This is a genomic window from Aromatoleum petrolei (assembly GCF_017894385.1).
Classification (GTDB): Bacteria; Pseudomonadota; Gammaproteobacteria; order Burkholderiales; family Rhodocyclaceae; genus Aromatoleum; species Aromatoleum petrolei.
The window spans coordinates 1,030,193-1,484,025 of sequence record NZ_CP059560.1 but is presented as its reverse complement, the minus strand read 5'-3'; the positions used below and the strand labels follow the sequence as shown (position 1 = coordinate 1,484,025).

Genomic DNA, 453,833 nt, shown 5'->3' with positions numbered 1-453,833 from the left:
CAGAAGCTGGGCAAGAAGAACGTCATCAACAACTTCTGCATCTCGATCCCGTCGAACTATCCGTTCTGCACCAGCTGCCACGTCGGCTACGGCTGGAAGGACGCCAATTTCGACTTCACCGCCGAGCAGAACGTAGACTGTCTGGTGTGCCACGACACCACCGGGAGCTACCGCAAGCTGCCGGGCCTCGCCGGCCATCCGCCCTATCAGGACACGGAGATCCCGCCGGGATCGGGCAAGTTCGCGAAGGCGGTGGACCTGACCAAGGTCGCGCAGAAGGTCGGTCGCAGCAGCCGCGACACCTGCGGTGCGTGCCACTTCTTCGGCGGCGGCGGCGACGGCGTCAAGCATGGCGACATGGACTCCTCGCTCGCGGCGCCGGACAAGGAGCTCGACGTTCATATGGACGCCACCGGCCTCGACTTCACCTGCGGTACCTGCCACCGCACCTCGAGCCATGACGTGCCGGGCAGCCGCTACACCCCGGTCGCGCGCGACACCCAGGGCGCGCACATCCCCGGTCGCGCGGACGACTCGCTGCCGGCGACCTGTCCCGCGTGTCACGGCCAGGCGCCGCACAAGGGCGGCGGGCATGCGGCCAAGCTCAACGATCATACCGACGTCCTCGCCTGCCAGACCTGCCACATCCCCCGGATCGCGCGCGGAGGTGTCGCGACCAAGACGAGCTGGGACTGGTCGACCGCCGGGCAGATGGGGCCGGACGGCAAGCCGATGCTCAAGAAGGACGAGGCGGGGCGGGTGATCTACGACTCGAAGAAGGGCGATTTCGTGCTCGGCGAGAACCTCGTGCCCGAATACCGCTGGTTCAACGGCGAGGTCACCTACACGCTGCTGGGCGACAAGCTGGACAAGGACGCAGGCGTGACGCGCATCAACCGCCTCGGCGGCAGTGCGGACGACGGCAAGTCCCTGATCTGGCCGATGAAGGTGTTCGTCGGCGTGCAACCCTACGACCCGGTGAACCACACGCTCGTCACCCCGCACACCGCGGGCAACGACGACACGGCGTACTGGAAGAACTTCGGCTGGGAAAAGGCCATCAAGACCGGCATGCAGGTCTCCGGTGCGCCGTTCTCGGGCGAGGTGGACTTCATCCGTACCGAAATGTCGTGGCCGATCACGCACATGGTCGCGCCGAAGGAGAACGCAGTGGGCTGCGCCGAATGCCACATGAAGGGCGGACGCCTCGAGAAGGTCGGAGGCGTGTACATCCCGGGTCGCGACGCCAATCCCCTCGTCGACCTCGCCGGCTGGCTGATGGCGGGCGGCGCGCTGCTGGGCGCGCTCGCGCATGGCGGGCTGCGCATCCTGCGCCGCAAGAGCTGAACGAAGCCAAGGAGATATCACCATGGAACGCATCTACATCTTCAAGCGCTTCGAACGCTTCTGGCACTGGTCGCAGGCGCTGCTCATCATCCTGATGATGGTCACCGGCTTCGAGATCCATGGCACCTACACCCTGCTGGGCTACGGCGACGCCAGCGAGCTGCATACCAGCGCGGCCTGGGCGCTGATCGCGCTGTGGGTGTTCGCGATCTTCTGGCACTTCACGACCGGCGAATGGCGGCAGTACATCCCGACCACCGAGAACCTCGTCGCGATGCTGCGCTACTACCTGAGCGGCATCTTCACGCATGCGCCGCATCCTTTCCGCCTGACCCAACTGCGGAAGCACAACCCGCTGCAGCGCCTCGCCTACCTCAATGTGAAGCTGATGATCAATCCGCTGATCTGGCTGAGTGGGCTCGCTTATCTCTATTACAACGAGATCAATGCCGCCGGTCTCGGGCTCGACCTGGGCGTGGTCGCCGTGCTGCACACGATAGGCGCCTTCCTCATGCTCGGCTTCTTCATCGTGCATGTGTATGTGATCACCACGGGGCATACGTGGAGCAGCCATCTCAAGGCGATGATCACCGGCTGGGAGGAGATCGAGGATCCGCAGGCAGGCGCCAAGTCCTGAGACGAGTTACACGTCGCTGTCCCCTGTGCCCTGCTTGCGGCCGCGCCGCCGCAGGGCGCCGAGCGAGCGGCCGACGCGCTCCGGGAAGTGGCTCGAGATCCACGCGAAGATGCCGTACTTCAGCAGCTTGCCGGCGAGCATTGCCATGAACACGCCAGCGTAATCCGGACGCATTGCACCGAAGAACATCAGCGCGGGCGTCTGCGGCAGGGGCGACGCGGCGATCAGGAACAGCGCGGCGGTACCGTAGCGCTTTCCCCAGTCGACCGCCTGCACCCAGGACGGGTCGGTCGCGAGCTCCGGAAAGCGCTCGTAGAGCTGCGTCCAGCCCAGATGGTGAAAAACCACCATCAGCACGGTCGCGCCGATCGCGCTGCCGAGTGCGGCCACCCCGCTGATCGCGCGCCAGCGCCCCGCGGCCATCAATGTCGCCGGCACGACCACGGCGGTCACCGGCCAGGCCGCCGTCAGCGTGCCGACGAAGGACAGCGCGCTGCAAGCGAGCAGCAGTCGATGCCCGGCCGCGGCGAAGCGCAGGATGCGATAGATCAGGGCTTCGATGCGGGCGACGAGCATGCGGGGAAAACGACGGGGAGCAGGGAAGGCGAACGGCGTGGTGCGCGATTTCGGTCGGGCTCGCGGCAACCGATCGCGTGCCGCAGGACTCGCCGGGCAGGGGGCAGGGGGGGCGACGCCTGCCCGGCCGTCCATGCGGTGCCCCTCAGGCTGACAGACTGTCGTCCCCCGGGGCACTGACGCAGGGCGACAGTCGGCAATCGTGGCGGCTTCAGCCCAGTTCGATCGGCACGAAGATGCGCGCATCGTCGCGCTGGATCAGCAGCGCAACGTGCTTGCCGGCGTCGGTGAGCTGCTGGCGCAGATCGTCCACGCGGTTCACGTGCTTGCCGTTCACCGCGAGGATCACGTCGCCCTCCTCGATGCCGGCGCGGGCCGCGGGACCGTATGAGTCTAGTACCAGAAGCCCGCCGCGCGTTTCCGCCTCCTTCTGTTCGTCGGCCGTCAGCGGACGCACCGATACGCCGAGGCGCCCGCCGTCATCGGGCGGAGTTTCCGCGGCCGCCACCTTCTCGGGCTGCTGCTCGCCGACGGTGACAGTGATCTCCAGCGCCTTGCGTTTGCGCCAAATCTGCAGCTGCACCGGCTTGCCCGGCGTGATCACCGCGACGCGCGGCGGAAGCTCCGCGGACGATGCGATTGCCTCGCCGTTGAACTTCAGCACGACGTCGCCCGGTTCGATCCCGGCCGCGGCCGCGGGGCTGCCCGGTTCGACATGACTCACGAGTGCGCCGCGCGCGACCGACAGCCCGAACGAATCGGCCAGGCCCTGGTTGAGGTCCTGGATCGCGATGCCCAAGCGTCCGCGCGTGACCTTGCCCTGTGCGAGCAGTTGGTCCTTGACGTGCGCCGCGACGCTGATCGGGATCGCGAAGGACAAGCCCTGATAGCCGCCCGACTGGCTGTAGATCTGCGAATTGATGCCGACGACCTCGCCCTTCAGGTTGAGCAGCGGTCCGCCCGAGTTGCCGGGGTTGATCGCGACGTCGGTCTGGATGAAGGGCACGTAACCCTCGTCGGGCAGCGAGCGCGACTTCGCCGAGACGATGCCCGCGGTGACGCTGTTCTCGAAGCCGAAGGGCGAACCGATCGCGAGCACCCAGTCGCCGACGCGGATGTCGGAGGGGTCGCCGAGCGGCACGGTCGGTAGGTCCTGCGCGTCGATGCGCAGCACCGCGATGTCGGTCGGCTTGTCGATGCCGATGACCTTGGCGGTGAACTCGCGCTTGTCGGTGAGCTTCACCGTGACATGGTCGGCGTTGGCGACCACGTGCGCGTTGGTGAGCACGATGCCGTCGGTGCTGACGATGAAGCCCGAGCCCTGGCCGTGCGTGATCTGCTCGCCCGGCTTGCCCTGGCCGCGCGGGGCGAAGCGGCGGAAGAATTCCGAGAACGGGTCGTCCGGGTCGAACTGGCCGAAGGGCGTGCGACCGCGCGCGGCGGTCTTCACGGTGCCCTCGACGCTGATGTTCACGACCGCGGGGCCGTAGGAATCGACGATGCTGCCGAAGTCCGGCAGCGATGCGGCCGCGTACGGCTGACCACCCTTGCGCGCGACCGCGGGGGTGGTCGCGCTGGGGGGCTGGTCGACGGAGCGGCCTATTTCATAGCCGCCCCATAGCGTCGCGGCAATCGCCGCGACAATGACGGGTAACTTGAGCGCCTGCAATGACATGATCCGTATCCTCCCATCCCGCATGAACGGAGCGGGACGATGTTGGCACTCTACGAGGCTCTGACTTAAATCAAACTTAAGGGAATGCTGAATTTGCCGTGCCTCAGGTCGGCGGGAATCCCACCGCGATGCGCAGGCCGCCCAACGGCGAGGCATTCAGGACCACGCGCGCATCGTGGCGCCGGGCGATGCTGTCGACGATCGCCAGGCCGAGACCGCTGCCCGACGCCTGCTGGCCGGCGGGGCGGTAGAAACGATCCAGCACGCGGTCGCGCTCCTCGGGCGGGATGCCCGGTCCGCTGTCGTCGACGCGCAGCCAACATCGGCCTTCGCCTTTTCCGACCGACACGTCCACCCGGCCGCCGCGAGGCGTGTAGCGGATTGCATTGTCGATCAGGTTGCCGGCCAGGGTGCGCAGCGCGGCGGGGTCGCCCTGCGTCACGAGGGCGTCGTCGAGCAGTTCGGCGCCGAGGTCGATGCCGAGTTCGTGCGCCAGGGTTGTGTGATCGGCGAGCGACTTGCGCGCGATGTCGGCGAGCACGACGCGTTCGTGCGGTATCGCTGCTCCCTCTCCGGGCTCCTGCCGGGCGAGTGTCAGGAGTTGCTGCACCAGGTGCGCAGCGCGGGTCAGGCCCGTGCGCAGCTCGCCGAGTGCTGCGGCACGCGTGACGTCGTCGCGCGCCCGTTCGCACAATTGCAGCTGGATCTGCAGCGCGGCCAGCGGCGTGCGCAGCTCGTGCGCTGCATCGGCGACGAAGGCGCGTTGCACGCTGAGCGCCTGCCGCAGTTGCTGCAGCAGATCATTGAGCGCCCGCACCAGCGGCTGTGCCTCGTCGGGAATGCCTTTCAGGGGCAGCGCGTCGAGCGAATCGGCGCGGCGCGTGGACACCTCCTGTGCGAGGCGCTCGAGCGGGCGCAGGCCGTGGCCGACCAGATACCAGATCAGGGCGCCCAAAAGCGGCATCAGCGCCACCAGCGGGATCAGCGTGCGCAGCGCCGCGTGGGCAGCGAGGCGGCTGCGCACGGCCATCGGCTGTGCGATCTGGATCACGTGGTCGAGCAGAGGAATGGAGTACACGCGCCAGTCGCCCTCGGACGTCGTGACCGTCGTGTAGCCGAGCTGCGCGCGGGCGGGCAGGGCGGTGTGCGGGTGCGAGAGGTACAGGCGGACGCCGGTGTCGTCCCAGATCTGGATCACGAGATCCAGCGACTCCTCAGGCGGCGCAAGGGGGGCGACGTTAGGCTCCGCCAGGCGCCGGTCGCGCAGCGAAAGCGCGAACTGGCGCAGGTTGTAGTCCATCAGTGCGTCGATCTCGTTGTGCGCCATGCGATAGGTCGCGATGCCGCCGATCGCGAACACCAGCACCAGGGCCCCGAGCAGCGAGAACAGCAGTGTGCGCCGCAGCGAATTCATGGCCGTTCCGGCACGTAATAGCCGACGCCGCGCAGGTTACGGATCCAGTCCGCGCCGAGCTTGCGGCGCAGCGAATGGATGTGCACCTCGACGGCGTTGCTGTCGACTTCCTCATCCCAGCCGTAGATGCGCTCCTCGATCTGGCTGCGCGACAGCGGCCGGCCGGGGTGTTCCAGCAGCGCCGACAGCAGGGCGAATTCGCGCGCCGAGAGCCGCACCGGTTCGCCTGCGAGCGTGACCGCATGGCTCGCGGCATCGACCTGCAAGGCTCCGAGCGTCAGGACGGGACTCGCCTGGCCGCGCTGGCGGCGCAGCAGCGCCCGCACGCGGGCCGAGAGCTCATCGAGGTCGAAGGGTTTGACGAGGTAGTCGTCGGCGCCGGCGTCCAGCCCGCGGATGCGGTCGGCGACCGCGTCGCGGGCCGTGAGCACGAGCACCGGCACCGCGTGCCCTGCCGCACGCAGGCGCTGCAGCAGTTCGATGCCGTCGCGGCGCGGCAGGCCGATGTCGAGCATCAGGAGATCGTAGGGGGTGTCGCGCGCCGCAAGTTCGCCCGCCACGCCGTCGCGCACCCAGTCGACGGCATAGCCGTCCTGGCGCAGTGCCTGCTGCACGCCGGCACCGATCATCGGGTCGTCTTCGATCAGCAGCAGTCTCATTTTTGCGGGATGGGGGCGGCAGACGCTTTTCGAATATTCTAAGCGATCGCCGCACTGCCCATCGTCCGATCGAGTATCCCTCATGCGCCTTCTGCTGCGTCGCTGCTTGCCGTTGTTCCTCAGCCTGTCCTGGGCTCCTTGCGCGCCGGCGCTCGACGACGCAGCAGCGGTCGCGGACAAGGATGTGCGTGTCGAGCGCAGCGCGAACGGCTTCACCGTTGACATGCTTGCGCACGCGCCGGTGACTCCCGCGTTGGCGTGGGAGGTTCTGACCGATTTCGATCACATGGCCGGTTTCGTGCCGAACGTGCGCACGAGCCGGGTGACCGAGCGCGGCGACGGCTACGTCCGCGTGCAGCAGAGCGGGGTCGCGGGCTATGGCGTGTTCTGGACGAATTTCGAGTCCGTGCGCGAGATCCGCTTCTTCCCGCCGAGCGAGATCCGCGCGCAGGGCGTCGGGGGGAATGTGAAGCGCATGGAAAGCCTGATGCGGCTGGACGCCGAACCGGGGGGCACGCTGCTGCGCTACCACGCCGAGGTGCAGCCCGATTTCTGGCTGCCGCCGCTGCTGGGTCCGGCGTTCGTGCGTCATGAAACGGCAGAGCAGTTTTCCGCGATCATCCGCGAGATGGTCCGGCGGCGCTGAAGACAGCGCCTTAATATGATTTTTTCTTAATCCTGCGCGAGCGGGGGCTTAATGCGCGCGGGCACAGACTCTCCTCACGACGCAATCGTCGTCACCAACCGTACAGGAGAGTCACCATGAACCCGAAATACATCAAGGCCCTGATCGCCGCGACCGCCGCCGCCTTCGCATTGTCCGCTTCAGCCGCCGCTCCGGCCGACGCTACCGCCCCTGCCGACCAGGGTATGGCCGCCACCTCGGCGAAGAAAGTCGTCAAGCACAAGAAGGTGAGCCACAAGAAGGTTGCTGCGAAGAAGTCCGCCGCCAAGGCGACGGCGCCGACCGCCAACTGATCGAAGTGCTGACCGGAACGGATCCGTGGGGTGTCCGTCCGGTCGCGCCCGGCCGCCTGCCCATGGCTCGGTCCTTCCTCGCGACGCGACCGTGGCGTCTCGCGGCCACCTGGTCGAGGCTTGCCCTGCTGGGGGCGTTCGCACTTCACGCGAATGCCCCCGCGGCCGGATGGGAGTCGGCCGCGGGCGAGCCCGCCGCCAATTCATCGCAATTGGTGGCAGGCGGTGCAGGCCCGCAGCGCGCGGTGCGTGTGTTCCGCGTGTATGGCTGGCACGCGCTCGAGCCGCATGCTGCAATCATCTGGCTGGGGGTCGACGAACCCTATGTGATCCGCCTGGCGGGCCAATGCAGCGTCGCCGCCGACGAGGTCCCGTCGGTGCTTGTGTTGCGCGACAATCATCTCGTGCCCGGTCGCGACCGGCTCGTCTTGCCCGCGGGCGAATGCACGATCGATAGCCTGTTGCGCGCCGACCGGAATAAACTGCGCGCGAGTGCGATCACCCCGGACGGTGGCGTGGTCGTCCGCCTGATTCACGACGCCGGACCGCGCAGAAGAAAATGAAGATACTCCTCGTCGAAGACGATCCGCAGCAGGCCGCCTATATCCGCAAGGGCTTGCAGGAAGCTGGGCACGTCGTGGACGTCGCTGCCGACGGCCGCGACGGCCTGTTCCTCGCGACCACCGAAAGCTACGATGCGCTCGTGCTCGACCGCATGCTGCCGCGCGTCGACGGCCTGACGGTGCTGCGCACCTTGCGCGCGTCGAACGTCGTGACCCCGGTCGTGGTGCTCAGCGCCCTGGGCGAAGTGGATGACCGCGTCGCCGGATTGCGCGCGGGCGGAGACGACTACCTCGTCAAGCCCTTCTCGCTGATCGAGCTCGTCGCGCGCCTCGAGGCTCTCGCGCGGCGCGGCGGCGCGGCGACGGACGGTACGGCGCGCACGCGGCTCGCCGTCGCTGATCTGGAGATGGATCTGCTGCGTCGCAGCGTCACGCGCGGCGGACGAAAGATCGAGCTCAAGCCGAAGGAATTCCAGTTGCTCGAGTTCCTGCTGCGCCATTCGGATCAGGTCGTCACGCGCGCGATGCTGCTTGAGGCCGTGTGGAACTACCATTTTGATCCCCAGACCAACGTCATCGACGTGCATATCTCCAACCTGCGCGCGAAGATCGACCTGGCGGACCTGCCGCCGCTGATCCACACGGTGCGCGGCGCCGGCTACCGCCTTAGCGCCGATGTCGCGTGAGGGCGGTGCGGGCCGGCTGCGTGCCTGGTTCGGCAGCCCGTTCCACCGTTTCGCCATCGCCCTGCCGGCCGCGATCGCCCTGATCGTCGCGCTGCTGTTCTATCCGTTGTTCCGTGAGGCGGAGGGGCATATCCGTAACGAGGTGCGTGCCGCGATCACGCTCGAGATCAACGGTTTGGACGAGCACTTTCACGAGCGCGGACTCGCCGGCCTGCGCGACGCCCTGCAGCGCCGCGTGGACGCCGCTGCGGATCGCGATGCCGTGTACCTGCTGACCGACCGTGACGGGCGCGTCGTGGTCGGAAATCTTGCCGCCTGGCCCGACGGCGTGCCGGCGGCCGACGAAGCGTGGTTCCACGTCGGCGAGCCCGACGGGAGCACGCTGGAAGGGCAGGTGTTCGTGCTGTTCGGCGGCGACCGCCTGCTCGTGGGGCGCCATTCGCCGCTGGAGTCCTACCAACAGCACATGACCACCCGGCTGTGGGGTTCCGCGGCGCTGATCATCGTCGTTGCGGCTGCGATCGGCGGGTTCTTCATGCAGCATCTCCATCGTCGGCTCGAGACGCTGGCGCGCGAGGCGGCCCGCATCCAGGAAGGCCACCTCGCGCAGCGCCTGAGCCTCAGCACGCGCCATGACGAACTGGATGCGTTGGCGCGACGCTTCAACCGCGCCTTTGACGAAATCGAGAGGCTCGTGGACGCGTCGCGCCACGTTTCCAGCGCGATCGCGCACGACATGCGTCGGCCGCTGATCGCCTTGCGGCGTGCGATCGACGAGGCGCGCGAGGCCGCGGCACGGGATCGGATCCTGCTCGAACGGCTCGAGGGGCTGGGGGCGCAGACGGACGCGCTGCTGCGTACCTTTGCGGCGCTCCTCAGCCTGGCGCGCATCGAGGCCGGTGCACTCGGGCCGAAATGGCAGGCGGTCGATCTCGCCGCGCTCGCCGCCGATGCCATCGAACTCTACGAGCCGCTTGCCGCGGCCGAGGGCAGGACGCTTGTCGGCACGCTCGCGCCGACAAGCGTGCGTGGCGACCCCGATCTGCTGTTCCAGGTGCTGCAGAACCTGATCGAAAATGCCCTCAAGCACGGCGCGGGAACGATCGCGCTGGATCTTGCGACGGGCGGGGAGGGGGTGGTGCTGTGCGTGCGTGACCACGGTTCGGGGGTTCCCGAAACTGCATTGCCCAGGTTGTTCGAGCGATTCTTCCGTATCGACGAGAGTCGCAGTGCCGCGGACGGGGCCGGCGTCGGCCTGGCGCTGGTGCGGGGCATCGTCGAAGCCCACGGCGGATGGGTTTCTGCGCGCAATGCCTGTCCGGGACTCGCCGTCGAGGTCACACTGCCCGTCGGAGGGCTCGAGCCGGGCCACCTTGACTAATGACTACCGACGTTCTATTTTTCCCCTGTCCCAAGGGGGAGTAGCTCTCCGCCGCGGCGTCGTCAATCCGGCAGTCCCCGCGCAGGGGTTGCCCGGCGCCCGGGCAGTCGTTTCCTGACGGCTGCGAGCAAGACCTTTGCCGCGATGGCGGAGGTCCCCTTGTCGTATCCACGGCCCTTCGTCCTCGCAGGACAAAGGGCCGTTCTGTTTTTTGCGCGTGCGGCGCGGGCAGGACGGACTGGCGGATCCGGCAAGGAGAGAACTCATGGAAACAGTCGGTACATGGTGGATGTGGGCAGGCTTCTTCGGCATCGTCCTGGCGATGCTCGCGGTGGACCTGTTCGTGGTTGGCGGGGGACGCCAGCATCGCGTGAGCTTTCGCGAGGCGGCGAGCTGGTCTGGCGTATGGGTGGCGGTGTCGCTGGTCTTTGCGGCGGGTTTGTGGGGTTACCTCGACGGTTCGCTCGGACGCGAGGTCGCTAATCAGAAGACGCTGGAATTCCTGACCGGCTACCTGATCGAGAAGTCGCTCGCGGTCGACAACGTGTTCGTGTGGCTGATGCTGTTCGGCTTCTTCGCAGTACCACTCGAACTGCAGAAGCGTGTGCTGGCTTACGGCGTGATCGGCGCGATCGTGTTGCGCACGGTGATGATCTTTGCCGGCGTGTGGCTCATCGCGAAGTTCCACTGGATCCTGTACGTGTTCGGGGCGTTCCTGCTCTTCACCGGGGTGAAGATGTGGTGGTTCGCCGAGGCGCAGCCCGATCTCGCGAACAATCCGTTGATCCGCTGGCTGCGCGGGCACATGCGCATCACCGACCACCTCGAAGGCGAGCGTTTCTTCGTGATGCGCAGCGAGGGCGGACGTCTGGTGCGTTACGTGACCCCGCTGTTCCTCGCCCTGGTGCTGGTGGAGATCTCGGACGTGATCTTCGCGGTGGACTCGATCCCGGCGATCTTCGCGATCACGACCGACCCCTTCATCGTGCTGACCTCCAACGTGTTTGCGATCCTGGGCCTGCGCGCGATGTACTTCTTGCTGGCGGGCATGGCGGACCGCTTCTCGCTGCTGAAGTACGGCCTGGCGCTGGTGCTGGTGTTCATCGGCACGAAGATGTTGCTGATCGACGTGATCAAGATCCCTGCGGCCGTGTCGCTTGGGGTGGTGGCGGCGATCATCGGCGGCGCGATCGTGCTGTCGCTACGCCGGAGCCGTAATGCGGACGAGAATGCGCGAGAGGCGGTGAGCGAGGGGCGCGGGGCCTGAGGGCGGCGCGGTCGTTAATGGAAACGGGGCAGACGCCCCGCCGGATTCGGCGGGAGCGCTTGCCCCGGTGCAGCCACGGATGCGTAGCGGTCAGATGACGGTGACGTCGTCCGCCGTCAGTGTTCCGGCGCTCAGCGTTGCGATTTGCACCGCAGCGTCTGCGCCGTTGCCGTCGGCGTCGTAGTACAGCGCGCCGTTGGACGTGTCGAAGACTAGCAGGTCGTCGGCTTCCAGAGCCACCGCGCCTGCGCCGCTGACGAAGTTGCCGGCCGCGAGGGCACCATCGGTGGTGAAGGCGGTGAACACGCTGTTGTCGATCCAGATTTCGTCGGTGCCGCTGACGAAGTCGGTGATCGTGTCGGTGCCGGTGAGGTCATCGAACACGAACACGTCGGCGCCTGCGCCGCCGGCGAGGACGTTCGAACCCGCGTTGCCGTCGAGGATGTTGGCGCCGGCGTTGCCGGTTGCGCTGAATGCGCCAGTGCCGGTGAGCTCAATGTTCTCGACGTTGGCGAGCTTCGCCAGACTGAAGTCGGACGAGGCGATCACCGTGTCGTTGCCTTGGCCGGCTTGCTCGACGATCTTGTCCTTGGCGTTGTCGACGACGTAGGTGTCGTTGCCGTCACCGCCAGCCATCTTGTCCGCATCGGCGCCGCCGTCGATGAAGTCGTCGCCGGCTCCGGCCTTGATGTTGTCCTTGCCGGCGCCGCCGTTGATGGTGTCGTTGCCGCCGCCGGACATGATGGTGTCGTTGCCTGCGCCGCCGTCGATGATGTCGTCGTCGTCGCCGGCGGTAATCTTGTCGTTGCCGCTGCCTGCATCGACGACATTGAAACCACTCCCGGCGCTGATATTGTCGTTGCCGCTGCCGCCGTGGATCTCGTCGTCGCCGTCGCCGCCGGTCAGCTTGTCGTTGCCGTCGTCACCGTCGAGGAAGTCGTTCCCGGCGCCGCCATCGAGTTGGTCGTTGCCGCGGTCGCCGAGCAGGTCGTCGTCACCGTCGCCGCCGGAGAGGTGATCGTTACCCTTGCCGCCGAGGAGTTGGTCGTCGCCCGCGAGGCCGAACAGCTTGTCGTTACCGTCGTTGCCATCGAGCACGTTGTCGAGATCGCTGCCGGTGATGTTGTCGCTGCCGCGCGAGCCGACGATGTTCTCGATGCCGATGAGGGTGTCGGTGCCCTGGCCGCGGGACGAGCCGCTCGTGAGGTTAACGGTGACTTTCTTCGACGAATCATCATAGTGCACGGTGTCGTCGCTGCCGGTCCCGTTGTAGGTGTCGTCGTCCTTGTGGCCGCCATGGTCATCGAAGTCGGTGCCGGGGAACTGCGCGTGCACGATGTCTTCCACGAAGTCCTCGAAGAGCTCTTCATTGAGCAGGAGGGCGCTGAACTGCGTGGTCGTGAGGGACAGATCGCTGACAAGCATCAGCGAAGCGCCGCCCCCATCGCGGAAATCGAGGGAGGAGATCGTGCCCGCGCTCAGATCGCTGGCGGGGAAATTGCCGTTGATCACGAGAGTGCTCGCGTGCGGCAGGTCGTCGCCCTCATAGGTCAGGCTGAGCGTGATCTGCGAGGTCGTGGCCGACACAACGGTGGTGGAGCTGATGTCTCCGGCCAGGTCGTCGGCATGGTCGGTCGATACGGACGGGGCGAGGGTGATCGTTGCCATGTGCAATCTCCTAACAGACTTCTAAGGGGTAGGTCGGGGCATTGTTCCGTTGTTGCGGGAGATACTCACCGGTGGTGCCGTCAGCCGGTTCCGGAAGGCGGGAAATTTCACCCCGCCTTGATCGGTGAACACATCAACGTGGTAAAAATTCCCGCGTATTTGCGAGTGCTAGTGTAATCCGCATCGGGTAAGGCGTCAGGGGATAATGTAAGTAGTTGTTTCCTGACTTCCGCCGGGGCAACTTTAGCCTCCCCATGTCGTCGCCATCGGCTCAAGAAGCGTGCCGAGCCTGTTCAGCGGCGTTTGCGATGCGGCGCAACGGAACCCGGTTACAACTTCGTCGCTGACGTCTGGCGTCCGGCGCATGTCGCAATGAAGGGGCGCGGCCGGGTGCTCGGTTCCGTGGGCGCGAAGGGGCTCGTTGTCCGATGGGGCGCCTGCGCGTGTAAGCTGATTGCATGGGCTGTGGCATGGAGCGCGGAAGTATGGCAGGTCTGCTTTCCACGACTGTGAGAGTTTGCTCGGGGACCGGGCGGGAGGTGGCGGAATGAGCGGCACGGCGGCGGCCAAGGCCCGCGAGCTGGCGAAGATGAAGCGCGTCGCGCTCGCGCTGCTCTCGACGGTGACGCTCCTGTTCGTGCTGGCCCGCCTGCAGCACGGCGTGGGCATCTGGGGCTGGGTCGCGGCCTTCGCCGAGGCGGCGATGATCGGCGCGCTGGCCGACTGGTTTGCCGTCGTTGCCCTGTTCAGGCATCCGCTCGGCCTGCCCATCCCGCACACGGCGATCATCCCGGCGAACAAGGAGCGCATCGCGGGCAACCTGGCGGCCTTCATCCGCGACAAGTTCCTCGCCACCGATACCATCGTGCGCAAGCTGCGCGCCTTCGATCCGGCCGGCCGCCTGGCGGTGTGGCTGCAGCAGCCGGACAACGCGGCGCTGATGGCGGGCAAGCTGGCGTCGGCGCTCGCCGGCTGGCTGGACTTCATCGACGACGCGCGCGTGCGCCGCTTCCTCGCCGCTGCGATTCGCGGGCGCTTGAAGGACCTCGACCTGTCGGCGATGTCGGGACAGATCCTCGACGGGCTGACGGCCGACGATCGCCATCAGGAGGTGCTGGACGCAGCCCTCGCGCGCCTGGCGCGCTGGCTGGACGCCCCCGAGGTGCAGGCGGCGTTCGCGGCGATGATCGTCGAGGTGGCCGGCAAGGAGTATCCGAAGGTGTTGCGGGCGGTGGGCCTCGTGACCGACACCGAGGAGTTCTCGCGCCGCATCGCGGGGAGCATCGTGCGCGGCATCAACGGCTGGCTGCACGACATCGGTGACGATCCGCAGCATCCGCGCCGGCTGGCGTTCGACGAATCGGTGGCGGAGTTCATCGAGCGCCTGAAGACGGACGCGGATCTGGCGGCGCGGATCGAGGCGGCCAAGCGCGACATGCTCGCGCACCCGGCGATGGCCGAGTACCTGAACGGGCTGTGGGACGATATGAAGACGTGGCTGCGCAGCGACCTGCAGCGTGCCGACTCGCATCTCGCGACGCGCCTGCGCAGCGCCGCGATGGCCTTCGGTGTGACGATCGCCGCCAATCCGGCGCTGCACGATTCGCTCGACGATCACCTGCAGTCGGCGGTCGTCGCGCTGGCGGACGATTTCCGCGACGGCCTGGCCGACCACATCGCCTCGACGATACGCGGCTGGAAGGACGAGGACTTGGTGCGCGAACTGGAGCTGAGCGTCGGGCGCGACCTGCAGTTCATCCGCCTGAACGGGACGCTGGTGGGGGGCGCGATCGGACTGCTGCTGCATGCGCTGACCTTGCTGGCGGCGAGGGCAGGATAGGGGGCGAGCGGGGCGGCGCGCCGGTTTCACAATGTCTTGACATGCGTTCGACGGGCGTTTGACGGCGCGGTCGTCATTCTGACGCGCTGATAAAACCGTCCGATCGACGCAACGGGAACCGCCCATGCCCTTTCCCCTCACCCAGCTCGTGCTGAGGCGCTACTACGCGCTGCTCTACGTCGCCGTTTTCGCGATGATCGCGCTCTTTTGGCCGCATGCCGAAGTGGGGGCGGCCGGAGCGCGCGTATTCCTCGTTGCGGCAACGGCGGGCTATGCAGGCTTGTACGTCGCGCCGCTGTGGATCCTGAGCTCGGCGCTGGGCCGGCTGCTGCGCAGTTTTCCGGGATGGCGCGTGCGGGTGCCCTACGCGGTGGCCTTCGTCGGCGGCAGCGCCGTGCTGCTGGCGATCTTTGCCGACTACCGCCTGTATGAACTGTACCAGTTCCACTTCAACGCCTTCGTGTGGAACCTGCTCACGACACCGGGGGGCATCGAGGCGCTGGGTGCGACGGAGGCGACGACACGCTCGCTGGCGATGCAGGTGTCGGTCTTCCCGATCCTGTGTGGCGCCGCGCTGGTGCTGCTGTACCGCCACGTCACGCACGGTTGGGCGCCTTCGCCGCGCACGCTGGTCATGGCCGTTGTGGTGCTGTTCTCGGTGCTCTCGGTGGAGGAGGTCGTGTACGCCTACAGCGAGCATGTGGGGAAGGAGGACTACCTGCAGGCGGCCGAGGCGATACCCTTCCACCTGCACACCGGCGCGCGCAAGGTGTTCAAGCGCATGGGTATCGAACAGGCGGCCGTGAAGGAGCTGCGCCTGGCGGGCGGTACCGTCGAATATCCCGGTCATGACCTTCCGGCGAAGGAGGTCGCGAAGCGCCCCAATCTCATCATGCTGGTCGGAGAATCCTTCCGCTGGGACCTGTTGAGCCCGGAGATCACGCCCAACCTGTGGAAGCTGTCGCAGGAGGGCACGCGCTACGAGCAGCATTACAGCGGCGGCAACCGCACGCGCATGGGGCTGTTTTCGATGTTCTACGGGCTGTATGCGCCTTACTGGTACAGCTTCGAGCGGCAGCGCGTCGCACCGGCGCTGATGAACTTCCTGCGCGACCACGACTACCAGCTCGCGATCCACACCAGCCAGAGCTTCGACTATCCCGAGCTGCGCCACACGGTGTTCTCAGGCGTGCCGGAGGCCAACCTGCAGGAGTTGCAGAAGGGCGAACCGTGGCGACGCGACGCGCAGAACATCGACGACCTGATCGGCAAGTTCGACCGCCGCAGTCAGGACAAGCCCTTCTACGGCTTCATGTTCTTCGAGTCGACCCATGCGCCCTACACCTTCCCCGAGGAAACCGCCCTGCGCGCGGACTACCTGCGTCAGCTCGACTACATGAAGCTCGACCTGCGCGACAACATCGATGCGATCCATGCGCGCTATATCAACGCCGCGCATCACGTCGACGCGCAGATCGGACGCCTGCTGGACCACCTGCGGGCGCAGGGCGAACTCGACAATACGGTGATCCTGTTCTCCGGCGATCACGGCGAGGAGTTCATGGAGAAGGGGCACTGGGGCCACGGCCACGGCAACACCTTCCCCGAGGAGCAGATCCGCGTGCCGCTGGTGATCCGCCTGCCCGGCCAGCAGCCGCAGGTCGTAACGCACCGCACCTCGCATCTGCAGATCTCGCCGACGCTGCTGGAGTACCTCGGCGTGAGCGCTCCGTCGCGCAGCTACAGTTCCGCGGATACGCTGGATCACACCGCGGACAATCTCGTGCTGGGCGAGTACGACTACATGGGGATCTTCGACGGCGAGCACAAGATCTCCTTCCCCTACACGCGCAGCTCCTTCTTCCGCTACAGCGTGTTCGACGCGCAGGACCATCCCGTCGCGCGCGAGGAGGGCAAGCAGGTGCTGGCGGAGAAGCAGGCGCTGCTCGACGCGGTGGTGCGCGAAAGCCGGCGCTTCGTGCGTTAGTACCGGGCAGCCTGAAGCGACATCGGCGGAGGGAGTCGGCCGACCATGCATAATGTGGGCGTGGAGCTCACGATGGTCCGGCCAGATGCTCAATATCCCCAACACCATCACCCTGCTGCGTGTCGCGCTGATATTTCCGCTTGCCGTGCTGCTGCGGCAAGGCGAGTTCGGCATCGCGTTGGCGCTGTTTGTCGTGTCGGCGCTGTCGGATCTTGCCGACGGCCTGATCGCGCGCCACTGGAACCTGCGCACGCGTTTCGGCGCGATCGCCGATCCGGTCGCCGACAAGCTGACCATGCTGACAGTGACGCTGCTGCTCGCGTTCGACGGACGGCTGCCGTGGTGGCTCGCGGCCGCGGTCGTGATGCGGGATGTCGTGATCGTGAGCGGGGCGCTTGCCTATCACTACCTGATCGGGATGGTGGAGATGGCCCCGAGCACGATGTCGAAGCTCAATACGGCGCTCGAGTTCCTGCTGCTCGCGAGCGTCCTCGCACTTGGCGCGGGCCTGGTCGATCGCGGAGCGTGGCTCACTGCGCTGACGCTCGCGACCTTCGTGACCATCCTGTGGTCGGGCACGCACTACGTGCTCGTGTGGGGCCGACGGGCATCGCGGGCACGGCGCAGTGGGACTGCGCAATCCTGACTAGCTGGCCCGCGGTAGGCGTCACCCCTCGGCCTCCTCCGCGTCCGGTTCGTTCCCTTCGATGTTGGCGAGCGCCGTCGCGGCGCGCTGCAGGGAGGGCAGGAACTGCAAGGCCTTCTCGCGCGTGAGCCGCATGATCGGCGCCTGGATCGCGAGGCCCATGTTGGACTGCTTGCGCTGGGTCGGAACGAGCACGCCGATGCACAGCAGGCCGGGCAGGAATTCCTCGTTGTCGAGCGCGTAACCGTTGCGCCTGACCTCCTCGATCTCGCGTTCGAGCGCCTCGAGATCGGTAATCGTGTTCGGCGTGAACTTTTCCAGCGGCGCGTAGGCGAGCAGGCGCCGGCGCTGGGCCGGCGTCATCTGCGCGAGGAAGAGCTTGCCGGTGGCGGAGCAGTGGGCCGGCACGCGCGAACCCGGATGGAGGTAGAAGCGCAGCGGTGCGGTCGATTCGAGGCGGTCGAGGTACATCACCTCGCTGCCCGAGAAGGCCGTGATGTTGCAGCTTTCGCCGACCTCCTCGACCAGCTGGCGCAGCACGACATGTCGCGCGCCGTGGGTGGTGCTGTTGAGCAGCAGACTCTCCGCGAGACGGCGCAGGCGCACGCCGGTGCTGTAGTGGCGGCCATCGCCTTCGCGATGCAGCAGACCTTCGGACTCGAGCTGCTGCAGCATGCGGTGGAGGGTGGGTTTCGGTAGTCCCGTTTCCTCGACGAGGCCTTGCAGCGAGACCGTCTGGTCCTTGGCCGCGATGACTTCCAGCAGGCTGAAAAGCCGCATGGTCGGGGTGTCGCCGTCGATGCGGGCGGGTTCCGAGGCGGAGGCGCGGGTGATCTTCATGGCGATCTCGCTGAGGTAAGTTTCGATAAATAATACACCACGTACCGGTTTATAAGAATACTAGTTGACCATCCCTGAGTTTGCATCTAGAGTTCGATCAAGTTTCGAATAACGGAACGAAACGTATCGAAAGTTGTGAATGTACAACGTTGCTGAAGCGTATTGCCGCCCCCAGCGCCTGACCGGCACATGGGCGGTGAGGTCGGCGGGCGCGTGACCTGCGTCGCTGCGCCGGCGGTGCTCCATCCCCGGTATTTCCCTCCACGGCCCCGCTTCCCCGGACGGGGCTGTTACCTGGCCGGAACCGAGTCGTCTCCCAACCCCTTCGGTTCCGGCATTTTTTTGGTGAATGGAATGAAAGCGATCAACCGCATCATCGAGACCGCACGCGCGGAGCCCCGACGCATCGTGCTCAGCGAGGGCGACGACCCGCGCGTGCTGCAGGCCGCGGTGCGCGCGGCGCGCGAAGGCACGGCGAAGATCGTCCTCGTCGGCAGCTGCGCCGCGATCGAGGCCTGCGCCTACCGTGAAGGGCTGGAGTTGGCGGGCATCGAGCTGGTCGACCCGGCGCGCTCGCATCTCACCGAGGGTTTCGTGCGCGTGCTGCTGCGCCTGCGCGCGCACAAGGGCATGACGCTGGAACAGGCCCAACGCGACGTGCTCGATCCGCTGTGCTTCGCGAACCTGATGGTGCGCCTCGGCCACGCGGACGGTTCGGTGTCGGGGGCGGTGCGCACGACCGCCGACGTGGTGCGCACCGCGATCCAGATCATCGGTCCGAACAAGGCGTTCAAGCTCGTGTCGAGCTTCTTCCTGATGATGCTGTGCGAGCCCTTTCACAGCCTGAAGGGCGGGCTGATCTTCTCGGACTGCGGGCTCGTCGTCGACCCGGATGCCGAAGAGCTGTCGGAGATCGCGCTGGCGGCGGCCGACAGCGCACGCAGCCTGCTGATGGAAGAGCCGCGCGTCGCGATGCTGTCCTTCTCGACCAGCGGCAGCGCGAAGCATGCGGCGGTGGACAAGGTGGTGGCGGCCGCGCAGCGCGTGCGCGAGATGCGCCCGGGGCTCGCGATCGACGGCGACGTGCAGCTCGACGCGGCCATCGTGGCCGAGATCGCCAACCGCAAGCTGCCGGATTCGCAGGTGAAGGGGCGGGCGAACGTGCTGGTGTTCCCCAACCTCGAGGCGGGCAACATCGGCTACAAGCTGGCCGAGCGGGTCGGCGGCGCGGTCGCGATCGGGCCGCTGCTGCAGGGGCTGGACAAGCCGGCCAACGACCTGTCGCGCGGTTGCAGTGCCGATGACGTGTTCTACGTGATCGCCGTGACGGTGGTGCAGGCCCAGGCGTCGGAAGCCGCGCGGCGGCGCGAGACGGCGGCAGCGGTGTGAGATGGACGGCGGGACGCTGCTTGCGCTGCTGCTGATCGTCGCGGTGGCGACCTATTTCCAGACGATCACGGGCTTCGGCCTCGGCATGATCGTGATGGGGGCCACCAGCGGCATGCAGCTCGCCTCGGTCGCGACGGTCGCGGCGGTCGTGAGCCTGGTGTCGCTGGCGAACAGCGTCGTCGCGCTGCCCGGGCGCATGCACGGCATCGACTGGCGCGCGGCACGGGCGGCCACCCTGGGCATCCTGCCCGCGATCGTCGCCGGCGTGGTGTTGCTCGATTTCCTGAGCACCACGGCGGCCGGCATCCTGCAGCTTCTCCTCGGCATCGTCATCGTGCAGGGCAGCATCGGCTTCGCCTTGCGCCCGGTGCAGCTCGACGAGCGCTCGTCGGATTTCAGCTTCGCCGCCAGCGGCTTCTTCTCGGGGCTGAGCGGCGGGCTCTTCGGCGTCGCGGGGCCGCCGCTGATCTTCCAGTTCTATCGCCAGCCGATGGATGCGGTGGCGGTGCGCAACATTCTCCTGCTGCTCTTTTCGGTCACGTCCGCGACGCGCTCCGTCTATCTCGGTATGCAGGGCCGGCTCGATGCGGAGATCTGGGTGGTGTTCGCGCTCGCCTTGCCGGTGGTGGCCCTCATGACGATCGTCGGGCGCCGATACCCGCCGCCGCTCGCGGCGCGCACGATGCGCCGCCTCGTGTTCATGCTGCTGATGGCGATCGGTGCCTATCTGGTGATGTCGGCGCTGCCCGCGATCGTGGCCGCCTCCTAGCGAATCGCGCCCGGCTCCGTAATTGCGTCCGGCTTGCAACAGGGTTTCGTGCCGGCATGGCCGGTGCTAAACCGAGAGCGAGGGTGTGAAGCGGGCCGCGGAGCTCGCGAGTCATTGGGAGACGTGCGTGCGAGGGACTGGACTATCCCGGCCGGAGAACAATCCGCAGGTGAAGACCGCCTGGCACAACTTGCTGGTCGGAACGCATCATGGCGCGAACGGGGTGCTGCGGGACGTCATCGGCGAGTCGTGGCGGCGTTGCCTGCTGGGGCGGGTCGATCCGGCGTGCGGCGAGGCGCCGGCGCGCGTCGAGCACGATGATCTCGACACGCTGCGCTCCGCCAACGAGCGGCTGATCGCGGCAAGCGCCCCCTTCCTGATGCAGTCGCGCGATCAGCTCGCGCAGACGGGCACGGTGATGGTCCTCACCGACTCCATGGGTGTCGTCCTCGACGTGGAGGGCGACCCGCGCCTGCGCACGGCGATCGGCGAATTCGGCATGACGCCGGGGAAGAGCTGGAGCGAATCGGGCATCGGCACGAACGCGATCGGCACGGCGCTCGCGCTTGCGCAACCGATTCAGGTTCATGGCGCCGAGCACTTCTGCGAGCCGATCCAGCGCTGGACCTGTTCGGCGTCCGTGATCCGCGATCCGGTCGACGGCTCGGTCGTCGGTGCGCTCGACATCTCGGGGATGAGTCGGGACTATTCGTCGCACTCGCTGCCGCTCGTCGTCACGACGGCCAACAGCATCGAGAACCGGCTCGCGCAGATGGCGCTGGAGGAGCGTTTCCAGCTGCTCGAGGCGAGTGTCGCGGCGCTCGGGGCGGCAAGCGGCGTGGTGCTCTTCGATGCGCGCGGCCGGCTCGTGAAGGCCAATGCGCGCGCGGCGCCGGTGCTCGCCGCGGAGGGCGTCGTGTTGAGCGCCGAGACCCGCATCCCCGTCGCCGGGCGTGCGGTGCCGGAGCCCGAGGCCGAGTGCTTCCTGCCGGCACGGCTGCTCGCGGAGCGGCTCGAGCCGGTGTTCCGCGGGCGGCGCCTGCTGGGGTACGTCGTCTCCCTGCCCGAGCCGGCGATGCGTGCGCCGGTCGGCGGTGAAGTCGATGCCGCCGTCCGGGCGTCCTCGCCGTCGGCAAGGACAGTCGCGCGAGGAGCTCCGGCAATCCGTCCGGAGTCCGGGAGCAGCGGACGGATGGGCGACGCCGTCGAGGACCTGCAGCGCCGGCTCGCCTTCCTGGCGACGCACGACGGCCTCACGGGCCTGGCGAACCGCAGGCTGCTCGCGCAGCGGCTCGCCGACGCGCTCGCGCAGGACCTCGATTCGGAGGAGGGCGTGGCGGTGCTGCTGATCGACCTCGACAACTTCAAGGACATCAACGACACCCTCGGCCACGACTTCGGCGACTTGCTGCTCGAGCAGGTGGCCGACCGCCTGCGACGCTGCCTGGCCGATGCGCACACGCTTGCCCGGCTCGGCGGCGACGAGTTTGCTGCGGTCGTGAAAGGGCAGGGCGGGGAGGCCTTGGGCGGACTGGTCGCGCGCACGCTGGACTATCTGGGCGCGTCGTTCTGCATCGAGGGGCAGGACGTGTTCGCGGCGGCCTCGATCGGCATCGCCGTGTTCCCGGCCGACGGCGATACCGCGTCGGTGCTGATGAAGAATGCAGACGCCGCCCTGCACGAGGCGAAGGCGCTCGGTCGCAATCGTTGCCGCTTCTTCGCCGCCGGCATGCAGGAGCAGGCGCGCGCCCGCATGAGCCTTGGCGCCGGATTGCGGGCCGCGATCGAAGGTGACCGCTTCCGCGTCGTCTTTCAGCCGCAATACCGCCTCGAGGCCGGTCGTCTCGTCGGCGCCGAGGCGCTGGTGCGCTGGCACGATCCCGAACTGGGGGACGTGTCGCCGTCGCGTTTCATTCCGGCGGCGGAGGAGGCCGGCCTGATCGTGTCGATCAACGACATCGTGATGGCCAAGGTGCTGGCGCAGATCGCGCTGTGGCGGATGCGCGGGCTGGAGCCGCCGCGCATTTCGATCAACGTCGCCGCGCAGCAGTTGCGCGAGCCGGGTTTCGTCGACCAGCTGTGCCGCCGGCTCGAACAGCAGGGCGTGCCGGCCGGTGCGATCTGCCTCGAGCTGACGGAAGGAACGCTGCTCGAGGATATCGACGGCACGGCGCGGATGTTCGAGCGGCTCGCCCGGCAGGGCATTGCGGTGAGCATCGACGATTTCGGGACCGGCTACTCGTCCTTGTCCTACCTCAGCCGCCTGCCGGTGCATGAACTCAAGGTCGACCAGAGCTTCGTGCAGGGCATCGCGGGTGAGGCGGGCAAGCGCTCGATCATCGTGGCGATTGTCGAGATGGCCCACGCGCTCGGGATCGAAGTGCTCGCCGAAGGCATCGAGACCGAGTCGCAGCTCGCCTTCCTGAAGGAGCGGCACTGCGAGATGGGTCAGGGCTACCTGTTCCATCGCCCGCTGGTGGTCGAGGAATTCGAGAAGCTGATCCCGCCGGCTCGGGCGTGGTCTCGTCCTGAGATTGTTTTATAGCTATTGGCAATAAGATTAAGGGGTTCTAATAACGCGAGTGCGCGGTATCCTCCACTTCGATCTTTCGTTGTGCAGAACTGGAGGCCCACGATGTCCGAACTCCTTGGTGTTACCGCTGCCGTGCTGACCTTCGTGTCCGCCGCCTGCTTCCTCGGGCGCACGCGCAAGCAGGAAGGGCTCGCATGGCTGGAGAGCCGGCCGCAGGACGTAGCTCGGCTTTATCTGCGGCACGCGTCGGACGTCGATGCCTATTGGCTGCACGTGGAGTTCCGCAACGGGCGCAAGCGCATGGTCGCAGCGCCGTGGGAGATCGACGATGCATTGCGCCGCCTGGCGCCGCTGGGGTTGCGGCTGTCGGCGCAGGACCGCGACGCGCTCGCGCGCCAGCGTCATCAATGAGCGCCGCGCGCGGCAGGCGACGAGACTATTCCGCCGGGGACTCCGGTTCGGCCACGCCGGCCGCGGCCCGGCCACGCTGCTTGGCTGCGACGAAATCGCCGCGGGGAATGTAGAGCAGGTCGCCGAGCTTGCGCATGAGGTGGTTCTCGTGATGGCTCAAGGTGCCATCCGCGTAGGCCACCTGCCACAGATACTCGACCATGCGCAGCTTCTGCTCGGTGCTGAAGCTCTTGTTGAGCCGCGACGTGAAACTGTACAGGTCGGGCGCATCGCGCGACGTGGCGTCGGCAAGCTCCATCAGCCGCGCGATCTCGTCGTCACCCAGCTTGAACTTGTCGCGCAGGGCCTGCACGACGGTCGTGCGCTCGACCGGAGAGTAGTCCGCATCCGACCTCATCACCTCGACGAGGAGTACCGCTGTCGCAAGCTGTAGCGCGTGATCGGGGCCACCGGCCTTCGCCGCGGCGGCGGGCGCATCGGTGAGTGCGTTGAACAGGTCCTTCAGGCTGGCAAACATCGTGGTGGGGCGTCCGGCTTCGAAATCGACATGGGGTGAGTGTAGCCGGGCGAGCGGAGAGTTCCTTCTTCGTTCCAATTGCGGCCTGAGGGAAGCCTGTGGTGGGTTACGGCCACAACCGGCCAACTGCTTACACTCCCGCGCCGACATTCGAGTGAATCCTTCGATCAGGAAGCAGACTGACAAGCCCAAACCTCAGACTGCGGCCATCAAGGTCCGCGAAACTTCCCGGTCTTGCCCGCGTGATCGCGGCGGCGGCCTCGCTTCTCATTGCTGACCCGGCAGGAGCGTTCAGCGCGCATTCAGTTCGCTCCGTTCAGGATTGCGCCACGGTCATCGAATGGTGACCACAGCCAAAATGAACTGGAGAAATCACCATGCGCACGAATAAGTCTATCGTCACCCTCACCCTAAGCGCGAGTCTGCTCGCCGGAGGAGTCATCGCATCGGCGTTCGCCGCCGGCAATTCAGCCGGCACCGGCGGCGCCCAATGGCTGACGCCACACGAAGTCCAACTCAAGGTCGAAGCCCTGGGTTACCGCGATCTCACGAAACTGGAACGCGAAAACGACAAGTACGAGATCAAGGCCAAGAACGCGGACGGCCGTCTCGTGAAGATTGATGTCGATCCCGTCACGGGGGCCGTCCTCAAGACTGAAGTGAAGCGTGACAAGGACATCCGCTCGGGGGCGACCACGGGATTAACCTTGCATCAGGCGCAGGTCAAGGTCGAAGCGATGGGGTATCGCGACATCCAGGAGATCGAGCGTGACGGAGACAAGTTCGAAGTAACGGCCACTGACCGGGAAGGCCGACTGGTCGAGCTCGATGTGGCGCCCCTCACCGGTGAAGTCCTCGACACCGAGGTCAAGCGCAACAACTGAGCCGCCGCCCGAGGGGGCGCCGCCCACGCCGGCGCCCCTGCCGTCATTCCGTCAAAAGAGGGTTTCCGATGGTCTTCATCCTGTCCTCATTCATCGCCCTTCTCACCCTTGCCTGGGGCCTCGCCGCGAGTGTCGACGGCGGCGGTGGCGCGTCGCTACCGTGGCTGATTCGCGAACAGGCGCTCTATCTCAGTGGCGTGCTGGGCATAGGCCTGATGTCGCTGGCGATGGTGCTGGCCACGCGGCCGGCGGCGCTCGAGCGTCCGCTCGGCGGGATGGACCGCATTTTTCGCCTGCACAAGTGGGCGGGCATTCTCGCCGCAGTCTTCGCCGCCCTGCACTGGCTCATCGAGATGTCCGACGATCTGCTCGAATCCGCCTTCGGCAAGACCGGACAGGTCCCCGAGGCGCACTTTGGTGCACTCCTGGAAAACCTGCGCGACGCTGGCGAGGAGTTGGGCGAATTCGCGATCTACCTTGTACTGGGAATGATCATCCTGAGTCTGTGGAAGCGCTTCCCATACAAGTTCTGGCGCTATCTCCATCGCGCAATGCCGGTGCTGTATCTGCTCCTCGCCTTCCACGCCGCGGTGCTCGCGCCACCGGACTACTGGGCTCGGCCGATCGGGTGGTTGATGGGGGGGCTGCTCGCGGCCGGCGCCGCAGCATCGGTGTTGGCGTTGACGGGGCGCATCGGCCGGGATCGGCGCGTGTCCGGCGTCGTTTCATCGGTCGCCTCGCCGGCTCCCGACATCACCGAAGTAACCTGTCGTCTCGACGCCGGATGGAAGGGGCATCGTGCGGGCCAGTTCGCCTTTATCGGCTTCGATCGCATCGAGGGCGCGCATCCCTTCACCATTGCGAGCGCCGATCGCGGCGACCAGACGGTGACCTTCGAGATCAAGGCGCTGGGCGACTACACGCGTCGCCTGGCGACACGCGTTGCGGTCGGCCAGCCCGTCACTGTCGAAGGGCCGTACGGACGTTTTGTGCTCGAGCGCCAGGATCGGAACGCGCGCCAGATCTGGATCGCCGGCGGCATCGGCATCACGCCCTTCCTCTCCTGGCTGGATGCGCTACGCGCCGCCCCCGACTCGGCTGCGCAAGCGGAGCTTCACTACAGCACGCGTAACGCCTCGCATGATCCCTTCGTCGAACGCTTGCAGCGACTGTGCGGAAGACTTCCCTCGGTTGAGCTTCATATCCACGATACATCGGCGGGGGCGACCCTGACACCGGAGCAGTTGGCCGCGTCGCTGCCGCAAGCGGGGCGCACCGAAGTGTGGTTCTGCGGACCGAGGCCATTTGGCGATCAGTTGGAGGCCGGGCTGGCCGCAATCTGGGGCCGACGCCTGAGATTTCGTCGGGAGGCCTTCGAGATGCGCTAAGGCTTGAGGATGGGCGATCCAGTCGTCTTATTCTTATTCTTCGAGGGAGCATTATGAGCAGCGAAAAAACCGGGACTGAAGTGCAGAAGCTCAAGACCCTGCTTCCGTATCAGGACAGCGCAATCGTGAGCCGAATGCTCGTGAAGAATTCCGCGGGCAATGTGACGCTGTTTGCCTTTGACGGGAATGAGGGTCTAAGTGAACATACGGCGCCGTTCGATGCACTGGTTATCGGCATTGAAGGCCACGCGGAAATTCCCGTGGGCGGCGTCGTTCATTCGGTAGGCGAAGGCGACGCACTGCTCATGCCCGCTGGCGTGCCTCACGCCGTGCGTCCGATCGACGGGTTCAAGATGTTGTTGATCATGATTCGCGGGGAATCGGAATAGGATCTGTGAATTGCTCGGGACTCGCGGCAAGGAGCAGCCGCTTGTCACGGGACGCTGTCCTTGAAGCATTGATGGCACGGATGACAACGACGGGCCGTCATCCGCTTGTCACCGCTCGTGATGCCCTGCCGCGAGCTGTCCGGCATCACTCCCGCGCGGGCATCAGTCGCCACGCATCCGATTCGATCGGCAGCCAGGCCTCGATGGCGGCGGTGGCGACGACGTGGAGCATGTCCTGCTCGGGGGGGCGCACGTCGAGGCCGCCGAAGACGACCTTGACCTCGGGACGGCCGCGCGGGAGTTCGGCGCGGACGACTTCGGCGTCGACGAGCTCCGGGCGCTGTACGCCGATCGTGACCTGCACGCGCATGTCCTGGGTGTCGTAGCCCAGGGTGCGGAACAGCGGCATCACGGAGTGGTGCAGGGCGTCCTGCACGGCGCGGCAGGCGGCCTTGGTGTAGTCGCCGCCGAGGAGGTCGTTGCCGGTGCCCATTTCGAGGATCAGGCGCTTTTCAGGCATGGGCGGGCTCCAGGTCGAAGGAGACGATGACGGCCGCGTTCGCGATCACGGTGACGCCGGTGCCGTCGTGCTTGGGGATGTCGAGCCCGCCGGGCACGACCCTGATCGTGGGCTTGCCGTAGGGGAAGACTTCGAGCAACGGCGCGAGCTCGACCGCTTCGGGTTTCTGCACGCCGATCTCGACGTCGATCAGCATCTCTTCCTTGGGGAAGCCGAAGGCCGAGGCGACGTTGAGGGAGTTGTGCCACAGCGCGTCGCGGATCGCGCGTGCGGCGGCCTGGGTGTAGTCCTGGCTGCGGATCGAGGTCCCCATGCCGAACTGCACCACCATGCGGGTCTTTGCCATGCTTTGCCGGTCTCCTGGTCGGTGGATGGGCGCGCTCAGCGGTGGGCGTGGCCGCCGATGAGCTGCACGATTTCGGGGAAGAGCGTGTTGTCGAGCCCCTGCGTCATGTCGGCCGCGAGGCTGCGGCGATAGAAGGGGCTCAGATCCAGGCCCACGCCGAGGCCGAGGATCTCGACCGCCCCTTCGCGGCTGCGCCGTGCGACGACGTCCTTGAGGTGATTGTCGAGGTAGAAGGGGTCGTTGGCCAGCCCCGTGGCGCTATCCGAGGGGCAGCCGTCGGAGATCACGATGAGGATGCGGCGGCCTTCCGGGCGCGCGAGCAGGCGGTTGCACGCCCAGTCGACCGCTTCGCCGTCGATGCCTTCGCGGAAGAGGTCGGCCTTGAAGAGCGCGGCGATGTCGGTGCGCGCGCGGCGCCAGTTGCGGTCGGCGTCCTTGAACACCATGTGGCAGACCTCGTTGAGCCGCCCCGGGTGCGACGGGCGGCCGCGGCTCATCCAGTCGCGATACGCGCGCCCGCCGTTCCACGCGCCGGTGGTGAAGCCCAGCAGCTCGGTTGCGACGCCGATCATGTCGAGGGCGCGCAGCAGCGCGTCGATCATTACCGCGACCGGCTCGATGTGCGCCTTCATCGAGCCGGAGCAGTCGAGCAGCAGGCCGACGATGCAGTCGGACTGCGGCAGGTGGCGTTCCTGGCGGAAGACGCGGCGCTCGGCGGGCGAGCTGATGACTTGAGCGAGGCGGCGGCCGTCGATGTGGCCTTCCTCTTCGCCGAAGCGCCAGCCGTCGCGCGTGGGGCGGGTGAGGACGGCGGCGAGCTGGCGTGCGAGCCGCGGGAGGTTGAGGCCTTGTTCGGCGACGCAGCGATCCAGCCGTTCGCGGTACTCGCGCAGCAGCGCGCGGCGCACGAGCGTGCCGGCGGCGACTTCGCTGTCGAAACGGGTGGTGTACACGCGGTAGGCGAGGGCGGCATCGGCGAGCACCTTGCTCGTGCCGGTAGTCGCGGCGGCGATGCCGTTGTCGCCGTCGCCGGCGTCGTCGAAGTCGAGCAGCAGGGCGAAGTCGCGCGTGGCGGTTTCGTCCTGGTCGGCCTCCTCCCCGTCTTCGGCCGCGGTCTGCTCGGCCCGCACGCGCTCGCCGACGATGCGCGCGATCTCCAGTGCGTGCGGCGCGAAGGCGGTCTGGTCGTGGCGCTGGCGGCGGATGCCCGCGAGGGACGTGCCCATCGCCGAGACGAGGCCCATGCGGGTGCTTTCGATGTAATCCTCGGTGTCTTCGAGGACGGGGCGGGTGGTGAGGCGCGACCAGCACATCTGCGCCACGGTGTACAGCAGGATGCCGACGCTGCCTTCGGTGAGGCCGGAACGGTAGAAGGCGCGCGACCAGCTCACGAAGCGCTCGTGCAGGTTGTGCACCATGCCGGGCATGGCGGCGGGCGCGAGGGTTTCGACGCGCAGTTGTTCGAGCAGCTCGAAGACGAGACGCTCGACCGGGTCGGCGGGGGCGAGGCGGGTGTGCAGGGCGGGGTCCGAATGCAGCAGGCGCAGCGCGATGCCGTCGGCGGCGGCGCGGCAGTCGGCGAAGGCGTCGGTGCGGGCATCGATGCGCAGGTGCGGGGTATGGACGGGCACGCTGCGTTCGCCCGCATACAGGCGCCGTCCGCGGTAGTGCAGGGCGGGGCGGCCGGTGAGCGCGCGCAGCGTCGCCGCGCACAGCTCCTCGACGCGCTGCTGGCGCCGCGCCTGTTGCTGCGCGTTGGGCGCCGGGGCCTTGCTCACGCCGCGGCCTCGCGCATCCAGGATTCGTCGAGTTCCGTGCCGAAGCAGCGCTGGTAGTACTCGGCGACGATGGGGCGCTCGGCCTCGTCGCACTTGTTGAGGAAGGACAGCCGGAAAGCGAGCGCCGGGTTGCGGAAGATCTCGCAGTTCTCCGCCCAGGTGATCACGGTGCGCGGCGACATCAGCGTCGACAGGTCGCCCGCGGCGAAGCCCTTGCGGGTGAGCTCGGCGACCGCGACCATCGAGCGCACGAGCTCGCGGCCCTTCTCGTAGTTCTTCGCCGGCACGCGCGCGAGCACGATCGCCACTTCCTCGTCCGCGGGCAGGTAGTTGAGCGTCGCGACGATGTTCCAGCGGTCGATCTGGGCGTGGTTGAGCACCTGGGTGCCGTGGTACATGCCCGAGAGGTTGCCCAGGCCCACGGTGTTCGAGGTCGCGAACAGGCGGAAGAAGGGATGCGGGCGGATCACGCGGTTCTGGTCGAGCAGCGTGAACTTGCCGTCGCGCTCGAGGATGCGCTGGATCACGAACATCACGTCGGGGCGGCCGGCGTCGTATTCGTCGAAGATCAGTGCGACGGGGCGCTGCAGCGCCCAGGGCACGATGCCTTCCTGGAATTCGGTGACCTGGCGGCCGTTGCGCACGACGATCGCGTCCTTGCCGACGAGGTCGAGGCGGCTGACGTGGCCGTCGAGGTTCACGCGCACGCAGGGCCAGTTCAGGCGCGCGGCGACCTGCTCGATGTGCGTCGATTTTCCGGTGCCGTGCAGGCCCTGGACCATCACGCGGCGGTCGCGCGTGAAGCCCGCGAGGATCGCGAGCGTGACGTCGGGGTTGAAGCGGTAGGCCTCGTCGATCTCGGGCACGTGGTCCTCGCGGGTGCCGAAGGCGGGCACCTTCAGGTCGGAATCGATTCCGAACAGCGAGCGGACCGAAACCAGCTGGTCCGGTGTGTCGAGCGCGGTTTCCGTCACGGCAGTCTCCTGGGGGCTTGTGCGATTCATGATAGTCATGTTCCGGTAAAAGATACAAGGCGTTCCAAAAAAAGAAATATAACTTGACGTCGTTGGAGCTTGATCCTACATTCAGATCAAAACGGCGAATCGGTGCATAAGGCTGGGCGGGCTGGGCCGCAACGGGACGCACAATAAAACGGCAGGGACCTGTCGTGGCCGCGATGGCCGCGCCAACGGAGGAGACGGACGTGAAACCGGAAGCTGGAAATTCGCGTGGGCTGCAGCACGGCCTCAAGCAACGGCACATGACGATGATCGCGCTGGGCGGCGTGATCGGCGCGGGCCTCTTCGTCGGTAGCGGCGTGGTGATCAAGTCGGCCGGCCCGGCCGCCGTGTTGTCCTTCCTGATCACCGGCGGGCTGGTGGTGCTGGTGATGCGCATGCTCGGCGAGATGGCCGTGGCGATGCCGGGGGTGGGCGCCTTCTATGAATTCGCCCGCACCGCGTGGTCGGACCGGCCCGCGGTCGGCAATCTTGCCGGCTTCCTGACCGGCTGGATGTACTGGTACTTCTGGGTCATCGTCGTCGCGCTCGAAGCGGTCGCCGGGGCGGATCTCGTCCGCTACTGGCTGCCGGACGTGCCGGCCTGGATCATCAGCCTGGTCCTGCTGGTGACGCTGACGATGACCAACCTGATCTCGGTGAAATCCTTCGGCGAGTTCGAGTTCTGGTTCGCGTCGATCAAGGTCGCGGCGATCATCGTGTTCCTGTTTCTCGGCGGCCTGTACGTGCTGGGGATGTGGCCGGACGCCACGGCCGGCGTCGCCAACCTGACCGAGCACGGCGGCTTCATGCCGAACGGCATCGTGCCGGTGCTGACGGGGGCGGTCGCCGCCACCGGCTTCTACTTCGGTGCCGAGATCGTCACGGTCGCCGCGGCCGAAACGGCGGAGCCGGAGCGCGCCGTCGCGAAGGCGACGAGTTCGGTGATCACCCGCGTGCTGGTGTTCTACGTAGGCTCGGTACTGCTTGTCGTGTGCCTTGTGCCGTGGAACTCCAGCGCGATCGCGACGCCCTACGTCAGCGCGCTCGACGCGATCGGCATTCCGGCTGCGGCGCAGATCATGAACGCGATCGTGCTGACCGCGGTGCTGTCGGCGCTGAACTCCGGCCTCTACGCTTCGTCGCGCATGCTGTTCGCGCTGACCCGGCGCGGCGATGCGCCGCAGGTGCTCGCGAAGGTGAGCCGCAACGGCGTACCGGTGCCGGCGATCCTGATCGGCACGTTGTTCGGTTACGGGGCGGTGGTGATGTCGTATGTGTCGCCCGACACGGTGTTCGCCTTCCTCGTGAATTCCTACGGCACCGTCGCGATCTTCGTCTATGTGTCGATTGCCGTATCGCAGCTGCGCCTGCGTGCCCGGCTCGAAAAGGAAGATCCGGCGCGCCTGCGCGTGAAGATGTGGTGCTACCCCTACCTCACCTGGGTCGCGATCGTCGGCATGCTCGCGATCGTCGTCGCGATGGCCTTCATCCCCGAGCAGCGCACGCCGTTGCTGCTGGGAGTGGCGAGCCTGGGCATCCTGCTTGCGCTGTACGGCATGAAAAGCCTGTGGGCGATGAAGCCGGACGTCGCGCCCGTCGTGATCGACGCGCAGGCTTTCGAGCGATCCTGATCCCTCCGCGCGCGGGGTAGGGGCTGTTACCGGCCCCGCGCCGCCGCGCTTCGGCAGAAAACGGCATCCGTCGCCGATTGGCGCGGATGCCGTTTTCACGTCCACGCCCTGCCGATCCCGCTGTGCTTCGATGCGATTTCAAAATAAGAGACAAATGGTTCAGAAAAACGAAATTTGTCTTGACGTCTCCAAAAGGTCGACGTACATTGAACTCAAGTATCGAATATCGGAACGCTAGGTACCGAAAACGATATCTTGCCCTCGCGAATACTCGACAAGGAGACAGCAGCAATGAGCGAACAAGACCGCCGCACCGTCGTCAGCGGCCCGCACAAGATGACCCCGTCGGAAGCCTTCGTGGAAACGATGGTGGCCAACGGCGTGACCGACATGTTCGGGATCATGGGCTCGGCCTTCATGGACGCGATGGACATCTTCGCGCCCGCAGGCATCCGCCTGATCCCGGTGGTGCATGAGCAGGGCGCAGGACACATGGCCGACGGCTTCTCGCGCGTGTCGGGTCGTCACGGCGTGGTGATCGGCCAGAACGGCCCCGGCATCTCCAACTGCGTGACCTCCATCGCGGCGGCCTACTGGGCGCATAGCCCGGTGGTGATCGTGACCCCCGAGACCGGCACCATGGGCATGGGCCTGGGCGGCTTCCAGGAATGCAACCAGCTGCCGATGTTCCAGGAATTCACCAAGTATCAGGGGCATGTGACCAACCCGGCGCGCATGGCCGAATACACCGGGCGCTGTTTTGACCGCGCGATGAGCGAGATGGGCCCGACCCAGCTCAACATCCCGCGCGACTATTTCTACGGCGAGATCACCTGCGAGATCCCCAAGCCCAGCCGCCTCGACCGCGGTGCGGGCGGTGAGCAGAGCCTCGACGAGGCGGCCGAGCTGCTGGCGAAGGCGAAGTTCCCGGTGATCATCTCGGGCGGCGGCGTGGTGATGGCCGACGCGGTCGAGGAGTGCAAGGCGCTCGCCGAGCGCCTGGGCGCTCCGGTCGTGAATAGCTACCTGCACAACGACTCCTTCCCCGCGAGCCACCCGCTGTGGTGCGGCCCGCTCGGCTACCAGGGCTCGAAGGCGGCGATGAAGCTGATCAGCCAGGCCGACGTGGTGGTGGCGCTGGGTTCGCGCCTCGGACCCTTCGGTACGCTGCCGCAGCACGGCATGGACTACTGGCCGAAGAACGCCAAGATCATTCAGATCGACGCCGACAACAAGATGCTGGGCCTGGTGAAGAAGATCTCGGTGGGCATTTGCGGCGACGCCAAGGCCGCTGCCAAGGCACTGACGTGGCGCCTGACCGGTCGCACGCTCGAATGCGACGCCACGCGCGAGCAACGTTACGCGAAGGTGCAGGAAGAGAAGACCGCGTGGGAGCGTGAACTCGACGAGTGGACGCACGAGCGCGACCCGTTCAGCCTCGACATGATCGAGGAAAACGCCAAGGAAAAAACCTTCAACGGCGGCGAGTACCTGCATCCACGCCAAGTGCTGCGCGAGCTCGAGAAGGCGATGCCGGAAGACGTGATGGTGTCCACCGACATCGGCAACATCAACTCGGTCGCCAACAGCTACCTGCGTTTCGAAAAGCCGCGCAGCTTCTTCGCGGCGATGAGCTTCGGCAACTGCGGCTACGCCTTCCCGACCATCATCGGCGCCAAGGTTGCAGCCCCGCATCGCCCGGCGGTGTCCTACGCCGGTGACGGCGCGTGGGGCATGAGCCTGATGGAGACGATGACCTGCGTGCGTCACAACATCCCGGTGACCGCGGTGGTGTTCCACAACCGCCAGTGGGGCGCGGAGAAGAAGAACCAGGTGGACTTCTACAACCGCCGCTTCGTCGCGGGCGAACTCGACAACCAGAGCTTTGCGGAAATCGCGCGGGCGATGGGCGCCGAGGGCATCACCGTGGATCGGCTGGAGGACGTCGGTCCGGCACTGAAGAAGGCCATCGACCTGCAGATGAACCACGGCAAGACCTGCATCATCGAGATCATGTGCACGCGCGAACTGGGCGACCCGTTCCGCCGTGACGCGCTCTCGAAGCCGGTGCGCTTCCTCGACAAGTACAAGGACTACGTCTGATCCAGCGTAGCTGCTAAGGATGCCGGGGCGTGTCGCGCCCCGGCATCCGGCCCGACATCCCCACCGGACCCCGATCCAATGACCACTCAAACGACAATTGCGCCGCCCGCGATGTTCAGCGGAGTGCGCGTTCTGATGCCGGGCTTCATGCTGTGCGCCGTGATTGCCGTTGCGGCGACCTTCGTGTCCGAGCATTACGGCGGACCGCAATTCCTCTACGCGCTGCTGCTGGGCATCGCGTTCCATTTCCTGTCCGACAGCGACAAGTGCATTCCGGGCATCGAGCTGTCGGCGAAGAAGCTCGTGCGCTTCGGCGTTGCCCTGCTCGGCGCGCGCATCGTCGCCAGCGACGTGAGCGACCTGGGGCTGATCGGCGTCGGCGCGCTCGTCGGCGCGGTGGTGCTCACGATCAGCTTCGGCCTGCTGCTCGCCCGCATCCTCGGCCTGCCGCCGCTGCTGGGTTTGTTGTCGGGGGGCGGCACCGGCATCTGCGGCATCTCCGCGACGCTCGCGATCTCCTCGACGCTGCCGGCGACGCGCGAGAACGAGCGCTACACGCTGCTCACCGCCATCGGCGTCGCGATCTTCTCGACCGTCGCGATGGTGCTGTATCCGCTGGTCGTGAAGTCGACCGGCCTGTCGGTGAGCGAGGCCGGGCTCTTCCTCGGCGGCTCGATCCACGACGTGGCGCAGGTGGTCGGCGCCGGCCTGATCATCTCGCCCGAAGTGGGCGATGCGGCGACGCTGGCGAAGATGTTCCGCGTCGCAATGCTGATGCCGGTGGTCGTCGTGCTCGCGCTGGTGTTCCATGCCGAGCGCAAGAAGGAGAACGGCGGCAACGCCAAGAAGACGCCGATCCTGCCGCTCTTCCTCGTCGCCTTCGCGGCGCTGGCGACACTCAACAGCCTGGGCCTGCTGTCGCACGAGCTGGTCGAGGCGAGCTCGACGCTGTCGCGCTGGTGCCTGGTGATCTCGATTTCCGCGTTGGGCGTGAAGACCTCGCTCGAGAAGCTCGCCGAGCTGGGCTGGAGGCCGATCGTGCTGATGTCGGGCGAGGCGCTGTTCGTCGCCGCCTACATGCTGGCGGTGGTCTTCGCCGCCCGCCTGATCGGCGCGCATTGACGGAGGAGCGCCCGTGGCCAGCGTAACGATAGAACTGAACGGCGCCGCGCACGTGCTACCGGCCAGGCATACGCTGCACGACCTCATCGCAAGCCTGGACCTGCTCGGCAAGCGTGTGGCGGTGGCGATCAACCGCGAGGTGGTGCCGTCGCCGCACTGGCCGCGTCGCGTGTTGAAGCCGGACGATCGCGTCGAGGTCGTCGTCGCGATCGGCGGCGGCTAGTAAACAAATAGTGGAGGAGCGAACGGAATGAAGCTGAACGACACCCCGGACGAGATTCGGCCCGCCGCGACCGAGGGCGGGCAAACGAGGGGGCTCACGATCGCCGGCAAGACCTACGCGTCGCGCCTGCTGGTGGGCACCGGCAAGTACCGCGATTTCGACGAGACGCGCGCGGCGGTCGACGCGAGCGGCACCGACATCGTCACGGTGACGATCCGCCGCGTGAACATCGGCCAGCACGCCCACGAGCCGAGCCTGCTCGACGCTGTGCCGCCCGAGCGCTTCACGATCCTGCCGAACACGGGCGGCTGCTACAACGCCAAGGACGCGGTCTACACCTTGCAGCTCGCGCGCGAACTGCTCGGCGGTCACAAGCTGTGCAAGCTGGAGGTGCTCGGCGACGAGAAGACGCTGTTCCCGAACATGCCCGAGACGCTGAAGGCGGCCGAGGCGCTGGTGAAGGAGGGCTTCGAGGTCATGGTGTATTGCAGCGACGACCCGATCCAGGCGCGCATCCTCGAAGACATCGGCTGCGTCGCGGTGATGCCGCTGGCGAGCCTGATCGGCTCGGGCATGGGCATCCTCAACCCGTGGAACCTGTCGCTGATCATCGAGCAGGCGCGGGTGCCGGTGATCGTCGATGCCGGCGTGGGCACCGCCTCCGATGCGGCGATCGCGATGGAGCTGGGCTGCGACGGGGTGCTGATGAACACCGCGATCGCCCATGCGCGCGAGCCGGTGCGCATGGCGCGCGCAATGGGCCTGGCGGTGCAGGCCGGGCGCGAGGCCTTCCTCGCCGGCCGCATGCCGCGCCGTTTTGCGGCTTCGCCGTCGTCGCCGATGGCAGGCCGGATCGCGTGAGCATCACGCGATGCGTTAAAATTTCAAAAAATTGGAAAATTTGTACCGATAATCGAAATTCATCTTGACAGCGTCGCGGCGCAGTCCTAATGTAAATCAAGTTTCAAAAAACGGTACAAGACGTTTCATATTAGGCAAAATAGTTTTCCGGAGATTTACTTTCATGAGCAGCCTGACCGCCACCCCGATTCGTAACGAAGTCACCGCCGAGACGCTGAAGGCCTTTGCCGACGCCTGGAACCGGCACGACATCGAGGCTCTCATGAGCTTCATGGCCGACGACTGCGTGTTCCACGCGGTGGCCGGGCCGGAGCTCTTCGGCAAGAGCTTCGTCGGCCGCGATGCGGTACGCGCCGGTTTCGAACTCGCGTGGCAGACCTTCCCCGATGCCGCGTGGCTCGACGGCGAGCACTTCGTATGCGGCGACCGCGGCGTGTCGGAGTCCACCTTCAGCGGCACCAAGGCCGACGGCACCCGCATCGAGGCGCGCATGGTCGACGTATTCACCTTCCGCGACGGCAAGATCGCGGTCAAGAACGCCTACCGCAAGGACCGCCCGCCGGTCGCCAAGGCGGGCAACTGAGCATCCCCGGACACATCAGGAGTCGGGACATGGAAGCCATTGCACAAAAGCGCACCGTAAGCAGCGAGCGCGCGACCGCGCCGGTGCAGCCCTACGACCCAGCCTACGATCCGCTGGTATCGGCGACGCCGGGGCAGGGCCGCGATTACGCGCCGACGTACTGGATCGGCACCGCCGGTGAACCGCCCGCGGACGACGGACCGGTGACGCACGACATGGATGTCGATGTCGCCATCATCGGCGCCGGCTTCACCGGCCTCACGGCAGCCATCGCGCTCGCGCAGCAACACGGCATCAAGGCGATCGTGCTGGAGGCCAACCGCACGGCCTGGGGCTGCAGCACGCGCAATGGCGGCCAGGCGCAGTGCGCCTCGGGGCGGCTCAAGCGCTCGCAGTGGATCGAGCGTTACGGCCTCGACACCGCGCTGCGCATGCACGAGGAAGTGTGCGACGGCATGGAGTACTTCAAGCAGATGATCCGCGACATCGACTGCGACCCGCAGCCGGGCGGCCATCTCTACATTGCGCACAAGCCGCGCGTGATGCCGGTGCTGGAAAAGGAAGCGAAGGTCCTGCGCGAGGTCTTCAAGTACGACGCGCGCATCCTCGATGCCGACACCGTGAAGCGCGAATACGTCGATGACAAGGAAGCCGCGGGCGCGATGCACGAGCCCGAGGGCATCGGCATCCACGCCGGCAAGCTCGCCTTCGGCTACCTGAGGAAGGCGCGCGCAATGGGTGTGAAGGTGCACCCCGCGAGCCCGGTGATGGGCTGGGAGACGAAAAACGGTGTGCATTACCTGAAGACGCCTGGCGGCATCGTGCGCGCCCGCGCGGTGGGTATCGCGACCGGGGGCTACACCTCGAACGGCTTGCACCGCGAGCTGAAGAATCGTCTGCTGCCTATCCTGTCGAACTCCATCGTCACGCGCCCGCTGACCAAGGCCGAGATCGACGCGTGCAACTTCCGCACGACCCAGGTCATCACCGACACGCGTATCCTGCGCCACTACTACCGCCTGCTGCCCGACGGCCGCGTGCAGATCGGCAGCCGCAGCGCGATCACCGGCCAGGATGCGCCGCAGGACAAGTACAAGCAGTTCCTGATCCGCGACCTGCACCGCAAGTTCCCGGCGCTCGAAGGCGTCCAGATCGACTACTCGTGGTGGGGCTGGGTGGACGTGGCGCACGACATGATGCCGCGCATCTACCAGCCGGACCCGAAGCAGACCCTCTACTACGCGCTCGGTTACGGCGGCAACGGCGTCATGTACTCCGCGCAGGCCGGTCGTCGCCTGGCGGAGAACATCGCCGGCATCCGCACGCCCGAGCTGCCGATCTTCCGCTCCAGGCTGCCCTTCCCGAACGTGCGCGAGATGGTGGAAGCGGAAATGTTCGCGCCCTTCCGCCGCTTTGGCCAGTGGTGGCTGTACCGCTGGTATCACTTCAAGGACGAAGTCCTGTAACAAGCCGTTGTAAGCAGCACCTTGATACCCCTCGGCAGCATGATCTGCCAAACCATAATGAGATCGAGGAGACAGAAATGAAATTCAGCAAGAACGTACTGATGCCGCTCGTCGCCGCCGCCAGCCTGCTGGTGGCAGCGCCTGCCGCTCTGGCCGAGACTTTCAAGATGGCCGTGGGCGACGCCGCGGGCGGCACCCAGTGGGAGCTCGGCACGACTTTCGCCAAGCTGTTCCAGCAGAAGACCGGCGGCAAGCACAAGGTGGACCTGTTCCCCAATGGACAGCTCGGCAGCGAGGAAGACACGATCAACAACGCCGCGATGGGGACGTTGGATTTCTCGATCCTCGCGGTGAACAACATCACCCCGTTCTCGCCGACGGTCGGTCTGCTGACGATGCCCTACCTGATCCAGAGCGCCGATGAAGCGAAGAAGCTCACCCAGGGTGAAGTCGGCAAGGAACTGACTGACAACACGGTACGCGACGCCGGCGTACGCATCGTCGGCTGGGCCTATTCAGGCTTCCGCGTGCTCACCAATTCGAAGCGGCCGGTCAAGACGCTGGAAGACCTCAAGGGGCTGGTGATCCGCGTGCCGAAGAACGAAATCATGATCTCCTCGTATCAGGCGTGGGGCATCAACCCGACCCCGATGTCGTGGTCCGAAACCTTCACCGGCCTGCAGCAGCGCGTCGTCGACGGGCAGGACAACCCCTACATCACCGTGTCGGCGATGAAGTTCTACGAGGTGCAGAAGTACATCACCAACATCCGCTACATCTTCTCGCTCGAGCCGCTGGTGGTGAGCGAGTCGGTCTTCAAGTCGCAGAAGCCCGAGGTGCAGAAGGCGATCCTCGAGGCCGGGCAGGAAGCCACCGAGCACAGCTTCAAGTACCTGCTCGAAACCGAAGACAAGATCAAGAAGGATCTGGCGGCGCGCGGCATGCAGATCACCGACCCGGCCAACGGTGAAGCGGAATGGATCGCCAAGGCGACCACCGCCGTGTGGCCGAAGTTCTACAAGAGCATCGGCGGCAAGGAAAAGCTCGACCGCGCGCAGAAGGTGCTCGGCCGCTGAACTGCGGACGGAGGCGGCGTCCGGCGGCACGGCAGGCGGTGCGCGAGCCACGGCTCGCGCCGCCTGCCGACCCCGGCGCCGCCACGATCGCCGATCTCGCGCACAAAACACGCCGCCACGATTCCGGACGACTCCAGCCGGTGGCTGGGGCCGTCCCCGTGTGATCGGGCGCACCGGATTCTCTGGAGCTTGTCATGGCCGCAGGGCGCTTCTTCCTCAAATTCATCAGCAACATCGAAGAGTATCTGTGCGAGGCGCTGCTCGCGTTCTTCGTCGTGCTGCTTTTCGTCCAGATCCTGCTGCGTCAGTTCTTCCAGTACTCGCTGCCCTGGGGTGAAGAACTCGCAACCTATCTCTTCGTCTGGTTTGCCTACCTCGGCGCCTGCGTAGCGGCCAAGATGTCGGCGCACAACCGCGTCGCCTTCCACTTCAAGTTCTTCCCGCCCATTGTCAAGAAGGTCAGCGAGGCGTTCGCCGACCTGTTGTGGGTCGGCTTCAACCTCTATTTTGCCTTCCTGAGCTACGACTTCGTCTTCAACCGCATGAACCTGTTCTGGAAGTCCCAGACCATCGGGCTGCCGATGAAGTACTTCTACATGATCCTGCCGATCGCCTTCGTGCTGATGTCGATCCGCATCCTGTGGAACAACTACCTGTCGCTGTTCAAGGGCGTCGAGATTCTCGATCCGGAAGCCGAGGAACTCGAGAACCTGAAACGTGCCGCCGCCGCGGCGAATGCCTGAGCCGGATCCTCCGCGGAGACAAGACAATGGAAGCATATATTGTAGAAATCCTGTTCGGCGGCTTCTTCGCCCTGCTGCTGCTGGGCGCGCCGATCACGGTGTCGCTGGCCGGTGCGGCGATGGTCGCCTTCCTGGTGCTGGGGAAGAATCCCATCGCCTTCGTGCAGATCGCCTTCACCTCGGTGGGCAGCTTCCCGCTGATGGCGCTGCCGGCCTTCGTGCTTGCCGGCGCGCTGATGGAGGCCGCCGGCATCTCGAAGCGGCTCGTGGACATCGCCGAAACGCTGGCCGGACCGATCACCGGCGGCCTCGGCGCGGCGACGGTGCTCGCCTGCCTGTTCTTCGGCGCGATCTCGGGCTCGGGGCCGGCCACGACGGCCGCTGTCGGCATGCTGATGATCCCGGCGATGGTCAATCGCAAGTACGAGCGCAGCTACGCCTCGGCGGTTACGGCCGCCTCGGGCGGTCTGGGCATCATCATCCCCCCGTCGATCCCGATGGTGATCTTCGGCATCTCGGCGCTTGGCATGGCGCCGCCGTCCGATGCCGTCGAGAAGTACGGCCAGTTCGCGTCGCTGTCGATCCCCAAGCTGTTCGTCGCTGGCGTCATCCCGGGCTTCATCATGGCCGGCGCGCTGCTGCTCACGAACTACATGATCTCCAACAAGCGCGGCTACCGCGGGTTGACGGAGAAATGGTCGTACGGCGAGATCGGCCAGGCGCTGCGCCGCGGCACATGGTCCGTGCTGGCGCCGGTGATCATCCTCGGCGGCATCTACACCGGCCTGTTCACGCCGACCGAATCGGCCATCGTCGCGATCTTCTACACGCTGTTCGTCGGTCTTGTATTGCATCGCGAGCTCAAGTTCGCCGCGGTCCTGAACTCGCTCAAGACCACGACGTGGATCACCGGCCGGGTGTTGTTGATCCTGTTCGCGGCGGTGGTGTTCGGGCGCTTGCTCGTTGAACAACGCATCCCGGCGACGATCGCGGAATCCCTGCTGAGCCTCACCGACAACGTGTACATGATCTGGACGCTGATCATCGTGTTCCTGCTGTTCGTCGGCATGTTCATGGAAACGCTCGCCGCGATCATGATCCTGGTGCCGGTGTTGCTGCCGGTGATGTACATGATGGGCGCAGACCCCACCCACGTCGGCATCGTCGTGATCTGCACGCTGTCGGTCGGCTTCCAGACGCCGCCGCTGGGCGAGAACCTGTTCGTCGCATCCGGCATCGGTGGTTCCACGGTCGAGCAGATCGTCTCGCGCATCCACCCCTTCGTGCTCGCCTCGACGGCTTCGATCTTCCTGATCGCCTTCGTTCCGCAACTCACGCTGTGGCTGCCCCAGATGCTCGGCTACTGAGTCGGCAACGGAGGCTCGGCAACCGAGCGAGCCGCTCCCGCCCCGCAACGCAGGACTGCATCGCGCACGCCGGCGTTGCTGGGCGAACACAACCACCGAAACAGCATTCTCAAGAGGTTCGACGATGTCTGCTCCAGTCCGCGTACTCGTTCTCACGCTGGGCCTCGCCTTGGGCACGGGCCTTGTGCCGTCAGCCGCAGGCGCGGCCGACGCCGAATCGATCCGCCTGTTCGACAGCGAACTCGGCAAGCGTGCCACCGCGCTGCTGGAACGCGCGGTCAGGCATATCGAACAGACGGGCGAAAAAGGTGCGGCCGACTTCAGCCGCCAGGCGGCTTTCGTCGATCGCGACCTGTACGCCTACGCCGTGCGCATGGATGGGCGCTTCCTCGCCAGCGGTGGATCGTCGGCCGCGCTGATCGGCGACAACGTGCTCGACTACACGGACGTCGAAGGCAAGGCGTTCTTCCGCGAGATGATCGAACTGGCGAAAGCGAAGGGGGGCGGACAGGTCGAGTATCGCTGGTTCAACCCCGCCGACAGCCGCGGCGAGCCGAAGGTGACGATGTTCCGCAAGGTCGGCGAGATCGTCGTCGCCGTCGGTTTCTACCCGCCCCGTGCCACGCCAGTCCAGGCCCGGGCCCTGCTCAAGGATGCGATCAAGGCGATGAAGGCGGATGCGAAGGGCGCGCTGGCCCAGTTCCAGCGTCTCGACGGACCATTCGTCCATGACGACCTCTACGTCTTCGTCATCGACACGGCCGATGGCCGCTTCCTTGCGCACGGCGCCACCCCCGCGCTGGTGGGCAGCAAGGGTTTCGAGGTGCGCGATCCCAACGGCAAACCCATCGTCACCGAGATGATCAGGCTCGCGGCGACGAAGGGCGATGGTGAACTCGACTACAGCTGGCGAAACCCGACGACCGGCAAGATCGAAAAGAAGCACTCCTACTTTCGCACCGTGGATGGAAAACTGGTCGGCGTCGGCTACTTCCAGCGCTGAGGATGACCTGATGCAGATCGTGCCGGACGGGTTACGCCGCTGACGGCCGCCCCTCGTCGGCTGACGGCAAGCGTCCCGTGATCTCGCGCGCGTCCTGGCGCAAGGCGTCCCGGGCAACCACCCGCACCGCGGACGTCAGCGCATGCAGCGCCTGCGAGCCCAGCCGCCAGCGGTGCCAGTGGAGCGGCACGTCGAGATGATGGCCAGGTGCGATCTCGACGAGGTCGCCCGCCGCGATGGCCGGCAGCGCGAAATGCTCGGGCACCATGCCCCAGCCCAGTCCGCGTTGCGCCAGCGCGACGAAGCCATGCACCGACGGCACCATGTGGGTCGGCGGCTGCAGGGCGTCGGTCGTGAAGCGTGCGATGAACTGCTGCTGCAGCGCGTCCTTCAGGTTGAAGCGCAGCATCGGCGCGCTGGCGAGGGTGGCGGCATCCACGCCAGCCGGGAAATGACGGGCGACGTAGGCCGGCGAGCTCACCGCGAGGTAGCGCATGACGCCGAGCGGCTCGACCGTGCAGCCCTGGATCGGCGTCGGACTCGCGCTCACGGCCGCCATCACCGTGCCCTCGCGCAGCAGCGCGGCGGAGTGATCCTGGTCTTCGACGCGCAGGTCGAAGCTGATCGCCGGCTCGGTCGGCATCGCGTCGAAGACCGCGAAAAACCAGCTTTCGAGCGAGTCGGCATTGACGGCGATGGGCATCCGCAGGGGCGCCTGCAGCGTGGTGTCCGCGCCGCCCAGCGTGCCGAGCATCTCCGATTCGAGCAGCGCCAGTTCTTCCGTGTAGCGCACCAGCGTCTTGCCGGCATCGGTCGCCTGGCAGGGGGTGGCGCGGCGGATCAGCACCTGCCCGAGGCGCTCTTCCAGCAGCTTGATGCGCTGGCTCACGGCCGACGGGGTAACGTGCAACTTGCGCGCGGCCGCCTCGAACGAGCCTTCGCGGACCACCATCGCGAAGGCCGCGAGCTGGGCGTTGTCGATCTTCATGATTCAGAAAAATTAACGATAACTTAAAAAGTTTAGTTTTTCTGATCGAAAGTAGCTCGCTAAAGTGGCCTCGACAACCTTCACCGAGCCTGTTCATGGACACTCGATTCCTGGCCGGATTCCTCGCCAGCATGGCGCTCATCGTCGCGATCGGCGCACAGAACTCCTTCGTGCTGCGGCAGGGGATACGGCGCGAGCACCTGCTGCCGGTCGCGCTGATCTGCGCGCTGTCCGATGCGCTGCTGATTGCTGCCGGGATCGCCGGTCTGGGCGCCATGATCCAGTCCAGTCCCGACCTGCTGGCGATTGCGCGCTACGGCGGTGCGGCCTTCCTGCTCATGTACGGCGCGTTTGCCGCCCGGCGCGCCTGGCAGGGCGAGCGCATGCATGTCGAGGTGGGCACGCCGGTGCCGCTCGCAACGGCCGTGGCCACCTGCCTGGGCTTCACCTTCCTGAACCCCCACGTGTATCTCGACACGGTGGTTCTGCTCGGCGGCCTTGCCAACCAGCACGGCGAGCAGGGGCGCTGGGTGTTCGGCGCCGGCTCGGCCGCGGCCAGCCTGCTATGGTTCTTCACGCTGGCCTACGGTGCCCGCGTGCTGGCGCCGCTGTTCGACCGCGCGATGGCTTGGCGCGTGCTTGATGCCGCGATGGCGCTGCTGATGTTCGCGCTGGCGTCCAGCCTGCTGTAGCGAGAGGGCGTCGCCGCCACGGGCGCCTGGACGGCGGGGGCCGTTTCGCCCCCGCGGCGCTCACTTCTCCGCGAAGCAGTAGAGCAGCCCGTCGCCGCCGGTGCTTTGCAGCGCCTTTTGGCTGCAGCCGCCGCGCGTCGGGTGCGCGGAGTTCCACGATGTCGCCCACGCGTCTCCGGTCGGGCCGGCGCGGTCGTGGTGGCCGGTCATCGCCATGCCCTCGTCACCGCCTTTCGTCCAGTTGCCGCAGGTCATGTCGAGGAAGGGGGGGCTGGGGGGGAAGGCCGTCCCGTCCGGGCGCGAGCCGGTGAGGATGTCGTGGCGGTTGGGCTTTTCGGTGCGGCCATTCACCATCTGCCCCTTCTCGTCCACCAGGGTGGCCTTGGTCAGGTTGGAATGGGGCGAGTGCAATTCATCCACATTGCGCGCGATCAGCACGCCTTTGGCATTGAACCAGGGGCCGGTGCCGATGCGGTCGCGCGCGTGCACGACCTTGGTGTCATTGAGCGCAGCTGCCTGCGTGCTGAGATAGGCGCGCCACGTGCGTTTGCCGGCGCCGGCCGCCGCGGCGAGGGTCTGGCAATGCTTGTCCGCGCCTTCGAGACCACCGAGGTTCGCGCCGTTGCCGGGGCCTGCGCTGGTGACGAAGAATGTCATGTCGACCGCCGCGACCGGCAGGGATGCACCCCACATGACCAGTGCTCCCGCCAGAATCCTCGTCATCTTCTTCGTGTTTTTCATGAACTTCTCCATCCCGGGGTTGGTGGAAACATTTAGATGGAATCCGGCGCTTTCGGTTCGCTGCCCGACGCATGTCGCGTGGGTGGGGCCGGCTCCATAGCCGGCCCGGGCGCAGGACCTGCGCGCATACGGACCCATGGTGCCGTCGCGGAAGTGCGCTACCCTTGCATCTCCGCGTCCCGATTCGAAGACCCCGACCCATGACAGCCCCCGCCAGGTGGAGCAGGCTCGCGGCGTTGTTCCGCGAAGAACTGCGCCAGTTCATGACGATCAAGCCGAGCGACCGGCCCTGGCAGATGCCGTTCGCCGCGGCACTGGCCACCGGCCTGCCGCTGATGGTGGGGGCCTGGTTCGACCGCATGGACTACGGCCTGATCTCGTCGCTGGGCGGGCTGGTGTTCCTGTATCTGCCCGAGACGCCCCTGCATCACCGCATGGTCGCGCTCATGGCGAGTGCCTTTGCGATGACGGCCAGCTACGCGCTGGGGGTGATGAGCCACCTCGTGCCGCCGGTCATGATGGCCGTGCTGACCTTCACCGCGATCCTCGTCACCATGGTGTGCCGCTTCTATCGCGTCGGGCCGCCGGGGAGCCTGTTCTTCATCATGGCGGCGTCGATCGGCGCGTATTCGCCCGGCGACATCCTGGAGGTGCCGCTCAAGGTCGGATTGTTCGCGATGGGCTGCCTGTTGGCGAGCCTGATCGCGTTCTTCTACAGCGTGTACATCCTGCGCCGGCGCGATCCCAAGCCGGTCGAGCCGCTGTCGGCGCCGACTTTCGATTTCGTCGTGTTCGACTCGGTCGTGATCGGCCTGTGCGTGGGCATTTCGCTCGCACTCGCGCAGCTGCTGCAACTCGAGCGCGCCTACTGGGTGCCGGTGAGCTGCCTCGCGGTGATGCAGGGCATGAACCTGCGCGCGGTGTGGGACAAGCAGGTGCACCGTCTCCTCGGGACCACCATCGGCATGCTCGTGTCGTGGGCGCTGCTCAGCCTGCCGCTCGACAAGTGGTCCATCTCGGTCGTGATGATAGGGCTGGCCTTCGTGGTCGAGACCGCCGTGGTGCGCCACTACGGCTTCGCCGCGATCTTCATCACGCCGCTGACCATCCTCCTGGCCGAGGCCGCCACCCTGGGGCACGGTTCGGCCACCGAGCTGATCCAGGCGCGCTTCCTGGACACCCTGCTCGGTTGCCTGGTCGGCTTCGCGGGCGGCATCTGCCTGCACAGTCCGCGATTCCGGAGCGTGGTCGGCGGGCAGATGCGACGGGTGATTCCGGCACGCTTGTTCGGCTAGGTTGCGCGAATACGGGGCATCAGCCGGTGTGCGGCGGCGCGGACCGCGGTGTGGCCACTCCCGTGTAGCAGATGAGGTTATGGCAGACGGCCGGCGCGTCGCCGAGGTTGCGGTAGCCGTGCGGCCGGTCGGCGGCGAAGCGCACGGCGTCGCCTTCCTTCAGGGGGTGCCAGCAGCCGTCGATGAGCACCTCCAGCGTGCCGTGGATGACGATCACGTGCTCCACGACGCCGGCAAGGTGGGGCTCGGAATGCCGCTCGTAGCCGGGCGCCAGCGTCAGTTCGAGCAGCTCGAAGCCCAGGTGCGCGTCGTAGGGGAAGAGCGGGGCGACCCACATCGGGTCGCTCGCCGGCCGGTCGCGCAACGCGGCGGCGCAGCGGAAGGCGGCCTCTTCGTGGCGCACCGGCGGCTCGATGAAGGCCGACAGCGGGGTGTGGAAGCCGGAGGCGATGCGCCACAAGGTGGCCACGGTCGGGCTCGATTCGGCGCGTTCGATCTGGCCGAGCATGGCCTTGCTGACGCCGGTCTCGCCCGCGGCACGGTCGAGGCTCCAGCCGCGCTCGGCACGCAAGCGCCGCATGGTTGCGGCCAGATGCTCCGCCAGCGCGGGCGTGGCGCTGGGCGCCGGGGCGGAAGAGGGGAGGCCGTTCTTGGACATGTCGTTCGCGCTGGGCGTCTCAGGCTTGTGCGTTATAACGCACGCTGCTAGGCTTGAGGGTGTGCGTTATAGCGCACGATCTTCCGATTAGAGCAGAAAGAGCCAAGCATGGGCAAGCCACACACGGCGCCGGGCATCACCCGTCATTTTCCGCACCTCGCGGCCGGTTTCATCGCCGTCCTGGTCGGCTACACCAGCTCGGCGGCGATCGTCTTTCAGGCCGCCCATGCCGCCGGGGCAACGCCCTCGCAGCTGGCTTCGTGGCTGTGGGCGCTCGGGTTGGGAATGAGCCTCACGACCATCGCATTGTCCCTGCGTTATCGCGCGCCCATCCTCACGGCGTGGTCGACGCCGGGTGCGGCGCTCCTTGCCACGGGGCTCGTCGGGGTGCCGATGAGCGAAGCCATCGGCGCCTTCCTGTTCGCGTCTGCCTTGATGGCGGTGCTCGGCTTCAGCGGCGCGTTCGAGCGCATCATGCGCCACGTGCCACCGTCGATTGCCGCGGCAATGCTGGCCGGCGTGCTGCTGCGCTTCGGCCTCGGCGCCTTCGCGCAGCTCAGCCAGGATCTCGCGTTGGTGGGGACGATGATCCTCGTGTTCTTCGCCGCCCGTCGCTGGTCCCCGCGTTACGCCGTGCCGCTCGCCTTCCTTGCCGGTCTGGTCGTCGCCGCGGCCAGTGGCAGCATTGCCACCGCCGAAATCCGTTGGCAACTGTCCGCCCCGGAATTCGTGATACCGAGCTTCTCGCTTGCGACGCTAATCGGCATCGGCCTGCCGCTGTTCATCGTCACGCTCGCCTCGCAGAACGTGCCCGGCCTGGCCGTGCTGCGCGCCAACGGCTACGCGACGCCCGGTTCGCCGCTGCTCGGCTGGACCGGCCTCACCGGCGTCGTACTCGCGCCCTTCGGTGGATTCTCCTTCAACCTCGCCGCGATCACGGCTGCGATCTGCATGAGCCCGGACGCCGATCCGAATCCGGCCCGGCGCTACCTCGCGTCGATCTGGGCGGGCGGCTTCTATCTCCTCACCGGCATCGGCGGGGCCACGGTGGCGAGCCTGCTGTCCGCCTTCCCGCAGGCCTTGGTCGCCGCCATCGCCGGCCTTGCGCTGATGGGCACGATCGCCGCCAGCCTGAGCGCCGCGCTCGCCGACGAGGGCGGACGCGATGCGGCCGTGGTCACCTTCCTCGTCACCGCGTCGGGCCTTACGCTGTTCGGCATCGGCAGCGCGTTCTGGGGGCTGGTCTTCGGCTATGCCGTCAGCCACGCCCTGCGGCGGCCGCAAAGGCGGGCGGCCTGAGCCGTGCGGGGGCGTCAGTCGGGAATTTCAGGCTCGACGAGTCGCGCCAGATGCTCGAGCGACTCCTGCCAGCCGAGGTAGCAGAATTCCACCGGAATCGCCTCGGGAATGCCCTCCTGCACGATGTCCACGTCCGTTCCGCAGACCACCGCACGCAGCGACACCGTCGTCACCATCTCGCCGGGCAGCTTGGTGTCGTCGAACTTGTCGGTGTAGCGAATGCGCTCGTGGGGCACGAGTTCCAGATAGGTGCCGCCGAAGGAATGGCTGTTGCCCGTGCTGAAATTCCTGAACGCCATCCTGAAGGTGCCGCCCACCGTGGCATCCAGTTGGGCGACGGTGCAGGTGAAGCCGTTGGGCGGCAGCCAGCGGGCGAGGGCTTCCGCATCGAGGAAGGCGCGGTAGATCTTCTCGGGTTTTGCGCGCAGCACGCGGTGCAGTCGGACGGTACCGGTAGGCATGGTCTCTCCTTTCGTCGGGGTTGGGTCTGCGGTTGTTCTCGCCGCTCCTCATACCATAGTCGACGGTCGGGACTGCAGAGCGAAAGTTGCGGGAAATTCCCGGCATTCCGCTTGGCTCCCTGCCGGCCGGGCAGACGGCGTGGTTCAAGGGCCCGTTTGGCCAAGACTGCAGGGATGCTCCTCGCGCGGATGGGTGCAGGCGCCGGGGGCGGTTTCATGCTGTTTGCGTCCCGTGTCTTGATTTAATGAGACGGTCGGTCTAATCTCCGGGCATGGACGTTGCCCACCAGCCCCCCCGTCGCCGCGGCCGACCGCCCAGACAGCGCGAAGATCTCACCGAGACGCGCGAACTCTTGCTGCGGGCCGGGCTGGAAGTGCTCACCGAAAAGGGGTTCTCCTCGACCGGCATCGACGAGATCCTCGGCCGCGTGAGCGTGCCGAAGGGATCCTTCTATCACTATTTCGACAGCAAGGAAGCGTTCGGCCTCGACCTGATCCAACGCTACGGGGAGTTCTTTGCCCGGAAGCTGGATCGTCACCTTCGCAATGCGGCGCTCTCGCCCCTGAGTCGCCTGCGGGCCTTCGTTGCCGACGCGACGGACGGCATGGCCCGCCACGATTTCCGTCGCGGTTGCCTCATCGGAAACCTCGGCCAGGAAACGGGCACCCTTCCCGAGAGTTTTCGAGCCCGACTCAAGGAGACCTTCGAGGATTGGCAGGCCCGCTTTGGGGCTTGTCTGGTCGAGGCGCAGAAAGCCGGGGAGTTGGCGCCGGACGCCGACACGGCGCGGCTCGCGGCGTTCTTCTGGATCGGCTGGGAGGGCGCCGTCCTGCGGGCCAAGCTCGAACGGAGCGCGAGGCCGCTCGAAGTGTTCGCTCAATTCTTTTTCGCCGGCCTACCGAAGGGCTGATTTTTTTGCTGTTTATTAGACGACCGGTCTAAATGTGGGAGAGACGTATGTTCAAGGGAATCCTGATCGAGAAGGACGAGTCCGGTTACCGCGCGAGCGTGCAGGAACTCGATGAAGCGCAATTGCCCGAGGGCAACGTGACGGTTCGCGTCAGTCACTCGACGCTCAATTACAAGGACGGCCTGGCCATTACCGGCAAGGGGCCGGTGGTGCGGAAGTTTCCGATGGTCCCAGGCATCGACCTGGTGGGCGTGGTCGAGGAGAGCACCCATCCGGCGTACCAGGCCGGCGATTCGGTGGTGCTCAACGGATGGGGCGTGGGCGAAGTGCACTGGGGCGGGCTGGCACAGAAGGCGCGCCTCAACGGCGACTGGCTGGTGCCCTTGCCCCCGGCGTTCACGCCGCAGCAGGCAATGGCCATCGGCACCGCGGGCTACACTGCCATGCTGTGCGTACTCGCGCTGGAGCGGCATGGAGTCCGACCCGAGCACGGCGAGATCCTCGTCACCGGCGCCGCGGGTGGCGTCGGCAGCGTCGCCATCGCGGTCCTGGCGAAGCTCGGTTACACGGTCGTCGCGGCGACCGGCCGCCCGCAGGACGCCGACTACCTGAAGTCCCTCGGCGCAACCGAAGTCGTCGAGCGCGCCCTGTTCTCCTCCCCCGGCAAGCCGCTGGGCAAGGAGCGCTGGGCCGGCGCCGTCGATGTCGTCGGCAGCCACGTGCTGGCCAACGTCTGCGCCACGACCAAGTACCGCGGCGTGGTCGCCGCCTGCGGCCTGGCGGCAGGCATGGATTTCCCCGCGACCGTCGCGCCCTTCATCCTGCGCGGCGTCACGCTGGCAGGCGTCGACAGCGTGATGTGCCCGCGTGCCGAGCGCCTCGTGGCCTGGCAACGTCTGGGAACCGATCTGGACGTGGCCAAGCTCGGCCAGATCAGCCGCGAAGTTGGCCTGGCCGAAGCCATTCCGCTCGCCGATAGCCTCCTGAAGGGCGAAGTGCGCGGCCGCATCGTCGTGGACGTCAATCGCTAGACCAACTTCAGCAGCAGAACCCGCTTCATCATCCGAAGGAGAACAGCATGACCCAAGCGCAGCAGGCCGCAGTGAGCCGGTTTCCCGTTCCCGAACTGAAGGACATGCCCGAAGACATCCGCGCGCGCATCCTCGCCGTGCAGGAGAAGTCCGGTTTCATCCCCAACGTGTTCCTGACGCTCGCCCACCGCCCCGACGAGTTCCGCGCCTTCTTTGCCTATCACGACGCACTGATGGAAAAACCCGGCAACCTGACCAAGGCCGAGCGCGAGATGATCGTCGTCGCGACGAGCGCCGTTAACCAGTGCCAGTATTGCGTGATCGCCCATGGCGCCATCCTGCGCATCCGCGCCAAGAACCCGCTCATTGCCGACCAGGTCGCCACCAACTACCGCAAGGCCGACATCACCGAGCGCCAGAAGGCGATGCTCGATTTCGCGATGAAGGTTTCGCAGAGCGCCCACCTCGTCGGAGAGGCCGACTTCGAAGCGCTGAAGGCACACGGCTTCAACGATGACGACATCTGGGACATCGCGGGCATCTCGGCCTTCTTTGGCATGTCCAACCGCATCGCCAACGTCACCAGCATGCGGCCCAACGCGGAGTTCTACACGCTCGGCCGCCAGACCGTCGAGCGCGCTTGAGCTCGCCTCCCAGTCCGCGACGCGAGCTGCCGCGCAGAGCCATGAAGCGCTGCGCGGCAGCGGCGGGCTGTCCCCGCTGGTCGCTGCACGGCGATGCCGTGCGACAGCCTCCGTCTTGGGCTGCCGGGCTCATTGGCCCGTACCCGTCCGACCGACGCGCTACCGTCCGGCGAACCGTGTCGCTGGCGCCTCGCTCAGCACGCTGTCGTCCTCGGTGCGCGGCGTGCCGGTCTCGGTGCGTAGCGGGATGACCCCGGCCCATGCCGGCCAGCTCAGGTCCTCTTCGTCGTCCTCCACTCCCCAGTCGCGCACTTTGGCCGATGCTTCCGCGAGCGGGATCCGCAACAGGCTGGTGGTGTTGAGTTCCTTGTCGTTGATCGGGCGCAGCGTTGCCCAACGGTCGGGATAGAGGCCGTCGATGAACGCGCGCAGGCTGCGCCGTTTGTCCTCCGGGTTGGCGACGAGCTCGAACCGGCCGTAGATCACCACCGAACGGTAGTTCATCGAGTGGTGCATGGCCGAGCGCGCCAGCACCAATCCGTCGGCGAGCGCGATGGTGACGCAGGCCTCGCCCTGCACGAGCGCCTTGAGCATGCGGGACGCCTTGGCGCCGTGGATGTACAAGTGTTCGCCTTCGCGCCAATGCAGCGTGGGGATCGCGTGCACCGCGCCATCGATCTGGAAGGCGACGGTGCAGATCATCGCCGCGTCGACGATGGCTGTCACGGCGTCGGCCTCGTAGTGCGCGCGCTCCGGCATGCGGCGGACGCGGGTGCGCGGGGAAGGGGCGGAAGGCTTGGACATGACGGCGGTGCTCCGGGGGAAAGGGTTGGCACAAGCCTACGGGGGTGGTGGTACCTTTCGTAGTGCCACGCGATGAATGAACCATGGAGCCACAATGGAACTCGACTGGCTGCTCGCCCCGCCGCTCCCCGAGACCTTGCCGCGTCAGCGCGTGCTCTACCTGCGCCTGCGCGACGCCATCCTGTCCGGCCGTCTTGCGCCCGGCACGCGCCTGCCTGCGAGCCGCGGGCTGGCCGCATCGCTGAAGATCGCCCGCAACACCGTGCTGTTCGCCTACGAGCAACTGGTGGCCGAAGGCTGTCTGGAGGCGGATCGCCAAGGCACGCGTGTGGCAGCCCTCCCCGCGCGGCCGGCGGGGCGTTCGGCCACCGCCGATGCGCTCGCCGCGCCGCTCCGACTCTCCGCCCGCGCTGCGGCCGCACTCCAACCCGCACCCGGACGCGAGGCCGAGGCGCTGCCATTTGCTCCCGGCGTGCCGGACTTCGGCGCCTTCCCCTTCCGTAGCTGGCGTGCCTGCCTGGAGCGTGCCTGGCGCGATGCCGGTTGGCGCCAGCTCGGCTATGCGGAGAGCGGCGGCGATCCCGCGCTACGCCAGGCGCTCGCCGACCACCTCACGACCGGGCGCGGCTTGCCCGTGAGTCCGACCCAAATCGTCATCACCAGCGGAACGCAGGTGGCGCTGGACCTGTGTGCCCGTCTGCTGTGCGACCATGGCGACATCGTCTGGGCCGAAAACCCGGGCTACCTCGCCGCCCGCGTCGCCTTCGGCCTGGCCGGGCTGCGGGTGTATGACGTGCCGGTCGACGCCGAAGGGCTTGCTCCCGCGGAGGAGGACTGGCGCGATTACCCGCCGCGGCTCGTCATGGTCACCCCTTCGCACCAGTACCCGACCGGCCGCGTCATGACCTTGCCGCGGCGTCTCGCCCTCATCGAGCGCGCGCGCCGAACGGGCGCCTGGATCATCGAGGACGACTACGACAGCGAGTTCCGCCGTGCGGGCGCCGCGCCGCCCGCACTGTTCGGCCTGCGGCCGGATGCCCCGGTCGTCTATGTCGGCACGTTCAGCAAGACGCTCTATCCCGGCTTGCGCCTTGGCTATCTCGTGCTGCCCGAACCCATCGCCGCCGACTTCGCCCGTGCCGTCGCGCAGGCGACGCGCGCCGGACAGGGCATCGAACAGCGCGCGCTCGCCGACTTCATGCAGCGCGGCCATTACACCGCCCATCTGCGGCGCATGCGCGTCCGCTATGCCGCGCGGCAGGCGGCACTGCGTGCGGCGCTACGCGCCGCGTTCACGCCGGGCGTGGAATTGTCGGGCGGCGAAGCCGGCCTGCATCTGGTCATGTGGCTGCCGCCCGAAGTGCGCGACTTCGAGGTGGTAGAACGTGCGGCCAAGTTGGGGCTCGGGGTGCGGGCGCTGGGCTGCTACGCCAGGGCCCCGATGAGGTGCAACGGCTTGGTGCTCGGGTACGGGAATCTGGACGAAGGGATGATCGCAGAGGGCGTAAGGCGTTTGAAGATGGCCGTAAGTCCATGAGGTGCGCCAGCGGAGCCGTTAGCCGATAAACCCGGTCACCACATCGATCTTGTGTGCCTCGACGACTGAACTGTCCTTGGCGGGCGCAGAAAAATGGCGCGACCCTGGCCGCGCCATATGCAGCGAGTTCGATACGGGAGCCTATCTTCGGCGCCGACCGGTTTCATTCTGCTTTGCGTGGATCAACCTCACCACGACGTCTCGTGCTCCGCGGTCGCTGAAATCTTGTGGATGGAGAGGTCGGCGCCGGCGAATTCTTCTTCGGGATCGAGGCGCAGGCCGAGGGTCGCGCGGATGAGGCCGTACACAATGGTGCCGCCGGCGAGCGCGATGGCGATGCCGCCGAGGGTGCCGACGAGCTGCCCAGCGAAGCTGACGCCGCCGATGCCGCCGAGGGCCTTGCTGCCGAAGATGCCGGCGGCGATCCCGCCCCAGGCGCCGCACAGGCCGTGGAGCGGCCACACGCCGAGGACGTCGTCGATCTTCCAGCGGTTCTGCGCGATGGTGAAGAGCTGCACGAAGAGCACGCCCGCAATGGAGCCGACGGCGAGCGCACCAAGCGGGTGCATCAGGTCGGAGCCGGCGCACACGGCGACGAGGCCGGCGAGGGGGCCGTTGTGCACGAAGCCGGGGTCGTTGCGTCCCGCCGCGAGGGCGGCGAGGGTGCCGCCGATCATGGCCATCAGCGAGTTGAGCGCGACGAGGCCGTTGATGGCGTCGAGACGCTGGGCACTCATGACGTTGAAGCCGAACCAGCCCACCGCAAGGATCCATGCGCCCAGCGCGAGGAAGGGGATGCTCGACGGCGGGTGGGCCGAGATCTGACCGTTCTTGTGGTAGCGACCGCGGCGGGCGCCGAGCAGCAGGACGGCGGGGAGCGCGATCCAGCCGCCCACGGCATGCACCACGACACTGCCGGCGAAGTCATGGAATTTCGCCCCGAAGGCGCCCTCGATCCAATCCTGCAGACCGAAGTTGCCGTTCCACACGATGCCTTCGAAGAAGGGGTAGATGAAGCCGACGATGAGGAAGGTCGCGATCAGCTGCGGCACGAAGCGTGCGCGTTCGGCGATGCCGCCGGAGATGATGGCGGGAATCGCCGCCGCGAAGGTCAGCAGGAAGAAGAACTTGACCAGCTCGTAGCCGGAGTTGGCGGCAAGCTGCTCGGCGCTGACGAAGAAGCCATTGCCGTAGGCGAGGGTGTAGCCGATGACGAAGTAGGCCAGCGTCGACATCGAGAAGTCGCTGAGGATCTTCACGAGTGCGTTCACCTGGTTCTTCTTGCGCACAGTGCCGACTTCAAGGAAGGCGAACCCCGCATGCATCGCAAGCACCATGATGGCGCCCAGAAGGACGAAGAGGACGTCCGCGGATGTCTTGAACTGCTCCATTGATGTGCTCCGGGTGGCGAGGTCGGTGCGATTTAGCAAATCATGTGCCGGAAACTTTGTCTTTATTATTCAATGAGTTGCGTTTACCGTGCGGACGATTGGTGCGGAGCCGTCCCGCCGATGGTGCATCGCGGCTCATCGGCGCACGATAATGGTGCGCGAGGACGGCGCGGGGGGGGCGTCGTGGTGCGCCGCCGTGCGACAAGTTGGGGCGTGGTGCTTCTATTTGGTTCACAATATGGCCGCAAATTGCGTACAAGAATGTAGAATTGCGCTTTGTGCGGCGCGCGGCGCCTGGAATCGTCAATGAATCGAGATCGGAAACTGCTGGCGGCGGCGGGGGTGCTGCTCGTCCTGTCCATCATCTGGGGCTACAACTACGTGGTGATGAAGAAGGTGATGCGCTATGTCGATCCCTTCGACTTCTCCGCGATGCGCACCTTCTTCGGCGCGCTCGCGCTGTTCGCGGTGCTGGCGCTGCGCCGCCGCCCGCTGCGGCCGGTGGCGCTGGGGGGCACCTTGTGGCTGGGGCTGCTGCAGACCGCGGCCTTCACGGCATTGATCCAGTGGGCGCTGGTGAGTGGCGGGGCGGGCAAGACGGCGGTGCTGGTCTATACGATGCCGTTCTGGCTGCTGCTGATGGCGCGCGTCTTCCTCGGGGAGCGGGTGCGCGGGTCGCAGTGGATGGCCGTCGGCCTGGCGTTGGCGGGGCTGGTGCTGATCCTCGAGCCGTGGATGCTGCGCGGCGACTCGCAGGGCCCGCTGCTGGCGGTGCTCGCCGGTCTGGTGTGGGCCGCGAGCGCGGTGTGGGCGAAGCGGCTGCGCGCCAATGTGCAGTTCGACCTGTTATCGCTGACGGCGTGGCAGATGCTGCTGGGGTCGCTGGTGTTATGCGTGATCGCGTGGCTGCTACCGTCCGCGCCGCCGCAGGTGACGCCTTATTTCATCGGGGCACTGGTCTACAACGCGCTGTTGGCGACGGGGCTGGCGTGGCTGATGTGGCTCTTTATCCTCGACCGCCTGCCCGCGGGGATGGCCGGGCTGTCGTCGCTGGCCGTGCCGGCGGTAGGGGTGTTGAGCGGCTGGGTGGAGTTGGGCGAGCGGCCGAGCCCGACTGAGTCCTTGGGCATGGTGTGCATTGTCCTGGCGCTGTTGACGATCAGTGCGATCGCGATGCGCGGGCGCAGTGCCGTCGCGGCGCGCGCCGCTGCGGACGAAGCCTAGACGACCGCTGCGCTCAGTCGCCCCGGGCGCGCTCGGCGGCGTTGAGGAAGTCCTGCAGGATGGGGCTGCCGTCGAGCAGGTCGCCTCCGCCGCCGTGGAATTCCGGGTGCCACTGGCAGCCGAACAGGTAGCCGTTGCCCAGCCAGCGGATTGCTTCGACGACGTTGTCGCCGCGCGAGTAGGCTTCGATGCGCAGGTCGGAGCCGAGGTCGCGCACGGCCTGGTGGTGGATGCTGTTGACGCGCCCGGCGGGCGTGCCGCTGTACAGCGCGCCGAGATGGCTGCCGGCGACGAAGTCGATGTCGTGGTGGTGCTTGTCGTAGAGGTCGGCGTCGCGGTGCGCGCCGGCTCCCGGGACGTACTCGGAGATGTCCTGCCACAGCGTGCCGCCGCATGCCACGTTGATCAGCTGCGCACCGCGGCACACGCCCAGCACCGGCTTGCCCTGGATGACGAACTCCCACAGCAGTTCGATCTCGTAGAGATCACGGATGCGGTCGCCGGTCCATTCGGGGCGCAGCGGATCCTGGCGATAGGTGGTGGGGCTGACGTCGGCGCCGCCTTGCAGCACGAGCCCGTCGAGCGCCTTGACGTAATCGTGCACCGAAATCTGCGCGCGACGCAGGCCGAGGTGCTGGCCGATGGTGGGCACCATCAGAACGAGCGCGCCGTGAGACATGATCCAGTGGGCCATCGACTGTTCCAGGTACTGCAGCGACTTGCCCGGAAAGCCGAGTTCCGCCGGCGGCGTGTGCAGCAGGCGGGCCGAGAGGCCAATGCGCAGCGGCGCCTTGCTCACATCGGCTCACCTCCCATCCAGCGCACGCACTGACCCATCACCAGCTCGGGCAGCGATTCGCCATTGGTGTGGCGTTCGCGCAGCCAGGTCGCGTCGTTGCGGCCTTCGCGCACCTCGCGCAGCAGTTCGCCGAGCGGGGCGTCGCAACCGAGCTCGATGGCGTGCTGTTCGATGCGCGCGAAGCTCGCCTCGATCTCCTCGGCGACTGTGCGATGTTCGTGCGTTTCCGGATGCACGTAGGTGCCGGCGAAGCCGAAGCGGCAAGCCTGGAAGCGATTGAAGGTGTAGACGAGGTAGTCGTCCTCGGCCAGCCGGATGGGGCGCTCGATCATCAGATAGCGGGCGATGGCCTGGATGTAGGCGGCGATCGCGGCAGCGCGGCCGATGGTGAGCGGCGTGTCCATGACGCGGACTTCGATCGTGCCGTACTCGGGCTTGGGGCGGATGTCCCAGTAGAAGTCCTTCATGCTCTGGACCACGCCGGTGTCCGTCATCTTGGCGAAATAGGTCTCGAAGTCTTGCCAGGTCTCGACGAAGGGCGCGCGCCCTGACAGCGGGAAGGCGAACACGGAATTGAGCCGCGCGGACTGGAAGCCCGTGTCCTTGCCCTGCACGTAGGGCGAGGATGCCGACAGCGCGATCAGGTGCGGGATGTAGCGCGACATGCCGTGTAGCAGGTAGAGCGCGGCGTCCGGGCCAGGGCAGCCGATGTGCACGTGCTGGCCGAACACGGTGAATTGCTTGGCGAGATAGCCGTACAGGTCCGAGAGGTAGTGGAAGCGCGGCTTGTCGAAGATACGGCGCTCGCCCCAGTCCTGGAAGGCATGGGTGCCGCCGCCACAGATGCCGATGTTGAGCTTGCGCGCGGCCTCAGTGAGGGCTGAGCGCAACGCCTCCAACTCTTCGGCGACGCAGGCGTAATCGTTGCAGATGCCGGTCGATACCTCGATCATCGAGCAGGTCATTTCGGGCTTGACGTCGCCCGGCACGTCCTTGCGCGCCATCATGCGCAGCAGATCCTCGGCCGAGGCGACGAGGTCGTAGTCGTGCGTGCTGACGAGCTGCAGTTCCAGTTCCACGCCCATCGACAGGGCGCGTGAGGAGGCAAAGGTTTCGAGGCTCATGGCAGGTCTCCGCGGCGGGTTTCGCGGACGCGGATCAGCGCCCGCCGGGTGGCGATGGGCCCGAGCAGGCCCAGCACGACGGTCATCGCCATCACGATGGGCAGCAGGCGGGCGCCGAAATCCGGGTACAGCAGGCGCACGTCCTCGGCCAGCAGCAGCGCGAGCACCGACAGCGGCAACAGCCCCACGCCGAGGGCGAGGCTCTTGCGCAGATCGAGGCCGCTGGGCGGGCCGAAGGCGATCGCGCCGCCGAACTTGCCCGCGGCGCGCGCGACGATTGCGAGGATTCCGAGGCCGGCACCGGCAAAAAGTTCGCCCGCGCTCACTGCCGCCCCTGCGAGCATGAAGATGACGATGACGAGTACGCCGCCGATGCTGCCGAACTGCTGGGGCCACAGGTGGGGGCGCGGGTCGCGCCACTTGATGAGGGCGCCGGCGACCAGCGGCGCGAGCGCGGTGGGCAGGCGCAGCGCGGTGAGGAGCGCGATGGCCGCGAGCAGCAGCGCGATCATCGCGGCGAGCCCTTGCTCGGAGGCGGGATCGACGAGCTTGCGCAGGCCGAGGTAGGCCGCGGCGATCACTGCGCCCGCAAGCACGGAGCCGAGCAGCAGGTACAGGGGATGGAGCAGCGCGAGCTGCCAGCCGGAATGGACGCCGTGCAGGGCGCCGACGAGGAGCTTGAGCAGGATCACCGACACCGCGACGTTGAGCGCGCACAGGGCGAGCAGGCGGTCGGTGGTCTGGCCGGAGGCGCGCAGCTCGTTGGTGACGTGCATGAGGATCACCGGCGAGGTGCCGACGGCAATGGCGGCGACGGCCAGCGCAATGCCGGTGCCCGTGCCCACGGCCCACAGCGCGCCGAAGGTGAGGGCAAAGGTGAGCGCCATCTCGCCCACGCTGGTCGCCACGATCCAGCGGTTGGCGGTGAGCCAGCGCAGGTCGAAGCGGATGCCGAGCTCGAAAAGCACGAGTGCGATCGTGAAGTCGATGATGAGGCGGTGTCCGGCCAGATCGTTGGCGTCGAACCACCCCAGCAGGAGCGGGCCGAGCACGAGACCGGCGAGCGCATAGCCGCTGACGCGCGGTATGCCGAAACGTCCGCCGGCTTCGCCGACAAGGGCAGTCGCCACGAGGGCGATTGCAACGGGAAAGAGGGCGCCAAGCGCCAGTGGCCATTCCGGCCAGATCAGCAGGTCCATCGAGGGGAGTCCTCCGAAGCCGGTATCGTTTTCTACTTCCCTCCGACAGTGGCGGGGGAGCTATTTATCCGGAAGGTGGGAGAGGCATCGAGATTTTCAATGGTATTTGAGAAGTATAAATTTGCGCAAATCTAATGGCCCTTGCGCCGGCGGCCGGATCCGGTGTTCGGCCGCCGAGGCGAGCGTCAGCGCAGGTTGGACGAGGTGAACAGCACCACCTGGTCCGAGACGAAGTTCACTTGCACGTAGCGCGCATCGTTGCCCCAGGTGCAGCTTTTGACCGCGAGCAGGTCGCTGCACTTGTCGGGAGCTCCGAGCAATTGTTTCACTTCGCCATAGCTCATTCCCATCTTGAGCTTGTCGTAGTTCTCCACGGTGAGCTTGCTGCAGGCGCCCAGTGCGAGGGCGAGGGTGGCGAGGCCGAGGAATGCGGAGCGTTTCATCTGGGTCGTTTCTCCGGTAGCAAGGTGGCCATGTAACCGAAGCTTAATCCATCGTTCCGGTTTTTTTCGTTTCAGGCCGTTAGCGCCCGGTCTCATGGGAGGGTGGATGTGTTGACCGAGGCATGTTGTCTGCGGCCCGGCCTGCGCATCGCGCGGCTCAGTCCGGCGTGGGCGTCGGGCGCACCCCGTGCCTTCAACGAAGGCGTCGGACGACCTCGTTCAGTCGTTGTCCTTCAGCCACTCCGGCAGCGGCCGGTTGCCGGCATTTTCCTGCACGTACTGGCGGATCAGGCGGCGCACCACCTGCGAGGGCGTCAGGTCCTTGCTGGCGCAGATTTCCTCGAAGAGCTTTTTTTTCTCCGGGTCGATCAGCAGGGTCAGGCGAGCGGTTCGATTTTCTTTCATTACGCGTGGGCGATTGCACTCATTAACATCAAATTAACATTGAAAGCGACATTGATATTAATGTAGTGTGTAGTAAATGCGAAAGCAATGAGACACTCCTCGGGGGAAGGCGCGTGCTGGTTCTCGACTGGATCCTGATCGTCGTCGCGGGCTGGCTCGCGTTGGGGGTCGCCGGGATAGGCGCCTTGCGCAACACGGCGTTCGTCGCCCGCGTGCTGTTTCCGGCCGGGGGTGTGCTGGCACTGGCGCTGGCGGGGCTCGCGCTCGCCGGGCTGCTCGGCACGCCGCAGACCGCGGTGCTCGCGCTGGGCCTGCCCGATCTGCCTTTCCACCTGCGCCTGGACGGGCTGTCGGCCTTCTTCCTGCTCGTGATCGGAGGGACCTCCTTCGGCGTCTCCGTCTTCGCGGCGGGTTACTTCCGCCACGGCGAGGGAACACCGCCCGGGCTGATGTGCCTCGAATACCATCTCTTCGTCGCGAGCATGGCGTTGGTCGTGCTTGCGGACGATGCCTACGCCTTCATGGTGATGTGGGAGACGATGGCGCTGTCCTCGTTCTTCCTTGTCACCGCGAACCACCGCGTGCCGGCGATCCGTGAGGCGGGTTTCCTGTACCTGCTCATCGCCCACATCGGCGCGATCGCAATCCTGCTGTGCTTCGGTGTGCTGCAAGCCAACACCGGCGACTACACTTTCGCCAACATGCGTGCGCAGTCGCTGTCGCCGCTGTGGGCCTCGGTCGCCTTCCTCCTCGCGACGCTGGGTTTCGGCGCGAAGGCGGGCATCCTGCCGCTGCACGTGTGGCTCCCGGAGGCCCATCCGGCGGCGCCGTCGCCGGTGTCCGCGCTGATGAGCGCCGTGATGCTGAAGACGGCGATCTACGGCCTGCTGCGGGTGAGTTTCGACCTGCTCGGCGCGCAGCAGTGGTGGTGGGGCGTGCTGCTCATGGCAGTGGGTCTCGCCACTGCGCTGTACGGCGTGGTGTTCAGTGCGGTGCAGACCGACATGAAGCGCCTGCTCGCGTATTCGTCGATCGAGAACATCGGTCTGCTCTTCGTCGGCATCGGCCTCGGCGTGCTGTTCAACGCCTACGGGATGAAGGCGCTGTCGGCGCTGGCGCTGACCGCGGCGCTGTACCACGTCCTCGGCCATGCCTTCTTCAAGAGCCTGCTGTTCCTCGCCACCGGCTCGGTGCTGCACTCGACCGGCGAGCGCAGCCTGGGCAAGCTTGGCGGGCTGATGCGGCGCATGCCGTGGGTCGCGTGGCTGTCGCTCGTCGGCGTGTTGGCGAGTTCGGGGCTGCCGCCGTTCTCCGGCTTCGTGTCGGAATGGCTGCTGCTGCAGAGTTTCCTGTTCACGACCGGGCTGCCCGATTCCTTCATCAACATGCTGGTGCCGGTGCTCGCCGCGGGCATTGCGCTGGTCGCCGCCCTGGCGGGCTACACGATGGTGAAGTTCTATGGCGTGATCTTTCTCGGCCAGCCGCGCGAACCGAAGCTCGCCCACGCGCATCCGGCGTCGCCACTCGAACGCGCGGGCCTGGCGTGGCTCGGGGTCGGCTGCGTGCTGTTGGGCCTCTTCCCGGTGCAAGTCATCGGCGCGATCGACCGCGTCACGCGCCTGCTGGTCGGCGGCGGCATTGCCGACACGGTGCGCGCGAACGGCTGGCTGCTGCTGTCGCCGAGTTCGATCGAGCGCGCGAGTTACGGTCCGCTGGTGTTCCTGCTGGTCGTGAGCCTCGCGGTGTTGCTGACGGTGGTGCTGGTACGCAAGTTTTATCACGGGCGCCTGCGCCGTGCGCCGGCTTGGGACTGCGGCTATCCGGCGCAGACCGCACGCATGCAGGATACGGCCGAGGGCTTCGGCCAGCCGATCCGCCAGATCTTCGAGCCCTTCTTCCGCATGCAGCGCGAGCTGCCGTCGCCGTTCGACGCGAAACCGCATTACCGCGTCACGATCGAGGACCATTTCTGGCACTGGCTGTATCTGCCGGTCGCGCGGCTCACATCCGGCATTGCGCGGGGCGTCGGCCGGCTGCAGCAGGGGCGCATCGCGATCTACCTGCTGTACAGCTTCGTGACCCTGATGGTCCTGTTGCTGGTGGTGAAATCATGAGCATCGTCGGCCTGTTCGCGCAGCTGCTCGCCATCGTCCTCGCGCTGGCGTTCGCCCCCTTGCTGACGGGGTGGGTGAACCAGTGGCGTGCGTGGCTGCAGGGGCGGCGCGCACCCGGGCTGCTGCAGCCCTATCGCGTGCTGCACAAGCTGTTCAACAAGGAGTCGGTCGTCGCCGAGCACGCGACGCCGATCTTCCGCGTTGCGCCCTACATCATGTTCGGCTGCATGGCGCTCGCCTGCGGCATCGCACCGACGCTGTCCACCGACCTGCCGCTCGCGCCCGCGGCCGACGCGGTTGCGCTTGTCGGCCTGTTCGCGCTCGCACGCGTGTTCATCTCGCTCGCTGCGATGGATATTGGTACCTCCTTCGGCACGCTCGGCGCACGGCGCGAGATGCTGATCGGTTTTCTCGCCGAGCCGGCGCTGCTGATGGTGCTGTTCTCCGCCTCGCTGATCACGCAATCGACGTCGCTCGCGGTGATCGTCGAGACGCTCGCGCACCAGCCCTTCGCGATCTATCCGAGTCTCGCGGTCGCGGGCGTCGCGTTCACGATGGTGTCGCTGGCGGAGAACGCACGCGTGCCGGTCGACAATCCGGCCACCCACCTCGAGCTGACGATGATCCACGAGGCGCTGATCCTCGAATACTCGGGTCGCCACCTGGCGCTCGTCGAATGGGCGGCGTCGCTGAAGCTGTTCGCATATTCGTGCATCGGTCTCGCATTGTTCGTGCCCTGGGGCGTGGCGGAGGCGGGCACGCCGATCGCGATCCTGTTCGCGATCCCGATGCTGGTCGTGAAGCTCGCGGCGGGTGGCGTGCTGCTCGCGCTGATCGAGACGATCAACGCGAAGATGCGTCTCTTCCGCGTGCCGGAGTTCCTCGCGACGGCCTTCCTGCTCGCGGTGATCGCGCTGCTGGTGCACGTCCTCCTCGGAGCCTAGGCACTCATGAACACGCTCCTTTCCCAGTCGATCAATCTCTTCGCGGTCGTGCTGCTGGTGCTCGCGTTCGCGATGATCGCGCAGCGCCGCATCCTGACGCTGATCCACCTGTTCACCCTTCAGGGCGCGGCGCTGGCGGCGGCGACGCTGATCGTCGGCTATCTCACCCGCCAGCATCACCTGTACTTCTCCGCGGGGCTGACCTTCGTGCTGAAGGTGGTGCTGATCCCCATCCTGCTGCACCGGGTGATCCTGCGGCTCAACGTGCGTTGGGACGTCGAGACCCTGTTCAACATCCCGACGACGATGCTGATCGGCATCGTGCTGGTGATCTTCGCGTTCAACCTCGCGGCGCCGATCGCGGGGCTGTCGACCTCCATCGCGCGCGGCACGCTGGGCATCGCGCTCGCGTGCGTGCTGCTGTCCTTCCTGATGATGATCGTGCGCGCGAAGGCGGTGCCGCAGGTGATCGGTTTCCTGTCGATGGAGAACGGCCTGTTCTTCGCGGCCACCGCGGCGACCAGCGGCATGCCAATGATCGTCGAGCTCGGCATCGCGTTCGACGTGCTGGTCGGCATCCTGATCCTCGGCGTGTTCATGTTCCAGATTCGCGAGCAATTCGACAGCCTGGACATCCGCCATCTTGAAAAGCTGAAGGAAGACTGATGGATGCCTTGGCCCTCGTCCTCGCCATCCCGCTCTTCGGCGGCGCGCTGCTCGCCTTGTGGGGCGACCGCGAGCGCGCGGGGGAGCTGAACGCGGCGGTGAGCCTGCTCACGCTGGCTGCGTCCGTCTGGCTCACGGTGCTGGTCGTACGCGACGGGCCGCTCACGGTGTGGGGCGAGTGGTTCTTCGTCGATCCGCTCAACGTCTTTCTAGTCACGCTGACGGCCTTCGTCGGCTTCACGACCTCGCTCTTCTCGCGCCCCTACATGCGCATCGAGCGCGACCACGGCAAGATGACGCCGGGGCGGATGCGGCTCTTCCACAGCATGTACCAGCTCTTCAACGGCATGATGCTGGTTGCGCTGACGACCAACAACCTCGGCATCCTGTGGGTGGCGATGGAGGCGGCGACGCTGACGACGGTGCTGCTGGTGTCGGTGTACCGCACTCCGGCGAGCCTGGAGGCGGCGTGGAAGTACTTCATCCTGTGCGGCGTGGGCATCGCGCAGGCGCTGTTCGGCACCATCCTGCTCTACCTCGCGGCCGAGCGCGCGATCGGCGGCGGCGAGGGGGCGCTGCTGTGGACGCACCTGGCGCAGTCCAAGCATCTGCTCGATCCGGGCATCCTGTCGCTCGCCTTCGTCTTCCTGCTCCTCGGCTACGGCACCAAAGTGGGCCTGGTGCCGGTGCATAACTGGCTGCCCGACGCGCATGCGGAAGGCCCGACGCCGATCTCGGCGGTGCTGTCGGGCCTGCTCCTGAACGTCGCACTGTATGCGGTGCTGCGTTGCAAGGTGCTGGCGGACGGGGCGATCGCGAACGGCCTGCCGGGGCGGATGATGATCGGCTTCGGCCTGTTGACGGTCGTCGTCGCGGCCTTCTTCCTGTCGCGTCAGCGCGACGTCAAGCGCATGTTCGCGTACTCGTCGATCGAACACATGGGTCTGATGACCTTCGCCTTCGGCCTGGGCGGCCCGATCGCGAACTTCGCCGGGCTGCTGCACATGACCGTGCATGCGCTGGTGAAGTCGGCGATCTTCTTCGCCGTCGGCCACGCCGCGCAGAAGGCGGGTTCGCAGGCGATGGAGGACATCCGCGGCCTCCTGAAGGTGAATCCGACCGTTGGCTGGGGCCTGATGCTCGGGTCGCTGGCAATCCTCGGCATGCCGCCCTTCGGCGTGTTCGCGAGCGAGTTCCTGATCCTGACGACGGCGATGCGCGAGGCGCCGTGGGCCACGCCCTTCCTGCTCGTCGCGCTGGGTGTGGCGTTTGCGGCGATCTTCGGGCGCGTGCAGCCGATGGTGTTCGGCGACACGTCACTGCGCCCGCTCGCCCACCCGCCGGCACTGCTGCCGGTGTTCGTCCATCTGGGGCTCGCGCTGATGCTGGGGCTCTACATTCCGCCCTACCTCGACGGCTGGTACCGTCAGGCGGCGCAGATGATCGGAGGCTGACCGTGGAGTTCTTCGGACTCGATTGCCGCTTCGAACGGCTCGATGCGCCTGTGCCGATCTTCGGCGCACGCGTGCATGCCGCGCAGTGGAGCGCGCTTGCCCTGGCCGTGGCGGAGGCGAAGGGACGGCTCGTGAGCCTGTGGGGCAGCGACGAACGTGCCGCCGGCGACGGCTTCGCGGTGTCGGCGGCGTACGCGACGGCGGACGGACTGCTGTGGGCGAAGCTCGGGCTGGACGCGGCGGAACCCGCTTATCCGGACATTTCGCGCTTTTTCCCCGCCGCGATCCGCATGCAGCGCGCTGCGCGCGACCTGGTCGGCATCGAGGCCGAGGATGAGGGCGAAGGCGGGGGCGACACGCGCCCGTGGCTGCGGCACGGCGCGTGGCCGGCGGACTATTTCCCGCTGCGCATCGGGAACACCGGCCAGGAGCGCTTCGAGGCACAGGCCGACGCCTACCCCTTCGTCCCCGTCGAAGGCGACGGCGTGCATGAGATCGCGGTCGGACCGGTGCATGCCGGCACGATCGAGCCGGGGCACTTCCGCTTCTCGGTGGTCGGCGAGAAGGTGCTGCGGCTCGAGGAGCGGCTGGGCTACAAGCACAAAGGCATCGAGCGCCGTTTCATGGGCATGGATGTCGACGAGGGCGCGCGGCTGGCCGGCCGGGTGTCGGGCGACAGCACCGTCGCGTACGCGTGGGCCTACGCCATGGCGGCGGAATCGCTCGCCGGGGCGAAGGTACCCGAACGCGCGGCGTGGCTGAGGGCGCTGCTGCTCGAGCGCGAGCGTGTCGCGAACCATCTCGGCGACCTCGGCGCGCTTGGCAACGATGCCGCCTTCGGCTTCGCCCTCGCGCAGTTCTCGCGCCTGCGCGAGGACTGGCTGCGCCTGAACCACGAGTGCTTCGGCCACCGCCTGATGATGGACTGCGTGCGTCCCGGCGGGATGGCACGCGATATCGATGCGGAAGCCTGCGCGAAGCTGCGCAGCCAGGTGACGGCGATTGCGGACGAGGTCGCCGAGCTGAAGGACATCTACGACGAGCACGCCGGACTGCAGGACCGGCTGGTGACGACCGGCCGCGTCACGCCCGAACTCGCCGTACGCCTCGGGCTGACCGGGCTTGCGGGGCGGGCGAGCGGGCAGACGGCCGACCTGCGGGCCGACTTCCCGTGGCCGCCCTACGACGGTCTCGCGGTGACGGCGTGCTCGCATCGCAACGGCGATGTCGCGGCGCGTGTCGCGGTACGCTTCGGCGAGTGCTTCGCCTCGCTGCGGATGATCGACGCGCTGCTCGCCGGGCTGCCGGGTGGGGCGGTCCATGAGCCGATGCTCGTGACGCGGGACGGCGTCGGCGCGGGCTGGATCGAAGGCTGGCGCGGCGAGGTGTTCGTCGCGCTGGAAACCGACGCGCGGGGGCGCATCGTGCGCTGTCACTGCCACGATCCTTCATGGCAGAACTGGCCGGTGCTGGAGCACGCGATCATCGGCAATATCGTTCCGGACTTCCCGCTGATCAACAAGTCCTTCAACCTCAGCTATTCGGGGCAGGATCTGTAATGTGGCACATCCTGAAATACGTCGCGCGCCGCGGCCGTGTCACCGAGCCGGCGCCCGAGCCGCTGGAGGGCGCCCGCCGCCCCGCGCACCTGATCCATCACGAGATCCTCGCGATCCTCGGTCGCGCGCTGGCGATCCGCCACGTCGACGCCGGGTCGTGCAACGGCTGCGAGCTCGAGATCAATGCGCTGAACAATCCTTACTACAATATCGAGGGCCTCGGCATCCGCTTCGTCGCCAGTCCGCGCCACGCCGACCTGCTGCTGGTGACCGGGCCGGTGTCGCGGCACATGGAGGTAGCGCTGCGGCGCACCTACGACGCGACGCCGGCGCCCAAGCTCGTCGTCGCGGTGGGCGACTGCGGTTGCAATGGCGGGATCTTCGGCGAGAGCTACGCGAGCTGCGGCGGCGTAGCGAACGTGATCCCGGTCGATGTGACCGTGCCGGGCTGTCCGCCGCCCCCGGCCGAGCTCCTCGCCGGGATTCTCGCCGCCGTGCAGGCGCGCCCGCCGAGCGGCGAGGGCATGGCCGCGCAGGAGGATTTCGCGCCCGGCTTCAACTGAAGTCGCGTCCGGTCAGCCGACGTTCATCTTCAGCGCGAGCCGCGCGACGGCGGCGCCGACGGCTTCGACCGAAGTCCGCACGCGCGCATCCTGCAGCTGCCCTTCCGCGTCGAAGGCGCTATCTGCCTTGGGCACGCCGACCTGGTCGGGCACGACGAGGAAGCCGAGGTTGGAAAGGTATTGCCGCGTGTGCTGCAGCGAGCGGATGCCGCCGAGCGCGCCGGGCGAGGCGGCGACGATGCCCGCGGGCTTGCCGCGCACATGCACCGTGCCGGGCTTGCCGGAGCCGTCGGGCAGGGGGCGCGAGAGCCAGTCGAAGGTGTTCTTCACCAGCGGCGGGAAGAAGCCGTTGTATTCGGGGGTTGCGAGCAGCAGGCCGTGGTGCTGGGCGAACAGCGCCTGCAGCCGTGCGGCCGCGGGCGGGATGCCCTCGGCGGCTTCGAGGTCGCCGTCGTAGAGCGGCATCACGTGCTCGCGCGGCTCGTAGAACGTGACCTCGGCGCCGGCCTGCTCGGCGCCGCGCACGAGCACGGCGAGCAGGCGGCGGTTCCACGAATCCCGGCGCGCGCTGCCGGGCATGGCGAGGAGTCGGACGGTAGGCATCGGGGCGTCTCCTGAGGGGCGGGCTCCAATACATCCGTTCGCCTGAGCCTGTCGATGGGCATTGGCAGGGCGTCGACAAGCTCAGCCCGAACGGTGATCGAAGCTGATCAATTGCCGGGTCAATAGGTCGGTCGAATACCCACCTACGATCCGGAAACGCCCCCGCAGTTCATTTCCTGCGCGCTTGCCACCATGAGTCGAGGCTCCAGGCGCCTGCGCCCTGTGCAACCAGCATGAGCATGCCACCCGCGATGGTGAGATTCTTCATGAACATGATGGATTGCATCTGGTCGGCGAAGTTGGTGTGGAAGAGGATGGCGGCGGCCACGCAAAAAAGCGCGAGCCCGGCCGCAGCGAGCCGGGTGAGCGCACCGAGGAGCACGCCCAGGCCACCGCCGAGTTCGGCCAGGATCACGAGCGGCAGCAGGGTGCCGCTGACGCCCATCGCCGCCATGTACTGCTGGGTGCCCGCATAGCCGGCACCGAGTTTGCCCCAGCCTGCGGCGATGAACATGAATGCGAGAAGAATGCGTGCGACGAGCATGATTACGTCTTTCATCAACTTCTCCTTGTAGGGTCGGGCGTGCTGCCCTCCTACCGATTTAGTCGAAATGCGACGCATTTGCAGGCCGTTCCGATCCGGAACGGCCTGCGGGGCGCTGTCGGCAGACAGTCAGGTCGGAATCTTCACGACGTGCAACAGGTTGGTGCTGCCGCTGCGGCCGAAGGGGAGCCCGGCGATGATCACGACGTCGTCGCCAGGCTGGGCGAAGCCGTGCGTGACGACTGCGGCGCTGGCGTGCTCGACCATCTCGGCGACGTCATGCACGTCCTCGAAAGGCACCGGATGCACGCCCCACACCAGCGCGAGGCGGCGGGCGGTGGCGAGCTGCGGCGTGAGGCCCAGGATCGGCGTGCTCGGGCGTTCGCGGCTTGCGCGCAGGCAGCTGAAGCCGCTGCTGGAATAGGCGACGGTGGCCGCCGGATTGAGCAGCGCAGTGACGCGGCGCAGCGCGCAGCAGATGGCCTCGGGCGTGTTCGCCTGCGCGGGCATGTGGCTCGCGTCGAGTCCCGCGCGCCAATCGGGGTCCTGTTCGACCTCGGTGATGATGCGATCCATGATCGTCACCGCTTCGACCGGGTACTGGCCCGAGGCGGATTCCGCCGACAGCATCACCGCGTCGGCGCCGTCGTAGATCGCGGTCGCGACGTCGGAGGCCTCGGCACGGGTGGGCACCGGCGCGCTGATCATCGATTCGAGCATCTGCGTGGCGACCACCACCGGCTTGCCGGCGGCGCGGGCGGCGCGGACGATGCGCTTCTGCAGGATGGGCACCTGCTGCGGCGGCAGTTCGACACCGAGGTCGCCGCGCGCGACCATGATGCCGTCCGCGAGGGCGACGATCTCGTCGAGGCGCTCGATCGCGGCCGGTTTCTCCAGCTTGGCCATGATCCACGCGCGGTCGCCGACGATCTCGCGCGCCTCGCGGATGTCCTCGGGGCGCTGCACGAAGGACAGCGCCACCCAGTCGACGCCCAGCGACAGGCCGTAGTCGAGGTCGGCGAGGTCCTTGGGCGTGAGCGGCGAGATTGGCAGCACGACGCCGGGCACGTTCACGCCCTTGCGGTCGGACAGCGGGCCGCCGACCAGCACCGTGGTGTCGGCAAAATCCGGGCCGAAGGCATCCACGCGCAGGCGCAGCTTGCCGTCGTCGAGCAGCAGCTCGGTGCCCGCTTCGAGGGCGGCGAAGATCTCGGGGTGGGGCAGGTTGGCGCGCGTCGCATCGCCCTCGCTCGCGTCGAGGTCGAGGCGGAAGCGGCTGCCCGCGGCGAGCATGACCTTGCCGTCGGCAAGCTTGCCGATGCGCAGCTTCGGGCCCTGCAGGTCCATCAGGATGCCGATCGGGCGGCCGACCTCGCGCTCGATCTCGCGGATCTGGCGCAGCCGCTGGGCGTGGTCGGCATGGCTGCCATGGCTGAAATTCAGGCGGAACACGTCGGCGCCGGCCTCGACGAGCGCGCGGATGCGCTCGGGGCTGGAGCTCGACGGCCCGAGCGTCGCGAGGATGCGCGACTGGCGCTGGCGTCTCATGTTTGTCTCCTCCTTATTCTTGTGCCTGTGCCTTACAGGCCCAGTGCCGCGATGCCGGCGCGCGCGATCTGCGCGTCGTCGGAGGCCTTGACGCCCGAGACGCCGACCGCGCCGATCACCGTGCCATCAACGACAATGGGCTCGCCGCCTTCGAGCGGCACGACCGGCATCGCCAGTGCCGCGTAGCGGCCGCCGTTGATCATGTCTTCGAGTGCCTTGCTGGGCTTGCCCGCCATCACGCTGGTGCGCGCCTTCTCGGGGGCGATCAGCGAACTCGACAGCGGGGCGCCGTCCAGGCGCTGCAGCCACAGCGCGTGGCCGCCGGCGTCGCACACCGCGATCGTCACGGCCCAGCCGTTGCGCAGTGCCTCGGCTTCGGCCGCGGCGGCGATACGCTTGACGTCGTCGAGGGTGAGGGCCTTGATGGTTTTCATTGCAGGTTTCTCCTGATGGGTGAGGGTGCGGCGTCGGCGTTACAGGACGACGATCGCGCGGAAGTCATTGACGTTGGTGAGCGTCGGCCCGGTTACGAGCGAGTCGCCCAGCGCCTCGAAGAAGCCGTGGCCGTCGTTGTTGGCGAGCGCGTCGCGCGGGCGGATGCCCTGCGCCCAGGCGCGCGCGAGGGTATCGGGGGCGACGAAGGCGCCGGCGATCTCTTCGAGTCCGTCCACGCCGTCGGTGTCGCCCGCGACCGCGTGCACGCCCGGTTCGCCATCCAGGGCGACGGCGAGCGAAAGCAGGAACTCGACGTTGCGTCCGCCGCGCCCGTTGCCACGCACGGTGACGGTCGTCTCGCCGCCGGACAGCAGCACGCAGGGAGCGGCGACGGGCTGGCGGTGACGGCGCGCCTGCAGCGCGATGCCGGCCATGACCTTGCCGACGTCGCGCGCCTCGCCCTCGATGCTGTCGCCCAGCAGCACCGGCGTGTAACCGGCGCAGGCGGCGACCTTCGCCGCGGCTTCGAGCGCCATCTGCGGCGTGGCGATCAGCGTCGTCGTCACGCGTGCGAGGCGCGTATCGCCCGGCTTGATCGATTCCCCCGCGCCGCTTTCGAGCAGTGCGCGCGCGGCCGCAGGGAGGTCGATGCCGTAGCGGGCGACGATCTCCAGCGCGTCGGCGCAGCTTGTCGGGTCGCCGACCGTGGGGCCGGAGGCGATGTCGATGGGGTTGTCGCCGGGCACATCCGAGATCAGCAGATTGACGACGCGCGCAGGATGGCAGGCTGCGGCGAGCCGTCCGCCCTTGATCGCGGAAAGGTGGCGGCGCACGCAGTTCATCTCCGAGATCGTCGCGCCGGATTTCAGCAGCGCGCGGTTGATCGCCTGCTTGTCCTCGAGTGTGACGCCTGCGGCCGGCAGCGGCATCAGCGCCGAGCCGCCGCCCGAGATCAGGCAGATCACGAGGTCGTCCTCGGTGAGGCCCTGCACGGTTTCCAGCATGCCGCGCGCGGCGGCGAGGCCGTTGGCGTCGGGCACGGGGTGGGCGGCCTCGACGATGGTGATGCGCTCACACGGCACGGCGTAACCGTAGCGGGTGACGACGAGGCCGGACAGTTCGCCCGGCCAGCTGCGTTCCAGCGCCTGCGCCATCGCCGCCGAGGCCTTGCCGGCGCCGATGACGACGGTGCGGCCCTTGGGCGGCGCGGGCAGGTGGCGCGGGATGCAGCGCTCGGGCTGGGCAGCCTGCACGGCCGCGGTGAACATCTGCGCCAGGACTTCGCGGGGTGTGGTGTTCATCTCGGGTTCCTGTTGGTGGTCAAGCGTGCTTGTCAGCGCTCGCCGAGATCTTCGAAACGGATCGGCTGTGCGCCCTGCCACAGTACGCGCCGGCCCATCTCCATCAGCTGTTCATGTCCCTCGACCAGGGTCAGGAAGTGATTGCCGGCGAGCTGGCCCATCTTGCTCGCGAAGGAGCAGCTGCCGTAGGCGAACAGCAGCTCGGTTTCGGAGATCCCGCCCGGATACAGCAGGACGTCGCCGCGCGAGGGATGGCTCGTGTGGTTCTCGTAGTCTAGTCCGGTATCGAAGTCGCCGAGCGGCACCCACACTGCCTCACCGCTCCAGCACACGTGGATGACCTGGTTCGCGAAGGGCAGCAGCTCGAGAAAAGCCGCGCAGGTGCGCGGTGCCGCCTGTTCTTCGAGGCGGGCGACAAAGCGCTGCGGGCCGACGTGGATGGCTAGGTGACGCATCGGGTGGTCCTGTGTCCGGGAAGGGGAAGTGGCCGCGCGGGCGGACGGCGCAGTGCCGCCGCCCGCATCGGCCTTGGGAGAGTGCGCCGGCTTCGCGCTTACTGGCCGATCTCGAAGTTCGCCATCTTCTCCAGCGCCTGCACCATCGCCGAATGATCGCGGCCGGCACCGCCATGGGCAGCGCAGGCGTTGAAGAGTTCCTGCGCGGTCGCGGTGTTGGGCAGCGACATGCCGATCTGGCGGGCGACCGTCAGTGCGAGGTTGAGGTCCTTCTGGTGCAGCTCGATGCGGAAGCCCGGGTCGAAGGTGCGCTTGATCATGCGCTCACCATGCACTTCGAGGATGCGCGAGGAGGCGAAGCCGCCCATCAGCGCCTCGCGCACGCGGGCGGGGTCGGCGCCGTTCTTCGCCGCGAACAGCAGCGCCTCGGCGACCGCCTCGATGTTGAGCGCGACGATGATCTGGTTGGCGACCTTGCAGGTCTGGCCGTCGCCGTTCTTGCCCACCAGCGTGATGTTCTTGCCCATCAGCTGGAACAGCGGCAGCGCCTTCTCGAAGGTCGAGTGCTTGCCGCCGACCATGATCGACAGCGTCGCGGCCTTCGCGCCGACCTGGCCGCCCGAGACCGGCGCGTCGAGGTACTCGCAGCCGAGGTCGTTGATGCGCTGGGCGAAGACTTTGGTCGCGACCGGGCTGATCGAGCTCATGTCGATCACGATCTTGCCCGGCGTCAGGCCTTCCGCGACGCCGTTGGCGGCGAACAGCACCGCCTCCACGTCGGGGGTGTCGGGCACCATGACGATGACGAAGTCCGACTGCTGCGCAACTTCGCGCGCGGTCTCGCACACGGTCGCGCCGGCATCGACGATCGGGCGCGGCACCTTGCCGTGGGTGTTCACGAACAGCGTGTGGCCGCCGTCGATGAGGTGCTGCGCCATCGGGGCGCCCATGATGCCGAGTCCGATGAATCCGATGTTTGCCATGATGAATTCTCCTTTCCTTTATATGTGATGTGGTCTCTGTGGGGCGGGGGCGCTCAGCGCGTCAGCGCCTCGATCCAGCCCAGGCCTTCGCGCGTCGTCGCGGCGGGCTTGTATTCGCAGCCGATCCAGCCCTCGTAGCCGCTGCGGTCGATGAAATCGAACAGGTAGCGCCAGTTGATCTCGCCCGTGCCCGGCTCGTTGCGCCCGGGGTTGTCGGCGAGCTGGATGTGGGCGATCTGCGGCAGGAAACGCTTGATCGTGTTCGCGAGTTCGCCTTCCATCCGTTGCGCGTGGTAGACGTCGTACTGGATGAAGAGGTTGTCCGAGCCCACCGCTTCGAGGATCTCGGCGGCCTGCGCGGTGCGGTTGAGGTAGAAGCCGGGGATGTCGTAGGTGTTGATCGGCTCGACCAGCAGGCGGATGCCCGCTTCCTGCAGCTTGCCCGCGGCGAAGCGCAGGTTCTCGATGAAGGTCTCGCGCACGCGGCCCGTATCGACCCCGGCCGGCGTCTTGCCGGCGAGGCAGTTCACCTGCTTGCAGCCGAGCGCCTGGGCGTACTCGATCGCACGGCCGACGCCGTCCTGGAATTCGCCTACGCGCGTCGGATCGCAGGCGATGCCACGCTCGCCGGCTTCCCAGTTGCCGGCCGGCAGGTTGTGCAGCACCTGCGTCAGGCCGTAGCGCTCGAGCTTCTCGGCGAGTTCGTCCTTGCGGAAGGCGTAGGGGAAGAGGTACTCGACGCCCTTGAAGCCGGCGTCGGCGGCCGCCTCGAAGCGGTCGAGGAAGGCGACCTCGTTGAAGAGCATCGTCAGGTTGGCAGCGAATCTGGGCATGTTCATGTCCTCTCTTGTTGTCAGTCGAGCAGAGCGATTGCCGTCGGCGCATCCGCGCGCCCTTCGGCCAGCGCCTCGAATTCGTTGATCGCGTTGATCTCGGTGCCCATCGCGATGTTCGTGACGCGTTCGAGGATGATCTCGACCACCACCGGCACGCGGAACTCCTCCATCCACGCCTTGGCCTGGGCGAAGGCGGGGCCGATGTCCTCGGGTTTCCTCACGCGGATCGCCTTGCAGCCCAGCCCTTCGACCACGCCGACGTGATCCACGCCGTAGCCTTCGGTCTCGGGTGCGTTGATGTTCTCGAACGCGAGCTGCACGCAGTAATCCATGTCGAAGCCGCGCTGCGACTGGCGGATCAGGCCGAGGTAAGCGTTATTCACGACCACGTGGATATAGGGCAGCTTGAACTGCGCACCCACCGCCAGTTCCTCGATCATGAACTGGAAGTCGTAGTCGCCCGAGATCGCGACGACCTTGCGCTTCGGGTCCGCCGCGCACACGCCGAGGGCCGCCGGCACGGTCCAGCCGAGCGGGCCGGCCTGGCCGCAGTTGATCCAGTGGCGCTCCTTGTAAACGTGCAGGAACTGCGCCGCGGCGATCTGCGACAGGCCGATCGTCGTCACGTAGCAGGTGTCGCGGCCGAAGGACTTGTTCATCTCCTCGTACACGCGCTGCGGCTTCATCGGCACCTCGTCGAAGTGCGTCTTGCGCAGCATCGTGCGCTTGCGGCCCTGGCATTCCTCGACCCACTGGCGACGGTTGGGCAGGTCGCCGGCCGCCTTCATCTCGCGGGCGACCTCGATCAGGCGGTCGAGTGCGGCGCCCGCGTCCGAGACGATGCCGTAGTCCGGCCCGAACACGCGGCCGATCTGGGTCGGCTCGATGTCGATGTGCACGAATTTGCGGCCTTCCGTATAGACCTCGACCGAACCCGTGTGGCGGTTCGCCCAGCGGTTGCCGATGCCCATCACGAAGTCGGACGCGAGCATCGTCGCATTGCCGTAGCGGTGCGAGGTCTGCAGGCCCACCATGCCGGCCATTAGTGCATGGTCGTCGGGGATGGAACCCCAGCCCATCAGCGTCGGAATCACCGGCACGCCCATGATCTCGGCGAACTCCTGCAGCTTCGCCGCGGCGTTGGCGTTGATCACGCCGCCACCGGAGACGATCAGCGGACGCTCGGCGGCGTTCATCATCGCGATCGCCTTCTCGGCCTGCGCGCGGGTCGCGGCGGGCCTGTACGCCGGCAGCGGCTCGTAGGTGTCGATGTCGAACTCGATCTCGGCCATCTGCACGTCGAAGGGCAGGTCGATCAGCACCGGGCCGGGGCGGCCCGAACGCATGATGTGGAAGGCCTGCTGGAACACGCGCGGCACCTGCGCCGGCTCGCGCACCGTCACGGCCCACTTCGTCACCGGCTTGGCGATGGACTCGATATCGACCGCCTGGAAGTCCTCCTTGTACAGGCGGGCGCGCGGCGCCTGGCCGGTGATGCAGAGGATGGGTATCGAATCGGCCGACGCGGAATACAGGCCCGTGATCATGTCGGTGCCCGCCGGGCCCGAGGTGCCGATGCACACGCCGATGTTGCCGGCCTTGGTGCGGGTGTAGCCCTCGGCCATGTGGGAAGCGCCCTCGACGTGGCGGGCGAGGTAGTGCTTGAAGCTGCCGTCCTTGCGCAGCGCCGAGTACATCGGGTTGATCGCTGCTCCGGGGATGCCGAACAGCGTCGTGATGCCTTCCTTGCGCAGCACTGCCGCGGCGGCGTCGACTGCTCTCATGCGGGCCATGGTGTCTCCTCCTGTTTCCGTTTCGGCTCGAGGCCGTTGATTGACGTTGGATGCAGGATAGGGAGGAACGCAGCCGGAATGAATTGGCGCGGGAATCGTTTCTGTCGATACTTGAAGTATCGACAGCCGCCCTGCGCGAGTTGCAGAAACGAAAAGCCCCCGGTGATGTGCCGGGGGCCTGGAGGGGAGAGGGAGCGGTCGAAGGGTCAGGGCGAGATCTCGTGACCGATGATGCCGCCGACGGCTGCACCGCCGACTGCGCCGGCCGTCGAGCCGGTCACCGCGTGGCCGACGCCCGCGCCGACCGCGGCGCCGAGGATGGTGCCGCCGGTGGTCGAGCAGGCCGACAGGCTGAAGGCGGTGGCGACGATGACGAGTATCGATTTCAGGCTATGGCTGTTCATGATGTCCTCCTTGCGGAAGGCCGGCCCGTGGCCGCAGCGGGCAGGGCCGGGTGTGCCGCGCTTACTTCGCCGGTTCGCTGCCGGTCGCGGGAGCGGCCGGCGGTGCCGATGTCGCGTCGCTTGCGGGCGGCGACGACGTCGCCGGCGGTGTCGACTCGCTCGGCGGTGCCGGCGGTGTCGTCATCGGCGGCGCGCTGGTCGCCGGCGCCGAAGGCTGTGCCGGCATCGAAGACCCGCTTTCCTCCTTGCCGCAGGCCGCCAGCAGCAGCGGCGCCATCAGGGCCGCGATCAGCAGCGGGCGGGCAAGCTTGCGGGAAGTTTTCGTGGTGCTCATGGCGTTCTCCAGTGTGTCAGGGTTCATTTCAGGCGGATGTCGTTCTTCACCGAGGTGACGCCCTTCACGCCGCGGGCGATCTCAACCGCGCGGTCGATCTCTTGCGGGTTGTTCGCGAAGCCCGAGAGCTGCACGGCGCCCTTGAAGGTCACGACCTTGATGTCGAGCGCATTGACTGCCTTGTCCTCGACGAAGGCCGACTTGACCTTGGTCGTGATCACGCTGTCGTCGATGTATTCGCCGGTGCTCTCGCGCGTCGGCGTGCCGCTGCAGGCGGTCAGCGCGGTCAGCATTGCGACGAGCAGGGTCGTTTTGGTGATGGTCCGGTTCATGATGCGTCCTCCTCTTCATCGTTGGTCAGGCATTGCCGCCCTTGCCGGGCTGGGGCGCCGCGCCGCGGTTCTTCTCCTGCAGCGTGCGGATCAGCCCGTCGGGCCCGCCCTTGGAGAGCTCGGTCGCGAAAGTGCCGCGGTAGTTCGTCACCAGGCTCACGTTGTCGATGCTCACGTCGAACACCTTCCACTGGCCGGCGTTCTTCGCCAGGCGGTAATCCACCGCGATCGGCTGGCCGCCCGGCTGGTTGATCTGCGTGCGCACCAGCGCCGCACCGTCCTCACGGCCCGAGGTCGCCGGCTTGTAGCTCACCGTCTGGTTCTTGTACGAGGTCAGCGCGTTGGCGTAGGTGCGTACCAGCAGCGTGCGGAACTCGCGGGTCAGCGCCTCGCGCTGCCCGGGCGCCGCCTGGCGCCACCCCTGGCCGACCGCCAGGCTGGTCATGCGCGGGAAGTCGAAGTGGGGGCCGATCTTCTCCTCGATCAGCGTCATCGCCTTGCGCTGGTCGCCGGCCTGCAGCGCCTTGTCCTCGCGCAGCACGGTCAGCACGTCCTCGGTCACGCCTTTCACGAGCGCGTCGGGGCTGGATTCCTGCGCGTGCAGCGCCACGGGGGCCAGCATCAGCGGCAGGCAGACGAGACAGGTTCTCAGTTGTCGAATCATGGAAGGTCTCCTTGCAGCAACCAGTTCCGTTCGGGCTGAGCCAGTCGAAGGGCTCGGGGCGAACGCTTGTCCTTGATTGCCGCTTCAGTTCTTCTTCGAGTTCTGTTTGGTCTTGTCGGCTGCGCCCCATTCGATGAGGGAGATCTTTCCGTTGCGGTCGGTGTCCATCGAATCGAAGCTCGCCTTGGTTTCAGCCGAGCGCTTGGCTTCGTCCTTCGAGATTTGCCCGTCCTTGTCCTGATCGAGTTCCTTGAACATCGGCGGCAGCTCGGTGCGGCCAGCTTCGGGCGACACGCCTTGCGGCGCGCTCTTCGCGGCGCCTGCCGGCGTGGCTGGTTGTGCCGGGGTGGCAGGCTGGGCCGGGGTTTGCGTTGCGGGCTGGGCCGGCGTCGCGCGTTGGGCAGGCGTTGCCGGTTGAGCCGGGTCGGCCGCGGTCGCGGCGACGGACATTGCCCCGGTGACAGCCAGTGCGAGCACGGTAAGAATGTTTTTCATCGCTCTTCTCCTGCGTTTGTCGGTCTATCGTTCGTCGGCAACCCCGCTCCTCGGTGCTGCTGCGTGCCATGTGCGGGGTCGCTGCGAGCAAGACCCATGTTAGGGATCGGGCATCCAGGGGTCTGTCGGACGAAGCGGAAACGCGTGTAGGACGATTCCTGCAAGGCGCAGGGCAGACGCGGCCCGCGATGGAGATTCGCCATGAAACTGATCACACCGCTTCGCGAGTACGCGCGCGCCGAGCGCATCGCCGCCTTCGGCCGCCACGGCCTGCTCGCGCTCGGCTGCGCGCTGGTGCTGTCGCTGTTCGGCTCCAGCTTCTGGCAGGCCGGCACCAGCCTGGAGGCGCTCGGGAAGCTGCAGCTGCACGCCGAGCGCACCGGGCGAGTCGACAGCCTGATGATCCAGCTCGTCGAAGCCGAGAACGGCGTGCGCGGCTACCTGCTCACGCGCAATCGCGCCTACCTCGAGCCGTATCTCAACAGTCTCGCGACCGTCACCTACACGCTGGACGACATCCACCTCGACCTCGGCAAGGGGCCGGAGAACGAGCAGATCCTGTCGCAGCTCACCGGGCTCATCACGCTGCGCATGCGCATCCTCTCGGACGAAGTCGAGCGCGGCCAGCTCGTCGATCGTTCGGCCTCCGCGGACGGCCGGCGCTACATGGACGAGATCCGCAAGACGCTGGGCGAGATCAAGCGTCGCGCGCGCGCGCGGGGCCAGCAGTCCTTCGACGAATCGATCGCCCACGTCGACCGCACGCGCTGGGTCGTCGCCACGCTCGCCGGAGGCGCGCTCGCGCTGCTGCTGATCCTGTTCCTCGTGCTGCGCGCGCAGGTGCGCCTGCGCGAACAGATCGCCCGCCTGCTCGCGCAGGAAAACGCCCGCCTGGAAGGGCAGGTGCGCGCCCGCACGGCCGAGCTGTCCGACCTCGCCAGCTACCTCACCAACACGCGCGAGACCGAGAAGGCGCACCTTGCGCGCGAGCTGCACGACGAGCTGGGCGCGCTGCTCACCGCCGTGCGCATGGACGTTGCGTGGATCGCCCGCAAGCTCGACCCCGCCGCGCTCGCGCCGCACCGCGAACGCTTCGACCGCCTGCTGCGCACCCTCGACAGCGGCATCGCGCTCAAGCGCCGCATCATCGACGACCTGCGCCCGCCACTGCTCCAGGAACTGGGGCTGGTCGCCGCGCTGCGCACGCTGGGCGAGGAATTCGCCAAGAACGCCGGCGTCGAGGTCGCGCTCGATCTGCCCGACGCCGACCTGCCCCTGCCGCCGCAAACCTCGCTCGCGCTCTTCCGCATCGCGCAGGAAGCGCTCACCAACGTGCGCCGCCATGCGCATGCGCAGCGCGTCGAGCTGTCACTGCAGATCACGCCCGAATGCGTGCAGCTCGCCATCGGCGACGACGGCGCGGGCTTCGACGCGGCCGCCGCGCGCGGGCGGCACGGCCTGGCGGGAATGCGCCACCGCGTGCAGATGTTCGCCGGCGAGCTCGCCATCGACAGCCGCCCCGGCGAAGGCACGCGCATCCGCGCGCGCCTGCCCTGTGAGCGCGTCACGCGGGCCGAACCGGCCGCCGATACGGCTCAGTGAGTCTCGGTGGCCGCCCGGCGCAGGAATTCGACGTAGTCGAGCAAGGCATCCATCTCCAGCGCCTTGTCGAAGAAGCGATCCACCCCCAGCGCACGGCAGCGCTCGCGCAGGTGCGCATGGGCGTGGTTGGTGAACACCGCCGTCGCCGGCTGGCCGTAGCATTCCGGCTTCGCCCGCAGCGCACGCAGCACCCCGAGCCCGCTGCCTTCACGCAGGTTGAGGTCGACGATCGCCAGGTCGGGCCGGCGCTCCTGCAGCGCCTGCAGCGCCTCCGCCTCGTCGCCCGCGACCGCCACCACCGCGACGCCCTCCAGCTCCTCCAGCATCGCGCCGAGCAGGCTGCCGAGGAGCGGCGAATCCTCGATCAGCAGCACCTTCAGCGGCGGGCAGGTCGTGTGCGCCATCGTGCGTCGCCCTCACTCGACCAGCAGCCCCTGCCGGATCGCATAGGCCGCCAGTTCCGCATTGCTCGCCACCTCCAGCTTCTCCAGCACGCGCGAGCGGTAAGTGCTCACGGTCTTCACGCTCAGCGCCAGCGAATCCGCGATCTCCGTCACCGACTCGCCCCGCGCCAGGCGCAGGAACACCTGCAGCTCGCGGTCCGACAGCGACTCGTGCGGCGGCGCCGTGCCGCCCCCCGCCAGCTCCTCCGCGAGCAGCTCCGCGGTGCGCGCCGACACGTAGCGCCGCCCGTCCGCCACCGTGCGGATCGCGCGGATCAGCTCCTCGCGCTCGCAGTCCTTGCACAGGTAGCCGTCGGCGCCGCTGCGCAGCAAGGCCATCGCATAGCGGTCCTCGGGAAAGCCCGATAGCACCAGCACGCGCACCCCCTCGAAGCGCTGGCGGATCGCACGCAGCACATCGACCCCGCTCTGGCCGGGCAGGGCCAGGTCCAGCAGCACGACGTCGGCGCCCGTCTCGCGCAGCGCGTCCAGCGCGTCCTCGCCCGAGGCGGCCTCGAAGGCGATTTCCAGGTCCAACTCGTCCGCAAGCATCTCGCGGAAGCCCGCGCGCACGATCTGGTGGTCATCGACGATGGCGATTCGCAGCATTCAGCCTCCCGAAATGGTCCCTGCCGGATTAGTCCGCCGAACCCCGCATCCGTTCGCAGGCCCCGATCCTCGTCCTGCGCCCGCCCTATACACCGCCCTACGCACCGCCCACCGGCAGTGCCTGCCGGTCGACGACCCGCCGCAGCACGAAGCTCGAATGCACCCCCGTCACGCCCGGAATGCGCGTGATGCGGTTGAGCAGCAGTTCCTGGTAGGCGTCCATGTCGCGCACCACCACCTTCAGCTGGTAGTCCGCCGCCTGGCCGGTGATCAGCAGGCATTCCAGCACTTCCGGAATGTCCAGCACCGCCGCCTCGAAGTCCGTGAAACGCTCCTGCGTATGCCGGTCCATCGAAATCTGGATCAGCGCCATCAGCGTCAGGCCCAGCGCCTTCGCATTCACCTGCGCGCGATAGCCGGAGATGAGGCCGGACTCCTCCAGCGCCCGCACGCGCCGCAGGCAGGGCGAGGGCGACAGGCCGATGCGGTCGGCCAGGTCCTGGTTGCTGATGCGTCCGTCCTGCTGCAGCACGCGCAGGATTTCGCGGTCGTAGCGGTCGAGTTCCATCGGATTGCCGGTTTTGTGTTTGAGTTCGGTGTGCATGTCATCAAATCTAGCATGTGCGCAATAATCTGCCAAAAATTGCCGTAGTGCACTGCAAAAACGCAAGCCTCTGCCAAGCGCAATTGCGTACCATGCTCCTCATCGACAACGACAACAGCGCCCCGGACCCCATCATGTTGACCGACCCGTCCCGCAAGTACCGTCCCTTCCCGCCGGTAAACCTCCCGGACCGCCAGTGGCCCGGCCGCGTCATCGACAAGCATCCGATCTGGATGAGCACGGACCTGCGCGACGGCAACCAGTCGATCTTCGAACCGATGGACGCGGCGAAGAAGTTGCAGCTCTTCCACACGCTGTGCGACATCGGCTTCAAGGAAATCGAAGTCGCCTTCCCGTCCGCCTCGCAGATCGAGTTCGACTTCGTGCGCGAACTGATCGACGGCGGCCACATCCCCGACGACGTCACCATCGAAGTCCTCACCCAGGCGCGCGAGGAACTCATCCGCCGCACCATGGAATCGATCCGCGGCGCCAAGCGCGTGATCGTGCACGTCTACAACGCCACCTCCGAAACCTTCCGCGAGACGGTCTTCGGCATGAGCAAGCCGCAGATCATCGAGCTCGCCGTATCGACCGTGAAGCTCATCAAGGAACTCGCGGCCCAGCAGCCCGAGACCGACATCCGGCTCCAGTACAGCCCCGAGACCTTCACCGCCACCGAACTCGAATTCGCGCTCGAAGTCTGCAACGCCGTCACCGAAGCCTGGGGCGCGACCCCCGACAACAAGGTCATCCTCAACCTCCCCGCGACGGTCGAAGTCGCCACGCCCAACATCCACGCCGACCAGATCGAGTGGATGCACCGCAACGTCGCGCGCCGCGACAGCGTCCTCATCAGCGTGCATCCGCACAACGACCGCGGCACCGCCGTCGCCGCCGCCGAGCTCGGCCTCATGGCCGGCGCCGACCGCGTCGAAGGCTGCCTCTTCGGCAACGGCGAGCGCACCGGCAACGTCGACATCGTCACCCTCGCGCTCAACCTCTACACCCAAGGCGTCAATCCGGGGCTCGACTTCTCGGACATCAACGCCGTCGCCAGAACAGTCGAGCACTGTACCCAGCTCCCCATCTCCCCGCGCCACCCTTACGTCGGGGACCTCGTCTTCACTGCCTTCTCCGGCTCCCACCAGGACGCCATCAAGAAGGGCTTCGCCGCCCACAAGGCCGATCAGCAGTGGAACGTGCCCTACCTCCCCATCGACCCGGCCGACGTCGGCCGCAGCTACGACTCCGTGATCCGGGTCAACAGCCAGTCCGGCAAAGGCGGCATCGCCTACCTGCTCGAAACCGAATACGGCATGGTCCTGCCGCGGCGCCTGCAGGTCGAATTCGCCGCGGTCGTGCAGAAGCACGCCGACACCCACAAAGGCGAAGTCGTGGCCGCCGACATCTGGCGCCTGTTCTCCGAGACCTACCTCGCAGACGACCGGTCCGTGCGCTACGTCGAGCACCACCTCTTCGAGCACGACACCGCGCAAGGCATCCGCCTCACGCTCGAAGTGAACGGCCAGCCGCAGACCCTCGTCGCCGAAGGCAACGGCCCCATCGACGCCGCCGTGCGCGCCTTGCACGGCATCGGCATCGACCTGCAGGTACGCAGCTACGAGGAACGCTCCTTCGGCAGCAGCGCCCAATGCGGCGACGCCCGCGCCTATGCGTTGATCGAAGTCGCGAGGCCGGGGGCGGCCGGCGACTGCTTCGGCGTTGGCATCGACGAGAACATCGTCACCGCATCGATAAAGGCGATGGTCAGCGCGCTGAACCGCGCCGGCGGCGCCGCGCTCGCGACCGATAGGCCACACGCCGCCTGACAGCGCGGCAGGGCGCAGACGCGTGTGCGTCTGCGCCTCTCCGATCATGGGGGGGCACGGTAGGGTGTCGCCCCATCCGCTTTGGCGCGCGCCGATCCCATGGCATGCACGCCGCTTCTGCCCGACGTCGAGTTCCTCGACGACTCCTCCGCGCCTCCTGCGCCGTCCCATCCGCGACTACCGTCGAAACCTTCGCGCACGCCCCGCGCTGCGCAGCACTGATCGAGCATCGGCGCTCGCCCTGTCGCGCCCAGCGACAGACGCACTGCATCGCCTGCCCGGAGTTCGTGTCGCAGACGGTCTTCCATGAGAAATCAATGGCTTGTGCAAGACTCCATGCGGCACGTCGCGCATTTGACAGGGGTATACCGCTCGGCTAAGTTGAGTGAATCCGAAATGCCCGAAGGCGGCCCGCAGGGCGCTGATAGAGCTTTTCACGCCACAATAGGCCGATTCCGTCTAGCTCAATATCGATGGATTCCATCTACTACAACTGTTGGGCAGCGAACGCGGAGGACGCGTGTGACGAATAGATGTTGGAAGACTGTCGCGGAATATCATCACAATAGAATTCAAGGCGTTATTAGTCAGTCGGACTGGCGAAACCAAGAGTTTATTATAACTTCGGGCGCCGACCGGCAGGCCGCCATGTTGATGCTTGCCTTAGATATTCGACGCCTTGCCGAGGTGATCGCAGTGTGGGATTCGTGGGAAGAGACCTATTCTTCAAACATGAGCTTATTTCGGGACGTCGCGATGAACGATCTATTGGACGTTCTCGGTCGAATGAAGGCGCTAATTGGAGAATGGCCGCTCCACGAGTCGTTCAGGGCGAGCTCTGACAACCAACTAACTCTTGACCTGTTACAAGCAATTCCGCCAAAGCGTTTTAAGAAGAAACACGGAGGGGTTGGCGAAGTCACCAACGAGCAGATAAGGCGGACCGCTCCGCCTGACTTGCAGCTTATCTTCTTTACCACAAGCAAAGTGCTACATGCCGATGAATATGGCGTGTACGCCCATTGCACGAATGATTCGCTAGCATGGACCGCCCTTGTTATGGCGGGAGATTTAGCGTGCTCCATATATCGTTCGCGATGCCAGAACATTTGAAGAACACATGCAAGCCCAACCACTGCTTACAGCGGACTGTCAAAATGCTGCGCATTTTCTCGTCCGCTGAAGGCCCACGTTAGGCATCGAGTCAAACCGGTCGCGACATTTCAAGGAGGAGTGATGGACTTCGACGCGATGGCATATCCCGACACCTTCGAGATTGGAGGCGTCTCTTACAAGGGGCAGCGAGATCGGAAGAAATCCGAAGTCCTAGTGCCGTACACGACGCCGCCGACTGTGGACATTGGCGACACGATCGTGCAACGCACCGGCCCAAGTTCAATTCACCTCAAGGTCATTGATGTGAACTATTTGGAGGGAGGTTCACTCGGAGTTGGAACCAAGCATCCTCACATGCTGACGCTGCATGTTGAGAATCTCACAGCGGCTCGCCACCAGTCGCCCGCAGCGCCAACGATTCAAATCGGGACTGTCTCGGGCCAGCAAGTCCAAGTGGGAAATCAAAACTCAATGGCCTTCCACATTTCTTTGGCCGAAGTCGTTCGCCAGGTTGCAGAAAGTGGCGACCCGAAAGCTAAAACTCTTCTCCGTGAAGTCCTGGAAAACAATACCGTCGCGGCTGTCGTGGGCGCCGGTGTGTCTGCGCTCATCGGGGCACTCGGTGCCTAACAGGTCGTTCGATGCGGACACGCACCGGCAAGGCGCCGCAAGCCGTGCGCGGGAGCATACGTCTCGCGGCGCCTTGCCGGTGCGTGCCGGTCAACTCCGACGTTGGGCGTCACACGAAAACCGATGAGGAGACTCAGATGCAGCTAAAACATTCGGCAGTCAAACGCGGTGGCGTAACGTCTTCGTACTGGTACGGTACTACCCAGAACGTTGACGGCTATACCGGCCCCGAGGGCCTTCGCTTCAGCTTCACGCTTCCATCAAAAGGCGGTGGCGATACGCAAATCCAGGTGAGCGTAGGTCTCGAAGACTTGAGCGCTCTACTCAAAGAGCTCGCCGCAAAGCACCCCGACTTTGCTGAGACCCTTGCTGAATGTACGCAGGTTGCAGTTTCGGCGCTGCTTGAGTCAAAGAAGTCCGGGTAGGCTCAGTCTGGTCACGCAAGTGAGGCATCAAGCGCAATGACGCCCAACAATCCAGTCAACCGGACCGCTGGCAACCGTCGTCGCTTGGGCTACCCGCCCCGCGCGGCGTCCGGTTACTTTCACCGTTGGGCGCGCTAACTGGAACGACCAATGGCAACTATTTGTTGGATATGCGGCGCGAGTGCGGATAGCGCGGAGCATCGTCTCAAGAAGAGTGACCTCGTCCGCGCTCACGGCCGAGGCCCCTACGTTGGTTCGTCAGCTCTAATACACTTTCGATCGGGAAAGCAAACCAAAATACAGGGTCCCGGCTCAAAATTTGTAAAGTACGCGCCGAGTTTGTGCCAACACTGCAACTCCACGTACACCCAGCCTTTTGATCGCGCCTACGATCAATTTATCGAGTGGGCGATGGGTAACGAGGGCTTGGTGCTCCGTCGCGGGTTTATAGATTTCGAAGAGGTATATGGGGACGGCTGGGAGGACTCTCAGCGCAACCTGTACAAGTACTTCGTCAAGTCATTTGGGTGTCGATTAATTGATGCCGAAACCGCCGTACCCGAGGATATGGTCGAACTCCTTAGTCAGGCTAAATTTCGGACTCGCCTTCGTTTGAGCTTTGCTGTCAATGAAGACATTCTTATCCTGCCCGAAAAATATCGTTGTGGCTTTATCGGTAAGGGTGACTTGCTTACATGGGCTTCGCGTAGCGCGCCCTCGCCTGATGAGTCGTTTACCTGGAACGAGCATGTCTCGTGGCTAACGATATATTACTGGTACAACCGCGCCCCTGATGGAGCTTATGGGTCCGAATGGATAGCAAATGCCAAATTCATCTACCTTGGCAGCCTCGCGCCCTTGGATGAGGCCACGAGACTTGACCTCATTGGGAAGATGAGGAATTGCTGTGAGTCTGAAGAACGCCAATAAGCCCAACCCTACAGTCAAGCGGACCGTCAAAAGGCTGGCGCCTTTTGCCGTCCGCTTACTTTCACGTTAGAAATCATGAACTCCGCGCCAGTTGCAGTTGATCGAGGGGCATTTGCGCTACTTGAGGACAGCGTTGTACTCGCAATGCGAGCCGAGGCAGAGACTGATTTTGATGTTGCGGCAAGCCTTGGTCGATCTTCCGTTCTTGCAACCACCCTATTTGTCGAGGCTTGTGCAAATACATGTCTCGATATGCTGGCACTAGAGACCGCATTTGCAGGTGACGTCGATCGACTTCCTACGCTTTCAAAATTTGATCTATTCCTTCGCCTGTATCGGCCCCAACGAAAAATAGACAGATCGCGCCACGAGGTTCAGGGGGTCATTGAGCTCAAGCGCATCAGAGATTCGTTCGTCCATCCCAAAGGTCAGCGTGTGATCTGGGATTCTTGGTCGCCGGAACAATCTACGTCTAGGTCACCGCGTACCAAAGCAACAGACCTACCGAAAATTCTATCGTTCTGTGGCCAGGAGGATCCGCCGCGCGCCATGATCGCTGCCCACTCTTTCTTGGGCTACTTCTTCGTTGAACTGAGTCGTTTTCGACCGTCGCACGTCAGTTCGTTGTTGTTTTCCGAACAACAGGTGCCAAGTCTGCATGAGAAACTTGTCCCGTATTGGAAGTCAGATCGGCATCACTGGCTAAAGATGAAGATGATTAATTTTAGTTACGTGCGAATTGGGAAGCTATGATCTCTAACCCTGCGTTCGAGCGGACCTGCGCGAAAAGCCGCGCAGGACGCTCAACTCCACGTTATGCCTCTGAGGAACGCCACACAACTTTGGGGTCAGGTCTCGCATATTGAGGCAAGAGGCAAGAGGCAAGACCTGACCCCCGTGTGACTGTGAACATCAAGTATCGGGCATGGAAGTCCAAAAGGCTGGGGTGACATCATGCGAGCCATCATCATCGTTTTGATCGCGATGCAATCATTCGTGATTGGATCAGTCAATGCAGACCAAGGAGTCGCAGGGGGGCTCGCGGCCCTATCGACTTGCGTCAACGAGTGCGTTGCACCGGGGAGCTATGAATTCAAGCCGACTGAACGCGAATGCCTGCAAGTCTGCGAGTGCTGGTTGACTATCGAAAGCAGTCGGTGGCGGGAGGAGATGACCGACGCGAGTCGAAAGCTACGGGGACAAGTTTGCGCTGCCAAGGTCTGGCCACAGCACTTTGCGGCGTTAGCTTCGATAAAAAACCATGACCACGTTCGACCAAGGAAAGATGTTATTAAGTATGGAAGATTTCTTGGTGACGAGAGTCAGGTGGAGCGGTCCCAACGAGATGTTGTGAGGACTCAAATTCAGACGCTTATGGCATCCAATCAAAAAATATTAGGATGTCACTATAGTGAGCCGGAATTTAGCAAAACTTATTATTTGTGGTATGAGAAGGTTCCTATTCGCCAGTCCGACTTATTCGTCGCGTCGGAAAGACATCCGCTCCGCTTTTTCGGAGACGTTGCTTTTGTTGAATGCCCTAAGAATCTTGGGGAAATGGAGAGGTATGCCAAGGAGTCGATTGCGGCGTGGAGGCGATTGGCCGGTAAATGATGTTTCGCTCCATCCCGCAGCAGCGGGGCGTGTTTACGCCGCCTACGGCGGCGTTTATGTCTTCGTCGCCATCATGTGGCTGTGGCTCGTCGATGGCATCAGACCCACCGCGTGGGATATCGCCGGTTCTCTCGTTGCGGTGGCTGGCATGGCGATCATCATGTTTGCTCCACGGCATGCGTAGCCTCCACAGTCCTCGCGTCTGTGGCCCAACCCGGCAGTCGATCGGCCTGCGCGAGAGGTCGCGCGGGCCGCTCCCTTGCATGCCAGGCGACCGGAACACAAAGGAGATCATGCGATGCGAAAACTGATCATGTGGAATCTCATCACCCTCGATGGTTGCTTCGAGGGGGCGAAGAGCTGGGACTTGCCCTGGCACGAACGGGTCTGGGGCGAAGAACTCGAACGATTCTCCCTTGAGCAGTTGGCGTCGGCCGATGCGCTTCTGTTCGGACGCGTAACCTACGAGGGCATGGCAGCATATTGGCAGACGGCACAGGGAGACATCGCGGACTACATGAACAGTCTTCCGAAGGTGGTCTGTTCGCGTACGCTGCAGACTGCGGCCTGGAACAACACGACACTGGTGAAGGACAAGGTCGCCGAGGAAGTGGTCAGGCTGAAGCAACAGGGAAGCGGAAACATATTCGTCTTCGGGAGCGCCGATCTCTCGAAGACGCTTATGAACGAAGGGCTTTTCGACGAATATCGGATTGGTATTGCTCCGTTCATTCATGGCAACGGCAGACCCCTATTTGCCGACGGATTAAAGCCGCAAGAGCTTCAGTTGCTCGAATCACGCCCGCTTTCGGTCGGCTGCGTGATCCTTCGCTATCAAGGAGTGGCGTGAGAAGCGCATCCCGAGACGGTTCGTCTGACAAGGCCATCCACACAGGCAGTCAATGGCGTTGCTTCGCGCTGCGCTTGCGCGCCGGTTATGGCGGACGTTCGGCAGGCGCGACTAAATTCTGGAGCGGAACACAGCAATGAAGACTCAATACTTCGCAGCCACAAGTCTTGATGGCTTCATCGCCACCGAGGATGACTCTCTGGATTGGCTCTTTCCACTTGGCGACCTGAACGACACGGGTTATCCCGAGTTCATTGCCGGGGTCGGCGCGCTGGCAATGGGATCGGCCACCTACGAATGGATGCTACACAATTCGGAAAGGGTTGCTGCCGAAACGGGTTCGCCGTGGCCCTATGTACAGCCTGCCTGGGTATTCACCAGTCGCACGCTCCCGATCATCGAAGGTGCAAACATCCGGTTCGTGAAAGGGGATGTGCGCCCCATTCACGAGGACATGCGCGTTGCGGCCGGTACCCGGAACATCTGGATTGTCGGCGGCGGTGACCTCGCAGGGCAGTTCCATGATGCGGGTCTCTTGGACGAGCTGATTCTCCAGATTGGTTCGGTCACCCTTGGCAGGGGCAAGCAACTGTTTCCTCGCAGGGTGTTGAGCCCGACCCTGCGCCTGGTGTCGGTTCGCCAGATCGGCTCAGGGATGGCGGAACTCCGTTACGAAGTATGCAAGAGCGGTGGTGCCGACGTCGCCTGACGATTCACTACAGCGGACTGCCCTGACGGGCCGGCGGGCGTCGCGGGTGAACCATGCGTAACGAATTTGCGCTATGGTGAAGTATTGCCGATGGCATTCTGCGGTCGGCGGATCATGCTAAAGGAGTCGTCATGGGACTTTTCAGCAGCATCCTCGCGAAGTTGGGGTTCGGCGATGACGCAGTAGCCCCCGCAGGGTCGGCCGCCCCGGCTTCCACAACCGCTGGAGCGCAGTCCGCGCCCGCAACGTCGGCTGCCGCCCCCGTGGCGATCTCTCAGGTCGATGTCGTGGCGAAGCTTGAGGCACTTTCCGCCGCGAGTGCGCAGAAGCTCAATTGGAAGGTGTCGATTGTCGACCTCATGAAGCTGCTGGGCCTGGACAGCAGTCTTGCGGCGCGCAAGGAGCTGGCAGCCGAGCTTGGCTGTCCCGCTGACAAGATGGGGGATTCCGCGCAGATGAACATCTGGCTCCACAAGACGGTCCTGCAGCGCCTGGCGGACAACGGCGGGAATATTCCCAGCGAGCTCCTGTAGCCTGGAGTTCCGGTTCCGGACGTTTGATCTTTTTCGCATGATCACCGTGCAATCCTGCGCATTCTCTGTTCAACAACAGGAGCATCCAAATGGCGGGTTGGTTCGAGCTGAGCAAGAGTAGCGATGGACAGTTTCGCTTCGTTCTCAAGGCAGGTAACGGCGAAACGATTCTCACGAGCGAGTTGTACAAGGCCAAGGGGTCTGCGGAGAACGGGGTCGCATCGGTGCAGGCGAATTGCGGGAGCGATGAACGCTATGAGTGCAAGACCTCGTCTGCCGGAAAGGAATTCTTCAATCTGAAGGCTGCAAATAGTCAGGTGATCGGGACGAGCCAGATGTATCCGTCCGCAGCCGCCCGCGACGCCGGCATCGCAAGCGTGAAGGAGAACGGGGGGACGAAGACGATCAAGGACAACACCTGATTCGTCTGCCGTGCGGGGCGTACAGGGGCTCGCTTTCCTGGTCGCCTCGGCAAGACGGGAAGTCAGTCGTTCAACGGCAGGACGGCGCATAATCTCCCGGACTGGATCAATGAACGGGTAGCCGGGCTGCCCGAACTTCCGACGCTAGGATGACCCTTCACGCCAACGTCACATGCCCCGCTTGCAGGAGCCAGGACTGCCGCAAGTCCGGTTGGCGATCGGACGTCGAAAGGCAGACGAATCCTGGGCTCCGGCCGTATCGTTGCCGCACCTGTCACCACCGGTTTTGGGCGCCTCCCCGCGCGTCGTCGGGCCGGCGCTTCGCATTTTCCGCCGGGGCGCTGCCGCTGGTGCTCATCGCTATCGCGGTGTTTTGGGTGTTCGACGAGCGGCGGGTGGACGACGATGCCGTGCAGGAGCCCATCCCGGCGGCAACTGCGGTCGATCCGCATACGCTGAGAGAGGCGCAGGAGGGCGATGCCGAGGCCCAGGTCCGTATTGCGAAAGTGCTGCTGTTCGGCGGCGTGCAGTCCGGCGAGCAAGCCGGCGAAGCGGTGCGGTGGTTGCAGTCGGCCGCGGAGAAGGGCCATCCTGGGGCGATGGTGATGCTCGGTAAACTCTACCGGAGCGGCTTCGGTGTGCTGCAGGACTATGGCGAGGCCCTGAAGTGGATCCGCACGGCAGCCGAACGCGGACATCCCGACGGCATGCTCGAACTCGGCCGGCTGTACCGTGACGGCGTGGGAATGTCGCGGGATCCGGTGCTCGCCTACGTGTGGTTCAATCGCGCGGCCGCGGCGCTGCAGGTCGACGCGGTGCGACATCGCGCGGACGTTGCGCGCGGCCTGACTGCGGACCAGTTGAAGGAGGCGCAGGCCCAGTCGTTGGCACTTGAAGCCGGTGAAGCCGGAGCGAAGCTGGCGCAGGACAACGCAAAATGACCGTGCTGAATGGGGCCGATCCCGTGACGGCAACGATCCGTTCCGAGACGCCGTCCGACGAAGACGCCATCGAGCAGGTGACGCGACGCGCGTTCCTGTCTCACCCCTACAGTCACCAGACCGAGCAGTTCATCATCCGTGCGCTGCGGGCGGATGATGCGCTCGCGGTGTCGCTCGTTGCCGAGGAGGCGGGCCGGGTCGTGGGGCATGTCGCGCTCTCGCCGGTGACGGTGAGTGACGGTTCCGACGGCTGGTACGGGCTGGGACCCATTTCCGTCGCTCCCGAATGGCAGGGGCGCGGCATAGGGCGGGCGCTAATGGAGCGGGGGATCGCCGAACTGCGGCGGATGGGGGCGAACGGGTGTGTGCTGGTCGGCGAGCCGGCGTTCTATCGGCGCTTCGGATTCGCGCACGATCCGGCGCTGGTGCTGGAGGGCGTCCCGCCGGAGTACTTTCTAGCGCTGTCGCTCGGGCCTTCGTCGGCGCACGGCGAGGTCCGCTTCCATCGGGCATTCGAAGCCACGTCCTGAGGTGGCCCGCCGGTCGCTGAAGGCCGGCCTCAGCCCGCGGCGAAGGCGCCGAGGCGCCGGATTGCGTCTTCGAGGCGCGGCGACCAAGGGTAGCCGCAGTTCAGGCGCAGGCAGTTGCGGAAGTGCCCGGTGGCGGAGAAGAGTTCGCCGGGCACGATCGCGATGCCGGCCTGGGCCGCGTCCTCGAACAGTGCCATGCCGTCGCCGCCGGCCGGCAGCTCGACCCACAGCACGAAGCCGCCCTGCGGCTGCGAGATGCGCGTGCCGGCGGGGAAGTGGCGCAGCACGGCTTCGGACATCTGCATGACCTGCTTCTGGAAGGCGCGGCGCAGGAAGCGCAGCTGGCGGTCGGAGGCCGTCGATTCGAGGTAGCGCGCGGCGACGGCTTGTGTCACGGGGTTCGTCGCTCCCGAGGTCAGCGTCTTTTGCAGCGTCACCGCGGCGTGATAACGCCCGGCCGCGACATAGCCCAGGCGCAGCGAGGGGATCAGCGTCTTCGACAGCGAGGAGCACAGCATGACGTTGCCGCTGGTGTCGAAGGATTTCAGCGGCCAGGGGCGCTGCGTGCCGAAATAGAGTTCGCCGAAGATGTCGTCCTCGATCACCGGGATGCCGCGCTCGGCGGTCAGCGCGGCCAGCCGCCGCTTTTCCTCGTCGGGCATCAGGCTGCACAACGGGTTGTTGAAGTTGGTGACGAGCAGGCAGGCGGCGATGCGTCGTTCGCGGCTGGCGATCTCCAGCGCGTCGACCGACAGGCCGAGCCGCGGGTGGGTCGGGATTTCCAGCGCCTTCAGGCCGAGTTGCTCCAGCAGCTGCAGCATCAGGTAGTAGGACGGCGACTCGACCGCGACCGTGTCGCCGGGCTTGGTGACCGAGCGCAGGCACAGCAGCAGGGCTTCGGTGCAGGAGTTGGTGACGACGATCTCGTCGGCGGCGAGCGGCTGGCCCCAGGTGAGCGAATGCCGCACGAGCTGGCGCACGAGCTCGGGGTGGTTGAGCATGGAGTGGCTCGCGGCGTCGAGGAGGTGCCCGGCGTGGCGGCCGATCTGCCCGTACAGCCGCTGCAGCGGCGCGATGGGCAGCAGTTCGGGGGCGGGCAGGGCGGCGCCGAGGGGCACCATGTCGGGGCGGCTGTTGAGCGTAACGACGCGCATCAGGCGGCTGCTGATATCCACCGCCACCGGGCGGGTGCGGCGCGGACGCGCCTGCGGTTCGAGCTGGGTGGTGTGGCAGGCGGCGGGCGGCCGCACGAAGAAGCCGGATTGCGGCCGCGCCTCGATCTGGCCGCGTTCTTCGAGCTGGCGCAATGCCTGCACCACGGTGGAGATCGACAGCTTCTTCTCGCGCGCCATCGTGCGTACCGAGGGCAGGCGGTCGCCCGGGCGCAGGATGCGCTCGGCGATCATGCCGCTCAGCTCGTCGGCGAGCTGTTCATAGCGCAGCGCGCGCTGCTCCATGGCCGTTCCTTTTCCGAAATGCGTGCGCGGTCATTGTCCGGCCGGCCGCCCGCGCCCGAAAGGTACAGTTGGGGTCGAAATCGACCGGTACACTTTGAAAAATCGCCAACTGTATCGATGTCAATTTCGGTTCCGTGTGTCTGTACTGGCGCGGTCGCGATTCCTAGACTGGCATTGCACCTTCAATGGATATTTCGGGAGAGCGATCATGCGCCTGTTGTCGAGCAGTGGAACGATCCAACTGGACGAATGGAGCCCGCTCGCGCTGCGCGACGCCCGTGGGCTGCGCGTGGAGTGCGCCCGCGGACGGATCTGGGTGACGGCGGAAGGGCAGGCGGGCGACTTCTTCCTCGACGCCGGCGACGGCATGCGCATCGTCACCAAGGGATTGGTGCTGATCGAAGGGGTGCCGCGCGGCAGCGTGCGCCTGGTCGCCGACGCGCCGTGGCCGATCCGCTGGGCGAGCCGCCTGCTGAGCCGCGTGTATCGTCCGCGTGCGCAGCGTGCCGTTGGCGCTGCAGGAGCGGCGGTCTGATCGTTGTTGGTGCGGGAGGGGGGCGACCGCGCGGCCGCCCGCATGCGGTACAGTGCAGGGCATCACCAACCTGGCATGGTGCGGGAAACCGCCCCGTGCCCCGTCCCGATGCCCGACTACCACTGGACCGAACGGCAGTTCGACGAGATGTCCTGGCACGACTGCCATGTCCATGCGCTGCGCCTCGTCGAGGGTGAATACGGGGCGGGGGAGCTGGTTCTCGACCTGGACTACATCGTCGAGTGGCTGTGCGATGCGGAAGGCTGCCGCTTTCGCATCGTGCCGGCGACACTGCGCTTTCGGGAAGTGACCAATCTGCGGCTGTCGCTGGACTACGCGGGCCCGAGCGCGGCGATGGGGCCGTTCTCGATCCATGCCATCGAGCGCCGCGACGAGCCGCGGGAGCGATACGTGGCGCAGGTGTGGACGATTGCGATCAACTGGCCCAGGGGCGAGATCGCATTCGAGGCGAAGGGCTTCGAGCAAGGTGCGACCGGAGCGCCGGTCGTGAGTGCGCCCCAGTGCCTGCGGGCGGACGAGCGGGGAAGGCATGTCCAGGGCGGATGAGGAGCGCTGCGCCGAATACCGGCAGTTCGCGAGGATCGACGCGGCCTTCCGCAGCGGCGATCTCGCCGCGCTGCGGGCCTCGGTCGATGACCCCGCGCAGGTGCCGAACGGGCCGATGCCGATCACCGTAGGGTCCTGCCTCGAATATGCGATCTACCACAGCCCGCTGGCGTTCATCGGCACGCTGCTGGAGATCGGCGCCGACCCGAATGCGCCGGACGATGGCGGCTTCTCGTCGCTGATCGCGGCGCTGTCGTGCACGAATCCGCATCCCGGCGCGCGCGGCCGCAAGGACGTCGTGGAGATCCTCGATCTGTTGCTCGCCTTCGGGGCGGACCCCGACCAGCGCGGCATCAACGACTACACCGCCCTGCACATGGCGGAGGGCGAGCGCAATCTGGCGGCGCTGGCGTGCCTGCTGGCGGCGGGGGCGGACCCGACGCTGCGCACGCGCATCGATGACTACGAGACGCCGCGCGAGATGGCCGAGCGTGCCGGGCTCGTACAATTTGCCGAACTCCTCGCCGAGCACGAACGGCGGCGCCGGACCCTGAACCGTTCGCACGACTGACCGGACCCCGCATGGACCGCTACACCGAAATCCGCAGCTTCGTCCTCGTCGCCGAAAAAGGCAGCTTCGCCGCCGCCGCGCTGGTCGAGGGCGTGACGCCCGTCGTCATGGGGCGCCGCCTCGACGGCCTGGAGAAGCGCCTGGGCGTGCGCCTGATGCACCGCTCGACGCGCGGCCTCACGCTCACCGACCTCGGCGAGCAGTTCCTCGAGCAGTGCCGCCACCTGATCCACGAATTCGACGAGGCCGAGACCAGCGTCAGCGCCGGCCGCGATACGGTGCGCGGCCACCTCGTCGTCTCCGCCCCCGCGGCCTTCGGCCGCCGCCACGTCGCCGCGCACGCGCCGGCCTTCAAGGCGCGCTACCCGGAGCTGAAGCTGTCGTTCAACCTCACCGACAGCGTTGTCGACCTGGTGCGCGAGGGCTACGACATGGGCATCCGCATCGGCGAGGTCACCGATCCGAACTATGTCGCCGTCCGCCTGTTTCCCAACCGCCGCGTCGTCTGCGGTACGCCGGGCTACTTTGTGCGCCACGGCGAGCCGCGCGTGCTGGAGGATCTCACCCGCCACAACTGCCTCGCCTTCAACCTGCAGGGCGGGCAGCAGCGCGGCTGGAGCTTCGTGCGCGACGGCAAGCTCGTCGCGGTACGCGTCGATGGCGACCTCGACTGCAACGACGGCGAGCTGCTCTACAGCTGGGTGAAGCAGGGCCTCGGAATCGGCTGGCGCTCGACCTGGGAGATCCAGGCGGAGCTCAAGCGCGGCGAGCTGGTGACGGTGCTCGACGAGTTCGCCGCGCCGACCTACGACATCCAGGCCGTGTATCCGCAGCAGCGTTACCTGCCGGCCAAGGTGCGGCACTTCATCGAATACCTGAAGGGTATCTACAACACGCCCGGCTATTGGGAGCGCGGTTAAGCCGCCGCCCTCCGCGCCTACTGCTGCGCGCGGAAGCGGTAGCCCTGGAAGTCGAGCACGACGCCGTCCTTGCCGGCGCTGGTGAGCGTCAGGCCGGGCGCGACTTCCTCGCCTTCCTGCACCAGCCGGTCGTTGATCACCACCATGCGCTTGTCCGAATCCGGCGCCGCCGCGAAGCCGGAGATGTCGAGGCGCGGCAGGCTGCCGCGCACTGCGGGCGGCAGTTCGTGGATGTTCAGGATGTGGCCGTCCGATGCCTTGCGGTTCGGTGCCGGTGCCGCAGGCGTCGCCGTGGCGATGCGGGTGGCGGACGGAGCAGGGGGCGGTGCGGGGGGCGTGATCCTGGCGACCGGCGCAGGGCGTTCTGATGCCGGCGGTTCGCGGCGTGTCGTCGGGACAGGGAGCGCGGTTTTCGCCGCTTGGGGTGCGGCGGCAGGCGGAGGCTCGGGCGCGAGCGCTGCGAGTGCCGGCGGTGCGGCGGGAGCGCTGGCCGCCGGCGGAGCAGGGGGCGGAGCGGGCTGGGGTGCCACCGCTTGCGGCGCCGCCGGTGCAGCCAGGGCGACGCTTCGGGCGGCGTCCGCTTGCATGTTCTGCGTCGCCTGCGGCGGCGTTGCGGCCGCGTGCGGTTCCGCCGCCTGCCAAGGGCGCCACCAGCCCAGAATCGCCGCCGCAAGCGCGAGCGCGAAACCTGCCGCAAGGTAGGGCGGGCGGGGCGCGGTCCGGTGAACGGTCGCGCTCGGCGTCGTTTCGGGTAGCGTGTTCAGGTCCGGCACCTTGCCGCGATGGCGCGCGTGCTCGGATTTCTGCAGGGCTTCGAGGATGTAGGACATGCTTATCGGGCCTGCTTCGTCAGGACGGGCGTGTCGGGTTCGGACAGGACCGCGAGGCGTACGACGGTGAGCGGGCCGACCACGCCGTCCTCGGGCAGGCCGTTGCTGCGCTGGAAGGCGCGCATGCGCTCCTCGACCTGCGCGGTGTAGGTGCGTGGGGATGCCTCGGGTTCCGTGAGCCCCTCCCAGCGCGCGAGCTGGCGCACCACCCACACGACATCGCTGCCGCGCATGCCGGTGCCGACCGTGCGGTGCCATCCGGGCGGTGTCCGCCATAGCAGCGTGTAGTTGCCGTGCCATTGCCGCTGTAGGGTGTCGAGCGATACGTCGTGTGTGTCGCCGGCGAAGGCGATGCGGGCGCGCTCGCCGTCGATCCCGAGCAGCGTGGCGAGGAAGTTCGGTCCGTCCGCCTGGCGCAGTTCGACGATGGCCGGCGCGTTCATCGCCCGAAGCTCGTCGAGACCGCCTTCGCGCCGCAGGCAGCCGAGATCGCGGCGCGCGGCGAGGCGGCAGGCGTCGTCGATGCCCAGCAGCCGCGCGTCCAGCCCCCACAAGGCGAACAGGCTGCGTACGGCCATCACCTCGTGCAGCCAATGCTCCTCCGGCTTCGGCCAGGCGATCGGCTTCTCCGGTGTTGTCGCGGCCGGTTCGGCTGCGATGGTGACAGGTTGAGCACCGGCGTCCGTGCTGCCCGCGACCGACGCCTTGGCGACCGGCGCAGGCTCGGGCGCGGCAGGGGCCGCTGCGACGGGTGTCGTCGTTCCCGACGCGGGAACCGCAAGGCCGTAATGCCAGGCCGCGGCTGCGCCGCCCGCGAGCGCGATGCCGAGCGCGGAAGCGAGCGCGATGCGCCGTGCCGCGGATGCCCGTGGCACCGAGCCCAGCACTTCGCCCGCCGCCTTGTCGAGTGTGCTGCGGACAACGCTCGTCTTGCCTTCGACGTAGGCGCCGAGCAGCGCCCGGTCGCAGATCACGTTGATGAGGCGTGGCGTGCCGCCGCTCAGGCGGTAGAGGCGGTCGATCACCGCGTCGGGAAACAGCCGCTGCTGCCCGCCGGCGACTGCGAGGCGGTGATTCACGTAGGCGCCCACCTCCTGCCGCGATAGGGGCTCAAGGTGATAGCGCGCGACGATGCGCTGCGCGAGCTGGCGCAGCTCGGGCTGTGCAAGCCGCTCGCGCAACTCCGGCTGGCCCAGCAGGATGATCTGCAGCAGCTTGCGCTCGTTCGTCTCGAGGTTGGTCAGCAGGCGCAGCTGCTCCAGCACTTCGTTCGACAGGTTCTGCGCCTCGTCGACGATCAGAACCGTCTTGCGCCCGCGCGCATTGGCGTCCAGCAGGTGGCGGTTGATGCGGTCCACCAGCACCTTCACCGAGTGCTCGGCGCCTGCGACCGGCACATGCAGCTCGTCGCACAGCGTCGCCAGCAGTTCCAGCGTGTCGAGCTTGGGATTGAGGATGAAGGCGATGTCGCAGCCGTCCGGCACCTGTTCCAGCAGGCAGCGGCAGATCGTCGTCTTGCCGGTGCCGACTTCGCCCGTGAGCAGCACGAAGCCGCCGTCGACGCGCAGCCCGTACAGCAGGTGCGCGAGCGCCTCGCGATGACGTTCACTCATGAAGAGGTAGCGCGGATCGGGCGCGATCGAGAAGGGCGCCGCGGAAAACCCGAAATACTCGTTGTACATGCGTGCGTCTCGTCTCCGCCGGAGCGGCCGGGCGTCGTTGCGGGAAGTCGGCAGTGCACCCGCAGGCGCGGGTTCTGCGCTAGTTTCACACTTCCCCGGCAAGGAGCGCAAACGCCCCGGCGCGTGTCCGTGCGCGTTGCCGTGCGATGTTTAACGCGGCCGAGTCGCTTATCATGCCCGTCCGACGACATGCCGCGACCGACAGGAGTCAGCCATGCCATTCACCCCGCTGCACATGGGGCCCGGAATCCTCGTGAAGGCCTTTCTCCAGGGCAGTTTCTCCCTGATGGTGTTCGGCTGGGCGCAGATCGTCATGGACATCCAGCCGCTGGTCGTGATGATCACCGGTGAGGGGCATCTGCACGGCTTCTCGCATACCTATGTGGGCGCCACGCTGCTGGCGGTGGTCTCGACGCTCACCGGCAAGTACCTGTCGGAACTCGGGCTGAAGCTGCTGGGACATCCCGAATTCCTGCCCATCGGCTGGCCGGTGGCAGTCGTGTCGGCCACCATCGGGACCTTCAGCCACGTGCTGCTCGACAGCGTGATGCACGGCGACGTGGAGCCGTTCTGGCCGGTTTCGCTCGCGAATCGCCTGCACGGGATCATCTCGATCGAGGCGCTGCACTGGCTGTGCGTCGGCTCGGCGGTAATGGGCGCCGTGCTGTATTTCGCGCTTGCCGCTCGTCTGGCCCGACGCGCTGCTGCACCGCGGGCGTCGAGGCCATGAGGCGGTGCCCTTCGGCGGTGGAGCCGGCCGCCGCCGGCGTCGGCTGACGAATGGCCTCCCCGGCGGTCAAACGAACGTGATTCCCTTGTCTGCAAGGAGACGACAATGGGCAAGAATCGGTTCACGCCGGGGGTGGCGCTGCTCGCTGTCCTCGCCGGGTGCGCCGGCACGGGAGCCGGGCGGGAGATGCAGGGTGCGGCGGCCGGGGAAATCCTGCACGTGCCGCTGACCGCGACGCGGCACAACACGGGACGAATCGGCAGCGCGATGCTCGTTTCGCACGGAGGAGATACGACGGTGACGTTGCAACTGAGCAACGTGCCGAGCCATGCCACGCGCCCGATCCATCTCTACACTTACATCCACGGGGGGCGCTGCGAGGCGATGAGCGAACGTCCGGCTTACGAGCTGACCGACCACGTGCTGGCGAGCCCTCTCGGGTGGCCCGGCGCGATCGCGGCCTATCGCGGACCGGTCACCCTCACCAACGTCGCGCCGGTATCCCTCGGCAAACTGCGCGAGACGCCGCACGCCATCAATGTCCTCACGGCACCGGCGGACGGGGGGCTGAGCATATTTTGCGGGAACATCGCGGGCTGAGCGCCGTCGCATGCCGGAAGGACGTGCGGCGTGAAGGCGGTTCCGGAAGCGGGATCCCCTGTTCCGCTCCGGTATTGGCGACAAGAGGAGGATGAGCATGAACGAAGGACCCGCAGGCACTACCGGATCCACGGACGACCACGCATTCGTGCATTCGCGCCTGATCGATGCGCCGCGCGAACGCGTCTTCAGGGCCTTTAGCGACCCCGCGCACCTCGCGCGCTGGTGGGGGCCGAAGGGCTTCAGCAACACCTTCCACGAGTTCGATTTCCGATCCGGCGGCGGGTGGCGCTTCGTCATGCACGGGCCGGATGGCAAGGACTACAAGAACGAAAGCGTGTTCGTGGAGGTCGTCGCGCCGGAGCGCATCGTCGTGGAGCACGTGCTCAGCCATCATTTCCTGCTGACGATCACGCTGGCGGCGCAGGGCGAGCGGACGCTGGTCGGCTGGCGGCAGGTGTTCGACACCGCCGCGGAGCGGCAGCGCATCGCCGACATCGTCACCGAGGCGAACGAGCAGAACCTCGACCGTCTCGCGGCCGAAGTGAAGAACGTCGCCTGAGCCTGCACGCGGACGTCCCCGCAGACCCCTGCCGACCAATGGAGTGCGACATGGCCGAAGTCATCGGAATCGACCACATCTATCTTGCCGTCTCCGACCTGCCCGCGTCCGAGCATTTCTACGACCGCGTGTTGATCGAGGCGCTGGGCTTCCGCAAGAACCGCTTCACGCTGGCGGGCGATCCTCACATCCAGTACTACAACCGGCAGTTCGGTTTCGTGCTGCGGCCCGCGCGCGTGGCGACGAAGCACGAACCCTATGCGCCGGGGCTGCATCACTTCTGCCTGCGCGTGGATTCGGAGGCCGAGGTGCGCGACGTGGCGGAGATGCTGCGCGGGTTCGGTATCGACGCATCGGAGCCGAAGCGATATCCGGACTATGCGCCGGACTACGTGGCGACCTTCTTCGAGGATCCCGACGGCGTGCGCCTGGAGGTGACGAACTATCGCCAGGAGCGCCGCGACCGGCACGATCATTGGGACAACCTGCCGCGATAGCCCGCCGCGAAGGCATGCCGAAATCGACGGGCAGGTGTGGCGGCCACGCATCGCGCATGCCGGAGGCGGCCGGCTTGATGCAGAATTGCTGCTCGCCGCGGCGAACGCCTTGCCGGCGTCACGCCCGCCGCGCTTCTCCGATGTTCAATTCTCAGCGAGTCTCATGGCCATTACCCGCATACACCTTGCCGCCGCGACCGCGGCGACCTTTGCCGCGATCATGCTCGTAGGGGCCGTGATCCGTTTCACCCTCTCGGGTGATGCCCTCGTGCTGAGCTTCCGGTTCGCGCAACCCCTGACGTGGCTCATGGGGCTGACCGGAGTCATCGTCGCGTGGGGGCTGCTGAAGCATTATCGCTGGGCGTGGTGGCTCGGCATGGGGGCGGCGGCCTTTCAGCTGTACCGCGTGGGGAGCGTGCTCGTCGAGCACGTCAGCTTCACGCGCCCGCCCGCCTTCTGGCCGCTGCTCATCGCGGTGCTGATGCTGACCTTCCTCGTGCTGGCCTTCCCGTCCCACGTGCGCGCATCCTGCAGCCGCTGACCTGCGTTCGTGCGTCGTAGCGGCAACCCGATCGGCATTGCGGCAGGAAAATGTACTGAGCCGGCAAAGCCGATGGTATGAGCTATATTCTGGAGATTAGTACAAACGTATTCCGGGGGAGGGCGCGGGCATGCTGCATCTCCGTTTCTTCCTGTCCTCACCGGGGGATGTCGCCGACGAGCGCACCTTCGCGCAGCAGGTGATCGAGCAGGAGCTGCCGAAGGATCCTCTGCTGCGCGGCCAGATCACCTGCGAGGCGATGCGTTGGGACGACCCGGCGGCGCCCGTGTCGATGCCCGCGACGCTCAGCCCCCAGGAAGCCGTCAATCGTGGCCTCGCCAAGCCGTCGGAATGCGACGCCGTCATCGTCATCCTGTGGTCGCGACTCGGCACGCGGCTGCCGGATACCTGCACCCGGCCCGACGGCAGCCCGTATCTGTCCGGCACCGAATGGGAGTACGAGGATGCGCTGGCGGCCAGGCCGCCGCCCTGCATCCTCGTTTATCACCGCAAGGGCAAGCCCGATTTCGGTGATCCGGACGATCCGGATTTCGACGAGCGGGTGCAGCAGTTCCGCCGGGTGAAGGCGTTCTTCGAGCGATTTCGCAACCCGGATGGTTCGCTGAAGGGCAGCTACGCCGAATACGAGACGCCACAGGAATTCCGCGACCGCCTGCGGCTCGACCTGCGGGCCTTCGTGGAACAACAACTCGCCGCACGGAAGGCGGATGTGCGCGCAACCCGGATCAAGGCGCCGCCCCCGTACGGGCGCATCGTCAAGGCGCTGAATTCGGGCATGGTCGTGCCGATCATCGGCAACGGCATCAGCCATTCCGGGCGTCCGGCCGATGCGCGCTGGAATCCGCAGGAGCCCAAGTTCCTGCCCAGCGGCGCGGAGCTGTCGCTCTTCCTTGCGGACGACACGGAGTTCCCGTCGGAGAAGGAGCGCGATCAGCTCGCCGAGGTCGCGTCGTACTACGAGGCCTTCCACACGCGCGACGCGCTGCACGAGCGCCTGCGCCAGATCCTCGCGCCGCAGGCGCTCGGCGGGGTCACCATTCCTTCGCTGTACCGCTTCCTCGCGGAGGTTTCCCGGCCGCTGCTGATCATCACCAGCAACTACGACACGCTGATCGAGCAGGCCTTCCGCGCCGCACAGCGGCCGTATGACCTGGTCGTGTATTCCGAGCTGAAGGATCTCGGCAACGCCGTCCTGTGGTGGCCGCACGGGGCGACGCAGCCCCAGACGCCGGCGCCCAACGAGCTCTACATCGATCTCGATACGACCACCGTGATCTTCAAGATGCACGGGTCAATCCTGCCCGAGACATCCGAGTGGGACAGTTTCGTGATCACCGAGTCGGACTACGTCGAGCTGCTGTCGCGCATCGCCAGCAAGTCGGCGATCCCGGCGCTGTTCGCCACGCATTGCCGCGACCGCAACCTGCTGTTCCTCGGCTACAGCCTGCGCGACTGGAGCTTCCGCACGATCCTGCAGAGCCTCAACCGCTTCTTCGCCAAGCGGGCCGCCGCGTCGGGTGACGACGAGATCCAGTCCTGGGCCATCGACGACCAGTTCTCGGAACTCGAGCTCAAGTTCTGGCAGAAGCGCGGCGTGTACCCCTACGAGGTGACGATAGACGAGTTCGTCGGCACCCTGCGTTCGAGGATGGCGCCGTGAGCGCAGGCAGCGACGAACGGGTGCGCTGCCCCTACGTCGGCCTGCAGCCCTTCGAGGAGCGCGACCACGAGTTCTTCTTCGGCCGCGAGCGCGACCAGCACATCATCATCTCCAACCTGCTCTCCTCGCCGCTGACGATCCTCTACGGCGCCAGCGGCGTCGGCAAGAGTTCGGTGCTGATGGCCGGGGTGATCCCGCAGTTGCGCCGCGAGCGGCCGAAGACGCCCGTCGTGGTGTTCCGCAACTGGGTGGACCGCGACTTCCAGCTCGCGCTCAAGCGTGCCTGCATCGACGCGGTGTGGGCACTGCATGCCGAACAGCCGAAACCGGCGGAGTCGCTGCCCCTGGACGAAGTCCTGCGCGCCTGCGGCGAGGCGGCGCACGGCCCCGTGCTGGTGCTGTTCGACCAGTTCGAGGAGTACTTCCTCTACCACCCCAAGTCCACCGACCCGAACTCCTTCGAGGCGCAGTTCGCGCGCGCGGTGAATCGCGATGACGTCGACGTCGGCTTCCTCATCGCCTTGCGCGACGACAGCCTGTCGAAGCTCGACCGCTTCCAGGAGCGCATCCACAACCTGATGAGCAACCGCCTGCGGCTGAATCACCTCGACACCGCCGGGGCCGCTGTGGCCATCCGCAAGCCGCTCGAGGTGTGGAACGCCAGGCTGGCGCCGGGGCAGCCGCACGTCGACATCGAGGAGGGGTTGATCGACGAGCTGCTGCGCGAGGTGCGCATCGGCGAAGTGTCGGCGGGCCGTCACGGCGGCAGCGGCGGCAGGCAGACGGAGGATGGCTACATCGAGGCACCCTTTCTGCAGCTCGTGATGGTGCGGCTGTGGGAGGAGGAACGCGAGGCGCAGTCCTGCCTGCTGCGTCGGGCGACGCTGGACCGTCTGAAGGGCGCGAACGAGATCGTCCGCACGCACCTCGACAACGCGATGGCCCGACTGGACGAAACCAGCCAGGCGGTGTGCGCCAGTTTCTTCGATCGCCTCGTCACCCCGACCGGCAGCAAGGTGGCCTGCAGCGCGGCCGACCTCACCAGTTGGGCGGGTGAGCTGGCTCCCCGGGTGCCCGCCGTGCTCGGCGCGCTCGCCGATGCGCGCAACCGCATCCTGCGCACCGTCGCCGTGCCCGACCGCCCGGACGCGACGCGCTACGAGGTGTTCCACGACGTGCTCGCCCCGGCGATTCTCGACTGGCGCCGCCGCTACGTGGCCGACCAGGGGCGCGCCGCCGAGGTCAGGAAGGCACGCGAGCAGGCCGCGAAGCGCGCGCTGCGCCAGTGGCTGTTCGCGCTGGGTGTGATGGCCGGCGCCGCGATCACCGGCTGGATCTATGCATCGTGGGAAGAGAGGCGGTCCGCGGCGAACCAGAAGGCGGCGGAATCGATCTCCATCGCGCCCTTCGATGCCGGGCGGGCGCTCGATCTCGCGCTGGAGGCGGTCGAGGCGACGGCCCCCTTCGGCCTGTCGCCGACCTTCGCCGCGCGGATCGGCCTGGCGCCGACAGCTGCAGCGGAGGACTCCCTGCGCCAGGCGATGCAGGCCTCACGCCTGGTGTGGACCCTGCCGGTAAGCAGGCGATGGGTGTCCGACCTCGCGTTCAGCCCTGACGGCAGGCAGCTCGCCACGGCGGACCAGGACAAGATGGCCAAGCTGTGGAACATCACCGGCGGGCGCCCGCAAGCACCCTTGGCGTCCTTTTCCCACGACAAGTGGGTGCGCAATGTCGCCTTCCTGCCGGGGGGCGACCGGATCGTGACCTCGGCCGAAGAAAAGGCCTATCTGTGGGCGCTCGATGCGCCGCAGACGCCGCTCCGTAGCTTCGATCACGGCAGCCCGATCTACAGCGCCTTCGCCGTCAGCCAGGACGGCCGGCGCCTGGCGACGGGCGGCGATGGCGAGCGCAAGGCGCGTGCGATCAAGGTGTGGGATCTCGATGGCGCGGCAGGCGAAACCGTGCCGCTCACCACGCTGGATACGGGCGGCGCCTGGGTCATGGGATTGGCCTTCAGCCCGGACGGCTGCTGCCTCGCGACCGCCTGCGTGGAGCGGGGCGACGGGGCCCGGACCGCCGCCGGGATGTGGAGCCTGAAGACGGGCGCCGAGATCCTGCGGCTGCCGCTGACCGAGGCGAGCGATGCGGTGGCGTTCACGCAGGGCGGCAAGGCCCTGGTCACCGCGAGCCGTGACGCCTGGGTGCGCGTGTGGCAGCCCGCCGGCGAGACGCTCGACGAACTGCTCGGCCGGGTGGGCGGCTCGAACCCGCCGCCGGGCGCCGAGCTGTCACAGCATCCGGACTGGAGCGTGCGCATCCTCGCCGGCCACGGCGACCGGGTGCGCGATGTCGCCGTGAGCCCGGACGGGCGGTACATCGCGAGTTCGGCCGGGGATTCCACGGCGAGGATCTGGGACAGCGAAACCGGCGAGAACCTGCTGACGCTGGGCGGCCACACGTCCTTCGTCGAGGCGGTCAAGTTCAGTCCGGACGGTCGCAATGTCGCCACCGCGAGTCGCGACGGGACGGTGAAGTTCTGGAACATCGAGGGGCACTTCAAGACCGTGACCAGCCTCGCATTCAACGCCGACGGACGCCTGCTCGTGACCGGCAGCAGCGATCGCACGGCCAGGATATGGGACCTGTCCGGCGGTGCGCCGACCCTGGTCCATGCGCTGCGCGGCCACACCGGCCAGGTGTTCCGTGTCGCCTTCGCGCCCGGGGGGACGCAGGTCGCCACGGCGGGGCTGGACAACACGGTCAGGCTCTGGGACGTCGCGACCGGCGCCCAGACGGCGATCCTGCAGAAGCACAAGGACCAGTTGCGGGGGTTGGCGTTCAGCCCCGACGGCAAGCGGCTCGCGAGCTCGGGGGCCGACGGTTACGCGTGGCTGTATGAGCTGGATGGCGCCGGTTTCCCCGCCGTGGGCGTGTCGCACGCCGGCAAGAGCGTCGTCCAGGCGTCGTCGGTCGCCTTCCACCCGAAGGAAGAACGGTGGGCGACCAGCGGCTACGACGGCAAGCTCAGACTGTGGGATTTTTCAGCGCAGAACGTGGGTACGATCGAACTGTCGGAAACGGCACGTGCATCCGGCACGCGGATTGCCGAGCTCGCCTTCAGCCCCGATGGCACCCATGTCGCCGCGGTCGTGCAGCGCCGGGTGTACCTGTGGCCGGTCAGCGCCTTCGGCATGCCGCGCGCGGAACCAGCCGCCACCTTCATCATCGACGGCGTGCGTTATTGCTCCGCGATCGCATACAGCCATGATGGCCGGCAGCTTGCTGTCGCGTGCAACGATGCCGGCGTGAGGATCTTCGACATGGACCGGCTCGAACTCGCGAAGACCATCACCGTGCACAAGAACGATGTGCGCGACCTCGCCTTCAGCCCGGACGGGACCCGTCTGGCGACGGCCAGCAGCGACAAGACCTTCCACGTGTCCCTGCTGCGCTTCGATGAGCTCTACGCTGCGGCGACGCGACTCCGGCGAGAGACCGAAAATGGCGAGGAGTAGCGACCCGAGTTCGGTTTCCCGATCGCGCCGTGGAGCGCTGCCCGATGCGCGGCGCACGGGGGGACGAATTCCCATGATCCGAGCATGGTAGAACCCGTCATGAAGGCCGTGTATGCTTTTTGGATCGCTCGGCGGTTCGAATCCCGTATCCGTGAGGTCCCGGTGCAGACGCAGGAATCCGGCCGCGCTCGAGTTGGCGGATGACCATTGTTTCGCAGAGGGGCAAGATGTTCCTACTCGACAAGCTGTTCGGCAGATTCAAGGGGTCTGCGCCGGCCGCGGCGGCAACCAGGGAATCATCCGGGGGTGCGGCGGTCCAACCGCCGGCAAGTTCGCCGACGGGGGCTGCGGCGCCGGGCACCCAGATCCGGCACGATCCGGGCTTGATCCCCGCGCTGATGCGGGATCACGTGGCCCTGCTGGAGATTCATTCGGCCATCGCTGCCGCCCTCGACGGTGGGCGGCTCGATGTCGTGCGGAGCCGGCTGGACGAGTTCCGAGCCGCGCTGATGGATCACCTGCTCAAGGAAAACGTCCGGCTCTATGTCTATCTGGAGCATTTCCTGCGGGGGGACGCAGTCAGTCACCGCATGATGCGCGAGTTCCGACACGAGATGGACGTCATCGGCCGCACCGTGGTCGATTTCTTGGGGAAGTACCAGGACCTGGGGCACCACCCGGAACTCGCGGGGCCCTTCCGGCAGGATCTCGCCGCGATCGGCAAAGCCTTGGTAAGCCGCATCCGGCGGGAGGAGGAGATCCTCTATCCGATGTACCTTCCTGCGGCGTGAGGCGCCTCTCGCCAGCCTGGATCGATTCGTACTCGAGGAGTCGCTATGAAGCTGATCGGCATGCTCGATTCACCCTACGTCCGCCGCGTCGCGGTTTCCCTGCAACTGCTGGGGCTGCGCTTCGAACATCAGTCCTTGTCGGTGTTCCGCACTTTCGACCAGTTCCGCCAGATCAATCCTGTCGTCAAGGCGCCCACTTTCATCTGCGATGATGGCGAGGTGCTGATGGATTCGACATTGATCCTGCAGTATGCGGAGGCGCTCGCGCGGCCGCGCAGCCTGATGCCCGCAGCGGTGCCGGCGCTGCAGCACGCGCTGCGCGTGATCGGACTCGCGCTGGCGGCGTGCGAGAAGAGCGTGCAGATCATCTACGAGCGGGGCCAGCGTCCGCCCGAGAAGCAGCACGGGCCGTGGGTCGAGCGCGTGTCGGGACAGTTACTTGCTGCCTTCGCTGCATTGGAGCAGGAGTTGAAGCAGCGGCCGCTCGAGGCCACGAGCGAAACGATCGACCAGGCAGGCGTGACGACGGCGATCGCGTGGCACTTCGCGCAGCAGATGGTGCCCGACGTCGTGGCGGCTTCGGATTTCCCGACGCTCGCGGCGTACTCGGCCCAGGCGGAAGCCTTGCCCGAGTTCCGCGCCGCGCCTCACGGGGCGGGAACCTACCTGGCGCGCGATGCGGCGTGAGTCGGATCGCATCGTATCAATCTCGACCACGGGAGATCAGGCGATGATCTACAAGGGGAGCTGCCACTGCGGCCGGATTGCCTTCGAGGTGGAGGGCGAACTCACGCAGGTCATGGACTGCAATTGCTCGATCTGCACCCGCAAGGGGGCGCTGTTGTGGTTCGTGCCGCGCGACAAGCTGCGCCTGCTGACGCCGGAGGAGAACATGAGCACCTACACGTTCAACACGCACACGATCAAGCATCGCTTCTGCCCGACCTGCGGCATCCACCCCTTCGGCGAAGGCACGGATCCGCAGGGGCATGCGATGGCGGCGATCAACGTGCGCTGCCTCGAAGGCGTGAAGCTCGCCTCGCTGCCGGTGAAGCATTTCGACGGGCGTTCGCGATAATCGGGTCGCCCGTCGGCGTCCTTCAGCCGATCGTGCCGTTGAGCAGCAGGTAGCCGGGCAGCCAGCCGGTGACGATGCCCTGGACGATGGCGGTCCACGCGGTCACGCGGGTGAGGGGCTTCTGCAGCGCGAGGAGCAGGAAGAACAGCAGCCACAGCACGCTCCAGGCGGCCCATGAGGCGCCGAGCCACAGGTCCCAGCCGGTGTGCGCGCCGGCGAGCGTGTCGATGGCGACGGGGACGGCGGTGATCGCGACGAAGAGGCTGAACCAGCCCAGGCCGCGGCCGTCGGCGCCGTTGTGGCGATTGAGCGCGACCCACAGGTAGGTGAAGGAGAACAGCAGTGAGAAGGCGGCCGCCTTGATCGAGGCAGCGTCGGCGCCTTCGCCGAAGGCGAGCTTGAGCGATACGAGCAGGGTGACGCCGCCGGCGAAGAAGTTGATCACGGGGATTTCGCGGTCGCCGATACGTCCGAGCATCCACAGGCCGTTGAGGATGAGGACGGCGCCGACGTAGAAGAGAGAAAGGCCGAGAAGCATGGTGGAGAGTGAGATTGGGGTGGTGGCGCCGGGGGTGTGATTGGTGCTGCTAATCGCCGGGGACGTGCGGCGTGTCCGCTCTGCGGCTGCGGAACTCGCAGTGCAGCGCGCTTCCGCGCTGCCTGCTCAGACAGTCCTCGCCGCGCCGCGAACACGCCGCACGTCCCCGGCTGCGTCGGAGAGGGCTCGACGGCACTGATTGCGGGCCTTAGCGATCGAGGTCGATCAGTACGGTTTCGGCGAGTGTCACTTCGTCGCAGTTGTGGCCGTTGCCTGCGCGGTCGATGACAACGAAGTCCGAGACGCCATCCAGCGCGAGGAGCGGATGATGCCACACGCCGCGCGCATAGTTGACGCCCTGGTCGCCACGCGCGATGAAGACGCGCAGGTCCCGCGCCGTGGGCGGGGCGCCGGCGGGGGCGACGACGACGAGGTAGGGCCGGCCCGACATCGGCACGAAGGCCTGGCTGCCGAGCGGGTGGCGTTCCATCATCTCGACCGGGAAGGGCAGGGCACGCGGTTCGCCGCGGAAGATCGACACGATGGCGTGCCCGTCCGGGCCGGGGTCGATCTTCGCGAGATCGTGGTAGCGCATCGTGTTGCCGCCATTGATCGGGAACTGCCGCACCGCGTCGCCGGCCTCGATGACGTCGCCGAAGGGCGCGAAGGCCTCGGGCGTCAGCGGCTCGGCGACGATGTGCCGCGACGCCAGCACCTCCGCCCGCAAGGGCAGTGCGTTCATCGCGCCACCTTGCCCCACAGCCGCAGGCGCGAGACGCCGCCGTCCGGGATGATGTTGAGGCGCACGTGGGTGACGGGGCCGAGCCTGGCGATCTGCTCGCTGAAGGCGTGGATCGCGTCCATCGACAGCTTCTGCTCGGGCAGCAGCACGGGCCAGAACATGCTCTGGGTGATCAGGGACTGATCGGTGCCGCCCTCGACGAAGGCGGCCTGGATGGAGCAGCGGTCGGGGTAGTTGCCCTTGAAGTGGGCGGTGTCGACCTCGATCTTCTCGATGGTGCCGGCCGCGCCGAGTTCGAGGATGCACCAGTCGTTGCCGGGCTCGCGACGGCGGCGGGTTTCCCAGCCGTCGCCCATGTTGATGCCGCGCCCGGGCAGGATCAGGTTGGCGGCGGTGCCGAAGTGGGCGTCGTCCACGCCACCGGGCGGCCGCCGTTCTCGAGCGCGACCAGATCGACGAGCGCATCGCCCGTGCCTTCGAACACGCCGACCGGCTGGCCATACACGCGCAGTCGCGCGATGCCGCCGTCGGGGTAGATGTTCACGCGCAGGTGGGTGAAGGCGGCGTCGGAGTTCGCGCGCAAGAGATGATGGCTGTTGCCGGAGAGCGAGGTGGAGGCGAGGATCTCGACCCACTTCGCGTCCTTCAACGCGGCGACGTCGTCCGACTCGCTCACGGTGGCCTCGATCGACACCGCCGGGGCGTAGTTGCCGGTGAAGTGGCTGGTGTCGACGTCGAAGCCGCGGATGGTGCCCTTGCGGCCGAGCTTCACGAAGCACCAGTCGTGGCCGGTGCTGCGCTTCCTGCGGGTTTCCCAGCCGTCCATCCATTTGCCGTTGTCGTCGTACTTGCCGGGGATGAACTGCGCCGGTTCGGGGTTGAGCATGCGCGCGACTTCGGCGAAGAAGTCGTCGGAGGCGTACAGCGCCTTGGCGCCGATGCGCGGGTTGGCGAGGTCGACCGAGCGGGCGGCCCAGTCGGGCAGGACGGCGGGTTCGGCGATGCGGATGCTGCCGGTGTTGTGACTCATGATGTGTTCCTTGCCGGGGTTGGTGGTTTCAATACCCGCGGCTCTGGCGGCCGCGGGCGGGTTTGTTCGGGTGCCGCGTCAGGCGCTGCGGGCGGCGGCCAGGTGTTCGGTGGGCAGGGCCTCGGCTGCGAGCGGGCCCGGAACGGTTGCGTGGGGCGCGGGCGTGCCGGCCAGGGCGTTGATGTCGATCGTGATCTTGCCGTCGAGGACCTGATGGGCGCGCTGGCGGTCGATGTCCTTCTCCCACACGCCGACAACGACGGTGGCGACGCAGTTGCCGATCATGTTGGTCAGCGCGCGCGCCATGCCCATGAACCAGTCGACCGAGAGCACCAGCACGAGCCCGATTGCGGGAATCGCGGGGATCGCCGAGAGCGTCGCGGCGAGGATCACGATTGCCGAGCCGGGTACGCCGTGGGCGCCTTTCGAGGTGACCAGCGAGATCGCGAGGATCGTGAGCAGGTCGACGAGCGACAGCGGAGTGTTGGTGGCCTGGGCGATGAAGACGGCGGCGAGCGTCAGGTAGATCGAGAAGCCGTCGAGATTGAAGGAGTAGCCGGTGGGGATCACGAGACCGACGGTCGAATCCTTGATGCCCATGAGCTCGAGCTTGCGCATCACCTGCGGCAGCACGGAGTCGGACGAGGCGGTGCCGAGCACGACCAGCAGTTCCTCGCGCAGGTAGCGCAGCAGCTTGAAGATGTTGAAGCCGGCCAGGCGCAGGATGAAGCCGAGCACGCCGACGACGAAGATCGCGCAGGTGACGTAGAACAGCGCGACCAGCATGCCGAGCTGCTTGAGCGAGCCGACGCCGTACTTGCCCACCGTAAAGGCGATGGCGCCGAGAACGCCGAGCGGCGCGAGCTTGACGATGAAGCCGATCAGCTTGAAGAACACGTGCGCGAGGCTGTCGACCGCGGCAGTCACCGGTTTGCCGCGTTCGCCGAGGGCGGCGACGGCGCAGCCGAAGAGGATCGCGATCAGCAGCACCTGCAGGATGTCGCCCTTGGCGAAGGCGTCGAAGAAGGTCGCGGGGATGATCTTCATCAGGAAGTCGACGGTGCTGGTCGCCTGATGCACGCGCTCGGTGAGTCCGCTCATCGCCGAGGCGTCGAGCGATTTGGGGTCGACGTTCATGCCGACGCCGGGCTGCAGCACGAAGGCGAGCAGGATGCCGAGCGCGAGCGCGAAGGTCGTGACGATCTCGAAATACACGACCGCCTTGACGCCGACGCGGCCGACCTTCTTCAGGTCGCCGGTGCTGCAGATGCCGTGCACGACGACACAGAAGACGAGGGGGGCGATGATCATCTTGATGAGCTTGATGAAGCCGTCACCCAGTGGCTTGAGCTGGACCGAGAACTCCGGCCATACGAAACCGACGACGACGCCAAGGATCAGGGCGATGACCACCTGGCCGAACAGGGTCTTGTGAAAACGTTTATGCATGGTTCACCTCTCGAACCGGGATGTGGGTGGCCGCGTTGCCGCAGCCGCTCTTGCGCCGTGTCGTCTCGGGTCTTTGGTGTGGATGCCCCGGGGCTTCGGCCATCCGTCGAGCGGTCACGGGATCGATGTGCCCACCGCGGATGCGTTCTCAAATGTGTACTGACATGTTAGATAGCGTGTCACTTATCCGTCAATAAAAATTTCTTTATGGAGCGCTCTCGCATGCCAGCCGACATTTCCGCTGTCGCGGCACATGTGTACCATTCGGGGAATCATCGAGAGGGCAGACGTATGAACATGCCGGACGGGGAAGGTTTGCTGCTTGCCGAAAAAGCCTTCAATGCGCTGAAGGCAATGCTTACCGGCGGCCAGCTGCGCGCCGGTCAGTTCGTGTCGATGCCCGACCTTGCGCGCATGGTCGACCTGCCGCTCGCTCCGGTGCGCGAGGCGGTCAAGCGCGCCGAGTCGGCTGGGCTGCTCAACGTGCTGCCCAAGCGCGGTGTCGCAGTCATGGAAGCGACGCCCGATCTGATCCGCGAATACTTCGACCTGCGCCTGATCTTCGACCAGGAGGGGGCGCGGCGCCTCGTGCGCCAGGGCGAGGGCAAGCGGCTGGAAGCCCTGCGCGAGGTGCATGTGCGCCTGCTCGACGCCGCGCGCAACGGTATCACGCCCTCGCTGCAGCGCGAGGCGATGGCCGTCGACTGGGCGTTGCACGGCACGCTTTCGGAGTCGCTCGGAAATGCGACGGTACGCGGGATCTACGCGCAGAACCGTGATCGGATCTCGGTGATGCAGCATTCGCGTCCGCTGCTGCCGGATCGCATCGTGCCGGCGATGGAGGAGCATCTGCGGATTATCGACGCGGTCCTCCGTGGCGAAGAGCAGGCGGCGGCGGAGGCGGTGCGTCAGCATTTCAACCAGACCTTGCGCTGGTGGGGCATCTTCGTCTGAAGTCCCGAAGTTGAACGCCGGTCGGGGCTCGTGGCCCGGACCGGCGCGCGGGGTCGGCGGCGAGAAGGTGCTCGCCGCAGTTTCAGGGAGTCATGCAGCGGTCGTCGTGTGCATGGGGAACGTCGCGCGTGCGAACAGCGCGTCGAGGCGCAGGCGGCCGATCTTCGCGATCTCGTCGAGGCAGGTGCGGAACTCGGTGTCCGCATCGCTCTTCAGTCGTGCCTCGATGATGTCCATGATTTCGTAGCGGCTGCGCCCCTTCACGGCGATCACGAAGGGGAAGCCGAAGCGTTCGCGGTAGGCGGCGTTGAGGCTGCGCAGGCGCGCGAGCTCCTCGGCGCTGCAGCGGTCGAGCCCGGCGCCGCGCTGTTCTCCGGTCGACGCCGCGGTGAGCGTGCCGGCGGCGGCCTCGCGGCCGGCGAGCTCGGGATGGGCGCGGATCAGCGCGAGCTGCTCGGTCGCCGTGGCGTTGTCGACCGCCGCTGCCATGGCCGCGTGCAGCGCATCGACGTCGCGGAAGGGGCGCTGTACCCAGGCGCGTTCGGCGACCCACGGCGAATGCTCGAAGATGTCGCCGAGGCGGGCGACGAAATCGTCGCGCCCGAGCGCGGAGATGTCGGCGACGGTGAGAGGATGTAGGTTGCTGGCGTCCATAAAGCGTTCTCGTTGATCCGGTTGATGCGGCGTGGCCGCGTTTTCAGAAGTGCCATTCCATCTGCAGGGTTGGCGAATCCGTGTCGATGCCGGCCTTCCTGCGGCCGGCCTTGTTCTCGTGGTTGCCGAACTTGTTGCGCCAGTACTCGTAGCCGACGCCGACGAAGAAGGTGTTCTTGCGGCCCGTGACCATGCGGCCGACGTCGAGCATCAGCGCGGCGCGCATCAGCGTTTCGGGTTCGGTGTCGGTGCCGGAGTAGTCCTTGCCCTTTTCCGACACGTAGTTGGCGAAGCCCTGGAACTTCAGCGGCAGCGGCCCGAGCTCGAAGGGAATGCCCCACGCGGCGCTGAGGATCCACTGCGGGTCAAAGACGATGTCGGAGCGCGGGCAGGCGGGCGCGCCCAACCCGCAGTGGTTCCACTCGCGCGCGGCGAGCAGGCTCACGTCGAGGAAGCCCGGCACGTCGAACTTCAGTGTCGGCCCGACGACGAGCAGGCGTTTCCTCGACGCGAAGGTGGTGTTCTTGGTGTTGAGGTCGAAACCCGCGGTGAGAGCGACCTCCTTGACCGGGCCGAAGGCGAGGCTGCGGTCGAGGAGCTTGCCGAGGTGGAACTGGTGACGATAGACCAGGTAGAACTCGGTCGCACCGTTGTCGCTGCCGTGTGCCGGGTCCTTGTCGTCGGACTGCAGCACGTCGAGGGTCAGGAAGTTCTGTCCCGTCGCGTAGCCGCTCACATGGGTGAATTCGAGCACGTGCTTCTGCACGTCTTCGTGGTTGGCCGGCTCGGTGAATTTCTCCCCGTAGCGGTAGCCGACGAAGGTGTCGCTCCAGGTCGCCGCGTGCGCGCTGGCGCCCGTCGCGAGCGCGGCGGCGGCAAGGACGATGGTGGCGAGGGCCTTCTGTTTCATGCTGCTGTCTCCTTGTGGTGTGGCTTGTGGTGATGGCGCGTGGCCTTTTCTTGTTCAGTGCGCGGCCGCCGCCCCGAATTCGTCCGGCGTGCCCGGTTGCGTGCGGCAGGTGCCGTTGAGGAACACGTTCAGCACCACCGCAGCGATCGCGGCGAGCAGGATGCCGCTGTGCAGCAGCGGGTCGAGGGCCTTGGGCAGGTGGTGGAAGAAGGTCGGGGCGACGAGCGGGATCATGCCGAGGCCGACGCTGACGGCGACGACATAGAGGTTGTTGCGGTTGTTGCGCAGGTCCGCACCCATCAGGATCTTGATGCCGGTGGCGGCGACCATGCCGAACATCACGATGCCTGCGCCGCCGAGCACGAACTGCGGCACGGAGGCGATGACGTTGGCCATCTTGGGGAAGAGGCCGAAGGCGATCAGGATCGCGCCGCCGACGACGCAGACCCAGCGGCTCTTGACGCCGGTGACGCCGACGAGGCCGACGTTCTGCGAGAACGAGGTATGCGGGAAGGTGTTGAGGATACCGCCGAGCAGCGTGCCGAGGCCGTCGGTGCGCAGGCCGCGAGTGAGGTCGTCCTGGTTGAGCTTGCGTCCGGTGAGCTCGCCCAGTGCGAGGAACATGCCCAGCGATTCGACCATCACGACCAGCATCACCACGCACATCGTCGCGATCGAAACGGGGTCGAAGGTCGGCATGCCGAACTGCAGCGGATATACCGGCGCGAGCCAGGGCGCCTCCGCGATGCCGGCGAAGTTCACCTTGCCGAGCGCCATCGAGATCAGGAAGCCCACGACCATGCCCAGCAGCACCGACACGTTGGCGAGGAAGCCGCGGCCGTACTTGGTGATCAGCAGCACCGTGACGAGCACGATGGCGGCGATCGCCAGATGCTCGGGTGCGCCGTAGGCGGGGTTGGCGACCATCTGCCCGGTGGCCGCGTCGCGGATCGTGGGCTGCCCGCCGGCCGCCCAGTTCACCGCCACGCGCATCAGCGAGATGCCGATCACGGCGATGATCGTGCCGGTGACCACGGGCGGGAACAGCGGCAGGCAACGTGACACGAGCGGCGCGAAGACGATGCCGAAGAGGCCCGCCGCGATCCCCGAACCGAGGATCGCGTTGATGCCCAGTTCCGGATTGCCGGCCATCGCGACCATGGGGCCAACGGCGGCGAAGGTGACGCCCATCATCACCGGCAGACGGATGCCGAACTTGCCGATGCCCAATGCCTGGATGATCGTGACGATTCCGCAGCACAGCAGGTCGGCGTTGATCAGCAGTGCGATCTGGTCCTTGGGGAGCTTGAGCGCGCCGCCCACGATGAGAGGTACGGCGATTGCACCGGCATACATCACGAGCACGTGTTGCAGGCCGAGGGCGAGCAGTCGGCCGGAGGCCGGGCGCTCGTCGACCGCATCGGGCTGTTGGGCGGGGTGGGGCGCGGAATGCGCCCGGGAATGCTGCACCATCTTTGTGTCTCCTTGGTTTTCGATGCGCCTCTTGCGGGCGCTATAGGGGCTTGAATGGTGTTGCGGGGGTGTTGCAGGCTAGGTGCCCGGCCGGTTGCGGCCGGGCGGTAAATCAGTTCGCGGCGACGTCGGTGCGGGCGCCCTGGGCGTACCAGGTGCGTATCAGCGTGCGTTCCTCGGCGGTGATGCCAGTGAGGTTGCCGAGCGGCATGTAGCCGCTGGCGACCGTCTCGGCGACCTTGGCCGCGTGCTGGGCGAGCTGCTCGGGGGACTGCAGCACGACGCCCTTCGGCGGCTGGGCGAAGCCATCGTAGGTGGGCTGGTCCGCGTGGCAGGTGACGCACCGCTGTTCGACGACGTGGCGCACTTCGGCGAAGGCGACCTTGTCGCCGCTTGCATCGACCGCCTGCGGGGCGAGCAGCGCGACCAGGCTCGCAAGCAGCGCGGTGCCGGCGGCCGGCAGCCAGCCCTTCACTTCGCCGCGGTGGCGCAGCACGAAGAACTGGCGGATCAGCACGCCGGCCAGCATGATCACGACCAGAACGAGCCAGCCGTTGGCGTGGCTGTAGGTCATCGGGTAGTGGTTGCTGATCATCGCGAACAGAACCGGCAGCGTGAAGTAGGTGTTGTGCACCGAGCGCTGCTTGCCGATCTGCCCCGGGCGCGGATCGACCGGCTGGCCGGCGCGGATCTGCGCTTCCATGCGCTTCTGGCCGGGGATGATGTGGAAGAACACGTTGGCGGTCATGATCGTCGCGAGCATCGCGCCGACGTGCAGGTAGGCCGCGCGGGCCGCAAACACCTGATGCAGCGCCCAGTCGCAGGCGACGACAAAGACGAAGATCAGGCCGGCGAGCAGGCGGTCGCGCCCGACCAGGCTGCGGCACAGCAGGTCATACACGACCCAGCCGGCGGCGAGAAAGCCGATCGAGATCGCGATCGCCGCGCCCTGCGTGAGATCCATGACGTTGCGGTCGATCAGGTAGGACTTCGCACCGATCCAATACACGATGGTCATCATGCCCAGGCCGGTGAGCCAGGTCGAATACGACTCCCACTTCGACCAGTGCAGGTCGTTCGACAGGGCCTCGCCCTTGGGGCCGGTGAGGTACTTCTGGCTGTGATAGAAGCCGCCGCCATGCACGGCCCACAGTTCGCCGAAGACGCCGCGCTTCGCGTCGGCCAGGTTCTTCGGCGGCTTCAGCGAGTTGTCGAGCATCACGAAATAAAAAGAGGCGCCGATCCAGGCAATGCCCGCGATCAGGTGCGCCCAGCGGACCAGTAGATTGGCCCAATCGAGGAGATATGCATCCATTGTCGTTTTCCGCAGAACAGTCGAGGGGGTTGGGGGCCGGGGGAGGGCCGTCTCAACTGCCGCGGTAGGTCGAGTAGCTCCACGGCGACACCAACAGCGGCACGTGGTAGTGCTGCGCCGGATTGGCGACGCCAAAGCGCAGCACGACATCGCCGACGAAGGGCGGGTCGGGGAGTTCGGCGCCGCTGCGTGCGAAGTAGGCGCCAACTTCGAAGACGATTTCGTAGGTTCCGCGCACGAAGGCTGTGCCTTCGAGCAGCGGGCGGTCGCAGCGGCCGTCGTCGTTGGTGACGGCGTGCGCGACGGCCTCGCGGCGGCCTTCCGCATTCACCGCGAACACCGTGACGGCAATGCCGGCGCCAGGCTTGCCGTGGGCGGTGTCGAGGACATGGGTGGTGAGGCGGCTCATCGTTGTCTCCTTTTCATTGGTATGCGTTGCAGTCTAGAGTGTCAGCATGTGATGGAATTCGTTATGTGCTGATAGCTGATATAAAGACATGCATATAGTGCTGAAGTGGTGCTGCTGCCGGCGGATTGCGGCGGCCGGAGGGCAGCCGCGATGAGCGCGCGCGATCCGGACAGGACGCTCGATCCCTACCTGCTGCGCGTGTTCTGCCAGCTGGTGGCCGAACGCAACGTGTCGCGCGTCGCGGTGCGCATGAACCAGTCGCAGCCGGCGATCAGCGCGGCGCTGAAGACGCTGCGCGAGATCTTTGGCGACCGCCTGCTGGTGCGCGAGAAGGACGGCATGGTGCCGACCGAGCGTGCGCTGCAGCTCGCCGAGCATGCGCGGCGGGCGCTGGAGGAGATCGACCAGCTCACCGGCGGTGCGGCCTCGTTCAGCCCGGTCGAGAGCCGCCACACCTTCCGCGTTGGTGCGCCGGAATACCTCGCGCCCGTGTTCATGGCGAGCTTCGCCGAGCGCTTCCGCCGCGAGGCGCCGAACGCAAGCCTGGTCGTGGAGTCCCTGGGGCCGAACGTCGACTTCGAGAAGGCGCTCGCCGAGGGCCGCCTCGACATCGTGATCGGCAACTGGCCCGAACCGCCCGAGCGGATGCGCATGTCGATGCTCCTCGAGGACGAGATCGTGTGCCTGGTGAGTTCGCGCCACCCTGCGGCGCGACGCGGCCTGACCGAGAAGCAGTACCTCAGCGCGACCCACATCGTCCCGCTGCCGTACTCGCTGTCGCAGCGCGGCCTCATCGACATGCACCTCGCGGGCATGCGCGTGTCGCGCGATTCGCGCGTGATCGTGCAGTCCTTCTACCTTGCGCCCTACCTGCTGCCGGGCACAGACCTGGTGTTCACGACCAGCCGGCACTTCGCGCGCTTCTACGCGAACCTGCTGCCGCTCGCGATCGTCGCGTCGCCGATCGCGTTTCCGCCGATGCGCTTCTACCAGCTATGGCACGACCGCACGCAGGATTCCGAGAGCCACCGCTGGCTGCGGCGCCTGCTGCTCGAGTGCGGGCGCAACGTGCAGTAAGCAAAAAAAACGGCCCCGCAAGGGGGCCGGGCGCATAAGGGCTGGAGAGGCCCCTGCGAGCGAGGGAGGAGGGGGCGGACGGGAGCGCATCCCGCCCGCCGATCGGGGGCGTGCGTCGGCCGCGCCGCTCAGAGGTATACGAACTTGGCGACGAAGAGCACGAACAGCGTGTAGAGGGCGGGGGAGATGTCCGCGCGCTTGCCGGTGAAGAACTTCAGCACGACGTAGGTGACGAAGCCGAGCGCGATGCCGTTCGCGATGGAGAAGGTCAGCGGCATCATCACCGCGGTCACGATCGCCGGGATGGTGTTGGTGTAGTCCTCCCAGTCGATGTGGGCGAGGCCGGTGCTCATCAGCATTGCGACGTAGATCAGCGCGCCCGCGGTCGCGTAGCCGGGGATCATGCCCGCGAGCGGGGCGAAGAACATCGCGGCGAGGAAGAGCACGCCGACCGTGACGGCGGTGAGCCCGGTGCGCCCGCCCGCTTCGACCCCGGCGCTGCTCTCGACGTAGCTCGTGACCGGCGGGCAGCCGACCATTGCGCCGATCACGCTCGCCGTGCTGTCGGCCTTGAGCGCCTGGTTCATGTTCTCGATCGTGCCGTCAGGGCCTTCCAGTTTCGCGCGGTGCGCGAGGCCCATGAGCGTGCCCGCGGTATCGAACATGTTCACGAACAGGAAGGCGAGGATCACGCTGATCATCCCGACGTCGAACGCGCCGGCGACGTCCATCGCCATCAGCGTCGGAGCGATGCTGGGCGGCATGGATACGAGGCCCTTGTATTCGACGATGCCGGCGGCCATGCCGATGAGGGTCACCGTCAGGATGCTGATGAGGATCGCGCCAAAGACGCGGAAGTGGCTCAGCACACCGATCATCAGGAAGCACAGCCCGGCGAGGGCGGCGGGCAGTTTCAGCATCGAGCCCATCGTCACCAGCGTCGCATTGCTCGGCACGACGATGCCGGCAATCTTCAGGCCGATCAGTCCGAGAAAGAGACCGACGCCGGCGCCCATCGCGAAGCGCAGGCTCTTCGGGATGCTGTCGAGCAACCACTGACGCAGGCGCGTGAAGCTCAGTACCATGAACACCACGCCGGAGATGAAGACCGCGCCAAGGGCGATCTGCCAGCTGTAGCCCATCTCGCCCACGACCGTATACGTGAAGAAGGCGTTCAGGCCCATGCCCGGCGCAAGTCCGACCGGCCAGTTCGCGTACAGCCCCATCAGCAGGCAGCCGAGTGCCGCGCCGATACAGGTCGCGACGAAGGCCGCGCCCTGATCCACGCCGGCGATGGCCATGATCGCCGGGTTCACGAAGATGATGTAGGCCATCGTGATGAAGGTCGTGAGACCGGCAAAGAGTTCGGTGCGCACGTTCGTCCGGTGGGCGGAGAGGCGGAAGCGCCGCTCCAGCCACGAGTCGCTGATGGAAGCGGGGGCAATGGCGTCGTCCGCGGTCGTCGCGGAAGTCTGGGTCTGCATCACGTGTCTCCTTTGGCGCGGTTGCCGCATGGCACCGACCTTCTATTGGTAAGCGCTCCCTCTTCGCGCGCCGTGGGAACGGGTGCAAAGGGGGAGTGCGGCGCATGTGCGCCGCAATGTTGTTAACAATTTTGGCAACGACAACGCTCTCAGTCTAGACACGAACTCCGTTCCGACCCTATACGGAAAAACGGATAATGCGTATTTGGAAACGGCCAAAAACCGAGGGGCGGGCCGGATGGCCCCACGCTTCAGGCGCCGGAGTCGGTTTCCAGGCCAAGCAGGCGGGCGATGTCCGATTTGGCGCGCGCGCTGCTGCGATCCAGGGCGAGCCGCCCCTGCAGGTGGACGATATGTTCGGCCATGAGTTCGCGTGCGCGAGTCGCGTCGCGAGCCGCGATCGCATCGAGGATCTGCTCGTGCTCGTTGAGCGTGCAGGTCGGACCCGCATCCTTGCGGTGCGCGAGCACCACCAGGGGCGTGCGGCTCACCAGCTCGTCGAGAAAGGAGGCCAGGACCGTGTTCCCGGCCGCCTCGGCAAGCTTGAGGTGGAAGTCGATCGACAGGCGCAGTGCCTTGCGCGTGTCGCCTGCCTCGTAGGCTTCGCGCTCGCGCCGCACCAGCGCGCGCAGGCGCGCGATATCGGAATTCTTGAGGGTCGTGACGGCGAGATCGACGATCGCCGCCTCGATGTAGCGGCGCGCAATGAAGAGCTCGCGCCCTTCGGCCGCCGAGGGGTGGGCGACGAAGACGCCGCGGTTCGGCTCGTGGGTGACGAGCCGGTAGATCTCCAGCCGAGCGAAGGCCTGGCGCACGACCGAGCGATTGACGCCGAAGGCGTCGGCGAGCGCCTGTTCCTTTAGCTGCAGGCCGGGAGCGAGGCGCTGGTCGAGGACCGCGTTGCGCAGCGCATCGAACACGCGTTCGATCTCGTCGCCGGACGGCGCGCGACTGCCCTTTCGGGTGCTGTCCATCCCTTCGACTTCGCTCACGTGTTCTCTCCTGATCTGCAGCGCCGCGCCCGCGGCGGTTGAGCCGGCGGGCGGCGCGATTATATCGGAACCGTAATACATCGTATTTGCACAAGGGCGCTCGCGCGGCCGGCCGCGGTCCGCCGTGCATGCTGCAAAGCCCGTGGGTAAAGGGTTTTTTGGCCCCCGGACAGCGTCCAGGCAGGCGGGAAGTTCGACCTTGCAGATGCGTAACGTGCAACAAAATTGTTGACAATAAAGTTATCAAAAAGCAGGATTTGCTCACCCGGTCGGACATGGGACACGCCGGTCCGGCCTACGCATAAAGAAACAGCGCGCCACCAGCGGTCGGCTTCGGCCGGCCGTCGGGGATGCCTCCACACAGGAAGAGACGATGAACACGCAAGCGATCCGCTTTCTGCTCAATGGCGAACCGGTCGAAGTCACCGGCGTCGCCCCCACCACCAGCCTGCTCAACTGGCTGCGCGTCCATCAGCGCCTCACGGGCACTAAGGAAGGTTGTGCCGAGGGGGACTGCGGCGCATGCACGGTCGTCGTCGGCGAGCTGGAGGGCGAGGACGACGCGCTGCGCCTGCAGACGGTCAACGCCTGCATCCAGTTCGTGCCGGCGCTCGACGGCAAGGCGGTGTTCACCGTCGAGTACCTGCGCCGCCAGACCGGCGGCGGACTGCATCCGGTGCAACAGGCGATGGTCGACTGCCACGGCTCGCAGTGCGGCTTCTGCACGCCTGGTTTCGTGATGTCGCTGTGGGAGCTCTACAACGATTGCAGCGCGAGCGGCGACCGTCCCGACGACAACCGCATCCGCAGTGCGCTGGCGGGCAACCTGTGCCGCTGCACGGGCTACCGCCCGATTCTCGAGGCTGGTGCGCGCATGTTCGACCTGCCTGCGGTCGGGCTCGACGGCCCCACGCTGCGCGCGCAGCTGCTCGCGCTGCGCCGCCGCGACGGGCTCGCGTACGCCCACGGCGAGAACAGCTTCCACGCACCGCGCACGCTCGCCGACCTCGCCGCGTTGCGCAGCCGCCATCCGGAAGCGACCATCCTCGCGGGCTGCACCGACATCGGGCTGTGGGTGAACAAGCAGTTCCGCGAACTGGGCGCGCTCATCTACATCGGCCAGGTCGCGGAGCTGCGGCAGATCGGCGAGGCGGGGGGCGCGCTGCGCATCGGCGCCGGCGTGTCGCTGAGCGATGCCTACGCGGCGCTGTGCCGGCACTACCCGGAACTCGGCGAGCTGTGGGATCGCTTCGCCTCGCCGCCGGTGCGCAACGCCGGCACCCTCGGCGGCAATATCGCGAACGGTTCGCCGATCGGCGACTCGATGCCCGTGCTGATCGCGCTCGGCAGCCGCATCGTGCTGCACAGCGTGCGCGGCCGGCGCACGCTGCCGCTGCAGGACTTTTACCTCGACTACATGAAGAGGGATCTCGCCGCCGACGAGATCGTCGAGGCGGTCGAGGTGCCGCTGCCCGTGCCGGGGCTGCAGGTGCGCAGCTGGAAGGTCTCCAAGCGCTACGACTCGGACATCTCGGCGGTGTGCGGCGCCTTTGCGCTGCGCATCGAGGACGGGCGCGTGCGCGAGCCGCGCATCGCCTTTGGCGGCATGGCGGCGACGCCGAAGCGGGCCGCCCGCACCGAGGCTGCGCTCGACGGCCGGCCGTGGGACGAGGAGACGCTCGCGCACGCCCTGCTTGCGCTCGAGCTGGACTACGCACCGCTCACCGACATGCGCGCGAGCGCCGGCTACCGTCGCCGCGCGGCCGGTGGCCTGCTGCGCCGCTTCTTCCTTGAGACCCGCCCCGAGGTTTCGCTTGCGGCCGCGCAGACGCGCGTATTCGCCGCCTTCGATGCCTGCACCGTCACGCCCTGAGGAGCCGAGATGAAAGCCGACGTTTTTCCGCGGGTGCCGCACGCTGTTCCCGCCGCCCACCATGCTCATCCGCACGAGTCCGCTCACCTGCACGTGAGCGGCGCGGCCACCTATGTCGACGACATCCGCGAGCTCGCGGGTACCGCCCACGCCGCGCTGGGCCTGTCGGCCAAGGCGCATGCGCGCATCGTCTCGATCGACCTTGATGCGGTGCGCGCGGTCCCCGGCGTGATCGGCGTGCTCACGGCCGCCGACATCCCCGGCAGCAACGACTGCGGTCCGATCATCCACGACGACCCCATCCTCGCAGACGGCGTGGTGCATTACATCGGCCAGCCGGTGTTCGCGGTGATCGCCGACAGCCACGACACCGCCCGCCGCGCGGTGCGCAAGGCACGCATCGAATACGACCCGCTGCCGGCGGTGCTCGACCCGCTCGAGGCGAAGCGGCAGGAGCGCTTCGTGGTGCCGCCGATGCGGCTCGTGCGGGGCGAGCCGGCCGCGCGCCTCGCCGCGGCGCCGCGCCGCCTGAAGGGCAGCTGGAAGGTCGGCGGGCAGGAGCAGTTCTACCTCGAGGGCCAGATCTCCTACGCCGCGCCCAAGGAGGACGGCTGCATCCACCTGTGGTGCTCGACCCAGCATCCGACCGAGATGCAGCTCGTGGTCTCCCATGCGCTCGCGCTGGCGTCGAACCAGGTGGTTGTCGAGATGCGTCGCATGGGCGGTGCGTTCGGCGGCAAGGAGTCGCAGTCGGCGCTATTCGCCAGCGTCGCCGCGGTCGCGGCGTGGAAGTTCGGGCGACCGGTGAAGCTGCGCCCCGACCGCGATGACGACATGATGATCACCGGCAAGCGTCACGACTTCCACTACGACTACGAGGTCGGCTTCGACGACGAGGGCCGCATCCTCGCCGTGTGCATCGAGATGACCGCGCGCGCCGGCTTCTCGGCGGACCTGTCGGGGCCGGTCGGCACCCGCGCGATCTGCCACTTCGACAACGCCTACTTCCTGTCGGATGCGGATATCCGCGCGCTGTGCGCGCGCACCAACACCCAGTCGAACACCGCCTTCCGCGGTTTCGGCGGCCCGCAGGGGGCGGTCGCGATCGAGTACATCATGGACAGCATCGCGCGTGCGGTCGGCCGCGATCCGCTGGACGTGCGCAAACTCAACTTCTATGGCGGCGAGGGGCGCAACACCACGCCCTACGGCCAGACCGTCGCGGACAACGTGATCCACGAGTTGGTCGGCGAGCTCGAGGCCGAAAGCGGATACCGCGCACGCCGCGCCGCGATCGCGGCCTTCAATGCCGCCAGCCCGGTGCTGAAGAAGGGGCTCGCGCTGACGCCGGTGAAGTTCGGCATCTCGTTCAACGTCGCGCACTACAACCAGGCCGGGGCACTGGTGCATATCTACACGGACGGCTCGGTGCTGGTGAACCACGGCGGTGCCGAGATGGGGCAGGGGCTCAACACCAAGGTCTGCCAGGTCGTCGCGAACGAGCTGGGCATCTCGCTCGGCCGCGTGCGTGCGACGGCGGCGGACACGAGCAAGGTCGCCAACACTTCGGCGACCGCGGCCTCGACGGGCGCCGACCTCAACGGCAAGGCCGCCGAGGATGCCGCGCGCCGCATCCGGCTGCGCCTCGCCGAGCTCGCCGCAAGCAGCCACGGGGAGGGCATCGACCCGGCGACGGTGCGCTTTGCCGACGATCATGTCTTCGTCGGCGACCACGCGATTCCCTTCGGCGAGCTCGTGCAGCAGGCCTACGTCGCCCGCGTGCAGCTGTGGTCGGACGGCTTCTACGCGACGCCGGGACTGAACTGGGACCGCAGCAAGCTGACCGGTCGCCCGTTCTATTACTACGCCTACGGCGCCGCGGTGTCCGAGGTGCTGGTCGACACGCTCACGGGCGAATGGCGGCTGCTGCGCGCCGATCTGCTGCACGACGCGGGCAACTCCATCAACCCGGCGATCGACGCCGGCCAGGTCGAAGGCGGCTTCATCCAGGGCATGGGTTGGCTGACGATGGAAGAGCTGTGGTGGAACAAGGAGGGCCGGCTGATGACGCATGCGCCATCCACCTACAAGATCCCGGCCACGCACGACTGCCCGCCCGAGTTCCGCGTGCGCCTGTTTCGCAACCGCAACCGCGAGGACACGATCCTGGGCTCGAAGGCGGTCGGCGAACCGCCGCTGCTCCTGTCCTTCTCGGCGCTGCTCGCGATCCGCGACGCCATCGCGGCGGTCGGCGACGGCCGCATCGACCCGCCGCTGCGCGCGCCGGCCACGCCGGAGGCGATTCTCGACGCCGTCGATGCGGTGCGCGCGCAGTTTTCCGCGGCGCCCGCCGCCGCGCGCAGCGACGTGGCCGCGGAAGCGCTGGCCTGAGACCGGGGAGGGCACGACGATGACGACGTGGATCGATGAACTCGCCCGCCTTTCTGCCGAAGGGACGCGCGCGGTGCTGGTCACGGTCGCGGCGACCCGCGGTTCGACGCCGCGCGCGCCCGGCGCCCGCATGGTGGTCGCCGCGGACGCCTGTCACGGGACGATCGGGGGCGGCCAGCTGGAACTGCGGGCGATCGCGTCCGCGCGCCAGCTCATCGCCGAGGGTGCGACTGCCCCCGTCCTCGTGCGTTTCCCGCTCGGCGCGAGCGTCGGGCAGTGCTGCGGCGGCGTCGTGCAGCTCGCCTTCGAGCCGATCGGCGCCGCGCAGCGCCCATGGATCGAAGAGGGACGCGCGCTCGCGGCCCTGGGCCGCCCCTGGGGACGGCTGGTGTGCCTGGGCTCCGACGCGCGCCCGACGCGGGTCTTCGGCGATCAGGACGAGTCCGCGCCCGAGGCCGTGCTCGGCGCGCCGGCGCTGGCCGCGCACGCGCGCAACCTGTTCTCGGGGAGCGCCGACGGGGCGCTGCTCGTCACCCGCACGCCGGGCGGCGGGGCCGACGGTATGCTCGATGTCAGCCTGCCGCCGGAGTTGCAGGTCGTGCTGTTCGGCGCCGGCCACGTCGGCCGCGCGCTCGCCGAAGTGTTCGGCCGCCTGCCGCTGCGGGTACGCTGGGTGGATCCCCGCGCGGACGAATTCCCGCCTGTGGTCGCGCCCAACATCGACGTGTGCTGCACCGACGTGCCCGAGGCCGAAGTGCGGGCCGCGCCTGCCGATGCCGTCTTTCTCGTGCTCACGCACAGCCATGCGCTCGACTTCGATCTCGTGCGGGCGATCCTCGATCGCGGCGACTACCGCTTCTGCGGCCTGATCGGTTCGCTGTCGAAGCGCGCGAGTTTCGAGAACCGGCTGCGCGCGCGCGGCTACGGCGAGCATGCGATCGCGCGCATGAACTGCCCGATCGGCGTGCGCGGCCTTCCCGGCAAGGAGCCGGAGGTGATCGCCGTCTCCATTGCCGCCGAAGTCCTGCAACTGCGCGGCGTCTCGCTCGCGGCGCGCCCGGCACGCCGCCATGGGGCTGCGGCGTGATGCCGGCCCCCTCCATCCGACTTTCCCGCCTCCAGGTCCGCCCGACATGAAGTTCAGCCCCCTGCAGTTCGGCCCCTTGCACGCCGTCCGCGGCGAAATCCTCCACTTCCTCGCCGATCCCGCCGCGCACGGCGCCAGGGCTGTCGCGCATTTCCCCGACGGCCTGCTCGTGATCCGCGACGGCCGCGTCGCCGAATGCGGACCGGCCGCCGAGCTGCTACCCAAGCTGTCCGCCGCCCTGCCGGTGACCGACTACCGCGGCAAGCTCATCCTGCCGGGTTTCGTCGACACCCACATCCACTACGCCCAGACCGACATCATCGCGAGCTACGGCGAACAGCTGCTCGCCTGGCTGGAGAAATACACCTTCCCGACCGAGCGCCGCTTCGCCGATCCGGAGCACGCGGCGGCGGTCGCCGAGTTCTTCTGCGACGAGCTGCTGAAGAACGGCACGACGACCGCGCTCGCCTTCGCGACCGTGCATCCCGCTTCGGTCGATGCGCTGTTCGGGGCCGCGCGGGAGCGGCGCATGCGCCTGATCGCCGGCAAGGTGCTGATGGACCGCAACTGCCCGGATTTCCTGCGCGACACCGCGGAGACTGGCTACATGGAGTCGAAGGCCCTGATCGAGCGCTGGCACGGCTGCGAGCGGCTGCTCTACGCGGTGACGCCGCGCTTCGCGCCGACCTCGACCCCGGCGCAGATGCAGCTCGCCGGTCAGCTGTTCGCCGAGCATCCCGGCGTGTACCTGCAGTCCCACGTCGCCGAGAACCGGGGCGAGATCGAGTGGGTCGCGCAGCTCTATCCGAAGGCGCGCAGCTATCTGGACGTCTATGACGGCTTCGGCCAGCTCGGCGCGCGGGCGGTGTACGCACACTGCATCTGGCTCGACGACGAGGACCGCCGGCGCATGGCCGACACCGGCACGGCGATGAGCTTCTGCCCGACCTCGAACCTCTTCCTCGGTTCGGGCCTGTTCGACCCCGGGCGTGCACGCGAACTCGGCGTGCGCGTCGGCATCGGCACCGACGTCGGCGCCGGCACCAGCTTCTCGATGCTGCAGACGCTCGGCGAGGCCTACAAGGTGTTGCAGCTCGGGGGACAGAAGCTGTCGGCCGAGAGCGCCTTCCACCTCGCGACCCTGGGCGGCGCGCACAGCCTGGATCTCGACGGTCTGATTGGCAACTTCCTGCCCGGCAAGGAGGCGGATTTCGTCGTTCTGGACCTGCAGGCGACGCCGCTCCTCGCGCGCCGCATGGCGAGTTGCGAGACGCTGTCGGAGCGCCTGTTCGTGCTCATGATGCTGGGCGATGACCGCTGCGTCGCAGCCACGCACGTGCTCGGGGCGCCCGCCTACCGCGCCGGCCCCGCCGCCCGCTGAGTCCCGGGCGACCGCGTCAGGCTTGCGGTGGGGCGGACAGGCGCCGGCGCCAAGTGGCGGGGGGCAGGCCGACCAGGCGCTTGAATGCGCGCGAGAACGCGGCCTCGGACTCGTAGCCGACCTCCTGCGCGATCGCCGCCACCGTGCGGCTCGACTCGCGCAGCAGGCGCGAGCCGAGCTGGATGCGCCAGTTCGCCAGGTAGTGCATCGGCGGCTCGGCGAGGAACTGCACGAAGCGCTCGTGCAGGGCCGAGCGCGAGAGCCCCACCTCGCGCCCGAGCTCGTCGATCGTCCAGGGGCGGTCGGGGCGCTCGTGCAGCAGCGCGAGCGCTCGCCCCACGTAGCGGTCGCGGAGGCCCGCGAGCCAGCCGGTCGCGTCATCCGGCAGTCCTTCGAGGTAGCGCCGCGCGGTGTCGACGAACATCATCTCCGCGAGGCGCTCCAGCACGACGTCGGAGCCGGGCCGGCGCTCGGTCGATTCGCGCGCGGCCTGGTCGATCACGCGCGCGACCCAGTCGCCGGCACGTGCCGCGGGCAGGTGCAGCAGGCGCGGCAGCGCGGCGACCAGCGGGTTGAACGGCCGCAGGTCGCAGCCGAGAAAGCCGCACACGAGGATCGTGTCGGCGTCGCCGACCGGCGCAGGCGCCCCCGGTTCGCGCACGCCGCGGTGATAGGCGACGGGCATCGGCCGTGGGTCGTTGCGCGTCGCGAACACCCAGTCCGGCTCGATGCGTGCCGGCGCGACGCCCGGCGCGCTCGACATCACGTGCGCGTCGCCCTGCGGGAACATCACGATGTCGCCCGTTTCCAGGCGCGCGGGAGGCAGCCCGCTGACCGCGGCCCAGCCGGCACCGCGTGCGACCATGTGGAACTCGATCACGTGTTCGGCGCCGGGCAGCACTGCGGGCGCGATCTCGCGCGCGGGCGGCGCTTCCGCGGCCCAGTCCTCCCAGCAGCTGACGTAGTAGAACACCGCGCCGCGCAGACGCACGGAGCGCAGCAGGTCGGAGAGCGTGTCTTGACTCATGGCAATGGACCGGGTGGCGGGGCAGGGCGCGTGCAAAGCCGGACGCGCGAGCAAGCTTGCACGACTCTCAGTGAAGCATCGAAATGCGCGCGGCGAAAGAATGGGCTCGTCGGGATGTGCTTTGCGCCGCCCCGACACGGGGGCCGCAGAGCCCCCGGCCCAGCCCACCGACAGGAGACTCGCCATGAACGCACCTCTCGCTTCCTGCGTCGCCGCACCGTCCGCAACCCCCGCACCACAACCCGATTTCGCCGCAATCAAGACCCGGCAACAGGCCACCTGGGCGAGCGGCGACTACGCCGTAATCGGCGTGATGCTGCAGATCGTCGGCGAGTCGCTCGCCGAAGCGGCCGATCTGCGCGCCGGCGAGCGCGTGCTCGACGTCGCGGCCGGCAACGGCAACGCGACGCTGGCCGCGGCGCGCCGCTTCGCCGACGTGACCTCGACCGACTACGTGCCGCAACTGCTCGAAAAGGCCGCTGCGCGCGCCAGTGCGGAGGGCTTGCCGGTGCGCTTCCAGGTCGCGGACGTCGAAGCGCTGCCCTTTGCCGACGGCGAGTTCGATGTCGTGCTGTCGACCTTCGGCGCGATGTTCGCCCCCGACCAGCCGCGCACTGCGAGCGAACTGGTGCGTGTCGTGCGCCACGGCGGGCGCATCGGTCTCGCCGCGTGGACCCCGGAGGGCTTCATCGGCGAACTGTTCCGCGTCGTCGGCGCCCACGTGCCGCCGCCGGCCGGCCTGCGTCCGCCCACCCGTTGGGGCGACGAAAGCGCCCTTGTCGAACTCTTCGGTCACCAGGCGGCCGACATCCGCTGCACGCGGCGCGTCTTCAACTTCCGCTACCGCTCGCCGTCGCACTGGATCGACGTCTTCCGCCGCTACTACGGGCCCACGCACAAGGCGTTCGCGGCGCTCGACGAGGCCGGGCAGGCACGCTTGCAGGCCGACGTGATGCGCCTGCTGGAGTCGCGCAACGTCGGCGGATCGGACTCGCTGGTCGTGCCCGGTGAATATCTGGAAGTGGTCATCACGCGGCACTAGCGCAAGCGCCGCGCGGACCTTGCGCGGCGGAGAGGCGGGCGCCGGTCCTCGTGGGGCCGGCGCCCGCTGCGCGACCGGGAGGTCGCGTGGGGGGAGTCAGTCGCCCAGCTCGATGACGCCGGCTTCGTCGAGCCGGACTTCGTCGCAGTTGGGGCCTTCACCGGCGCGGTCGATGACGAGGAAATCCGACACGCCGTCGAGGGCGAGCAGCGGGTGGTGCCACACGCCGCACGCGTAGTTGACGCCTTGGTCGCCGCGCGCGAGGAAGACGCGCAGGTCTTCGACACCCGGGGGATTGCCGGCCGGCGCGACGACGACGAGGTATGCGCCGCCGGAGAGCGGGACGAAGGCCTGGCTGCCGAGCGGGTGGCGTTCCATCATCTCCACCGTGAAGGGCAGGCGCCGGGGCTGGCCACGGAAGATCGACACGATCGCGCGGCCGTCGGGCCCCGGGTCGATGCGCGCGAGGTCGTGGTAGCGCTCGGTGTTGCCGCCGTTGATGGTGAAGTGGCGTTGCGCGTCCGCGGTGGCGATCACGTCGCCGAAGGGCGCAAAGGCTTCTGCGGTCAGCGGCTCGACGGTGAGCCGGATCAGGGTTTCGCTCATTTTTTTACTCTCCCCCACAGCCGCAGGCGCGAGACGCCGCCGTCCGGGATGATGTTGAGGCGCACGTGGGTGACGGGGCCGAGCCTGGCGATCTGCTCGCTGAAGGCGTGGATCGCGTCCATCGACAGCTTCTGCTCGGGCAGCAGCACCGGCCAGAACATGCTCTGGGTGATCAGCGACTGGTCGGTGCCGCCCTCGACGAAGGCGGCCTGGATGGAGCAGCGGTCGGGGTAGTTGCCCTTGAAGTGGGCGGTGTCGACCTCGATCTTCTCGATGGTGCCGGCGGCGCCGAGTTCGAGGATGCACCAGTCGTTGCCGGGCTCGCGACGGCGGCGGGTTTCCCAGCCGTCGCCCATGTTGATGCCGCGCCCGGGCAGGATCAGGTTGGCGGCGGTGCCGAAGTGCGCGTCGTTCCACGCCACCGGGCGGCCGCCGTTCTCGAGCGCGACCAGATCGACGAGCGCATCGCCCGTCCCCTCGAACACCCCGACCGGCTGGCCATACACGCGCAGTCGCGCGATGCCGCCGTCGGGGTAGATGTTTACACGCAGGTGCGTCCACGCTTCATCGGAATTCGCGCGCAAGAGATGATGGCTGTTGCCGGAGAGCGAGGTCGAGGCAAGGATTTCGGTCCACTTCGCGTCCTTCAAGGCGGCGACGTCGTCGGTGTCGCACACGGTGGCCTCGATGGACACCGCCGGGGCGTAGTTGCCGGTGAAGTGGCTGGTGTCGACGTCGAAGCCGCGGATGGTGCCCTTGCGGCCGAGTTTGACGAAGCACCAGTCGTGGCCGGTGCTGCGCTTCCTGCGCGTTTCCCAGCCGTCCATCCACTTGCCGTTGTCGTCGTACTTGCCGGGGATGAACTGGGCGGGTTCGGGGTTGAGCATGCGCGCGACTTCGGCGAAGAAGTCGTCGGAGGCATACAGCGCCTTCGCGCCGATGCGCGGGTTGGCGAGGTCGACCGAGCGGGCGGCCCAGTCGGGGAGAACGGCGGGTTCGGCGATGCGGATGCTGCCGGTGTTGTGACTCATCGGGCGTCTCTCTTGTTGGGGTGAGGTTGGGGGCGCTGCGGGCGCGCCGGTGGCCGGGCGCCCGCAGCGTGCTGCATCAGGATGCGGAGTCGGTGGCGAGGCGCGGTGCGATCTCCGGTTCGCCTTCGGACACGCTCTGACCCTTCATCGCGAGGTGGTAGAGCAGGGCGCCCAGCGCGCAGCCGATGAACCAGTTGAAGTCGGCCAGCGCCTTCGTGCCCGACAGCGTGATCGCGACACCGACGAGCACGGCCGGGGCCAGCGCCCACATCGCGCGCTTGTTCACCCCGTTGTCGTACCAGTAGGCGCCGCCCGGCTTGTCGCTGTAGAGGTCATCGACGACGATCTTCTTGTTGCGCACGAGGTAGAAGTCCACCAGCAGGATGCCGAACAGCGGGCCGATGAAGGCGGCGAGCATGTCGAGCGTGTAGTGGATCACTTCCGGCGAGTTGAACAGGTTCCACGGCGTGATGAAGATCGAGCCGACCGCGGCGATGAAGCCGCCGGTGCGGAAGCTGATGTGCTTGGGCGCGACGTTGGAGAAATCGAAGGCCGGCGACACGAAGTTGGCGACGATGTTGATGCCGATCGTGGCGGTGACGAAGGTGAAGGCGCCCAGCACGGCGGCCATGGTGTTGTCGATCTTGCTCACGGTCTCGATCGGGTCGGTGATCATGTGGCCGAACACCGGGATCGTGCCCGAGGTGATGACGACGGTGACGATGGAGAAGGCCAGGAAGTTCACCGGCAGGCCCCAGAAGTTGCCGCGCTTCACTTCGTCGAAGTGCTTGCCGTAGCGGGAGAAGTCGCCGAAGTTGAGCATCGGGCCGGAGAAGTAGGACACCACCAGCGCGATCGCGGTGATCATCGGGCCGAGCGCGGACCAGCCTTCGTACTTCACTTCGCCGAGGTTGAGGCTGATGTTTTCGGGGCCGGCCTTCCAGATGATCCAGCCGGCGAGCATGAACATCACGACATAGACGGCGGGGCCGGCCCAGTCGATGAAGCGCTTGATCGCCTCCATGCCGTGCCAGAACACGATCGCCTGCAGCACCCACATGATCGAGAAACCCAGCCAGCCCAGATACGAGAGGCCGGCGAAGCTGTCGTGCGCGAGGCTCTCCAGCCCCGGGAAGAAGCGCAGCAGCACGATGGTGAGCGCGGACGAGGCGAGGAAGGTCTGGATGCCGTACCACGCCACCGCGATCAGGCCGCGGATGATGGCCGGTACGTTCGCGCCCCATACGCCGAAGGCCAGGCGGCACGCGACGGGGTAGGGGATGCCGGCCTGCTGGCTGGGACGGGCGACCCAGTTGCAGAACATGTTGACCAGGCAGATGCCGATGATCAGCGACACGAGTACCTGCCAGCTCGTGAGTCCGAGTGCGAACAAACTGCCGGCAAAAACGTATCCACCGACGCTGTGCACGTCGGACATCCAGAACGCGAAGATGTTGTACCAGTTCCAGTTCTTGTCTTTCAGCGGACCGAGGTCCTCGTTGTAGAGGCGGTCGCTGTACCCCGCCGGCAGGTGCTCTGACATGCTTGTCTCCTCATGGCCGCGGTGTGTTCCGCGGCGGCTACCTTTGTGGATTGTGCGGTCCTACAGCCATCGAGCCCGGAACGTATAATTTCTCTTATGCGCGCATTAACTGTATCCGTGGTGATATAAAAGTGTATCCAATCTGTGAAGTCAAGAAATTTTTCTGACCTCGCTCGAGGAAGTGCGTGGGTAGGGGCTTCTGAAGGATGTAACAACGGGCCCGGCGAGCGGGTGTGCTTGTTTGTTTTTTGCGGCGCTTAGTGGATACAAAAAAATATTGAATTGTGTCCAAAGTGATTCTAGGATGTGTTTAACGACGGGAGGGGCGCGTCCTGCCCGTGCATGGAGACAATGATGGGAAAACGAGCATCTGCCGAACTGGGAAGTGCGCGCGCCGACGAGGGACTCGGCGGCAACGGCCGTGACGAGGCGATCTACCGCAACCTGTTCGTCGCGATCGTCGAGAACCACCTCGCGCCCGGCACCAAGCTGCCCGAGGACACGCTGGCGGAAACCTACGGGGTGAGCCGCACCAGCATCCGCAAGGTGCTGCAGCGGCTCGCGCACGAGCGCCTCGTGGATGTGCGCCTGAACCGCGGCGCCTCGGTCGCCCAGCCCTCGGTGGGCGAGGCGCGCGACATCTTTTCCGCGCGGCGCATCATCGAATGCGGCGCGATCCCGCAAGTCGTCGCCAAGGCGACGCCGCCCGCGCTCGAAACGCTGCGCGACCTGGTGCGCCGCGAACATGCCGCGCAGGACCGCGGCGACTGGCGCGAATCGATCTACCTGTCGGGTGCCTTCCACGTCGAACTGATGCGCCTGTCGGGCAACGAGACGCTGACCGATTTCCTCACCCAGCTCGTGTCGCGCTCCTCGCTCGTGATCGCCACCTACGGTTCGCCGCAGACCGCGAGCTGCCGCCATTCCGAGCACGACGACGTGATCGAGATCATCGCCGGCGGCGATGTGGATGGCGCGACGCGCTGGATGGACCGCCACCTGCGCGACGTCGAGCGCACCGTGGTGCTGGTCGAGGAAGAACCCGCCCCGTCGGACCTGAAGAAGATTCTCGAGGAGGTCGCCCAGCGCCGCCCCAAGCTGCGCTGAGGACGTTCTCCGGTATTACAAGGAAGGAGACAGCAATGCTGATACGCGTCATCAACCCCAACACCACCCGCAGCATGACCGAGAAGATCGGCGCCTCGGCGCAGCGCGTCGCCGCGCCGGGTACGCGCATCGTCGCAACCAACCCGGACAGCGGCCCGGTGTCGATCGAGAGCCACTTCGACGAGGCCATCAGTGCGGTCGGCGTCGCCGACGAGGTGCGCAAGGGCGAGCAGGAGGGAACGGACGCGTACGTGATCGCCTGCTTCGGCGACCCGGGTCTGCTGGCCGCGCGCGAGCTCACGCGCGCGCCGGTGCTCGGCATCGCGGAAGCCGCCTTCCACCTGGCGACGATGATCAGCACGCGCTTCTCCATCGTCACGACCCTGTCGCGCACCGGCATCATCGCCGAGCACCTGTTGCAGTCCTACGGCTTCGCGCACCACTGCCGGCGCGTGCGCGCGGCCGAGATCCCGGTGCTGGACCTCGAGGACGACGGCGCCTGCGCCCTGAACCGCATCGTCGATGAATGCCGCCGCGCGAAGGCCGAGGACAACATCGGCGCGATCGTGCTGGGTTGCGGTGGCATGGCCGACCTCGCCGACGAGATCCGCGACGCGGTCGGGCTGCCCATCGTCGAAGGCGTCACGGCCGCGGTGAAGCTCGCCGAGACGCTCGCGAGCCTCAAGCTCGGCACCAGCAAGTTCGGCGACCTCGCCTTCCCGCCGCCGAAGCGCTTCACCGGGAGATTCGAGCACCTGAGTTCCTGAAGCACCCCCAGCCCCACCGCCGAGACGCCCGCAAAGAGGCGCCCGGACCGCATCGAAGGAGACAGAGATGGCTGTTGCACAACAGAAGATGGTTGCGCCCGGACTGGGCGCGGGTGTCGGCGCGGCTGCGCCCGATGCGTCCGGCTCGCAGCACAAGGCGGCCGGCGAGGAATCGCTCGCACCGCAGCAGACGCGCATCATGGACCGATGGTCCTATCTCATGGCCTGGCTGGGCGGCTGCGTGTCGATCGGCACCTTCGCGATGGGCTCGAGCCTCGTCGGCCAGCTCAACATGCTGCAGGCGGCGGCCGCGATCGCGATCGGCTGCTTCGTGATCGGCATCGCGCTCGCGATCAACGGCGCCGCCGGCCACAAGTACGGCATCCCCTTCATGGTGCAGGCGAGGAGCGCCTTCGGCTTCGCCGGCACGCGCTTCCCCGGCTTCGTGCGCGCCGTGCCCGCCGTCGTGTGGTTCGGCTTCCAGAGCTGAATCGGCGCCGGCGCGCTCAACGCGGTGTCGGCGACGATATTCGGCTACGACAACCTCGTCGTGTGGTTCATCGCCTTCCAGGCGGTGCAGATCGCGCTGTCGGTCTACGGCTTCCATGGCATCAAGTGGCTGGAAAACATCGGCAGCGGCTTCATCCTGTTCGCGCTGATCTACATGTTCTATGCCGTGATCACCAAGTTCGGCGGCGCGATCGACGCCAAGATCACCGGCATCGAAGGCACCTGGGGCCTGCCATTCTGGGGGGCGACGATGCTCTTCCTGGGGATCTACAGCACGATGATGCTCAACGTCAGCGACTACTCGCGCGAGCTGCACAAGGACGTCGGGCGCGGCGCGCAAACCACGATCTACTCGATGAGCATCCTGCCGGCGACCCTCTTCATGGGCCTCATCGGCCTGATGGTGTCCGGCGCGACCGGCACCGCCGACCCGATCAAGGTGTTCTCGAGCGCCGTCGACAACAAGCCGCTGCTCGTCATCACGCTGCTCTTCATCGCCTTCGCGCAGGTCACCACCAACGTGCTCAACAACGTCGTGCCGCCGGCCTACGTGCTGATGGACGTGTTCAAGCTGTCCTTCCGCAAGTCCGCGGTGCTGGTGGGCCTGCTTGCGTTCGCGACCTTCCCGTGGGAGCTGGTGAAGGACGAATCGGCCGCTGGCCTGCAGATCTTCGTGCAGACCTATTCGGCCTTCCTCGGCCCGATCCTCGCGGTGCTGGTGGTCGACTACTACATCCTGCGCCGCCGCACGCTGAACCTGCAGCATTTTTACGACGCCGACGGCCCCTACCGCGGCGTGAACCCGGCCGGCATCGTCGCGACGGCGGTGGGCGTGGCCACGGCGCTGAGCTTCCCGGCGGTGTCGTGGTACGCGAGCCTGCTGCCGGCGGGGCTGACGTACTGGCTGCTGATGAACCACTGGGACGCGTGCAAGCGCTTCCGCGACAACTGAACAAGGTGAACGCAATGAAGATCGATCCGAACTACCCCCGCGACCTCGTCGGCTACGGCCGCAACCCGCCGTACGCGAACTGGCCCGGCCGCGCGCGCGTCGCGGTGCAGTTCGTGCTGAACTACGAGGAGGGCGGCGAGAACTGCGTGCTGCATGGCGACCCCGGCAGCGAACAGTTCCTGTCCGAACTCTTCAACCCGCCCGCGATCCCCGACCGCCACCTGTCGATGGAAGGCATCTACGAGTACGGCTCGCGCGTCGGGGTGTGGCGCTTCCTGCGCGAGTTCGAGCGCCGCGGCCTGCCGCTGACGATCTTCGGCGTGTCGATGGCGCTGCAGCGGCACCCCGAAGTCACCGCCGCCTTCCGCGAGCTGGGCCACGAGATCGCCTGCCACGGCTGGCGCTGGATCCACTACCAGAACGTCGACGAGGCCACCGAGCGCGAGCACATGCGCATCGGCATGGAGATCATCGAGCGCCTCACCGGCGAGCGCGCGCTGGGCTGGTATACGGGCCGCGACTCCCCCAACACGCACCGCCTGGTCGCCGACTACGGCGGCTTCCTGTACGACGCCGACTACTACGGCGACGACCTGCCGTTCTGGATGGAGGTGAAGAAGACCGACGGCGAGGCCGTGCCGCAGCTCATCGTCCCCTACACGCTCGACACCAACGACATGCGCTTCGCGCTGCCGCAGGGCTTCTCGCACGGCGACGAATTCTTCGAATACCTGCGCGACGCTTTCGACGTGATGTACGCGGAAGGCGACGAGCGCCCCGCGATGATGTCGGTCGGCATGCACTGCCGCCTGCTCGGCCGCCCAGGGCGCTTCCGTGCGCTGCAGCGCTTCCTCGACCACATCGAGAAGCACGACCGCGTGTGGGTATGCCGGCGCGTCGATGTCGCACGGCACTGGCGCGAGCAACACCCCTACAGTCCGGCGCGCTGAAGAAAGGCCACGACGCCCGCGATTTCGCGCTCCATGTCGACGAAGGATTCGTGATCGCCGGGCAGGCTCAGGAGCTCGACGGCGCCCGGGCGGGCGGCGGCGTGGATCCGGCGGGCGTCGGCTGGTGGGACGACCGTATCCTGTTCGCCGTGCACGAGCAGCACGGGGCAGTCCAGCCGGGTGATGCTGCGCAGCGGGGCAATGTCGTCGAAGCGGTGCGCGATGGTGCGCTCCACGTGGCCGAGGATGTAGCGCGCGACGATTCCCGGCAGGTGCCGGCCGGCGAGCCAGCGATTCATCATCTCCTGCGGGTGTGCGAAGGCGGCGACGCTGACCACCGCCGCAACGTCGCGACGGCGCGCGGCGGCGAGGAGGACGGCGCCGGCGCCGACGGAGTGGCCCAACAGCGCGATGCGCTGCGGGTCGATCTCCGCACGGCCCGCGAGCCAGTCGCAGGCGTGGCTCGCGTCTTCCGCGAAGCGCGGCAGCGAGGCGAAGCTGTCGGCGTCCGAGAGTCCGTGGCAACGTGCATCGATGAGCAGCGTCGCGAAGCCGGCACGATGCAGCGGGCCGGCCAGCGGCAGCATCATCTGCGCGTTGCCGCCCCAGCCGTGCACGATCACGACGGCGGGTGCGCGGCCTGCCGCCTCGGCGGGGATCAGCCAGGCGTGAAGCAGCCTGCCGTTCGCGGTCGGGATGCGCACCGTCTCGAAGGCGAGGCCTCGGGCCGCCGGGGTCTCCGTCTCGCGGACGCGTGGCGCGGCGAGGCTCGCCCGTATCGCGTAATGCACCGCGGCACGCAGGGTGACGAGTACGGCTGCGGTACCGGCGAGAAGGAGGAGGGCGGTCACGAGCGTAATGGCGGGCTCCCCGAGGGCGCGGAAACTGGTTCACGGTCTCATGCTTCGGGTATCCCGCACAATTGGGAGGCACGCGAGATGACGGCGGGGCGCGCGATGTAGCGATCGCCGCAAGCTTCAACGCCGGGGCGTTCATCCGACGCCGTCGTCGAATCCGGGTGGTGTTCGGAAATCCGAACGCCCGAAAGGGCCGTGGTTCGGATTTCCGAACGGACACGCACAACGCGGCGACAGGCACGTCGCGGATTTCAAGGGCTGCGAGTTTTGCGCGCTGCAGCAAAAAAGCTGGCACGCCGTCTGCAATGGATATGGCCATCGGGATTATTTATCCCGCCATACCAAAGGAGACATGATGCTGCCGCGCAAGCCCCTGAATGCCACTCTCGCCGCCCTGATCACCGCCGGAGCCGTCGCCCTCGTGCCCGCCGTCGCGCAGGCCAACACGCTGCAGAAGATCAAGGAGACCGGCGCGATCACGCTCGGCCACCGCGAATCCTCGATCCCGTTCTCCTACTACGACCAGAGCCAGCAGGTGGTGGGCTATTCACAGGAGATGATGCTGACGGTCGTCGAGGCCATCAAAGCCGAGCTGAAGATGCCCAACCTGCAGGTGCGCATGATGCCGGTCACCTCGCAGAACCGTATCCCGCTGGTGCAGAACGGCACCGTGTCGATCGAGTGCGGTTCGACCACGAACAACACCGAGCGGGCCAAGCAGGTCGCCTTCTCGAACACCATCTTCGTCGTCGGCACGCGCCTGATGACCAAGAAGGAGTCGGGCGTGACGGATTTCGAGCAGCTCGCCGGCAAGAACGTCGTGACGACCGCCGGCACGACCTCGGAGCGCCTGCTGCGCAGGATGAACGAGGACAAGAAGCTCGGCATGAACATCATCAGCGCCAAGGACCACGGCGAGTCCTTCCTGACGCTGGAAACCGGGCGCGCGGTCGCCTTCATGATGGACGACGCGCTGCTCTACGGCGAACTGGCGAAGGCCAAGCGTCCCGGCGACTGGACCATCACCGGCACGCCGCAGTCGTATGAAGCCTACGGCTGCATGATGGCCAAGGACGACCCGGCCTTCAAGAAGGTGGTCGATGCGGCGATCGCGAAGACCATGACCTCCGGCGAGGCCGAGGCGATCTACAACAAGTGGTTCCTCGCGGCGATTCCCCCGAAGAACATCAACCTCGGCTTCCCGATCTCGGACGCGATGAAGAAGCTCTTCAAGGAGCCGAACGACCGCCCGTTCGAGTAATCGCCGCTCCATCCCCCGACCCCGACCAAAAAAATACAGACGGCCCCCGCGCGGGGCCGCTTCAGGAGACTCGAGATGCAAGTTCGCAACCGCAAGGGCTGGACCGCCGGCCGTACGCTGGCGCTGATCGCCGCGCTGGCGCTGTCCAGCAGCACCGCTTTCGCCGCTGCCAAAAGCAAAATCGTCATCCTCGCCACCGGCGGCACGATCGCCGGTGCGGGGGCCACCGCTGCCAACAGCGCGACCTACCAGGCCGCGAAGGTGCCGGTCGACAAGCTGATCGCCGGCGTGCCGGAACTTGCCGACGTCGCGGACGTGCGCGGTGAGCAGGTGTTCCAGATCGCCTCGGAGAGCTTCACCAACGAGCAGCTGATGACGCTGGGCAAGCGCGTCGCCGCGCTGGCGAAGCAGGACGACGTCGACGGCATCGTCGTGACGCACGGCACCGACACGCTGGAGGAGACGGCCTTCTTCCTCAACCTCGTCGTGCACACCGACAAGCCCATCGTCGTGGTCGGCGCCATGCGTCCGGGTACCGCGCTGTCGGCCGACGGCATGCTCAACCTGTACGACGCCGTTTCCGTCGCCGCGGCGAAGGATGCGCGCGGCAAGGGCGTGCTGGTGACGATGAACGACGAGATCCAGAGCGGTCGCGACGTGAGCAAAACGATCAACATCCGCACCGAGGCGTTCAAGAGCCCGTGGGGCGCGCTGGGCATGGTCGTCGAGGGCAAGAGCTACTGGTTCCGTGCCCCCGCCAAGCGCCACACGACGGGCTCCGAGTTCGACATCGACAAGATCGAGAAGCTCGCACCGGTCGAGGTCGCCTACGGTTACGGCAACATGAGCCCGTCGGCCTACCGCGCGTACGGCAAGGACGGCGTGAAGGCGGTGATCCACGCCGGCACCGGCAACGGCTCGGTGGCGAAGCACATCGTGCCGGAGCTGCAGGAGCTGCGCAGCAAGGGCGTGCAGGTGATCCGCTCGGCGCGTGTCACCGGCGGCGGCTTCGTGCTGCGCAATGCCGAACAGCCCGACGACAAGTACGACTGGGTCGTCGCCCACGACCTCAATCCGCAGAAGGCGCGCATCCTCGCCGCGGTCGCACTGACCGCGACGCAGGACAGCAAGGAGCTACAGCGCATTTTCTGGGAGTACTAAGAGCTCGCGAATAAATCTACTGCGCGACCCGATTTCGTCCCTGTGATGCTCCCCGTACTACTTGTACGGCTGCGCTTCTCGGAACGAACTCGGGCCGCTCGCTACGATTTCTTCACAAGCTCGGAACCGATGCCCGGTCCGATCCCGGGCTCCCGCCCCTGAAGCATCCCTTCTGCCGACGCCCCGCGCGCCGGTGGCAGGGACGGGCTGCGCCCGCCGCAGCCGCAGGGGTCTTTCCCTCCGACGTTTCTGGAGTCTTGCATGGAATACCAATGGAATTGGGGCGTGTTTCTGCTCCCCAGCGCCGTCAATGACGGCACCTACCTCGACTGGATGTTCGCCGGCCTGAAGACGACGCTGGCGCTGTCCCTGTCGGCCTGGGTGATCGCGCTGCTGCTGGGCGCGGTGGTCGGCGTGCTGCGCACCGTGCCGCATCGCGGGCTGGCCTTCGGCGCGACGGCCTACGTCGAGATGTTCCGCAACATCCCGCTGCTGGTGCAGCTGTTCTTCTGGTATTTCGTGCTGCCGGAAATGCTGCCGACCGCGGCCGGCGATGCCTTCAAGGCGCTGAACCCGATCGCGCAGCAGTTCGTCGCGGCGATGGTGTGCCTGGGCTTCTTCACCAGTGCGCGCGTCGCGGAGCAGGTGCGCTCGGGCATCAACGCGCTGCCGCGCGGACAGAAGAACGCCGGCCTCGCGCTGGGGCTCACGCTGCCGCAGACCTACCGCCACGTGATGCTGCCGATGGCCTTCCGCCTGGTCGTGCCGCCGCTGACCTCGGAGTTCCTCAACGTGTTCAAGAACTCGGCCGTGTGCTCGACGATCGGCCTGCTCGAACTCGCCGCGCAGGGCCGCCAGCTGGTCGATTACACCGCCCAGCCCTACGAATCCTTCGTCGCGGTGACGGTCGCCTACCTCGCGATCAACGTCGTCGTGATGCTGCTGATGCGCAAGACGGAAGCGCTCGTGCGCGTTCCCGGTTACCTCGGAGGCAAGTGAGATGTTCGGTTCCTACGAATTCGATTGGTCATCGATCCCCGGCTCGCTGAACTTCCTCGGCCAGGGCCTGATGGTTTCGCTGGAGATCACCGCGCTGGCGATCGTCGCCGGCATCGTGTGGGGCACCCTGTTGGCGATGGCGCGCCTGTCGTCGATTAAGCCGCTGGCGTGGGCCGCGGCCGGCTACGTCAATCTCTTCCGCGCCATCCCGCTGGTGATGGTGCTGCTGTGGTTCTTCCTGATCGTGCCGAAGTTCCTCGAGAGCTTCCTCGGCCTGCCGCCGGGCTCCGACGTGCGTCTCGCCTCCGCGATGATCGGCTTCGCGCTGTTCGAGTCGGCCTACTACGCGGAGATCATCCGCGCCGGCATCCAGTCCGTGCCCAAGGGCCAGCTCGCCGCCGCCCACGCGCTGGGCATGAGCTACCCGCAGGCGATGCTGAACGTCGTGCTGCCGCAGGCCTTCCGCAACATGGTGCCGCTGCTGCTGACGCAGGCCATCATCCTGTTCCAGGACACCTCGCTCGTCTATGTGTCGGCGCTCGCCGACTTCTTCGGCGCGGCCTACAAGGTCGGCGACCGCGACGGACGGCTCGTGGAGCTGGTGCTCTTCGCCGGCGCCGTTTACTTCGTGCTGTGCTTCGCCGCCTCGCAAGCCGTGCGCCACTTCCAGAAACGCCTGCAGGGCGCTTGAGCGCCACCGCACTCCGTTGCTAACGAATACACATCGACTTCAAGGGAATCGTCATGATCACGATCGACAAAGTCAGCAAGCATTACGGCAATTTCCAGGTCCTCACCGACTGCTCCACCCACGTGAACAAGGGCGAGGTGGTCGTCGTCTGCGGCCCCTCGGGTTCGGGTAAATCCACCCTCATCAAGTGCGTGAATGGCCTGGAGCCCTTCCAGCAGGGTGACATCCATGTGAACGGCACCTCGGTCGGTGCGCCGAAAACCAATCTCTCGAAGCTGCGCGCCCACGTCGGTATGGTGTTCCAGCACTTCGAGCTGTTCCCGCACATGACCATCCGCGACAACCTGGGCCTCGCGCAGATCAAGGTCCTGAAGCGCGACAAGGACGAGGCGGCAGAGAAGGGGCTGTACTTCCTCGACCGCGTCGGCCTCAAGGCGCATGCGCACAAGTTCCCCGGCCAGCTCTCCGGCGGCCAGCAGCAGCGCGTCGCGATCGCGCGCGCGCTCGCCATGGACCCGATCTGCATGCTGTTCGACGAGCCGACCTCGGCGCTCGACCCCGAGATGATCAACGAGGTCCTCGATGTGATGACCGAGCTGGCGCAGGAAGGCATGACGATGATGTGCGTCACGCACGAGATGGGTTTTGCCAAGCGCGTCGCGCACCGCGTGATCTTCATGGACCACGGCAAGATCGTCGAGGACGACAGCAAGGAAGCCTTCTTCGCCAACCCACGCTCGGAGCGCGCGCAGCAGTTTCTCGCGAAGATCCTGCAGCACTGAGAGGCTGTGAATAAATCTACTGCGCGACCCGATTTCGCCCCTGCGATGCTCGCCGTACCACTTGTACGGCTGCGCTTCTCGGGACGAACTCGGGCCGCTCGCTACGATTTCTTCACAACCTCTGAGCACCACAAGAAAGCAACAGCCAAGAGCAGAAACAACCGAAGCGCCGCCTTACCCAGGCGCATCCGCATAGGAGACAGCATGCATCACGAGAACCTTCCGTCCTACCTGTCCGCCGACCATCTCGGCCCGTGGGAGACCTACCTCAGCCAGATCGAGGCCGTCGCGCCCTTTATCGACGCGCCGCTGCGTCCGTGGATCGAGACCCTGCGCCGCCCGAAGCGCATCCTCGTCGTCGACGTGCCGATCCGCCTCGATAACGGCGAGATCGCGCACTACGAGGGCTACCGCGTGCAGCACAACGTGTCGCGCGGCCCCGGCAAGGGTGGCGTGCGCTTCCATCCGGACGTGACGCTGTCGGAAGTGATGGCGCTGTCGGCGTGGATGACGATCAAGAACGCGGTGGTGAACGTGCCCTACGGCGGCGCCAAGGGCGGCATCCGCGTCGACCCCAAGCCGATGTCGCGGGCCGAGCTGGAGCGTCTGACGCGCCGCTACACCAGCGAGATCAACATCCTGCTCGGGCCGGACAAGGACATCCCCGCGCCCGACGTGAACACCAACGAGCAGGTGATGGCGTGGATGATGGACACCTACTCGATGAACCAGGGCCGCACCGCGACCGGTGTCGTCACCGGCAAGCCGATCGCGCTCGGCGGCAGCCTCGGCCGGCATGATGCGACGGGCCGCGGCGTGTTCGTCAGCGCCCGCGCGGCCGCCGAGAAGATCGGCCTGCCGATCACGGGGGCGCGCATCGCCGTGCAGGGCTTCGGCAACGTCGGCGAGGCCGCGGCCCGCATCTTCCACGACGCCGGCGCGAAGCTGGTCGCGATCCAGGACGTCGCCGGCACCATCCACAACCCGGCGGGTTTCGACCCCTACCAGCTGCGCAAGCACCTCGCCGAGGGCGGCAAGCTGGTCGACTATCCCGGCACGACCGAGATCGCCCCCGCCGACTTCTGGTCGCTCGACTGCGAGATCCTCGTGCCGGCGGCCGTCGAAGGCCAGATCACGGCCGGGAATGCACCGCACATCCGCGCGAAGATGATCGTCGAGGGGGCCAACGGCCCGACCACGCCGGAAGCCGACGCGATCCTCCGTGACCGCAACGTGCTGGTCGTGCCCGACGTGCTCGCCAACGCGGGTGGCGTGACGGTGAGCTATTTCGAGTGGGTGCAGGACTTCTCGAGCTTCTTCTGGACCGAGGCAGAGATCAACGCCCGTCTCGAGCGCATCATGACCGAGGCCTTCGGCGCCGTGTGGCACATCGCCCAGGAGCGCAAGCTCACCTTGCGTACCGCAGCCTTCGTCGTCGCTTGCCGTCGCGTGCTCGAAGCGCGTGCGGTGCGGGGCCTGTATCCCTGATTCGGCACGGGTGGGGCGGACGCGCCGAAGCGCCCGCCGCCCCACGCCCGGTGCGATTCATCGAGCGGACTGCACCAGGAGTCTGTCGGACTTGAAGAATCGAAGCGAAAATTCGGCTGGGCGAGGACAGATTTTGTCGATTTTGCAGATCAATAGTTATTCTATTGACCAAAAAAGCGGCGAAATATGGACCGCCCAGGCGGATTTGCAGCCGATTTCCTTTTAGTCCGACAGGCTCCTAGAATCCCGGCACCGCCCCTCGATCCCCATCGATGCCCCCCCGCCCGCGTTTCCACGTCGCTGTCCGCCTTGCCCTGGTCGCCGCCTGCATGCTGCTGGCGGGCGTCGCGACCTATCATTTCAGCGCCCGTGTCGGGCTGGCGGCCCTGCGTGCCGACACCCGCCACGACCTCGACCTGCTGGCAACTGCGGTCGATGGCTCGGTCACGCGCTACGAGCACCTGCCCAGCGCCGTCGCGCTGAGCAGCGAGGTGCTGCGCCTGCTGCGCGCCGGGGAGGGGGATCGGGGCACGCTGCAGCCCGCCGCGAACCATTACCTCGAACGCCTCAACAGCTTCTTCGGCGGCCTCGCGATCTTCGTCCTCGACACCGAGGGCACGGTGGTCGCCTCCAGCGACTGGATCTACTCCGACAACCTGCTCGGCCAGAACCAGAAGCTGCGCTCCTATTTCCAGGCCGCCGTGCGCGGCGCGCCGGACCGCTACTACGCGATCGACGAGACGCGCAACGAGGCCGGCTATTTCTTCGCCCATCCGATCCGCGACGAAGGGCAGGACTGGCGCGTCGTCGGCGTCGCGGTCGTGAAGATCGCCCTGACCGAACTCGAACGCCGCTGGATGCCGCGCAACGAGCCGGTGCTGATGGCCGACGCCAACGGCGTCGTGATCGTCGCGTCGGTACCGGATTGGAAATACACCGCGCTGCGCCCGCTGAGCGGCGAGGTCGCCGCCGAGATCGGCGCGACGCGCCGCTTCGCCGATCACGTGATCCGGCCCTTCCCGGTCGCGCTCGGCACGCCGGACACCGGCGAGACGACGCTCGTCGCCTTCCCCGAAGCGCCGACGCTCGCCGGCGAGCGCCGCCTGAAGGCGCGCGATTTCCTCGTCGAGACGCGCCAGTTGTCTGGAACGGGCTGGCAGCTCGTGACCTTCGCCGACCTGCGCGCGCGCCGCGCCGACGCGCTGACCGACGCCGCGCTCGGCGCCGCCGCGACGGGCTGCGTGCTGCTGCTCGGGCTCTTCCTGCAGCAGCGCCGGCGCACGCTCAAGAGCCGCGCCGAAGCCCAGGCCCTGCTGCAGAAGGCCAACGCCGAACTGGAGCAGAAGGTGGGCCTGCGCACCGCCGACCTCACCGCGGCGAACGAGCGCCTGCGCGCCGAGGTCACCGAACGCCAGCGCGCCGAACAGACGCTGCGCGCGGCGCAGGACGAGCTCGTGCAGGCGGCCAAGCTCGCCGTGCTGGGCCAACTCGCGACCGGCATCACGCACGAGCTCACCCAGCCGCTGGGCGCGCTGCGCACGCTCGGCGGCAACGCGATCGAGTTCATGCGCCGCGGCGACCAGGCGACGGCACAGGGGAATCTCGAAATCATGGCGACGCTGGTCGATCGCATGGGCGAGATCATCGACCCGCTGAAGACCTATGCGCGCAAGTCGCCCGCGCGCCCCGCATCCGTCGACGTCGCGCACGCGCTGCGCAGCGCACTCTTCCTCCTCGACCAGAAACTGCGCCGCGCCGGCGTCACGGTCGACAACCGCTGCGAGCCGGGCAGGGCGCTCGCGTGGTGCGACCAGAACCGCCTCGAGCAGGTGCTCGTGAACCTGATCGGCAACGCGGTCGATGCGATGGACGAAAGTCCCGTGCGCAAGCTGCGCCTCGAGGCGGAGGCCGCGCGGCCCGGGCGGCTCCTCGTGCGCGTGATCGACAGCGGCCCCGGCCTGTCGGATGATGCACTGGCGCACATCTTCGAACCCTTCTTCACGACCAAGCCGGCCGGCGTCGGCCTCGGGCTCGGCCTCGCGATCTCGCAGGACATCGTCCGCGATTTCGGCGGCGACCTGTCCGCAGCCAACCACCCCGACGGCGGCGCCGTCTTCACGCTCGACCTGCCGACGGCCGGAGAACACCACGCATGACTCCCCCTCTCGCGCCCCAAGCGATTCCGACCCCGGAGCTGAAGGTCCTCATCGTCGAGGACGACCCGAACGTACGCCTCGGCTGCGTGCAGGCGATGCAGCTCGCCGGCATCCCGGTCGAGGGCGTCGCCTCGGCCGAGGCCGGCCGGCGCGTCGTCGGCCCGGATTTTCCCGGCGTCGTCGTTACCGACATGCGCCTGCCCGGCATGGATGGCCTGCAGTTCCTGCGCGAACTCGTCGCGCAGGACGCCGCGCTGCCGATCATCATGATCACCGGCCACGGCGACGTGACGCTGGCCGTCGAGGCGATGCGCAGCGGCGCCTACGACTTCATCCCCAAGCCCTTCTCGCCCGAGCACCTCGTCGAGGTCGTGCGCCGCGCACTGGAAAAACGCGCGCTGACGATGGAAGTCGAGAGCCTGCGCCGCCGCCTGGATCACCGCGACGCGATCGAGGCGCGGCTGATCGGCCGCTCGCCGCAGATGGAGAAGGTGCGCCGCCTGCTGCTGGAGATTGCCGACACCAGCGTCGACGTCCTGATCGTCGGCGAGACCGGCTCCGGCAAGGAGATGGTGGCGCGCTGCCTGCACGACCTCAGCAGCCGCAGCAAGGCCAACTACGTCGCGCTCAACTGCGGCGGCCTGCCCGACAACCTCATCGACAGCGAGCTCTTCGGCCACGAGGCGGGCGCCTTCACCGGCGCGCAAAAGCGGCGTATCGGGAAGATCGAGCACGCCAACGGCGGCACGCTCTTCCTCGACGAGGTCGAGTCGATGCCGATGGCAGTGCAGATCAAGCTGCTGCGTGTGCTGCAGGAACGCATGGTCGAGCGCCTCGGCTCCAACGCCCTGATCCCGGTCGCGTGCCGCGTCGTCGCCGCGACCAAGGAAGACCTGCGCGAGCTCGCCGACCGCCAGAAATTCCGCGCCGACCTGTACTACCGCCTCAACGTCGCGCGCGTCGAACTGCCGCCGCTGCGCGAGCGCCGCGAAGACATCCCGCTGCTGCTCGAGCACTTCATGCTGCACGCAGCGCAACTGCACCAGCGCCCGATTCCCGAGGTCGCGCGCGACCAGATGCAGCAGCTGATGGCGCACGACTGGCCGGGCAACGTGCGCGAACTGCGCAACGCCGCCGAATGCCTGGTCCTCGGCCTGCGTCGCGACTTCGGCACGACGCCTTCGCCCGAAGCGCGCGGCGCGTCGTTGGCCGAGGCGGTGGAGAACTTCGAGCGCTCGCTGATCGCCGCCGAGCTGCGCCGCCAGAACGGCAACCTCGCCCGCAGCAGCGAGGCACTGCAGATCGCGAAGACCACGCTGCACGACAAGATCCGGAAATACGGCCTCGCGGGCTAGAATCGGCGGGTTTCCTTACCCCCGAGGACAAGCCCCATGACCATCCTGCGCGACAAGCTCTACATCGGCGGCCGCTGGGTTGCCCCGGCCGGCGCCGGCCTGATCGACGTGATCGACCCGAGCGATGCCTCGGTCTATGCCCGCATCCCCGAAGGCGCTGCTGCCGACGCGGAGGCCGCCATCGCCGCCGCACACGCGGCCTTCGATGCGTGGTCGCGCCTGCCTGCGGCCGAGCGTGCGGACTGCATCGAACGCGTGGCCGCCGGGCTGGAAGCACGCCGCGACGAGCTCGCCGCCGCGATCGCGCACGAGGTCGGCATGCCGCTGAAGATGGCGGGGCGCTTGCAGGTCGCCGGGCCCGTCGGCAGCTGGAAGCACTATGCGAAGCTCGCGCGCGAATTCCAGTGGGAAGAGCGCGTCGGCAATTCGCTGGTCGTGCGCGAGCCGATCGGCGTCGTCGGCGCGATCACACCGTGGAATTTCCCGCTCAACCAGATCTCGCTGAAGGTCGCACCGGCGCTCGCCGCGGGCTGCACGGTCGTGCTGAAGCCCTCCGAGGTCGCGCCGATCAACGCCTTCATCCTCGCCGACGTCATCGCAGAGGCAGGCCTGCCGGCGGGCGTGTTCAACCTCGTGACCGGCTACGGCCCGGTGGTCGGCGAAGTCCTCGCCTCCGACCCGCGCGTCGACATGGTGTCCTTTACCGGCTCTACGCGCGCCGGCCGCCGCGTCGCCGAACTCGCTGCGGTGACGGTGAAGAAGGTCGCGCTGGAACTCGGGGGAAAATCGGCCGCGGTGATCCTCGACGACGCCGACCTCGCAGCGGCGGTGAAGGGCACCGTGTCGAACTGCCTGCTGAACTCCGGCCAGACCTGCTCGGCGCACACGCGCATGCTAGTGCCGCGCGCGAAGCTCGCCCAGGCCGCCGACCTCGCCGCCGCGGCGGCCGCCGCGTTCAGGGTCGGGCCGGCGTTCGTCGAAGACAGCAAGCTCGGCCCGCTCGTCTCCGACGTGCAGCGCGAGCGCGTGGTTGGCTACATCCGCCGCGGCATCGCCGAAGGGGCGAAGCTCGTCGCCGGCGGCCCCGACGCCGCGCCGGCCGGCAGCGGCTTTTTCGTCGCGCCGACCGTGCTGGTCGTCGAGGACCGCAAGGCGACCGTCGCACAGGAGGAGATCTTCGGCCCGGTGCTGGTGATCCTGCCGCACGACGGCGACGAGGACGCGATCGCACTCGCGAACGATTCGATCTACGGCCTGGGTGGCGGCGTGTGGGCGGGCAGCGACGAGCATGCGCTGGCCGTCGCGCGGCGCATCCGCAGTGGCCAGATCGACATCAACGGCGCGCCGTGGAACCCGCGTGCGCCCTTCGGCGGCTATCGCCAGTCGGGGCTGGGGCGCGAGAACGGCGTCTACGGCCTGGAAGAGTTCCTCGAGTACAAGGCGATCCAGCTGCCGCAGAAGGCGTGAGTTACGCGGCCGCTGAAGGCCGGCGCCCTCAGTAGCCGCCGCGGCCCGGCGTCGGTGCGCGCCGGGCACGGAAGTCCGGCGTCAGGCCGATCGTCGTCGTCGCGTCGACCGCGCCGGCGGACGGCACCGCGAGCTGCCGCGCGGTCGCCAGCTCGCTGCCTTCGAGCTGGGGATGCCAGACCCGCAGTGTGTAGTTGCCGCCGGTCAGGGCCGCGAGCGTCGCATTGCCGTCGGCGCCCGTCTTTGCGAAGTGCGGGCTTTCCGAGACGTAGATGTAGCCGACCATCCAGTCGTGAATGTTGCAGCCGAGGATGACGACGCCGGGCTTGTCGAACAGCACGGGCGACGCCGGCGTTCCGCTGTATAGCGGCAGTTCGAACGTTTTCGCAGTCGAGAACGAATAGACGTGATGCCGGATATTGTCGTTGTTCGGGAAATGCACCCGCGTGCCCACCTGCACCGGCAGCACGTACGGGACGAATTCCTTGTTGCGCTGGTCTTCCTCCGCGACGCCCGGCGTGCCGCCGGCGCCCGGCGTGCCGCCCGCCGGGACTGCGACCACCACCGCATCGGCAACGGGCTTGCCGTTGCGATCGCGCACGCTGGCACGGATGTCCCCCGCCGCCGCGGGCGCTGCCTGCAGCGCGAGGGCGGACAGCGTCACGAAGCTGCAAAAGGCGTATCTCGCGACACCGCCGCGGCCTTGGGCAGGAATGCGGGAATGTGTCTTCATCGCCGATCAGAACCCGTAAAGGTAGGTCGCGCGGAACAGGTTTCCGCTGTAGTCGATGCCGCCGTCCGCGCGGCTGTCACGGTACTCGTAGCCGAGGCTGAACGAAGCCTGGCGGCTTAGCTCGCGGCTCAGGCCGATGCTGAAAACCCGTGTCCGCGCATGCATCGTGTATGCGTAGGTATCATCGCCGAACACCGGATCCGGCGCGATCGCACTCGAGGCGAGAAAGACCGGCAGGTTGCGCTGCGTCGTCGAGACGATGTCGCCACGATGCCAAGTGTAGCCGATCGACACGAGGTGGCGCGGGTCATACGCGAAATCCGCGCCGATGCCTGCGCTGCGGCTGCCCAGGTCGAAGACGTTGGCGCGGATGAAAGGCACGACGCGCTCGGGCACGTCGTCGGCTTCGCGCCGCTCGCTGCGCACGAAGGCCCGCAGCGCGAGGCGGTCCGACACGCGCTTGCTCGCCTCGGCTTCGGCCGCATACAGCCACCCGTCGCGCAGGCGGCTGTCGTATTCGAGCCGTGCCGCCGATCCCGTCAGCGCCAGCTGCGGCACGTAAGGGCCCAGTCCGAACTTGCGTCGGTAGCCCAGCGCGAGGCCGGCGTTGATGTTGTCGAGTCCGTCGTAATGACGGTACTTGGTGGCGACGAGGGTGCCCTTCAGCGACAGGCTGTCGTGGTCGCCCAGCTGGAAGCGCGGGCCGCCCGAGGTGGAGACGGCGAGCGCGAGGTCGCCCTTGATGTCCCGCCCCAGTTGCGCGCGTGTGAGGTTGTCGTCGTAGACGAGCTCGACCCCCAGATCGTCGAACGGTGCCGCCCACGCGTGGAGCGTGCTCAGGGCGAATGCAAGGCACGCCAGTCTCCCTCCGAGCTTCATGTCATGCCTCCTTTGCCGTCGTGCCATGCAGGGCCGCAGTGCGCGCCAGCCATTGTTCCAGCTGCGCCGCCGGCAGCGGGCTGCAGATTTGATAGCCCTGCAGGTGGTCGCAGCCCATGTCGTACAGCAATCGGCGCGCCTCGTCCGTCTCGACGCCCTCGGCTACCACGCTCAGCCCCATGTTGTGGGCGAGGTCGATCACCGAGCGCACGATCGTCATGTCGTCCGCATCGCGTGCCATATCCATCACGAAGTTCTTGTCGATCTTCAATTCGGCCACCGGCAGCCGCTTGAGCTGTGCAAGCGATGAATATCCCGTGCCGAAGTCGTCGATCGACAGCCTGAAACCCATTTCATGCAGCCGGGTCACCGTTTCGATCGCGCGCGCGGGATCGTCGACGATCGCGCGCTCGGTGATCTCCAGCAGGAACCACTGCGGCGAGGCACCATGGCCCGCGAGCAGTGCGGCGCAACGTTGTGGCAACTCGGGGTCAAGCAGGTCGCGCGCGGAAAGATTGATCGACACCTGCAGTGCGCGCCCGCTCGCGTGCCACTGCGCGCATTGCGCGAAGGCGCGAGCGGCCACCCATTGGGTGATCTCGCGGATGCAGCCGGTTTGCTCGGCAAAGGGGACAAACTGGTCGGGCGGGATGAAACCGCGCACCGGATGTTGCCAGCGCACCAGCGCCTCCACCCCGGTGATCGCTCCGCTGGCAAGATCGAGGCGGGGCTGGTAATGCAGCACGAGCTGGTTTTCCTCGATAGCCTGGCGCAGTTCGCCTGTCAGCGACAGCCGGTTGTGATTCTCCGCCTCTGCCTCGAAATTGACGTCGTAGATCGCACAGCCCGTGCGCGTGCGCTTCGCCATGTACATTGCCGCGTCGGCCCGGCTCATCAGCACGTTGGGGTCGTCGCCGTGCTCGGGGAAGGTGGCGATGCCGATGCTGCCGCCGACATCGAGTTGGCGGCCTTCGACCAATACCGGCGCCGCGAATGCCTGAAGTATCCTGCGCGCGGCCGCTTCGGCCATTGTGGCGCTCGAGGCGGGCAGCAGCACCGCGAACTCGTCGCCGCCAAGGCGGGCGGGTGTGTCGGACGCGCGCACGAGAACCGTCCGCAGGCGCTCCGCGACGACACACAGCAGGCGGTCGCCGACGTGGTGGCCGAGCGTGTCATTGACCTCCTTGAAGCGATTCAGGTCGATGAGCAGCACGCTGACCGGTTGGGTGAGCCGGCGAGCGAGGCCGAGCGCCTGCTGCAGGCGCTCGTTGAACAGCGCGCGGTTGGGAAGACCGGTCAATGCGTCCTGCAGGGCCATCGACTTGATCTGCAGCTCCCGCGCGGCAATCGCCAGCCGCATGCGGTTGAAGCTGGCCGCGAGTTCGCCGAGCTCGTCGGAGCGCGTCTCAGGCGGCCCCTGGTCGTATTCGCCGCGCTCCATGCGGCGTGCGAATTCGGCCAAGGCCGACACCGGCCGTGAGATGCTGCGCGCGATCAACAGGCTGCCGGCCACGGTCGCGCACAGGCTGAAGGCGGCGAGCGCGAGCAGAATCACGCGCAGCCCGTCGAAGCGCGCAATCGCGTCGCGCAGCGAACGTTGAAGGATGGCGACCACCGCGCCGTCATCCTCGCGGCCGAGGACCGAAGTGGCTAGCTGGAACTCGGCGCCGAGCAGGTCAGGCATGATTGCCGGCATCGCCGTTTCAGTCGGGGAGCCGAGCGCACCCAGCAGGGTGCGCGTCCCGGACGGTGACAGCGTCGTTGCCGCGATGTCCCAGCCGCGCCTCGGCACCCAGGTGGCAAAAGACACGTCGAGGCCGGTCAGCAGGCCGAGATCCTGCGCGAATTGCTTGTCCACGCTGAATGCCACCATCGCCCACGCGACCGGCACCGGCGCCAGCACGGGTACAACGACGAGCTGGAAGGGTGCATCGCCGATCAGCGCGATCGCGGACGCGGCACCCTTGCGCTCGGCGTCCTCGATCAGGCGCGGAAACGGAAACCGCAGCGGATCGTCGCGCCCGTCCTGCGCCGCGGTTTCGCCCAGCACACGTCGGTCGAGGCCGATAAGCATCATCTTTGCGGCGCCGATACGCGCGCCGTGGTTGGACAGTGCAGACACGATGGTCGCCTGGTCGCCGCTCATCATCGCCTGACGGAGGCCGAAATCCGACGTCAGCACGCTCGCCGCCGTCGTCAGCTGCTGGGTGCGATCCTCCATCACCCGCACGAAGATCCGCCGTCCGACGTCGACTTCCTTGCGCACCGACTCGCGCGCGTTCTCCGACACCGCCCAGTTCAGCGCAAGCAGGGTCACGAGCTGGATCGCGACCAGCAGCAATGCGACGAAGACGATGACCTGATGCGCGACGAAGCGCGTCATGCTCACTCGGCTGGCGAACAGCCCGCGAACGGCTTGCCGCGCCGAGCAGAGCAGGGCACCAAGGCGCTGGAGGATGCACCGGGACGAGGGGCAGGGCAGGTGAGCAGCCATGATTCAGCCGCCCCCGCCGTTCAGGGGCGCTGGCGCGCAATGCGGCGCGCCTGGTTCGGCGACGGCGTTCGATGACATGTGCTGACGCTCGTCCTGGGGCGGGTGGCGCCGCCGATGAAAGCCGAAGGAATGGGTGCGGGCGTCTCCGGCACTTCAGCAACCGCGAAGGGACCACACCCGCCTCTCCCGTGCGCTCGGGAGTGCTCGTCGAGTTACCGATTCTTACGAGAAGGATACGGCAGGTCGTTGACTCGCATCAATGCAACTCGTTGCGCGCTCGTGCGTTTCTGCCGCCAGCTTTTTCGGCGATTCCCGCGATGCAAGGCAGGACCTCGGGTGACGGCTAGATCCAGCCCAAGGCCCCCACCGCCGCGCCGACGACGATCATCCAGATCGGCGCCATCCGCGTCTTCAGGGTCACGGCCATGGTTGCGGCGATCAGCGCGAACGCGCCGAGCCGATGCTCCGGCGCCGCAATGAAAGGCAGGCTCAGCAGCCAGCCCGTCGCGAACACCAGGCCCACCGACACGGGAGCCAGCCCCGCCGTGAAGGCGCGCACCGCAGGCGTGTTGCGGCGCTGCGCACCCCAGCGGCTCGCGCCCAGCGACAGCAGCGTCGACGGCAGCAGGATGCCGAAGAGCGCGGCGGCCGCTCCGAACACGCCGGCGACCTGGAAGCCCAGTACCGGTACGAACAGCACGTTCGGTCCGGGCGCTGCCTGGGCCAGCGCGATTGCCGTGGTGAATTCGGCATCGTCGAGCCAGCCGCGTTCAGCGACGAGGAAGCGGTGCATCTCGGGCGCCGTCGACATCGCACCGCCGATCGACAGCAGCGACAGCGTCAGGAAGCGCAGGAAGAGGTCGAAGAGATCGGCCAGTGGCAGGCTGCTCATCATCGGCCTCCTTTCCTGCGTCCAATGCACCAGCGCGCGATACCCCAGCCCGCCGTACCCAAGCCGATCACCACCCACGCGAGCGGCGCCCTGAATACGGTCACCGCGATCAAAGTCGTCAGGCCGAGTAGCGCGCACAGCACCGGCCCGAGCGGATTCTTGCGCAGCGTGCCCAGCATCTTCAGCGCCATTGCGAGGATGAGCCCCGCCGCGACGGCTCCCATCCCGCGCAGGGCGCCTGCGACCGGCGGGAAGCTCGCAAGCTGGTTGTAACTTGCGGCCAGCACGATCACCAGCACCAGCGGCGCGAACAGCATCCCGCTGATCGCTGCGAACGCGCCGCGCCAGCCAAAAAAGCGGTCGCCCAGCATGAGCGACAGATTGACGACGTTGGGGCCGGGCAGCAGTTGTGCGACGGAGTAGGCATCGACGAATTCCTCCCGCGTCATCCAGCGGCGGCGGTCGACGAGCTCGCGCTGCGCGACGGCGAGCACCCCGCCGAAGCCCTGCAGCGCAAGCATGGTGAAGGCGATGAACAGATGCAGCGGCGAGCGCGGGCGGGGGTGGTCTGGCGCAGCGGATGTCACGGGTGTTTGTTCTTGCTGTGGTCGCCGGCCGGAGATCGGCCGTGTTCGAACGCGAGAGCTTAGCGCAAAGGGCGCGGCCGGCGTCGCCTGCAGGCGGAGAGTTTCGCGGGCTTGGCATAAAGGGTTCTTATCCTCTCATCGAAGCTGTTGACAAGCGCTGGCCATCGACGGCATAGTTTGTCCGGACAAACGGACATACGTACAAACAGGGTGCGAACAACGATGCAGGCACAGATGGGTACCGTCGAGGATCGGGGGAACGCAGCGGGCGCGGTGAGCCTGCAGTTGCGGTCCGATGCGAGCGCAGCGCTGCTGGCAGGCCGGGGCTTCGCGATCCCTGCGGCCGACCGCGTCGATGTGCTGGCCGTGGCCGATGAGCTGGCCGCGGTGGTCGACCGCGAGATCGCATCGCTCGCGCCGGGATACGCCCCGGAACCGTTTGTCGACGCCCTGCAGCGGCTCGCACGTCCGCCGCTCGCCGTAGGGCGCGGCCTGGCGGAGGCGCCGGCGAACCCGTCCGCGATCCATAGCGAAGACGTAGTGCGCGGGCATCTCGCCCGCATCGACATGGCGGCGCCCGGGAGGCTGGCGTGGCGCGAGATCGACGCCGACGCGGCACTGCAGCGTGCCCGCCTGCTCGACGATGAGCGTGCGCGGGGGCAAGTCCGCGGCCCCTTGCATGGCGTCGTCGTCGGCCTGAAGGACATGTTCGACCGCAGTGGCCGTGTCGCAGGCTGGGGTTCGCCGCTGCGCGAAGGAGCTGCTCCCGCGGCGGTCGATGCGACGGTGGTGGCGCGTCTGGAGCAAGCCGGCGCGGTCATCCTCGGCTCCCAGCACATGGCCGAGTTCGCGATGTCGCCGACGGGTTTCAATGCGACCTGGGGGCCGGGGCGCAATCCGTGGAACGTCGAGCACGTGTCGGGCGGCAGTTCCAGCGGCGCCGGCATGACAGTGGGGGCCGGACACGTCGCGCTGGCGCTCGGTTCGGATACCGGCGGCTCGGTGCGCCTTCCCGCCGCCCTGTGCGGCGTGACCGGGCTGAAGCCGACGCAGCACCGTATCAGCGTGGCCGGCGTGATGCCGCTGGCGCCGAGTCTCGACTGTGTCGGGCCGCTTGCGCGCTCGGCGGAACTGTGCGCCCACGCCTACGCGGCGCTGGCAGGTGCCGATGCGGCCGATCCGACCTGTTTCGCCGTGCCGGTCACCTCGCCGATTCTCGACGTGCCCGCCGAGAGCCTCAGCGTCGCCGTGCCCCGCTTCGAGGCGGGCACGCTCCTGTCGCGCGACATGCTCGCGGCGCTTGAACAGGCGGCGCGCAGCCTGGCCGATGCGGGCGTACGCATCGTGCCGGTGGATCTGCCCGACCTCGACCTGCCCGGTCGGCTCGCGTCTGTGCTGCTGGCAACCGAATCCGCCGCGATGCACCGGCGATGGCTCAAGGACCAGCCCGAGCGCTACGGGCGCCAGGTCCGACGGCGCCTGTCGCGTGGCCTGCTGACCGCGAGCGTCGACTACTACGACGCGCTGCGCCTGCGCGCGCCGCTGATGCGCCGCTTCGTCGAGCGCGCGCTCGACGGCGTCGATGCGCTGCTGCTTCCGGTGACGCCGGACGTCGCGCCGCGCGTCGTCGATACGGTCGGCGACGACGAGCGCCGGCTGGAGGCGGAGTTCTCGAAGCTGTCGTTCTGGACGCGCGGGATCAACTACTTCGGTGTGCCCGCGCTGGCCGTGCCGGCCGGATTCGGTGCACGCGGGCTGCCGCTCGGCATCCAGTTCGTCGGTCTGCCGCTCGGCGAGGATCGCGTCCTCGCGCTCGGACACTGCTTCCAGCGCCACACGCACTGGCACCACTGCACGCCCGAAAACGATCGCCAGGCAATCAAACCCGCTCGCTGAAAACACCGACAACAGGGCAGTCCACCCACCAAGGAGAAAACATGAAGATCGCACCGAAGCGCTTCGCTCGCTGGTCGCTGACGCTCGCCGCCGCCTGGATGACGCACGCCGGCGCCGCCGAAATGATCATCACCAGCGAAGTGCCGATCACGACCAACCCCAGCACCTACATCGAGCAGTTCATCGCCGAGGTCGGCAAGCGCACCAACGGCGCGATCCAGGGGAAATACTTTCCCGCCTCCCAGCTCTACAACGACCGCGACGCCCTTGCCGCGCTGGGGACGGGGGGCGTGCATATGGTCTGGCCAGTGTCGAGCCGCCTCGAGTTGATGGACCCGCGCCTGGGCGCGATCAGCCTTCCGTTCATGCTGGGAACGCGCGAGATGACCAACCGCTGCTTCGCCGACGGTTTCACGCGCCAGGTGTCGGGCTACATCGAGCCGCGCGGTGTCAAGGTGCTGGGCTTCCTGCGCACGGCCGAGCTGCTGTTCATCATGAAGAGCCGCGATGTGCAGCGCGTCGACGACCTGAAAGGGCAGAAGGTCCGCGTCGTGGGCGGCAAGGTCATGCTCGATGCGATGCAATCGATCCACGCCAGTCCGGTGTCGATGGCCGCCTCGGAGATGTCCGCGGCGCTGGCGCAGGGAGCGATCGACGGGGCGATGACCTCCCCGGCGGGCTGGGTGGATGTGCTCGGCAGCACCGCGAAATTTGCGATGCTCGCCCCGGGCATGGCGCTGGCGACGTCGGCGGTCGCCGTCGACAAGGCGTGGTTCGACGGCCTTCCCGAAGCCCAGCGCAAGGTCATCCAGGCCGTGCTCGACGAAATCATCGCCCGCCAGTGGAAAGAGACCGTCGTCAAGGACGAGCAGTTGGTGAAGCAGATGGTCGATCAGGGTGGCACCTACCGCGTGCTCCCCGCGGCCGAGACGGACCGGCTCAAGGAGCGCTTCCTCGCGGCCGGCCAGGGTTTCCGCGACAAGCATCCCGAGGTGATCAAGCAGGTCGAGGATCTGCGCAAGACCTGCCTGTGAGCAGCGCTGCGCGCCCCTGCCAACGGGCCGGCAGTGGTCGGCCATCCAATACATCTATATGAGGAGATAAGCATGACCGTAAGACAGATCGGCGAACAACGCTACCGTGGCCAGATCGGCCGTTACTTCGAGGATTTCGAGGTGGGCGACGTGTATGAGCATCGCCCCGGCCGCACGCTGACCGACAACGACAACATCCAGTTCTCGCTGCTGACGATGAACTACCACCCGATGCACTGCGACGCCGCGTTCGCCGAGAAGAGCGAGTTCGGCAAGCTGCTCATGAACAGCGGCCTGACGCTCGCCGTGGTGCTCGGCATGACTGTGCCGGACGTCAGCGGCAAGGCGATCGCCAACCTCGGCTGGAAGGAGATCAAGCTGCTGGCGCCGGTGTTCTCCGGCGACACGATCTACGCCGAATCCGAGGTGCTGGAGAAGCGCGAATCGAAGTCCCGTCCGACGCAGGGCATCGTCACCGTGCGCACCCTGGGCAAGAAGGCCGACGGCACCGTGTTCATGGAGTTCGTGCGCAGCGCGCTGATCCAGAAGCGCGAAGGCAGCAAGGATGCCGAGGCCGGCTATTGAACCAGTTCAGCAGCGGCGTCGCGATGGCGGCCCTGCGCCGCAACGACACAAAGCGGGCGGCGAACGTCGCCCCGACATTCAACAGAGGAGACCTTCCGTGATGACATTCAAGCGTCTTGCCGCGACTGCGATCGCTTCCCTGTGCGTGATGGCGCACGCGGGCGGCGCGTCGTCGGCCGATCTGGTCCTTCCCAGCGAGGTCGCCGCGACCCATTGGAAGACCAAGTACATGAACCAGTTCGCCGAGGGCGTCGCCAAGCGCACCAACGGCGCGCTCAATGTGAAGGTCTTCCCCGCGGGCCAGCTCTACAACGACCAGGACGCGCTCGCCGCCCTCGGTACCGGTGCGGTGCATATGGTGTGGCCGGTGGCGGTGCGGGTCGAATCGATCGAGCCGCGCACCGGCATCCTGAACCTGCCGTTCGCGGTCAGCGACGAGATGATGACCAACCAGTGCTTCTCCGAAGGGTTGACGACGCTGATGTCGTCCTACGTCGAGCCGCGCAACCTGAAAATCCTCGGCTTCCTGCGCACGGCGGACCTGTTCTTCGTGTTCCGCAACCGCGACGTGCAGAAGATGGAGGATCTGAAGGGCGCAAAGATCCGCGTGACCGGCGGCAAGGTGTTCCAGGAAACGATGAAGAGCCTCAACACGAGCCCGGTGTCGATGGCTGCCTCCGAGATGAGCACCGCGCTCGCGCAGGGCGCGATCGACGGCGTGTATACCTCGCCCGCCGGCTGGGCGGAGATGATCGGCATGACCGGCAAGTATGCCTGGCACGTACCGGGATTCTCACTGACGACTTACGCGATCGTCGTCGACAAGGGCTGGATCGATGGCCTGCCCGAGGCGCAGCGCAAGGCGATTGCAGACACCATCAAGGAGATCGCGCCGCGCCAGTGGAAGGAGGTCGCCGCCGAGGACAAGGTGTTGATCGACAAGATGGTCGCGCAGGGCGCCGTATTCCGCACCGCGACGCCCGACGAGACGAAGCGCTGGCGTGCGCTGGCCAAGAGCAACGAGAAGGTGTTCTCCGACAAGTATCCGGAGGCGATGCAGAAGCTTGGTGAACTCGAGAAGCGGTGCGGCTATGGCAATTGAGGCGGCAGCCATGAAACATGAGCCCATCCCGGCGCCCACGACGACTGCCCCGCAGGGGTGCATCGCGGAGCTGCGCCGAAGCTGGTGGCGATGGTTCGAATCCGGGCCGCTGCTGACCTTCGCGACGCTGCTGTTCCTCGCCTCCACCGCGATCATGCTGATCGAAGGCGGCAGCCGCTCGCTGTTCGACGAGAGCTACTTCTGGGCCGAAGAGTCCGTGCGCTACCTGATGGTATGGGCTTTCTTCCTGACGCTCGGCGCAGCGGGCACCGCGGGCAATCACATCCGCACGGAACTCCTCGTCGATCACATGCCGCCCGGCATCCGCAAGGCCATGCACGTCGTCGCGAGCCTGGTCGGCATTGGCTTCGGCGCGGGGCTCTTCTACGCGTCGCTGCCGCAGATCCAGCGCTACTACACGATGGGCATGATGACCGAGTCAAACCTGGATCTGCCGGTGTGGATCCTGTTCCTCGCGATGCCCCTCGGCGCGCTGCTGCTGCTCGGCTACTACGTCCGCTGCCTCGTCCGTGCCCTGCGCGGCGAGGATCCCTACGCATCCTCGCACGGCCCGACCGGCTCCGAGCTCTAGGAGACATCATGCTCATTGCAACTTCCCTCGTGCTGATGCTGGTGCTGCTCGCCCTCGGCACGCATGTCGCCGTCGCGCTGGGGCTGGTCAGCACCGGCCTGATCCTGATGCTCGACGGTGTGCCCACCACCGTCATCGCGCAGACGGCCTTCAAGTCGGTGAACAGCTACCCGTTGATGGCGATCCCGATGTTCGTGCTCGCCGGCAACCTGATGATGCGCGGCAACATCGCGAGCCTGATGATCGACCTCGTCGGCAGCCTCGTGCGTGCCGTCAAGGGCGGACTCGCGCTGACGGTGATGATCGCCAGCGTGTTCTTCGCGGCGGTGTCGGGCTCCAGCGTCGGCTCGGCGGCGGCGATCGGCGCCTCGACGGTCGATGGCCTCAAGCGCGAGAAGTACCCGGCGCGTTTCTCGGCCGGCATCGTCGCGGTCGGCGGCACCCTCGGCCTGATGATCCCGCCCTCGCTCGGCTTCATCCTGATCGGCTCCATTGTCGGTCTGCCGGTGGACAAGCTGTTCATCGCCGGCGTGCTGCCGGGCCTGATGGAAGCGACCCTGCTGATGATCGCGGTGGTGTTCATCTCGCGGCGCAACAACTTCGGCGCCAGCGCGCAGAAGCCGGACTGGAACGGCTTCTCGCGCCGCCTGCCGGGTGCGGGCGCGGCGCTGATGATGCCGGTGCTGATCCTCGGCGCGATCTACACGGGCTACCTGACCCCGACCGAAGTGTCCGCCTTCGCCGCGGCCTACGCGGTGCTGCTGTGCGTGCTGATCTACCGCAGCGTCACGCTCGGCGGCGTGTGGCAGGTCGCGAAGGACTCGCTGCTGCAGACCACGATGATCTTCGCGGTCGTCATGGGCGGCAGCCTGATCGGTTTCGTGCTGGCGCGCATGGGCGTTTCGGCGCAGCTCGTCGCCGCGATCACCGCGATGGACATGAGCCCGTGGCAGTTCCTGCTGCTCGCGAACGTCGTGCTGCTGGTCCTGGGCATGTTCCTCGACGGCGTCGCGATGATCGTGCTGACCGCGCCGCTGCTGTTCCCGGTCGCCACCGCGCTGGGCATCAACCCGATCCACTTCGCCGTGATCATGGTCGCCAACGTCGAGATCGCGACGCTGACCCCGCCGATCGGCCTGAACCTTTTTGTCATGAGCGGCATCGCCAAGCTGCCCGTGCATGAAGTCGCCCGCGGCGTGCTGCCCTTCTACGGTGTGCGCCTCGTGGGCCTGATGCTCGTCTCCTACATCCCGCAGATCTCGCTGTTCCTTGTCGATTGAGGAAGAACCCCTGATGAATTCCCCCAAGACCACCCCCGACGCGCTGATCGCGCCCGTCCTTGCCCAGTTCGCCGCCGACCTCGACTGCGACGCGATCCCCGCCGAGGTGCGCGAACGCGCCAAGTACCTCATCCTCGACGCCGTCGGCATCGCCCATGCCTCGACGCGTTACGACTTCGCCCACCGCTCGCTGTCCGCGGTGTCCGAGCTCGGCCGCGGCGACGCCGACGTGATCGGCCTCTCGGCCAAGCTCACGCTGCGCGACGCGGTGCTGATGAACGGCATCCTCGTGCACGGCCTCGACTACGACGACACCCACGCCCGTGGCGTCATCCACGCCACCGCGAGCTGCTTCCCGACGGCGCTGGGCGTCGCGGCGCAGGCGGGGCTCACGGGCCGCGAACTCCTCGCCGCCTATATCGTCGGCATGGAAGTCGCGACCCGCCTGGGCTCCGTTGCGAAGGGCGGCTTCCACCAGACCGGTTTCCATCCGACCGGCCTCATCGGCACTTTCGCCTGCGCGCTGATCGCCGGGCGCCTGCACGGCTTGAATGCCCAACAGCTCGCGATGGCGCAGGGCATCGCGCTCTCTGTCGCCTCCGGCAGCCTCGAGTTCCTGCAGGACGGCGCCTGGACCAAGCGCATGCACCCGGGCTGGGCCGGGGTTGCCGGCATCACCGCGGCGACGCTCGCGAAGCACGGCTTCATCGGCCCGAAGGCCGCTTACGAAGGGCGTTTCGGCCTCTTCAACAGCCACCTCGGTCCGCTCGCCGAGAATTGCGACTATGCGCTCGCAACCGAAGGTCTGGGCGAGACCTGGGAGGTCGCCCAGGTCGCGATCAAGCCGCTGCCGGCCTGCCACTTCACGCACTCGTGCGCCGACTCGGCGATGGCGATCGCCCGTGAGCACAAGTTCCGCCCCGAGGACATCGAGAAGGTGAGGGCGCTGATTCCCGCCGAGGTCGTCAAGACCGTGTGCGAGCCGGTCGCCAACAAGCAGAAGCCGCAGAACAGCTACGACGCCCAGTTCAGCATCCCCTACGCGGTCGCCTCCGGCCTCGTGCGCGGGCGTTTCGGCCTCGGCGAACTCGAGGATGCCGCCCTTGCCGAACCGGACGTGCTGGCAGTCGCGGGCAAGGTCGCCTACGAGGTCGACCCCAACTCCGCCTTCCCGAAGTACTACTCGGGCGAAGTCATCGTCACGTTGCGCGACGGCCGCGAATTCACGCACCGCGAGCATATCAATCGCGGTGCCGCCGACCGGCCCATCACCAACGACGAGATCGTCGACAAGTACATGGAAAACGCCTGCCTTGCCGTTTCGCCGCAGCGCGCGCGCCAGATCCGCGACACCGTGCTCGCCCTCGACGACATGCCCGCCGGTGCCTTCTCCGACGCGCTCGCCGCCCAAGCCTGACCCCCCACCCGGACAGAGAGACCACAACATGAACATGAGCATCGACCTCGAACAGGAACAACTGATCCTCGACTCGCTCGACCGCTTCCTCGAGACCGAAGTGAAGCAGCACGTCCATCAGCTCGAGCACGACGACATCTACCCGGCCGAGATCGTCGAGAAGATGAAGGCGCTGGGCCTCTTCGGCTGCATCATCGACGCCGAATACGGCGGCCTGGGGCTTTCCACCTCGACCTACGCCAAGATCGTTGCGCGCATCTCCGAAACCTGGATGTCGCTGTCGGGCATCATCAACTCGCACCTCATCATGTCCGCCGCGGTGCAGCGCCATGGCACGCCGGAGCAGAAAGCCTACTACCTGCCTAAATTCGCCACCGGCGAGCTGCGCGGCGGCATCGGCCTCACCGAGCCCGACGCCGGCACCGACCTGCAGGCGATCCGCACGGTCGCCAGACGCGACGGCGACCACTACGTCGTCAATGGCACCAAGACCTGGATCACCAACAGCATGTACGGCAACACCATCGCGCTGCTGGTGAAGACCGACCCGGAGGCCCAGCCCCGGCACAAGGGCATGAGCCTGCTGATCGCCGAGAAGGGCCCCGGCTTCCAGGTTGCGCGCAAGCTCGAGAAGCTCGGCTACCGCGGCATCGACACCTGCGAGCTGGTGTTTGAGGACTACCGCGTGCCCGTCGATCGCCTCATCGGCGGTGTCGAGGGCGTCGGCCTCAAGCAGGTGCTCTCCGGGTTGGAACTCGGCCGCATCAACGTTGCCGCGCGCGGCGTCGGCGTCGCCAGCGCCGCCCTGAAGGAAGCCACCACCTATTCGCAGGTGCGCAAGACCTTCGGCAAGCCGATCTGCGAGCACCAGGCCATCCAGCTCATGCTCGGCGAGATGGCCACCCGCGTCGAAGCTTCGCGCCTGCTGGTCGAATCGGCCGCCAAGGCCTACGACGAAGGCCGCCGCTGCGACATGGAAGCCGGCATGGCGAAGTACTTCGCGACCGAATCGGCCCTGACCAATGCGATGGACGCGATGCGCATCCACGGCGGCTACGGCTACTCGAAGGAGTACAACATCGAGCGCCTGTACCGTGACGCGCCGCTCCTGACCATCGGCGAAGGCACCAACGAACTGCAGCGCATCATCATCGCCAAGCAACTCATCGAGAGGAACCCGGCATGAGTCTCCCCCTTGCTGGCGTGCGCATCATCGCCGTCGAACAATACGGCGCGGGTCCCTTCGGCACGCAACATCTGGCGGACCTCGGCGCCGAGGTCATCAAGGTCGAAAACCCGGGCGAGGGCGGCGACGTCGGCCGCAGCGTCGGCCCCTACTTCTTCGGCAAGGGTGACAGCCACTTCCACCAGTCCTTCAACCGCAACAAGAAGAGCATCACGCTCGACCTGAAGAAGCCCGAAGGGCAGGAAGTCCTGCACGAACTGGTGAAGACCGCCGATGCCGTGTTCGACAACCTGCGTGGCGACATCCCCGCCAAGCTCGGCCTCACCTACGAGCAGCTGAAGGAGTACAACCCGAAGATCGTCTGCGGCCACCTCTCCGCCTACGGGCGCAGCGGCGAGCGCGCGAAGTGGCCCGGCTACGACTACCTGATGCAGGCCGAGGCCGGCTACCTCTCCGTCACCGGCGAACCCGACGGCCCGCCGGCGCGCTTCGGCATCTCCATCATCGACATGATGACCGGCACGATGTCCGCGCTCGGCCTCGTCTCCGCGATCGTCGGCGCCCGCGCGAGCGGGGTGGGGCGCGATGTCGACGTCAGCCTCTTCGACGTCGCCATGCACAACCTCAGCTACCTCGCCACGTGGTACCTCAACGAAGGCGTCGTCACCGGCCGCGCGCCGCGCTCGTCCCACCCGTCGCTCACGCCGAGCCAGCTCTACCGCACGCAGGACGGCTGGATCTTCATCATGTGCAACAAGGAGAAATTCTTCGGCGTGCTGTGCGAGCGGATCGGCCGGCCGGAATGGGCGACCGACGCACGCTTCGAGAACTTCGCCGCGCGCCTCGCGCATCGCGAAGAACTCACCGAGATGCTCGACGGCGTGCTGATGACGGCGACGACCGCCGAGTGGATGCAGCGCTTCGGCGGCAGTGTGCCCGCGGCACCGGTCAACGACATCGCCCAGGCGCTCGACAACCCCTTCGCCCGCGAGCAGGGCCTCGTCGTCGACGTCCCGCACCCCGCTCGCGGCACGATCCAAACCGTCGCCTGCCCGATCCGCTGCCCCGGCGACGAGCTGCCCAGGCGTCCCGCACCGCAGCTCGGGGCGGATACACTCGCCGTCTTGCGCAGCATACGGGACGACAGCGAATGGATCGCGAACTTGAGCAGGAACCAGGTGATATGAACCACCACCCCCCGCAGCTGCTGGCTTCCGGCCAGCCACGCTACCTCGTGCTCGCGCAGTCGCTGATGGATGACATCGTCTCCGGCCGCTATCCGCTCGACAGCCTGCTGCCGACCGAGGTCGAACTGTGCCAGCAGTTCAACGTCAGCCGGCACACCGTGCGCGAAGCGATCCGGCGCCTGAGCGACCTCGGCCTCATCAGCCGGCAGCCGGGGGTGGGCACGCGCGTCAAGGCGACCCAGGTCGCCTCGCGCTACACGCAGTCGAGCGACGGCATCGAGGACCTGTACAAGTTCGTGCGCGACGTGCGCCTCGAAGTGTCCGGTCACGGCGACGTGATCGCCGACGAAGAACTCGCCGAACTGCTCGAATGCAAGCGCGGGCAGGCATGGCTGCATGTCGAGGGCCTGCGCTACGTTGCCGACGAGACGGTGCCGATCGCGCGCACCGACGTCTATATCGCGCGCGCCTACCGTGGCATCGTCGACGATCTCGGCGACGAGCAGGTGCCGATCTACGCACTGATCGAGAAGCGCTACGGGCTGCGCGTCGTCGAGGTGCGCCAGCAGGTGCGTGCGGTCAATATCGGCGCCCCGGATGCCGCGCGGCTGCACGTCGAGCCCGGCTCGGCCGGTCTGCAGGTGGTGCGCAAGTATTTTGCGCCCAACGACGAACTGCTCGAAGTCGGCGTCAGCCTCCATCCGGGCGAGCGCTTCAGCTACTCGTCCACCCAGCGCCTCGAACTCCAGAACGGAGGCAAGGGGCGGTGAAGGCCGTCGTCATCCCGCTCGCGGCAACCCTTGCCGTGCAGGCGCTCGTCTCCATGGCTGCGCTCACCGCGCCTGTCCTTGCTCCCGAGGCCGGCGCCGAGCTCGGCATCCCTGCCACGCTGGTCGGCGTGTTCGTCGCGCTGATCTACGTCGGTGCGATGCTCTCCAGCCTCGCGAGCGGCAACCTAGTCGTGCGCTACGGCGCGATCCGCGTCAGTCAGGTGTGTCTCGTTCTGTGCGGTGCCGGCGTCGGGCTGGCGGCGATCGGATCTCCCGGACTCATGGCCGTCAGCGCGCTGCTGATCGGCCTCGGCTACGGCCCCGTGACGCCCGCGAGCTCTCACATCCTCGCGCGCACGACCCCCGCCCACCTGATGGGCTTCATGTTCTCCCTCAAGCAGACCGGTGTGCCACTCGGCGGCGCGCTCGCCGGCGCGCTGGTGCCTGGCTTCGCGATGCTGTGGGGCTGGCAGGGCGCGGCGCTCGCCGTCGCGGCCGCTTGCGTGCTGATGGCCGTCCTGGCGCAGCCCACGCGCGCCGGCTTCGACGCAGACCGCGATCCGGCGCGGCGCCTCTCGCTCGCCGGCGTGTTCAAGCCCCTCGCGCTGGTGTTCGCCTATCCGCGCATCCGCGACCTTGCGATCTGCACCTTCTTCTTCGGCGCGATGCAACTGTGCCTGACGACCTACCTCGTCACCTATCTCACCAGCGTCTACGGCATGCCCCTCGTCACCGCCGGCCTCGTCCTCGCGCTCACCCAGGGTGCGGGCGTCGGCGGGCGCCTGATGTGGGGCCTCGTCGCCGATCGCTGGATCACGCCACGTCGCCTGCTGAGCCTCCTCGCGCTCGCAATGGCCGCCGCGTCCCTGCTGACGGCTGCATTCGATCCCGACTGGCCGTTTGTCGCCGTGATGGCGGTGAGCATGCTCTTCGGCGCCACCGCGATCGGCTGGAACGGCGTCTACCTCGCCGAAGTGGCGCGTCTCGCGCCCGCCGGCCAGGCCGGCGTGCTCACCGGCGGCACGCTGTTCTTCACCTATTTCGGCGTCGTCGCCGGCCCGCCCGCTTTCGCCGCGCTGGTTGGCGCCACCGGCTCCTTTGCTGTTGGCTACGCCGCAATTGGCTGCGTGATCCTTGTCATCGGCCTATTGCTGGTGCTGACACACGCCCGACGCCCGGCCGAATGCACCGAGGCCGCGTGATTTCCGCCCGGCCCGCGACCCCCGACCTCATACAACGACAAGGAGACGAGCGCATGTCCCCCCGAACCTACCTCTTCGTCCCCGGCGACCGCCCCGAGCGCTTCGACAAGGCCTGCGCCGCCGGCGCCGACGCCGTCATCCTCGACCTCGAGGACGCCGTGACGCCGGAGCGCAAGGCGATCGCCCGCGACGCGGTGCGGAGCTGGCTCGCGGCCGGCGGACGCGCCTGCGTGCGCCTGAACGGCACCGACACCGACTGGTTCGACGGCGACTGCGCGCTCCTCGACCAGCCCGGCCTCGTCGGTGTCGTCCTGCCCAAGGCCGAGCGCGCCGAGCAACTCGCTCGCCTTGCTACCCGCCTGCGTCCGGGCGTGCGCATCGTCCCCATCGTCGAAACCGCGCTGGGCCTGTGGAATGCCCTGGAACTGGCGAGCGCTCCCGGCGTCGAGCGCCTCGCCTTCGGCTCGGTCGACTTCCAACTCGACTCCGGCATCCTCGGCGACGGCGAAGAACTCCTCTACGCGCGCTCGCGCCTCGTCCTCGCCTCCGCCATCGCCCGCATCGACGCGCCGGTCGATGGCGTCACTGTCGCCATCAACGATATCGACCAACTTCAGGCCGACACACGCCGCGCGCGCCTGCTCGGCTTCGGCGCCAAACTGTGCATCCACCCCAAGCAGGTCGTTCCGGTCAACGAAGGCTTCATGCCCGCCGAGGCCGAAGTCGTCCACGCCCGCGCGATCATGGCTGCCGTGGACGCGGCCGCGGGTATCGGTGCGATCAACCTCGACGGCAAGCTCATCGACCGTCCGGTGATCGAACGGGCTCGCAAGATCCTCGAGCGGGTGGCGGCATGAGCGCCGCGCTCGCCGATACTCCCAAGCTCGTCGCCGACGAGTTCACTCTCCTCTCGCACATGCTGCCGCTGGCCGGCGCGCGCGTGCTCGACCTCGGCTGCGGCAAGGCCGAGATGAGCTGGCGCATGGTCGACGAGGGAAGCGCGGTCCTCGTCGTGGCGGTAGAAGCAGACGGCATCCAGCACGAGGCAAACCTCAGCTCCGCACCCGTCGCGGGTCTGTGTTTCGAACGCGGCGGCGCAGAAGCCATCGCCCATCCGGACGACAGCTTCGACCTCGTCACGATGTTCAAGTCGCTCCACCATGTCCCGGTTGCGCTCATGGACCGCGCGCTCGCCGAGATCTGCCGCGTGCTGCGACCCGGTGGCGAACTCTACGTTTCGGAGCCCGTGTTCGCCGGCGAATTGAACGAAGTCATCCGGCTCTTCCACGACGAGGAAGAAGTGCGCGCCGCAGCCATCGCCGCGATGCAGCGCGCCGTGACGGCAGGCCTCTTCGTGCAAGTCGAGGAGCGACACTTCGCTGCCCCGGTCGTCTTCCGCGACTTCGCCGACTTCGAGGCGCGCATGATGCACGTCACGCATTCCCAGTTCGATCTCGATGCGGCCCGTGTCGACCGCGTGCGCCGTCGCTTCATGCGGTCGGCGGGTCCGGACGGCGCGCGCTTCGAACGCCCGATGCGCATCAACCGCCTGCGGCGCGCCGGCTGACGCGGCCGGCAAGTGTCAATTCGGCGACCACACTTCTCCCCCTCTCCCGGATGGTCGCCGAACCTTCCCCGGCCGTCCCGATAAAACGTCGACGGCCGGGATATTTTTTTCGATTCCAGAGTCAACTCGTTTGCCGGTGCCGTGGGGCCAAGGTTGCATGTCGCGCACGTCGCAGTCGCGAACGCAGCCGGGAACATGCAGAAGCGGCATGGTCCGCCTGCCGAAGCGGTTCTCCCCACGCGGCTCCGGCGACCGTCTTCCGCGGTCCGGCCGAATCAGGCGCCATCGTTCCGCACCAGAAATTTCCGCGATGACTCGCGCACCACCTGCTTCCGCGTCCAGTCTGCGCGTCCCGGCGTCGAAACCGCTCGTGCGCGCAGGAGTTGCCTTGGCCCTTTCGTGGGCTGCTGCGCTCGCAGCACAGACGCCTGGCGTGGAGGCGAGCGTTGACGCCGACGGCGTACAGCGCGTGACCATCGTCGGCGGCAGCTATTTCTTCAAGCCCGCGCGGGTGACCGCCAAGGCCGGTCAGCCACTGGACCTGACCGTCAGCATGGAAGAGGGGATCGTCCCTCATCGCTTCGTGCTCGAGGATCCTGGCGGCAAGCCGGTCGCCGACATCGAGCTCGCCACGGCGCCCAAGACCTTGCGGCTCGTGCTTGCGCCGGGCGACTATCCCTTCACCTGCCCGAACCGTCTGCTCATGTTCAAGAGCCACCGCGAGCGTGGCATGTCCGGAATGCTCGAGATCCGCGAGTAAATCACGCATCGAAGCGGAAACCCGTCTTTGGTCGCGTCCTCTAATTATGGTGGGAAGAACAGATCCGAAAGACGAGCCTGGAGCCCCCTGTCATGCGTACCGTCCTACCGTTGGTTCTCGCCGCCTTGCTCGCGTCCTGCGCCACGCCCGCCGAGCGTGCCGCACAGGTCGAGCGCGAAGTCGACCAGATGATCACCGTCTACGGCCCGGCTTGCGAAAAACTCGGCTACAAGGCCGACACCGACCAGTGGCGTGACTGCATCCTGCGGCTCAACGCGCAGGAGCGCTACGAGCGCTACAGCCGGATGCCGACCTCGACCAGCTGCGTCGGGCATCGCGGCTTCTTCCACTGCACCACGTTCTGAAGCGCTCACGCGCGAGTCCTGCGTGCCCGCTTGCATGGAGATGATCGCCGCCATCCGCTCCTCGCGCGGGGAGGGGCGCTTGCACCGAGGGGCCGGCACGTGCGTTGGCTGATGCTCGCCCTTGCCCTGGCCGCCGCCGGGTCCCCCGCGGCGGACCTGCTGCACGACGCGCAGGCACGCTTCCGCGCACTCGAAAGCTACCGCGTCACGCTGCGCTCCCTCGCTGCCGACGGCCAGCGGCAGGTGATCGTCTACGCCTACCGCAAACCCGGCTGGATACGTATGGACTTCGTCGAACCTCATCACGGCGCCGTCATCATCTACGATCCCGCCACCCGCCGCGTACACCTATGGCCATTCGGCAAGGACCATTTTCCGAACCTCAACCTCGCCCCCGACAATCCGCTCATCCGCAGCGCCGGAGGCCACAGCGTCGATCACTCGGACGTCGGTGCGCTGCTCGCGAAGCTCATCGAATTGCGTGCCCAAGGCACCATGACGGACCCCATCGATGCCGTCATCGCGGACCGCGCCGGGCGTCATGTCGAAATCACCGGTACCTCGGCCGCCAAGGTTGACGGCGTGCATCGCTACCGTATCTGGTTCGAGCAGGGCTCCCTATTCCCGCTCAAAGTCCAAAGCTACGATACGGCACTCGAACTCATCGAAACCGTGGACATGAGCGATGCCGAACTCGACCCGGTCTTCCCCGAGCATTTCTTCACCCCCTGAACGGGAGGGAGCATGCGATCCGCGGCCAGCAACCAATACCACCTCACGACCCTCTGGCGGCTGGGGGCTCCCGTCGAGACCGTCTGGGACGTCATCACACGCCCCGAACGCTGGCCGGACTGGTGGGCCGGGGCAGAATCGGTTGTTTCCATCGAAGACGGTGACGCCGACGGTATCGGCGCCCGCCAGCAGTACATCTGGAAGGGGCGCCTGCCATATCGCCTGCATTTCATCAGCTGCGTCACCCGCGTCGAGCGCCATCGCCTGCTCGAAGCGGAAGTCGTCGGCGAAGTCGAAGGCATTGGCCGTTGGCACTTCGTCTGCCAGGACGGCATCACGACCTTGCGCTACGAATGGCTCGTCCGGACCAATCCACTCTGGATGAACGTCCTTGCCCCGCTTGCCCGGCCGGTGTTCCGCTGGAACCACAACGCCCTCATGCGCGCGGGCGGCATCGGCCTCGCCCGCCACCTCGGCGCACCACTCCATCGGCACGAGAGCCAATCCGCATGATCCTCCGGCACACGTTCGCCGTCGCCGTCTGCGCCGGCTTCATCGCCGGCACCGTCGCCACCTTCGCCCAGATGCTGCTGTGGTGGATCGAAGGAACCCCCGTCATCGCCACCCTGCTGCGCGACGCCCGCCTGACCGCCGCCGTCGTCATGGGACCGGCCGTGCTGGATCACGCCCCCGGTTGGCGCTGGGATGTCCTGACATGGGCCACCGCCATCCATTTCGCCCTCTCGGTCATCTACGCACTGATCGCGTGGCCCGTCGCCCGCGCCATGACCCTCTCCGCCGCAGTTGGCCTCGGCGCCCTCTATGGTGCAGCGATCTACGTCATCAACCTCCACGGCTTCACCCACGTCTTCCCTTGGTTCGACGTCTCACGCGGCTGGGTGACCATTCTTGCTCACCTCGTATTCGGCGCCTCCCTGTTCGCAAGCTGCGCCGGCCTCGCTCACCGGCTGCGTCACCCGCGCCGACTTGCACTGCCGGGCCGTTAGCACGCGAATCCGGCAGCACGGAAATTCGCCAAGTAATCTTTTTCAGATTCCCCGCAAAAAGCGCTTGACGGCTTAATTGGGGTCTATATAATTCGCGCCTCTTCCGCGCTGCGGCGGATTGTCCGGGGCGGCTGGAGGAGAAAGAGAAGCAGGTGTTGCGGCGGCGAGTTGGAAAAAAGTTTGCTGCGGTGCTTGACGAAGTGAAGCAAGTTTGTCAGAATCTCTTTCTCGCTGCTTCGGCAGCGGTTCTTTAAAAAATTGGACAACCGATAAGTGTGAGTGCTTGGTTGGCGCGACCGAAACTGCTTCGGCGGTTTTAATGTTGCAAAGATTGAGTGCTCAACAGTAAGTCAGTAATGATTTCTTTGAGTGCTTTGTTGGATTGAACTTAAGAGTTTGATCCTGGCTCAGATTGAACGCTGGCGGCATGCTTTACACATGCAAGTCGAACGGCAGCGGGGGCTTCGGCCCGCCGGCGAGTGGCGAACGGGTGAGTAATGCATCGGAACGTGCCCAGTCATGGGGGATAACTACGCGAAAGCGTAGCTAATACCGCATACGCCCTGAGGGGGAAAGCGGGGGATCGCAAGACCTCGCGTGATTGGAGCGGCCGATGTCGGATTAGCTAGTTGGTGGGGTAAAGGCCTACCAAGGCGACGATCCGTAGCGGGTCTGAGAGGATGATCCGCCACACTGGGACTGAGACACGGCCCAGACTCCTACGGGAGGCAGCAGTGGGGAATTTTGGACAATGGGGGCAACCCTGATCCAGCCATGCCGCGTGAGTGAAGAAGGCCTTCGGGTTGTAAAGCTCTTTCAGACGGAAAGAAAACGCTTCCCCTAATACGGGAGGTGGATGACGGTACTGTCAGAAGAAGCACCGGCTAACTACGTGCCAGCAGCCGCGGTAATACGTAGGGTGCGAGCGTTAATCGGAATTACTGGGCGTAAAGCGTGCGCAGGCGGTTGTGTAAGACAGGTGTGAAATCCCCGGGCTTAACCTGGGAACTGCGCTTGTGACTGCACAGCTAGAGTACGGCAGAGGGGGGTGGAATTCCACGTGTAGCAGTGAAATGCGTAGATATGTGGAGGAACACCGATGGCGAAGGCAGCCCCCTGGGCCGATACTGACGCTCATGCACGAAAGCGTGGGGAGCAAACAGGATTAGATACCCTGGTAGTCCACGCCCTAAACGATGTCGACTAGTCGTTCGGAGAGGTAACTCACTGAGTGACGCAGCTAACGCGTGAAGTCGACCGCCTGGGGAGTACGGCCGCAAGGTTAAAACTCAAAGGAATTGACGGGGACCCGCACAAGCGGTGGATGATGTGGATTAATTCGATGCAACGCGAAAAACCTTACCTACCCTTGACATGCCTGGAATCCTTGAGAGATCAGGGAGTGCCTTCGGGAGCCAGGACACAGGTGCTGCATGGCTGTCGTCAGCTCGTGTCGTGAGATGTTGGGTTAAGTCCCGCAACGAGCGCAACCCTTGTCGCTAATTGCCATCATTTAGTTGGGCACTTTAGCGAGACTGCCGGTGACAAACCGGAGGAAGGTGGGGATGACGTCAAGTCCTCATGGCCCTTATGGGTAGGGCTTCACACGTCATACAATGGTCGGTACAGAGGGCTGCCAAAGCGCGAGCTGGAGCCAATCCCTTAAAGCCGATCGTAGTCCGGATCGTAGTCTGCAACTCGACTACGTGAAGTCGGAATCGCTAGTAATCGCAGATCAGCATGCTGCGGTGAATACGTTCCCGGGTCTTGTACACACCGCCCGTCACACCATGGGAGTGGGTTTCACCAGAAGTAGGTAGCTTAACCTTCGGGAGGGCGCTTACCACGGTGAGATTCATGACTGGGGTGAAGTCGTAACAAGGTAGCCGTATCGGAAGGTGCGGCTGGATCACCTCCTTTCAAGAGACAGGTCCGCTGTCCGAGTACTCACAACTTATCGGTTGTTCAGGCAAGAGCCTCGAGTCTGACGAGGGTCTGTAGCTCAGCTGGTTAGAGCACCGTCTTGATAAGGCGGGGGTCGTTGGTTCGAACCCAACCAGACCCACCACCGGATCCTGAGGGGGATTAGCTCAGCTGGGAGAGCACCTGCTTTGCAAGCAGGGGGTCGTCGGTTCGATCCCGTCATCCTCCACCATCGTTTCGATGGGCAGCGACAGGGGCTCGCGAGTAGGGCTAAGCAGTGCGCACGGGGTGCGTAGTGCTTAGGCCTAGTGCCAGTGTTCTTTAACAAAGTGGAAGAAGTAAAGTGTGCGATCTTCGTTGCGCTGTGTCAGCGGCGCGTGAAGACGAAGATCGAACATGGGTTGTGTGATTGCATTGTCGTCATCGACGCTTTGAACCAGCGGTCGGTGGCGGCGCACAAGCGTGAGTTCGCCTATGACGTGGATCCCTGGCGACAGGGTCCAGGGTTATAGGATCAAGCGACTAAGTGCATGTGGTGGATGCCTTGGCGATCACAGGCGATGAAGGACGTGCAAGCCTGCGAAAAGCGGGGGGGAGCTGGCAATGGAGCTTTGATCCCCCGATGTCCGAATGGGGAAACCCACTCCTTTTGGAGTATCCCTGGCTGAATACATAGGCCAGAGGAGGCGAACGCGGCGAACTGAAACATCTAAGTAGCCGCAGGAACAGAAATCAACCGAGATTCCCCAAGTAGTGGCGAGCGAACGGGGAGCAGCCTGCACGACTAAACCATTTACTTAGCAGAACGGTCTGGAAAGTCCGACAACACAGGGTGATAGTCCCGTATGCGAAAAGTAGGTGGCGGGTCTGAGCGTGCGACAAGTAGGGCGGGACACGAGAAATCCTGTCTGAAGATGGGGGGACCATCCTCCAAGGCTAAATACTCGTGATCGACCGATAGTGAACCAGTACCGTGAGGGAAAGGCGAAAAGAACCCCGGGAGGGGAGTGAAATAGATCCTGAAACCGCATGCATACAAACAGTGGGAGCCTCCTTGTGGGGTGACTGCGTACCTTTTGTATAATGGGTCAGCGACTTACGTTCAGTAGCGAGCTTAACCGAATAGGGGAGGCGTAGGGAAACCGAGTCTGATAAGGGCGACATAGTTGCTGGGCGTAGACCCGAAACCGGATGATCTATCCATGGCCAGGATGAAGGTGCCGTAACAGGTACTGGAGGTCCGAACCCACTAATGTTGAAAAATTAGGGGATGAGCTGTGGATAGGGGTGAAAGGCTAAACAAATCCGGAAATAGCTGGTTCTCCCCGAAAACTATTTAGGTAGTGCGTCGTACGGACACTTGCGGGGGTAGAGCACTGTAATCGTTGGGGGGGTCACTGCGATCTACCCCGCGATAGCAAACTCCGAATACCGCAAAGTGATATACGGCAGACAGTCCTGGGGTGCTAACGTCCTGGGACAAGAGGGAAACAACCCAGACCGCCAGCTAAGGTCCCAAATACATGGCTAAGTGGGAAACGAAGTGGGAAGGCATAGACAGCTAGGAGGTTGGCTTAGAAGCAGCCACCCTTTAAAGAAAGCGTAATAGCTCACTAGTCGAGTCGTCCTGCGCGGAAGATGTAACGGGGCTCAAGCCATGAACCGAAGCTGCGGATCTCGAAAGAGATGGTAGGGGAGCGTTCCGTAAGCCTGCGAAGGTGTCTCGAGAGGGATGCTGGAGGTATCGGAAGTGCGAATGCTGACATGAGTAGCGATAAAGGGTGTGAAAAGCACCCTCGCCGAAAGCCCAAGGTTTCCTGCGCAACGTTCATCGACGCAGGGTGAGTCGGCCCCTAAGGCGAGGCAGAAATGCGTAGTCGATGGGAAACGGGTCAATATTCCCGTACCGGTTTTAGATGCGATGGGGGGACGGAGAAGGTTAGGTCAGCCGGGTGTTGGACGTCCCGGTTTAAGCGTGTAGGCGTGCCCCGTAGGCAAATCCGCGGGGCTGAGCCAAGGCGTGATGACGAGGTCTCTTCGAGACCGAAGTGATTGATACCATGCTTCCAGGAAAAGCCTCTAAGCTTCAGTCTAAAATCGACCGTACCGCAAACCGACACAGGTGGGCAGGAAGAAAATTCTAAGGCGCTTGAGAGAACTCAGGAGAAGGAACTCGGCAAATTGATACCGTAACTTCGGGAGAAGGTATGCCCCATTAGCTTGTAGGAGTACATCCGAAGGGCGAAGGGGCCGCAGAGAATCGGTGGCTGCGACTGTTTATTAAAAACACAGCACTCTGCAAACACGAAAGTGGACGTATAGGGTGTGACGCCTGCCCGGTGCCGGAAGGTTAAGTGATGGGGTGCAAGCTCTTGATCGAAGCCCCGGTAAACGGCGGCCGTAACTATAACGGTCCTAAGGTAGCGAAATTCCTTGTCGGGTAAGTTCCGACCTGCACGAATGGCGTAACGATGGCCACACTGTCTCCTCCTGAGACTCAGCGAAGTTGAAATGTTTGTGAAGATGCAATCTCCCCGCGGCTAGACGGAAAGACCCCATGAACCTTTACTGTAGCTTTGCATTGGACTTTGACGGGACTTGTGTAGGATAGGTGGGAGGCTTTGAAGCGGTGACGCCAGTTGCCGTGGAGCCAACCTTGAAATACCACCCTGGTGTCGTTGAGGTTCTAACCTGGGCCCGTGAATCCGGGTCGGGGACCGTGCATGGCAGGCAGTTTGACTGGGGCGGTCTCCTCCCAAAAGGTAACGGAGGAGTACGAAGGTCGCCTAGGTACGGTCGGACATCGTACTGATAGTGCAATGGCAAAAGGCGGCTTGACTGCGAGACCGACAAGTCGAGCAGGTGCGAAAGCAGGTCATAGTGATCCGGTGGTTCTGTATGGAAGGGCCATCGCTCAACGGATAAAAGGTACTCTGGGGATAACAGGCTGATTCCGCCCAAGAGTTCACATCGACGGCGGAGTTTGGCACCTCGATGTCGGCTCATCACATCCTGGGGCTGTAGCCGGTCCCAAGGGTATGGCTGTTCGCCATTTAAAGTGGTACGTGAGCTGGGTTTAAAACGTCGTGAGACAGTTTGGTCCCTATCTGCCGTGGGCGCTGGAAGTTTGAGAGGACCTGCTCCTAGTACGAGAGGACCGGAGTGGACGTACCCCTGGTGTACCGGTTGTGACGCCAGTCGCATCGCCGGGTAGCTAAGTACGGAAGAGATAACCGCTGAAAGCATCTAAGCGGGAAACTCGCCTCAAGATGAGACTTCCCCGGGGCCTCGAGCCCCCTGAAGGGTCGTTGAAGACCACAACGTTGATAGGTCGGGTGTGGAAGCGCAGTAATGCGTTAAGCTAACCGATACTAATTGCCCGTGAGGCTTGATCCTATAACCCTGGATCACAGCGAACTCAACACGCCATACAATCACACACCCCACACACTCCCTACTTCTCCCCTTTGTGACCCCTTACAGTCTGACGACCATAGCGTCCCGGAACCACTCCTTCCCATCCCGAACAGGACAGTGAAACAGGACCGCGCCGATGATAGTGCTCTCCTTGAGTGCGAAAGTAGGTCATCGTCAGACTAACTACATCAAAAACCCGCTGACCTCAGGTCAGCGGGTTTTTGCGTTAACGATGTGCCGCGTGTTCGGCACGTCCTTTCCTTCTGCTACGATTTTCGCGTTCCCATGCCCCACAGCGTGGGTGGTCGCTACAGTTTCAGGTGTCAGTCAATGCCTCTCTCGGATCAGGCGCAAGCGCTGCTGGACATGGTTTATCGGGTCGGAGCACCGCGATTTCATGAATTATCGGTAGCTCAGGCTCGGCATTCGTTCGAAAAGTTGCAGTTCGTGTTCGGTGGAGAGCCCGAGGCTGTCGCGTCGACCCTGGATGTTCCACTGTCGCGAACGGACGGCAGCGCTCTTATCGCGCGCCTTTATCGACCGCTTGACGCGGCTCCGACCGAGGTGTTGCCGCTGCTGATCTATTTTCATGGCGGTGGGTGGTGTGTCGGTAGCGTGCAAAGCCACGATGCATTGTGTCGACGGATGGTGAATCGGACTGGGTGTGCGGTCCTGTCGGTGGATTACAGGCTTGCGCCGGAGCATCCGTTTCCAGCGGCGGTGGAGGACGCCTTGTTCGCAACTGAGTGGGCGCTCACGCACGCACAAGAATTTGCCTTTGATCCTGCGCGGCTTGGTTTGGGGGGGGATAGCGCCGGGGGCAATCTCGCATTGGTTACGGCCTTGAGGCTTCGCGATCGGGGAGCTCCAGCGCTGCGCTGTCTGTGCCTGATCTATCCCTGTACCGAAATTGAAAGCAGCCGCCCTTCAAGGGAGGCCTACGCGTCGGGGTATTTCCTGGATCGGGAGAGCCTGAGCTGGTTTTTTGAGCGCTATCTGCCGGATGGGGATACGAGTGACTGGCGAGTCTCGCCCATGCGGGCGCATTCGCTCGCGGATCTCCCCCCGACAATAGTCGTCACGGCTGAGTGCGATCCGCTTCGAGATGACGGCATCGCATTCGTGGAGCGGGCGAGGTCAGAGGGCGTGCCTGCAGAACATGTTGATGTCGCGGGTATGGTGCACGGCTTTGTTACCTTGGGGAAATGGTTTCCAGAGGCGAACGAGGTCGTTGATCTGATCTCGCGGAAGCTCCGCGGGCATCTCGCGAAGGTGACTGTGCCCGAGTAGGTTCACGGCGCTAGCTGCCACAGAATGGCCTGCCCCCGATTCTCCGGACACATTGCATGGCAACATGTGTCTAGGAGGAATCGATGCGAACAAGAAGGAAGTTCTCGGACGAGTTCAAGCGCGAGGCGGTGCGTTTGGCAACGCAGCCGGGTATGACGGCGACAGCGGTCGCCCGAGATCTGGGACTCGAGCGCAGCGTGCTGCGCCGATGGATGTTGAATGCGGAAGAAGGTCGCACCGATTTGACGCCTGGCAGGCCTCTGAAGAGCGACAGCCAGGCGGAACTTGAGCAACTGCGGCGCGAACTGGCGCGGGTGAAGATGGAGCGCGATATCTTAAAAAAGGCGCTCGGCTACTTCGCGAAGGACCCGACGTGAAGTTCGGCTTCGTTGCCAAACATCGGGCGGTGTGGCCGGTTCGGGTTCTATGTGAAGTGCTCGGAATTTCCCGCAGCGGCTTCTACGAATGGTTCAGTAGGCGGCCAAGCCCGCGTACCCGCGCCAACGAGAAGCTCACGGGGCTGATTCGGCAAAGCTTCGAAGCGAGCGATCGGACCTACGGTAGCCGACGTGTTTGGCACGACGTGCTTGCCTGGGGCGAGCACTGCGGCATTCATCGCGTTGCTCGCCTAATGAGGGCGGCCGGGCTGGCTGCGCGCAAGAAGCGTCGTCGCTCGCCCAACGATGCGGGCCTGCGGCCCGAACACAGCATTGCACCGAATCTGCTGCAGCGCGAGTTCGAGGCGGATGCGCCGAACAAGAAGTGGCTGGCCGACTTCACGTGCCTGTGGACCGACGAAGGCTGGCTATACGTTGCGGCCGTGCTGGACCTGTACTCGCGAAGAATTGTCGGCTGGTCAATGAAGGCGGAAATGACTGCGCAACTGGTCATCGATGCGCTCTTGATGGCGGTCTGGCGGCGCGGTAAACCCAAGGAGCTGTTACACCATTCCGATCAGGGTAGCCAATACACCCGCGAAGACTTCCAGCGGCTGCTAGCCGACCAGGGCATCGTTTGCAGCATGAGTCGAAAGGGCAACTGCTGGGATAACGCCGCGATGGAGAGCTTCTTCTCCAGCCTCAAGACGGAACGTGCCGCGCGAAAGCGATATCCGACACGCGACGACGCTCGGGCGGACGTGTTCGACTACATTGAACGCTTCTACAATCCGCGGCGGCGTCACTCCGTGCTTGGATATCTCAGCCCGGTTCAGTTTGAAGAAAATATGGTGGCTGTGTAGCTACCGAAACTGTCCGGAGAATCGGGGGCAGGCCAGAAGCTCCGTTCCAGTCCAAGGTGAGTTTGGAACTATGTGACCTGTTTAACAACGGCCTCAAGCGTAAAGCACTAGAGTCTTTCCTACGTACCACGGGGTGGGTGGCGGCCGGCTGCGGCGTGTGATCGCGCACGCGCGACGGTTGTCCGTGCGGCGGGGGGAGGCGCGATGTTCAAGGTGTTCAAGCAGTATGTGCCGTCGCACGCGTTGCAGCAGATCGCGTTCGATGCGTCGATTCTGTTCGTCGTCGTTCTCGTTGTGACCGCCCTCCCGGCACGTGGCTCCCAAGTGGAGTGGCGGTTGGTCGTCCCTTCCGCATTGCTCTTCGCCCTGCTGATGATCCTGCTCAATGGCGCCTTGGGGCTGTACCGCGCGAGAGCTCTGGATGGTGGAGGCCGGAGTACTGCTTCCCGCATAGTGGTGTCGGTTGTCGTGAGTGTCGTGGTGGCATTCGCGGTGTTTGCCATTCTGCCTTGGGGGTATTTCCAGTCCGAGGCAGTGCAGGTTTCCATCGTTCTACTATTGGGTGGGCTGCTCGTCATGCGGGGTTTGGCGAACCGACGTGGCTCGGCGTCCGCCTTTGACCCACGGGTGCTGATAATCGGAACAGGCACTGAAGCAGACGCGGTTGCACGTTCTCTGGATGCTCAAGGGGTTGGACGGGATCTCGTCGGTTTTTACCGTCCGGTGGGCGAGGAAACGCCAGTCGTGAACCCGGAACGGATTCTTCCGGAAGACGGAAATCTTCTTGACACGGTCAGGCGGCTCCATGTCAGCGAAGTGATTGTGGCGGTGCGCGAACGCAGAGGCGGGGTCCTTCCGATACGGGAGTTGCTTGACTGCAAGCTCCGGGGCGTCAAGGTTCTCGACCTGTCCTCATTCTTCGAACGTACCCACGGGCAGGTGCCGATCGGTTCACTGAAGGCGAGCTGGCTGATCTACGGCGAAGGTTTTCATCAAGGGGTGGTGCGTAGGACCATCAAGCGATGTTTTGATGTCCTTGCATCGGCGATTTTGTTGATGTTCGCTCTGCCCGTCATGCTCGTCACGGCGTGTCTCATCCTGCTGGAGGATGGCGGTCCTGTCTTGTACCGGCAGGAGCGGGTGGGACGGCGTGGACGAATATTCAGAGTGATCAAGTTCCGTAGCATGAGGCAAGACGCCGAAGGCGATGGCAGGCCGCGGTGGGCTCAGTCAGGGGACGACCGGGTTACGCGTGTCGGTCACGTCATCCGGCGTTTTCGTATCGACGAACTGCCGCAATTGTTGAACGTGCTGTCGGGCGAGATGAGTTTGGTCGGGCCGCGGCCGGAGCGCCCGTATTTCGTCGATCAGCTGACGCGCGAGATTCCCTTCTACTCTGTGCGTCATAGCGTGAAGCCAGGAGTCACGGGTTGGGCGCAGGTTCGTTACCAGTATGGTGCTTCGGTCGATGACGCGATTCAGAAGTTGCAGTACGACCTGTACTACGTGAAGAACCACAACCTGGCTCTCGATATCCTGGTGCTGTTCGAGACGGTCCGGGTCGTCCTGACTTGTGAGGGCGCGCACTGATCCGTCGGTGGGGCGTTCAGCGTCAGGTCGGTAACGCTGCGACACTAAGGTCAGGGGACTGATTTGTCAGAGTCGGCTGGTGTGGCGTACGGCATCGCGTGCGGTGCCTACACGCTGTTCTTTATTTACCTGCTTCTTGGCTGGCGCAAGCAGCCGCGTGGTGCCGCCCTTCTGTTGGCTGTCGGGGCGAGTACGTTGTGGGCGCTTGCGAACGGCTTTGTGGTCTGGAGCCCCTCGACCGCCGTGCTTGTATTGGCCTGGTCCGCCGACATTGTTCGTCAAGCCAGCTGGTTGGCGTTTATCATCATTCTACTGCTGGCCGTTAGCGCACGCGTGGTGCGTTGGGCGATTGTCGCTGCAGCGGTGGTCGCGGTCGGTCAGATCCTCGGTGTACTCGGCTTGGAGCTGCGTTTCCTGTCGCAGACCACCTTGCACTTGGGCAGTTTTCTTGCAAGCGCGGTGCTGGGTTTGGTGCTGGTCGAGCAACTCTTCCGGTCGGTGCCGCCGGAATCGCGTTGGGCATTGAAACCTCTTTGTCTGGCGCTTTCGGCAGGGTATGTCTTCGAGCTGTACTTGTTCGCGGATGGCTTCCTGTTCGGTCACCTGGATGCAGACCTCTGGGCTGTGCGGGGCATTGCCCATTCGTTGACGCTGCCGCTCGTTGCTGTGTCGGCTGCTCGAAATCCGGATTGGGCGCTGCGTATAACGGTCTCGAGAGATGCGGTGTTCCATTCGACGGCCTTGGCGTTGTCGGGGGCCTACCTGCTGGTCATCGCAGCTGCCGGGTATTACGTGCGTTACTTCGGCGGCGATTGGGGCCGTGCCCTCCAGTTGACCTTGTTTTTTGCCGGCCTGCTGCTCTTGAGCGTTTTCCTTGTGTCGGGGGCTCAGCGGGCAAGGTTGCGTGTTTTCCTCAACAAGCACCTGTTTCCATACCGTTACGACTACCGGAGCGAGTGGTTGCGGTTTACGCAGGCTCTGTCGTCGGCCGACGGTACGCTCGATTTGGGTGAATCGGTGATCAAGGGCTTATGCGATCTTGTGGAGAGCCCTGGTGGAGCGCTTTGGCTTCGGGAGTCGGGTGGTCCTCGCTATCACGTCCAATCGCGGCTCAATCATCCGGCGATTGCGGTGACGGAAGACGAAGACAGTTCGTTCTGCCAATTTCTGGCTGAACGCGAGTGGGTGATCAACCTTGAGGAATACCGCTCGGGTTCGACTAGCTATTCGTCTTTGGCGCTTCCAGCATGGTTGTCGGCGATTCCAAGTGCGTGGCTGGTTCTGCCTCTGAAATCCGGGGGTGTCCTCGTCGGATTTGTCCTGCTTAGCGCGCCGAGGACGCCGGTGGATGTGAATTGGGAGGTGCTTGATCTGCTGAAGACGGCGCAGGCGCAGGCAGCAAGTTATCTGTCTCGCATGCAGGCGGTTGAGGCCCTGATCGAGTCGAGGAAGTTCGATTCGTTCAATCGAATGTCCGCCTTCGTGGTTCACGATCTGAAGAATCTTGTTGCGCAGCTGTCCTTGATGTTGAAGAACGCGGAACGGCACAAGCATAACCCGGCGTTTCAGGAAGACATGCTGGAGACCGTGGCGAATGTCGAGTCGAGAATGCGCGCGTTGATGGCGCAGTTGCAGGAAAAGCGCTCAATCGACCCGCCGAGACGAGTAGAGATCGCCGCTCTTATCGAACGTCTGAGGATGGCGAAACGCCACCAGCGTCCGGCCATAGAGTTTGACCCAGGCGAACTCGGGATGGTCGAGGTGATTGCGCACCCGGAGCGGCTTGAGCGTGTCATTGGCCATGTGTTGCAGAATGCGCTGGAGGCGACGAGAGACGATGGTAGGGTGGCCGTAAGGATCAAACCAGCGAGCGATGGTTCGGCCGTGTTGAGTGTTGAGGACAACGGATGTGGGATGACGAAGGAGTTCGTCCGCGAGCAATTGTTCCGCCCGTTCCAGACCAGCAAGACGGGAGGCATGGGGATCGGCGCATTCGAGGCTCAGCAGTACATTCGTGAGATCGGGGGCAGCATTGCCGTCGATAGCGAACCCGGGGAGGGGACGCGCGTGTCGATCACGCTGCCAGTGGTTGCCCGCGAAGCGCGGGACGATATGAACAGTGCGGTGATGACTCAGGGATCATGAACGATAAGAGACGAACGCTTCTGGTTGTGGAGGATGATCCGGCGCTGCAGAAGCAGATGCGATGGGCGTTCGATTCTTTCGAGACCGTTGTCGCCGACGATAGAGAGAGCGCTCTCGCCCAGTTGCGTCGTTATGAGCCCGCGGTGGTCACAATGGACCTTGGCTTGCCCCCGAGTCCGGATGACGTCGGCGAGGGCTTCCGACTCCTCGGGGAGATGCTGGTGCTGGCGCCCGAGACGAAGGTGATTGTCCTGACCGGCCAGCATGATCGGGAGAATGCGGTCCGGGCCGTGGCAATGGGTGCCTACGATTTCTTCGGCAAACCTTTTGAACCGGAATTGCTCGCGCTGACGATTGATCGTGCATTTCGGCTCCACGATCTTCAGGCAGAGAATCATCGTCTGCAGGCCCAGCAGTCCAGCCCGCTTTCTGGAGTCATCACCCGGGATCCCGGGATGTTGAAGGTATGCCGAACAGTGGAAAGGGTGGCGTCGGCAAATGTCACCGTGGCGCTGCTTGGCGCAAGCGGGACAGGGAAGGAAATTCTGGCGCGCGCCTTGCACGCGTTGTCGTCGCGCTCCAAGGAGCGCTTCTTGGCGATCAACTGCGCCGCGATTCCGGAGAATCTTCTGGAAAGCGAATTGTTTGGCTACGAGAAGGGGGCTTTCACCGGGGCGGCGAAGCTGACGCCGGGAAAAATCGAAACCGCGCACAAGGGTACCTTCTTTCTTGACGAAATAGGGGACCTGCCGATGGCGCTGCAGGCGAAACTGCTCCGCTTCCTGCAGGAAAGAGTGGTCGAACGCATCGGGGGGCGTGAGGAGATTCCGGTTGATGTGCGCGTGGTGTGTGCGACGCACAGGGATTTGAAGGCGCAAATACAGGCTGGCCATTTTCGCGAAGATCTTTACTACCGGCTCGCCGAGATTGTCATCGACATTCCTCCTCTCCGGGAGCGAGATGGTGATGCCGTGCTGCTGGCACATGCGTTCGTGCAACGCTTCGCGAAGGAGAATGCCCGGGGGGCCATGCATCTCGGTGAGGACGCGCTTGCGGCGATCGAGACGCATCCCTGGCCGGGAAATGTGCGTGAATTGGAGAACTGCCTGAAGCGCGCGGTGATCATGGCGGAATCGAACCGGATCACGGCGGAGGATCTCGGCCTCGATGCAGCTGAATCGGACTTGCTGGAACTCAATCTGCGTCATGTCAGGGACGAGGCGGAGCGGCGGGCGGTGATCCGTGCCTTGGCAAGAACGAACGGCAATATCGCGCGTGCTGCCGATGTTCTGGGGATCAGCAGGCCCTCCTTGTATGACTTGATGAACCGCTTTGGATTCAAGAAGGAGAGTTGACGTGTCCCGTCCGATGATAATTCCGCAATCCAAACGGCAAATTGCGCTGGCTCTAATCTTTTCGGGGTTGATTGCCGGTTGCGGCGCGAGCCCTGATTCGATGGTGGGTTCGGCGCGCGATTATCTTGCAAAGAATGATCTCCAGGCTGCGAGCATTCAGCTCAAGAACGCCTTGCAGGAGAACCCCAAGCTCGCTGAAGCACGTTACCTGCTTGGGGCTGTGAATCTTAGGCAGGGGAATCCTGTTGCTGCGGAAAAGGAGTTTCGGCGCGCGCTGGAGCTCGGCGTTCCGGTCGAACAGGTAAATCCCCTGCTGGCGCGTGCGATGGTGCAGATGGGGCAGTTTGAGCAGGTGATCAAGGAATTCGGGGCGACAGAGCTTCAGGATCCGGTTGCCAACGCGCGACTGTGGGGGAGCATCGGGGATGCCTATCTTGAGCGCAAGGACGCGTCCAAGGCGCGCGAGGCCTTCGAGGTGGCGTTGAAGTCCAACGCGGATGACCTTTCTGCGCGGGTCGGATTCGGGCGCATGAAATATCTGAGCGGGGACGTCGACGGGGCGCTTGCAGAGGCCGAGGCTGCGTTGGCTCGCGGTGCGACGGGGGAGGAAGCTGGAGATGCCCATGCTCTGCGTGCAAACGTGTTGCTTGCCCGTAAGCAGGACGACGAGGGGCTCGCTGCGCTGCGCGAGGCGGTGAAGGGGAGGCCGTCATCTGTTGCGTATCATTTTGCGCTGATCTCGCTGTTGCTTGAGCGAGGAGACATGAGTGAAGCAGCGGAGCGGCTTGCTGCGATGGAGAAGGTCGCGCCGAAACATCCACTCACTCACTATCTGTATGCACTCAATGATTTCCGCAGCGGCAAGACGGCTCCGGCCCGTGAGCACATCGCCGAAACCGTCCGGTTGGCTCCGGAATACCTGCCAGGGCGGATGTTGGCCGGCCTGATCCACGCCAGCCTGAACGAGCATGTGCTTGCGCGTGAACATCTGGCGATGGTGGTTGGTCGAGCACCCGAGAACAGAACCGCGCGGGTGGGGCTTGCGCGCCTTGAACTCGGTGCAGGCGACTCCCAGAAGGCCATGGATACACTCAAGCCGCTGCTTTCCGAAAAGGATCCGGACCCGGCGAGCCTGCAACTGGCAGCGCGCATTCAGCTGGCGCAGGGGAAGCTGGATGCGGCCTCGGAGACGTATGAGAGGCTCGTCGCCGTTCGCCCGTCCGACGAGCTGGCGCGCACTCAGTTGGGAATGGCGCGTATGCTCGAGGGGGATGCCGCTGCAGGCCTGAGCGATCTTGAAGCGGCCTCGACGCTCGAGGGGAGTTCCGGAGCTGCCGACTTTGCACTTGTGATGGTGCATTTGCGGCAGGGTGAAATCGACAAGGCAGCTGCGGCGCAGCAGCGGCTCGAGGAAAAACGTCCGGATGACCCTCGCACTTACATGTTGCAGGGGGGCATCGCTCTGTCCCGACGGGATATGGCTGGTGCGCGGCTCTCGTTTGAGAAGGCACTGGCGCTCAAGAGCGATTACCTGCCCGCAGTAGTCAATCTCGCGCGGTTGGATCTCGCGGAAAGAAAGCCCGGTGAGGCGCTGGAACGTGTCGAGCATGTCGTCGCCAAGCATCCGGATAACGTCGCGGCTTCCCTTCTGTTGGCGAATCTGCAAAAGGCCACTGGAGCCCCGTCGGACAAGGTGCGTGCAACCCTCGAGCGCGCGAGTCGTGCGACGCCAGCGGAAGCCACTCCGAAGCTGGCGCTCGCCGCGGAGGCCCTGGGGCAGAGAGATGCAAAGAAAGCGATCTCGATCGTGCAGGAAGTCATCGCAGCCCATCCCGATGATCCACGAGCGTACGAGATGATGGGCCGGGCCCAGCTACTGGCGGGTGACCTTCAGCAGGCAGTCACTGCGTTCAGCAAGCAGGTGAGTTTACAGCCGAAATTGCCAGCCCCGTTGATCCGCCTTGCAGATGCGCAACAACTGGCGAAGGACTCCACCGCCGCAGAGCAGTCCTTGCGACGGGCGCTAGGGCTGAAGCCGGATTTCCTCGACGCACAGCAGCGACTCGCCGCATTGCTCGCCGGAAAACAGCGACTCAAGGAGGCGATTGCCGTTGCCCAGACAGTACAAAAGCAACGGCCCAAGGAGCCTGCGGGGTGGAACCTGGAAGGCGATCTGTACCTCCTCGCAAAGGACTACGCGCCTGCGATTGCCGCTTACCGCAAATCGTTCACTGTCAGGCCGAGGGCCGAGACGGTGATCAAACTCCATGCGGTTCAGGTTCAGTCGGGTAAGCAAGGCGATGCCGAGAAGACGATTTCCGAATGGTTGCGGAAGGAGCCAAAGGATGTACGGGTGCGTACTTATCTTGCCGAGCGCGCCTTTGCTGCACGGCGATTCGACGAAGCCGAAAGGCTCTATGTCAAGCTCGATGAGCTCAAACCGGATACGCCCCATGTCCTGAATAATCTTGCATGGATCGCGGGCCATCGCAGGGATCCGAAAGCGATGGGGCTGGCGGAGCGGGCGTTAAAGTTGGCTCCGGAGGATCCGAATATTCTCGCTACGCTGGGTGTGCTGCAAATGGACAGCGGCCAGTCCGAGAACGGGATCGATAACCTTCGCAAGGCGGTTTCTCTGGCGCCGACTGCACCGACTCTTCGTCTCAATCTCGCGAAAGCATATGTGAAAGCTGGGCGCAAACAGGACGCTGTGAAGGAGGCGGATCATCTGCTGCAGTCCCTGCCGCAGGATAGCCCCCTGCGCGCCGAGGCCAATGCGCTGAAGGAGAAGCTATGAACCGTCAGATCATTCGAATTATGCTATATGGCTTATTGATAGGGCGAGAATCATGACTACTGTAGCCGTTATTGGCCTGGGATATGTCGGCCTTCCGCTTGCGGTTGAATTCGGCAGAAAATTCAGGACCCTGGGGTTTGACCTCTCCGCTCGTAAGGTCGCTGCGTATCGTGAGCACTACGATCCGACCGGTGAGGTGTCCGGTGCGGCCTTGCGTGCCGCAACGATGCTTTCATGCCATGCCGATGCGAGCGTGATCGCGGAAGCGGACTTTGTCGTTGTTGCGGTACCGACACCGGTGGATGAAGCGCACCAACCGGATTTCTCGCCACTGGTGGGCGCATCGCGGATCGTCGGACAGAATCTGAAGCGCGGGGCGATCGTTGTCTTCGAGTCAACGGTGTATCCCGGCGCGACAGAGGAGGTCTGCATTCCGATCATAGAGCGTGAATCGGGCCTGAAGTGGAAGGAAGATTTCTTCGTCGGCTATTCTCCAGAGAGAATCAATCCGGGAGACAAGGAGCGAACGGTCACGAAGATCGTGAAAGTGGTATCGGGTGATACGCCTGCCACACTGGCGAAGGTTCGTGAAATCTACGGTGCGATCATTACCGCAGGCGTCTATCCTGCAAGTTCGATCAAGGTCGCGGAGGCTGCGAAGGTTATCGAGAACACGCAGCGAGATCTCAACATCGCATTGATGAACGAACTGGCGGTGATCTTTCACAAGATCGGCATCGACACGCTCGAGGTGCTCGAAGCAGCAGGGACGAAGTGGAACTTCCTGCCGTTCCGGCCGGGCCTCGTAGGAGGACACTGCATCGGCGTCGACCCGTACTACCTGACGCACAAGGCGGAAATGCTCGGCTACCACTCGGACGTGGTCCTGGCAGGACGGCGCATCAATGACGGCATGGGTAAGTACATTGCCGAGCAGACCGTCAAACAGATGATTCAGGCGGGACATGCGGTGCGTGGCTGCGACGTCGTCGTCATGGGGCTCACGTTCAAGGAAAACTGTCCCGATCTACGCAATAGCAAGGTCATCGACGTGATCCGCGAGCTACGCAGCTTCGGCTGCAGGGTGCATGTTCATGACGCCGTTGCAGCATCGTCGGAGGCCGAACACGAGTACGGCGAATCCCTGGTGGCCTGGGAGGATCTGCCGCGTGCGACGGCTGTTGTTGCGGCAGTGTCACACAAGGCGTATCTGGACATGCCCCTCGTAAAGATCACGGACAGGTTGTTGCCGAACGGTATTTTCGTCGATGTGAAGTCGGCGTATGACCGGGACGCCTTGGCTGCGTCCGGGGTCACCGTCTGGCGGCTCTAGCGAACGGAAAGTCCGTGCGCTAGCGGTGCGCAACGCGGGAGTCGATCATGGGACGAGGATTGCGTCTAAGCAGAAGCCTTCAATTGTTGGGCGCTGCATTGTTGGCTACTGCGTCGCAGGTGTCGATTGCCGCAAAGGATGACCCGGCCGCATTCGAGGCGGCCTTACTCGAGGCTGTCTTCTCCGATCATGCGCGCTACCTGGCGGACCTTGCGGTGGCCCATGAGCACGGAGAGGGGGTGGAGCGCGAGCCGGCAAGGGCTGCTGCGTTGTACTGCGAATCTGCGCGTCTGGGCAATGTCGAAGCCATGTATTCGCTCGGCTGGATGTACGCCAATGGGCGAGGCCTCGAGCGCAATGACGCCTACGCTGGAACATTGTTCGCAATGGCGGCATTTTTCGGGCACCCGCAAGCCGATCGGATGCGCCGCTACACCGGCGACTACGAGGGGGCCGTGCCAGACTGCCTGCAGCCTCCTCCCGACGAGTCACCCGATCCGGGGTGGAGTGCCGAAGCGTACATCGCTGCACTGTCGGTGCAGCGCCAGCATCTGGCGCGACTCGTGGTAAATCTTTCCGCCGATTACGCGATCAGTCCGAGACTCGCGCTGGCGATCGCATTGACTGAGTCCAACCTGGACGCGGATGCGGTTTCGTCGAAAAATGCGATGGGGGTGATGCAGTTGATCCCGGACACCGCAGCGCGCTTCAATGTGCGGAAACCTTTCGACCCCGAGGAGAACATACGGGGTGGTCTTGCCTATCTGCGCTGGCTGCTGGCTTATTTTCGCGGGGATATCGCGCTGGCTGCAGCTGGATACAACGCCGGCGAGCGTGCCGTTGATCGTTACCGAGGGGTACCGCCTTACGCTGAAACGCAGGCCTACGTTGCGCGTATCCTGGCCTTCATGCAGCGGCGCAAGCACGCATACGACAGCCGCGTCACCGAGCCAAGTCCCGTCGCTCCCGCTCTGCAGCTCGTCAGCGAACGTGGAGGAGGTTCGTGAAAAAAAATTGGAGTCCGGCGTGGCGTCGTGCGTGCGTGTGGCTTGCCGTCCTCTACGCGGCAGTCCTCGTTCCGCGTCTGACGACGGCGGGCCTTGTCGACGTCCTGCCGCGAGTGAAACCCTCGGTGGTTGCCGTGGGAACGTTTCAGCGGACCCGCTCGCCGCAATTTCGCTTCCTTGGTACCGGGTTTGCAGTGGGAAGCGGTCGTCTCGTTGCGACCAACGCTCATGTCGTGTCGGGGGCCGTCGCGGACGGTGAGCTCGAGTCCCTGGTGATCGTCGTACCCGGTGCGTCCCAAGGCACCATTCGAAAGGCTGTGAAGGCGGAGGTAGACCCGAATGCCGACCTCGCGCTCCTGCGGCTCGACGGCGAGCCCTTGCCCGTCTTGCCACTCGCCGACGGGAGTTTCGTCGCCGAAGGCCAATCGATTGCATTCACGGGATTTCCGATCGGCAGCGCTCTGGGCCTCACACCGGTGACGCACCGGGGCATCGTCGCCGCCGTGACGCCGATCGGCATTCCGCAGGCAAATTCCCGTCAGCTCAAACCCGCGTTAATTCGCCGACTCGCGGGAGACGCGTTCCGCGTCTATCAGCTGGATGCAACGGCATACCCGGGCAATAGTGGCAGCCCGGTGTTCGATCCCGAAAGCGGCGAGGTGCTGGGGATCATCAATATGGTCTTCGTGAAAGGTACGAAGGAAAATGCCTTGAGCGCACCGTCCGGAATCACCTATGCCATCCCGGTTTCCCATCTTCGCGCCCTGCTTATGGAAGTTCGGTGATTTGGTCCCCCCGGCGGGAATCGAACCCACATCTAGCGCTTAGGAGGCGCTCGTTCTATCCATTGAACTACAGGGAGGGCGCGCAATTCTATCCGGTTGCGCGTCGAGCACCAAGCGCGGCGCGTGGGAGACGCAATTCCTCAGGGATCAATTGCGCTATGCGACTGCGGTTCGGCATCGCGCCCGCTCGTCACGCTGGTGCGATCGTTGCGCGGCGGAAGGAGGAAGTCGCGGGGGTGTGAGAGGAAGTGCCGCAGTGTCATCCACACGAGGGTGCGCCCTTGGGCGAAGGTGATCCGCCGTGCGCGCAATGCTACGTACAGGCTGAGTGAGAAGCTCACACCCAGGTTGGTGAGGCCGATCAGGGCGATGCCACTTGCGGCGAGCGCGGCGGCTTGCCAACCCGTTGTGAAATCGAGGCCTGCGCCGGCAAATCCGACATACGCGGACGAGAAGGAGATGTGGCGGATGTCTAGAGGCAGGCCGAACAGTACGCCAAGTGCGGTCACGCCACCGAGCAAGAAGCCGAAGAAGAAGTTGCCCGCCAGTGCGCCGAGGTTATTCTCGACGTAGCCGGCTACGCGTTCCATGCGCGGAGGTCCGAGGAGGCGGCGCAGCCAGTTCAGCTGGAGGAGACGCTCGGGAATGCGGGCATAGGCGCAGAGATTGTCGTAGTAGCCGGCGATGAGGCCGGAGAGGAAGAGGCAGACGCCGGCAATTGCAGCGAAGAACACGGCGCCCCCCGCAGGGTCGATCTCGTCTAGCAACCCACGGGCTTTTTCCGGCGAAACGAAGTGGTCGCCGCTGGTGGCATGAACAATGAGCGCGATCACCGTTGCGGCGGGGATCGCCACGCCGACGTTGCCCACAATCGCTGCGAGCTGGCTGCGGACGGTCCGGGCAATCAGTTCGACCAGATTGTCGAGGTCCCGGTTCTTCCCTTGCGTCTCACCGATCGATGCTGCGATCGCATTGGCCGTCATCGCTGGCTGTTTGGTCGCTACCGTGCCGCCGATGATATGGATGATGACGAAGCCGATGCCGTAGTTGAGGCAGAAGCTCAGCGCGGACGTGAGCGGTGCGTGCCCCTGTTTCGCGAGCACGAGCTTGATGGCGGCCATGCATGCGATGATCAGTCCTCCGAGCGCTGCGGATCCCAATATTCCGAAGTATTCCCGGCGTGTGGTCGTGATGTAGCGTTCGCCGGTCTTGCCCGCACTCTCAGTCATGCGCAGCGACAGCAGTTCCACATTTTTGCCTAGATAGTCGGAGAGGCGGTGTTTGCGGCATTCCGAGCGGACGAGCTCCTTGAACAGGTCGACAATTTCCGGGGCAACATCGGAAAACATTCGGTGTTGCCGCAGCCCTGACAGGAGCCGCAGAAGGCGGCCGATGCGCCGGAGGTGCTGGTGCAGGCGTTCGAGCTTGAACGTCAGCGTAAGGCTCGTGCCCAGTTTGGCTGCACGCCGGCGTATGCGCTGCAGTGCTTCCTCGCATTGGTCGAGCATGACCTGGACGTGGCGCTCGTCCTCGACGAGAGTGGTCGATGTTTCCCACCACTGCGCGTAATTGCGGATGTAGGCCACAAGTTCCGCGTTTTGTGCGAGAAAGGCCGATTCGTGCTCTTCCAGTTCGGGGTCGATGCGGATGAACTCGGGATCGAGGCCAATGGCGCTGGCGTGGTAGGAAAGCACGCGGAGGGCCTCGAGGATTTCGGTGATCGCGTCGGGCAGCCTGCGGCTGTCGGTTTCCGAAGCGGGCGTCTCGTCGTCGAGGACAGTGCGGATCAGCTCGCACCACAGTTCGTCGGCGATGGCATTGACCCACACTTCGTCGTCACTGCGCCAGAAGAGGACGGCCAGCACGTCCTTCATGTACGCGGTGTCGAGGTAGTCGGGAAGCAGCCGCCCGCTGATGCGTCGCGCCGTTTCGGAAAAGAAGCCGGTTGATGGCAGCAGGCCGGACGAGGCGTAGAGCGAGACCTGCTTGCGTTCGCGAAACAATCTGCGGAACGCGGTGTTCAGGCGCCGACGCAGGTCCGGACGCGCCTTGAGCGTATCGATGAGCTGCCGCAAACGGGATTCCGCGGCCGCGGCGTCGCTGGCCCTCGGCGGGCGCAGCTGGCTGACGAGGTCCTTCCATTGTGCGAGCTCGTCGTTGTCGGGGCCATCCAGGCGTTCCAGCACTCGATCCATCCGTTCTCCATTGGTGTCGACGTGGTTGTCCGATGCTGCGGTGCGCAAAAATCGGGCGAACCCGGCATCTTAACAGACCGCTAAAATGCGGATCCTTTACCGCGAGTAACATCCCATGCCGCTTCTTTCCGTCGATAACGCGTGTCTTGCCTATGGTCACGTCGATCTGCTCGATCATGCAGAGTTCCAGCTCGATGCCGGGGAGCGGGTTGCGCTGATCGGACGCAACGGTTCGGGCAAGTCCAGTCTGCTGAAGGCCCTGGCCGGCCAAGCGACGCTCGACGATGGCACGGTGTGGCGGCAGTCCGGCCTCAAGATCGCTTATGTGCCGCAGGAGGCGGACTTCCCGCTCGATCGGGACGTGTTCGCGACGATCGCTGACGGCTTGGGCGAGGCGGCGCGACTGCTGGTCGATTACCACGACGCCATGCACGCAGTTGCCGAGTCTGCGAGCGCAGAGGCCTTGGCGCGCCTCGATGCGCTCCAGCACGCGGTGGATGCGGCCGATGCGTGGCGGCTCAACCAACGTGTCGACGAGGTCATCGTTCGCCTGGCGCTTCCCGGCGATGCGCTGGTGTCGGGGCTTTCCGGCGGGGGCGTCAAGCGCGTGGCCCTGGCCCGCGCACTGGTGTCCGAGCCGGATCTCTTGCTCCTCGACGAACCCACCAACCATCTGGACCTCGATGGAATCCTCTGGCTCGAATCCCTGATCCGTGAATTTCGCGGTGCAGTCGTGGTGATCACGCACGACCGGGTGTTCCTCGACAACGTTGCGACCCGCATCGTTGAACTCGATCGCGGCAAGCTGAGCAGTTACCCGGGAAGGTTCGGCGACTACCAGCGTCGCAAGGTCGAGGAGCTGGACGCAGAGGCAAAGGCCAATGCGCGCTTCGACAAGTTTCTCGCGCAGGAGGAGGTGTGGATACGCAAGGGCGTCGAGGCGCGCCGCACCCGCAACGAAGGGCGTGTGCGGCGTCTGGAGGCCCTGCGGCGGGATCGCGTGGCCCGACGTGACCGGTTGGGGAACGTCAAGCTCGCGGTGGACAAGGGAGAGCAGAGCGGCCAGATGGTGGCGGAGCTGACCGACGTCACCAAGCGGTTCGGTGATCGCGTGGTGGTGCGCAATTTTTCGACGCGCATCATGCGTGGAGATCGGGTCGGTCTGATCGGCCCGAACGGGGCGGGGAAGACCACGCTGCTGAAGCTGATCCTCGGCGAGGTTGCACCCGACTCCGGTACCGTGCGTCGTGGCACGCGCCAGACGGTCGCCTATTTCGACCAGTTGCGCGCCCAGCTCGACCCGGAGCTGCCGCTGACGGAGGTGATCAGTCCGGGGTCGGATTTCGTCGATATCGGCGGCGAGCGCAAGCATGTGATCGGTTACCTGGGCGACTTCCTCTTCGCGCCGCAGCGGGCGCGCTCTCCGGTGAAGTCCTTGTCGGGCGGCGAACGCAACCGGCTGCTTCTCGCCCGGCTGTTCGCGCGCCCCGCGAACGTGCTGGTGCTTGATGAGCCGACCAACGATCTCGATATCGAGACCCTCGATCTGCTAGAGGAGCTGCTTGCCGATTACGACGGAACGCTTTTTCTCGTGAGCCACGACCGGGCATTCCTGGACAACGTCGTGACCCAGGTGATCGCTGCCGAGGGCGACGGGCGTTGGGGCGAGTATGCCGGCGGTTACGTGGACTGGCAGCGGGTGAAGCTAGCCGAGGCGGCGCGCGAGAGCGAGGAAGTGAAGGCGGCAGCCCCGAAGCCGGCTGCGCCGGCCGCGCCCAAGCCGACGGCAGCAAAGAGCGGCAAGTTGTCGTTCAACGAAAAACGCGAGCTGGAGGCCTTGCCGGACCGCATCGCAGCGCTCGAAGCGGAGCAGACGGCATTGCATGCAAGGATGGCCGACCCGGCGCTGTACCAGCAGGCGCCGCAGGAGGTGGCACGCATCAAGGGGCGCCTGGAGGAGCTCGACGCCGAAATCGAGAATGCGCTGGTGCGCTGGGAGGCGCTGGAGAGTCGCGCCGGCTGACGACTACGGTGCGAGGCCGCCGACGGTGTTGAACCAGGCCGCCGCAGCCGCGGCCGAGGCGAAGAATACGGCGATGTGGTACACCGACCACCAGCGATAGCGGGCAGCCAGCCGGTCCGGGGCAAGGTCGGAAACGAGAAACAGCGCCTTCGATGTGGGTTTGCGTACGACGTGTGCTTCCGGGGCAGAGAGGATCTCGTCGCGCAGTTTGGTCACCTCGCGGTGCGCCTGGCGCCGTGCCAGCTCCCATTCGCGGAGATCGATTTCGCCGTCGCCATCGAGATCGAAACGTTCGAGGAGGCGTTTCCGGTCCGATTTCCAGTGATCCAGCAGCTCGCGCGTCTGACGGCTGACGTCGAAATCGGGAGCGATACTGCCGAGTGTGGCGAAATCGCCGAGCACGTAGATGCTGTCCTGACTGATCAGGCACCACTGCGTGTGCCGCGTATCGCCCTGCGTATAGGTTTCCTTCCGGCTGACCATCATCTCGGCGCCTTCGGGATCGACTGCGCACAGGCCGCTGCCGTCGTCGAGCAGGAAGGACGCGTCGCTCTCGTCGGTGGATACATGACGCCACTTGCCGTCGCTCTGCCTGCGTTGGGTTTCCACGCGGTACCACAGCACGGGAAGTCCATTTACCGGCGACAGGAGCGGCGTTCCGTCCAGGGGGCGCCCGCGGCCGGTCAGCTCGACGTAGCCCTGGGCCGCGGATGCGATGCGCGAAGTCGGGGTGTCCGAGATTGCTCGCGCCGTTTTGAGCGAGCGCAGCCAGCCCGCCAGTCCCGTGGCTGCGAGAACGCCTATTCCCAGCCCCCACCCCTTGCCGGGCGCGGTCTTGAGCATGATCGCGACGGTGATGAATTGCAGCGTCGGCAGCGTGACGTGCGCGATGTCGCGGCGCAGGCGGGTCAGCATGCGGCGGCTGGTCGTCCGCTCAGGCGCCGAACAGGGCCTTCAGGTCGACGTCCGACTTCTCTGCGCTCGCGAATTCGAGCAGCGGCCTGGGCTCGAACTGGAACATGCGCGCGACGAAGACGTCGGGGAATTGCTCGATGCGCACGTTGAGCAGATTGACCGATTCGTTGTACCACTCGCGGCGGTCGGCGATGCCGTTCTCCAGTGCCGTGATGCGCGTCTGCAACTGCATGAAATGTTCGTTCGCGCGCAGCTCCGGATAGGCTTCGGCGACGGCAAAGATCTGCCCCAGTCCCATTCTCAGCATGCCCTCCGCCTTGCCGAGTGCTGCGACATCCTGGTTCTCGCGTGCGCTGGCGACCCTTGCGCGGGCCTCCGTGACCCGCTGCAGCGTTTCTTGCTCGAACTGCTTGTACTGTTTGCAGACTTCGACAAGCTTGGGCAGTTCGTCGTGCCGCTGCTTCAGCAGCACGTCGATGTTCGCCCATGCCTTGGCGATGTTGTGCTTGAGCCGGACGAGGCCGTTGTAGGCGACGATCGCATACAGCAGGGCGATGACCAGCGCGCCCAGCGCGACGGCAGCCGATATGCTCATAGTTATGTCTCCCCTTTTAGCCGCAGCATGATATACGCAAATTGCGATGAGCCGGCGGTGAGAACAGTATGCGGACGGCTCAGGTCGCCGGCGGGAAGAAGCGGTGGAGCTCCTCGGCGGGAGCGCCAAGGCGTGCGAGCAACTGTTCCGGGCCCATGCGAACGAGCTTGCCGATTTCTGCGATGTCGTCGGGCAGGGCATCGTTGTCCCAGCCCGTCTGCAGGTGGCGCGCAAGGTCGGCCGCAAGCTGCACGTTGCGCACGCGCGGATTGGTGGCCTCGTCAGCATCCATCAGGGTGATGAGCAATTCGGGCAGGTTCCATGCGCGCACGAGGGCTTCCTGAATCTCCTGCGCCGTGGCACCGAAGACGGTTCGTTGCGCCTCGCTTCGCCGCAGCCAGCGATTTGCGCGCTGCATTTCGAACACCCGTAGGGTCAGTGCGGGAGCGAAAGTCCAGCACATGATCTCGACGGCGTCCATGAGCAGCGCCGCCACCGTGATCTCGTCGACATCGAGGTCGTGGCGCAGAATGGCCCAGTCGCGCGCGAAATGCGCAGCACGGCGCGCGCGGCCGATGCTCTTGAGCACACCGACCAGCGCTTGCGGATGCGCGGCCAGGCGCTCTTCCACCGTGGTCATCCCCGAAAAGGTATCGAAGAACGGCGTGAGCCCCATCATCATGATCGCCCGTTCGACGGTGGTGATGTCGCGATTCTGGCGGGCGCCGCGCCGCGCCTGCAGCGTCGTCAGCAGCTTCATCGTCATCAGCGGGTCCGCAAGCACGGCGGCCGCGACGTGCCTGGCGCCGGTGGCGTCACTCGCCGCAAGGCTCTCGAATTCCCTTGCGGTGCGGCGCAGCACGGGTACGTCCTGTGCCGATACGAATTCGACATAGGCGTCGACCGATGCGAACGGGGTGTCGATGAAGGCCATGAGGGTCGGAGGCAGACTAATGTCGGAATTATCGGCCGCGGATCGTGCGAAATGAAGGGCGGATGTCATTTGCCCGGGAGCGTGCGTCTATTTGGCTATAATCGGCGCAAAAAGCGCGGCATGGTGTCGCGTCCCGGCGAGAGAGGAGTAGAGCGCAAGTGGATACACCCTTCAAGGCTTTTCTGATCGATCAGGACGAGAACAGGAAGGTCGTCAGCGGAATGACGACGCTCGACGCGACCAATCTGGATGCCGGCGAGGTTCTGATCCGCGTCCATTACTCCAGCATCAACTACAAGGACGCCCTCGCTGCGACCGGTGCGGGCAAGATCATCCGCCGCTTCCCCTGCGTGGGCGGCATCGACATGAGCGGCGAGGTCGTCGAAAGCGCCGATGCGCGCTTCAGGCCCGGCGACAAGGTGATCGCGACCAGCTTCGACATCGGCGTTGCGCATCACGGCGGGTATGCCGAATATGCCCGCGTGCCGGCAGGCTGGGTCGTACCCCTGCCGGAGGGGCTCGATCTGTTCGAGTCGATGGCGCTGGGTACGGCGGGATTCACGGCGGCGCTGGGTGTCGTGCGCATGGAGGACAACGGCCTCGCCCCGGCAAATGGCCCGGTCATCGTGACCGGGGCCACCGGCGGCGTCGGTGGCCTGGCCATCGACATGCTGGCGCGGCTGGGCTACCACGTCGTTGCGCTCACTGGGAAGGAAGCCGAAAGCGACTACCTCAAGATGCTCGGTGCGGCGGAAGTGAAACTGCGCAACTCCATTGACCTCGACAAGGTACGTCCGCTGGAGGCCGGCCAGTGGGCTGGAGCCGTCGACAATGTCGGCGGCCAGATTCTGCACTGGGTGTTGGCAACGATGAAGCAGGCCGGCACCGTCGCGAGCATCGGCAATGCGGCGAGCTTCAACCTGAATACGACGGTGTTTCCGTTCATCCTGCGCGGCGTGAGCCTGCTCGGCATCGACTCGGGCTACATGGGCTTCCCGACCCGTCAGCGCGTGTGGGATCGCCTCGCCACGGATCTCAAACCGCGCCACCTTGCGGCCGTGACGCGCACCATCGCGCTCGACGAGCTGCCGGACGCCTTCGATGCGTATATCAAGGGCGCGATCAAGGGGCGTACGGTCGTGCGGATCGGCGCCTGAAGCAGAAAGGGGAGAGTCGGGCCATGAGCGAACAGGAAAATCAGCCGCTGCCCAAGGTGCTGATCGTCGACGACTCGCGCATGGTGCGGGCCTCCCTCGTCAAGCTCATCCGCGGGCGCTTCGAGTTCCGCGAGGAGGGCGATGGCGAAGCCGGCTGGCAGGCATTGCTCGTCGACCCTTCGATCCAGTTGGTCCTCAGCGATATCGGGATGCCGCAGCTCGACGGTTATGGCTTGCTCCAGCGCATCCGGTCGTCGAAGCTGTCACGCATCCAGGAGCTTCCGGTGATCGTCATTTCCGGCGAGGAAGACGATGCCGTGCGCGAACGTGCCCGCCAGCTTGGCGCCAACGATTTCATCACCAAGGGTATCGGCGCGACCGAGCTCCTCGCGCGCCTCGATTCCCTGACGCGGCTCGCGCAGACAAGGCGCGAGCTGGAGGAAAGCCGGGCAGCCTTGGCCAAGCAGAGCCCGGTCGACCCGGTGTCGGGACTCGTCACCGAATCCTACATGACCTGGCGTGGCGAGCAGGAACTCGCGCTGGCTCGCCGGCATCAGGCCGACCTGAGCGCGATGCTCGTCGAGATCGATCGCTACGATCAGCTGATCACGACTTACGGCGCCCACGTCGCCCAGCTCGTCGGGCGCAAGCTGTCGGGCATTCTCGCGACGCGGGTGCGCAAGGAGGACACTGTCACCCAGATCGCGCCCTCGCAGTTCGTCGTGCTGTCGCCCAGCACCGATCTGGCGGGCATCTGCGCCTTCGCTCTGCGCATGCAGCAGGCGGTGGAAAAGTTGGTGATGACGTATCGCGAGGATCGCATCCGCATCAGCGTGACGATAGGCGTGGCAAGCGCGTCGGTCGACGAGGCGCAAAGCGTCAGCGAGCTGATCGGTGTGGCGGTGAAGCGGGCCCAGGCGGGACGGCAGGCGGGCGGCAATCGTGTGGTGGGGGATCAGGGCGAGGTCACCCAAGATGTCGTCGATCGACTGCTCAGGCAGGTCGTGAGCATCGACCAGCTGCTCGGCCAGATCCGCGCGGGAGAAGGGGCTGCGCTCGATGCGCAGCTTCCGGCCGCGGTCGCTGCGCTGATGCCGCTGCTGCAGCTCGTCGAGGCGCGCCTCGGCTGCGGGATTCCGCTGGACCGCCTTAGTAACTACAATTCCGGCTCCGGGGCCGTTGCGCCAGGCACGCAGAAGGCTTGAGCCGCGGCCCCGGGAACAATAACAACAAAGCTGTGAAAGGTGGCGCCGCCGTCCCTTGGAGGAAAGGGAGGGGCGGTGCCGAACGCATATCAAAAGCAAGAAGTGCAGGGATCATAGTAGGGAGAGGAAGCTTATGACCGCGTACAACGAGTTTCACCGCCGTTCCATCGAAAAGCGCGACGAGTTCTGGGCCGAACAGGCCGGGCTCATCGACTGGAACAAGCCCGCAGAGCAGATCTGCGACTTTTCCAAGCCGCCGTTCGTGAAGTGGTTCAAGGGGGGTGAAACCAACCTTTGCTTCAACGCCGTAGACCGCCACGCCGCGAAGCGTCCGAACGACCGCGCGCTGGTCTACGTTTCAACCGAAACGGACGAAGAGAAGGTCTATTCGTTCGCTGAACTGCAGCGCGAAGTCGAGCGCATGGCGGCGATCTACCAGGACCTCGGCGTCAAGAAGGGCGATCGTGTCCTGATCTATATGCCGATGATCGCCGAGGCCGCATTCGCGATGCTCGCCTGCGTGCGCATCGGCGCGATCCACTCGGTGGTGTTCGGCGGCTTCGCCGCCGGTTCGCTGGCGACCCGTATCGACGATGCGAAGCCGGTCCTGATGGTGAGTTCCGATGCCGGCATGCGCAATGGCAAGCCGGTGCCGTACAAGCATCTCGTCGATGAGGCCTGCAAGCTGGCCGAGTTCCCGCCTCAGAAGGTCCTGATCGTCGATCGCGGCTTGGACAAGGGCTTTCCGAAGGTCGCCGGTCGCGATGTCGATTACGGTGAGCTGCGCGCGAAGCACATGGACGCCAAGGTGCCGGTGACCTGGCTGGAATCGTCCGAGCCGAGCTACATCCTCTACACGTCCGGTACGACCGGCAAGCCGAAGGGCGTGCAGCGCGATACCGGCGGCTATGCCGTGGCGCTGGCCGCATCGATGAAGCACATCTTCACCGGCGATGCGGGCGAGACGATGTTCTCGACCTCCGATATCGGCTGGGTCGTCGGTCACAGCTACATCATCTACGGCCCGCTGCTCGCCGGTATGGCGACGGTCATGTACGAAGGCACGCCGCTGCGCCCCGATGCGGGCATTTGGTGGCAGATCGTCGAGAAGTACAAGGTGACGGTGATGTTCTCCGCGCCGACCGCCGTGCGCGTGCTGAAGAAGCAGGATCCGGCCTTCCTCAAGAAATACGACCTGTCCTCGCTCAAGCACCTGTTCCTCGCCGGCGAGCCGCTCGACGAGACCAGCCACAAGTGGATCATGGACGAGCTGGGCATCCCGGTCATCGACAACTACTGGCAGACCGAGACCGGCTGGCCGATGCTCGCGATCTGCCGCGGCGTCGAGCAGAGCCCGATCAAGCTCGGCTCGCCCGCCTTCCCGGTGTATGGCTACGACCTGCGCATCTTCCGCGAGGATGGCAGCGAGTGCGGCGCCAACGAGAAGGGTATCGTCGGCATCGTCCCGCCGCTGCCTCCGGGCTGCCTGTCCACCGTCTGGGGCCAGGACGACCGCTTCGTCTCGACCTACTTCAGCACCTTCAGCCACCCGGTGATCTACTCGTCGTCGGACTGGGGTATCAAGGACGAGAACGGCTACCACACGATCCTCGGCCGCATGGACGATGTGATCAACGTGGCCGGCCACCGACTCGGCACCCGCGAGATCGAGGAGGCGATCCAGGCGCACACCGCGATTGCCGAAGTCGCTGTCGTCGGCGTGGCGGATCAGCTCAAGGGCCAGATGCCGATGGCCTTCGCCGTGGTGAAGGACGCCTCGCGCGTCGAAAGCCCCGAGAAGCGTGCGGAACTCGAGAAGGAGGTCATGAAGACTGTGGACAACCTTCTTGGCGCGATTGCGCGTCCGGCACGCGTCCATTTCATCACGGGCTTGCCGAAGACGCGTTCCGGCAAGATGCTCCGCCGCTCCATCCAGGCGCTGGCCGAAGGCCGCGATGCAGGCGACCTGACGACGATCGACGATCCGAGCACGCTGGATCAGATCAAGGCCGCGCTGGCCGGCTGAGTCGGGGTTTTCGGGACCTGAAAGGGGGCCGCGCCGAGAGGCGCGGCTTTTTTTCGTTACCCGGGGACGGTGCCATCCGCGGCGGCGGGCGGATCAATTGCTCGGGGCGAGCAGATCAGACAGTGCGTCCGGCGTGTGCGACCTGTTCGTAGGCAGCCCCAATCTCTTCGCGAATCGTCCGCCACATCGGTTTCAGCAGGAAACGCATGTCCTTGATGATGCCTTGAACGTCCATCATCGATGGAATACGGGTGCCCCGATGTTCGACAGGTCCGCCTATCTGGCGCACATCCACCCCCAGCTTTGCAAAATGCGAGGCCAGGCGCGGTTCGGTCAGGATGAATAGGGTTTCGATCCCGGCGCGTTCGGCAAGCGCGATGGCGCCCAGATACAGACCGATCGGAATGTACGGGAAGCGGGGATGGACGGTGGTGCCGAAATCCTCGTCATGGATGGGGGCGTCGGCCAGCGACTCGCCACGCCGGCGCCTGTAGGTCGAGCGCACGGCCAGTCGGGACACTTCGGCAATCCGATCGCGGGGCAGACGGGACGGGTCGACGATCGAACGGTCAAGGGTTGCAGCGCAGGTCCGCTCGAACGGAAGCGGGTAATCCGGTTCCTCCGCCCTGGTCAGCACCACGCGCGTGCATCCGACGGGTCTGATCGGCTCCGAACTCGTCCGCAACAGGCAATGCATGCTGTGCGCGTCGTACTCGTCCGTTTCGCGCCGATCCGGACGCACGGGCTCGAAACCGAGTTCCTCGCAATATACCTCGTGCCGAATGCGGTATACGGAGTCGCGCAGGGCGTCGTCGGTTGCCGGATGGATCTCGAAGTACTTCCTGAATCCGTGGCCGAGATTGAATCGGTCGAACAGGAGCAACGCGGTCTCCTTGTCGGGGAGGGGGGATATGACCGGATGGCCGGACGGGGCCTGGACACGGGGCTTGAGCGTCTCCTGCAACGCATGGGTGCAGTGACTTTCACCGAGTAATCATAGTCCAACTTGGGCGCACAGTGGGTGTGCAAAAATCCGCGAGGGGCTCCGAAGATGCGCCATCTCGCGGTTTCTCTCGCCGTGCGAATTCACTATGATGAATGACGGGTAGGGAGAGGGGTATGGTGAAGAAATTATTCGATTACGATGCTGCGTTCGCCCGCAACATTGGTTGGGTAACTACGGGCGAGCAGTCCGCGTTGCGTGGCAAGCGCATCGCGATCGCCGGGATGGGCGGAGTTGGAGGCGTTCATCTGCTGACTCTCGCCCGGCTCGGTGTCGGGGCGTTCAATGTCGCCGATTTCGACACTTTTGACCTCGTCAACTTCAATCGCCAGGCCGGTGCAATGATGTCATCGGTCGGGCGGCCAAAGGTGGACGTGCTGGCGGAGATGGCGCTCGACATCAACCCCGAACTCGACGTGCGTCGTTTCCCCGCAGGCTTGTCGGATGCCAACCTCGATGAGTTCCTCAAGGACGTCGATCTCTATGTCGACGGACTGGACTTCTTCTCCTTCGGCATTCGGCGTGCCACCTTTACCGCATGCCACCGACTGGGAATTCCTGCGGTGACGGCCGCACCGCTTGGGATGGGAACCGCGGTGCTGGTGTTCCTGCCGGGGCAGATGAGTTTCGAGGAGTATTTTTGCCTCGAAGGCTGCGACGAGGAGGAAATGTCGATCCGCTTCCTGCTGGGACTGTCGCCGGGCATGCTGCAGCGTTCCTATCTGGCAGATCCGTCGCGGGTCAATCTCGCCGAGCGGCGAGGCCCGTCCACCATCATCGCGTGCCAGTTGTGCGCTGGTGCCACGGCCGCCGAGTCACTGAAAATCCTCCTCGGGCGAGGAAAGGTTCATGCTGCACCATGGGGCTATCAGTTTGACTCGTACCGGGGGCGCATGGTCCGTACCTGGCGTCCCGGTGGCAATCGAAACCCGCTGCAGCGATTGGGGCTGTGGATCGCCCGGAAGCACTTGCGCCGCATGCGCGAGCAAGGGGCGCAGCGTGGCTGAGCGGGAAGTGTTGCTCAAGATTCTCGACCGGGCGCGCTGGGCGCCGAGCGGCGACAATACTCAGCCATGGCGTTTTGAAATTGTCTCCGGGAGTCACATCGCGATCCATGGTTTCGACACGCGCGAGTGGTGTCTCTATGACTTCGACGGCCGGCCCAGTCTCATTGCACACGGCGCCTTGCTCGAGACCCTGCGGATTGCAGCAACCGGTTTTGGCCTCGAAGCGCGATGGTCCGTACGTGCCGGCTGCCCCGATATTGCGCCAATCTATGACGTCGAGTTGAGCGAGGTGCCCGGGCTTGTCCCTGACCCTCTCCTGGCGCACATCGAGACGCGGGTGGTTCAGCGCCGCCCGATGCGCACGAAACGTCTCAGCGCGGAACAGCGTGACCGCCTTCTCGCGGCGCCCGGTCCCGGCTTTCAGGTGCGGCTCTTCGAGTCGTTGGCCGGCCGGTTCGCGGTGGCCAAGTTGCTGTGGGATAGCGCGCACGTGCGCCTGACTTGTCCCGAGGCGTATGCGGTGCATAGACAAATCATCGAATGGGGCGCCCGCTTCAGCAAGGATCGAATCCCCGAAGAGGCGGTCGGGGTCGATCCGATGACGGCGCGACTCATGCGGTGGGTGATGAAGGACTGGGCGCGTGTCGAGTTCTTCAATCGGTACTTGCTTGGCACCGTTGCCCCCCGCGTCCAGCTCGATTTCATTCCCGCGTTTGCGTGCGCCGCGCATGTGCTGCTTCGTCCCGAGAGGCCGCCGACGACGCTCGGCGACCATGTCAGGGCCGGTGTTGCCGTCCAGCGGCTCTGGTTGACCATCGCCGCGCTCGGTCTTTACCTGCAGCCGCAGATGACTCCGGTGATCTTTCGCTGGTATGCACAGGCGGGGCGCCAGGTGTCCGTGAAGCCCGGGATCGATGATGCGGTGCGTCTGCTGGCTCGCCGTTTCGATGCGATTACCGGCTTTGGCGCAGCCGATTCGTACGCCTTCTTTTGTCGAGTCGGCCACTCGAGCCAGCCTGCTTCGCGCTCGACTCGCCGGGATCTCGACGAACTGATGGTCGGGTCTTGACCGCGATTATCCGGATCTGGTCGGTAGTCCCGTGCAGGTCGACCGGGTACATGGCGGCCGAAACGTGTCCGGGCTCGCGGATGATGCGAGCCGGTGTGCATCTCTCGTAAGGAGTCCCTCCGAATGCGCAAGATCGGAGTTACGCAGATTCTCGTTTTTCTGATGCTTGCATCGATTGCGGCGGCCGGGGCTGTATTCACGACGTCGCTGCTGGCTGGTGGGCTCTCACTGGGCGATTTCAGGGGCGTGGCCCTTTGCGGCGTTTTCGTGCTCGTGTTCTACGTATTTGCGATCGCTGTTCACCGCCTGTTTCTCGCCGTGATGCCCTTGCGGGAGGGAGACATCGCGCCGGGCTCGCGTGATGAGTTCGCCTACAACGTGTATGTGTTGTTCTACCTGCTGCTGTTCTATCCGATCACCCGCAACCATGTGCTGCCAGTGCCGCTCATGCGTGTCATCTACCTGGCCTTGGGGGCCCGGTTGGGCAAGGATACCTACAGCGCGGGAGTGATCCTCGATCCGATCCTTACGGATGTCGGCTCGAATACGATCATTGGGCATGATGCGGTGCTCTTTTCGCATGCGATGGAGGGCGAGCGCCTGTCCCACGCCAGGATTCGCATCGGCTCCAGGGTCACCGTCGGAGCGAAGTCGATCGTGATGTCGGGCGTGACGATTGAGGATGGCGCGATCATCGCGGCCGGCTCTGTCGTCACCAAGGGGACGCGCGTTCGGGCTGGCGAGGTTTGGGGAGGGAACCCGGCACGTCGCCTGCGAGCGTGACCGGAGCGGTCTCCAGGCGACCATGGCTGTCGCGGCGGAACCCGACAGGGCCTTTCTGCAGGGAGTGTCGAATTCTTTTACAGTGAATCGCCGGCTTTGCATTTTTGATTCTCAGGCCATTGATTTTTAAGAATAAAAAATTCTGGCCTGGGATTTGCTCCTAGTTGGGCGTCGGGCGTTGAATCGCCCTTGTGCCGAATCGGCAAGCCCTACAAAAGGAGTCCGCCATGACCAACAAACTTCCGCGGCGCGTTCGTTCCAGTGCGATTGCGGCAGGCCTTGCCCTGGCTCTGGGGTGGGGTATGCCCGCCTTTGCACAGTCGGACCCCGTCCTGTTCGATGCCGATGGCACGGACGCCAACGCCCTCACGCAGACCTATGGCTCATTCGACTGGGCCGTATCATCGGCCCTCATCGATCAGGGGATTCCCACAACTGGTTCGTCATTCAATCTGTATACCCACGCGGTGCTGGACGGCTTCACTAACACGGATGGTGACCCTGTTGGCGATCCGGCGAACATGAATACTACGTGGGAGATCACAGCGATCGCGGGCTTTGCGGAAACTGCGACGCTTTCGGGCGCGCCGACGATCGAACTGGTTAGCGACGGCGGAAATCTTGATCCAACCGACGACGTCTATCAATTCACCAGCACGATCAATCTCAACCTGGATACGAGCGGCACCACGAATTTCTTCGCGGTCTATTACGACGACGTGATTAACGACGGGACGCAGGCGAGCTCGCTCACCGGTCTCGGCTTCGACGACGGCACGCTGATTCTGTCAGGTACCGTTTCGCAATTCACGAGCGCCGGCAGCTTCACCTCGAACTGGTTCTTCGTCGATACGAACGGAAATGGAACCTATGATCCGGGCGAAGAGGGGGCGATCGATCCTGCCACCGGCGATCCGGTCAACGCCGACCGCCTGCTCGACCAGAGCGCGAACGGTGATCAGTGGGCCGGGCAACTGACCGCCTATGGCGAAGGGTCGACCTCCATCGAAGTCGATGTCGACTTCCAGGACTTCAACTTCTTCAAGTCGCTGATTACCGCGCTGTCTCAGGATCTGTTCTTCACGACCCGCAACAACCTGCCCGTCGATGACACCAACCCCTCGCAGTCGTTCGATACCGATCTTGTCGGCGGTTCGCTGACCTTGGCCGGTGGCGGCATCGACCTTGGATTGATCAACTGCGTCAATGGGCCGGACTGCATCCTCGAGACGGACGCCAGCAACTCGTTCCGCACCACGGTGCCCGAGCCCTCGAGTCTCGCGCTGCTGGGTCTGACCCTCGTGATGCTCGGTGCCGGCCGCTTGTCGCTGCGCAGAAGGTCCGCATGACGTGAGTGTGTGACGCCCTTGCGGCGGGGTCGGTGTCGATGATGTATCCAATGATGGCTCGAGGGCGCTGATGTCGTAGGCAGTCAGCATCGCTCGGGCCATCGCTTTTAGAAGGGGATGCAGTCATGAAACTTCGCAAGATACTGGGTCAGGGCGCGTTCGCCCTGGTACCGTTGTTCGCGGCGATGGGGAGCGCGGGAGCCGCAAGCCTCATCCTTTTCGATCCGGACGGTAATGGTCCTATCCAGCCGCTTTCGGTCAGCGCGTTCGACTGGGGCAATGGCAATGCCCTGGTTACCGAAGCGCCCGACGGTGGTCCTGCCATTCCGCTTGGCGTAAGCAACACCAAGCCGGTCCAGACATTTGTTCACGGCGCCCTGAATGGGCTGTTGAATCCCGGTGGCGATCCCTATCCGGACCCGAGCGGATTCAACTCGACGTTCGAATTGACCTACGTCGGGGGTACGGGCGAGGCGGTGACGACCAATTCCGATGGATCGATCGCAACCTTCGCGTTCGACGGCGCGGCAGGTCAGAGCAACTTCTTCTATTTGTACTATGACGACCTGACCGATGGTGCCGGTAGCAAGGGAGCGTCACTGACGGGCCTCGGCTATCGCGACGGGACGCAGATACTGCGCGGGGTCGTGGTCGAGATCAATGGCAACTTCGGCACCGACTTCAGCTCTGGGATTCTCGATCAGTTCGGTACGGATAACTGGGGCGGGACCCTCACCGTCAAGGGGCAGGGGTCGCAGAGCATCGCGGTGTTGGTGCAATACGCCGACCCCGCGTTCTTCAAGGAAGGGGTCGCGGCAGGAACGATACTGCAGTTCACGACGCAGCAGAACGTTCCGTATTTGGAGACCAATCCTTCGAAAAATTTCGAGACGGATGGCGGTGTCGATGCTGCGACGGTCGGGGCAATCAACGGGGTAAGCGGGCCTGAGATGGTGCTGCAGACCGACGCGAGCAACAACTTCGAGTTCATCCCGACCTTGTCGGCCTGTCGGGTGACGGGCGGCGGGAATGACACGGCAGGGATCAACGTAGCCGAAGGAGGATGGGACGGGACATTTGCCGCCGATACTCTGAAACCGTCCGTGCTGCTGAAGCCGAAAGGCAAAGCTGCGAAATCGAGTACCGTGACCGATTACTACGACTACTCGTTCGGCGGGCAGGCCGGTGCCAATACGGCTCTGCCACCGCAGCCGAAGGGCCAGTGGGAGCATAACAACCACAGCAGCCCGAGTGGCCTGAGCTTTGCGTTCCATGGCGGAAAGAATGCTCCGGCCGGCACGCAGATCGACGAGATTCGCTGTACCGACGAGGGGTGGTGCGAACAGGCACGTCCGGCGCCGAACAAGCAGATCGACTTCGTTGGTGTGGGGACCTTCAGCAATATCAGCAACAACACCTTCACCGCGAGCGACGGCGTGATCTTCGACGGGATCGATGATGTGATCCCCGAGCCGAAGGGGCAGCGTCCGAATCAGCCAGTTCCGACCTATCACTGGTTCCAGGTGCATATCGAGGATCTGGGTGAGCCGGGTAGCGAGAATCCGAACACGCCGATTCCGGGCGCGAACTGTCCGCCGGCTGGTTCCGGCAACAATCCGTTCGCGGATCCGCCGGTCACCGAGAACATCGCCGACTGTGGTTGTGCGGACTTCTATCGCATCACTATCTACAAGGGCGTCCAGCCCGCAGTGGATGGAGACGGAAAAGTCATCCTCGATGCTAACGGCGACGTCGCTGGACTCAACAAGACCGACAAGATCTATGAGGTATATGGCTACATCAACGGCGGTAACTTCCAGATCCACCCGCTCACCGGTTTCGACCTGAAGTAAACCACTCGTTGCAGGATGACCGCATTGCGGGGCGCACCGCCCTGTAATGCGGTTTTTTTTGCCTGGATCGTGTGCGTGCGCAATCGTCCGCCTCTGGATTACCCGAGGCGTTGGCTGCGTAGCGGGGGGTCACGCGGTGGAACGGGTCTTCTCGGCGATCAGACTTTCGAGGTGCGATCCAAGGTCTGATCCTGGAGTATTGCGTGCCGCGGCATCTCGAAGCCGCTGAGCGCAGGTAGCGAAATTGGCGTCACCGAGGAGGCGCGTTACCGCCTTGTCGAGCGCGGCGGTGGTTGCGCGGTCGGAGCGCACTAGAAGGCCCGCGCCGAAGGCTGTAATCGCCTGCATATTGAGAAACTGGTCCATGTTTCGAGCAATCCCCAGTACCGGCACACCGGCGGCGAGCGCCTGATTGGTTGTCGGGCTTCCGCCATTGCAGATCACCAGGCGCGCATGCTGGCAGACGCGGTCGCCGGGGAGGTAGTCGAAAACGCGTATGCGATCCGCGGTAGGCTGTATCGATAAGGGCTTGCCGGCCGACGCGATGAGCACGGAGTTGCCGGTGGCCTCGAGCACGGGCAGGAGCGCTTGCAGCACATGGGGATCACCCGAACTGCCCATCGTGACGTAAATCAGCGGAGACGTGCCGTCCAGCCGGGGCGGCGCGTCGTCTGGGACTTGCGGCGACCATGCAATCGGACCGATGAAGGCTGCATGCGGGCCGGTACCGATTTCAGGGAACAGTTCCGGGAAATTCGCGAACAGCCGCAGGTCGGCGTCGGTATAGCAGCGGCGCAGGTCGTGTGCCAGGGAGGGAAGTCCGTGTTCCGCCCTCAAGTGCTCGATTGGGCGCGCGTGCAGTCGCAGGGCAAGCGGGGAAAAGAGGCGAAAGATACCCTCTGCGATCGGTATCGGCGTAAAGCGGGTGAACGCGAGGACGGGTAGCGGAGGATGCAGGGGACGCTCGGGGCTCCAGTATGCATCGCAGATCGTTGCGTACGGGATGGAACGCAAGCGTGCGCTGACCGAAAGTGACAGGCGGAAGTCGCCCATGATGACATCCGGCTGTTCGGTGTCGATGAGTGCCAGGTCGTCGGCGACATAACGGCGCAAGGTGGGTAGGTCGTAAAGCGGCAGGCCGTGTTCGAGACGGCGGGCAAAAACCGATGCCGCCTGACAGGCGAGCGGCCGTGTGGGGAAGGGTGTGTTCCTGGTGAGCCAATCAAAGGTGTCCGGGCGCGCGAATACGACCTCGAAGCGCTCAGGATCGAGGCTGCGCGCGAGGACAAATGGACGCGCCACATGGGCCAGAGTTGCGCCTTCGGCAAAGAACAGGACTTTCAACTTCCTCATCGATTCGGCAAGTCCTCGTCGGTTGTCAGCGCGCGAACGGCGGATGGCTGGCTGCAGGGGGCTGTCGGGCGTTCGGCTGCTGGAGGGCTGAATACGGCCTCAGCGTGCTGCGGCTGGCGCACTCGGGTTTCGCAGCCGGGCATAGTGCGCTATGACGGCTGGCACGTATCGGGCCGTCTCCGCATAGGGCGGAATGGTGTTTCCGTGGCGTTCCACGGCCCCTTCCCCGGCGTTGTATGCGGCGAGCGCAAGCGGCAGGGAATCGAAGCGATCGAGTAATTCGCGCAGGTAGCGTGCGCCGCCGAGCAGGTTCTCGCGCGGATCGAGGGGGTTGTCGACGCCGAAACGCGCTGCGGTTGCCGGCATGAGCTGCATCAGGCCCAGGGCGCCCTTTGGCGAGCGGGCGCGTTCGTTGAAGCCGCTTTCGACAAATGCGACGGCCTCGATCAGGAAGGGGTCGAGGCGGCTGTGGCGTGCTGCGGCATCGACGAGCGGGGAGAGCGGGGCGGGGGGGCGCCGATTGCTTGCCGTGGCGGGGGCATGGCCCTTTCCGTTATGGCTCGGGCGTGCCGAGCGGATCTCGAAGATGACCCGATGCCGCGGATCGCTGGGGGCGTCGCTGAAGTTGAACACGCCTTGCTCGTCGGCGAAGCCATAGAGCCGGTCTGCCCGGCAGGGGCCTGCGAAGCAGAGCGCGAGTGTTGCGCCCGCGATCAGTGCAATATGAGCAGGGCGCAGGCTTCCGCGGACTGACGTGGCCTGTCCATGGTGCTCGGAATAGGGAGGTCGATCTGATGAGGACGTCGGTTTGCTCATTTGGCCTCACGAGCGTTTCCGGGGCGTTGGCTGTCAGTATGCAACATGTCTAACTTCAAGACGCCAGCGGCCACGAGTATGTGCGAATTCCATGATGCTTTCTATGCTAATGTTGGCGAGCAGCCGGGCATCGGCCTTTTCAATGTAGCCTAAAGTCGCGCGCCCGCTTGTTCCGGGTTCCGGAAAGACTTGGCATGTCTTGATGATGGCATACAGTTAACGATTCACTGGTGATCCATGCGTTATCGTGTCAGGGCTCTCGGGGCGAACGGGTCCGTCGTCGAAACTGAACTCGAGGCGGGGTGCGAGGCCGATGTACGCGCGCTGGCCGAGGCGCGCGGTTTGTCCGTGCTTTCGCTGAAGGCGCTGGAGCGTGGCCGGGGGCGCAGCCGCTTTCCACTGCTGCTGTTCAATCAGCAGTTGTTGGCCTTGCTGCGGGCGGGCATTCCGCTGGCCGAGGCAATCTCTGCGCTGGCCGAGAAGGAGCGCTGGCCGGCGATACGGTCGGTGATGCAGGGGCTGCGTGACGCGTTGCGCGAAGGCCGCAGCCTTTCGAGCGCGCTGGAGTCGGCGCCGCAGGCATTTCCCGCCCTGTATGTCGCGCTGATTCGCGCCGCGGAGCGTACCAGCGACCTGGAGCGGGCCATTGCGCGTTTCATCGCCTATCAGGAGGACGGTGAGCGTCTGCGCGACAAGTTGATCAGCGCAGCGATCTACCCCTTGCTGCTTGTCGGCGTGGGCGGTCTGGTGGTGCTGTTCCTGCTTGGTTATGTCGTGCCACGTTTCTCGCATATCTACCAGAACGTCGGCACCAACCTGCCATGGATGTCGCGCCTGTTGCTCGAGTGGGGGCAGTTCGTCGAGGGGCACGCCGTCCTGCTTGGGGTGATCGTGCTGGCATTGGTGGGGGCAGGGGCTGTCGTGGTGCGTAGCCCTCTCCTGTGGGCGACCGTAGGACGCTACATGTGGCGCATGCCGTTCGTCGGGGAGCGCCTGCGGGTGTTTCAGCTCGCACGTTTCTACCGGACGGTGGGCATGCTGCTTTCGGGAGGCATCCCGGTCGTGACGGCGCTGGGGATGGTGTCGGGCCTGCTTTCGCCAACATTGCAGGCGAACCTGGCCGCCGCGATTGCCGCAATTCGCGAGGGGCGCAGTCTCTCGGCGATGCTGGCGGCGCGCGGCCTGACGACCCCTGTTGCGCTGCGCATGCTGGAGGTCGGCGAACGTGCGGGGAATCTGGGCGAGATGTTGACTCGCGCGGCCGAATTTCACGAAGAGGATACGGCGCGGCAGGTAGAGTGGTTCACGCGCCTGTTCGGCCCATTGTTGATGTTGCTGATCGGTTGTGCGATCGGCCTGATCGTGGTGCTCATGTACATACCCATCTTCATGCTTGCAGAGAGCATTCGATGAGCGAATCGCTGACGGCGGAGCTCACTCCCGCTCCCTTCACGGCGGCGGAACTCGCGGCGGCGTCGGAGGCCGGCGAGCGCATCATGGACGGACTCGCGAAGCTCGAGCCGAGTCCGGCGTTGCGTGTGGAGCGCCTGGCGTCTGCGCTCGGGCTCACCTCCATGGGGCACGGGCGTCTGATGGCGCTGGACCCGGACTTCGGTGCGATTCCGTTCGAGATGGCACTGGGCCGAGAGTGTGTGGCGCTACGTGGCGAGGACGGCGGCCTGGTGGTCGCGATCGCGGACCCGTTCGATTCCGACCTGCTGGATGGCTTGGGCGCACGCCTGCGCGAGCCGTACGAGTTGGTGTTGGCGGATCATGACGATCTCGCGGCTTGCCTCGCACGTCACGAGGACGAGGTGCGACGGGCGGCCGGCCTGATCGCATCGCACGAAGAGGGCGGAAAGGGCGACGGCGTTGAAGATCTGTCGCTCAAGCGTATCAGTGCGGACGTGAGTCCCGTCGTCAAGCTGGTCAATTCGACCCTTTACGATGGTTTGAAGCAGCTCGCGAGCGACATCCACCTCGAGTCGATCCCGGGAGGCCTCGTCATCAAGTACCGCCTCGACGGAGTGCTGGTGCGCGTCGGCAGCGCGCAGGGCAACGAGCTCGCCGAACAGGTCATTTCCCGCATCAAGGTGATGGCGGAACTCGACATTGCCGAGCGCCGCGTGCCGCAGGACGGGCGTTTCAAGGTCCGCTCGGGCGGGCGCGAGATCGACTTCCGGGTCTCGATCATGCCCAGCATCCACGGCGAGGATGCGGTGCTGCGCATCCTCGACAAGGAGCACCTCAGCCGTGAGATGAGCGGGCTGACGCTCGAGACGCTTGGATTCGACGATGATGTCCGGGGAGCGCTGCGCCATCTCGCGAGTGAGCCTTACGGCATGCTGCTGGTCACCGGTCCGACCGGTTCGGGCAAGACCACCACACTGTACGCGACGCTTGCCGAGACCAACCAAGGGCTGGACAAGATCGTCACGATCGAGGATCCGGTGGAGTACCAGCTCAACGGCGTGCTGCAGATTCCGGTGAACGAGAAGAAGGGGCTGACCTTCGCGCGCGGCCTCAGATCCATCCTGCGCCACGACCCGGACAAGATCATGGTTGGCGAGATTCGCGACGGCGAGACGGCGGAGATCGCGGTGCAGGCGGCGCTCACCGGTCACCTCGTATTCACCACCGTGCACGCAAACAATGTCTTCGACGTGATGGGGCGCTTCATGCATATGGGGATCGACCCGTTCAATCTCGTCGCCGCGCTCAATGGCATCGTCGCCCAGCGTCTGCTGCGCATCAATTGTCCGCACTGCACCGAGGACGTTCCGGCTGACGCGCAGCTGATCGCACGTTCGCGCATCGGCGATGCGAGCGCCTTCCGCTTCCGTGCGGGCCATGGCTGCGGCCAGTGCCGCGGGACGGGTTATCGCGGCCGGCGTGCGGTGGCCGAAGTGCTGCTGCTCGACGACGAGATCCGCGAGCTGATCGTCGCCCGTGCGCCGATCCGTACGGTCAAGGACGCGGCCCGGCGCAACGGGTTCCGCGGCCTGCGCGACGCCGCGCTCGCGGTGGCTGCGACGGGGGAAACGACGCTGCAGGAGGTGAATCGTGTCACGCTTCTCGGCTGACGTCCGCCGCCTGCTGATCGAGCCGGACGCCATTCGCGTCGGGCATGGTTCGACACAAGAACGGCTGGCCTACGAGTGGGCGCCCGATGCTGCCTTGACGGCGCTGGCTGCGGCACAGGACGGCGGGGTGATGCGAGGTTCGCGCTGGGACGTGCTGTTTGCCGATGCCGTGGTGCGCTACCTGATCGTCCGGTGGCCGCCCGGCCTGCGTGGCGCTGCCGAGCGGGAAGCGTTCCTGGCGCTGCGTTTCAGGGAAGTGCATGGGGTGGGGGCGCCCGAATGGCGAATAATCGTGGAGCGGGGGGCGACCGATTTCCCCGTCATCGCGTGCGCCGTGCCTGCCGCACACGTCGAGGCTGTGGCGGCGTGGGGCCGTGTGCACCGGCTGCGTTTCGGCAGCGTCACGGGTGAGTTCCTGGCCGCCTACAACCGGGTCCGCCCCGAACTGGAGAGTCCGTTCGGTGCTCTGGCGGTGCAGCGCGAGGGGCGGGTCACGCTGGGTTTCTGGCGCGACGCGCAGTGGCAGTCCTTGCGTAGCCAGCCGCTCGGTCCGGCCGGGGATACGTCGCTGGGCCTCTACCTGGAGTCGCAGGCGCTGCGTTCGGGCGTTCCGGGTGAAGCCGGAGTTCTTTACTGCATCGGGGAGGGGCCGCGGGTTCCTGCAGGATGGCGCAAGCTTGCGCTGCACGCCGAAGGGTGGGAAGGATGAGACAGGTCCCGCTGCCGGTCGATCTCGATTTTCTGCAAACGCGTCGGCGTGTGAGCGCTGCTGGCTGGGGTTTGCTCGGGGTCGGGGTGCTTGCCTGTACGCTCCAGTTTGTCGACTACCGTCGTGCCAGTGCCGAGATGGACGCCCGCGAGGCGGCGGTCGTCCGCGCGCGCGAAGCGGGGCGGCGCGCACAGCCTGTGGTGTCGGCCGTGGGGAACCCGGTGGGGGCCGAGGAGGCCAAGGCGGTGCTGGGTGTCGCCGAGCGCCTGAATGCCGATTGGGGACCGATGCTCGGCGGGGTGGCGGGGGCGCAGCGCGACGGTGTCACGTGGCTGAGTCTGCAGGCGGATCAGACACGCGGCAGGCTCGCGGTCGCCGGACAGGCCCGCTCGCTGGCGGAAATGTTCGAATTCGTGGCCCGGCTCGGTTCAGTGGACGGGGTACGGGACGCCCAGTTGGCAAACTACGAGTGGGTGCAAGTCGAAGGCGGTGACGCGGTGCAGTTCACCGTGAATGCGAAATGGAGCGGACGTCCGTGATGCCCGGCGATGGCGTATTGATGCAGTACTGGTGCCCGCGTCTCGTGACGATGGCGGCCCCTGCGACGGGCGGTGGCGAGGCAGCCGCGACCGCCGCCGGGGTCGTGGGCGAGTCGCGCAGCGGCGGGGCGTCCTTCGGTCTCGTCAGGGAGTATATCGGACGGCTCGTGTTGAACGCCGGCCTTCCCGGTGCGCTCGGCGTCTTCCTGCTGGCGGCTGCGGCGCTGGGAGGATACGCAGGCGGCACGGACGTCGATCGTCGTGCCGCCGCTCTGGCCGACGAGCGGAGCCGGATGGAGCGCAATGCAGACGCCCCGGCCCCGGGGAGCGACGACCGCGCCCGCGTCGCGGCCTTTTTCGAACGTTTCCCGCCGGCTGCCGCACTGCCGGACAGCCTGCGTCGCCTGAATGAACACGGTGCTGCACACGGCATCAGCGTCCGGCGCACCGACTACGGCAGTTCCGTGGTGGCCGGCACGCCGCTGACGCTCGTCAGTCTCACCTTACCCGTCGAGGCCGACGCGGCGGCGCTCTATGTCTGGCTTAGCGCGCTGCTGCGGGAAATGCCCGAAATCGCGCTGGAGTCGGTGAGTTTCAAGCGCGATACGAGCGATGCCGAGACGGTTGAGGCGGATATCCGTCTGCAACTTTATCTGCGGGGGCGCTCATGACGATGCGCCACGTTCTCCTGTCTGTCGCGCTGCTGGCGACGCTGGCAGCGAGCTGGTGGGCCGTCAATGAAGAGTCCGACGTGGACGTGGTTCAGCCCGTCGAACGCGCAGCCCGGCTTAAGGCCGCCATCGGGCAGGGAAAGTTGGCCGAAGTGCCGGCTGCGTCGGCGGAGAGGCTCGCCCGACTCGACATCGTGCGCACGCCGTGGCCCGAGCTGGACGATCCGCTGGCGCGCGTCGTCAGCTTCGCCCCACCTCCGCCGCCGGCCGCGCCGGCCGACCCCCTGGAGCCGCAGGCGCCCCCTTTGCCGTTCCGCTATGTCGGTGCGATCGACGATGCGCAGGGCAAGGCGGTGTTTCTGCTCGAGGGTACGCAGGTCCGCCTGGCGCGGCAGGGCGAGGAAATCGCAGGTCGTTACCGTGTCGAGCGCATCACCCCGTCCGCGGTCGAATTCATTTATCTGCCGCTCAAGAAAATTCAGACCCTCAATCGCCAGAATCCATGAAAACGAAGACTTCGACCTTATCGCGACGCGGGGATTGCCAGGTCCTTCGTTCAATGCCCGTGAGCGGCTCGTCGCGCAGCAGCCCTTCCGCGTGGAACGAATCTCCGCTGGCGCGAGCGCTGCGGAAGGTGCTCCTACCAGCCCTTTCCGCCCTTCTTCTTGCCGCGTGTGCCGGCAATCCTGCGCTCGAACAGAGCCGAAGCGATTTTGCCGCGGGCGATCGTGTCGGAGCATTGCTGCGGCTGGAGCAAGCCTTGAAGAAGGATCCGGACAACCTCGAATTGCGCAGCTATTACGTGCGCCAGCGCGATCAGGTCGTGACGGAGAGGCTGGGGGTGGCGGAGAAGGCGCACGGGGCGGGGAAGCTGGACGAAGCGGCGCTGCTGTATCGCGACGTGCAGAAGGTCGACCCGGAAAACGCGAGAGCTCGGCTCGGGCTGGAGGACGTTGAGCGGGCGCGCCGCCGCGCGGAACGACTGGGGCAGGCCAGAGCCGCCCTCTCTGCCGGGGATGCTGCGACCGCCGGCCGTATCGCGCGCGGCGTGTATGCCGAGGCACCCGGCGACAGGGCGGCGCGCGAGCTGGTGCTGGAGCTGGACGAACGTGCCGAGCGGGCGAGCAAGCCGCGCGCGGAGTCCCTGCAGGGGGCGATGGCGCGGCCGGTGACGCTGGAGTTTCGCGACTCGCCGCTGCGAGTGGTGTTCGAGGCGCTGTCACGAGCGAGCGGGCTCAATTTCGTCTTCGACAAGGACGTGCGCGCCGACAGCCGCGTGACGTTGTTTGTACGTGAGAACTCCGTCGATGAGGTGCTGCGTCTGCTCTCCGCGACGCAGGGCATCGAGCGCAAGCTATTGAATGCGAATACCGTGCTGATCTACCCGGTGACCACCGCCAAGCAGCGCGAACATGTCGAGCTGGTGACGCGCAGCTTCTACCTCGCCAACGCCGAGGCGAAGGCTGCGCAGACGCTGATCAAGCAATTGGTGAAAAGCCGGGACGTGTTCATCGACGAGAAGCTCAACCTGCTCGTGATGAAGGACACGCCCGAAGCGGTGCGCATGGCCGAGCGGCTCGTCGCGACGCTGGATGTGCCCGAGCCGGAGGTGATGTTGGAGCTGGAGGTGCTGGAGGTCAGCCGCAACAAGTTGCTGGACCTGGGGATCGATTTTCCCGACCAGGTCGGTTATGGCCTGCTGACACCGACGCTGCCCGCGTCCAGCCAGATCGTGAATGGCGTTGTGATTTCCGGCACAACGCAGCTCGGCGGCAAGCTGCTCGACGGCAACATCGACCTGCGTCATAACCGTGGCGATCTCGTGCCCTTCATCCCCAACCCCGGGGCGGTGCTGCGCCTGAAGAGCGAGGACGGCGATTCCCGCATGCTCGCCAACCCGCGCATCCGCGTGCGCAATCGCGACAAGGCGAAAGTGCATATCGGCGACAAGCTGCCGGTATTCACGACAACCTCGACGGCCAACGTCGGCGTGTCGGCCTCGGTATCCTATCTCGACGTCGGCCTTAAGCTGGAGGTGGAGCCGTCCGTTTATCGCGACGACGAGGTCGGCATCAAGCTCAGCCTTGAGGTGAGCAGCATCGTCAAGGAGGTGCCCGGCCCCTCCAGTTCGCTCGCCTACCAGGTCGGTTCGCGCAGCGCATCCACGTCGCTGCGCCTGCGCAACGGCGAGACTCAGGTGCTCGCAGGCCTGATCAACGACGAGGAACGCTCGTCCGCACAGCGCCTGCCCGGGCTGGGCAACCTGCCGATGGTTGGAAGGCTGTTCTCGGCCCAGCGCGACAGCAACAACAAGACCGAAATCGCGCTCCTGATCACGCCGCGCATCGTGCGCAACGTGCTCCCGCCGGTTTCCCTGCTTGCCGAGATGCCTGCGGGAACGGAGTTGAACATCGGTGCCGAGCCGCTGCGGATCGGTGCGACCGCGCCCCGCAGCCTGGGGCTGATGGGCGAAGGGCGTCCAACGGCTGCGGTGCCGGTCGCGGCGCCACGCGCGGTGCCGGAGGAGCGTGCGGAGCCGACCGAAGCGGTGGAGGCGAAGGAGGTGCAGGCGGCGCCCGAAGTTGCTCTGATCCTTCCGGAAACAGCCCGCCGCGGCGACACCTTCAACGCCATCGTGCGCGTGAGTGGGGCCACTGGGGCGACCGCCGCCGATGTCACGATCGCGTACGATTCCAACCGCCTTGAAGCGGACGGTGCGATGACTCCGGGAACGGTCCAGTTGCCCGTGAGCCTCAGGGACGGCCGGGCCGATCTGGTCGTGCGACTTCGCCCCAAGCTCGACGCTTCGGGCGTGGCGACCCTGGTCGCCACAGGCATGAAGCTGCGTCGCGATACGGGCGACGAAGACGTGGCGCTGTCGGCCGGAGGTACGGTGCGTATTGCCGAGTGAGGGACGAGGTGGCGCGCGGATTCACCCTCATCGAGCTGGTTGTCACGGTGGCCATCATCGGTATCCTCGCGGCCGGGGCGATGCCGCTTGCCGAACTTGCAGCCCAGCGTGGGCGCGAATCGGAATTGCGTATCGCGCTCCGCCAGATCCGCGCTGGACTCGATGCTTACAAGGCGGCCTACGCGGAGCAGCGCATCGAGCAGCGCGTCGATGCGTCGGGCTACCCACCCGACCTCGCGGTGCTGGTGAATGGCGTGCCGGATGTCACCCATCCGGCTGGCAAGCGCATCTACTTCCTGCGTCGTCTGCCGCGCGACCCCTTTCATCCCGACGCCACGGTGCCCGCGGAACAGACCTGGGGCAGGCGCAGCTATGCGAGCCCGCCCGAGGAGCCGGCCGAGGGGAAGGACGTGTATGACGTTTATTCGAAATCGGCTCGAAGTGGACTCAATGGCGTGCCGTATCGTGAGTGGTAAAGGTGGCATGAAGAGGCGGGGGATCCTTTCCGGCTTCACGCTCATCGAGTTGCTGGTGGTGCTGGCCATCATCGCGACGCTGATGTCGATCGCCGCGCCGCGCTATTTCGAGCACCTGGACCGCAGCCGTGAGGCCTCCCTGCGCCAGACGCTGTCCGTCGTGCGTGATGCAATCGACCGCTACCATGCGGACATCGGCAAGTGGCCACCTGATCTCGATACTCTCGTGACCAAGCGTTACCTGCGCAAGCTTCCCGTTGATCCGATCACCGAGCGAAACGACTCGTGGCTGCTCGTTGCGGCGCCGGGGGAGGAGGAGGCGGGAGTGTGGGATCTCCACAGCGGGGCCGAAGGTACAGCCAAGGACGGTACGAGTCTTGCCGAGTGGTGAGATTGTGCGCGATCGTGAGCCAACGCGAGGCGCGACGGCTGGTCCCGGTGCAGATGTGAGGCGGCAGGCCGGTTATACCTACCTGCTGGTGCTGTTTATCGTCGCGGGGCTCGGCCTGCTGGTGGCACAGACCGGAGTGGTGTGGCAGCAGGCGGCGCAGCGTGAGCGAGAGGCGGAACTACTGGCTATCGGCGTCGAGTTCTCGCGTGCGCTGTCGAGCTATGTCCAAGCCGGTGCGGATCACAGCCTGCCGGAGAGCCTGCAGCAACTCGTGGAGGACAGACGCGGACCGGTTCTCGTCAGACACCTGCGCCGGATCTATCGCGATCCGTTCTCCAGGCAGCCCGTCTGGGGCCTGGAAAAGGCCGGCGGGCGAATCGCGGGAGTCTATAGCCTCGCTCAGGGCGTTCCGATCAGGCAGCACGACCTGCCCAAGGAACTCGGCGGACTCTCGGGCGAAGTCCGGAGCTACGCGGAGTGGGTGTTCAGAGCGGTCGAGTCGGACGATGGCACCGCCGCAGGAACGGCGTCGGGCGCGGGCTCCGCAACAACCGTTCGTGGCGGAACGGGGGTATCCGTTCCGGCGTCAGGGGATTAGCGCAGCACCATGTTGTCGCGGTGGATCAGTTCGGGCTCGTCGATGTAGCCGAGAAGCTGTTCGAAGTCGCTGCTGGGTTTGCGCGCCACGCGACGACATTCCGTGCTGCTGTAATTGACCAGGCCGCGGCCGATTTCCTCTCCTGACTGCGTACGGCAGGCGACCGCCGAGCCACGCTCGAAATCGCCGCGTACTTCGATCACGCCCACCGACAGCAGGCTGCGCCCGCTGCGCAGCGCAGCCGCGGCGCCGTCGTCGATGACCAGATCGCCGGCAAGCTGCAGGTGGTCGGCGAGCCACTGCTTGCGCGCCTGTAGCGGCGAGCTGGTGGCGAATAGCAGGGTTCCGAGCGCCTCGCCTTGGCCAAGACGCACCAGCGCGTCGCGCTCGCTGCCGCTGGCGATGCAGGTATGGGCGCCGCTGCGGGCGGCGCGCTGGGCGGCGCGGATCTTCGTGATCATGCCGCCCTTGCTGATGCCGGTGCCGGCGCCACCGGCCATCGCCTCGTAGGCACGGTCCTCGGCGCGTCCTTCGGAAACCAGCGTCGCGGAGGGGTCCTGGCGCGGGTCGGCCGTATAGAGGCCCTTCTGGTCCGTGAGTATGATCAGTGCATCGGCTTCGATGAGATTAGCGACCAGCGCCCCCAGCGTGTCGTTGTCGCCGAACTTGATCTCGTCGGTGACGATGGTGTCGTTCTCGTTGATGATTGGCACGACGCCGAGTTCGAGCAGCGTCGTCAGCGTCGAGCGGGCGTTCAGGTAACGCTTGCGGTCGGCGAGATCGTCGTGCGTGAGCAGGATCTGGGCGGTGTGGATGCCGTGGCCCGAGAATGCCTCTTCGTACGCTTCGACGAGCCCCATCTGCCCGACCGCCGCGGCGGCCTGCAGCTTGTGCATTTCCTGCGGGCGCTTCGTCCAGCCCAGACGCTGCATGCCCGCAGCGATGGCGCCCGAGGACACCAGCACGACCTGCTTGCCGGAGTCGCGCAGGGCGGCGAACTGGCGCGCCCAGTCCGCCATCGCGGCTTTGTCGAGGCCAGTGCCGTTGTTGGTGACGAGGGCGCTGCCGACCTTGACCACCAGGCGGCGCGCATTGCGGATCTTGTTTCGCATGATCTGTGACGGCAAGCGTGGGCTAACGGGAAGGGGCCGGCACCAGGCCGGACTCGGGATCAGTTGCCGGACTTCTCCGGGCGGTCCGTCTCATCGCAGTCGTGTTCGTCTTCATCCTCGTCGTCCTCCTCGGCGAGGATGGCCTGCAGACGGGCCTGATAGGCTGCCTCGGCACGGGCCTCCGCCTCGGCGGCGAGGCGCGCTTCCTCGGCAGCGCGTGCGGCGCGTTCGGCGTCCGCCTGGGCGCGATCGGCGTCGAGGAAGTCCTGGATCGCGAAGACCAGCGGACGGACGCCATCGCCGGTGAGGGCGGAGATCTCGAAGTGGCGATCCACCGGGCCGTAGCCCTCGAGGAACGCGGCGATCCGCTCGGCGCGCTCTTCTTCCGGGATCAGGTCCAGCTTGTTCAGGGCGAGCCAGCGCGGCTTGTTGTACAGTGACTCGTCGTACTTGCGCAGTTCCTCGACGATCGCCTTGGCGTCATGAACGGGGTCGGCGTCCGGATCGAAGGGCGCGAGGTCAACGAGGTGCAGCAGCACGCGGGTGCGCTGCAGGTGGCGCAGGAACTGGTGGCCCAGTCCGTGGCCTTCGGCTGCACCCTCGATCAGGCCGGGGATGTCGGCGATGACGAAGCTGCGGTTCTCGTCGGTGCGCACCACGCCCAGGTTGGGCGCGAGCGTCGTGAACGGGTAGTCGGCGACCTTCGGTTTGGCGGCCGAGACGGAGCGGATGAAGGTCGACTTGCCGGCGTTGGGCATGCCCAGCAGGCCGACGTCGGCCAGCACCTTGAGTTCCAGGCGCAGCATGCGGCGCTCGCCTTCCTCGCCGAGGGTGCGCTTGCGCGGCGCGCGGTTCACGCTGGACTTGAAGTGCAGGTTGCCGAGGCCGCCCTTGCCGCCGCGGGCGATCAGTGCGCGCTTGCCATCGACATCGAGGTCGGCGATGAGTTCGCCGGTTTCAAAGTCGGTGATCACGGTGCCGACCGGCATGCGCAGCGTGATGTCCTCGCCGCTCTTGCCGTAGCAGTCCTTGTTGCCGCCGTTCTCGCCGCGCTGCGCGCGGTGCATGCGAGTGTAGCGGTAGTCGACCAGCGTGTTGAGGTTGCGGTCGCCGACCGCAAAAATGCTGCCACCGCGGCCGCCATCTCCGCCGTCGGGGCCGCCGCGCGGGATGAATTTTTCGCGGCGGAAGGAGGCCGATCCGTTGCCGCCGTCGCCGGCCATGACCTCGATGCGCGCTTCGTCAATGAACTTCATGTGCTGTGCAGTGCCGAGTTGTGCTTATGGCAAAAACAAAAAAGCCCTACCGCAAGGATAGGGCTTTTCGAACCTTGATGCCGGAACTCAGGCGGCTTCGGGCACGATCACGACCGTGCGGCGGCGCGAGGCGCCCTTCACGGTGAACTGCACGGTGCCGTCCTTCAGCGCGAACAGGGTGTGGTCCTTGCCGATGCCGACGTTCTCGCCCGGGTGGTATTCGGTGCCGCGCTGGCGAACGATGATGTTGCCTGCGAGCACGAACTGGCCGCCGTAGCGCTTCACGCCAAGTCGTTTCGATTCCGAGTCGCGGCCGTTACGGGAACTACCGCCAGCTTTTTTGTGTGCCATGACGAATTACCTCCTTGGCTAATCAGGCCGAGATCGCTTCGATGCGAAGCTCGGTGTAGTTCTGGCGATGGCCCTGGTGCTTCTGGTAGTGCTTGCGGCGGCGCATCTTGAAAATCTTGACCTTCTCGTGACGGCCGTGGGAAACCACGGTCGCCTTCACTGCGGCGCCGGAAACCACCGGGGTGCCGATCTTGACCGACTCGCCCTCGCCGACCATGAGAACCTGGTCGATGGTGATTTCGGAGCCCACGTCTGCCGGTATCTGTTCTACCTTGATCTTTTCGCCGGCGACGACGCGATACTGCTTGCCGCCGGTTTTTATCACCGCGTACATGGTGTTGCTCCAGTTGATGGGTTTGCAAAGGAATCGCGCACCTTACACGACGAGCAGGATTTTCGTCAAGAAAATCAGCGCTTAGGCGCAGGCTCCGGAACCTTGCCAAGGTATCTCCTCGGGTGCGGGTATTCCCCAATACTGACATTCGATCGAAGTGGAACTATGATTCGAATGTTGTCAGACAACTTTGGGGCGCCGGGTACATGGTGGCAAACGAGAAATCAGGGCGCGGACCACGGTTGAGCGTCGTCGTCGCGGGCCAGCTGGAAGCGTGGATCAGCGAGCAGGGCCTCAAGGCGGGGGCGCTGTTGCCTACCGAGAAGGTTCTGTGCGAACGCTTCGGAGTCAGCCGGGCGGTGATCCGCGAGGCCATTTCGCGCCTGAAGGCCGACGGTTGCGTAATGACGCGGCAAGGGTCGGGCGCCTATGTGGCGGCGCGGCCGGGGCAGGGCAGTTTCCGCCTGCTGCGTGGGGGTGTCAATGGCGACGCGGTGATGGAGGGCAGCCTGTCCGATCGCGAGATATCGGACATTTTCGAACTGCGCTACCTCGTCGAGGCTGGCGCGGCCGAGTTGGCGGCGCTGCGCTGCTCGCCGCAGGAACTCGACCGGATGCGTGACGCGCTCGAGCGCATGGCGGTCGCGCTGGAGACCGGCGCCGACGCCCACGCCGATGACGACGCCTTCCATGTCGCCATCGCAGCGGCGACGCACAACCCGCAGATCGAACGTTTCCAGGCTTTCATGGGGCAGCAGTTTTCCGACTCGCGCGCGCCGACCTGGAACGAGGTCGGACATCGCGCCGGACGGGCGCGCGATTCGCAGGCCGAGCACGTAAGGATCTTCGAGGCGATCGCGGCGGGCGATCCGGTTGCTGCACGAGCGGCCGCAACGGAGCATCTGGCGGGCGCCGTGCGGCGTTTCGGGCTGGACGAACGGCGTTGGGGTGAGCTGGTGGCAATCAAGGGGACGCGCGTGGCGGATGCGCGCAGCGAGGAGTTGCACGAAGTGGAGAAGGGACGATGAACATTGCAGCGGACCCGGTGAGTCTGGGCGAGCAGGAGGCGGACTTTTCGTCCGTCGACAAGGCTCGGGTGGTGGAGGCGCTGGCGCGGGTGCTGCCTGCGGGGGCGTTGATGTACGACGTCGAGGACTTGCGTCCTTACGAATGCGACGGCCTGTCGGCGTATCGCCAGATGCCGATGGTGGTGGCGCTGCCGACGACGGAGGAGCAGGTCGTCGCAGTGCTCAAGGTATGCAGCGAGATTGGCGTGCCTGTCGTCGCGCGTGGTGCCGGTACTGGTCTGTCGGGGGGCGCGCTGCCGCACAAGTTCGGTGTGGTGCTGTCGCTGGCGCGCTTCAACCGCATCCTGCACCTGGATGCGCATGCGCGCACGGCGGTCGTGCAGCCGGGGGTACGCAATCTTGCGATCTCGGAGGCGGCTTCGCCGCACGGCTTGTATTACGCACCCGATCCGTCGTCGCAGATCGCGTGCACCATCGGCGGTAACGTCGCCGAGAACTCGGGTGGCGTGCATTGCCTCAAGTACGGTCTGACCGTGCATAACGTGCTGCGTGTGCGCGGGGTGACCATCGATGGCGAGATCGTGGAGATCGGCAACCACGGCCTGGATGCGCCGGGCTACGACCTGCTGGCGCTCCTGATCGGTTCCGAGGGCATGCTCGCGGTCGTCACCGAAGTGACCGTCAGGCTCACGCCCAAGCCACAGCTCGCGCAGTGCGTGCTGGCGGCCTTTGACGACGTCATCAAGGCGGGCGAGGCGGTCGCCGAGATCATCGCGGCCGGCATCATCCCCGCCGGCCTCGAGATGATGGATCAGCCCGCGACGGCGGCGGTCGAACAGTTCGTGCATGCGGGCTATCCGCTGGACGCGAAGGCGATCCTGTTGTGCGAGTCGGACGGCACGCCCGAGGAGGTCGCCGAGGAGATCGAGCGCGTGCGTGCGGTGCTCGAACGCAGCGGTGCGACCGAGATCCGCGTCTCGCGTGACGAGGCCGAGCGCATGAAGTTCTGGGCCGGCCGTAAGGCGGCCTTCCCTGCGGCGGGACGCATCTCGCCCGACTACTACTGCATGGACGGCACGATTCCGAGGAAGCGTCTGGGCGAGATGCTCGAGGCGATCCAGGAGATGGAGGGCAAGCACGGCCTGCGCTGCATCAACGTGTTCCATGCCGGCGACGGCAATCTGCACCCGCTGATCCTGTTCGATGCCAACCAGGAAGGCGAGCTCGAGCGCGCGGAGGCCTTCGGCGCGGACATTCTCGAGCTGTCGGTCGCGCTGGGCGGCACCATCACCGGCGAGCACGGGGTCGGGATCGAGAAGATCAACCAGATGTGCAGCCAGTTTACGCGCCCTGAGCTGACGATGTTCTTCCGCGTGAAGGGCGCGTTCGATCCGCGCGGGCTGCTCAATCCGGGCAAGGCAATCCCCACGCTCAACCGCTGCGCCGAGTACGGACGCATGCGCGTGAGCAGCGGGCGTGTGCCGTATCCGGACATCCCCCGTTTCTGATGGATCGGGGCTGGATCCAGTTTCTTCTGGTGGTGGTGCCGGTCATGTCGCTGATCGGCTCCTGGCTCGCATTGCGGGCGATCGCCGAGCGGCAGGACCGGAAGCGGTGCGCGCCGAAGAGGCCGGAGCAGGCGGCGTGCGGTACCAAGGACAAGACAGGGAATAAGGCGGAAAGCGAATGAGCGATTTGACTGAACAGTGGTGCGAGCGCGTGCGCGCCGCCGCTGAAGCCGGAACGCCGCTGCAGGTGCGCGGCGGCGGCACGAAGGATTTCTACGGGCGCACCCCGGCCGGCGAGGTGTTCGACACCCGCGGCCATACGGGCGTGGCCAGCTACGAACCGACCGAGCTGGTCGTGACGGTGAGGGCGGGCACGCCGCTCGCGGAACTCGAGGCGTTGGTCGCCGAGCGCGGACAGATGCTCGCGTTCGAGCCGCCGCATTTCGGCGCCGGCGCGACGGTGGGCGGCTGTGTGGCGACGGGCTTGTCCGGTCCGCGGCGCGCAACGGCGGGGGCGCTGCGCGATTTCGTCCTCGGCGTGCGCGTCATCGATGGCCGCGGCGAGGTGCTCTCGTTCGGCGGCCAGGTGATGAAGAACGTGGCCGGCTACGACGTGTCGCGCGCCATCACCGGCAGCCTCGGGACGCTGGGCGTGATCCTCGACGTGTCATTGAAGGTGTTGCCGCGGCCCGTTGCGGAGACCACCTTGCGCTTCGCCATCGGCGAGAAAGAGGCGATCGATCGCCTCAACGATTGGGGCGGGCAGCCCTTGCCCGTGTCGGCTTCGGCCTGGGCTGATGGTGCTCTGCACCTGCGCCTGTCGGGTGCCGAGGCTGCCGTGCGGGCGGCCGAGCGCAAGCTCGGCGGCGAGGTGCTGGCGGACGATGTGGCCGCCGACCTGTGGCAGGACATTCGCGAGCAGACGGACGGGTACTTCTCGGACGTCGCGCCGGGCGAAGTTCTGTGGCGCCTGTCGCTGCCGAGTTCGGCCGCGCCGGTGAAGCTGGCGGGCAGGCAGCTGATCGAGTGGGGCGGTGCGCTGCGCTGGCTGCGTTCGGATGCGCCCGCGGCGACGATCCGCGATCGCGTCGCAGCACTGGGTGGGCATGCGACGGCCTTCCGCGGGTTCGACCGGGCAGGCGACGTCTTCCAGCCGCTTCCCGCTCCGGTGATGGCGATCCATCGGCGCCTCAAGCAGGCCTTCGATCCGGCGGGGATCCTCAATCCCGGCCGCCTCTACGACGGAATCTGAACATGCAGACCCAACTTGCCGATTTCATCAAGGACACGCCCGAAGGGCGCGAGGCCGAAGCGATCCTGCGCGCCTGCGTGCATTGCGGCTTCTGCACCGCCACCTGTCCAACCTACCAGCTCCTCGGCGACGAGCTCGACGGGCCGCGCGGGCGCATCTACCTGATCAAGCAGCTCCTTGAAGGCCATGATGTCACGGAGAAGACGCGACTGCATCTGGACCGCTGCCTGACCTGCCGCTCGTGCGAGTCGACCTGTCCGTCGGGGGTCCATTACAGCCGGCTCGCCGACATCGGCCGCCACATCGTCGAACAGCGCGTGCCGCGCAGCGGCGCCGAGGCGGCCAAGCGTTGGGCGCTGCGCGAGTTCGTGCCGCGTGCCGACGTGTTCGGCATCGCAATGAAGGCCGGCCGCGCGGTGCGCGGACTGCTGCCCGCAGCCCTGAAGGAGAAGGTGCCCGATGCGCGTCCCTGCGGTCCCTGGCCCAAGCCGCGCCACGCCCGGCGCATGCTCGCGCTGGCCGGCTGTGCGCAGCCGGCGATGGCGCCGTCTATCAATGCCGCGACGGCGCGCGTGCTCGACGCCGTCGGCATCTCTCTGGTCGAGCAGCCGGGTGCGGGTTGCTGCGGCGCCGTGCGCTTCCACCTCAATGACCAGGAAGGCGGTCGCGACGACGCGCGGCGCAACATCGACGCGTGGTGGCCGGCGGTGGAGCGCGGCGAGGTCGAGGCGATCGTGATGACGGCCTCGGGCTGCGGCGTGCAGGTCAAGGACTACGGGCACCTGCTCGCGCAGGATCCGGCCTATGCCGAGAAGGCGGCCAGGATCGCGGCGATGACGCGAGACGTCAGCGAGATCGTCGCGGCCGAGGGTGAAAAGCTGCAGGAGTTGCTCAGGACGCGGCGCGGCGACGCCGTGGCGGTGGCCTTCCAGTCGCCCTGCACGCTGCAGCACGGCCTGAAGATCCGCGGGGTCGTCGAGAGTCTGTTGACGACCGCCGGCTTCACTCTCACGCCGGTGCGCGATGGCCACCTGTGCTGCGGTTCGGCTGGCACCTACTCGCTGCTTCAGCCTGAACTTTCGAAACAGCTGCGCGCGAACAAGCTCGCGGCGCTGGGCGAAGGCGGCGCGACGATGATCGCTTCGGCCAACATTGGCTGCATGACCCATCTGCAGGCGGGCACCACGACGCCGGTACGGCATTGGGTCGAGCTGGTCGATAGCCGCCTCAACGGTTTCCCGCTGTAAGCATCTGCGGCGCACTTCTTGAGTGAGTGCGCCGCAGATGCTGCGAGGCAACAGGTGCTGTGGATCTTGAGGGCTGTCCCGACGTCCTAGTCCGGGCGTGACCCTCGTCACACGGGCGTGCAAGGGGGCGGTCCGCGATCTACCGCTAAGTAGGTAGCCACTGTAATATCGGCGCAAAAGAACGAGCCTATTCGCCTATGCCAATCACAGTGGAAACCTGCGTTGCCAGCCATATCGGAGATCGGCACGAACAGCAGGACCGTGTGGGGGTGTTCGCCCATCCGCGCGAACGCGGGATGCTCATGGCAGTCCTTGCCGACGGGATGGGTGGGCATACCGGTGGGGCAATGGCGGCGGAGCAGGTGCTGCTCAAGGCGCGGCAGAACTTCGACGATTATTCCCCGCGTTCGGAGGATGCCGGCAGCCTGCTGAACACCATCGTCAACGATGCTCACCTGATCATCCGCCTCACACGACTGACGAGCGAGAAGGAACCGCACAGCACCGCGGTCGTGTTGGTGCTGCAGCCCGGCGAGATACGCTGGGCGCATTGCGGGGATTCTCGTCTTTATCACTTTCGTGATAGTTGCCTGATGGCCCGCAGCGAGGATCATTCCGTCGTCGGCGATCTGCAGCGCAAGGGGCAGCTGAACGACGCAGGCGCCCGCATTCACCCCCGGCGCAATGTCCTCCTGTCCTGCCTGGGGAGCGAAAGGCCACCCGAGGTCACCCTGAGTCAGGGGGTGCGGCCGCAGGCGGGGGACAGTTTCCTGTTGTGCTCGGACGGCTTGTGGGGCCTGCTCTCGGACGCGGAGATCGCCGCGGAAGTGTGTGCGCGGCGCGCCCGCGACGCCGCCGAAGTGCTCGTCGAACGCGCGCGCAAGCGCGGGGCGGGCGCGGGCGACAATATTTCCCTCGCGTTGATCAAGCTCGTCGAGGCGCCTGCCTCACAGCCTTAGCCAGTTGCGCCGCCAGAAGGCTGCGGCCATCGCGGCAGCGACTCCGGCCATCATTGCCAGCGCGACGTAGAATCCCTGTCCGTCCGCGATCAGCGGCATCCGTTCGAAGTTCATGCCGAAGATCCCCGTGATGAGTGTCGCCGGCAGGAACAGGGTCGTCAGCACCGTGAGGATGCGGACCTCGACGTTCAGCCGGTTAGACACCGCCGACAGGTAGATGTCCATCAGGTCGCCAAGCAGTTCGCGCACCGCGTCCAGTGTCTCGATCACGTGGATCGTGTGGTCGTAGATGTCGCGCAGGTAGAGGCGCGTTTCCGGCTGGAAGAATGTGCTTTCGCCGCGTAGCAGGCCGTTCAGCACCTCGCGCAGCGGCCAGATCGCCCGCCGCAGCAGCTGGGTGTCGTGCTTGACCAGGTTGATCGTGCGCAGCAGCGCCGGGGTGGGGCTGGCGAGCGCCTCGTCCTCGAGTTGCTCCGCGGTGTCGCCGAGTTGGTCGACGACCACGAAATAGCGGTCGATGACCGCGTCCAGGAGAGTGTAGGCCAGATAGTCGGTGCCGCGCTTGAGCAGGGGCGCGTGAGGCGTGCGCAGGCGTTCGCGGATGGGTTCGAAGATGCCCGTGCGCCGCTCCTGGAAGGTCAGGACGAAGCTCTCGCCCAGGACCACGCTCAGCTGGTCGGAACTCAGCGTGCGCGACGCCGGGTCGTACTCGAATACGCGCAGCACGCAGTAGAGGTAGCTGCCGTAGTCCTCGATCTTCGGCCGCTGGTGCGTGTTCAGGATGTCTTCGAGCACCAGAGGATGCAACTGAAAGCGCCGTCCGATCTCGCCGAGGATCTCGGCATCCTGCAAGCCGTGCACATTGAGCCACAGGCGCCCGTGCGCAGGTTTGTACTCGCGCGATTCGACGATGCTCGCGAAGCGCTTTTCCTCGATTCCGCCCTCGTCGTAGGCGATTAGCGTGATCTCGGGGCGATCGGTCTTCACCGCGCCGACGTGGACCAGGGAGCCCGGCGGGAGGCCCGCCTTCGCCGTCGTGATCGCCATCGTTTTGCGTCGGCGGGTGCCGTTGCGTGACGTCTTCATCGGGAACTTTCTTGCAGGAACAGGTTGCGCTGAAAATGGCAATCGGTATTATCCGTCAAGCGCCCCCTGCAAATTGCAAGGAATTTGCAGTTTGCATCAAGAAAACAGAACAGGTGATGGCGCCAGCACCTGCAGATTCAGTCGCGGATCATCGGAGAGTCGAATACGGAAGTTGCACAGCGGAGCAGTCGGCCGCCGTGCTTTCATGTCCGCCGTCGGAGTTGGCCCGCGCAAGCGTACACATTTACCAACCCAGTCAGGGAGGACGCCAATGGCTCTGTTGATCGGAGTGCCAGCGGAAGCGAATGCCGGCGAGCGACGTTTGTCGGTCGTTCCGGATGTAGTGAAGAGATACCTAGGTCTTGGTGCCAAGGTGGTGATCCAGGCCGGTGCGGGCATGCCGGCGCATTTGCGCGACGACATGTTCGCGGATGTCCAGTTCGCCTCGAGCGGCGTCGAGGTGTGCGCTGAGGCCGATGCCATGCTGTGCGTGCAACCGCCGTCGGCGGAGCTGATCGCGGCGATGAAACCCGGTGCAGTGCTGCTGGGCATGCTGCAGCCCTGGTCCAGTGCGGAGCGCGCCCGACAGCTGATGGAAAAGCAGATCACCAGCTTCGCGCTCGAGTTGCTGCCGCGCATCACACGCTCGCAGAGCATGGACGTGCTCTCCAGCCAGGCCGCCGTGGCTGGTTACGAGTGCGCACTGATCGCCGCCGACCACAGCCCGAAGTTCTTCCCCATGCTCACCTACGCGGCCGGCACCATCCGACCGGCGAAGGTTCTCGTGATCGGCGCGGGTGTGGCGGGCTTGCAGGCAATCGCCACCGCGCGGCGCATCGGCGCGATGGTTGAGGCCTACGACGTGCGCCCCGAGACGCGCGAGCAAATCGAATCGCTGGGCGCGAAGTTTGTCGACACGGGCGTTTCCGCGGCCGGCACCGGCGGCTACGCGCGCGAGCTCACCGACGAGGAGAAGGCGAAGCAGGCCGAACGCCTTGCGAAGGCGGTCGCGCAGTCCGATGCGCTGATCACCACGGCAGCGATCCCCGGCAAAAAGGCGCCGAAGATCATCACCGCCGACATGGTTGCGCGCATGAAGCCGGGCGCGGTCGTCGTCGACATGGCAGCCGACTCCGGCGGCAACGTCGAAGGCACCGTCGCCGGTGAAAAGACTTGGGTGGGCGACGTGCTCGTGATCGGTCCCACCAACATTGCCAGCCGCATGCCCGTGCATGCGTCCGAGATGTACGCCAAGAACCTCTTCAACTTCATCTCCCCCTTCATCAAGGACGGCGAGCTCGTGCTCGACTGGGAGGACGAAGTGATGGCGGGTTGCTGTCTCACCCACGCGGGCGAGCTGCGGCACGCGGGCGTGAAGCAGGTTCTGGGACTGTAAGGGGGACGCAAACGTGGAAGGCATTACCGCGCTGTACATATTCATGCTGGCCGCATTCACGGGATACGAGGTGATCTCGCGCGTGCCGGTGATCCTGCATACCCCGCTGATGTCGGGGTCGAACTTCGTCCATGGCGTCGTGCTCGTGGGCGCGATGGTGGTGCTCGGCCACGCCGATCCGGAAGATCCGACGCAGCTGGCCATCGGCTTCGTTGCGGTGTTCCTTGGCGCCGCCAACGCCGCCGGCGGCTACGTCGTGACCGAACGCATGCTCGCGATGTTCAAGTCGAAGTCGGGAGGTGCGCAATGAACGGCGTCATCCAGCTGGCGTATTTCGGCGTCGCCGTGGTGTTCATCCTCGGCCTGAAGGCGATGAGCTCGCCTGTCACGGCGCGCAAGGGTATCGTGTGGGCGGGGTATGCGATGATCGCCGCCACCCTCGTCACCTTCTACACTCCGGGCATGCAGAACTACGGACTGATGATCACCGCCATCGTCACTGGCGGCGCGGTCGCGTGGTGGAGCGGAAAAGTCGTCAAGATGACCGACATGCCGCAGATGGTCGCGATCTACAACGGCATGGGCGGCGGCGCGGCGGCAGCGATCGCGGCGCTCGAGTTCGCCCGCGGCGGCACGCACGGTGTCACGGCGACGACGCTCGCGGTTGTCGGTGCGTTGATCGGCTCGGTAGCGTTTTCGGGTTCGTGCGTCGCATTTGCCAAGCTGCAGGGCATCATGACCAAGACTTGGCGCCTGCCGCAGCAGAACCTCGTGAACGTTGTGCTCGCGGGGCTTGCCGTGGTGCTCGGTTTGGCGATCATCGTCACCGAAACGCCGCCTGCCGTTATCGTCATCGCGTTCTTCATCGTCGCGCTGGTGCTCGGCGCGATCCTGACGACGCCGATCGGCGGCGCCGACATGCCGGTGGTGATCTCGCTGCTCAACGCCTTCACGGGCCTCGCGGTCGGTTTCGAGGGCTACGTGCTCGGCAATCCGGCGCTGATCGTCGCGGGCATCGTCGTCGGCGCGTCCGGTACGTTGCTCACCCAGCTCATGGCCAAGGCGATGAACCGCCCGATCAGGAACGTCATCTTCACGCCGCTCTCCGGCGCGGCCGCAGGCGGTGGTGAGGCGATCGAGGGCACGATGAAGGAGCTCTCCGCGCTCGATGCGGCCTCCGTCATGCGCTACGCATCCAAGGTCATCATCGTCCCCGGTTACGGCATGGCGGTCGCCGGTGCGCAGCATAAGGTCTGGGAGATGGCGCAGCTGCTTGAGGAGGGCGGTGTCGAGGTGGCATTTGCGATTCATCCGGTCGCAGGTCGTATGCCGGGCCACATGAACGTGCTGCTTGCCGAGGCCGGTGTGCCCTACGACAAGATCTTCGACCTGGAGGAGATCAACGCCGATTTCCCGCAGGCCGACGTGGCCCTGGTGATCGGAGCGAACGACGTTGTGAACCCGGTTGCGCGCACCGACAAGTCGAGCCCGATCTACGGCATGCCCATCCTCAACGTCGACATGGCGCACAACGTCATCGTCGTGAAGCGCGGGCAGGGCGCCGGCTACTCGGGAATCGAGAACGCGCTGTTCTACAAGGACAACTGCCGCATGCTGTACGGTAGCGCGCAGCAGATCATCGGTGAAGTCATCACCCATGTGAAGGCGCTGGAGGTCTGAGCGTCGTCCGAAAGCGGCCTTCGGCTCCCGAAAGGGGCAGGCCGCTTCAGTTCGCGGCAGGGCGTGCCGTAATATCGGGAACCGGTGATTGGCGAGGATTGGCCGATGCTGCAGCGTGCCCTGCTTGCGAGTTTTATCCTGCTGTTATCGACGACCCTGTCCGCGCAGACCGCGACCGCGCAAGCGGACGTATCGCCAGCGCCTGCGGTAGCGACCGATGCGGCGAAACCGGATCGCTCCTTCCGCGACATTTCCGGCTACCGCTATCCCGCGCTGTCTCGCACCCAGGGCGACCTTCAGAGCCTCGCTTACGCCCTGCAACTGCGCGACTACTGCGCCGACGAGCGCGTGCCGGACGATTTCGTGAAGGCGCAGCTCGCGAGTTTCAGCCGCATCACCGGCCGCACGGAAACCTGCCGGACGCTGCTCGCTTACTGACTCTCCCCCGTCAGGCGAGGAAAGCGCCGAAGGCGGCGGCGGTCATCGGCTGGCCGAAGAGCGGTCCTTGCTGCAGGCGGCAGCCGAGAGCGGACAGGAATGCCTCCTGCGCTTCGGTTTCGACGCCGCGTGCGAGCACCTCCAGACCGAGGATTCCGGCCATGCCGGCAATCGCTTCGACGATGGCCTCGCTGTCCTCGCGGATGCCCACCTCGCGCACGAGCAGAGGGTCGAGCTTCAGCGCGTTCAGCGGGTAGCGCTTGAGCCGGGGAATCGACGACAGGCCGCGGCCGTAATCGTCGATCGCCAAGCGGACCCCACTTCCGGCGATAGACTGCAGCAGGCCGATCAGGCGCGTGTGCTCGTCATTGAGCACACGCTCGTCGAGATCCAGTTCCAGCCGCGCTGCGTCCAGGCCGGATGCGCTCAGCGCGTGGCGCACGCGTTCCCCGAGATTGCCGTGCAGTAGCTGTTCGAGCGCCACGTTCACCACGACGCGCACGTCGCGGCCTTCATGCTGCGGCCATGCGGCCGCCGCCGTGCAGGCTGCATGCAGCACCCAGTCGCCCATCCGCACGAGCTGTCCCGCATCGCGCGCGACGCCGCCGAAACGCTGGAAGGGAATCATCCCGAGTTCCGGGTGATGCCAGCGCAGCAAGGCTTCTCCGGCATGCACGGCGCCGTCGCGGACGTCGACCAGCGGCTGGAAATGGACATCCAGCTGCCCCAGATCGACCGCCTGGCGCAAGCGCGTCTCGAACGCGAGCAAGGGCGCGTCAGGCAGGTCGTGCATCACCACCATGAGGCCGGGATGGGCGGCCGAGTCGAGTGCATACGTGACGATGTCGACGTCGAAGGTGCTGCCGTCGCTACGCCGGTGCTGCCAGATTCCCGGTTCGCCGGCGTGCCGGCCGTCGCCCGGTGTAGTGCGCAGGGCGCCGATCTCCATCGTGCCCAAGGTTTCGCGTGAATACCCATACACGCGGGCCGCCGCCACGTTGGCGGCGAGGATGCGCAGTTGCGGCCCTTCGCAGAGCAAGGTCGGCAGGGGACTATCGACGAACATGCGCTCCAGTATGCTTTCGCCTGGGGCCGCAGGCGGATTTTCCGCTGCCGAGTCGTGCAGTGCGGGTGGCAGGATCAACAGGCGCCAGTCCGGTTTGGGTCCCGCGAGCACGCGTGCGGCGATCTCGCCGCTGCGGCCCGGCACTTTGAGGCGTGCGATCTGTGCGGCGTCCGCGGCTGGCCAGTCGATGCCAAGGCAGTCCGCAACGGCTTGCCCGATCAGGTTTCCGCGCGTGAGTCCCAGTGCCCCGAGGGCTGCCGCGTTCGCCGCAGCGATGCGGTCGCGCTCGTCAAGGACGATCACGGGCTGCTCCAGTGCCGCTGCGAGCCGCGGCCACAGCGCGTCCACGGCCGGTGTCTCGTCGAAGGTGGCGCTTGCGTAGGCTTCGGTGATGACGTCCGGGCTCAGGATCAGCGCGTGGATGCCCGGACGGATGCGCGCCGCAGCGACGAAGCGCAGGTCGCGATGCCGCTCGCCCGGCAAGGACACGCGCAGGCTTCCGCGCATCTCGCCCTGAATGAAGAGGCGGGCGCGTGCATCGAGGAAGTCGCGTTCGGAAGGGAAGAGGTCGGCGAGAGGCTTCCCGGCAAGTTGCCGATAGTCGCGTTCGAGCAGGCGGCAGGCCGCGCTGTTGGCTTCCAGCACGACCTCGTCGCCCGTGATGATCAGGCCTTCGTCGATCAGCTCGAAGAGGGCGAGGTAGAGCCCGGTCTCCGCGCCTTCGGAAAAATCCGGGACGAAGGGCTCTTCTTCGGGATTTTCGTTACCCTGCGGGCGACGGGCTGCGTTCATGGGGGCGGTCATTCCACGTATTCGGGCGGTGTTTCAGCGTAGTCCCAGAATACTCGAACGCCCCGCAACGATTGCGCCGAATAGGCGGCAAGGGTGCCCCCAATTCCGCGAGATGCCGCTCGCGGTCGGGGCGGCAATCGTTCGCAGGCGGCCTACTTGCGTCCCAGTCCACCCAGCAGGACCGCGATGGGGCGGGCGTGGCGGTGCGGCGGCGCGCCGCGCTTGTCGGTTCCGGCTTCCGCCGGCTGCAGACTTGCGCCGGCTGCTGCGACCGGGGCGGTCGGCTCGTAGGGTTTGCTGAAATCGAAGCCGTCGGCGGCGATCATGGATTTACCGCGGCGCCGCGCTTCACCGTTTCGCGCAGTCGCGGTGCTGCGCGCGGCCGGCGCCGGCTCGCGCGGCGCATCGGATGCCTTCGCGGACGGGCTGCGACGTCCCCTGCTGCGCGTCCCCGCCTCGTGGAAGTCGGGTTCAGGATCGAAACCCGGCACGGGTTCCTGCGGAATCTGCAGCTTGATCAGTTTCTCGATCTCGGCGAGCAGATGCTTCTCCTCGGCGCTCACGAGCGACACCGCGCGCCCCTGGCGACCCGCGCGGCCGGTCCGGCCGATTCGGTGCACGTAATCTTCCGCGGTGTGCGGCAGCTCGAAGTTGATCACCGAAGGCAGGTCGTCGATGTCCAGTCCGCGTGCGGCAACATCGGTCGCCACCAGCACGCGCAGCTTGCCCGACTTGAACGCCTCCAGCGTCTCCGTGCGCTGTGCCTGGCCCTTGTCGCCGTGGATCGCGTCGGCAGCGATGTCGTGGCGTTCGAGGAAGTGCGCAAGCCGCCCGCATTCGATCTTGGTTGCGACGAATACCAGTGCCTGGGTGTCCGGTTCGTGGCGCAGGATGTGCGCCAGCAGGTTGCGCTTGAGGCCGGCCGACACGGGGTGCACGCGGTGCGTGATCGTCTCCGACACCATGTTGCGGCGGGCGACCTCGATCAGCTGCGGCTCCTTGAGCATCTGGTCGGCGAGTTTCTTGATCTCGTCCGAGAAGGTCGCCGAGAACAGCAGGCTCTGGCGCGAGGCCGGCAGCAGGTCGAGAATGCGGCGGATGTCCGGGATGAAGCCCATGTCCAGCATGCGGTCAGCTTCGTCAAGCACCAGCATCTCGACCTGGTTCAGCACGATCGTCCTCTGCTGCACGTGGTCGAGCAGGCGTCCGGGCGTGGCGACGACGATCTCGACGCCATTGCGCAGTTCCTGGATCTGCGGCTTCATGTCGACGCCGCCATAGATGCAGGTGCTGCGCAGCGGGACGTACTTGCTGTAGGTCTTCACCGACTCGAACACCTGCATCGCCAGTTCGCGCGTCGGCGCAAGGATCAGCGCACGCACCGGGTGACGCGCGGGGCTGGTCGAAGTGCTGGCGTGGCGGGAAAGGCGCTGCAACAGGGGCAGCGTGAAGCCGGCGGTCTTGCCGGTGCCGGTCTGGGCACCGCCCATCACGTCGCGGCCGGACAGCACGACAGGGATGGCCTGCTGCTGGATCGGGGTAGGGGTGGTGTAGCCGGTGTCGGCCACAGCGCGTAACAACTCGGGATTCAACCCGAGGTCGGCGAAGCTCATAGGCGCCTATCTTCCATGGGGGCCTGTCGCGTCGGGCGCGACGCCAGAAGAGGCGACTGGAGGAACGGAGACCGGAACGCAGGGGTTCCGGAAAGGGCTCGCGCCAACCGGCAGGCAGGGTGCTTTAAAGCGAGCATTATACATGCACGATCGCGTCCGTTTGTTGCGATGCAGTGAGTTGGCCGCGCACGGTGGCACGCGGCGCTCAAGCGCCGCCCGGATTGCGCAGTGCGAGGTAGCAGGTGATCTCTTCGCGGTCATGGTAAAGGTGCTTCATGCGCAGCTCGAAGGGGCCGTGCGGCCCGAGGCGCTTGGCGATGATGGTGCGGCACTGCTCGACCGCCTCGAGGCGCTTCTTCATCGGCAGCTTCAGGTTGAACATCGCGCGGCGGCAGCGGCCCGCGCCGATCCAGTCGGCCATCAGCGCGGCGACGCGCGTCGGCTGTTCGACCATGTCGCACACCAGCCACTCCACCGGGCGCGGCGGGCGCCAGGTGAATCCGTCCGCGCGCAAGTGCTCGACCAGTTCCGTGGCCATCACCGTGGGGGCCATCGGGCCGTTGTCGATCGCGGTGACGCGCAGCCCCCTGTGAGCGAGCTGCCAAGTCCAGCCGCCGGGTGCTGCGCCGAGGTCCACCGCGCGCAGGCCCGGACGCAGACTCGCAGTGCGTTCCTCCTCGGTGAGCAGCGTGAAAAAGGCTTCGGCGAGCTTCAGGGTCGAGCGACTGGCTGCTTCGCGCAGCATGCGCAGGCGCGGGATGCCCATCGGCCACAGCGCTGCGCGCCCGGGCAGGGCGGCGCACAGCCAGGCCGTGTGGGCGTCGGAGAACAGCACGTGCAGCGCGGGAAGGCCCTTGGCGCGTTCGCGAAAGGTGTTGGCCTTGTCCAGCTCGCGCTGCAGCGGGGCCGTGAAGCGTTTGCAGAAACCGGACTGCTGTTTCGCCTCGTCGGTGTCGGGCGTCTCCAGCAACAGGTCGGCGAAGCGCTGGCCGCTGACACGTGCCGCAGCGACGATCGGCGCCGCGCGGTCGCGCTCGGGCAGGTCGGTGATACGCGCGAACCAAGGAAGGAGCTGGCGGGCGAAGATCAGGCTGCGCCAGTCGCAGAGTTCGGCCAATTCCGCGAAGGGGACAGGTTCGGGCGTTTCGAACACGACGAACGCCTTGCCTGGCTGGGCGCGCACGAAACCCATGAGCCCGAGTCCGGCGGCAAATTCATCGAGTTCGGCCGCGGTTTCCTTCTCGAAGCCGGAACGACAAAGTGCGAGAAGGCCGTTGGCGGTAAAGCCGGGTCGCGGCGACGGGGTCAGGGACATGGGGAGGGACTCGCTGCGGGAGTGCCCGCGCTGTGTGCTGTTATCGGATGGCCGCGGATGATAAGCCGCGGCGGGGGTGCAGCAAAGCGCCGAAGGGTATCCGGCGCCCGTGCGCTCGGCGGGGAGTTATGACGATGAGCTTATTGTCCCGCGCGCGGGCGTTTCGCCGCGCGGTCTTCCGCTGGAGCTGCACTTGGCGCAGTGTCCATGGTGGCAGGGCCCGCAACGCTTGCCGGAATCGCTGCTGGCGTAGGCGCCTGGGGATGGGCGACCTGCGACGGGACGGTCGGCAGGTTGTTCTGCGTCATGTAGTCGTTCATCTCCCGCCAACCAGCAAAAATGGCTGCCTTCTGCGCCTTTGCATTGAGGGCATAGCAGTCTTCCAGCGAACGGCCGGCGTGCCGGCACGCGCCGCCGACCGCCTTCCCCTCGGCCTCCGCGAGGGCAGCCGTTTTCTGTGGGTCGGGCAGGTCGAGCGCGTTGCTCAGCTGCTCGCAGGCGCTGAGGCTCAGGAGCAGGAGGAGGGGCATTAAACGTTGCGCGAGCATGGGCTTACCTTGTACCGGTCACGGGGTTCTCCGTCTATAACGTCCGTGGAGGAAAAATCTTGACGCAATGTTCGCGTGCTGCCCCGGGCCGGCGGGGTGGAAGGGTTTTATAATGCGATTTTGGCATTCTATGGTCGTTAAGGAAGCAGGAATGAAGCCTTTGGCTCGCGTGTTGCGCAATGGTGTCGTGGCGGGTATTGCCGCCATGGTGTGTGTCGGATTCCCGGTCGCCGCGCAGGCGGCCAAGGCCAAGCCGGCCAAGGCGGCGGAACCGGCTGGGCCGACCGAAATCCGGCTCGTGCATCAGCTCAGCCCCGAACGTGAAGAGGCGCTGCAGAAGATCGCCGCGCGCTTCAACGAGGGCAGCAAGGATTACCGCCTCGTCGTCAAGGCCGCGAGTTGGAGCGACATCGACGCGCCGCACATGGCGATCCTCGAAGGCAGCGATGAGGATCAGTTCCTCGCCGCTGTCAAACCCCGCTACAAGGCCCTCTCCAGCGTGATGCGCGAAGCAGGCGTGCCGCTGCAGACGCTCAAGCCGCCTGCAATGATGGATCGTGCCCTCACGGACGCCAAGGGGCAGTTGCTTGCGCTGCCCGTGGGTCTGTCGACGCCCGTGCTGTACATCAACCGCAAGGAATTTCAGCGAGCGGGGCTCAACCCGGATGCGCCGCCCAAAACCTGGTTCGACCTTCAGCAGGCCCTCGGCCAGCTATTCGACGCGGGCTCGAAATGCCCCTACACCGTGTCCCAGCCCGGACGCGTCATGATCGGCAATACCAGTGCCTGGCACAACGAGCCGGTCGCGGCGCGCCAGGGCAAGGTCGAGCGCCCCGCCTTCAACGGCATGTTGCAGGTCAAGCACGTCGCGATGATGGCGAGCTGGCATCGCGCGCGCTATCTCCACACCTTTGACGCCCAGTCCGAGGCCGAGCAGCGCTTCGCGTCGGGCGAGTGTGCGGTCATCGCGGCGCCGTCGTCGACTTGGACCGACTTCCGCCGCAAGGCCGAATTCGACATCGGCATCGCGCCGCTGCCGTATCACGAGGATTTCCCGGGCGCGCCGCAGAACACCCTCGCCGACGGAGCCGCAATGTGGGTCGCTGCAGGCAAGAAGCCCGCCGAATACAAGGGCGTCGCTCGCTTCGTCGCATTCTGGTTGCAACCCGAAAACCAGGTCGCATGGCAGCGCGAATCGGGCTACCTGCCGCTTAACCGCGCGGGCCTGTTCGCCGCGCAGAGCGACGTCCTCGGTGCCGACCTCGAGAACGTGAAGGTCGCCGTTGCCCAACTCGGCAACAAACCTGCGACGGTCGACTCGAGCGCATCGAGCTTCATCGGCCGCGCCCGCGTGCTGGGTATCCTCGACGAGGAGCTGAGTGCCGTGTGGGCCGACCGCAAGCCAGCCAAGGAAGCGCTGGACAACGCGGTGACGCGCGTCCAGGCGATGTTCCCTGTCCCGCGCTGAGCAAGCGATGCATCGTCCGGAGTTCCCGCTCCCCGCGGTGCTTGCGCACCGCTGCGGCGGGACGCTCGCGCCGGAGAACACTCTGGCCGGGTTTGTCGCAGCGGTCACAAATGGTTGTCGCGGCGTCGAATTCGACGTGATGCTCAATGGCAGCGCGTCGCCGGTGCTAATCCACGACGAATCGCTCGAACGCACCACCAACGGCTACGGACCGGTCGCGCACACGACCGACGATGTCCTGTTCGCGCTCGATGCGGGCGCCTGGTTCGATCCGCGCTTCGCAGGGGAGCCTGTCCCCTCTCTCGATCTTGCCGCGGCCCGCTGCCAGGCGCTCGGGCTGGCAGCGAACATCGAAATCAAGCCGTCGCGCGGCACCGATGCCGAAACGGCGGAGCGCGTCGTGCGTCGTGTGCGTACATTGTGGGCCGCTACGCCCGACAAGGTGCTGCTGTCCTCATTTTCCGAACGCGCACTCGAGATCGCGGCGACGCTCGCGCCCGGTCTGCGCCGGGGGCTGCTGGTTGAGGCGGTGCCGGCCGATTGGCTCGTTCGCTGCAGGCGACTGCGCGCTGCCTCCCTTCATGCCGATCACCGCCACCTCGATCCGGCCTGCGTCGCGGCTGTGCGCGAGGCCGGTCTGTGGGTCGCGACCTACACCGTCAACGACCCCGGGCGCGCCGCGACCCTGTTCGAATGGGGTGTCGACTGCGTGATCACCGATCGTCCCGATATTGTCCGGCCGCCAAGGCGGTGAGCGTTCGCCCGCGCTACGCGTGCGATTCTTGACGGCACGCCGCCCGCCCCCCTACCATCTTCTTTTTGTTCCGCTGGGCGCTACATCTTGTCAACCAAGCAGCTCTACGCGCCGATCGCCGCCGACATGCAGGCGGTCGATGCGGTCATCCGCCAGCGTCTCCATTCCGACGTCGTTCTGATCCGCCAGGTTGCGGAGTACATCATCCATAGCGGCGGCAAGCGTATGCGCCCCGCGCTGGTGCTGTTCGCTGCAGGCGCGATGGGGTACCAGGGGACGAACCACCACCAGCTTGCAGCGGTCGTGGAGTTCATCCACACGGCGACGCTCCTGCACGACGACGTCGTCGACGAATCGGAGCTGCGGCGCGGAAACAAGACCGCCAACGCAATGTTCGGTAACGCCGCATCCGTGCTGGTTGGCGATTTCCTGTACACCCGCGCCTTCCAGATGATGGTGGGGGTCGACAACATGCGCGTGATGCAGGTGTTGGCCGATGCGACGAACATCATCGCCGAAGGCGAGGTGCTGCAGTTGCTCAATTGCCACAACGTCGACGTCGAGATCGACGACTATCTGCGCGTGATCCGCTACAAGACCGCCAAGCTGTTCGAGGCTGCGACGCGCCTGGGAGCGATCCTCGGCGGTGCGGACGAAAAGACGGAAGCCTCGATCGCCGCCTTCGGGATGCACCTCGGCACGGCCTTCCAGCTTATTGACGACGTGCTCGACTATTCCTCGGACGAGGCTGCGACCGGCAAGCACCTCGGCGACGACTTGGCCGAGGGCAAGCCGACACTGCCGCTCATCCACACGATGCGTCACGGTACGCCTGAGCAGGCGGCGCTCGTGCGCAAGGCGATCGAAACCGGCGGCCGCGACGACTTCCAGGCAATTCTGGTCGCGATCCACGAATCGGGGGCGCTGGAGGAGACGCGCCGGTACGCGCGCGCGGAGGCAAGGCTCGCTACCGATGCGCTTTCTGTATTGCCCCCTTCCATTTTCAAAGAAGCCCTGCTACAATTATCGGACTTTGCAGTTGGTAGAGATCACTGATCAGTGCAAAGCGTCGGGGAATAGCTCAGCCTGGTAGAGCACTGCGTTCGGGACGCAGGGGCCGGAGGTTCGAATCCTCTTTCCCCGACCAATAATTCCAGAAAAGACCGCCGATCGGCGGTCTTTTCGCTTTCGGGCCCGGAAGATGCACTCGGGTTCGCTGCGCGTTACCATCGTCGTCACCACGGTGATGCACATTCGGAATTGCGGGTCGTCCGACGGACAGTGTGTGGAAATGACGCTTGATCAGCTTTCCCTGCTGCGGTATGCAGCTCTCGCATCGACGTCAGGCGAGGAGGGGCGTCCGTATGTCGTCGAGGTGGACGGTATGCGCGCGCTGCATTTTGAGGCGCTTACCGTGCAGAGCCAGATGCGGCTCGACGCTCCCGATGCACTCGAGATCGACTATACGCGGGCGATGATGGGTTTCCTGCTCTTCAATCCGGAGCCGCGCGACATCGTGATGATCGGGCTCGGCGGCGGGTCGCTGGCGAAATACTGCCTGCGCACCCTGCCGAATGTCCGTTTCACCGCGGTCGAGATCGACCCCGACGTGATCGCGCTGCGCGACGCCTTTGGCATTCCGCCTGACGACACCCGCTTCCGCGTGGTGTGTGCAGATGGGGCGGACTACGTGCGTACGCGCGAGCACTCCCCGGATGTGCTGCTGATCGACGGCTTTGACCGCGGTGGGCAACCGGACCGCCTATGTACGGCCGGGTTCTACGATGACTGTCACGCGATGCTTGCAGCCGGTGGGGTCATGGCGGTGAATCTATGGTCGGGGGACCGGCGTTACGGCCTCTACGCATCGCGCATCCGGGAGAGCTTCGAGGATCGCTTCGTCGCCATCGGCGCCGAGCACGACAGCAACCGCATCGCATTCGCATTCAAGGGGCGCGGCTTTCCTCCGCGGCGCCGACAATTGGCGGAGCGTGCGCGAATGCTCGCACCTCATCACGCGATTGGGATAATGTCGACGGCGCAACGCATCCAGCAGCGCCTCGAGCGTCGCGCACGCTATCGTCCCGACCTCTGGGACGATGGCTGGCAGGGCAGGCGGGGCGACTGAGGGCAGGGCCCGGCTGCGAATGGCGCGGGCCGGGTGCAAGGGAAGGAGGTCGGATCATGAGCCACAAGCATATCGCGCTGTTGCGCGCCATCTTTCAGGACCCGATCAGCGCCAACATCCATTGGCGCGAGGTCGAGTCGCTGCTCAATCACCTCGGTGCGACGATCGAACCGGCGCATGGCGCCCGTTTCCGCATCGTCCTCAACAAGGTTGAGGGGTTTCTGCATTATCCGCACCACGGCAGCGCCTGCACGAAGCAGGACATCAAGCAGCTGCGCGAATATCTCGCCCATGCGGGGGTCAGTCCTTCCGCGTACGAGCGGGACCACGGGGGCTAGTCTCGGGACGCGGATTTGCCCGCAACGGGCAAGACGCTTGCCTTCTGTCACACGTCCGTCGTGCAGTCTGGGTTATGCTATCGGGGTCGAGTCCCGGGAACGGGTCCGGCTGCTTCCATAAATCCAAAGCCCCATGCCGTGCGCGTGAAGTTCGCGCTGGAAAGGGGATTCAGGGGAAACTGATAGAGATGACAGAACAAACGCGCGATTTTTCCGAGTTTCTCGGATATCGCTTCGAGGATCTGAAGGTGGGTATGGCTGTGGCATCCGGCCGCACTGTGACGGATGCCGATATCCTGATGTTCGCCGGGGTCTCCGGTGACTGCAATCCGGCCCATCTCGATGACGAGTACGCCAAGGCCTCGATGTTTGGGGGACGCATTGCGCATGGGATGCTGTCGGCCAGCTACATCTCGGCACTGTTCGCAAACAAGCTGCCCGGGCCGGGCTGTATCTACCTGTCGCAGACGCTCAAGTTCAAGGCGCCGGTGAAGCCTGGAGATACGGTGGTGGCGCGCGTCACGCTGAAGGAGCTGAATACGCCCAAGCGCCGTGCGATCTTCGACACGGTGTGCTCGGTGGGCGGCAAGGTGGTGCTGGAGGGCGAGGCGGAGATGCTGGTGCCAGCACGCGCCTGAGAAATTTTGGTCCGCTCGCGGGCGGTACCGTCAAATGCAAAACGGGAGGTCCGCGGCGTGCGGCCTCCCGCTTTGCATTCAAGTGTCGCGGTTCAGGCGTCGCGGCGCTTGTCGCGTTCGATCAGCGCGTAGGCCGAGTGGTTGTGGATCGATTCGAAGTTCTCCGATTCCACCACATAGCGGTCGATGCGCTTTTCCGCGTTGAGCAGGCCGGCGACATCGCGCACCATGTCCTCGACGAACTTGGGGTTCTCGTAGGCGCGCTCGGTCACGAACTTCTCGTCGGTGCGCTTGAGCAGGCCGTAGAGTTCGCATGAGGCCTGACTCTCGACGAGCTGCACCAGCTCCTCGATCCACAGAAAGTCGTTGGTCTGAGCCGTGACGGTGACGTGTGAGCGCTGGTTGTGGGCGCCGTATTCGGAGATCTTCTTCGAGCACGGACACAGGCTCGTGACCGGCACGACGACCTTCATCTCGAACACGTACTCGTCGCCTTCGCGCATTTCGGCGACGAAGGTGACTTCGTAGTCCATCAGGCTTTGGACGCCGGAGACGGGGGCCGTCTTGTTGATGAAGTACGGGAAGCTCATCTCGATGAGGCCGGTCTCGGCCTCAAGGCGCTTGACCATCTCGCGCAGCATCGGCTCGATGGACTCGACCGAGATCTCGCGCTCGTTGCCGTTGAGGATCTCGATGAAGCGCGACATGTGGGTTCCCTTGAAATTGTGGGGAAGCCCTACATACATGCTGAAGGTTGCGATCGTGTGCTGCACGCCACCGCTCTTGTCGCTGACGCGGATGGGGTGGCGAATCGACTTGATGCCAACCTTGTTGATGGCCAGCTGACGGCTGTCGTTGGCGTTCTGGACGTCAGGGATGGCGTGGCTCTCGTGGGATTTCATGTCGCGTTCTCTGTTTGGTTCAGCCGGTCAATGCTACCATTTCCCGACAAATTCGCTCAGCTATTGCGCACATAGATGCGCTCAATGGCGCTCAGGATCCCCGCGGGGTGCAACCCGACCTGTTCGAACAACTGGCTTTGGTCTCCATGATCGACGAAATGGTCCGGCAAGCCAAGCCTGAGCAGGCGGGGACGGTGGGGCAGGCTCTCGAGCACGCGCGCCACTTCGGAGCCCGCGCCGCCGATCACCGCGTTTTCCTCCAGCGTCACGATCAATTCGTGGTTCGCGCCCAATTCTTCGATCAGCGCCGTGTCGATGGGTTTCACGAAGCGCATGTTGGCGACCGTCGCATCGAGCTCCTCGCCGACAAGGAGTGCGTTGGTCAGCAGGCTGCCGAAGGCGAGCAGTGCGACCTTCCGGCCCTGGCGGCGGATTTCGCCTTTGCCCAGTGGCAGTTCGGTCATCGACGGCTCGGGACGCACGTTCATCCCGCTGCCGCGCGGATAGCGCACTGCCGTGGGGCCGTTGTGCCGGTAGGCGGTATAGAGCATCTGCCGGCATTCGTTCTCGTCGGCCGGCGTCATCACGACCATGTTCGGGATGCAGGCGAGGTAGGACAGGTCGAAGGCGCCATGGTGCGTCGCGCCGTCCGCACCGACCACCCCCGCACGGTCGATCGCGAAGACGACAGGCAGGTTCTGCAGTGCGACGTCGTGGACGAGCTGGTCGTAGGCGCGTTGCAGAAAGGTCGAGTAGATCGCGACGACCGGCTTGAAGCCCTCGCATGCGAGGCCGGCGGCGAAGGTGACGGCGTGCTGCTCGGCGATGCCGACGTCGTGGTAGCGCTCAGGGAATTCCTTGGCGAAACGCACCATGCCGGAGCCTTCGCGCATTGCCGGTGTGATCCCGATGACCTTGTCGTCGCGCGCGGCGATGTCGCACAGCCAGTCGCCGAAGACCTGGGTATAGGTGAGCTTGCCGCCACCCTTGCCGCTCTGGATGCCGGCGCGGTGGTCGAAGCTGGAGACGCCGTGATAGAGGATGGGGTCGGCTTCGGCGAGCTTGTAGCCTTGGCCCTTGCGCGTGATCACGTGCAGGAACTGCAGGCCGTTGAGCTTCTTTAGGTTCTGCAGTGTGGGGATGAGCGCGTCGAGGTCGTGGCCGTCGATCGGGCCGTAGTAGTGGAAGCCGAATTCCTCGAACAGGGTGCCCGGGGTGATCAGGCCCTTGACGTGCTCCTCGACCTTGCGGGCGAAATCGAGCATCGGCGGGGCAACTCCCAGGACCTTCTCGCCGGCGCGTCGTGCGGCGTTATAGGTGCTGCCGGAGAGCATGCGCGCGAGGATCTTGGTCAGCGCACCGACCGGCGGCGAGATCGACATCTCGTTGTCGTTGAGGATCACCAGGAGGTTCACGTCGCTGGTGTCGCCCGCATTATTGAGCGCTTCGAAGGCCATGCCGGCCGACATCGCGCCGTCGCCGATCACGGCGATCGAGCGGCGGTCGGTGTCGCCGCGGTCACGCGCGGCCACCGCCATCCCCAGCGCGGCCGAGATCGAGGTGGAGGAGTGCGCCGTCCCGAAGGTGTCGTATTCGCTCTCGCAGCGTCGCGGAAAGCCCGAGATGCCGCCGAACCGGCGCAGCCCGCTCATCGCTTCGCGGCGTCCGGTCAGAATCTTGTGGCCATAGGTCTGATGGCCGACGTCCCACACGATGCGGTCGTCGGGAGTGTTGAAGATGTAGTGCAGCGCGATCGTGAGCTCGACGGTGCCGAGGTTGGAGGACAAATGCCCGCCGGTCTTCGATACCGATTCGATCAGGAAGGCGCGCAACTCGGTCGCGAGCGCATGCAGGTCGCGCCGTTCGAGCCGGCGCAGGTCGGACGGTGAGTCGATGCGGTGCAGCAGGGGGTACTGAGGCATTTGGATGTCCGGCAGGGCGGAATTCAGAATCGGCGGTGGACGATGAAACTCGCCAGTTCGTCCAGCCTTGCGGCCGCGGGGCCGAAGGATGCGATGGCGTCGCGGGCGTCGGCGAGCAGAACGTCGGCCAGCGTGCGCGCTTCGGACAGACCGAGGAGCGTGACGTAGGTCGGCTTGTTGTGTTCCGCGTCCTTGCCGGCGGTCTTGCCCAGGGTGGCAGTGTCGGCCTGCGCGTCAAGGATGTCGTCGACGACCTGGAACAGCAGGCCGACGAGTTTACCGTAGCGGTCGAGGTGGGCGAGCGCCTCGGGAGCAAGCGGTGCGCCCGCCTGCGCGCCGAGCAGCACCGAGGCCCGTATCAGGGCGCCGGTCTTGTGGATGTGCATGAACTCGAGTTCTTCGCGTGTGAGCTGCTTGCCCACTGCGCCCAGGTCGATGGCCTGGCCGCCGGCCATGCCGCGCGAGCCGGAGGCGCGTGCGAGGAGCGTGATCATCTCGAGCTGCACGGCGGCATTGTCGCTCACACGGTCTTCCGCGATGACCTGGAAGGCGAGGGCCTGTAGCGCGTCGCCCACGAGCAAGGCGGTCGCTTCGTCGTATTCGACGTGCACGGTGGGCTTGCCGCGGCGCAGGACGTCGTCGTCCATGCAGGGCAGGTCGTCGTGGACGAGGGAGTAGGCGTGGATGAGTTCCACGGCACAGGCGAGGCGGTCGAGACGTGCGGGGGCTGCGCCCGCGAGCTGGCCAGCCGCATGCACAAGCAGCGGACGCACGCGCTTGCCACCGCCCAGCACGGCGTAACGCATCGCCTCGTGCAGGCGCTGCGGGGCGATGGACGCTTCGGGGAGGATGGCGCCGAGTGCGGTTTCGGTGCGTTGCTGGATGCCTTCCATCCAGGCGGCGAAATGATTCCCGCTCACTCCGGGCTCCTCCTGTCTTCGGGGTTGTCGAGTGGTGCGAGCACGCCGTTCTCGAGCTGGAGCACGCGCTGCTCGGCTGCCTGCAGGGTTTCCTGGCAGTATTTCAGCAGGCCGGCGCCGCGCTGGTAGTGTTCCAGCGCCTGTTCCAGCGTGATGTTGCCGGTTTCCATTTCCTGCACGATCGATTCGAGTTCGGCGATGGCCGATTCGAAGGATTTCGGCGAGTTTGCCGTCTTTGCCATGACTCGAAGCCGGGCCAGTAAAAGGGAGAAAAGTAACCGATCGCGCTACTGGCGGTCAAATTACTTCTCGCATAAAATGGTCTGCTGGTTTTTCCGAATTTCTTGACTTTTCATGGGAGGTTCGGGGGTGTCCGACCTTGCTTCCAAGGCCAAATTGTCCCCGGCGGTGTCTCAGTTGCCGGTGTCGGCGTATTTCGACGAAAGCATTTTCGAACTCGAAAAACGTCTGTTGTTCCAGGCCGGGCCGGGCTATGTCGGTCATGAACTGATGGTGCCGGAGGTCGGCAGCTATCGTTCCCTGGAGTGGCTCGACCATTCCAAGCTTCTGTTTCGTACCGGTGACGGTGTTCATCGGCTTTCGAACATCTGCCGCCATCGCCAGGCAATCATGCTCGAAGGTTCGGGCAAGGCCGAGCGCATCGTCTGCCCGATCCACCGCTGGACCTACGACCAGCGGGGCGAACTGCTCGGTGCGCCGCATTTCCCCGAGAACCCCTGCCTCAACCTCAGGCGCGATGCGCTGGAGAACTGGAACGGCCTGCTGTTCGCGGGGCCGCGCTCGGCCGCAGCCGACCTGGCCGGCATGAACGTGGCAGAGCAGTTCGATTTCTCCGGTTACAAGCTCGATCGAGTCGAGATCCACGAGTGCAAGTACAACTGGAAGACCTTCATCGAGGTCTATCTCGAGGACTACCACGTCGTGCCCTTCCATCCCGGGCTGGGCAACTTCGTGACCTGCGACGACCTGAGCTGGCAGTTTGGCGACTGGTATTCGGTGCAGCGTGTGGGAATCACCTCGCTCGCGAAGCCGGGGTCGGCGACCTACCAGAAGTGGCACAAGGCGGTGCTCGACTACTACGGTGACAAGCGCCCGCAGCAAGGGGCGATCTGGCTCACTTACTATCCGAACGTGATGGTGGAGTGGTATCCGCACGTGCTGGTGGTCAGCACGCTCATTCCCCAGGACGTGAACCGCACGACCAACGTCGTCGAGTTCTACTATCCGGAAGACATCGTGGAGTTCGAACGCGAGTTCGTGGAGGCCGAGCAGGCGGCCTACATGGAGACGGCGATCGAGGACGACGTGATCGGCGAGCGCATGGACCGCGGCCGTTGGGCATTGCTGCAGGAGGGGCGCAACGAGGTCGGGCCCTACCAGTCGCCGTACGAGGACGGAATGCAGCACTTCCACGAGTTCTACCGCCGCATCATGGGCGAACATTTCTGACGGCGCCTTGCCGCGCCGTACCGGATCGTGCAGATGAACGGGCCGCCCGCGGGCGGCCCGTTTCCTATTCTGCGCGGTCAGGAGCGCATTTCGTGCACGTCTGCCGCGGCATTTTCGTTGCGCGGCGCGGCACGGCGCTCGTGCCGCTTGCGCCAGCGCGCGAGCATGTCGTCGACGAGGGAGTAGACGACAGGAATCACCAGCAGACTGAGGAAGGTCGAGGTGATCAACCCGCCGATGACGGCGATCGCCATGGGGGCGCGGAAGGACGGATCGACCCCTAGGCCCAGTGCAATCGGCAGCATGCCGGCACCCATGGCGATGGTCGTCATGATGATCGGGCGGGCGCGCTTGTGGCAGGCATCGATGACTGCATCGAAGCGGGACATGCCGTGATCTCGTCGCGCGACGATCGCATACTCGACGAGCAGGATGGAGTTCTTGCTGGTGACCCCCATCAGCATGATCAGGCCGATCAGCGAGGGCATCGAGAAGCTGCTGCCCGCAACGAGCAGGGCGACGAAGGCGCCGCCCAGCGCGAGGGGCAGTGCCGCCAGGATGGTCATGGGCTGGGTGAATTCGCGGAACAGCAGGACCAGCACGAGGTAGATGCAGAGCACACCGGTGAGCATCGCCAGGCCGAAGCTCTTGAACAGGATGCGCATCTCGTCGGCGTCGCCGATCGGCTGCCAGATCACGCCCTGGGGGAGCGCCTGCAACGAGGGCAGCGCCCGGACCTCTGTCTCGACCTCGCCCATCGGCCGGCTCGTGAGTTCAATGTCGAAGTTGATGTTGCGGCGGCGGTCGAAGCGGGCGATCTCGGACGGGCCGCTTTCGATGCTGATGTCCGCGACATTGCCGAGCATGACGTTCCCCTGGCGTGCGGGAACCGGCAGGCGCGCGAGGAGTTCGAGATCGCCGCGCGCCCCTTCGGGCAGGCGTACGACGATGGGGACCTGGCGTTCCGAGAGATTGAGCTTGGCGAGGCCGAAATCGTAGTCGCCGGCGGTGGCGATGCGCAGCGAATCCGAGATCGCCGCGGCGGTGACGCCGAGGTCGGCGGCACGGGCAAAGTCCGGGCGCACGACGACCTCGGGACGCACGAGGCTCGCGCTGGAGGTGACGTTGCCGATGCCCCGCATCGCACGCAGATCGCGTTCGACGTCCCGTGCCGCGCGCGACAGCACCGCGGGGTCGTCACCGATCAGCGTGAATACGTACTTCTCGCCGCCGGCGCCGAGTCCGACGCGCACGCGCACACCGGGAAGGCTGCGCAAGGCCTGACGCAGCTGTTCCTCGATCTGCTGCTTGGTGACGGCGCGTTCGCCACGCGGAGTCAGGTTGATCGTGAGGGAGGCCTTGCGGACTTCGGGGGCGCCACCCAGGTTGAAGGCGTCCGCGCCCGCATTGCCGCCGCCTACCGCGGTGTAGACCTGCTTGACGTGGGGGTTCTGCGTGATGATCGCTCGGGCCTGTTCGGCAGCACGGGAGGTTTCGTTGAAGCGACTTCCCGGCGGCAGCTCGATCGATACGAGCGTCTGCGCGAGATCGTCAGGCGGCATGAAGGCCGTGGGCAGAAGAGGAATGAGGGCAAGCGAGCCGACGAAGAAGCCGGTCGCCGCGAGCATCGTGGCCCAGCGGTGGGTCAGGCATGCTCGCACCCAGCCGAGGTAGGCCGTCGTGAGCCGCCCTTCATGCGCCGTGGGCGGGATGGGGCGCAGCATGTAGGCCGACATCATCGGGGTGAGCATGCGGGCGACGAGCAGCGAAGCCATCACCGCGAGCGACGCGGTCCAGCCGAACTGCTTGAAAAACTTGCCGGAAATGCCGCTCATGAAGGCCGTCGGAAGAAACACGGCGACGAGGGTGAAGGTCGTGGCGATGACGGCGAGCCCGATCTCGTCGGCCGCTTCCATCGCAGCCTGATACGGCGTCTTGCCCATGCGGAGGTGGCGCACGATGTTCTCGATCTCGACGATCGCGTCGTCGACAAGGATGCCGATCACGAGTGACAGCGACAGCAGCGTCACGACGTTGATGGTGAAGCCGAGGTATTCCATGCCGATCAGTGCCGGTAGCACGGACAGGGGCAATGCGGTTGCAGCCACGAAGGTCGCGCGCCAGTCGCGCAGGAAGAACCATACGACGATCACTGCGAGGATCGCGCCTTCCGCCAGCAGCCACAGGGAACCGTGATAACCCTCGCGGACCGGATCGACGAAGTTGTATGCCTCGCGGAACGTGATGTCGGGATGCGTCGCGGAAAGCTCGTGGATGCGTCGGGCGACGCCTTCGGCGACCTCGATCTCGCCGGCACCGCGCGCTCGCACGATCTCAAAACCGACGACGGGCTTGCCGTCCAGGAGCGCTGCCGAGCGTCGTTCGGCGACGGTGTCCTCGATCCGGCCGAGGCTGCCGAGGCGCATGTTGCGTCCGTCGCTCAGCGCGATTTCCATGTTCGCGAGTTCCGCGGCGCTCAGTGCCGTAGCCAACGTTCTGACGGCCTGCTCGCCGCTGCCCAGATCGGCCCGTCCGCCGGAGGATTCGAGCTGGATCCGCCGCAGCTGGCGGGAAATGTCGGCGACAGTGGCATTGAGCGCGAGCAGCCGGTCGGGGTCGAGTTCGAGGCGCACCTCGCGCGTCGCTCCGCCGACGCGTGACACGAGGCCGACTCCGGGAACGGAGAGCAGGGCCTTCGCAACCGTGTTGTCGACGAACCACGACAGCGCTTCCTCGTCCAGCGTATCAGAGGCGATGGTGTAGGTGACGATCGGCAGGCCGGAGAGGTTGAAGCGCTGGATGACGGGATCGCGCAGGTCGCCCGGCAGATCGGAGCGGACGCGCGAGAAGGCATCGCGGACGTCATCGACGGCTTCCTGGGTCGGCTTCTCGAGCCGGAACTCGGTCGTGACCGTCGCGACCCCATCCTGGATGCGCGTGTAGATGTGCTTGACGTCCTGCAGCGTGGCAATCGAATTTTCGATCTTGCGTGCCACCTCGGTTTCGAGTTGCGCCGGTGCCGCGCCGGGCAGGCTCGCGGTGAGCACGACCATGGGAAGGTCGATGTCCGGAAAGTTCTGCACTTTCATCCGGCTGAAAGACAGTATCCCGAGCAGGCTCAGCAGGATGAACAGGAGCACGCCCGGGACCGGGTTGCGGATCGACCACGCCGATACGTTCATCGCCGGCGCCTCACTGCTGCGGGGAAGCGGCCGGGGTGGCTGCCGCTATGTCGACCAGGTCGCCGTCGTTGAGAAAACCGACGCCGCTACGGACGAAGCGCTCGCCTTCGGCAATGCCGGCGAGGATCTCCATGCTGTCACCCCGCCGCCGACCGGGCGTCACGCGAACTTGCGCCAGCTTTCTGTCGGAGCCGATCCGGAAGACGTAGGAGAAGCCATCGCGCAGGAGCACGGCCGATTGCGGCAGGCTGAGTGCGTGGGCGAGCTCCTGGGCGAGCGGGATGATTTCGCCATTGGCGAACATGCCCGCCTTTGCCCCGCTTTGGTCGAGATCGACATAAACGATCCCGTTGCGCGTCTGCGGGTCGATCGAGGGGGCGATGCTGCGCACACGACCGCTCACGGTTTCTCCGCCGGCAAGTTTGAGCTTCGCCGCGTCGCCGGAACGGATCTGGCCGATGTCTTCGGCCGCGACCTCGGCGCGCCACTCGAGGCGGCCCTGAAGGATGAGGCGGTAGAGTTCCTGTCCCGCCTGCGGGACGGTTCCCACCGTCGCTGCACGGCCGGAGATGAGCGCATCGTCGGGCGCCAGGATGCGGGTCTGGCGGACGCGCAGTTCGGCCAGCTGGACGCGCGCAGCGGCGAGCTCGATGCGCGACTTGGCGGTCTGTTCGGCCGTCAGGTATTGCGTGACCTGTTGCTCGCTCATCATGCCCGTCGGCTGGAAACGCCGCGCGCGGTCTCCGTTGGCGCGCGCTTCGGCGTGCATCGCGCGAGCCTCCTGGAGCTGGGCGCGCGCCTGGGCGAGATCGGCCTGCACGACGGCGTCGTCGAGCGTCACGAGTATCTGCCCCTTGGTCACGCGGTCGCCGACATTCGCATGCACCTGCGCGATGCGCAGCCCACCGATCTCGCTGCCGACGATCGTCTCCTGCCATGCGGCGACATTGCCGGTCGCGGGAATCGATCGGCTCCATGCGACGGGCTGAGGGATGGTGACTTCGACCGTGAGGGCCGGTCGGGCGGCGGAGGTCGCCGCATTGGGTGAGCTCTGCGGCGTATCGGCATTCGGTGCGCTGCACGCCCCGAGGATGGCGAGCGCAATGGTCGGCAACAGTACCGTCAGCCGTTCGGAATGTCTGCGTTTCATCGCGGGAGGGGCTCCCCTGGGGCTGCTGGATGTCACCCCGGCTCGAGCGACACGCCGGTAGTGGTGTATCTGGACGCGCGGTCGAGGGGGGCGGTCAGCTGCCGCACGATGCGCGATAACGGCATATTTAGCCCTCTTGTTCGCGGCTTGGCAACACGTGCGCGCAGGCGGAAGGGGTTGCCGGCCCGCCGCGGATCCCCCTCTGGAGGAGCCCGGCAGGTGTACGTGCTCAGGCGTCGGCCTGCAGCTCCTTAGGCAGCGGGAAGGTGACTCGCTCGGGAACGCCTTCGAGAGTGCGCACCGAGCCGCCGCCAAGGGCCTTGAGGCGTTCAATGACGGCGTCGACCAGCACCTCCGGGGCGGAGGCTCCGGCCGTCACGCCGATGCGGTTCCGTCCCGCAATCCACGCCGGGTCGATGCCTTCGGCGTTGTCGATCAGATAGGCGGGCACACCGAGCAACTCGGCGACTTCGCGCAGGCGGTTGGAGTTGGAGCTGTTGCGCGAGCCGACGACGAAGACGATGTCGACGCGCGGGGCCATGAACTTGACCGCGTCCTGCCGGTTCTGTGTCGCGTAGCAGATGTCGTCCTTCTTCGGGCCGACGATCGCCGGGAAGCGTTCGCGCAGCGCAGCGACGAGGGTCGCCGCGTCATCCACCGACAGGGTGGTCTGCGTCACGTAGGCGAGCTTGTCGGGGTCGGCGACCTGCAGCGTTGCGACGTCCTCGACCTTTTCGACGAGATGGATGCCGTCCTTCACCTGTCCCATCGTGCCTTCGACTTCGGGGTGGCCCTTGTGCCCGATCATGACGAGCTCGCGGCCCTGTTCGCGCATGCGTGCGACCTCGATATGCACCTTGGTGACGAGCGGGCAGGTGGCGTCGAACACGCGCAGGCCGCGCTTCTCGGCCTCCGCTCGCACCGCCTGGGGCACGCCGTGGGCGCTGAAGATGACGGTGCTGCCGGCGGGAACCTCGTCGAGCTCCTCGACGAACACCGCGCCCTTGGCGCGCAGGTCGTCGACGACGAACTTGTTATGCACGACTTCGTGGCGCACGTAGATCGGTGCGCCGAAGCGCGCCAGTGCGCGTTCGACGATCTCGATCGCCCGTTCCACCCCGGCGCAGAAGCCGCGCGGATTGGCGAGCAGGATTTCGGAATCGTTCATCTTGACCTCTGTGTGGGTTGGGGCCGGCCGCCTGCGGCGTCAGAGGACACCGATGACTTCGACCTCGAAGCGGATCGTCTTGCCGGCGAGCGGGTGGTTGAAGTCGACGATTGCGCGGACGTCGTCGATTTCACGCACGAGGCCGGAGTAGCGGGTGCCATCGGGTGCGCCGAATTCCATGATCGTCATCGGTTCGATTTCCTCTTCCGGCATGTGTTCGCGCTTCACGTGCTCGACGAGGTCCGGGTTGTAGGGGCCGAAAGCCTGTTCCGGCGCCAGCGTGAACTGCTGGTGGGTGCCCACCTCCAGGCCTTCGAGCACGCGCTCGAGACTCGGGAGGAGGTCGCCGCATCCGAGCTGCAGGGTCGCAGGCGTGCCCTCGAAAGTGCTGATCAGCGGCTGGCCGTTTTCGAGGGCGATGCGGTAGTGCAGCGTTACGAGGCTGTTCGGTTGGACGGTCTGCGTCACGAGGGGTTCTCCGGATTGGTGTTGCTGGTGGTGCGCGGGGCGCGGAACTGCGCCCACAGCATCAGGGCGACCCCGACGGTGATCGCCGAGTCAGCCAGGTTGAAGGCCGGCCAGCCGTAGCGACCGACGTGGAAGTAGAGGAAGTCGACGACGGCGCCGTGAACCAGGCGGTCGATGACGTTGCCCAGTGCGCCGCCGATCAGCAGGCTGAAGGCCAGCGGCAGCAGGGTCTCGCGATGGTGATGGCGCAGCAGTGCAAGGAGCCAGCCGCTGACGCCGAGCGCGAGGATGACGAAGAACCAGCGCTGCCATCCGGAATGGTCGGCCAGGAAGCTGAACGCGGCGCCCGGGTTGAACACCAGCACGAGTTGGAAGAAACCCGTGACCGGAATGGCCTCGCCGAAGTCGAGCTGCGACAGCACGAGCCATTTCGTCAACTGGTCGAGGACGATCACCAGCGCCGCGAGTTCCAGCCAGCCGAAGAAGCGGCGCGTCAGCGCGGGGGCGCTGCCGGTCGCCTGCGGGGCCGCGGCGGAATCACGCATGGACGCGCGTTTCCCCGGCGCCGAAGAGGTTGTCGTGGCAGCGGCCGCACAGTTCGGGGTGCTCGGCGTGGCTGCCGACGTCGGTACGGAAGTGCCAGCAACGGCCGCACTTGGCGTGTCCGGACGCGCTCGCGTCGATCCCTTCGGCGGCCTCGTCGGCGGCGCGCACGAGTTCGGCGCGCGAGGTGATCAGCACGAAGCGCAGATCCTCGTCCAGGCTTGCCAGCGCATCGTGTTTCGTGCCGCTCGCGCGTACGACGACCTCGGCCTGCAGCGAAGCGCCGATCCGGCCTTCCGTGCGCAGGCCCTCGAGAACCTTCTGCACCTTGGCGCGTTCCTCGCGGATCAGCGTCCAGCGCGCAACGAGCGCTTCGGTGTCGCCGAGCGCGGGCAGTTCGTGCCAGGTGTGAAGCATCACGCTGTCTTCCTTGTCCTGGCCGATCAGCGACCAGATCTCTTCAGCAGTGAAGGACAGGATGGGCGCCATCATGCGGATAAGGGCCTGAGTGATGTGCCACAGGGCGGTCTGCGCGGCGCGGCGTGCGCGCGAGTCCGCCTTGGTCGTGTACAGGCGGTCCTTGAGGATGTCGAGGTAGAACGCGCCGAGGTCTTCGGCAGCGAAGTTCTGCAGCGCCTGGACGATCTTGTGGAACTCGTAGCGCGCGTAGTCGGCGGTGACCTGTTCCTGCAGGCGCTGCGTCAGCGCGAGCGCGTAGTGGTCGATGTCGAGCCACTCGGCGACCGGCACGGCGTCCTTGGCGATGTCGAAGTCGGCGGTGTTGGCGAGCAGGAAGCGCAGGGTGTTGCGCAGGCGGCGATAGACTTCGACGACGCGGTCGAGGATCTCCTTGGAGATCGTCAGCTCGCCCGAGTAGTCGGTGGCGGCGACCCACAGGCGCAGGATCTCGGCTCCGAGCTTGTCGGAGACTTCTTGCGGGGCGACGACGTTGCCTTTCGATTTGGACATTTTCTTGCCCTGGCCGTCGACCACGAATCCGTGGGTCAGCAGGCCGTCGTAAGGGGCGCGGCCGTCCAGTGCGCAGCCGGTGAGCAGCGAGGAATGGAACCAGCCGCGGTGCTGGTCGGAGCCCTCGAGGTAGAGGTCCGCTGGCCAACGGCTGACGTCGGTGTGCGAACCGCGCAGTACCGTCCAGTGGGTGGTGCCGGAATCGAACCAGACGTCGAGGGTGTCGCGCATTTTGTCGTATTGCGCGGCCTCTGCACCGAGGAGTTCGCCGGGTTCGAGCTTGAACCAGGCGTCGATCCCTTCCTTTTCGACCCGTTTGGCGACCTCTTCGACCAGTTCGAGGCTGTTCGGATGCGGTTCGCCGGTTTCCTTGTCGAGGAACAGCGGGATCGGCACGCCCCAGTTGCGCTGGCGCGACACGCACCAGTCGGGACGGTTGGCGATCATCGAGTGCAGGCGTGCCTTGCCCCAGGACGGGAAGAACTGGGTGTCGTCGATGGCCTTGAGCGCGAGTTCGCGCAGCGTCGGGGCGCCCGGTTCGATCGCCTCGCGGCCGGGCACGCGGTCCATGCCGACGAACCATTGGGTGGTGGCGCGGTAGATGACCGGCGTCTTGTGGCGCCAGCAATGCATGTAGCTGTGCGTGAGATTGCCCGAAGCGAAGAGGCTGCCGACCTCGGCGAGCTTCTCGACGATTTTCGGGTTGGCGTCCCATACCGACAGACCGCCGAAGAAGGGCAGGCTCTCGTGGAACACGCCGTCGCCCTGCACCGGATTGAGGATCTCGTCATTGCGCATGCCGTAGCGCATGCACGACTGGAAGTCGTCCAGGCCGTAGGCGGGCGCGCTATGCACGATGCCGGTGCCGGCGTCGGCCGCGACGTAGTCGCCGAGGAAGATCGGCGAGACACGGTCGTAGAAGGGGTGGCGGAACTGGATGCGGTCGAGCGCGACGCCGCGGGCGGCGGCGAGCACGCGGCCTTCGAGCTGGTAGCGTTCGAGGGCCGATGCACGAAGTTCGGCGGCGAGGATCACGAGGCCCTTGGGCGTCTCGATCAGCTCGTACATGAGCTCGGGATGGACGTTGAGCGCTTGGTTCGACGGGATCGTCCACGGGGTCGTGGTCCAGATCACGATGTACACCGGCTGCTCGGGCAGGGTGTCGAGCCCGAAGGCGCGGGCGAGCTTGGGGCGATCCGCGTCGGTGAGCAGGAAGCCGACGTCGATCGCGGGCGACTTCTTGTCCTGGTATTCGACCTCGGCTTCGGCGAGCGCCGAGCCGCAGTCGAAGCACCAGTTAACCGGCTTCAGTCCCTTGAACAGGAAGCCCTTGCGGTACATCTCGCCGAGCGCGCGGATCTCGTCGGCTTCATTCGAGAATTGCATCGTGCGGTAGGGATTGTCCCAGTCGCCGAGCACGCCCAGACGGATGAAGTCCTTCTTCTGTCGTTCGATCTGTTCGCCGGCGTAGTCGCGGCACAGCTCGCGCGCGCGGTCGGCGGGCAGGTGCTTGCCGTGCTGCTTCTCGATCTGGTGCTCGATCGGCAGGCCGTGACAGTCCCAGCCCGGCACATAGGGGGCGTCGAAGCCGGCCATGGTCTTCGAGCGGACGATGATGTCCTTGAGGATCTTGTTCACCGCGTGGCCGATGTGGATGTCGCCGTTCGCGTACGGGGGGCCGTCGTGCAGGATGAACTTCGGACGGCCGGCCGAGGCCTTGCGGATCTTCTGGTAGAGCTTCTTCTGTTGCCAGGCGGCGATCCAGCCCGGCTCCCGCTTGGCGAGGTCGCCGCGCATCGGGAAGAGAGTGTCGGGCAGGTTGAGCGTCTTGCGGTAGTCAGCCATGGTGGGTTCGGGCCTCGAAGGCAATCAGGGGCAATTGGTGGGGCAGACAGGATTTTCGGCAAACCAGGCGCGGGCGTCGGCCGCGTCCTTGGCGATCTGGGCCTTGAGAGCGTCGAGCGAAGCGAACTTCGTTTCGTCGCGCAGTTTTTTCATGAAGTGCACACGCAGGTGGGCGTCATAGCAGTCGCGCATCCAGTCGAAGAGGTGAACTTCGAGCGTGGGCTTGCCGGCGCTGGTCACGGACGGTCGCACGCCGATATTGGCGACGCCGGCAACCGGGCTTTCGCCGAGGCCTTCGACGCTCACCGCGAACACGCCCGCAAGCGCGGGACGGCGATGCTTCATCTGGATGTTGGCGGTCGGGAATCCGAGCTGGCGGCCGATCTGGTCGCCGCGGATGACGCGTCCGGCGATGCTGTAGGGGCGACCGAGCAGGCGTGCGGCGTGGGCGAGATCGCCGTCGGCGAGCGCCTCGCGCACGGCGGAGCTGGAGGCGCGTTCGCCCGCGACGTCCAGCGTGGGCATCGCCTCTACGACGAAACCCTGTTGCGCGCCGCGTTGCTTGAGCAGCCCGAAGTCGCCGTGCCGGCGTGCGCCGAAGCGGAAGTCGTCGCCGATGATGAGGTGGCGCACGCCGAGGCCGCGCACGAGAATGTCATTGATGAACTGGTCGGCCGTCACGGCGGCAAAGCGGGAATCGAAACGGCAGACGTGGACGCGGTCGACGCCGGCGGCGGCGAGTAGCAGCAGTTTTTCACGCAGCGATGCGAGGCGGGCGGGGGCGTCATCTGGCGAGAAGTATTCGCGCGGATGCGGCTCGAACGTCATCACCACCGCCGGCAGCGACATTGCGCGCGCGGTGTTCATGAGCATCTGGAGCAGCGCCTGATGGCCGCGATGCACGCCGTCGAAATTGCCGATGGTGAGCACCGAGGGGTGTGCGGCGTGCCCGGGAATCCCGCGAAAAACCTGCATAACCGCCTGAAAAAAGCCGTAATTATAACGGCAACGCGCTCGCTCTGGGGCGGGCGCTGAAGGTGTTTGCGGGAACGCCACGAGCGGGAAGCGGCCGTCCGTGCCGGCGTCGCGGCGATCAGTCGAGGCGTGCGACCTTGGTGCGGCCGAGCGGCGGATTCTCTCGGAAATAGGCGCGCAGGCCGCGCAGGATCGCGTTCGCCATCTTGTCCTGGTAGGCCTCGTCGTTGAGCCGCTGTTCTTCCTCGGGATTGCTGATGAACGCCGTTTCCACGAGGATGGACGGGATGTCCGGGGCCTTCAGCACGGCGAAGCCGGCCTGCTCGACGTGGGTCTTGTGCAACTTGTTGATGTCGCCCAGTTCGCTGAGCACGGCCTTGCCGAGTTTGAGGCTGTCGTTGATCGTGGCGGTCTGCGACAGGTCGAGCAGGGTGCGCGCGAGGTGGCCGTCCTGCCTGGCGAGGTTCACGCCGCCGATGAGGTCGGCGTCGTTTTCCTTCTGCGCGAGCCAGCGTGCGGCCGAACTCGATGCGCCGCTTTCCGACAGGACGAAGACGGAGCTGCCGCGCGCGTCGGGGCGCACGAAGGCGTCGGCGTGGATCGACACGAAGAGGTCGGACTGCACGCGCCGGGCGCGCGTGACGCGCTGGCCCAGCGGTACGAAGTAGTCGCCGTCGCGCGTGAGCACTGCGCGCATGTTCGGCTCGGCGTCGATCTTCTGTTTCAGGCGGCGCGCGATCGATAGCGTGACGTTCTTCTCGTAGCTGCCGCGTGCGCCGACCGCGCCCGGGTCTTCGCCACCGTGGCCGGGGTCGAGCACGATGGTGACGAGACGGTTGGCGGCCGGGCGTGCGGAACGTCGCGAGCCCGAAACCTGTTCAGCGCTGTCGGGGCGGGCGATCTGTGCCGGTGCATCCGCAGCCGTCTGTGCGTCGCCCGTTTGTCCCACCGCGGCATCCATGGGGGAGGACTTCTCGATCAGCGCCAACAGGGGATCGACCGGTGTGGTGGGGTACAGGTCCAGCACCAGGCGGTGGCCGTAGTTGCCGACCGGCGCGAGGGTAAACACCTGTGGGTTGATCTCGCTCTTCAGTTCGACGACGAGGCGAACCACGCCGGGCCGGTTGCGGCCGGCGCGGATCAGCCTGATGTAGGGGTCGGACTCGAGGACCTTGGACGGCAGCGACTGCAGCACGCTGTCGAACTCGACCCCTTCGAGGTCGACCACGAGGCGGTGCGGATCGGTGACGAGCAGGTGGGTGAACTTGAGCTGCGAGTTGCCTTCGATCGTGATGCGGGTGTATTCCGCCGCGGGCCACACGCGCACCGCGAGGAGGCTGGTCGCGGCCATGCCGACCGGGCTGACGAGCAGCGCGAGCGTGGCGCCGGCGAATTTCAGCAGGTCGCGCCGCGTCAAGCCGGGTGCGGTAGTCATGTCGGCTTCCGGTTCAGCTCCGAATCCAGTTTGCGTATGCATGTCCGTCCTGCCTCCGTCAGTGCCAGCGCTTCAAGGCGCCGGCCCGGGCCGGAGACGGTGAGGCGGATCTCGAGGTCCGGCGCAGCAATATAAGGCGCCGCCTTGTCCGGCCATTCCACCAGACATACCCCGTTTCCGTCGAAATATTCGTCCAGCCCTGCTTCCAGATATTCTTCTGGGACTGCGAAGCGATAAAAATCAAAGTGATATAAGTTTAATCTAGAAACAAGATAAGGTTCAATCAAGGTGTAGGTCGGACTTTTCACCTTTCCGTCGTGACCGAGGGCACGCAGCGCCCCGCGCACGAGGGTCGTCTTGCCGGCGCCGAGGTCGCCGCGCAGGTAGATGACGAGGCCCGCGCACAAGGCTGTCGCAAGGGCTGCACCCGCGGCTGCGGTGTCGGATTCGTCGTCGAGGTGAGCCGAAAGCGGGCTGCTATCATCTGCCCGGTGATGAACGTGAATCATGATGAAATCCCTGCGGATGTCGCTCCCGACGCGTCCCTGAACGCGCTCGTCGGGCGGATGAAGATGTGGGCCGCCGAGCTCGGCTTCGCCGATCTCGCCGTGTCCGGCGTGGATCTGTCGTCGGCCGAGCCGGGGCTCGAAGCCTGGCTGGCGGACGGTTTTCACGCAGACATGGATTATATGGCGCGGCACGGCATGATGCGGGCGCGTCCGGCGGAGCTGGTGCCGGGCACGCTGCGGGTCGTGAGCGTGCGCATGAACTACTGGCCGCGGGCGGCCGACGCGCACGCCGCGCTGGAGGATCCGCATCGAGCCTATGTGTCGCGCTATGCCTTGGGCCGGGATTACCACAAGCTGATGCGCAATCGCCTGCAGAAGCTCGCGGAGCGTATCGCCGCCGAGGCGCCGCACGGTTTCCGGGTGTTCGTGGATTCGGCGCCCGTGCTCGAGGTCGAGCTCGCGGGCCGATCAGGGCTAGGCTGGCGCGGCAAGCACACGCTGCTGCTGAATCGGCGCGCCGGCTCGTACTTCTTCCTCGGTGAGATCTTCACCGACCTGCCGCTACCGGTCGATGCCCCCGAGGCGCCGCATTGCGGCAGCTGCCGTGCGTGCCTCGACGCGTGTCCGACCGGTGCCATCGTCGCGCCGTACAGGGTCGATGCGCGGCGCTGCATCTCCTACCTGACGATCGAGCTCAAGGGTGCGATTCCCGAAGAACTGCGGCCGCTGATCGGCAACCGCATTTACGGCTGCGACGACTGCCAGCTCGTTTGTCCGTGGAACCGCTTCGCGCAGCCCGGCAAGGAGCCGGACTTCGCGCCGCGCCACCGGCTCGACGAGGCGAGTCTGGTCGAGCTCTTCGCCTGGAGTGAGGGCGAGTTCCGCGAGCGGATGGCGGGTAGCGCGATCCATCGCGTCGGCTTCGAGCGCTGGTCGCGCAATCTCGCGGTCGCGTTGGGCAACGCAGCGGGCACGCCGGAGGTGCGGGCGGCGCTGCGGGCGCGCGCGGAGGACCCTTCGGAACTGGTGCGCGAGCATGTCGTCTGGGCCATCGCGCGGCACGCGCTACCGCAGGGCTGAGCTTGCGCTAGAATCCATTTTTGTCCTGACCTGGTTTCTGCATTGGACTCCTCCCGACCCATAGGCGTATTCGATTCCGGCATCGGCGGGCTCACCGTCGTGCGCGCCCTGATGGAGCGCCTGCCGCTCGAGCGCATCGTGTATTTCGGCGACACCGCGCGCGTGCCCTACGGCGTCAAGTCGGTTGCGACGATCGAGCATTTCACCGCCCAGATCACCGAGTTCCTGCTGCAGCAGGACGTCAAGATGCTAATTGTCGCGTGCAACACGATGGCGGCGGTGGCGGCCGACGTGGTGCGGCGGCTGGCACGCGACATTCCCGTGCTCGACGTGATCGAGGCGGGCGCGCATGCGGCGGTCGCGGAATCGAACGGACGCGGTATCGGCGTGATCGGCACGCCGACGACGATCAACAGCAATGCCTACGCGCGGCGCATCCATGCGCTGGATCCCGGCGTGCGCGTGTATTCGCAGGCCTGTCCGCTGTTCGTGCCGCTGGTCGAGGAGGGCTGGCTGGATCATCCGGTGACACGGCTGACGGCGCAGGAATACCTGAAGCCGGTGCTGGCGGAGGAGGTCGGCAGCCTTGTTCTGGGCTGCACGCACTACCCGCTGCTGAAGCCGCTGCTGCGCGATGTCGCGGGGCCGGGCGTGCGTCTGGTCGACTCCGCGATCACGACCGCGGAACTCGCCGCGGCGAAGCTCAAGGAACTCGGCATCGCCAGCACGCACCCGGGGCCAGCCGGGTATCGCTTCGTGGTCACCGATGTGCCGCTGCGCTTCCAGACGATCGGCGAGCGCTTTCTCGGGCGCTCTCTCGGCACTGTCGAAAAGGTCGAGTGGTAGGACGTCCGCCCCGGGGGCTCAGCGCTCGGGGCCGGTTGCGACGGGCCGCGCGGGATCGGCGCACCATTCGCTCCACGAACCGGCATACAGGCGCGAGCCGGTCAGCCCTGCAGATTCCATCGCCAGCAGGTTGTGGCAGGCCGTGACGCCGGATCCGCACTGGTGTACGACGCGGTGGGCGTCGCCGCCCTTCAGCAACGCCCCGAATTCCTCGCGCAGGATCGAGGCCTGTTTGAAGTGTCCGCGTCCGTCGAGATTGTCGCGGAAGAAGCGGTTGATCGCACCGGGAATGTGCCCGCCGACGGGGTCGAGCGTCTCGTTCTCGCCACGGTAGCGGTCGGGGCTGCGGGCGTCGAGCAGCAGCATCTCCGGGTTGTGCAGGTGTCCGAGGACCCAGGCGGCATCCACGACTTCGGGACGCAGCGAGACGCGGAAGGTCGCGGGGACCGGTTCGGGGACCTTGGCGGTGAGCGCCTGGCCGGCTTCCAGCCAGGCCACCAGCCCGCCGTCGAGGACCGCCGCGCAGTGGTGCCCGACCCAGCGCATCATCCACCACAGGCGTGCCGCGAACATGCCGCCGGCGTCGTCATAGGCGATGACCTGGGTTTCGTTGCCGACGCCGGCACGCGCGAGGCGTTGCGCGAAGGCTTCGGGATCGGGCAGCGGATGGCGGCCGTTCGTGCCCGTCAGCGGGCTGGACAGGTCTTCGTCGAGGTGCAGGAAGCGCGCGCCCGGGATGTGGGCGCGGGTGTAGACGTCGCGGCCGAAGTCGCGGTTCGCGAGGTCGTGGCGGCAGTCGAAGATCACCCAGTCGGGTTCGTCGATGTGCTGGGCGAGTTCGTGGGCGCTGATCAGCGTGCTGTAGGACGCGGAAGAGCCCGATGCGTGACTGCTCACCGTGCGGGCTCCTCGGTCGTCTCGAGCCAGGCGCGCGCGCCCGCCTCGTCATCGAACACGAGTACTTCGGCGTCGACGAAGAGCTGCGAGATCCACGCGCTCCATGTCAGCCACTGGTCCTGCGTGAGTACCGCGATGCGGCGGAAGTCATGCGCATGCTTGCGCGAGAAGCGGATTTCCTCCCATGCGACGTCGAGCGTGAAACCGGCCATTTCGCGCAGATCGAAAAGCAGGCTCACCGGCCCCTCGAACTGGATCTTGTAATTGACCAGTTCCTCGAACTCCTTGTAGTCCGCGAGGGTGAATTCGCCGAACACGGCAACGGCGACCAGGTTGGGGCGATGGTCCGTTGTGATCATGACTGCCTCCGCATGGCGACTGGATTATGCGAACTACTATATCCCCGGGCGCCAGCCGCTTCAATCTCGACCGCGGCCGTCGGGCGCGGCGCCGGCGGGCAGTGCCTGTGGCGCCGGGCGTGAGGCGAGCGACACGGCCGCGCCGCTGGCGATGATCAGCACGACGGCGATCCAGGCGTCGAGCGGGAGGATCTCGTCCCACAGCAGCACACCGAACAAGCTGGAGAAGATCACCGTAGTGTAGGCCAGATTGGCCGCGACGATGGTTTTGCCGAAGCGGTAGGCACGGGTCATCGCGAGCTGGGCGAGTGCCCCGAACAGACCGACACCCGCGAGCGCGGCACCGCCTTGCAGGTCGATGGCGCGCAGTTCACCCGAGAGCGCCCACGGGATGCCGAGCAGGGTCGTGATCGCCGAGAACCACAGCACCGTCCTCGCCTCCGGTTCGCCGGCGCGGCCGAGTTCGCGCACATGGATGTAGGCAAGACTGGCGACGAGACCGGAGCCGAGTCCGGCGCAGGCCCCCAGCCACTGCTCCGCCTGGAGCGTCGGCTTGAGCAACAGGATGACGCCGACGAATCCCAGCGCGACCGATGCGATCACTGGCCCGCGCAGGCGCTCGCGGAACCACAGCGCGAGCAGCAGGGCGACGAAGATCGGCGAGGTGTAATTGAGCGTGACTGCCGTCGCCAACGGCAGGGCACTGATCGCATAGAAGTAACACATCAGCGCCATGCAGCCCGACAGGGAACGGGTGATCTGCAGCCGCCAGTGCGGGGTGCGCAGCGGCACCCCCTGCATGAGCGCAATGAGCGTCACGACGAGCAGGCCGACGAAGCCGCGGTAGAACACCAGCTCCCCGGTGGAGAAGGTGCCGGATCCGAGCTTGACGCACACCCCCATGCAGGCGAAGAGCAGGCTGGCGACGATCATCCAGAGCGATTGCATGGCGGCTTGGTGCGGTGCAGCGAAAGGCGACATTGAACCACACGCGCGCCGTGCAAGCGAGCGCGGGGAGGGATGGTCAGGCGCACGGCGCCGCGGTAGGCTTGCGTCATCGCGCGTCTTTGCGGGGGTGGCATGAGCTGGCTGCTGGCGCTGGATCAGGGAACGTCGAGCTCGCGGGCCATGGTGTTCGACGCCGACGGGTGCGCGCGCGGAGCCGCGCAAAAGGACTTCACCCAGTTCTTTCCGCATCCCGGGTGGGTGGAGCACGACCCGGACGAGATCCTCGCGTCGCAACTCGATTGCGCGCGTGCGGCGCTGGTCGACGCCGGCATCGCGGCGGCTGAGCTTGCCGCGCTCGGCATCACCAACCAGCGCGAGACCACGATCCTGTGGGAGCGTTCCACCGGCCGGGCGCTCGCTCCCGCGATCGTGTGGCAGGACCGCCGCACCGCCGTCGCGTGCGACCGGCTGCGCGCAGACGGATACTCGGACCTGATTCGCGCGCGTACCGGTTTGGAACTCGATGCGTACTTCTCGGCCTCCAAGCTGGCGTGGCTGCTGGACAATGTGCCGGATGCGCGCAGGCGCGCGGAAGCCGGCGAACTGGCATTCGGCACCGTGGACAGCTGGCTGGTGTGGCACCTGAGCGGCGGGGCGCTGCACGTCACCGATCCGGGCAACGCCGCACGCACGATGCTGTTCAACATCCGCAGCGGTGACTGGGACGACCAACTTCTCGCGCTTTTCGACATTCCTCGCGCGCTGTTGCCGCGTATCGTCGACAGCAGCGGCCGGTGCGGCGAGACGCATGCCGAGGTGCTGGGGGCTGCGGTGCCGATCGCGGGCATCGCCGGGGACCAGCAGGCTGCCACCTTCGGCCAGGCGTGCTTCACGCCCGGCATGGCGAAGAACACCTACGGGACCGGCTGCTTCCTGCTCATGAACACCGGCGCCGGCATCGTGGCCTCGGCCAACCGCCTGCTGACGACGGTCGCGTGGCGCGCCGGCGGGCGCACCAGCTATGCGCTGGAAGGCAGCATCTTCATGGGCGGGGCGATCGTGCAGTGGCTGCGCGACGGCCTCGGCCTGATCCGGCATTCCGGCGAGATCGAGGCGCTCGCCGCGAGCGTTCCCGACAGCGGCGGCGTCGTGCTGGTGCCGGCCTTTACCGGGCTGGGCGCCCCCTACTGGGACGCGTATGCGCGCGGTGCGCTGTTCGGCCTGACGCGCGGCACCGGCGCCGCGCACATCGCGCGCGCAGCATTGGAGGCGATCGCGCTGCAGACCGTCGATCTGGTCGCGGCGATGGATCGCGACGGGGCCGGTCCGCTGAGGGAGCTGCGCGTCGATGGCGGTGCGGCGGCGAACGACCTGCTGATGCAGCTGCAGGCCGATCTGCTCGGCGTGCCCGTCGTGCGGCCGCAGATGCTGGAGACGACGGCACTGGGCGCCGCCTACCTCGCCGGTCTGGGGGTCGGCGTGTGGTCGGGCGAGCACGAGGTCGCCGCGCACTGGCGCGCAGAGCGGCGGTTCGAGCCTGCGATGGGTGCGGATCGGCGCGAGGCGTTGATCGCCCGCTGGCATCGCGCGGTCGGGCGCTCGCGCGGCTGGGCCGAGGCGTGAGCGCGGCGACACGCCGGGACCCGGCGGCCGGGCTGGATCGGGCGTCGCTGCTCGCGCGCCTGCGCGAGACCGGCGCGTGGGACGTGGTGGTGATCGGCGGTGGCGCCACGGGGCTGGGCTGCGCGGTCGATGCGAGTGCGCGCGGCTACCGCACATTGCTGCTCGAGGCCCATGACTTTGCGAAAGGGACCAGCTCGCGCGCCACCAAGCTGATTCATGGCGGCGTGCGCTACCTCGCGCAGGGCAATCTCCCGCTGGTGCATGAGGCGCTCGCCGAGCGCTCGCGTCTGCTCGCGAACGCGCCGCATCTCGTGCACAAGCAACGCTTCGTCGTGCCGGCCTACCATTGGCTGGACATCCCCAAGTTCGGCACCGGTCTGGCGTTCTATGACCTCATGGCGGGCATGCACGGCATCGGACACAGCCGCGTGCTCGACGCCGCCAGCACCATCGTCGCCCTACCGACGCTGCGGCCGGCAGGGCTGCGCGGGGGCATCGCGTACTGGGATGCCCGGTTCGACGACGCACGCCTCGCGCTCGCCCTGATGCGCACCCATTTCGACCTGGGCGGCCTCGCGTTGAACTATCTGCCCGTCGATGGACTGATCGTCGACGACGGGCAGGTGAACGGCGTGCTCGCGCACGACGCAGAAACCGGCGAGGCGTTCCGCATCCCCGCGGGCGTCGTCGTCAATGCAACGGGCGTATGGGCGGACGCCATCCGCCGCGCGGAGCTGCCGCAGGCGCGTCCCTTGCTAAAGCCCAGCCAGGGGGTGCATATCGTCGTGGATGCCGCGTTCCTGCCGGGGCGCGATGCGTTGCTGGTGCCGGAAACGGCAGACGGTCGTGTCCTGTTCATGATTCCTTGGCAGGGTCGCGTGCTGATCGGCACCACCGATTCGCCGCGCCAGGATCTCCCCCTCGAGCCCCGACCGCTTGCCGGAGAGATCGATTTCATCCTCGAGGCCGTCACGCCGTATCTTGCGCGACCGCCCGTTCGCGCGGACATCCGCAGCGTCTTCGTCGGGCTGCGTCCGCTGATCGGCGCGGGCGACAATTCGGCAACGCGCAGCCTGTCGCGCGAGCATTGCATCGAGGTGTCGCCGGGCGGACTCGTGACGATAACCGGCGGGAAGTGGACGACCTACCGCCGCATGGCCGAGGAGACCATCGATACCGCGCGGTCGGTGGCCGGGCTGGCGCGACGACCATGCGTCACGGCCGAGCTGCGCCTGCATGGCGGCGAGGCGGGTCCGACGTCCGATTGCTACGGTTCGGTGCGCGCGGCCGTTGACGTGCTGCCCGGCGCCGGTCGGCTCGTGCATGCGGCTTTCCGCCTGACCGAGGCCGAAGTGCGCTACGCTGCGCGCTGCGAACTCGCGCGCGGGGTGGAGGACGTGCTGGCGCGGCGATATCGGGCGCTGTTCCTCGATGCCGCGGAAGCGGCCGCCGCAGCGCCCGCGGTTGCGCGCCTGCTGGTGGAGGAACTGGGAAAGGATGCGGCGTGGTGCGAGGCCGAGGTTGGGCGCTTCGGCGAACTCGCCCGCCAATACGCCCGGCCCGAGGAATAACAAGAGGGACAGTCGCGCGGCGCAAACTGACGCCCCGCAACGCCCGGTCGAGGAGATCTGTGTGACACCCGTGCGCATCGCATCGCTGACGCTCGTCACGATGATCGCCTTCGCGGCCAATTCCGTGCTGTGCCGCCTCGCATTGCAGCACACCGGCATCGATCCGGCGAGCTTTACGGTGATCCGTCTGGTGTCGGGCGCCGTGATGCTTGCGATCCTGCTGCAGTGGCGGCGACAGGTTCCGGGCAAGGCGGGCAACTGGGGCTCGGCGCTTGCGCTGTTCGCCTATGCCGCAGGATTTTCCTTTGCCTATGTCTCCCTGCCGACCGGTGTGGGCGCGCTGCTGCTGTTTGCAGCGGTGCAGGCGACCATGATCCTCACCGGGATCGCGCGCGGAGAGCGTCTGCGGACACAGCAGACCGCCGGATTGCTGCTGGCCTTCGGTGGGCTGGTGTACCTGCTGCTGCCGGGGCTGAGCGCGCCGCCGCTTGGCGGGGCCCTGCTGATGATCGGGGCGGGCATCGCGTGGGGGGTGTATTCGCTGCGCGGACGCAAGACTTCGAACGCCTTGGCCGCCACCGGGGGCAATTTCCTGCGCACGGTGCCGATGGCGCTCGCGCTGGGAGTCCTCGGGAGTGGCGACGTGCGCGTCGATGCGGGCGGGGCGCTGTACGCGGTGCTGTCCGGTGCGGTGGCGTCGGGGGCCGGTTATGCGGTGTGGTATGCGGCGCTGCGCGGGCTGACCGCCACCAGCGCCGCGACCGTCCAGCTCAGCGTGCCGGTGATCGCAGCCGTCGGCGGGGTGCTGTTCCTCGGCGAGGCGGTGACGCTGCGCCTGATCCTGTCGTCGGCCGCGATCCTCGGCGGCGTCGCAATCGTGTTGCTCGCGCGCCGCGCCTGATCGTCGTCCTTCAGCGTGCCGGGCCGCAGCTGATGCGCTCGGCCGAATAGACCGTGGCGTTTGCGACCGTCCGGGCGCCGCGCCGCGTGCTGCGCTCGATCCGTGCGAGCAAACGCTGCACGGCGCTCGCCGCGGGCGGCTCGAGGCGGATGCGGGCGTCGGTCTCGGCCTCTATCACCATCCGGCCGTCGCCGGGCACACGGAAGCGGTCACCCGCGCCGAGCCACTTGTCCTGTGAGTATCCCTCAAGTGTCAGCCACACGTGGCCCCTGGCCAGACTCACTTCCCAGTCACCCGCATCATCGATCGAGAGGATTCCGCCTGCTTGCAGATTCCATTCCGGGCGCGCATATTTCGTTTCCATGATGCCTCCTGATGCTCCGCTGGAGCGACCGTTGTGGCAGCCATTGTCATCGCCGGCGGCAGTCGTGAAAATCGATCTTTTCTGACACGTTTGTGAATAGCGCTCACATATGGAACGTCCCGGGAAACTTCCGCCATTGCCGGCGCTGCGCGTCTTCGAGGCGGCGGCGCGCCTGTCGAGCGTGTCACGTGCGGCCGACGAATTGTTCGTCACGCACGGCGCGGTGAGCCACCAGATCCGCGCGCTCGAGGAGCATCTCGGATTTCCTCTCTTCCATCGCCAGGGACGGTCGGTCGTGCTGACCCCCGCGGGGGAGGAGCTCCTGCACGCCGCAAACGGCGCTCTGCGGCAGATTGCGGATACCGTCGCGAATCTCAGGCGGCGGTCCAATCCCAACCGCCTGTCGATTAGCGTGATGCCGTCCTTCGCCAGCCGCTGGCTCACGCCGCGCATCGGCGCCTTCATCGATGCCCATCCGTCGGCGGAGGTGAACATCACCGCGACCGGCGCGCTCGCCGACTTCAGCCGCGACGGCATGGATCTCAGCATCCGCTGGGGACCCGGCGGCTATTGCGGCGTCCGGAGCGAACTGTTGATGGACGACGTACTCTTTCCGGTCGTCAGTCCCGCCCTGTGCGCGGGGCATCCGCTGCGCGTGCCGGGCGATCTCGCTTGCCTGCCGCTCTTGCGTTCGGAGGGGGAAGACTGGGCGCCATGGTTCCGTGCTGCCGGCCTCGACTGGCCCGAGCCGGCGAGCGGCCTGATGCTCTCCGACTCCGCCCTGGTGCTTCAGGCCGCACTCGAAGGACGCGGCGTCGCGCTCGCGCGGCGCAGCCTGGCAGCGTCGGCGCTGCGTGCGGGAAAACTGTTGCGCCCCTTCGACATCGCCATCGAGGCTCGTCATGCCCCCGAGGGCATTTGTTCGAGCGACTTCCCGCCCGACTTGCCGTTCGCACGGCGCCCGCAGTGGCGTTACTGGATCGTGCTCCCCGAAGGGCGGCCGGACACGCCGCTGCTCCTGGCTTTCCTCGACTGGCTGCGCGCCGAGGTCGCGGCGGATCTGGCCGCTCCGCTGATGCCGCTTCCGGTCGGGCGCGGGAGCTTCGCCTCGCTGTAGAGATCCGCCCGCTCAGACGGCCGTGGTGTCGCGGTCCCGCGCCATGCGTGTGAGCGTGACGATCGCCTCGAGCCCGCCCTCGGCGCGATTCGTGAGCCGCACCTCGCCCCCCTGTGCCCGCAACAGGTTGCGTGCGATTGCCAGACCCAGTCCTGTGCCGCCCGTTTCCCGGCTGCGCGACGACTCCACGCGGTAGAAGGGCTCGAAGACCTTGTCCAGCTCCTGCGGCGGAAGTCCGGGGCCGTCGTCGCGGATGCGAAGCTCGCACGCCGCGGGCTGGGCGTGCAGTGCGATGCGCACGCGGCCCCCGAACTTGTGCCCATTCTCGATCAGGTTCCACAGCGCGCGGCGCAGTCCGCCGAGTTGCCCGCGGCACGGTGGTACCGGCTCGCCCTCGATCTCCACCTCCCAGCCCATGTCCTGCGCGTCATCGCGCAAGGCCGCGACCAGGGCGTTCAGGTCGATCGCCTGCTTCGGCGCGCTTGTGTCCAGACTGCGCGCGTAGTCCAGTCCTTCCTTGGCCAGCGCCTGCATCGCGTCCAGGTCACTCTGGAACTTCGTGCGCAGGGCCTCGTCCTCGATCAGCTCGGCACGCAGGCGCAGGCGCGTGATCGGGGTCTGCAGGTCGTGCGAAACGGCGGCCAGGATGCGCGTGCGCTCGGCGACATGCTGCAGGATGCGTTCCTGCATGCGGTTGAAGGCGTGCGCAGCCAGAGCCGCTTCGGCGGGGCCGTCGGTCGCGAGCGGCGGACGGTTCGGATCCTCGCCCAGCGCATCGGCAGCCGCCGCCAGTCGCGTGATCGGGCGCGTCGCGATGCGTACCGCGAACCAGGTGAGCAGCGTGACGCCGACGAGCAGCGCCAGCAGCGACGTCACCAAGCTGCCCGGCGGCAGCGGTGGCGGGCGCATGCCGAACATCGGCCCCTGCATGCGGATCAGCAGCGGGGTGCCGTCGCCCAGATTCAGGCTTACGAAGGACTGGAAGCGGTGCGGATGCTCCTCGTCCGGTCGCGCGCGGGACAGCACTTCGACGCTGCGGTCGGGAAGGGCCTCGCGGATGGCTGCGGCAAGCGGTGCGGAAGCGGAACTGGCCGTCGCGTCGGGAGGCGGTGGCGCGAGGGCGAAGCGCAGGCGGCGGCGTCCCACCGCGTCGATCCAGTCTTCGCGCTGTACCGCCGGCATGTGTTCGAGCACATCAACGGCAGCCGCGATCTCGCGTGCGACGCCCTCGAACAACACCTCGCGCGCAAAGCGGTCGCGTTCGCTGAGAAAGAGCGCGAAGCTCACCGCCAGCACGACCACCATCCCGCCCAGCCAGATCAGCATGAGCCGGGCGAACAGCGTGCCGGTCCATCGGGTTTTCATGGAGCCTCGTCTTCCGGCGCTACCGGCGACACCGCACATGCCAGCACGTAGCCCTCGTTGCGCACCGTCTTGATGATCTCGGGCTCGCGCGCGTTGTCGCCAAGGCGTTGGCGCAGCCGGCTTACCAGCAGGTCGATCGAGCGGTCGAAGACGTCCGCCTCACGGCCCTGGGTCAGCTCCATCAACTGGTCGCGGTTCAGAACCCGCTGTGGATGTGAAAGGAAGACCGACAGCAGCCTGTATTCGGCACCCGAAAGCGGCACCACCGTGCCGTCGGGGCCGATGAGGTGGCGGCCCACGGTATTCAGGCGCCAGTGGGCGAAGCCCAGTTCGGTCGCGTGCTGCACCTGTGCAGCCGCGAGATTGGGCGGCAGCGCGCGTGCGCGGCGCAGGATGGCGCGGATGCGCGCCAACAGTTCGCGCGGGACGAAGGGCTTCGGCACATAGTCGTCTGCCCCCATCTCCAGCCCGAGGATACGGTCCATGTCCTCCCCGCGGGCGGTCAGCATCAGGACCGGGGTGTTCGCATGCGGGCCGGCTGCGCGCAGGTTGCGGCACAGGGTCAGGCCATCCTCCCCGGGCAGCATCAGGTCCAGCACGATCAGGTCGACGCGGTGGCGGTCGAGCGCCGCCTTCATCTCGCGTCCGTCGGCGGCGGTCGTGCAGCGCAATCCCTGCTTTTCGAGGTAGTCGGCCAGGAGCGCGCGGATCTCGCGGTCGTCGTCGACGATCAGGATATGGTCGGGTGCGTTTGTCATGTTCAATGGATGGGTTCGGCGGGGCGGTCGGGGCCTTCCCGGGAGTTCGGGTCGATCGAATCTTACGGCCGCGTAGCCACCGGTTTGTATCCCAGAGTATCGCTCACGGCACGCGAAACACAGCCATTCAATCCGCTTTCCTGCGGACAAATCCCGCTTACACGGCGGTGCTGAAATGACTCTGCCGCCCGTAAGGGGCGAACCCGATCACCAACCGGAGAAGGATCATGAAAACCTGGATGAAGAATTCACTCGCCGCCGCGCTCGTCGCGACGATCGGCATGGGAGCGGGCGGGGCGTTCGCGGCACCGTGGGGTGATTGCGACGGCCCGCGCGGTGGCATGCACCGGATGCACCGCATGGACCCGGCAGCGATGTCCGAGCACATGACCCAACGCCTCGCGACCCTGCAGACGGCGCTTTCCCTGAAACCCGAGCAGGCGCTGGCGTGGGAGCAGTTCAAGAGCGTGATGCAGGACAAGGCGCGCAGGATGTCCGAGCACATGCAGGCGATGCGCACCCAGGAACGTCCGAAGACCGTGCCTGAACGCATGGAGCGCATGGAAGCCTTCGCGAAGGAACGCGTGGCCTCGATGCAGGACGTCCGCAAGGCCACCGAAGCCTTGTATGCGGGACTCGATGCGACGCAGAAGAAGACCTTCGACGAGCAGTTCCCGATGTTCGGCCCGCGCGGGATGGGGCGAGGCGGCAAAGGCGGCATGGGACCGGGACGCATGGGGCCGGGCATGCCCCCTCAGGGTGGCGGTGCGGGCTGAGTCGCATCCGCTCGGCATTGAACAATAGGAAAAAGGCCGCGTCTTGTGGACGCGGCCTCCAGCTTTGGCGGGCCTGATGGCGGTCCGCCTATGCCCCTTTGATCAGTGGAACTGCTCTTCTTCGGTCGAGCCGGTCAGCGCCTTCACCGAAGACGAGCCGCCCTGGATGACGGTGGTGACGTCGTCGAAGTAGCCGGCGCCGACTTCCTGCTGGTGCGACACGAAGGTGTAGCCCTGTTCGCGAGCGGCGAATTCCTTCTCCTGCACCATCTCGACGTAATGCTTCATGCCTTCGCCGCGGGCGTAAGCGTGCGCGAACTGGAAGGTGTTGAACCAATTGACGTGGATGCCGGCCAGCGTGATGAACTGGTACTTGTAGCCGAGTGCCGAAAGTTCGTCCTGGAACTTGGCGATGGTCTTGTCGTCGAGGTTCTTCTTCCAGTTGAACGACGGCGAGCAGTTGTACGACAGCAGCTTGCCCGGGCAGGCGGAAAGCACGGCCTGCGCGAACTCGCGGGCGAAGCCGAGGTCCGGCGTGCCGGTCTCGCACCACACCAGGTCGGCGTAGGGGGCGTAGGCGACACCGCGGCTGATGGCCTGTTCAAGGCCGTTCTTCACGCGGTAGAAGCCTTCCTGCGTCCGCTCGCCGGTGAGGAAGGGCTTGTCGTTCGCGTCATGGTCCGAGGTGATCAGGTTCGCGGCTTCCGCGTCGGTACGGGCCAGGATCAGGGTCGACACGCCCATCACGTCGGAGGCGAAGCGGGCCGAGATCAGCTTCTCGATCGCTTCCTGCGTCGGCACGAGCACCTTGCCGCCCATGTGGCCGCACTTCTTCACTGCAGCCAGTTGGTCTTCGAAGTGCACACCGGCGGCGCCGGCGGCGATCATGTTCTTCATCAGTTCGAAGGCGTTCAGCACGCCGCCGAAACCGGCTTCAGCGTCGGCGACGATCGGCAGGAAGTAGTCGATGAATTCCTTGTCGCCCGGATTGACGCCGCGCGACCACTGGATCTCGTCGGCACGCTTGAAGGTGTTGTTGATGCGGCGAACCATCGTCGGCACCGAGTCGTAGGCGTACAGCGACTGGTCCGGGTACATGGTCTCGGACGTGTTGCCGTCGGCGGCGACCTGCCAGCCCGACAGATAGACGGCTTCCAGGCCGGCCTTGGCCTGCTGCATCGCCTGACCGGCGGTGATGGCGCCGAAGGCGTTCACATAGCCCTTCTTGGCGCCGCCGTTGACCTTTTCCCACAGCTTCTCGGCGCCGCGCTTGGCCAGGGTGTGCTCGATCGGCAGGGAGCCGCGCAGGCGGACGACATCAGCAGCGGCATAGCCGCGCTTGATGCCTTTCCAGCGGGGGTTTTCGGCCCAGTCTTTCTCGAGGGCGGCGATTTGCTGTTCGCGGGTCAGGGTCATGACAGTTCCTTCTCGGCTGATGGTTTACAAGCTGGTTTCAACTCGGCTGCGCGTCCGCCCGGTGTTCCGGTCGGGCGACTCCTGCCGGTACGAGGCGCGCTAAAGCGTCCTCGTGTGGGAAAAAGTATAGGGACGATCTCGCTTTGCAGCAATAAGTCTTATATAAGATATAAGAAATTATTTGCAGCAAGAAAATCAGATATTTGCGCGCAAAGTTTCACATTGTGAGAGCGCGATTGGCGTTGTGAAACGAATTGCTGCTGCGACGCGCAAGATCTGCCACGGGTTTTCACCACGCGTTGCGGGGATGGGGCAGGATCGGCGGGCTTGCGTGACGAACGCGCCGCAGGCCCGCGCCGGCGTGCGGCGGTCGAGGTGGGGAGGGGCCGGTGCACGCCGGCCGGCCCTGTGATGCTCAGAGCAGGGGCGATTCCGAAACCGCCACGCCGTCCTCGTCCGCATAGACGAACTGGCCGGGCACGAAGGTGACGCCGCCGAACGTCACCGGCAGATCCCTGTCGCCGACGCCCTTCTTGATGCTCTTTTGCGGATGGGTGCCGAGCGCGAACACGCCGATGTCCATACCGCCGATCGCCTTCGAGTCGCGGATGCAGCCATAGACGATCACGCCGGCCCAGCCGTTCTTCACCCCCAGCAGCGCCAGCTGGTCGCCAACCAGCGCGCAACGCATCGACGCGCCGCCGTCGATCACGAGCACGCGGCCCTTGCCCGGCCCCTCCAGCGCCGTGCGCACCAGCGAGTTGTCTTCGAACACCTTGAGCGTCGCGATCTCGCCGCCGAAAGCGGCGCGGCCGCCGAAGCTGCGGAACATCGGGCTGACGATGCGTAGTTTTCCTTCGTGGGCGTCGCAGAGATCGGCTGTCTGGATTTCCATGCTTGCGTTTCCTTGTTTGCTGGCGATTGATGGTCGAGTGCGATGACACGCGCAAACCCGCGCAGGGTTCGGGGTGGGACGATAAACCAGCACGACAAACAAAAAAAGGGCGACCCGCGGGTCGCCCTTTCCGATCGCGCCGGGTTTGCGGCGCCGGAATGCTCAGACGGTGGCGGCCTCGGTCTGGTCGAACACCAGCTTGACCTTGCCCTCGCCATCGAGATCGATCGTCACCTTGCCGCCATGCACGAGGCGTCCGAACAGCAGTTCGTCGGCGAGCGCCGAGCGAATCGTGTCCTGGATCAGGCGTGCCATCGGGCGCGCGCCCATCACCGGATCGAAGCCCTCGGCGGCCAGCCAGCCCTTGAGCTCGTCGGTGAAGTGCGCCTCGACCTTCTTCTCGTGCAATTGCGCCTCGAGCTGCATGAGGAACTTGTCGACCACGCGCAGGATGATCTCGTTGTCGAGCGGCTTGAACGAGATCGTCGCGTCCAGCCGGTTGCGGAACTCCGGCGAAAACATGCGCTTGATCTCGCCCATCTCGTCGCCGACCTCGCGCTTGGCCGAGAAGCCGATCACCGACTTCTGCATCATCTCCGCGCCCGCGTTGGTCGTCATGATAATGATCACGTTGCGGAAGTCCGCCTGCCGACCGTTGTTGTCCGTCAGCGTGCCGTGGTCCATCACTTGCAGCAGGATGTTGAAGATGTCGGGGTGGGCCTTCTCGATCTCGTCGAGCAGCAGCACGCAGTGCGGTTTCTTCGTGATCGCCTCGGTCAGCAGGCCGCCCTGATCGAAGCCGACATATCCCGGCGGCGCACCGATCAGGCGGCTCACCGCATGGCGCTCCATGTATTCCGACATGTCGAAGCGTACGAGTTCGATGCCCATCGTGAAGGCGAGCTGCCGCGCCACCTCGGTCTTGCCGACCCCGGTGGGGCCGGAGAACAGGAAGCTGCCAATCGGCTTCGCCGGATTCCCCAGGCCGGAGCGCGACATCTTGATTGCCTTGGCGAGCGCCTCGATCGCCGCTTCCTGGCCGAACACGACGTTCTTCAGGTCACGGTCGAGGTTCTTCAGCGCGGCCTTGTCGTCGCTGGATACCGTGCGCGGCGGAATGCGCGCCATCTTCGCGACGATGTCCTCGATCTCGCCCTTGCCGATCGTCTTGCGCTGCTTCGACTTGGGCAGGATGCGCTGCGCGGCGCCCGCTTCATCGATCACGTCGATGGCCTTGTCGGGCAGCTGGCGGTCATTGATGTAGCGCGCGGACAACTCCGCCGCTGAGCTCAGTGCTGCGGTCGAGTACTTGACGCCGTGGTGCTCCTCGAAGCGGCTCTTGAGCCCTTTCAGGATCTCGACCGTTTCGGCGACCGAGGGCTCGGTGACGTCGACCTTCTGGAAGCGCCGCGACAGCGCATGATCCTTCTCGAAGATCTGGCGGAACTCGGAATAAGTCGTCGCGCCGATGCACTTCAGCTGGCCGGAGGAGAGCGCCGGCTTGAGCAGGTTGGACGCATCCAGCGTGCCGCCCGACGCGGCGCCCGCGCCGATCAGCGTGTGGATCTCGTCGATGAACAGGATGGCGTTGCGCGTTTCGCGCAGCTGCTTCAGCACGGCCTTCAGGCGCTGCTCGAAATCGCCGCGATACTTTGTGCCAGCGAGCAGGGCGCCCATGTCCAGTGCATACACCTGCGCACCCTCGAGCACTTCGGGAATGCGGCCTTCGACGATACAGCGCGCGAGTCCCTCGGCGATCGCCGTTTTGCCGACACCGGCCTCGCCAACCAGCAGCGGGTTGTTCTTGCGTCGCCGGCACAGCGTCTGGATCACGCGCTCGAGCTCGCGCTCGCGGCCGATCAGCGGATCGATCTTGCCGATGAGAGCCTGCTGGTTGAGGTTCTGCGTGTAGTTCTCGAGTGCGCTGTTGCTCTGCGCGCCTTCGCTCTCCTGCTCGCCCTGTTCCTGGGGTTCGCTCTTGCCCGCCGGCGGCTGCCCTTGCTGCGGGGATTTCGAGATGCCGTGCGAGATGAAATTCACCACGTCCAGGCGCGAGATGTTCTGTCGCTGCAGGAAATAGACGGCGTGTGAATCCTTCTCGCCGAAAATCGCCACGAGCACGTTCGCGCCGGTCACTTCCTTCTTGCCCGACGACTGCACATGCAGGATCGCGCGCTGGATCACCCGTTGGAAACCGAGTGTCGGCTGCGTGTCGATCTCGTCCGTGCCTTCGACCTTGGGGGTGTGCTCGTTGATGAAGTTCGTCAGTTCCCGACGCAGCTCCTCGACGTTCGCTGCGCAGGCGCGCAGGACCTCGGCTGCCGAGGGGTTGTCGAGCAGTGCGAGCAGCAGGTGTTCGACGGTGATGAACTCGTGCCGCTTTTGCCGGGCTTCGACAAACGCCATGTGCAGACTGACTTCAAGTTCTTGCGCGATCATTCTCAGTTTTCCTCCATCACGCATGCCAGCGGATGCTGGTGCTGACGGGCGAAGGATACGACCTGTTCCACCTTGGTCGCCGCGACGTCCTTCGCGAAGACGCCGCAGACCCCCATGCCCTCTCTGTGGACTTGGAGCATGACCCGCGTAGCCCGTTCGCGGTCCATGCCGAAAAATTTCTGCAGCACAACGATGACGAAATCCATGGGCGTGAAGTCGTCATTGAGCAACAGCACCTTGTATAGGGGCGGGGGCTTGGTGCGAGAGCGCTCCGCCTCGAGTATGTACTCGCCCTGTTTATGCGTGGCCATGCGGTCCATTCTAATCAAGTGGAGGCGGAGTGCAACAAGTCTCGGGCTGCCCAGGTAGGGGGGCTGGACGCCTATGAAAGTGCGTCGATGCGACAAGCGGCATATTGCGGCGCAGCGGATGACGGGAGACGGATAACGGCATTGGAATAGCTGACGACTGAGCTAAACCGGCCATTTTCAGGACGTTTGGGCGCTGCGTTGCAGCAATTTTTGGGGTGAGAAATTGTTGACGCTGTGCTGACAAATGCGTAAAAGCAGGACGGGTGCGAGATGCAAAGTTCAATGCACTGGTTCTGTGGTCTCGGCTGCTTTCGGGGTCTCTGGCTTGGCAGTACTGGTAACGCTTCACTGAGCATTGATGCACTGAAGGGGGAGACCCCGCAACGTTTTAAGTAATCTGTTGAAGGATCAAGGCAACATGGCAACTGGTACCGTTAAGTGGTTCAATGACTCCAAGGGTTTTGGCTTCATTACTCCGGACGACGGTAGCGAAGATCTTTTCGCTCACTTCTCCGCGATCAATATGGCCGGCTTCAAGACGCTGAAGGAAGGCGAAAAGGTTTCCTTCGAAGTCACCCAGGGTCCGAAGGGTAAGCAGGCCTCTAACATCCAGAAGGCCTGATGTCCCTTTAGTCCGGAAGGTCGTACGCCGCAGCGAAAGGCCTTCAGGAAAAACAAGAGGCCGCCGGAGTGATCCGGCGGCCTCTTGTTTTGTACGCTGCGTCCCTGGAGCAGGCCGCAGCCTGCTAGGGTGATTACTTCAGCTTCACTTCCTTGTACAGGACGTGCTTGCGTGCGACGGGGTCGTACTTGTTGAACTCGAGCTTGTTCGGGGTGGTGCGCTTGTTCTTTGAGGTCGTGTAGAAATGACCGGTACCTGCGGTCGATTCCAGCTTGATCTTTTCGCGGCCGCCTTTAGCCATTTGAATCTCCGTTCAGTTGCTGCGCTGTCCGCGCGGTGTCTCAGATTTTCTCGCCGCGGGCGCGCAGCTCGGACACGACGACGTCGATGCCCTTCTTGTCGATGGTGCGCAGCGCAGCGTTGGACACGCGCAGGCGGATCCAGCGGTTTTCAGCCTCGCTCCAGAACCGGCGGTTTTGCAGGTTCGGGAGGAAACGACGCTTGGTTTTGTTGTTGGCGTGGGAAACGTTGTTTCCCACCATCGGTGCCTTACCGGTCACTTGGCAAACGCGAGCCATATGTTGCTCCAGGGAATTCGGATTGCGGAAAACGCAGGATATTAGCCGATGTTCCCCCGAGGGGGCAAGTCTCGAGTGCGATTGCCGCGAAAGGCGGTGTCACGGGGCGGGGTTTACAGCAGGCCCCGTTCGGCGAAGGAGAGCGGGCGCGCGTGGGCGGTGACGATGAAGTGGTCGAGGACGCGCACGTCCACGAGGTCGAGCGCCTGCTTGAGGTTGCGGGTCAGCAGCTCGTCGGCGCCGCTCGGTTCGCTGGCACCGGAGGGGTGGTTGTGCGCGAGGATCACCGCCGCGGCGTTGCGCGCGAGAGCGAGTTTCACCACCTCGCGCGGGTAGACGCTGGTCTGCGTCAGCGTGCCACGGAAGAGCTCGACGGCCTCGATCAGGCGGTTGCGGGCGTCGAGGAGAAGGACGCAGAAGACTTCGTGCGGCAGGCTGCCGATGCGCAGCCGCAACCAGTCGCGCACCGCGGACGGGGAGTCGAACACATCGCGCGCGGCCATCTCTTCGCTCAGTGCGCGTCGCGCCAGTTCCATGACCGCCTGCAGTTGGGCATACTTCGCGAGCCCCATGCCGGGCACTGCGGCGAAATCACCTGCCGGTGCAGCGCACAGGCGGGTGAGTGTGCCGAAGCGCTCGAGCAGGTCGCGGGCGAGATCGACGGCGCTCTTGCCGCGGACGCCGACGCGCAGGAACAAGGCGAGGAGTTCGGCGTCGGAGAGGGCTGCAGGCCCGCGTCCGAGGAGTTTTTCGCGCGGCCTTTCGTCTTCCGGCCAGTCGGTGATAGCCATGTGGGGAGCAGGTTGTGGGTGAGATGATAATTGTAGAGCATATGTCATGTGCGAATTGAAGGGGCGCAAACTGGTCCTCGGCGTGACCGGTGGGGTGGCCGCCTACAAGGCGGCGGAGCTCGTGCGGCTGCTGGGCAAGGCCGGCGCGGACGTGCACGTCGTGTTGACCGAGGGCGGCGCACGCTTCGTGACGCCGGTGACCTACCAGGCGCTGTCCGGCAATCCAGTGTGGACGGATCTGTGGGATGCGCGCATGGACAACAACATGGCGCACATCGATCTCACGCGCGGTGCGGATGCGGTGCTGATCGCGCCGGCGACGGCGGATGTGATGGCCAAGCTGGTGCAGGGGCGGGCCGACGACCTGCTGAGCACGTTGTGCCTCGCACGCGAGTGCCCGCTGCTGATTGCGCCGGCGATGAACCGCCAGATGTGGGAGCACCCCGCAACGCAGCGCAACGTGGCACAGCTCGTCGCCGACGGTGTGACGGTTTTCGGGCCGGCGGCCGGCGACCAGGCCTGCGGGGAAGTGGGCATGGGACGGATGCTGGAGCCGGAGGAACTGCTCGAGCACGTGATCGCATTCTTCCAGCCCAAGCTGCTCGCGGGGCGCAAGGTGGTACTGACTGCCGGACCGACCTTCGAGGCGATCGACCCGGTGCGCGGGATCACGAACACCAGTTCGGGCAAGATGGGCTATGCGCTGGCCCAGGCCTGCGTGCGCGCCGGTGCGGAGGTCGTGCTGGTGAGCGGCCCGACGGGGCTGCCCGTGCCGACGGGGGCGCGCCGCGAGGACGTGCACAGCGCCCTGCAGATGCGCGATGCGGTGATGGCGGCGCTGCCGGGGGCAGACGTATTCATCGGCGTCGCGGCGGTGGCCGACTATCGTCCGGCCGAGGCTGCCGAGCACAAGGTGAAGAAGTCGTCCGCCGAGATCACGCTGCGGCTCACGCCCAATCCGGACATCCTGGCCGAGGTCGCTGCGCGCGAGAGTGCGCCGTTCTGCGTCGGCTTTGCTGCGGAGAGCCGTGACCTGGATGCCTACGCGGAAGGCAAGCGGCGGGCCAAGCGCCTGCCGATGCTGGTGGGCAACCTGGTGCAGGACGGTCTCGGCAGCGACGACAATCTGGTGATCCTGTACGACGACGCGGGTCGCCATCCGCTCGAGCGCGCGCCCAAGACCGAGGTCGCGCGCAGGATCGTCGAACATCTGGCCGGTCTGCTGAAGACGGCTGCCAACTGAGAGCAAACATGCACCGAATCGACGTCAAGATCCTCGACGATCGCTTGCGCGATCACAAGCCGTCCTATGCCACGCCGGGTTCTGCCGGGCTGGACCTGCGCGCCTGCCTGAACGCGCCGGTGACGCTCCATCCGGGCGATTCCACGCTCATCCCGAGCGGCCTGGCGATTCATCTCGCCGACCCCGGGCTTGCCGCGATGGTGTTGCCGCGTTCGGGGCTCGGGCACAAGCACGGGATCGTGCTGGGCAATCTGGTCGGCCTGATCGATTCCGACTACCAGGGCCAAATCTTCGTTTCGGTGTGGAACCGCGGCCGTGCGAGCTTTACGCTGCAGCCGATGGAGCGTATCGCGCAACTGGTCGTGGTGCCGGTGCTGCAGGTCGGCTTCAACGTCGTCGATGAATTCCCGGAAAGCGATCGCGGCGAGGGCGGGTTCGGCAGCACCGGCAAGCATTGATGCATGCGGGGATTCCCGTCGGGGTGCATGTCCTGCTCGAGCGCGAGGACGGGATCCTGCTGATGCGCCGCGCCGGCACGGGTTTCTTCGACGGGCTGTTCAGCCTGCCCGGAGGACACGTCGAGCTGGGCGAATCGCTGGCCCGGACCGCGGTGCGCGAGATGCACGAGGAACTCGGGATCGGGATCGACCCGGCGGACTTGGCAAACCTGGGCGTCGTGCACCGCCGCTCGGACACGAACCGGGTCGATTTCTTCCTTCGCGCCAAGGCGTGGGCGGGCGAGCCGCGCATTTGCGAACCGGACAAGTGCGATGCGCTGGGCTGGTTTCCACGTAGCGGGTTGCCGACGAATACCGTGGCCTATGTGCGCGACGCGCTGGCTGCCGGCGAGGGGCCGTGGCTGCTGGAGCTGGGCTGGCAGGCACCCGACCGGGGGGCAATCGGGAGGTAATGAGGCGCGCGCCGGCGTTTCAGGCCAGCATGTCGGCGCGGATGTTCCGTGCCCAAGCTTCGGCGTAACGGCCTTCTTCTTCGCTCGCCGCCGACGACAGGCCGCCCGCGCCGGCGACAGGCAGGATGGTTCCTTCGGCCGCGTCGTAACGGTGAACGGTCGCGACGTGGATCGCGTTGCGGTCGTCGACGAAGCTGTAGCAGGTGTTCAACAGCGTCGGGACGGGGTTGGGCGAGCGGCCGGCGACGAGTTCGATGATCGCGGCCGCGGCGAGCTTGGCCTGCTGGTTCGCGATGTGGCCGGACTTCGGCATGCCCGGTGCGGCGAGCACCGCGTCGCCGATGGCGTGGACGTCGGGAAGCCCGCGCACTTCCATCGTGCGCCAGTCGACGTCGATCCAGCGACCGTTGGTCAGGGGGACGCCGAGTGCGTCCGCGAGGCGCCCCGCGCGCATCGGGGGGACGACGTTGAGGACATCGGCGCGGATCCGGTCGAATTCCAGTTCGGCGCTCAGGGTCCGGGCATCCACCGACAGCAGGGTGCTGTCGGGGCGGTATTCGATGATGTCCTTGTACGGCCCGGCAAAGGTGGCGGCGAACAGCGCCTTCTTGGACTGGATCTCGCTGTTGGCGTCGAGCAGGAGCAGCTTCGCGCGCGGCTTGCGGGCGCGCAGGTAATGTGCGACGAGGCAGGCCCGTTCGTACGGGCCGGGCGGGCAGCGGTAGGGCGACTTCGGGACGTGCAGCGCGAACACGCCGCCTTCGGGCATTGCTTCAATCTGCCGACGCAGGAGTTCGGTCTGCGGGCCGGCCTTCCAGGCGTGGGGAATGCGCTCGAAGTTGCCGGCGAGTCCGGTCACCTCCTCGGCGAGGAAGTCCACGCCCGGCGCCAGCACGACGCGGTCGAAGCCGATCGCGCCGTTGCGTGCGAGGCGGAGTTCGCGTCGGGAGACGTCCGCATGGACGACTTCGTCACTGATGACGCGCACGCCCCAGCGTGTGCGCAGGCGCTCGTAATCTGTGGTGAGCTCGTCGATGTTGCGCAGGCCGGCGAGGACGAGGTTGGACATCGGGCAGGAAACGAAGCGCGCTGCGCGCTCGACCAGCGTGACGTCGATCCGGCCGGCGCTCCACATGCGCAGGTACTTCGCTGTGGTTGCGCCGCCGTAGCCGCCGCCGACCACGACGATGTGCGGTGCGCCTCGGCGCGGCGGGGACGAGCATGCGCCAAGAAGGGAAGCCGCGGGTATGGTCGCCGCGAGGCCCAGGCTGCTCAGGAATCGGCGTCGGTTCATCGCTTGTCGGCTGCCGGGACAGCAGGGATGGCGAGATGGTTGGCAATGAGCGCGAGTTCTTGGTCGCTGTAGCCGCGCACGATCTGGTGCATGACGGTCGCGGGTGCCTCGCCTGTGCGGAAGGCCTGCAGTCGATGCAGGATCTTCGCCGCGGGCAGGCCGGCGATGCGCGGGATCGCGCTCGGCTCGGGAGTGTCGGCCGAGTGGCAGGGCGTGCAGTTGGCGGCAAGGTTGCGCGCATCGGTGGCGGCGGGGCCGGCCGGATGAGCGGTGCCGGCAAGCAGGCACAAGGCTGCGAGGGTAAACTTGCCGGTCACGGACGTTCTCCATGCGGTGGCGCGAGCGCGGACTGCGCAGTATAGCGCGCGTGTCAGGCGCATCCGGACGACGTCCTCAGCGATGGAAGAGATTGGAATTTCGGGAGCAGGGATGGATAGTCGGCGCAGGGATGTGCTGAGGGCGGGCGGTGCAGCAGGGATCTGGTCCGTGCTGGCAGCGGTCGGGATCGCAGCGCCGGCGCAGGCTCGGGATGCGAGGAACGTGGCCGCATTCGAGGCCACGACCTTCGACGATGCCCTGCGCGCGCTCGGCGCCGAGGATGCAGCGGAAAGTGGTGCGGTCCGCATCGTGGCGCCGGATGTGGCCGAGGACGGCCGCGCGGTAACGATCTCGGTGGCCAGCGACATTCCGCGGACGGAGCAGATCGTGGTCCTGATCGAGGAGAATCCGTACAAGGTTGCTGCCAGTTTCCGCCTCTCCGGGGCGATGGCGCCGGCTATCCAGACCCGCGTCAAGATGGCGCGCTCGACGCGCGTGCATGCGCTGGTGAGGGCCGAGGGGCGCCTCTTTGTTGCGTGGCGGGAGGTCACGGTGACGGTGGGGGGCTGCGGGACATGAGCACGCCGACGCGCATCCGCGCAACGCGCAAGGACGGTGCCACGGAGTTGCGCATGCTGTTGTCGCATCCGATGGAGAACGGTTTGCGCAAGGATGCCGAGGGCAAGCGCATACCCGCGCATTTCATCACCGAGGTGAGCGTGCAGCGCAATGGCGAGATCGTGCTGGAGGCGGACTTCGGGCCGTCGATCGCAATGAACCCCTACCTCGCATTCAGCATCGCTGGCGGTGCGCCGGGCGACGAGATCGTTGTGAGCTGGCGCGACAATCTCGGCGACTCGCGCAGCGACGCCATTCGCGTCGTCTAGCCTCAGCCGACGGTGCGCCGTTCCCCGGACGCATGCAGGTGGTAGAAGCGCAGTTCTTCCGGGTACGGGAAGAAGTCCTCGACGTAGCCGCTGCGGATCGAGGCCTGCGTGCGCTGCCAGAAGGCCGGCGTGAGCAGGTCGCGGTGGTATTTCATGAAGGCTTGGCGCACGCGCGGGGCGCCCAGCAGGAAAGTCGCAAACTCCTCGGGGAACACGTCCATCGGCCCGGCGGAGTACCAAGGCTCGCCCGACATTTCCATCTCCGGGTAGGGAGCCTCCGGGATGTGGCGGAAGTTCATGTCCGTCATGTACTCGATTTCGTCATAGTCGTAGAACACCACCCGGCCGTAGCGCGTGACGCCGAAGTTCTTCCACAGCATGTCGCCCGGGAATATGTTCGCCGTCGCCATCTCCCTGATCGCATTGCCGTATTCGCGCACGGCGTGCTCGACCTGCTCGTTGCTCGAGCGCTCGAGGTAGATGTTGAGCGGGGTCATGCGGCGTTCGATGTAGAGGTGTTTGATGATCACCGAGTCGCCATCGATCTCGAACGCGCTTGGTGCGAGGCTGCGCATTTCCTCGAGCAATTCCGGGTGAAAACGTGCCAAGGGCAGGGCGGCGTTGGAGAATTCCAGCGTGTCGGCCATCCGGCCCACACGGTCGACGCGTTTGACCATCACGTATTTGCGTTTTACGGTCGCGCGGTCGGTGTTCTTCGATGAGCCGAAGACGTCCTTGATGACCTTGAACACATAGGGGTAGGACGGGAGCGTGAAGACGAGCATCACCATGCCGCGAATACCCGGCGCGATCACGAACTGATCGTTGGAGTGGCGCAGATGCGCGATGAGGTCGCGGAAAAACATGGTCTTGCCCTGCTTGCCTAGGCCCAGCATGGTATAGAGCTCCGAGCGGTGCTTGTTGGGCATGATCGAGCGCAGGAACTGGACGTATCCGGACGGTACTTCCATGTCGACGAGGAAATACGCGCGCGACAGCGAGAACAGCACCGAGATGCGCCACGGATCGAGCAGGATGGTGTCGATCTCGAGCCGGCCCGAGGCGTTGTGGCGCACGGCAATCGCGAACGGGTATTCCTGGTAGCCGTTGATGCCCTTGCCGATGATGTAGGCCGTCTTGTTGCGATAGAAGGCCGAGTACAACACCTGGATCTGGCAGTTCACCTCCATGTCGGGCCACTCGCCCAGATGCCGGTGCACGGTGTGCAGGATCAAGTCGACGTCGCGGTCGAGGTCCGTGAAGGGGCGCTGCCAGTCGAAGTCCTCGATGATGCGCCGCACCGTCTCGCGCAGGCCCGCATCGCGCGGATAGTAGCTGCTATAGACCGGCGGGTAGGACTCCATGTACTCGGTGGAGATCGCCGGGCGCGCGAACAGGTAGTCGTTGTTGAAGTAGGTGCGGTGCAGGATCTTGCAGCACACGGAATTGAAGAAGGTCTCGGCGAGCTCCGGCTGCTTGTGGCGGATGAGGATGCCGATGTAGTGGAGCTTGGCCTGCTGCCAGGTGTCGTCATCGACGGAATCGGCATCGAATTCCTCGTGCAGGCGGCGCACCGTCTCCTCGACGCGATCGTCGTAGAACTGTACGCGGTCGCGCACCGCCGCGAGCTGTGCCTGCCATTCGGCGGCCTCGAAACTCTCCTTCGCGCGCCGGGATGTCTCGCGGAAGATACGGTAGTGCTTGTTGAAACCCTCGATCAGGGCTTGTGCGATCGACTGGGCAAGGACGTTTTCTCCCGTCGGTGCTTCCATGGCTTCCTCGTCACGGTGATGGCGGCGTGGCAACAGGACGACTGCTCTCGATTCTAGCGCGCGGCGAACGCCTTGCCTGCGGCATGGCCGCGCGCGTGGCTGTCGAACGGCGTCAGCACCGGGTGGGAAAGAGTGGTTTGCAGTCGGCAGAATCCCTTCTCGATTTATCTTGTGTCTTATATAAGACCTGATTTATCAGAATTGCGGCATACTGCCACCGGGGCAGGTTTATAATGCGCAGCTGTCTCAAAAGGTCCGGGGGGCGATCCCGCAGTGAAGGGGCGTACTTCGGTCGGTTCAAGCGTCGGCCTGGCTTCGCGCCATACAGAAATAATCCGGGAGAAATGCATGACAGACAAGAGTTCGACGATCATCTACACGCTCACCGACGAGGCGCCCCTGCTGGCGACCTACTCGTTGTTGCCGATCATCGAGACGTTTACGGCGCCGGCCGGTGTGACGATCCAGAAGAGCGACATTTCGGTTGCGGCCCGCGTGCTGGCTGAATTTTCGGATTACCTCGCCGACGCCCAGAAGGTCCCCGACAATCTCGCCGAACTCGGCCGCCTGACCCAGGACCCGGACACCAACATCATCAAGTTGCCGAACATCAGCGCCTCCGTCGCGCAGCTGATCGCCTGCATCAAGGAACTCCAGTCGAAAGGCTACGCGATCCCGGACTATCCGGAGAACCCGACGACCGAGGAAGAAAAGGCGCTCAAGGTCCGTTACGGCAAGTGCCTCGGTTCCGCGGTGAACCCGGTGCTGCGCGAAGGCAACTCCGACCGTCGCGCTCCTGCGGCGGTCAAGAACTACGCCAAGAAGCACCCGCATTCGATGGGTGAGTGGAAGCAGTGGTCGCAGACCCACGTCTCGCACATGGAGCACGGGGACTTCTACCACGGCGAAAAGTCGATGACGCTCGACCGCGCGCGCAATGTGAAGATGGAGCTCGTCACGAAGAGCGGCAAGGCCGTCGTGCTGAAGCCGAAGGTCGCACTGCTCGACGGCGAGATCATCGATTCGATGTTCATGAGCAAGAAGGCGCTGTGCGAGTTCTACGAGCAGCAGCTCGACGACTGCCGTGAAGCCGGCATCCTGTTCTCGCTGCATGTGAAGGCGACGATGATGAAGGTCTCGCACCCGATCGTCTTCGGCCACTGCGTGAAGATCTACTACAAGGAAGCCTTCGAGAAGCACGGCAAGCTGTTCGACGAACTGGGCATCAACGTCAATAACGGCATGGCCACGTTGTACGAGAAGATCGAGACTCTGCCCGAGTCGAAGCGCGACGAGATCATCCGCGACCTGCACGCCTGCCAGGAACACCGCCCGCGTCTGGCGATGGTTGACTCGGCCAAGGGCATCACGAACTTCCACTCGCCCAACGACATCATCGTCGACGCCTCCATGCCGGCGATGATTCGCGGTGGCGGCAAGATGTGGGGCGCAGACGGCAAGCAGTACGACAGCAAGTGCGTCATGCCGGAGTCGACCTTCGCCCGCATCTACCAGGAGATGATCAGCTTCTGCAAGTGGCACGGCAACTTCGACCCGGCCACCATGGGCACGGTGCCGAACGTCGGCCTGATGGCGCAGCAGGCCGAGGAATACGGATCGCACGACAAGACCTTCGAGATGCCGGAAGACGGCGTCGCGAACATCACCGACATCGACACCGGCGAAGTGCTGATGTCGCAGAACGTCGAAGCGGGCGATATCTGGCGCATGTGCCAGGTGAAGGATGCGCCGATCCGCGACTGGGTCAAGCTCGCCGTCACGCGTGCGCGCAACTCGGGCATGCCGGCGATCTTCTGGCTCGACCCCTATCGTCCGCACGAGAACGAGTTGATCAAGAAGGTGCAGAAGTACCTGAAGGATCACGACACCAGCGGCCTCGACATCCAGATCATGTCGCAGGTGCGCGCGATGCGTTACACGCTCGAGCGCGTGGCGCGCGGCCTCGACACGATCTCGGTGACCGGCAACATCCTGCGCGACTACCTGACCGACCTGTTCCCGATCATGGAACTGGGCACCAGCGCCAAGATGCTGTCGATCGTCCCGCTGATGGCTGGCGGCGGCATGTACGAGACCGGCGCGGGAGGTTCGGCCCCGAAGCACGTGCAGCAGCTGGTCGAGGAAAACCACCTGCGCTGGGATTCGCTCGGTGAATTCCTCGCGCTGGCGGTGTCGCTGGAGGAAATGGGCATCAAGACCGGCAACGCGAAGGCGAAGCTGCTGGCGAAGACGCTCGACGAAGCGACCGGCAAGCTGCTTGACAACGACAAGTCGCCCTCGCGTCGCACCGGCCAGATCGACAACCGCGGCAGCCACTTCTACCTCGCCCTGTATTGGGCCGAGGCGCTGGCGGCGCAGGACGAGGACGTCGAGCTGAGGGCGCGCTTCGCGCCGCTCGCGAAGGCTCTTGCCGAGAACGAGCAGAAGATCGTCGCCGAACTCAGCGCGGTGCAGGGCAAGCCGGTCGACATCGGTGGCTACTACTGCGCCGATCCGGTCAAGACCGAGGCGGTGATGCGTCCGAGCGCAACTCTCAACGCGGTACTTGCAACTGTGAATGCCTGACGGTGGTTTGCGCCGACTCCGCTTCGAGCGGGCCGGCCTGCAACGCAAAAACCAGCGCCCTGCGCTGGTTTTTTTTCGTCTGCGCATCCGCGGGTGCTGCGCAGATGGCGCATGGCGTGCGTTTGATCATCCGTCCTGCGGGACGTGTCGCGTGGTTTTGCGCCATAATCATCAGCTGGATTGGGGCGGCTTATCTGTATGGCATGGCGTTCCGGTGGTCGGCCAGCGAGATGCTCCCCAAGCTGCAAGCCAAGGGTTTTCAGCGACGAGCTGAATCAAGCGAGACACATCCACACGAAGAGGGAGTAGGCATGAGCGCATCCAAAATCAAGGTTCCCGCAGGTGGCCAGAAGATCATTCCCGGCCAGACAATTCCCGACCAACCGATCATCCCGTTCATCGAGGGCGATGGTATCGGCGTGGACATCACGCCGGTGATGATCAAGGTCATTGACGCAGCGGTTGCGAAGGCATACAGCGGCAAGAAAAAGATCCACTGGATGGAAGTCTATGCGGGCGAGAAATCGACCCAGCTGTACGGTCCCGACGAGTGGCTACCGAAGGAAACCTTCGACGCGCTCAAGGAATACTCGGTGTCGATCAAGGGGCCGATGACGACCCCGGTCGGCGGCGGCATCCGTTCGCTGAACGTGGCTTTGCGTCAGGAACTGGACCTGTACCAATGCGTGCGTCCGGTGCGCTACTTCAAGGGCGTGCCCTCGCCCCTGAAGAATCCGGAGCTTACCGATATGGTCATCTACCGTGAGAACACCGAGGACATCTACGCGGGCATCGAGTGGGCATCGGGCTCGGAGCAGGTGAAGAAGGTCATCGCCTTCCTGCAGAAGGAGATGGGCGTGACGAAGATCCGCTTTCCCGCGACCTCCGGCATCGGTATCAAGCCGGTGTCGGCGGAAGGTACGAGCCGGCTCGTGCGCGCGGCGATCCGGTATGCGATCGACAACGACCGCAAGTCAGTGACCCTGGTGCACAAGGGCAACATCATGAAGTTCACGGAAGGTCTGTTCCGCGACACCGGTTACAAGGTCGCGCAGGAGGAATTCGGCGCGCAGCCGATCGACGGCGGACCGTGGTGCAAGTTCAAGAACCCGAAGACCGGCCGCGAGATCGTCGTCAAGGACGCGATCGCCGATGCCTTCCTGCAGCAGATCCTGCTGCGTCCGGCCGAATACGACGTGATCGCGACCACGAACCTGAACGGCGATTACATCTCCGATGCGCTGGCAGCCCAGGTCGGCGGCATCGGCATCGCGCCGGGGGCGAACATCTCCGACCAGTATGCGTGTTTCGAGGCGACCCACGGGACTGCGCCGAAGTATGCCGGGCTCGACAAGGTCAATCCCGGCTCGCTGATCCTGTCCGCCGAGATGATGCTGCGCCACCTCGACTGGAAGGAAGCCGCAGACCTGGTCATCAAGGGCATGGAAGCGGCGATCGGCGACAAGGTCGTGACCTACGACTTCGCGCGCCTGATGGAGGGGGCGCAGGAAGTGTCGTGCTCGGCCTTCGGCGATGCGATGATCGCACGCATGTAAGTCACCGATTTCGAGCCCGGCTCGAATTTCCATCCCGAAGAGAACCGCTCGCCGCAAGGCGGGCGGTTTTTTTTCGTCGATGCAGATCGCATTTTTTCAAATGGGGGCATTAAAAAAATTTAAGGCTTGTAAGCGAACAGTAAGGGAGTGTTTCAACAATCCCACTGCGGCCTTGTCGGTCGAGCATCTCTGGCCGAGTGTCACCCAAGGCGCAAACTATAAGAGGAGACATGATGGACGACACAAGTGCAGCGTATTGGCGTGCGACCCTGGGGTTGCTCGTCAAGGTAATGGTGATCTGGTTCGTGGTCTCGTTCGGGGCGGGCATCCTGTTTGCGCCTGCGCTGAACAGCATCTCTCTCGGCGGCTATCCGCTGGGGTTCTGGTTCGCGCATCAGGGTTCGATCTACGTCTTCATCGCGTTGATCTTCTACTACGCGAAGAAGATGGGCGACATCGATCGCCAATTCGACGTTCACGAAGACTGAGGGCCGCGACATGGATCTGCAAACCACAATCTACATTGTCGTCGGGTTGAGTTTCGCCCTGTACATAGGCATCGCCATCTGGGCGCGTGCGGGTTCGACGTCCGAGTTCTACGTCGCCGGCGGCGGCGTGCCCCCGGTCATGAACGGCATGGCGACAGCGGCCGACTGGATGTCGGCGGCCTCGTTCATCTCGATGGCCGGCCTGATCGCCAACATGGGCTACGGCGGCGGCCTGTTCCTGATGGGATGGACCGGCGGTTACGTCCTATTGGCGTGCCTGCTTGCTCCCTACCTCCGGAAGTTCGGCAAGTTCACCGTGCCCCAGTTCATCGGCGACCGGTTCTACTCGAAGACCGCCTCGACCGTGGCCGTCGTCTGCCTGCTGACCGCGTCGATCACTTACATCATCGGCCAGATGACGGGTGTGGGCGTCGCATTCTCGCGCTTCCTCGGAGTGTCGAGCGAGACAGGGATCTACGTAGGTATGGGCATCGTGTTCATGTACGCGGTGTTCGGCGGCATGAAGGGCATCACCTACACGCAGGTGGCCCAGTACATCGTGCTGATCTTCGCCTACACCATCCCGGCTATCTTCATCTCGCTGCAACTGACCGGTAACCCGATTCCGCAACTGGGCTTGGGTTCGGACATGAGCGGCAGCAACTTGTCGCTGCTCACCACGCTCGACCAGGTGGTGACCGACCTCGGGTTCGGCAAATACACGACGACGACCGCGGGCAGCACGCTCAACATGTTCGTCTACACAATGTCGCTGATGATCGGCACTGCGGGTCTGCCGCACGTCATCATGCGCTTCTTCACCGTGCCGAAGGTGGCGGATGCTCGCACCTCGGCCGGTTGGGCGCTGGTGTTCATCGCCATCCTGTACACGACGGCCCCGGCGGTCGCAGCTATGGCGAAGCTGAATCTGCATTCGACGGTGAATGCCGCGGTGATGAAGGGCGGCGACCTGTACGCACCGGAGGCCAGCCTCAAGGCCGAAGAGCGTCCGGATTGGATGAAGCGTTGGGAGAAAACTGGCCTGTTGAAGTTCGAGGACAAGAACGGCGACGGCCGCATCCAGTACTACAACGATGCGACCAAGAATGCCGACGCGAAGGCCAAGGCCGAACAGGCTGGCTGGAAGGGCAACGAGCTGACGGTCAATGCCGACATCATCGTGCTGGCCAACCCGGAAATCGCGCTGCTGCCCAACTGGGTGATCGCGCTGGTGGCAGCGGGCGGTCTGGCTGCCGCGCTGTCGACCGCTGCCGGTCTGCTGATGGCGATCTCCGCCGCGGTGTCGCATGACCTGATCAAGGGCGTGTTCATGCCGGATATCACCGAGAAGGGCGAGCTGATGGCCGGCAAGATCGCCATGGCGGTCGCGATCGTGATCTCCGGCTGGCTCGGCCTGAATCCTCCCGGATTCGCGGCTGGTACGGTGGCGCTGGCCTTCGGTATTGCGGCCAGTTCGCTCTTCCCGGCGATCATGATGGGCATCTTCAGCAAGAAGATGAACAAGGAGGGCGCTGTGTCCGGCATGCTGGCGGGCCTCTTCGTGACCTTGTTCTACGTGTTCGCACACAAGGGCATCTTCTTCATCAAGGGCACCGAGTTCCTCGGTCTGATCGGGGGCGCGAACAGCTTCTTTGGAATCACGCCGGAAGCCTTCGGTGCGATCGGCGCGCTGATCAACTTCGGGGTCGCCTTCGTGGTCGACAAGCTCACGCAGGAGCCGCCGGAGCACATCCAGCATCTGGTGGAGAGCGTGCGTGTGCCGCGCGGAGCCAAGGCGGTCGATGGCGCCCATGCGCATTGATCGCTGACTGAAGCAGAAGCACGATCGCGGTGCCGCCCCCCGGCTGGGGAGCGGCACCGCAGCCCCGGCCCGTGGTCGGGGCGGTTTACCCAGCGGCGCGCGGCGCCGCAAGAGTCAGGAGCGTCACATGGCTTTCGACGTCGGCATCGCCCTCAACTGGATTCTCTTCCTCGCCCTGTTTCCGATTGCCTTCTACTGGCTGCGGCGGGCATGGCGCATCATCTTCCGGCGGGACTTCTCCGAAGTCGCGCTCAAGCGCGGCCAGCCGCCCGCAGACCCGCAGAAATTCGCGCCGTTTACCGCGCTGATCAATCTGCTCGGCGGCGGCGTGGTGGCCTATGTGATCTTCGGTGTGCTGGCCGGGATCCTGCCTTACGAAACCTGGAGCGCCCTCGCCGGTGGCACGATCTGGTGCAAGTTCCTGGCAGATTTCATCCTGAGCCGCCATGCCCACCCTTTCGTTCTCCGAAAGCGGAGTGAGGCGGCGCCGGCCGCGGCCGACTGAAGGCCGTCGCCCGGTTGAACCGGGCCGCGATGCGGTTCAGCGTTTCTCGCCGATCTGGTATTTGCGGTCCAGGTGGTTCATCGCCAGCACGTAAATCCCGATCAAAATGACGAAGGTGATTTGCGAGCCCTGGGCGAAGATGTAGAAGCCGAGCGGGAAGCTCATGAACGTGAAGCGGTTGAGCTCGTCGGCATAATAGCCGGCGACGAAGCTCACGAGAAACCACACCGACAGCAGCGAGAAGGTCAGCAACAGGTTTCTGCGCCAGTAAACCCGGTGCTGTTCGGTGAGCTTCATCGTGATGCTCCGTGCGCCTTACTGCCCGCTGCCGTGGCCAGTCCAGGCCTTGGCGAGACGTTGCTGCACGTCCTGCGGTGCTGGCTCATAGCCGGCGGCGGCCATCGAGAATTCACTTTCTCCGGCGCAGATGGCCTTCAGGCGTGCCTCGAAGCCTTCCATCTCGGCCAGCGGCAGCGTCGCCGTGAGTAGCATGACGCCACTCGCGGGGCTTTCTGTCGTCGTCAGGTGGCCGCGCCGGCCCGCAAATTCGGCGCTGACCTCGCCAAAGTTGCCGTCGGCGATCTTCACCGTGACGCTGACGAGCGGTTCCAGGACCACCGGCCGCGCGCCGACCAGCGCCTCGAGCGTTGCGTGCCGGCCGGCGGTGACGAAGGACACCTCGTTCGAGTCCACAGCATGGGCCTTGCCGTCGACGAGCACGACCCGGACGTCCTGCACCGGGAAACCGGCGAGCGCGCCTTCGGCCAATGCCTGGCGCACGCCTTTCTCGACTGCGGGCAGGTAGTTGGTCGGAATCGCTCCGCCCTTGACCTCGTTGCCGAGTTCGATGCCCGAGCCGCGCGGCAGCGATTCGACGCGCAGCGCGACTTCGCCGAACTGGCCGGCGCCGCCGCTCTGCTTCTTGTGCCGGTAGCGCGCCTCGGCCGCGCCGTTGATCGTCTCGCGGTAGGGCACGGACGGTGTCGCGGTGTCGAACTGCAGGTTCCAGCGCGCGCGCAGCTGCTCGAGGATGATCTTCAGGTGCAGCTCGCCGAGCCCGCGCACGACGGTCTGGCGGGCCTGGTGGTCGAAGCCGACTTCGATGCACGGGTCTTCGTCGAGCAGGCGCGCGAGCGCCTCGGCGAGCTTCTGTTCGTCGCCATGCTTCTGCGGAATCAGCGCGAGACCGAACACGGGCTGCGGGTAGCTGCCGGGGGCGAGATGGTAGTTGTCCTCGTCATGCGAGTCGTGCAGCACTGCGTTCGGGTGGATGTCGTCGACGCGCGCCACGGCGCAGATGTCGCCGGGCACGCCCAGAGGCGTCTCCGCCTGGCTCTTCCCCTGCAGGCGCAGCAGGTGCGAGACCTTGAAGGGCTTGCGGCTGTCGCCGATGTAGAGTTGGGTGTTGGGGCTGATGCGTCCCTGGTGGATGCGGAACAGGCCCAGCTTGCCGCGGTAGGGGTCGTTGGCGACCTGGAATACGTGTGCGATGACGTGGCGGTCCGGATCGGCTGCGACGTCGACTTCCTGTGCGGCAGAGCCTTCGCCCTTGAGGAAGCGCGGCGGATTGCCTTCGGTCGGATCGGGCATGAGGCGGCCGAGGATGTCGAGCATTTCCTTGACGCCGGCGCCGGTGCGCGCCGACACGAAGCACACCGGGATGAGGTGGCCTTCGCGCAGGGCTTGCTCGAAGGGGGCGTGGAGCTGCTCGGGGTCGAGTGATTCGCCCTGTTCGAGATAGCTTGCCATCAGCGCCTCGTCGAGCTCTACGACCTGATCGACGATGCTGTCGTGCGCGGCCAGGACGGAGGAGAAGGCCGGTTCGCGGTTGGCGTCGGGGGCGAAGAAGCAGTCGATCACCGAATCGCCGCTTGCGGACGGCAGGTTGATCGGCAGGCACTCGCGTCCGAAGGTGGTGCACAGGTCTTCCAGCAGCGCGGCGAGTGACGCCGGCGTGGCCGCGTCGATCTTCGAGACGACGATGAGGCGGCATTTGTCGCGCGCGGCCTCCATCATGCGGCGGGTGCCGCTTTCGATGCCGGCGGGCGCGCTGACCAGCACCGCCGCGGTTTCGACTGCGGGGAGCGCGGACAGGGCGCGGCCGGCGAGATCGGGCAGTCCCGGGGTGTCGAGGAGGTTGACCCAGTGCCCGGCCCATTCGAGGTGCGCGAGCGAGGTCGATAGCGAATGCGCCATCGCCTTTTCCTGGGCGTCGAAATCGCTGATGGTATCGCCGCGCTCGATCGTGCCGGCGGCGCCGATGGTGCCCGAGGCGACGAGCAGGGCCTCGAGCAGGGTGGTCTTGCCGCAGCCGGCGTGGCCGAGCAGGGCAAGGTTGCGGATGTCGTGAACCGAAGCAGGTGTCATGGACTTGTCCTCAGGTGGCCTTTGTCTCGCAGTTTCCCCCTGTCGCCGCGGCTGCGCAACGGTTTCGCACCTATGCTCATGCGCTGCGCAGCCCGAGCAGCCGCGTCGTCGCGATGGCCAGCAGCGGCAGGGTGAGGCCGAGCAGCAGCACCATGGCGAGGAGCTGGCCGAGTTCGGCGTAGTTCGCCGCCACGGTGACAGCGCCGCTCGCTGCGTCGCGCACTTCGCGGGTGATCGTGTAGATCTCGTTGAGGTACTTGGTGCCGAGCTGGGACGCCGACAGCGCGAGGTTGGTGAAGGACGCCATCACCGCAAAGAAGGTCGCCTTGAGATGAGACGGTGCGGAATTCGCAATCCACGCGAGCATGGGCACCATGGACACCTGCCCGAGCGGCGATTCCAGGGCGGTGTTGGCGATGGCGATGAAGCGCGCATCGACGAGGCCGCCCGTTGCGGCAGCGGTCCATTCGTGCATACCGTGGAACATGCCGAGGATGGGAAGCGACAGGAGCGTGCTGGCCACGGTCAGGAAGACCACGATGTGCGCGATGGATTTTTCGGCCATGAAACGGCGGAAGAGGAAGAGGCCGGCGAGCGTGAGCGTACTGGTGATGAGGTCGAGGCGCGACAGGAAGCTCTGGTCGAAGCCGAGTTCGTCGATCATCCACCAACTCGCACCGGCGCCGGGTCCGGGCATGGCGCGGAAGACGAAGATCACGATGATGGTGCCGAGCAGGGTGCGACGTGCGTCGTCCGACAGTTCGCGCAACAGGCGGAAGATCATCACGCCGATGATTACGAAGGAGGCGCCGAAGATCAGCTCCTGGCCGTAGCCGAGGCCGGACAGACCCACCGCGAGGGTGAGGGCGACAAAGGCCGCGCTGCCGCCGAGGATCCACCAGTTGGGGGTTGTGGCCTGCTCGGGAGCATGGACGAGGCGGTCGATCGTCGCTGCGTCGTGGCCGAGGCGGGCGAGGCGCCGGGCTTCGCGGCGCTTGAGGCCGCCCGCCAGCAGCACTCCGCTCACGGACAGCAGCGGGATCAACAGCGCAAGTTCGTAGATGTGCACGTAGATTGCGACCTTGTCCGCTTCAGGCAGAGTTTCGCTGCCCTGGAACATGGCGACGTTGGCCAGCGACACGAGCACGGTACCGCCGATGATCGCGACGCGGCCAAGCATCTGCATCGTCGTGTGCATCAGGCGCACGGTCTCGTCCGGGAAGGGATTGCCATCTTCGTCGAGTCGCGGCACCGCCTCGACGGTCATCGCGTCGGCGACGGCGTCCTGCATCACGTAGCCGATCGGTGCGAGCAGCGCGGACAGCACGAACCATGCCTCGGCAGACATCACCTGCCGCATTGCGGTGGGGTTGCCGATCAGGCCGATCATGATGAGCAGGCTTGCCGCGATGAGCGAGGCGCCGAGATAGACGAGACCGGCCTTGTGACGCCACAGCAGGTCGACGAGATGGCCGATGGGCATCTTGAGCGCCCACGGGATGCCTGCCCAGAAGCCCAGTGCGGCGAGGAAGGAGGCCGACAGGCCGAGATAATCCTTGACGAAGAATGTCCCGACGATGCCGGTGAGGCCGGAGACCCCCGCCGCGACATAAACCATCAGCGGCGGCAGGTAGGATAGTCGCATCTCGCGGCCGAGTTCGAGGATGGTGCGGTCGAACCAGCGAAGCAGGGCAGTCATCAGGGCAGGATTCCGTCGGGGCGTGGTCGGGGGAGCGGAGTGCGGCGATCAGCGCAGCAGCGATTCGAGCCACGGCAGGATCCACGGCAGCATCGCGGCGGTGAGCAGGCCGTTGAGCCCCATCGCCAGCGCCGCGAAGGCGCCGGCCTGCTCGCTCACCTGGAAGGCGCGCGCGGTGCCGATGCCGTGCGAGGCGATGCCGATCGCGAAGCCGCGCACGGCATGATCCTCGATGTGCAGCAGGCGGTAGACGTAGCGGGCACCGACGGCGCCGAGGATGCCGGTGCTCATTACCAGTACCGCAGTCAGCGAGGGCAGGCCGCCGAGGCGCTCGGCCACGCCCATCGCGATCGGCATTGTGACGCTCTTGGGCGCCATCGACATGACCGATTCGCGGCTAGCGCCAAGCAGTGCGGCGATGCCGACAGCCGATAGGGCGGCAGTGAGGGAACCGATGGTGAGGGTGACGAGGAGGGGCAGCAGCATGCCCTTCAGGCGCTTCCATTGCGCATGGAGCGGAATGGCCAGCGCGACAGTCGCCGGGCCGAGGAGGAAGTGCACGAATTGCGCGCCGTCGAAGTAGGTCTGGTAGGGCGTGCCGGTGAGCGTCAGGACGAGCACGAGAACGGCCACCGCGACCATCACCGGGTTGAGCAGCGGGTGGTGGTTGCCCCGGCGGTAGAGCCATAGTGCGCCTTGATAGGCGAGCAGCGTGAGCGTGAGTCCGAGCAGCGGTGTGGTGGAGAGGTAGACCCAGATTTCGCCGAGTGCGGGTTTCACGACCGGTCCTCGCCGTGCGGGGTGTGTCGGGACAGCATGTGGAGGAGCAGCGCGGAAACCGCGATCGACAGCAGGGTGCTGGCGATGAGTGCCACCGTCAGCGGCAGCCATTCGTCGGCGAGGCGCTGGAAGTGGAGCATGACCCCCGTGCCGGCAGGGATGAACAGCAGCGACAGGTGCTGCAGGATGCCGGTTGCCGTGCTGCGCAATTCGCCGCCAGGTCCGCCGCGCAGGACCAGGGCTGCAAACATGAGGCCCATACCGATGACCGGGCCGGGGATGGGGAGATCGAGTCCGCGGGCAAATGCCTCGCCGATAAGCTGGAACACAAGCAGTACGGTCAGTGCGCCAATCATCGGATTGCGTGGTTCCTGTCGTGCGGGGTGGCCGTCATTCTAGTGTCAGCCGCGATCGCAGGGTAAGGGGCCGTGCCCCGAAGTGTGCCTGGATATGCGTGAGGAGCCTGTGCCGGTGTCCCGGCACAACCGCGGACGTGGCGAATGTACCCGTAAAGGGAAATGCTGCATGGCGGCAAGCGGATTTTCTGGTTCAATGACGAATGCGGCGCTTCGCAAGCAATCGCGTACGGGAGAGCGCCGCAGTGCCGTGCATGGGGCGGAATCGCTCCGTGGAGGCAGCGTTGTATTGCATTGCAGCAGGCGGCGACAACGAATCATTGCTGTTCGGGAGCGGAAGGGGAAGAGATGGGGGTAAGGAACGCTTCGGTGATCCTGATGACGGCGCTCGCGGGCTCCGCCGTGGGGGCAGAGGGAATCGGACCGCTTGCCCGTGTCGTTGAAGACCCTTTCTTTGACGAACTGCCGGTCGTGCTGTCGGTATCGCGCCTCGCGCAGCCCTTGCGCGACGCGCCGGGCTCGGTCACCGTGATCGACGCCGATACGATACGTACCTCGGGCGTGCGCGATCTCGCGGACCTGCTGCGGTTGGTGCCGGGTTTCTTTGTCGCTCACTCCACCAATGGCGCGCCGAATGCCGTCTACCACGGCATGACCGACGAGAATCCGCGCGGGCTGCAGATCCTCATCGACGGCCGTTCTCTGTACAGCCCGCTGTTCTTCGGTGGCGTGGCGTGGAACCTGATCGACGTGTCACTCGACGAGATCGAGCGCATCGAGGTGATTCGCGGCTCGAATTCGGCTGCCTACGGTTCGAATGCGTTCCTTGGTGTCGTGAATGTGGTGACGCGCTCCGCGATCGAGACTCAGGGTGTCCGTGTGCGTGCGGGTCAGGGTAACGACGGGGTTGCGGACCGGTACGCCCGGGTCGGGATGCGGATCGGCGACGGATCGGTCCGCGTTTCTGCGGAAACCGTGCGCGACAACAACATCATGCACTTCGACGACCGGCGCGAGCATCGGCGTGTCAATCTGCGGGCCGACATGCCCTTGAGTGCAGCCGACGAGTTGCAGGTGGAGGCGGGCGCCGTCGACCTGCGTCTGCGTATGGGCGTGGCGGGCGAGACGCTGAATCCGGCGCGCGGCACCGAAGCGGCAAAGACCTTCGGATCCTTGGCGTGGCAGCATGCCATCCGCGACGGCGGCTCGATTTCCCTGCGCTTCACGCATACCGCGGAGCGTTATCGCGACGACTACACCGTGTCCGACCCGGAGCTCGACCAATTGCTCGGCTCGGTCGGATTGTCGACCCCGTTTCTCTTGGAGATCGATCAACGCATCGATACGGTGCGCGACGAACTCGAGTTCCAGCACACTCTTATCCCGAGCGCGAATACCCGTTTTGTCTGGGGGGCGGGTGCGCGCTACGATGCGGTCGAGGGACGGCAGTTCTACGGCCGCGACGGTGACGCCGTGCGACAAGCGGTGCACCGGCTGTTCGGCAACTTCGAGTGGCGGCCATCAGATGCGTGGACGACGAACCTCGGCATGACGTGGGAAAACGATTCGCTGTCGAACACGTCGCTGGCGCCGCGGCTTGCAGTCAACCATCACCTGTCGCAGCAGCAGACCCTCCGCGTTGGGCTTTCGCGCGCGCACCGCATTCCATCCCTGACGGAGGCGAAGTCGCGCGAGCACTATGGTGCGCTCGACACGACCCCATTCGGGCTTCCCTTCGGCGTGATCCCGCTGGAAATACAGCGGGACGCGAGCGGGCATCTCGACAAGGAGGTGATCGACGTCACGGAAATCGGCTATCTCGGCGATTTCCGCGAACAGGGCGTGTTTGTGGATGTCCGTCTGTTCGAGGAAAAGGTCAAGGATCGCATCATGCCTGTATCCCTGACGCTTTCGCCGCCCGATTGCGAGGTGCGCGGATTGGGTCGCTTGCGGAGGCGTCCGCCGGAATGCGGCAGCTACATCGATTACATGAATGCGCAGGACCTCGATATTCGGGGGGCGGAGTATCAGCTGCGCTGGTCTCCCACGGGGGGCACTCAGTTCACGCTCAACCAGTCGTTCATCGCCATCGACTCCAAGGCGAATGCAGAATTTTCGGCACTTGGGCGGAGGGATGCGGTAAAAGCGGAGCGCCACATGGACAATTCGGCGCCGCGGCGCGCGACGATGCTGCGCTGGGTGCAGGAACTTCCCGCCGGCGCGGAATTCTCCGTCGCGCATTACCGCTACGGGCGCTTCCAATGGACGCCGAATACCGCAGTCAAGGCATTCAACCGGACGGACGTGCGCGTGGCGTATCCGTTCCGGATCGGCCCGACGCGGGCAGAGTTTGCATTGACCGGGCAGGGGGTCGGCGGTCGTCGGGCGGAGTTCAAGGAGCGTGACGCCGATGGCAGCGGGCCGATCCCGGCGCAGTACATTCATCCACGCGTCTGGGCGAGTATCGCGCTGGAATTCTGAGCGGCCCGCAGGCCGTGATCAGCTGAGCAATGCGTGACCGGCAGTGCGCGCGAGAATGCCGATACCGGCCCCCAGCGCAGCGGGTTTCCACACGCCGGCGACCCGCTTGCCCGCGGAGATGAGCACTGCGACACCGGGGATGTCCAGTGGGTGAATCAGGAAACCTGCGCTGCGGTTCATCATTTCCACGGTGGCGGAGCCTTCGCGCAGCATCTCGTCCATCACGCCCATCATCGCCGTGCCGCCGCCGATGTACTTGGTCAGCGTCGGCAGGAGCAACGCGGGGTCGATCGATACGGCGGTCATCACCGGGGCGAGGACGCGCGTGAGCAGGTCCACGGCGCCGCTGGAACGCAGCGCCATCACCGCGACGAGCGCAAGCACGAGCATCGGGATCGCCCCGACGGCGATCTTGAAGGCCTCCGCTCCAGCACGGTTGATGACATCGAGCACGCCCTTGGCGTCGTCGGCGACGCGATGGTGCAGGGTCTCGTCGAGTTGCCCTTCGACGGCCGACAGCCCGCGGGCGAAGCCGTGGTAGGTGGCAGCGGCCGCGACGAGGCCGCCGACGACGGATAGCGCAAGGGTCAGCCCGAAGTCGAGCCCCATCGCGATCATCGGGAAAGCGGCGTTGGCCTGTGCCATCGCCATCACCATCGCCAGTGTCGCCGCGAGGTGGCGGTCCGAGGCGCCGCGGCTCTCCATCATCGTCAGCGTTGCAATCGGAGCGGCGAAGCTGACGAAATTGATTTGCAGCGCGGCAAACACGCCCAGTCCCGTCAGTCCGGCGGGGCGCAGTGCGGGGGCGAGCACGTGCACGACGCGGTCGAGGACGCCCTTGGCTTCGAGCAGGCGCATCAGCGACAGCATGACGACCATCACCGGCAATAGCACGAACAGGGCGAGTTCGACGGCGGAGCGCCCGGCGCGCAGGATGATGTCGGTGATGATGTCCATGTCGATGGTCTGGATTGTGCAGTGCGGCGAATTCTACCGGAGCGGGTGGGAGGGATGCGGGGATTGCTCTCGCGCCGCGTTCGCAGCTATCGTTTGGGCTCAAACAATCAGGCGGGCGAGGAGACGGGCATGGCGATGGTGGAGACGGCGCGCGGCACGGTGTACGAGTGGCAGCGGGACCACATGGGGCACATCAACGTGCGTGCCTACCTGGACCTCTTCGATGCTGCCTGCTGGCAGTTCTACGGCGTGGTCGGGCTGGGGCCGTCGCGGCTGCGCAGTGGCGAGCTCAAGCTGGCGGCGGTGCAGCAGAACGTCAGCTACATGAGCGAGCTATACCCGGGCGATACCGTGTTCGTGCGCACGGGGGTGGTGGAGATGCGCGAAAAGGTCATCCGGTTTCGCCACGAGCTGGTGAGCGTGGAAAACGGCGAGCTGTCGGCGGTATGCGAATTCACCGCCGTGTGCCTGGATCCGGCAACGCGCCGTTCGCGGCCTTTTCCCGTCGACGTCGCGCAGCGCGCGGAAGGGCTGATGCTGCCGGCCGAGGGCTGATTCGCGGCGGATGAAAAAAAACGGCACTGCATGTGCGGTGCCGTCCGTGCGCGTGCCGGCCGGACGCGCGGTCCGGCCCCGCGAGGCGACTCAGCCTTGCGCCTTCTTCACCTGACGCCACTTGTGCAGCAGCGGCTCGGTGTAGCCGCTGGGCTGCGCGCAGCCCTTGAAGATCAGGTCCTTGGCGGCCTGGAAGGCGACCGACTTGTCGAAGTCGGCAGCCATCGGCTGGTACAGCGGGTCGCCCGCGTTCTGCTGGTCGACCACCGCGGCCATGCGCTTCAGGGTTTCCGTCACCTGCGCCTCATTGGTGACGCCGTGGCGCAGCCAGTTGGCGATGTGCTGGCTGGAGATGCGCAGCGTCGCGCGGTCTTCCATCAGGCCGATGTTGTTGATGTCCGGCACCTTGGAGCAGCCCACGCCCTGGTCGACCCAGCGCACGACGTAGCCGAGGATGCCCTGGGCGTTGTTGTCGAGTTCCTGCTGGATCTCGGTGGCGCTCCAGTTCGCGGTGGCCGCGACCGGCACAGTCAGGAGGTTGTTGAGCAGCGTTTCGCGCTCGGCGGCGAGGCTGATCTTCTCCATCTCCTGCTGAACGGACTGGACGTCGACCTGGTGGTAGTGCAGTGCATGCAGGGTCGCGCCGGTCGGCGACGGCACCCATGCGGTGGTGGCGCCAGCCTTCGGATGACCAATCTTCTGCTTCAGCATCTCGGCCATCAGGTCCGGCATCGCCCACATGCCCTTGCCGATCTGCGCCTTGCCGCGCAGGCCGCAGTCGAGGCCCACCAGCACGTTCTGACGCTCGTAGGCCTGGATCCAGGCGGAGCTCTTCATGTCGCCCTTGCGGATCATCGGGCCCGCTTCCATCGCGGTGTGCATCTCGTCGCCGGTGCGGTCGAGGAAGCCGGTGTTGATGAAGGCGACGCGCGACTCGGCGGACTTGATGCAGGCAGCGAGGTTCACCGAGGTGCGGCGCTCTTCGTCCATGATGCCGACCTTCATCGTGCTGGCGGGCAGGCCCAGCAGCTGCTCGACGCGGCCAAAGAGCTCGTTGGTGAAGGCGACTTCGGCCGGGCCGTGCATCTTCGGCTTCACGATGTACATGCTGCCGGTGCGCGAGTTGTTCTTCAGCTTGAGGTCGCGCAGCGAGATTAGCGCCGTGACGACGCCGTCCATGATGCCTTCGGGGATTTCCGCGCCGTCGGCGAGCAGGATCGCCGGGTTCGTCATCAGGTGGCCGACGTTGCGGATGAACAGCAGCGAGCGGCCGTGCAGGCGCAGCGTGCCGCCGTTCGGGGCGGTGTATTCGCGGTCCGGGTTCATCCGGCGCTCGACCGTCTTGCCGCCCTTTTCGAAGCTCTCGACCAGGGTGCCGGTGATCAGGCCGAGCCAGTTGCGGTAGGCGAGGACCTTGTCTTCGGCGTCGACCGCGGCGACCGAGTCTTCGCAGTCCATGATGGTCGAGATTGCGGCTTCGACGAGCACATCCTTGATGCCGGCCGCGTCGGTCTTGCCGATCGGGTGGTTGCGGTCGAACTGGATCTCGAGGTGCAGGCCATTGTTCTTCACCAGCACGGCCTTCGGTGCGGCAGCGTCGCCTTGGAAGCCGGCGAACTTCGATGCGTCGGCGAGGCCGGTCTTCGTGCCGTCCTGCAGCGTGACGACGAGCTTGCCGCCTTCGATGGCGTAGCCGGCGGCCTTGGTGTGGTCGCCCTGGGCGAGCGGGGCGGCCTGGTTCAGCACGTCACGCGCGAAGGCGATGACGCGCGCGCCGCGCAACGGGTTGTAGGTCGAGCCGGCTTCGGCGCCGCCGTCCGAGGGGATCGCGTCGGTGCCGTAGAGCGCGTCGTACAGGCTGCCCCAGCGCGCGTTGGCGGCGTTCAACGCGTAGCGCGCGTTCATGATCGGCACGACGAGCTGAGGGCCGCACTGTTCGCGGATCTCGATATCGACGTTGGCGGTCGTGACCTTGAACGGGGCAGGCACCGGCTGCAGGTAGCCGATCTTCTCGAGGAAGGCGCGGTAGGCCGGCATGTCCTGGATCGGGCCGGGGTGGGCGCGGTGCCAGTTGTCGAGCTCGCTCTGCAGCCGGTCGCGTTCAGCGAGCAGTGCGCGGTTCTTCGGCGCGAGTTCGTTGGCGAGCTCGCTGAAGCCTTTCCAGAACGCGCCGGCGTCGACGCCGGTGCCGGGCAGGGCCTCGGTTTCGATGAAGCGGTGCAGCTCGGCGTCGACCTGCAGCTGGTGGCATTGGATTCTCGTGCTCATGATTCCTCGCTCTTCAGATGAGATAGGTTTTGTAGAAATAGTAGATGGTGAGGACGCTGCCCACCCCGATGATGAAACGCCTCAACCACACGGCCGGCACCTTGCGGGCACCGACCGCCCCCCAGTAGCCGCCGATGGCGGCCGTGACGATCATGACCAGCGTGTGCGGCCAGCTGACTGCGCCGGCGACGACGAAGGTGACCACCGCGACGCTGTAAATGATTGCCGACAGCCAGTTCTTCAGCGCGTTGATGTCGTGGATGTCGCGGTGCCCCTGGATGGCGAGCGCGGCGATCATTACGATGCCCATGCCGGCGCCGAAGAAGCCGCCGTAGACGGACACGCCGAGTTGGAACAGCAGGCCGCCCGCGGTGCCGTGCGAGGGGCCCTCGTCCGCGCGTTGGCGCAGGCGCGCAAGGAGCGCCGAGATCCGGCCGCTGCCGGCGAACATCACGGTTGCGACGAGCAGGAGCCACGGGATCAGCATCGAGAAGGTGTCGTCCTTGGTCGACAGCAACAGCAAACCGCCGCCGATGCCGCCGACCAGGGCGACAAGTGACAGCGCGGCAAGGCCCTTGCGGAAGCGGGCGAGCTCCTTGCGGTAGGCCCAGGCGCTGGAGAGGCTGGCGGGCCACAGCGCGACGGCGTTGCTGGCGTTGGCCACCACCGGCGGCACACCGACGGCGAGCAGGGCCGGGAACGAGAAGAAAGTGCCGCCGCCGGCGACCGAATTCATCGCCCCTGCCATTGCGGCGGCCAGTCCGATGATGAGGATCTCGCTGGCGGTCATGGGCGGACGGCCGGTGCGCAGCGCAGCTGGACGAATTCGACGATATCGGTCAGGCGCTGGCCGACTGCGGTGGGCGTGACGCCGAGTTCTTCCGTTGGCAGTTGTGCGCGGTTGATCCAGAAGGTGGTGTAGCCGAACCAGGTCGCGCCCGCGGCGTCCCAGCCGTTCGAGGACACGAAGAGGATATCCTTCGCCGGCACGCCGAAGGCGTCGGGGCCGAGCTGGTAGGCGGCGTCGGCGGTCTTGTACTGATGCACGGCGTCGACCGACAGCACGTGGTCGAACAGCCCGGTCATGCCGGCGCTCTTGATCGCCACGTCCAGCATCTGCGGCGTGCCGTTCGACAGCACGGCCATCGGCAGGCCCAGCGCGCGCAGCGCCTTCAGCGCGCCGAGGTTCTCCGGGAAGGGCGACAGGCAGGCATACTGGTTCATCAGCTGGCGGCGCTGGGACTCGTTCAACGCGAGGCCGAGCTTTTTCGCCGAGTAGACGAGGCCGTCCTCGGTGATCTCGAGGAAAGGCTTGTAGCGTCCGGACAGCGTGCGCAGGAACGAGTATTCGATCTGCTTGAGGCGCCAAAGCGCAGTGAGCGCCTCTCCCTTTCCGGGAAAGAGCTGTTCCGCGAGCGCGCCCACCGAATACACGTCGAAGAGCGTGCCGTAGGCGTCGAAGGCGACTGCGCGGATGCGCTCGGTGGGTTTCATGCGGGGTTCCTGATGTTGTCATTCGCGCCTTGCGTGACCGGCATCGCTGCCGGCCACGGTGGCGTCTGTCGTCGGGGTAGCGTCTCCTCCACCCTTCGTTGAGGATGAAGTGTATTGAACTCTTGTATAAGACTGAATACCCTGTCAGGTCAATTGATCTTTTACTAAAAGTACAAAATGGATGCATTCAAGCAGGTCGAAACCTTCGTCAGCGTCGCGACCAAGGGGAGCCTTTCAGCTGCCGCGCGAGCCGAAGGCGTCACTCCGGCGGTCATCGGCCGTCGGCTGGACGCGCTGGAGCAGCGCCTGGGCGTCAAGCTCGTCACGCGCACGACGCGCAGCATCTCGCTGACGTTCGAGGGGGCGGCCTTCCTCGAGGATTGCCAGCGCATCCTCAATGACCTCGCCAACGCCGAGGCGTCCGTGAGCCTGGGGGGCGTGAAGGCGAGCGGCCATATCCGCGTGTCTGCGCCAGCCGGTTTCGGACGCCTGCACGTGGCGCCGCTGTTGCGCGAGTTCCTGGAGATGAACGCGGATGTGTCCTGCACGCTGGACCTCACCGATCGCGTCGTGGATCTGGTGAATGAAAGCATCGACTGTGCGATCCGTATTGGCGAGTTGCCGGACTCCAGCCTCGTGTCGATCCGGCTGGCGGAGAACCGGCGCGTGGTGGTCGCCAGTCCGGCCTATCTGGCGCGCCACGGCTCGCCCGCGGCGCCGCCGGATCTTGCTTCGCACAATTGTCTTTCGCTCGGTCAGCAGCGCGGGTGGCTGTTCTGTGGCGAGAAGGGCGAGACGATCGCGGTGAAGGTGAGCGGGCGGCTCGAGTGCAACGACGGGGCGGTGCTGCACCAGTGCGCGCTGGCCGGCGACGGGCTCGCGTGGCGTTCGCTGTGGGAGGTCGATGCCGACCTGCGGGCGGGGCGCCTCGTCACGGTGCTCGACGAATTCGCCGCGCCGACGATGGGCATCTACGCGGTATTCCCTCAGCGCAAGCGGCTCGCGCTACGGGTGCGCTTGTTCATCGATCATCTGAAGAACAACTATGGCCGTCCCGACTACTGGGTGTCCTCACCTCCGGCGATCGCTGCGTCTCCAATCGCCGGGCGCGTGATCTGAGCGGCTATCAGGCCGCCTGCCTGAGTTCGCGCGCAAGTGCCTTGTCGGTCTTCATGATGTGATTGACCAGCCAATCGCGCAGGAAGCTCAACAACTCGGATGACAGCGTCTGCCCGGCATCGAAGCGGGCCTTGTGCGCGAGCACGTCGGCGACGAGTTGCTTGTGCTGCTGCTGGTGATGGAAGAAGTCGGGGTAGTTCGCCTTCTTCATCAGGTCTTCCTCGAAGCCGAAGTGGAACGCCGTATAGCGGACCAGTTCGTCGAAAACCGCGCCGATCGCGCTGCGCCCCTCGCCGCGCTGCATTGCGGCGTTTACGGCGTTGGCGAGATCGATCAGCTTGCGATGCTGTGTGTCGATGTCCGAGTGGCCGGTTGCCAGCGCCCCATTCCACGCCATCACCGGTGAGATCGCAGTGTTGGTGGTGCCCTTCGCGGGTTCCAGCGTGCCGGCGAGGTGCGTGAAGAAACCCAGCCGCTGCAGCAGGCTGGCCGAGTGCGTTTCGAGCTTGGCGGCGGTACCGGAGGTTGCACGGATGATCGCTTCGGTCTTCTCTGCCGCCGCGATCATGTTCGCGACGCCCTGCACGATCCCCTTCGCCTCGGTGCTCTCCTTGGCCGTTGCCGCAGCGAGCGCACTGATCTTCTTCAGTGCGTCGTGCGACTGGTTCTTGATCCGCCGAAGCATGTCCGCGGCGTGTTGTGCCTCTTCGACGCCACTTTGCAGTTCGGGTGAGATCTCGGCCATCTGCATCACGGCGGCACTCGTGTCGGACTGGATGGTGCCGATCATGCGGGTGATCTCGGCGGTCGCGGTTGCCGTGCGCTCGGCAAGCTTGCGCACCTCGTCAGCGACGACGGCGAATCCGCGGCCCTGTTCGCCCGCACGTGCGGCCTCGATGGCGGCGTTGAGGGCGAGGAGATTTGTCTGGTCTGCAATTTCGGCGATGATCTTCGCAATGCCGCCGATCTCGCGCACGCTCGCGACCAGGGATTCGATCTGCGCTGCCGAGGTCGTTACCGACTGTACGATCCGGCTCATCTTTTCGGAAGCGCGGCTCACGAACTGCTCGCCGCTGAGCGACAGCTCTGCGACGTCGCGCGAATCGGCTTCGGTTTCGGCTGCGAGCCCGGATACGAGAGCGATGTTGCGGTCGATCTCGTGGATCGCGGTCGCGACTTCGTGGTTCGTGCTGGCCTGCATCTGCAGCGTGAGCGCCATCTCGGTCGTCTGTCCGGACATGCGCCCCGCGCCCACCGCGAGTTCCTGCGCGTCACGCGCAACGTGGTCGATCACACCTCGCAGTGTGTGTTGAGCGGCTGTCGCATGTCCCGAAACGCTGTCCGGGGAAGCGCCGGAATTGGCGGCCTCGGCGAGCCGCCCACCGGACAATCCGCTCAGCAGCCCTACGACGTGCGGCAGATCGCCTCCGAGGCGGCGCAGCGCCAGCGACCGGGCGGCAAGGAGAATTCCGCCGTATGCGAGGCCGAGCATCAGGACGATGGCCGCAGCGTAGGGGGCGAGCGCGGGGATGAAGTGCAGACCTGCCGCTGTGGCGGAACTCAGCACGACGGCGAGGATTGCGGGAAACAGCAGGCAGGTGCCGATTTGCGGGGTCTTCGCCATTGCATTCGATCCGGAGGAGAAGTAACAAAAAGTTACGAACGCAGTATATCGTTTGTTATAACCATGACGTCGACTCCGTATTTTCCCCAGGTTGTGCGGTTGGGGCAGGGTACTTGTACGATCCGAAACCCTGCGGTATATTCCCGGCTCTTCGCCGTTGTAGCTCAGTTGGTAGAGCAACTGATTCGTAATCAGTAGGTCGAGTGTTCGATTCACTTCAACGGCACCATTGATTCAGGCAAAAGGCCAGTCCCTCGGGGCTGGCCTTTTGCTTTTTGGCTGCTATGAAACGAGAGTGCAAACCGCGCACTGTGTCTGCCCGAGTGATTCCCGACCCGGCTGACGTTACCATTGGTCCGTTCGCCACCGCGGTGGTGATGAGCAGCGTCGAAGAGGAAGGGAATGTTTGGAGACTGCGAGCGCGAGCTCACGCATACACGCCAGATCACCTGCCGCGCCTTCCGGCGCAAGGATGGCCTGTGGGAAATCGAGGCGACGGTGATGGACGAGAAGGGCGAGGACGTCCCCTTCCGTTCGCGCGCTCCGGTGCGCGCCGGTGAATTCATGCACCATATGGGCATCGATTTCCTGATCGACGACAACTTCACGATCCTCGACGTACGGGCTGTAATGCGCGCGGCACCATGGGGCGCGTGTCCCGCAGCGACCGAGTCATACGGCCGCCTGATCGGGTTGCAGATTGGGCCGGGTTTCGGGCGGCAGATTCGCGAGCGCATCGGTAGCGATCAGGGATGTGCGCATCTCACCGACCTGATCACCCAGGTCGGCAACACCTATATGCAGGCCTCGTGGCCGGACCGCATGGCGCAGCAGGTTGCGATCGACCCGGACCCGCGGCGCTGGCCGGATTCGCGTGCAGTGGCCTTTATCGGCGAATGCCTTGCGTGGAAGCGCGACGGTGAGACGCTGCGACAGGAGTATCCGGAGCTCGCACAGGGGTAAGTCCGGGCCGTGAGCCGCCTCGACAGCGGTGGATAGGCGGTCTAGGCTGAGTCGGGTGCGGCCGCTTCGCCGCCGTGCCGTCTGCGCTGGGGAATCAGCATGCCGAAATCAGTCTCCGATCCTTCACGCACGGTGGTCGCACAGCGTCCGGACCGCGAAATCGCCACACGGCAGCGCCTGCCGTATTTCGTCGGAATCTCGGGGGACTCGGCGGGCAGCCGGGGGCTGTCCATGCACCTGGTGGTCATTCCGCCGGGCGGTGTCGCGGCGCCGCATCGGCATCGCGGATACGAGACCGCAATCTATGTGCTCGAAGGGTGTGTCGAGACGCGCTTCGGGCCCGGTCTGCGCGAAAGGGTCGTGAGCAGCGCGGGGGAGTTCCTGTTCATTCCCCCCGACGTCCCGCACCAGGCCCGCAATCTCAGTGACGTCGATCCGGCGCGGGCGATCGTCGCTCGCAACGATCCTGCCGAGCAGGAGAACGTGGTGCCCTACGACCCTGCCGAAGATTCCGGTGCGGGCGGCGGCTGAAGCGGTTCCCGGTCGGTTGGTGTGTCGTCGTTGCAGTGTGGGGCGCGAGGCGGGCAATTATTTCCTACGATGAGGTTTACCCGCCTGTGAGCACGCGGGCGGCTTTGTTGTGTGCCTCGGGCGGAGGGCCGCATCGTGGTGCATGGCATGCCGATGCACCTTGACTGGGTGATGGTTGCACCGATGCGGTGCGATTTCGTGCGGGATTCAAGAGATCCTCACGAAATGGTGCTTTCCCCGTGGGGAATTTGACCCTGGCATGGTCTTCGCTGATGTCCGATGAATCGCTTCCGGATCGAATCATCATGACGACGCTGGTTTTCGACGAAATGCACGACGCGGACGCGAGCACGCGCCCGCACTACGGTCCGTTCGAAACCTGGGCCCGTGGCCTGTCGCCGGACGTGATGGCGCGCAAGCGGGCCGAGGCGGACCTGGCGTTCCGTCGGCTCGGCATTACTTTCGCCGTGTATGGCGAGGAGGCGGGCACCGAGCGGCTGATTCCATTCGACACCATCCCGCGCATCATCCCCAATGCCGAGTGGAAGACCCTGCGCGCCGGGCTCAAGCAGCGCGTGAAGGCGCTGAACATGTTTCTGGACGACATCTACAACGGCCAGGACATCCTGCGTGCGGAGCGCATCCCCGCCGGCGAGGTGCTCAACAACGCGCAATTCCGCCCCGAGATGAAGGGGTTCAAGGTGCCCAACGGCATCTATGCGCACATCGCGGGCGTGGACGTCGTGCGCGCGGGAGCGGGCGAGTTCTACGTGCTGGAGGACAACCTGCGTGTGCCTTCGGGCGTGTCCTACATGCTGGAGAACCGCAAGATGATGATGCGGCTCTTTCCCGAGCTCTTCGCGCAGCAGAAGATCGCGCCCGTCGAGCACTATCCGGACCTGCTTCTGGAGACGCTGCGCGCGGTGGCGCCGGCGGGCGTGGACGATCCGACGGTGGTCGTGATGACGCCGGGGGCGTTCAATTCGGCCTATTTCGAGCATTCCTTCCTCGCGCAGCAGATGGGCGTCGAACTCGTCGAAGGTCGCGACCTGTTCATCGACCACGACGCGGTCTACATGCGCACGACGCGCGGGCCGAAGCGCGTTGATGTGATCTATCGCCGTATCGACGACGACTTCCTCGACCCGCAGGTCTTCCGCTCCGATTCGATGCTGGGCGTGCCCGGCCTGCTAAGGGCCTACCATGCGGGGCGTGTGACACTGTGCAACGCTATCGGTACCGGCGTCGCGGACGACAAGTCGATCTACCCCTACGTCGGCGAGATGGTGCGCTTCTACCTGGGCGAGGAACCGATCCTCAACAATGTCCCGACCTACCGCTGCCGCGAGAAGGACGACCTGCGCTACGTGCTGGACCATTTGCCCGAGCTGGTGGTGAAGGAGGTGCACGGTGCGGGTGGCTACGGCATGCTGGTGGGGCCGGCCGCGACGAAGGCCGAGATCGAGCAGTTCCGTGCGGTGCTGGTCGCACATCCGGACAAGTACATCGCGCAGCCGACGCTGGCGCTGTCGACCTGTCCGACCTACATCGATGGCGGCATTGCGCCGCGCCACATCGACCTGCGGCCCTTCGTGCTCTCGGGCAAGGAAGTCTCGCTGGTGCCGGGCGGACTCACGCGCGTCGCGTTGCGCGAGGGCTCGCTGGTGGTCAATTCCTCGCAGGGCGGCGGAACCAAGGACACCTGGGTGCTGGAGAACGGCCATGCCGAACCGCACCGCTGAGCCTTGCCGCCTTCGCTCCCCGACCAGGACTGCCGCGCCGGAGCCCGAATCATGCTGAGCCGCACCGCCGATCATCTCTATTGGATGGCTCGTTATTCCGAACGCGCCGAGAACCTCGCGCGCCTGCTCGACGTCAATTATCAGATGTCGCTCGTCCCGCACGACGCCGAAACCGAGCGCAGCAGCTGGAACGCGATCATCGCGCTGAACAGCCTCGAATACGCCTACGCGAAGCGGCACGACGAGGTCACCGCGACCAAGGTGCTGCATTTCATGGTGCGCGACGAGACGCATCCTTCGTCGATTTTCAGCTGCCTGCGTGCCGCGCGCGAGAACGCCCATGCGGTGCGCGGCACGCTGACGGCCGAAATGTGGGAGACCATCAACGAGACCTGGCTGCAATTGCGTGGCCAGAGCTTCGAACAGATCCACGCCAGCGGCATTGCCGCCTTCTTCGACTGGGTGAAGCAGCGCGCCTCGCTGCTGCGTGGCGCGATGTTCGGCACGATGCTGCAGGACGAGGCCTTCCAGTTCATCCGTCTGGGGGCCTTGCTCGAACGAGCCGACAACACGGCGCGCATCCTCGACGTGAAGTACCACAGCCTCGCCGGCGCGCAGCAGCCTGCGGCCGACGATCTCGTCGATGCCAACGATTTCTACCACTGGGGCGCGCTGCTGCGCTCGGTGTCGGCCTTCGAGGTGTATCGCAAGGTGTATCGCGACGTGATCACCCCGGAGCGGGTCGCCGAGCTGCTGATCCTGCGGGAGGATCTGCCCCGTGCGCTGCATTCGTGCATGGCGGGGGTGGTGGAGATACTGGACAAGGTGCGCAACAGCCGCTCCGACGAGACCGTACGTCGCGCCGGGCAGCTTTACGCAACGCTGCGCTACGGCCGCATGGACGCCATCTTCGAGCGCGGCCTGCACGCGTGGCTGGACGATTTCATCGATTCGATCGGCAATCTGAGCATGCGCATCAGCGAGGATTTCCTTGTCGGCGCGTGAGCCGGGCGGGCGAACCACATGAGCCGTCACGGCGGGCGCCCTCCCGCTGCGGCACCAAGCGAGCAAATGCCATGACCTACTGTGTCGCGATGCGCCTCGAAAAGGGGCTGGTATTCCTCTCCGACTCGCGCACCAATGCGGGCGTCGACCACATCAACACCTTCCGCAAGATGCGCGTCTGGCAGCGGCCGGGCGAGCGCGTCGTCGTGATGTGCACATCGGGCAACCTGTCGGTGAGCCAGTCGGTGGTGAACATCATCAGCGAGCGGCTTGCGCTCACTGATTCGGCCAACCTCTTCAATGCGCCCAACATGTTCGAGGTGGCGCGCCACGTCGGCGACGTCGTGCGCGAGGTGCACCGGCGCGATGCCGAGGCCTTGCGCGAGTTCGGCGTCGAGTTCAACGCCTCGCTGATCGTCGGCGGGCAGATCTTCGGCGAGGCGCCGCGGCTCTTCAACGTCTATGCGGCGGGCAACTTCATCGAAGCCACCGAGGACACCCCCTACATCCAGATCGGCGAATCGAAGTATGGCAAACCGATCATCGACCGCGTGTTGCGCTACGGCTCCACGCTCGCCGACGCGACCAAGTGCGCGCTGGTGTCGATGGATTCGACGATCCGCTCGAACCTGTCGGTGGGCCTGCCGCTCGACCTGTGCGTCATCGAGCGCGACGCGTTCACGGTGAAGTCGCACATCTCGGTCAATCAGGACCACGCTTACTACGCGCAGATCCGCGGCCAGTGGGGCGAGCGGTTGCGTGAGGCCTTCGCCGACCTACCGAATCCGGACTGGCTCTGAGTGCGCTGCGTCGCAGCGGTCCGCCCGGTCGTCCAGATCAAGATCACATTCCCTAAGCGTCGCCGGCGACTCGTGCGACGACCCTCGACAAATTGCGGAGATCCAGCGTGTCGATCCACGTCGCCCTGAACCACGTCAGCCACTACAAGTACGACCGCGCGGTCCAGCTCGGACCGCAGGTCGTGCGTCTTCGACCGTGCCCGCACAGCCGCACGTGCATCCTGTCATACTCGCTGAAGGTGCTGCCGGCCAAGCATTTCATCAACTGGCAGCAGGACCCGCAGAGCAACTACCTTGCACGCCTGGTCTTCCCGGACAAGACGCGGGAGTTCCGCGTTGAGGTCGATCTCGTCGCCGAAATGGCGGTGCTGAACCCCTTCGACTTCTTCCTCGAGCCCGAGGCCGAGCACTACCCGCTCACTTACAGCGCGGAGCAGCGCGTCGAGCTCGCGCCCTACCTGCACCGCATGAGCGTCGGCACGGGCTTGGGCGAGCGCTTCGCCGCGTATCTGGGGGCGATCCCGCGTGACAGGCGCCGGACAATCGACTTCCTTGTCGACCTCAACGCGAAGCTGCAGCAGGACATCGGCTACCTGATCCGCCTCGAGTCGGGCGTGCAGTCGCCCGAGGAAACGCTCGAAAAGGGCAGCGGCTCGTGCCGCGATTCGGCCTGGCTGCAGGTGCAACTTCTGCGCCACCTGGGACTGGCGGCGCGCTTCGTGTCCGGCTACCTGATCCAACTCACCGCCGACGTGAAGTCGCTCGACGGTCCGAGCGGCCCGGAGGCAGACTTCACAGACCTGCACGCCTGGTGCGAGGTCTATCTGCCGGGCGCGGGCTGGATCGGCCTTGATCCGACCTCCGGGCTCTTCGCGGGTGAGGGCCACATCCCGCTCGCTTGCAGCCCGGAGCCCTCGTCGGCTGCGCCGATCAGCGGCCTCATCGACGAATGCGAATGCGATTTCGCGCACGCGATGAAGGTCGAGCGCATATGGGAGGCGCCGCGCGTCACCAAGCCCTACACGGAAGAGCAATGGGCAAGGATCGAGGCCCTCGGCCATGAGATCGATGCCCAACTGACGGCCCGCGACGTGCGCCTGACAATGGGCGGCGAGCCGACCTTCGTCGCGGTCGACGATCCCGACGGCGATGAATGGAACACGACCGCGATGGGGCCGACCAAGCGCCTGCTGGCGGCCGACCTCTACCACCGGCTGCGCGAGAAGTACGGCGCTCAGGGCTTGATGCACTTCGGCCAGGGCAAGTGGTATCCGGGCGAGCAGTTGCCGCGCTGGTCGCTCAACGCCTTCTGGCGCCGCGACGGCGAGCCGATGTGGCGCGACGCCGCGCTTTACGCCGACGAGCGCCATCCGGCCGGCGCCGACGCGGCGCTTGCGAACCGCTTCCTGTCGGGCGTCGCCGAGCGGCTCGCGCTCGACCCGAAACATGTGTTCGACGCTTTCGAGGACGTCTTCTACTACCTGTGGCGCGAGCGCCGCCTGCCGGCCAACGTCGACCCCTTCGATGCCCGGCTCGACGACCCGCTCGAGCGCGAGCGCCTGCTGCGCGTGTTCTCGCACGGGCTGCCGAACGCCGTCGGCGCCGTGCTGCCCGTCGCGCGTGCCCCCGCCGGACAGTGGGTCAGCAGCCCGTGGTTCCTGCGCTCCGGCCGCTGCTACCTGATCCCGGGCGACTCACCGATGGGCTACCGCCTGCCGCTGGACTCCCAGCCATGGATCAGCAAGGGGGATTATCCCTACCTGCATCAGCCCGACCCGGCGCAAGTCTTCCCGCCGCTCGCCACGCATGCCGAACTGCGCCGCCAGCTGCGGGACCGTCCGGCGCGCACCGGGGTGGGCGAGGGCGCGGCAGCCGCGGCCATGCGCGTCCCGGGCAAGCACGAATCCGCCACGGAGATCACGCGCACCGCGATGTGCGCGCAACCGCGCGAAGGCACCCTGTACATCTTCATGCCGCCCACCGGCGCGCTCGACGACTACCTCGCCATCGTCGCGGCGGTCGAGGCCACTGCCGCGGCGCTCGGCCAGCCGATCATCCTCGAAGGCTACGAACCGCCCTCCGACCCGCGTCTCGCGCACTTCAGCATCACCCCCGACCCCGGCGTGATCGAGGTCAACATCCACCCCGCCGCTAGCTGGGACGAACTCGTCGAGCGCACCACCCACCTCTACGACGCGGCGCGCGAGTCCCGCCTGTCGACCGAGAAATTCATGCTCGACGGCCGCCACAGCGGCACCGGCGGCGGCAACCACTTCGTGTTGGGCGGCGCCACCACCGCCGACTCGCCCTTCCTGCGCCGCCCCGACCTGCTCCGGAGCCTTATCGGCTACTGGCACAACCACCCCTCGCTGTCCTACCTCTTCTCCGGTCTCTTCATCGGCCCGACTTCGCAGGCGCCGCGCATCGACGAGGCGCGCAATGATTCGGTGTACGAGATCGAGGTCGCCTTCCGCGAGCTGGAGCGGCAGATCGGCCTCAGTGGACAACACTCCGGGCAATGTCCGCCCTGGCTCATCGACCGCCTGCTGCGCAACCTGCTCATCGACGTCAGCGGCAACACCCACCGCGCCGAGTTCTGCATCGACAAGCTGTATTCGCCCGACGGCCCCGCCGGCCGCCACGGCCTGCTCGAGCTGCGCGCCTTCGAGATGCCCCCGCATGCGCGCATGTCGCTTACCCAGCAGCTCCTGCTGCGCGGGCTCGTTGCGCGCTTCTGGCAGCAGCCCTACGCCCCGGAGCGCCTCGTGCGCTGGGGCACGGAGCTGCACGACCGCTACATGCTGCCGCACTTCGTCGCGCAGGACTTCGCCGACGTCATCTCCGAGATGAACGGCTTCGGTCTGCCGATCCGCGAGGAATGGTTCGCGCCGCATTTCGAGTTCCGCTTCCCCAAGGTCGGCGACTTCGCCGTGCGCGGCGTCGAGGTCGAACTTCGCCACGCCCTCGAGCCCTGGCACGTGATGGGCGAGGAGGGGGCCGCCGGCGCCACCGTGCGCCACGTCGACTCCTCGCTCGAGCGCCTGCAGGTCAGGGTGAGCGGCATGGCGCCGGACCGCTACGTGCTGGCGGTCAACGGCACGGCGCTACCCTTGCAGGCGACCGGCACCGTTGGCGAGGCCGTCGCCGGCGTGCGCTACCGCGCATGGCAGCCGGCGTCCTGCCTGCATCCGACCATCGGCGTCGATGCGCCGCTGGTGTTCGACCTCGTCGACACCTGGATGAAGCGCTCGCTCGGCGGCGCCCAGTACCACGTCGCCCACCCGGGCGGACGCCATCACGACACTTTCCCGGTGAACGCCTTCGAAGCCGAATCGCGCCGTCTGGCGCGTTTCTTCCGCATGGGCCACACGCCGGGCAGGCGTCCCGTGGATATCGAACCCGTGCGACGCAACGCGGAGTTCCCCTTCACGCTAGACTTGCGGGGAGTCCCCAAGGCCAGCTCCTGACCCCGACGATGCTGCACCAGCTGCTCTCGCTCTACGCCCGCCAGTCCGGCCGCTACGATGAAATGCTCGCGGGGGCGGAGCACTTGCGGCCGCACTGGCAGGCGCTGTTCGAGGCGCTGGACGTCTCGACGCCCGACCAGATGCGCGCGCGCCAAGCTTTCGTCACCGAGCGCATCCGCGAGAACGGCACTACCTACAACGTCTATGCCGACCCGCAGGGCGCCGACCGGCCGTGGGCCCTCGATCCGCTGCCCTTCATCCTCCCTGCCCACGAGTGGGCGCAGATCGATGCTGCCATCGCCCAGCGCGCGGACCTGCTGGATCAGGTGCTCGCCGACCTTTACGGCCCTCAGCAGCTGATCCGCAGCGGCGCGCTGCCCGCGGCGCTGGTCTACGGCCATAACGGCTTCCTGTGGCCCTGCCAGGGTACGCGCCCGCCCTCGGGTCATTTCCTGCACGTCTATGCGGCCGACCTCGCGCGTTCGCCGGACGGTCGCTGGTGGGTCATCGCCGACCGTGCGCAGGGCCCCTCGGGCGCCGGCTACGCGCTCGAAAACCGCCTGATCGTCTCGCGCCTGTTTCCGGACCTCTTCCGCGACCAGCGCGTGCATCACCTCGCGGATTTCTTCCGCCACCTGCAGGACAGCCTCGCACGCTGGGCCCCGGTCGATCCCGGCGAGACGCCCTTCGTCGTGCTGCTCACGCCCGGCCCCTACAACGAGACCTACTTCGAGCAGTCCTACCTCGCGCGCTACCTCGGCTTCCCGCTCGTCGAAGGCCAGGACCTCACCGTGCGCGGCGACTCCGTGTATCTGAAGACCCTCGCCGGACTCAAGCGCGTCCACGTGATCCTGCGCCGGCTCGACGACGACTACGCCGATCCGCTGGAACTGCGCGGCGAATCCTCGCTCGGCGTGCCCGGCCTCGTCGAGGCGGCGCGCGCCGGTCGCGTGCTGATGGCCAACGCGCTGGGCAGCGGCGTGCTGGAATCCTCGGGCCTGCTCGCCTTCCTGCCCAAGCTCGCCGAACACCTCCTCGGCGAGCCGCTCGCGATGCCGGCCGTCGCCAGCTGGTGGTGCGGCGAAGCCCCTGCGCTCGACTACGTCGTCGAGCATCTCGCCGAACTCGTCATCAAGCCCGCCTATCCCTCGCAACGCCTGCAGCCGGTGTTCGGGCGCGACCTCGACGCCCGCGGGCGCGCCCACTGGGTAGAACGCCTGCGCCATCGCCCGCACGCCTATGTCGGGCAGGAACTGGTGGAGCTGTCGCAGGCGCCGGTGATGCCCGACTCCGGCAGCCCGACCCTCGACCGTCGCCTCGTCGCGCGCGCGATCGGCGTGCGCGTCTATGCGGTCGTCACACCCGAGGGCTGGCGCGTGATGCCCGGCGGGCTCACGCGCGTCTCCGGCAGCGGCGACGTCGACATCCTGTCGATGCAGCGCGGCGGCTCGTCGAAGGACACCTGGGTCCTGTCCGAGGCCCCGGTGAGCCAGTTCAGCCTGCTCAAGGGCGAACTCGGCGCGGGCGACATCGTGCGCGCCGGCCCCGAGATCGCCAGCCGCAGCGCGGAGAACCTGTTCTGGCTCGGCCGCTACGCCGAGCGCGTCGAGAACAGCGCCCGCCTGCTGCGCTTTGCCTGCGACCGGTTGAACGAGGAAGGCGATGCGGCCGCGGACGCAGGCGCGTCCGGGAAGGCGGTGCGCGGCGAAGGCGCTCGCGAGCTTTTCGGGGAGCCGGGCGTCCTCGCCACCGCCGTGGGCTACTGCGAACTCTTCGGCCTGCTCCCGCCCGCCGATGAGCGCTCCGTCGCGCGCCGCCTCATCGAAGCTGCGCTCGACGAAAACGTCCCCGGCAGCCTCGCCTCCACGCTGCGCCGCGCCGTGTGGGCCGCCACGCAGGTGCGCGACCGCCTCTCCCTCGACCACTGGCACTCCCTCAACCGCCTGCACGACATCCTGCGCCGGCAGCGCCCCGACGGCGCCTCGCCGGCCGACATCGGCGCGCTGCCCTCGACGCTGGACCGCGTGCTGCTCGCCTGCGTCTCGCTGTCAGGCTTTGCGATGGACGAGATGATGCGTGACAGCGGCTGGCGCTTCCTCATCCTCGGCCGCCGCATCGAGCGCCTGCAATGCCGCAGCCGCATCGTTGCGCATTTCCTGGAAGCCTGTGGCGGTCAGCCGGCCGGCGTCGATGCCTTGCTGGAACTGTCCGACTGCGCCGAAGCCTATCGCCAGCGCTACCTGCGCACGCCCGATATGCTGCCGACGCTGGACCTCGTCGTGTTCGACACCGACAACCCCCATTCGGTGGCGTTCCAGGCCGACATGCTGCTGCGCTACCTCGAAGTGCTGCAGCGCGACCTCGCCGCATCGGGGGTGGCAGAGGGGGAGGCAGGCTACGGCATTCCGCCGTTCCGCGAGGCCGCCGGCGCGCTGAATGCGTTTTCCCTGCATGCGATCGAACACGGACTCCCGGGCGGGACACCGGCGGTGCAACGCCGCACCGCCTGCGCCGGGTGCAACGAACTCGCGCGCCTCCTGCGCGTCGCGCACGACGCTTCGGCGGCGCTGTCGAACCGCATCGCCGAGCGCTTCTTCACCCACGTCCGCCCCGCCGCGCGCATCCTTTCCGCCTGACCATGCGCTACCACGTCCTCCACACCACCGAGTACCACTATTCGCAGCCGGTGCAGACCGCGCGGCATCTCCTGCACCTCGTCCCGCGTCCCGTCCCTTGGCAGATGCTCGAACGGCAGGCGCTGCGCATCGACCCCGAACCGACTACGCGGGCGCACGGCATCGACGTCTTCGGCAATCCGGCAGACCGCATCGAATTCGCCGCCTCGCACGACCACCTGCGCGTCGAAAGCGAACAGACGCTCACGGTCGCCCCACGCCCGTGGCTTGCCACACCGACCGACGGCCCTGTCTGGGAGAAGGTGCGCGACGCGCTCGACTATCACGCGAGTCCGCTCGGGGATGCGATTGCCCGAGCCCAGCGCATGCGCTTCGAATCACCCGGCGTGCGCGTCAAGCGCGAACTCGAAGACTACGCCGCCCCCTCGTTCGCCGCCGGCCGTCCGGTGATCGACGCCGCCCGCGACCTCATGCGCCGCATCCACGCGGAGTTTCGCTACGACCCCGAGGCCACCGAAGTCGGCACCTCGGTCGTCGAGGTGCTCGAAAACAGGCACGGCGTCTGCCAGGACTTCGCCCACCTCATGATCGCCTGCCTGCGTTCGCTGGGCCTCGCAGCACGCTACGTCTCCGGCTACCTGCGAACCGACCCCCTGCCGGGGCAGGCACGAATGACGGGTAGCGACGCCTCGCACGCCTGGGTCGCGGTGTTCGTCCCCGAAACCGGCTGGATCGAATTCGACCCCACCAACGACTGCCTCGCCGACGAACGCCACATCGTCCTCGCCTGGGGCCGCGACTTCGGCGACGTCTCGCCGATCCGCGGCGTGATCCAGGGGGGAGGAGAACACTCGCTGAAGGTGGGCGTCACCGTGACCCTCGTCGAAGCCGGTAACTGATCGGGGGTCACGGTCCCGCAGCCGGTGAGGCACGGGACCGCCTCCGATCAGTTTTGCGCCGGGGATAAGCAACTGCTCATGAGGTCGTCGTCACATGCAACCGCACCGTCGATCCGGTACCAGTGGGCGACGGGATCGCCTGCGCATTCCAGTGTTACGGTTTTCCCCGATTTGATCTCGGTCGCTGACACTCCGGCGGATCCTGCCGGGGTCTGCATCTCGTCATGGTCTTCGTGAATCACGTAACGGTATCCGACATTCGAGAAACTCAGCGAGACCTGATCAGTATCTGGCCGGAAGTAGTGATAGTAAGAAAACTGACCCGGGGAGTTTCGGCGAGAAGCCGGATACTCCAGTTCGACTGCGCCTGCTTCGCCGAACCGATAGATGACATACCCACCATTCGGTTTCTGCAGAAGGTCTCTCGACGTGCAAACCGACACCACTTTGGTCGATCGCTTGAGTCGGCAGGAAAATACGACATCCTCGGCTTGGGTGCAAAGGCTGGGTGAAGTGCCGGCAAGCACGGTCGTGGGCAGGAGAATGAGGGCAATGAAATATCTCATTGGTGAGGGTAGGCGGCTCAGCAAATGCGTGGCGCGGTATCTTGAGGTAGTCCGCGTCTGAAGCGTTCGAACAGGTAGATTTCCTGCGGGATCAGCGGTGTCATGCGGTCAGAGCTGGGGGGCGGATTGGTCGGGTGACCATTGCCAGAAGGTGTTGCCGTAATCGCCACCGAGCGCGGGCATGATCTCGCCCTGCTTGAACCAGCGGCGCGAATTGGCTTGGGCTGGCGTGAACCACCATCCGGCTTCGGGGCAGGGCTGGCCCGCGGGGACGTTGGGGCGGCGGCGTTCGCCGACGTCGCTCGACGCCTCTTCTCCGGGCACGCCCCCGCCGCTGTCGGCTACGCGCTCGACCAGCGTCCAAACGGTATCGACCTCGCTGATGTTTTGCCCGGTCTTCGGGTCATAGCCCACCGACGTGGACGTTGCATGGGGCCCCGCGTAGAAGAATTGGGCGCAACTTTCGTCCGCGTCGGGCAGATAGACGCCGGTGACCGTGACTGGTTCGTCGGTGGCGACGCGGACTGCAGGGTTGAGCCGGTAGATGGGCCAGGTCGGCGGGGCATCCAGCGGGCCGCGACTGTCTGCATTGTAGCGGGACGACAGGCTGCCCTTGATCCAACCTATAAAGGCGGTAAATCCGATGTTGCTCGCATAACGACTGGCCTGCACTCCGGCTTCATCGAAGCGCGTCGCGTAAGGTTCGGGGATCCAGTCGCAAGGATAGTCTCGGATTTGGCCAGCAAAGGCGGTATTGACGTTGCCCGCGATCTCGATCGCAGACGGATCGCCACGTAGCAAAGCGACATAGGCGTCCTCCAACATCTGGAGCGTGTCGCGGAAATTCGGCAGCACGACGCTGCCCCAGGTGATGTCCGGCTGTTGCCAGCGCGGGCGGCTGCGGTAGTCGGGCGGCAGAGTGCGCATTACGTGAGCCAAAGCCTCCTCGGCGGCTTGAACCGTCTCGGCGAAGGCGTCGCGCAGCTTCTTGAAGTAGTCTGCGCTGGTATAGCGTTCGATCAGGTAAATTTCCTGTGGGATCAGAGGGGTGCTCATGTCTATTTGCCCTTGTGCCAGTTGTTGGTGAGCGTCGGCACGCCTAGCAGGTCCACATGCTCGCCAAAATTACCGTAGCCCCAGTTGGTGGGTTGGCGCCTGCCGAGATGGGCTGCGTCGAGGTCGGCCGGATCCAGCACGATCTGCCGGCCGCCACCCGCCGTCCAGAAATGATTTCCGTTGTCGTCGGCCTTCACGGGATTGCCCGCGCGGTCCTTGAGGACTTGTGAGGCAGTTTCCCCTTCCCACACTTTCAGGGGTTTGCCTAGCGGTACGGTGTAGGTGACGAATTCTCCATTGCTGTTCCAGTTTGTCCATACTGCAAAGCGGTCGCGCCAGTCTGCCTTGCCCCTGAGCAATTCGAATTCCTCCTTGCGCATCCAGCAGATGCTGTTGTCGCGTGAATCGGGATCGATCACCCGATAGAGCACTGTGCCGGGTGGAATCTCCGCCGTTTCAATGGTGTGGAATGTCCTGAAACTTTTTTTGAGGGGTCGGCTCGCGCTTACATCGGTGATGTCGGGATAGCCCTCAGGAATGGCAGGGCTCTCCTCCATGGCTCTCTTCGGTGCCTTTCTGCGCACCCTCACCCACGACGGCGGATCGGCCCTGAGCGCGGCGACTTCCGCTTCCAGGCCCGGCCGGCGATAAGCATGCGGATTGAGCGCATTGGTGTTGGCCCGGTAGGTCATGTCGGCCTCCACTTCGAGCCGCCGCGCGATGCGTTCGAGCATGTCCTGCAAGGGTTGCACCACTTCGCCGAGTTTTCGGTGCGCCTTGTTGCGCACGGTTTGTACCGTGGCGAGCAGTTGGCCGACCTGGGTCTTCATGGCTGCCGAGCCCCAGCGCTCCATCAACTCCACGAGTTGCCGAAGCGGGCCGATCACGGCGTCGAAGCCCCTGACCAGCGTGTCGGCGTTTGTCTTGGCCTTCAGTTCGCGCGTCTTGTGCGCGAGATGCTTATAGACGTTGTCGATCTTGAGTGCAGTCAGCGTCTTGCGTACGGGCGGACTGGCAAGATGCTGGTTGAGCTTGACGATGCTCGCTTCGACGAACGGGCGGGTCGCGAGCCAGACGCTTCCGTTCAGTGTTTTCACCGCACCCGTGACCACGGCCTTGCGCGCCCCGTTGAGCAGGATCTTCAGGCATCCCTTGGCGAGGGAGCCGAGAACCGGGACGAGGCCGACGAGCGTGATGGCGAGCGCGAACCAGTTCAGTGTGTTGTCGTCGTCTTGGCTGATCCTCCTGCAATTCGCAACCACGTCGCGAATGTCGCACAACTGATCCACGAACGGCACCATGGAGATGACGGTTCCGGTGGCGATCTGCGCAGCGCTCTGGTCTTCGGCGAAGTCGCCCTGGATTACAACCCAGATCCACTAGGCCGCCGCAGCAAGATCCTGCCGGGAGCTCTGCATCCAGCGGTCGGGCGCGGCGGCATACCACGCGAGGGCGTCTTCAAGTTCTTCCCACATCTTTGTGTCAGCCCATCCTGCTTCGAGCCGCCCCGACCAGATCCTGAAGCGGAGTCCAAGGCTTTTCCGCGAGTGGCGTGCGTTGTTCGTATTCGACGCGCGGGGCGTTGCGCGGGACGCCTTCATGCCGGGCGAATCCATTGCCGTCGAGTTTTCCCTCGATGACCTGATTTCCGTCGAAGATGATCCTGTACCCTTGACCGGCGAAGGCGGTTCCTTCCGCGTCGAGGTGACTGATCTCGATCCAGTTCTGCATCTCAGCCTGACCTGAAGGCAGGTGCGGAAGCTTGGCCTGCTCCTTCGCCGGCCCCTCGAATGCATGCCCCGCTCCCTTCACCGAAAACGTCCCCGGACAGGCGAAAATGATGTCGGCGCCTTCGAGCGCGACCGAACTCTGGCCCGCCTGCAGCACGATGCGCTCCTTGGCGAGGACATGGATCTCGTCGTTCGAGCTGGTGATGCTTACCGACTGGTCAGCGAGGATTTCCATCGCGTCGGTGTGCGCCTGGATCGTCTGGCTTCCGGCCGCAGCGATACTCTTGATGCCGCCGGCGTGGCTGAACCAGCTCGCCCCTTCGCCGACCGCGGCGCTGAAGGTATGTGCGGCTGATACGTGAAGATCCTTCTGGGTGGTGGCGTGCAGGTGGCCGCCGGCAAACAGCAAGGCGCTTGCCGGAGTGGACAGGCCGATGTCGTCCGGCCCCTCGGTGACGATGAACGGTCGCGAGAAACGTTCGGCGGGGGCGTCCGGTTCGCTGCTGCCGGGGCGGGCCTTGGCGACGTCCTGGCCGCCGACCGTGCCGGCGTAGTGTCCCTCGCGTGCCGCGTCGATGGCGTCGATGAAGGCGCTCTGGTTCTTGTTGGCGACCAGCGGGCACGCCGATTGCGCCGCTGCCGCGTCTGAAAGGGCTTGCGCGGTGTGTTCGGCGCCCCGCAGCTGGTCGACCGCTTCGGCGACGTCCATCTGCGTCGATGCGCCATTCGGGCGGACGGTGGAGGAGATCAGCATGCCATCGCCTGCGCGCAGGGCCAGCCAACCGTCGCTGCGCAACTCGAGGCCGGCGCCGCGCCAGGGGCCGCGCGCGGGGGTGCGCGGCCCCTGTTCGACCAGATGGCCGAGCGACAACTGCGATGTCGTGTGACTGCTGGCGAGCCGGGTACGTAACTGTCCGGGAGTGTCGTCGACGAGCCACTGATTGACGTCCTGTCCCGCACCTGCATGCGTGTCGCTATTCCAGCCCGAGATGACGCCGGGGTGATTGGCAGCGCTCGCTTCCCCGGCGCTGAAGGGCGGCAGGTCGGTTCCGCCATGGAGTTGTCCGACGACGAGCGGGCGATCGATGTCGCCGTCGACGAAATCGACCAGGACTTCGGTGCCGCGCCGCGGCAGGAAGTGGCTTCCCCAGTCGGGGCCGGACAGCCATTCGGCCACGCGCACCCAGGTGCTGCTGCGCTCGTCGCCCGGAGCGTGTTCGTCTCCGGGTCCAGCGACCGCTAGACCGCCCGGGTTGGGCCGTTCGCCACGCTGCCAGTGGAATTGGATCCGGACGCGGTGGTCGCGATCCGTGGTCAGGGCGGCGCCTGCCTCACCGACCACGAGCGCGGTTTCGGGGTGTGCCGCCGGTTTTCTGCGCGGCAGCGGCAGCACGGGGGCCGCTGCGGGCTGCAGGACGAATGCGTTGCGGTAGCTGCCGCGCTCGATGCCATTGGCGCGCAGGAGTGCCGCGGCGCCGCTGCCGAAATTGTTCGCTGCCCGATGCTCGACGCTGAGGACGGCAAAGTTGGCGTTGTCGCCGGCGAACTGCTCATGGCCTTCCAGCACGAAATGGCTGCCTGCGGTCAGGCCACGCACGCTGCCAAGTCCGCTCAGGCGCCGGTAGCGGGCCTCATGCCCGGCAAGGGCGATATCGGCGTGCTCCGCTGCCGCACTCTCTGTATCGAAGCGGTAGGCACCGCTGCCCTCATGGTCTTCGAGCGGGGGGAGGTCCGTGTGGTCGATGCTGTTGCGGGCTTGTGCGGCCGTTGCGACCAGTGCGCGGTAATCCCAGGAGTTGCGGCTGACGGCATTGACGCCGACGCAGTGCACCTCCGCCAGGCACTGGATGGTGTCGTCGCTCTCGGTGGCGTCTGCACGGTGGAAGCGGATGCGATCCTGAAGTGTCGATCCTGGTGCAGCACGATGGTCGAAGAGGACCATGCAGTGCCGTGCGCGTTCCGCAGCAGTGTCGTTCTGTGCGGTCTGCTCATGTTCGAAGCGGAAGGAGATGCCTTCTTCCGCGAGCAGTCGCAGGAGAAAGTCGAGATCGCTCTCGCGGTGCTGGATGCATAGACTGCGCCGGCGCAGCGTCCGGGTGACGTCGAAACGCCAGTTCGCGTGCATCCTGTAGCCCTCGAACAAGGCGTCGCACAGGCCGCGCAGGTCGAGATCCTGATACACACGGCTGCGTCGTCCCAGGGCGAGCAGCGCGACCCAGGGTTCGAGCTTCAAGCGGTAGCGCGCGAGCCCGCCGTCGCTTCCGAGTGGTGCCGAGTGGGTACAGTTGCCGTGCCAGGTCCGCAGGCTCCCATCGGCGAGGCGCAAGCGCAGCGCGAACTGAGTGCCGAGGAGGCCGGACGGGGGGAGATGGGCATTCGTCGCGATGCAGTCAACATCGAAGCGGAACAATTCATTGACGGCTTCGCGCCCCGAAATGCTTTCGACGAGCAGCGGCGCCGGTACCGCCGAGTGGATCTCGACGAGCCGCGAATCCTGGGACAGGAATGCCTCTGAGACGGTGCCTTGCATCGCGTTCAGGGCAGTGTGATGGTGATGTGGGGACGCTTCGCGGCAAGCTTGATGATGTCGCGATATTCGGCGAGTGTCTCCTGCGTTTCGTGGGCAAGGTGGGCGCGGATACCCGTGTACGCGACCAGCGCGCTCAGTGCCACCACCGCGACGGTGACCCACGCGGGGAGGCTGCGCCGCAGTTCATGCACGATGCTGTCGGGGCGGGCGCCGTGGGGGGCGAAACTCGCCTTGCGGCCCTTAATGTGGGCGATCTGCTCGCCGAGGCGGGCCGTCAGGTAAGCGAGCTTCTCGGGGCCTTCGAGCAGGTACTTGCCGCGGAAGCCGAGGAGCAGGCACATGTGAAACACTTCCAGGGCCTGTATCCGCCGCGCACCGGCGTCGCGAGCCGCGCCGAGCTTGTCGAAGAAGTATTCGCCTGCGAGCTGGTCGCCGAAAAGACTCAGCTGCAGCGGACGGCGTTCCCAGTCGTCGCGGATGGAAAGGCGCGAGGACAGGATCGCCTCGTCGACGGTTGCGCAGAAGGCGTACTTCGCATCGAAGATATCCTCGGGTGCGAAGCCCTGTTTCCTTGCCTGGCGCTCGAAATCCCCGAGGAAGGCCGTGACGCTGTCGGAAAATTCCCGGGCATCGCGGGGCGTCTTGTTGTTCTTGAGCAGGAACACCATGTAGAACCCTTCGTACAACAGGTCTGCAAGCGTGGTCCTGGTGGCGGAAGTCGAGTGCGGCCCCGACAGGGGTGCAATCTCGGCAAAGATCGACGGATTCGCGTTCATGAGTTGACTGCAATGAGCTCGAGCTTGAGTTCGGGGTAGCCGGCGGGCGTGTATATCGTGATGCTGCGAGCCTTGAGCATGCGTTCGTACAGCGGGCCGTGGGGGTCGAGGCTGAAGTAGCAGGCCCCTGGGCGCACCGGGATGGCGGGTGGAACCTGGGCGCAATGCGTAAGCGGCACGCCCCCCATGGCGGACAGCACCAGCTTGTCGACGTCGTCGGGCGCGCCGGCCTTGAAGCGTGCGGGCACCGACTCGATGATCTCCGACAGAGGCAGCGTTGCGGATACGGCGAGGAAGAAGCGGGTGTCCTGCGTGATCTTGTCCGAATCGACGCGACCCAGATGGAACGACGGTTTCTGCTCGTCGAGGCTGATCGCGAAATAGCGCGTCGAGATCACGGTCTCCAGCAGATTGCGCAGTATCCCGTCGATCTTCGCGAAGCATGAGGAAGGCCGTGCATGCTCGTAGGCGGGCAGGTCGGCAAGCGTGTGCGTCTTCGAGAAGGTCATCAGCCCGCCCGCGAGGCGCAGCAGCTCCTGGTACAGACGCTCGGGATGGAGCGACGGATTCCTGTGGATGTGCGCGAGTGCCGCGAAGGCGCTGCTCGCAGTATGCAGCAGCCAGAAGGATGCGATGTCGCCGGAGCGGAACTCGATGACGTTCTTCGACGGCTCACGGTGGAAGCCGTACAGGGCATCGACCTTTGCCTGGAGTGAATCGAGCAGGCGCCGCAGCATCAGGTGCAGGGCAGGGGAGCCGTCCACGCGCAGGCTCGGCGCGATGAAACCCGGGTCGATCTCGTAACCGTTGGTGGTGGTCTTGCGAAGGCGAACGAGTGGAAGCGTCAGGTATTGATCGGGTGCCTGTGTGCCTGCGATCAGGCGCGCCTGCTTGCGCAGCACGCCGATCTCCGCCTCGATCGCGTCGGTGAACAGGTCGGGCACTTGGCAGGTATCGAGGACATACCGGCAGCCGCCTGGATTGCTTTCGCCCGCGTCGTAGTTGTTGCCGAAGTCGCGCAGGTGGTGGAGCGCCAAGTGGAGATCGACCTGTCCTGCACCCCAGTCGAGCTGATCCAGTGCAAGAGGCGGCGGCAGGCGGTCTTCGCCCGGTGCTAGATAGATATCTCCGTCGGGCAGGACCACGTCGAGTCGGTCGATGCGCAAGGACCCATTCGCCAGCGCGTCACGATCCAGTTCGAGCGCGCGCACGCCCCAGGCGAACGGTTCCGCGGTGAGCATGGCCCTGCGGATACCCGTCTCGTGACGCGCATCCTGCTGCTGAAAGTGCTGCGGGCGAAGGAAGAGTCCTTCGCCCCAAAGGATCTTGGGGGGTGTCACGGTGTTGTGCGCTTCCTTGGTCAGGTACAGCGGACGCCCGACAGCGAACGGGCGGAGGCTGCTGTTGCGGGTTGGGCGAGTTCGCCGGTGCCGGTCGTCATTGCGCAGGCGTGGAAGGCGACCGCGATGCCGGTCTCCTGCGAAGCCTCGCGATCGAAGGCCAGTTTCCAGCGATTTGCGGCAGGGCGGTGGAACTGTGCCGTGACGCCAATGACCTTCACGTGCTCGGGTACCTGCTCCTCGAACCGGTAGACCTTGCCCGGCAGCAAGGTCAGCTCGCGCACCGTCACCAGATCATCCTGAAGCATGTCGCGCTCGGCTTCGGGCGTGCTGGCCTGTGCATAGGTGAGGCGGGCGAAGGCCGTGTTGCTGCGCAACTGGTAGATGCGCACGACGAGTGCGAGCGCGTCACCCTTCCGCGTGGCGTTGGTCGCAGGGCCGGTCGCTAGGGTCATGGCGAGCGGATGTGCCGCCTCGGCGGCGGGCCGTTCGTCGGCCTTCTTCAGTCCGGCTGCTTCCAATGCAACGCCCGCCACGGTTCCCGCGAGTTGTAGCGCCGACACGGTCGAGCAGCCGGCCGCCATGGAAAGCACCGTAGCGATCAGTGCGGTACGTATGGGTGGGCTCAAGAATCGCGTGGATTCGCTGTCTGGCGGCGTCGAAGACGCATATAGCATAAAAAAGAATGCCAAAAGATTGCATTTTGTTTCGATGCAAATGTACTATGCCGGGCTTTTCGGCGCAATGTCGGTATGACAAATCATTGATTCGGGGTTGGCAATGAAGATCGGAATTCGAGGAAAGGCAGTGGTTCTGGCGATGGCTGTGCTTGTGACGGGCTGCGCATCGACGCCGCAGAAAATGTCCCAGGACGACTACTCCCAGTACCTGAAGACGACCACTGCGCAGGTCGATCAGCTGCTTGGGGAGAGCAAGCGGGACGAGGCGGTGGGGTTGCTGTCGAAGGCGGCCGAACTCGGTCCGGAGTCGAAGGAACCGTGGGTGCGCATCGCGCGGATTCAGTTCGACGGAGGCAAGTACGGCGAAGCGATCGTCGCGGCGGGAGAGGTGCTGCAGCGCGATCCTGCAGATCGCGTGGCCAAGAGCGTGCGTGCCGTGAGCGGACTGCGCGTGGCGACCGAATCCCTGGCCGATCTGCGCAACGACACCGAGATGACGGGTTCTGCACGCGGCGATGCGGTTGCGCTGGCCAAGGTCATGCGCGAATCGCTGGGCGAGTCGGTGCTCATTCCCCCGCCCTCGCCCGAAGAGCTCGAGGCGCGCCGGCTGGAGGAGGAACGCGAGAGGAATCTGAAGCAGAAGGCGAAGGCCAAGCCGAAGGCGCGCGTGAAAAAGACCTTGCCCGCAGCCAGCGCCGGGCAGGGGCCGGCAGCGACTGCAGCAAACGGTTCCGGGCCGTTCGGTGCGCTGAAGTAAGAGGCGCGGACGGTGCGGCGCACGGTGCGCCGGTGACTTGCCAGGAGGCTATTGTGTCCAGGAAGGAAAGTATTCAGAAGCGTCTGCAGAAGGTCAGGCCGCCGCGTGTGCAGCTTACCTACGACGTGGAAAAGGGTGACGCCGTCGAGCAGAAGGAGCTGCCCTTCGTGGTGGGGGTACTCGGGGACTTTGCCGGGCAAAGCGAAGGCGGCGAGGCAAAACTGCGCGACCGGAAGTTCGTCGGGATCGACGGCGACAATTTCGACGACGTGATGGACGCGCTCGCCCCGCGTGCCGCATTTCGTGTCAAGAACCGTCTGTCCGAGCAAGGCGGCGAGCTTGCCGTGGATCTCACCTTCCGCAGTTTCGAGGATTTTCGCCCCGAGTCGGTCGCGCGCCAGGTCGAGCCGCTGCGCAAATTGCTGGAAGCACGTGCGAGGCTCGCGGAACTTCGCAACAAGCTCGCGGGAAACGAGAAACTCGATGACCTGCTGAGCGACGTGCTCGGCAACACCGAGAAGCTGCGCTCCATCGGTGCCGCGGCCCCCTCCGGTGATGCGGGGGGCGAACGATGAGCGCGATGCCGCAGTCGTCTGCCAATCCGGATGTGGTCGGGAGCGAGCTCCCGCTCCTGGAGCGCATCATCGAGGAGAGCCGCGTCGCCCGCTCGGAATCGGAGCGCAGCCATGCGCGCGACATCATCGGCGAGTTGGCCAGGCAGGTCCTCGACGGCGAGGTCGTCGTGTCCGAGAACCTCTCGGCGTCGCTCGACGCCAGGCTGGCCGACCTGGACCGGCTCATCTCGGCCCAGCTCAGCGAGGTGATGCATGCCGTCCAGTTCCAGGCGCTGGAGAGTGCCTGGACCGGCCTGCATTACCTCTGCCGCCAGACCTCGACCGGCACCCAGCTGAAAATCAAGATGATGAACGCGACCAAGCGCGATCTCGTCAAGGATTTCAAGACCGCGATCGAGTTCGATCAGAGCGCGCTCTTCCGGAAGGTGTACGAGGAGGAGTTCGGTACCTTCGGCGGCTCGCCCTTCGGTGTCCTGCTTGGCCAGTACGAGATGACGCGCCAGCCGGAAGACCTCTACCTGCTCGAACAGATGTCGCACGTTGCCGCTGCGGCACACGCGCCTTTCATCACCGCGGCCTCGCCCGAGCTGTTCGGTCTCGAGTCCTACGTCGAGCTGAGCCGGCCGCGGGACCTGTCAAAGGTGTTTGACACCGTGGAGTACGCGAAGTGGAAATCCTATCGCGACTCGGAGGATGCACGCTACGTTGGTCTCACGCTGCCGCGTTTCCTCGGCCGCCTGCCGTATAACCCGATCGACGGAACCACGACCGAGGGATTCAACTTCGTCGAGGACGTCGACGGCGCCGATCACTCGAAGTACCTGTGGTGCAACGCCGCCTATGCCTTTGGGGCGCGTCTCACCAATGCTTTCGAAAATCATGGGTGGTGCGCGGCGATCCGCGGCGTGGAGGGGGGCGGGCTGGTCGAGGATCTGCCGGCGCACACCTTCCGCACCGGTGAAGGCGAGGTGGCGCTGAAGTGCCCGACGGAGGTCGCGATCACCGACCGGCGGGAGAAGGAACTCAGCGATCTTGGCTTCATCCCGCTCGTCCACTGCAAGAATACCGACTATGCGGCGTTCTTCGGTGCGCAATCGACGCAGAAGGCCCGCCGTTACGACACGGATGCGGGCAACGCCAACGCCTCGCTCTCGGCGCAGTTGCAGTACATCTTTGCCGTGTGCCGCATCGCGCATTACATGAAGGCGATGATGCGCGACAAGATTGGCAGCTTCGCCAGTGCCGCCAACGTCGAGATGTACCTGCAGCGGTGGATAGACCAGTACGTCACTGCCGACGACACGGCGTCGCAGGAAACCAAGGCGCAGTTTCCCCTGCGCGAAGCCTCCATCGAGGTCGATGAAGTGCCCGGGCGCCCCGGTGTCTATCGCGCGGTCTCGTTCATCCGTCCCCATTTCCAGCTCGACGAGCTCTCCGTTTCGCTGCGGCTGGTCGCCGAACTGCCGCAGTCCGGCAAGGCCTGATTGTTCGGCTCATTCAAGGATCTGAAGGCAATGAAGGATATCTATATCGAATTCAAGGGTAGCGACCTCAAGGGCGACTCGCGCGACACCAAGCACAAGGACCAGGTCGAGGTGTACTCGTGGTCGCACACCATCCGCCAGCCGAAATCCGCCACCGCGTCCAGCGCCGGCGGGCACACGGCCGAGCGCTGCGAACACGGCGAGATGATCTTCGTGAAGGATATCGACGGAGCCAGCCCCAAGCTTTACCAGGCCTGCTCCTCCGGGCTCATCATCAACGATGCCATCGTCTACTTCTACCGTGCGTTCGGCGGCAAGAACACGACCGGTAATCCGAGCGGCACGCAGAACCGGCACCAGTACCTGAAGGTGGAACTCAAGAACGTGCTGATTTCTTCGGTGTCGCCGTCGGTGTCGAGCGAGGGCATTCCGACCGAAACCTTCGCGCTGAAGTATTCGGCGGTGAAGTGGACCTACGATGAGCTCAATATCGACGGCAACAAGTCGGGCAAGGTGAACATCCAGGGCGCCTGGAACCTCGCGAAGAACGCTCCAAGCCTCACCTGAACCGTCAGGAACGTGCGGGCGGCCCGGGGGCTGCCCGGGCTGCGCCGTCATCATGAAAGGGTTCGAACCCACCTTCTTCGACAAGCTGTTCGACGACAGCCCTGCCGGCCCCGCCCGGCCCGTGCTGTCGCTCGAGCAGCTGAAGGACTCGGTTGCCCGAGATCTTGAAGCCCTTCTCAATGCGCGCACGACCGTGGATGAATCTCTGGCCCTGTACCACCCCGAAGCGGCCAGATCGCCGCTCACGTACGGGCTGAGGGATTTCGCGGCCATGAGCCTGAACAATCCGCGTGATCGCGCGGCCATCTGCCAGTCGATCGAGACGGCGATCGCCCGTCACGAGCCGCGGTTGCGGGATGTCGAAGTCCGGATCGAGCTTGATCGCCGCTCGGTCAATGCGCTGTATTTTTCGATCAAGGCCCTGCTCGTCGTCCGTCCTGCCCGCGAACCGGTCAATTTCGACGCCTTGTTGCAGCCGACGACCCTTCTCTATTCGGTGAATCGCCAGGCTCCACGCAGCGGCCAGAATTAAAATGGAAGACCTGCTTCCCTATTACGAACGCGAGCTCGCGTTCCTGCGCGGCAATTCCCGCGAGTTTGCCGAACGCTATCCGAAGATCGCCGCCCGGCTGCTGCTGAACGGCGAGGGATGCGACGATCCGCATGTCGAGCGGATGATCGAATCGTTCGCGCTGCTGTCGGCCCGTATATCGCGGAAACTCGAGGACTCGTATCCGCTATTTACCGAGGCCCTGCTGCAGGTCCTGTATCCGCATTACCTGCGACCCTTCCCGGCCTGTTCGATTGCACATTTCGACGGCGGGGGCGGAGAATCGCAACTGTCCCGCCCCCCGGCGTTGCCGCGCGGGACGGAACTGCGGTCGCGGGCGGTGAATGGCGTCTCCTGCCGGTTCCGCACCGCATGGCGGGTGGAACTGTTGCCACTGCGCATCGAGGAGCTCCGCTTTCAGCCGGTCGCACACATTCCTGCAGCCGTGCGCGCACCGCTAGGCGTCTCGGGGATGCTGTCGCTGCGGCTGACCGTTCAGGGGGGCGGTGGCGCACTGGGGGGCGTCGAACGGGTGCGCCTGTACATCGACGCTGAACCGTCGGTCGCAGCCGCGCTGCGCGATGCGCTATTCCTGCGCGTCTTGCGGACATGGGTGGAAGACGCGAGCGGTACCTGGCATGAGGTCGAGGGGCCGGTGGTCGGGGAAGTCGGTCTGGCGGCCGATGAGGCGCTCGTCGATTTTCCGGACAACGCCCATGATGCCTACCGTCACCTGACGGAGTACTTCGCCTTTCCCGAGAAGTACAACTTTTTCGATCTGCTTCTAACCCGACTGCCGGGCGCTGCCTGCGGTGGAGGGGCGATCCGTGTCCATTTCGCACTCAAGGACGTGCGGCCGGACGGAGAAATCGCCCGGCTTCTTGCCGGATTAAGCGGCGCTTCTCTCAAGCTGGGTTGCGTGCCGGTGGTCAACCTGTTCCAGCGGCCCGGCGATCCGATCCGCCTCACTGGGCGCACGTCGACTTATCCCGTGGTCGCGGACGGACGGCAGGCACATGCCTACGAGATCTATTCGATCGACGCGGTCAGTTGCGTGAGCCGCAGGCCGGATGGCGAGGCGCAGACCGAATATCGCCCATTCTTTTCCCTGCGCCACGGCGAATCGCCCGATCGGGATGGCCATTACTGGCACGCTCAGCGCGACGCGCGCGTGGCCGAGCGCAGTCCCGGCTACGAGACTGCGCTGACGATCGTCGATGCCGGTTTCGAACCGCTCCAGCCCGGCACCGACATCCTGAGCGTATCGCTCACATGCACCAACCGTGAACTTCCGGCGCGGCTCGCAATCGGCCTCGAACGCGGCGACCTCCATCTGGAAGGTGGAGGCGCGGTGCGAACGATCCGGCTCTTGCGCGTGCCGACGCCGTCGTGCCGCTTCAGTCATGAACGTGACGGACTGTGGCGCCTGATCTCTCACCTGTCGCTGAATCACCTTTCCCTGACCGGTAACGGCCTCGCCGCCTTCAAGGAGATGCTCGGACTATATGACGTGCGCCGTACTGCGGTGTCGCGACGCCAGATCGACGGGATCCGGGGCATCGAGCAGCGGGAGAAGACCTGCTGGATGGCCGGGCGTCCCTTCGCAAGTTTCGTGCGGGGGATCGAGGTGCGCCTGGCGGTCGACGAGGACAGTTTCGTTGGCGCCGGTCTCGATGTGTTCGCGCGGGTCATCGACCGTTTCCTCGGTCTCTATGTGCAGTTGAACAGCTTCGTTCAGCTCGTGCTCGTATCGGTCAGGACAGGGGAGGAGCTCGTTCGATGCGAGCCGCGCTCGGGCGATTCGATCCTGGCGTGATCGAGCAGCTCGTCGAGGCGCCGTACCGGTTTGAGTTTTTTCAGGCCGTACGTCTGCTCGATGGCCTGTTCCGCGGCGAGGACTCCGGGCGCCGGCACGGCGCCGATGTGCTGTCGGAGCGTATCCGCTTCCGCAACACTCTGCACCAGGGGTTCGCCCCCGCCGAGATCGAAGCCCTCGATGCGTGGCCGGACGACGGCGACGGCAACGACGGCCCGCGGCGCTGGCGCACGGTCGAGATCACGCCTTACGCAATCGGGCTGCTCGGCGTGCATGGCGCCTTGCCCGCCCACTACACTGAGCGCATCTCCGAGCGCGAGCGCATACACCGCGACCGCGCAGCGCGTGCCCTGCTCGATATCTTCGCCAACCGTGCAGTCGCGCAGTTCTACCTCGCATGGAAAAAATACCGTCTGCCGCTGCAGTACGAGAGCGATCGCCGCAACCGCTTCCTGCCATTGGTGCTGGCGGTGGCAGGGCTGGGTTTCGATGCCCTGCGCGAGCGGATGCGCGACGGCCCGGGGCGGATAGAGGACGAGGCGATTGCCCGTGTGGCGACGCTTCTGTCGCAGCGGCCATTGTCGGCTCGGGCGCTTGAACGCATTCTTTCCGGGCATTTCCGCGTACCGGTTCGCGTCGAGCAGTTCGTCGGAGCGTGGTATGCACTGCCCGACGATCAGCGCACCACGCTCGGTGGATGCAATGCCCTGCTCGGGCGTACCGCCCTGTCGGGCGAACGGGTGTGGCAGCGCAACCTGAGGGTAAAGATCCACGTGGGTCCGCTTGCCGGAGCCGATTACTACGCATTCCTTCCCGGCGGCGAATCGGCAGCTGCTCTCGCAAAGTTGCTGCAACTGGCGACCGGGCACCAGTTTGAATATGAAGTCCGGCCCTGCCTGCGTGCCGCGGATGTCCGTCCTGCGGCGCTCGGGGCCGCCATGACCCCGCGTCTCGGGTGCGATGCCTTCCTTGCCTCGCGCCTGTCCAGCCGCGACCGGGACGATGCAGTCTATTCGCCTGGCGCCCTCCATTGAGCAACACTTTCCCATCCTGTCTCCGCTCCCATGAGTACATCTCTCAAGACCCTGATCTGCAAGCTCAACACGATTTGTCGCGGCTCTGTCGAGCGTGCCGCCAACCTGTGCATGGCGCGCGGCCATCATGAAGTTGACCTTGAGCACGTATTGCTTGCGCTGTGCGAGCAGCCGGCGAGCGACTTCGCGGTTGTCCTTGCGCGAAGCGGCGTCGGGATCCCGGCCGTCCAGCGGGATCTCGAGCGCGAGGTCGGCCGCTTGCGCAGCGGCAACGACAGGACGCCGGTGTTCTCGCCACGGCTGCAGCTTCTCATGGAGCAGGGCTGGCTGATCGCATCGCTCGATGGGTGTTTGCCGCGCATCCGCTCCGGGCACCTCCTGCTGGGGATGTTGACCGAGCCCGGGCTGGCACAGCTCGCCCTGCGTGCTTCGGCACAGTTCGGTCGCGTGCGTGTGGATGACCTCAAGCACAGTTTTGATGAAGTCACGGCGGAGTCGGAGGAATCGCGCGAGGTCGCCGGAGCGGGGCCGCGCGCCGACCCGACCATAGGAGAGGGCAGGGAGGCGTCGATCGTCGACGGTCAGCGCGAAAACCCTGCGCTGGAGCGCTACACGACCAATCTCACCCGCAGCGCACGCGAAGGAAGGCTTGATCCGGTGATCGGGCGCGACGCCGAGATCCGACAGGTAATCGACATCCTGATGCGGCGCCGGCAGAACAACCCCATCCTGACGGGCGAGGCTGGGGTGGGCAAGACCGCTGTGGTCGAGGGGCTGGCGCAACGCATTGCCGCCGGCGATGTTCCCGAGGCGCTGCAGGGCATCGAGCTGCATGTGCTCGACATGGGGTTGCTGCAGGCCGGTGCGAGCGTCAAAGGCGAGTTCGAGAACCGGCTGCGCGGCGTCATCGACGAGGTGCGTTCGAGCCCGGTGCCCATCGTGCTCTTCATCGACGAGGCCCACACGATCATCGGTGCCGGCGGGCAGGCCGGGCAGAACGATGCGGCGAATCTCCTCAAGCCGGCGCTTGCGCGCGGCGAGTTGCGTACCGTCGCGGCGACGACCTGGGCGGAGTTCAAGAAATACTTCGAAAAGGATGCGGCGCTGGCGCGCCGTTTTCAGGTCGTGAAGGTCGAGGAGCCTTCCGAAGACGTCGCATCGGCAATGCTGCGGGGCATCGTGCCCCTGATGGAGCGGCACTTCGGCGTGCGTGTGTTGGACGAGGCGGTGACCGAGGCCGTGCGCCTGTCGCACCGCTACGTCAGTGGCCGGCAGCTTCCGGACAAGGCGATCAGCGTGCTCGACACCGCGTGCGCCCGGGTGGCGCTGTCACACAGTTCCGTGCCCGGCCGCGTCGACGACGCGGACAAGCTGCTCGCGCGCCTGCGCGCCGAGGCTGCGGCACTGAACCGCGAGGCGCAGGACGGTGCCCTGCATTCGAAGCGCCTGGACGACATCGGACGGCAGATTGCGTCCGTGGAGGCGGAATTGCTGGACCTGCGCGCGCGTCACGAGCGGGAAAAGGCGCTGGTGGCACAGATTGGCGCCCTGCGGGGGCCTCACCGTGGCGAGTCCGCCGCGGACGTGTCGGAGCGGTCCTTGCAGGCGCTTTCCGACGAGCTGAGGGCCATGCAGGGGGAGGATCCGATGGTGCCGCTCGAGGTCGATGGCAACGTCGTCGCCGGAATCATCTCGGCGTGGACCGGTATTCCGCTCGGGAGGATGGTCAAGGACGAGATTACCACGGTGCTTCAGCTCAAACCGCTGCTCGAGGAGCGCGTGATCGGGCAGTCCCATGCGCTGGATGCGATCGCGCAGCGCGTTCGCACCGCGCGCGCGAACCTGGAGGATCCCGACAAGCCCAAGGGAGTGTTCCTGTTCGTCGGCCCCTCGGGCGTCGGAAAGACCGAGACTGCCTGCGCGCTCGCCGACATCCTTTACGGTGGAGAGCGCAAGCTCGTGACACTCAACATGAGCGAGTATCAGGAGGCGCATTCGGTTTCGGGCCTGAAGGGCTCGCCGCCGGGCTACGTGGGTTACGGTGAAGGGGGCGTGCTGACCGAGGCGGTACGGCGCAATCCCTATTGCGTGGTGTTGCTGGACGAGGTGGAGAAGGCGCATCCGGACGTCCTCGAGCTCTTCTTCCAGGTGTTCGACAAGGGTGTGCTCGATGATGCGGAGGGCAGGGAGGTCGACTTCCGCAATACGCTCATCATCCTCACCAGCAACGTCGGCTCGAGCCAGATCATGCATGCCTGCCTGAACAAGGTGAAGAAGGAGATACCTTCTGCCGATGAACTCGGGGAGTCCCTACGTCAGGTGCTGTACCAGAACTTCAAGCCGGCCTTTCTGGGGCGCATGAAGGTGATCCCGTATTACCCGATTTCCGACGAAATGCTCGCCGAGATCATCCGGCTGAAACTGCGCCGCATCGGCGAGCGGGTGGCAGCCAACCACCAGGCGAGCTTCGAGTGGGACGAGAAGATCGTCGATGCGGTACTGCAGCGCTGCACCGAAACCGATTCCGGGGCGCGCAACGTCGATCACATCCTCAATGGCAGCCTGCTGCCCGACATCGCGGAGACTGCGCTCATCCGCATGGTCGAGGGCACTGCGATCAATGCGATCAAGGTGAGCGCCGACAAGCGCGGCGCGTTCCGCTATACGGTCCGCTGATCGGTGAGCCGATTCGCGGCGCCGCTTGCGCTGAGCCTGCGGCCTATCCGGAAAGACGAAGGGGTTACATCGTCCGATGTAACCCCTTCGATATGGTGGGCCCCCTGGGAGTCGAACCCAGCACCAACGGATTATGAGTCCGCTGCTCTAACCAGGCATGAGCTAGAGGCCCTTTAGCTGATTGCTACCCCGGCGGTGCTTGCGCGCCCGCCGGAGTGGGCGCGGGCTATCAGGCGTCGCTGTCGAGGAAGCTGCGCAGGCGCTCCGAGCGACTCGGATGGCGCAGCTTGCGCAGCGCCTTGGCTTCGATCTGGCGGATGCGCTCGCGCGTCACGTCGAACTGCTTGCCGACCTCCTCGAGGGTGTGGTCGGTGTTCATCTCGATGCCGAAGCGCATGCGCAGCACCTTCGCTTCCCGTGCGGTGAGCGAATCGAGCACTTCGCTGGTGGCGTCGCGCAGGCTGGAGTACATCGCCGCATCGGCCGGGGCCAGTGTCGCTTGATCCTCGATGAAGTCGCCCAGATGGGAGTCGTCGTCGTCGCCGATCGGCGTTTCCATCGAGATCGGCTCCTTGGAGATCTTCATGATCTTGCGGATCTTCTCCTCGGGCATCTCCATCTTCTCGGCGAGCGTCGCCGGATCCGGCTCCTGGCCGGTTTCCTGCAGGATCTGCCGGCTGATGCGGTTCATCTTGTTGATCGTTTCGATCATGTGAACCGGGATGCGGATCGTGCGCGCCTGGTCGGCGATGGAGCGCGTGATGGCCTGGCGGATCCACCACGTCGCATAGGTCGAGAACTTGTAACCGCGGCGGTATTCGAACTTGTCCACTGCCTTCATCAGGCCGATGTTGCCTTCCTGGATCAGGTCGAGGAACTGCAGGCCGCGGTTGGTGTACTTCTTGGCGATGGAGATCACGAGGCGCAGGTTGGCCTCGGTCATCTCACGCTTGGCGCGGCGCATCTTGGCTTCGCCGGTGGACATCTGGCGATTGATGTCCTTCAGCTCCTTGAGCGGGATGCCGATGCGTGTCTGCAGGTCGATGAGCTTCTGCTGCTCCTCGAGCACCGCGGGATGCACCCGCATCAAGCCTTCGGCGTAGTTCTTGCCGAGCGCGATCTCGTCCTTTAGCCAGTCGAGGTCGACTTCCTTGCCGGGGAAGACCTTGATGAAGTGCTGGCGCGGCATGCCCGCGCGGTCGACGCACAGCTGCAGGATCTGGCGCTCATGGCCGCGCACCTGCTCGACCATGTGGCGCACCGAGTCGCACAGGCGTTCGATCGACTTGGCGGTGAAGCGGATGTTGAGCAGCTCGTCCGAAATCTGTTGCTGCAGCGAAAGGTAGTCCGTGTCCTGCGAGCCGCGTTCGGCGAGGGCGGACATCTTGCGCTCATTGAGTTCGCGAATGACCGCGAAGCGCGCGAGCGCGTCGTTCTTCAGTTGCAGGAGTGTCGCGGCGTTGGCTGCGGCCTCCTTCTCCTCGGAGCTCTCGTCGTCGTCATCGCCGGCGTCCTCCGCGCCTTCCTCGTCCTCGGCGTCCTCGTCGCCCACCTCGGCCTCGGACATGGCCGCTTCCTCTTCGGCCGAGGCGGCGTTCGGATCGATCAGGCCGTCGACGAGTTCGTCGATGCGCATTTCGTCCTTCGCGACCTTGTCGGTGAGCTCGAGCATCTCGACGATGGTGGTCGGGCAGGCAGAAATCGCCTGGACCATGTGGCGCAGGCCGTCTTCGATGCGCTTGGCGATCTCGATTTCGCCTTCACGGGTGAGCAGCTCGACGGTGCCCATTTCGCGCATGTACATGCGCACCGGATCGGTGGTGCGCCCGAATTCCGAGTCGACCGAGGACAGCGCCTGTTCCGCTTCTTCCTCCGCGACGTCTTCGTCCACCGTGCTCGGCACGGCGTCGGACATCAGCAGGTCTTCCGCGGCCGGGGCTTCGTCGAAGACCCGGATGCCCATGTTGTTGAAGGTCGCGATGATGCCTTCGATCTGTTCGGCGTCGGCGACGTCGTCCGGAAGATGGTCGCTGATCTCGGCATAGGTCAGGTAGCCGCGCTCCTTGCCGAGCGTGATCAGGGTCTTCAGGCGGGTCCGGCGGATTTCGGCGTCGATGGGCCCGAGTTCCGGCCCGTCGGCGATCAGAACGGCCTTGTCCTTGGCCTTGGAGGCTCGTCCTTTGGGGCTATCCTTGCGCGAATCCTTGATTTTTTCGCGGGCCATGGCACTCCTTGAATCGGGCGAAAGATGAATTGGGTAACCTGCAATTATACTAAACGTCCGCCGGTTTGCGGGCGTTGACAAGGCTCATTTTTTCGAGCAGTAGTTCGGCGAGGCGATGCCGGTCCATCGGGGAGAGTCCGGATTCGCGCTCCTGCGCGGTCAGCGCGGCGATCTCGCGGGCGAGCGCGTTGGCGTGGAGCTTGTTCAGTGTGTCCTCGAACAGTATCTCGACGACGTCTTCGTCAAATTCGGTATCGACCAGTTCTCCGGCCACTCGCGCCAAGGTCTCGGCGTGAGGGGTGTCGCGGAATTGTTCGACCAGTGCCCCCAGCCCCGCGTTCATTGCCAGGTCCCCGGTACTTGACAGGTCGATGATCGCGACGAGCGCCTGGCCTTCGGCGTTGTGGGTCGGAATGAGATCGACCGGCAGTCGTGCAGCCCATGCCGGATGCTGCAGCACAAGGCGCAGCAAGGTGTTTGCTTCCGAGGGCGGGCGTCGGCGCTGGCGGTTCGAGGTCGGCGCAGGAAAGCCCGAGGGGCTGCGTTCGCGCCCGCCATTGAACGCGGCTTCGCGCGTCTGGCGCGCGGCGTTCTGCCGCTTCAGGCCGAACGCCGATTCGACTTCGCCCTGGCTGAATCCGGAGGCATCCGCGATCGCCTTGATGATCTGCAGGCGCAGCATCGGCGCCGCGATGCGTGTGACCAAGGGCTTGGCGTCGTGAACGAGTCGCGCACGGCCTTCGGCGGTATCGAGGGGGCATTCGGCGCGCAGTTCGTTGAGCAGGAAGGCGGTCAGCGGGGTGGCGTCGTTTGCGGCGCGGTTGAACGCCTCTGCACCGTATGCGCGTACGAACGAATCCGGGTCGTGCTCTTGCGGCAGGAACAGGAAGGCGAGCGTGACGTCGTCCCGCAGCGCCTCGAGTGCGGACTCGAGGGCGCGTCGCGCCGCCTTGCGTCCCGCATTATCGCCGTCGAAGCAGAAGACGATGCGCTGCGACTGGCGCAGCAGCGTGTTGATGTGGTGCGGAGTGGTCGCCGTTCCGAGGGTTGCGACAGCGTTGGCGACGCCGAATTGCGCCAGCGCGACGACGTCCATGTAGCCCTCGACGACAATCGAGTAGCCTGCGTCGCGGATCGCCTTCTGCGCCTGCGGGAACCCGTACAGCTCGCGTCCCTTCTCGAACAGTGGTGTTTCGGGGGAGTTGAGGTACTTCGGTTCGCCTGCATCCAAGACGCGTCCACCGAACGCGATGATCCGTCCGCGGCGGTCCTGGATCGGGAACATGATGCGGTTGCGGAAGCGGTCGTAGCGGCGTCCGGCGTCGTTTTCGATGACCAGGCCGGCGTCGAGCAGGGGCTTTGCGTCGTAGTTGGGGAAAGTGGTGCGCAAGGCCTGCCAGTCGTCCGGCGCGAAGCCGATGCCGAAGCGCGCCGCGATCTCACCCGAGACACCTCGTCGCTTCAGGTAGTCGATGGCGGCGGGTGCCGACTTGAGTTGATCGCGATAGAAGCGTGCGGCGGCAGCCATGGCATCGATCAGTCCGTCATGACTCGGCGCTGATTCGGGGCGGAAGCCGGGGCGGTTTTCCTGCGGAACCTGCAAGCCGGCGTAGGAGGCGAGCTCCTTGACTGCTTCCACGAACGACAGTCCGGTGTATTCCATCAGGAAGCCGACGGCGCTGCCGTGCGCGCCGCAGCCGAAGCAGTGGTAGAACTGCTTGCTAGGGCTGACGGAGAACGACGCGGATTTCTCGCCGTGGAAAGGGCAGCAGGCGAAGTAATTCGCGCCACTCTTCTTTAGGGTGAGGTGGCGTTCGACGACGTCGACGATGTCGACGCGCGCGAGCAGGTCCTGAATGAACGACTGCGGAATCATGGTGGCCGCCGCCCGCGTCCGGGCGTCAGGCGCTCAGGCCGAGAGTCTGGCGCGCACCCGGCGCGAGGCTTCCGCCATGTCCGCACGTCCGGCGAGGCGCGCCTTGAGTTGCGGCATTACGCGGCCGAGGTCGGCTATGCCGGTCGCTCCGGCTTCCGCAATGGCAGCCGCGATCTCGGCATCGAGTTCGGTGTCCGACAACTGGACGGGCAGATAGGCCGACAGCACCTCGATCTCGAAGCGCTCGTTGGCAGCGAGGTCGGGGCGGTTGGCGGCGTCGTACTGGCTTGCCGAGTCGCGACGCTGCTTGACGAGCTTTTCGACCGTGGTCAGGATGCCGGCGTCGTCGAGTTCGATCCGGTCGTCGATTTCGCGCTGCTTGATCGCGGCGATGAGCAGGCGCACTGCGGACAGGCGTGCGCTATCCTTGGCGCGCAGGGCGGCCTTCATGTCGTCCTGGATGCGTTGCTTGAGGGACATGGGCAATGCTCCGAATGGAAATGCAAAAGCCACGCCGGGCGCAAGTCGAATGACTTGCGCCCGGCGTGGGTGACCGGCTGCTGGATCCGGAAGGGGATCAGTACAGCTTCGGCGGCAGGGTCTGGCTGCGCAGGCGCTTGTGATTGCGCTTGACGGCGGCGGCCGACTTGCGCTTACGCTCCGCGGTGGGCTTTTCGTAGAACTCGCGGGCGCGCAGCTCGGTCAGCAAACCGGTTTTTTCGATGGTGCGCTTGAAGCGGCGAATGGCGACTTCAAACGGCTCGTTCTCCTTGACGCGGATACCCGGCATTGCGAACTTCCTTGTGTGTCTGGTAGGCGGAAAGCGCGGATTATATCCGTTGAATCAGAACAAGCCAAGTACAAACTTAGCTTTCCGAGAGCCCGCCCGTTAGAATGGCGCCCTGTCCGATCGGCGAGGCTGCTTGCTGCAAATCATGAAAGTTCTGGGAATCGAAAGCTCCTGCGATGAAACGGGCGTGGCGGTGTTCGACGTCGATGCCGGATTGCTCGGGCACTGCGTGCATTCGCAGATCGACCTGCATGCGACCTATGGTGGCGTCGTTCCGGAGCTGGCGTCGCGTGACCATATCCGCCGCCTCCCGGCTCTGGTGCGGCAGGTGCTTGCGGAATCCGGCTGCAGTCTCGCGCAAATTGATGCGATCGCGTACACGGCAGGGCCGGGGTTGGCGGGGGCTTTGCTGGTAGGGGCGGGCTATGCGGAGGCGCTCGGGATGTCGCTGGGCGTGCCGGTGGTACCTGTGCACCACCTGGAGGGGCATCTGTTGTCGCCCCTGCTGTCGGCCGATCCGCCGGAGTTTCCGTTCGTCGCGCTGTTGGTTTCCGGCGGGCATACTCAGCTCATGCAGGTGACCGGGGTGGGGGAGTACGTCCTGCTGGGCGAGTCGCTCGACGATGCGGCGGGTGAAGCGTTCGACAAGACCGCGAAGCTGATCGGCCTCGGCTACCCCGGTGGTCCGCAGCTGGCGACGCTTGCCGAGCGCGGGCGCGCGGGGCGGTTCCGGCTGCCGCGGCCGATGCTCAAGTCGGGCGATCTCGATTTCAGTTTCAGTGGATTGAAGACGGCAGTGCTGAATGTCGTTTCCGGTCCCGAGTGGAAACCCGAAGATGCAGCCGATCTGGCGGTCGACTTTCAGGAAGCCGTGGTCGACGTGCTATGCACGAAGGCGCTCAGGGCGCTTGAGTTGGCCGGGTTGTGGAGGCTGGTGGTGGCCGGTGGCGTCGGCGCCAACCGCAAGCTGCGCCAGCGTCTCGATGCGGCGACGCGACGCAAGGGCTGGAGGGTGTATTACCCTGAGCCGGCGCTGTGTACCGACAATGGCGCGATGATTGCCTTCGCGGGTGCCCGCCGGCTGGCGGCCGGCGAGGTGCCCGGCGAGGACTGTGCCGTTCGGGTGTACCCGCGTTGGCCGTTGGCGGCGCTGCGCGCGCCGGGTGTCATCTGACGCGGATCGGGAGCGATTCAGGCCTTGCGTCCGCCGATGCGGCTTTCGGTGCCGTTGAGCAGTTTGCGGATGTTGGGGCTGTGGCGCCAGATCAGGATCGCCGCGATAAGCGCGAGAATGCCGGTTACCGGCGTGGTGCCCAGCAGGACGTAGCCGGCGACAGGGGTGGCCAGTGCGCCGGACAGGGCTGCGGCGGATGAGTAGCGCGTGGTGAATGCGATCACGACCCAGGTTGCCAGCGCTGCCAGCGCAACCCAGGGGTTGATTCCGAGCAGCACGCCAAGTGCGGTGGCGACGCCCTTGCCGCCGTTGAAGCGCAGGAACACGCTGAAGACGTGACCGAGGAAGGCGGCAAGGCCGGCCAGGGCCGTGTCGGTGGTGTCGAAGCCGAGGCGGGCGGCGCCCCAGACGGCGAGCCACCCCTTGGCGCAGTCGCCCACCAGAGTCAACAATGCGGCGGCCTTGTTGCCGCTACGCAGAACGTTGGTCGCGCCCGGGTTGCCTGAGCCGTACTTGCGCGGGTCGGCGAGGCCGAAAAGGCGGCTGGAGACGATGGCGAAGGGGATTGAGCCGAGCAGGTAGGCGGCCAGCAATAGAGGCAGCAGGGTCATTTTTTCACCTAGAATTGCCGCGATTCTAATCGGGAAGCGACATGGATTTCATTTTCATCGAGGAATTGAGGGTACAGGCCTGGGTCGGCATCTATTCGCGTGAAAAGGCCGCACCGCAGACGCTGGAGCTCAACCTCACGTTCGGGGTTCCGGATTCCGCGGCGGAGCAGGACGACATTGCCGACACCATCGACTATGCGGAGGTGATCGAACGAATCCGCAAGGAGCTCGCCGAGCGTCACTTCAACCTGATAGAAACCCTCGGAGAATTCGTCGTGAAACTCCTGTTCGACGAATTCGGCGCCCCCTGGGTGAAGATACGCATAGCCAAACTGGGGGTCATGAAAGGGGTGCGGCGAGTCGGGGTGTATATCCAGCGTGGCCGGGATGGGGTCTCCCTTCCCCCGGTCACGAGCTGAAATAACAAGCCTTCGTCGGGGCGTCCAATGCGCCCCGGGACTGCTTATTTCGGCGCTACGGCTTCGAGTTCGGCGAGCGGCTTGTTCTGGGCGAGCCAGTCGATCACCCACTGAGGCTTGCGGCCGCGGCCGCTCCAGCCGATTTGCGGATTTGCCGGGTTGCGGTATTTCACTGCGACCGGCGCAGACTTCTTGGCGGCCGCTTTCGTCCGGCGCTTGGCGGGCGCACCTTTTTCTTCCGCAGCGGCGGCGCTGGGGAGCAGGTCGCTCAGCGACAGGCCTTCCTCGGCCGCCATCTTCTGCATTTTCTTCAGGAGGTCGCGGCGGGCGGAATCGCTGCGTCGACGGATCTCCGTTTCGACCTTGGATTGCAGGCGGCGCAATTCGGTCAGCGACATCTTGGCCAGTTCCATGTTTTCTCCGATTTCAATTGTTATTGATCTGATTTCCGATCAGGGCAATCATCCTCGTCCGCGCGGTGCCTAACTGGCGTCAGGGTGATTGGCTGCGCATATTCTGCCAGCAATTCCGGCGAATTAGAATCGGGATGCGAATTGAAATCGAAATCGGCGTCAGGCAAGTGCATTCAAATCGAGGCGCTGACCAGTTCCGGCTGCAATACGCGCATTATCTCGTGGGGGCTGACTCCGACCAGAAAGCCGCGTCGGCCCCCATTGATATAGACGAGCGGCAGGTCGAGAATCGTGCGCTCCATGTATATGGGCATGCGTTTGCGCAAGCCGAACGGGGATGTGCCGCCGACAAGGTAGCCGGAGTGTCGGTTGGCGGTTTCCGGAGCACAGGGTTCCACGCGTTTTCTGCCCGTCTGGCGTGCCAGTTCCTTGGTGGATACCTTGCGGTCGCCATGCATCAGCACGATCAGCGGAGCGGCATTTTCATCTTCCATGACCAGTGTCTTGACCACTGCGTGCTCGGGAACATTGAGCTCGCGCGATGATACTTTCGTGCCTCCGTGGGCCTCGTAATCATAGAGGTGTGCGGAAAAGGCAACGGCGTGCTGCTTGAGGAAACGCGTGGCTGGCGTTTCGGGCGCGTGCGCATCCTGTTTGCTCATGATGGTGCTCCGGATTTCGTATTTGGTTTGAAAGTGTATTTGAGGAAATGATTCATCCGCGCGGATGGTGCCGCGAATGGAGTGCCTTGAGGCGCTCGCGTGCGACGTGCGTGTAGACCTGGGTCGTCGATATGTCCGCGTGGCCGAGCAACATCTGGACGACACGCAAATCGGCGCCGTGGTTGAGCAGGTGGGTCGCGAAGGCGTGGCGCAAGGTGTGCGGCGAAATGCTTGCGGCGGGAATGCCGGCGGTCATCGCGTATTGTTTTACGATACGCCAGAACATCTGGCGGGTCATTCCGCTGCCACGCCGGCTGACGAACACATCGTCGCTGCTTTTTCCTGCGAGCAGTTCCGGGCGTACATCCCGGAGATAATTGCCAAGCCAGTCGATGGCTTCCTCGCCGAGCGGAACGAGCCGTTCCTTGCTGCCTTTCCCCATTACCCGGACGACACCATCAGTGAGACTGGTGGAAAATATCTTGAGCCCCACGAGCTCTGAAACCCGCAATCCGGTCGCATAAAGCACTTCAAGCATGCTGCGGTCGCGCAGGCCGATGGGGGTGGTGACGTCGGGTGCTGCGAGCAGGGAATCGACCTGTGTTTCGGTAAGGGTCTTCGGGAAGCGCTCGCTGCGCATCGGCGGATCGAGCAGGGTGGTGGGATCGGCGCCGATACGGCCCTGGGCGAGTAGATGGCGGTAATACCGGCGCCAGGCGGCGAGCAGGCGTCGTTGGCTGGCGGGCTTGGCGCGGCGGCTGAATTCGGCGAGGTAGGCAGCGAGTTCGGGGGCGCCCGCTTGCGGGAGTTGCGTGCCGCGTTCGTGGAGCCAGAACGCGAACAGGGCGAGGTCGCTGCGATAGCCGGCCAATGTATTGCGCGCGAGGCCGTGCTCGAGCCACATTGCGTCGTTGAAACTGTCGAGTTCGGCCCGGGTGGCGGCGTCCAGCGTATTCTCGATGCTCACCGGTCGGCCTCGAACCGCAGCAACCAGCGCTTGGTGTCGAGCAGGTAGCCGCCGGTCGAATTGGCAAAACCCCCGATTCGTCCGCCGGCGGCCATCACGCGGTGACAGGGGATGATGATGGGGAAGGGGTTTGCCCCACAGGCTTGACCCACGGCGCGTGCAGCGCTGCCAATTTCGGTGGCAATGTCACCGTAGGTGCGAGATGTGCCCCGCGGGATGTCAGCAATGGTCGACCAGACCCGCCGCTGAAACAGCGTGCCGCGTTCCGCGAGCGGAAGGTCGAAGGGATGGTCGGGGTCGTCGAGCCACGCCAGCAGTTGTGTCGCAGCCCGTTCGGCAAGCGGATTCTCGGGGGGGCGGGCGGGTGTTTCCGGCGGGAGGAACACAAGCTCCCGGATGCAGCGCGAGTCCGCACGCACGCCCAGACCACCGAAGGGCAGTGTCAGGATCGCGGAGAAGCCGGTCTGCGCCGGAGCATTGCGGTTGGAATTCATCGCGTCGGTATGCCACGGTACTTGTACGTGAAGGGGTAGGCAGCGGCTGGTCGGGTTACGGCGCCTTGCCCAGGAGGTTTTGCTTGAGTTCGGCGTCGGCAGGAGCCTCTCCGATTCAGATACGCAACAGCGCGGGGAAGAGGCGTTCGTCCGGGATGTCTTCGCCGCGTCGTTTCCCGGCCACGGTGAGGCGGGTCGCGCCGTTCCACGATTCGAGCAGGACTTCGGTACTCGTGGGGGCGTCCTTGATCTCCAGCATGGCTTTGCGGAACGCGGCGATCGCGGGGTCGAGGGCTGCGAGCGCCTCGGCGGAGTGGTTCTTCCTCAGTCCGTCGACGAGGGCGTCGACAAACTGCTCGGCGCTCAGGTCGCGCAGGGTGACGATGCGGATGCGCTTGCTGCCGGACTGGTTCTGCACGGCGCCCGCATCACTGGCGCGTTGCGGCACATACAGGCCCATCGCATAGACCTTGAAGAGCAGGCGGGTGCGTACCCCCGTTCCGTTCAGAACCAGTGTCTGCCCGCCGACGATGGCGGTGTCGTCGAAAGGCACGCCGGCAACGTTTGTAGCTGCGGCGGCGAGGGAAGCATGTGCCGTCATTGCAGCGAATGCGAGGGCGGCAAGGAGCGGGCGGTGGTTCATGAAAGCGTCTCCTCGGTCATCGGGGGTATCTTCCCTGTCTGCACGAAAACGCCCGTGCGGGGACGGGCGTTGCGGGACATGCGGGCCGGGCGGTGGCTTGCTCTGGGCCGATCTCAGCGGCGCGTTTCCCCATTGCCGAACACGATCCACTTCTGGCTCGTGAGGCCTTCGAGGCCGACCGGGCCGCGTGCGTGGATCTTGTCGGTGGAGATGCCGATCTCGGCGCCGAGGCCGTACTCGAAGCCGTCCGCAAAGCGCGTCGAGGCGTTGACCATGACCGACGCAGAATCCACTTCGCGCAGGAAGCGCATCGCGCGCGTGTAGTTCTCGGTAATGATGGCCTCGGTGTGCCCGGAGCTGTATGTATTGATGTGGGCGATCGCCTCGTCGATGCCGGACACGACCTTGATCGCGATGATCGGTGCGAGGTATTCCTCGCTCCAGTCCTGTTCGGTCGCGGCGACGAGGCGGGCGCCGGGAATGGCTGCCTCGCGCAGGATGGCGAGGGACTCGTTGCAGCCGCGCATCTCGACCTCCTTCGTGGCGAGCATGCGGGCGATTTCGGGCAGGAAGCGGGCCGCCACCGCACGGTCGACGAGCAGCGATTCGGCCGTGTTGCAGGTGCCGTAGCGTTGTGTCTTGGCGTTCTCGACGATGGGCACGACCTTCGCCGGGTCGGCTTCGGTTTCGACGTAGACGTGGCAGTTGCCGTCGAGGTGCTTGATCACCGGCACGCGCGCTTCGCGCGAGATCCGTTCGATGAGCCCCTTGCCGCCGCGCGGAACGATGACGTCGACGAACTCGGGCATGGTGATGAGCTGGCCGACGGCGGCGCGATCCGTGGTTTCCACGACCTGGACTGCCGATTCGGGCAAGCCCGCGGCGGCAAGACCGGCACGCACGCAGGCAGCGATCGCCTGGTTGCAGTGCAGGGCCTCCTTGCCGCCGCGCAGGATTGCCGCGTTGCCGGACTTGAGGCACAGCGCGGCCGCATCCGCGGTGACGTTGGGGCGCGCTTCGTAGATGATGCCGATCACGCCGAGCGGAACGCGCATTTTGCCGACCTGGATGCCGGAGGGGCGGCGCTTGACGTCGGTGATTTCGCCGACGGGGTCGGGCAGTGCCGCGACCTGTTCCAGGCCCTGGGCCATTGCCTCGATGCCTTTGGCGTTGAGCGTGAGGCGGTCGATCATCGCCGGCTCGAGTCCGGCCGCGCGTGCCTCCTCTACGTCGCGCGCGTTGGCGGCGAGCAACTCCTCGCGGCGGTCGCGGATCGATGCGGCCATCGCGCATAGCGCCGCGTTCTTCGCGGCGGTCGACGCGCTGGCGAGCTGGCGCGAGGCGGCGCGGGCTTGGCGGCCCAGCGTCTGCATGTATTCCTGAATATCCATGGAAATTCCGGTGTTGCCGTGCAAAAGAACATTAAAGCACCGAACGGTGCGATGCGGCCAGTGTCGGAGGGCGCTTGGCCGAAGTGCTAGCGGCGGACGAGCCGGAGCGCGAGCTGAAGAAATTCGTCCCACACGTCGCCCGGGGCAAGACCCTTGATGATGCGGTCGATGCGCGCGGCGTGCAGCAGTGCGGCGCGCAACGTCGCCGGCTTGAGGCGCGGAAGGGCGCGCTGAATCGCTTGGCGGCGGCGTTCGTCGAACACGCGCTCGGCCTTGAGCAGGGCTGGTAGTTGCTGGCCCGACGCGACACCGGAACTCAGGTTCGCGAGCGTGCGGATCTCGTTCGCGAGGGCCCAAAGCACGAGCGGCGGGGCCGTTCCCTCGCCCTGCAGGCCTTCGAGAAGGCGTGTGCAGCGCACGGGGTCGCCTTCGAGGAGGGAATGGCGCAGTTTGTCGATGTCGTAGCGTGCGACGTTGAGTACCGCGTCCTGCACGTTTTCCTGCGTCAGGCGTCCTTCCCCGTGCAGCAGGCCGAGCTTGAGGATTTCCTGATGGGCTGCGAGGAGGTTGCCCTCGACGTGGTCGGCGATGAAGGCGAGCGCTTCGGCTGGCGCGGACTGATTCTGGCGCGCAAGACGGCCTGCGATCCATTCGGGCAGGCGTTCGCGCTCGGGGGCGTTCAGCTCGACCACAATGCCGCCGTCGCTCAGGGCCGTAAACCATGAGGCCTTGCGTGCGGTCCAGTCGAGCTCGGGCAGGGTGACCAGGGTGACGATACCGTCGCCCGGGTTGCGCGCATGCCGTTGCAGCGCTTCGCCGCCTTCGCGGCCGGGCTTGCCGGTGGGAATGCGCAGATCGATCAGCTTCGAGCCGCCGAACAGCGACAAATTGCCCGCCGCGGCGCTCAGGCTTTCCCAGCGGAATCCCTGCCCGACGACCAGCGTCTCCCGTTCCTCGAATCCTTGGCGGCGTGCCGCCGCGCGGATCAGGTCAGCCGCTTCGAGCACGAGCAGCGGTTCGTTGCCGTGAAGCAGGTAAAGCGGGGCGAGCGGCTTTTCGAGGAGGGCGGGCAGCTGGTCCGGGCGCAGGATCACGGCTTGATGGCAGCGAGTCGGCGCATGAGCTGGTCGACGAGGTCGCCCTGCATGTCGCGGTAGAGCAGGGCTTCTTCCTGCTCCTTCGCGAGCACCTGCGAGTCGTCATAGGTGTATTCACGCTTGGCCGAAATCGTCGTGGGGCGGATGCGTTCGTTGCCCGCGCGGTCGATCAGGCGGAAGGTGAGGACGTGGCGCAATTCGTACTCGCGCACCTTGCCGGCGCCCGTCAGGGTGAGGATTTCCCGCTCGGGTTGATTGCGCAGGATCTCGAGTTTCGCTTCGGCCTTGGCCGGGTCGTCGACGATCTCGGTTGTGCCGCTGGTGCGGATACGCCGGCGCAGCGCGGCACCGAATTCGCTCTGGGCGCTGACGCCGACGTGGATGGTCGAGAACGCGAGCGGACGCGGGCCGCGCAACTGGAAGCCGCAGCCGGCCAGGGACGCCACGGCGACTGCGCCGAGGGCCAGCAGCAGACTGCGGCGGGAGCGGGAAGGTGTCATCCGCGGGAGTCCTCAGACCACGATGTTGACGAGACGGCCCGGCACGACCACGACCTTGCGCGGCGGCTTGCCTTCCATGAACTTCTGCGCCGCCTCGGAGGCGAGTGCGATCGACTCGATCTGCGACGCGCTCGCGTCCGCGGCGACCTTGATGTTGCCGCGCAGCTTGCCATTGACCTGCAGCACGAGGTCGAGCTCGTCCTGCTTGAGTGCGGCCTCCGACGGTGTCGGCCAGCTCGCGTTGAGGACGTCGGCGGCGAAGCCGCAGTCCTGCCACAGCGCGTGCGCGATGTGCGGCGTGATCGGGGCGAGCAGGCGCAGCAGGATGGACAGGCCTTCCTCGGTGACTTCCGCGTGGGCGGCGGCGTTGTCGCGCGGCGCCTTCTCCAGCGCGTTGAGAATCTTCATCGCCGCGGAAACGACGGTGTTGAACTGGTGCTTGCCGAAGTCGTAGTTCGCCTGCTTCAGACAATTGTGGATCTCGCGGCGCACCGCGGCCAGCGCCTCGGGCAGCGGGGCCACCGCGAGCGTGCGCGCTGTTGGGAGCTGGGTGCGGATCTCGTTGGTGAAGCCGTGGCCGAAGGTCCACACGCGTCGCAGGAAGCGATAGGCGCCCTCGACGCCCGAGTCGGACCATTCGAGCTGCTGGTCCGGCGGCGCGGCGAAGATGATGAACAGGCGCGCGGTGTCCGCGCCGTACTGGTCGACCAGAGCTTGCGGATCGACGCCGTTGTTCTTCGACTTCGACATTTTCTCGGTGCCGCCGATGACAACCGGCAGACTGTCGGCAGCGAGCTTTGCCGCGGTGATGCGACCCTTGTCGTCACGCTCGATTTGCACGTCGGCAGGGTTGATCCACTGCTTCTTGCCGCCTTCGGCCTCGCGGTAGTAAGTCTCGGCGACGACCATGCCTTGGGTGAGCAGGTTCGTGAACGGCTCGGAGACATTGACGAGGCCTTCGTCGCGCATCGCGCGGGTGAAGAAGCGTGAATAGAGCAGGTGCAGGATCGCGTGCTCGATGCCGCCGATGTACTGGTCGACCGGCGCCCAGTAGTTCACGCGGCCGTCGACCATCGCCTTGTCGTTGTCGGACGAGGCATAGCGAAGGAAATACCACGACGACTCGACGAAGGTGTCCATCGTGTCGGTCTCGCGGCGCGCGGGCTTGCCGCATTGCGGGCAGCTGCACTGGTGGAACTCGGGCATCTTCGCGAGCGGCGAGCCGCGGCCGGTGATCTCGACGTTCTCGGGCAGCACGACCGGCAGTTGTTCGTCCGGCACCGGCACGTCGCCGCAGTCGTCGCAGTGGATCATCGGGATCGGGCAGCCCCAGTAGCGCTGGCGCGAGATGCCCCAGTCGCGCAGGCGGTACTGCGTGCGTTTGGCGCCAAGGCCCTTTTCGGTCAGATCGGCGGAGATCGCGTCGACGGCATCCTGGAAGTGCAGGCCGTCGTACTTGCCGGAGTTTACGAGACGGCCGTGCTCCGCATAGGCGTCCTGCCAGGGCGCAACGGTGTCGGCATAGGCGTCGCGCGTCGAGCCCACGACCATCCGGATCGGCAGGTGGTATTTGGTCGCGAACGCGAAATCACGTTCGTCGTGCGCCGGGACCGCCATGACGGCGCCCTCGCCGTAGCCCATGAGCACGTAGTTGGCGACCCAGACGTCCATGAACTCGCCCGAAATCGGATGGACGACGCGCAGGCCGGTCGGCATGCCCTTCTTTTCCATCGTCGCGAGGTCGGCCTCCGCGACGCCGCCGTGGCGGCATTCGTCGATGAATGCGGCGAGTTCAGAGTTGTTGGCTGCGGCCTGCAGCGCGAGCGGATGCTCGGCGGCGACGGCGACGTAGGTCGCACCCATCAGGGTATCGGCGCGAGTCGTGAACACCTTCAGCACGCCGGACGTGCCGATCGTCGACAGGTCGTAGGGGAAATGCACTTCCACGCCTTCCGAGCGGCCGATCCAGTTCTTCTGCATCAGCTTGACCTGCTCGGGCCAGCCGGGCAGGGCGTCGAGGGCGTCGAGAAGCTCATCCGCGTAGGCGGTGATCTTCATGTAATACATGGGGATTTCGCGCTTCTCGACGACCGCGCCGCTGCGCCAGCCCTTGCCGTCGATGACCTGCTCATTGGCGAGCACGGTCTCGTCGACCGGGTCCCAGTTCACCGTGCCGAGCTTCTTGTAGATCAGCCCCTTCTTGTACAGGCGCGTGAACAGCCACTGTTCCCAACGGTAGTAGTCGGGCTGGCAGGTCGCGAGCTCACGCGACCAGTCGATCGCGAAACCGAGACGCTTCAGCTGCGCCTTCATGTAGTCGATGTTCGCGTAGGTCCATTTCGCCGGCGGCACGTTGTTCTGGATCGCGGCGTTCTCGGCCGGCATGCCGAAGGCGTCCCAGCCCATTGGCTGCAGGACGTTGTAGCCGCGCATGCGGTGGTAGCGCGCGAGCACGTCGCCGATCGTGTAGTTGCGCACGTGGCCCATGTGCAGCTTGCCCGACGGGTAGGGGAACATGCTCAGGCAGTAGTACTTCGGCTTGCTCGCGTCTTCGGTGACGCGGAATGCCTGGGCGGATTCCCAGTGCTGCTGGGCGGTGGATTCGACCGTGGCGGGGGTGTATTTGTCCTGCATGTGCGGGCGGGAATGGGGACGTGGAAAACACGCGAGTATACCGCGAAGCCGTCGAGCCTCGTGCGACGTCTCAGCGCGTCACATCGGGCCGGGCCGGGCGCGGACAAAAAAAGCATCCGGAGGGAGCCGGATGCTTAATCTCCTTTGAGGGAGAGGGAGGAAGACGGTTTCGCGGCAAGCGCCGCGGCGGTTCGGGCAGTCAGGCGGCCTTGCGCGGGGTGCCGGCCTGACGCTGCCAGTTGGCGGAAAAGACGGAGACCATGTCTTCCATCGCCGTCAGCGGCAGGCGCCAGATGCGGTTCTGGCTGCGTACGATAGGCGTCACGCGCGGCGCGCAGAAGGTCGCGCGCTCGCTTTCAAGCAGGCGCTGGAACGCACACATCGCTTCGCCCCAGTATTCCGAATTGCCCACCCATCCCGTTGCCGCGGTCGCCTCGCGCACGGCCTGGTGCCAGAGCACCGTGGCACGCTCGGTGGCTACGCCGGCCTTGCGGGCATACCAGGGCAGTAGTTTCGGGGTCTTCATGATCGGATTCTCCTGATGGCCTTCGTCGGCCAGTTCTTGCGTCGCGCGGATCGGCCTCTTGAGCCGGCCGTGTAGGGCGCGGTTAGTGCGATGCAGCATCGAAATTGGTTGCGATTTTCTTCGGTTCCGCAGCGTGATTCCTTGATTTTTCTCAACGAATTGCTGCTCTGCACAAGTGAAAAAAATACGCCGATCGTAATACGTTTTCAACTGCATGTTGCGTTGCCGCAACGGTTGCAGCGAGAAACTAAGTAAAGTCTGGTCCGATCCTTGTGCGGAGCGGGGCGACAATCCGGAAAGAAACAAGGTGCCGCTCCCGGTTAGAATCGCGGCCTGACTAGGAAGCTCGCATGTCCGATCTGCTCGCCAATCTCAATCCCGAACAACTCCAGGCCGTCACCCTTCCGCCGCAGCACGCGCTGATCCTCGCCGGTGCCGGCTCGGGCAAGACCCGCGTCCTCACGACCCGCATCGCATGGCTGGTGCAGACCGGCCAGGTCGATCCGCAGGGCGTCCTCGCGGTGACCTTCACCAACAAGGCGGCGAAGGAGCTGCTGGCTCGCCTGTCGGGGATGCTGCCGTTGTCCTTCGGCCATTCGGCCCGTGGGATGTGGATCGGCACCTTCCACGGCTTGTGCAACCGCCTGCTGCGGGCCCACCATCGTGACGCCGGTTTGCCGCAGCTCTTCCAGATCCTCGATTCCGGTGACCAGCTCGCGGCGATCAAGCGCCTGTTGAAGGCGCTCAATGTCGATGACGAGAAGTTTCCGCCGCGCGAACTGCAACATTTCATCAATGCCCAGAAGGAAGCCGGTCTGCGTCCGCATGCCGTCGAGGCCTGGGACGACTACACGCGGCGCCGGGTGGAGCTTTTCGCCGAGTATGAGGCGCAATGCCAGCGCGAGTCTGTTGTGGATTTTGCGGAGTTGCTGCTGCGCACGTACGAGTTGCTCGAGCGCAACGAGCCGATACGCCGTCACTACCAGCGTCGGTTCCGTCACATCCTGGTCGATGAGTTCCAGGACACGAACCGCCTGCAGTACCGCTGGCTGAAGCTGCTCGCCGATGACGGCCGCGAAGGCGGGGCCTGCCTGTTCTGCGTGGGCGACGACGACCAGTCGATCTATCGCTTCCGCGGTGCGGAAGTCGGCAATATGCGCGACTTCGAGCGCGAGTTCCATGTCGCCAACGTGATCCGGCTGGAACAGAACTACCGCTCGCACGGCAACATCCTCGACGCGGCGAACGCGATCATCCGCCACAACACCGCCCGGCTGGGCAAGAACCTGTGGACCGAGCGCGGCGCCGGCGAACCGATCCGCGTGTTCGAGGCTTATGCGGACATGGACGAGGCGCGCTGGATCATGGAGGAGATCCAGTCGCTGGTGCGCGACGGCATGAGCCGTTCGGACATCGCGCTGCTCTATCGTTCGAATGCGCAGTCGCGCGTGCTCGAACACCAGCTGTTTTCCGCGGGCATCGCCTATCGAGTCTATGGCGGCCTGCGCTTCTTCGAGCGTCAGGAGATCAAGCACGCACTGGCCTACCTGCGCCTGATCGCCAACCCGGATGACGACACGGCCTTCAGCCGTGTCGTGAATTTTCCGACGCGGGGTATCGGTGCACGATCTCTCGAAGCGCTGCAGGACGCGGCGCGCACTTGGAATTCGAGCCTGTACTCAACGGTGCCGCACCTTTCGGGTAAGCCTGGAACGGTGCTCGCGCAGTTCGTGCGCCTCGTGGAGGATCTGCGCCGCGACACGGCCCGGCTGCCGCTCCCCGAACTGGTCGATCACGTGCTGGATGCGAGCGGGCTGCGTGATTTCTATCGCAGCGAGAAGGAAGGGCAGGAGCGGCTCGAGAACCTCGACGAACTCATCAACGCCGCTGCGAATTTCCTCGGCGAATCGGGCGCGGATGTCGAGGCGTTGGCGCAGCCGCATGCGCTGCTGGCCGATTTCCTCGCCCACGCGTCGCTGGAGGCGGGCGATCATCAGGCCGATGCCGGCAGCGACGCCGTGCAACTGATGACCGTGCATTCGTCGAAGGGGCTCGAGTTCGATGCGGTCTTCCTCTCCGGGCTCGAGGAAGGCCTGTTCCCGCATGAGAACAGTGCGGTCGAGAACGAGGGGCTGGAGGAGGAGCGCCGCCTGATGTACGTCGCCGTGACGCGGGCGCGCGAGCGGTTGTACTTGAGCTTTGCGCAGAGCCGCATGTTGCACGGCCAAACGCGCTACAACCTGCGCTCGCGCTTCCTCGAGGAAATTCCGGAAGGGTTGGTGAAATGGCTCTCGCCGCCCAGCCCGCGGAGCATGGGCGCGCGCAGCGGTGCGGGGATGCGTGTCGAGCCTGCGCGTGGTGGCTTTGCCCCGCGGGCATCTCAGGCTCCCGCACGCAGTCAGGACCTAGGGGGGCTGCGCGTCGGCCAACTCGTGACGCATGCGAAGTTCGGCCAGGGCGTGATCGTCGCGGCCGAGGGAAGCGGTGCCGATGCGCGGGTGCAGATCAATTTCGGCTCGGCCGGAATCAAGTGGCTGATGCTGGCGGTGGCGAAGCTCAGCCCCGCATGATGTGCGGCGCACCCCCGCGCAGCGGGACGCCTGATTGCGCGGGGATCAGGTTCCGTAGGTGCGTGCGAGGCGGTCGTGGAGCGCGACGTATTCCTGCGCGAGCTTGTGCTTCGGATCGAGATGGATCATCGGGCGCGACTGTTCATGCGATTCCTTGATCTTCACGGATGAAGAGAGATAGGGCGCGAGCACCGGCAGCCCTTCGTCGATCAGCTCCTGCACGACCTTCTGCGGCAGTCCGGCGCGCGCCTGGAACTGGTTCACGACGATGCCTTCGACCGACAGGTCGCGGTTGTGGTCGGCGCGGATCTCCTGCACGTTCTCGATCAGCGCGTACAGCGCACGGCGCGAGAACTCGTCGCAGTCGAAGGGGATCAGGCAGCTGTCTGCGGCAATCAGCGCGGAGCGGGTGTAGAAATTCAGGGCCGGCGGGGTATCGATGTAGATGACGTCGTAGTCGTCGGCGAGCTCCGCGAGCGCATCGCGCAGCTTGTAGATCTTGTAGCGCGATTCGAGCTTGCCCTGGAGGTCTTCGAGGCCCGGATGCGAAGGCATGACGTCGAGATTGGGGAAGGGGCTCGCGACGATGAATTCCTCGATTTTCTTCGGATTCAGCTTGAAATTGAGCGTCTGGTCGAAGAAGTCGGCGAGCGTGGTTTCCAGGTTATCCCCCGAAACGCCCAGTAGGTACTGGGTCGAGTTTCCCTGCGGGTCGAGGTCCACCACCAGTGTGCGCTTGCCTTGGTGGGCGCTGATCGCCGCCAGGTTGCAGGTAATGGTGGACTTGCCGACACCGCCCTTCTGATTGAATACCACGCGTCGCATCTTGGATTCCCTTGTCGAGTCGGGTGAGATTGTGCCAAAAAATGTCGATCGGGATGCAGTTTCCGGGAAGGGTGGTAGCCGTTCCGGCCTCGTTCGGTGCTTCCGGGTTTACCCGTAGAGTGCCACTGCCCAAGCCGGAGTACCTGCGCTACACTTGCGCCTCGCCGAGCGTGGTGCCGGTGCGGCGCCCTCGTGCCCGCCGGCGCGAGAGCTCCGCTGTCCGACCTGTGCGATTGCTCCCGATGCCGGGAGTCCCGGACGGAATATGGCCGGCAGCTGCGGATGATCGCAATTGGCGAGACGCCCGAGCGGGCGTAGGTTATCGCCGCGCTGGAAAAACACCACAGCAACAACACATCTCACCGACCCGGAGAGGGAGAACAATGGATCAGGATTTCATCGCCGCGGCACTCGAATATCATCGTGCGCCGACGCGCGGCAAGATTTCGGTCGTTCCGACCAAGAGCCTCACCAACCAGCGTGATCTGGCGCTAGCCTACTCGCCTGGCGTTGCTGCGGCATGCGACGCGATCGTCGAGGACCCGGCGAACGCGCGCGAATACACCTCGCGCGGCAACCTCGTCGCGGTGGTGACCAACGGTACTGCGGTGCTCGGTCTGGGCAACATCGGCCCGCTGGCATCCAAGCCGGTCATGGAGGGCAAGGGCTGCCTGTTCAAGAAATTCGCCGGCATTGACGTGTTCGACATCGAACTCGCCGAGAACGATCCGGACAAGCTGATCGACATCATCGCCTCGCTCGAGCCCACCCTGGGCGGCATCAACCTCGAGGACATCAAGGCGCCCGAGTGCTTCTACATCGAGAAGAAGTTGCGCGAGCGCATGAAGATCCCGGTCTTCCACGACGACCAGCACGGTACCGCGATCATATCCACGGCCGGCCTCATCAACGGCCTGAAGGTCATCGGCAAGGACATCGCGAAGGTCAAGCTGGTGTGCTCCGGCGCTGGCGCCGCGGCGATCGCGTGCCTGGACCTGATGGTCGCGCTAGGGCTCAAGCGCGAAAACGTTTATGTCTGCGACTCCAAGGGCGTAATCTGGGTCGGCCGCGAAGAGAATATGGAGGCCAACAAGGCCCGCTATGCGCAGAAGACCGACGCGCGCACGCTCGCCGACGTGATGGTCGGTGCGGACGTGTTCCTCGGCCTGTCGACCGCGGGTGTGCTGAAAGGCGAGATGGTCGCCTCGATGGCGGACAAGCCGCTGATCTTCGCGCTCGCGAATCCCAACCCGGAAATCCTGCCTGAGGACGCCAAGAAGGCGCGCCCTGACTGCATCATCGCGACCGGGCGTTCGGATTACCCGAACCAGGTCAACAACGTGCTGTGCTTCCCGTTCATCTTCCGCGGCGCGCTCGACGTCGGCGCCACGACGATCAACGAGGAGATGAAGCTCGCGTGCGTGCGCGCCATTGCCGAGCTGGCCCAGGCTGAGCAGAGCGATATCGTTGCTTCCGCTTATGGTGGCGCGGAATTGCGCTTCGGCCCCGAGTACATCATTCCGAAACCCTTCGACCCGCGCCTGATCGTCAAGATCGCGCCGGCCGTGGCGAAGGCGGCGATGGACTCCGGCGTGGCAACTAAGCCGATCGAGGATCTCGCCGCCTACACGGCGAGCCTGTCGGATTTCGTGTATCAGTCCGGCATCGTCATGAAACCGGTGTTCGCCGCCGCAAAGCGGGTACCTGCCGAATTCAAGCGCGTGCTGTACGCCGAGGGCGAGGACGAGCGCGTCCTGCACGCGGCGCGGGTGGTCATCGAGGAGAACATCGCGCGTCCGATCCTCATCGGCCGCCCTGGCGTCATCGAGATGCGCATCCAGAAGATCGGCCTGAACCTCGTTCCGGGCCGCGACTTCGACATCATCAATCCGGAATCGGACCCGCGCTACAAGGAGCTGTGGCAGGAATACCACCGCATGATGTGCCGCGACGGCGTCACGCCGGAACTGGCGAAGGCCAAGATGCGCCGCGACACGACGCTCATCGGCTGCATGGTCCTGCGCCGTGGCGACGCGGATGCCCTCGTGTGCGGCACCTTCGGCTCCTACGATTACCACTTCAAGCAGGTCGAGGACGTGATCGGCCTGAAGCCCGGCGCGAAGCTCTTCGCATCGATGAGCCTGCTGATGCTGCCCAAGCGCACGCTGGCGATCACCGATCCGTACGTGAATGAGAATCCGAATGCGGAGGAAGTTGCCGAGATCGCCCGCATGGCCGCCGAGGAGCTGCGTCGCTTCGGTATCGAGCCGCGCGTCGCACTGGTCTCGCATTCCAACTTCGGCAGCGCGCGTTCGGCGTCGGCGCGCAAGATGCGCGAGGCTGCAGGGATCCTGCGCCAGATCGCCCCGGGCCTCGAGTGCGACGGCGAGATGCACGGCGATTCGGCGCTTTCGCCGGAAATCCGTGCCAAGGCCAACGCCGAGTCGACGCTGGTCGGCGAGGCCAACCTGGTCGTGATGCCCAACATTGACGCCGCGAACATCTCCTTCAACATGATGAAGATGGCCAACAGCGACGGTGTTTCGATCGGCCCGATGCTGCTGGGTGCGCGCCTGCCGGTGCATATCCTGACGCCGTCGGCAACGGTGCGCCGTCTGGTGAACATTACCGCGGTATCGGTGGTCGACGCCTACGAGCAGCGTGTGCAGTCGGGCGCTGCGGTTTAAGGGGGTCGGACGGCGCAGTCGGGATCCGGATCAGGGTCCCGGCCGCACGTGTTTTTCGGGGAGGCCGGGGAAACGATCATGCAAAGGCTGCTGATCATCCTCGGCCTTTTCGTTCTCGCTGCCGGGCTGTTCTGGCCTTGGCTCGCCAGGATTCCGTTCGGTCGGCTGCCTGGCGACATCCACATTCAACGCGACGGTTTCGACTTCTTCTTTCCGGTTACGACGGGACTGCTCTTCTCCCTCGTCCTGAGTCTGCTTATCTGGCTGTTCCGGCGTTAACAAGGTTTACAATCCACCCAACATTACCGGTAGAAGGGACTTTGACATGACTCACGCGATTCGTTTCCATCAGACCGGTGGTCCCGAAGTGCTCCACTGGGAAGCTGTCGACGTCGGTGCTCCTGCCGCAGGCGAGGTGACGGTGCGCCATCATGCGGTCGGTCTCAACTATATCGACACTTACCATCGCAGCGGACTGTATCCGGTGCCGCTTCCCTCGGGTCTGGGCCTGGAGGGGGCCGGCGTGGTCGAGGTGGTGGGCGAGGGCGTCTCCGACCTGGCGCCCGGCGATCGGGTCGCCTATGCTGGTGGTCCGCTCGGGGCCTATTCCGAGGTGCGCAACCTGCCCGCGCATCGTGTCGTGAAGCTGCCGGCATCGGTGTCCTTCGAGCAAGGGGCTGCGATGATGCTGCAGGGACTCACGGCGCAGTACCTGCTGCGCCGCACCTACCGCGTGCAGCCGGGCGATACGGTGCTGATCCACGCGGCCGCGGGCGGTGTCGGCCTCATCGCGTGCCAGTGGGCGAAGGCGCTGGGCGCAACCGTGATCGGAACAGTCGGATCCGACGCCAAGGCCGAGCTTGCACGGGCGCACGGCTGTGACCACCCGATCGTGTATACACGTGAGAGTTTCACCGAGCGTGTCCGCGAGATCACCGGCGGTGCAGGCGTGCCGGTCGTGTACGACTCGATCGGCAAGGACACTTTCATGGATTCGCTGCGCTGCCTGCGCCCGTTGGGCATGATGGTGCTGTTCGGTGCGGCGTCCGGGCCGGTGCCGCCGTTCGACCTCAGCCTGCTGAACACGCTGGGATCGCTCTTCGTCACGCGTCCGAGTATCGCGGCCTACACGGCAAAGCGCGAGGATCTCCTTGCGATGGCCGACGAACTCTTCGACGTGGTCGGATCCGGCAAGGTGCGGGTCGAGATCAATCAGCGTTACGCGCTGAAGGATGCCGCGCAGGCGCACCGTGATCTCGAGGCGCGCCGTACTACCGGCTCGACGATCCTGTTGCCCTGACGGGGCGCGACATGAGGAGCAAACCGGGTTCATCGTGGCTGGCATGCGTCGCGGCCGGGATCCTGCTGGCGCTGCCGCTCGCCCCGTCGGCCATGGCGCAGTCGGGGCCGTCATCTGCGATGGATCCCGCCCGCACGGCGTCGCTGTCGGCGGCAAGTCGCCGTATCGAGGATCACTTCGTGGCCGAGGTCGCCCGCATCACGGGTACGACGCCAGCCCGCGTGCGTCGGGCCATGCCGGACGAACGGCGCATCACGTCCACGGCGTCACGATTGATCTCGGCGCTGGAAGTCGATCTTGGAGCACCGCTCACGCCCGAGCAGCAGGCCGAAATTCTGGATGCTGACCAGGCGCGCAAAGTCTCCCTGATGAAGGCACGCGAGGCGGCACGCGGGCGCTGATTCCCATTGACGGTCGGACGTACAGACAGCGGCAGCGGCCGAATTGGGGCGCGGGGGAGGTTGGGGATCGGGTAAAATTTGCCGATGACTGCCTCTCACGAACCTCGCTTCATCCACCTTCGTCTGCATACCGAGTACTCGATTTCGGACGGCATCGTCCAGATCGATCAGGCGATCGCCCGCGCGGCCGCCGACGGCATGCCGGCGCTGGGCATTTCCGACCTCGCCAACCTGTTTGGCATGGTCAAGTTCTACAAGGGCGCACGCGGCAAGGGCATGAAGCCCGTCATCGGCGTCGACGCCTGGATCACCAACGACACCGATCGCGACAAGCCCTTCCGCGCCCTGCTCATCTGCAAGAGTCGCAAGGGCTACGGGCAGCTGTGTGAGCTGCTGACGCGCGCTTTCCTCGACAACAAGTACCGCGGGCGCGCCGAGATTCGCCGCGACTGGTTCGCCGACGGCGCGGCGTCGGATCTGCTGTGCCTGTCCGGTGCGCGCGAGGGGGAAGTGGGGCAGGCACTGGCAAACGGCAACGTCGAACTTGCCGATCGGGTGGCCGCCGAATGGGCCGCATTGTTCCCCGGCGCCTACTACATCGAACTGCAGCGCGCAGGCAATGCGGGCGCCGAGGGGTACGTACGCCAGGCGGTGCAGCTGGCCGGCAGGCTGGGGCTGCCGGTGGTGGCGACCCACCCCGTGCAGTTCCTCAAGCGCGAGGATTTCAAGGCCCACGAGGCACGCGTGTGCATCGCTCAAGGCTATGTGCTGGCCGACAAGCGTCGCCCGCGGGACTACACCGAGGAGCAATACCTCAAGAGCCAGGACGAGATGTGCGAGCTCTTCGCCGACATCCCGGAGGCGCTCGAGAATTCGGTCGAAATCGCACGCCGCTGTTCGCTGACGGTCCAACTGGGCAAGAATTTCCTGCCGCAGTTTCCCACGCCCGAAGGGATGACCCTCGACGACTTCCTGATCGCGGAGGCCAAGGCTGGCCTGGAAGTGCGGCTGGAGGAGCTGTATCCGGACGATGCAGAACGTGAGCGCCAGCGTCCGACCTACGAGGCGCGGCTCAAGTTCGAAACCGACACCATCATCCAGATGGGCTTCCCCGGCTACTTCCTGATCGTTGCGGACTTCATCAACTGGGGCAAGCACAATGGTGTGCCGGTAGGCCCCGGTCGCGGCTCGGGTGCGGGCTCTCTGGTTGCCTACAGTCTGCGCATTACCGACCTGGATCCGCTCGCTTACGCACTGCTGTTCGAGCGCTTCCTGAACCCCGAGCGTGTGTCGATGCCCGACTTCGACATCGACTTCTGCCAGGACAACCGCTACCGCGTGATCGAGTATGTGCGCGAGCGCTACGGCAAGGATGCGGTCAGCCAGATCGCGACCTTCGGTACCATGGCGTCCAAGGCGGTGGTGCGCGACGTCGGCCGCGTGCTCGATCTGCCCTATGGCCTGTGCGACCGGCTCTCCAAGCTGATCCCGATCGAAGGCGCGAAGCCCGTCTCGCTGGCGAAGGCCTACGAGATGGAGCCGCAGATCGGCGAAATGATGAAGGACGGCAACGACGGCGAGTCGGTGCAGGAGTTGTGGAGCCTTGCCGAGCCGCTGGAAGGCCTGTCCCGCAACGTCGGCATGCACGCCGGCGGCGTGCTCATCGCGCCCGGAAAGCTCACCGACTTCTGTCCGCTCTACATCGCCGACGGTGACGACGCGACGCCGGTGTCGCAGTTCGACAAGGACGACGTCGAGGCGGTCGGCCTGGTGAAGTTCGACTTCCTCGGCCTGCGCAACCTCACCATCATCGAGCTCGCGGTCGAGTACGTCGAACGTCTCACCGGGGAGAAGCCCAACCTCGCCGCGCTGCCGTTCACCGACCCCGCCGCCTACCAGATCCTGAAGGACGCGAATACCACCGCGATCTTCCAGGTCGAATCGGACGGCATGAAGAAGCTCCTCAAGAAGCTCGCGCCCGACCGCTTCGAGGACATCATCGCGGTGCTTGCGCTCTACCGTCCGGGCCCGCTCGGCTCGGGCATGGTGGACGACTTCATCCTGCGCAAGAAGGGGCAGCAGGAGATCGACTACTTCCATCCGGACCTCAAGCCCTGCCTGGAGCCGACCTACGGCGTGATCGTGTATCAGGAACAGGTGATGCAGATCTCGCAGATCATCGGCGGCTATACGCTAGGCGGCGCCGACATGCTGCGCCGCGCGATGGGCAAGAAGAAACCGGAGGAGATGGCCAAGCACCGCGAGACGATTGCCGCCGGTGCGAAGCAGAAGGGCTACGACCCGGCGCTCGCGGAGCAGCTCTTCGACCTGATGACGAAGTTCGCGGAGTACGGCTTCAACAAGTCGCACACTGCCGCCTACGCCGTGGTCACCTACCATACGGCGTGGCTCAAGGCGCACCACTGCGCGGCCTTCATGGCCGCGACCATGTCGGCGGACCTCGACAACACCGACACGATCAAGATCTTCTTCGAGGACACGATCGCGAACGGAATCACGGTCCTGCCGCCTGACGTGAACCAGTCCGACTACCGCTTCGTTCCCACGGATCGGAAGACGATCCGCTACGGTCTGGGTGCGGTGAAGGGTGTGGGCGAGCCGGCAGTGCGCTCCATCCTCGAAGCGCGCAAGAGTGGCGGAGCGTACACGGATCTGTTCGATTTCTGCGCGCGCGTGGACCGGCGCATGGTCAACCGCCGCGTGATCGAGGCGCTGATCCGTTCGGGTGCGTTCGATACCATCGAACCCAGCGGCACGGCCGATCGCGCGCGTCTGCTCGCGACCGTGAGCCTCGCGATGGAAGCGGCCGAGCAGGCGGCCGCGAACGCCATGCAGGGGGGGCTGTTCGACCTTGTGCCGGAGGCCGCCGGCGCGGCGCCTCAGTACGCGAACGTGCGCCCGTGGACGGAGCGCGAGCGCTTGAAGGAGGAGAAGACCGCGATCGGTTTCTTCCTCTCTGGCCATCCGTTCAACAGTTTCCGCGAGGAAGTGCGCCGCTTCATCCGTCGTCCGCTGTCGCAGCTCGAACCCTCGCGCGATCTCGCGATGCTGGCGGGCGTGGTGATGGACGTGCGCACCAAGATGACCAATCGCGGCAAGATGGCGTTTGTCGTGCTCGACGACGGCTCACAGGTGCGGGAGGTGTCAGTCTTTTCCGAAGCGTTCGACGCGAACCGCAGCAAGATCGTCACCGACGAAGTGTTGGTGGTCGAAGGCAAGGTCAGCAACGACGACTTTACCGGCGGGCTGCGTATCGTCGCCGACAAGCTGCTGTCGCTCGGCGAAGCGCGTTCCCGCTTTGCCAAGGCGCTCCAGATCAGCGTCAATGGCGAAGTGAAAGGCGCGGGGGGGGCAGTTGCGGCAGCGGACAAGCTCGAAACGCTACTCTCGCCTTTCCGCGACGGCGGCTGCCCGGTTTCGCTGCGCTATCGGAACGAGCAGGCGGAGGCCGAACTGCCCCTCGGCGCGGCCTGGCGGGTGCGTCTCGACGATGCCTTGCTCGACAGCCTGCGGGAGTGGCTCCCGCACGAATCGGTCGAGGTCCTCTACCCCAATTGATATGGGCACAAAAAAGGCCGCGGCCCTTGCGGGCGCGGCCTTTCGGCTGATCCGGCAGGGGCGGTCAGAGTTCCTTGGCGTGCTCGGCCAGATACTCCGCGACGCCTGCGGTGCTGGCCTTCATGCCCGCTTTGCCCTTGTTCCAGCCGGCCGGGCAGACTTCGCCGTGCTCTTCGGTGAACTGTAGCGCGTCGACCATGCGGATCATCTCGTCGATGTTGCGGCCCAGCGGCAGGTCATTGACGACCTGGTGGCGCACGACGCCGTTCTTGTCGATCAGGAAGGAGCCGCGGAAGGCGACGCCAGCGTCGGCTTCGACGTCATAGGCACGGCAGATCTCGTGCTTCACGTCGGCGACCAGCGTGTACTGGACCTGGCCGATGCCGCCGTTGTTGACCGGGGTGTTCTTCCACGCGAGGTGGGTGAACTGGCTGTCGATCGAAACGCCCAGCACTTCGACACCGCGCTTGGTGAATTCTTCCAGGCGGTGATCGAACGCGATCAGCTCGGACGGGCACACGAAGGTGAAATCCAGCGGGTAGAAGAACACCACGGCGTACTTGCCCTTGGTGACTTCCGAGAACGTGATGTTCTTGATCTCGTTGTTGCCGAGGACCGCGGTCGCGGTGAAATCCGGGGCCTTCTTGCCGACGAGGACTGCCATGTTAGTCGTCTCCAGAGTGGGTTGAATGACCGGGGGATTATGTTGCCATGATTTGGAAAGATCCAATTGCCTTTTGCACGACAGGTCGATAGAAATTTTCTATCGTGAGCTTTCGGCGAATTGGCGCGGTTTCTTCCCTGATTTCAATCATTGTTAAACTTTGTTTCCGCGTTACCGTAATACCTAAGTATGAGAAAGACCGACGTTCGCGGGTGCCTCGGGCGTCCGGGATGCAGAAACAGGACAGGTAGCCATGATGCAACGACTGAAGAATTCTCCGATCTGGGTTCGCCTGATATTGGCAATCGGCATCCTGCTGATCGCAGTCGGCACGACCTTGGTCGTATGGGTGTCGGCCGAGCAGGAGAACATGGCGATCAACCAGTCCCATGACTTCGCCGAGACGATCAACCAGATGACCATGGCAACGTTGGTGTTCATGAAGAGCACCAAGACGATCAAGAAGCGCGCGATCTACCTCGACCAAGTGAAGAAGTCGTCGGGGCTGACGGATATGCGGGTGGTCCGGGCAGAGCCGGTCATTCATCAGTTCGGCGACGGCGACGAGGATGAAATGAACGTCGGGCCCGACGAAAAGGTGGCGATCGACAGCGGCAAGCCGTTCTTCGAGCTGCGTAACGACCCGGACAAGGGAAAGATCCTGAAGGCCGTGTTCCCGGCCATCAACCGCACGAATTACCTTGGCAAGGACTGCACCGAGTGCCACGACGAATACCCCGAGGGGACCGTGCTCGGGGCCGTGACGATGGAGGTTTCGCTCAACCGCATGGATGCAGCGGTCTCTGCCGCACGATCCAAGCTGATTGGCGGTGCGCTGGCGGCGCTGGGCTTGATGATGGTCCTGATCTTCGTCTTTCTGCAGGCGGTGGTGGCGCGGCCGCTGGCCGAGCTTTCGAGTCGGCTGCGCGACATTTCCGAGGGCGAGGGCGATCTCACCCAGCGTTTGCCTGTGCGTGCCGAGGACGAGGTGGGCAAGGCTGCCGGCTATTTCAACAAGATGATGGAGAAGTTGCAGGGCGTCATCCGCAACATTTCCTCGTCGGCCGATCAGGTGTCGAGCGCCGCCTCCGATCTCCAGCGCGGGGCAGTCGAGATTCGGGCCGGAGCGGGCGAGCAGTCCGAAAAGTCGGCTTCGGCGGCATCTGCGGTCGAGCAGATGGCGGCGAGCATCATGTCCGTCGCCCAGGCGAGCGGGGAGGTGCTCAAGGTCGCGCGCGACAGCCTTTCGCGCGCGGAGGCGGGCAACGCCGACGTGCTCGAACTCACGGGCAGACTGTCCGATGTCGAGAGCGCAGTGAGCAAGATGACCCAGACCGTCGGCGACTTCATCCACAATACCGACGCGATCTCGACCCTGACCGCGCAGGTGAAGGAGATTGCCGACCAGACCAACCTGCTCGCGCTCAACGCCGCGATCGAGGCCGCGCGGGCGGGAGAGCACGGCCGCGGGTTTGCCGTCGTCGCCGACGAAGTACGCAAGCTGGCCGAGAAGTCGACCCGCTCGGCAAACGACATCGACGACGTCACGCAGAAGCTCAACTCCGGTTCCGTGGGGGTGCGCGCGGCGATCACGCAGGGATCGGATGCGCTGGTGCTCATCCGCGAATCGATGTTGCGCGTGTCCGAAGCCTTGCGCAGCAACATGGAATCGGCTGGCGGTGTCGCCGACGGCATGAACAGCATCGCCACAGCGACCGACGAGCAGATGAAGGCGAGCTCCCTGGCGGCCAACAGCGTCGAAATGATCGCCGGGCTCGCGCAGCAGACGAGCGCTTCGCTCGACGGTGTCACCGGCGCCACGGCCAGCCTGGAACAGCTGGCCGCGCAGTTGCGCGATGAAATCAGGCGCTTCCGTATCTAACTGTTTTGATTGTCGTTTCGGCGCCACAGGGTGGTTGCCGCTGTATCTTCCAAAAGGTATAAGAAACATTCTGCTACAAATGAGGCGAGCCGAACCTGGAGCCTCGCCAAGGAGTTGAAATGAAGCGTCTTTTTGTTTCCGCCATAGCGCTTGCAGCAAGTGCAACGAGCCTGCCGGCTGCCGCGGTTGATGCCGCCGCCGCCGATGCCCTGGTTCGCAAGAGCAAGTGCCTGACCTGTCACGCCGTCGAAAAGAAGAAGGATGGCCCCGCCTTCAAGGAGACTGCCGCCAAGTACAAGGGCAAGCCCGAGGCGATGGAGAAGCTCACCAAGCACGTTACGGTGCCGAGCAAGGTCAAGGTCGAAGGGAAGGAAGAGGATCACGAGACGCTGAAGACGGAAGATCCGGCGGCGGTCAAGAACGTCGTCGAGTGGATTCTTTCGCTCTGACATGAATCCAGCGTGAAGCCGGTTCCGGCCATTAACTATAGGGAGGCGGGACGAGCGCCGCGCGTGCCATACAGCACGCCGGAAATTCTCGGACCCGCGGCGGGATCCGGCTTCGCGCCGTTTGATGGGCAGGGTGGCGGCATGGTGCCGCAGCCCCGCGCATAGGCTGTACCAAAGGGGAGAAGTTGATGAGCAAGAACGCAGGAAGCATCCGAAAGTGGGTGCTGGCCTTGCTGGCCGGTGCTGCATTCATCGGTCATGCATATGCCGCAAAGGACGTCGTCCAGGTTGGCGACTCGGTATGTACGCGCTGCCACGACGAAGGCGAGGCCAAGCCGGTCCTGTCGATCGGTCAGACGCGCCACGGCACGATGGCCGACAAGAATGCCGGAACCTGTACCTCGTGCCACGGTGAAAGTCCGACGCACGTAAGCAAGCCGTCCGACGTGACGGAGCGCCCCAAGCCCACCGTCAATTTCGGACCGAAATCCGCGACGCCGATCGACGAGCGCAACCAGGTTTGCCTCAATTGCCATCAGGGCGGCCAGCGCACCCATTGGCAGACCGGCGCGCACGCCGCTGCGAACCTGGAATGTACGTCCTGTCACAAGATCCATTCGTCCGAGGATCCTGTCCGCGACCGCCAGACCCAGCCCGACGTCTGCTTCAGTTGTCACAAGGAGCAGCGCGCGCAGGTGATGCGCCCGAACCACCACCCGATCCCCGAGCGCAAGGTCGTCTGCGTCGACTGCCACAACCCGCACGGGTCGGCCGGTCCGAAACTGATGCAGCGCGACAGCGTCGTCGCCACTTGCTACACCTGCCACATGGAAAAGCGCGGCCCCTTCGTCCGCAGCCATCAGCCGGTCACCGAGGATTGCACGATCTGCCACACGCCGCACGGCAGCGTGAATGACAACCTGCTCAAGCAGCGCGCGCCTTTCCTGTGCCAGCAGTGTCATGAACCCACGTCGCACCAGGGCACCATTGCGAGCACCGGTATGGTCGCAGCCACCAACCGCTACACGCTGGGTCGTGGCTGCCTGAACTGCCACACCAACATCCACGGCTCGAACAATCCGCTGGATGACACGAGCAACGGCCGTGCCTTGCAGCGCTGACGGGAGAACGAAAATGCGTAACAACATCAAGGTTCGTGCCGTCAGTCTCAATGTGATTGCGGCTTCTCTGATTGCGGCGTTTGGATCCGCCCAAGCGCAGGATGATGTCGTCGAGCGCCTGATCCGCCCCGAGAGCTCCGTGAGCGTCGGGTTCGGCTATCTCACCGAGGACGTTGCACGGTTTGGCCAGTACTCCGGATTGCGAGATGAGGGTTTGTATGGTCTCGCGGACGTCAAGCTCGTCGATCGTGACGATGCGACGGGGCGTTGGCTGCGCTTGGATGGTCGCAATCTCGGGCTCGATAGCCGAAGCCTGCGCTTCGAGCACTCGATCCAGGGCAACTGGAAATACTTCCTCGATTACGACCAGACTCCGCGTTACTCGCAGTACGAGGTCAGAACCGGCCTTCAGGGTATCGGTCACGACTTTCAGCGGGTGAATGGCGTACCGATGCGCGAGAAGCGCCTGCACACTGACCGCGAAGCACTGAGCTTCGGTGGGCAGTATGCCTTGGGCAACGGCTGGGATGTGCGCCTCAAGCTCAAGCAGGACATCAAGCAGGGCGATCGCCTGTACGGCGGGTATCCGGTCAATGCGAAGCACATCTTCCTGGCCGAGCCGATCGATCACACGATGCGCCAGATCGACCTCGTGCTGGGATATGCCGGCTCGAGGCTGCAACTCTCCGCGGGCTATTACGGCTCCTTCTTCGATAACGGCAACTCCGCACTACGTCTTGCGACGAACCCCGCCGGTACCCAGATCACGAATCTGGGTACCGCGCGCTTTGATCGGATTGCGCTGGCGCCGGACAACTATGCGCACCAGTTCTACCTCGACGGTGGCTATACGTTCACGCCGACCACGCGCGCGAACTTCAAGATTGCGAAGTCGTTCGCGTATCAGGACGATTCGTTCATCGAACGCTCGGTACGGCAGCCGCGCGTCGACAGCCTCGACGGCAAGCTCGAAACCACGTTGGTCCAGTTCGGCCTCAGCGCGCGGCCGCTGCAGAAGCTCTCGCTCGTTGCGGATTGGCGCTACGAAAATCGCGACGACCGGACAACGCAACGGCGCTACTTCGATCCGGCGGCGTCCCGGACCTTCAATGGTATCAACGAAACGCGCGATTTCGAGGTCAATACCGGCAAGCTCGAGGCCCGCTACATGCTACCCGCGGGTTTCAAGCTCGCTGCGGGCATCGACTACGATGAAAAGAAGCGCGATGCCTACGATGTGCGCCTGACTTCGACCCGCAAGCGTACCGAGGAACTCGGTTATCGCGTGGAACTCTCACGCTCGCTGTCCGATACCGTGAATGGCTCGGTCAGTCTGGTTCAGAGTGAGCGATCGGGCTCGCGGCTGCTGACGGAGACGTCCACTGCGACTTCGTACTATGCCGTGCCGTATCACCTCGCGGATCGTGATCGCGAGAAGGTCCGCATGCGTCTCGACTGGATGCCGATCGAGGTGCTTTCGTTCCAGCTCACCGCCGACGCATTCAACGATGACTACAAGGACGGCGGCTACGGTATCGACAAGGGCCGCGGCAGCTTCTGGTCTGTCGATGGAACCTGGGTCTTTGCCGCAGACTGGGATGTCCATGGTTGGGCGTCGCGTGAATACTCGCGTCAAGTTAACCAGACTCGCGGAGCAGGGAATGCCGATTGGTTGGCAAATCTGCAGGTTCAGACCGAGGCATTTGGCGTCGGCTTGAAGGGCAAGGTGGGAAGTCGCTGGAAGCTGGGTGGGGATCTATCCTATTCGCACAACCTGAATCAGTATGGGCTGACAGGGGCCGCGATTACGCCGGCGATGGCCATCAACGACGTCAAGTTCACGGTCACGACGCTGAAGTTGTTCGCGGAATACGAAATGCGCAAGGACCTGTCGCTGCGTTTCGATGCCGTGCATGACCAGTGGAGTACGAATGATTGGCAGTGGGCCAACTTCATCTACACTTCCGCTGCGCCTGCTGATGGCACGACTCTGTCGCAGGACGAAACTCAGGAAACCACTTTCGTTGGTGTGACGATGCGCTACAAGTGGCGCTAAGTCCGGCTTGCTGAGTGCGAGGCCCACCCGATCGCAAGCTCGGGTGGGTTTCTTCTTTTCAGTCCGCCTGTTACAGCGTGGGCAGCATCAGGAATCCGGTCTGTTCCGGCCGCGCCGCCGGATTGACGGCGACGCGCTCCACCCGGGCGTGGGACGGGCCGTGGTGAGCCCAGCGCACAAAGTGCTCGACCGCCCCCGCCGATCCCGCCACCACGGCCTCGACGCTCCCGTCCGAGCGATTTCGCACCCAGCCGCAAAGTCCCAGACGCTCGGCCTCCGTGCGCGCGCTTGCGCGGAAGGCGACTCCCTGAACGAGTCCCTGAATCATCAGGTGACGCGCGACATGATCGGTTTCACGCATAGGACACCTCCGCATCCCGGTTCCCGCAGCGGTGCGCACGCAGCAGCGCGTCGGTGATGTTGCTGGCGAGATTCTCGGTACCGATCGTTTCGCCGAACCCCGAGCGTTGGACGATGGAGGCGGGCTGGGCGTTCAGGTCGCACAGGATCAGCTGTGTGCCGCGCTTGTCCAGGGCGCGGTGGAGCGCCTGCAGCATGTCGAGGCCGGTGGTGTCGATGTTGATGACCTTCTCCATGTCGAGGATCAGTGCGTCGGGATGGCCGTCCTCCATCAGCATGAGGTTTTCGAGCTTGTTCGCCGCCCCGAAGAACAGGCTGCCGAATACGCGGTAGGCGAGGACGCGCGGCGTGCCATCGGCGCGCGACAGGGCTTCGACGCCGTAATAATCCTCCAGTACGATGCGCTCGACACGGGTAAGGTCGGACATGCGGTAGATGAAGAACAGGCTCGCCAGGACCATCCCGAGTTCGACCGCCAGCGTCAGGTCGAAGACGACCGTGACGAAGAAGGTGCCGAGCAGGATGATGCGGTACTGCCTTGAGTAGCGCATGAGTTCCTTCCAGGCGAAGGCGTGCCATTCGCCCATGTTCACCGACACGATGACCACGATCGCCGATAGCGTGGCCAGCGGGATGTAACTCGCGAGTGGGGCGAGCGCGAGTACCACGGCCAGCAGCACGAGTGCATGAATGATGCCTGCGATCGGGGTGTGCCCACCCGAGCGGATGTTCGTCGCCGTTCGGGCGATCGCGCCGGTGGCGGCGAAGCCGCCTAAGAGCGGGGCGGCCACGTTGGCAATGCCCTGCGCCATCAGTTCCTGGTTCGGGTCGTGCCGGTCGTCGATCTGGTTGTCCGCGACGCGAGCCGACAGCAGCGACTCGATTGCTCCCAGCAGCGCGATCGTCAGCGCCGGTGCGATGAGCTTGCCCAGTGTGCCCAGCGACAGCTCGGGCAGGCCGAAGTGGGGGATCTCCTGCGGGATGCCGCCGAAGCGGCTGCCGATGGTGTCTACGGGAAACTGGACTATTGCGTTGATCGCGGTGGCGATCAGGAGCACTGCCAGTGGTCCCGGGAGCCGCCGCATCCATGCCACGCGCCTGGCCATCTGGTTCCACGCGAGGAGTACGGAGAGCGAGGCCACCGCCACCGCGAGTGTTGGCAACTGGATGGTGTGGGCGGCGCCGATCAGCGCCTCCATCTTGCCGAAGAACTCGCCCGGCATCTTGTCGATGGATAGCCCGAGGAAGTCCTTGATCTGCGAGATGAAAATCACCACCGCGATGCCGTTGGTGAAGCCGATCACCACCGACACCGGGATGAAGCGGATCATGCTTCCGAGGCGGAACGCACCCATCGCGAACAGCATGAAGCCCGACATCATCGTGGCGATGAGCAGGTTCGAGACACCGTAGTCCACTACGATCGCGTAGATGATCGGGATGAAGGCCCCGGTCGGGCCGCCGATCTGTACCTTGGAGCCGCCGAGCGCCGAGATCAGGAGGCCGGCGACGATGGCGGTCCAGATGCCGGCGGTGGGGCTCATCCCGCTGGCGATCGCGAATGCCATCGCCAGCGGCAGGGCGAGAACACCGACGGTGATGCCCGCGGAAAGATCCTGGGTGAAATGACCCCGCCCGTAACCGGGCAGGGTATCAAACAGTTTGGGTCGAAAATTGATCACGATGCCTCCTCGATTCCTCTGTGTGCCGTGGCTTACCCGTGGTACTGCTGCCGTACCGGCATCCGGGTGCCGTGCGTTGCCACACGATCCAGCGTTTCGAGGGAGTGAGGGGCATCGGGCTGCGAGCCTGCCGTTTCCTTACTTGACGCGCATCCCCGCAGTCGCGCCCGCATCCGGGGACAGGATGTAGAGCCCGCCGGTCTTGCCGTCGGGATCGGACGCGGCCAGAACCATGCCCTCGCTCATGCCGAACTTCATCTTGCGCGGCGCGAGGTTGGCGACCATCACCGTCATCCGCCCCACCAGCGAGGCCGGGTCGTAAGCCGATTTGATGCCGGCGAACACCTGCCGAGGCTTGTCCTCTCCGATGTCGAGCTGCAGGCGGATCAGCTTGTCGGCGCCTTCCACGTGCTCGGCAGCGACGATCTTCGCGATGCGCAGGTCGACCTTTGCGAAGTCGTCGATGGAGATGTGCGGAGAAGCCGTCTCGGCACTCTGGGCCGCGTGTTGCTGTTTCTCCGCATGGCGCTGCTGCGACGAGGCGGTTTTTGCGTCGGGCGACGCAGCGGCGGCGGTCGGGGCGAGCGAGTCGCGGTTGGCCTCGAGCAGGGCGTCGATCTGCTTGCGCTCGACGCGCGTCATCAGGTGGGCGTAGACGTTGACCACGTGGCCGGTCGGCAGGGGCTGCCACTCGCCCTGCCATGCCAGAGGCGCAATTGCCAGGAAGGATTCGACCTTGGCGGCGAGTGCCGGCAGCACCGGCTTCAGGTACAGGGTGAGGTCGCGGAACAGCGTCAGCGCGGTGCTGCACACGACGTGCAGATCCCCCTCACGCCCTTCCAGTTTTGCAAGCTCCCAGGGTTTCTGCTCATTTACGTACTGATTCGCCAGATCGGCCAGATGCATGATCTCGCGCAGTGCGCGGCCGTAGTCGCGCTCCTCGTAGGCCTGTGCGATCGCGCCGGCTGCATGGGCCGCCGAGAATGCAGCCGTGGCCGCGGTGTCGCTTGCCGCAAGCTTGCCCTCGAAGCGCTTCGTGATGAAGCCCGCACAGCGGCTGGCGATGTTCACGTACTTGCCGACGAGGTCGGCGTTGACCTTCGCGATCATGTCGTCGAGGTTGAGGTCGACGTCTTCCATCGTGCCGTTGGACTTGGTCGCGAAGTAATAGCGCAGCCATTCCGGGTTCAGGCCCTGGGTCACGTAGGAGCGTGCGGTGATGAAGGTGCCCCGGCTCTTGCTCATCTTCGCGCCGTCCACGGTCAGGAAGCCGTTCACGCACAGCTGCGAGGGCGTGCGCAGGCCCGCGAACTGCAGCATCGCCGGCCAGAACAGCGCGTGGAAATAGAGGATGTCCTTGCCGATGAAGTGCACCATCTCCGTTCCCGCGGCTTCGGCGCGCGTGGCATCGACGAAGTCATCCACGACGATGTCGCCGCGCTTGTCCGCGAGGTTGCGGAAGCTCGCCAGGTAGCCGATCGGGGCGTCCAGCCAGACGTAGAAATACTTGCCCGGGGCGCCGGGAATCTCGAAGCCGAAGTAAGGGGCGTCGCGCGAGATGTCCCAGTCGGACAACGTGTTCTCGCCCTCCTGGCCGTCCTCGCCGAGCCACTCCTTCATCTTGTTCGCAGCTTCCGCCTGCAGGCGGCGAGTGCCGGCGGTGTTGGTCCCGCGCGTCCATTCGCGCAGGAAGGCGACTGCGCGCGGGTCGGACAGTCGGAAGAAGTAGTGTTCCGAAGTCCTTAGCACCGGCTTCGCCCCGGACACAGCCGAGTACGGGTTCTTCAGCTCTGTCGGTGCATACGCCGCGCCGCACACCTCGCAGTTGTCACCGTACTGATCCGCCGCGCCGCACTTCGGGCATTCGCCCTTGATGAAGCGGTCGGGAAGGAACATCTCCTTCACAGGGTCGTAGAACTGCTCGATCGAGCGCGTCTCGATCAGCTTTGCCGCCGTGAGGCGCTTGTACACCTCCTCTGCGTACGTGCGATTCTCGAGGCTGTGCGTGCTGTGGTAGTTGTCGAATGCGACGCCGAAGTCGGTGAAGTCGCGCAGGTGCTCGCCATGCACGCGCCCGATCAGCGTCTCGGGGGTGATTCCCTCCTTCTCCGCGCGCAGCATGATCGGCGTGCCGTGCGTGTCGTCCGCGCACACGTAATGCACGGTGCTTCCCCGCATGCGCTGAAAGCGTACCCAGATGTCGCCCTGGATGTATCCGACCAGATGGCCGAGGTGGATGTCGCCGTTGGCGTAGGGCAGGGCGTTCGTGACGAGGATCTTGCGGGACATGTGCGGATTCAGGAATCGAAAACGGAAGTGTAACAAACGCGCCGCGCCATATTGAGCGGTCGGCGCACCTAGCGGGCAAAGGGGCGGACGATGATCTCGACGCGGCGGTTTTTCGCGCGTCCTGCTTCGGTGCCGTTGTCGGCGAACGGCTCCGTTTCGCCGCGACCGTCGGCCTGCAGGCGCGTCAGGGCGATGCCGCGCACGCGCATGTATTCGACGACCGCCTCCGCGCGGCGGATCGAGAGCTGCATATTGTGCAACTCGCTACCGACACCGTCGGTATGACCGATCACCAGGATCTCGGTCCCCGGCGTCTCGTTCAGCACGTCCGAGATGCGGTCGAGCGTTGCGCGGAGGCTGGAACGAGGTTCGATGCCGTCACGGGCGAAGGCTTCGGCGCCGGGAATCAGGATTTGCAGGTTGCCGTCGTTGCGCGCGATTACCGATAGATCGCCGGCACCCGCCAGCGCGCGCGTGATCCGCGCCCGCTCCGCGCTCCAGTCTACGTTGGGCAGATTGCTGACCGGCGCCCGAGTGATCTTCGTTGGAGATGCCGTTTCATGATGCGGATCGGCGGATGTGGCGCAAGCGGAAAGCAGCGCGATCAACGCGGAAAGCGCCGATGCCTGGAAACGGGTCATGCTCGGAATGTCCTCAAAGATGGCAGTCGTGCAAGGCGCGGATTTTACCCCGTCGAGCGCAGCCGAATGACCATTTTGCGCCCGAGGGTGAGCGCCGGCGCCGCCTTCGGTATGATGCAGTTCTTGTCGCCCCGCATGCGGGCCCCTGATCCCGAGGAAGCCAGTCATGAGTCTCACCCCCGAGTCCGTTACCGAAGTGCTCAAAAGCGTTGTCGATCCGAATACCGGCAAGGACCTCGTGTCGGCCCGGTGCATCCGTAACCTCCAGGCGTCCGGCGGGAGCGTGAGTTTCGAGATCGAGCTGGGTTACCCCGCCCGCACGCAATTCGCGCTGATTCGCGACCTTGCGGTCGATGCCGTGCGCGCGTTGCCAGGAGTCGAAAAGGTCGACGTCCAAGTCAGCAGCAGGATCGTCGCTCATGCGGTGCAGCAGGGCGTGAAGCTCCTGCCGGGTGTCAAGAACATCATCGCAGTGGCCTCGGGCAAGGGCGGTGTCGGCAAGAGCACCACCGCCGCCAACCTTGCCCTCGCGCTGGCGGCCGAGGGCGCGCGCGTCGGCATCCTCGATGCCGACATCTACGGCCCGTCTCAACCCCAGATGCTGGGCATCGGCGAGCACAAACCGCACTCGCTCGACGGCAAGACCATGGAGCCGTTGGAAGCGCACGGCCTGCAGGCAATGTCCATCGGTTTCCTCGTCGATGTCGAGACGCCCATGGTGTGGCGCGGCCCCATGGCCACCCAGGCGCTCAACCAGTTGCTCAAGGAAACGAACTGGAAGGATCTCGACTACTTGATCATCGACATGCCTCCGGGCACCGGCGACATCCAGCTCACCCTATCGCAGAGCGTGCCGCTCACGGGTGCGGTGATCGTCACCACCCCGCAGGACATTGCGCTGCTCGATGCGCGCAAGGGCCTCAAGATGTTCGAAAAGGTCGGCGTGCCGATCGTTGGCGTTGTCGAGAACATGAGCATCCACATCTGTTCGAACTGCGGTCACGAGGAGCCCATCTTCGGTACCGGCGGCGGTGAAAAGCTCTGCGCGGATTACAACACCTTCTTCCTCGGTGCCCTTCCGCTCGACCTGCAGATCCGCCAGGAGGCCGATCGCGGCACGCCCACCGTCATTGCCGATCCCGACGGACGCATCGCCGGCATTTACCGCGAAATTGCGCGAAAAGTGGCTGTGCGGGTGGCCGAGAAGGCCAAGGACATGACCCACAAATTCCCCAATATTGTGGTCAAGAACACCTGATGCGCGGGCGCCGTTGGATTTGTCTTTTGATCCGGCGGCGCTTGCCCTAAACTACGCGGATTTTTCGCGTCCGGCCGGTGCCGGATAGGTCGCCGAGGAAAACGCGCCCCCATGTCCATCAAGTCCGACAAGTGGATCCGCCGCATGGCGGAACAGCAAGGGATGATCGAGCCGTTCGCACCCGAGCTGGTGCGCCACAACGACGGCGGCAAGATCGTCTCCTACGGTACGTCGAGTTACGGTTACGACGTCCGTTGCGCCAACGAATTCAAGATCTTCACCAACATCAACTCGACGATCGTCGATCCGAAGGATTTCGACGCCCGCAACTTCGTCGACTTCGTCGGCGACGTCTGCATCATCCCGCCGAATTCGTTCGCGCTGGCCCGCACCGTCGAGTACTTCCGCATCCCGCGCAGCGTGCTGACGGTCTGCCTCGGCAAGTCGACCTATGCGCGCTGCGGCATCATCGTGAACGTCACGCCGCTCGAACCCGAGTGGGAGGGCCACGTGACGCTCGAGTTCTCCAACACGACGCCGCTGCCGGCGAAGATCTACGCAAACGAAGGCGTCGCGCAGATGCTGTTCTTCGAGTCGGATGAAGTGTGCGACACGTCCTACAAGGACCGGGGCGGCAAGTACCTCGGCCAGACCGGCGTGACGCTGCCGAAGATCTGATCCACCCATACGATCCGTCGCGCGCGGAGCGAACATCGACAGGGGCCGTCTGACGGCCCTTTGTACTTTCCGGTAATACGGGGCCAAACCACTCACGGGTATGATTCCCGTATGCCGCAGGGCAGCAAGCTGGAGAAACTGGAATGCGCTTTCATTTTCCGATCATCATTATCGACGAGGACTTCCGCTCCGAGAATGCGAGCGGGCTCGGCATTCGCGCCCTTGCGCAGGCGATCCAGGACGAAGGCATGGAAGTGCTGGGCGTCACCAGCTATGGCGACCTGACCTCGTTTGCGCAACAGCAGAGCAAGGGGTCGGGCTTCATCCTGTCGATCGACGACGAGGAGTTTTCGTCACCGGAAGCGTCCGACAAGGCCATCGCCGACCTGCGCGCCTTCGTGGAGGAAATCCGCTTCCGCAACGCCGACATCCCGATCTTCCTGTACGGCGAAACCCGTACCAGCCGGCACATCCCCAATGACGTGCTGCGCGAGATGCACGGCTTCATCCACATGTTCGAGGATACGCCGGAGTTCATCGCCCGCTACGTCGTGCGCGAGGCCAAGAACTACCTTGAGAGCCTGCCGCCGCCGTTCTTCCGCGCCCTCGTTCACTATGCCGCCGACGGCTCCTACTCCTGGCACTGCCCCGGCCACTCCGGTGGTGTCGCCTTCCTGAAGAGCCCGGTCGGCCACATGTTCCACCAGTTCTTCGGCGAGAACATGCTGCGCGCCGACGTCTGCAACGCGGTCGAGGAGCTCGGCCAGCTGCTCGACCACACCGGCCCCGTTGCGGCCTCCGAGCGCAACGCCGCGCGCATCTTCAACTGCGACCACCTCTACTTCGTCACCAACGGTACCTCCACCTCGAACAAGATGGTGTGGCACACCACGGTCGCGCCCGGCGACATCGTGGTGGTCGACCGCAACTGCCACAAGTCCATCCTCCACTCCATCATCATGACCGGAGCAGTGCCGGTGTTCCTCACGCCGACGCGCAACCACTACGGCATCATCGGCCCCATCCCGATCGACGAATTCCGGATGGAGACCATCCAGCGCAAGATCGAGGCCAATCCGTTCGCCCGCGAGGCAGCGAGCAAGAAGCCGCGCATCCTCACGATCACACAGTCGACCTACGACGGCGTGGTCTACAACGTCGAGACCATCAAGGAGATGCTCGACGGCCAGATCGACACGCTGCACTTCGACGAAGCCTGGCTGCCGCACGCCGCGTTCCACGACTTCTACGGCGACTATCACGCCATCGGCGCCGATCGCCCGCGCTGCGAGACGTCGATGATCTTCTCGACCCAATCGACGCACAAGCTGCTCGCGGGTCTGTCGCAGGCCTCGCAGATCCTCGTGCAGGATTCGCAGACCTGCAAGCTGGATCGCGACATCTTCAACGAAGCCTACCTGATGCACACTTCGACGTCGCCGCAGTACGCGATCATTGCCTCGTGCGATGTCGCGGCCGCGATGATGGAGCCTCCGGGCGGGCCCGCACTGGTCGAGGAGTCGTTGTCCGAGGCCGTCGAATTCCGTCGCGCGATGCGCAAGGTCGATGCCGAGTTCGGCGACGACGACTGGTGGTTCCAGGTGTGGGGGCCGGAGTATCTTCCTGAGGAGGGTATCGGCACGCGCGAGGACTGGATGCTCAATGCCGGTGACCGCTGGCATGGTTTCGGCAATCTTGCCCCCGGGTTCAACATGCTTGACCCGATCAAGGCGACGATCATCACCCCGGGCCTCGACGTCGACGGCGACTTCGACGAGTCGGGCATCCCCGCCGGCATCCTCACGCGTTATCTGGCCGAGCACGGCATCATCGTCGAGAAGACCGGCCTGTACTCCTTCTTCATCATGTTCACCATCGGCATCACTAAGGGTCGCTGGAACACGCTGGTGACCGAGCTGCAGCAGTTCAAGGACGATTACGACCGAAATCAGCCGCTGTGGCGCATCATGCCCGACTTCATCGCCAAGCATCCGCGCTACGAAAAGGTCGGCCTGAAGGATCTCTGCGCGCAGATCCACTCCTTCTACAAGACGCATGACGTCGCACGCCTGACCACCGAGATGTATCTCTCGGACATGGTGCCGGCGATGAAGCCTGCGGACGCGTTCGCCAAGATGGCCCACCGCGAGATCGAGCGTGTGGCGATCGACGAGCTCGAAGGGCGCGTCACGGCCATGCTCGTCACCCCCTATCCGCCGGGTATCCCGCTGCTGATTCCGGGCGAGCGCTTCAACACGACGATCGTGCGCTATCTGAAGTTCGCGCGCGACTTCAATGCCGCCTTCCCGGGCTTCGAGACGGACATCCACGGATTCGTGCGCGAGCAGTCCAACGACCGCGTCGACTACTTCGTCGACTGCGTCAGGCAGGACTGAGCAGTTCGGGGTGATGCCGCGGCGGGATATCGCCGCGGCACCCGGCGCGGATCAGGGCTTGCGCCGGTACTCGGCGAAGTCGAAGGGAAATTCGTTGTTCGCGTCCGCGGCGTGCGACTCGCGGCGGGTTTCGGTGAAGCGCGAACGGTCGAAGGCGGGGAAGAAGGCGTCGCCATCGACCTCCGCTGCGATCTCGGTCAGCACCAGCGCATCCGCGCGCTCCAGCAGTTGGCGGTAGATCTCCGCCCCGCCGATCACGAACACCTTCCCGCCAGCCGTGGCCGCAAGGGCGTCGTCGAGGCTGGCAAAAACCTCCGCCCCGCTGGCCGCATACGACCCGTCGCGTGTCACCACCAGGTTGCGCCGTCCCGGCAGTGGCCGGCCCAGCGATTCCCATGTCTTGCGGCCCATCAGCACCGGGTGTCCGACCGTCGTCGCCTTGAAGTGCGCGAGGTCCGCCTTCAGCCGCCAGGGCAGTGTGTTGTCCCGGCCGATCACCCCGTTGCGGGCGACCGCCGCAATCAGCACGACTTCGGTCTGCGTCGCGCTCATACCGCCACTTCCGCCTTGATGTGGGGGTGCGGGTCGTAGCCCTCGAGCGTGAAGTCCTCGAAGCGGAAAGCAAAAATATCCTTTACGTCCGGGTTTGTCTTCATCTTCGGCAGCGGGCGCGTGTCGCGCGAAAGTTGGAGTCTCGCCTGCTCGATGTGGTTCTGGTAGAGGTGGCAGTCGCCCCCGGTCCACACGAAGTCGCCCGGCTCGAGATCGCATACCTGCGCAACCATCAACAGCAGCAGCGCATAGGACGCGATATTGAATGGCACGCCGAGGAAAATGTCGGCGCTGCGCTGATACAGCTGGCAGGACAGGCGTCCGCCTGCGACATAAAACTGGAACAGGGCGTGACACGGCGGCAGCGCCATGCCCTCGACCTCGCCCGGATTCCACGCCGAGACAATGTGGCGCCGCGAATCCGGGTTGCACCGCAGGCCGTCGATCAGCTGCGCGATCTGGTCCACCGTCCGCCCATCGGCAGTCTCCCAGCGCCGCCACTGCTTTCCATACACCGGTCCGAGGTCGCCTTCGGCGTCCGCCCATTCGTCCCAGATGGAGACGCCGTTTTCCTTCAGGTAGCGGATGTTCGTGTCGCCCTGCAGGAACCAGAGCAGCTCATGGATGATCGATCGCGTGTGCAGCTTCTTCGTCGTCAGCAGGGGGAAGCCCTCGTCGAGGTTGAAGCGCATCTGCCAGCCGAACACCGACAGCGTGCCGGTGCCGGTGCGGTCCGACTTCGGGTGGCCATGTTCGAGAACGTGCCGCATCAAGTCGAGATACTGTTTCATGCATGAGTCCGTCGCAGAGAGAGCGCGATTCTACATCGTAGGCCCGGCGTACAAGCCATCACGAATTACTGTCGTCGGCATGTGTTAGCCTTGTTACAAAACCGCCGTGTCCTGGCGGACACGAAGCTAATGGAGATTGCGTGGTGAGCCAAGGAGGTCGTGAGCCGCAGGAGCCGATCATTGCCCGGGCCGAGGCGGCACGGGCGACGGTCAGTGGCGGGGCGGATTACGCGAGGCTTTCCGAGCTGCTCGGTGAGATCAGGGGGCTGCAACGGGAGCTGGCGACGTTTTCCCGAGCGGGCACGCCCGATCCTGCGGGTGGCCGCCGCGCCCTTGGGTGCATTGACGATTCCGTTATCGCGTGCATCGGGCGCGTTCGTGAAACGCTTGCGACACTCGAGGACGCGCGCGACTGCCGCCCGCTGCTCCATGCGGTGCGCGACCTTGCCGGCGGTCTCTTGGATCAGCTCCAGCACAGCCTGGCCGAATGCGATGGAGACTGCGAGGGCGCCGGGCAGTCCGATGTCGCTGCCGCGCTCCGGTTGCGGCTCGTTCGTGCCGGAGCCGAGCGCGTGATTTGGGAGCGATGCAGCGGTGGGCCGCCGCATCCCCATGTGTGGCGCTGGCTGGGGGTGGCTTTCCTGCACGCGGTGCGCGAGCGCGACCCCGCGATCGAAAGCCCGACGCTGGCGGAAACGGGGGCCGAAGCGTCAGTCGAATTCCACTACGTAAAAGCACTTGCTGCGTGCACTGCGTCGCTCGATGTCCTGGCGCCGCGATTGCTGAGTTCCGTGGGTCGATTGCTGAACCAGGCCGTACCCGTTGCGAGTTTCGAGCCCGCTGCCTTCAAGGGGGCAACCCATTGGGTCGCACCGCAGGAGGGGAGCGGCCCATGCCGACTCGTCGGCCAAGTGGAGGCTATGGCGGGGGCTTGGTTCCTCTCGCCCGGATTCGCTCCGGAGATGTTCCGTGAAGCCCGGACTCGCGCCATCGGCGACGAACAGCCCTCGGCTTTCTCGTCGGACGGCAGAACCGCGTCGCTACACCTCCAGGCCCTGGATCATCTCCTGCGGCATTGGTCCGCGGCCCTGCCAGTCAGGCGTCACCGGCGCCACCTGATCGAGGGCGTGCTTGCGGCTGTCGCCGGTATCGACGAACTGCGAAAAGTGTTCGGGGGCGAACACGGCGTTCGCAGGGAAGAATGGCGCCTTCGCGACCTCAGTCGTGGCGGGGTGGGGGCGATTGCTGCGAACGGCTCGGTAAGCATTGGCCAACTCGTCGGGATTCATCCCGTCGACGGGCAGGGGTGGCAGCTTGCCTTGGTGCGGCGATCCTGGGCTCGGGACGACGACAGTGCGCACCTGGGATTGGAGATCCTGTCGCGCAAACCGATGCTCGCCCATGTGGACGACGGGCGCCGGCCCGCGGACGTGCTGCTGTGCGACCCGCTGCGACGCGGGGAAGCTGTGCGGGTGATTGCGCCCCCGCGTGAGTTTGGCGCCCCCGACCTGCCTCTATTTGTCACGGGCAACGGCGGTGTGCAGAAACTCAAACCCCTAGATGCCTGCTATACGGGGGAAGGATTCGAGCTACGCGTCTATCAGGTCCTCTGATGATGTTGCACGCGCACCACCGACGATCCCCCTGAAGGGAGTGTTCGTCGCAGCCAGGAGCGAGCAGGCGACATCGACGCGCGGCGCGATGCCCATTAAACTTGGATTGTTCCCCCGACAGACGAACGCATCGCAAACCTGCGACGACAGGTGAGGCCATGAGCATCCCCGAAAAAATCCGGCAATGCCATCCTGCGTTGACCGCGCTGCGGCGCGACATCCACGCTCATCCCGAACTCGCATTCGAAGAACACCGCACCGCGGAGCTCGTCGCACGCCGCCTTGAAGTCTTGGGTATCGACGTGCATCGCGGCCTGGGCGGCACCGGGGTCGTCGGCGTGCTCAAGGCCGGACGCAGCCTGCGTGCCATCGGCCTGCGCGCCGATATGGATGCCCTGCCCATTCAGGAACGCAACGACTTCGCGCACGTATCGCAGCACGCCGGCTGCATGCATGCCTGCGGCCACGACGGTCACACGACGATGCTGCTCGGTGCCGCCGAGGTGCTCGCAGCTCACCCCGACTTCGACGGGACTGCGTATTTCATCTTCCAGCCCGCGGAAGAGGGCGAGGGCGGCGCCGACTCGATGGTCGACGACGGCCTCTTCGAGCGTTTTCCGATGGCCTCCATCTTCGGCATGCACAACTGGCCGGGCCTGCCCGCCGGCCACTTTGCCGTGCATGACGGGCCCGTGATGGCGAGTGCGGACCGTTTCGACATCGAGATCCGCGGCCAGGGGGCGCATGGCGCGATGCCGCACCTCGGCACCGACTCCATCATTGCCGGTGCCGCGCTGGTGCAGGCGCTTCAAACCGTTGTCAGCCGCACCCTCGATCCCCTCGATTCGGCCGTTGTGTCCGTGACGCAGTTCCATGCCGGCGAAGCCTACAACGTCATTCCGGATCGGGCGAAGCTGTGTGGCACCGTGCGTGCCTTCAGCGCGGCCGTGCAGGACCGCATCGAGGCGGCTATCGCGCGTATTGCCCAGGGTGTCGCCGCGAGCCACGGCGTCAATGTCGAGGTCGATTATCGCCGCGGCTATCCGCCGACGATCAACACCCCGGATGAGGCCGAGCTCTGTGCCGCGGTGGTGGGTAGCCTCCCTGGTGCGAGCGTGCTGACCGACCTGCCTCCGAGCATGGGGGCTGAAGACTTTGCCTTCTACCTGCGCCACAAGCCGGGGTGCTATGTGTGGATAGGCAACGGTCCCGGCGAGGGTGGATGCACACTCCACAACCCGCACTACGATTTCAACGACGCGATCATTCCGTTCGGCGTCGCCTACTGGGTCGAACTCGTAAGGCGCCTGTTGCCCAAAGCCTGAACCTTTGGCGGTACGCGCCGTCCACCCGCGCATGAATACCCTACGCCTCGCCCTGCGCATGATGATGCGCGACCTGCGGGCGGGGGAGCTCCACCTGTTGGGCCTTGCCATCGTGATTGCGGTGGCCTGCCTGACCAGCGTGGGCTTCCTCGCCGACCGCGTCGGCCGCGGACTCGATCGCGAAGCGAACCAGTTGTTGGGCGGCGATCTGCTGCTGAGGGCCGATCACCCGTGGGACGAAAGCTATCGCAGCGAGGCAGGGCGCCTGGGGCTGCGGCATACCGGCACAGTGTTGTTCACCAGCATGGTGAGCACCGAAACCGCGGCGCAGCTGGCTGGTGTGAAAGTCGTCGGCGCAGGCTACCCACTGCGCGGCCACATCCGGATCGCGACGGAGCCCGCTCACGTTGACGCCATCGTCGATCGCATCCCCGCGCGCGGCGAGGTCTGGCTCGACGAGCGCCTGCAGGCCGCGCTCGGCGTGGCGGTCGGTGACCGCGTCGGGCTGGGGCGCCTGGAGTTAAAGGTCGGGGGAACGGTGACCTTCGAGTCCGACCGTGGGGCCAATTTCTTCAGCCTGCTTCCCCGCGCTATTTTCAATGTCGAAGACCTTGCAGAGTCAGGCCTTCTGATTCAGGGCAGCCGGGCAACGTGGCGACTCCACGTCGCAGGCGAGCCCGACGCCGTCGCTGCATTCGAGCGTTGGGCGAAAACCCGTTTGGGGCGCGGCGAAACGCTCGAGAGCATCGAGAATGCCCGGCCCGAAGTGCGCAATGCCCTCGACCAGGCCCAACGCTTCCTGCGCCTCGCGGCACTTCTGACGGTGATCCTCGCGGCCGTTGCGATAGGTATCTCCGCCCGTCGCTTCATGCAGAGACACCTGGACGCCTGTGCGGTGTTGCGTTGCCTGGGAGCTCGGCAGACGCAGGTCGTGTCGATCGTCGTGGGTGAATTCGCGTTGTTCGGACTGGCAGCGGCGGCGCTCGGCGCATCGCTCGGTTGGGCGGTGCAACTGGGGTTGGCGCGGATCCTCGTCCAGATCATGAACACCACCTTGCCTTCTCCCTCGCTTGTGCCCTTCGCCCACGGGATCGCTGTTGGGGTAATGCTGCTTGTTGGATTCGTTCTTCCCCAGCTCCTGCGCCTCGGTCGCGTCTCGACCCTTCGCGTCCTGCGACGCGAGATCGTGCTGGTGGAAGGACGCAGTGCGTCCGCGTGGGGGGCAGGCGTCTTGGCCTTGCTGGTCCTCGTATTCTGGATCGCCCAAGACCTGCGGCTTGGTGCGCAGGTTGCTGGTGGCTTCGCCATTGCGCTTGCCCTGTACGCCGCATTTGCCGCGGGATTCCTGCACCTTCTGGGCCGCTTGAGGGGAATCGCGTCACTTGGCGGAGGCGGTTGGCGGTATGGCATCGCGTCTCTTGTGCGCAGGACTGGCGCGAGCGTTGTCCAGATCGTCGCGCTGGGAGTGGGCATGACGGCCCTGTTGCTGCTCTCCATCGTCCGCGCCGACCTGCTCGACGACTGGCGCGGGATGACGCCGCCCGACGCACCCAACCGTTTCGTGATCAACATCCAGCCGGATCAGCGCGAAGCATTGTCGACCTCGTTTCTCGCCCGTGGACTCCCGGAACCGGATATTCGTCCGATGATTCGTGGCCGACTGGAGTCGATCAACGGGAAATCGGTTCGCCCGGACGACTACGATAACGAGCGCACGCGACGCCTTGCGGAGCGGGAATTCAATCTGAGCTACGGAAGCGGGCTGCCCGACGGGAACGTTGTGGTCGGCGGGCGCTGGCACGGGACGGATACTGCTGCGCAGTTCTCGGTCGAACGCGGTCTGGCGGAGACGTTTTCGCTAAAGGTGGGAGATCGCGTGCGCTTCAACGTCGCCGGCCGCCTTGTCGAGGCTCCCATCACCAGCATCCGTGATCTCAAGTGGGATTCGATGCGTGTGAATTTCTTCTTCATCGCCTCGCCGGGTGTGCTGGAGGAAGATCCGGCAAGTCTCATCACCAGCTTCCGCTTGCCTCCGGGTGATCAGCGATTCACGACCGACTTGGTGAGGGAGTTTCCGAATCTGTCGATCATCGACATCGACTCAGTCATCGCCCAGATGCGTGCGATGACCGACAAGCTCATCCTCATCGTCGAGAGTGTATTCGCGTTCGCGGTGTTGTCGGGCTTCCTCGTGCTCTTTTCGGCGCTGCAGTCGACGCATGACGAGCGTGATTACGAACTTGCGATGCTGCGAACCTTGGGAGCCCGCAACGCTCATTTGCGTCGGGCGCTGGTGACAGAGTTTGTCGCGCTTGCCGGACTCGCCTGTGGGCTTGCCGGCGGTGGGGCTGCCATCTTGGGATGGATTCTCGCGCGCTACGCGTTCGACATGCCCTATGTGCCCAATCCTGTGTCTCTGGGGGGGGCAATGCTTGCAAGCGCTTTCACGGTGGTCGCGGCAGGATGGATCGGGACCCGCAAGCTTCTTGCCCGTTCGCCTACGGCAAGTTTGCGTCGCTTGGCATGATGACATAACAGCGACGAACAACATTCATTTCAATGTAGTTCTCAAAAAAAAGACACTGAAATCGGTGTGGTTTCTGAAAACGAGAAAGGCGCCATTCGGCGCCTTTCTTTGTTTCCTCTCAAGACGTACTCGCTTACTTTACGTGGCAGGTCATACAGATTTGGCTACCGTCGGCTGTGACCCTAAGGAAGGTCGGCAGGAAGGTCGAGGTCGTCCCGGGAACTCCGTGTGGATCATGACACGAAGCACACTCCACCTCGTAGCCATTGCCGGAGTCATAGAACCGCAGTTCGTCCTTGTCGGGGCGATTGTCACCGTCCTTGTCGAAGAACCGGATGTTCTGGTAGGTGCCTGTAGGAACATTCCAGTCGCTCCCTGCCGGCAGCTTGACGCCGACCGGGTGGTCGTTGGTGAGATCGGTCCCGATTGCGAAGACCTGGAAGTTCGTGGCAGCTGCGGTCTTGCCTGGGGAGTGACAGCTGAGACAGCTCGTTTCGCTGTTCGGGTCGGAATTCAAGCCTTGGTGCGTGACCGCGTCGGGGTCGCCACCGTTCCGTCGCCACGTGTCCAGCAAGGTCTCGGCGGTTGCAGCGGACGGGTCCAGCGCCAAGGCGCCGTTGTATCCACCCGAGCCAGGCATGTTCACGATCGAGTCCACTGCTGTCTGGCCGTCGTGGCAGGAGAGGCAGGTCAGCGAATTCGGGCCGGGCTGCGTTGCATCCTGAGACAACGTTTGCTGGTTGTAGAGCGTGTAGGTGGTCGTGCGGACCGTCCGGTTCCACAAGGGTGCGCTGATATTCGTGTTCGCGGCGTGGGGCGTGTGACAGTAGACGCACACCTGCTGATAGTCGTTGCGGTATGCGTCCATCATGCCTGCATTGAGCGCGCTTCCATCGGTGGGGCGCTGCGTCAGGTTGTGTCGCGTGTTGCCAATCGTTCCTTGGTTCGAGAATTTAGTCGGTCGGTCCAATCCCGCCAGCGCAGAGCCGGTCGCGAGTGTTGCCAGACCGAGGATAAACGCGGCGCTGATTTTACATTTCATGGCGTCTCAGTATCTCGAGTTGTTGTTGTGGTCCGATATGCAAAAAGAATGCCTGCTGCCTGCGGATTCACTGCGCGGAAGGCATCCCTGACGGCTTGCCGCCCGGAGTTCCGTCTGCCCGTTTGTACACTTCGACTTTCAGGTGGTAGTGATCGGCGATATACAGTCGTCCGGTCTCGTCCGCGGCAATGGCGGCGATCAGACCGAATTTACCTGGGTAGTTCTCCATTCCCGGTCCGCCGATCCACATGAGCAGTTCACCTGTCGGGGTGAATATCTGGACGTTGTTGAACGAAGCGTCGGATACATAGAGGTTGCCGTCCTGGTCCGAGGCGATGCTGCGCGGTCGCGAAAACTGCCCGTAACCATTACCGACGCTTCCAAAATGCGATTGATACCTGCCGTTCAGATCGAAGATCTGCACCCGGAAATTCCCGGAATCGAGAACCGCAAGACGACCGTCCCTTGTGGTGATCGCTGCCAGCGGAATGTTGAGTGCGCCGGGCGCTGATCCACGGGGACCAATGCGGAAAAGTTCCAGGTTGTCGGGCGAATAGGCAATGACCTTGTGATCATCCGCGTCGATGCTGCCGCGATCGACGATGAAGATCTTCTTGCCGTCGTCGCTGACGGCGACACCTGACGGCTGAGTGAGAGCCTTCGGGTCGCCGACGGCGAACTGGAAAAGGCCGAGCGAATCATAGACCATCACTCGGCGAAGCTTGCCGTCGAGGACGTAGACGAAATTCTTGTTGTCGATGGCGATCGAAATGGGCTTGATGACATTGTTCGGTTCGCGGATGCCCATTCGAAACATTCGCTGACGAGCGGCGTCGAAAACAACAACCGAGCCTGTCGGAGGGTCGGCTACGTAGATGCGCCCGCCGCGGGCAGCAAGAGCTGCAGGTTTGCGGTACGCGAGGTCTTCCGAGACGCTGCCCTTGCCGGTGAGTATCTTCCGGGTCCGGCCGTCGTCGGTCTCGGGGCGGATATTCGCTTCGGAGCGGAGTTGAGCCTCATATTCGAAGCGCGCCTCGTTCGGCGGCTCCGGCCACAGGAGTTGGTACTCCTTCGCGCTTCGCTTATCGGAGGCGTCGGGCGCGGAACAGCCGCTTGCGAGCAGGAATGCCATGCCTGCGATAGCAAGAAGCGCAACGGTTCGTCGCAGTGCGGTTGCGAGTGCCGACGGTTTCGGAGTGTCGAGGGTCATCTTGTCGTGCGCGGTCTCGCCGGTCGTGGCTATGCGCAATTTCTGAACGAAGACCGCGAAACCCGATACACAAGGTGTATTCGCGGAACCGTCCATTAAGCAAGATTTGATCCCGAATGTGCTCCTGGTTACAGGTTTGATGCGTGGTTCGCGTCAATTTGCCGTCGCCAAACCGCGCGAACCCTTGCGGAATTCAGAATCCCGGCATGATTCTTTCGTTACCATGCGGTGATCTTGCGAGAGCTCCGATTGGCTCGGATCGGTCAATGCGCGTCTCTATGCACTCGTGGCGGTCCTTCCGGTCTGGTCGCCAATCAGCCGCCGATATAGGACATCTCGATTTTTCGCAGTCCCGCCGTGTTGGCCGTGCGAATTTCGGAATAGCGGTCCTCGCGGTTTTGCCAGACTGCTGCAATCGCGCGATCGAGCTCCGCATCGCCGCCTCCGGAGCGCAAGAGCGTGCGGAGGTCGTGGCCGCTCTGTGCGAACAGGCAGGTGTAGAGCTTGCCCTCGGTCGACAGGCGGATGCGGGTGCAGGTCGAGCAGAAGGCTTGTGTCACGGACGAGATGACGCCGATCTCGCCGCCGCCGTCGCGGTAACGCCAGCGCTCGGCAACCTCGCCTGTGTAGTTCGGCTCGATCGGTTCGAGGGGAAATACCTGGTGAATCCGTTCGATGATTTCCCGCGACGGGACCACGGCGCCCATTTCCCATCCGTTCGAACTGCCGACGTCCATGAACTCGATGAAGCGCAGGATGTGACCCGTGCCGCGGAAATGACGGGCCATGTCGATCACGCCTTGGTCATTGACGCCGCGTTTGACGACCATATTGACCTTGATGGGGCCGAATCCCGCATCTTCGGCAGCTGCGATGCCCTTGAGGACTGCCGCAACCGGGTAGTCGGCATCATTCATCTTGCGGAAGGTGGTGTCGTCGATCGCATCCAGACTCACTGTGACGCGGTGCAGGCCGGCATCTCGCAGCACGCCCGCCATCCTGGGCAACAGTACCCCGTTGGTCGTCAGCGTGAGTTCGACGTCGGGGATGTCGGCCAGTTGGGCGATGAGGTTCTCGACATGCTTGCGCAGCAGGGGTTCGCCACCGGTGATGCGGATCTTGCGCACGCCGCGGGCCGCGAAGAGCCGGGCAATCCGGGTGATTTCCTCGAACGACAACAGCTCCTTGCGGGCGAGGAAGGCGTGGTCCGCACCGAACACTTCGCGCGGCATGCAATAGATGCAGCGAAAGTTGCAGCGGTCCGTGACCGAGATGCGCAGATCGTGAACGGCACGTCCGCGCTTATCCACGAGGGCGGCTCCTGCCGGGGGGGGCGCGTCGGCGGTTAGCGGCAATTCCGTGTTGGCGGGGTAGATCGGGATCGATTTCATCGGATGACTGCCTGAATGGGCCTCAAATCCTGCATGTTGCGATAGTCGGACAAACTGGCGCGGAGTGCGGTTGTCTATTGGGAGGATAGTTAACAACTGGTTGAGGCTTGAGACAATACCGGAACTCATTCTCCGCGCTGCGCCAGTTGTCGATCCGTGTTGCGGTCAGCCTTCGTAGTTGGCACAGTAGCGCGTATACGGGCCCGTTGATATGAGCCAAAAGTATTATCCTTCCGGCGATTGCATCTAGCCCTTTCGGGGGATTCGCGATGACGACACGTGTTACAGAAACTTCGACCGAAAAGCTCTACGAGCGTTTTCCGCATCTCCGCAAGATCGACGGGATGTGGGGGACGGCGGAGTGCCGCAAGTTCATCTTCCTGTTGATGACGGACACCCGGGGAGGGCAGCGTCAGGGATTTCCCCCCGAGCATGCAGGAACGATCATGTCGCTGCTGATGGAGCATGATCGGCGCTTTCCTCAATTCGAAAATGACGTGGCCCACCATGACACGCGATGGGGCGATCTCTCGCGCAGGGGCATTCGCTGATCGCCCTTGCCTGAGGGGGGGGGCGGGGGGATCATGATGGGGCGTCCGGGTGTCCGGACGCCCCGTTTTCATCGCAGCATCGGGAGAACAACAATATGGCCGAACTGCGCCCACTTACGGCTGACCGCCTTCGGGTTCGTTGCGCGCCCGAATTCTTCGAATTCGCGGATACCGAAAAACTTCCGGATCTGCCCGGCGGGATAGGGCAGGTGCGGGCGGAGGAGGCATTGCGTTTCGGACTTGCGATGCGCCAGCCGGGCTACCACGTTTTCGTGCTCGGCGAGCCGGGAACCGGAAGACATGCGACGGTGTTTCGTCTGCTGCGAGAATTCTCGGCCGGCGGCCAGGTCCCGCCCGATCTGTGCTATCTGCACAATTTCGACGACGCGCAGCGTCCACGTCTACTCACGTTGACGGCCGGACGAGGGGGGCAACTTCGTGGCGACATGCTGGCATTCATCGCCGATCTCGGTCCGGCGATCGAGGCGGCGCTCGCCAGCGAAACTTACGGCAACCGCGTCGAATCCCTTCAGGACGCACACAAGACGCGGGAAGACGGAGCTTTGCGCGAGCTTGGGGAGGCATGCGCGGCCGATGGGGTGTCGCTGCTACAAACGCCGGACGGTTTTGTGTTTGCCCCGACGAAGGATGGGCAGGCGATGTCCCCCGAGGACTTCGACGCACTTCCTTCCGAAGTGCGGGCGGTGGTGGAGAAGAAGGTCGGGGCCTGGAGCGATCGTCTGGCAGATCTGCTCGAGCAGTTCCCGGGCTGGCGTAAAGAGCTGCACGAGGCGATGAAGCGGGCGGCCTGTGATGCCCTGACGCCGGCAGTTACGCACTTGATGCGCGAGTTGCGCGAACGCTACGCCGATCTTCCGGCGGTACTGAATTTCTTCGATGCCATCAGGAAGGAGATCCTCGCGAGCGGCAGCGACTGGGCTGCACAGGAAGGTGGCGAGGACGAGGGGGCGGAGGACGAGGCACGCACGAAGTTCCATCGCTACCAAGTCAAGCTGCTGGTTGATCACTCGGCCACGCGGGGCACTCCAGTAGTCTGCGAAGACAATCCGACCTTTGGCAATCTGATCGGGCGCATCGAGCACATCTCCCAGATGGGAACGCTCGTGACCAATTTCAGCCTGATCCGTGCCGGGGCCCTCCATCGTGCGTGCGGAGGGTATCTGGTGGTGGATGTCGAGCGGCTCCTTGGGCAACCCTTCGCGTGGGAGGGGTTGAAGCGTGCGTTGCGCGCGCGCGAGATCCGTATCGAGCCTCCCGCGGAAGCGCAGGGCTGGAGCAACATGCTCACTCTGGAACCGGAGTCCATTCCCTGCGACGTCAAGGTGATTCTTGTCGGTGACCGCGAGCTGTTCTACCTGCTTACGGAGAACGATCCGGACTTTCCCGAGTTGTTCAAGGTGGCGGCCGACTTTGACGAGGATATGCCTCGCAACGATGCGAATGTTGAGCGTTATGCTGCGTTGCTCGCGATGCTCGGGCGTGCATCCGACTTGTTGCCATTCGACCGGACCGGCATTGCGCGTCTGGTGGAGCATGGCGCGCGACTTGCCGAAGATGCGGGGCGGCTCAGTCTGCAGACGCGTTTGCTGGCGGACGTGATGCGTGAGGCGGATTTTCACGCGCGCGCCGCACAATTGCCCGCGGTAGCTTGCGCACAGGTGGACGCGGCGATCGCATCCCGCTCGCGGCGATTCGGGCGATACGCCGAGCGGGTGCTCGAATCGATGGTGGAGGGGACAACGCTGATCTCCACCAGAGGTGCGCGCTGCGGCCAGATCAATGCCTTGGTTGTTGTCGAGTTGGCCGGCGAGCAATTTGGTCATCCTGTGCGCATCACTGCCACGGCGCGGCTCGGAGAGGGGGATGTCGTCGATATCGAGCGTGAAACGGAGCTAGGTGGGGCGATTCATTCCAAGGGTGTTCTGATCCTCTCCGCGTTTCTCGCCGCCCGCTATGCACGTCATCAGCCGTTGTCGCTATCCGCCAGCTTGGTCTTCGAGCAGTCCTATTCGCCGGTGGAGGGTGACTCGGCCTCACTGGCGGAGCTCTGTGCCTTGCTGTCGGCATTGGCCCGGGTTCCCATTCGTCAATCGTTCGCGGTGACGGGTTCGGTCAACCAGTTCGGCGAGGTCCAGGCCATCGGGGGTGTCAACGAGAAGATCGAGGGGTTCTTCGACCTTTGCGTCGCCCGCGGGCTGACAGGTGAGCAGGGCGTCGTAATACCCCAGGCGAGCGTTCGGCATCTCATGTTGCGCGAAGACGTCGTTGCGGCGGCCCGCGAGGGGCTTTTCCGCGTCCATGCGGTGGCGACTGTGGACGATGCGATGGAGATCCTCACCGGCTTGACTGCCGGAGTTGCGGATGCGAAAGGCGTGATGCCGCGCGAGACGGTCAACTACAAGGTCGCGGCGGCGCTGACTGCGATGACTGCGGCAAAACACGCGTTCGATCATGGCAGTGATGCGCGCCATGCTCGCTCGCGACGGCGGCATGACGGCGACCAGGAATGAGGTTTCGACGTCGCAATTGCTGTCGCGTCGAAAGGGACTTCTGGAATAGCGGGACCATTGAAAGCAAATGGGCCACCTCGAAAGGCGGCCCATCTACTTGGCTTTGCTGGCTCCCCGACCTGGGCTCGAACCAGGGACACACGGATTAACAGTCCGTTGCTCTACCGACTGAGCTATCGGGGATCGGTACTTGTGCTCATGCTGAAAACACTGCAGGAGCCGAATTTTGGCTCCCCGACCTGGGCTCGAACCAGGGACACACGGATTAACAGTCCGTTGCTCTACCGACTGAGCTATCGGGGAATTGAGCCGCGCATTATAGGCAGCGCGCGGCTATGCGTCAATATTGCTTGAGCGAAATTCTCAAGCCTTCACGACCGCGGCGATCGCCTTGGCGACGTAACCGATGTTGCGCGAATTGAGGGCGGCGAGGCAGATGCGGCCGGTCGATACGGCGTAGATGCCGAAGTCGTTCTTCAGTTGCTCGACTTGGGCGGCCGACAGACCGGTGTAGGAGAACATGCCGCGCTGTTGGATGACGAACGAGAAGTCCTGCGCGACGCCGGCAGCCTTGAGATTTTCGACCAGCCCGGTACGCATCGCCCGGATGCGGTCGCGCATGCCGGCGAGTTCGTCTTCCCACATCTGGCGCAGTTCGGCCGAGTTCAGCACGGCTGCGACGACGGCGCCGCCGTGGATCGGCGGGTTGGAGTAGTTGGTGCGAATCACGCGCTTGACCTGCGACAGCACGCGGGCCGACTCGTCCTTGCTGGCGGTGACGATGGAGAGGGCGCCAACACGCTCGCCGTAGAGCGAGAAGGACTTCGAGAACGAGCTCGAAACGAAGAACTGCAGGCCGCTGGCCGAGAACAGGCGCACAGCGACGGCGTCGGGTTCGATGCCGTCGGCGAAGCCCTGATAGGCCATGTCGAGGAAGGGTACGAGGCTGCGTTCGCGGCACGCGCCAACGACTTCACCCCACTGGGCTTCGGTCAGGTCGGCGCCGGTCGGGTTATGGCAGCAGGCATGTAGCACGACGACCGAGCCCGGGGCAAGCTGTTCGAGCTTGGCTTTCATGCCCGCGAAATTCACGCCGCGGGTGCTCGGTTCGTAATACGGATAGTTCTCGACCGGGAAGCCGGCAGACTCGAACAGCGCGCGGTGGTTTTCCCAGCTGGGGTCGGAGATATATACGGTTGCTCCCGGGAGCAGGCGCTTGATGTAGTCGGCGCCGACCTTCAGGGCACCGGTGCCGCCCAGCGCCTGAACGGTGACAACCTGGCCGTTGGCGATGAGGTGCGAATCCTTGCCGAAGAGCAGGTTCTGCACGGCGGTGTTGTATGCGGCGGGGCCTTCGATCGGCTGGTAGCCGCGCGGCGGCATTGCTTCGAGGCGCGCCTTTTCGGCCGTCCTGACGGCTGCGAGCAGCGGAATCTTGCCGTTGTCGTCGTAGTAGACGCCGACGCCGAGGTTCACCTTGTCGGTGCGCGCATCGGCGTTGAACGCCTCGTTCAGTCCGAGGATCGGGTCACGGGGCGCCATCTCGACGGCGGCGAAGATCGAAGCGGGCATAAAACAACTCCATGTTGCGCGGGAGGCGCGGAGGACTGAACCTGGCGCGTTGGTACCGGTCCATCAGCCGTGCCTTGTGCCGCATTTTGCGAAATAATGCGTGTTTGCCAGGTCCTGTCCCATCTGTTTCGGCAGTCGGGCAAGCGCTTGAAACAAGCCGGAAATTCTAGCATGACGAGTACGACGGGCAGTGTTCCGGTGGTCACTTTCGAAGGGAGTCCTTTCAGGCTCCATCAGCCCTTTGCGCCCGCCGGCGATCAGCCGGTCGCGATCGATCTGCTGACCGAGGGCTTGTCGGACGGTCTGATGTTCCAGACTCTGCTCGGCGTGACCGGCTCGGGTAAGACCTACACGATGGCAAACGTGATCGCGCGCTGCGGCAGGCCCGCCCTGATACTGGCGCCGAACAAGACACTTGCCGCGCAGCTGTACGCCGAATTCCGGGAGTTTTTTCCCGAGAATGCGGTCGAGTACTTCGTTTCCTACTACGATTACTATCAGCCGGAAGCCTACGTGCCGTCGCGCGATCTCTTCATCGAGAAGGATTCGAGCATCAACGAGCACATCGAGCAGATGCGCCTGTCGGCGACCAAGAGCCTGATGGAGCGGCGAGACGTCGTAATCGTCGCGACGGTGTCGTGCATCTACGGTATCGGCGATCCGGTCGATTACCACGCGATGATCCTGCACTTGCGCGAGGGCGAACGGATTGCTCATCGGGACCTCGTGCAGCGGCTCGTGGCGATGCAGTACACGCGCTCCGACATCGACTTCCGACGGGGAACCTTCCGCGTCCGCGGTGACGTCATTGACGTGTTTCCGGCGGAAAATGCGGAGTATGCGGTGCGGATCGAGATGTTCGACGACGAGATCGAACACCTCACGCTGTTCGATCCTCTTACCGGGCACCTCAAGCAGAAGCTTGTCCGCTTCACCGTTTACCCGTCCAGCCACTATGTCACGCCGCGCGCGACGGTGCTGCAGGCGATCGAGGCCATCAAGGAGGAACTGCGCGATCGTGTCAGCTACTTTCAGCGCTCGGCCAAGCTGGTGGAGGCGCAACGCATCGAGCAGCGCACGCGTTTCGATCTGGAAATGCTCAACGAGATGGGGTTCTGCAAGGGCATCGAGAACTACTCGCGCCATTTGTCGGGGCGCGGGCCGGGCGAGCCGCCGCCGACGCTGATCGACTATCTGCCGCCGGATGCCTTGCTGTTCGTCGACGAGTCCCACGTGGCGATTCCGCAGGTGGGGGGCATGTACAAGGGGGATCGTTCGCGCAAGGAGAATCTTGTCGAATACGGTTTCCGCCTGCCTTCGGCACTCGATAACCGGCCGCTGAAGTTCGAGGAGTTCGAGCGCCTGATGCCTCAGACAATCTTCGTCTCGGCGACGCCGGCCGACTACGAGGCGACGCATCAGGGGCAGGTCGTCGAGCAGGTTGTGCGCCCGACGGGGCTGATCGACCCCGCCGTCGAAGTGCGGCCCGCGAGCACGCAGGTCGACGATCTGCTGTCCGAGGCGAAGCGCCGAATCGCCGTGGGGGAACGCGTGCTGGTCACGACGCTGACGAAGCGGATGGCCGAAGATCTCACCGATTACCTTGCCGAGAACGGCATCCGCGTGCGCTATCTGCACTCGGATATCGATACCGTCGAGCGTGTCGAGATCATCCGCGACCTGCGTCTCGGGGAGTTCGATGTGCTGGTGGGCATCAACCTGCTGCGCGAAGGCCTGGATATTCCCGAGGTGTCGCTCGTGACAATTCTCGATGCCGACAAGGAGGGCTTTCTGCGTTCGGAGCGCTCGCTGATCCAGACGATCGGGCGGGCTGCACGGCATATCCACGGCCGTGCCATCCTGTATGCGGACGTGGTGACACGCTCGATGCGCGCCGCAATGGAGGAGACGGATCGGCGTCGGGCGAAGCAGCTCGCATTCAACGCCGAGCACGGGATCGTCCCCAAGACCGTGAGCAAACGCATCAAGGACATCATCGATGGTGTTTACTCGAGCAGCGACGAGCGCAATGCGACGGTAGCGCAGGAGGCGCGGGCCGAATATTTTGCGATGGACGAGAAGGCCGTTGCGAAGGCGATACGCAAACTTGAGAAGGAAATGCAGGAGCATGCGCGCAACCTCGAATTCGAAAAGGCTGCGGCTGCCCGCGATGAGTTGTTCCGGCTGCGTCAGCGTGCGTTTGGCGCGGATCAGCACGGGACGGAGTGAGAGGTGAGCTCGTGACCAGAATCCTGTTCGTCTGTACCGGCAATATTTGTAGGTCGCCTACCGCTGAAGGGGTGGCACGCCACGCAATTCGTGCGGCGGGGCTTGAGGGTGTCATCGAGGTCGAGTCGGCCGGGACACACGGCTATCACGTGGGCGAGGCACCCGATCCGCGCACGCGCAAGGCGGCCGAAAAGCGCGGCTATGATCTGTCGATGCTGCGGGCGCGCAAGCTTGAACCAGGGGATTTCGAGACCTTCGATCTGTTGCTCGCGATGGATGGGGGGCATCTTGAGATCATGGAGCGCAGTTGCCCCGACGCGCATCGCGACAAGGTCAGGCTCTTCATGAGCTACGCACGCCGCTTCAATGCTGAGGAGGTGCCGGACCCCTACTATGGCGGCGATCGGGGCTTCGATCTGGTGCTCGACTACTGCGAAGATGCGGTCGGAGGGCTGCTCGACGCCTTGCAGCCGACGCGCTGATCGATAATCGCGTGAGGATCTGAAACAAAAAAGGGGCGCCCGGTGGGCGCCCCTTTACTTTCCGTCTGTCGTCGCCGATCAGTGCGGTTTGTGGGTTTCGACCTGCTGCAGCGGCTCGTCGGCGATCACGAGCGAAGGCCGCGGGCGCCGGCCGAGCGGACGGGCAGGCGCTTCCTCTGCATGGGACTGGGCGAGGGCCTGAACCTTTTCACGGCTCGTCTCGATCATGACAAGTCCACTGTCCGCCAGCGCGCTGCCGAGATCGATCGGGGCGGACGGCGCGTGCGGGGCTTCGGCAGCTGCAGAGAGTTCGGTGGCAGTCTGGGGGGGCTCGGCTTCCACCACCGCAACCTGCGGTGCTGCGTCGCTTGCAGCCGCCGTCACTGCGATTGCAGGTACAGCAGCCACTTCAGTCGGCATTGTCTCGGCTGCCGCCGTCGGAAGGGACTCGGCGTTGACTGCCGGTTCTTCCGTGGTTGGCATGGCCTCGACCGCAGTTTCGGTGGGAGATGCCGCTGCCACAGCAAGAACAGGCATCGGGGCTTCTTCGACTTCCGCCGGAACCGCTTCGGCTGCGCTGGCGACGACCGGCAGTGGTGCCTCGGCTTCCTCAATCGCACTCGCATCGCGGACAGATTCGACTGTTGCGAGTGCAGTTGTTGCGCCCGCCCCAGTCGTCGGTTCGCCTTCGGTCACTTCGTCGGCGGTAGCGCTCTCGGCTGTCTCGGCCCCTGTTGCGGCAGCTGCCAGCGTCTGATCCTCGCCCGGGCGGCGGTCACGGCGGCCGCGGCTACGGCGACGGCGCTTCTCGGGGGCTCCCTCCTCACTGGACGGTGCGGCGGATTCGGTCACGGCGACGGCTGCGACTGCTTCCGCGGCCTGCTGTTCGGCAGCATTTTCGACGACTTCGGCCGCCTTCGGCTGGCGCGGCCCGCGCTGGCGGCGCCCTTCACTGCGTTCCGCCGCTTCGGGGCGCTCGGCACGCTCTTGGCGTTCAGCCCGTTCCGCCCGTTCCGGACGTTCGGGTCTCTCCGTGCGCTCCTGGCGTTCCTGTCGCGGTTCACCTCGGCCGCCATTACGGACGGGCTGGGCCTGCTCCTCACGTTCGGCGCGCTGGCCTTCACGCCGGTTGCGGTTGTTGCCGCCGCGACGATTTTCCCCGCGCTCGGCACGTGGACGCGCCTCACGCTTGGGTTGTGTTTCCTCTGCGGGCTGCGGCGCAGGCGCAGCCTTCTCGCCGCGCAGCCACGCAAAGAGTCGCGAGATCAGACCAGGTTGTGCGGTCGGCGCAGGAGCCGGTTCGGCCTTCGGCTCGACCACCGGCGCAGGTTGTGCAGGGGCGATGCCCTTCACCACGGCTTCGGCGCGGGCTGGTTTCTTGTCGTCCTTCGTCGGCAGGCGCAGGTCGACTTCGGCTGGCTTGCCGACCATCTGGTAGCTGGCGAGGCTGACCTCTTCCTGGTTCAGCTGGTCGTGGCGCAGACGGATGATCTCGTGGTGCGGCGTCTCGAGGTGGCGGTTGGGGATGATGATCAGCTGGATCTTGTGCCGGTACTCGATGTGCGCGATGTCCGAACGCTTCTCATTGAGGAGGAAGGTGGCGACATCGACCGGCACCTGCAGATGCACGGCGCCGGTGTTTTCCTTCATCGCTTCCTCTTCGAGGATGCGCAGGATGTGCAGCGCCGACGATTCGGTGCTGCGAATGTGGCCGGTGCCGTTGCAGCGCGGGCACGGGATGTAGCTTGTCTCCGCCAGTGCGGGGCGCAGGCGCTGGCGCGAAAGCTCGAGCAGGCCGAAGCGGCTGATCTTTCCGGTCTGGACGCGCGCGCGGTCGTGGCGCAGCGCATCACGCAGACGGTTCTCCACCTCGCGCTGATTCTTCTGCGACTCCATGTCGATGAAGTCGATGACGATCAGACCGCCGAGATCGCGCAGACGCAGCTGCCGGGCGATTTCTTCAGCCGCCTCAAGGTTGGTGCGGAAGGCCGTTTCCTCGATGTCCGCGCCCTTGGTCGATCGGCCGGAGTTCACATCGATGGAGACGAGCGCTTCAGTATGATCGATCACGACCGCGCCGCCGCTGGGCAGGCTGACCTGGCGCGAGTAGGCGGACTCGATCTGGTGTTCGATCTGAAAGCGCGAGAATAGCGGCACGTCGTCGCTGTAACGCTTCACGCGATTCACGTTCGCCGGCATGACGTGGGCCATGAACTGGCGGGCCTGCTCGTGCACGTCGTCGGTGTCGATCAGGATCTCGCCGATGTCAGGCTGGAAATAGTCGCGGATCGCGCGGATCACGAGACTGCCTTCCTGGTAGATCAGGAAGGCGCCAGACTGAGATTGCGCCGCGCCATCGATGGCCCGCCACAGCTGCAGCAGGTAATTGAGGTCCCACTGCAGTTCCTCTGCGTTGCGACCGATCGCGGCAGTGCGTGCGATCAGGCTCATGCCCGGGGGCACTTCGAGCTGATCCATCACTTCGCGCAGTTCGCTGCGCTCGTCGCCCTCGACGCGCCGGGAAACACCGCCACCGCGGGGATTGTTCGGCATCAGGACCAGATAGCGTCCCGCGAGCGAGATGTACGTCGTCAGGGCGGCGCCCTTGTTGCCGCGCTCGTCCTTCTCGACCTGGACGATGAGCTCCTGGCCTTCCTTGAGCGCATCCTGGATGCGCGCCTTGCCGGCGTCGACGCCGGGCGCGAAGTAGGTGCGCGAAATTTCCTTGAACGGCAGAAAACCGTGCCGTTCCGAGCCGTAATCAACGAACGCCGCCTCGAGGCTGGGCTCGATGCGCGTGATGACGGCTTTGTAGATGTTGCTCTTGCGCTGTTCCTTGGCGGCCGATTCGATATCGAGGTCGATCAGTTTCTGACCATCCACGATTGCGACGCGCAGTTCCTCGGCCTGCGTCGCATTGAAAAGCATGCGCTTCATTGATTTCGTTCCCCCGCGCGAAACCCACGGGCAGGACGAACGGCGCGCACCATCGCGCTTGTTACGTGATCAGGAGCGGGTAGGTTGTTCTACTTTTTTCCGGTCGGTAATGGGCTGTGATGGGTCGGCTGGTCGATGTTCATGCATTCCCGCCTGGGGCCGGAACGCTTGATCCTGCGGGTGCGTTACGCGTCTTTGTTCAATCCAATGGATCGAAGATTGTCGATTGCGTTACCATCGTCGTCTTTTTCGGCAACGACGGCACGTTCTGGTTGCCCGGGAGCTCTTCTGGGGCTCGCTGTCGACCGCTTTCCTCCGCATCCTTGCGCGAGGGACGTCGACCGGACCGGGGCCAACCGGCCGCAAGTATATTTCAGGATGATGGCACAAGGCAAAGCGGCAACAGTCAGGCGCGAGCGCGTCGATGATTCCGTGGCCGGTCAGCGGATCGACAACTACCTCATGCGGGTGTGCAAGGGGGTGCCGAAAAGCCACGTCTATCGCATCCTGCGCAGCGGCGAAGTGCGCGTGAACGGCGGTCGGGTCGGTCCGACTTACCGTCTGGCGCTTGGCGACGAAGTGAGGATCCCCCCGGTTCGCATCGCCGAATCGAGCACGCCTGCGGCGGTCCCCGCGGGCAAGCCCTTGCCGGTCGTGTACGAGGACGACGCGATCATCGTCATCGACAAGCCCTCGGGCAAGGCCGTGCATGGTGGCAGCGGGGTGAGCTTCGGCGTCATCGAGCAGCTGCGCAGCCAGCGGCCGCAAGCGCGCATGCTCGAACTCGCACACCGTATCGATCGCGAGACTTCGGGTCTGCTGATCATCGCGAAGAAGCGCTCAGCGCTCACCGCCCTGCATGACATGATGCGCGAGGGGCGTGTCGAGAAACGCTACCTCACGCTGGTGCCGGGACGGTGGGGCAATGCGCTCCAGCACGTGAAGGAGCCGTTGTTCAAATACCTCACACCCGAAGGCGAGCGACGTGTACGGGTCAGCGGCGATGGCAAGCCGGCTCACAGCATCGTGCGGCTCGTGAAAAGGTGGCAGCGTTTCAGCCTGCTTGAAGTGGAGCTCAAGACCGGTCGTACTCATCAGATCCGCGTCCATCTTGCCCACCTCGGCTTCCCGCTGTGCGGGGACGACAAGTACGGCAATTTCCCGCTCAATAAGGCGCTCGAGCAGGAGGGCTTGAAGCGGATGTTCCTCCATGCGGCCCATCTCGCTTTTGCCCATCCGCTGAGCGGGGAGCCGATCGTGCTGCATGCGCCGCTACCCGAGGAGCTGCAGGGCTTTATTGATCACCTGGATGCAACCGAGTCTCGCAACTATGGTTAAGCGTTTCGACCTCATCGTCTTTGACTGGGACGGAACCCTCATGGATTCGGCGGCCGCGATCGTGAACGCGATCATGGCCGCGACGCGCGATCTCGATTTGCCGCTGCCGTCCGAGGCGCGCGCGCGCCATGTCATCGGGCTGGGGTTCTCCGATGCGCTGCGCCACGCGGTGCCCGATTTGCCCGAGTCCGACTATCCGCGCATGGTCGAGCGCTATCGGTACCATTACCTTGCGGGGGACCACGAGCTGTCGCTGTTCCCCGGTACTTACGCGATGATAGGGGAGCTTTCCGCGGCCGGCCGGATGCTGGCGGTTGCAACCGGGAAGAGTCGGCTCGGACTCAATCGCGCACTCGAACAAAGCGGTCTGGGGCCGTTCTTCCACAGTACGCGATGCGCGGATGAATGTTTCTCCAAGCCGCATCCGGCGATGCTGGAGGAGATCATGGACGAACTTGGTGTCGCCCGGGATCGCACGCTGATGGTCGGTGACACCACGCATGATCTTCAGATGGCGAGGAACGCAGGGGTGGCGGGGCTCGGCGTAGCCTTCGGCGCACATCCGCGGGAGGCGCTGGAACTCGAGGAGGTCGTGGGGCTTCTCGATTCGCCAGCCGAGCTCGCCCTGTGGTTGCGCGAGAACGCCTGATCTTCAGTTCGCCAGAATCAGAAAAAGGGTAGGGCGTTTCGCGAGGTCGGGTTTGGGTTTCATGCGCCAGTCGGCAATGCTTGCGCTGCCCACCCACTCGTTGTCCGTGGTGAGTTCGCGTGCGATACACAGGCGCGTGGTCGGGCGGCAGTTTGCCAGCAGGGCATCGAACAGCCGCTCGTTGCGGTAAGGGGTTTCGATGAATATCTGCGTGCGCTGCAGGCGCCGCGATTCATCCTCAATCTGCCGGATGCGTCCGTTGCGTTCCGAATCGGCAACAGGCAGATAACCGTTGAAGGCGAAGCTCTGGCCGTTCAGGCCGGACGCCATCAGGGCGAGCAGAATCGACGATGGTCCGACCAGGGGGCGCACTTCTAGGCCCAGCGCATGTGCCCGCGCGACCAGCCGTGCCCCGGGGTCCGCGACCGCCGGACAACCGGCTTCCGACATCAGGCCAATATCGTGCCCCTGTAGCGTCGGGGCCAGCAGCGCATCGAGTGCCGCGCTGGAGTCCTTCTCCGGCAAGACCTGGATGTCGATGTCCCGCAATGGGCCCGGGTGGTCGAGGCGCTTCAGTTCCGATCGTGCGGTCTTGGCGTTCTCCACAACAAAGTGGCGGAGCCGCCGCGCAATCGCCTGAACCTCGTTCGGGAGGATGTGCGCACAAGTCGTGTCGCCGAGGCTGACTGGGACCAGAAACAATGCTCCGCGCCGTGTGCTCATGGGAGTTGCATGCCTTCTGCGCGCAGCAGGCGTGACAGTGCAATGAGCGGCAGGCCGATCAGGGCGGTCGGATCGTCGCCCGAGAGCGATTCGAGGAGCGTGATCCCCAGTCCCTCCGATTTGGCACTGCCGGCGCAATCGAGCGGGCGTTCCTTGTCTACATAACGTCGGATTTCCTCGTCGTCAAGTTGGCGAAAGCGCACGAAGGTCGGCACGCTCTCGCTGCGGACGTGGCCAGTACGTGTATTGACGACCGCGAGCGCGGTGTGGAACGTGACGGCCTGTCCGCTCATGCGATGCAATTGCGCGACGGCTCTCTCGACGGAGCCGGGCTTGCCGAACACTTCATCGCCGATGTGCGCAACCTGATCGCTGCCGATCACGAGGGCGTCCGCGTGTTTGAGTGCGACTGCCCGTGCTTTCTCGATCGCCAGGCGATTTGCGGTGGCGGGTGGTGCTTCCCCGGGCAGGGGGGTTTCGTCAACCTTCGGACTGGCCGTCTCGAACGGTGTCTGGAAGCGCTCCAGGAGCATGCGGCGATAGGCAGAGGTCGAGGCGAGTATCAGTTTCATGGTCGAAGTGGCGGCGGCCGTGCGGCGCTGCGAGGCTCGTGCAGCCTCCTCGGTAGCGCAAATCCTTGAAAATAGGCGTTTCGGGGTTTTGACAGGGGAAGCCGAAAATAATATCATGCGCCTCTTATGCCGCAACGAAGCATTCTTCCGGATCCGTTCAAGTTTGCAGCCGAAGGCCGTAGTCTGAGTGCGGTCATTCCGCTGGCGGAGTTGCCGCGGCTTGGCGACGTGCTGCTCGACAAGTCCGGTAGCGTGCAGTTCAGCCTTGTCGGCGAGATGGGGCTGGATCGCAGACGGCGCATGCGGCTCGTTATCTCGGGCGAATTGCAGATGCGCTGTCAGCGCTGCCTCGGTCCGATGGTCTGGCCCTTGGATGTGGATGTGGTCTTCGAGCTCGTCAGGCCCGGTCAGCCGATCGCGGACGACGAGCTGGAAGAAGATGCGTTCGATGCAATTGAAGCGATGCCGGATATGGATGTGACGGCGTTGGTCGAGGATGAGATCGTGCTGGCGGTGCCCATTGCGCCTCGGCATGAAAAGTGTGAGGTGCCCCGCCCGGACGGTGGGGCCGTAAAGGAATCGCCTTTCGCGTCGCTTGAGAAGTTGCGCAAGAGCGACGGCGCGGAATAGGCGCGATATTTGTACTAGGAGTCTTTCATGGCCGTTCAGCAGAACAAGAAATCCCCCTCCAAGCGTGGCATGCATCGTGCGCACGACTTCCTAACCAATCCCCCGCTCGCGGTCGAAGCGACCACTGGCGAAGTCCATCTGCGCCACCACATCAGCCCGAGCGGTGTGTATCGCGGCAAGAAAGTCGTCAAGACCAAGGGCGAATAAGTCCTGTCTTCCAAGGCGGCGCGGCGCTTAGGGCGTCTGCGCCGTTTTTTCATCCCGAATTCCTGTTCGAGTTGCGCGAAAGCACCATGGGTGTCACCGTTGCGATTGACTGCATGGGCGGCGATCATGGCCCGTCCGTGACGGTGCCGGCCGCGCAGGCCTTCCTGCGCAACCATCCCGAGGCCAAGGTGATTCTGGTCGGGCGTCAGAGTGCGCTCGATCAGGCCGTGGCAGCGATTGGGAATGGCTTTGCGGACCGTCTCTCGGTTCGTGCCGCGTCCGAGGTCGTCGAGATGGACGACCCGCCGGCGATCGCAATGCGCACGAAGAAGGATTCGTCGATGCGCGTCGCCGTCGATCTGGTGAAGGCTGGTACGGCCCAGGCCGCAGTTTCCGCCGGCAATACGGGCGCGCTGATGGCGATCTCGCGCTTCGTTCTCAAGACGCTCGACGGCATCGACCGGCCTGCGATCGCCACCATCCTGCCCACGCGAACGGGGCAGGTGTATGTGCTCGACCTCGGCGCCAATGTCGACTGCGAGCCCGAGCACCTGCTGCAGTTCGGCATCATGGGGGCGATGCTCGTTTCTGCGGTCGAGCACGTCGACCGCCCGTCGGTGGGTCTGCTCAATATCGGCGAAGAGGCGATCAAGGGCAACGATGTCGTGAAGCGCGCCGGCGAACTGCTGCGCGGCAGCGGCCTGAATTTCTATGGCAACGTCGAAGGCGACGATATCTACAAGGGAACGACCGACGTGGTGGTCTGCGACGGCTTCGTCGGGAATGTGGCGTTGAAGACATCAGAGGGGCTTGCTCAGATGCTCGCCGCATTCCTCAAGGAGGAATTCAGCCGCAGCCTGCTGACCAAGGCCATGGCGGTTGTCGCGATGCCAGCGCTCAAGCGTTTCAAGAGACGCGTGGATCATCGTCGCTACAATGGCGCGGCGCTGGTCGGCCTGCGTGGTGTGGTGGTCAAGAGTCACGGCTCGGCTGACGTGTATGCATTCGAGCAGGCCATTCACCGGGCCGCCGAGGCTGCGTCGAATCGACTTGTCGAGCGCATCAGCGAGCGGATGGCGGCAATGGGGAGAGCAGCATGATCTTTGCACGAATTGCCGGTACAGGAAGCTTCCTGCCTGGCGAGCCGGTAAGTAATGACGATCTGGTCGCGCGCGGCATCGATACGTCGGACGAGTGGATCGTCGAGCGCACCGGCATCCGTACCCGGCACCTCGCGGCACGCGACGTCACCTCGAGCGATCTAGCCTGCGAAGCGAGCCGCCGCGCCATCGCGGCCGCTGGTCTTCAGCCTGAAGACATCGATCTTGTCGTTGTCGCGACCTCGACCCCCGACTGCATCTTTCCGAGCACGGCGACCCTGCTGCAATCCAAGCTCGGCATGCGCAACGGCGCGGCGGCGTTCGACGTGCAGGCTGTTTGCACGGGCTTCGTCTACGGACTGACGATCGCCGAGAAGTTCATCTTGTCCGGCAGTCACAAGCGTGCGCTGGTGGTGGGCGCCGAGGTGTTCTCGCGCATTCTGGACTGGTCTGACCGCGGCACCTGCGTGCTGTTCGGCGACGGTGCAGGTGCCGTCGTGCTCGAAGCGTCCGACAAGCCGGGGATTCTCGCGACGGCGCTGCACGCCGACGGCAGCCACCATCCCATCCTGTGCGTCCCAGGGGCGGTTGCCTCCGGTCAGGTGATCGGCGACCCGTTCCTGCGCATGGACGGGCAGGCGGTGTTCAAGTTCGCGGTCAAGGTGCTCGGCGAGGTCGCCCAGGAGGTGCTCGCCGATGCCGGTGTGCAGGCCGCTGCAATCGATTGGCTGATTCCGCATCAGGCGAACATCCGCATCATCCAGGCGACCGCGAAGCGGCTGGGCGTGCCGATGGAAAAGGTCATCGCCACCGTCGATCGTCACGGCAATACGTCGGCCGCATCGATCCCGCTCGCGCTCGACCTCGCCGTGCGCGACGGTCGGATTCGTGCAGGCCAGCGGATCGTCGTCGAAGGCGTCGGCGGCGGCTTTACGTGGGGCGCAGCGCTGCTCCAATTCTGAGTCAGGACAAGAACAATGGCTTTTGCTCTGGTGTTTCCGGGACAGGGTTCCCAATCCGTCGGAATGATGTCGGGCTACGGCGAACGTGCCGAAATCCGCGACACCTTCGCCGAGGCGTCGGACGCGCTCGGCGAGGACCTCTGGCAGATGGTCAATGACGGCCCGGTCGAGCGGTTGGCGCTGACCGTCAACACCCAGCCCCTGATGCTCACGGCCGGCGTTGCAGCGTATCGCGCATGGCTTGCGGCCGGCGGCCCGAAGCCGCAACTTGTCGCCGGCCACAGCCTCGGCGAGTATTCGGCGCTGGTCGCCGCCGGGGCGATGGCCTTTGCCGATGCCGTCCCGCTCGTGCGTTTCCGCGCGCAAGCGATGCAGGAGGCGGTTCCCGCCGGTGAGGGCGGCATGGCCGCGCTGCTGGGCCTGGAGGTCGAGGCCGTCCGTGAAGCCTGCGCCGAAGCGGCGCAGGGCGAGGTGGTCGAAGCCGCCAATTTGAACGCCCCCGGCCAGATCGTGATCGCCGGCGCGAAAGGCGCCGTCGAGCGTGCAATCGAGGCCGCGAAGGCGCGTGGCGCGAAGCGCGCGATGCTGCTCCCGGTGAGTGCCCCGTTCCATTGTGCGCTGATGAGGCCGGCCGCGGAGCGGCTCGCCGAGCGACTCGCAGCGGTGACCATCAACAAACCCGCGATCGACGTTATCAACAACGTGGATGTTGCCGTGTATGACGATCCTGTCAGGATCCGCGACGCACTCGTACGCCAGGCTTTCTCTCCGGTGCGCTGGATCGAACTCGTGCAGGACATGGCGCGCCGTGGCATGGGGCACGTCCTCGAGTGCGGCCCTGGCAAGGTGCTCGCGGGCATGACGAAGCGGATCGCAGGTGAAGTGCAGGGCGGCTCGATTCACGACGCCGCGAGTCTCGAACAATCCATTGCCGCGTTGAGGTGACATCAATGAGTTTTTCGCTCGAAGGGCAGGTGGCCCTCGTGACTGGTGCGTCTCGCGGAATCGGGCGTGCGGTCGCCCTCGAACTGGGGCGGCTGGGCGCGACGGTCGTCGGTACCGCGACGTCGGAAGCCGGTGCCACGGACATCGAGAATGGTCTGCGGGAAGCCGGTATCAAGGGCTGCGGGATGGCTCTCAACGTCACCGACGCCGCTGCGTGCGAAGCAGCGATCGGCGATATCGAGAAGCGCTTCGGTGCCGTCGGTATCCTCGTGAATAATGCCGGTATCACGCGCGACAACCTTGCGATGCGCATGAAGGACGAGGAGTGGGACGCGGTCATCGAGACCAACCTCAAATCCGTGTTTCGCATGTCGCGTCTGGTCATGCGCGGCATGATGAAGGCGCGTGGCGGCCGCATCATCAACATCACGTCCGTGGTCGGCAGCGCCGGCAACCCCGGGCAGGCGAACTACGCGGCGGCGAAGGCCGGCGTTGCCGGCATGAGCCGGGCGCTGGCTCGCGAGCTGGGTAGCCGCAACATCACTGTCAACTGTGTGGCGCCGGGGTTCATCGACACCGACATGACCCGTGCGCTGCCCGAAACGGCCCGCGATGCGCTGCTGGGCAACATCGCCCTCGGCCGACTCGGACGTCCCGAAGAAATCGCCGGAGCGGTGGCTTTCCTAGCTTCGCCCGCTGCCGCCTACGTTACGGGCACGACCCTGCACGTGAATGGTGGCATGTACATGTCGTAATCGCCGGCGGCGATAGCGGTTCTCATCCTTTTTGGTAGAATACGCCGGCTTTTTTTCTTACATATCTGGATCATTCTGGGAAGGAGTTAGTTCATGGAGAACATCGAGCAGCGCGTCAAGAAAATTGTCGCCGAACAACTTGGTGTGAACGAGTCGGAAATCAAGATCGAGTCCTCGTTCGTCGACGATCTGGGCGCGGATTCGCTGGATACCGTGGAACTGGTTATGGCCCTCGAGGAAGAGTTCGAGTGCGAAATCCCAGACGAGGAAGCTGAGAAGATCACCACGGTTCAGCAGGCGATTGACTACGTCAACGCCCACCTGAAAAAGTAACACTGATTACCGGAGCGAACATTGACCCGTCGCAGAGTCGTCATTACCGGTCTGGGCATCATTTCCCCGGTCGGCAATACCGTTCCGGAGGCCTGGGACAATATCGTCAACGGCCGCTCCGGTATCGGCGAGATTACGCGCTTCGATACCACGAACTTCCCGGTGAAGATCGCCGGTGAGGTGAAGGGGTTCGACATCGGCGCGTATCTCTCGCCGAAAGAGGCGCGCCGCATGGATGTATTCATCCATTACGGCATGGCCGCCGGCATCCAGGCGTTCAAGGATGCGGGATTGCAGGTAACCGCAGAGAACGCTGAGCGCATCGGCGTCAATCTGGGTTCGGGCATCGGCGGTCTGCCGATGATCGAAACGACCCACGACGATTACCTGAAGGGCGGGGCGCGCAAGATTTCCCCGTTCTTCATCCCCGGCACGATCATCAACATGATCGCGGGCAATCTGTCGATCATGTTCGGCCTCAAGGGGCCGTGCCTGGCGATGGTCACAGCATGCACGACTGCCACACATTGCATCGGCGAGGCGGCACGCCTCATCCAGTATGGCGACGCCGACGTGATGGTCGCGGGTGGCGCGGAGTCGACCGTCACGCCTCTGGCCGTGGGCGGGTTTGCCTCCGCTCGTGCGCTTTCCACGCGCAACGACGATCCGCAGACGGCGAGCCGTCCGTGGGACAAGGGGCGCGATGGGTTCGTGCTGGGCGAGGGCGCCGGCGTGCTCGTGCTCGAGGAATACGAGCACGCGAAGGCACGTGGAGCGAAAATCTACGCCGAAGTCGCGGGCTACGGTATGAGCGCGGACGCCTACCACATGACCGCCCCGTGCGAGGACGGCAACGGCGCCGCGCGTTGCATGACGAATGCGATGCGCGATGCCGGCATGTCGCTCGAAGAGGTTGACTACATCAATGCGCACGGCACGTCGACGCCGCTCGGCGACCTGGCCGAAACGACGGCGGTCAAGCGTTGCTTCGGCGACCGCGCGAAGTCGATAGCGGTCAATTCGACCAAGTCGATGACGGGTCATCTGCTGGGTGCCGCCGGGGGTGTCGAGGCGGTATTCACCACGCTGGCGATCCATAACCAGATCGCTCCGCCGACGATCAACATCTTCGAGCAGGACGAAGGCTGCGATCTCGACTATGTCGCGAACAAGGCCCGCCCGATGGAGATCCGCGCCGCCCTGTCGAATTCGTTCGGCTTTGGCGGTACCAACGGAACCATCGCGTTCCGCCGCGTCTGAGTCGGAATGGGGTAGCCCGTGCGCTACCCGCTTGAAATCAGGCTTCGTCCGTCGAAGCTGATTTTGCTGTTGAACGCCGCGATCCATGCGATCGCGGCGTTTGCATTTCTGCGTTCGTCGTTTCCTCTGCCGCTCGTGATCGTCGTCGTCGCGGGGCTGGGATTCTCGCTGCACTTGGCGAACCGCGCCGAGAGCGAGAAGGCGGGGGGCCGTCTGGTTCTGCAGGACAATGGCGAACTGTCAGTGGACCCCGATGGCCGCGGCCAGCAAACCGTGTATGCGTTGGCTGAGCCGGGGTGTGTCGATTTCGGTTGGGCAGTGTGGATTCACTGGCGCGGTACGCGGGTACGGCGCTCACCGCGCCGGTCGATACGAGGGGCGCTGATGCTTGTGCGCGGAAACGTCCATGAGGATGAGTGGCGCGGGCTGAAGATCTGGCTCCGCCACAAGGTCGGTCCTGGCCGTGTCGAAGGTGCAGCCGAAAACGACGCGACCGAGCGCTGAGTGCCCCCGCTGCATTGAGTCGGGGGCTCCGTTTCGGTGGAACGACTTCTGGCCGTCGTTCAGCGCCGGTGGGGTCGCAGGATGGTGGGACGTGCGACCGGCAGCGTATCCGGGTAATCGCGCGAACTGTGCAGGCCACGGCTCTCCTTGCGGCGCAAGGCGCAGCGCACGATCAGGTCGGCGGTGACAACGAGGTTGCGCAATTCGATCAGATCGTTGCTGACGCGGAAGTGCGAGTAGAACTCGTTGATTTCGCGCGCCAGCAGGCGGATGCGGTGCTGGGCACGCTGCAGGCGCTTGGTCGTGCGCACGATGCCGACATAGTCCCACATGAAACGGCGCAACTCGGCCCAGTTGTGCGAGATCACGACCTCTTCGTCGGCGTCGGTCACACGGCTCTCGTCCCAGTCGGGGAGTTTTGGCAGGGGGCGCTTCGCCTGAGAAAGGATGTCGTTTGCTGCCGCCTCGCCGAAAACGAGGCACTCCAGGAGCGAGTTGCTGGCGAGGCGGTTGGCGCCGTGAAGGCCTGTGTACGCCGATTCGCCAACGGAATAGAGGTTGGGAACGTCGGTACGTGCGGCCAGGTCGGTGACGATGCCGCCGCAGGTGTAGTGCGCCGCCGGTACGACGGGAATCCCCTCGCGCGTGATGTCGATTCCCAATTCCAGGCAGCGTGCGTGAATATTGGGAAAATGTTCGCGCAACCACTCTGCCGGTTTGTGGCTGATATCAAGGTAGACGCAGTCGAGACCGTGTTTCTTCATCTCGAAATCGATGGCACGGGCGACGATGTCGCGCGGCGCCAACTCGGCGCGTTCGTCGTGCGCCGGCATGAATCGGGTGCCGTCGGGCAGCCTGAGCAGACCGCCTTCGCCGCGCACGGCTTCCGATATCAGGAATGATTTTGCTTGCGGGTGATAAAGGCAGGTTGGGTGGAACTGGATGAATTCCATGTTCGCCACGCGGCAACCGGCACGCCACGCCATGGCGATGCCGTCGCCGGTCGCGACGCTGGGGTTGGTCGTGTACAGGTAGACCTTGCCCGCTCCGCCGGTGGCAATCACGGTGTTGCGGGCGCCGATCGTCTCGACGCGGTCGTTGGCGATGTCGAGCACGTATGCGCCAAGGCAATCCTGCTCAGGGAGGCCCAGCTTGTCGCCGAGGATCAGATCGACCGCGATGTGGTTTTCGAGGATGTCGATGTTCGGGTGCTTGCTGACCTGGTCGGTCAGTGTCGCCTGCACCGCAGCACCGGTGGCGTCCGCAGCGTGGATGATCCGCCGGTGCGAGTGGCCGCCTTCACGCGTGAGGTGGTATCCGAGGCTGGATTGATCCTCGCGGGTGAAGGGAACGCCACGTCCGATCAGCCATTCGATCGCTGCTTTGCCGTGTTCGACGACATAGCGTGTAGCCTTTGGGTCGCACAGGCCGCCGCCTGCGATATAGGTGTCCTGGATGTGCGCCTCGATGCTGTCGGAGGTGTCGAGGACCGCGGCGATGCCGCCTTGAGCCCAGGCGCTGGCGCTGTCGGAGATCGCTCGTTTGGTAATCAGGGCGACTCGGAGTTTGTCTGCCAGACGCAGTGCGATCGATTGTCCCGCCGCGCCGCTGCCGAGGATGAGTACGTCGTATTGTTTTGACAAGATCGTATGTGCCAAGGATCGACAGGTTCATGAACTATATCACGTCCGACGTGTCCCTCCGGGTGCTTGGGCGCAGTGGGCCTGTGGCGCACCGGAAAACCATGTCGGGGTCTGAACTATTTCAAAGCGTGTCGGTCTCCTTGTTAGCTTCGACTTTGCCGGAGACGGGGCTGGGTCGCTATACTGGCGCGGATTTTGCCCAACATAGAGTAACGACCCGCCCATGAGCGATCGCGAGATAGATCAGCAGCTTGTTGAGCGCGTGCAACGCGGTGACAAGCAGGCTTTCGGCTTGCTGGTAGCAAAGTATCAACGCAAGCTGCATAGGCTGCTGTCCCGCTTGATCCGCGATTCGGCAGAGGTCGAGGATGTGGCTCAGGAAACCTTCATCAAGGCGTATCGCGCCTTGGGATCGTTTCGTGGTGATAGCGCTTTTTACACGTGGCTCTACCGTATCGGGATCAATACCGCCAAGAACTACCTGGTTTCGCAAGGGCGACGGGCGCCCACCTCGACCGGATTTGATTCGGAAGAGGCGGAAACCTTCGAGGAAGGCGAGCAGTTGCGCGACATCAATACGCCGGAGCGCCTGATGATGACTCGGCAAATCGGCGAGACGGTCGATCACGCGATGGAAGCGCTGCCGGAGGAGTTGCGTACTGCGATCATGCTGCGTGAACTCGAAGGGCTGAGCTACGAGGAAATTGCCAGCATCATGGATTGTCCGATTGGAACCGTGCGTTCGCGAATTTTCCGCGCACGCGAGGCGATAGCTGAAAGACTGCGGCCGCTGCTGGATACGGCACCTGATAAACGTTGGTAGGTGGTACTCATGAAGGACAGATTGTCGGCACTTCTGGATGGTGATCTCGACGAGCAATCGGCGCATCCGGTTTTCGAGTCGATGCGGCGAGACCGCGCATTGCGCACCGACTGGGAGGCTTATTGCCTGATCGGTGACGTACTGCGCGGAGATCGTGACGGCAACGCCGGATTCGTCGGGCGTGTCATGGCGAACATCGACGAGGAGCCAACCCTGCTGGCGCCTTCCCGGCACGCCGCCGCGGAAGGCGGGCGATTGTGGCGATCGCTGATGCCGCTGGCCGCCTCGGTGATGGGTGTGGCCGCCGTGGGCTGGGTGGCGCATACGCTGTACAGCGATCAGGCACAACCATCGGTTGGGCAGATCGCCGTCGCCCAATCATCGACTGCAGTTGCCGCGCACGCGGCGGTACGTCCGGTTGCGGTTTCGCCGAGTCCGGTTGCTGTGGATCCGACCCGCGAATATGTCTTTGTGCATCAGGCGATGTCGGGCGGCGGGCCCATCTCGGGTGTGATCCAGCACGTGCGCACCGTTTCTGACGTCGGGCAGGGCAGTGGCCGATGAGGTGGGCGTCAGCTGTATTGGCGGTCTGCGCGGCATTGATGCAGGCGCCGGCCTTTGCCGAGTCGCCGGGTGATCCCCTCTCCTGGCTCGGGCGCATGGCCACTGCGGGGCAGCGCCTCAACTATTACGGGACCTTCATCTATCAGTCAGGGAAGAATTTCGAGACCTCGCGTATCGCGCACATGAGCGATGCGAACGGTGAACATGAACGCCTGGAGGTGCTCGACGGCAGCCCGCGGGAGGTGATCCGCAGCAATAGCGAGGTTCGGTGTGTGCTGCCCGACCAAAAGACAGTCATCGTCGATCGGCCCGGCACGCGGCGCGCCTTTCCGTCGCGGCTGCCAGTGGCGTTCGGCGGCCTCGCCGAGAATTATCGAATCCGCAAGGGCAGCGTGGGGCGTGTTGCCGGACTGGATGCTCAGCAGATCATCCTCGAGCCGAAGGATGACCTGCGTTTCGGCTACCAGTTGTGGGCGGAGGTGCAGTCCGGTCTGCTGCTCAAGGCCCGTACGGTCGATGATCGCGGCGAGATCGTCGAGCAATTCACCTTTAGTGACGTGAAGATCGGCGGCGAGATCGACAACGACGCCTTCCGCCCACGCATCACGAAGAGCAGCGACTGGCGGGTGGTCCACGCCAACGGCGTCGAGGTGCGCAAGGAGGACAGTGGCTGGGCGCTCAATGCTCCGCTCGCGGGTTTCTCGCTCGTTTCGGTAATGCGCCGGCCCCTCGGTCGCGATCGCGGCGACGCGTTGCATATGGTGTATAGCGACGGACTCGCGTCAATTTCGGTGTTCATCGAGCCGAACGAAGGGGTGCGTGTCGAGCCCGGACCCTTTGCGAGTGGTGCGATCAACATCTACAAACGCGTTGTTGGTCAGTATCTGGTGACGGCCCTGGGCGAGGTGCCATTGCGTTCGGTGCAGCGGCTGGGCGACGCGATCGAGCCGGTGACGCGATGAATGAGGCGCAGGGCATCGTCGATCGGGTCGAAGGCGGGCGCGCCTGGGTTCGTCTCACCGAGCGGGCGGGCGGCTGCGGACGCTGCGATGAGCCGGGCGGCTGCCGTTCGACGGGAATCGCGTATGCGTTGAAGGCGCCGAATGAAGTGTTCGCGGTGCCGAACTCGATCGATGTCCGGCCGGGCGAGCTGGTGTGCCTGCGGATGCACGATGGTGCGCCGTTGCGGGGTGCGCTGCTGGGCTACGGCCTGTCCGTCGCACTGCTGCTGATCGGCGCCGCGCTGGGTAGCGCATTGGCCGACTTCGGTGCTCAGGACCTGAGCACGGCGGTGGGCGGGCTGGCCGGTCTTGCTGTTGCGCTCGGGGTCAATCATATGGTGTTCCGTAGCCGCACCGTGCGACACGGCTTCGAGATCGAGATGGTGCGCGGGAGCGCAGGATGTGGTGTGGCAGGGGCGCAGGAGGGATGAACCTCGGACGTCTGCTGCGCGCGATTGTCTTTGCGCTGTCGTGCGCGTTTGCGGTCACCTCCGCATATGCCGCGGGCGGCGTGATCGCTTTGCCCGATTTCACGCAGATCGTGCAGCGACATGGTGCGGCCGTGGTGAACATCAGCGCTGCCCAGGCGGGCAAGGGCGCGGGGCCCGGCTTTCCCCAACTCTCGCCGGATGATCCGATGTTCGATTTCTTTCGGCGCTTCGTTCCGCGCAAGCCCGAGCATCCTCGCATCGACCCTGACAACAAGTCGCTCGGCTCCGGGTTCATCGTGAGCGCCGACGGTTATATTCTCACCAATGCGCATGTCGTCGAGGGCGCAGAGGAGATTATCGTCCGCCTGGTAGACAAGCGTGAGTTCCGGGCAAGGGTGGTGGGGGCGGATGCGCGCTCCGACGTTGCGCTGATCAAGATTGATGCGACGGACTTGCCGCGCCTTGCGATTGGCGATCCGGAAAAGCTGCAGGTCGGCGAATGGGTCGTCGCGATCGGATCGCCCTTCGGGTTCGATCATTCGGTGACCGCCGGCATCGTCAGCGCGAAGGGCCGCAGCCTTCCGGATGAGAACTTCGTGCCCTTCATCCAGACGGACGTCGCGATCAATCCGGGCAACTCGGGGGGGCCGCTTTTCAACCTGAAGGGCGAAGTGGTCGGAATCAACTCGCAGATATACAGCCAGACCGGTGGTTTCATGGGGCTGTCTTTTGCGATCCCGATCAACCTCGCGATGGAGATCCAGGCGCAGCTCAAGGCCAGCGGACGGGTGCAGCGCGGACGCATCGGCGTTGCAATCCAGGAAGTCACGCGCTCGCTCGCGGAGTCTTTCGCGCTGCCGCGTGCTGAAGGAGCACTCGTGAGTGCCGTCGAACCCGAAGGTCCGGCTGCGCGGGCGGGCATCCAACAGGGTGACGTGATCGTGCGTTTCGCCGGCAAGGCGGTCGATGAGTCTAGCGACCTGCCACGGATCGTGTCGTCGAGCCGCCCCGGGGCTCAGGTTAGCCTGTCGCTGTACCGCGCGGGTGTGCTTCGCGAGGTCGGCATCATGGTCGGCGAATGGGCTGACGAAGGTGCTCCGCGCTCGCGTCGAAGCGAGCGCGCCCAGCCAGCTTCCAATAAGCTCGGGCTGGTGCTCGGATTGCCGACCCCGGCGCAGAAGCGTGAACGCAATGTGGAGCACGGGCTGGTTATCGAGCGGGCGCAGGGGGCTGCAGCACGCGCCGACCTGCAGGTCGGGGACATCGTGCTCGCGATGGTGTCCAGTGGACGTCAGGTCGCGCTGAAGACGGTGGACGGCTTTACGCGCCTGGCGGCCGACATCAAGGACGGCCAGTTGGTCACGCTGCTGGTGCATCGCGGTTCCGGAACGAGCTACGTGACGCTGAGGGCGGGAGATTGAGCGTGGTGCGCGAATTGACCGTGATGAGCCGCGAGTGGTGCCACCTGTGCCATGAACTTGTCGATCGCCTGCTGCCGCTTGCTGCCGAACTCGGATGGCGCGTGCGCATTCTTGACGTCGATGCGGATCCGGCGCTTGAAGCCAAATGGGATGAACTGGTTCCCATCGTCCTTGCCGGCGACACAGAGCTGTGTCATTACCATCTGGACGAGGGCGCGATCCGTGCCTATTGCGGGCGTTTTCCGCTAGAATCCGCCGTTTAGCCGATTCAACCGATACTTATTGGGTGCCGCGAGGCACCTTTCTTTTGTTGGCGCATGCAACACATCCGAAATTTCTCCATCATCGCCCACATCGATCACGGCAAGTCTACGCTGGCTGATCGCCTCATCCACTATTGCGGCGGACTATCCGATCGCGAGATGGAGGAGCAGGTGCTCGATTCGATGGACCTCGAGCGCGAGCGCGGGATCACGATCAAGGCGCAGACCGCCGCCCTGCAGTACAAGGCGAAGGATGGCCAAGTCTATAACCTCAACCTGATCGACACTCCGGGACACGTCGACTTCTCCTATGAGGTGAGCCGTTCGCTGTCGGCCTGCGAGGGGGCACTCCTCGTGGTCGATGCGTCGCAAGGCGTGGAGGCGCAGACGGTCGCGAACTGCTACACGGCGATCGAGCAGAACGTCGAGGTTGTTCCGGTCCTGAACAAGATCGACCTGCCCGCGGCGGATCCCGACAACGCGCGCCAGGAGATCGAGGACGTCATTGGCGTCGACGCGTCCGAGGCGGTGCTGTGTTCGGCAAAAACCGGGCTGGGCATCGAGGATGTGCTCGAGACTGTCGTGCGCCGCGTGCCGCCGCCCGAAGGCGATCCCGCCGCGCCGCTGAAGGCGTTGATCATCGACTCGTGGTTCGACAACTACGTCGGCGTGGTGATGCTGGTGCGCGTCGTGGACGGCGTGCTGCGGCCGAAGGACAGGATTCTCCTGATGGCGACGGGCGCACAGTATCCGTGCGATCAGGTCGGCGTGTTCACGCCGCGCTCGGTTGCGCGTACTGAATTGTCCGCAGGCGAGGTGGGTTTCATCATCGCCGGCATCAAGGAGCTGCAGGCGGCGAAGGTCGGCGACACCGTGACGCTCGCGAGCCGGCCGGCCGCTGAGCCGCTGCCCGGCTTCAAGGAAATCAAGCCGCAGGTGTTCGCGGGCCTTTATCCGGTCGAGTCGAGCGAGTACGACCAGTTGCGCGATTCGCTGGAGAAACTGCGCCTCAATGATGCTTCGCTGCAATTCGAGCCGGAAGTCTCGCAGGCCTTGGGTTTCGGTTTCCGTTGCGGCTTCCTCGGGCTGCTACACATGGACATCGTGCAGGAGCGTCTCGAACGCGAGTTCGACATGAACCTCATCACGACGGCGCCTACCGTCGTGTACGAGGTCGTGATGAACAGCGGCGAAGTGATTCATGTCGAGAATCCCTCCAAGTTGCCCGACCTGTCCAAGGTTGCGGAGATTCGAGAGCCCATCATCACGGCGACGATTTTCATGCCGCAGGAGTACGTCGGTCCGGTGATCACTCTGTGCAACCTGAAGCGTGGCGTGCAGGTCGATATGCGCTACCACGGCCGTCAGGTGCAGCTGATCTATGATCTGCCGATGAACGAAGTGGTGATGGACTTCTTCGACAAGCTGAAGTCGGTGTCGCGCGGTTACGCCTCGCTGGACTACGAGTTCAAGGAGTACCGTGCGGCGGATCTCGTGAAGCTCGACATGATGGTCGGCGGCGAGAAGGTCGATGCGCTGTCGGTGATCGTGCATCGCGCCTCGGCACAGTATCGCGGCCGTGAAGTGGCGGCGAAGCTGCGTTCGCTGATCCCGCGCCAGATGTTCGACGTCGCCGTCCAGGCAGCGATCGGCTCGCACATCATCGCGCGTGAGACCATCAAGGCGCTGCGCAAGAACGTGCTCGCGAAGTGCTACGGTGGCGACATCTCGCGCAAGAAGAAACTTCTCGAGAAGCAGAAGGAAGGCAAGAAGCGCATGAAGCAGGTCGGAAACGTCGAAATTCCGCAGGAGGCCTTCCTCTCCGTGTTGCGGGTGGACGAAGGCAAGTAGGCGGTGCCGCCCTGCGGGGTGCCGCGTTGAATCGCGACGAAACGGAGTCTGTGTGAATTTTGCGCTGGTGTTGTTCCTGCTGCTGGTGGCAACGGCGATACTTTGGGTCATCGACCGCTTCTACGCCAAGAAGCGTCGCGCTCCCGGTGCTCCCGCGCCGTGGTGGGTCGAGTACGGTGCCAGTTTCTTCCCGGTGATCCTGATCGTGTTTGGCCTGCGTTCGTTCATCGTCGAGCCGTTCAAGATTCCGTCCGGTTCGATGATTCCGACGCTGCTCGTCGGTGATTTCATCCTCGTCAACAAGTGGACCTATGGCATCCGCCTGCCGGTGATCAACAAGAAGATCATCGAGGTGAACAATCCGAAACGCGGTGACGTGATGGTGTTCCGCTATCCTGCCGATCCGTCGATGGATTACATCAAGCGTGTCGTGGGGCTTCCGGGCGACAGGATCGAGTACATCGACAAGCGTCTGCGCATCAACGGCGAAGCGGTGCCGATCACCGCGCAGGACGATTATCTGCATCCTGATCGCCTGTACTACTCGCCGCGTTTTCAGGAAAAGCTCGGCGCGGTCGAGCATTCGGTGCTGATCGAGCGTGACGTGCCGCCCTTCGTGCCGCAGGTGCTTGATTATCCGCATCGGGAGAACTGCACCTATACTACGTCCGGCGTGCGTTGCACCGTACCCGAAGGGCATTACTTCGTGATGGGCGACAATCGCGATGCGAGCAGCGACAGCCGCGTCTGGGGGTTCGTCCCGGATGAGAACATCGTCGGCAGGGCGTTCTTCATCTGGTTCAACTTCAACGACATGAAACGGATTGGCGGGTTCCACTGATACGGAGACGGCATGCGGATGATGAAATGGCAGCGGGGCATGAGCCCCATCAGCGTACTGGTTGTCGGCGGCCTTCTGGGCTTCGTCCTGCTGATCGGCTTTCGTGCAGTTCCGGCGGTGAATGAGTACTTTGCGATCCAGCGCATCATCAAACTTGTGGCCGATGAGGGCGACGGCGGCGCGTCGATCGCCGACATGCGCCGGAGTTTCGAGCGCCGCGGGCAGATCGACGACGTGGTCACGGTCACCGGGGCCGATCTCGACATTCGCAAAGATGGCGGCAAGGTTGTGATCGACGTCGAGTATTCGCGCCAGGTGCCGGTGGTGGCCAACGTCAGCCTGCTGATCGACTTCAAAGCGACGACGATCGGAAGATAGTGGCAGTCAATCTTGATCGCTTCCAGCGAGGCATCGGGCACCAGTTTGGGAACCGCGCGCTGCTGGAGCAGGCTCTCACGCACCGCAGTTTCGGGCAACCCAACAACGAGCGCCTTGAGTTTCTCGGTGACAGCATCCTCAATTGCGTCGTCGCGATTGCGCTGTTCGAACGATTCGGTGAGTTGCGCGAGGGGGAGATGTCCCGCCTGCGGGCTTCGCTGGTTTGCCAGGACGGCTTGCACCGCATTGCCCGCGCGCTGGAACTCGGCGAGTACCTGCGCCTGGGCGAGGGGGAAATGAAGAGCGGCGGGTTCCGCCGGCCCTCCATCCTCGCCGACGCAATGGAGGCGACTTTCGCGGCGGTGTTCCTCGATCAGGGCTTCGACGCGGCCAAGGCCGTGATCGATCGCCTGTATGCACCTCTGATCGCAGAGATCGATCCCCGCGTGGCCGCCAAGGACCCGAAGACGGCGCTGCAGGAGTACCTGCAGGGGCGCCGGCTGGCGCTCCCGACCTACACGACGGTGAAGGTGCACGGCGAGGCGCACGCGCAGGAATTCGAGGTCACCTGCGAGGTCAACGCGCTGAAGATCCGCACCACCGGGCGCGGCGCGAGTCGTCGCGCCGCCGAACAGCAGTCGGCCGAGAACGCGCTGGCGCAGTTGAGGAAGTCATGAACGAGAATATTGGCCCGGAAAGCGGGCCCGCCGCCGCGCCCGAAGGGTTCCGCACGGGATTCGTTGCCATCGTCGGCCGACCCAACGTTGGCAAGTCGACACTGTTGAACCGTCTGATCGGGCAGAAGATCAGTATTGTGTCGCGCAAGGCGCAGACGACGCGCCATCGCGTCACCGGAATCCTGACGAACGATGAGGCGCAGTTCGTCTTCGTCGATACGCCCGGTTTCCAGACCAAGCATCGCAATGCGCTCAACCGTTCGATGAACCGGACGGTGTCGCAAGTACTCGCCGACGTGGATCTGGTGCTCTTCGTGATCGAGGCCGGTCGCTTCGGGGAAGACGACCGCAAGGTCGTCGAGGTGCTGCCGAAGGAAGGAAATGTGGTTCTGGTCATCAACAAGGTCGACCGGCTTGCCGACAAGACCCAGCTGCTGCCCTTCATCGCGCGCGTGAAGGATGCCTTTCCTTTCACCGAGATCGTCCCGCTCAGCGCTGAGCGGGGGACCAACGTCGAGCAGTTGCTGCGCGCGGTGACGCCGCTGTTGCCCGAGGGCGCGCCGATGTATGGCGAGGACGAGGTCACCGATCGCAGCGAGCGGTTCCTCGCTGCCGAATTCCTGCGTGAGAAACTCTTCCGCCTGTTGGGAGACGAACTGCCGTACGGCATTGCCGTGGAGATCGAGAAGTTCGAAACGGAAGGAAATCTGCGTCGCATCCATGCCGCGGTGGTCGTCGACCGTGCCAGTCACAAGGCGATCGTCATCGGCAAGGGGGGCGAGCAGCTCAAGCGCATCGCCTCGGAGGCGCGTGTCGAACTCGAGCAGCTGTTCGACGGCAAGGTGTTTCTCGAGGTGTGGGTCAAGGTCAAGAGCGGCTGGGCGGATGACGAACGCGCCCTCAAGAGCCTGGGCTACGAATAAGACCTGCGGACGCGTGCCGCCGTGAGCCAGAAGCAGCGCGTCGACGGACAGCCGGGCTTCGTCCTGCATTCCCATCCCTGGCGCGAGACCAGCCTCATCGTCGAGGTCTTCTCGCGCGATCATGGCCGCGTCGCGCTGGTGGCAAAGGGCGCACGGCGCCCGATGTCGGCCCTGCGTGGCGTCATCATGGCCTTCCAGCCACTGCTGCTGGATTGGTCGGGTGGCGGCGAGGTGAAGACGCTCGTGCGCGCCGAGCGCTCCGGCGGGCAGCCCCTGCTTGTCGGTCGTGCGCTGATGTGCGGCTACTACCTGAACGAACTGATGGTCCGGCTGACGGCCCGCGAGGACCCGCATCCCGTGTTGTTCGATGCCTACGCCCGCGCGATCGCCTGCCTCGGTCGCGGCGAGCCGCAGGAGCCGATCCTGCGCCGCTTCGAGCTCGCACTGCTGCGTGAGCTGGGCTATGGCATCGGTCTCGCTGCGGACGGCGACTCGGGTGCGCCGCTCGATCCTCGCGCCGACTACCTCTATATAATCGAGCGCGGCCCGGTACCGGTTCCGGAAGGGACTGGCGATGTGGCGGCAACGAGCGGGCAGACGCTGCTCGACATGGAGCACGACGATTTCTCCCGCCCCGAAACGCTGGCGCAGAGCAAGGCCTTGCTGCGCATGCTGATCAATCATTATCTCGGCGGTCAGACGCTGCAGTCGCGCCGGGTCTTAAAGGAGTTGCTGGAGCTGTGATCGAACTCGGCGTGAATATCGACCACGTGGCGACGCTGCGCCAGGCGCGCCGCACTTGGGAACCGGACCCCGTGTGGGCGGCCGTGGAGGCGCATCTGGGTGGCGCCGACGGCATCACTGTGCATCTGCGCGAGGATCGGCGTCACATCCAGGACGAGGACGTGCGCCGCCTGCGCGAGCTGACGCAGGTCAAGCTCAACCTGGAGATGGCGGCGACCGATGAGATGGTCGGGATCGCGTGCCGGCTGAAGCCCGAGATGGCGATGCTGGTGCCCGAGGGCCGGCACGAGGTGACGACCGAAGGCGGACTCGACGTCATTGCGCAGGAAGAGCGGCTGAAGAGCGTCGTGGGGCGCCTGGCGGATGCCGGCATCGTCACCAGCGTATTCATCGACGCGGAGATCGCGCAGGTTGAGGCAGCCGCGCGCATTGGCGCGCGCGTGTGCGAGATCCATACCGGGCCTTACGCACACGCGTTCCACAATGCCGGACGGGACGCCGAAAGCGCGTCGGTGCTGGCCGAGATCGCGAAGATATGCGATGCGGGCGAGGCGATCCGGGGCCTGGGCATGCGCTTCAATGCGGGCCATGCGCTCAACTACTACAACGTGCAGCCGGTCGCGCGGCTCGCAGGCGTGCGTGAACTGCACATCGGCCACGCCATCGTCAGCCGGGCCGTATTTTCGGGCATGCGCGAGGCGGTGCGGGAGATGAAGCGCCTGATGCGCGAGGCTGCGGGACAGGGCTGCTGAGCGTCCGCGGATGATTCACGGTATCGGAACCGACATCGTACAGATCGCCCGCCTGAGTTCCGCCCTGGAGCGCAATGGTGAGCGCTTCGCGGCGCGCATCCTTGCGATCGGCGACGAGCGCGACGGCTTCAGGGCGAGCCGCGATCCGGCCCGCTTCCTTGCGAAGCGTTTCGCCGCGAAGGAAGCCTTCGGCAAGGCCCTGGGGACGGGCGTTGCCGTCCCAGCGACGCTGCATGCAGTGCGGGTCGGGCACGATGGTCTCGGCAAGCCGGTCTATATGTTCGACGCTGGGCTCGCGGCCTACATGCAGGAGCGCGGTCTGAATGCGCACCTCACGCTGAGTGACGAGAACGAATACGTGGTCGCGTTTGCGCTGATCGAGAAGACATGAATTCGACGACTCAAGACACGTTGCGCCTGCCCCTCGGGCCGGTGATGCTGGATGTCGCGGGCACCGCGCTCACGGACGAGGAGCGGGAGCGCCTGTGCGACCCGCTGGTCGGCGGGGTGATCCTGTTCGCGCGCAACTTCACCGGATCGGAACAGCTTTCCGCGCTGACGGCCGACATCCACGCCTTGCGCGACCCGGCGCTGGTGATCGCGGTCGACCACGAAGGCGGGCGCGTGCAGCGCTTCCGCACCGAAGGTTTCACTCGCCTGCCTTCGATGCGCCGGCTCGGGCAGATGTGGGCGGGCGACCACGTGGCGGCCCTGGATGCGGCGCGCGCCGTCGGCTTCGTGCTCGCGTCCGAGCTGCTCGCGCACGGCGTCGATCTCAGCTTCGCGCCGGTGCTCGACCTCGATTACGGCTGCAGCCGCGTGATCGGGGACCGCTCCTTCCATCGCGACCCGCAGGTCGCGGCATCGCTCGCCCAGGCTCTTGCCGCGGGCATGGCCGAGGCCGGGATGGGGTGCGTGGGCAAGCACTTCCCCGGACACGGTTTCGTCGAGGCGGATTCGCACCTCGAGATTCCCGTCGATGAGCGCGAGTTCGACGCGATCTGGAACGAGGACGTCATGCCCTATCGCCATCGCATCGGCCGCCAGCTCTCCGGCGTCATGCCTGCGCACGTCATCTACCCGAAGGTCGACCCGAATCCTGCGGGCTTCTCGCCCTTCTGGTTGCAGGACGTCCTGCGCGGGCGCGTGGGCTTCAAGGGGGTCGTTTTCAGCGACGACCTGACGATGGAAGGGGCTGCCGTGGCCGGCGATATCCTCGCACGTGCCAAGGCGGCCTATGCGGCCGGCTGCGACATGGTGCTGGTGTGCAATCGCCCGGATCTGGCCGCCGATCTGCTCGACCGCTGGGTTCCCGACGTGCAGGCCGAGAGTCGGGCGCGGATCGCGGCCTTGCGTGCGCGTCCGCAGTTCTGCGATGCGTTCGCGCTCGAACTCAGCCCGGCCTACCAGCAGGCGCGAGCGGCCATCGTCGAGATACCCGAAGAGCTCGCCTGAGCCTTCGTCCGCTTCCGAGCCTGCCGGCAATGAGCGAGCCCGCCGCGCCTTTCGATGCCAAGGCCTTCCTGAAGACGGTACCCGAGGAGCCTGGCGTCTATCGCATGATAGGCGCCGAGGAGCGTGTGCTGTACGTCGGCAAGGCCAAGAACCTCAAGCGGCGGGTGTCGAGCTACTTCCAGCGCACCCAGCCCAGTCCGCGCATTGCCATGATGGTCGCGCAGATCCGGCGCGTCGACGTGACGGCGACGCGTTCCGAGGCTGAGGCGCTGATCCTCGAAAACAATCTCATCAAGAGTCTGGCGCCGCGCTACAACATCCTGTTCCGCGACGACAAGTCCTATCCCTACATAGAGCTCTCCGGCGACGATTTTCCCCGTCTGGCCTACCACCGGGGGGCCTTCTCGAAGGGCGCGCGATACTTCGGCCCGTTTCCGAACGCCTGGGCCGTGCGCGAAAGCATCCATCTGCTGCAGAAGACCTTCCAGCTGCGCACGTGCGAGAACTCGGTGTTCCAGAACCGTTCCCGCCCTTGCCTGCTGCACCAGATCAAGCGTTGCACCGCGCCGTGCGTCGGGATGATCGACAGCGAAAGTTACGCAGCCGACGTGAAGCTCGCTGCGCGCTTCCTCGACGGGCGCGCCTCCGAGGTCATCGACGACTTGAGCGCGCGCATGCACGCTGCCGCCGAGCGCCTCGCGTTCGAGGAGGCGGCGGCGATCCGCGACCAGGTGCGCGTGCTGCAGGCGGTGCTGCAGCGGCAGTATGTCGACAGCCGCAGGGACGAGGATGTCGACATCATCGCAGCGGTCGAGGAGGGCGGGCTGACCTGCGTGAATATCGCGATGGTGCGCGGCGGCCGCCACCTCGGCGATCGTCCCCAGTTCCCGAGCGCCGCGGCGGGCTGTGGAGCGCTTGACGGCGCGCTGGCCTTCGTCGAGCAGCACTACCGCGACCACGGCATGCCGACACGCCTGCTGCTCAACGTTGCGCTGGAACCCGTCAAGGCACTGATGGCGGAGATCAGCGACAAGCCCGGCGCAGTGGTGGCGCCGCGCAGCGCTGCCGAGAAGGCATGGATGGAGATGGCGGAGAACAATGCCCGACTCGCGATACTCGCCCGTGCGCGCGACACAGGGCGCAGCGAGGCGCGTCTCGAGGCGCTGCGCGAGGTGCTGGATCTGCCCGAGCCGCCGCGCCGGGTCGAGTGCTTCGACATCAGTCACACGATGGGCGAGGCGACGGTGGCCTCCTGCGTGGTGTGCGTCGATGGCGCGATGAATAACTCGGAGTATCGTCGCTACAATATCACCGGGATCACGGGCGGCGACGACTTCGCGGCGATGCGGCAGGTGCTGGAACGCCGCTACGGCAAGGTCGCCGCGGGCGAGGGATTATGCCCCGACCTGATCCTGATCGACGGCGGGAAGGGTCAGGTGAGTTCCGCGCTCGAGGTGCTGACCGAGGTCGGGCTCGAGTCGATAGCGATGGTCGGCGTCGCCAAGGGCGAGGAGCGCAAGCCGGGCCTCGAAACGCTGATTTTCCCGGACAGGCGTGCGCCGCTGAACCTCGCTTCGGATCATCCGGCGCTGCACCTGATCCAGGAAATCCGCGACGAGGCGCACCGTTTTGCGATCACGGGGCACCGCGCGCGGCGGGCGAAGGCGCGCATCGGTTCGCGCCTCGAGGACATCCCCGGCGTTGGTGCGACCCGGCGGCGTAACCTGCTTTCGACCTTCGGGGGGCTCGACGGCGTGCGTGCAGCAACAGTCGAGGACCTATGCCGTGTCGATGGTGTGAGCCGAAAGCTCGCCGAAGCGATATACAATGCCTTGCACTAACCATGCATCTGTCGCAAGCCTCCCTCTTTTCAATGCAGATCAACATTCCGAACTCGCTGACCTGGGCGCGCATTGCGCTGATTCCGCTCTTCGTCGGCGTCTTTTATCTTCCGGAACAGTGGCTCGATCCGCAGGAGAAGAATGTCGCCGCGACTCTGATCTTCATCGTAGCGGCGGTAACGGATTGGTTCGACGGTTATCTGGCGCGAGCGCTGAACCAGACTTCGGCTTTCGGCGCCTTTCTCGATCCCGTCGCCGACAAGCTGATGGTCGCAGCCGCGCTGATCCTGCTCGTGCAGTTGGCGCGGGTCGATTCGATCATCGCGGTTGTGATTATCGGGCGCGAGATCACGATTTCCGCACTGCGCGAATGGATGGCCCGCATCGGCGCTTCCGCGGGTGTCGCCGTGGCCTTTGTCGGCAAGCTGAAGACCGCTGCGCAGATGACTGCGATCCCTCTCCTTCTGTATGACGCACCCTTGCTGCAGCTGAACGTCAGGCTGGTCGGCGAGATCCTGATCTATGTCGCTGCGGCTCTGACGCTGTGGTCGATGGGCTATTACCTGCATCGCGCGATGCCCCATCTGGCGAACGACGGAAGCAAGGCGCGGCGTCCGGGCTGATGCTGGGCAGGGGCATCGTCGCGCGGTAGAATGCCCAGCCTTCGCGGGCCGGGATGGTGAAATCGGTAGACACAGCAGACTTAAAATCTGCAGCCCTTGGGCGTACGGGTTCGAGTCCCGTTCCCGGCACCACGCGCCAACGGGCATGCGTTTGCCCCAGTCCGGAAGTCCACGTGATCGTTCTCAACCTCAGCTGCGACCATGAGCACCTGTTCGAGGGCTGGTTTGCCTCGTCGGCCGCTTACGACGAGCAGCGCGAGCGCGGACTGGTGTCCTGTCCGGTGTGCGGTTCGACCACTATTTCGCGGCGTCCCAGCGCGCCGTACGTGAATCGAGGGGCGTCGGCCCCCGTGCCGGTGGCAAGATCCGGCTCCCAGGTCGGTGCGGGAACGGCGCGAGCGCCTTCCGCAGCCCCGGATGCCGATGTGGTTGCGGCGGCAATGGCGATGCTGCGCCGTCTCGGGCGGGAATCGGAGGATGTGGGCGGTCGCTTTGCCGAGGAAGCGCGTCGCATCCATCATGGCGAAAGCGAGGCGCGCAATATTCGCGGTCGCGCGACGCGCGACGACGTCAGCGAGCTGATCGACGAGGGAATCGTCGTGTTGCCATTGCCGGCGGACGAAGACCTGCACTGACAGGGGGGCGCCGGCTGGTCGTCAGCAGCGCGCCTGGATAAGCGGGATCCACATCTCGTCGGGCGAAAGCCCGCCATGAACGCCTATCATCGCGTGTTCCTGCTCGCCCGCAACGTGGTCGCGAATCGTCCAGCCGGGTTCCATCAGCAGTGCATGCGTTCCAATCCGCTCCCGCAACCGCCGATGCGGTTTGCCCGGACCAAATAGCCCGAGGTCGATCAGCTCGTCCGAGCGCGCGACGGTCGCCTTGCCCGTCAGGCATTCGCGTGTCAGCAGCTCGAAATCGTGCTCCGCCCCTTGGCGCACGGCACAAAAGGCGGTACGTCGCTCGCCGAACAGTGGCGCGGTCAGCGTGGTCTGCAGGTCGGGCAGGGTCTGCAATTCGATCACGCGTTCCGGCGGCGAATCGATGAAGCCGTGATCGGCCGTGAGGACGACGTCGGTATCGCTCCCTTGCAGTCGGTCGAGAAGTTGCCCGAAGGCCGCGTCGATGCGTGCGAAGTGTGTGGCGACCTCCGCCGAGTTGCAGCCGTAGGCGTGGCTGAGCCCGTCGAAGGTCGGGTAGTAGGCATGCACGAGAATGGGTTGGGCTGCGTTCCCCCGGATCGCCCCCACGATCGTGTCTATCAAGCCCTGCAGCCCCTTGTAGCCCAGCGTGCTTGCCCCGCGGCTATGGCGCCGCGAGTAGGGCGAAAATGCCAGCTCCCGTGGCGAGACGAAGATTGCACGGCGTTTGCGGCGCTGGAAAAGCGTGCGATAGGCGAATAGCCGGGTGACGGCCAGCGGCCCCCTCAGCGGGGCTCCGCCGCGCTGGACGGTCGGCAGCGGCGCAATGACGCCGCCGAAGCGCCGGTCGCGGATGAACCAGCCCGTCAGGCCGTGGCGTGCGGGAGCAAGGCCCGTCATCGTGCAGGTGACGGCACTCGCGGTAGTGCTGGGGAATACCGACGTGAGTCGACCCGTCCGGTGCTTCAGGAGAAGCCCGCCGGCGCCGGTGCGCTGCAGAAACATGTCGCCGAGGCCGTCGATGAGGATGAAGACCAACCTGCGCGGGGCGGCGTCAGGGGGTGGGGACCCAGACGGTTTGGGCGCCTGCCAGGGACGGCCGTCGAGATAGGCTCCGACGCTGCGGACCAGCCCGAACAGGCCGCCATCGCGATAGTCCGGCAGCACGGCATCCTGGGGCAATGCGATGGCAGGCGGATCGGAGGGTTCGGGTTGCCGGGATCGGGGCATGACGGGGCCAGGAAAAGACAAAAGGGAAGGTGCATCAGCACCTTCCCTTTGTCAAATACTGGAGCGGGAAACGAGTCTCGAACTCGCGACCTCAACCTTGGCAAGGTTGCGCTCTACCAACTGAGCTATTCCCGCATGTGCTTCTGGAGGCGCGAGCCGGAGTCGAACCGACCTACACGGATTTGCAATCCGGTGCATAACCGCTTTGCTATCGCGCCAGTTTCTGCTCTGACTCCCGATACGCCTCGATCGGGGGAAAGGCTTTACGGAGCCTTTCGGAAAATTTGGAGCGGGAAACGAGTCTCGAACTCGCGACCTCAACCTTGGCAAGGTTGCGCTCTACCAACTGAGCTATTCCCGCGAAAGACCGCCATTATAGGTCGTATTCTGGCGGTGTCAACTACCTTCCTGAATCTCGTTCTCAGCGATCGCGCTGGGGCTTTTTCTTGCCCGGTTTGAAGCCCGTGCCCTGGGTATCGCGACGGTCGCCGTGGAAGGGCTTGCCGCCGTGCGGGCGATCGCCGCCCGGCCTGCCGGAGGGTTTGTCCCAAGGCTTCGCGAAGGGCTTGCGAGGGGTTTCCTCGCCGCGCTGCGTCGGTTTCGCGCCGAAGCGCGGACCCGGGCCGGGACGGGGACGTGCTGCGTCGCGCTGCGCCTCGTCGTGATCCAGCGGGCGGATGTTGAGCTGGCGCTGCCGCACCCGCACGCGACGCAGGATGTCGATGACGTCGTGGGGGAGATCGGCCGGAAGTTCGACCGTGCTGTAGTCCTCGTACAGGTTGATCTGGCCGATGAAGCGGCTCTCGATGCCGGCTTCGTTTGCGATCGCGCCCACGATGTCCTTCGGCGTCGCCTGCTGGTTGCGGCCGACCTCGATGCGGTAGCGTTGCAGGCGTCCGTCGGCAAAATCGCGGCGGCGTTCCAGGATGGCCTCGCGGTTCTCGCGCGGGGGGCGCTCCGCGCGCGGGGCGGTCTGAGTGGCGATGTCCGGGCCGGTGCTCAGCGGGAGCTGGAGGGGGCGCTCACGCTGCGCCAGGAAGGCGAGGGCGGCCGCGATGTCGTGGATGTCGGCGTTGTGGCTGTCCTCCATGCCGGCAACGACGTCGTGGAAGAAGGCGAGATCTTCGGATTCGAGCACCGTTGCCACCTGCTGTCGGAAGGCGGCCACGCGCTTGTCGGCGACGGCTTCGCGCGAGGGAAGTTGCAGCGGTTCGATCGGTTGGCGCGTTGCCCGCTCGATCACCTTGAGCATGCGCATTTCGCGCGGCGCGACGAACAGGATGGCGCTGCCGGCGCGGCCTGCGCGACCGGTGCGGCCGATGCGGTGAACGTAGGCCTCGGTATCGTAGGGGATGTCGTAGTTGATGACGTGGCTGATGCGCGGCACGTCCAAGCCGCGCGCGGCGACGTCGGTGGCGACGACGATGTCGAGGCCGCCGCCCTTGAGCTGCTCGATGACCCGCTCGCGCAGCTGCTGGGTCATGTCGCCGTTCAGTGCGGCGGCGGCATAGCCCCGGGCCTCGAGCTTTTCGGCGAGTTCCACGGTGGCGGTCTTGGTGCGGACGAAGACGATTGCCGCGTCGAATTCCTCCTCGACCTCGAGGATGCGGGTGAGGGCATCGAGCTTGTGTGCGACGGCGATCTGGCAGAAGCGCTGGCGGATCGTGGTGACGGTGGTCGTGGCGGTCTTGATCTTCACCTCGCGCGGTTCGCGCAGGTAACGATGGGCGACGCGACGGATGGCGTCGGGCATCGTCGCCGAGAATAGCGCAGTCTGCCGCTCGATCGGGACGTGCTCGAGGATCCATTCGACGTCGTCGATAAAGCCCATGCGCAGCATCTCATCCGCTTCGTCGAGCACCAGCGTCTTGAGGTTGTCGAGGTTGAGGCTCTCGCGCTCGATGTGGTCCATCACGCGTCCCGGAGTGCCGACGATGACGTGTGCGCCGCGGCTCAGTTGGCGCAACTGCACGACCATGCTTTGGCCACCGTAGATGGGCAGCACGTGGAAGTCGGGCAGGTTCTTGGCGTAGCGCTGGAAGGCTTCCGCAACCTGGATCGCAAGCTCACGTGTCGGCGTCAGCACGAGGACCTGCGGCTTGCGGGTGGAGAGGTCCAGGCGATCGAGCAGCGGCAGCGCGAAGGCCGCCGTCTTGCCGGTCCCCGTCTGGGCTTCGCCCAGCAGGTCATGGCCGGCGCGCAGGTGCGGGATGCAGGCCGCCTGGATCGGCGACGGGGTTTCGTATCCGATGCCGGCCAGGGCGTCGAGGATCGGGGGGCTCAGCTCGAGCTGGGCAAAGGATTCGACGGAGGGATTCATGGGCGTCCGAGAGTGAGGAAGATGGGGGGACGTACCGGCTGTGCGTGCATCGTACCGAATTCGCCTGGTGTGGCGCTGGCAGCCCGCGAATGCGGACCGGATTGCCCGGTCCGCTTGCGCCCGTTCAGGCGCGCAGCGCTGCAGTGCGGTGGGCCTGGATGATGGGCAGGATCTGCCCGAAGATCTTGGGGCTGCCGGCGACGACATTGCCGGTTTCCATGTAGGTGCCTTCTCCGGCAAGGTCGCTTACCAGACCGCCGGCTTCCTGGATCAGCAGTGCGCCGGCTGCGATGTCCCAGGGCTGCAGGCCCATTTCCCAGAAGCCGTCGAGGCGCCCGCAGGCGACGTAGGCAAGGTCGAGCGAGGCAGCGCCGGGCCGGCGGATGCCGGCGGTCCTCTGCGTCAGGTCCTTGAACATCGCGAGGTAGGCGTCGACGTGGTCGAACTCGCGGAACGGAAAGCCCGTGCCGATCAGCGATTCGTTCAGGCGGACGCGCTTCGATACGCGGATGCGCCGGTCGTTGAGGAAGGCGCCGCGTCCCTTCGTGGCGGTAAACAGCTCGTTGCGCGTGACGTCGTAGACGACGCCCTGTTCAAGCGCGCCGTTCTTTGTCAGCGCGATCGAGATTGCATACTGTGGAAAGCCGTGGATGAAGTTCGTCGTGCCGTCGATCGGGTCGATGATCCACTGGTATTCGCTGTCGCCGGTCTCGGCTGATGCGCCCGACTCCTCTGCTAGAATGCCGTGCTCCGGGTATGCTTCGCGCAGCACCTCGATGATGGCGGCCTCGGCGGCCTGATCGACCTCGGTGACGAAGTCGTTCGGGGACTTGGCCTGGACCGACACCTGGTCCAGCTGCAGCGAGGCGCGATTGATGATGGAGCCCGCGCGGCGGGCGGCTTTCACTGCAATGTTCAGGGTGGGGTGCATGCGCGTCGGTCTCGCTGGAGTCGGGGGCCCGGAGAGCGTCCCGCTCGAAAGAATTCCAATAAAACGAAGTATTTTAATATGAACGGAGCCATCGCGCTCGACCGCATCCGCATCGTACTTTCCCGTACGAGTCATCCCGGCAACATCGGCGCCGCCGCGCGCGCGATGAAGACGATGGGGCTCGGCCGTCTCTGGCTGGTTCGGCCGGCTTCCTTTCCCGATCCGGTGGCGGAGGCGCGCGCCTCCGGGGCCGGTGACCTCCTTGCGTCCGCGCGGGTGGTCGGTTCGCTCGAGGAAGCGCTCGAGGGCACGATCCTGTCCGCCGCTGTCACGGCGCGGCGGCGCGAGCGCTCGGTGCCGGTGCGCAATGCGCGCGAGGCGGCCCCCGAACTGGTGTCGTTTGCCGGGCGGGGCGAGGTTGCGCTGGTGTTCGGAAACGAAACGAGCGGACTCACGAATGAGGAGGTGGGGCTGTGCTCGATGCCGGTGACGATTCCGGCGAATCCGGCATTTTCGTCGCTCAACCTCGGCGCCGCGGTGCAGCTGCTGTGCTACGAGCTGCGCATGGCGGCGCTCGATCCGGTTTCCCCGGCGGAACCCCTTCCGGACCTGGCCGCCTTCGAGGAGGTGGAGGGTTTTCACCGTCATCTGGAACGGGCGATGACAGCCAGCGGATTCTATGACCCCGCAAATCCAAAGCGCCTGCTGCAGCGCGTGCGCCGTCTGTTCGGCCGCATCCGGCTCGAAAAGGAGGAGGTGAACATCCTACGCGGCATCATTAGTGCGCTGGAGCGCAAAGCTGAGTAAAATACTCGGAAATAAAATAACGAGACACCGGAGTAAATCACTCATGTTCAGACGTCTGCGCGAAGACTTGGCCAGCGTTCGCGAACGCGATCCCGCCGCCCGTTCGACCCTGGAGGTGCTGACCTGCTATCCGGGCGTGCACGCGCTTTTCCTCCACCGCTTCGCGCACGGCGCATGGAAGCGCGGCTTCTACTGGGTGGGGCGGTTTGTCAGTCATGTGAGCCGATTTCTCACCGGCATCGAAATCCATCCGGGCGCGACGATAGGCCGGCGCGTCTTCATCGACCACGGCATGGGGGTGGTGATCGGCGAGACTGCGGAGATTGGGGACGACTGCACGATCTATCAAGGCGTGACCCTCGGGGGAACCTCGCTATACCGTGGCACGAAGCGCCATCCAACGCTGGGCAAGGGGGTCGTGATCGGCGCCGGTGCGAAAGTGCTCGGGGGCTTTACGGTGGGTGACAGTGCACGGGTCGGCTCCAATGCCGTCGTCGTCAAGCCGGTGCCGGCTGGCGCCACTGCGGTTGGGAACCCCGCGCGCGTCATCGAACCTGACCGTGATAACGCACGCGACCGGGCGCGCGAGCAGAAGGCCGAGCAGATGGGGTTCTCGGCTTACGGCGTGACCAAGCAGATGGACGATCCGCTGACCAAGGCGCTGCACGGGCTGCTCGATCACGCCGTCGAGACCGATCGTCGCATTCAGATGCTGGTGGAGCGTCTGGAGAAGGCCGGATTCAGCCTCGATGAGGCGATCGAGAAGAGTGACGAATTTGACGCCGAGCGTCTGTCCAAGATGGTCGACTGAGTGACATTCGATTAGTTGACTGATTTTGTCGGGCTCCGTATAGTTGAGCGAAACGTTCGGGTATTCCCCCGGGCGAGAATCTCCGCGAAAGAAGGAGCTCCGATATGAGACTGACCACCAAAGGACGTTTTGCCGTCACTGCGATGATCGATCTGGCATCGCGTCAAGCCGAAGGGCCGGTGACGTTGGCTGGCATCGCCGACCGGCAGAAAATTTCCTTGTCGTACCTCGAGCAGTTGTTCGGCAAGCTGCGGCGCCACAAGCTGGTGACCAGCGTGCGTGGTCCCGGCGGCGGCTACCGGCTCGCTCGCGACATGGCTCGCATCACTGTTGCCGACATCATCGTCGCGGTGGACGAGCCGCTCGATGCGACGCAATGCGGTGGCAAGCAGAATTGCCATGACGAGCATCGCTGCCTGACGCACGACCTGTGGGCGAACCTGAACAAGCGCATGTACGAATATCTCGATTCGGTGACGCTGAATGCGCTGGTGCATCGCGAGATCAAGCCGGATCCCGACATGAGCGTCCTCAAGGACGTGCGCCGGCGCGCGATGGTGGCGATGCGCGAGGCTGCGGCGGCCTGACGGGCGTTTGAGCGTGTTCGCCCCCGTCTATCTCGACTGGAACGCCACTGCGCCGCTGGACGCGGCAGTGCGCGAGGCGATGCTGCCGTGGTTCGGCGGCCGCTTCGGCAATGCGTCTAGCCGACATGAATATGGGCGCCAAGCGCGCGCCGCGGTCGATGAGGCGCGTGCGCGGGTCGCTGCGGCGGTCGGCGCGCACGCAACGGAAGTGGTCTTCACCAGCGGCGGTACCGAGGCGAACAATCTGTTTGTGAAGGGCGCGGCGGGTCTCATGAAGCCGGGGCTGATCGCGATCAGCGCGATCGAGCATCCCTGCGTGCGCGAACCTGCAAAGCAGTTGCGGCGTGCCGACTGGACGCTGCGTGAAATCGCCGTCGATCGCGCTGGACAGGTGAAACGCGCCGACTGGCTGGCCGTGCTGGCGACGAAGCCGGCGCTGGTGTCGGTGATGCTCGCCAACAACGAGACCGGTGTGCTGCAGGACGTCGCGACGCTCGCCCGCGAGGCGAAGGAGGTCGGAGCCTGGTTTCACACCGACGCGGTGCAAGCGTTGGGCAAGATCGGCGTTGATTTCCGTGCCTTGGGCGTCAATGCAATGACGCTGTCGGCGCACAAGATCGGCGGTCCGCTCGGGGCGGGTGCCCTGGTCGTTGACAAGCGACTGGAGCTGGCCCCGCTGCTCGCCGGCGGCGGGCAGGAGCGCGGCTTGCGTTCGGGCACCGAGAACGTCGCAGCGATCGTCGGCTTCGGCGTCGCGTGCGAGTTGGCAGCGGCACGCGTGTCCGGCGAGAATGCCCGCTTGTGCGGCCTGCGCGATACGCTGGAAGCAGGTCTGGCGGCGCTCGGCATGCGGATCTTCTCGACCGGTGCGCCGCGTCTGCCGAATACGGTTTTCTTCGCCGCCGAAGGCTTGGATGGCGAGACCTTGGTCGGGCGACTGGATCGGGCCGGTTTCGCGTGTGCGAGCGGCTCGGCGTGTTCGAGTGCGAATCCGGAGCCGTCCCATACGTTGCTGGCGATGGGGGTGGAACGCGAGGCCGCGCGTGGCGCGGTGCGCGTCAGCTTGGGGCGCGATACGCAGGTAAAGCACGTGGCGGATTTTCTGGGCTGCCTGGGGCAGCAGATGAACGAACTGAACAATCTGACCGCCGTGGCGGTTCAATGATCGACGGAGGAATACCGATGCTGAAGTTTCCGATTTACCTGGATTACTCCGCCACCACGCCGGTCGATCCGCGTGTCGCGCAGGCGATGATTCCCTGGCTCACCGAGCATTTTGGTAATCCGGCGAGCCGTTCGCACGCTTACGGTTGGGAAGCCGAGAAGGCGGTCGAGGATGCGCGCGAGCAGGTTGCTGCACTGGTGAATGCCGATCCGAAGGAAATCGTGTGGACTTCTGGCGCGACGGAGTCGAACAACCTCGCGATCAAGGGCGCCGCACAGTTCTACAAGGGCAAGGGCAGGCACATCATCACCGTGAAGACCGAGCACAAGGCCGTGCTTGACACCTTCCGCGAACTCGAGCGCCAGGGCTTCGAGGCGACCTATCTCGACGTGCAGGAGAACGGCCTGATCGATCTGGCCGCGTTCAAGGACGCGCTGCGCCCGGACACGATCCTCGTCTCCGTGATGTTCGTGAATAACGAGATCGGCGTGATCCAGCCGATCGCCGAGATCGGCGAGATCTGCCGCGAGAAGGGCATCGTGTTCCACGTCGATGCGGCGCAGGCGACGGGCAAGGTCGAGATCGATCTGCAGCAGCTGAAGGTCGACCTGATGTCTTTCTCCGCGCACAAGACCTATGGTCCGAAGGGTATCGGCGCGTTGTACGTGCGTCGCAAGCCGCGTGCGCGCCTCGAGGCGCAGATGCACGGCGGCGGTCACGAGCGCGGCCTGCGTTCGGGTACGCTCGCGACGCACCAGATCGTCGGCATGGGCGAAGCCTTCCGCATTGCGCGCGAGGAGATGAAGGTCGAGAACGAACGCATCCGTTCGCTGCGCGACCGCCTACTGAAGGGTCTGCAGGACATCGAAGCGACCTATGTGAACGGCGACCTCGAGCATCGCGTGCCGCACAACCTGAATATCTCCTTCGCCTATGTCGAAGGTGAGTCGATGATCATGGCGGTGAAGGACATCGCCGTGTCGAGCGGTTCGGCCTGTACGTCGGCGAGCCTGGAGCCGTCCTATGTCTTGCGTGCGCTTGGGCGCAATGACGAACTGGCGCATAGCTCGATCCGTTTCTCGATCGGCCGCTTCACGACCGAAGAGGAAATCGACTATACGATCGACCTCATGCACAAGAAGATCGGCAAGCTGCGCGAACTGTCTCCGCTGTGGGAGATGGTGCAGGAAGGTGTCGATCTGAATACCGTGCAGTGGGCAGCCCACTGAGCATCCCGAGACAGGAGAAACGATAATGGCATATAGTGAAAAAGTGCTCGACCACTACGAAAATCCCCGCAACGTCGGCGCCTTCTCCAAAGAGGACGAAGGCGTGGGCACCGGCATGGTCGGTGCGCCGGCCTGTGGCGACGTGATGAAGCTGCAGATCAAGGTGGGCAAGGATGGCGTCATCGAGGACGCGAAGTTCAAGACCTACGGCTGTGGTTCGGCGATCGCGTCGAGCTCGCTGGTGACCGAATGGGTCAAGGGCAAGACCGTCGAGCAGGCACTCGAGATCAAGAACACCCAGATCGCCGAGGAACTCGCGCTGCCGCCGGTCAAGATCCACTGTTCGATCCTCGCCGAGGACGCCATCAAGGCGGCCGTGGCGGACTACAAGAAAAAGCACGAAGGCTGAGACCCGGAGGCGGAATCATGAGTGTCACTGTCAGCACGAGCGCAGCGAAGCACGTTTCGAACTTCATCGCCAAGCGCGGCAAGGGTCTCGGAATCCGTCTCGGGGTTCGGACCTCCGGCTGTTCGGGCATGGCCTACCGCCTCGAGTTCGTTGATGAGACGCACGAGGACGACGTGGTGTTCGAGAGCAATGGCGTCAAGGTCATCGTGGACCAGAAGAGCCTGGCCTATCTCGACGGCACCGAGCTCGATTTCGTCCGCGAGGGGCTCAACGAGGGTTTCAAGTTCAACAACCCGAACGTCAAGGACTCGTGCGGCTGCGGCGAGAGCTTCAACGTCTGATGCTCGCGGTGCGGATCCGATGAGCATCGACCTCCAGCAGGACTACTTCGGGCTGTTCGGGCTGCCACGCCGGTTTCGCATCGACGAGGCAGCGCTCGAGCTTGCCTACCACGATCTGCAGGGGCGCGTGCATCCCGACCGCTTTGCACATCTGCCCGACAGCGACAAGCGTCTGTCGATGCAGTGGGCGACGCAGGTGAACGAAGGTTTTCGCACGCTGCGCAAGCCGCTGCCGCGCGCAACCTATCTGCTCGAGCTGATGGGTGTCGACGCGGGACTGCACACGAATACGGCGATGTCGCCGGCCTTCCTGATGGAGCAGATGGAGTGGCGCGAGGCGGTGGAGGAAGCGCGGACGGCAGGTGAGGCGGAGGAGCTGGCGCAGTTGCACACGCGCTTGCGCCAGCATTCGCGCGAGGTCTTTGACGAGCTTGCGCGGCAGTGCGACGACGAGCAGGACTATGCGGGTGCCGCCGAAACGGTGCGCCGGCTGATGTTCATGGAAAAATTACAACACGAGATCGACGACGCCCTCGAGGCGCTGGAGAGCTGATGGCACTTCTGCAAATCGCCGAACCCGGTCTGTCGACCGAACCGCACAAGCACCGCCTCGCCGTTGGCATAGACCTCGGCACGACCAATTCGCTCGTGGCGACGGTGCGCAACGGCATCGCCGTGTGCCTCGTTGATGAGGATGGCCGCGCGATGCTTCCCTCCATCGTCCGCTACCATGCCGACGGCAGGATCGAGGTTGGCCGCAGCGCGGCGGCAGCGCACGCAACGGATCCCAAGAACACCATCCTGTCGGTGAAGCGCTTCATGGGGCGCGGCCTCAAGGATGTCGCCTACATCGAGTCGATGCCCTACGACTTCGTCGATGCCGGCGGAATGCTGCGCCTGCGCACCGTGCAAGGGATCAAGTCGCCGGTCGAAGTGTCGGCGGAGATCCTCAAAATGCTGGCGGCGCGTGCGCAAGCGAGCCTGGGCGGCGAACTCACCGGTGCGGTGATCACCGTGCCCGCCTATTTCGACGATGCGCAGCGCCAGGCAACCAAGGATGCGGCGAAGCTCGCCGGCATCAACGTGCTGCGCCTGCTCAACGAGCCCACTGCCGCGGCGGTTGCGTACGGTCTCGACAACGCGGCCGAGGGCGTTTACGCGGTGTATGACCTCGGCGGCGGCACTTTCGACCTGTCCATCCTCAAGCTTTCACGCGGCATCTTCGAGGTGCTGGCAACCAATGGCGATGCGGCGCTCGGTGGTGATGACTTTGATCATCGACTGTTCTGCTGGGCGCTGGACGAAAGCGAGATCGATCCTCCGTCGAGCGAAGATGCCCGTCGTCTTTTGCTGAAGGCTCGCGAGGCGAAGGAACTGCTGACTGCGTGCGAGGAGGCTCCGATCAAGGCGACTCTGGGATCGGGCGAGAAGGTCGATCTCGTCGTCACGCGCGACCAGTTCGCCGACATGACGAAGCACCTCGTGCAGAAGACCGTTGCGCCGATGCGCAAGGTCCTGCGCGACGCCGGGTTGGCCCCCGAGGACGTCAAGGGCGTCGTGATGGTCGGCGGCGCGACTCGCATGCCGCACGTGCAGCGCGCGGTGGCCGAGTTCTTCGGCCAGGAGCCGCTGACGAACCTCGACCCGGACAAGGTCGTCGCGCTCGGCGCGGCGATCCAGGCCAACGTATTGGCGGGCAACCGCAAGGAAGAGGACGACTGGCTGCTGCTCGATGTGATCCCCCTGTCGCTCGGCCTTGAGATGATGGGCGGGCTCACCGAGAAGATCGTGCCGCGCAATTCGACGCTGCCGATTGCTCGGGCGCAGGAGTTCACGACCTACAAGGACGGCCAGACGGCCATGGCCTTCCACGTGGTGCAGGGCGAGCGCGAGCTCGTTGCCGACTGCCGCTCGCTCGCGCGCTTCGAGCTGCGCGGCATTCCGCCGATGGCGGCGGGCGCGGCACGCATCCGGGTGACCTTCCAGGTCGATGCCGATGGTCTGTTGTCGGTGTCGGCGCGCGAGATGTCATCGGGCGTCGAGGCCAGCGTGCTGGTGAAGCCGTCCTACGGCCTGACGGACGACGAGATCGCAGGCATGCTGCGCGACGGTGTCGAGCGGGCTTCCGAGGATATCGATGCGCGCGCCGTGCGCGAGCAGCAGGTCGAGGCCGATCGCGTGATCGAGGCGACGCTCGCGGCGCTGGAGCAGGATGGCGATCTGCTGAGCGACGAGGAACGCGCCGCAATCGACGCCGCCGTTGCCGTAACCCGCGAAACGGCCGCCGGGCATGACCCGCGTGCCATCAAGCGCAGCACGGAAGCGCTCTCCCGTGCTACCAACGAATTTGCCGCCCGTCGCATGGACAAGAGCATCCGTTCGGCGCTGGCGGGTCACAAGGTGGATGAGATTCAGGTATGACGCAGATCATCGTATTGCCGCACGTCGAGCTCTGTCCGGACGGGACGGTGATCGAGGCGGAGCCGGGCTCCTCGATCTGCGACGCGCTGCTGCGCAATGGCGTGGAGATCGAGCATGCGTGCGAGCAGTCCTGTGCGTGCACGACCTGCCACGTGATCGTGCGCGAAGGGTTCGCCTCGCTCAAGGAGGCCGAGGAAGAGGAGGAGGATCTCCTCGACAAGGCCTGGGGCCTCGAGCCGCAGTCGCGCCTGTCGTGCCAGGCGGTCGTCGCCGAGACGCCGCTGGTGGTCGAGATTCCGCGCTACACCATCAACATGGCCCGGGAGGGCAAGCACTGATGAAGTGGACCGAGGTTCAGGAGATCGCAATCCAGCTCTCGGACAAGTTCCCCGAGGCGGACCCCACGCGCGTCAATTTTGTCGACCTGATGAACTGGGTGATGGCCCTTCCCGAGTTCGACGACGATCCCAATCACTGCGGCGAGCGCGTGCTGGAGGCCATTCAGCAGGCCTGGATCGACGAGGTTGCCTGACGAGCGCGGGGCTCTGCCGGGCGTCACTGCGCTGCCTCAGAAGCGGGTCGTGTCGTCCGGGTGTTCGTTCAGGCCCAGCCAATAGCGAGCGATGAGCGTGCTGGCCCGCTCGAATTCCTGTTCGTCGCGGGGCTTCCTGACGTAGCTGTTGGCGCCGAGCCGGTAGGCTTCGCGGATGTCTTCCGACGTGCAGTCACTTGCGAACATCACCACGGGCAGGAGCGAGGTCATGACCTCGGCGCGGATGCGGCGCAGCACCTCTAGGCCGTCGATCCGGGGAAGGTCGGGATCGAGCAGGACGACCGCCGGCTGGCTTGCCGGCCTGGGCGCCGGGTAGCCGTCTTCGGCGGAGAGGAAGGCGAGGGCCTCGATGCCGTCGCGCGCGACAATCACGCGATTGCCGAATCCTCCTGCGCGCAGCGCAGCGAGGACCCGGGCTTCATGCCCCGGATCCCCTTCAACCAGCAGGACGTAACTGCTGCCAGCCATGCCGCCACCTCCGCATTCGGAACGATTCGTAACGGCGGTTCGAGTAGCGCGCGGCGTCAGTCCTGGGCTTCGGGCAGTTCCTCCGCCCGCAGCAGGAAGACCATGTCGTCACCGCCTTGGGACGACAGCCACACGAAGGGCAGGTCCGGGAATACCGCTTCCACGATATGACGATTATGCCCCACTTCGACGGCGAGCACGCCACCCGGATTGAGGTGAGTGCGGCCTTCGGCAAGGATGCGGCGCACCACGTCGAGCCCGTCCTCGCCCGCCGCCAGTGCCATGCGCGGTTCGTGCAGGTATTCGGGCGGCAGCGTGTCCATCGAATCGGCGGTGACGTAGGGCGGATTGCTGATGATGAGGTCGAAACGGCGTCCCGAAAGCCCGTCGAACACGTCGCTCTTCACCAGCTCGACCTGTTCCTCGAGGCCGTATTCGGCGACGTTGAGGTGGGCAACCTCGAGGGCGTCGTCGGACAGGTCGGCGCCGACCACCTCGGCATTCGGGAAGGTGTGCGCCATGAGGATCGCCAGGCAGCCTGATCCGGTGCACAGGTCGAGCGCGCTGGTGACCTGCTCGGCATCCTCCACCCAGGGCGCGAAGCCGTTTTCCAGCATCTCGGCGAAGAACGAGCGGGGCACGATCACGCGCTCGTCGACGTGGAAGCGGAAATCGCCCAGCCACGCCTCGCCCGTCAGGTAGGCGGCCGGAACCCGCTCTTCGGCGCGACGTTCGATGATCGTAAACAGGGCTTCGCGCTCCTCGGCGGTGATGCAGGCGTCGAGGAAGGGCTCGAGTCGGTCGAGCGGTAGCGACAGGGTGTGCAGCAGCAGCCACACCGCCTCATCGTAGGCGTCGGTGCAGCCGTGGCCGAAGAACAGGCCGGCGCGGTTGAAGCGCGTGACCGCGTAGCGCAGCCAGTCGCGCAGGGTCACGAGTTCGGCGAGCGGGCCGCTCTCGTGTACGTGCTCGTGTTCTTCGCCATTGTCACAGTGTTCGCAGTGTTCGGTCATGCTCGGTCTCGTCAGCGCACGAGGAGGGTGCGCAGGGTGCGTTCGTAGATCAGGGAAAGCGGTTCGATCGCGTCGACGGCGACGCGTTCGTCCAGCTTGTGGATGGTGGCATTGACGGGGCCGAACTCCACGACTTCCTTGCAGATGTCGGCGATGAAGCGTCCGTCCGAGGTGCCGCCGCTGGTCGACAATTCGGTCTCGACACCCACGGTTTCGCGGATCGCGCCGCCGATGGCCTCGACGAGCTTGCCGCGGCCGGTGATGAAGGGCCTGCCCGAGAGGTGCCAGTCCAGCGTGTAGTCGAGGCCGTGGCGGTCGAGGACGGCGTGGGTGCGCTGCTTGAGTTCGTCGGCGGTGCTGACGGATGCGAAGCGGAAGTTGAACAGCACTTCGCACTCGCCCGGAATCACGTTGTTGGCGCCGGTCCCGGCATGGATGTTGGACACCTGCCAGGTCGTCGGGGGGAAGAACTCGTTGCCCTCGTCCCAGCGCATCGCGGCGAGCTCGGCGAGCGCCGGTGCGAATTCGTGGATCGGATTGCGCGCGAGCTGCGGGTAGGCGACGTGGCCCTGCACGCCCTTGACGCGCAGGGTGCCCGAGAGCGAGCCGCGACGACCGTTCTTGATCATGTCGCCGAGCGTCTTCACGGAGGTCGGCTCGCCCACGATGCAGTAGTCGAGGGTCTCGCCGCGGGCCGCGAGTGCTTCGACGACCTTGACGGTGCCGTGGGTGGCGATGCCTTCCTCGTCCGAGGTGAGCAGCAGGGTGATCGAGCCCCGGTGATCCGGGTTGGTCGCGACGAAGCGTTCGATGGCGGTGACGAAACCTGCCAGAGAGGTCTTCATGTCGGCAGCGCCGCGGCCGTAGAGATGGCCGTCACGCACGGTCGGCTGGAAGGGGTGTGAAGTCCAGGACTCGAGCGGGCCGGTCGGGACGACGTCGGTGTGCCCCGCGAAGCACAGCACCGGGCCGGTGTCGCCGCGGCGCGTCCACAGGTTGGACACGCCGCCGGTGTCGATGCGCTCGCAACGGAAACCGAGCGGGGCGAGGCGCGCGGCGATGAGGTCCAGGCAGCCGCTGTCGTCGGGGGTCACGGACGGGCGGGATATGAGTTCGCAGGTGAGCGCGAACGTTGCGTTCGGGGAAGGATTGGTCATGGCCATCGGGCGGCAGAGGCCGCCCCGGGTTCAGGGTTGGGGGCGCCTTGTGCGCTCAGCGTGGCGGGCCGTCATCGAGATGCAGCGCAAATTCGCTGAACGACGTACCGTCGGCATTCTTGTTCTGGGGTTCGAAATCGACGGAAGGCGGGGCTTCGGCACCTTCCGCGCTGGGCGCGGCGTTGATCTGCGCGTTGTTGATGAGCCACGCGAGGTTGGTCGGTGAATCGGCGTTCGCGAGCGCCTCCTCGAAGCTGATGATGCCGTCGCGGTAGAGCCGGTGCAGGTCCTGCTCGAAGGTCTGCGACCCCGGCGCGAGGCTCTGCTGCATCGCTTCCTTGACCTCGTTCAGCTCGCCGCGCTCCACCAGTTCGGCGACATGGCGCGTGTTCATGAGGATCTCGACTGCCGGAATGCGCATGCCGTCCGGTTTGCGCACGAGGCGCTGGGAGATGATGCACTTGAGCGCGACCGCAAGGTCGAGGTACAGCAGGGAACGGTTCTCCAGCGGGAAGAAGTTCACGATGCGGTTCAACGCGTGGTAGGCGTTGTTGGCGTGCAGCGTGGCGAGACACAGGTGGCCGGTCTGCGAGTAGGACAAGGCGGCCTGCATGGTCTCGCGGTCGCGGATTTCCCCGATCAGGATGCAGTCCGGTGCCTGGCGCATCGCGTTGCGCAAGGCCTCGTGCCAGCTCAGGGTGTCGATACCGACCTCGCGCTGGTTGACGACCGATTTGCGGTGCTTGAACAGGTATTCGATCGGGTCTTCGACCGTGAGGATGTGGCCGGAGCGGTTGCGGTTGCGGTGGTCGATCATCGACGCGAGCGTCGTCGATTTGCCGGAGCCGGTCGCGCCCACGACGAGGATCAGGCCGCGTTTCTCGGTGACCACTTCGGACAGCACGGGCGGCAGGCCCAAGGATTCCAGCGAGGGGATCTCGCCCTGGATGTAGCGCACCACGATGCCGATGCTGTGGCGCTGCCAGAACACGTTAACCCGGAAATTGCCGAAATCGCGCCGCCCGAAGGACAGGTTCAGCTCCTTCTCGCGCTCGAAGGTCTCGATCTGCTCCGGGGTCATCATCTCGTAGATCATCCGCTTGATCATGGAGGGGTCCATGACCTGCTGGTTGATCGGCATCGTGATGCCCTGGATCTTGATGTGGATCGGGGCGCCGGCCGAGATGAAGATGTCCGAAGCGAGCTTTTCCGCCATCAGTTGGAACAGCTTGTCGAAGATCATCCGGAGATTCTCCTAGGCATGGTTGGGCGGACTTCGGTGTCGGGGCGGCCTCGCACGGCCGCCCCGGAAAGCGGGATCAGGGCGATCAGGCGCCGCGCAGCAGTTCGTTGATGCCGGTCTTGGCGCGGGTCTGGGCGTCGACGCGCTTGACGATCACGGCGCAGTACAGGCTGTACTTGCCGTCGGCCGAGGGCAGGCTGCCCGGCACGACGACGGCGCCCGACGGGACGCGGCCGTAGGTGACCTCGCCGGTCTGGCGGTCGTAGATCTTGGTGCTCTGGCCGATGTAGACGCCCATCGACAGCACGGCGTTTTCCTCGATGATCACGCCTTCGACCACTTCCGAGCGGGCACCGACGAAGACGTTGTCCTCGATGATGACGGGGCCGGCCTGCACGGGCTCGAGCACGCCGCCGATGCCGACGCCGCCCGACAGGTGCACGTTCTTGCCGATCTGGGCGCAGGAGCCGACGGTGGCCCAAGTGTCGACCATCGTGCCTTCATCGACGTAGGCGCCGATGTTCACGTAGGACGGCATCAGCACGACGTTCTTGCCGATGAAGCTGCCCTTGCGCGCGACGGCGGGCGGTACGACGCGGAAGCCGCCTTCGCGGAACTGCTCGGGCGTGTAGTCGCCGAACTTGGTCGGAACCTTGTCGAAGAAATTCAGCGCGCCGGCCGACTGCACCTCGTTGTCGCGCAGGCGGAAGGAGATCAGGACGGCCTTCTTGATCCATTGGTTGACGGTCCAGTTGCCGTCGATCTTCTCGGCAACGCGCAGCTTGCCGCTGTCCAGTCCGTCGATGACGGTGGCAACGGCGTCGCGCACGATCGCGGGAGCAGAGGAGGGCGAGAGGCTGGCGCGGTTCTCGAAGGCGTCGTCGATGATTTTTTGCAGGTCTTGCATGGGGGATTTCCGTTTGTATTTCAAAGGGTTTGGCAGAAGGCGGCGATGCGCTCCGCAGCCTCGACACATTCGGCCGTGTCGGCCACGAGGGCGATGCGCACGAACCCGGCGCCCGGATTGACGCCGTTCGATTCCCGGGCGAGGAAGCTGCCCGGCAGAACCGTCACATTATATGCAGCCTGTAGTCGGCGGGCGAACTCGGTGTCGGGGATGGGCGTCTGCGCCCACAGGTAGAATCCGGCGTCGGGTTTCTGCACCTTGAGGTGCCTGGCGATGATGGGCATCGCACGGTCGAATTTGTCGCGGTAAAGGCGGCGATTCTCGACCACGTGCGCCTCGTCGTTCCAGGCGGCGATTGAGGCGGCCTGGATCGGGAGGCTCATGGCGCAGCCGTGGTAGGTACGGTAGCGCAGGAAGCCTTTCAGCACCTTCGCATCACCCGCGACGAAGCCCGAGCGCATGCCCGGCACGTTGGAGCGCTTGGACAGGCTGGAGAACATGACGAGGTTGCGGAAGTCGGTGCGGCCGAGCGCGTGTGCGGCCTGCATCGCGCCGACAGGGGGGGCGACGTCGTCGAAGTAGATCTCCGAATAGCACTCGTCGGCCGCGATCACGAAACCGTAGCGGTCCGACAACTCGAAGAGACGCGCCCACTCCGCCTGCGACAGCATGCGTCCGGTCGGATTGCCCGGCGAGCACACGAACACGAGCTGGATGTCGCGCCACACGGCATCGGGAATGCCGTCGAAATCCGAGCCGAAGCCGTTTTCGGGCAGGTTGTTGAGGAACACCGGTTCGGCTCCGGCGAGCAGGGCCGCGCCTTCGTAGATCTGGTAGAACGGGTTCGGGCTCAGCACCTTGGCGCCGGGGCGGCTGCCGTCGATCACCGCCTGGGCAAAGGCGAACAGCGCCTCGCGCGAGCCGTTGACCGGCAGCACCTGGGTCGCCGGATCGACCCTGGGGAGGCCGAAGCGGCGTTCCAGCCAGCCGGCGATCGCCACGCGCAACGGGTCTCCGCCTATCGTCGCGGGGTAGTTCGCGAGCCCCTGCAGGTTGTCGGTGAGCGCCTGCATGATGAAGGGCGGGGTCGGGTGCTGCGGTTCGCCGATCGACAGGCGGATCAGCTTCAGGTCGGCCGGGGGAACGACGCCGTCCATCAGCGCACGCAGTTTTTCGAAGGGATAGGGCTGGAGGCGGTCGAGGTTCGGATTCACGGCGGACTGTTTCGGCTTGTTTCGGAGGGCATGCGCCTGTGCTTGAACGCAAGGGCATCGAGCGCGCGATGGTATCATGACGCGCTTTCGCCGGCCCCGGCCGGCCCGTTCCCGCCACAACTCCTGTCCCGATTCGATCCGGCTCCGTTCCGAAGTGCGTCTCTCCAAGCTCAAACTCGCCGGCTTCAAGACTTTTGTCGATCCCACCACGGTGCTCACCCCCGGCAATCTCGTCGGTGTGGTGGGTCCGAACGGCTGCGGCAAGTCGAACATCATCGATGCCGTGCGCTGGGTGCTGGGTGAGACGCGCGCGAGCGCGCTGCGCGGCGAGTCGATGCAGGACGTGATCTTCAACGGCTCGACAACGCGCAAACCGGTATCGCGCGCGAGCGTCGAGTTGGTGTTCGACAACGCCGAGGGCCGCGCGGCAGGGCAGTGGTCGCGCTACGCGGAAATCTCCGTCAAGCGCGTGCTCGACCGCAGCGGTGAGTCGACCTACTTCCTCAACAACGTCCAGGTGCGGCGCAAGGACGTCATCGACCTCTTCCTCGGCACCGGCCTCGGTCCGCGCGCGTACGCGATCATCGAGCAGGGCATGATCTCGCGCATCATCGAGGCGCGTCCCGAGGAGGTGCGCGGCTTCCTCGAGGAGGCAGCGGGGGTCACGAAATACCGTGAGCGTCGTCGCGAGACCGAAGGACGTTTGTCGGACGCGCGCGACAACCTCGCCCGCCTTGATGATATTCGCATGGAGCTGGGCGAGCGTATCGGCCACCTGGAAGTGCAGGCGGAAATCGCCGTGCGTTATCGCGACCTGAGCGCCGCGCACACGCAGCGCCAGCAACTGCTGTGGCTGCTCAAACGCAACGAGGCGCGCGCCGAGCAGGCGCGAGTCGAAGGCGAGCTCAACCAGTTGTCGTCGAAGATGGAGGCGGACAGCTCCCGTCTGCAGGAACTCGAGAACGCCGTCGAAGAGGCTCGCGCGGGGCACTTCGACGCGTCGGAAGCCACCCATGCGGCTCAGTCGGACCTCTTTGCCGTGTCGGCGGAGGTGACGCGGCTGGAGGCTGAACTGCGCCACCTCGACGATGCGCGCAAGCGGCTCGAGGCCCGCCTCGCCCAGCTCGCGACCGACGAGGCGCACTGGCAGGAGCGCCAGGCGGGGCTGGGCGCAGAGCGCGAGCGCTGGACCGGACTGATCGACAACGCGGCGATGCGTGCCGAGCAGGCCGAGGCGCGTCACGCCGAGATCGCCGAGCGCCTGCCCGAGGCGGAGGCCGCGCGCCAGGCTGCCGACACGACCGTCGCGGCGGCGCGGCGCGAACTTGCGCAGACCGAGCAGCAGTTGCGCGTCGAGGAGGCCAAGCGCGCGAGCGCCGTGCGGGCGCTCGATGCGCTGAACCAGCGCCGCGGGCGCCTCGCGGGCGAATCGGGCGGCATCGAAGGGCCGGACGAGGCCGTCGTCGCGCAGCAGGAGGCGCGTCTCGAAGCCCTGCGCGAGGAACTGGAACGCCAGCAGGAAGAGCTCGGCGCCGTGCAGATGCGGCAGCCTGAGGCGCAGGCCGCGCTGAAGACCGCACTCGAGCATGAGCGGCAGGTGCAGCGGCGCCTCACCGAACTGCGGGCACGGCGCGATGCGCTGGTGCAGCTGCAGGCCAAGGTGCAGTCGCAGGGGCAGCTCGGCGACTGGTTGAAGCGCCACAAGCTGACCGAGCTGCCGCCGCTGTGGCGAGACCTGAGGGTCGAGCCGGGCTGGGAGATGGCGGTCGAGGCGGTGCTGCGCGAGCGGCTGGCTGCGCTGACCGGTGACGTCACCGAAGCCGCGCGCGCGATGTTCGATGATGCGCCGCCGGGATCCTTCGCGCTGGCCTTCGGCGACGGGGTGGAGCCGGCTGCGGCGGGGGCGCCACTACCCGGAACCTTCGCGCTGATCGACAGGATTTCCTTCGTCGCCGAGGGGCTTCGGCCGATCGTCGCCGACTGGCTGCGCGGCTGCCTGGCGACCGACGCTCTGGACCCCTGGGTCGAGCGGCGCGGAGAACTCGCCGCCGACCAGTGCCTCGTCGGGCCGGGCGGCCAGATCCTCACGCGGCATGCGCTGGTCCATTACGCGCCGGACAGCCGCACCCACGGCGTGATGGAGCGCCAGCGCGAGATCGACGGCCTGGCGGAGCAGCAGTTGGCGCTCGAGACAGAGGCCCATGTTGCCCACGACGCGTTGATTGCGGCAGAGGGTGTCGCCGCCGAGCTGCAGGAACGCGGCAACGCCTTGCGACGCGAGCTGCAGGCCGCGCAGCAGCAGGTGCACTCCGAGCAGGTCGAGCTCCTCAAGCTCACGCAGGCACGGCAGCGCGCCGAGGAGCGCCGTGCGCAGCTTGCGCGCGACCTTGATGACATCGTCCATCTCGAATCGACCGAGCGCGAGCATCTTGCCCGGGCGGAGATGGAGCAGGCACGCGCAGAGGAGTTGGCCGAGTTGCAGCGCGAGCGCCTCGATGGTGCGCTGGAGGTGCTGACCGAGCGCGACAACGTGCTGCGCGAAACACGCTCCCTCGAGCAGGCGCTTGCACGCGAACTGCAGGAGGCGCGCTTCTCCGAGCGCGAGTGCGCGGGCAAGCTCGAGGATATCGCGCGCAACCTGCAACTGGCCGGCGAGCAGCTCGGACGGATCGCGGTGGAGGTCGAGGCGCGCCGGCACGAGCTCGAGGCGACCGACAGCGGCCGCAGCCGCGATGCGCTGCAGGAGGCGCTCGAATTGCGGGCGCGGCGCGAGGCGGCGCTGGCGGCACGCCGCGATGCGCTGGAGATGGCGGCGATGCGGTTGAAGCAGACCGAGGAGCTGCGCCTGCGCACCGAGCAGGAGGCGGCGCCGGC

General features: G+C 65.4%; 418 protein-coding genes, 12 tRNA genes, 3 rRNA genes and 3 pseudogenes (2 of these 436 running past the window's edge). 264 read left to right on the top strand and 172 right to left on the bottom strand.

From position 1 onward, the window contains the following. Both ToN1_RS06795 and ToN1_RS06790 read left to right on the top strand, forming a co-directional pair. A protein-coding gene (locus tag ToN1_RS06795) for a tetrathionate reductase family octaheme c-type cytochrome (protein ID WP_169207632.1) crosses the window boundary here: on the top strand, positions 1-1,347 show its 3' portion. The gene continues 270 nt to the left of window position 1, outside the view; the window shows 1,347 of its 1,617 coding nt (coding positions 271-1,617); the start codon falls outside the window, past its left edge; its stop codon occupies positions 1,345-1,347. 22 nt (positions 1,348-1,369) lie between these two features. Beyond that, a complete protein-coding gene (locus tag ToN1_RS06790; RefSeq protein ID WP_169126197.1) occupies positions 1,370-1,984 on the top strand; it encodes a cytochrome b/b6 domain-containing protein in 615 nt (204 codons plus the stop codon). Between the two features lie 6 nt (positions 1,985-1,990). Here ToN1_RS06790 and ToN1_RS06785 read toward each other — a convergent pair whose 3' ends face one another. The 4 genes from ToN1_RS06785 to ToN1_RS06770 all read right to left on the bottom strand — a co-directional run bounded on the left by ToN1_RS06785 (position 1,991) and on the right by ToN1_RS06770 (position 6,308). After that, a complete protein-coding gene (locus ToN1_RS06785) occupies positions 1,991-2,560 on the bottom strand; it encodes a hypothetical protein (protein ID WP_169207631.1) in 570 nt (189 codons plus the stop codon). 211 nt (positions 2,561-2,771) lie between these two features. Continuing rightward, positions 2,772-4,235 (bottom strand): DegQ family serine endoprotease, encoded by a 1,464-nt coding sequence (locus tag ToN1_RS06780; protein WP_169207630.1) that lies wholly within the window; start codon positions 4,233-4,235, stop codon positions 2,772-2,774. Positions 4,236-4,338: 103 nt separating this feature from the next. After that, positions 4,339-5,649, bottom strand: a complete 1,311-nt coding sequence (locus tag ToN1_RS06775) for an ATP-binding protein (RefSeq protein ID WP_169207629.1) — start codon at positions 5,647-5,649, stop codon at positions 4,339-4,341. Next, positions 5,646-6,308: a response regulator gene (locus ToN1_RS06770; protein WP_169207628.1), complete on the bottom strand. Its 663-nt coding sequence runs from the start codon at positions 6,306-6,308 to the stop codon at positions 5,646-5,648. The genes ToN1_RS06775 and ToN1_RS06770 overlap by 4 nt, the downstream gene beginning before the upstream one ends. Before the next feature lie 82 nt (positions 6,309-6,390). On the opposite strand from ToN1_RS06770, the gene ToN1_RS06765 reads away from it, so the two are divergent. The 6 genes from ToN1_RS06765 (at position 6,391) to ToN1_RS06740 (ending at position 11,183) form a co-directional block, all read left to right on the top strand. Next, positions 6,391-6,954 carry an SRPBCC family protein gene (locus ToN1_RS06765; RefSeq protein WP_169207627.1) on the top strand — a complete coding sequence of 188 codons (564 nt, stop codon included), beginning with the start codon at positions 6,391-6,393 and terminating at the stop codon, positions 6,952-6,954. A gap of 116 nt (positions 6,955-7,070) precedes the next feature. After that, on the top strand, positions 7,071-7,286 hold the full coding sequence (locus ToN1_RS06760) for a hypothetical protein (protein WP_169207626.1): 216 nt from the start codon (positions 7,071-7,073) through the stop codon (positions 7,284-7,286). A 62-nt stretch (positions 7,287-7,348) separates the two neighbouring features. Beyond that, positions 7,349-7,849, top strand: a complete 501-nt coding sequence (locus tag ToN1_RS06755) for a DUF6491 family protein (RefSeq protein WP_169207625.1) — start codon at positions 7,349-7,351, stop codon at positions 7,847-7,849. Continuing rightward, positions 7,846-8,535 carry a response regulator transcription factor gene (locus ToN1_RS06750; protein ID WP_169207624.1) on the top strand — a complete coding sequence of 230 codons (690 nt, stop codon included), beginning with the start codon at positions 7,846-7,848 and terminating at the stop codon, positions 8,533-8,535. The genes ToN1_RS06755 and ToN1_RS06750 overlap by 4 nt, the downstream gene beginning before the upstream one ends. After that, positions 8,525-9,916: a HAMP domain-containing sensor histidine kinase gene (locus tag ToN1_RS06745; RefSeq protein WP_169207623.1), complete on the top strand. Its 1,392-nt coding sequence runs from the start codon at positions 8,525-8,527 to the stop codon at positions 9,914-9,916. Before ToN1_RS06750 ends, ToN1_RS06745 begins: the two co-directional genes overlap by 11 nt. Before the next feature lie 265 nt (positions 9,917-10,181). Continuing rightward, positions 10,182-11,183, top strand: coding sequence for a TerC family protein (locus ToN1_RS06740; RefSeq protein ID WP_169207622.1), 1,002 nt, complete (start codon positions 10,182-10,184; stop codon positions 11,181-11,183). A gap of 90 nt (positions 11,184-11,273) precedes the next feature. On the opposite strand, the gene ToN1_RS24890 is transcribed toward ToN1_RS06740, so the two are convergent. After that, positions 11,274-12,851 (bottom strand): calcium-binding protein, encoded by a 1,578-nt coding sequence (locus tag ToN1_RS24890; protein WP_169207621.1) that lies wholly within the window; start codon positions 12,849-12,851, stop codon positions 11,274-11,276. Positions 12,852-13,398: 547 nt separating this feature from the next. Here ToN1_RS24890 and ToN1_RS06730 point away from each other — a divergent pair. From ToN1_RS06730 to ToN1_RS06720, 3 genes are all read left to right on the top strand, one after another. Further along, positions 13,399-14,691 (top strand): DUF445 domain-containing protein, encoded by a 1,293-nt coding sequence (locus tag ToN1_RS06730; protein ID WP_169207620.1) that lies wholly within the window; start codon positions 13,399-13,401, stop codon positions 14,689-14,691. Positions 14,692-14,815: 124 nt separating this feature from the next. Further along, positions 14,816-16,678 carry a sulfatase-like hydrolase/transferase gene (locus ToN1_RS06725; RefSeq protein WP_169207619.1) on the top strand — a complete coding sequence of 621 codons (1,863 nt, stop codon included), beginning with the start codon at positions 14,816-14,818 and terminating at the stop codon, positions 16,676-16,678. Between the two features lie 85 nt (positions 16,679-16,763). After that, a complete protein-coding gene (locus ToN1_RS06720) occupies positions 16,764-17,324 on the top strand; it encodes a CDP-alcohol phosphatidyltransferase family protein (RefSeq protein ID WP_169207618.1) in 561 nt (186 codons plus the stop codon). Positions 17,325-17,345: 21 nt separating this feature from the next. Here ToN1_RS06720 and ToN1_RS06715 read toward each other — a convergent pair whose 3' ends face one another. Then, complete coding sequence (locus ToN1_RS06715) at positions 17,346-18,164, bottom strand: IclR family transcriptional regulator (protein WP_169207617.1); 819 nt, start codon at positions 18,162-18,164, stop codon at positions 17,346-17,348. Between the two features lie 354 nt (positions 18,165-18,518). Here ToN1_RS06715 and pta point away from each other — a divergent pair, with 354 nt between their 5' ends. From pta to ToN1_RS06695, 4 genes are all read left to right on the top strand, one after another. Continuing rightward, a complete protein-coding gene (gene pta / locus ToN1_RS06710) occupies positions 18,519-19,553 on the top strand; it encodes a phosphate acetyltransferase (RefSeq protein WP_169207616.1) in 1,035 nt (344 codons plus the stop codon). Between the two features lies 1 nt (position 19,554). Beyond that, the gene (locus tag ToN1_RS06705) at positions 19,555-20,322 is read left to right on the top strand and encodes a sulfite exporter TauE/SafE family protein (protein WP_169207615.1); all 768 of its coding nucleotides are present in this window, start codon (positions 19,555-19,557) and stop codon (positions 20,320-20,322) included. 169 nt (positions 20,323-20,491) lie between these two features. Beyond that, on the top strand, positions 20,492-22,867 hold the full coding sequence (locus ToN1_RS06700) for an EAL domain-containing protein (protein WP_169207614.1): 2,376 nt from the start codon (positions 20,492-20,494) through the stop codon (positions 22,865-22,867). 90 nt (positions 22,868-22,957) lie between these two features. Continuing rightward, on the top strand, positions 22,958-23,266 hold the full coding sequence (locus ToN1_RS06695) for a hypothetical protein (RefSeq protein WP_169207613.1): 309 nt from the start codon (positions 22,958-22,960) through the stop codon (positions 23,264-23,266). 25 nt (positions 23,267-23,291) lie between these two features. Here the strand turns inward: ToN1_RS06695 and ToN1_RS06690 are convergent, their stop codons facing one another. Further along, positions 23,292-23,783 (bottom strand): tellurite resistance TerB family protein, encoded by a 492-nt coding sequence (locus ToN1_RS06690; protein WP_169207612.1) that lies wholly within the window; start codon positions 23,781-23,783, stop codon positions 23,292-23,294. Between the two features lie 377 nt (positions 23,784-24,160). Here ToN1_RS06690 and ToN1_RS06685 point away from each other — a divergent pair, with 377 nt between their 5' ends. From ToN1_RS06685 to ToN1_RS06675, 3 genes are all read left to right on the top strand, one after another. Continuing rightward, the gene (locus ToN1_RS06685) at positions 24,161-24,667 is read left to right on the top strand and encodes a PepSY domain-containing protein (RefSeq protein ID WP_169207611.1); all 507 of its coding nucleotides are present in this window, start codon (positions 24,161-24,163) and stop codon (positions 24,665-24,667) included. Between the two features lie 68 nt (positions 24,668-24,735). Then, positions 24,736-26,055, top strand: a complete 1,320-nt coding sequence (locus tag ToN1_RS06680; protein ID WP_169207610.1) for a ferredoxin reductase family protein — start codon at positions 24,736-24,738, stop codon at positions 26,053-26,055. 53 nt (positions 26,056-26,108) lie between these two features. Continuing rightward, a complete protein-coding gene (locus tag ToN1_RS06675; RefSeq protein ID WP_169207609.1) occupies positions 26,109-26,444 on the top strand; it encodes a cupin domain-containing protein in 336 nt (111 codons plus the stop codon). A 145-nt stretch (positions 26,445-26,589) separates the two neighbouring features. On the opposite strand, the gene ToN1_RS06670 is transcribed toward ToN1_RS06675, so the two are convergent. Genes ToN1_RS06670 through ToN1_RS06655 form a run of 4 tightly spaced genes read right to left on the bottom strand, consistent with a single transcriptional unit; the run spans position 26,590 to position 30,062 of the window. Continuing rightward, positions 26,590-26,964 (bottom strand): Lin0512 family protein, encoded by a 375-nt coding sequence (locus ToN1_RS06670; protein ID WP_169207608.1) that lies wholly within the window; start codon positions 26,962-26,964, stop codon positions 26,590-26,592. Further along, complete coding sequence (locus ToN1_RS06665; RefSeq protein WP_018992786.1) at positions 26,957-27,310, bottom strand: Lin0512 family protein; 354 nt, start codon at positions 27,308-27,310, stop codon at positions 26,957-26,959. The genes ToN1_RS06670 and ToN1_RS06665 overlap by 8 nt, the downstream gene beginning before the upstream one ends. Before the next feature lie 35 nt (positions 27,311-27,345). Further along, positions 27,346-29,088: a cobaltochelatase CobT-related protein gene (locus ToN1_RS06660; protein ID WP_169207607.1), complete on the bottom strand. Its 1,743-nt coding sequence runs from the start codon at positions 29,086-29,088 to the stop codon at positions 27,346-27,348. Next, on the bottom strand, positions 29,085-30,062 hold the full coding sequence (locus ToN1_RS06655) for an AAA family ATPase (protein ID WP_210148046.1): 978 nt from the start codon (positions 30,060-30,062) through the stop codon (positions 29,085-29,087). Before ToN1_RS06655 ends, ToN1_RS06660 begins: the two co-directional genes overlap by 4 nt. A gap of 230 nt (positions 30,063-30,292) precedes the next feature. Here ToN1_RS06655 and ToN1_RS06650 point away from each other — a divergent pair, with 230 nt between their 5' ends. The 11 genes from ToN1_RS06650 to ToN1_RS06600 all read left to right on the top strand — a co-directional run bounded on the left by ToN1_RS06650 (position 30,293) and on the right by ToN1_RS06600 (position 42,267). After that, positions 30,293-31,720, top strand: a complete 1,428-nt coding sequence (locus ToN1_RS06650) for an amino acid permease (RefSeq protein WP_244860988.1) — start codon at positions 30,293-30,295, stop codon at positions 31,718-31,720. A gap of 291 nt (positions 31,721-32,011) precedes the next feature. Further along, entirely contained in the window at positions 32,012-33,823 is a 1,812-nt protein-coding gene (xsc, locus tag ToN1_RS06645) for a sulfoacetaldehyde acetyltransferase (protein WP_169207604.1), read from the top strand. 111 nt (positions 33,824-33,934) lie between these two features. Further along, on the top strand, positions 33,935-34,945 hold the full coding sequence (locus ToN1_RS06640) for a YeiH family protein (protein ID WP_210148122.1): 1,011 nt from the start codon (positions 33,935-33,937) through the stop codon (positions 34,943-34,945). Between the two features lie 13 nt (positions 34,946-34,958). Beyond that, entirely contained in the window at positions 34,959-35,168 is a 210-nt protein-coding gene (thiS, locus tag ToN1_RS06635; protein ID WP_210148045.1) for a sulfur carrier protein ThiS, read from the top strand. Positions 35,169-35,195: 27 nt separating this feature from the next. Next, positions 35,196-36,029 (top strand): thiazole synthase, encoded by an 834-nt coding sequence (locus ToN1_RS06630; protein ID WP_244860987.1) that lies wholly within the window; start codon positions 35,196-35,198, stop codon positions 36,027-36,029. A 163-nt stretch (positions 36,030-36,192) separates the two neighbouring features. Continuing rightward, positions 36,193-36,612 carry a nuclear transport factor 2 family protein gene (locus tag ToN1_RS06625; protein WP_169207602.1) on the top strand — a complete coding sequence of 140 codons (420 nt, stop codon included), beginning with the start codon at positions 36,193-36,195 and terminating at the stop codon, positions 36,610-36,612. 29 nt (positions 36,613-36,641) lie between these two features. Beyond that, positions 36,642-38,078, top strand: coding sequence for an NAD(P)/FAD-dependent oxidoreductase (locus ToN1_RS06620; RefSeq protein ID WP_169207601.1), 1,437 nt, complete (start codon positions 36,642-36,644; stop codon positions 38,076-38,078). 77 nt (positions 38,079-38,155) lie between these two features. Then, positions 38,156-39,154, top strand: coding sequence for a TRAP transporter substrate-binding protein (locus ToN1_RS06615; RefSeq protein ID WP_169207600.1), 999 nt, complete (start codon positions 38,156-38,158; stop codon positions 39,152-39,154). Positions 39,155-39,348: 194 nt separating this feature from the next. After that, entirely contained in the window at positions 39,349-39,897 is a 549-nt protein-coding gene (locus ToN1_RS06610; RefSeq protein WP_169207599.1) for a TRAP transporter small permease, read from the top strand. Positions 39,898-39,923: 26 nt separating this feature from the next. After that, entirely contained in the window at positions 39,924-41,264 is a 1,341-nt protein-coding gene (locus tag ToN1_RS06605) for a TRAP transporter large permease (RefSeq protein WP_169207598.1), read from the top strand. A 124-nt stretch (positions 41,265-41,388) separates the two neighbouring features. Beyond that, complete coding sequence (locus tag ToN1_RS06600) at positions 41,389-42,267, top strand: cache domain-containing protein (protein ID WP_169207597.1); 879 nt, start codon at positions 41,389-41,391, stop codon at positions 42,265-42,267. 31 nt (positions 42,268-42,298) lie between these two features. On the opposite strand, the gene ToN1_RS06595 is transcribed toward ToN1_RS06600, so the two are convergent. Further along, on the bottom strand, positions 42,299-43,255 hold the full coding sequence (locus tag ToN1_RS06595; RefSeq protein WP_169207596.1) for a LysR family transcriptional regulator ArgP: 957 nt from the start codon (positions 43,253-43,255) through the stop codon (positions 42,299-42,301). 95 nt (positions 43,256-43,350) lie between these two features. On the opposite strand from ToN1_RS06595, the gene ToN1_RS06590 reads away from it, so the two are divergent. Continuing rightward, on the top strand, positions 43,351-43,947 hold the full coding sequence (locus ToN1_RS06590; protein ID WP_169207595.1) for a LysE/ArgO family amino acid transporter: 597 nt from the start codon (positions 43,351-43,353) through the stop codon (positions 43,945-43,947). A 60-nt stretch (positions 43,948-44,007) separates the two neighbouring features. Here the strand turns inward: ToN1_RS06590 and ToN1_RS06585 are convergent, their stop codons facing one another. Next, positions 44,008-44,688 (bottom strand): hypothetical protein, encoded by a 681-nt coding sequence (locus ToN1_RS06585; protein WP_210148044.1) that lies wholly within the window; start codon positions 44,686-44,688, stop codon positions 44,008-44,010. 200 nt (positions 44,689-44,888) lie between these two features. Here ToN1_RS06585 and ToN1_RS06580 point away from each other — a divergent pair, with 200 nt between their 5' ends. Then, on the top strand, positions 44,889-45,983 hold the full coding sequence (locus ToN1_RS06580; protein WP_169207538.1) for an FUSC family protein: 1,095 nt from the start codon (positions 44,889-44,891) through the stop codon (positions 45,981-45,983). Positions 45,984-46,002: 19 nt separating this feature from the next. Here ToN1_RS06580 and ToN1_RS06575 read toward each other — a convergent pair whose 3' ends face one another. After that, a complete protein-coding gene (locus ToN1_RS06575) occupies positions 46,003-46,641 on the bottom strand; it encodes a helix-turn-helix domain-containing protein (protein ID WP_169207539.1) in 639 nt (212 codons plus the stop codon). 108 nt (positions 46,642-46,749) lie between these two features. Here ToN1_RS06575 and ToN1_RS06570 point away from each other — a divergent pair, with 108 nt between their 5' ends. Beyond that, the gene (locus ToN1_RS06570) at positions 46,750-47,940 is read left to right on the top strand and encodes a benzoate/H(+) symporter BenE family transporter (protein ID WP_169207540.1); all 1,191 of its coding nucleotides are present in this window, start codon (positions 46,750-46,752) and stop codon (positions 47,938-47,940) included. 14 nt (positions 47,941-47,954) lie between these two features. On the opposite strand, the gene ToN1_RS06565 is transcribed toward ToN1_RS06570, so the two are convergent. After that, positions 47,955-48,401 (bottom strand): SRPBCC family protein, encoded by a 447-nt coding sequence (locus ToN1_RS06565; RefSeq protein ID WP_169207541.1) that lies wholly within the window; start codon positions 48,399-48,401, stop codon positions 47,955-47,957. Positions 48,402-48,754: 353 nt separating this feature from the next. Here ToN1_RS06565 and acuR point away from each other — a divergent pair, with 353 nt between their 5' ends. From acuR to ToN1_RS06550, 3 genes are read left to right on the top strand one after another with little or no spacing between them, the layout of a single operon-like run. Then, positions 48,755-49,312 (top strand): acrylate utilization transcriptional regulator AcuR, encoded by a 558-nt coding sequence (gene acuR, locus ToN1_RS06560; RefSeq protein ID WP_483297056.1) that lies wholly within the window; start codon positions 48,755-48,757, stop codon positions 49,310-49,312. Between the two features lie 47 nt (positions 49,313-49,359). Then, on the top strand, positions 49,360-50,343 hold the full coding sequence (acuI, locus tag ToN1_RS06555; protein WP_169207543.1) for an acrylyl-CoA reductase (NADPH): 984 nt from the start codon (positions 49,360-49,362) through the stop codon (positions 50,341-50,343). Positions 50,344-50,390: 47 nt separating this feature from the next. Continuing rightward, positions 50,391-50,987, top strand: coding sequence for a peroxidase-related enzyme (locus ToN1_RS06550; RefSeq protein ID WP_169207544.1), 597 nt, complete (start codon positions 50,391-50,393; stop codon positions 50,985-50,987). A gap of 159 nt (positions 50,988-51,146) precedes the next feature. On the opposite strand, the gene ToN1_RS06545 is transcribed toward ToN1_RS06550, so the two are convergent. Continuing rightward, positions 51,147-51,791, bottom strand: a complete 645-nt coding sequence (locus ToN1_RS06545; protein WP_169207545.1) for a pyridoxamine 5'-phosphate oxidase family protein — start codon at positions 51,789-51,791, stop codon at positions 51,147-51,149. Between the two features lie 94 nt (positions 51,792-51,885). On the opposite strand from ToN1_RS06545, the gene pdxR reads away from it, so the two are divergent. Further along, positions 51,886-53,328 carry a MocR-like pyridoxine biosynthesis transcription factor PdxR gene (gene pdxR / locus ToN1_RS06540; RefSeq protein WP_169207546.1) on the top strand — a complete coding sequence of 481 codons (1,443 nt, stop codon included), beginning with the start codon at positions 51,886-51,888 and terminating at the stop codon, positions 53,326-53,328. Between the two features lie 188 nt (positions 53,329-53,516). On the opposite strand, the gene ToN1_RS06535 is transcribed toward pdxR, so the two are convergent. Beyond that, positions 53,517-54,719: an ammonium transporter gene (locus ToN1_RS06535; RefSeq protein WP_169207547.1), complete on the bottom strand. Its 1,203-nt coding sequence runs from the start codon at positions 54,717-54,719 to the stop codon at positions 53,517-53,519. A gap of 306 nt (positions 54,720-55,025) precedes the next feature. On the opposite strand from ToN1_RS06535, the gene ToN1_RS06530 reads away from it, so the two are divergent. Further along, the gene (locus ToN1_RS06530; RefSeq protein WP_169207548.1) at positions 55,026-55,943 is read left to right on the top strand and encodes a DMT family transporter; all 918 of its coding nucleotides are present in this window, start codon (positions 55,026-55,028) and stop codon (positions 55,941-55,943) included. A 13-nt stretch (positions 55,944-55,956) separates the two neighbouring features. Here ToN1_RS06530 and ToN1_RS06525 read toward each other — a convergent pair whose 3' ends face one another. The 5 genes from ToN1_RS06525 to ToN1_RS06505 form a co-directional block, all read right to left on the bottom strand. Continuing rightward, positions 55,957-56,742, bottom strand: coding sequence for a gamma-glutamyl-gamma-aminobutyrate hydrolase family protein (locus tag ToN1_RS06525; RefSeq protein ID WP_169207549.1), 786 nt, complete (start codon positions 56,740-56,742; stop codon positions 55,957-55,959). Beyond that, entirely contained in the window at positions 56,739-57,866 is a 1,128-nt protein-coding gene (locus ToN1_RS06520; RefSeq protein ID WP_169207550.1) for a YbdK family carboxylate-amine ligase, read from the bottom strand. The genes ToN1_RS06525 and ToN1_RS06520 overlap by 4 nt, the downstream gene beginning before the upstream one ends. Further along, entirely contained in the window at positions 57,863-59,065 is a 1,203-nt protein-coding gene (locus ToN1_RS06515) for a cation:proton antiporter (RefSeq protein WP_169207551.1), read from the bottom strand. Before ToN1_RS06515 ends, ToN1_RS06520 begins: the two co-directional genes overlap by 4 nt. A gap of 185 nt (positions 59,066-59,250) precedes the next feature. Continuing rightward, entirely contained in the window at positions 59,251-59,508 is a 258-nt protein-coding gene (locus ToN1_RS06510; RefSeq protein ID WP_169126244.1) for a DUF3862 domain-containing protein, read from the bottom strand. A 219-nt stretch (positions 59,509-59,727) separates the two neighbouring features. Then, on the bottom strand, positions 59,728-59,913 hold the full coding sequence (locus ToN1_RS06505) for a CopG family transcriptional regulator (RefSeq protein ID WP_169207552.1): 186 nt from the start codon (positions 59,911-59,913) through the stop codon (positions 59,728-59,730). Between the two features lie 113 nt (positions 59,914-60,026). Between ToN1_RS06505 and hyfB the strand changes: the two genes are divergently transcribed. Genes hyfB through ToN1_RS06475 form a run of 6 tightly spaced genes read left to right on the top strand, consistent with a single transcriptional unit; the run spans position 60,027 to position 67,213 of the window. After that, complete coding sequence (gene hyfB / locus ToN1_RS06500) at positions 60,027-62,027, top strand: hydrogenase 4 subunit B (protein ID WP_169207553.1); 2,001 nt, start codon at positions 60,027-60,029, stop codon at positions 62,025-62,027. After that, a complete protein-coding gene (locus ToN1_RS06495; RefSeq protein WP_169207554.1) occupies positions 62,024-62,971 on the top strand; it encodes a respiratory chain complex I subunit 1 family protein in 948 nt (315 codons plus the stop codon). Before hyfB ends, ToN1_RS06495 begins: the two co-directional genes overlap by 4 nt. 6 nt (positions 62,972-62,977) lie before the next feature. Next, the gene (locus ToN1_RS06490; protein ID WP_169207555.1) at positions 62,978-63,637 is read left to right on the top strand and encodes a formate hydrogenlyase; all 660 of its coding nucleotides are present in this window, start codon (positions 62,978-62,980) and stop codon (positions 63,635-63,637) included. Further along, positions 63,637-65,091: a hydrogenase 4 subunit F gene (locus ToN1_RS06485; RefSeq protein WP_169207556.1), complete on the top strand. Its 1,455-nt coding sequence runs from the start codon at positions 63,637-63,639 to the stop codon at positions 65,089-65,091. The genes ToN1_RS06490 and ToN1_RS06485 overlap by 1 nt, the downstream gene beginning before the upstream one ends. 2 nt (positions 65,092-65,093) lie before the next feature. Continuing rightward, positions 65,094-66,650 carry a hydrogenase large subunit gene (locus ToN1_RS06480; RefSeq protein ID WP_169207557.1) on the top strand — a complete coding sequence of 519 codons (1,557 nt, stop codon included), beginning with the start codon at positions 65,094-65,096 and terminating at the stop codon, positions 66,648-66,650. Then, the gene (locus ToN1_RS06475) at positions 66,650-67,213 is read left to right on the top strand and encodes an NADH-quinone oxidoreductase subunit B family protein (protein ID WP_169207558.1); all 564 of its coding nucleotides are present in this window, start codon (positions 66,650-66,652) and stop codon (positions 67,211-67,213) included. Before ToN1_RS06480 ends, ToN1_RS06475 begins: the two co-directional genes overlap by 1 nt. Positions 67,214-67,225: 12 nt before the next feature. On the opposite strand, the gene ToN1_RS06470 is transcribed toward ToN1_RS06475, so the two are convergent. The 14 genes from ToN1_RS06470 to ToN1_RS06405 all read right to left on the bottom strand — a co-directional run bounded on the left by ToN1_RS06470 (position 67,226) and on the right by ToN1_RS06405 (position 77,940). Then, on the bottom strand, positions 67,226-67,816 hold the full coding sequence (locus ToN1_RS06470) for an NADPH-dependent FMN reductase (RefSeq protein WP_169207559.1): 591 nt from the start codon (positions 67,814-67,816) through the stop codon (positions 67,226-67,228). 169 nt (positions 67,817-67,985) lie between these two features. Further along, complete coding sequence (locus tag ToN1_RS06465; RefSeq protein ID WP_169207560.1) at positions 67,986-68,375, bottom strand: DoxX family protein; 390 nt, start codon at positions 68,373-68,375, stop codon at positions 67,986-67,988. A 114-nt stretch (positions 68,376-68,489) separates the two neighbouring features. Further along, a complete protein-coding gene (gene pyk, locus ToN1_RS06460; RefSeq protein WP_169207561.1) occupies positions 68,490-69,908 on the bottom strand; it encodes a pyruvate kinase in 1,419 nt (472 codons plus the stop codon). A gap of 32 nt (positions 69,909-69,940) precedes the next feature. Beyond that, the gene (locus ToN1_RS06455) at positions 69,941-70,342 is read right to left on the bottom strand and encodes a GlcG/HbpS family heme-binding protein (RefSeq protein WP_169207562.1); all 402 of its coding nucleotides are present in this window, start codon (positions 70,340-70,342) and stop codon (positions 69,941-69,943) included. Between the two features lie 39 nt (positions 70,343-70,381). Next, complete coding sequence (locus ToN1_RS06450) at positions 70,382-71,644, bottom strand: glycerate kinase type-2 family protein (protein ID WP_169207563.1); 1,263 nt, start codon at positions 71,642-71,644, stop codon at positions 70,382-70,384. Between the two features lie 32 nt (positions 71,645-71,676). Then, entirely contained in the window at positions 71,677-72,099 is a 423-nt protein-coding gene (locus ToN1_RS06445; protein WP_169207564.1) for a DUF3830 family protein, read from the bottom strand. 98 nt (positions 72,100-72,197) lie between these two features. Continuing rightward, complete coding sequence (glxR, locus tag ToN1_RS06440; protein WP_169207565.1) at positions 72,198-73,082, bottom strand: 2-hydroxy-3-oxopropionate reductase; 885 nt, start codon at positions 73,080-73,082, stop codon at positions 72,198-72,200. Between the two features lie 53 nt (positions 73,083-73,135). Then, positions 73,136-73,915, bottom strand: coding sequence for a hydroxypyruvate isomerase (gene hyi / locus ToN1_RS06435; protein WP_169207590.1), 780 nt, complete (start codon positions 73,913-73,915; stop codon positions 73,136-73,138). A gap of 20 nt (positions 73,916-73,935) precedes the next feature. Continuing rightward, positions 73,936-75,711, bottom strand: a complete 1,776-nt coding sequence (gcl, locus tag ToN1_RS06430; protein ID WP_169207566.1) for a glyoxylate carboligase — start codon at positions 75,709-75,711, stop codon at positions 73,936-73,938. A 206-nt stretch (positions 75,712-75,917) separates the two neighbouring features. Further along, positions 75,918-76,115, bottom strand: coding sequence for a glycine zipper 2TM domain-containing protein (locus ToN1_RS06425; protein WP_169207567.1), 198 nt, complete (start codon positions 76,113-76,115; stop codon positions 75,918-75,920). 61 nt (positions 76,116-76,176) lie between these two features. After that, positions 76,177-76,449: a hypothetical protein gene (locus tag ToN1_RS06420; protein ID WP_169207568.1), complete on the bottom strand. Its 273-nt coding sequence runs from the start codon at positions 76,447-76,449 to the stop codon at positions 76,177-76,179. 23 nt (positions 76,450-76,472) lie between these two features. Beyond that, on the bottom strand, positions 76,473-76,781 hold the full coding sequence (locus tag ToN1_RS06415) for a BON domain-containing protein (RefSeq protein WP_169207569.1): 309 nt from the start codon (positions 76,779-76,781) through the stop codon (positions 76,473-76,475). Between the two features lie 25 nt (positions 76,782-76,806). Continuing rightward, the gene (locus ToN1_RS06410) at positions 76,807-77,445 is read right to left on the bottom strand and encodes an MlaC/ttg2D family ABC transporter substrate-binding protein (protein ID WP_169207570.1); all 639 of its coding nucleotides are present in this window, start codon (positions 77,443-77,445) and stop codon (positions 76,807-76,809) included. An 84-nt stretch (positions 77,446-77,529) separates the two neighbouring features. After that, positions 77,530-77,940 carry an EF-hand domain-containing protein gene (locus ToN1_RS06405; RefSeq protein WP_169207571.1) on the bottom strand — a complete coding sequence of 137 codons (411 nt, stop codon included), beginning with the start codon at positions 77,938-77,940 and terminating at the stop codon, positions 77,530-77,532. Positions 77,941-78,141: 201 nt separating this feature from the next. Here ToN1_RS06405 and ToN1_RS06400 point away from each other — a divergent pair, with 201 nt between their 5' ends. Beyond that, positions 78,142-79,542: a CHASE3 domain-containing protein gene (locus ToN1_RS06400; protein WP_169207572.1), complete on the top strand. Its 1,401-nt coding sequence runs from the start codon at positions 78,142-78,144 to the stop codon at positions 79,540-79,542. Here the strand turns inward: ToN1_RS06400 and ToN1_RS06395 are convergent. The 3 genes from ToN1_RS06395 to ToN1_RS06385 all read right to left on the bottom strand — a co-directional run bounded on the left by ToN1_RS06395 (position 79,536) and on the right by ToN1_RS06385 (position 81,162). Continuing rightward, positions 79,536-79,946, bottom strand: coding sequence for a response regulator (locus tag ToN1_RS06395; RefSeq protein WP_169207573.1), 411 nt, complete (start codon positions 79,944-79,946; stop codon positions 79,536-79,538). The genes ToN1_RS06400 and ToN1_RS06395 overlap by 7 nt on opposite strands. Before the next feature lie 12 nt (positions 79,947-79,958). Continuing rightward, positions 79,959-80,594 (bottom strand): response regulator, encoded by a 636-nt coding sequence (locus tag ToN1_RS06390; protein WP_169207574.1) that lies wholly within the window; start codon positions 80,592-80,594, stop codon positions 79,959-79,961. Positions 80,595-80,691: 97 nt separating this feature from the next. Further along, complete coding sequence (locus ToN1_RS06385) at positions 80,692-81,162, bottom strand: Lrp/AsnC family transcriptional regulator (protein ID WP_169207591.1); 471 nt, start codon at positions 81,160-81,162, stop codon at positions 80,692-80,694. 170 nt (positions 81,163-81,332) lie between these two features. On the opposite strand from ToN1_RS06385, the gene leuA reads away from it, so the two are divergent. The 14 genes and pseudogenes from leuA to ToN1_RS06315 all read left to right on the top strand — a co-directional run bounded on the left by leuA (position 81,333) and on the right by ToN1_RS06315 (position 91,730). Beyond that, on the top strand, positions 81,333-83,030 hold the full coding sequence (leuA, locus tag ToN1_RS06380; protein WP_210148120.1) for a 2-isopropylmalate synthase: 1,698 nt from the start codon (positions 81,333-81,335) through the stop codon (positions 83,028-83,030). Positions 83,031-83,678: 648 nt separating this feature from the next. Beyond that, positions 83,679-84,143 carry a hypothetical protein gene (locus ToN1_RS06375; RefSeq protein ID WP_169207575.1) on the top strand — a complete coding sequence of 155 codons (465 nt, stop codon included), beginning with the start codon at positions 83,679-83,681 and terminating at the stop codon, positions 84,141-84,143. 123 nt (positions 84,144-84,266) lie between these two features. Further along, complete coding sequence (locus tag ToN1_RS06370; RefSeq protein ID WP_169207576.1) at positions 84,267-84,776, top strand: hypothetical protein; 510 nt, start codon at positions 84,267-84,269, stop codon at positions 84,774-84,776. 137 nt (positions 84,777-84,913) lie between these two features. After that, a complete protein-coding gene (locus tag ToN1_RS06365; RefSeq protein WP_169207577.1) occupies positions 84,914-85,201 on the top strand; it encodes a hypothetical protein in 288 nt (95 codons plus the stop codon). Between the two features lie 411 nt (positions 85,202-85,612). Next, positions 85,613-86,131: a hypothetical protein gene (locus tag ToN1_RS06360; protein ID WP_169207578.1), complete on the top strand. Its 519-nt coding sequence runs from the start codon at positions 85,613-85,615 to the stop codon at positions 86,129-86,131. Between the two features lie 75 nt (positions 86,132-86,206). Then, entirely contained in the window at positions 86,207-86,884 is a 678-nt protein-coding gene (locus tag ToN1_RS06355) for a hypothetical protein (RefSeq protein ID WP_169207579.1), read from the top strand. Between the two features lie 201 nt (positions 86,885-87,085). Then, positions 87,086-87,745, top strand: coding sequence for a hypothetical protein (locus ToN1_RS06350; protein WP_169207536.1), 660 nt, complete (start codon positions 87,086-87,088; stop codon positions 87,743-87,745). Position 87,746: 1 nt separating this feature from the next. After that, a pseudogene (locus ToN1_RS06345) lies at positions 87,747-87,929 on the top strand (YnfA family protein); the annotation flags it as partial. Between the two features lie 114 nt (positions 87,930-88,043). Continuing rightward, the gene (locus ToN1_RS06340) at positions 88,044-88,595 is read left to right on the top strand and encodes a dihydrofolate reductase family protein (protein WP_169207580.1); all 552 of its coding nucleotides are present in this window, start codon (positions 88,044-88,046) and stop codon (positions 88,593-88,595) included. Positions 88,596-88,731: 136 nt separating this feature from the next. Next, positions 88,732-89,304, top strand: coding sequence for a dihydrofolate reductase family protein (locus ToN1_RS06335; protein ID WP_169207581.1), 573 nt, complete (start codon positions 88,732-88,734; stop codon positions 89,302-89,304). A 131-nt stretch (positions 89,305-89,435) separates the two neighbouring features. Further along, a complete protein-coding gene (locus ToN1_RS06330) occupies positions 89,436-89,837 on the top strand; it encodes a DUF3597 domain-containing protein (RefSeq protein WP_169207582.1) in 402 nt (133 codons plus the stop codon). A gap of 89 nt (positions 89,838-89,926) precedes the next feature. After that, positions 89,927-90,259 carry a YegP family protein gene (locus ToN1_RS06325; protein WP_169207583.1) on the top strand — a complete coding sequence of 111 codons (333 nt, stop codon included), beginning with the start codon at positions 89,927-89,929 and terminating at the stop codon, positions 90,257-90,259. 350 nt (positions 90,260-90,609) lie between these two features. Further along, a complete protein-coding gene (locus ToN1_RS06320) occupies positions 90,610-91,200 on the top strand; it encodes a tetratricopeptide repeat protein (RefSeq protein WP_244860986.1) in 591 nt (196 codons plus the stop codon). Continuing rightward, on the top strand, positions 91,197-91,730 hold the full coding sequence (locus ToN1_RS06315) for a GNAT family N-acetyltransferase (RefSeq protein WP_210148043.1): 534 nt from the start codon (positions 91,197-91,199) through the stop codon (positions 91,728-91,730). Before ToN1_RS06320 ends, ToN1_RS06315 begins: the two co-directional genes overlap by 4 nt. Positions 91,731-91,759: 29 nt before the next feature. On the opposite strand, the gene ToN1_RS06310 is transcribed toward ToN1_RS06315, so the two are convergent. Beyond that, positions 91,760-93,187 (bottom strand): aminotransferase-like domain-containing protein, encoded by a 1,428-nt coding sequence (locus ToN1_RS06310; RefSeq protein ID WP_169207585.1) that lies wholly within the window; start codon positions 93,185-93,187, stop codon positions 91,760-91,762. Between the two features lie 208 nt (positions 93,188-93,395). On the opposite strand from ToN1_RS06310, the gene ToN1_RS06305 reads away from it, so the two are divergent. The 4 genes from ToN1_RS06305 (at position 93,396) to ToN1_RS06290 (ending at position 95,780) form a co-directional block, all read left to right on the top strand. Further along, positions 93,396-93,722: a DUF2917 domain-containing protein gene (locus tag ToN1_RS06305; RefSeq protein ID WP_169207586.1), complete on the top strand. Its 327-nt coding sequence runs from the start codon at positions 93,396-93,398 to the stop codon at positions 93,720-93,722. A gap of 75 nt (positions 93,723-93,797) precedes the next feature. Continuing rightward, a complete protein-coding gene (locus ToN1_RS06300) occupies positions 93,798-94,289 on the top strand; it encodes a hypothetical protein (RefSeq protein ID WP_169207587.1) in 492 nt (163 codons plus the stop codon). Then, complete coding sequence (locus ToN1_RS06295) at positions 94,273-94,860, top strand: ankyrin repeat domain-containing protein (protein ID WP_210148042.1); 588 nt, start codon at positions 94,273-94,275, stop codon at positions 94,858-94,860. Before ToN1_RS06300 ends, ToN1_RS06295 begins: the two co-directional genes overlap by 17 nt. An 11-nt stretch (positions 94,861-94,871) precedes the next feature. Beyond that, positions 94,872-95,780, top strand: coding sequence for a LysR family transcriptional regulator (locus tag ToN1_RS06290; RefSeq protein ID WP_169207588.1), 909 nt, complete (start codon positions 94,872-94,874; stop codon positions 95,778-95,780). A gap of 17 nt (positions 95,781-95,797) precedes the next feature. On the opposite strand, the gene ToN1_RS06285 is transcribed toward ToN1_RS06290, so the two are convergent. Then, on the bottom strand, positions 95,798-96,610 hold the full coding sequence (locus ToN1_RS06285) for a general secretion pathway protein GspB (protein WP_210148041.1): 813 nt from the start codon (positions 96,608-96,610) through the stop codon (positions 95,798-95,800). A 2-nt stretch (positions 96,611-96,612) separates the two neighbouring features. Next, a complete protein-coding gene (locus ToN1_RS06280) occupies positions 96,613-98,292 on the bottom strand; it encodes an ExeA family protein (RefSeq protein ID WP_169208520.1) in 1,680 nt (559 codons plus the stop codon). 214 nt (positions 98,293-98,506) lie between these two features. Here ToN1_RS06280 and ToN1_RS06275 point away from each other — a divergent pair, with 214 nt between their 5' ends. The 10 genes from ToN1_RS06275 to ToN1_RS06230 all read left to right on the top strand — a co-directional run bounded on the left by ToN1_RS06275 (position 98,507) and on the right by ToN1_RS06230 (position 108,287). Then, entirely contained in the window at positions 98,507-99,022 is a 516-nt protein-coding gene (locus ToN1_RS06275) for a DUF4184 family protein (protein WP_169208519.1), read from the top strand. 105 nt (positions 99,023-99,127) lie between these two features. After that, positions 99,128-99,622 carry a hypothetical protein gene (locus tag ToN1_RS06270; RefSeq protein ID WP_169208518.1) on the top strand — a complete coding sequence of 165 codons (495 nt, stop codon included), beginning with the start codon at positions 99,128-99,130 and terminating at the stop codon, positions 99,620-99,622. 97 nt (positions 99,623-99,719) lie between these two features. Beyond that, the gene (locus ToN1_RS06265) at positions 99,720-100,184 is read left to right on the top strand and encodes an SRPBCC family protein (RefSeq protein ID WP_169208517.1); all 465 of its coding nucleotides are present in this window, start codon (positions 99,720-99,722) and stop codon (positions 100,182-100,184) included. 50 nt (positions 100,185-100,234) lie between these two features. Further along, positions 100,235-100,681, top strand: a complete 447-nt coding sequence (locus ToN1_RS06260; protein ID WP_169208516.1) for a VOC family protein — start codon at positions 100,235-100,237, stop codon at positions 100,679-100,681. Positions 100,682-100,844: 163 nt separating this feature from the next. Next, positions 100,845-101,222 carry a hypothetical protein gene (locus tag ToN1_RS06255; RefSeq protein WP_169208515.1) on the top strand — a complete coding sequence of 126 codons (378 nt, stop codon included), beginning with the start codon at positions 100,845-100,847 and terminating at the stop codon, positions 101,220-101,222. Between the two features lie 130 nt (positions 101,223-101,352). Further along, on the top strand, positions 101,353-102,903 hold the full coding sequence (locus tag ToN1_RS06250; protein ID WP_244860985.1) for an SIR2 family NAD-dependent protein deacylase: 1,551 nt from the start codon (positions 101,353-101,355) through the stop codon (positions 102,901-102,903). Next, a complete protein-coding gene (locus tag ToN1_RS06245) occupies positions 102,900-106,418 on the top strand; it encodes a WD40 repeat domain-containing protein (RefSeq protein ID WP_169208514.1) in 3,519 nt (1,172 codons plus the stop codon). The genes ToN1_RS06250 and ToN1_RS06245 overlap by 4 nt, the downstream gene beginning before the upstream one ends. A 383-nt stretch (positions 106,419-106,801) precedes the next feature. After that, the gene (locus ToN1_RS06240) at positions 106,802-107,209 is read left to right on the top strand and encodes a hemerythrin domain-containing protein (RefSeq protein ID WP_244860984.1); all 408 of its coding nucleotides are present in this window, start codon (positions 106,802-106,804) and stop codon (positions 107,207-107,209) included. A gap of 45 nt (positions 107,210-107,254) precedes the next feature. Then, entirely contained in the window at positions 107,255-107,896 is a 642-nt protein-coding gene (locus ToN1_RS06235; RefSeq protein WP_169208512.1) for a glutathione S-transferase, read from the top strand. Between the two features lie 43 nt (positions 107,897-107,939). Then, positions 107,940-108,287 carry a GFA family protein gene (locus tag ToN1_RS06230; RefSeq protein WP_169208511.1) on the top strand — a complete coding sequence of 116 codons (348 nt, stop codon included), beginning with the start codon at positions 107,940-107,942 and terminating at the stop codon, positions 108,285-108,287. A 22-nt stretch (positions 108,288-108,309) separates the two neighbouring features. Here ToN1_RS06230 and ToN1_RS06225 read toward each other — a convergent pair whose 3' ends face one another. The 4 genes and pseudogenes from ToN1_RS06225 to ToN1_RS06210 form a co-directional block, all read right to left on the bottom strand. Then, a complete protein-coding gene (locus ToN1_RS06225) occupies positions 108,310-108,825 on the bottom strand; it encodes an AmiS/UreI family transporter (RefSeq protein WP_169208510.1) in 516 nt (171 codons plus the stop codon). 208 nt (positions 108,826-109,033) lie between these two features. Further along, positions 109,034-109,567: an ureidoglycolate lyase gene (locus tag ToN1_RS06220; RefSeq protein ID WP_169208509.1), complete on the bottom strand. Its 534-nt coding sequence runs from the start codon at positions 109,565-109,567 to the stop codon at positions 109,034-109,036. Then, a pseudogene (alc, locus tag ToN1_RS06215) lies at positions 109,564-110,597 on the bottom strand (allantoicase). The gene ToN1_RS06220 and the pseudogene alc (ToN1_RS06215) overlap by 4 nt, the downstream one beginning before the upstream one ends. A gap of 78 nt (positions 110,598-110,675) precedes the next feature. Further along, positions 110,676-112,046, bottom strand: coding sequence for a C4-dicarboxylate transporter DctA (locus ToN1_RS06210; protein ID WP_169208507.1), 1,371 nt, complete (start codon positions 112,044-112,046; stop codon positions 110,676-110,678). Positions 112,047-112,337: 291 nt separating this feature from the next. On the opposite strand from ToN1_RS06210, the gene ToN1_RS06205 reads away from it, so the two are divergent. Then, entirely contained in the window at positions 112,338-113,000 is a 663-nt protein-coding gene (locus tag ToN1_RS06205) for a GntR family transcriptional regulator (RefSeq protein WP_210148040.1), read from the top strand. Between the two features lie 90 nt (positions 113,001-113,090). Here ToN1_RS06205 and uraD read toward each other — a convergent pair whose 3' ends face one another. The 5 genes from uraD to uraH form a co-directional block, all read right to left on the bottom strand. Beyond that, entirely contained in the window at positions 113,091-113,654 is a 564-nt protein-coding gene (gene uraD / locus ToN1_RS06200; RefSeq protein WP_169208506.1) for a 2-oxo-4-hydroxy-4-carboxy-5-ureidoimidazoline decarboxylase, read from the bottom strand. Positions 113,655-113,697: 43 nt separating this feature from the next. Next, positions 113,698-114,564 carry a hypothetical protein gene (locus ToN1_RS06195; RefSeq protein ID WP_169208505.1) on the bottom strand — a complete coding sequence of 289 codons (867 nt, stop codon included), beginning with the start codon at positions 114,562-114,564 and terminating at the stop codon, positions 113,698-113,700. A gap of 54 nt (positions 114,565-114,618) precedes the next feature. After that, complete coding sequence (locus tag ToN1_RS06190) at positions 114,619-116,037, bottom strand: nucleobase:cation symporter-2 family protein (RefSeq protein ID WP_169208504.1); 1,419 nt, start codon at positions 116,035-116,037, stop codon at positions 114,619-114,621. A 112-nt stretch (positions 116,038-116,149) separates the two neighbouring features. Beyond that, positions 116,150-117,352, bottom strand: coding sequence for a urate hydroxylase PuuD (locus ToN1_RS06185; protein ID WP_169208503.1), 1,203 nt, complete (start codon positions 117,350-117,352; stop codon positions 116,150-116,152). 52 nt (positions 117,353-117,404) lie between these two features. Beyond that, positions 117,405-117,761, bottom strand: coding sequence for a hydroxyisourate hydrolase (gene uraH / locus ToN1_RS06180; protein WP_169208282.1), 357 nt, complete (start codon positions 117,759-117,761; stop codon positions 117,405-117,407). A gap of 150 nt (positions 117,762-117,911) precedes the next feature. On the opposite strand from uraH, the gene ToN1_RS06175 reads away from it, so the two are divergent. Further along, a complete protein-coding gene (locus tag ToN1_RS06175) occupies positions 117,912-118,838 on the top strand; it encodes a LysR family transcriptional regulator (protein WP_169208283.1) in 927 nt (308 codons plus the stop codon). 128 nt (positions 118,839-118,966) lie between these two features. Here ToN1_RS06175 and ToN1_RS06170 read toward each other — a convergent pair whose 3' ends face one another. Continuing rightward, entirely contained in the window at positions 118,967-120,322 is a 1,356-nt protein-coding gene (locus tag ToN1_RS06170; RefSeq protein ID WP_169208284.1) for an NCS2 family permease, read from the bottom strand. 251 nt (positions 120,323-120,573) lie between these two features. Then, on the bottom strand, positions 120,574-121,314 hold the full coding sequence (locus ToN1_RS06165; protein ID WP_244860983.1) for a GntR family transcriptional regulator: 741 nt from the start codon (positions 121,312-121,314) through the stop codon (positions 120,574-120,576). 373 nt (positions 121,315-121,687) lie between these two features. On the opposite strand from ToN1_RS06165, the gene xdhA reads away from it, so the two are divergent. From xdhA to guaD, 4 genes are read left to right on the top strand one after another with little or no spacing between them, the layout of a single operon-like run. Continuing rightward, a complete protein-coding gene (gene xdhA / locus ToN1_RS06160; protein WP_169208285.1) occupies positions 121,688-123,187 on the top strand; it encodes a xanthine dehydrogenase small subunit in 1,500 nt (499 codons plus the stop codon). 9 nt (positions 123,188-123,196) lie between these two features. Next, positions 123,197-125,578: a xanthine dehydrogenase molybdopterin binding subunit gene (gene xdhB / locus ToN1_RS06155; protein ID WP_169208286.1), complete on the top strand. Its 2,382-nt coding sequence runs from the start codon at positions 123,197-123,199 to the stop codon at positions 125,576-125,578. A gap of 19 nt (positions 125,579-125,597) precedes the next feature. Continuing rightward, positions 125,598-126,665, top strand: a complete 1,068-nt coding sequence (gene xdhC / locus ToN1_RS06150; protein ID WP_169208287.1) for a xanthine dehydrogenase accessory protein XdhC — start codon at positions 125,598-125,600, stop codon at positions 126,663-126,665. Between the two features lie 46 nt (positions 126,666-126,711). Beyond that, a complete protein-coding gene (gene guaD, locus ToN1_RS06145) occupies positions 126,712-128,046 on the top strand; it encodes a guanine deaminase (protein ID WP_169208288.1) in 1,335 nt (444 codons plus the stop codon). A gap of 16 nt (positions 128,047-128,062) precedes the next feature. On the opposite strand, the gene ToN1_RS06140 is transcribed toward guaD, so the two are convergent. Continuing rightward, entirely contained in the window at positions 128,063-129,073 is a 1,011-nt protein-coding gene (locus ToN1_RS06140; protein WP_169208289.1) for an AraC family transcriptional regulator, read from the bottom strand. A gap of 184 nt (positions 129,074-129,257) precedes the next feature. On the opposite strand from ToN1_RS06140, the gene ToN1_RS06135 reads away from it, so the two are divergent. Next, positions 129,258-130,115, top strand: a complete 858-nt coding sequence (locus tag ToN1_RS06135; RefSeq protein WP_169208290.1) for a class I SAM-dependent methyltransferase — start codon at positions 129,258-129,260, stop codon at positions 130,113-130,115. Positions 130,116-130,211: 96 nt separating this feature from the next. On the opposite strand, the gene ToN1_RS06130 is transcribed toward ToN1_RS06135, so the two are convergent. From ToN1_RS06130 to ToN1_RS06120, 3 genes are all read right to left on the bottom strand, one after another. After that, the gene (locus tag ToN1_RS06130) at positions 130,212-130,721 is read right to left on the bottom strand and encodes an ureidoglycolate lyase (protein ID WP_169208291.1); all 510 of its coding nucleotides are present in this window, start codon (positions 130,719-130,721) and stop codon (positions 130,212-130,214) included. Continuing rightward, positions 130,718-131,752: an allantoicase gene (gene alc, locus ToN1_RS06125; RefSeq protein ID WP_169208292.1), complete on the bottom strand. Its 1,035-nt coding sequence runs from the start codon at positions 131,750-131,752 to the stop codon at positions 130,718-130,720. Before alc (ToN1_RS06125) ends, ToN1_RS06130 begins: the two co-directional genes overlap by 4 nt. 76 nt (positions 131,753-131,828) lie before the next feature. Further along, positions 131,829-133,295, bottom strand: coding sequence for an NCS1 family nucleobase:cation symporter-1 (locus tag ToN1_RS06120; RefSeq protein WP_169208293.1), 1,467 nt, complete (start codon positions 133,293-133,295; stop codon positions 131,829-131,831). Between the two features lie 354 nt (positions 133,296-133,649). Here ToN1_RS06120 and ToN1_RS06115 point away from each other — a divergent pair, with 354 nt between their 5' ends. The 4 genes and pseudogenes from ToN1_RS06115 to puuE all read left to right on the top strand — a co-directional run bounded on the left by ToN1_RS06115 (position 133,650) and on the right by puuE (position 137,581). Beyond that, positions 133,650-134,402 carry a GntR family transcriptional regulator gene (locus ToN1_RS06115; protein ID WP_169208294.1) on the top strand — a complete coding sequence of 251 codons (753 nt, stop codon included), beginning with the start codon at positions 133,650-133,652 and terminating at the stop codon, positions 134,400-134,402. Between the two features lie 35 nt (positions 134,403-134,437). Continuing rightward, positions 134,438-135,169 carry an aspartate/glutamate racemase family protein gene (locus tag ToN1_RS06110; RefSeq protein WP_169208295.1) on the top strand — a complete coding sequence of 244 codons (732 nt, stop codon included), beginning with the start codon at positions 134,438-134,440 and terminating at the stop codon, positions 135,167-135,169. A 67-nt stretch (positions 135,170-135,236) separates the two neighbouring features. Then, positions 135,237-136,631: pseudogene (locus ToN1_RS06105) on the top strand (NCS1 family transporter). Positions 136,632-136,645: 14 nt separating this feature from the next. Continuing rightward, a complete protein-coding gene (gene puuE, locus ToN1_RS06100; protein WP_169208296.1) occupies positions 136,646-137,581 on the top strand; it encodes an allantoinase PuuE in 936 nt (311 codons plus the stop codon). Here the strand turns inward: puuE and ToN1_RS06095 are convergent. After that, complete coding sequence (locus ToN1_RS06095) at positions 137,563-138,432, bottom strand: alpha/beta hydrolase (protein WP_244860982.1); 870 nt, start codon at positions 138,430-138,432, stop codon at positions 137,563-137,565. The genes puuE and ToN1_RS06095 overlap by 19 nt on opposite strands. A 358-nt stretch (positions 138,433-138,790) precedes the next feature. Between ToN1_RS06095 and ToN1_RS06090 the strand changes: the two genes are divergently transcribed. The 9 genes from ToN1_RS06090 (at position 138,791) to ToN1_RS06050 (ending at position 149,798) form a co-directional block, all read left to right on the top strand. Continuing rightward, positions 138,791-139,699: a glutamate/aspartate ABC transporter substrate-binding protein gene (locus ToN1_RS06090; protein WP_280516667.1), complete on the top strand. Its 909-nt coding sequence runs from the start codon at positions 138,791-138,793 to the stop codon at positions 139,697-139,699. A 75-nt stretch (positions 139,700-139,774) separates the two neighbouring features. Beyond that, the gene (locus ToN1_RS06085) at positions 139,775-140,860 is read left to right on the top strand and encodes a type II asparaginase (RefSeq protein WP_169208297.1); all 1,086 of its coding nucleotides are present in this window, start codon (positions 139,775-139,777) and stop codon (positions 140,858-140,860) included. A 261-nt stretch (positions 140,861-141,121) separates the two neighbouring features. Beyond that, a complete protein-coding gene (locus ToN1_RS06080) occupies positions 141,122-141,859 on the top strand; it encodes an amino acid ABC transporter permease (protein ID WP_169208298.1) in 738 nt (245 codons plus the stop codon). Between the two features lies 1 nt (position 141,860). Further along, on the top strand, positions 141,861-142,550 hold the full coding sequence (gene gltK, locus ToN1_RS06075; protein WP_169208299.1) for a glutamate/aspartate ABC transporter permease GltK: 690 nt from the start codon (positions 141,861-141,863) through the stop codon (positions 142,548-142,550). Between the two features lie 53 nt (positions 142,551-142,603). Next, entirely contained in the window at positions 142,604-143,332 is a 729-nt protein-coding gene (locus ToN1_RS06070) for an amino acid ABC transporter ATP-binding protein (RefSeq protein ID WP_169208300.1), read from the top strand. 204 nt (positions 143,333-143,536) lie between these two features. Further along, complete coding sequence (locus ToN1_RS06065; protein WP_169208301.1) at positions 143,537-144,820, top strand: Glu/Leu/Phe/Val family dehydrogenase; 1,284 nt, start codon at positions 143,537-143,539, stop codon at positions 144,818-144,820. 272 nt (positions 144,821-145,092) lie between these two features. Next, a complete protein-coding gene (locus tag ToN1_RS06060; protein ID WP_244860981.1) occupies positions 145,093-146,976 on the top strand; it encodes a sensor histidine kinase in 1,884 nt (627 codons plus the stop codon). Further along, complete coding sequence (locus ToN1_RS06055; protein WP_169208333.1) at positions 146,973-148,331, top strand: sigma-54-dependent transcriptional regulator; 1,359 nt, start codon at positions 146,973-146,975, stop codon at positions 148,329-148,331. The genes ToN1_RS06060 and ToN1_RS06055 overlap by 4 nt, the downstream gene beginning before the upstream one ends. A gap of 36 nt (positions 148,332-148,367) precedes the next feature. Next, the gene (locus ToN1_RS06050) at positions 148,368-149,798 is read left to right on the top strand and encodes an aldehyde dehydrogenase family protein (protein WP_169208334.1); all 1,431 of its coding nucleotides are present in this window, start codon (positions 148,368-148,370) and stop codon (positions 149,796-149,798) included. A 28-nt stretch (positions 149,799-149,826) separates the two neighbouring features. Here the strand turns inward: ToN1_RS06050 and ToN1_RS06045 are convergent, their stop codons facing one another. The 5 genes from ToN1_RS06045 to ToN1_RS06025 all read right to left on the bottom strand — a co-directional run bounded on the left by ToN1_RS06045 (position 149,827) and on the right by ToN1_RS06025 (position 155,317). Then, complete coding sequence (locus ToN1_RS06045) at positions 149,827-150,531, bottom strand: methylamine utilization protein (RefSeq protein WP_169208335.1); 705 nt, start codon at positions 150,529-150,531, stop codon at positions 149,827-149,829. Between the two features lie 6 nt (positions 150,532-150,537). Further along, positions 150,538-151,410 carry a hypothetical protein gene (locus tag ToN1_RS06040; protein ID WP_169208336.1) on the bottom strand — a complete coding sequence of 291 codons (873 nt, stop codon included), beginning with the start codon at positions 151,408-151,410 and terminating at the stop codon, positions 150,538-150,540. Between the two features lies 1 nt (position 151,411). Next, positions 151,412-153,793 (bottom strand): bifunctional diguanylate cyclase/phosphodiesterase, encoded by a 2,382-nt coding sequence (locus tag ToN1_RS06035; protein WP_169208337.1) that lies wholly within the window; start codon positions 153,791-153,793, stop codon positions 151,412-151,414. 454 nt (positions 153,794-154,247) lie between these two features. After that, positions 154,248-154,796 carry a chromate transporter gene (locus tag ToN1_RS06030; protein WP_169208338.1) on the bottom strand — a complete coding sequence of 183 codons (549 nt, stop codon included), beginning with the start codon at positions 154,794-154,796 and terminating at the stop codon, positions 154,248-154,250. After that, positions 154,796-155,317 carry a chromate transporter gene (locus ToN1_RS06025; RefSeq protein WP_248281610.1) on the bottom strand — a complete coding sequence of 174 codons (522 nt, stop codon included), beginning with the start codon at positions 155,315-155,317 and terminating at the stop codon, positions 154,796-154,798. Before ToN1_RS06025 ends, ToN1_RS06030 begins: the two co-directional genes overlap by 1 nt. Before the next feature lie 288 nt (positions 155,318-155,605). On the opposite strand from ToN1_RS06025, the gene ToN1_RS06020 reads away from it, so the two are divergent. The 32 genes from ToN1_RS06020 (at position 155,606) to ToN1_RS05865 (ending at position 190,947) form a co-directional block, all read left to right on the top strand. After that, the gene (locus tag ToN1_RS06020) at positions 155,606-157,279 is read left to right on the top strand and encodes an amidase (protein ID WP_169208340.1); all 1,674 of its coding nucleotides are present in this window, start codon (positions 155,606-155,608) and stop codon (positions 157,277-157,279) included. 41 nt (positions 157,280-157,320) lie between these two features. Next, positions 157,321-158,313, top strand: coding sequence for a TRAP transporter substrate-binding protein DctP (dctP, locus tag ToN1_RS06015; protein WP_169208341.1), 993 nt, complete (start codon positions 157,321-157,323; stop codon positions 158,311-158,313). A gap of 72 nt (positions 158,314-158,385) precedes the next feature. Beyond that, entirely contained in the window at positions 158,386-158,898 is a 513-nt protein-coding gene (locus tag ToN1_RS06010) for a MaoC family dehydratase (protein WP_169208342.1), read from the top strand. A 100-nt stretch (positions 158,899-158,998) separates the two neighbouring features. Then, complete coding sequence (gene dctP / locus ToN1_RS06005; protein WP_169208343.1) at positions 158,999-160,000, top strand: TRAP transporter substrate-binding protein DctP; 1,002 nt, start codon at positions 158,999-159,001, stop codon at positions 159,998-160,000. A gap of 10 nt (positions 160,001-160,010) precedes the next feature. Then, entirely contained in the window at positions 160,011-160,592 is a 582-nt protein-coding gene (locus ToN1_RS06000; RefSeq protein ID WP_169208344.1) for a TRAP transporter small permease, read from the top strand. 8 nt (positions 160,593-160,600) lie between these two features. Beyond that, on the top strand, positions 160,601-161,872 hold the full coding sequence (locus ToN1_RS05995) for a TRAP transporter large permease (protein ID WP_169208345.1): 1,272 nt from the start codon (positions 160,601-160,603) through the stop codon (positions 161,870-161,872). A 13-nt stretch (positions 161,873-161,885) separates the two neighbouring features. Continuing rightward, on the top strand, positions 161,886-163,289 hold the full coding sequence (locus ToN1_RS05990) for an MmgE/PrpD family protein (RefSeq protein ID WP_169208346.1): 1,404 nt from the start codon (positions 161,886-161,888) through the stop codon (positions 163,287-163,289). Positions 163,290-163,317: 28 nt separating this feature from the next. Beyond that, entirely contained in the window at positions 163,318-164,475 is a 1,158-nt protein-coding gene (locus ToN1_RS05985; protein WP_169208347.1) for an acyl-CoA dehydrogenase family protein, read from the top strand. Continuing rightward, a complete protein-coding gene (locus ToN1_RS05980; protein ID WP_169208348.1) occupies positions 164,472-165,662 on the top strand; it encodes a CaiB/BaiF CoA transferase family protein in 1,191 nt (396 codons plus the stop codon). The genes ToN1_RS05985 and ToN1_RS05980 overlap by 4 nt, the downstream gene beginning before the upstream one ends. Further along, a complete protein-coding gene (locus ToN1_RS05975; RefSeq protein WP_169208349.1) occupies positions 165,659-166,432 on the top strand; it encodes a GntR family transcriptional regulator in 774 nt (257 codons plus the stop codon). Before ToN1_RS05980 ends, ToN1_RS05975 begins: the two co-directional genes overlap by 4 nt. Then, positions 166,429-167,634, top strand: a complete 1,206-nt coding sequence (locus ToN1_RS05970; RefSeq protein ID WP_210148038.1) for an MFS transporter — start codon at positions 166,429-166,431, stop codon at positions 167,632-167,634. Before ToN1_RS05975 ends, ToN1_RS05970 begins: the two co-directional genes overlap by 4 nt. 53 nt (positions 167,635-167,687) lie before the next feature. Beyond that, complete coding sequence (locus tag ToN1_RS05965; protein ID WP_169208350.1) at positions 167,688-168,491, top strand: HpcH/HpaI aldolase/citrate lyase family protein; 804 nt, start codon at positions 167,688-167,690, stop codon at positions 168,489-168,491. Then, positions 168,488-169,201, top strand: a complete 714-nt coding sequence (locus ToN1_RS05960; RefSeq protein ID WP_169208351.1) for a class I SAM-dependent methyltransferase — start codon at positions 168,488-168,490, stop codon at positions 169,199-169,201. The genes ToN1_RS05965 and ToN1_RS05960 overlap by 4 nt, the downstream gene beginning before the upstream one ends. Positions 169,202-169,589: 388 nt before the next feature. Further along, complete coding sequence (locus ToN1_RS05955; RefSeq protein WP_244860979.1) at positions 169,590-169,961, top strand: cupredoxin domain-containing protein; 372 nt, start codon at positions 169,590-169,592, stop codon at positions 169,959-169,961. 92 nt (positions 169,962-170,053) lie between these two features. Further along, complete coding sequence (locus ToN1_RS05950; RefSeq protein ID WP_169208353.1) at positions 170,054-170,326, top strand: hypothetical protein; 273 nt, start codon at positions 170,054-170,056, stop codon at positions 170,324-170,326. Positions 170,327-170,437: 111 nt separating this feature from the next. Continuing rightward, positions 170,438-171,058 carry a LolA family protein gene (locus ToN1_RS05945; protein ID WP_169208354.1) on the top strand — a complete coding sequence of 207 codons (621 nt, stop codon included), beginning with the start codon at positions 170,438-170,440 and terminating at the stop codon, positions 171,056-171,058. A 12-nt stretch (positions 171,059-171,070) separates the two neighbouring features. Next, on the top strand, positions 171,071-171,571 hold the full coding sequence (locus tag ToN1_RS05940) for an SRPBCC family protein (RefSeq protein WP_169208355.1): 501 nt from the start codon (positions 171,071-171,073) through the stop codon (positions 171,569-171,571). Then, positions 171,568-172,065 (top strand): hypothetical protein, encoded by a 498-nt coding sequence (locus ToN1_RS05935; RefSeq protein WP_169208356.1) that lies wholly within the window; start codon positions 171,568-171,570, stop codon positions 172,063-172,065. Before ToN1_RS05940 ends, ToN1_RS05935 begins: the two co-directional genes overlap by 4 nt. 384 nt (positions 172,066-172,449) lie before the next feature. Then, positions 172,450-173,985 (top strand): 16S ribosomal RNA (locus ToN1_RS05930). 71 nt (positions 173,986-174,056) lie between these two features. After that, positions 174,057-174,133 (top strand) — tRNA-Ile (locus ToN1_RS05925). A gap of 11 nt (positions 174,134-174,144) precedes the next feature. Beyond that, positions 174,145-174,220 (top strand) — tRNA-Ala (locus tag ToN1_RS05920). 280 nt (positions 174,221-174,500) lie between these two features. After that, positions 174,501-177,384, top strand: a 23S ribosomal RNA gene (locus ToN1_RS05915). An 87-nt stretch (positions 177,385-177,471) separates the two neighbouring features. Next, positions 177,472-177,585, top strand: a 5S ribosomal RNA gene (rrf, locus tag ToN1_RS05910). Together the 16S, 23S and 5S rRNA genes with 2 tRNA genes alongside form the textbook arrangement of a ribosomal RNA operon. 150 nt (positions 177,586-177,735) lie before the next feature. Then, entirely contained in the window at positions 177,736-178,695 is a 960-nt protein-coding gene (locus ToN1_RS05905) for an alpha/beta hydrolase (RefSeq protein ID WP_169208958.1), read from the top strand. 83 nt (positions 178,696-178,778) lie between these two features. Continuing rightward, positions 178,779-179,935, top strand: a protein-coding gene (locus tag ToN1_RS05900) for an IS3 family transposase (protein ID WP_210148037.1) whose coding sequence is annotated in 2 segments (ribosomal slippage) — positions 178,779-179,043 and positions 179,043-179,935 — 1,158 coding nt in all. Because the reading frame shifts where the segments join, the coding sequence is not laid out codon by codon here. A gap of 204 nt (positions 179,936-180,139) precedes the next feature. Then, complete coding sequence (locus ToN1_RS05895; RefSeq protein WP_169208089.1) at positions 180,140-181,525, top strand: TIGR03013 family XrtA/PEP-CTERM system glycosyltransferase; 1,386 nt, start codon at positions 180,140-180,142, stop codon at positions 181,523-181,525. A 63-nt stretch (positions 181,526-181,588) separates the two neighbouring features. Next, positions 181,589-183,670, top strand: a complete 2,082-nt coding sequence (prsK, locus tag ToN1_RS05890) for an XrtA/PEP-CTERM system histidine kinase PrsK (protein ID WP_169208090.1) — start codon at positions 181,589-181,591, stop codon at positions 183,668-183,670. Then, positions 183,667-185,025 (top strand): PEP-CTERM-box response regulator transcription factor, encoded by a 1,359-nt coding sequence (gene prsR, locus ToN1_RS05885; protein ID WP_169208091.1) that lies wholly within the window; start codon positions 183,667-183,669, stop codon positions 185,023-185,025. The genes prsK and prsR overlap by 4 nt, the downstream gene beginning before the upstream one ends. 1 nt (position 185,026) lies before the next feature. Next, positions 185,027-187,822: an XrtA/PEP-CTERM system TPR-repeat protein PrsT gene (gene prsT / locus ToN1_RS05880; protein WP_169208092.1), complete on the top strand. Its 2,796-nt coding sequence runs from the start codon at positions 185,027-185,029 to the stop codon at positions 187,820-187,822. Positions 187,823-187,874: 52 nt separating this feature from the next. Further along, a complete protein-coding gene (locus ToN1_RS05875) occupies positions 187,875-189,155 on the top strand; it encodes a nucleotide sugar dehydrogenase (protein ID WP_169208093.1) in 1,281 nt (426 codons plus the stop codon). Positions 189,156-189,202: 47 nt separating this feature from the next. Next, on the top strand, positions 189,203-190,162 hold the full coding sequence (locus tag ToN1_RS05870; RefSeq protein ID WP_169208094.1) for a lytic transglycosylase domain-containing protein: 960 nt from the start codon (positions 189,203-189,205) through the stop codon (positions 190,160-190,162). Beyond that, positions 190,159-190,947 carry a S1 family peptidase gene (locus ToN1_RS05865; RefSeq protein ID WP_169208095.1) on the top strand — a complete coding sequence of 263 codons (789 nt, stop codon included), beginning with the start codon at positions 190,159-190,161 and terminating at the stop codon, positions 190,945-190,947. The genes ToN1_RS05870 and ToN1_RS05865 overlap by 4 nt, the downstream gene beginning before the upstream one ends. A gap of 2 nt (positions 190,948-190,949) precedes the next feature. On the opposite strand, the gene ToN1_RS05860 is transcribed toward ToN1_RS05865, so the two are convergent. Both ToN1_RS05860 and ToN1_RS05855 read right to left on the bottom strand, forming a co-directional pair. Beyond that, positions 190,950-191,024, bottom strand: a tRNA-Arg gene (locus tag ToN1_RS05860). Between the two features lie 63 nt (positions 191,025-191,087). Next, positions 191,088-193,142, bottom strand: coding sequence for a site-specific recombinase (locus tag ToN1_RS05855; RefSeq protein ID WP_169208096.1), 2,055 nt, complete (start codon positions 193,140-193,142; stop codon positions 191,088-191,090). A 115-nt stretch (positions 193,143-193,257) separates the two neighbouring features. Here ToN1_RS05855 and ToN1_RS05850 point away from each other — a divergent pair, with 115 nt between their 5' ends. Continuing rightward, positions 193,258-195,165: an ATP-binding cassette domain-containing protein gene (locus ToN1_RS05850; protein ID WP_169208097.1), complete on the top strand. Its 1,908-nt coding sequence runs from the start codon at positions 193,258-193,260 to the stop codon at positions 195,163-195,165. A gap of 3 nt (positions 195,166-195,168) precedes the next feature. Here ToN1_RS05850 and ToN1_RS05845 read toward each other — a convergent pair whose 3' ends face one another. The 3 genes from ToN1_RS05845 to ToN1_RS05835 form a co-directional block, all read right to left on the bottom strand. Further along, entirely contained in the window at positions 195,169-196,080 is a 912-nt protein-coding gene (locus ToN1_RS05845; protein ID WP_169208098.1) for a hypothetical protein, read from the bottom strand. A gap of 19 nt (positions 196,081-196,099) precedes the next feature. Continuing rightward, positions 196,100-196,675: a LemA family protein gene (locus ToN1_RS05840; protein ID WP_169208099.1), complete on the bottom strand. Its 576-nt coding sequence runs from the start codon at positions 196,673-196,675 to the stop codon at positions 196,100-196,102. A 79-nt stretch (positions 196,676-196,754) separates the two neighbouring features. Further along, positions 196,755-197,609, bottom strand: a complete 855-nt coding sequence (locus ToN1_RS05835) for an HDOD domain-containing protein (protein WP_169208100.1) — start codon at positions 197,607-197,609, stop codon at positions 196,755-196,757. 221 nt (positions 197,610-197,830) lie between these two features. Here ToN1_RS05835 and ToN1_RS05830 point away from each other — a divergent pair, with 221 nt between their 5' ends. The 3 genes from ToN1_RS05830 (at position 197,831) to ToN1_RS05820 (ending at position 201,997) form a co-directional block, all read left to right on the top strand. Beyond that, positions 197,831-198,766: an oxidoreductase gene (locus ToN1_RS05830; protein WP_244861124.1), complete on the top strand. Its 936-nt coding sequence runs from the start codon at positions 197,831-197,833 to the stop codon at positions 198,764-198,766. Between the two features lie 23 nt (positions 198,767-198,789). Continuing rightward, positions 198,790-199,971 (top strand): GGDEF domain-containing response regulator, encoded by a 1,182-nt coding sequence (locus ToN1_RS05825; protein WP_169208102.1) that lies wholly within the window; start codon positions 198,790-198,792, stop codon positions 199,969-199,971. Between the two features lie 133 nt (positions 199,972-200,104). After that, entirely contained in the window at positions 200,105-201,997 is a 1,893-nt protein-coding gene (locus tag ToN1_RS05820; RefSeq protein WP_169208103.1) for a propionate--CoA ligase, read from the top strand. A gap of 115 nt (positions 201,998-202,112) precedes the next feature. Here the strand turns inward: ToN1_RS05820 and ToN1_RS05815 are convergent, their stop codons facing one another. Next, on the bottom strand, positions 202,113-202,880 hold the full coding sequence (locus tag ToN1_RS05815; protein WP_169208104.1) for a PEP-CTERM/exosortase system-associated acyltransferase: 768 nt from the start codon (positions 202,878-202,880) through the stop codon (positions 202,113-202,115). A 239-nt stretch (positions 202,881-203,119) separates the two neighbouring features. On the opposite strand from ToN1_RS05815, the gene ToN1_RS05810 reads away from it, so the two are divergent. From ToN1_RS05810 to ToN1_RS05790, 5 genes are all read left to right on the top strand, one after another. Next, positions 203,120-204,007, top strand: a complete 888-nt coding sequence (locus ToN1_RS05810; protein WP_169208111.1) for a ThiF family adenylyltransferase — start codon at positions 203,120-203,122, stop codon at positions 204,005-204,007. Further along, positions 204,000-205,076 (top strand): nitroreductase family protein, encoded by a 1,077-nt coding sequence (locus ToN1_RS05805; protein WP_169208105.1) that lies wholly within the window; start codon positions 204,000-204,002, stop codon positions 205,074-205,076. The genes ToN1_RS05810 and ToN1_RS05805 overlap by 8 nt, the downstream gene beginning before the upstream one ends. A gap of 123 nt (positions 205,077-205,199) precedes the next feature. Continuing rightward, positions 205,200-205,859, top strand: coding sequence for a DapH/DapD/GlmU-related protein (locus ToN1_RS05800; protein WP_169208106.1), 660 nt, complete (start codon positions 205,200-205,202; stop codon positions 205,857-205,859). Between the two features lie 227 nt (positions 205,860-206,086). Continuing rightward, positions 206,087-207,208: a PEP-CTERM sorting domain-containing protein gene (locus ToN1_RS05795; protein WP_169208107.1), complete on the top strand. Its 1,122-nt coding sequence runs from the start codon at positions 206,087-206,089 to the stop codon at positions 207,206-207,208. A gap of 125 nt (positions 207,209-207,333) precedes the next feature. Next, positions 207,334-209,061: a hypothetical protein gene (locus ToN1_RS05790; protein WP_169208108.1), complete on the top strand. Its 1,728-nt coding sequence runs from the start codon at positions 207,334-207,336 to the stop codon at positions 209,059-209,061. 129 nt (positions 209,062-209,190) lie between these two features. Here ToN1_RS05790 and ToN1_RS05785 read toward each other — a convergent pair whose 3' ends face one another. After that, entirely contained in the window at positions 209,191-210,414 is a 1,224-nt protein-coding gene (locus ToN1_RS05785; protein ID WP_169208109.1) for a glycosyltransferase, read from the bottom strand. Between the two features lie 99 nt (positions 210,415-210,513). After that, positions 210,514-211,047: a lytic transglycosylase domain-containing protein gene (locus ToN1_RS05780; protein ID WP_244860977.1), complete on the bottom strand. Its 534-nt coding sequence runs from the start codon at positions 211,045-211,047 to the stop codon at positions 210,514-210,516. Between the two features lie 420 nt (positions 211,048-211,467). Here ToN1_RS05780 and ToN1_RS05775 point away from each other — a divergent pair, with 420 nt between their 5' ends. The 10 genes from ToN1_RS05775 (at position 211,468) to ToN1_RS05730 (ending at position 220,608) form a co-directional block, all read left to right on the top strand. Beyond that, positions 211,468-212,643 (top strand): type II secretion system F family protein, encoded by a 1,176-nt coding sequence (locus ToN1_RS05775; protein ID WP_169208905.1) that lies wholly within the window; start codon positions 211,468-211,470, stop codon positions 212,641-212,643. After that, positions 212,640-214,313, top strand: coding sequence for a GspE/PulE family protein (locus tag ToN1_RS05770; protein ID WP_169208906.1), 1,674 nt, complete (start codon positions 212,640-212,642; stop codon positions 214,311-214,313). The genes ToN1_RS05775 and ToN1_RS05770 overlap by 4 nt, the downstream gene beginning before the upstream one ends. After that, positions 214,294-215,022 carry a hypothetical protein gene (locus ToN1_RS05765; RefSeq protein ID WP_169208907.1) on the top strand — a complete coding sequence of 243 codons (729 nt, stop codon included), beginning with the start codon at positions 214,294-214,296 and terminating at the stop codon, positions 215,020-215,022. The genes ToN1_RS05770 and ToN1_RS05765 overlap by 20 nt, the downstream gene beginning before the upstream one ends. Beyond that, a complete protein-coding gene (locus ToN1_RS05760) occupies positions 215,019-215,561 on the top strand; it encodes a hypothetical protein (RefSeq protein WP_210148035.1) in 543 nt (180 codons plus the stop codon). The genes ToN1_RS05765 and ToN1_RS05760 overlap by 4 nt, the downstream gene beginning before the upstream one ends. Beyond that, positions 215,558-216,232 (top strand): hypothetical protein, encoded by a 675-nt coding sequence (locus ToN1_RS05755; RefSeq protein ID WP_169208944.1) that lies wholly within the window; start codon positions 215,558-215,560, stop codon positions 216,230-216,232. The genes ToN1_RS05760 and ToN1_RS05755 overlap by 4 nt, the downstream gene beginning before the upstream one ends. Further along, positions 216,229-216,738, top strand: a complete 510-nt coding sequence (locus ToN1_RS05750) for a hypothetical protein (RefSeq protein ID WP_169208943.1) — start codon at positions 216,229-216,231, stop codon at positions 216,736-216,738. The genes ToN1_RS05755 and ToN1_RS05750 overlap by 4 nt, the downstream gene beginning before the upstream one ends. Before the next feature lie 254 nt (positions 216,739-216,992). Then, positions 216,993-219,143: a secretin N-terminal domain-containing protein gene (locus tag ToN1_RS05745; protein ID WP_244860976.1), complete on the top strand. Its 2,151-nt coding sequence runs from the start codon at positions 216,993-216,995 to the stop codon at positions 219,141-219,143. Between the two features lie 8 nt (positions 219,144-219,151). Next, on the top strand, positions 219,152-219,619 hold the full coding sequence (locus ToN1_RS05740; protein ID WP_169205230.1) for a type II secretion system protein: 468 nt from the start codon (positions 219,152-219,154) through the stop codon (positions 219,617-219,619). A gap of 7 nt (positions 219,620-219,626) precedes the next feature. Then, entirely contained in the window at positions 219,627-220,010 is a 384-nt protein-coding gene (locus tag ToN1_RS05735) for a type II secretion system protein (protein WP_169205231.1), read from the top strand. A gap of 55 nt (positions 220,011-220,065) precedes the next feature. Next, entirely contained in the window at positions 220,066-220,608 is a 543-nt protein-coding gene (locus ToN1_RS05730; protein ID WP_244860975.1) for a type II secretion system protein, read from the top strand. On the opposite strand, the gene proB is transcribed toward ToN1_RS05730, so the two are convergent. The 4 genes from proB to rplU form a co-directional block, all read right to left on the bottom strand. Further along, positions 220,605-221,720, bottom strand: a complete 1,116-nt coding sequence (gene proB / locus ToN1_RS05725) for a glutamate 5-kinase (protein ID WP_169205232.1) — start codon at positions 221,718-221,720, stop codon at positions 220,605-220,607. The two genes, ToN1_RS05730 and proB, sit on opposite strands and share 4 nt — an antisense overlap. 59 nt (positions 221,721-221,779) lie before the next feature. Then, positions 221,780-222,976, bottom strand: a complete 1,197-nt coding sequence (obgE, locus tag ToN1_RS05720) for a GTPase ObgE (protein WP_169205233.1) — start codon at positions 222,974-222,976, stop codon at positions 221,780-221,782. A gap of 87 nt (positions 222,977-223,063) precedes the next feature. Continuing rightward, positions 223,064-223,327, bottom strand: coding sequence for a 50S ribosomal protein L27 (gene rpmA / locus ToN1_RS05715; RefSeq protein ID WP_169205234.1), 264 nt, complete (start codon positions 223,325-223,327; stop codon positions 223,064-223,066). Between the two features lie 22 nt (positions 223,328-223,349). Next, positions 223,350-223,661: a 50S ribosomal protein L21 gene (gene rplU, locus ToN1_RS05710; protein WP_169205235.1), complete on the bottom strand. Its 312-nt coding sequence runs from the start codon at positions 223,659-223,661 to the stop codon at positions 223,350-223,352. Positions 223,662-223,903: 242 nt separating this feature from the next. Here rplU and ToN1_RS05705 point away from each other — a divergent pair, with 242 nt between their 5' ends. The 6 genes from ToN1_RS05705 (at position 223,904) to ToN1_RS05680 (ending at position 229,655) form a co-directional block, all read left to right on the top strand. Then, positions 223,904-224,689 (top strand): FadR/GntR family transcriptional regulator, encoded by a 786-nt coding sequence (locus ToN1_RS05705; RefSeq protein ID WP_244860974.1) that lies wholly within the window; start codon positions 223,904-223,906, stop codon positions 224,687-224,689. After that, the gene (locus ToN1_RS05700; protein ID WP_169205237.1) at positions 224,686-226,197 is read left to right on the top strand and encodes an FAD-linked oxidase C-terminal domain-containing protein; all 1,512 of its coding nucleotides are present in this window, start codon (positions 224,686-224,688) and stop codon (positions 226,195-226,197) included. Before ToN1_RS05705 ends, ToN1_RS05700 begins: the two co-directional genes overlap by 4 nt. After that, positions 226,197-226,379 (top strand): hypothetical protein, encoded by a 183-nt coding sequence (locus ToN1_RS05695; RefSeq protein ID WP_169205238.1) that lies wholly within the window; start codon positions 226,197-226,199, stop codon positions 226,377-226,379. The genes ToN1_RS05700 and ToN1_RS05695 overlap by 1 nt, the downstream gene beginning before the upstream one ends. Further along, positions 226,376-227,449 carry a glycolate oxidase subunit GlcE gene (gene glcE / locus ToN1_RS05690; RefSeq protein WP_169205239.1) on the top strand — a complete coding sequence of 358 codons (1,074 nt, stop codon included), beginning with the start codon at positions 226,376-226,378 and terminating at the stop codon, positions 227,447-227,449. Before ToN1_RS05695 ends, glcE begins: the two co-directional genes overlap by 4 nt. Positions 227,450-227,451: 2 nt before the next feature. Continuing rightward, positions 227,452-228,696 (top strand): glycolate oxidase subunit GlcF, encoded by a 1,245-nt coding sequence (gene glcF, locus ToN1_RS05685; RefSeq protein ID WP_169205240.1) that lies wholly within the window; start codon positions 227,452-227,454, stop codon positions 228,694-228,696. A 197-nt stretch (positions 228,697-228,893) separates the two neighbouring features. Continuing rightward, positions 228,894-229,655: a PP2C family protein-serine/threonine phosphatase gene (locus tag ToN1_RS05680; RefSeq protein ID WP_169205241.1), complete on the top strand. Its 762-nt coding sequence runs from the start codon at positions 228,894-228,896 to the stop codon at positions 229,653-229,655. On the opposite strand, the gene corA is transcribed toward ToN1_RS05680, so the two are convergent. Further along, positions 229,644-230,741, bottom strand: a complete 1,098-nt coding sequence (corA, locus tag ToN1_RS05675) for a magnesium/cobalt transporter CorA (RefSeq protein WP_244860973.1) — start codon at positions 230,739-230,741, stop codon at positions 229,644-229,646. The two genes, ToN1_RS05680 and corA, sit on opposite strands and share 12 nt — an antisense overlap. 271 nt (positions 230,742-231,012) lie before the next feature. On the opposite strand from corA, the gene ToN1_RS05670 reads away from it, so the two are divergent. The 4 genes from ToN1_RS05670 (at position 231,013) to ToN1_RS05655 (ending at position 234,255) form a co-directional block, all read left to right on the top strand. Continuing rightward, complete coding sequence (locus ToN1_RS05670; RefSeq protein ID WP_169205242.1) at positions 231,013-232,137, top strand: NAD(P) transhydrogenase subunit alpha; 1,125 nt, start codon at positions 231,013-231,015, stop codon at positions 232,135-232,137. 13 nt (positions 232,138-232,150) lie between these two features. Further along, positions 232,151-232,447 carry an NAD(P) transhydrogenase subunit alpha part 2 gene (locus ToN1_RS05665; RefSeq protein WP_169205243.1) on the top strand — a complete coding sequence of 99 codons (297 nt, stop codon included), beginning with the start codon at positions 232,151-232,153 and terminating at the stop codon, positions 232,445-232,447. After that, positions 232,444-233,817, top strand: coding sequence for an NAD(P)(+) transhydrogenase (Re/Si-specific) subunit beta (locus tag ToN1_RS05660; RefSeq protein ID WP_169205244.1), 1,374 nt, complete (start codon positions 232,444-232,446; stop codon positions 233,815-233,817). The genes ToN1_RS05665 and ToN1_RS05660 overlap by 4 nt, the downstream gene beginning before the upstream one ends. 105 nt (positions 233,818-233,922) lie before the next feature. After that, entirely contained in the window at positions 233,923-234,255 is a 333-nt protein-coding gene (locus ToN1_RS05655) for a hypothetical protein (protein WP_169205245.1), read from the top strand. A gap of 10 nt (positions 234,256-234,265) precedes the next feature. Here ToN1_RS05655 and ToN1_RS05650 read toward each other — a convergent pair whose 3' ends face one another. The 4 genes from ToN1_RS05650 to ToN1_RS05635 form a co-directional block, all read right to left on the bottom strand. Beyond that, the gene (locus ToN1_RS05650; RefSeq protein ID WP_244860972.1) at positions 234,266-236,113 is read right to left on the bottom strand and encodes an EAL domain-containing protein; all 1,848 of its coding nucleotides are present in this window, start codon (positions 236,111-236,113) and stop codon (positions 234,266-234,268) included. Between the two features lie 152 nt (positions 236,114-236,265). Next, the gene (locus ToN1_RS05645; protein WP_169205247.1) at positions 236,266-237,726 is read right to left on the bottom strand and encodes a DEAD/DEAH box helicase; all 1,461 of its coding nucleotides are present in this window, start codon (positions 237,724-237,726) and stop codon (positions 236,266-236,268) included. Between the two features lie 205 nt (positions 237,727-237,931). Continuing rightward, positions 237,932-239,041, bottom strand: a complete 1,110-nt coding sequence (rlmM, locus tag ToN1_RS05640) for a 23S rRNA (cytidine(2498)-2'-O)-methyltransferase RlmM (protein WP_169205248.1) — start codon at positions 239,039-239,041, stop codon at positions 237,932-237,934. A 140-nt stretch (positions 239,042-239,181) separates the two neighbouring features. Then, positions 239,182-239,589 carry a hypothetical protein gene (locus tag ToN1_RS05635; RefSeq protein WP_210148033.1) on the bottom strand — a complete coding sequence of 136 codons (408 nt, stop codon included), beginning with the start codon at positions 239,587-239,589 and terminating at the stop codon, positions 239,182-239,184. A 151-nt stretch (positions 239,590-239,740) separates the two neighbouring features. Between ToN1_RS05635 and ToN1_RS05630 the strand changes: the two genes are divergently transcribed. The 7 genes from ToN1_RS05630 (at position 239,741) to ToN1_RS05600 (ending at position 244,915) form a co-directional block, all read left to right on the top strand. After that, positions 239,741-241,057, top strand: coding sequence for an extracellular solute-binding protein (locus tag ToN1_RS05630; protein ID WP_210148032.1), 1,317 nt, complete (start codon positions 239,741-239,743; stop codon positions 241,055-241,057). A gap of 7 nt (positions 241,058-241,064) precedes the next feature. Further along, positions 241,065-241,811, top strand: coding sequence for a glycerophosphodiester phosphodiesterase (gene ugpQ, locus ToN1_RS05625; protein ID WP_169205249.1), 747 nt, complete (start codon positions 241,065-241,067; stop codon positions 241,809-241,811). 87 nt (positions 241,812-241,898) lie between these two features. Next, a complete protein-coding gene (gene ispB, locus ToN1_RS05620; protein ID WP_169205250.1) occupies positions 241,899-242,867 on the top strand; it encodes an octaprenyl diphosphate synthase in 969 nt (322 codons plus the stop codon). Positions 242,868-242,881: 14 nt separating this feature from the next. Beyond that, positions 242,882-242,958: transfer RNA gene (locus ToN1_RS05615), tRNA-Pro, on the top strand. 144 nt (positions 242,959-243,102) lie between these two features. Next, positions 243,103-243,939: a spermine/spermidine synthase domain-containing protein gene (locus ToN1_RS05610; protein WP_169205251.1), complete on the top strand. Its 837-nt coding sequence runs from the start codon at positions 243,103-243,105 to the stop codon at positions 243,937-243,939. 56 nt (positions 243,940-243,995) lie between these two features. Further along, positions 243,996-244,277, top strand: coding sequence for a type II toxin-antitoxin system HicA family toxin (locus ToN1_RS05605; protein WP_169205252.1), 282 nt, complete (start codon positions 243,996-243,998; stop codon positions 244,275-244,277). A 188-nt stretch (positions 244,278-244,465) separates the two neighbouring features. After that, a complete protein-coding gene (locus tag ToN1_RS05600; protein ID WP_169205253.1) occupies positions 244,466-244,915 on the top strand; it encodes a MaoC family dehydratase in 450 nt (149 codons plus the stop codon). 92 nt (positions 244,916-245,007) lie between these two features. On the opposite strand, the gene folE2 is transcribed toward ToN1_RS05600, so the two are convergent. From folE2 to xseB, 4 genes are read right to left on the bottom strand one after another with little or no spacing between them, the layout of a single operon-like run. Then, positions 245,008-245,817 carry a GTP cyclohydrolase FolE2 gene (gene folE2, locus ToN1_RS05595; protein WP_169205254.1) on the bottom strand — a complete coding sequence of 270 codons (810 nt, stop codon included), beginning with the start codon at positions 245,815-245,817 and terminating at the stop codon, positions 245,008-245,010. 56 nt (positions 245,818-245,873) lie between these two features. Next, positions 245,874-247,739, bottom strand: a complete 1,866-nt coding sequence (gene dxs, locus ToN1_RS05590) for a 1-deoxy-D-xylulose-5-phosphate synthase (RefSeq protein WP_169205255.1) — start codon at positions 247,737-247,739, stop codon at positions 245,874-245,876. Positions 247,740-247,762: 23 nt separating this feature from the next. Continuing rightward, positions 247,763-248,632: a polyprenyl synthetase family protein gene (locus ToN1_RS05585; protein WP_169205330.1), complete on the bottom strand. Its 870-nt coding sequence runs from the start codon at positions 248,630-248,632 to the stop codon at positions 247,763-247,765. A gap of 23 nt (positions 248,633-248,655) precedes the next feature. After that, positions 248,656-248,901: an exodeoxyribonuclease VII small subunit gene (gene xseB / locus ToN1_RS05580; RefSeq protein ID WP_169205256.1), complete on the bottom strand. Its 246-nt coding sequence runs from the start codon at positions 248,899-248,901 to the stop codon at positions 248,656-248,658. A 127-nt stretch (positions 248,902-249,028) separates the two neighbouring features. Between xseB and ToN1_RS05575 the strand changes: the two genes are divergently transcribed. Then, positions 249,029-250,129 (top strand): aromatic ring-hydroxylating oxygenase subunit alpha, encoded by a 1,101-nt coding sequence (locus ToN1_RS05575; protein WP_169205257.1) that lies wholly within the window; start codon positions 249,029-249,031, stop codon positions 250,127-250,129. Positions 250,130-250,206: 77 nt separating this feature from the next. Here ToN1_RS05575 and ToN1_RS05570 read toward each other — a convergent pair whose 3' ends face one another. The 9 genes from ToN1_RS05570 to tsaE form a co-directional block, all read right to left on the bottom strand. Continuing rightward, positions 250,207-253,311 carry an efflux RND transporter permease subunit gene (locus ToN1_RS05570; RefSeq protein WP_169205258.1) on the bottom strand — a complete coding sequence of 1,035 codons (3,105 nt, stop codon included), beginning with the start codon at positions 253,309-253,311 and terminating at the stop codon, positions 250,207-250,209. 10 nt (positions 253,312-253,321) lie between these two features. Then, positions 253,322-254,461: an efflux RND transporter periplasmic adaptor subunit gene (locus ToN1_RS05565; protein ID WP_169205259.1), complete on the bottom strand. Its 1,140-nt coding sequence runs from the start codon at positions 254,459-254,461 to the stop codon at positions 253,322-253,324. A 229-nt stretch (positions 254,462-254,690) separates the two neighbouring features. Beyond that, positions 254,691-255,629 carry a 4-hydroxy-3-methylbut-2-enyl diphosphate reductase gene (gene ispH, locus ToN1_RS05560; protein WP_169205260.1) on the bottom strand — a complete coding sequence of 313 codons (939 nt, stop codon included), beginning with the start codon at positions 255,627-255,629 and terminating at the stop codon, positions 254,691-254,693. Between the two features lie 39 nt (positions 255,630-255,668). Next, positions 255,669-256,097, bottom strand: a complete 429-nt coding sequence (locus tag ToN1_RS05555; RefSeq protein ID WP_169205261.1) for an FKBP-type peptidyl-prolyl cis-trans isomerase — start codon at positions 256,095-256,097, stop codon at positions 255,669-255,671. Next, complete coding sequence (lspA, locus tag ToN1_RS05550) at positions 256,094-256,642, bottom strand: signal peptidase II (RefSeq protein ID WP_244860970.1); 549 nt, start codon at positions 256,640-256,642, stop codon at positions 256,094-256,096. Before lspA ends, ToN1_RS05555 begins: the two co-directional genes overlap by 4 nt. Next, positions 256,635-259,454 (bottom strand): isoleucine--tRNA ligase, encoded by a 2,820-nt coding sequence (ileS, locus tag ToN1_RS05545; protein ID WP_169205262.1) that lies wholly within the window; start codon positions 259,452-259,454, stop codon positions 256,635-256,637. The genes lspA and ileS overlap by 8 nt, the downstream gene beginning before the upstream one ends. Before the next feature lie 24 nt (positions 259,455-259,478). Beyond that, positions 259,479-260,429, bottom strand: a complete 951-nt coding sequence (locus ToN1_RS05540) for a bifunctional riboflavin kinase/FAD synthetase (RefSeq protein ID WP_169205263.1) — start codon at positions 260,427-260,429, stop codon at positions 259,479-259,481. A 118-nt stretch (positions 260,430-260,547) separates the two neighbouring features. Further along, on the bottom strand, positions 260,548-261,864 hold the full coding sequence (locus tag ToN1_RS05535; RefSeq protein ID WP_210148031.1) for an N-acetylmuramoyl-L-alanine amidase: 1,317 nt from the start codon (positions 261,862-261,864) through the stop codon (positions 260,548-260,550). Continuing rightward, positions 261,861-262,373 carry a tRNA (adenosine(37)-N6)-threonylcarbamoyltransferase complex ATPase subunit type 1 TsaE gene (tsaE, locus tag ToN1_RS05530; protein WP_169205265.1) on the bottom strand — a complete coding sequence of 171 codons (513 nt, stop codon included), beginning with the start codon at positions 262,371-262,373 and terminating at the stop codon, positions 261,861-261,863. Before tsaE ends, ToN1_RS05535 begins: the two co-directional genes overlap by 4 nt. Here tsaE and queG point away from each other — a divergent pair. Next, positions 262,359-263,453: a tRNA epoxyqueuosine(34) reductase QueG gene (gene queG, locus ToN1_RS05525; protein WP_169205266.1), complete on the top strand. Its 1,095-nt coding sequence runs from the start codon at positions 262,359-262,361 to the stop codon at positions 263,451-263,453. The two genes, tsaE and queG, sit on opposite strands and share 15 nt — an antisense overlap. A 111-nt stretch (positions 263,454-263,564) precedes the next feature. Further along, positions 263,565-264,299, top strand: a complete 735-nt coding sequence (murI, locus tag ToN1_RS05520) for a glutamate racemase (RefSeq protein WP_425305843.1) — start codon at positions 263,565-263,567, stop codon at positions 264,297-264,299. Positions 264,300-264,317: 18 nt separating this feature from the next. Here murI and ToN1_RS05515 read toward each other — a convergent pair whose 3' ends face one another. Genes ToN1_RS05515 through ToN1_RS05505 form a run of 3 tightly spaced genes read right to left on the bottom strand, consistent with a single transcriptional unit; the run spans position 264,318 to position 266,503 of the window. After that, positions 264,318-265,196 (bottom strand): sulfurtransferase, encoded by an 879-nt coding sequence (locus tag ToN1_RS05515; protein ID WP_169205267.1) that lies wholly within the window; start codon positions 265,194-265,196, stop codon positions 264,318-264,320. After that, positions 265,193-265,555 (bottom strand): SpoIIAA family protein, encoded by a 363-nt coding sequence (locus tag ToN1_RS05510; protein WP_169205268.1) that lies wholly within the window; start codon positions 265,553-265,555, stop codon positions 265,193-265,195. The genes ToN1_RS05515 and ToN1_RS05510 overlap by 4 nt, the downstream gene beginning before the upstream one ends. Positions 265,556-265,615: 60 nt before the next feature. Then, positions 265,616-266,503, bottom strand: a complete 888-nt coding sequence (locus ToN1_RS05505; protein ID WP_169205269.1) for a DMT family transporter — start codon at positions 266,501-266,503, stop codon at positions 265,616-265,618. 132 nt (positions 266,504-266,635) lie between these two features. On the opposite strand from ToN1_RS05505, the gene glpK reads away from it, so the two are divergent. From glpK to ToN1_RS05490, 3 genes are all read left to right on the top strand, one after another. Further along, positions 266,636-268,126, top strand: a complete 1,491-nt coding sequence (gene glpK / locus ToN1_RS05500; RefSeq protein WP_169205270.1) for a glycerol kinase GlpK — start codon at positions 266,636-266,638, stop codon at positions 268,124-268,126. Next, on the top strand, positions 268,123-269,697 hold the full coding sequence (locus ToN1_RS05495; RefSeq protein ID WP_210148029.1) for a glycerol-3-phosphate dehydrogenase/oxidase: 1,575 nt from the start codon (positions 268,123-268,125) through the stop codon (positions 269,695-269,697). The genes glpK and ToN1_RS05495 overlap by 4 nt, the downstream gene beginning before the upstream one ends. 61 nt (positions 269,698-269,758) lie before the next feature. Continuing rightward, on the top strand, positions 269,759-270,598 hold the full coding sequence (locus ToN1_RS05490) for a DMT family transporter (RefSeq protein WP_169205271.1): 840 nt from the start codon (positions 269,759-269,761) through the stop codon (positions 270,596-270,598). 10 nt (positions 270,599-270,608) lie between these two features. Here ToN1_RS05490 and ToN1_RS05485 read toward each other — a convergent pair whose 3' ends face one another. Then, positions 270,609-270,962 carry a DUF2917 domain-containing protein gene (locus tag ToN1_RS05485; protein ID WP_169205272.1) on the bottom strand — a complete coding sequence of 118 codons (354 nt, stop codon included), beginning with the start codon at positions 270,960-270,962 and terminating at the stop codon, positions 270,609-270,611. Between the two features lie 136 nt (positions 270,963-271,098). Here ToN1_RS05485 and gcvA point away from each other — a divergent pair, with 136 nt between their 5' ends. After that, positions 271,099-272,079 (top strand): transcriptional regulator GcvA, encoded by a 981-nt coding sequence (gene gcvA, locus ToN1_RS05480; protein WP_244860969.1) that lies wholly within the window; start codon positions 271,099-271,101, stop codon positions 272,077-272,079. A 12-nt stretch (positions 272,080-272,091) separates the two neighbouring features. On the opposite strand, the gene ToN1_RS05475 is transcribed toward gcvA, so the two are convergent. Beyond that, positions 272,092-273,444, bottom strand: coding sequence for an ATP-binding protein (locus tag ToN1_RS05475; RefSeq protein WP_169205274.1), 1,353 nt, complete (start codon positions 273,442-273,444; stop codon positions 272,092-272,094). Beyond that, the gene (locus ToN1_RS05470) at positions 273,441-274,202 is read right to left on the bottom strand and encodes a response regulator (RefSeq protein WP_169205275.1); all 762 of its coding nucleotides are present in this window, start codon (positions 274,200-274,202) and stop codon (positions 273,441-273,443) included. Before ToN1_RS05470 ends, ToN1_RS05475 begins: the two co-directional genes overlap by 4 nt. 227 nt (positions 274,203-274,429) lie before the next feature. Here ToN1_RS05470 and ToN1_RS05465 point away from each other — a divergent pair, with 227 nt between their 5' ends. After that, positions 274,430-274,978: a Spy/CpxP family protein refolding chaperone gene (locus ToN1_RS05465; RefSeq protein ID WP_169205276.1), complete on the top strand. Its 549-nt coding sequence runs from the start codon at positions 274,430-274,432 to the stop codon at positions 274,976-274,978. Positions 274,979-275,080: 102 nt separating this feature from the next. On the opposite strand, the gene aceA is transcribed toward ToN1_RS05465, so the two are convergent. The 4 genes from aceA to clpS all read right to left on the bottom strand — a co-directional run bounded on the left by aceA (position 275,081) and on the right by clpS (position 280,039). After that, complete coding sequence (gene aceA, locus ToN1_RS05460; protein ID WP_169205277.1) at positions 275,081-276,394, bottom strand: isocitrate lyase; 1,314 nt, start codon at positions 276,392-276,394, stop codon at positions 275,081-275,083. Positions 276,395-276,809: 415 nt separating this feature from the next. Continuing rightward, complete coding sequence (gene rraA, locus ToN1_RS05455; RefSeq protein WP_169205278.1) at positions 276,810-277,289, bottom strand: ribonuclease E activity regulator RraA; 480 nt, start codon at positions 277,287-277,289, stop codon at positions 276,810-276,812. Between the two features lie 162 nt (positions 277,290-277,451). Beyond that, positions 277,452-279,728: an ATP-dependent Clp protease ATP-binding subunit ClpA gene (clpA, locus tag ToN1_RS05450; protein ID WP_169205279.1), complete on the bottom strand. Its 2,277-nt coding sequence runs from the start codon at positions 279,726-279,728 to the stop codon at positions 277,452-277,454. A 2-nt stretch (positions 279,729-279,730) separates the two neighbouring features. Then, positions 279,731-280,039, bottom strand: coding sequence for an ATP-dependent Clp protease adapter ClpS (gene clpS, locus ToN1_RS05445; RefSeq protein ID WP_169129844.1), 309 nt, complete (start codon positions 280,037-280,039; stop codon positions 279,731-279,733). Positions 280,040-280,457: 418 nt separating this feature from the next. Here clpS and ToN1_RS05440 point away from each other — a divergent pair, with 418 nt between their 5' ends. Further along, positions 280,458-280,661: a cold-shock protein gene (locus ToN1_RS05440; protein ID WP_018990831.1), complete on the top strand. Its 204-nt coding sequence runs from the start codon at positions 280,458-280,460 to the stop codon at positions 280,659-280,661. A gap of 133 nt (positions 280,662-280,794) precedes the next feature. On the opposite strand, the gene rpmG is transcribed toward ToN1_RS05440, so the two are convergent. The 3 genes from rpmG to radC all read right to left on the bottom strand — a co-directional run bounded on the left by rpmG (position 280,795) and on the right by radC (position 282,030). Further along, complete coding sequence (gene rpmG / locus ToN1_RS05435; RefSeq protein WP_018990830.1) at positions 280,795-280,962, bottom strand: 50S ribosomal protein L33; 168 nt, start codon at positions 280,960-280,962, stop codon at positions 280,795-280,797. A gap of 40 nt (positions 280,963-281,002) precedes the next feature. Next, positions 281,003-281,239: a 50S ribosomal protein L28 gene (rpmB, locus tag ToN1_RS05430; RefSeq protein WP_050416864.1), complete on the bottom strand. Its 237-nt coding sequence runs from the start codon at positions 281,237-281,239 to the stop codon at positions 281,003-281,005. A gap of 113 nt (positions 281,240-281,352) precedes the next feature. Further along, complete coding sequence (radC, locus tag ToN1_RS05425) at positions 281,353-282,030, bottom strand: RadC family protein (RefSeq protein WP_169205280.1); 678 nt, start codon at positions 282,028-282,030, stop codon at positions 281,353-281,355. A gap of 46 nt (positions 282,031-282,076) precedes the next feature. Between radC and coaBC the strand changes: the two genes are divergently transcribed. Genes coaBC through ToN1_RS05410 form a run of 3 tightly spaced genes read left to right on the top strand, consistent with a single transcriptional unit; the run spans position 282,077 to position 284,183 of the window. Continuing rightward, entirely contained in the window at positions 282,077-283,273 is a 1,197-nt protein-coding gene (gene coaBC / locus ToN1_RS05420; RefSeq protein ID WP_169205281.1) for a bifunctional phosphopantothenoylcysteine decarboxylase/phosphopantothenate--cysteine ligase CoaBC, read from the top strand. An 8-nt stretch (positions 283,274-283,281) separates the two neighbouring features. Continuing rightward, positions 283,282-283,731, top strand: coding sequence for a dUTP diphosphatase (gene dut, locus ToN1_RS05415; RefSeq protein ID WP_018990826.1), 450 nt, complete (start codon positions 283,282-283,284; stop codon positions 283,729-283,731). Beyond that, a complete protein-coding gene (locus tag ToN1_RS05410) occupies positions 283,731-284,183 on the top strand; it encodes an NUDIX hydrolase (RefSeq protein ID WP_210148028.1) in 453 nt (150 codons plus the stop codon). Before dut ends, ToN1_RS05410 begins: the two co-directional genes overlap by 1 nt. A gap of 19 nt (positions 284,184-284,202) precedes the next feature. On the opposite strand, the gene ToN1_RS05405 is transcribed toward ToN1_RS05410, so the two are convergent. Both ToN1_RS05405 and ToN1_RS05400 read right to left on the bottom strand, forming a co-directional pair. Further along, a complete protein-coding gene (locus tag ToN1_RS05405) occupies positions 284,203-285,477 on the bottom strand; it encodes an NAD(P)/FAD-dependent oxidoreductase (RefSeq protein WP_169205283.1) in 1,275 nt (424 codons plus the stop codon). Then, on the bottom strand, positions 285,474-285,794 hold the full coding sequence (locus ToN1_RS05400; RefSeq protein WP_169205284.1) for a c-type cytochrome: 321 nt from the start codon (positions 285,792-285,794) through the stop codon (positions 285,474-285,476). The genes ToN1_RS05405 and ToN1_RS05400 overlap by 4 nt, the downstream gene beginning before the upstream one ends. A 112-nt stretch (positions 285,795-285,906) precedes the next feature. Here ToN1_RS05400 and soxY point away from each other — a divergent pair, with 112 nt between their 5' ends. Continuing rightward, positions 285,907-286,374 carry a thiosulfate oxidation carrier protein SoxY gene (gene soxY / locus ToN1_RS05395; RefSeq protein WP_169205285.1) on the top strand — a complete coding sequence of 156 codons (468 nt, stop codon included), beginning with the start codon at positions 285,907-285,909 and terminating at the stop codon, positions 286,372-286,374. Continuing rightward, positions 286,371-286,682 carry a thiosulfate oxidation carrier complex protein SoxZ gene (soxZ, locus tag ToN1_RS05390; RefSeq protein WP_169205286.1) on the top strand — a complete coding sequence of 104 codons (312 nt, stop codon included), beginning with the start codon at positions 286,371-286,373 and terminating at the stop codon, positions 286,680-286,682. Before soxY ends, soxZ begins: the two co-directional genes overlap by 4 nt. A 2-nt stretch (positions 286,683-286,684) precedes the next feature. Here soxZ and aceK read toward each other — a convergent pair whose 3' ends face one another. Then, positions 286,685-288,454 carry a bifunctional isocitrate dehydrogenase kinase/phosphatase gene (gene aceK, locus ToN1_RS05385; protein ID WP_169205287.1) on the bottom strand — a complete coding sequence of 590 codons (1,770 nt, stop codon included), beginning with the start codon at positions 288,452-288,454 and terminating at the stop codon, positions 286,685-286,687. A gap of 348 nt (positions 288,455-288,802) precedes the next feature. Between aceK and ToN1_RS05380 the strand changes: the two genes are divergently transcribed. The 5 genes from ToN1_RS05380 (at position 288,803) to ToN1_RS05360 (ending at position 295,411) form a co-directional block, all read left to right on the top strand. Then, the gene (locus ToN1_RS05380) at positions 288,803-291,040 is read left to right on the top strand and encodes an NADP-dependent isocitrate dehydrogenase (RefSeq protein ID WP_169205288.1); all 2,238 of its coding nucleotides are present in this window, start codon (positions 288,803-288,805) and stop codon (positions 291,038-291,040) included. A gap of 311 nt (positions 291,041-291,351) precedes the next feature. Continuing rightward, entirely contained in the window at positions 291,352-292,596 is a 1,245-nt protein-coding gene (icd, locus tag ToN1_RS05375) for an NADP-dependent isocitrate dehydrogenase (RefSeq protein ID WP_169205289.1), read from the top strand. 230 nt (positions 292,597-292,826) lie between these two features. After that, positions 292,827-293,084, top strand: coding sequence for a DUF4212 domain-containing protein (locus tag ToN1_RS05370; protein WP_169205290.1), 258 nt, complete (start codon positions 292,827-292,829; stop codon positions 293,082-293,084). Between the two features lie 10 nt (positions 293,085-293,094). Beyond that, positions 293,095-294,906 carry a sodium:solute symporter family protein gene (locus ToN1_RS05365; RefSeq protein ID WP_169205291.1) on the top strand — a complete coding sequence of 604 codons (1,812 nt, stop codon included), beginning with the start codon at positions 293,095-293,097 and terminating at the stop codon, positions 294,904-294,906. A gap of 127 nt (positions 294,907-295,033) precedes the next feature. Further along, positions 295,034-295,411: a hypothetical protein gene (locus tag ToN1_RS05360; protein WP_169205292.1), complete on the top strand. Its 378-nt coding sequence runs from the start codon at positions 295,034-295,036 to the stop codon at positions 295,409-295,411. A 36-nt stretch (positions 295,412-295,447) separates the two neighbouring features. On the opposite strand, the gene ToN1_RS05355 is transcribed toward ToN1_RS05360, so the two are convergent. The 5 genes from ToN1_RS05355 to ToN1_RS05335 form a co-directional block, all read right to left on the bottom strand. Then, positions 295,448-295,708, bottom strand: coding sequence for a DUF4212 domain-containing protein (locus ToN1_RS05355; protein ID WP_169205293.1), 261 nt, complete (start codon positions 295,706-295,708; stop codon positions 295,448-295,450). Positions 295,709-295,726: 18 nt separating this feature from the next. Then, a complete protein-coding gene (fusA, locus tag ToN1_RS05350; RefSeq protein ID WP_169205294.1) occupies positions 295,727-297,778 on the bottom strand; it encodes an elongation factor G in 2,052 nt (683 codons plus the stop codon). Between the two features lie 76 nt (positions 297,779-297,854). After that, positions 297,855-299,477, bottom strand: coding sequence for an MFS transporter (locus tag ToN1_RS05345; RefSeq protein ID WP_425305827.1), 1,623 nt, complete (start codon positions 299,475-299,477; stop codon positions 297,855-297,857). Positions 299,478-299,525: 48 nt separating this feature from the next. Next, complete coding sequence (locus ToN1_RS05340; RefSeq protein WP_169205295.1) at positions 299,526-300,257, bottom strand: LrgB family protein; 732 nt, start codon at positions 300,255-300,257, stop codon at positions 299,526-299,528. Then, complete coding sequence (locus ToN1_RS05335; RefSeq protein ID WP_169205296.1) at positions 300,254-300,613, bottom strand: CidA/LrgA family protein; 360 nt, start codon at positions 300,611-300,613, stop codon at positions 300,254-300,256. The genes ToN1_RS05340 and ToN1_RS05335 overlap by 4 nt, the downstream gene beginning before the upstream one ends. Positions 300,614-300,991: 378 nt before the next feature. Here ToN1_RS05335 and ToN1_RS05330 point away from each other — a divergent pair, with 378 nt between their 5' ends. Then, entirely contained in the window at positions 300,992-303,094 is a 2,103-nt protein-coding gene (locus tag ToN1_RS05330; RefSeq protein ID WP_244860968.1) for a TonB-dependent receptor plug domain-containing protein, read from the top strand. Positions 303,095-303,112: 18 nt separating this feature from the next. Here the strand turns inward: ToN1_RS05330 and ToN1_RS05325 are convergent, their stop codons facing one another. Further along, entirely contained in the window at positions 303,113-304,051 is a 939-nt protein-coding gene (locus ToN1_RS05325; protein WP_169205297.1) for a nucleoside recognition domain-containing protein, read from the bottom strand. 129 nt (positions 304,052-304,180) lie between these two features. Between ToN1_RS05325 and ToN1_RS05320 the strand changes: the two genes are divergently transcribed. Further along, a complete protein-coding gene (locus ToN1_RS05320; protein ID WP_169205298.1) occupies positions 304,181-304,606 on the top strand; it encodes an acyl-CoA thioesterase in 426 nt (141 codons plus the stop codon). 90 nt (positions 304,607-304,696) lie between these two features. On the opposite strand, the gene ToN1_RS05315 is transcribed toward ToN1_RS05320, so the two are convergent. From ToN1_RS05315 to ToN1_RS05305, 3 genes are read right to left on the bottom strand one after another with little or no spacing between them, the layout of a single operon-like run. Continuing rightward, positions 304,697-306,874, bottom strand: coding sequence for a malate synthase G (locus tag ToN1_RS05315; protein WP_169205299.1), 2,178 nt, complete (start codon positions 306,872-306,874; stop codon positions 304,697-304,699). 13 nt (positions 306,875-306,887) lie between these two features. Then, entirely contained in the window at positions 306,888-307,664 is a 777-nt protein-coding gene (locus ToN1_RS05310) for a sulfite exporter TauE/SafE family protein (RefSeq protein WP_169205300.1), read from the bottom strand. Next, complete coding sequence (locus tag ToN1_RS05305; protein ID WP_169205301.1) at positions 307,661-308,368, bottom strand: haloacid dehalogenase type II; 708 nt, start codon at positions 308,366-308,368, stop codon at positions 307,661-307,663. The genes ToN1_RS05310 and ToN1_RS05305 overlap by 4 nt, the downstream gene beginning before the upstream one ends. A 177-nt stretch (positions 308,369-308,545) precedes the next feature. On the opposite strand from ToN1_RS05305, the gene ToN1_RS05300 reads away from it, so the two are divergent. Beyond that, positions 308,546-309,487, top strand: coding sequence for a LysR family transcriptional regulator (locus tag ToN1_RS05300; RefSeq protein ID WP_169205302.1), 942 nt, complete (start codon positions 308,546-308,548; stop codon positions 309,485-309,487). Between the two features lie 7 nt (positions 309,488-309,494). Here ToN1_RS05300 and ToN1_RS05295 read toward each other — a convergent pair whose 3' ends face one another. Then, positions 309,495-311,111: a bacteriohemerythrin gene (locus tag ToN1_RS05295; RefSeq protein WP_169205303.1), complete on the bottom strand. Its 1,617-nt coding sequence runs from the start codon at positions 311,109-311,111 to the stop codon at positions 309,495-309,497. Between the two features lie 153 nt (positions 311,112-311,264). On the opposite strand from ToN1_RS05295, the gene ToN1_RS05290 reads away from it, so the two are divergent. The 9 genes from ToN1_RS05290 to ToN1_RS05250 all read left to right on the top strand — a co-directional run bounded on the left by ToN1_RS05290 (position 311,265) and on the right by ToN1_RS05250 (position 323,154). Further along, positions 311,265-311,340 (top strand) — tRNA-Thr (locus ToN1_RS05290). Between the two features lie 173 nt (positions 311,341-311,513). Then, entirely contained in the window at positions 311,514-312,074 is a 561-nt protein-coding gene (locus tag ToN1_RS05285) for a DUF2889 domain-containing protein (protein ID WP_169205304.1), read from the top strand. Between the two features lie 99 nt (positions 312,075-312,173). Continuing rightward, positions 312,174-312,605 carry a cupin domain-containing protein gene (locus tag ToN1_RS05280; RefSeq protein WP_169205305.1) on the top strand — a complete coding sequence of 144 codons (432 nt, stop codon included), beginning with the start codon at positions 312,174-312,176 and terminating at the stop codon, positions 312,603-312,605. A 305-nt stretch (positions 312,606-312,910) separates the two neighbouring features. After that, complete coding sequence (locus ToN1_RS05275; protein WP_210148027.1) at positions 312,911-314,347, top strand: circularly permuted type 2 ATP-grasp protein; 1,437 nt, start codon at positions 312,911-312,913, stop codon at positions 314,345-314,347. A 51-nt stretch (positions 314,348-314,398) separates the two neighbouring features. Further along, positions 314,399-315,352: an alpha-E domain-containing protein gene (locus ToN1_RS05270; RefSeq protein ID WP_169205306.1), complete on the top strand. Its 954-nt coding sequence runs from the start codon at positions 314,399-314,401 to the stop codon at positions 315,350-315,352. A gap of 71 nt (positions 315,353-315,423) precedes the next feature. After that, positions 315,424-316,152 carry a proteasome-type protease gene (locus ToN1_RS05265; protein WP_169205307.1) on the top strand — a complete coding sequence of 243 codons (729 nt, stop codon included), beginning with the start codon at positions 315,424-315,426 and terminating at the stop codon, positions 316,150-316,152. A gap of 107 nt (positions 316,153-316,259) precedes the next feature. After that, complete coding sequence (locus tag ToN1_RS05260) at positions 316,260-319,619, top strand: transglutaminase family protein (RefSeq protein ID WP_169205308.1); 3,360 nt, start codon at positions 316,260-316,262, stop codon at positions 319,617-319,619. Positions 319,620-319,627: 8 nt separating this feature from the next. After that, entirely contained in the window at positions 319,628-322,255 is a 2,628-nt protein-coding gene (locus tag ToN1_RS05255) for a circularly permuted type 2 ATP-grasp protein (RefSeq protein WP_169205309.1), read from the top strand. A 2-nt stretch (positions 322,256-322,257) separates the two neighbouring features. Next, complete coding sequence (locus ToN1_RS05250; RefSeq protein WP_210148026.1) at positions 322,258-323,154, top strand: transglutaminase family protein; 897 nt, start codon at positions 322,258-322,260, stop codon at positions 323,152-323,154. Positions 323,155-323,201: 47 nt separating this feature from the next. On the opposite strand, the gene ToN1_RS05245 is transcribed toward ToN1_RS05250, so the two are convergent. From ToN1_RS05245 to tssJ, 7 genes are all read right to left on the bottom strand, one after another. After that, a complete protein-coding gene (locus ToN1_RS05245) occupies positions 323,202-323,720 on the bottom strand; it encodes a hypothetical protein (RefSeq protein ID WP_169205310.1) in 519 nt (172 codons plus the stop codon). A 108-nt stretch (positions 323,721-323,828) separates the two neighbouring features. Further along, positions 323,829-324,776, bottom strand: a complete 948-nt coding sequence (locus ToN1_RS05240; RefSeq protein ID WP_169205311.1) for a hypothetical protein — start codon at positions 324,774-324,776, stop codon at positions 323,829-323,831. A 2-nt stretch (positions 324,777-324,778) separates the two neighbouring features. Then, on the bottom strand, positions 324,779-326,077 hold the full coding sequence (locus ToN1_RS05235) for a hypothetical protein (protein ID WP_210148025.1): 1,299 nt from the start codon (positions 326,075-326,077) through the stop codon (positions 324,779-324,781). Between the two features lie 181 nt (positions 326,078-326,258). Further along, complete coding sequence (locus tag ToN1_RS05230; RefSeq protein ID WP_244860967.1) at positions 326,259-329,036, bottom strand: type VI secretion system Vgr family protein; 2,778 nt, start codon at positions 329,034-329,036, stop codon at positions 326,259-326,261. Positions 329,037-329,041: 5 nt separating this feature from the next. Beyond that, positions 329,042-329,812 carry a type IVB secretion system protein IcmH/DotU gene (icmH, locus tag ToN1_RS05225; RefSeq protein ID WP_169205312.1) on the bottom strand — a complete coding sequence of 257 codons (771 nt, stop codon included), beginning with the start codon at positions 329,810-329,812 and terminating at the stop codon, positions 329,042-329,044. Continuing rightward, positions 329,809-331,152 (bottom strand): type VI secretion system baseplate subunit TssK, encoded by a 1,344-nt coding sequence (gene tssK / locus ToN1_RS05220; RefSeq protein ID WP_169205313.1) that lies wholly within the window; start codon positions 331,150-331,152, stop codon positions 329,809-329,811. Before tssK ends, icmH begins: the two co-directional genes overlap by 4 nt. 20 nt (positions 331,153-331,172) lie before the next feature. Continuing rightward, complete coding sequence (gene tssJ, locus ToN1_RS05215) at positions 331,173-331,736, bottom strand: type VI secretion system lipoprotein TssJ (RefSeq protein ID WP_169205314.1); 564 nt, start codon at positions 331,734-331,736, stop codon at positions 331,173-331,175. Between tssJ and ToN1_RS05210 the strand changes: the two genes are divergently transcribed. From ToN1_RS05210 to tssH, 9 genes are read left to right on the top strand one after another with little or no spacing between them, the layout of a single operon-like run. Further along, positions 331,735-331,908: a hypothetical protein gene (locus ToN1_RS05210; protein WP_169205315.1), complete on the top strand. Its 174-nt coding sequence runs from the start codon at positions 331,735-331,737 to the stop codon at positions 331,906-331,908. The two genes, tssJ and ToN1_RS05210, sit on opposite strands and share 2 nt — an antisense overlap. Positions 331,909-331,932: 24 nt before the next feature. Continuing rightward, positions 331,933-332,589, top strand: coding sequence for a tetratricopeptide repeat protein (locus ToN1_RS05205; RefSeq protein ID WP_169205316.1), 657 nt, complete (start codon positions 331,933-331,935; stop codon positions 332,587-332,589). Between the two features lie 53 nt (positions 332,590-332,642). Then, positions 332,643-333,164 (top strand): type VI secretion system contractile sheath small subunit, encoded by a 522-nt coding sequence (gene tssB / locus ToN1_RS05200; protein WP_169205317.1) that lies wholly within the window; start codon positions 332,643-332,645, stop codon positions 333,162-333,164. Next, a complete protein-coding gene (gene tssC, locus ToN1_RS05195; protein ID WP_169205318.1) occupies positions 333,161-334,648 on the top strand; it encodes a type VI secretion system contractile sheath large subunit in 1,488 nt (495 codons plus the stop codon). Before tssB ends, tssC begins: the two co-directional genes overlap by 4 nt. A 30-nt stretch (positions 334,649-334,678) precedes the next feature. Beyond that, positions 334,679-335,215, top strand: a complete 537-nt coding sequence (locus ToN1_RS05190) for an Hcp family type VI secretion system effector (RefSeq protein WP_169205319.1) — start codon at positions 334,679-334,681, stop codon at positions 335,213-335,215. Between the two features lie 52 nt (positions 335,216-335,267). After that, positions 335,268-335,747 carry a type VI secretion system baseplate subunit TssE gene (tssE, locus tag ToN1_RS05185; protein WP_169205320.1) on the top strand — a complete coding sequence of 160 codons (480 nt, stop codon included), beginning with the start codon at positions 335,268-335,270 and terminating at the stop codon, positions 335,745-335,747. Position 335,748: 1 nt separating this feature from the next. Beyond that, entirely contained in the window at positions 335,749-337,581 is a 1,833-nt protein-coding gene (gene tssF, locus ToN1_RS05180; protein WP_169205321.1) for a type VI secretion system baseplate subunit TssF, read from the top strand. Continuing rightward, a complete protein-coding gene (tssG, locus tag ToN1_RS05175; protein ID WP_169205322.1) occupies positions 337,545-338,615 on the top strand; it encodes a type VI secretion system baseplate subunit TssG in 1,071 nt (356 codons plus the stop codon). Before tssF ends, tssG begins: the two co-directional genes overlap by 37 nt. 30 nt (positions 338,616-338,645) lie before the next feature. Beyond that, a complete protein-coding gene (gene tssH, locus ToN1_RS05170) occupies positions 338,646-341,291 on the top strand; it encodes a type VI secretion system ATPase TssH (RefSeq protein WP_169205323.1) in 2,646 nt (881 codons plus the stop codon). Between the two features lie 93 nt (positions 341,292-341,384). On the opposite strand, the gene ToN1_RS05165 is transcribed toward tssH, so the two are convergent. From ToN1_RS05165 to rpsU, 5 genes are all read right to left on the bottom strand, one after another. Next, positions 341,385-341,463 (bottom strand) — tRNA-Ile (locus ToN1_RS05165). Between the two features lie 57 nt (positions 341,464-341,520). Next, complete coding sequence (gene rpoD / locus ToN1_RS05160; protein WP_169205324.1) at positions 341,521-343,515, bottom strand: RNA polymerase sigma factor RpoD; 1,995 nt, start codon at positions 343,513-343,515, stop codon at positions 341,521-341,523. A 49-nt stretch (positions 343,516-343,564) separates the two neighbouring features. Next, the gene (gene dnaG / locus ToN1_RS05155) at positions 343,565-345,391 is read right to left on the bottom strand and encodes a DNA primase (RefSeq protein ID WP_169205325.1); all 1,827 of its coding nucleotides are present in this window, start codon (positions 345,389-345,391) and stop codon (positions 343,565-343,567) included. 33 nt (positions 345,392-345,424) lie between these two features. Continuing rightward, positions 345,425-345,871 carry a GatB/YqeY domain-containing protein gene (locus ToN1_RS05150; protein WP_169205326.1) on the bottom strand — a complete coding sequence of 149 codons (447 nt, stop codon included), beginning with the start codon at positions 345,869-345,871 and terminating at the stop codon, positions 345,425-345,427. A 97-nt stretch (positions 345,872-345,968) separates the two neighbouring features. After that, on the bottom strand, positions 345,969-346,181 hold the full coding sequence (rpsU, locus tag ToN1_RS05145; protein ID WP_011238288.1) for a 30S ribosomal protein S21: 213 nt from the start codon (positions 346,179-346,181) through the stop codon (positions 345,969-345,971). A 145-nt stretch (positions 346,182-346,326) separates the two neighbouring features. On the opposite strand from rpsU, the gene tsaD reads away from it, so the two are divergent. Further along, positions 346,327-347,355: a tRNA (adenosine(37)-N6)-threonylcarbamoyltransferase complex transferase subunit TsaD gene (gene tsaD, locus ToN1_RS05140; protein ID WP_210148119.1), complete on the top strand. Its 1,029-nt coding sequence runs from the start codon at positions 346,327-346,329 to the stop codon at positions 347,353-347,355. Positions 347,356-347,372: 17 nt separating this feature from the next. Here the strand turns inward: tsaD and plsY are convergent, their stop codons facing one another. Continuing rightward, positions 347,373-347,966: a glycerol-3-phosphate 1-O-acyltransferase PlsY gene (gene plsY, locus ToN1_RS05135; protein ID WP_169208910.1), complete on the bottom strand. Its 594-nt coding sequence runs from the start codon at positions 347,964-347,966 to the stop codon at positions 347,373-347,375. A gap of 41 nt (positions 347,967-348,007) precedes the next feature. Between plsY and ToN1_RS05130 the strand changes: the two genes are divergently transcribed. Continuing rightward, entirely contained in the window at positions 348,008-348,385 is a 378-nt protein-coding gene (locus ToN1_RS05130) for a dihydroneopterin aldolase (protein ID WP_169208911.1), read from the top strand. 44 nt (positions 348,386-348,429) lie between these two features. On the opposite strand, the gene ToN1_RS05125 is transcribed toward ToN1_RS05130, so the two are convergent. The 10 genes from ToN1_RS05125 to ToN1_RS24695 all read right to left on the bottom strand — a co-directional run bounded on the left by ToN1_RS05125 (position 348,430) and on the right by ToN1_RS24695 (position 358,018). Further along, positions 348,430-348,798, bottom strand: coding sequence for an H-NS histone family protein (locus ToN1_RS05125; RefSeq protein WP_169208912.1), 369 nt, complete (start codon positions 348,796-348,798; stop codon positions 348,430-348,432). A 173-nt stretch (positions 348,799-348,971) separates the two neighbouring features. Continuing rightward, positions 348,972-349,460: a Cys-tRNA(Pro) deacylase gene (ybaK, locus tag ToN1_RS05120; RefSeq protein ID WP_169208913.1), complete on the bottom strand. Its 489-nt coding sequence runs from the start codon at positions 349,458-349,460 to the stop codon at positions 348,972-348,974. Positions 349,461-349,512: 52 nt separating this feature from the next. Further along, positions 349,513-350,364: a site-specific tyrosine recombinase XerD gene (gene xerD / locus ToN1_RS05115; RefSeq protein WP_248281631.1), complete on the bottom strand. Its 852-nt coding sequence runs from the start codon at positions 350,362-350,364 to the stop codon at positions 349,513-349,515. 59 nt (positions 350,365-350,423) lie between these two features. Beyond that, positions 350,424-350,921, bottom strand: a complete 498-nt coding sequence (locus ToN1_RS05110) for a methylated-DNA--[protein]-cysteine S-methyltransferase (RefSeq protein ID WP_210148023.1) — start codon at positions 350,919-350,921, stop codon at positions 350,424-350,426. 115 nt (positions 350,922-351,036) lie between these two features. Next, positions 351,037-351,564, bottom strand: coding sequence for a chalcone isomerase family protein (locus ToN1_RS05105; protein ID WP_169207806.1), 528 nt, complete (start codon positions 351,562-351,564; stop codon positions 351,037-351,039). Positions 351,565-351,677: 113 nt separating this feature from the next. After that, positions 351,678-352,955, bottom strand: a complete 1,278-nt coding sequence (locus ToN1_RS05100; protein ID WP_169207807.1) for a glutamate-5-semialdehyde dehydrogenase — start codon at positions 352,953-352,955, stop codon at positions 351,678-351,680. Positions 352,956-353,041: 86 nt separating this feature from the next. Next, a complete protein-coding gene (gene holA, locus ToN1_RS05095; protein WP_169207808.1) occupies positions 353,042-354,049 on the bottom strand; it encodes a DNA polymerase III subunit delta in 1,008 nt (335 codons plus the stop codon). Beyond that, entirely contained in the window at positions 354,046-354,552 is a 507-nt protein-coding gene (locus tag ToN1_RS05090) for an LPS-assembly lipoprotein LptE (protein WP_169207809.1), read from the bottom strand. Before ToN1_RS05090 ends, holA begins: the two co-directional genes overlap by 4 nt. Before the next feature lie 12 nt (positions 354,553-354,564). Beyond that, positions 354,565-357,186, bottom strand: a complete 2,622-nt coding sequence (gene leuS, locus ToN1_RS05085) for a leucine--tRNA ligase (protein WP_169207810.1) — start codon at positions 357,184-357,186, stop codon at positions 354,565-354,567. A 199-nt stretch (positions 357,187-357,385) separates the two neighbouring features. Then, positions 357,386-358,018, bottom strand: a complete 633-nt coding sequence (locus ToN1_RS24695) for a hypothetical protein (protein WP_244860966.1) — start codon at positions 358,016-358,018, stop codon at positions 357,386-357,388. Between the two features lie 44 nt (positions 358,019-358,062). Here ToN1_RS24695 and ToN1_RS05075 point away from each other — a divergent pair, with 44 nt between their 5' ends. Next, positions 358,063-360,282 carry a UvrD-helicase domain-containing protein gene (locus ToN1_RS05075; protein ID WP_169207811.1) on the top strand — a complete coding sequence of 740 codons (2,220 nt, stop codon included), beginning with the start codon at positions 358,063-358,065 and terminating at the stop codon, positions 360,280-360,282. A gap of 45 nt (positions 360,283-360,327) precedes the next feature. Here ToN1_RS05075 and ToN1_RS05070 read toward each other — a convergent pair whose 3' ends face one another. After that, positions 360,328-361,107, bottom strand: coding sequence for a ParA family protein (locus ToN1_RS05070; RefSeq protein WP_169207812.1), 780 nt, complete (start codon positions 361,105-361,107; stop codon positions 360,328-360,330). A gap of 383 nt (positions 361,108-361,490) precedes the next feature. On the opposite strand from ToN1_RS05070, the gene ToN1_RS05065 reads away from it, so the two are divergent. From ToN1_RS05065 to dnaE, 5 genes are all read left to right on the top strand, one after another. After that, complete coding sequence (locus tag ToN1_RS05065; RefSeq protein WP_169207813.1) at positions 361,491-363,794, top strand: NADP-dependent malic enzyme; 2,304 nt, start codon at positions 361,491-361,493, stop codon at positions 363,792-363,794. Positions 363,795-363,872: 78 nt separating this feature from the next. Then, the gene (locus tag ToN1_RS05060) at positions 363,873-364,073 is read left to right on the top strand and encodes a DUF2905 domain-containing protein (RefSeq protein ID WP_169207814.1); all 201 of its coding nucleotides are present in this window, start codon (positions 363,873-363,875) and stop codon (positions 364,071-364,073) included. A 46-nt stretch (positions 364,074-364,119) separates the two neighbouring features. Beyond that, entirely contained in the window at positions 364,120-365,094 is a 975-nt protein-coding gene (locus tag ToN1_RS05055; RefSeq protein WP_169207815.1) for a quinone oxidoreductase family protein, read from the top strand. A gap of 11 nt (positions 365,095-365,105) precedes the next feature. Continuing rightward, entirely contained in the window at positions 365,106-365,495 is a 390-nt protein-coding gene (locus ToN1_RS05050) for a hypothetical protein (protein ID WP_169207816.1), read from the top strand. Between the two features lie 84 nt (positions 365,496-365,579). After that, positions 365,580-369,074: a DNA polymerase III subunit alpha gene (dnaE, locus tag ToN1_RS05045; protein ID WP_169207817.1), complete on the top strand. Its 3,495-nt coding sequence runs from the start codon at positions 365,580-365,582 to the stop codon at positions 369,072-369,074. 64 nt (positions 369,075-369,138) lie between these two features. On the opposite strand, the gene ToN1_RS05040 is transcribed toward dnaE, so the two are convergent. Then, positions 369,139-369,738: a peroxiredoxin gene (locus ToN1_RS05040; protein WP_169207818.1), complete on the bottom strand. Its 600-nt coding sequence runs from the start codon at positions 369,736-369,738 to the stop codon at positions 369,139-369,141. 253 nt (positions 369,739-369,991) lie between these two features. Between ToN1_RS05040 and ToN1_RS05035 the strand changes: the two genes are divergently transcribed. The 4 genes from ToN1_RS05035 to ToN1_RS05020 all read left to right on the top strand — a co-directional run bounded on the left by ToN1_RS05035 (position 369,992) and on the right by ToN1_RS05020 (position 375,246). Continuing rightward, positions 369,992-371,620: a methyl-accepting chemotaxis protein gene (locus tag ToN1_RS05035; RefSeq protein ID WP_169207819.1), complete on the top strand. Its 1,629-nt coding sequence runs from the start codon at positions 369,992-369,994 to the stop codon at positions 371,618-371,620. Between the two features lie 119 nt (positions 371,621-371,739). Then, the gene (locus ToN1_RS05030) at positions 371,740-372,069 is read left to right on the top strand and encodes a c-type cytochrome (RefSeq protein WP_169207820.1); all 330 of its coding nucleotides are present in this window, start codon (positions 371,740-371,742) and stop codon (positions 372,067-372,069) included. A 188-nt stretch (positions 372,070-372,257) separates the two neighbouring features. Then, positions 372,258-373,190: a DmsE family decaheme c-type cytochrome gene (locus ToN1_RS05025; protein WP_169207821.1), complete on the top strand. Its 933-nt coding sequence runs from the start codon at positions 372,258-372,260 to the stop codon at positions 373,188-373,190. A gap of 13 nt (positions 373,191-373,203) precedes the next feature. After that, the gene (locus ToN1_RS05020) at positions 373,204-375,246 is read left to right on the top strand and encodes an MtrB/PioB family decaheme-associated outer membrane protein (RefSeq protein WP_169207822.1); all 2,043 of its coding nucleotides are present in this window, start codon (positions 373,204-373,206) and stop codon (positions 375,244-375,246) included. A gap of 70 nt (positions 375,247-375,316) precedes the next feature. Here ToN1_RS05020 and ToN1_RS05015 read toward each other — a convergent pair whose 3' ends face one another. The 4 genes from ToN1_RS05015 to ToN1_RS05000 all read right to left on the bottom strand — a co-directional run bounded on the left by ToN1_RS05015 (position 375,317) and on the right by ToN1_RS05000 (position 380,218). Continuing rightward, a complete protein-coding gene (locus tag ToN1_RS05015) occupies positions 375,317-375,607 on the bottom strand; it encodes an acylphosphatase (RefSeq protein WP_169207823.1) in 291 nt (96 codons plus the stop codon). Further along, positions 375,600-377,291 (bottom strand): SulP family inorganic anion transporter, encoded by a 1,692-nt coding sequence (locus ToN1_RS05010; RefSeq protein ID WP_169207836.1) that lies wholly within the window; start codon positions 377,289-377,291, stop codon positions 375,600-375,602. The genes ToN1_RS05015 and ToN1_RS05010 overlap by 8 nt, the downstream gene beginning before the upstream one ends. 135 nt (positions 377,292-377,426) lie before the next feature. Beyond that, positions 377,427-379,577, bottom strand: coding sequence for a methionine--tRNA ligase (gene metG / locus ToN1_RS05005; protein ID WP_169207824.1), 2,151 nt, complete (start codon positions 379,575-379,577; stop codon positions 377,427-377,429). Between the two features lie 68 nt (positions 379,578-379,645). After that, positions 379,646-380,218, bottom strand: a complete 573-nt coding sequence (locus ToN1_RS05000) for an OmpA family protein (RefSeq protein ID WP_244860965.1) — start codon at positions 380,216-380,218, stop codon at positions 379,646-379,648. A 166-nt stretch (positions 380,219-380,384) separates the two neighbouring features. On the opposite strand from ToN1_RS05000, the gene apbC reads away from it, so the two are divergent. The 3 genes from apbC (at position 380,385) to ToN1_RS04985 (ending at position 384,550) form a co-directional block, all read left to right on the top strand. Further along, complete coding sequence (gene apbC, locus ToN1_RS04995; protein ID WP_169207825.1) at positions 380,385-381,476, top strand: iron-sulfur cluster carrier protein ApbC; 1,092 nt, start codon at positions 380,385-380,387, stop codon at positions 381,474-381,476. 111 nt (positions 381,477-381,587) lie between these two features. After that, on the top strand, positions 381,588-382,154 hold the full coding sequence (dcd, locus tag ToN1_RS04990) for a dCTP deaminase (RefSeq protein WP_169131086.1): 567 nt from the start codon (positions 381,588-381,590) through the stop codon (positions 382,152-382,154). Between the two features lie 143 nt (positions 382,155-382,297). Then, positions 382,298-384,550 (top strand): arginine/lysine/ornithine decarboxylase, encoded by a 2,253-nt coding sequence (locus ToN1_RS04985; RefSeq protein ID WP_169207826.1) that lies wholly within the window; start codon positions 382,298-382,300, stop codon positions 384,548-384,550. A gap of 51 nt (positions 384,551-384,601) precedes the next feature. Here the strand turns inward: ToN1_RS04985 and ToN1_RS04980 are convergent, their stop codons facing one another. Together ToN1_RS04980 and ToN1_RS04975 are read right to left on the bottom strand one after the other, a co-directional pair. Continuing rightward, complete coding sequence (locus tag ToN1_RS04980) at positions 384,602-385,102, bottom strand: dihydrofolate reductase (RefSeq protein WP_169207827.1); 501 nt, start codon at positions 385,100-385,102, stop codon at positions 384,602-384,604. Next, the gene (locus tag ToN1_RS04975) at positions 385,099-385,893 is read right to left on the bottom strand and encodes a thymidylate synthase (RefSeq protein WP_169207828.1); all 795 of its coding nucleotides are present in this window, start codon (positions 385,891-385,893) and stop codon (positions 385,099-385,101) included. The genes ToN1_RS04980 and ToN1_RS04975 overlap by 4 nt, the downstream gene beginning before the upstream one ends. 140 nt (positions 385,894-386,033) lie before the next feature. On the opposite strand from ToN1_RS04975, the gene ToN1_RS04970 reads away from it, so the two are divergent. From ToN1_RS04970 to ToN1_RS04960, 3 genes are all read left to right on the top strand, one after another. Continuing rightward, a complete protein-coding gene (locus tag ToN1_RS04970; RefSeq protein WP_169207829.1) occupies positions 386,034-387,506 on the top strand; it encodes a hypothetical protein in 1,473 nt (490 codons plus the stop codon). A 158-nt stretch (positions 387,507-387,664) separates the two neighbouring features. After that, complete coding sequence (locus ToN1_RS04965; RefSeq protein ID WP_169207830.1) at positions 387,665-388,831, top strand: M20 aminoacylase family protein; 1,167 nt, start codon at positions 387,665-387,667, stop codon at positions 388,829-388,831. 31 nt (positions 388,832-388,862) lie between these two features. After that, positions 388,863-391,358 carry an ABC transporter permease gene (locus ToN1_RS04960; RefSeq protein ID WP_169207831.1) on the top strand — a complete coding sequence of 832 codons (2,496 nt, stop codon included), beginning with the start codon at positions 388,863-388,865 and terminating at the stop codon, positions 391,356-391,358. A 133-nt stretch (positions 391,359-391,491) separates the two neighbouring features. Here the strand turns inward: ToN1_RS04960 and ToN1_RS04955 are convergent, their stop codons facing one another. The 3 genes from ToN1_RS04955 to moaA form a co-directional block, all read right to left on the bottom strand. After that, a complete protein-coding gene (locus tag ToN1_RS04955) occupies positions 391,492-392,400 on the bottom strand; it encodes a cytochrome c3 family protein (protein WP_169207832.1) in 909 nt (302 codons plus the stop codon). Positions 392,401-392,467: 67 nt separating this feature from the next. Further along, entirely contained in the window at positions 392,468-393,610 is a 1,143-nt protein-coding gene (locus ToN1_RS04950) for an NHL repeat-containing protein (RefSeq protein ID WP_210148022.1), read from the bottom strand. 314 nt (positions 393,611-393,924) lie between these two features. Further along, positions 393,925-395,001 (bottom strand): GTP 3',8-cyclase MoaA, encoded by a 1,077-nt coding sequence (moaA, locus tag ToN1_RS04945; RefSeq protein WP_169207833.1) that lies wholly within the window; start codon positions 394,999-395,001, stop codon positions 393,925-393,927. Between the two features lie 269 nt (positions 395,002-395,270). On the opposite strand from moaA, the gene ToN1_RS04940 reads away from it, so the two are divergent. After that, on the top strand, positions 395,271-395,552 hold the full coding sequence (locus ToN1_RS04940; protein ID WP_169207834.1) for a hypothetical protein: 282 nt from the start codon (positions 395,271-395,273) through the stop codon (positions 395,550-395,552). Positions 395,553-395,647: 95 nt separating this feature from the next. Continuing rightward, positions 395,648-398,083 carry a Lon protease family protein gene (locus tag ToN1_RS04935; protein ID WP_169206727.1) on the top strand — a complete coding sequence of 812 codons (2,436 nt, stop codon included), beginning with the start codon at positions 395,648-395,650 and terminating at the stop codon, positions 398,081-398,083. A gap of 107 nt (positions 398,084-398,190) precedes the next feature. On the opposite strand, the gene ToN1_RS04930 is transcribed toward ToN1_RS04935, so the two are convergent. The 3 genes from ToN1_RS04930 to ToN1_RS04920 form a co-directional block, all read right to left on the bottom strand. After that, a tRNA-Asn gene (locus ToN1_RS04930) sits at positions 398,191-398,266 on the bottom strand. 44 nt (positions 398,267-398,310) lie between these two features. After that, a tRNA-Asn gene (locus tag ToN1_RS04925) sits at positions 398,311-398,386 on the bottom strand. 60 nt (positions 398,387-398,446) lie between these two features. After that, positions 398,447-399,655: an amino acid aminotransferase gene (locus tag ToN1_RS04920; RefSeq protein WP_169206726.1), complete on the bottom strand. Its 1,209-nt coding sequence runs from the start codon at positions 399,653-399,655 to the stop codon at positions 398,447-398,449. Between the two features lie 171 nt (positions 399,656-399,826). Between ToN1_RS04920 and uvrB the strand changes: the two genes are divergently transcribed. Both uvrB and ToN1_RS04910 read left to right on the top strand, forming a co-directional pair. Continuing rightward, positions 399,827-401,884, top strand: a complete 2,058-nt coding sequence (gene uvrB / locus ToN1_RS04915) for an excinuclease ABC subunit UvrB (RefSeq protein WP_169206725.1) — start codon at positions 399,827-399,829, stop codon at positions 401,882-401,884. Between the two features lie 11 nt (positions 401,885-401,895). After that, positions 401,896-402,366: a low molecular weight protein-tyrosine-phosphatase gene (locus ToN1_RS04910; protein ID WP_169206724.1), complete on the top strand. Its 471-nt coding sequence runs from the start codon at positions 401,896-401,898 to the stop codon at positions 402,364-402,366. A gap of 78 nt (positions 402,367-402,444) precedes the next feature. On the opposite strand, the gene ToN1_RS04905 is transcribed toward ToN1_RS04910, so the two are convergent. Beyond that, positions 402,445-405,303, bottom strand: a complete 2,859-nt coding sequence (locus ToN1_RS04905; RefSeq protein WP_169206723.1) for an Rne/Rng family ribonuclease — start codon at positions 405,301-405,303, stop codon at positions 402,445-402,447. A gap of 378 nt (positions 405,304-405,681) precedes the next feature. Between ToN1_RS04905 and ToN1_RS04900 the strand changes: the two genes are divergently transcribed. Then, positions 405,682-406,641 carry an RluA family pseudouridine synthase gene (locus ToN1_RS04900; protein ID WP_169206722.1) on the top strand — a complete coding sequence of 320 codons (960 nt, stop codon included), beginning with the start codon at positions 405,682-405,684 and terminating at the stop codon, positions 406,639-406,641. Beyond that, complete coding sequence (locus ToN1_RS04895; RefSeq protein WP_169206721.1) at positions 406,634-407,290, top strand: HAD-IA family hydrolase; 657 nt, start codon at positions 406,634-406,636, stop codon at positions 407,288-407,290. Before ToN1_RS04900 ends, ToN1_RS04895 begins: the two co-directional genes overlap by 8 nt. A 3-nt stretch (positions 407,291-407,293) precedes the next feature. Here ToN1_RS04895 and ToN1_RS04890 read toward each other — a convergent pair whose 3' ends face one another. Continuing rightward, positions 407,294-408,013 carry an SAM-dependent methyltransferase gene (locus tag ToN1_RS04890; RefSeq protein WP_169206720.1) on the bottom strand — a complete coding sequence of 240 codons (720 nt, stop codon included), beginning with the start codon at positions 408,011-408,013 and terminating at the stop codon, positions 407,294-407,296. After that, the gene (locus ToN1_RS04885) at positions 408,010-408,585 is read right to left on the bottom strand and encodes a Maf family protein (protein ID WP_169206719.1); all 576 of its coding nucleotides are present in this window, start codon (positions 408,583-408,585) and stop codon (positions 408,010-408,012) included. Before ToN1_RS04885 ends, ToN1_RS04890 begins: the two co-directional genes overlap by 4 nt. 126 nt (positions 408,586-408,711) lie before the next feature. Between ToN1_RS04885 and ToN1_RS04880 the strand changes: the two genes are divergently transcribed. The 9 genes from ToN1_RS04880 to ToN1_RS04840 all read left to right on the top strand — a co-directional run bounded on the left by ToN1_RS04880 (position 408,712) and on the right by ToN1_RS04840 (position 415,281). Then, complete coding sequence (locus ToN1_RS04880) at positions 408,712-409,215, top strand: YceD family protein (RefSeq protein WP_169206718.1); 504 nt, start codon at positions 408,712-408,714, stop codon at positions 409,213-409,215. 27 nt (positions 409,216-409,242) lie between these two features. Beyond that, on the top strand, positions 409,243-409,422 hold the full coding sequence (gene rpmF, locus ToN1_RS04875) for a 50S ribosomal protein L32 (protein ID WP_018992335.1): 180 nt from the start codon (positions 409,243-409,245) through the stop codon (positions 409,420-409,422). An 86-nt stretch (positions 409,423-409,508) separates the two neighbouring features. Next, positions 409,509-410,522, top strand: coding sequence for a phosphate acyltransferase PlsX (gene plsX / locus ToN1_RS04870; protein WP_169206717.1), 1,014 nt, complete (start codon positions 409,509-409,511; stop codon positions 410,520-410,522). Then, on the top strand, positions 410,519-411,484 hold the full coding sequence (locus ToN1_RS04865; RefSeq protein ID WP_169206716.1) for a beta-ketoacyl-ACP synthase III: 966 nt from the start codon (positions 410,519-410,521) through the stop codon (positions 411,482-411,484). The genes plsX and ToN1_RS04865 overlap by 4 nt, the downstream gene beginning before the upstream one ends. Positions 411,485-411,499: 15 nt before the next feature. Continuing rightward, positions 411,500-412,429: an ACP S-malonyltransferase gene (gene fabD, locus ToN1_RS04860; RefSeq protein WP_169206715.1), complete on the top strand. Its 930-nt coding sequence runs from the start codon at positions 411,500-411,502 to the stop codon at positions 412,427-412,429. Positions 412,430-412,434: 5 nt separating this feature from the next. Next, the gene (gene fabG / locus ToN1_RS04855; RefSeq protein ID WP_169206714.1) at positions 412,435-413,184 is read left to right on the top strand and encodes a 3-oxoacyl-ACP reductase FabG; all 750 of its coding nucleotides are present in this window, start codon (positions 412,435-412,437) and stop codon (positions 413,182-413,184) included. A gap of 93 nt (positions 413,185-413,277) precedes the next feature. Next, positions 413,278-413,517, top strand: a complete 240-nt coding sequence (gene acpP, locus ToN1_RS04850) for an acyl carrier protein (RefSeq protein WP_004255952.1) — start codon at positions 413,278-413,280, stop codon at positions 413,515-413,517. 21 nt (positions 413,518-413,538) lie between these two features. Continuing rightward, on the top strand, positions 413,539-414,777 hold the full coding sequence (gene fabF, locus ToN1_RS04845; RefSeq protein WP_169206713.1) for a beta-ketoacyl-ACP synthase II: 1,239 nt from the start codon (positions 413,539-413,541) through the stop codon (positions 414,775-414,777). Between the two features lie 18 nt (positions 414,778-414,795). Beyond that, positions 414,796-415,281, top strand: a complete 486-nt coding sequence (locus ToN1_RS04840) for a protein YgfX (protein ID WP_169206712.1) — start codon at positions 414,796-414,798, stop codon at positions 415,279-415,281. Positions 415,282-415,340: 59 nt separating this feature from the next. Here ToN1_RS04840 and nadB read toward each other — a convergent pair whose 3' ends face one another. Next, positions 415,341-416,924 carry an L-aspartate oxidase gene (gene nadB, locus ToN1_RS04835; protein WP_169206711.1) on the bottom strand — a complete coding sequence of 528 codons (1,584 nt, stop codon included), beginning with the start codon at positions 416,922-416,924 and terminating at the stop codon, positions 415,341-415,343. A 223-nt stretch (positions 416,925-417,147) separates the two neighbouring features. Here nadB and rpoE point away from each other — a divergent pair, with 223 nt between their 5' ends. The 19 genes from rpoE to ToN1_RS04740 all read left to right on the top strand — a co-directional run bounded on the left by rpoE (position 417,148) and on the right by ToN1_RS04740 (position 432,147). Beyond that, positions 417,148-417,747 (top strand): RNA polymerase sigma factor RpoE, encoded by a 600-nt coding sequence (rpoE, locus tag ToN1_RS04830; RefSeq protein ID WP_169131844.1) that lies wholly within the window; start codon positions 417,148-417,150, stop codon positions 417,745-417,747. A gap of 9 nt (positions 417,748-417,756) precedes the next feature. After that, positions 417,757-418,311 carry a sigma-E factor negative regulatory protein gene (locus tag ToN1_RS04825; protein ID WP_169206710.1) on the top strand — a complete coding sequence of 185 codons (555 nt, stop codon included), beginning with the start codon at positions 417,757-417,759 and terminating at the stop codon, positions 418,309-418,311. Positions 418,312-418,349: 38 nt separating this feature from the next. Continuing rightward, positions 418,350-419,273: a MucB/RseB C-terminal domain-containing protein gene (locus tag ToN1_RS04820; protein ID WP_244861122.1), complete on the top strand. Its 924-nt coding sequence runs from the start codon at positions 418,350-418,352 to the stop codon at positions 419,271-419,273. After that, on the top strand, positions 419,270-419,743 hold the full coding sequence (locus tag ToN1_RS04815; protein WP_169206708.1) for a SoxR reducing system RseC family protein: 474 nt from the start codon (positions 419,270-419,272) through the stop codon (positions 419,741-419,743). Before ToN1_RS04820 ends, ToN1_RS04815 begins: the two co-directional genes overlap by 4 nt. Continuing rightward, positions 419,740-421,164 (top strand): Do family serine endopeptidase, encoded by a 1,425-nt coding sequence (locus ToN1_RS04810; protein WP_169206707.1) that lies wholly within the window; start codon positions 419,740-419,742, stop codon positions 421,162-421,164. The genes ToN1_RS04815 and ToN1_RS04810 overlap by 4 nt, the downstream gene beginning before the upstream one ends. Positions 421,165-421,187: 23 nt before the next feature. Beyond that, complete coding sequence (locus tag ToN1_RS04805) at positions 421,188-421,427, top strand: glutaredoxin family protein (protein WP_169206731.1); 240 nt, start codon at positions 421,188-421,190, stop codon at positions 421,425-421,427. Between the two features lie 54 nt (positions 421,428-421,481). Then, the gene (gene lepA, locus ToN1_RS04800) at positions 421,482-423,278 is read left to right on the top strand and encodes a translation elongation factor 4 (protein ID WP_169206706.1); all 1,797 of its coding nucleotides are present in this window, start codon (positions 421,482-421,484) and stop codon (positions 423,276-423,278) included. Between the two features lie 52 nt (positions 423,279-423,330). Continuing rightward, positions 423,331-424,119: a signal peptidase I gene (gene lepB, locus ToN1_RS04795; RefSeq protein ID WP_169206705.1), complete on the top strand. Its 789-nt coding sequence runs from the start codon at positions 423,331-423,333 to the stop codon at positions 424,117-424,119. Between the two features lie 12 nt (positions 424,120-424,131). Next, the gene (locus ToN1_RS04790) at positions 424,132-424,497 is read left to right on the top strand and encodes a DUF4845 domain-containing protein (protein ID WP_169206704.1); all 366 of its coding nucleotides are present in this window, start codon (positions 424,132-424,134) and stop codon (positions 424,495-424,497) included. Continuing rightward, positions 424,497-425,174, top strand: coding sequence for a ribonuclease III (rnc, locus tag ToN1_RS04785; RefSeq protein ID WP_169206703.1), 678 nt, complete (start codon positions 424,497-424,499; stop codon positions 425,172-425,174). The genes ToN1_RS04790 and rnc overlap by 1 nt, the downstream gene beginning before the upstream one ends. Then, positions 425,171-426,097, top strand: coding sequence for a GTPase Era (gene era / locus ToN1_RS04780; protein WP_169206702.1), 927 nt, complete (start codon positions 425,171-425,173; stop codon positions 426,095-426,097). The genes rnc and era overlap by 4 nt, the downstream gene beginning before the upstream one ends. A gap of 21 nt (positions 426,098-426,118) precedes the next feature. Continuing rightward, positions 426,119-426,841: a DNA repair protein RecO gene (recO, locus tag ToN1_RS04775; protein WP_169206701.1), complete on the top strand. Its 723-nt coding sequence runs from the start codon at positions 426,119-426,121 to the stop codon at positions 426,839-426,841. After that, positions 426,838-427,593, top strand: a complete 756-nt coding sequence (locus ToN1_RS04770; protein WP_169206700.1) for a pyridoxine 5'-phosphate synthase — start codon at positions 426,838-426,840, stop codon at positions 427,591-427,593. Before recO ends, ToN1_RS04770 begins: the two co-directional genes overlap by 4 nt. A 10-nt stretch (positions 427,594-427,603) precedes the next feature. Then, positions 427,604-427,984 (top strand): holo-ACP synthase, encoded by a 381-nt coding sequence (acpS, locus tag ToN1_RS04765; RefSeq protein WP_169206699.1) that lies wholly within the window; start codon positions 427,604-427,606, stop codon positions 427,982-427,984. Continuing rightward, positions 427,981-429,048 carry a beta-N-acetylhexosaminidase gene (gene nagZ, locus ToN1_RS04760; RefSeq protein ID WP_169206698.1) on the top strand — a complete coding sequence of 356 codons (1,068 nt, stop codon included), beginning with the start codon at positions 427,981-427,983 and terminating at the stop codon, positions 429,046-429,048. Before acpS ends, nagZ begins: the two co-directional genes overlap by 4 nt. Positions 429,049-429,077: 29 nt before the next feature. Continuing rightward, complete coding sequence (gene uvrC / locus ToN1_RS04755; RefSeq protein WP_169206697.1) at positions 429,078-430,889, top strand: excinuclease ABC subunit UvrC; 1,812 nt, start codon at positions 429,078-429,080, stop codon at positions 430,887-430,889. 32 nt (positions 430,890-430,921) lie between these two features. After that, complete coding sequence (gene pgsA / locus ToN1_RS04750; protein ID WP_169206696.1) at positions 430,922-431,512, top strand: CDP-diacylglycerol--glycerol-3-phosphate 3-phosphatidyltransferase; 591 nt, start codon at positions 430,922-430,924, stop codon at positions 431,510-431,512. 47 nt (positions 431,513-431,559) lie between these two features. Beyond that, positions 431,560-431,644, top strand: a tRNA-Leu gene (locus tag ToN1_RS04745). A gap of 41 nt (positions 431,645-431,685) precedes the next feature. Beyond that, the gene (locus tag ToN1_RS04740; RefSeq protein ID WP_169206695.1) at positions 431,686-432,147 is read left to right on the top strand and encodes a DUF1178 family protein; all 462 of its coding nucleotides are present in this window, start codon (positions 431,686-431,688) and stop codon (positions 432,145-432,147) included. 21 nt (positions 432,148-432,168) lie between these two features. Here ToN1_RS04740 and ToN1_RS04735 read toward each other — a convergent pair whose 3' ends face one another. The 6 genes from ToN1_RS04735 to ToN1_RS04710 all read right to left on the bottom strand — a co-directional run bounded on the left by ToN1_RS04735 (position 432,169) and on the right by ToN1_RS04710 (position 436,634). Beyond that, positions 432,169-433,383 carry an alkaline phosphatase family protein gene (locus ToN1_RS04735; protein WP_169206694.1) on the bottom strand — a complete coding sequence of 405 codons (1,215 nt, stop codon included), beginning with the start codon at positions 433,381-433,383 and terminating at the stop codon, positions 432,169-432,171. 59 nt (positions 433,384-433,442) lie between these two features. Further along, positions 433,443-433,518 (bottom strand) — tRNA-Gly (locus ToN1_RS04730). Positions 433,519-433,527: 9 nt separating this feature from the next. Beyond that, a tRNA-Cys gene (locus tag ToN1_RS04725) sits at positions 433,528-433,601 on the bottom strand. Between the two features lie 67 nt (positions 433,602-433,668). Then, positions 433,669-433,744, bottom strand: a tRNA-Gly gene (locus ToN1_RS04720). A gap of 60 nt (positions 433,745-433,804) precedes the next feature. Continuing rightward, positions 433,805-435,703 carry a DEAD/DEAH box helicase gene (locus tag ToN1_RS04715; RefSeq protein ID WP_169206693.1) on the bottom strand — a complete coding sequence of 633 codons (1,899 nt, stop codon included), beginning with the start codon at positions 435,701-435,703 and terminating at the stop codon, positions 433,805-433,807. 124 nt (positions 435,704-435,827) lie between these two features. Next, entirely contained in the window at positions 435,828-436,634 is an 807-nt protein-coding gene (locus ToN1_RS04710; protein ID WP_169206692.1) for an inositol monophosphatase family protein, read from the bottom strand. A 78-nt stretch (positions 436,635-436,712) separates the two neighbouring features. Between ToN1_RS04710 and ToN1_RS04705 the strand changes: the two genes are divergently transcribed. The 11 genes from ToN1_RS04705 to iscX all read left to right on the top strand — a co-directional run bounded on the left by ToN1_RS04705 (position 436,713) and on the right by iscX (position 444,936). Then, positions 436,713-437,441 (top strand): RNA methyltransferase, encoded by a 729-nt coding sequence (locus ToN1_RS04705; RefSeq protein ID WP_169206691.1) that lies wholly within the window; start codon positions 436,713-436,715, stop codon positions 437,439-437,441. 43 nt (positions 437,442-437,484) lie between these two features. Further along, positions 437,485-438,252, top strand: a complete 768-nt coding sequence (gene cysE / locus ToN1_RS04700) for a serine O-acetyltransferase (protein WP_169206690.1) — start codon at positions 437,485-437,487, stop codon at positions 438,250-438,252. Positions 438,253-438,356: 104 nt separating this feature from the next. After that, positions 438,357-438,839, top strand: a complete 483-nt coding sequence (gene iscR / locus ToN1_RS04695) for a Fe-S cluster assembly transcriptional regulator IscR (protein ID WP_169206689.1) — start codon at positions 438,357-438,359, stop codon at positions 438,837-438,839. A gap of 13 nt (positions 438,840-438,852) precedes the next feature. Further along, positions 438,853-440,004, top strand: coding sequence for a cysteine desulfurase family protein (locus ToN1_RS04690; protein WP_169206688.1), 1,152 nt, complete (start codon positions 438,853-438,855; stop codon positions 440,002-440,004). Between the two features lie 17 nt (positions 440,005-440,021). Beyond that, a complete protein-coding gene (locus ToN1_RS04685) occupies positions 440,022-441,233 on the top strand; it encodes an IscS subfamily cysteine desulfurase (RefSeq protein ID WP_169206687.1) in 1,212 nt (403 codons plus the stop codon). A 25-nt stretch (positions 441,234-441,258) separates the two neighbouring features. Next, positions 441,259-441,642: a Fe-S cluster assembly scaffold IscU gene (gene iscU, locus ToN1_RS04680; protein ID WP_018992301.1), complete on the top strand. Its 384-nt coding sequence runs from the start codon at positions 441,259-441,261 to the stop codon at positions 441,640-441,642. 17 nt (positions 441,643-441,659) lie between these two features. Further along, positions 441,660-441,983: an iron-sulfur cluster assembly protein IscA gene (iscA, locus tag ToN1_RS04675; RefSeq protein ID WP_076604014.1), complete on the top strand. Its 324-nt coding sequence runs from the start codon at positions 441,660-441,662 to the stop codon at positions 441,981-441,983. 19 nt (positions 441,984-442,002) lie between these two features. Next, a complete protein-coding gene (gene hscB, locus ToN1_RS04670; protein WP_169206686.1) occupies positions 442,003-442,536 on the top strand; it encodes a Fe-S protein assembly co-chaperone HscB in 534 nt (177 codons plus the stop codon). Beyond that, entirely contained in the window at positions 442,536-444,404 is a 1,869-nt protein-coding gene (gene hscA, locus ToN1_RS04665) for a Fe-S protein assembly chaperone HscA (RefSeq protein WP_169206685.1), read from the top strand. Before hscB ends, hscA begins: the two co-directional genes overlap by 1 nt. After that, complete coding sequence (fdx, locus tag ToN1_RS04660; RefSeq protein ID WP_169206684.1) at positions 444,401-444,742, top strand: ISC system 2Fe-2S type ferredoxin; 342 nt, start codon at positions 444,401-444,403, stop codon at positions 444,740-444,742. The genes hscA and fdx overlap by 4 nt, the downstream gene beginning before the upstream one ends. Beyond that, positions 444,742-444,936 carry a Fe-S cluster assembly protein IscX gene (iscX, locus tag ToN1_RS04655; protein WP_169206683.1) on the top strand — a complete coding sequence of 65 codons (195 nt, stop codon included), beginning with the start codon at positions 444,742-444,744 and terminating at the stop codon, positions 444,934-444,936. The genes fdx and iscX overlap by 1 nt, the downstream gene beginning before the upstream one ends. 36 nt (positions 444,937-444,972) lie before the next feature. Here iscX and ToN1_RS04650 read toward each other — a convergent pair whose 3' ends face one another. From ToN1_RS04650 to dapC, 6 genes are all read right to left on the bottom strand, one after another. Continuing rightward, positions 444,973-445,425: a response regulator gene (locus ToN1_RS04650; protein ID WP_169206682.1), complete on the bottom strand. Its 453-nt coding sequence runs from the start codon at positions 445,423-445,425 to the stop codon at positions 444,973-444,975. A 56-nt stretch (positions 445,426-445,481) separates the two neighbouring features. Further along, complete coding sequence (gene prmB, locus ToN1_RS04645; RefSeq protein ID WP_169206681.1) at positions 445,482-446,438, bottom strand: 50S ribosomal protein L3 N(5)-glutamine methyltransferase; 957 nt, start codon at positions 446,436-446,438, stop codon at positions 445,482-445,484. Positions 446,439-446,449: 11 nt separating this feature from the next. Further along, positions 446,450-447,595, bottom strand: coding sequence for a succinyl-diaminopimelate desuccinylase (gene dapE / locus ToN1_RS04640; RefSeq protein WP_169206680.1), 1,146 nt, complete (start codon positions 447,593-447,595; stop codon positions 446,450-446,452). Between the two features lie 55 nt (positions 447,596-447,650). After that, on the bottom strand, positions 447,651-448,838 hold the full coding sequence (locus ToN1_RS04635) for a PilT/PilU family type 4a pilus ATPase (RefSeq protein ID WP_169206679.1): 1,188 nt from the start codon (positions 448,836-448,838) through the stop codon (positions 447,651-447,653). An 85-nt stretch (positions 448,839-448,923) separates the two neighbouring features. Next, positions 448,924-449,745: a 2,3,4,5-tetrahydropyridine-2,6-dicarboxylate N-succinyltransferase gene (gene dapD, locus ToN1_RS04630; RefSeq protein ID WP_169206678.1), complete on the bottom strand. Its 822-nt coding sequence runs from the start codon at positions 449,743-449,745 to the stop codon at positions 448,924-448,926. A 20-nt stretch (positions 449,746-449,765) separates the two neighbouring features. Then, positions 449,766-450,959 carry a succinyldiaminopimelate transaminase gene (gene dapC / locus ToN1_RS04625; protein ID WP_169206677.1) on the bottom strand — a complete coding sequence of 398 codons (1,194 nt, stop codon included), beginning with the start codon at positions 450,957-450,959 and terminating at the stop codon, positions 449,766-449,768. Positions 450,960-451,113: 154 nt separating this feature from the next. On the opposite strand from dapC, the gene smc reads away from it, so the two are divergent. Then, positions 451,114-453,833: the 5' portion of a chromosome segregation protein SMC gene (gene smc, locus ToN1_RS04620; RefSeq protein ID WP_169206730.1), read on the top strand. Its footprint extends 808 nt past the window's final position; 2,720 of the gene's 3,528 nt are visible here — the first part of the coding sequence; its start codon is at positions 451,114-451,116; the stop codon falls past the right edge of the window.

Bases quoted from the DNA above. Each gene is read 5' to 3' on its own strand.
- dctP (WP_169208341.1), top strand. From the start codon at position 157,321: ATGAAGATCGCACCGAAGCGCTTCGCTCGCTGGTCGCTGACGCTCGCC.
- ToN1_RS06520 (WP_169207550.1), bottom strand. From the start codon at position 57,866: ATGAGCCTCGAAACCTTTGCCTCCTCACGCGCCCTGTCGATGGGCGTG.
- ToN1_RS05465 (WP_169205276.1), top strand. From the start codon at position 274,430: ATGAAAACCTGGATGAAGAATTCACTCGCCGCCGCGCTCGTCGCGACG.
- hscA (WP_169206685.1), top strand. From the start codon at position 442,536: ATGGCACTTCTGCAAATCGCCGAACCCGGTCTGTCGACCGAACCGCAC.
- ToN1_RS05245 (WP_169205310.1), bottom strand. From the start codon at position 323,720: ATGAGATATTTCATTGCCCTCATTCTCCTGCCCACGACCGTGCTTGCC.
- ToN1_RS06475 (WP_169207558.1), top strand. From the start codon at position 66,650: ATGTGGCACATCCTGAAATACGTCGCGCGCCGCGGCCGTGTCACCGAG.
- ToN1_RS06770 (WP_169207628.1), bottom strand. From the start codon at position 6,308: ATGAGACTGCTGCTGATCGAAGACGACCCGATGATCGGTGCCGGCGTG.
- hscB (WP_169206686.1), top strand. From the start codon at position 442,003: ATGAGCATCGACCTCCAGCAGGACTACTTCGGGCTGTTCGGGCTGCCA.
- ToN1_RS05025 (WP_169207821.1), top strand. From the start codon at position 372,258: ATGAGCAAGAACGCAGGAAGCATCCGAAAGTGGGTGCTGGCCTTGCTG.
- ToN1_RS06765 (WP_169207627.1), top strand. From the start codon at position 6,391: ATGCGCCTTCTGCTGCGTCGCTGCTTGCCGTTGTTCCTCAGCCTGTCC.
- ToN1_RS05985 (WP_169208347.1), top strand. From the start codon at position 163,318: ATGAACATGAGCATCGACCTCGAACAGGAACAACTGATCCTCGACTCG.
- ToN1_RS04650 (WP_169206682.1), bottom strand. From the start codon at position 445,425: ATGGCTGGCAGCAGTTACGTCCTGCTGGTTGAAGGGGATCCGGGGCAT.
- queG (WP_169205266.1), top strand. From the start codon at position 262,359: ATGAACGTGAATCATGATGAAATCCCTGCGGATGTCGCTCCCGACGCG.
- ToN1_RS06725 (WP_169207619.1), top strand. From the start codon at position 14,816: ATGCCCTTTCCCCTCACCCAGCTCGTGCTGAGGCGCTACTACGCGCTG.
- ToN1_RS06420 (WP_169207568.1), bottom strand. From the start codon at position 76,449: ATGAGCACCACGAAAACTTCCCGCAAGCTTGCCCGCCCGCTGCTGATC.
- ToN1_RS06640 (WP_210148122.1), top strand. From the start codon at position 33,935: ATGTTCAGCGGAGTGCGCGTTCTGATGCCGGGCTTCATGCTGTGCGCC.
- ToN1_RS05440 (WP_018990831.1), top strand. From the start codon at position 280,458: ATGGCAACTGGTACCGTTAAGTGGTTCAATGACTCCAAGGGTTTTGGC.
- ToN1_RS06110 (WP_169208295.1), top strand. From the start codon at position 134,438: ATGCTGATACGCGTCATCAACCCCAACACCACCCGCAGCATGACCGAG.
- ispH (WP_169205260.1), bottom strand. From the start codon at position 255,629: ATGAACGATTCCGAAATCCTGCTCGCCAATCCGCGCGGCTTCTGCGCC.
- coaBC (WP_169205281.1), top strand. From the start codon at position 282,077: ATGTGCGAATTGAAGGGGCGCAAACTGGTCCTCGGCGTGACCGGTGGG.
- plsY (WP_169208910.1), bottom strand. From the start codon at position 347,966: ATGACCCTGCTGCCTCTATTGCTGGCCGCCTACCTGCTCGGCTCAATC.
- ToN1_RS05210 (WP_169205315.1), top strand. From the start codon at position 331,735: ATGGAAAGCACCGTAGCGATCAGTGCGGTACGTATGGGTGGGCTCAAG.
- ToN1_RS06600 (WP_169207597.1), top strand. From the start codon at position 41,389: ATGTCTGCTCCAGTCCGCGTACTCGTTCTCACGCTGGGCCTCGCCTTG.
- icmH (WP_169205312.1), bottom strand. From the start codon at position 329,812: ATGAACGCGAATCCGTCGATCTTTGCCGAGATTGCACCCCTGTCGGGG.
- ToN1_RS06360 (WP_169207578.1), top strand. From the start codon at position 85,613: ATGGGTAACGAGGGCTTGGTGCTCCGTCGCGGGTTTATAGATTTCGAA.
- ToN1_RS05965 (WP_169208350.1), top strand. From the start codon at position 167,688: ATGTCCCCCCGAACCTACCTCTTCGTCCCCGGCGACCGCCCCGAGCGC.
- ToN1_RS04955 (WP_169207832.1), bottom strand. From the start codon at position 392,400: ATGAAATGTAAAATCAGCGCCGCGTTTATCCTCGGTCTGGCAACACTC.
- ToN1_RS05695 (WP_169205238.1), top strand. From the start codon at position 226,197: ATGGATCGGGGCTGGATCCAGTTTCTTCTGGTGGTGGTGCCGGTCATG.
- ToN1_RS06350 (WP_169207536.1), top strand. From the start codon at position 87,086: ATGCGAGCCATCATCATCGTTTTGATCGCGATGCAATCATTCGTGATT.
- ToN1_RS06400 (WP_169207572.1), top strand. From the start codon at position 78,142: ATGAAACTGATCACACCGCTTCGCGAGTACGCGCGCGCCGAGCGCATC.
- dapE (WP_169206680.1), bottom strand. From the start codon at position 447,595: ATGACCAATCCTTCCCCGAACGCAACGTTCGCGCTCACCTGCGAACTC.
- ToN1_RS05130 (WP_169208911.1), top strand. From the start codon at position 348,008: ATGGATTTCATTTTCATCGAGGAATTGAGGGTACAGGCCTGGGTCGGC.
- ToN1_RS05485 (WP_169205272.1), bottom strand. From the start codon at position 270,962: ATGGAAACGAAATATGCGCGCCCGGAATGGAATCTGCAAGCAGGCGGA.
- ToN1_RS06295 (WP_210148042.1), top strand. From the start codon at position 94,273: ATGTCCAGGGCGGATGAGGAGCGCTGCGCCGAATACCGGCAGTTCGCG.
- ToN1_RS05505 (WP_169205269.1), bottom strand. From the start codon at position 266,503: ATGCAATCGCTCTGGATGATCGTCGCCAGCCTGCTCTTCGCCTGCATG.
- ToN1_RS05635 (WP_210148033.1), bottom strand. From the start codon at position 239,589: ATGCTCGCGCAACGTTTAATGCCCCTCCTCCTGCTCCTGAGCCTCAGC.
- ToN1_RS06230 (WP_169208511.1), top strand. From the start codon at position 107,940: ATGATCTACAAGGGGAGCTGCCACTGCGGCCGGATTGCCTTCGAGGTG.
- ToN1_RS06130 (WP_169208291.1), bottom strand. From the start codon at position 130,721: ATGAGCGAAACCCTGATCCGGCTCACCGTCGAGCCGCTGACCGCAGAA.
- ToN1_RS06220 (WP_169208509.1), bottom strand. From the start codon at position 109,567: ATGAACGCACTGCCCTTGCGGGCGGAGGTGCTGGCGTCGCGGCACATC.
- iscU (WP_018992301.1), top strand. From the start codon at position 441,259: ATGGCATATAGTGAAAAAGTGCTCGACCACTACGAAAATCCCCGCAAC.
- ToN1_RS06730 (WP_169207620.1), top strand. From the start codon at position 13,399: ATGAGCGGCACGGCGGCGGCCAAGGCCCGCGAGCTGGCGAAGATGAAG.
- ToN1_RS06185 (WP_169208503.1), bottom strand. From the start codon at position 117,352: ATGGATGCATATCTCCTCGATTGGGCCAATCTACTGGTCCGCTGGGCG.
- ToN1_RS06065 (WP_169208301.1), top strand. From the start codon at position 143,537: ATGCATCACGAGAACCTTCCGTCCTACCTGTCCGCCGACCATCTCGGC.
- ToN1_RS04825 (WP_169206710.1), top strand. From the start codon at position 417,757: ATGAAGGACAGATTGTCGGCACTTCTGGATGGTGATCTCGACGAGCAA.
- ToN1_RS05310 (WP_169205300.1), bottom strand. From the start codon at position 307,664: ATGACCGCCAGCGAGATCCTCATCATCGGACTGGCCGCCGCAATGGCA.
- fusA (WP_169205294.1), bottom strand. From the start codon at position 297,778: ATGACACCTGCTTCGGTTCACGACATCCGCAACCTTGCCCTGCTCGGC.
- ToN1_RS05265 (WP_169205307.1), top strand. From the start codon at position 315,424: ATGACCTACTGTGTCGCGATGCGCCTCGAAAAGGGGCTGGTATTCCTC.
- ToN1_RS05605 (WP_169205252.1), top strand. From the start codon at position 243,996: ATGAGCCACAAGCATATCGCGCTGTTGCGCGCCATCTTTCAGGACCCG.
- ToN1_RS06120 (WP_169208293.1), bottom strand. From the start codon at position 133,295: ATGTCAGAGCACCTGCCGGCGGGGTACAGCGACCGCCTCTACAACGAG.
- ToN1_RS05040 (WP_169207818.1), bottom strand. From the start codon at position 369,738: ATGGCAGTCCTCGTCGGCAAGAAGGCCCCGGATTTCACCGCGACCGCG.
- ToN1_RS05405 (WP_169205283.1), bottom strand. From the start codon at position 285,477: ATGAACCGACGCCGATTCCTGAGCAGCCTGGGCCTCGCGGCGACCATA.
- ToN1_RS05975 (WP_169208349.1), top strand. From the start codon at position 165,659: ATGAACCACCACCCCCCGCAGCTGCTGGCTTCCGGCCAGCCACGCTAC.
- ToN1_RS05565 (WP_169205259.1), bottom strand. From the start codon at position 254,461: ATGAAACGCAGACATTCCGAACGGCTGACGGTACTGTTGCCGACCATT.
- rpmB (WP_050416864.1), bottom strand. From the start codon at position 281,239: ATGGCTCGCGTTTGCCAAGTGACCGGTAAGGCACCGATGGTGGGAAAC.
- ToN1_RS06340 (WP_169207580.1), top strand. From the start codon at position 88,044: ATGCGAAAACTGATCATGTGGAATCTCATCACCCTCGATGGTTGCTTC.
- dxs (WP_169205255.1), bottom strand. From the start codon at position 247,739: ATGCCTCAGTACCCCCTGCTGCACCGCATCGACTCACCGTCCGACCTG.
- ToN1_RS04950 (WP_210148022.1), bottom strand. From the start codon at position 393,610: ATGACCCTCGACACTCCGAAACCGTCGGCACTCGCAACCGCACTGCGA.
- ToN1_RS05295 (WP_169205303.1), bottom strand. From the start codon at position 311,111: ATGGCGAAGACCCCGCAAATCGGCACCTGCCTGCTGTTTCCCGCAATC.
- ToN1_RS04940 (WP_169207834.1), top strand. From the start codon at position 395,271: ATGACGACACGTGTTACAGAAACTTCGACCGAAAAGCTCTACGAGCGT.
- ToN1_RS06355 (WP_169207579.1), top strand. From the start codon at position 86,207: ATGAACTCCGCGCCAGTTGCAGTTGATCGAGGGGCATTTGCGCTACTT.
- ToN1_RS06535 (WP_169207547.1), bottom strand. From the start codon at position 54,719: ATGGAGCAGTTCAAGACATCCGCGGACGTCCTCTTCGTCCTTCTGGGC.
- ToN1_RS04865 (WP_169206716.1), top strand. From the start codon at position 410,519: ATGATCTTTGCACGAATTGCCGGTACAGGAAGCTTCCTGCCTGGCGAG.
- moaA (WP_169207833.1), bottom strand. From the start codon at position 395,001: ATGAAATCGATCCCGATCTACCCCGCCAACACGGAATTGCCGCTAACC.
- ToN1_RS05630 (WP_210148032.1), top strand. From the start codon at position 239,741: ATGAAGCCTTTGGCTCGCGTGTTGCGCAATGGTGTCGTGGCGGGTATT.
- ToN1_RS06085 (WP_169208297.1), top strand. From the start codon at position 139,775: ATGCAAGTTCGCAACCGCAAGGGCTGGACCGCCGGCCGTACGCTGGCG.
- ToN1_RS04885 (WP_169206719.1), bottom strand. From the start codon at position 408,585: ATGAAACTGATACTCGCCTCGACCTCTGCCTATCGCCGCATGCTCCTG.
- ToN1_RS06070 (WP_169208300.1), top strand. From the start codon at position 142,604: ATGATCACGATCGACAAAGTCAGCAAGCATTACGGCAATTTCCAGGTC.
- ToN1_RS05645 (WP_169205247.1), bottom strand. From the start codon at position 237,726: ATGAGCTTCGCCGACCTCGGGTTGAATCCCGAGTTGTTACGCGCTGTG.
- lspA (WP_244860970.1), bottom strand. From the start codon at position 256,642: ATGCGTGATTCCGCCGCGGCCCCGCAGGCGACCGGCAGCGCCCCCGCG.
- uvrC (WP_169206697.1), top strand. From the start codon at position 429,078: ATGAGCGAGCCCGCCGCGCCTTTCGATGCCAAGGCCTTCCTGAAGACG.
- apbC (WP_169207825.1), top strand. From the start codon at position 380,385: ATGAGTCTCACCCCCGAGTCCGTTACCGAAGTGCTCAAAAGCGTTGTC.
- tssG (WP_169205322.1), top strand. From the start codon at position 337,545: ATGCGAGCCGCGCTCGGGCGATTCGATCCTGGCGTGATCGAGCAGCTC.
- ToN1_RS06685 (WP_169207611.1), top strand. From the start codon at position 24,161: ATGCGCACGAATAAGTCTATCGTCACCCTCACCCTAAGCGCGAGTCTG.
- ToN1_RS06415 (WP_169207569.1), bottom strand. From the start codon at position 76,781: ATGAACCGGACCATCACCAAAACGACCCTGCTCGTCGCAATGCTGACC.
- gltK (WP_169208299.1), top strand. From the start codon at position 141,861: ATGTTCGGTTCCTACGAATTCGATTGGTCATCGATCCCCGGCTCGCTG.
- ToN1_RS06370 (WP_169207576.1), top strand. From the start codon at position 84,267: ATGGACTTCGACGCGATGGCATATCCCGACACCTTCGAGATTGGAGGC.
- ToN1_RS05800 (WP_169208106.1), top strand. From the start codon at position 205,200: ATGCGCAAGATCGGAGTTACGCAGATTCTCGTTTTTCTGATGCTTGCA.
- ToN1_RS06275 (WP_169208519.1), top strand. From the start codon at position 98,507: ATGCCATTCACCCCGCTGCACATGGGGCCCGGAATCCTCGTGAAGGCC.
- proB (WP_169205232.1), bottom strand. From the start codon at position 221,720: ATGCGAAACAAGATCCGCAATGCGCGCCGCCTGGTGGTCAAGGTCGGC.
- rlmM (WP_169205248.1), bottom strand. From the start codon at position 239,041: ATGTCCCTGACCCCGTCGCCGCGACCCGGCTTTACCGCCAACGGCCTT.
- ToN1_RS05150 (WP_169205326.1), bottom strand. From the start codon at position 345,871: ATGTCCCTCAAGCAACGCATCCAGGACGACATGAAGGCCGCCCTGCGC.
- ToN1_RS06310 (WP_169207585.1), bottom strand. From the start codon at position 93,187: ATGGAGCAGCGCGCGCTGCGCTATGAACAGCTCGCCGACGAGCTGAGC.
- hyi (WP_169207590.1), bottom strand. From the start codon at position 73,915: ATGCCCAGATTCGCTGCCAACCTGACGATGCTCTTCAACGAGGTCGCC.
- ToN1_RS05315 (WP_169205299.1), bottom strand. From the start codon at position 306,874: ATGAGCACGAGAATCCAATGCCACCAGCTGCAGGTCGACGCCGAGCTG.
- dcd (WP_169131086.1), top strand. From the start codon at position 381,588: ATGTCCATCAAGTCCGACAAGTGGATCCGCCGCATGGCGGAACAGCAA.
- ToN1_RS06570 (WP_169207540.1), top strand. From the start codon at position 46,750: ATGGGCAAGCCACACACGGCGCCGGGCATCACCCGTCATTTTCCGCAC.
- ToN1_RS05570 (WP_169205258.1), bottom strand. From the start codon at position 253,311: ATGAACGTATCGGCGTGGTCGATCCGCAACCCGGTCCCGGGCGTGCTC.
- ToN1_RS05680 (WP_169205241.1), top strand. From the start codon at position 228,894: ATGCCAATCACAGTGGAAACCTGCGTTGCCAGCCATATCGGAGATCGG.
- ToN1_RS04810 (WP_169206707.1), top strand. From the start codon at position 419,740: ATGAACCTCGGACGTCTGCTGCGCGCGATTGTCTTTGCGCTGTCGTGC.
- ToN1_RS06280 (WP_169208520.1), bottom strand. From the start codon at position 98,292: ATGTACAACGAGTATTTCGGGTTTTCCGCGGCGCCCTTCTCGATCGCG.
- ToN1_RS06175 (WP_169208283.1), top strand. From the start codon at position 117,912: ATGAGCGCGCGCGATCCGGACAGGACGCTCGATCCCTACCTGCTGCGC.
- xdhB (WP_169208286.1), top strand. From the start codon at position 123,197: ATGAAAGCCGACGTTTTTCCGCGGGTGCCGCACGCTGTTCCCGCCGCC.
- ToN1_RS05255 (WP_169205309.1), top strand. From the start codon at position 319,628: ATGCTGCACCAGCTGCTCTCGCTCTACGCCCGCCAGTCCGGCCGCTAC.
- obgE (WP_169205233.1), bottom strand. From the start codon at position 222,976: ATGAAGTTCATTGACGAAGCGCGCATCGAGGTCATGGCCGGCGACGGC.
- aceK (WP_169205287.1), bottom strand. From the start codon at position 288,454: ATGGAAGCACCGACGGGAGAAAACGTCCTTGCCCAGTCGATCGCACAA.
- ToN1_RS05535 (WP_210148031.1), bottom strand. From the start codon at position 261,864: ATGACTACCGCACCCGGCTTGACGCGGCGCGACCTGCTGAAATTCGCC.
- glcE (WP_169205239.1), top strand. From the start codon at position 226,376: ATGAGCGATTTGACTGAACAGTGGTGCGAGCGCGTGCGCGCCGCCGCT.
- ToN1_RS06265 (WP_169208517.1), top strand. From the start codon at position 99,720: ATGAACGAAGGACCCGCAGGCACTACCGGATCCACGGACGACCACGCA.
- uraD (WP_169208506.1), bottom strand. From the start codon at position 113,654: ATGGACGCCAGCAACCTACATCCTCTCACCGTCGCCGACATCTCCGCG.
- tsaE (WP_169205265.1), bottom strand. From the start codon at position 262,373: ATGATTCACGTTCATCACCGGGCAGATGATAGCAGCCCGCTTTCGGCT.
- corA (WP_244860973.1), bottom strand. From the start codon at position 230,741: ATGAAGACGTCACGCAACGGCACCCGCCGACGCAAAACGATGGCGATC.
- ToN1_RS04980 (WP_169207827.1), bottom strand. From the start codon at position 385,102: ATGAGCGCGACGCAGACCGAAGTCGTGCTGATTGCGGCGGTCGCCCGC.
- ToN1_RS06045 (WP_169208335.1), bottom strand. From the start codon at position 150,531: ATGAAGACACATTCCCGCATTCCTGCCCAAGGCCGCGGCGGTGTCGCG.
- fabD (WP_169206715.1), top strand. From the start codon at position 411,500: ATGGCTTTTGCTCTGGTGTTTCCGGGACAGGGTTCCCAATCCGTCGGA.
- cysE (WP_169206690.1), top strand. From the start codon at position 437,485: ATGTTCAGACGTCTGCGCGAAGACTTGGCCAGCGTTCGCGAACGCGAT.
- ToN1_RS06255 (WP_169208515.1), top strand. From the start codon at position 100,845: ATGGCCATTACCCGCATACACCTTGCCGCCGCGACCGCGGCGACCTTT.
- ToN1_RS05960 (WP_169208351.1), top strand. From the start codon at position 168,488: ATGAGCGCCGCGCTCGCCGATACTCCCAAGCTCGTCGCCGACGAGTTC.
- ToN1_RS06610 (WP_169207599.1), top strand. From the start codon at position 39,349: ATGGCCGCAGGGCGCTTCTTCCTCAAATTCATCAGCAACATCGAAGAG.
- ToN1_RS06325 (WP_169207583.1), top strand. From the start codon at position 89,927: ATGGCGGGTTGGTTCGAGCTGAGCAAGAGTAGCGATGGACAGTTTCGC.
- radC (WP_169205280.1), bottom strand. From the start codon at position 282,030: ATGGCTATCACCGACTGGCCGGAAGACGAAAGGCCGCGCGAAAAACTC.
- ToN1_RS06630 (WP_244860987.1), top strand. From the start codon at position 35,196: ATGAAGCTGAACGACACCCCGGACGAGATTCGGCCCGCCGCGACCGAG.
- ToN1_RS05895 (WP_169208089.1), top strand. From the start codon at position 180,140: ATGTTCAAGGTGTTCAAGCAGTATGTGCCGTCGCACGCGTTGCAGCAG.
- ToN1_RS06515 (WP_169207551.1), bottom strand. From the start codon at position 59,065: ATGGACCTGCTGATCTGGCCGGAATGGCCACTGGCGCTTGGCGCCCTC.
- ToN1_RS05750 (WP_169208943.1), top strand. From the start codon at position 216,229: ATGACGATGCGCCACGTTCTCCTGTCTGTCGCGCTGCTGGCGACGCTG.
- ToN1_RS05510 (WP_169205268.1), bottom strand. From the start codon at position 265,555: ATGATCACAACGGACCATCGCCCCAACCTGGTCGCCGTTGCCGTGTTC.
- xseB (WP_169205256.1), bottom strand. From the start codon at position 248,901: ATGGCAAAGACGGCAAACTCGCCGAAATCCTTCGAATCGGCCATCGCC.
- ToN1_RS05845 (WP_169208098.1), bottom strand. From the start codon at position 196,080: ATGCTGACCCGCCTGCGCCGCGACATCGCGCACGTCACGCTGCCGACG.
- ToN1_RS06455 (WP_169207562.1), bottom strand. From the start codon at position 70,342: ATGAAAACCATCAAGGCCCTCACCCTCGACGACGTCAAGCGTATCGCC.
- tssJ (WP_169205314.1), bottom strand. From the start codon at position 331,736: ATGGCGGCCGGCTGCTCGACCGTGTCGGCGCTACAACTCGCGGGAACC.
- ToN1_RS06115 (WP_169208294.1), top strand. From the start codon at position 133,650: ATGGGAAAACGAGCATCTGCCGAACTGGGAAGTGCGCGCGCCGACGAG.
- ToN1_RS05060 (WP_169207814.1), top strand. From the start codon at position 363,873: ATGCAAAGGCTGCTGATCATCCTCGGCCTTTTCGTTCTCGCTGCCGGG.
- ToN1_RS05020 (WP_169207822.1), top strand. From the start codon at position 373,204: ATGCGTAACAACATCAAGGTTCGTGCCGTCAGTCTCAATGTGATTGCG.
- ileS (WP_169205262.1), bottom strand. From the start codon at position 259,454: ATGGCTGACTACCGCAAGACGCTCAACCTGCCCGACACTCTCTTCCCG.
- ToN1_RS06270 (WP_169208518.1), top strand. From the start codon at position 99,128: ATGGGCAAGAATCGGTTCACGCCGGGGGTGGCGCTGCTCGCTGTCCTC.
- ToN1_RS06000 (WP_169208344.1), top strand. From the start codon at position 160,011: ATGAAACATGAGCCCATCCCGGCGCCCACGACGACTGCCCCGCAGGGG.
- ToN1_RS04685 (WP_169206687.1), top strand. From the start codon at position 440,022: ATGCTGAAGTTTCCGATTTACCTGGATTACTCCGCCACCACGCCGGTC.
- ToN1_RS04815 (WP_169206708.1), top strand. From the start codon at position 419,270: ATGAATGAGGCGCAGGGCATCGTCGATCGGGTCGAAGGCGGGCGCGCC.
- pyk (WP_169207561.1), bottom strand. From the start codon at position 69,908: ATGAGACGCCAGCGCCAGTCGCGCATCCTCGCGACGCTCGGGCCGTCG.
- ToN1_RS05980 (WP_169208348.1), top strand. From the start codon at position 164,472: ATGAGTCTCCCCCTTGCTGGCGTGCGCATCATCGCCGTCGAACAATAC.
- ToN1_RS06675 (WP_169207609.1), top strand. From the start codon at position 26,109: ATGAGCAGCGAAAAAACCGGGACTGAAGTGCAGAAGCTCAAGACCCTG.
- ToN1_RS06410 (WP_169207570.1), bottom strand. From the start codon at position 77,445: ATGATTCGACAACTGAGAACCTGTCTCGTCTGCCTGCCGCTGATGCTG.
- ToN1_RS06405 (WP_169207571.1), bottom strand. From the start codon at position 77,940: ATGAAAAACATTCTTACCGTGCTCGCACTGGCTGTCACCGGGGCAATG.
- ToN1_RS06140 (WP_169208289.1), bottom strand. From the start codon at position 129,073: ATGAGTCAAGACACGCTCTCCGACCTGCTGCGCTCCGTGCGTCTGCGC.
- aceA (WP_169205277.1), bottom strand. From the start codon at position 276,394: ATGACCCTGACCCGCGAACAGCAAATCGCCGCCCTCGAGAAAGACTGG.
- acuI (WP_169207543.1), top strand. From the start codon at position 49,360: ATGTTCAAGGGAATCCTGATCGAGAAGGACGAGTCCGGTTACCGCGCG.
- ToN1_RS05055 (WP_169207815.1), top strand. From the start codon at position 364,120: ATGACTCACGCGATTCGTTTCCATCAGACCGGTGGTCCCGAAGTGCTC.
- leuS (WP_169207810.1), bottom strand. From the start codon at position 357,186: ATGCAGGACAAATACACCCCCGCCACGGTCGAATCCACCGCCCAGCAG.
- ToN1_RS05190 (WP_169205319.1), top strand. From the start codon at position 334,679: ATGAAGGATATCTATATCGAATTCAAGGGTAGCGACCTCAAGGGCGAC.
- ToN1_RS05035 (WP_169207819.1), top strand. From the start codon at position 369,992: ATGATGCAACGACTGAAGAATTCTCCGATCTGGGTTCGCCTGATATTG.
- tssC (WP_169205318.1), top strand. From the start codon at position 333,161: ATGAGCGCGATGCCGCAGTCGTCTGCCAATCCGGATGTGGTCGGGAGC.
- ToN1_RS04900 (WP_169206722.1), top strand. From the start codon at position 405,682: ATGATGGCACAAGGCAAAGCGGCAACAGTCAGGCGCGAGCGCGTCGAT.
- ToN1_RS05825 (WP_169208102.1), top strand. From the start codon at position 198,790: ATGAGCGAACAGGAAAATCAGCCGCTGCCCAAGGTGCTGATCGTCGAC.
- uraH (WP_169208282.1), bottom strand. From the start codon at position 117,761: ATGAGCCGCCTCACCACCCATGTCCTCGACACCGCCCACGGCAAGCCT.
- ToN1_RS05050 (WP_169207816.1), top strand. From the start codon at position 365,106: ATGAGGAGCAAACCGGGTTCATCGTGGCTGGCATGCGTCGCGGCCGGG.
- ToN1_RS06605 (WP_169207598.1), top strand. From the start codon at position 39,924: ATGGAAGCATATATTGTAGAAATCCTGTTCGGCGGCTTCTTCGCCCTG.
- ToN1_RS05325 (WP_169205297.1), bottom strand. From the start codon at position 304,051: ATGGACATCATCACCGACATCATCCTGCGCGCCGGGCGCTCCGCCGTC.
- lepA (WP_169206706.1), top strand. From the start codon at position 421,482: ATGCAACACATCCGAAATTTCTCCATCATCGCCCACATCGATCACGGC.
- ToN1_RS05540 (WP_169205263.1), bottom strand. From the start codon at position 260,429: ATGCAGGTTTTTCGCGGGATTCCCGGGCACGCCGCACACCCCTCGGTG.
- iscR (WP_169206689.1), top strand. From the start codon at position 438,357: ATGAGACTGACCACCAAAGGACGTTTTGCCGTCACTGCGATGATCGAT.
- ToN1_RS06365 (WP_169207577.1), top strand. From the start codon at position 84,914: ATGCAGCTAAAACATTCGGCAGTCAAACGCGGTGGCGTAACGTCTTCG.
- ToN1_RS06720 (WP_169207618.1), top strand. From the start codon at position 16,764: ATGCTCAATATCCCCAACACCATCACCCTGCTGCGTGTCGCGCTGATA.
- tssF (WP_169205321.1), top strand. From the start codon at position 335,749: ATGGAAGACCTGCTTCCCTATTACGAACGCGAGCTCGCGTTCCTGCGC.
- era (WP_169206702.1), top strand. From the start codon at position 425,171: ATGAACGAGAATATTGGCCCGGAAAGCGGGCCCGCCGCCGCGCCCGAA.
- pta (WP_169207616.1), top strand. From the start codon at position 18,519: ATGAAAGCGATCAACCGCATCATCGAGACCGCACGCGCGGAGCCCCGA.
- ToN1_RS06530 (WP_169207548.1), top strand. From the start codon at position 55,026: ATGAATCGAGATCGGAAACTGCTGGCGGCGGCGGGGGTGCTGCTCGTC.
- tssE (WP_169205320.1), top strand. From the start codon at position 335,268: ATGAAAGGGTTCGAACCCACCTTCTTCGACAAGCTGTTCGACGACAGC.
- ToN1_RS06260 (WP_169208516.1), top strand. From the start codon at position 100,235: ATGGCCGAAGTCATCGGAATCGACCACATCTATCTTGCCGTCTCCGAC.
- ToN1_RS06385 (WP_169207591.1), bottom strand. From the start codon at position 81,162: ATGGAACTCGACCGCTACGACCGCGAAATCCTGCGCGTGCTGCAGCAG.
- ToN1_RS05000 (WP_244860965.1), bottom strand. From the start codon at position 380,218: ATGACCCGTTTCCAGGCATCGGCGCTTTCCGCGTTGATCGCGCTGCTT.
- ToN1_RS05850 (WP_169208097.1), top strand. From the start codon at position 193,258: ATGCCGCTTCTTTCCGTCGATAACGCGTGTCTTGCCTATGGTCACGTC.
- alc (WP_169208292.1), bottom strand. From the start codon at position 131,752: ATGAGTCACAACACCGGCAGCATCCGCATCGCCGAACCCGCCGTTCTC.
- ToN1_RS06505 (WP_169207552.1), bottom strand. From the start codon at position 59,913: ATGAAAGAAAATCGAACCGCTCGCCTGACCCTGCTGATCGACCCGGAG.
- ToN1_RS05110 (WP_210148023.1), bottom strand. From the start codon at position 350,921: ATGAATTCCAACCGCAATGCTCCGGCGCAGACCGGCTTCTCCGCGATC.
- ToN1_RS05305 (WP_169205301.1), bottom strand. From the start codon at position 308,368: ATGAAACCCACCGAGCGCATCCGCGCAGTCGCCTTCGACGCCTACGGC.
- ToN1_RS06225 (WP_169208510.1), bottom strand. From the start codon at position 108,825: ATGCTTCTCGGCCTTTCTCTCTTCTACGTCGGCGCCGTCCTCATCCTC.
- ToN1_RS05320 (WP_169205298.1), top strand. From the start codon at position 304,181: ATGGCGATGGTGGAGACGGCGCGCGGCACGGTGTACGAGTGGCAGCGG.
- ToN1_RS05795 (WP_169208107.1), top strand. From the start codon at position 206,087: ATGACCAACAAACTTCCGCGGCGCGTTCGTTCCAGTGCGATTGCGGCA.
- ToN1_RS06450 (WP_169207563.1), bottom strand. From the start codon at position 71,644: ATGAACACCACACCCCGCGAAGTCCTGGCGCAGATGTTCACCGCGGCC.
- nagZ (WP_169206698.1), top strand. From the start codon at position 427,981: ATGAATTCGACGACTCAAGACACGTTGCGCCTGCCCCTCGGGCCGGTG.
- glpK (WP_169205270.1), top strand. From the start codon at position 266,636: ATGAGCTGGCTGCTGGCGCTGGATCAGGGAACGTCGAGCTCGCGGGCC.
- clpS (WP_169129844.1), bottom strand. From the start codon at position 280,039: ATGGCCACGCATAAACAGGGCGAGTACATACTCGAGGCGGAGCGCTCT.
- murI (WP_425305843.1), top strand. From the start codon at position 263,565: ATGGAGCGCCTGCCGCTCGAGCGCATCGTGTATTTCGGCGACACCGCG.
- ybaK (WP_169208913.1), bottom strand. From the start codon at position 349,460: ATGAGCAAACAGGATGCGCACGCGCCCGAAACGCCAGCCACGCGTTTC.
- plsX (WP_169206717.1), top strand. From the start codon at position 409,509: ATGGGTGTCACCGTTGCGATTGACTGCATGGGCGGCGATCATGGCCCG.
- ToN1_RS06445 (WP_169207564.1), bottom strand. From the start codon at position 72,099: ATGCGTCACCTAGCCATCCACGTCGGCCCGCAGCGCTTTGTCGCCCGC.
- ToN1_RS05235 (WP_210148025.1), bottom strand. From the start codon at position 326,077: ATGGTGCCGTTCGTGGATCAGTTGTGCGACATTCGCGACGTGGTTGCG.
- ToN1_RS05270 (WP_169205306.1), top strand. From the start codon at position 314,399: ATGCTGAGCCGCACCGCCGATCATCTCTATTGGATGGCTCGTTATTCC.
- ToN1_RS05650 (WP_244860972.1), bottom strand. From the start codon at position 236,113: ATGAACGCAGCCCGTCGCCCGCAGGGTAACGAAAATCCCGAAGAAGAG.
- guaD (WP_169208288.1), top strand. From the start codon at position 126,712: ATGAAGTTCAGCCCCCTGCAGTTCGGCCCCTTGCACGCCGTCCGCGGC.
- ToN1_RS04635 (WP_169206679.1), bottom strand. From the start codon at position 448,838: ATGATCTTCGACAAGCTGTTCCAACTGATGGCGGAAAAGCTCGCTTCG.
- pgsA (WP_169206696.1), top strand. From the start codon at position 430,922: ATGCAGATCAACATTCCGAACTCGCTGACCTGGGCGCGCATTGCGCTG.
- glcF (WP_169205240.1), top strand. From the start codon at position 227,452: ATGCAGACCCAACTTGCCGATTTCATCAAGGACACGCCCGAAGGGCGC.
- ToN1_RS06190 (WP_169208504.1), bottom strand. From the start codon at position 116,037: ATGGTGCAGCATTCCCGGGCGCATTCCGCGCCCCACCCCGCCCAACAG.
- ToN1_RS05335 (WP_169205296.1), bottom strand. From the start codon at position 300,613: ATGATTGGCGCACTGACCGTACTGCTTGTGTTCCAGCTTATCGGCGAG.
- ToN1_RS06665 (WP_018992786.1), bottom strand. From the start codon at position 27,310: ATGGCAAAGACCCGCATGGTGGTGCAGTTCGGCATGGGGACCTCGATC.
- ToN1_RS05470 (WP_169205275.1), bottom strand. From the start codon at position 274,202: ATGACAAACGCACCCGACCATATCCTGATCGTCGACGACGACCGCGAG.
- ToN1_RS06390 (WP_169207574.1), bottom strand. From the start codon at position 80,594: ATGCTGCGAATCGCCATCGTCGATGACCACCAGATCGTGCGCGCGGGC.
- iscA (WP_076604014.1), top strand. From the start codon at position 441,660: ATGAGTGTCACTGTCAGCACGAGCGCAGCGAAGCACGTTTCGAACTTC.
- ToN1_RS05760 (WP_210148035.1), top strand. From the start codon at position 215,019: ATGAGACAGGTCCCGCTGCCGGTCGATCTCGATTTTCTGCAAACGCGT.
- ToN1_RS06625 (WP_169207602.1), top strand. From the start codon at position 36,193: ATGAGCAGCCTGACCGCCACCCCGATTCGTAACGAAGTCACCGCCGAG.
- ToN1_RS06235 (WP_169208512.1), top strand. From the start codon at position 107,255: ATGAAGCTGATCGGCATGCTCGATTCACCCTACGTCCGCCGCGTCGCG.
- ToN1_RS06050 (WP_169208334.1), top strand. From the start codon at position 148,368: ATGACCATCCTGCGCGACAAGCTCTACATCGGCGGCCGCTGGGTTGCC.
- ToN1_RS05360 (WP_169205292.1), top strand. From the start codon at position 295,034: ATGGCTTTCGACGTCGGCATCGCCCTCAACTGGATTCTCTTCCTCGCC.
- ToN1_RS06315 (WP_210148043.1), top strand. From the start codon at position 91,197: ATGACCGTGCTGAATGGGGCCGATCCCGTGACGGCAACGATCCGTTCC.
- ToN1_RS06750 (WP_169207624.1), top strand. From the start codon at position 7,846: ATGAAGATACTCCTCGTCGAAGACGATCCGCAGCAGGCCGCCTATATC.
- ToN1_RS04895 (WP_169206721.1), top strand. From the start codon at position 406,634: ATGGTTAAGCGTTTCGACCTCATCGTCTTTGACTGGGACGGAACCCTC.
- rpsU (WP_011238288.1), bottom strand. From the start codon at position 346,181: ATGCCGGGTATCCGCGTCAAGGAGAACGAGCCGTTTGAAGTCGCCATT.
- ToN1_RS04935 (WP_169206727.1), top strand. From the start codon at position 395,648: ATGGCCGAACTGCGCCCACTTACGGCTGACCGCCTTCGGGTTCGTTGC.
- ToN1_RS05830 (WP_244861124.1), top strand. From the start codon at position 197,831: ATGACGACGCTCGACGCGACCAATCTGGATGCCGGCGAGGTTCTGATC.
- ToN1_RS06135 (WP_169208290.1), top strand. From the start codon at position 129,258: ATGAACGCACCTCTCGCTTCCTGCGTCGCCGCACCGTCCGCAACCCCC.
- metG (WP_169207824.1), bottom strand. From the start codon at position 379,577: ATGTCCCGCAAGATCCTCGTCACGAACGCCCTGCCCTACGCCAACGGC.
- ToN1_RS05995 (WP_169208345.1), top strand. From the start codon at position 160,601: ATGCTCATTGCAACTTCCCTCGTGCTGATGCTGGTGCTGCTCGCCCTC.
- ToN1_RS05840 (WP_169208099.1), bottom strand. From the start codon at position 196,675: ATGAGCATATCGGCTGCCGTCGCGCTGGGCGCGCTGGTCATCGCCCTG.
- ToN1_RS06170 (WP_169208284.1), bottom strand. From the start codon at position 120,322: ATGCAGACCCAGACTTCCGCGACGACCGCGGACGACGCCATTGCCCCC.
- ToN1_RS06485 (WP_169207556.1), top strand. From the start codon at position 63,637: ATGGATGCCTTGGCCCTCGTCCTCGCCATCCCGCTCTTCGGCGGCGCG.
- dctP (WP_169208343.1), top strand. From the start codon at position 158,999: ATGACATTCAAGCGTCTTGCCGCGACTGCGATCGCTTCCCTGTGCGTG.
- clpA (WP_169205279.1), bottom strand. From the start codon at position 279,728: ATGATCGCGCAAGAACTTGAAGTCAGTCTGCACATGGCGTTTGTCGAA.
- soxY (WP_169205285.1), top strand. From the start codon at position 285,907: ATGGATAGTCGGCGCAGGGATGTGCTGAGGGCGGGCGGTGCAGCAGGG.
- ToN1_RS06250 (WP_244860985.1), top strand. From the start codon at position 101,353: ATGCTGCATCTCCGTTTCTTCCTGTCCTCACCGGGGGATGTCGCCGAC.
- ToN1_RS06495 (WP_169207554.1), top strand. From the start codon at position 62,024: ATGAGCATCGTCGGCCTGTTCGCGCAGCTGCTCGCCATCGTCCTCGCG.
- ToN1_RS06330 (WP_169207582.1), top strand. From the start codon at position 89,436: ATGGGACTTTTCAGCAGCATCCTCGCGAAGTTGGGGTTCGGCGATGAC.
- ToN1_RS06425 (WP_169207567.1), bottom strand. From the start codon at position 76,115: ATGAACAGCCATAGCCTGAAATCGATACTCGTCATCGTCGCCACCGCC.
- ToN1_RS04880 (WP_169206718.1), top strand. From the start codon at position 408,712: ATGCCGCAACGAAGCATTCTTCCGGATCCGTTCAAGTTTGCAGCCGAA.
- rpoE (WP_169131844.1), top strand. From the start codon at position 417,148: ATGAGCGATCGCGAGATAGATCAGCAGCTTGTTGAGCGCGTGCAACGC.
- dnaE (WP_169207817.1), top strand. From the start codon at position 365,580: ATGACTGCCTCTCACGAACCTCGCTTCATCCACCTTCGTCTGCATACC.
- ToN1_RS05250 (WP_210148026.1), top strand. From the start codon at position 322,258: ATGCGCTACCACGTCCTCCACACCACCGAGTACCACTATTCGCAGCCG.
- glxR (WP_169207565.1), bottom strand. From the start codon at position 73,082: ATGGCAAACATCGGATTCATCGGACTCGGCATCATGGGCGCCCCGATG.
- ToN1_RS06670 (WP_169207608.1), bottom strand. From the start codon at position 26,964: ATGCCTGAAAAGCGCCTGATCCTCGAAATGGGCACCGGCAACGACCTC.
- ToN1_RS05105 (WP_169207806.1), bottom strand. From the start codon at position 351,564: ATGAACCACCGCCCGCTCCTTGCCGCCCTCGCATTCGCTGCAATGACG.
- puuE (WP_169208296.1), top strand. From the start codon at position 136,646: ATGAAGATCGATCCGAACTACCCCCGCGACCTCGTCGGCTACGGCCGC.
- leuA (WP_210148120.1), top strand. From the start codon at position 81,333: ATGTTGACCGACCCGTCCCGCAAGTACCGTCCCTTCCCGCCGGTAAAC.
- ToN1_RS06775 (WP_169207629.1), bottom strand. From the start codon at position 5,649: ATGAATTCGCTGCGGCGCACACTGCTGTTCTCGCTGCTCGGGGCCCTG.
- ToN1_RS05610 (WP_169205251.1), top strand. From the start codon at position 243,103: ATGACGCTTGATCAGCTTTCCCTGCTGCGGTATGCAGCTCTCGCATCG.
- rpmG (WP_018990830.1), bottom strand. From the start codon at position 280,962: ATGGCTAAAGGCGGCCGCGAAAAGATCAAGCTGGAATCGACCGCAGGT.
- ToN1_RS04920 (WP_169206726.1), bottom strand. From the start codon at position 399,655: ATGCCCGCTTCGATCTTCGCCGCCGTCGAGATGGCGCCCCGTGACCCG.
- ToN1_RS05820 (WP_169208103.1), top strand. From the start codon at position 200,105: ATGACCGCGTACAACGAGTTTCACCGCCGTTCCATCGAAAAGCGCGAC.
- ToN1_RS06565 (WP_169207541.1), bottom strand. From the start codon at position 48,401: ATGCCTACCGGTACCGTCCGACTGCACCGCGTGCTGCGCGCAAAACCC.
- ToN1_RS05100 (WP_169207807.1), bottom strand. From the start codon at position 352,955: ATGGATATTCAGGAATACATGCAGACGCTGGGCCGCCAAGCCCGCGCC.
- ToN1_RS05380 (WP_169205288.1), top strand. From the start codon at position 288,803: ATGACAGACAAGAGTTCGACGATCATCTACACGCTCACCGACGAGGCG.
- rpmF (WP_018992335.1), top strand. From the start codon at position 409,243: ATGGCCGTTCAGCAGAACAAGAAATCCCCCTCCAAGCGTGGCATGCAT.
- ToN1_RS05940 (WP_169208355.1), top strand. From the start codon at position 171,071: ATGCGATCCGCGGCCAGCAACCAATACCACCTCACGACCCTCTGGCGG.
- ToN1_RS04790 (WP_169206704.1), top strand. From the start codon at position 424,132: ATGCGGATGATGAAATGGCAGCGGGGCATGAGCCCCATCAGCGTACTG.
- ToN1_RS06210 (WP_169208507.1), bottom strand. From the start codon at position 112,046: ATGCATAAACGTTTTCACAAGACCCTGTTCGGCCAGGTGGTCATCGCC.
- ToN1_RS06760 (WP_169207626.1), top strand. From the start codon at position 7,071: ATGAACCCGAAATACATCAAGGCCCTGATCGCCGCGACCGCCGCCGCC.
- ToN1_RS05070 (WP_169207812.1), bottom strand. From the start codon at position 361,107: ATGCGACGCGTGGTATTCAATCAGAAGGGCGGTGTCGGCAAGTCCACC.
- ToN1_RS06695 (WP_169207613.1), top strand. From the start codon at position 22,958: ATGTCCGAACTCCTTGGTGTTACCGCTGCCGTGCTGACCTTCGTGTCC.
- folE2 (WP_169205254.1), bottom strand. From the start codon at position 245,817: ATGAAATCCCACGAGAGCCACGCCATCCCTGACGTCCAGAACGCCAAC.
- ToN1_RS05205 (WP_169205316.1), top strand. From the start codon at position 331,933: ATGAAGATCGGAATTCGAGGAAAGGCAGTGGTTCTGGCGATGGCTGTG.
- ToN1_RS06745 (WP_169207623.1), top strand. From the start codon at position 8,525: ATGTCGCGTGAGGGCGGTGCGGGCCGGCTGCGTGCCTGGTTCGGCAGC.
- rraA (WP_169205278.1), bottom strand. From the start codon at position 277,289: ATGGAAATCCAGACAGCCGATCTCTGCGACGCCCACGAAGGAAAACTA.
- ToN1_RS06780 (WP_169207630.1), bottom strand. From the start codon at position 4,235: ATGTCATTGCAGGCGCTCAAGTTACCCGTCATTGTCGCGGCGATTGCC.
- ToN1_RS05950 (WP_169208353.1), top strand. From the start codon at position 170,054: ATGCGTACCGTCCTACCGTTGGTTCTCGCCGCCTTGCTCGCGTCCTGC.
- ToN1_RS06300 (WP_169207587.1), top strand. From the start codon at position 93,798: ATGGTGCGGGAAACCGCCCCGTGCCCCGTCCCGATGCCCGACTACCAC.
- ToN1_RS06060 (WP_244860981.1), top strand. From the start codon at position 145,093: ATGCCCCCCCGCCCGCGTTTCCACGTCGCTGTCCGCCTTGCCCTGGTC.
- ToN1_RS05030 (WP_169207820.1), top strand. From the start codon at position 371,740: ATGAAGCGTCTTTTTGTTTCCGCCATAGCGCTTGCAGCAAGTGCAACG.
- ToN1_RS24890 (WP_169207621.1), bottom strand. From the start codon at position 12,851: ATGGCAACGATCACCCTCGCCCCGTCCGTATCGACCGACCATGCCGAC.
- soxZ (WP_169205286.1), top strand. From the start codon at position 286,371: ATGAGCACGCCGACGCGCATCCGCGCAACGCGCAAGGACGGTGCCACG.
- ToN1_RS05330 (WP_244860968.1), top strand. From the start codon at position 300,992: ATGACGGCGCTCGCGGGCTCCGCCGTGGGGGCAGAGGGAATCGGACCG.
- ToN1_RS05670 (WP_169205242.1), top strand. From the start codon at position 231,013: ATGGCTCTGTTGATCGGAGTGCCAGCGGAAGCGAATGCCGGCGAGCGA.
- ToN1_RS06715 (WP_169207617.1), bottom strand. From the start codon at position 18,164: ATGAAGATCACCCGCGCCTCCGCCTCGGAACCCGCCCGCATCGACGGC.
- ToN1_RS05075 (WP_169207811.1), top strand. From the start codon at position 358,063: ATGTCCGATCTGCTCGCCAATCTCAATCCCGAACAACTCCAGGCCGTC.
- ToN1_RS05600 (WP_169205253.1), top strand. From the start codon at position 244,466: ATGACAGAACAAACGCGCGATTTTTCCGAGTTTCTCGGATATCGCTTC.
- ToN1_RS06470 (WP_169207559.1), bottom strand. From the start codon at position 67,816: ATGCCTACCGTCCGACTCCTCGCCATGCCCGGCAGCGCGCGCCGGGAT.
- ToN1_RS05240 (WP_169205311.1), bottom strand. From the start codon at position 324,776: ATGAGCACCCCTCTGATCCCACAGGAAATTTACCTGATCGAACGCTAT.
- ToN1_RS06785 (WP_169207631.1), bottom strand. From the start codon at position 2,560: ATGCTCGTCGCCCGCATCGAAGCCCTGATCTATCGCATCCTGCGCTTC.
- ToN1_RS06550 (WP_169207544.1), top strand. From the start codon at position 50,391: ATGACCCAAGCGCAGCAGGCCGCAGTGAGCCGGTTTCCCGTTCCCGAA.
- ToN1_RS06205 (WP_210148040.1), top strand. From the start codon at position 112,338: ATGAACATGCCGGACGGGGAAGGTTTGCTGCTTGCCGAAAAAGCCTTC.
- ToN1_RS05475 (WP_169205274.1), bottom strand. From the start codon at position 273,444: ATGAAAACCCGATGGACCGGCACGCTGTTCGCCCGGCTCATGCTGATC.
- ToN1_RS04965 (WP_169207830.1), top strand. From the start codon at position 387,665: ATGAGCATCCCCGAAAAAATCCGGCAATGCCATCCTGCGTTGACCGCG.
- ToN1_RS06035 (WP_169208337.1), bottom strand. From the start codon at position 153,793: ATGACGCGCTTCGTCGCGCATCAGGTCATCGTCTTCGTCGCATTGCTG.
- ToN1_RS05365 (WP_169205291.1), top strand. From the start codon at position 293,095: ATGGATCTGCAAACCACAATCTACATTGTCGTCGGGTTGAGTTTCGCC.
- icd (WP_169205289.1), top strand. From the start codon at position 291,352: ATGAGCGCATCCAAAATCAAGGTTCCCGCAGGTGGCCAGAAGATCATT.
- ToN1_RS05835 (WP_169208100.1), bottom strand. From the start codon at position 197,609: ATGGCCTTCATCGACACCCCGTTCGCATCGGTCGACGCCTATGTCGAA.
- fdx (WP_169206684.1), top strand. From the start codon at position 444,401: ATGACGCAGATCATCGTATTGCCGCACGTCGAGCTCTGTCCGGACGGG.
- ToN1_RS06585 (WP_210148044.1), bottom strand. From the start codon at position 44,688: ATGAAAAACACGAAGAAGATGACGAGGATTCTGGCGGGAGCACTGGTC.
- ToN1_RS05935 (WP_169208356.1), top strand. From the start codon at position 171,568: ATGATCCTCCGGCACACGTTCGCCGTCGCCGTCTGCGCCGGCTTCATC.
- ToN1_RS05370 (WP_169205290.1), top strand. From the start codon at position 292,827: ATGATGGACGACACAAGTGCAGCGTATTGGCGTGCGACCCTGGGGTTG.
- prmB (WP_169206681.1), bottom strand. From the start codon at position 446,438: ATGACCGAACACTGCGAACACTGTGACAATGGCGAAGAACACGAGCAC.
- ToN1_RS04960 (WP_169207831.1), top strand. From the start codon at position 388,863: ATGAATACCCTACGCCTCGCCCTGCGCATGATGATGCGCGACCTGCGG.
- ToN1_RS04710 (WP_169206692.1), bottom strand. From the start codon at position 436,634: ATGCACCCCACCCTGAACATTGCAGTGAAAGCCGCCCGCCGCGCGGGC.
- ToN1_RS06290 (WP_169207588.1), top strand. From the start codon at position 94,872: ATGGACCGCTACACCGAAATCCGCAGCTTCGTCCTCGTCGCCGAAAAA.
- ToN1_RS06055 (WP_169208333.1), top strand. From the start codon at position 146,973: ATGACTCCCCCTCTCGCGCCCCAAGCGATTCCGACCCCGGAGCTGAAG.
- ToN1_RS04820 (WP_244861122.1), top strand. From the start codon at position 418,350: ATGCAGGCGCCGGCCTTTGCCGAGTCGCCGGGTGATCCCCTCTCCTGG.
- ToN1_RS05585 (WP_169205330.1), bottom strand. From the start codon at position 248,632: ATGGAAGGCATCCAGCAACGCACCGAAACCGCACTCGGCGCCATCCTC.
- ToN1_RS06580 (WP_169207538.1), top strand. From the start codon at position 44,889: ATGACAGCCCCCGCCAGGTGGAGCAGGCTCGCGGCGTTGTTCCGCGAA.
- ToN1_RS06040 (WP_169208336.1), bottom strand. From the start codon at position 151,410: ATGAAGCTCGGAGGGAGACTGGCGTGCCTTGCATTCGCCCTGAGCACG.
- gcl (WP_169207566.1), bottom strand. From the start codon at position 75,711: ATGGCCCGCATGAGAGCAGTCGACGCCGCCGCGGCAGTGCTGCGCAAG.
- ugpQ (WP_169205249.1), top strand. From the start codon at position 241,065: ATGCATCGTCCGGAGTTCCCGCTCCCCGCGGTGCTTGCGCACCGCTGC.
- ToN1_RS05735 (WP_169205231.1), top strand. From the start codon at position 219,627: ATGAAGAGGCGGGGGATCCTTTCCGGCTTCACGCTCATCGAGTTGCTG.
- ToN1_RS05945 (WP_169208354.1), top strand. From the start codon at position 170,438: ATGCTCGCCCTTGCCCTGGCCGCCGCCGGGTCCCCCGCGGCGGACCTG.
- ToN1_RS05855 (WP_169208096.1), bottom strand. From the start codon at position 193,142: ATGGATCGAGTGCTGGAACGCCTGGATGGCCCCGACAACGACGAGCTC.
- tssH (WP_169205323.1), top strand. From the start codon at position 338,646: ATGAGTACATCTCTCAAGACCCTGATCTGCAAGCTCAACACGATTTGT.
- ToN1_RS05065 (WP_169207813.1), top strand. From the start codon at position 361,491: ATGGATCAGGATTTCATCGCCGCGGCACTCGAATATCATCGTGCGCCG.
- xdhA (WP_169208285.1), top strand. From the start codon at position 121,688: ATGAACACGCAAGCGATCCGCTTTCTGCTCAATGGCGAACCGGTCGAA.
- ToN1_RS05300 (WP_169205302.1), top strand. From the start codon at position 308,546: ATGGATGCATTCAAGCAGGTCGAAACCTTCGTCAGCGTCGCGACCAAG.
- dnaG (WP_169205325.1), bottom strand. From the start codon at position 345,391: ATGATTCCGCAGTCGTTCATTCAGGACCTGCTCGCGCGCGTCGACATC.
- ToN1_RS05125 (WP_169208912.1), bottom strand. From the start codon at position 348,798: ATGGAACTGGCCAAGATGTCGCTGACCGAATTGCGCCGCCTGCAATCC.
- ToN1_RS05655 (WP_169205245.1), top strand. From the start codon at position 233,923: ATGCTGCAGCGTGCCCTGCTTGCGAGTTTTATCCTGCTGTTATCGACG.
- ToN1_RS05660 (WP_169205244.1), top strand. From the start codon at position 232,444: ATGAACGGCGTCATCCAGCTGGCGTATTTCGGCGTCGCCGTGGTGTTC.
- rpmA (WP_169205234.1), bottom strand. From the start codon at position 223,327: ATGGCACACAAAAAAGCTGGCGGTAGTTCCCGTAACGGCCGCGACTCG.
- ToN1_RS04735 (WP_169206694.1), bottom strand. From the start codon at position 433,383: ATGCCCCGATCCCGGCAACCCGAACCCTCCGATCCGCCTGCCATCGCA.
- uvrB (WP_169206725.1), top strand. From the start codon at position 399,827: ATGACGAGTACGACGGGCAGTGTTCCGGTGGTCACTTTCGAAGGGAGT.
- ToN1_RS06490 (WP_169207555.1), top strand. From the start codon at position 62,978: ATGAACACGCTCCTTTCCCAGTCGATCAATCTCTTCGCGGTCGTGCTG.
- ToN1_RS05410 (WP_210148028.1), top strand. From the start codon at position 283,731: ATGCATGCGGGGATTCCCGTCGGGGTGCATGTCCTGCTCGAGCGCGAG.
- ToN1_RS05090 (WP_169207809.1), bottom strand. From the start codon at position 354,552: ATGACACCTTCCCGCTCCCGCCGCAGTCTGCTGCTGGCCCTCGGCGCA.
- ToN1_RS06545 (WP_169207545.1), bottom strand. From the start codon at position 51,791: ATGTCCAAGCCTTCCGCCCCTTCCCCGCGCACCCGCGTCCGCCGCATG.
- ToN1_RS05790 (WP_169208108.1), top strand. From the start codon at position 207,334: ATGAAACTTCGCAAGATACTGGGTCAGGGCGCGTTCGCCCTGGTACCG.
- ToN1_RS05275 (WP_210148027.1), top strand. From the start codon at position 312,911: ATGACGACGCTGGTTTTCGACGAAATGCACGACGCGGACGCGAGCACG.
- ToN1_RS05700 (WP_169205237.1), top strand. From the start codon at position 224,686: ATGAACATTGCAGCGGACCCGGTGAGTCTGGGCGAGCAGGAGGCGGAC.
- ToN1_RS05990 (WP_169208346.1), top strand. From the start codon at position 161,886: ATGAATTCCCCCAAGACCACCCCCGACGCGCTGATCGCGCCCGTCCTT.
- ToN1_RS06285 (WP_210148041.1), bottom strand. From the start codon at position 96,610: ATGTCCTACATCCTCGAAGCCCTGCAGAAATCCGAGCACGCGCGCCAT.
- ToN1_RS05285 (WP_169205304.1), top strand. From the start codon at position 311,514: ATGTTTGGAGACTGCGAGCGCGAGCTCACGCATACACGCCAGATCACC.
- ToN1_RS06395 (WP_169207573.1), bottom strand. From the start codon at position 79,946: ATGGCGCACACGACCTGCCCGCCGCTGAAGGTGCTGCTGATCGAGGAT.
- ToN1_RS06510 (WP_169126244.1), bottom strand. From the start codon at position 59,508: ATGAAACGCTCCGCATTCCTCGGCCTCGCCACCCTCGCCCTCGCACTG.
- acpP (WP_004255952.1), top strand. From the start codon at position 413,278: ATGGAGAACATCGAGCAGCGCGTCAAGAAAATTGTCGCCGAACAACTT.
- ToN1_RS05355 (WP_169205293.1), bottom strand. From the start codon at position 295,708: ATGAAGCTCACCGAACAGCACCGGGTTTACTGGCGCAGAAACCTGTTG.
- dut (WP_018990826.1), top strand. From the start codon at position 283,282: ATGCACCGAATCGACGTCAAGATCCTCGACGATCGCTTGCGCGATCAC.
- ToN1_RS06575 (WP_169207539.1), bottom strand. From the start codon at position 46,641: ATGTCCAAGAACGGCCTCCCCTCTTCCGCCCCGGCGCCCAGCGCCACG.
- ToN1_RS04975 (WP_169207828.1), bottom strand. From the start codon at position 385,893: ATGAAACAGTATCTCGACTTGATGCGGCACGTTCTCGAACATGGCCAC.
- ToN1_RS05785 (WP_169208109.1), bottom strand. From the start codon at position 210,414: ATGAGGAAGTTGAAAGTCCTGTTCTTTGCCGAAGGCGCAACTCTGGCC.
- iscX (WP_169206683.1), top strand. From the start codon at position 444,742: ATGAAGTGGACCGAGGTTCAGGAGATCGCAATCCAGCTCTCGGACAAG.
- ToN1_RS06705 (WP_169207615.1), top strand. From the start codon at position 19,555: ATGGACGGCGGGACGCTGCTTGCGCTGCTGCTGATCGTCGCGGTGGCG.
- ToN1_RS06465 (WP_169207560.1), bottom strand. From the start codon at position 68,375: ATGAAAGACGTAATCATGCTCGTCGCACGCATTCTTCTCGCATTCATG.
- xsc (WP_169207604.1), top strand. From the start codon at position 32,012: ATGAGCGAACAAGACCGCCGCACCGTCGTCAGCGGCCCGCACAAGATG.
- ToN1_RS06620 (WP_169207601.1), top strand. From the start codon at position 36,642: ATGGAAGCCATTGCACAAAAGCGCACCGTAAGCAGCGAGCGCGCGACC.
- ToN1_RS06690 (WP_169207612.1), bottom strand. From the start codon at position 23,783: ATGTTTGCCAGCCTGAAGGACCTGTTCAACGCACTCACCGATGCGCCC.
- ToN1_RS04890 (WP_169206720.1), bottom strand. From the start codon at position 408,013: ATGAGCACACGGCGCGGAGCATTGTTTCTGGTCCCAGTCAGCCTCGGC.
- ToN1_RS05870 (WP_169208094.1), top strand. From the start codon at position 189,203: ATGGGACGAGGATTGCGTCTAAGCAGAAGCCTTCAATTGTTGGGCGCT.
- xdhC (WP_169208287.1), top strand. From the start codon at position 125,598: ATGACGACGTGGATCGATGAACTCGCCCGCCTTTCTGCCGAAGGGACG.
- fabG (WP_169206714.1), top strand. From the start codon at position 412,435: ATGAGTTTTTCGCTCGAAGGGCAGGTGGCCCTCGTGACTGGTGCGTCT.
- ToN1_RS06080 (WP_169208298.1), top strand. From the start codon at position 141,122: ATGGAATACCAATGGAATTGGGGCGTGTTTCTGCTCCCCAGCGCCGTC.
- ToN1_RS06790 (WP_169126197.1), top strand. From the start codon at position 1,370: ATGGAACGCATCTACATCTTCAAGCGCTTCGAACGCTTCTGGCACTGG.
- ToN1_RS04905 (WP_169206723.1), bottom strand. From the start codon at position 405,303: ATGAAGCGCATGCTTTTCAATGCGACGCAGGCCGAGGAACTGCGCGTC.
- ToN1_RS06090 (WP_280516667.1), top strand. From the start codon at position 138,791: ATGATGCTGCCGCGCAAGCCCCTGAATGCCACTCTCGCCGCCCTGATC.
- rpoD (WP_169205324.1), bottom strand. From the start codon at position 343,515: ATGGCCCGCGAAAAAATCAAGGATTCGCGCAAGGATAGCCCCAAAGGA.
- ToN1_RS05015 (WP_169207823.1), bottom strand. From the start codon at position 375,607: ATGCGTGAAACCGATCATGTCGCGCGTCACCTGATGATTCAGGGACTC.
- ToN1_RS05345 (WP_425305827.1), bottom strand. From the start codon at position 299,477: ATGACTGCCCTGCTTCGCTGGTTCGACCGCACCATCCTCGAACTCGGC.
- ToN1_RS06335 (WP_169207581.1), top strand. From the start codon at position 88,732: ATGAAGACTCAATACTTCGCAGCCACAAGTCTTGATGGCTTCATCGCC.
- xerD (WP_248281631.1), bottom strand. From the start codon at position 350,364: ATGTGGCTCGAGCACGGCCTCGCGCGCAATACATTGGCCGGCTATCGC.
- ToN1_RS06740 (WP_169207622.1), top strand. From the start codon at position 10,182: ATGGAAACAGTCGGTACATGGTGGATGTGGGCAGGCTTCTTCGGCATC.
- ToN1_RS06020 (WP_169208340.1), top strand. From the start codon at position 155,606: ATGCAGGCACAGATGGGTACCGTCGAGGATCGGGGGAACGCAGCGGGC.
- ToN1_RS05775 (WP_169208905.1), top strand. From the start codon at position 211,468: ATGCGTTATCGTGTCAGGGCTCTCGGGGCGAACGGGTCCGTCGTCGAA.
- ToN1_RS06375 (WP_169207575.1), top strand. From the start codon at position 83,679: ATGTTGATGCTTGCCTTAGATATTCGACGCCTTGCCGAGGTGATCGCA.
- ToN1_RS04985 (WP_169207826.1), top strand. From the start codon at position 382,298: ATGCGCTTTCATTTTCCGATCATCATTATCGACGAGGACTTCCGCTCC.
- pdxR (WP_169207546.1), top strand. From the start codon at position 51,886: ATGGAACTCGACTGGCTGCTCGCCCCGCCGCTCCCCGAGACCTTGCCG.
- ToN1_RS06595 (WP_169207596.1), bottom strand. From the start codon at position 43,255: ATGAAGATCGACAACGCCCAGCTCGCGGCCTTCGCGATGGTGGTCCGC.
- ToN1_RS06030 (WP_169208338.1), bottom strand. From the start codon at position 154,796: ATGAGCAGCCTGCCACTGGCCGATCTCTTCGACCTCTTCCTGCGCTTC.
- ToN1_RS05280 (WP_169205305.1), top strand. From the start codon at position 312,174: ATGCCGAAATCAGTCTCCGATCCTTCACGCACGGTGGTCGCACAGCGT.
- rplU (WP_169205235.1), bottom strand. From the start codon at position 223,661: ATGTACGCGGTGATAAAAACCGGCGGCAAGCAGTATCGCGTCGTCGCC.
- ToN1_RS05905 (WP_169208958.1), top strand. From the start codon at position 177,736: ATGCCTCTCTCGGATCAGGCGCAAGCGCTGCTGGACATGGTTTATCGG.
- ToN1_RS06590 (WP_169207595.1), top strand. From the start codon at position 43,351: ATGGACACTCGATTCCTGGCCGGATTCCTCGCCAGCATGGCGCTCATC.
- dapD (WP_169206678.1), bottom strand. From the start codon at position 449,745: ATGCAAGACCTGCAAAAAATCATCGACGACGCCTTCGAGAACCGCGCC.
- tsaD (WP_210148119.1), top strand. From the start codon at position 346,327: ATGAAAGTTCTGGGAATCGAAAGCTCCTGCGATGAAACGGGCGTGGCG.
- ToN1_RS06195 (WP_169208505.1), bottom strand. From the start codon at position 114,564: ATGAAACAGAAGGCCCTCGCCACCATCGTCCTTGCCGCCGCCGCGCTC.
- ToN1_RS06755 (WP_169207625.1), top strand. From the start codon at position 7,349: ATGGCTCGGTCCTTCCTCGCGACGCGACCGTGGCGTCTCGCGGCCACC.
- ToN1_RS05875 (WP_169208093.1), top strand. From the start codon at position 187,875: ATGACTACTGTAGCCGTTATTGGCCTGGGATATGTCGGCCTTCCGCTT.
- ToN1_RS05230 (WP_244860967.1), bottom strand. From the start codon at position 329,036: ATGCAAGGCACCGTCTCAGAGGCATTCCTGTCCCAGGATTCGCGGCTC.
- ToN1_RS04805 (WP_169206731.1), top strand. From the start codon at position 421,188: ATGAGCCGCGAGTGGTGCCACCTGTGCCATGAACTTGTCGATCGCCTG.
- ToN1_RS04705 (WP_169206691.1), top strand. From the start codon at position 436,713: ATGAACGGAGCCATCGCGCTCGACCGCATCCGCATCGTACTTTCCCGT.
- ToN1_RS05770 (WP_169208906.1), top strand. From the start codon at position 212,640: ATGAGCGAATCGCTGACGGCGGAGCTCACTCCCGCTCCCTTCACGGCG.
- ToN1_RS04715 (WP_169206693.1), bottom strand. From the start codon at position 435,703: ATGAATCCCTCCGTCGAATCCTTTGCCCAGCTCGAGCTGAGCCCCCCG.
- ToN1_RS06010 (WP_169208342.1), top strand. From the start codon at position 158,386: ATGACCGTAAGACAGATCGGCGAACAACGCTACCGTGGCCAGATCGGC.
- ToN1_RS06305 (WP_169207586.1), top strand. From the start codon at position 93,396: ATGCGCCTGTTGTCGAGCAGTGGAACGATCCAACTGGACGAATGGAGC.
- ToN1_RS06680 (WP_169207610.1), top strand. From the start codon at position 24,736: ATGGTCTTCATCCTGTCCTCATTCATCGCCCTTCTCACCCTTGCCTGG.
- prsR (WP_169208091.1), top strand. From the start codon at position 183,667: ATGAACGATAAGAGACGAACGCTTCTGGTTGTGGAGGATGATCCGGCG.
- ToN1_RS06615 (WP_169207600.1), top strand. From the start codon at position 38,156: ATGAAATTCAGCAAGAACGTACTGATGCCGCTCGTCGCCGCCGCCAGC.
- ToN1_RS06025 (WP_248281610.1), bottom strand. From the start codon at position 155,317: ATGCTTGCGCTGCAGGGCTTCGGCGGGGTGCTCGCCGTCGCGCAGCGC.
- acpS (WP_169206699.1), top strand. From the start codon at position 427,604: ATGATTCACGGTATCGGAACCGACATCGTACAGATCGCCCGCCTGAGT.